We start from the raw sequence: 461373 nt of genomic DNA on the forward strand, positions 1-461373 counted from the left end.
TCGCACCATACCAGCGGGCTCGGCAGGCGGGGAAATTGCTTGCGGGCATGCTCTACGCAGCGCGCCACCTGACGCTCGACCAGCGCGACGAGAGCGGCGCTGTCGAGCCCTGCGAGGTAGGCGTCGTCGGCAGCGGCAAAAAGCGGCACCATCGGCGACAGGGAAGGGTCCAGAGAGAGATTCATGACTGCTAGAATGAAGCCTGATTGCGTCACCGCGCAAACGTTTCCACGGAGAAGCCATGATGACCGACCCCCACTCCCCCGACGCAGGCGCCCAGCTGGTGCCGCTGCTCGAGGACGAGGCCCTAGAAGAGCTTGACGCCTTCCTCGAGTCCGACCGGGTCGACCCAGAGGCGCTCGAGCTCTACGCAGCCCATGGATTCCTGGTGGCGCTGGCGATCACACCAGCGCCGATCGATCCCGGCACCTGGGTACCGGTGCTGTTCAACGGCGAGCCGGCGTTCGCCGACGACGCTGAACGCGACCATCAGCTGGGCCTGCTCGAACGGCTGCGCGCCAATGCCATCGACGCCTTCGAGCACGGTCATCTACCCGAACTGCCCTTCGATCTCGAAGTCGATGGAGAGCCTCTCGACACCCCGGTCGGCGCTTGGTGCGCGGGGTTCATGGAGACCGTGTTCCTCGATGAAAGCGCCTGGTTCGGGCCGCTAGAGGAGCGGGCCGCCCAGCTGCTGCTGCCGTTCATGGCACTCTCGGGCTTGTTCGAGGACGAAGACCCGGAACTCTCGGCACTGGCCAATTCGCCACGCGAGGCGACCCGGCTGGCGCGCCAGCTGCCCGAGCTGTGTCTCGATCTCTACCTGCTCTACCGCGCACCGCCCGAGCCCGTCGCCCGCGCCCCCAAGCAAGGCGGCAAGCAGTCCCGGGGGCGGCGCGGCGGCAACCGGTGAATGCAGGACCGCGGCATCGGCGTCGCTGGGTCGCGCGGCTATGCAGCCATCCGCTCTTCGAGGAGGGCGGCGAAGCCGAGGGCGCAGCACGCCGAGCTCGGGCCGAGGCACTGGTGGTCGGCGGCGAACGTGGCTGGCTGCAGCGCCTCTTCGCCCCGCGCGCGCCCAGGCTCGAATGGACCGGGCATGCGCTCGAACAGCTGCGGGAGCTCGATCGACGCGATGCCGATGCGCTGTTCATCCTGACCGGCGGGGCGCCCGCACGACGCTCGCTCGACGCCGCACTCGCGCGACTGGGGCGTCCCTTGCCCTGCTACGCCCTCGCCCCCCAGGAGCCCGGCACGGCGGGCGACTTCATCATCGCTCCCGGCGACGCACTCGATGCACGGCTGCTGCAGGCCCACCTGCTGATGCTGCTCGAGCAGCGCATCCCGATCGCGCTACGCCTCGGTCAGGCTGATGAAGCCGCCACCACATCGCTGCCCACGCTCCTGCTCGCCTTCCTCCAACGCCAGCGCCTCGCTGCGATCGGCGAGGCGGACAACCGAGCGCTGACGCTGCTGCCGGTGCGCGCCACCGAAGGCCAGCTCGAGCTTGCCGAACCGCTGGATCTCGATGCCTTCATCACCCTCCACAGCGACCTTGGCGGCACCACCGCCGAGTGGATCGAACGGCTCGCAACGCTGATCGAAAGCGAGCTTCGCGCGAGGACAGCACCCGCGCAGGCCTAGGCGGCATTGGCGTCGCCAAGCCAAGTTGAGATAAATTCTCAATTGCATGACTCAAACAACGATGCGCAAGCAGGGAACCCGTCGATGAAGAGAACCCTCGTCCCGCTGCTGGTCTCGGCCGCGGCACAGCTCAGCGCCTGGCCGGCCGCTTACGCCCAGCCGGTCGAGCGCCTGGCTGCGCTGGAAGTCACCGCGCCCCGCCTCACTCGCGAGCTCTTGACCACGCCCGCGGCGATCAGCGTGGTCGAGGGTTCGCAGGTGCGCGAGGCCGGGCCGAACATCCAGCTCGAGGAGTCGCTCACTCGAGTGCCTGGCATGCTGCTGCTCAACGGCGAGAACTTCGCCCAGGGCCAGCGCATCTCGATGCGCGGCTTCGGCGCCCGAGCCGCCTTCGGCATTCGAGGTATCGCGGTCAACGTCGATGGCATTCCCTTCACCATGCCCGACGGTCAGTCCCAGATCGACGCCATCGACCTCGATGACGTCGAGCGGATCGAGGTGATCCGCGGTCCTTCCTCGGTGCTCTACGGCAACGCCGCGGGCGGCGTGCTCGACATCACCACCGCCGACGGCCTCGACCCCGATGCAGGCGCGCGAGTGAGGCTCACCGCCGGCAGCCATGGGATGCAAAAGCTCTACGCCCGCCATTCGGGAGAGAACGGCGACTGGTCCCACAGCTTCGGTTTCTCTTCGCTGACCCAGGACGGCTATCGCGACCACGCCTCGGTGGAGAAGCGTCTGTTCAATGGCAAGGTGCGCTACCGCTTCGATGATGCCCGCTCGCTGACCACCCTGGTCAACCTGCTCGACATGCCGCGCGCAGACGACCCCGGCGGACTGACCCTGGACGAGGTCCGCACCCGGCGTCGCCAAGCCGCGCCCAACGCCTACGCCTATGACTCGCGCCTCGAGGTCTCCCAGCAGCTCCTGGGTCTCGGCTACCAGGATCTCGACCTCGGCGGCGGCGAGCTCAACGTCAGCGGCTGGGTCGGTCGCCGCGACTTCGAGCAGCAGCTCCCCTCACCCGCCACCTCGGGCAACGTGCCGCAGTTCGTGCGCCACTTCTATGGTGCCAAGGCAAGCTACTCGAACCGATCGAGTCTCGCCGGGCTGCCGCTGCACTACGTATTCGGCAGCGATCTTTCGCGCCAGGAGGACAACCGCCATCGCTACTACTCGCCGCCGCACTCCGACAGCCGATCGCTCAGGGACGACCAGCAGCAGGACGCCACCGCGCTGGGACTGTTCGCCCAGGGCGACCTGAGCCTGTCGCGGACCTGGACGCTCTCCAACGGACTGCGCTACGACGACGTGCGGCTCTCGATCGACGATCGCAGCGACGGCGGCCAGGGCAGCGGCCGGCGCAGCTTCGACCAATGGAGCTACTCGAGCGGCCTGACCTGGCAATACCTGCCGACCCATGCCGCCTATGCGACCATCGGCACCGCCTTCCAGACCCCGACCTTCACCGAGTTCGCCCGGCCCGACGGCGACGCCGGCTTCAATTCGGGGATCGAGCCACAGCAGGCGATCAATCGCGAACTCGGCCTGCGTGGCTACTTCAACAGCGGCGTGCATTACGACCTCGCGCTCTACTCGATCCGCTCGAAGGACGAACTGGTGGCCTATACCGAGCAGGGCCGGACCTTCTACGCCAACAGCGGCCGCACCAAGCGCGAAGGTGTGGAATTCGGCCTTTCCGCACCGCTGCCCGCCGGCTTCAGCGTCGACAGCGCGTTCTCCTACGGACGCGCCCGCTTCGAAAGCGACTCGGGCCAAGGGGTCCGCAACGGCAACCAGCTGCCGGGTATCCCCGAACGGATCTGGTCCAGCCGGCTGAACTGGCGCTCCGAGGCGCTACGGCTGACGTTCGAGAGCCAGCATCTGAGCGGCATGTATGCCGACAATGCAAACCAGATGAGCATCGATGACAGCTGGGTATTCAACCTGCGCGGCGCCCGCGATCTCCACCTCGGCGGCGGACAGGCAGTGACCCTGTTCGCAGGACTGCGCAACCTGTTCGACGAGCACTACTACGCCAACGTGCGGATCAACGACGCCAACGGCCGCTACTACGAACCCGCCGCCGGACGCACGCTCTACGCCGGCGTCGAACTAGGCTTCTGAGCCCTTCACAGGATCCTAGACCGGCTCGCCATGAACGGACCAATAAACCCGTTCGTCCCGAGCGGTGCCATACGCGCCAAGGCCAGGTACCGGCTCGGCAATGGGGGCGCCAGTCGAGGGATCGTGCGGCGGCGATGAGGCCGTGGTTCGAGACGCATCCGAGCATCCTGAGCGAGTACCGCGAGTCGAAGGGTCCTCGCTCCTCACCACGAACGGTGGCTGGGCTGCTCCTCGCCGGCTATCCGAGCATTCTGAGTAAGCGAAGCGTATCGAAGGACACGAACGGACCAATAAATCCGTTCGTCCCGAGCGGCGCCTGTACACGCCACGGGCAGGTACCGGCTCGGCAATGGGGGCGCCAGTCGAGGGATCGTGCGGCGGCGATGAGGCCGTGGTTCGAGACGCATCCGAGCATCCTGAGCGAGTACCGCGAGTCGAAGGGTCCTCGCTCCTTTCCATGAACCCCCTCCGAGTTCTCCTCGACAGGGGGATGATCAGGGGGGAGATTGGGCGGTCGTCATATCGTTCTTCCTCAACTTTCAGGCAGAAGCATTTTGAGCTTCAGTCTGGATAGGCGTCACGGAGAACCCGAGCTGCTTGGCGAGTCGACGCATGGAACGTTGCTTGGTTTCCAGCGCCTGTGCCTCGTAGTACTGGAGTCCGTGTTCGACATAGTCCAATCCTTTGACCATGACGCGCCAGAACAGCGCCGCGAGTTTGCGCGCCAGGGCGATATTGGCGATCAATCCACCTCGGCGACCCGCCATCCGACGGTAAAAACCGCCCAGCGCAATGTGTTTGCTGCGAGCGAGGCTGCGGGCCATGACGCAAAACAGGCGCCCAGCACGATTACGCCTGCGCTTGGCCGAGCGTTGGCGCTTACCGCTCTGATGACTCCCGGGGGCCAGCCCGGCCCAAGCGGTGAAGTGTTTCTCGGTCGGCCACTGGGTCAGGTCGGTTCCCACTTCACCTATGAGTTGCAGGACGCTGTAGTCCGTATGGGCGGGAAGCACGGTGAGATCATTGCCTCCACACAGAGCCACCAGCATCGGATGCAGGTCATCGATCTGGGGTGCATTGGCACCGCCTCGCTTGTGCGCCTTGGACGGCGGCGACGTCGGAGGATCGACGTCGATCGAACGGAGCACCGCTTCGATCTGTTGGTCGCAAGCCCTGATCAAACGCTGGTAGTGCTCCCAGCTTTCCAGCGCCTGGCGCAACGCGAACAGATGCTCCTCGGCCCAGGTCCCTTGCAGAGAGGCTTTGATCCGTTCGGCCTTCTGCTGGCGGATCTGCACGTCGCACAAAGCCAGCAGTCGCTCAGGATCGCGTTCACCCTCGAGCATCGACCGGATCACCGCCATGCCGCTGCGGCCCACCAGGTTGCTGATGACATCGTGCAATTTGATGTTCATCCGCTCCAAGGCCTTCTGCAGATGCTGCACATGCCCTGCGGCCAGCGTGATGTGGTCCTGGCGCAGTCGCAGGTAATCCTGCAAGCGCCGGATCTCGGCTGGGGGCACGAAGCCTGCCCGCAAGAGTCCGTGCGCGTGCAACGTCGCTCCCCACTGGCAATCCTTCATATCCGTCTTGCGACCCGGCAGATTGCGGGTGTGCTTACCGTTGACCATCAGCACCTGTAGTTTCGCGGCTTCCAGCACGCTGTACAGGGGCAGCCAGTAGATCCCCGTGGCCTCCATGGCCACCGACTTCACCTTCTGCGACAACAGCCAGTCGCGTAGCTCATGCAGCTGTGCCGTGAACGTGCCGAATACCTTCGGCTCCCCCCCGGCAATCGACACATGCATCTGCTCGCTGCCGACATCCACGAAGGCTGCCAATGGATCCAATACCGGTAAGTGGGCCATCTTATAGCTCCTGGGAACGGGTCGATGGAGAAGGGGTTACCGCAAGCCCGGTCGTGTTCTGGGAAGACAAATCTTTCCAACGGGAAGCCAGGCTCACCATAATGCGCAGCAGCCCACGACCAGAGCCATTCTCACCACCGGGCACCCGGCACCAAAAGACATGCGGCCACGCTGCTTGCGGCAACACAGCCATGCTACTCGGGTTCAAGGTCCATGCGCAGTGCCATCGCGATGGCACAGGAGGCTCACCACGAACGGTGGCTGGGCTGCTCCTCGCCGGCTATCCGAGCATTCTGAGTAAGCGAAGCGTATCGAAGGACACGAACGGACCAATAAATCCGTTCGTCCCGAGCGGCGCCTGTACACGCCACGGGCAGGTACCGGCTCGGCAATGGGGGCGCCAGTCGAGGGATCGTGCGGCGGCGATGAGGCCGTGGTTCGAGACGCATCCGAGCATCCTGAGCGAGTACCGCGAGTCGAAGGGTCCTCGCTCCTTTCCATGAACCCCCTCCGAGTTCTCCTCGACAGGGGGATGATCAGGGGGGAGATTGGGCGGTCGTCATATCGTTCTTCCTCAACTTTCAGGCAGAAGCATTTTGAGCTTCAGTCTGGATAGGCGTCACGGAGAACCCGAGCTGCTTGGCGAGTCGACGCATGGAACGTTGTTTGGTTTCCAGCGCCTGTGCCTCGTAGTACTGGAGTCCGTGTTCGACATAGTCCAATCCTTTGACCATGACGCGCCAGAACAGCGCCGCGAGTTTGCGCGCCAGGGCGATATTGGCGATCAATCCACCTCGGCGACCCGCCATCCGACGGTAAAAACCGCCCAGCGCAATGTGTTTGCTGCGGGCGAGGCTGCGGGCCATGACGCAAAACAGGCGCCCAGCACGATTACGCCTGCGCTTGGCCGAGCGTTGGCGCTTACCGCTCTGATGACTCCCGGGGGCCAGCCCGGCCCAAGCGGTGAAGTGTTTCTCGGTCGGCCACTGGGTCAGGTCGGTTCCCACTTCACCTATGAGTTGCAGGACGCTGTAGTCCGTATGGGCGGGAAGCACGGTGAGATCATTGCCTCCACACAGAGCCACCAGCATCGGATGCAGGTCATCGATCTGGGGTGCATTGGCACCGCCTCGCTTGTGCGCCTTGGACGGCGGCGACGTCGGAGGATCGACGTCGATCGAACGGAGCACCGCTTCGATCTGTTGGTCGCAAGCCCTGATCAAACGCTGGTAGTGCTCCCAGCTTTCCAGCGCCTGGCGCAACGCGAACAGATGCTCCTCGGCCCAGGTCCCTTGCAGAGAGGCTTTGATCCGTTCGGCCTTCTGCTGGCGGATCTGCACGTCGCACAAAGCCAGCAGTCGCTCAGGATCGCGTTCACCCTCGAGCATCGACCGGATCACCGCCATGCCGCTGCGGCCCACCAGGTTGCTGATGACATCGTGCAATTTGATGTTCATCCGCTCCAAGGCCTTCTGCAGATGCTGCACATGCCCTGCGGCCAGCGTGATGTGGTCCTGGCGCAGTCGCAGGTAATCCTGCAAGCGCCGGATCTCGGCTGGGGGCACGAAGCCTGCCCGCAAGAGTCCGTGCGCGTGCAACGTCGCTCCCCACTGGCAATCCTTCATATCCGTCTTGCGACCCGGCAGATTGCGGGTGTGCTTACCGTTGACCATCAGCACCTGTAGCTTCGCGGCTTCCAGCACGCTGTACAGAGGCAGCCAGTAGATCCCCGTGGCCTCCATGGCCACCGACTTCACCTTCTGCGACAACAGCCAGTCACGTAGCTCATGCAGCTGTGCCGTGAACGTGCCGAAGACCTTCGGCTCCCCCCCGGCAATCGACACATACATCTGCTCGCTGCCGACATCCACGAAGGCTGCCAATGGATCCAATACCGGTAAGTGGGCCATCTCATAGCTCCTGGGAACGGGTCGATGGAGAAAGGGTTACCGCAAGCCCGGTCGTGTTCTGGGAAGACAAATCTTTCCAACGGGAAGCCAGGCTCACCATAATGCGCAGCAGCCCACGACCAGAGCCATTCTCACCACCGGGCACCCGGCACCAAAAGACATGCGGCCACGCTGCTTGCGGCAACACAGCCATGCTACTCGGGTTCAAGGTCCATGCGCAGTGCCATCGCGATGGCACAGGAGGCTCACCACGAACGGTGGCTGGGCTGCTCCTCGCCGGCTAACCACGAACGAGCCGGATGTCCTCTCCTAGACACTGGTCAGCCTCGCGCTCTCGGCGCTGCTTTGGCTGTTCAACCGCTGATCGGGCGGGAGACCGCTGTTCAGCGCAGCGCGCGATGGACGTAGAGGTCGTAGCGACTGTTCTTTTCTTCGACCACGTGCTGCGGAGCGGGGCCTGCGAGCGAGGCGGCGCCTTTCGGGCGCTTGACCACCACCCGGTGGGTGGCGACATCCAGCGCGGCCTCGAGCAGTCTCGGTGCATCGTCGTCGGTGTCGGCGAGCTCGCGAAAGAGCCGCATCTCCTTTTTCACCAGCGCGCGTTTGTCGCGATGCGGGAACATCGGGTCGAGATGCACCACCTGGGGAACCACACCGCTCGCTGCGACCATTTCGGCCAGCCGTCCGGCGGCGTCGCCATGGCATAGCCGCATCCGTGCGGCGATCGGGGCTACCTCGGCGGATAGCGCGGCACGATTCAAGCCATCCTCGAGCAGCGCGGCGATCGCGCCGACCCGTTCGATCATCAGCACCTGCGCGCCGAGGCTCGCGAGCACGAAGGCATCGCGGCCGAGGCCGGCGGTGGCATCGATGATCGAGGGGACGACACCGGGCTTGAAGCCACAGGCGCGAGCGACCAATTGGCCTCGACCACCGCCGAAGCGACGGCGATGGTCGGCACGCCCGGCGACGAAGTCCACCCGCACCGGGGCGCCGTATTCGGCCTCGCCGCCGGCGAGCTCGAGGCCGTCCGGCGTGAGGCGAAGCGCGAATCGGGCATCACTTCCGCACGCCAGCCCGTAGCGCGCCGCCAACGCCTCGATCCTCGCCGGGTCCCCTTGCAGCGCAACCAGATTCAATCGAGCGGACCGCGCTGGGAGCGACTGGCGACTTCGTTGCGCAGATAGACCGGCTGGACCTCGGCAGGCGGACGCGCCAGCCCCAGGAAGTAGCCGCGCGCGGCGATCAGCGCGATCGCGCGGGCATCGGGCTCGAGAGTGGCCTCGAACCGGGTGATGCGGGCGCGTACCCCGGCGTCGAATGACTCGAGGTGGCCGAATCCCGCGCCGGCGCCGAAGAAGTCACCGGGCACGGCCGCGGGCAGTCGCAGCGCGCTGGGTTCGATGACCTGCTCACCATCGAGACCTACCGCCTGGATCCAACCGGCTTCACGCTCGATGCGAAAAGCCCCGGTGTAGAGTTCGCCCATTCGCGCGTCCAATGCCGCCAGCACCAGTTCGGTGCCGTGGCGCAGGTATGCATCGAGCGCCAGCGCTTCGAGCGTCGAGACCCCGAGTAGCGCTCGCCCGGCGCCGAAGGCCAGGCCCTGGGCCACGCCCGCGGCGATGCGGATGCCGGTGAACGAACCGGGGCCATGGCCGTAGGCGAGGGCATCGATGCTCGAAAGCGCCACTCCCGCCTCACCCAGAACCGCATCCACCATCGGCAACAGCTTCTGGGTGTGCTGGCGCGGGGCGATCTCGTAGCGCTGGAACAGTTCGCCCCTGCCGCTGGCATCGCCCCGCCACAGCGCCACCGAACAGGCGCTGGAGGAGGCATCCAGCGCCAGCAGCAGGTGCTCGCTCATCGCTTGCCTCAGCCTTCGAGCACGGCGAGCAGCCGAGCGCGGATCTGCTCCAGATCGCCGACACCTTCGACGCGATGGCACTTCGGCGCGCTGTCCGGCTCGCTGGCCGCCCAGTCGCGGTAGTAGCCGACCAGCGGCTCGGTCTGTTGGTGATATGTATCGAGACGATGGCGCACGGTTTCCGGCTTGTCGTCATCGCGCTGGATCAGCGCGTCGCCGGTGACATCGTCCTTGCCCTCGACCTTGGGCGGATTGTGCTCGAGGTGATAGATACGCCCGGAATCGGGATGCACGCGCCGGCCGGAAAGGCGGCTGATGATCTCTTCATCGGGCACCGCGATCTCGACCACGTGGTCGATGGACACGGCGGCCGCCTTGAGCGCGTCGGCCTGCGCGATAGTGCGGGGGAAGCCGTCGAGCAGGAAGCCGTTGGCACAGTCGGGCTCGCGAATGCGCTCTTCGACCAGGGCGACGATCAGATCGTCGGAGACCAGCTTGCCTTCCTTCATTACCTGCTCGACCTGGCGGCCCAGTTCGCTGCCTTGTTTGATCGCAGCGCGCAGCATGTCGCCAGTGGATATCTGCGGGATCGAGAAGCGCTCGCAGATGAACTTCGCCTGGGTACCCTTGCCGGCGCCCGGGGCGCCCAACAGTATCAAACGCATTAGCCTGCGCTCCTTCGTTGCTCTACTTGGTATCAGCGCCCGTTCCCGACCAGGGGGCGAAGCCTTCAGTGCTCTCCCCGATGCCCAGCGGCGGTCGATGCTACGGGCTCAAAGCGGCGCCACGCGCAACGAAAAGCGGCCCACGTGGGCCGCTTTTCGCTAGGTTGTCGGTGCTGCACTGACCCGACTATACCGCTTGCCTCGATTCGACGCGACCCCGGCTGAGTGCCAGAATGCCGCATCTACGCTCGCTTCAGAGCACCAATCGACGAATGTCTGAGAGCAGCTCGGCAAGGAACGCGGTGAAACGCGCAGCGTCCGCGCCGTTGAGCGCCCGGTGGTCGTAGGAAAGGCACAGCGGCAGCATCAGCCGAGGCTGGAAGGCCTTGCCGTCCCACACGGGCTTCATCTGCGCTTTCGACACCCCAAGGATCGCGACTTCGGGCGCATTGACGATCGGCGTGAAGGCGGTACCACCGATCGAGCCCAGACTCGAGATGGTGAAGCAGCCGCCAGTCATCTCCTCGCGCTTGAGCTTCTTGTCCAGGGTACGCTTGGCCAGATCGGCGAATTCCACCGCGATCTCGAGCACGCTCTTCTTGTCCGCATCGCGCAGCACCGGCACCATCAGCCCGTCGGGCGTATCGACCGCGACACCGATATGGACGTACTTCTTCCATACCAGCTTGTCGCCATCGGGATGCAGCGAGACGTTGAACTGCGGGAAGCGTTTCAACGCATAGGCACTGGCCTTGATCATGAATGGCAGCGGGGTCAGCTTGGCTCCCTGCTTCGCCGCCTCCTCCTTCATGCTCTTGCGGAACGCCTCGAGCTCGGTGATATCGGCCTCGTCGAACTGGGTCACGTGGGGCACGTTCAGCCAGCTGCGATGCAGATTGGTCGCACCTGCCTTGAGCAGACGACCCATCGGCTTCTCCTCGACCTCACCGAACTGGCTGAAGTCGACCGCCGGAATCGGCGGAATGCCAGCCCCCGCGGCGGGTGCGGCGGCGGCGGCCGGTTTAGCGGCACCAGCCTGGCTCATCAACTGCTTGACGTAGGCGTGGACGTCCTCCTTGAGGATTCGCTCACGCGGACCGCTGCCCTTGACCTGCTCGAGCGCCACGCCAAGCTCGCGGGCGAGTTGCCGGACCGCGGGTCCCGCATGGACGACCGGCTTTGCCTCGCGCTGCTCGGCGCTGAGCGACTCGGTGCTCGGCTCGCGGGCGACGGCTGGCGCGGCTTCGGGCTGTGTGGCCTTGCCTGGCTCTGCCTTGCTGGGCTGTGCCTTGGGCGCCGGCTTGGCCGCGCCGGCCACCTCGATGTAGCCGATCAGGTCGCCCTGCTTGAGCGCATCGCCCTCCTTGACCGCGACCTCGACGACCTTGCCCTTGAACGGACTCGGTACGTCCATCGAGGCCTTGTCCGACTCGAGCGTCAGCAGCGTGCCCTCGGCCTCGATCTCGTCACCGACCTTGATCGCCACCTCGATCACCGGCACTGCGTCGTCGCTGCCGATGTCGGGCACCCGCAGCTCCTTGCGCTCCGGCTCACCGCTGGCCGCCGCGGCCGATTCAGGCTCTGCTTCGGTCTCGGCGCTTTCGCTCGACGCCTGCGCCTTGGCGGGCGCCTCTTCGGCCGGCTCGGCGGCACCTTCGCCTGCGATCTCCATCCGTCCGATCACATCGCCGGTGGAGACACTGTCGCCTTCCTTCACGCTGAGCTCGATGATCTTGCCCTTGTGCGGGCTCGGCACATCCATCGAGGCCTTGTCGGACTCGAGGGTGATCAGCGCATCCTCCGCTTCGACCTGGTCACCGGCCTTAACCGCCACTTCGATGATCTCGACCGCGCCCTCACCGATGTCGGGCACCTTGATCTCGACTTCGCGAGAACCGCTCCCCTGTGAGGCGGAGGCCGACGGCTGCTCGCGCGCCGGCTCCTCGGCCTTCGGCTCGGCGGCGGCTTCGGCCTTCGCGGGCGCCTCGATCTCGTCGCCGCCCTCGAGCTCGAGCTCGACGATTTCGTCACCGAAGGAAACCTTGTCGCCCTCTTTGACCAGCACGCGCTTGACCTTGCCTGCCTTGGGCGACGGGATGTCCATGGAGGCCTTGTCGGACTCCAGCACGATCAGAGTGTCTTCGGCAGCGATCTGGTCGCCTTCCTTGACGGAGATCTCGATGATCTCGACGCCCTCGCTGTCCCCGATGTCGGGGAGCTTGATGATTTCGCTACTCAAGTTCGCGCTCCTCTCACCACGCCAGTATCTGGAAACCCCGCGCGGACGCACCGCGCCGGGGTCTGTTCGGTCGCGACTCAGACAGTCAGCGGATTGGCCTTATCGGCGTCGATGCCGTACTTCTCCATCGCCTGCTTGACCACTTTGCGCTCGACCTTGCCCTGGTCGGCCAGCGCCTTGAGCGCGACGATGGTGACGAAGTAGCGGTCGACTTCGAAGAAGTGGCGCAGCTTCTCACGGGTGTCGGAACGGCCGAAGCCATCGGTACCGAGCACGTGGTAATCACCCGGAACCCAAGCACGCACCTGGTCGGCGTAGAGCTTGATGTAGTCGGTGCTGGCGATCACTGGCCCTTCGCGTCCTTCCAGACACTGGGTGATCCAAGGTTTGGCTGGCTCGGCGTCGACGTTGAGGAATGCCTGGCGATCGACCTCCAGCGCTTCGCGACGCAGCTCGTTGAAGCTCGGCACGCTCCAGACGTCGGAGGCGACGTTGAAGTCATCGCGCAACAGCTCCGCAGCCGCCTCGACCTCGCGCAGGATGGTGCCCGAACCCAGCAATTGGACCCGTGCCGCCGGCTTGGCGCCCTTGACCTCGGACAGCCGGTACATGCCACGCACGATGCCTTCCTCGCAGCCTTCCGGCATTTCCGGGTGAACGTAGTTCTCGTTCATCAGGGTGAGGTAATAGAAGCAGCTTTCCTTGTCCTGGTACATCCGCTTCAGGCCCTCGCGCACGATCACCGCCACCTCATGGGCGTAGGTCGGATCGTAGGTCCGGCAATTGGGGATGGTCGAGGCGATCACGTGGCTATGGCCATCCTGGTGCTGCAGCCCCTCGCCGTTGAGCGTGGTACGCCCGGCGGTGCCGCCGAGCAGGAAGCCCCGCGCCTGCATGTCACCGGCCGCCCAGGCCAAATCGCCGATGCGCTGGAAGCCGAACATCGAGTAGTAGATGTAGAACGGCAGCAGCGGCAGGTCATAGTTGGCATAGGAGGTGGCCGCGGCGATCCACGAGGACATCGCACCGGCCTCGTTGATCCCTTCCTGCAGGATCTGGCCCTTGCGGTCCTCGCGGTAGTACATGATCTGGCCGGCGTCGCTGGGCTCGTACTTCTGCCCTTCGTTGGCGTAGATCCCGACCTGACGGAACAGCCCCTCCATCCCGAAGGTACGCGCCTCGTCGGGAATGATCGGCACCACCCGCGAACCCAGCGCCTTGTCCTTGAGCAGACCGTTGAGGATCCGCACGAAGGCCATGGTGGTGGACACTTCACGGTCGCCCGTTCCCTTGATCTGGCTGGAGAAGATCTTGTCGTCGAGCGTGGGGATCTCAAGCGCCTGGAAGTCGCCGTTGCGCGCAGGCAAATAGCCGTTGAGCTTGGCCCGGCGCTCGTGGAGATAGCGCATCTCCGGCGTATCTTCCTCAGGACGATAGTACGGCATGCCCTGCTCGAGCGCTTCGTCGCTGACCGGAATGTCGAAGCGATCGCGGAACACCTTCAGGGCGTCCGCGTCCATCGACTTGATCTGGTGCGCCTCCATGTCCGCCTCGCCATGGCCACCGCCCATGCCGTAGCCCTTGACGGTGTGGGCGAGGATCACGGTCGGACGACCATCGGCGTTGTGGAACGCCTCGTGGTAGGCCGCATAGACCTTCTGCGGATCGTGGCCGCCGCGGTTGAGCTGGTAGACGTCCTCGTCGGACATCGACTCGACCATCTTCAGCGTCTGCTCGTACTTGCCGAAGAAATTGTCGCGGGTGTACTTACCGCCCTGGGCCTTGTAGCTCTGGTACTCGCCATCGACGGTCTCGTCCATGACCTTCTGCAGGTAGCCCTGCTTGTCCATGGCGAACAGCCGATCCCAGAGACCGCCCCAGACCACCTTGATCACGTTCCAGTCGGCACCGCGGAACATGCCCTCGAGCTCGTCGATGATCCGGCCGTTGCCACGCACCGGCCCGTCGAGGCGCTGGAGGTTGCAGTTGATCACGAAGATCAGGTTGTCGAGCTTCTCGCGGCGCGCGACGTGGATGGCACCGAGGGTTTCGACCTCGTCGCACTCCCCGTCGCCGAGGAAGGCCCATACCTTGCGATCGCCCATCGGCTCGAGCCCGCGCGCGTCGAGGTACTTCATCATCCGCGCCTGGTAGATCGCCATCAACGGACCGAGCCCCATCGACACGGTCGGGAACTGCCAGTAGTCCGGCATCAGGTAGGGGTGCGGGTAGGAGGAGATACCCTTGCCGTCGACTTCCTGGCGGAAGTTGTCGAGCTGCTCCTCGGTGAGCCGGCCTTCGAGGAAGGAGCGCGCATAGATGCCCGGGGCGATGTGGCCCTGGAAGTAGATCAAGTCGCCCTTGGTCTCGCCATTGCCACCGCGGAAGAAGTGGTTGAAACCGACCTCGTAGAGCGTACAGCTGGACATGTAGCTGGCCAGGTGGCCGCCGAGGCCCTTGTGCTTCTTGTTGCTGCGGATGACTTGGGCGACGCTGTTCCAGCGCACCGCCGAACGGATCCGCCGCTCGATGAACATATCGCCGGGCATCTTCGCCTCGCGATGCACCGGGATGGTGTTGCGATGAGGCGTGTTGACCGAGAAGGCCGGCTGCATGCCGTCGCGACGCATACGGTCCGCCAGTCGGCTCAGCAGGTACCGGGCGCGCTCGTCGCCTTCACGATCCATGACCGATACCAGGGAATCCAACCACTCCTGGGTTTCGATCGGATCGATATCTTCTCTTGCCTCGAGATTCATGGACGTCTCCGAATGGGAAATGAGGGTCTGTCACCGCAGAGCTTCGAGCGGGCGGCGCGCACCTTGGCACGTCGTACGGGAGCGAGCGACAGGGTCACCGGGCGAATGGGCGGGAACCAGCGTGGCCGGCAGGCCGCGTATCAGAGATAAAGCGCCACGGTAACGAAACGTTCGGAAAGATACCGCAATCCAAAAGGGCTGCCAATTCGGCCATTTGCGCCCAAGCCGGCGGTTTCACCGGGCCGAATAATGGATATGCATTCCGCAGTGGACGATACGCTCACGCCGGCCTGGTTGGAAAAAAAGCCTGGCTATCGAGATAAGGATATGCCGCGAATTCGGCAATCTTCGGCGAAAAGGCGAGATGCGCCCGATCCGGGTCGAAATGGCGCTTACCCGCCAAACGGGCAACGCCGGCCGCTCCGCTCGATCCCGGCGTAAAGATCCGGGCTGACGCGGCGTACCACACTCACCCGCACCGCTTTCAACTATGGAAACCACTTCCAATCATCCGGCGAAACAGCGCCCAATCGAAACTCGGCCCGGGATCATACTTTCGTCTAGGTGCAATCTGCTGATGGCTGAAGATTCGCCCCTCATTGAGCCCCGGATAGGCGGCGGACAGCGCGGCGAACACGGTCGCGAGCGCACGGTACTGCGCCAGCGTAAACGAGCGCTCGTCACCCTCGAGCTCGATGCCGATCGAAAAGTCGTTGAACCGCGAACGCCCCTCCCACTGCGACTGACCGGCGTGCCAGGCGCGACGATCGAAGGCAACGAACTGTACGCACTCGCCATCGCGACGAATCAGCAGGTGAGCCGAGACCCTGAGCCCCTCGATCCCTGCGAAGTAGGGATGGGCGGCGTGGTCGAGCGTGTTGGTGAACAGCCGCTCGATCTCGTCGCCGCCGAACACCCCCGGAGGAAGCGAGATCGAGTGCAGCACCAGCGCCGATACCTCGCCCTCGGGCCGCTGGTCCTGGTTCGGCGAGCGGCAGCGCCGCACGCCGCGCAGCCAGTGCTCCTCGACCGGCCCGATCACCGCCGGCATTCCGCGTACGGCTTAGCCGGGCTCGGACCGATGAGCGGACAAGCGGTGGCGAAAGCGAAGAGAAGCTGTGTCGACACGGGATGATCCAGTTGCAAAGCTTAGGAAACGTACGCTGAGAAGCGCTGCGACCATCGTCTAGCGTCCAGCCCATCGCGCACGATGTGGACACCACTCTACGCCAATCGGCCCGGTGGACAATCCTTGCGCGGGCACTCGTCCCTGCCTGGCGGGCGCACAGCCTGCATCCGGGCGGGATTCAACAACCTCCGAAGCGGCGCGAGGGTGCAACGAGCAGTGGTCGATTTCATCTCCTGACCGAACGGCGGCGAGTCGCGTATGATCGATGAACGGGTCCCAGGCGTATCGATGCGCCATCGCCCGTCCGTTTTCATTTCGTCTTGTACGCAAAGGAGTCGAGCATGCTGAGGATCTGGGGACGGGCCAACTCGAGCAACGTCAAGAAGGTACTGTGGTGCGCTGAGGAGTTGGGCCTGCGCTTCGAGCGCATCGATGCCGGCGGCGCTTTCGGCTTGGTCGACGGCGAAGAGTTCAGGAAGATGAACCCCAACGGCCTGGTACCCTGCATCGAGGACGATGGCTTCGTGCTGTGGGAATCCAACGCGATCATCCGCTATCTGCTTGCCCGCCACGGCGACGACTCGACGCTGCTGCCGGCGACTCTCGAGGGGCGCGCCAGTGCCGAGCGCTGGATGGACTGGTGCAGCTTCTCCCTGTCCGCTCCCTTCGCAGTGCTGGTCAAGCACCTGGTGCGCAGCCCCCCGGAGCGGCGGGATGCCCAGGCGGTCGTCCCGGCGGCGGCGAGCTTTGAGGCGTCGATGCGAATCGCCGATGCCGAGCTCGCGCAGTCTGCCTGGTTCAGCGGCGAGAGTTTCGGTATCGGCGACATCCCGCTCGGTGTACTGGTCTACAGCTGGTACGCCCTTCCCGGCCTCGAGCGCCCCTCGCTGCCCGCGCTCGAAGACTGGCAGCGCCGTCTCGCCGAACGCCCGGCGTTTCTCCACTGGGTCGCCGTCCCGCTGAGCTGAGCCCGAGCGCAGGCCCGCCCCGGACGGGGCGGCAACCGCCTGGCACCATGTTAGACTCTGGCCAAGCCCCACCAGCAGCCAAGCGACGCCATGACCAAGACACGCATCGGCCTGATCTTCGGCGGAAAATCCGCTGAGCACGAAGTCTCCCTACAGTCGGCGAAGAACATCGTCGACGCCCTCGACAAGACCCGCTTCGAGGTCACGATGATCGGCATCGACAAGCAGGGGCAGTGGCATCTGAACGATGCCTCCAACTTCTTGCTCGATGCCGACGACCCCTCGCGGATCGCGCTGCGCGAGTCGAATCGCGACCTCGCCGTGATGCCCGGCCGCAGCCATGGCCAATGGCTCGAAGCGGACGCAGGTGCGCTCGCCCAGCTCGACGTGATATTCCCGATCGTCCACGGCACCCTCGGAGAAGACGGCTCACTGCAAGGGCTGCTGCGCATCCTCGACCTGCCCCAGGTCGGCTCCGGGGTGCTCGGCTCGGCGATCTGCATGGACAAGGATGTGGCCAAGCGACTGCTGCGCGACGCAGGGCTGCAGGTGGCCCCTTTCGTCAGCGTCACCCGCACCCGCCGCGCCAGCCTCGATTTCGATGCCGTGGTCGACCAGCTCGGTCTGCCACTGTTCGTCAAGCCGGCGAGCCAAGGCTCCTCGGTGGGGGTCAGCAAGGTGGTCGACCGGGCGGGATTCGAACGCGCCCTCGATGAGGCGTTCTCATTCGATCACAAGGTACTGATCGAACAGGCGATCGAAGGCCGCGAGATCGAATGCGCGGTGCTCGGCAACGACGCCCCCAGAGCCAGCCTCTGCGGCGAGATCCTGCTCAGCGACGAGTTCTACTCCTACGACACCAAGTACATCAGCGAGAGCGGCGCGCGACTTTCGATTCCAGCCGAGCTCACCGACGCCCAATCCGAAGCGATCCAGGCCGTGGCGCTCGAGACCTTCGCGCTGCTCGAATGCCAGGGCATGGCGCGGGTCGATGTCTTCCTCACTGAGGACGACCGAGTAGTGGTCAACGAGGTCAACACCCTCCCAGGCTTCACCCGGATCAGCATGTATCCGAAACTCTGGGAAGCAAGCGGGCTCTCCTACAGCGAACTTCTGACCACGCTGATCGCACTCGCCCGCGAGCGCCATACCCAGGACCTCGCCCTCAAGAGCTCCCGCAGCGAGCGCTGAACGTTACACCGTCGCGCCCGCCAGGGCGCGGCGTCATCCGCGCGGTGGTCTCGCAACACTGCTCGGTACGGATGCCGCAGATCACCACCCGCCGGATGCCATGCTCGCGCAGCCAGGCCTCGAGTCCAGTGTCGGTGAAAGCGTTGTGAACCCGTTTAGTGAAGGTGACCGCTGCACGATCAGTGAACTCGAGCAATGGCGTGACCAGGCCGAGGGCTGGATCGAAAGGCGTACCGCCGCCCGGCTCGGCATGGAGGATGCGCACCAGGGGCATCGCCGCCGCGTGGGCTGCGTCGATCAGCCGGCGCAGAGGCGGGACGAAGGCCTGATAACGCTCTGCCTGCCAGTAGTCACGGGCGGTAAAGGAGTTCTGCGCGTCAATAAGCAGCAGGGCGGTGGCACTCATGGCAGAACCTCGGGGAGCGGCGGGAAGGCTTGGGCTTAATCGCCTGCGGCCCTCCCGCTCAAGGCACTGCGTCGCCGCTAGCGGACTTATCCGATCATGCTTTGCGGCGCTCGCGCGGTGGACAGGTGGGCACCCGTGTCTTCAGCGCTTCGACGAAGCGGCGGCGGTCGGCACGCGCCAGCATGCCGATCGGCACGACCCTGGCTCTGTGCCTGCCGTGGTTGAGCCGCAGCCTGACGTTGGTGACATGGCCACCGCGTTCGAGGCATTCGATCTCGTCGAAGCGCAGGCTGATCATGCGCGGTGAAAACAGCGACCCACCCATGTAGCGCAGCCGCTCGCGCTCGAGGCGCAGCGCCGGGGTGCAGCGCTTGCGCCGATGGAGATGATGAGCCAGCAGCGCAGCCCAGGCCGCCATCACCAGGACCAGCGGCAGCGCCTCGAGCAGGCGCTGCTCGCGAGCGGAGACGACCAGGATCGTCACCGCGCCAGCGAGCAGCACGCTCAGCCCGATACCCAGGATCACCAGGTTGCGCCGGGGCTCGCTGAAGAACTCGTCACCCGCTGCGGCGGGCTGCCCAAGGGAAGTCACGTGCTGATCACTCCTGCTCATCTGCTGGCGACCATCCGTTGCGAACGGTCGGTGCTTGGCGTTTGGTCGAAGCCGGCGTGGCCGAGGGTATAGCGATAGCGCAGGCGCTCAAGCACCACCCCACCGCGCTCGACCCGCTCGCTGGAAAGCCTGCGCCAGCCGAGGTGCTCGAGCCTGGGCGCGAGCACCAGGCTGGCATCGATATCGAGATGGGCGAGCTTCTCGGCGCGGGCCTGGTCGAGCGCCGCGGCGAGCAGGCAGGCGCCAATCCCGCGCCCCTGCAGCGAAGGCCAGACATAGAGCATGCTGATGCGGCCATGCGGCAGGTCGAGCTCACAGAAACCGACGCAGCGGCGGTCGAGGTCGGCGACCAAGGTGCGATAGCGCAGCTGGCGCATCACCCAGGCGCCGGGGTCGCGCGGCAGCGCGCAGGCCCAGGCCTCGCGCTGGTCGAGATCATAGTGGCCCGCGGCCCCGCGCATGATCGCGTGGTGAAAGACCTCGGCCTGATCCACGGCATCCTGGTCCCGGGCCAGGCGCAGGCGGACGCGTTCGAGCAGCGCATCGGAGGGACGATGGCGTTGAGGTTCGATCATCGGTCGTTCCGGTCGAAAAGACGTGGGTGCCAGCCGGCGCTGGCATACGCAATGGACCACGAATGCCGCGACGGGTTCGCCCGGCATGGGTGGAAGCACAGAGAGCCTACCCAACTCGTCGAGCCGACGCCACAACGCCGATCTCGCCGACCGCCGCCACTGCTTGCTAGACTGCGCGGCGATCCCCTCGACGTATTCTCGGACCCCGGCCATGCCCTGCGCCTCTCACTACGCCCTCGCGCCGATCGGCCTGATCGAAGGCTGCTACCCGGACAAGTTCGGCGTCCCTCGCCAGCCCGGGCTCGCCCGCGCCGCGACCGCGCGCCTGCGCCTGCTCGGCGAGTTCGCCCAGCCGGATGCGGTGCGCGGCATCGATGCATTCAGCCACCTATGGCTGACCTTCGTCTTTCACCTCAGTCCGCCCCGCTGGACGCCGCTGGTGCGGCCACCGCGGCTCGGCGGCAACCGCAAGACCGGGGTATTCGCCTCGCGCGCAACGCACCGGCCCAACCGGCTCGGCCTCTCGCTGGTCGAACTGGTGGGCGTCGAGCTCGATGATGGCGTCTGCCTGGTGCTGCGCGGCCATGACCTGGTCGATGGCACCCCGGTGGTCGACATCAAGCCCTATCTGCCCTGGGCCGACGGTGCCGAACACGCGCGCGCCGGCTTCGCCCCCGCCCCGCCCGAGCTGCTGCCGGTACGCTTCAGCGCCGAGGTGGAAGCCCAGCTCGCCAGTCGCGCCGATGGCGCGTCGCTGCGCGCGCTGATCGAGGACGTACTCGCCCAGGACCCTCGCCCTGCCTATCATCCCATCGATCCAGCGCGACGCTACGGCGTGCGGCTCGCCGACCTCGATGTCGGCTTTCGCCTCTGCGCGACGGAAAACGGCCCGCAGGTCGAAGTGATCGACCTGCGGGCCTGGAAACGCCCCTGACCGTCCCCGGGGCTAGAACATGTGGATCCCATAGCCCCACAGCAGCACGCCCGCGGCGAGCAGCGCCTCGAGCACCAGCACCCCGATCGCGAACGCGGAGCCGGAAACCACCATCCCCTCTCGGCGATCGATATCGAGAAAGTCGGGGATCCCCGCCTGGAGCAAGTAACCGGTGTAGCAAAGCGCCACCAGCCCCACCACCGCCCAGAGCAGCGGCGCGGGATAGAGCGCGACCAGCCCGCTCAAAAACAGCGGTGTGGCGATGTAGCCGGCGAACACCACGCAGCGCCGGTGGCTCGGCCGATCAGGGTAGCGCCTGGCAAGCCAATGGATCACCGATCCCATCGCATAGACCGCGGCCAGCATCAGGATGTAGAACACCACCCCGAGCACCACCGCGGTACCGGTTTCGATCCGCATGCTCGAGCCACCGATCTGCCACCCGACCTGAGTGGTACCGATGACCGCACAGATCACCGGGATGGCGGCCAGCAGCAGTACGTGATGCAGGTAGTGATGAGAGACGCTTTCGTGTTCACCGCGGATCTGGCGCCATTCGCGGTGCGGGTGGGCCAGCAGGCCCCATACGTGATTGACCATGCGATGACTCCTCACCCGCCGCGGGCCGCAGCCGGCAGGCTGGTGCGAAGGAGCGCGCCCGTGCGGCGCGGCGGCCCTAGACTTTTACTCTAGTCGCTCAGCGCGATCACGATGTGCGACCTTGGTCTCAGGCCAGCCACAACGACATCGGCCCCGGCGAGCGCCGGGGCCGATGTCTCGGGCCAGGATGGGAAGCATGCGGCTCAGCCGAAGTCGACACCGATCCGGCGACCGACCTCTTCATAAGCCTCGATCACACCGCCGAGCCCTTGGCGGAAGCGATCCTTGTCGAGCTTCTCGCGCGTATTCGCATCCCACAGCCGGCAGCCGTCCGGAGAGAACTCGTCGCCGAGCAGCAGTTCGCCTTTGTGAACGCCGAACTCGAGCTTGTAGTCGACCAGCAGGATGCCGGCATCGAGGAACAGCTGCCGCAGCACGTCGTTGACCTGGAAGGTCAGACGTTTGGCGGTGGCGAGCTGCTCGATGGTGGCATAGCCGAGCGAATCGGCGAGCGACTCGTTGATCATCGGATCGTGGAGGGCGTCGTTCTTGAGGAACAGCTCGAAGGTCGGCGGGTTCAGATCGCGTCCCTCTTCGATACCGAGCCGGCGGCACAGACCGCCAGCGGCGACGTTACGCACCACGCACTCGACCGGAATCATGTCCAGGCGCTTGACCAGGCTCTCGTCGTCCGAGAGCAGCCGCTCGAAATGCACCGGCACACCGGCTTCGCGCAGCTTGCCCATGATGAAGGCGTTGAACTTGTTGTTGACCATCCCCTTGCGTGCCAGCTGCTCGACCCGCTGGCCGTCGAAGGCGCTGGTGTCATCGCGAAAATGCATGATCAGCAGGTCAGGGTCGTCGGTGGCGAAGATCGACTTCGCCTTGCCGGCATAGAGTTCGTTGCGTTTTTCCATGGCGGAAATCTCCGAGGGAGGCGTTGGGCTATGCGTTGATCAGAGCACGCGCTCGACCGTGCGGTCGAGCCGCTGCCAGCCGATGCCACGGTCCTGGGCCGCGACCATCAGCCGCGAGGCATCATTGTCGAGCAGGGGTTCGAGGGCCTCGAAGGCCAGCTCGGGCCGGTTGTTCTTGTCCGACAGGTGTGAAGCGACGACGCGCTGCAGCCGGTCGGTGCCCCAGTGGCGCAGCAGCGCCACCGCCTGGGCATTGGCCAGATGGCCCCAATGCCCGCCGACCCGCCTTTTGAGGCTCGGCGGATAGGGGCCTTCGGCCAGCATCCTGAGATCGTGGTTGCACTCGAGCAGCAATCCGTCGCAGTCGCGAAAGCGCCGGCGCACATGGTCGGTGACATGGCCAAGATCGGTGAGTACGCCGAGCCGGCGGCCGGCGGTCTCGAACAAATACTGCACGGGCTCGCGCGCGTCGTGGGGAACGGTCACGGGATCGATCTCCAAGTCCTTGATCGCGAAGCGCTGCTCCGGATTGATCAAGTGGACCCGCTCGAGCCCCTCGAGCTTGCCGGCGAGCCAAGTGCCGGCGGTGAGATAGACCGGCAGCTTCAAGCGCTTGGCCAGCGAGCGTACGCCGCGCAGATGATCGCCGTGCTCGTGGGTGACCAGCAGCGCATCGATCCTGGTCGGATCGATGCCGAGCAGCGCCATCCGCGCGAGCGCGTCGCGCAGGCCGAAACCGCAGTCGACCAGCACCAGCGCCTCGTCGCTCTCGACCAGCGTGGCGTTGCCCTTGCTGCCGCTACCCAGCGAGGCGAAGCGCATCAGCGCAGGGTGCCAGCCACCGCCTCGAGAATCTCGCGGCTGACCGCCTCCGGCACCGGATTGCCCTGGTCATCGCTGACCGTGACGCCGACCCGCTGCGGGTCGAGACTGGCGACGTGCAGCCGATAGTCGGCGGTGGCGCCTCTCGAGAACCAGGAGAACCAGCCGCTGCTCTGCGCCGCGCGAGCATGGAAACGAATCCGCATCTCGCCACTTTGCTGGTCATGGTCGAGCAGGCGACGGTCGTCGCTGTCGAACGATTCGCCCAGCTGGTAGCTGAGCTCCGACCAAGCGCGCGGATAATCGAGCGCGATGAGCAGCCGCCAGTTGTTCTCGAAGGCATCGAGGCGCACGCGGTCGGCCTGGCTCAGCCCCTGCCCCGCCATCGAGTTCACCGACGACGCGCCGGTGGAGAAATGGCGTTCGAGCGCGGTGACGCAGGCATCGTCGGTGGCGTTGCCAGCAAGGCAGTAGACTTCGGTGGTGTTCGCTCGCAGCCCCTGGCGCAGCGCCAGGGTGACGTCGCTGGTGACGATCCGGCCCTGGGCGGGCTCGAGGCTCTGCACTTCACGGCCTTGGCTCGAGGCGAACTCGGTCAGCCGCGGCCAGACGCTCGAGGGCGTGCCCTGCACCACCAGCCAGCGCTGGCCATTGGCCTCGCGCACTTCGACCGGCGCGCCACGGCTGGCGGTACCCATCGGCTCGGGACGCGGCACCTGGAAGTTGTTGCTCGGACGAACGAAGCCGCTGGATGCGTCGGGCACCGGCATCGCATCCTGGAAGGCGCTCGCGTTGCGAGTCGCCGGCAGCTCGAGCGGCGGCGCCATCTCGGCATCGATGTATTCATAGTTGCGGTCGTGGAAGTAACCACCGCCACAGCCGCCGAGTAACAAGGTGAGAGGCAAGGCGACGAAGAGGGTCCGCTGTCTGATCATCACTTGACCACCCCAGCGAGCTGGAGGGTCTCACCGACGGTGGCATGGTACTTGTCCGAAAGCCAGGTCAGCGGCAGCCGGATACCGGCCTCCGCCAGGCCCATCTGATTGAGCGCCCATTTGACCGGGATCGGATTGGCCTCGATGCCGAGCACCGAGTGCAAGGGCATCAGCCGGGTGTTGATCTGGTGGGCGCGTTCGGCATCGCCGTCCATCGCCGCCACGCAGAGATCGTGCATCGCTTTCGGCACGACGTTGGCGGAGACCGAGATCACTCCCTGGCCGCCGGCGAGGACGAACTCGCAAGCGGTCGGGTCGTCACCGGAGTAGAGGGCGAACTCGCTGCCCTGGAAGTGCTCGATCAGCTCCTCGGCGCGCTCGAGATCACCGGTCGCTTCCTTGAGCCCGATGATGCCCTCGAGCTCGGCGAGGCGGAACACGGTCTCGTTGTAGAGATCGACCCCAGTGCGCTTCGGCACGTTGTAGAGGATCACCGGCAGGCCAGCCTCGGCCACCGCCTTGAAGTGCTGGTAGAGTCCTTCCTGGGTCGGCCGGTTGTAGTAGGGCGTCACCGAGAGGCAGTAGTCGGCGCCCGCGTCCTTGGCGTAGCGAGCCAGGTTGACCGCCTCCCAGGTGGCATTGGCACCGGTACCGGCGATCACCGGGATGCGTCCTTTGACCTCGTCGACGATGGTGCGGATGACATCGAAGTGCTCCTCGACGGTCATCGTGGTCGGCTCGCCGGTGGTGCCGGCGGCGACGATCCCGTCGGTGCCGTGCTCGAGATGGAAGCCGACCAGACGGCGCAGCGCGTCCCAATCGATTTCGCCGCTCACCTTCATCGGCGTCGCCAGGGCGACGATGCTGCCTGTGATCATCTCGCGAACCTCTCCGTATCGTCTTAGCTGAATGTCGTCTGCCGAACGCTGGCTGCGCGGGGCTTGCGCCGCGCTGTATGCGGTGCCGATGGACGGGGCTAAATGTTACTGTCGCCCGGAAGTAGTGTACAGCGACGTTTGTCCGCCGCCATGGCGGGCCCGAACCAACCCCAAGGAGCGATACGATGAGCCTGACCCTCAACCAACGGCTCGAGGACTTCAGCGCCCCCACCACCGGCGGCGGCACCCTGCGACTCTCAGAGCTCGCCGGACGCCAGCTGGTGCTCTACTTCTATCCCAAGGATGCCACCCCGGGCTGCACCACGGAGGGTCTCGACTTCAGCGCCCGCGCGGAGCGCTTCGCCGCCGCCAACACGCTGGTGTTCGGTGTCTCCCGCGACAGCCTCAAGCGCCATGAGAACTTCAAGGCCAAGCAGTGCTTCGCCTTCGATCTGGTCAGCGATCCCGATGAAACCCTCTGCCGCGCCTTCGATGTGATCAAGCCGAAGAAACTCTACGGCAAGGAGTACGAAGGCATCGAGCGCAGCACCTTCCTGATCGACGCCGAGGGCCGCTTGGTCAAGGAGTGGCGCAAGGTCTCGGTGAAGGGGCATGCAGACGAGGTGCTCGCCGCCGCCGAAGCGCTGGCCAGAGGCGAGACGCCCTGAAACGCGGCGACCTCACCCCTTGATCAGCACAAAGCGGAAATCCTCACCGGCCGGCTCACGCAGCTCGAGGCGATGACGGCTCAAGGCGACGAAACTGGCGATGTCCTCCCAGGCACCAGGATCGCTGGCCAGCAGTTCCAGCCGCTGGCCAGCCTCGAGCCCGACGAGCCCTTGCTTGGCCTTGAGCAGCGGCAGTGGACAACCGAGCCCGCGGGCATCGATGAAAAGATCGGCAGTGGGCCGTTCGCTATCGCTCATCCGCATCTCGCCTATGTGGGGCGGCTCGAAAACACCAGTCTTGTCTTCGCCGCGCATCGCAGGCACCTTGCCAGACCGACGCTGTCGATACCAGTATGCCCCTTCGCCGCCAAGGAGCCTCTTCCACATGCAGCCGCGCCGTTTCCCGCGACACCGCTCGCTGGTGCTCCTCCTGATCGGGACATTGAGCCTCGCCTGCTCAGCGCTACCAGCGCTCGCCCAGGTGTCTGGCAGCGATCGCGCGGTCGACGAGGCGCTGCTCGGCCCGACGGGGGGACGGTTCGACCTCGGCACGCCGGTGTTCACCCCGCCTCCGACCAACAGGCCGTCGAGCACCGGCACAGGCGGCCAGGGCGAGTACCGGCTACCCTCTCTCGGCGCCCAGAGCATCAGCGTCAATGGGATGGACGAAACCCGCCTCGGGCGCGCCTGGATGCGCCAGTTCCTCGCCCAGGTGAGCCCCTGGGACGACCCGATCACCCAACAGTATCTCGAGTCCGTGGTGCAGAGGCTGCTGCCATTCAGCGGTGTGGGACCGATAGACCCTGCGGTGCTGCTGCTCTCGAGCCGCCAGCTCAACGCCTTCGCCGTGCCGGGCGGGGTGATCGGCGTCAATACCGGGCTGTTCCTCTCCGCACCGGATCGTGACGCCTTCGCCTCGGTGATCGCCCACGAGCTTGGCCACCTCTCCCAGCGCCACTTCGCCCGCAACGTGCAGCAGGCCAGCCGCTCCCAGATGCCAACGCTCGCGGCGATGCTCGCCGGGATGGTGATCGCCGCCAGCGGCGCAGGCGACGTCGGTATCGCCACCATCGCCGGCAGCCAGGCGGCGGCGATGCAAAACCAGCTCGCCTATTCGCGCCAGTACGAGCAGGAAGCCGATCGCGCCGGGCTCGACATCCTCGCCAGAGCGGGCATGGACCCTCAGGCGATGCCGCGCATGTTCCGTGCGCTGCAGCGCACCGCGAGCCTGCAGGGCAGTTCGCCGCCGGAGTTTCTGCTCACCCACCCGCTCACCGAGGGACGGATCAGCGCAAGCCAGGCCCGCGCCAATCAGCTCCACGTCGCCTACCAGCCACCGGGACCGGAGTACGGCATGATCCGTGCCCGGGTGGTCCTGGCGATGTACATGGATGATCCGAGCCAGGCCCGCGAGCGCCTGCGCAGCGATCTTACCGACCCCGACGCGCTGGCTTACCTCCAGGCACTGACCCTGACACTCCAGCACCGTACCGACGAGGCGCTGGCCGCCTTCGATGCGCTCGCCGCACGCCAGCCGGACCTGCTGATGATTCCCGCCAGCGCCGCCGATGCAGCGCTCGATGCCGGGCGATTCGACGAAGCCCGCGCCCGGGCCCGACAGCTGCTGCGCATCGCTCCAGACTACTATCCTGCACAGGTGCTCGAGGCACGCGCCGAGCTCTCGAGCAACCCCTCCTCGGCCTTCGATACCCTGCGCCGCGTCGCCGAGCGCCGCCCCGACGATCCGCAGGTATGGGGGCTGCTCGCCGAGGCGGCCGGACGCGCCGGACACGAGGGGTGGGGACACCTGGCGCTGGCCGAGCAGGCGCAGCTGACCGGCCGGGTCAGTACTGGCCTGCGCCAGCTCGATATCGGCGCCCACGTCGCTGAGCAGAGCGGCGACTATGTGATGCTCGACCGGCTGCGCGCGCGCCGCGATGCGCTCACGCAGTATCGCCGCGACATCGAACAGTTCTGAGCCACGCCCGCTGGCGCGGCGTGCCACCCGAATGAGGAGATACCATGACCACCCCGATTCCCGTCGCGCTGATCGGCTTCGGCTTCGTCGGCCGCACCTTCCACGCGCCCTACCTGCTCGCCACCGAAGGCCTCGAGCTGCGCGTGATCTGCTCGAGCCAGGCCGAGGCCATCCAGCAAACGCTTGGCGGTCAGGCCCGCACCCTCGAGGTGGTCACCGACCCGCAAATCGCCGCCGCCCATCCCGAGGTCGAGCTGGTGGTGATCGCCTCGCCCAACGCTACCCACTACCCGCTGGCCAAGGCCGCGCTGGAAGCCGGCAAGCATGTAGTGGTCGACAAGCCCTTCACCCTCGATCTTGCCCAGGCGCGGGAGCTGGCCGAACTGGCACGAGCGCATGGGGCAGTCTTGTCTGTGTTCCAGAACCGGCGCTGGGACAGCGACTTTCTCGCCGTGCGCGAAGCGATCGAAGCGGGAACGATCGGCGCGGTGGTCGAACTCGAGTCGCGCATCGACCGGTTCCGGCCCGAAGTGCGCGACCGCTGGCGGGAGCAGGCACTGCCAGGCTCCGGGCTGTGGTTCGATCTCGGCCCGCACCTCGCCGACCAGGCACTCGAGCTGTTCGGCATTCCCGATGAGATCGAGGCTTCGATCGCAAGCCTGCGCCCGGCGGCGAAGACCGACGACTGGGCCCAGGTGGTCCTCCACTACGGGCCCACAGCCGAGCGCGGCGCACTCAAGGTCACGCTGCATGCCAGCATGCTGGTCGCGGTGGAAAGCCCACGCTTCGTCGTCCACGGCCTCGAGGGCGGCCTGATCAAGCGCGGTGCCGACGTCCAGGAAGACCAGCTGCGCGAGGGCATCTCACCGCTCGAGCCAAGCTTCGGAATCGATCCCGATCCGCTCAGGCGCTACGACGCCGACGGCCTGGTCGAGGAGCGCCCTGCGCCGACCGGCAGACAGCGCCACTACTACGAGCTGGTGCGTGACGCGATCGCCGCGGGCGGCGACAATCCCGTTCCACCACGCCAGGCGGTGGTGCTGATGGCCCTGCTCGAGACCGCCACCCGCGCAGCCGAGCAAGGCCGCCGCTTGCCGCTCGAGCTGAGTGATGAAGAGCGCGCCGCCTGGGCGTGAACCCGGAAATGGAGAGCCGGCGGCGATCAGCCGGCGATGAAGGAAGATGCAACCCCCATGGAATTCGTCCAAAGCGGCAAGTATTCAGAGGTCCACTACGACCGCTCGCGCAAGGTATTCATCAAGACCTTCCAGCCCAAGTTGGCAGACCGCCTGCGCTATGCGCTGCGCATCCGCCCCTATCCCGGGCGCAACTTCGTCATCGTCGCCGAACGGCTCAAGGCGCTCGGCATCCGCGTGCCCGAAGTGCTCGCCTTCGAGCGCTACCGGCTCGAGATGCGCGATGTCGAAGCGCCGGAGCTGCGCGGCCTGATCCTCGATGACGTAGCGCTGCAGGAGCGCTACGTCGAACTGATCATCAAGCTCTATCGCGACCGCATCCACTGCCGCGGGCTGCACACCAAGAACTTCCTGGTCAAAGACGGCGAGCTGGTGGCGATCGACCTCGATGCCTACAAGGCGCCGCGACTCATCCACTACAGCGGGCGTGAGTTCCTCACCTGCCTCAAGCGCTCGCTCGGCGGCCCCGAAGCCTTCCTCTACCAGCGGATCGTGGAACGACTCGGCGTGACCGACGCGCCCTGAAGGAGAAACGGGTACTGCGGTGTCATTGCAGCGACTTGGTCATGAACACGCTGAAGGGATCCTCGGCGTAATCGGCGAACGGCGCGCAGTACTCGAAGCCGAAGCGCTCGTAGAGCAGCCGGGCCGGCTCGAAATCCGCAGTCGAGCCGGTCTCGAGGCTCACCCGGCGAAAGCCGCGCGCTTGGGCCTGGTCGAGCAGGTGCTGGAGCAAGCGCCGAGCGACGCCGCGTCTTAAGTGGCGCGGCGAGGTCTTCATCGACTTGAGCTCGGCGTGCTCGCTATCGAGCCTCTTGAGCGCGCCACAGCCGACCAGCTCTGTGCCCTCCCACGCACTCCAGAAAGTGATCCCGGGCCGCTTGAGGGCTTCAAGATCGAGCGCATGGATGCTTTCAGGCGGTGAATACAGCGCCATGCTGCGCAGATGGTCATCGAGCAGTTCGGCCACTTCCGGCCCGCTCAGGTCGTCTATCGTTATCCGCATCTATGCCTCGCCCACTTGCCTGTCGATTGTCATCGCACCCGCCTGCGGCGCATGGATCGCCAGCAGATAGCGCGAGGCCTCGAGCGCCTCGAACCGGTCCTCGCCGTAAAGCCGGCAGCGCAGCACGTCACCCGGCGCCAAGCGGTGGCGCCGTCCTTCGATCTCGAGCTCGAGCGCGCCCTCGATCAGCCAGAGGTGATGTTCGAGCCCGGCGAGCGGCGAGACGTCGTAGGCGATCACCGCCCCCGCCGGCAGCTCGCACTCGATCAGCTCAACGGCGTAGCCGGTCGTTGGCGGCGACAGGCTGCGCCGACGCAGCCCCGAATGCTGGTCGACCCACAGCGGCTGCTCGGCGCGGGTCACCAGTGCATGATTGCCCGACTCCAGCTCGCCGAGCAGCCTGGACGCAGTCATCCCAAGGGCGCGACAAAGCCGGTTGAGCTGCACCGTACTGGGACTGCTCTCTGCGCGCTCGAAGCGCGAAAGCGTCGCCCGACTGACGCCGCTGCGCTCGGCCAGCGTCTCCAGCGACCAACCGCGTGCCTGGCGCAGCATCGCCAGGCGCTCGGCGAGGCGAAGCTCGAGCCGGGTCTCTTCCGAGGTCAAATCCATTCGCAGGCTCCTATCTTTGGCGCAGGCTCTTATCTTTCGCGGAAGGGATCGAAGCCAAATCTCAATATAGATCTATTTATCTCACAAAAGAGAATAGGCGACCAGCCTTCAGGCCGTTCGATGCACCCGGCACGAGGAACCCGGCTGGCCGGTAGCCACCGTCTATTCCGAGTTCATCGCCCGCGACGGGTCGAACGTGTCAGCCTTGGGCTGTCGGACGAATGACGACGCTGCCAACATCCACTTCGGGCGGTTGCTCGAGTGCATAAAGGATGCCCCGTGCGATCGCGTCTGGAGAAATCGCAATTCCCCCCAACTGCTGTTCAATCATTTTCTTCGCTGGCGGGTCGGTGATCGTGTCGCCGAAGTGGGTGGCTATGATCCCTGGCGACACTTCGGTCACGCGCAGGTTGGGGCCCGCTTCCTGTCTCAACACTTCGGTTGCAGTGCGCACCGCGTTCTTGGTCGCGGCGTAGACACCCATCGTCGGAAGCATCTGAAGGCCCGCCGTCGAAACGACGTTGACCACATGCCCGCTCTGTTGGCGCCCGAATACCGGAAGGGCAGCGGCTATACCGTAGAGTGTGCCGCGAAAATTCACATCGATCATGGCATCCCAATCATCGACCCGCAGCGCATCGAACCGGGAGATTGGCCCGACGCCTGCATTGTTGACGATAACGTCGAGCCGACCGCCCCTCGCGACTGCGAAGGCGACGAGCTCTTCCAGATCGCTTCGATGACGAACGTCAGTCCTTTTGAACACGGCTTTGCCGCCAGTGGCGGTGATCTCGTCCACTAAGGCCTGAAGCGCCTGCTCGTTGCGAGCGCCCAACGCAACGAACGCGCCCTGCTCCGCAAGCAGCTTGGCTGTTGCCCGACCGATCCCGCTGCTCGCTCCCGTGATAGCGACGACTTTGCCTTCAATGCTCATTGCCGATCTCCTTTGCGAACATGAAGAAGATATGCGAGCACTTCGAGATTACCTATACTCAAAACCCCATATAATTGTCGTAGTCGTCTAAAACTATGCGTGACCCATTGTCGGATATCTTTGACGTTCTCGGTGCCAGGGTGACTAGGCGCACCCGCATGGAAGCGGCAGGCCAATGGGCCCTCGCGTTCCCTGCCGTCGATCGGCTCAAGTTCGTCGCTCTGCTTCGCGGCAGCCAGTGGATGCTGCTCCCGGAGCGCCCTCCTCAGCTCTTGAGCGAAGGGGACGTATGTTTGATCGGACATACTGCATATGCGGTGGCCAGCGACCCAGACATGACGCCGATCGATGGACTGGCTTTTTACGCAAGCCCTGGCTGCGACGTGGCGCGCATCGGGGGAGACGATACGATTGGGATTGGCGGGACGGTCACTTTCGCTGGCGCAAACGCGGACTTCCTGCTCGACATGCTGCCAGAGTTCATGATCGTGCCGCGATCCTCGCCCGGATCCGGCGCGATCGCGACGATCCTCGCACTCATGGGTAGTGAGATCGAGCGGGATCGGATGGGTGGCGAGATCGTAAGTGCCCGGCTCGCCGACGTGCTGTTGCTGGAGGCGATCCGGGCCTACGCCGGCCTCGTCGGGCAGACTGAAATGGGGGGGCTCGGCGCGCTCTCGGACGCGCGGCTTGGCCGAGCGCTTCACGCAATCCACGAAGATATCGCGCATCCTTGGACCGTGGCCCAGCTCGCTAGCGTGGCCGGTATGTCCCGCGCTGCCTTTTCCGCCGAATTCACCCGCCGGACAGGAAAGCCGCCGCTCACCTACCTGCGAGCGTGGCGTCTTACCGTCGCTCGTGCAGCACTGATGCGGGGTAATACCACCGTCGCTCGCACGGCGAGCGAGGTCGGCTATACGTCACAAAGCGCGTTTGGACACGCTTTTCGACGTGCCTTTGGGCATCCTCCGAAATCCGGCGCTCGATCATGAGCAACGGAATCTGTGGCAATTTCGCAAGGCGCTTGTTTAGATCCACCCAAGGCCGAGACCGTCTCTATACGCAAAGACCCGGCCGCAAGCGGCCGGGTCCCGGTAATGATGGTGGGTCGTGTAGGATTCGAACCTACGACCAATTGGTTAAAAGCCAACTGCTCTACCAACTGAGCTAACGACCCAGCGGGCGAATGTTCGAGGTCTCGATGGTGGGTCGTGTAGGATTCGAACCTACGACCAATTGGTTAAAAGCCAACTGCTCTACCAACTGAGCTAACGACCCAACGAGACGATTTCGCCTGGGCGCGACGGACGGGTTCACCAGCGGTGATGGTGGGTCGTGTAGGATTCGAACCTACGACCAATTGGTTAAAAGCCAACTGCTCTACCAACTGAGCTAACGACCCGCGTTCGGCGCGTGTCGGGCAACTTACCAATCAGGCGCGAAGGCGCATGCAATGGTGGGTCGTGTAGGATTCGAACCTACGACCAATTGGTTAAAAGCCAACTGCTCTACCAACTGAGCTAACGACCCATGCTCGACGGGCGGGAATCTTACTCGCCGCCCCTTCTCGATGCAAGTCTTTGGTATGACTTAGTGTTTATTCACCAGGCACGCCCCGCAGCGACGCGTTCAGCGACGCCGACTGGAGGGTACGGCCCCCTTGCGCCCGCGCGGCGCATCGTCGTCACGGCGCGTCTGGCGGGCGCCATCGTCACGCCGCCCGCGACGCTCGGTGGTAGCATCCTCGCGGCCATAGCGACGCGCCTCGCGGCGATCGACGGTCGCACCGCGCGCTTCCTTCTCCTTCTCCTTGGGCTCGCGCAGGGCGCGAACCGGGCGGCGCTTGTTCTTGTCGCGGTTCCAGCGATTCTTCTCGTCCGGGGTGAGATCCGGCGCACGGCGCAGCGGCAGTCCGGCCAGGGTGGCAAGTTCGTCGATCTCCTCCTGGGTCAGCTCGCTCCACTCTCCCGCCTTGGCGCGCTTGTCGAGGAATACGTTGCCATAGCGCACCCGCTTGAGCCGGCTGACGGTCAGCCCCTGGGACTCCCACAGCCTGCGTACCTCCCGGTTGCGTCCTTCGAGGATCACCACGTGGAACCAAGTATTGATCCCCTCGCCGCCGAACTCCTGGACGTCGGTGAAGCGCGCCGGGCCGTCGTCGAGCATCACCCCCTCGACCATCGCCCTGATCTGCTCGATCTTCGGCTCGCCCATCACCCGCACCGCGTATTCACGCTCGACCTGGGTCGAGGGGTGCATCAGGCGATTGGCCAGCTCGCCATCGGTGGTGAAGAGCAAAAGCCCGCTGGTGTTGATGTCGAGGCGCCCGATCGCGATCCAGCGCTCGCCCTTGAGCCGTGGCAGGCGATCGAACACCGTGCGCCTCCCCTCCGGGTCCTTGCGGGTACAGAGCTCGCCTTCGGGCTTGTTGTACATGATCACCCGGCGCGGGGTCTCTTCATTGCTGCGCAGGACCACCGGACGGCCATCGAAGGTGACCCGATCGCTTGGTTCGATCCGGTCACCCAGGCTGGCCACCGCGCCGTTGACGCTGACTCGGCCAGCGGCGATCACCGTTTCCATCTCGCGACGCGAACCCAACCCTGCGCGGGCGAGAACCTTTTGCAGCTTCTCGCTGCCGGTTTGCTGATTACTCATCGTTGAACGACCTCTCGTCGTCACTTGCTTCACTAGTGTCGCGCTCGCTGGACGAGGCGCTTTCCTGCCCCCGCCGCTGCTCGCGCTGGCGCACACGCTCGTCGAGCCGCTCATTGAGCCGGCCGAAATCGAGCGTGGACACCTGGGGTAGCGGATCTTCGAGCGCGCGGCGCACGCTCTCTCCATCCTCGTCTTCATCTTCCTGATCTTCCTGGCCGCCGAGATCGGCGGCCAGGAGCAGCGATGCCGTCGCCTCGCGGGCGGCTCGGGCAGCGCCGTCTTCCTCTTCGAACAGGTCCGGCTCGTCGCCGAAGCGCTCGGCCAGCTCGCTCATCGGCGGCAGCTCGTCGAGGGTCTTGAGCCCGAAATCATCGAGAAACGTACGCGTACTGGCATACACCGCCGGGCGGCCCGGTACGTCGCGATGGCCGATCACCCTGATCCAACCACGCTCGAGCAGCGTGCGCATGATCGAGGCGCTGATCGTCACCCCGCGCACCTCCTCGATATCGCCGCGCGTCACCGGCTGGCGGTAGACGATCAGCGCCAGGGTCTCGAGCAGCGCCCGCGAGTAGCGCTGCGGCCGCTCTTCCCACAGTCGCGAGACCCAAGGCGAGAGCTCGGCCTCGATACAAAGGCGAAAGCCCGAGGCGCTCTCGAGCAGGGTCAGCGCCGAACCGGCCAAGCGCCGCTCGAGCACGCCGAGCGCTGCGCGAAGCTCGCCCCGGCTCGGCCGCTCGCGTTCATCGAACAAAAGCTCCAGCCGGTCGAGCGCGAGCGGCGTCGAGCTTGCCAGCAGCACGCCTTCGAGAATCCTGTCGAGGGGCAAGGTTTCGCCACTCAAGTCGCATCTCCCGCGGGTGGTGGGGTGTCGATGAAGGCGCTCTCGCCTTCATCGTCCTCGAACGCCGACTCCTCAGGCTCCTCGCCGCTGGCCTCGCGGGCACGCAGGTGAATCGGCGACAGCGGCGTATTCTGGACGATCTCGATCAGATGCTCCTTGGCGAGCTCGAGAATCGCCATGAACGTGACTACCACGCCCGGCTTGCCCTCATCGAGCGTGAACAGCGCCTCGAAGGGAGTGAACCGTTCGGCGTCCAGTCGCGCCATGATCGCGCTCATCCGCTCCCGCGTCGACAGCGCCTCGCGGCTGATCTGGTGGCTCTGGACCAGCTCGGCGCGCGCCATCAGCCCGCCGAGGGCACGCAGCAGCTCATCGAGCGAGACCGCCGGTGGAATCACGCGGCGCTCCAAGGGCGGCGGCTCGGGGCTGGTACTGAACCAGTCGCGGCCGAGCCGGGGCAGCGAGTCGAGGTTCTCAGCAGCGATCTTGAGCTGCTCGTAGGCACGCAGCCGCTCGAGCAGCAGCGCAGTCGGATCCTCCTCCGCCTCGTCGCCCTCCGCCCCCTTGGGCGGCCGAGGCAGCAGGCTGCGCGACTTGATCTCGGCGAGCATCGCGGCCATCAGCAAGTACTCGGCGGCAAGATCGATGCCGCTGGCCTCGATCATCTCGACGTACTCGATGTACTGATGGGTGACCGCAGCGACGTTGACCGCGAGGATATCGAGGTTGTGGCGACGAATCAGGTAGAGCAGCAGATCGAGGGGACCCTCGAACGTCTCGAGAAATACCCTCAGCGCCTCCGGCGGAATGTAGAGATCCTGCGGCAGCTCCTTGAGCTCCTCGCCGCCGACCCGAGCGATCACCCCATCGATGACGACGGAGGCGGGCTCAACGGCGGGAGGGGAAGCGTCGAGGCTCATGCAGGGCTCAGGCGGAGTGGGCGGCGAAGTCGCTCGGCCGGCGCGCGGCGTCGAGGGAGGCAGTCTATCAACTACCCCGCCATCGTCCCAGGGCCACGTGCGAGCGCGGCCTCGAAACGAGAGCCGCAAGCCGGCTCAGGAGGGACGCCGATAGCGAAAGCCCTCGACGATCCGCACGCTCTCCTCCTGCGCGAGCTGATGGACCCGCTGGTGGTAGGGCGAGAGCTGGCAGACCGGATCGGTCTCGGAGGCGTCGCCGGTCAGGGCCAGCGCCTGGCAGCGGCAGCCGCCCCAGTCTATTTCACGGCGATCGCAGCTGCGACAGCGCTCGTTCATCCATGAAGTGCCGCGGTAGGCGGCGAACGCAGGCGAATCGCGCCAGATATCGCCAAGCGAATGCTCGGCAACGTTCCAGAACTCGAGCCCGGGGATGGTTTCCGCCGCGTGGCACGGCAGCACCTTGCCGCCCGGGGTGACGTTGATCGACTGGCGCCCCCAGCCGTTCATGCACGCCTTGGGATAGCGGGCGTGGTAGTCGGGAATCACCGAGTCAATGGTCAACCTGCCCTTGAGCCTTGCCCGCGCCGCTTCGACCCGCCCGATCGCCCGCTCGGTCTGCGCCCGGGTCGGCATCAGCGCGGCGCGGTTGGCCAGTGCCCAACCGTAGTACTGGGCATGGGCGATCTCGATACGCCGGGCACCGAACTCCAGCGCCAGGGCGATGAAGTCGTCGATCTGCTCGATGTTGGCGCGATGGATCACCGCATTGATGGTCAGCGGCAGGCCGAGATCGACGACCTCGCGAGCGAAGGCGCGCTTGCGCGAGTGGGCGTCCTTCATGTGCGAGACCAGCGCAGTGGTCTCGGCATCCGCGCCCTGGAACGACAGCTGGACATGATCGAGCCCGGCGGCCTCGAGCCGCTCGAGCCGGGCGCGGTCGATATTGACCCCCGCGGTGATCAGGTTGGCGTAGAGCCCCGCATCGCGACAGCCCTCGACGATCTGCTCGAGATCGCGCCGCGCCGCCGGCTCGCCGCCGGAAAGATGCACCTGGAGCACGCCGAGCGCCGCGGCCTGGCGAAACACCCGGCACCAGGCTTCGACATCCAGCTCGGCGCTCTTGCGCTCGAGCTCGAGCGGATTGGAGCAATAGGGGCACTGCAGCGGGCAGCGGTGGGTCAACTCGCAGAGCATCCCCATCGGTACGGGAGAACCCGCCTCGGCGAAAGCCAGCCGCGGATCGGTCTGGATGCCCATCAGTGACCCTCCATCAGCGAAACGCGAGCACCTGGCGCTCGGCGAGTCCATCGAGGAAGGCGACCACATCGGCCGCGATCCGCTCGGGTTCGGCTTCAAAGGCGGCGGCGAGCGAAGCGACGATGGCTTCCAGGCTGCGCCCGCCGTCGACCCGGGAGAGAATCTCGCGGCCGATCTCGTCGAGCTTGAACACCCGCTCGGGAGCGAGCAGCACCCAGCCGCCGCGCGCCGGGTCCTCGCGCATCCGCACCCCGCGGATTAGCTGCGGGATCCTGGTCAGATCGCTCATCCGTCCACCTCGGGATCGAAGGCACCGGGCGGAATCCGCCGCGGCGCGACATAGGCGTAGTCGAGCGCGTCGAGCATGCTCCAAAGCACATCGCACTTGAACCTGAGCGCGGCCAGCACGCCCTGCTGCTGGTCGACCCTGAGCGCGTGGCGCTTGACGTAATCGAGAGCGAAGTCGGCATCACGCGGCGCCTGGGTCATCCTCGGCTTGAAATAGGCCAGGGTCTGCTCGGAGACGAAGGCGTAGTGAGCGAGCATGCCCGAGACCCGCGTATTGATCACCAGCGGTGAGAACAGCTCGGTCAGCGATGAAGCGATCGCCTCCACCAGCGGGCGCTCACGGACGAAATGCACGTAGGCCTCCACCGCGAAACGGGTGGCCGGCAGGATCTTCCCGGTCGAGACCACCATCTCGCGATCGAGCCCGAGACCATCGGTAAGCGCCAGCCAGCGTTGGATACCGCCCTCGCCAGGACCATGGCCATCGTGGTCGATGATCCGCTGGCGCCATTCACGGCGAAGCTCGGGATCATGCAGGCGCGCCATCAGGCTTGCATCCTTTATCGGGATCATCGACTGGTAGTAGTAGCGATTCAGCGCCCATGCCTGGACCTGCGCCTTGCTCAATTCACCGTTTTGCAGCGCGAGCTGGAACGGGTGGCGGTGGTGATAGCGCGCCTCACCGATCGCGCGCAGCTCGACCTCGAGCTGATCGGCGCTGAGCGGGGAGCGGATGTCTGTTGGCTCGAATTGTTGGCTCATGCTCTTGGCTCATGTTCTTGCCTTCGCCCCACCCCGGGGCGAAAAGCGGCGCGAGATGCGAAAAACCTTGCGACAACGAGGGCTACGATGGCGGGCAGGCCTTCAGAGAACGATCTGCATGCCATCGAAGGCGATTTCCCAGCCGGCACGCTCGGCCTCGCGACGCTCGGCGCTGTGCTCGATCAATACCGGATTGCTGTTGTTGATGTGCACGAACACCTTGCGGCGGATGCCGAGCGGTGCGAGCGCGGCGATCGAGCCATCCGGGCCCGACATCGACAGGTGGCCCATTCGCGCGCCGGTCTTGTGGCCGAGCCCTTCGCGGATCAGCTCGTCGTCGCGCCACAGGGTGCCGTCGAACAGCACCACGTCGGCGCCCTCCAGACGCTCGGCCAGCGCCGGGGACAAGCGCGCGCAGCCGGGCACGTAATAGAGCCTGCGGCCTGCGTGACGGAACTCGACGCCTACCGTGGTCTCACCCTCGGCGCCGATTCCCTCGCCCTCATCGGGCTGATAGAGCGCCGCTTTGCCAGGCACCGCGAAGACCCTAGCCTCGAGACCGCCCGGCAGCGCCAGCGAAGCGTCGAGCCCGAGCGCGGTGCGAGTCACCACGTCGGGACGCAGTACGTCGAACACGCGGTTATCGGCCAGCGTGCGCTGCAGTTCACCGCTGGCATAGAGCGTGAAGGGCGTGCCTTCGCGCAGGCTCAAAAGCCCGGCGATATGGTCGATATCGCCACCGGTCAGCACCACCGCTTCGATCGGCGAATGGCGCGGGCCGCGCGGATGCAGCTCGGGGTTGCGCTGGATCTGGGCGAGCACCTCTGGAGCGCAGTCGATCAGTGTCCAGCGCTCGCCGTCGAGCGAGACGGCGATCGATGCCTGGGTGCGCGGCACCACCTCGGCGTCACCGCTCCATGCCCGCGCGCAGACCGAGCAGCGGCAGTTCCACTGCGGCGCGCCACCGCCAGCGGCGGCGCCCAGCACCAACAAACGCAAAGCGGACGGGGAAGACCCGTCCGCGGTGCCCAACGACTGCCCTTGGCTCAAAATTCGGCCGGCAGGTAATCGTTGATTTCAAGGGCGATGCAGATCTCTTCGATCTTGGGGGCGTGCCATTTCATCTCGGCTCTCCTTGAGGGGGAAGGTTAAGGACAGGTACCCGACTACCTAAAGTGGCAAACCGCACTATGCTGGAGCTTAACCAAGCTCAGGATCCCAAGCGCGATGCCCGAAGGGGCAGACTAGGCGATAAGCGTAGGAAAGTTACCAGCCTACGCTATCGACAACAAGTCGCATCTCCAAGGTTTCGCTTTTCGACGCTCTCCAAGTCGCTCGCTACATCACCCGCTCGGCGCCAGCGCTCTCAGCAAGGCGTCGGCGCCCGCCCTGCATCGCGTAGTCGAAGAGCTTTTCGCGCAGCTGCCAGTAGCGCCCCGTGCGGCGAGCGATGACGAAATCCGGTGCACGCAGCCGATGCCGGCCGGCAATCACCTCGTCGATCCCTTGCGGCTGCCAGCCGCTGCCGGGCGCGGCGAGATGGCGCTCGATGAACACGCGCTGGAAGGCGTAGCGCTGGACTTGGGTATCGAGGGCGAACCATTCGACCACGCTCTCGCCCTCCTCGTCGAAGTAGCCGATTTTGAGCCGCGTTGCGCCGCGGCCGTTGACGCTCTCCTCGATGCGCATCATCGCCACTCTCAACACCTTGGCATCGCGCAGCCCAAGCGCCGCCTTGAGCTTATCGTCGGCGTCGATCAGCACACCGTCACAGTGGCCACAGCGTCTGGCGGCGATATCGTTCTCACCGTCGCAGTGGGGGCAGCTCTTGTAGCGAAAGCGAAAGTCGCACTGCGAGCGTTTGCCCTGGGCGTCCTCGACCAAGCCCTGGCAGCGTCGACCGAAGTGCTCCACCACCAGTTCGCCATCGCGCCGGCCCCAGAACAGATTGGCCCAACCGCACGCGGGACACTCCACCTGAACCGGCTCGGTATCGGCGGCGGGGCGCGGATCGTTGACCTCCGGCGCGTAGAGATCCCAAGGATTACCGGCATAGTCGAGGATCAGGCAGTCGCGCTTGCCGGGAGCGAGACGCAGGCCGCGGCCGACGATCTGCTGATAGAGTCCGACCGATTCGGTCGGGCGCAGAATCGCGATCAGGTCGACATGGGGCGCATCGAACCCGGTGGTCAGCACCGAGACGTTGACCAGGTACTTGAGCGAGCGGGCCTTGAACGCTTTGATCGACGCCGCGCGCATCGAGGTTTCGGTATCGCCGGTGACCAGCGCCGCCTCGCCCTCGGGCAGCAGGGCGAGAATCTCCTTGGCGTGATCGACGCTGGCGGCGAACAGCATCACCCCCTGGCGATCCGCCGCGCGAGCCACCACCTCGCCGACGATTCCCGGCGTCGCGCGATGGCCGCGTACCACCCGATCGAGCTCCGGCTCGCGGAAACGGCCATGCTCTCCTGGCACCAGCCGGGAGAAGTCATAGCCTTCGATCGCCGCATCGATCCGCTTCGGCTCGCAGAGATACCCTTGGCGAACCATCCAGCGCAGCGGCAGTTCGAACACGCAGTCGCGGAAGAACGCGCGCTCGTCACCGCGCACCATGCCGTGGTAGTGACGGTGGTAGATGAACCCCTGGCCGAGCCGGAATGGCGTAGCGGTGAGGCCGAGCACCTTGAGCCTGGGATTGGCCCCGCGCAGCGCTTCGATCACCCGCTGGTAGCTCGCCGGCTTCTTGGTGCGCGCGCGTTCGAGATCGCGCATCTCGACCCGATGACACTCATCGATCACCAGCAGGGTGAAATCGCCCGAAGCGAACGCATCGATCCCATTGACCACCGACTGGACCGAGGCGAACACCACCTGGCGCGCATTCTCCTTGCGCTTGAGTCCGGCGCTGTAGATGTCGGCCTCGAGCCCATAGGCGAGATACTTGGCGTGGTTCTGCTCGACCAGCTCGCGCACATGGGCCAGCACCAGCACCCGGCCACGTGCGAGTCGGGCGAGCTCGGCGATCACCAGTGATTTACCGCTGCCGGTGGGCAGCACCACCACGGCGGGATCATCGACGGCGCGAAAGTGCGCCACCGCGCGAGCCACGGCTTCGCGCTGGTAGGGGCGCAGCACCGGGGGTGACGAAAGAAGGCTCATCGATGCTCCGGTCGGTCGGCTTCCCGCGGTGGCAGGCGGGACTATAATGGGAGGCCATATTAACGGGGAGAGACGATGCAACCCAATCCAGCGCTCGAACACTATCTGGAAGCCATGGAAGGTGCCGGCATCGACGCCGTAGCGGTCGACACCAACGCATTGCGGATCAGCCGGGATGGGCTCGACTATGTCCTGGTGGTGGCCGAGGACGAGTCGACCTTCTTCCAGCTGATGCTTCCCCACGCTTGGCCGCTGGATACCCATACGGTGCGAAGCGGGGTGCTCGAGGCCGCCAATCGGGTGATGAATCGACTAAAGGCGGTGAAGCTGCTGTTGCAAAACGATGCGATCCACGTCAGCGTCGAGCAGTTCGTCGACACCCCGGAGCTAGGCGCTTCGATGGTGCCGGGCATGATCGAACTGATCAACAGCGCCACCGCCGAGTTGCACAGCGAGCTCGGCCCCGGCGCCGCACCGCGGCTGCATTGATCGATCGCTGCGCGGTACCCGACGGGCTGCTAGAGTGAAATTCTCGTTCAAGATCATCCTCAGGAGTTCAACGCATGAGCGCGTCCCGATTCGTCGTCATCGCTGAGTTCGATCTCAAACCGCAGGACCGCGAACGCTTCCTCGAACTCGCCCGGGAAGATGCTCGCGCCTCGGTCGCCAATGAGCCCGGCTGTCACCAGTTCGACCTGCTGATCAGCGAGGAGGACCCCAACCTGGTGGTGCTCCACGAGGTCTACGATGATCGCGCGGCGTTCGAGTCCCACCTCCAGATGCCCCACTACTTCCCCTTCCGCGACGGCACCGAGGCGCTGATCACCGCCAAGCGAGTGCGCTTTTTCGACCTCGACAGCTGAGCAACGGCGGCCCGCTACCCAGCTCCAACGGGCAGCGACCGGCAAGCTATAAGCAAGCGCCAAAATGATCTCGATCGAGGCGTCCCGTCAGCCGGGCGCGATGGGTATTCTTGTCCCCCTCCGAATCGACTCCAGGTGCGCTTGATGAAACCTTTCATCCTCTTCGCGGCACTGCTCGGCCTGAGCGGTATCGCACTTCCCTCCCTCGCCGATGGCGTGCCGCCGCACTCGCTCACCGAGCGCGATACGCCGATTCGGGTCGCGGTGATCCGCAACCTCGGTGCCGACGACAACACCACCCAGTTCCTCGCCGGCGCACGCGCCGAGGGAGCGAGCCTTGGCTTCAAGGTCGATACCTTCCTCTCCAACGGCGACGACGCCCGCTTTCAGGATTTCGTCGACCAAGCGATCGGCCAGGGATACGACGCCATCATTCTCTCCCAGGGCCGCGCACCCTACTCGACGGGCCTGGTCAAGCGCATCCATGACCGTGGCATCGCGGTGTCGGTGTTCGACACCGCGGTCGAGGAGGCAATTCCCGGCGTCACCCTCACCTACCAGGACGACGCCTCGCTGACCGAGGCCTCCTTCGGCCAACTGGTCGAGGACTTCGATGGTGAGGCGCGGATCATCAAATTGTGGGTCGCCGGCTTCCCGCCTATGGAGCGCCGCCAGCGCGCCTATCAGGCGCTGCGCGAAGCGCATCCGGGGATCGAGGAGCTGGAGTCGATCGGCGCGGTCTCTTCCGACGTCCAGGGCGACACCGCCAACCGGGTCGGCGCACTGCTGACCAAGTACCCTCCGGGCACCATCGATGCGATCTGGGGCACCTGGGACGCCTTCTCCCAGGGCGCCTACAAGGCGCTGCGGGAGAATGGCCGCGACGACGTCGCGATCTACGGCATCGATATCTCCGACCAGGACCTCGCGCTGATGAGCGAGCCGGGCAGTCCTTGGCGGGTCAGCGCCGCCGTCGACCCGGCGCTGATCGGGCGGATCAACCTACGCCTGGTGGCGCTCAAGCTCGCCGGCGAGGAGACCCCTGACGAGTACCAGTTCAAGGCCGCGGCGATCGACCAGCGCCAGCTCGCCGAACTCGAAGGCCCGGTCAACGTCGCCGGGCTCGGCGAACTGATCCCCGGCTGGGGCGAGAGCGATGACTTCCGTCCCGACTGGTATCGCGCCCTGCAGCGCGCGAATACCCCATGAGCGCCACTCTCCCGCGCCTCGAGATGCGCGGCGTGAGCCTCGACTACGGCGCCAATCGAGTGCTGAACGAGGTCGATTTCGAACTCGCGGGAGGCAGTGTCCACGCCCTCGTCGGCGCCAACGGCGCCGGCAAGTCGTCGCTGATCAGCGTGCTCGCCGGGGTGCGGCGCAGCTACGCCGGCCGGATCACGATCGACGACCATGAGGTGGCGCTGCGCTCCCCGCGACAGACAAGGCGCCACGGTATTTTCGTCGTCCAGCAGGAAGTCGACGTAGCGCTGGTACCGAGCCTCAGCGTGGCCGAGAACATCGCGCTCGACGCCATCGCCACCTCCACCGCTCAACTGCTCGATCGCCGCATGCTTCGCCGCCAGGCACGCGAACTGCTCGCGCGCCTGGACCTCAGGCTGGACGTCGATCGTCCGGTGGCACGATTGAGCCTGGCACAGAAGCAGCAGCTGCTGATTGCCCGAGCGCTCGCCAGCGGCTGTCGCTTCCTGGTCCTCGATGAGCCCACCGCGCCGCTGGACGCCGACGAGACCGAGAGGCTGCTGGCGCTGGTCGCCCAGCTCAAGGCCGAAGGACTCGCCATCGCGCTGGTCTCGCATCGACTCGAAGAGCTCGATCGCAGCTGCGATCGGATCAGCGTGCTGCGCAACGGCCGGCGGGTCCACACAGGTGAGATGGTCGCCATCAGCGTGGAGGGAATCGCCGAGCAGATGCTCGGCCGGCGTCTCGGCAGCCTGTTCCCTCACCGCAAGGCGTGTGTCGGAGCACCGCTGCTCGAAGTCGAGGGACTCAAGGACGCGCGGCTCAAGGGCATCGACCTACGGCTGCACGCCGGTGAGATCCTCGGCGTCGCAGGTCTCGCAGGTGCGGGCAAGAGCGAACTGTGCAAGGCACTGTTCGGTGTCACGCGGACACGGCTGCGTCGCGGCAGCCTGCGCGGGCGCCCATGGCGGCCGCGTTCGCCCCATCGTTCGAGCGGCGAAGGCATCGCGCTGGTGCCCGAGGAGCGCCGAAGCGAAGGAGTACTGATCGACGCCGACGTGACAACCAACCTCACCCTCGCCGCACGCGGCAGCTTTTCCCGTTGGGGACTGTTCGATCATCGCGCGGCGCGAAGCTGGGCACGGCACACCATCACCCGGCTCGGCATACGCGCCGACCACGAGCGCCAGCCGCTGGCCCAGCTCTCCGGTGGCAACCAGCAGAAGGTGGCGATCGGCAAGTGGCTGCTCGAAGACGCCGAGATATACCTGCTGGACGAGCCAACCAAGGGCATCGACATCCACGCCAAGCAGGAGCTCTACGCCACCCTGGTCGAGCTGGCCGAGGCCGGCAAGGGCATTCTCTACGCCTCGGGCGAGTTCAGCGAACTACTCGGGCTGTGCGATCGCATCTGCGTGCTGCGCGACGGCCGGCTGGTCGCCGAACAGAACGCACGTTCACTCAATGAAGAGCGGTTGACGCTGCTCGCCAGCGGGACTTCACTCGATGTCTGATCTCTCCACTTCCGGTAGCCCCCGTGCCAAGCCGGCAAGCTCCACCCGCCTGCTCGACGCGCTGTCGCGCTGGGGGCTGGTGCTCACGGTGATCGCATTGATCGCGATCTTCGGCCTCGCCAGCGAGAACTTCCTCAATCCCTACAACCTGATCAACATCCTGCGTTCGATCGCGATCATCACCATCATCGCCATCGGGGTGTCGATCTCACTGTCGGTGGGCGGCCTCGATCTCTCGGTCGGCTCGACCGCCTCCCTCGCCAATGCCCTGGTGATCTCGCTGTTCGCCTGGTACGGCTTCGGCACTGCGGCGGCCATCGCGACCACCTTGGCGCTGTGCCTGCTGGTGGGCGCATTCAATGCGCTGCTGGTGATCGTGCTGCGCATCCCCGACATGCTCGCGACCCTGGCCAGCCTGTTCGTGATCCAAGGCATCGCGATGACCTATAGCTACGGGGGTTCGATCACCCAGGGTATGACGCTGCCCGACGGCACCCTCACCGAAGGCCGGATCCCCGCGGCCTTCTCGCTGCTCGGCCAGGTGCCCACCATCGTGCTGGTGATGCTCGGCGTCACCCTGGCGATACAGCTCGGCTTCTCATTCACCACCCACGGCCGGCGGATGTACGCGATCGGCGGCAACCGTGAGGCCGCGAGGCTGGCGGGTATCGCGACCGCTCGCTATCGCGCGCTCGCCTACCTGCTCTCGGCGCTGCTCGCCGGCCTCGGCGGCATCCTGCTGGCCTCCAGGATCGGCTCCTCGCAAGTCAACGCCGGTGCCGGCTACCTGATGGACGCGGTCGCCGCCGCCTACATCGGCTTCGCCCTCGCCGGCGGCGGCAGGCCCAATGCCTTGGGTGCGCTGCTCGGCGCGATGATCCTCGGCATCCTGCAAAACGGCCTGGTGATGCTCTCGGTACCCTACTACGCGATGGACATCATCAAGGGCGCGGTCCTCGCGCTCGCGCTGGCTACCACCTATGCGAAACGAAACTGAGCACCGAGCGCACTCAGCCCCGGCGCACGAAGCGGAGCACACGGCTGCGGTGGGAGCGCAATGACAGCCGGCCGTCGGGATCGAGCGACAGGCCGAACCGCTGTGCCCAGGGCCCGTCCCTGCGCTCGGCCAGCCAACGATTGCCACCCAGCGCGGTCAGTCGCGCGTCCCGCCGGACAGGCCCGATGCCGGCGAGCAGCGTGCCAGCGTCGATCGAGAACCCGGCATTCCACTGCGGCAACGTCCACTCTCCCTCCAGCACCTCACAGCCACCCGTCGCGATCCGCGCTGGCCGCCAGCGCCGCTCGCGGCCACACAGCCGTCCAGCGACCTCCTCGCCGCGCTGTCGCAGCGCCATCGGCAGGTGAGCGGAGAGCGAGACCGCCGCGCCGTCGCGCCCTTGGTGCAAGGCAACGCCCGTGCCCAGGTGGCTCGCCACGCTGCGCCGGATCTCCAGCCACTCGGGACCACCCGCGGCATCGACGTAGAGACCATCGGTGAACGGCGCTGATCGAATGGGGAGCGCCTCGCCGAGCAATGTGGCGAGAGTTTCCAGCGCCAGCTCGAAGGCCGGTGCGTCCTCACGGTTGGCCACGACCGCGGCACCGACGCCGCGCTCGGGTGCGAGCAGGAAGTGCGCCTTGTAGCCAGGGTGCGAGCCACCGTGGCCGAACAGGGTATGCCGGCCCAAGCGCAGCCGCGCGATGCCGAGCCCATAATCACTCGGCGTGCCGTCGGCCAATTTTCTCGGTGCCCCGAGCTCGGCGAGCATTCCCGCCCAGGGCCCGCGTTCAGCGAGCAGTTCGCCGAGCCAGCGGCACAATGCGGCGAGGCTGCCGACCGCACTGCCGGAGGCCGAGAGGTGCAGGCCGGCGAAGGAGTGCCGCCAGCCGTCATCGCTACGCCAGTAGCCCGGTGCCAGTCCGGGCAGCGGCTCGTCCCAGTGCTCGGGGGCATCGAACCGTACCCCCAGGGGTAAGGCGATGTGGCGTTGGAGCAGCTCGGCGAACGGCAGTTCCTGGCCCGCGAGCGCGGCCTCGACCAACCGGTAGCCGGTATTCGAATAGGAGACTTCGCTGCCAGCGGTGAAGTTGAGCCGTTCGAGCCCGGAGATGAAATCGAGCAGCGCCGGCGCCTCGGTGACCGATTCGATCCGCAGGTCGAGCAGCGACAGCGTCTCGCGCAGGTCCGGCAGGCCGCTGCTCATATCCAGCGCTCGTCCCACCGCTACCTGCGCGACCGCTCCACGCAGCGACGGCAGGTGCTTGCCGAGCGAATCAGTGAGCGCGACCCGCCCATTACCGTGACGCAGCAGCAGCACGGCGAAAAGATGCTTGGTCAGCGAAGCGAAGCGTACCCGACTGTCGAGCGAGAAGCGCTCATCACGGCCGAGGTCACTCAACCCGCCGGCGGCGCTGGCTCGTACGCCGGATGCGTCGAACAGCGCGATCGCGCCACCCGGCTGGGCCCCCGTCTCCCAGACCGCGCAGCGCGCTTCTACCAGCCGCTGGGCAGCATTCCAGTCGAGCATCGAACTCTCCGATAGCCAAAAGAGGTTCGGCCAGGATCGCCCGCGGACCGCGGGCTGGCAAGGCGGACAAATACCATGGAGCCGGGAACGCTTTAGCGCTCCCGCCCCGGGATGGCATTGCTACAGTGAGAGCGGATCAGTCGACGAAGCGCCGCGCGTTGCGGAAGATCCGCATCCAGGCACCGTCCCGGCGCCACTCGCGCGGACGCCAGGAGTTGGTGACCGCACGAGCGACGCGCTCGGGGTGAGGCATCATGATCAGCACTCGGCCATCAGGCGTGGTCAGTCCGGTGATCCCGGAGGGAGAACCGTTGGGGTTGGCCGGATACCGAGTGGTGGCACTGCCATGGTTGTCGACGTAGCGCAGCGCGACCTGCCCTTGGCTCTGGATCGAGCGCAGGTGGCCATCGTCACGGAACTGGGCCAGACCTTCACCGTGGGCGACCGCGATCGGCATGCGCGAGCCTTCCATGCCGGCGAGCAACACCGCCGGCGACTTCTCTATCTGGACCATCGACACGCGCGCCTCGAACTGCTCTGAACGGTTGCGCACGAAGCGCGGCCACTGCTCGGCGCCAGGAATCAGCTCAGAGAGCTGGGAAAGCATCTGGCAACCGTTGCAGACCCCGAGCGAGAAGCTATCGACACGCTCGAAGAAGCTGGCGAACTGATCGCGCACCTGGCCGTGATAGAGGATCGACTTGGCCCAGCCGCCACCGGCGCCGAGCACGTCGCCGTAGGAGAAACCGCCGCAGGCGACCAGCCCCTTGAAGCCCTCGAGGCTCACACGTCCTTCGAGCAGATCCGACATGTGCACGTCGACGGCTTCGAAACCGGCATGATCGAAGCAGGCCGCCATTTCGAGCTGGCCGTTGACGCCCTGCTCGCGCAGGATCGCGACCCTTGGCCGGGTAGCAAGGCCGAGGTAGGGCGCGGCGATGTCCTCGTCGACGTCGAAGCCCAGGCTCGCATTGAGCCCGGGGTCGCGCTCGTCGAGCAGCGCATCGAACTCTTGCTGCGCGCATTCGGGATTGTCACGCAGCGCCTGGATGCGATAGCTGGTCTCGGCCCAGATCCGCTGCCCCACGGTACGCGGCAGCTCGAGCAGCGCTTCGCCGAACAGGGTGAAGCTCAGCCGATCGTCGTCGCGCGGCAGCGCGATCGGATGACAAGCATCTCCCAGGCCCGCCTCGACCAGGCGAGCCTGCACCGCTTCGAGATCGTCGGCGCGCACCTGGATCACCGCACCCGGCTCCTCGTTGAACAGCGCCGCTGCGACCCCGTGAGGCTCTTCGACGATCGAATCGAGCGCGACCTCGAGGCCGAGGCGGCCAGCGAAGGCCATCTCGGCAAGCGTCACCGCCAGTCCACCGTCGCTGCGGTCGTGGTAGGCAAGCAGCCTGCCCTCGGCGTTGAGCGCCTGGATGGTGGAGAAGAACGCGGCGAGATCGTCGCTCGAGTCGAGATCGGGACACTCGCTGCCCACCTGACCGTATACCTGCGCCAGCGCCGAGCCGCCGAGGCGCTGGCGACCGCGGCCAAGATCGATCAGCAGCAGCACGCTGGGTTCGTCACGCGCAAGCTCCGGAGTGAGCGTGGCCATCGCATCGAGTACCGGGGCGAAGCCGGAAACGATCAGCGACAGGGGCGCGGTGACCGATTTCTCGCGGTTTTCTTTTTCGTCGCGCCACACCGTGCGCATCGACATCGAGTCCTTGCCCACCGGGATCGCGATGCCGAGCGCTGGGCAGAGCTCCATACCGACCGCGTGGACGGCATCGAACAGCGCCTGGTTCTCGCCAGGATGATCGGCAGCGCTCATCCAGTTGGCCGACAGTTTGATGTCCTGGATCTTGCCGATCCGCGCGGCGGCGAGGTTGGTGATCGTCTCGGCGACCGCCATGCGCGCCGAGGCGGCAGCGTCGATCATCGCGCTCGGCGTACGCTCGCCCATCGCCATCGCCTCGCCCGCATGGGTGTCGAAGGCACTGGTGGTGACCGCGCAGTCCGCCACTGGCACCTGCCAGGGGCCGACCATCTGGTCGCGGGCGACCTGGCCTGTGATCGAGCGGTCGCCGATGGTGATCAAAAAGCTCTTGGAAGCCACCGCGGGCAGCCTGAGCACGCGCTCGAACGCCTCGCGCAGATCGAGATTCTCCAGATCCACCCCCGGCAGTTCGATCGACCGGCGCTCGAAGCTGCGCGACATCTTCGGCGGCTTGCCGAACAGTACGCTCATCGGCAGATCGATCGGCGCGCGCTCGCCCGCCTCGGCCCGCTCGATACGACCGTCACGCACGGTCAGGGTGTGCGCCTCGAGCGCCTCGCCGACCACCGCATAGGGCGCACGCTCGCGGGCGCAGATCGCATCGAAGCGCTCGAGATCGTCCGCCGCCACCGCCAGTACGTAGCGCTCCTGGGACTCGTTGCACCAAAGCTCGAGCGGGCTCATCCCCGGCTCGGCGCTGGGTACCGCGGCCAGGTCGAACAGTCCACCGCGCCCACCGTCCTTGACCAGCTCGGGCAGGGCGTTGGAGAGTCCGCCCGCGCCGACGTCGTGGATGAAGCGAATCGGATTGTCCTCACCCAGCGCCCAGCAGCGGTCGATCGCCTCCTGGGCCCGACGCTCCATCTCGGCGTTGTCGCGCTGCACCGAGGCGAAGTCGAGCGCCGCCTCGGAACCGCCGGAGGCGACCGAAGAGGCGGCGCCGCCGCCCAGCCCGATCAGCATCGCCGGTCCACCGAGGACGATCAGCTTGGCGCCCACCGGGATCTCGCGTTTGTCGACATGCCCGGGGCGGACGTTACCGTAACCGCCGGCGATCATGATCGGCTTGTGGTAGCCGCGCCGCTCGATACCGTTGGCGCCTACCGCATCGATCTCGAGGGTACGGAAGTAGCCGGCCAGATTGGGACGGCCGAACTCATTGTTGAACGCAGCCCCGCCGATCGGCCCCTCGATCATGATCTCGAGCGCGCTCTTGATCCGCTCCGGACGCCCGTAGTCGTGCGCTTCCCAGGGCTGGACGAAGTCGGGAATACGCAGGTTGGACACGCTGAAGCCGGTCAGGCCCGCCTTCGGTTTACCGCCGATCCCGGTGGCGCCCTCGTCACGGATCTCGCCACCGGCACCGGTCGCCGCCCCCGGATAGGGAGCGATCGCGGTCGGGTGGTTGTGGGTCTCCACTTTCATCAGGATGTGCACGGGCTCAGGGTGCGCACCGTAGACCCGGCTCTCGGGATCGGGGAAGAAGCGTCCGGCCTCGGGCCCTTCGATGATCGCGGCGTTGTCGCTGTAGGCCGACAGCACCCCTTCGGGGGAGCGCTCATGGGTGTTGCGGATCATCTTGAACAGCGAGCGTGGCTGGGGCGCGCCGTCGATCGTCCAGTCGGCATTGAAGATCTTGTGCCGGCAGTGTTCGGAGTTGGCCTGGGCGAACATCATCAGCTCGACATCGGTCGGATTGCGCCCGAGCCCCTGGAAGGCCTCGACCAGATAGTCGATCTCGTCATCGGCCAACGCTAGCCCAAGGCGCTTGTTGGCCTGTTCGAGCGCCGCGCGCCCCTGCTCGATCACCTCGACCTCGGCGAGCGGCCGCGGCACGTGCTGTTCGAACAGCTTGGCCGCGTCGCTCGAGTCGAACAGTACCGTCTGGGTCATGCGGTCGTGCAGAACCGCGGCGATCGCCTGCGACTGCTCGGCACTCGGCAGGCCTCGGGTGGAAACCCGGTAGGCAATGCCCCGCTCGACCCGCGCTACGCCGTCGAGACCGCAGTTGCGCACGATCTCACTGGCCTTCGACGACCAAGGCGACAGCGTGCCGAGGCGCGGCACCACCAGATAGAGCGCGCCTTCTCCAGGGGCGGCACGCTCATCGCTGGCCCCCAGCAGCTCGGCAAGCCGCGCACGGCTCAGTGCATCCAGCTCGCCGCGCAGATCGACGAAGTAGATGTAATGGGCGAACAGCGCCTCGATGTCCGGCGCCGCTTGGCGCAGGCGATCGAGCAGTTTGGCGTGACGGAACGCAGAAAGTGCACTCGCACCTCGCAGTTCGAGCATGGCGACGCAGCCTCTAGAGATGGCGAAACGAACGAGGACGGTGGTCGCGAAGGCGCCCGTGGAAATGGCGGCCGTCGCTGGGACCGGTGTCCTGCGGGGAGCGCCAATGATACTGGAAAGCCCCCTCGAGGCGAAGGCGCGGCGTGCTCGGCGGACACACTCGAATGCCGCGCTCGTATACAATGCGCGGGGCGCAACATGCCATGGAGCCACGCATGCCGGTCATATCCCCCGCTTGGCGGTCAACCGCCTTTCGCCTCGATCGCACCTCTCGTACCTGGCTGTTCCTCCCCGGGGCTCTGACCGAAGCCCTGCGCGCACTCGGTACGTTCAGCCTCGAGCCGCTGAGCGAACGGCGGGAGCGGTTGGGAATGGACGAAGCCTGGGCGCTCGGCGTGCGCCCGGGCGGCCCTGCATGGATACGCGAGGTGCTGATGCGTCTCGATGGCGTACCCTGCGTCGCCGCGCGCAGCGTCACCCCCCTGCCCGCCTCGCGCGGCGTCTGGCGCAGCCTGCGCGGGCGTGGATCGCGCCCGCTCGGTGAAAGCCTCTATGGCGACCCTGCGATTCGCCGGGATGCGTTCACTTGGTGCCGGCCCACGCCGAGCGACTTCCTCGGCGTTCTGATCGCGAGATGCGAAGGCGACGACCCGGCTTGCGACCGCACGATCGTTCCCCTGCGAGCCCCGCTGGCGCGGCGTTCGCGCTTTCTCCGCAAGGGCGAGCCGCTGCTGGTGGCCGAGTGCTTTCTCAGCGGGTTCTGGTCGGGCTTCGCCGTGGGCGCGGCAGTACCAAGGCTCACTCCCCGCTGGTCGCTGGCCGAGCGGCGCTTCGCCGGGCAGCGAAGAACCGTTTGAGCAGCCGCCGGGAGGCTGCCGCCAGCAGCCCGGCCTCGACGCTCGGCTGGTGGGCATGCCAGGGCTGCTGGATCAGGTTGGCACGGGATTCGACCATGCCGGTCTTCGGTTCGGCGGCGCCGTACACCACTCGCGCGAGACGCGCGTTGACCGCGGCACCCAGGCACATCATGCAAGGCTCGAGGGTGACGTAGAGCGTGCAGCCGATCAGCCGGTAATTGCCGAGCCGCTCGGCTGCTGCTCGCATTGCGGCGATCTCGGCATGGGCGCAAGGGTCGCAGCGGGAGATCGGCGCATTGTGCCCAACGCCTATGATCTCCCCTTTCGCGTCGACCACCACCGCGCCCACCGGCACCTCGCCCTCGGCGAGCGCTCGATGCGCTTGATCGAGGGCGCGATACATATAGTACTCATCACTTCTTGGCTGCATGCCGATGTATTTCCGTAACCGCGTTGGCGTCACTGAATCGGGATATTCGTTTCAGCCGATCAACGCGTGACATGAATGCTCGAATTCTCAGGTAGAATCGGCTCATTGCGCAGCGTACTGCGGCTGAGCCGTCGACCAGTGGCTCGAGTTTTCCGAACAACTTCTATCGTGTATCACGATCCCAGTCCCGGACGTTGCCAGGAACGGAGCCATGTTGCCCCTAACAGTAAAGGCCAGCGGTGTACTCCGACCACGCTTAGCGCAGCCCATGCACCACCACAGCTGGCCTGCCCGCTACTCACCGCAGCAGTTGTCTCGCCGACTGAGCAAGGCGATCGATAGTGACACCATCGTTCCCTACTTCCAGCCGCTGGTCGACCTGCGCAGTGAGCGAATATCGAGTTTCGAGGTGCTGGCACGCTGGCATGACCAGCAGCTGGGCACGATCCCTCCGGAAGTGTTCATTCCCCTCGCCGAGCGCGAGGGCCTGCTCGACACCCTCTGCCTCGGCCTGGTCGCGCGTGCCTGCGAACAGGCAGCGAGCTGGCCTGGGGATTTCAAGCTCTCGGTCAACGTCACGCCGCCCCAACTGCAGCGCGCCAAGCTGACCGGGCAGTTGATCGATCGGGTCATCGACAGTGGCTTCCCGATCTCGCGGCTGCAAGTCGAGATCACCGAGACCGCGCTGTTCAGCGACATGTCCATTGCGCTCGAAGAGATCGAGCGGCTGAAATGTCTGGGCGTCGGCCTGGTACTCGACGATTTCGGTGCAGGCGTCGCGGGCCTCCACCGACTGCAAAGCTTCCCGTTCGACACGCTCAAGATCGATGCGAACTTCGTGCGCTCGCTCGACAGTCGCCGCGCCAGCCGCAAGATCGTCTCCGCGATCATCGGCCTCGGGCACAGCCTGGGCATGCGCATCGTCGCCGAAGGCGTCGAGGAGCACACCCAGGCCGCTTGCCTGATCGCACTCGGCTGCGATCTTGGCCAGGGCTGGCTGTTCGGCCGTCCACAGCCGGCGACGGAGACCCTTCGCCTGCTTATGGAAAGGGGCATCTCGCCGGCTCCACAAAAGCCGGCGCGCCAGCATCATCGACTGATGGAGCTGCGCACGCTGTATGCCCGACTACCGATGGCTTTGGGCTTCTACGACGCGACCCTTGGCCATGTCGACTCCAACGCACTGTTCCAGCGGGAGATGCCGCATGCGAGCAGGCTGGACGAACGCCGGCTCGACCAACTGCTGCCCCCACCGATGGACCAGGCCTGCCATCAATGGCACCAGCAGCTGCGCCAGGGCGACGACACGGCTTTCGGCTGCTCGCTCGATGCCTCGGGCACCTCGCGGCTCGACGCACACCCAGTCCGGGACGAAGATGGCGTCCTGATCGGGATATCGGTGATCATCGCCCGGCACTGATCACGCGCCGCCGGGTCGCGGGCCGGGTCTTTGCGCATCGTCGATGCCTGCGCCGCGGCGAAGGTGGCCCCTAAAGCCACCAGTCATCGAACGGGGTGACCGGCACCGCACGTTTGTGACGGGTGGCGAGGAACATCGCTTCGACCCGCTCGGCGCAGACGGCGCTCACCTCGCGTCCCTCCAGGTAGTCGTCGATCTCAGCGTAGCGCAGCCCCAGCGCCTCCTCATCGGGCAGCGCCGGGCGATCGTCCTCGAGATCGGCGGTCGGCACCTTGCTCCAGGTACTCTCGGGCGCGCCGAGCTCGCGCAACAGCGCCGCGCCCTGGCGCTTGGTCAGGCCGGTGAGTGGGGTAAGGTCGACGCCGCCGTCGCCGTACTTGGTGAAGAAGCCGGTGACCGCCTCGGCGGCATGGTCGGTGCCGACCACCAGACAGCCGAGCTGTCCCGCCAGCGCGTACTGCGCGACCATCCGCTCGCGCGCCTTGACGTTGCCACGGACGAAGTCCCGCAGCCGGGCCTCACCGCCAAGCACTGCCGCCATTGCCTCCGCGACACTCGCCGACTGGGCATCGGCCGCCGGCTTCACGTTGATCGTGACCACCTCATCGGGGCGGATGAAGCCAAGCGATACCTGGGCATCGGCTTCATCCGCCTGCACGCCATAGGGCAGCCGCACGGCATAGAACGTCACCGCCTCGCCAGCCTCGCGCAGGCCCTCGACGGCGAGCTGGCAAAGCCGCCCGGTGAGGGTCGAGTCCTGGCCGCCGCTGATCCCCAGCACCAGCCCCTTGGCGCGCGTGGCGCGCAGGTAGCGCTGGATGAACTCGACCCGCGCCGCGATCTCGGCGACGGGATCGATTTCCGGCTTGACGGCGAGTTCGGCGATGATGGTCTGACGCAGTGTGCTCATGGTCGTATCGGGCCCGGCAACGATGGAGGGGTGCGCGTGCGAGCCAGGCGACTCGACGCAAGGAGCGCCTAGATTAGCCGCTGTCCTCGCTACTGCCTACCGCGAGGCCGCTCGCCAGACAATGGCGAGCATAGCGCCAGCGACTGGCTCATACTTGGAAGAACGAGCCCGCGGGCTGGTCCGGCATCGACGAAATTAGACTTTGGTCGGCCGAGACCTATTCGGCCTGAGCCGCTCGATATGCAAAAATGACCGCCGCGCCGAACACCGAAGGCGGCCCCAGTCCGTCGCGTCATGGCGGCTTTCGTACGCATCCTCGCAGCCGGAGCGTACGATTTTCATCTCACAGCATGAGCGTTTCCGGGGACATTGAGCGGATGAACCAACCTGCGACAGAAACGGCAGATGTAGTCTTGATCGGCGCCGGCGTGATGAGCGCCACGCTGGCGGTACTTCTCAAGGAGCTCGACCCAGAGGCCAAGGTGGAAATCGTCGAGCAGCTCGACGGCGCCGCTTCGGAGAGCTCCTTCGCCTGGAACAACGCAGGCACCGGTCACGCCGCGCTGTGCGAACTCAACTACACACCACGCAACAAAGATGGCTCGATCAGCATCGAGAAAGCGGTGCGGATCAACACCGCGTTCGAGGAATCGAAGCAGTTCTGGAGCTATCTGATCGAGCAGGGCGCGATCGAATCGGCCCGTCGCTTCCTCAATCCGGTGCCGCACATGAGCTTCGTGCGCGGTGCCAAGGACGTCGAGTTCCTGCGCAAGCGCTTCGAGGCGATGAGCGCCCACCCCTGCTTCGCCGACATGCGCTACAGCGAAAGTCCCGAGCAGATCGCCGAGTGGGCGCCACTGCTGATGCGCGGGCGCAAGGGCGATGACCCGATCGCCGCGACCCGCGTCGACCAGGGTACGGATGTCGACTTCGGTGCGCTCACCCGCCAGCTCCTGCGCCATCTCGACAGCCTTGGCGGTGCACGGGTCAGCTACAAGCAAAGAGTCGCGAGCCTCGAGCGTGAGGCGAACGGCGACTGGCTGCTCGAGCTCGACGTCGACCACGGCAAGCGCAGCCGCCAGCTGCGCGCGCGCTTCGTCTTCGTCGGTGCCGGCGGCGGCGCGCTGCCGCTGCTGCAGAAAAGCGGTATCCCCGAAGCCCAGGGCTATGCAGGCTTCCCGGTCAGCGGCCAGTGGCTACGCTGCGACGACCCCAAGCTGGTGGCCCAGCACAAGGCCAAGGTCTACAGCCAGGCATCGGTCGGCGCACCGCCGATGTCGGTACCGCACCTCGACACCCGGGTAGTGGACGGCCGCTCTTCGCTGCTGTTCGGTCCGTTCGCAGGCTTCACCACCAAGTTCCTCAAGACCGGCTCTCCGCTCGACCTGCCGCTCAGCGTTCGCGCCGACAACCTGCGCCCGATGCTCTCGGTGGCGCGTGACAACTTCTCGCTGGTCAAGTACCTGGTCGGGCAGGTGCTGCAGACGCCGAAGCAGCGCATCGAGGCGCTGCGGGAGTTCTTCCCCGAGGCAAGCGAAGAGGACTGGCGTCTCGAGATCGCCGGTCAACGGGTGCAGATCATCAAGCGCGACGCCAAGCGCGGCGGCAAGCTCGAGTTCGGCACCGAGCTGGTCACCGCGGCCGACGGCTCGCTCGCCGCCCTTCTCGGCGCCTCACCCGGTGCGTCCACCGCGGTGTCTACGATGCTGCAACTGATCGAGCGCTGCTTCCCTGAGCGCTACCAGAGCGAAGACTGGCAGTCCCGCCTTGGCGCGATCTTCACCGCCCGCGCCGGACAGCTGGCCCAGGACGGTAAACGGCTGGCCGAAGTCCGTGAACGTACCCATCGGGTACTCGAGCTCACCCCGCAGCCGGCGCAGGCCTGAAACCCGAGAGTACCCGACCCGAGAGCCTCGCTTCGCGCGAGGCTCTTTTCCTCGCTCCATCTCTTTCTTGCTCCATTCCTCCCCTCTCGCTCACGGCTCAAAGCACCGGCGAGAACAGGTGGGCGACCCGCTCAACGGCCTGGCGCCAGCGCGGCACCGCGTCGAGCTGGGCGCGATCGAGCCGCCGGGCCTGCTCGAAATCACGCTCGAGCATTGCAGCCACCTCCGAGGCGAATCCCTGGTCGAACACCGCCACCATCTGCTCGAAATTGAGCCGCAGCGAGCGGTTGTCGAGATTGGCACTACCGATCACCGCGAAGTCGTCGTCGACCAGCCACACCTTCTGATGGATGAACCCCGGCAGGTAACGGTATATCTCGATACCATCGTGCACCGCTTGGCGAGCGCAGAACTGGCTGGCGAGATAGACGATCAGATGATCGGGCCGCGACGGCACCAGGATGCGCACCTCTACGCCGCGCTGCACCGCAAGCGTCAGCGCCGCGCTCACCGCCTCGTCGGGCACCAGATAGGGCGTGGTCAGCCATAGCCGACGACGCGCCCGATTGATCGCCTCGACCAGCGACAGCATGCAGGTCTCGTAGATATCGGCCGGACCGAAGGGCAGCGCCTGGCAGCGCATCTGGCCTGCGTCCCTGCGCGGCGGCACGCAGAGGGTGGGCAGCTCGCCCGCGCTCCAGTACCAGTCCTCGGCGAAGGTGTACTGCAGGCAACCGACCACCGGCCCCTCCAGTGCGATATGGGTATCGCGCCAAGGCGCGAGCGGAGGCTTGGCGCCAAGATAGAGCAGGCTTACGTTGTGGCCGCCGATGAACGCCTGCTCGCCGTCGACCACCACCAGCTTGCGATGATTGCGGAAATTGATCTGGAAGCGATTGAAGCCGAAGCCGCTCTGGGTGACGAATTTGTAGGCCTTGACGCCGCCGGCGCGCAGCCGCTCGAGGTGGGCGGACGGCAGTCCGTGGCTGCCGATCTCGTCGCACAGCAAATAGACCTCGACGCCCTTGGCCGCCCGCGCGAGCAGCGCATCGAACAGCCGACGGCCCAGCGCATCGTCGGCGATGGTGAAAAACTGCACCAGCACCTGGCGCTCGGCGCGCTCGATCGCGGCGAAGATCGCAGCGAAGGTCGCCTCCCCGTCGACCAGCAGGCGCACCTGGTTGCCGTGCAGCAATGGCATCCGGGTCAGCCTCGCTGAGGCTGGAAGCCCATCGACTGCATCATGCTCGGCGTCCAGATCCCACGGCAGATGCGGTACCCGCTCGCGCATCCGGCGGTTTTCCTGGCGCCGCGCCCCAACGTAGCGCTCGAAACGCGCGCTGCCGAGGACCAGATAAGGCAGCAGCGCGAAATAGGGAAACGACAGCAGCAGCACCGCCCAAGCGATCGCACCCTGAGTGGTGCGCGCTCGACGCACCGCATCGAGCGCCGCAATGATGCCAGCGATATGGACCAGGATCAGGAACAGGCCGAACAGTGAGGTAGTGCTCACGCGGCGGGTTCCGGGACGAGTAGTCGCGCGGAGGAGAAAAGCATTGCGGGATCAGAAGACATCGGCTGGCTCCAGGGGACGGAAATCGTCTCACAGACTAGTCGATTCTCTTACTCGCAAGGAGGTTCCCATGTTCAGCCACATCCAGCTCGGTGCCCGCGCCCCTGGGGCAACGACGCGCAGGTCGGCTCCACTGCATCACGACCTTGGCGGCCGTAAGCTTTGCTTCGTCCCCGCCGCAGCGCTGCCTTGAGCAAGGGTCATACCGGCGGCGGATTGAGCCGGGCAAAGCCCTCCTGGCGATAGTACGGAAAGTAGGGATAAGGCGCCTCGACGGCGCTGACGCTGTCCAGGCGCTTCATCTGCTCGGCGCTCAGGCACCAGCCGAGCGCACCGAGATTGTCACGCAGCTGCGCTTCGTTGCGCGCGCCGATGATCACCGAAGAGACGCTCGGGCGCTGCAACAACCACCTGAGCGCCACCTGGGCGACGCTCCTGCCGCTCTCCTCGGCGCGCTCGGCCAACACATCGACGATGTCGAACAAGCGCTCCCCGTCGACCGGCGGGCCGAAGCTTGCGGTATCGTGCAGTCGACTGAGCTCGGGCAGCGGCGCGCCGCGACGCAGCTTGCCGGTGAGCCGGCCCCAGCCGAGCGGACTCCAGACCAGGGCGCCTACGCCTTGATCCAGCCCAAGCGGCATCAGCTCCCACTCGTAGTCGCGTCCAATCAGCGAGTAGTAGACCTGGTGCGCCACGTAGCGGGGGTAACCATCGCGCTTAGCGATCGACAGCGCCTTCATCAGCTGCCAACCCGAGAAGTTGGACACCCCGACATAGCGCACCTTGCCCGAGCGGACCAGCCCATCGAGGGTCGCGAGCACCTCCTCCATCGGCGTTGCCGCGTCGAAGGCATGGAGCTGGAGCAGGTCGATCGCATCGGTCGCAAGCCGCTTCAGCGCCGCCTCGACCGCACTCATCAGTCGACGGCGCGAGGTGCCTGCATCCTCAGGCCCATCGCCCATCGGTAACCCGATCTTGGTCGAGATCAACGCCTGCGCCCTGCGCCCCGCCAATGCCTGACCCAGCACCCGCTCCGAGGCGCCGAGGGAGTAGACGTCGGCGGTGTCGAAGAGATTCACCCCGGCCTCGAGACAGATGTCGATCAACCGTCGAGCGGCCTTCACGTCGGTATTGCCCCAAGCACCGAACAGCGGCCCAGCGCCGCCGAAAGTGCCGGTACCGAAGCTCAACGCCGGCACTTCCAGCGCGGAGGCACCAAGTGTTCGATACTCCATGGATCGGCTCTCCTTCGTTGGTTCGATTGGCACGTTCACGGCTTCACTCGGCAGCTCGGCGAGGCGCTACCCACCTCGAACCGACCGCGGTCGCCGCGATGCGCCGGCAACATGCTCGGCAGCGACAACGCCGGCACCGCAGCGGCGCACCAAGGCAGCAGTTCGAGTCCGTGGCGCGCGCGGCATCGCGGCTTCTCCATGAGTGGAAAGGAGCCGCCATGATGTCGGAACGCAATTTAAGCGAGTAGAGTTCCCGTCTACCTTTGAGAAGTGAATTAAATTCACTAATTCAGGAACAGTGAATGGACAGCAATCGTTCCGGAGAGATGGAAGTGTTCGTCCAGGTGGTGCAATCGGGCAGCTTCGCCGCCGCTGCGCGGCGCCTGGAGATGACGCCTTCGGCGGTGGCGAAGCTGATCCAGCGTCTCGAGGCGCGGCTCGGCGCCAGGCTGATCAACCGCACCACCCGCAGCTTCCAACCGACCGCCGAGGGGAGGCTGTTCTTCGACCGCGCCCAGGAGATCCTCGCCGACTTGGAGGACGCCGAGAGCGCGGTCGGGCTCGAGGCGAGCGAGCCCCAGGGGGTGTTGAAACTCAACGTCTCGGTGCCCTTCGGCCGCAGGCTTTTGCTGCCGCTGCTGCCCGAGTTCCTCGCCCTCCACCCCCGGATGCGGGTCGATCTCACCCTCACCGACGAGCTGATCGACCCGTTCGAGCAGCACACCGACCTGGTGATCCGCCACGGTGCGCTGGCGGACTCACGGCTGATCGCGCGCTATCTCGGCCGCAGCCCGCAGCTGATCGTCGCCTCTCCCGACTATCTCGCCAGGCGCGGCGTGCCGCGCACGCCTTCCGAGCTCATCACCCACGACTGCATCGACTTCAACTTTCGCCGCCAGCTGAGCGAATGGCGCTTCACCATCGACGGCGAGCAGCGCGCCGTGCCGGTCGCCGGCAGCCTCAGCGCAGGCGACGGAGAAACCCTGCGCGAACTGACGCTCGCCGGAGTGGGTATCAGCCGGCTGACCCGCTTCCACGTCCTCGACGATATCCGGCGCGGCGCGCTGGTGTCGCTGCTCGAACCCTTCGCCAGCGAGGACTCCGATGCGATCCACGCGCTCTATCATGATCGCCGTCACCTCGCCTCGAGAACCCGTGCGATGCTCGACTTCCTCACCGCGCGGCTTCGCCTCGACTGAGCCAGGGCAAATGGTTGGATACCGACCGAGCGGAGCTACCAGGCACAGTCGCAGGCACTGGTTCAGAGGCTATCGATCAACGCCTCCATCCTTCGGCGCATTCCGGCATCGGGCATCCGTCCGACGGCGGCGCCGAGGTTGTCATCGACGTAGCGCGGGTTAGCCATTCCCGGGATCGCGCAGGTCACCGCTGGATGCGAGACCACGTACTTGAGGAAGAACTGCGCCCAGCTCCGGCAGTCGATTTCCGCCGCCCAATCGGGCAGCGCCTGGCCCTGCACCTTGTCGAACAGGCGATCGCGACCGAACGGCAGGTTGACCATCACCGCTACGCCGTTGGCCTCGGCGGCGGGCAGCACGGTCTCGGCCGCGGCGCGATTGTCGATCGCATAGTCGACCTGGACGAAATCCAGCCCGCCGCGCTCGATCCACTCCACCATCTCATCGTGCTGTCGCTCCACCCAGGTGGTCGCGCCGACATAGCGCACCCGTCCCTGGTCGCGGTAGTCCCTGAGAGTCTCCAGCTGGGTTTCGGTGTCCTGGAAATTGTGCACCGCGACCAGGTCGATCATCTCGGTGCCCAAAAGCTCGAACGAACGCTCGATCTGCGCCACGCCCGCCTCACGCCCGCTGCTGCTGACCTTGGTAGCGAGAAACAGCTGGTCACGGATGTCGAGCGATGCGATCAGTTCACCGACCACTCGCTCGGCATCGCCATAGGAGGGTGCGGTGTCGATCACCCTGCCGCCCTGCGCGACGAAACGCTGGAAGGCCTCGCGTAGCGGCACCAGCGCCTCTGCGCTCGCCCCCTGGTAACGCCGCGCGGTGCCGATACCGATCACCGGCAGCGTTTCGTCGGCTGCGGGAATTGGCTTGGTCAGCGGCGCACCTTCGGTGGCCAAAGCCGAGCGCCAGGGGATGTTGCCGGCGAGCATCAGGGCGCTGCTGGCGAGGAGCAAATCACGTCGAGAAAGATTCATCACAACGGCTCCATCTATGCGTTGACTGAACATCGAGGAATTTCCAGTCTAAGCAAAGCACGAGCGGGAACTCATCGCTCATCAGGCCCATCTCAGCGGTAGCGGCGGCGGGGTAGTCCGGCTCACTGCGCCTCGGGCAGCGTGCAGACGTCGACCCATCGGGCCTCGGTCAGCATCGCCAGGCGTTCGGGAGAGATGCGCACCGCGCTGTGGGGGGCGCCTGCCGCCGGCAGGACCTCATCGAAGGCACGCAGCGACTCATCGCAATAGACCGGCACTGGGGTGGCGAGCCCGAAAGGACAAACGCCGCCCACCGGGTGGCCAGTCAAGGCGAGAACCTCGTCGAAACCGAGCAGCTTCGCCTTGCCACCGAAGGTGGCCTTGATCTTGCGGTTGTCGAGCCTTGCGTCTCCACGGGCCACCACCAAAAGCGGCTGGCCGTCGACGCGCATCGACAGGGTCTTGGCGATTCTCGCCGGCGCCACGCCATGGGCGCGGGCAGCGAGTTCGACGGTAGCGGTACTCTCGGCGAGTTCGATCACTTCGATCTCGGGCGCGTGGGTGGTGAAGAAGGCGCGAACCGACTCGAGGCTCATGCTGGGCTCCTCTGCCGCTGGGTGGGAAGGACTGGGGCCGATAGAGCATACCTCCGGCCGCGGCGCCGCTGCCACGTGGTCGAGAGCGGCCAGGGCGTGTCCACTACGCGCTAGAAGCTCAGCGTTCCATCCGCCTTGATCTCGTCGAGGACGAAGAAAGTGCGAACCTGGAGCACATGGGGCAATGCCAGGATACGTTCGCTGTGGAAGCGGTTGAATGCGGGCAGGTCGCGTACCCGGACCTTGAGGAAGTAATCCATGTCGCCTGCGACCAGGTAGCACTCGAGCACCTGCGGCAGGGCCCTGGCGGCGGACGCGAACTGCTCGAAGCTCTGCTGGCTCGAGCGATCGAGTACCACACCGACCATCACCATGGTCTGGCGATCCACCGCTCGCGGATCGATCCGTGCCTGGACCGAGGTGATCACTTTGTCCTCGAACAGCCGCTGGGTGTGCTTCCAGCATGCCGAAGCGCTCAGCCCGACACGCTCCGCCAGCGCACGGTTGCTCAGTCGGCCATCCTGCTGCAGCGCCTGGAGAATCCGGCGGTCGAGCGCGGTGAGGGGCGAGAATCGCTGCTCATCAGCCATAAACAATCTTTCCCCATTTACCAATTTTAGAGAACCATCTTTACTGAATTCGCAAATCGTATCCAGATAATGGCTGCTACGGGCAATAAAAAGAAAGCACCTTCCCCACCGCTGGGTTCTAACATGGAGCGGTCGGCGACAACAATTCCAACCTAGGAGAATCCGCCATGCTCGAGCTGGAAAAACGCTTCCCCCGTGTCACCCTTGGCTACTTTCCCTCCCCCCTGCAGCCTTTGAAGCGGCTGTCGAAGGAGCTCGGTATCGAGCTATGGGCCAAGCGCGACGATGTCTCCTCCGGCCTCGCCTACGGCGGCAACAAGGTACGCAAGCTCGAGTGGCTGGCGGCCGATGCGCTGGAACAGGGATGCGACACCCTGGTGTCGATCGGTAACGTGCAGTCCAACCACACCCGCCAGGTCGCCGCGGTGGCCGCGGTGCTCGGGCTCAAGTGCCGGCTGGTCCAGGAAGAGTGGACCCATTGGGACGACCCGAACTACCACCGGGTCGGCAACATCCTGCTCTCTCGCCTGATGGGCGCGCAGACGCTGCTCGAGGGCGAAGGCTATTCGACCGAGGTCAAGGAGACCTGGGAAAGGGCGCTGGAGCAGGTGCGGCGTGAAGGCGGCAAGCCTTACGCGATTCCCGCCGGTGCCTCGGACCATCCGCTCGGCGGGCTCGGCTACGCCAACTTCGCCGACGAGCTCGCGCAGCAGGAGCGCGAACGGGACCTGTTCTTCGACACCGTGGTCACCGCCACCTGTACCGGTTCTACCCAGGGCGGCATGGTGGTTGGCTTCAAGGCCCAGGATCGCCCGCGCCGGCTGATCGGTATCGATACCGCGGCGAACGCCGAGATGACCCGTGCAGCGGTAACCAAGATCGCCCGCGCCACCGCGGAGATGATCGAGCTTGCGAAGCCGATCCTCGACGAGGACGTGGTGATCGACCCCCGCTTCGCCGGACCCGACTACGGTCTGCCGGACGAAGAGACGATAGCGGCGATCAGGCTCGCGGCGCAGAGCGAAGCCATGCTCACCGACCCGGTCTATGAGGGAAAATCGCTCGCCGGTCTGATAGCCATGGCCCGCAGCGGCGAAATCGCCCCCGGCAGCCGCGTGCTCTACGTCCACCTCGGCGGCGCGCCTGCCCTGGATGCCTACAGCAAAGCATTCGAATGATCATCGACGCCGCCGCGCAACGAGGGCCAGGACATGGACTCGCTTCCCTTACGCTGGGCGGTACCGCCGTCCGGCCACAGCGATGCGGCGATCGTCGTGGCAACGCCATCCGCCCGGCTGCTGGCAGCGCTCGTCGATGCACTCGTCGATGATCCCTGCACTGCGCTACTGGTGGTCGACGATCCCGAACGGCTGTACGAGCTGCGCGCCAGCGCGGTGCTGACGCAGGCGCTGGAACCACTCGGCCGACAAGCGGTGCTGTTGATGCCGGCATGCGACGACCACGCCGCCCTTTTCTGGTTGGGCGGCGTGGTCGGTCATCGCGTGATCGAGCTCGATGGAGAGACGCGCGCCGAAGCGCTGATCGAGGCCAGGTGGCGATGGCACGGTGAAGCGCCACCGCCGACCTGCTAGGGCGTGTCTTGCGGGTCAGCCACGACGCGGGTCGCGACCGATCGGATGGGGCTCTTGGCGAAGACGCGCCAGCTCGATCTGCTTTTGCCGCTCGATCGCGCCCTGGCGGGTCTTCTCCGGCAGATTGTCCCAGCAGTGCGGGCAGCTGACCCCCGGAGCATAGTGCGGCGACTCCCGGTCGGCGACCGAGACCGGGCGGCGACAGGCGTGGCACTGGTCGAACTCGCCCTCGCTGAGGTCGTGCTTGACCGTCACCCGGTTGTCGAAGACGAAGCACTCGCCGCGCCACTTGCTTTCGGCCTCGGGCACCGCTTCGAGGTATTTGAGGATGCCACCCTTGAGGTGATAGACCTCCTCGAAGCCCTCCTCGAGCATGAAGCTCGAGGCCTTCTCGCAGCGAATCCCGCCGGTGCAGAACATCGCCACCTTCTTGTGCCGGCTCGGATCGAAATGGCTGCGGACGAACTCGGGGAACTCGCGAAAGCTCTTGGTCCTGGGATCGATCGCGCCTTCGAAGGTGCCGATGCCGACCTCGTAGTCGTTGCGGGTGTCGATCAGCAGCACTTCGGGATCGTCGAGCAGCGCGTTCCACTGCTCCGGCTCGACGTAGGTACCGACCCGTTTGCTAGGATCGATCCCCGGCACACCGAGGGTGACGATCTCCTTCTTGAGCTTCACCTTGGTGCGATAGAAGGGATGCTCGGCGCACAGCGACTCCTTGTGCTCGAGCCCTTCGAAGCGCGCGTCGCGCTTGAGCCACGCCAGCAGCGCGTCGATCGCCTCGCGGCTGCCGGAGACGGTGCCGTTGATCCCCTCCTCGGCGAGCAGCAACGTGCCCTTGATGTCGCAGGCACACATGAATTCGCGCAGCGGCTCACGCAGTGCGACGTAGTCCTCAAGGGTAACGAACTGATACAGCGCGGCGACGACGATACTGTCGACCGCACCGCTTGAAACTTGCGACATCGGTATTCTCCACAGTGGTCGCCCACGTAAAGGGCGGACCGCGAATGAAACGAATCAAGCCACCGTGACGGCCAGGACGGTGCAGATTCTAGCAGAGCGAGGACGCCCCGCGCAGCGTCCCAGGCGGTGCATCCACCGGTATCCGGGGCGCGATGATCCGGGACGTATGCAGAGCGACGGAAGATGCGGCGGTGCCTCCCGTTCGTGTACCCTATGCGCGCACAGCGCTCCAAAATCGGAGCGATGCGATTCGACCGCATGACCCTCTCGAATCCGATAGCGAGGTCATAGGCGATGCGCACGAAGATCGGGGCACGCCAGCGCTCGCCATCGTGCGGGAGCGAGCACCAGCCGGCTTTCCAGCGGCCCTTCTCTGATTGCCATCATGCCTTCCGAGCTCGACTTGAACCCGCGTCGCGGGGGGCGGGCGTGGTCGGGTCGCCCTATATCTGATCTGGAAAAGCGACGATGGAACGCGAGCATCTGAAGCCTCTCTTCCATGCGGGTCATGGAGTGACCTGTGGGAAATTCATCCTCATCGGCGAGCATTCGGTGGTATACGGCGAGCCGGCGATCGCAATGCCGCTGCACAGCGTGAGGATGAGCGCTCGAGTGGCCCACGGAGCCCCTGAGCACTGGTTCGAAAGCGAGCTCTACCAAGGCCCCCTCGCCCGTCTGCCGGCCTCCCTGACCGGCATCAAAGCCGCGATCGAAGCCTGCCTCGAGGAGCTAGGCGAACGCCCCGATGGACTGAATTTCATCATCGAAAGCGAGGTTCCCACCGAACGCGGCATGGGCTCGAGCGCCGCGGTCGCAGGCGCAGTGGTGCGCGCGCTGTTCGATCTCTATCGGCGCCCGCTGGACCGCGACACCCTATTCGCACTGGTCCAGGTATCCGAACGAATCGCCCACGGCAACCCGAGCGGGCTCGACGCGGTGGCGACCTCCGCCGCCGCGCCAATCCATTTTCAGCGTGGCGAGTTCCGCGACCTGCCGATCGCCTTGACCGGGGTCTTCGTGATCGCCGATACCGGCATCAAGGGCGGCACTCGGCAGACGGTCGCCGATCTCGGCGCGCGCTTCGCGGCTGAGCGCAGCGAGGTCGAGCCGCGTATCCTGCGCCTCGGCAAGCTGACCGAGGAGGCGCGCGGCTGCCTCGCCCACGATCGCCCCGCGCGCCTCGGCGAGCTGATGAACGAAGCCCATGCACAGCTCGCCGCGCTCGACATCAGCAGCCCCGAGCTCGATCGTTTGGTCGAAGCCGCACTGGCGCATGGCGCGCTAGGGGCCAAACTGACCGGAGGCGGACGCGGCGGCTGCATGGTCGCGCTCTGCACCGATGCCGAGGCGGCCAGCGCGGTCGCCCAGGCGCTGCTCGCGAGCGGCGCCCGGCAGACCTGGATTCATCGTTTCGAGGAATATCCCGCATGAGTCATCAGGCGACGGCGATCGCCCACAGCAACATCGCTTTGATCAAGTACTGGGGCAAGCGTGACGAAGCGCGGATGCTGCCGATGAACGGCAGCCTGTCGCTGACGCTGGACGCCTTCTACACCCGCACCCGGGTGCGTTTCTTTCCCGAGCTGGGCGAGGACCATGTGCGCCTCGATGGCCGCGCGCTCGAAGGCGAAGCCGCCCGCAAGGTGAGCCGCTTTCTCGATCGCGTGCGTGCGCTCAAGGGTCACGAGTGGCGCGCCGAGGTCGACTCCTACAACCAGGTGCCGACCGGTGCCGGGCTCGCCTCCTCGGCCTCGGCGTTCGCCGCGCTGGCGGGTGCCGCCAGCCGGGCGATCGGCCTCGAACTCTCGCCGCGGGAGCTTTCGATCCTGGCGCGCAAGGGCTCGGGCTCGGCCTGCCGTTCGATCTTCGCCGGCTTCGCCCTATGGCAGGCGGGCACCGACGACCAGAGCTCCTACGCTCGCCCGGTGCCGGCGTCGAACCTCGACGACCTGGTGATGCTGGTGGTGGTGGTCAATGCAGGCCACAAGGGGCTCTCGAGCCGCGAAGGCATGCGCCGCACCGTCGCCACCTCGCCGTTCTACCCAGCCTGGGTGGAGCACGCGGAGCGCGACCTGGAGCGGATGCGCATCGCCGTGCTGGAAGGCGACTTCACCCGCATCGGCACCTTGGCCGAATCCAGCGCGATGCGGATGCACGCCACCATGCTCTCGGCGGCGCCGCCATTTTGCTATTGGGAAGCTGGCAGCCTGCTGGCGATGAACCTGGTACGACAGCTGCGCGACGAGGGCCATGAGTGCTACTTCACCATGGACGCCGGCCCCAATGTGAAGATCATCGCCCGCGAGGCCACCCTGCCCCGGCTGCGCGCGGCGCTGGGCGAGCATTTCGGCGAAGAGGCGCTGATCACCGCCCGGCCCGGCCCGGGGCTGCGTATCGAGGACGCGGAGGCGCCTGAGTGTCGATGATCGAAGAAAAAGCGCCAGGCAAGCTCTACATCGCCGGCGAGTATGCGGTGATCGAGCCCGGCAACAGCGCCATCCTAGTCGCCGTCGACCGCTTCCTGCGCGTGCGCCTCGAGCCCACCGAGGGACTCGGCTCGCTGGCCTCGAGCCAGTACGGCCGCCTGCCGGTACGCTGGCGCCGCAGCGGCGATGCGCTGGTGCTGGATCGCGAGGAGAACCCGTTCGACTACGTGCTCTCGGCGATCTCGGTAACCGAGAAGTACGCTCGCGAACACGGCCGGTCGCTGGGTATCTATCACCTCACCATCGACAGCCAGCTCGACGACTTCTCCGGGCGCAAGTACGGTCTCGGCTCGAGCGGCGCAGTGACGGTGGCGACGATCAAGGTACTGGCGCGTTTCTATGATCTGACCCTCTCACCGCTTACGCTGTTCAAGCTCGCAGCGCTGGCGCAGATCGACATCCAGCCCAACGGCTCGTGCGGCGATCTTGCCGCCAGCGCCTACGGCGGCTGGATCGCCTATACCGCCTTCGACCGCGACTGGGCGCGGCGCGAGCGTGCCGGCCGCTCGGTCAGCGCCATGGTCGAGCTCGACTGGCCGCACCTCGAAGTGCGCCCGCTGCGCGCGCCCTTCGACCTGCGCCTGATCATCGGTTGGACCGGCGCGCCGGCCTCCACTCCCGCTCTGGTGGCGATGGTGCAGGCGCGAAAGCAGCGCCGCGAGACTCACTACGAAGAGTTCCTCGCCGGCGCCAAGGCCTGCCTGGCGTCGATGATCGACGCCTTCGACACCGGCAGCACCGCACGCATCCAGCAACAGGTACGGATCTATCGCAAACTGCTCCACGCGCTCGGCCAAGGGGCCGAGACCGGCATAGAGACCCCCGCGCTCGATCTGCTCTGCGCGGAGGCGGAGCGCTTCGGCGGCGCGGCCAAGACCTCCGGCGCCGGCGGTGGCGACTGCGGCATCGCGCTATTCGACGATTCGATCGACCTCACGCCACTGTTCGAGGCTTGGACGCGGGGCGGTATCCTGCCGCTGACGCTCCAGGTCTTCGATGAAACGAGGCATCCGAGATGAGCCACCAGCAACGCAAGGACGACCACGTCGCGCACGCGCACGCGCTCTATCGCGAGCGGCGGATCAACGACTTCGACCATCTCGACTTCGTCCATCACTCGTTCCCGGAGCTGGACTGCGTGGCGATCTCGCTCGCCACTCGCACACGCGCCTTCGCCTGGCCCTTTCCGTTCTACATCAACGGAATGACCGGCGGCAGCGCGAAGACGCTCGAGATCAACCGCCAGCTCGGCGAAGTCGCGCAGGCCACCGGCCTTGCGATCGCCTCAGGCTCGCAGAGCGCGGCACTCAAGGACCCGAACGTGCGCGCATCGTTCAGCGTGCTCAGGGAGCGCCACCCCAACGGCTTCGTGCTCGGCAACGTCGGCGCGGGCGTCTCTCCCACCCAGGCCGAGCAAGCGGTGGAGATGCTCCACGCCGACGCGCTGCAGGTGCACATCAATGCGCCGCAGGAACTGGTGATGCCGGAGGGAGACCGCGAGTTCGGCGCCTGGCTCGACAACATCGAGGCGATCCGCGCCCGGGTCGGCGTGCCGGTGGTGGTCAAGGAGGTCGGCTTCGGAATGAGCGAGGAGACCGCCTTCCGGCTGCGCGAACGCGGCGTCGAGCTGGTCGATGTCAGCGGCCGTGGAGGCACGAATTTCATCGCGATCGAGAACCTGCGCCGCAGCGCCCAGGAGTATGACTACCTCGAAGGCTGGGGGCAGTCCGCGGTGGTCTCGCTGCTCGAGGTCTCACCGCACATGGGGGCGCTCGACGTGCTCGCCTCGGGCGGCGTGCGCCATCCGCTCGACGTGCTCAAGGCGCTGGCGCTCGGCGCTCGGGCGGTCGGGGTCTCCGGCCGGGTGCTGCACATCCTGCTGAGCGAAGGGCCCGAGGTCCTGATCGAGACCCTGGAGGCGTGGAAGGCCCAACTGCGAACGCTGATGGCGATGGTCGGCGCAACCACGGTCGAAGAGCTGCGCCATACCGACCTGCTGATTCGCGGACCGGTCCGCGAGCACTGCGAACTGCGCGGCATCGATCCGATGACGTATGCACGCCGCGCCCGGTCCGCGCGCCACGGCGGCTAACGCCCAGCACCGGCGCCAAGCGCGAAGACGATGAGCAGGCTAGAGTGATCGATGGCGCCCGGATCGGCGCCATCCTTCATTCGCTCAGGAGCTTCGCGATGCCTCACGTCACCCCGATCATCGTTCGCGGCTACCACCTCGACGTCTATCGACACGTCAACAATGCCCGCTATCTCGAGTTCATCGAAGAAGCGCGCTGGGCGCTGTTCGACGAGGTCGATGCGCTCGCCTGGATGGAGCGCCACGGGGTTGGCTTCGTGATCGTCCACATCGACATCGACTTCAACTCCTCAGCCCGCCTCGGCGATCGCTTAGAAGTGCGCACCGAACTCAGCGATGCGATCACCGAAGGGGCGCGCAGCGCGCGCATGACCCAATCGATCCACTGCGGCGAGCGCCAGGTCGCCGAAGCGCGAGTGGTCTACGTCTGCATCGATCTCACCAGCGAGCGGGCGCTGCCGATCGAAGGCGAGCTGTTGCAGACGCTCGAAAGCTGGCGCCAGCGCTACGTCTCGGCCTGATTCGGTCCAATCGTTGAGGTTAGAACACACACTTCGCACCGTGCTGGATGGTCTGCGAAGTAGACCGCTACAGCGCGCTTGCCTGGCACACCAAATAAAAAAGCCGGGACGCGATGTCGTCCCGGCTTTGGCCGCTATCTGGCATCGATAGGCTGATGCCGGATGCAGGGTTGCCTATTGTTGACGTGGCAGAGCGTAGGCGATCACATAGTCGCCCCGGTTATCGTTGGTACCCGTACGCGTGGCGCCACCCGCGACGACCACCACATACTGGCGCCCATCCTCGCCGATGTAGCTCATCGGTGCTCCTTGGCCGCCTACCGGCAGACGGCTACGCCAAAGCTCCTCGCCGCTGTCGTTGTCAAAGGCCCGGACGTAGTAGTCCAGCGAGCCATGGAAGAAGGTCAGCCCGCCCTTGGAGACGAGCGGCCCTCCCATGGTGGGCATGCCCAGGGGGATATGCACTCCCGGGGTGATGCCGAGGACTGGCGCGTCCTGAATGCTACCCACCGGTACCTGCCACTTGGTTTCGCCACTGGCCAGGTCGATCGCGGTCATGGTGCCGAACGGTGGCTTGAAGCAGGGGACACCCAGCGGGGAGACGAACATCGAGCGTTCGACACCCCAGGGCGTGCCGAGCTGCTTGGAGTATTCACCCTCGGTGCTGGGCTGCAGACCGATCCGCTCTGCTTCCTCTCGCTTGATGAAGCGCCCCCATTGGGCCATTCGGATGTCGTTGACGAGCAGTGTGCCCGTTGCTGCATCCACTGCGCCGCCGCCCCAGTTGAAGCCACCATAGTAGCCCGGGAAGATCAGCGTGCGTTGCTTGTCCGACAGCGGAGTGAACTCGCCCTCCCAGCGCATCTGCTTGAACTGGATACGGCAATAGAGCTGGTCGAAGATCGTCGCGCCCCACATGTCCGACTCACGCAGGGGATCGGCGCCAACCGACAACGCAGAGTATGGCTGGGTCGGTGCGGGATTCATCCCTTCGACCGCATCCGTTGCTACCGGGCGCTGTTCGACCGGTACCACCGGAGTGCCGTCGCGGCGATCGAGGACGAAGATCTGACCGCGCTTGGTCAGTGCGATCAGGATGGGGGTGGTGGTCCCATCCGCTTTGGGCAGATCGTAGAGAATCGGCTGGGCCGACACGTCGTAGTCGAACGGATCGCGGTTAGCGGTGCGGAAGTGCCAGCGCTCCTGACCGGTCTTCAGGTCCACTGCAACGATGGAGTCGTTGTACTCGTCGGAATAGGAATGGCGGTTGCCGGTCCAGAAGTCGGGCGTCTGGTTGCCGGTGGGGAAGTAGGCCAGGCCCAGTTCCGGGTCGTAGGAGGCAGTGCCCCAGAAGTTCGGCGTCTCTGGTGCGTAGGTCTCTCCGGGCGGCAGCGGAGTGCTGTCGGAGGCGCCACGAGAGGCGTCCCAGGCCCACAGGAGTTCACCAGTCGCAACGTTATAGCCGCGTACCACGCCAGAGGGTTCGCCGACCGTCAGATTGTCGTTGAGGCGTCCGCCGACCATGACGACGCCGTCGGCCACCAAGGGAGCGGAGGTGACATTGTAAGAGCCCTCGTCGCCACCTTCGACGTCCGGAGTCAGCCCTTCGGTCAGGTCGACGAATCCTTGATCACCGAAATCCTCGCACAGCTTGCCGGTTTCGGCATCGAGCGTGAACAGGCGGCCGTCGATGGTGGTGCTGACCACGCGCTTGCGGCACATCGCCGGCGCGGCGGCGACCATGCCGGCATCACCGACGGGCTCGTCGGTAGCGGCGTCCAGGCTCAGCGCGTCCAGGTCGGTATAGCCGACGCCGCGGCAGCGTTTCCAACCCTCGGTGCTCTCGGTGATCTTCGCTTGGGGATCGAAGCGCCACTTCTCCTCGCCGCTCACCGCGTCCAGAGCGATCACTTTGCTCAGCGGAGTGCACAGGTAGAGTGTGTCGTCGATTTTGAGCGGAGTTACTTGGTATTCAGCGCCATCCACAGCCAAATCACCGGTGCGATAGGTCCAGGCGACTTCCAACTGGTCGACGTTGTCTTTGTTGATCTGGTCGAACTGAACGTACCGCTCCCCCAAGCCGTTGCGGCCATAGGCGGGCCAATCGTTCCCGTCGGCGTCTCCCGCAGAGGGGTTGATCTGTGCCGCTGGTGCTGTGTTCTTGGCGACTACGGTCGGGTGTGGGCGGAACATGCCCGCTACCAGACCTGCCAAAGCGATGAAACATACCGCAGCGAGGGCAAGCGAGACTTTGACGCCCAGCACTGGCTGACCTGATTTGCCGCGCAGCTGCGGTGCGAACAGAGAGAATACCAGGGCGACGACGATGAACACGATCAGGCGTGGCACTAGCTGCCAGAAGTCAGTGCCGACTTCTGACAAGGCCCAGATCACGCTGTAGCCCAGGAGGATCAAAGCGACCCATAGTGCATAACCAGCACGACGTGCCAGACCGACCCCAGCGATGGTCAGCAACAGTCCTGCAAAGAGATAAAACCATGCGCCACCAAGTGACGCTAACCAGACTCCTCCAGCGAAGAGCCCCAAGCCTAGCAGGGCGGCAATGCTCCCCAAGGCTAAGGTGACGATTTTCAATTCTTTCCCTCCGATCCCGTTATTAGATACAGCCATGCGTCAATCTGACGCAGCGGGACGGAATGATATACCTCCACCGGAGTAGATGTTAATAATTCTTTTTTAGATGCGTGGCGCTCGGTTTTATGCTTGCAGAACCGCTGGCGGCGCCACATGCACATGGCTTGGGTGCTGTACCGAGAACATGGGGCAGCGGTGATTGGACGCGAGTCGCTGGTTGGAATCGATGATATAGCCGGCGTGGTAGCAGCATGAACCGCCCAGGGATTCTCGGAGGCTATTTGATTCAAGTGGCCATGCTGCCAGCGCTTCAGCAGATCTCCGTTTGACGGTTGCAATTGGTTTCAGCCTCAGCCGGTCGAATATAGCCGACCGGGTGAATCCGCCAAATTGACCACAGAAGCCCTCGAGCTCATCGTCACCAGCGGCGGCATCGCGACCTCAGCGCCTGAACGTTTGAGGCTAGGCCTCGACCTGATCGATCCAGTCGTTGAGGTTGTAGTAGTTGGTGACCCGCGCCACCTTGCCGTCGAGGATCTCGAAGAAAGCGCCGGCGGGCAGCAGGTAACGCTGGCCGTAGGCTTCGGGCAGGCCTTCATCGCTTGCCAGGTACTCACCATGGACGACGAACTCGGCAGCGGCGCGACGGCCATCGCTCGAGGTCATCACCACCACTTCGTCGATCCGCTCGCGATAGCAGCGGTTCATCTTGGCCATGAAGTCGGCGAACGCCTGCTTGCCGATCTGGCGTTCGCCCTGGTTGACGTCGTGGGCGATCTCATCGTGGAGCAGCTCGAGGAAAGCCTCCATGTCGCCTGCGTTGAACGCGGCGTAGTAGGCTTCGATCAGCGCTTCGGCTGTCATAGGCGGGTTTTCCTTCTCTCGGCGTGGTCGTTGATCCATTGGACGAGCGGCGGCGACTGCGCGATTGGAACATCGCGGGACGCAGTGCCGCTCCATCCGCTCGCAGCGGACATGATAAGGTCTCAGGCGTTCCTTCGACATCCTTGAACGCGACGCCCGCATGTCGCTCGACGAGACTCGACGCATGGAAATTCGATTGCTCACCGGCGCGCGGATGCGCGATCACGTGGATGCCCTCGCCCGCCTGAGGATCACGGTATTCCGTGAGTTTCCCTATCTCTACGATGGCGACATCGACTACGAGACCCGCTATCTCGATACCTATGCCCGCAGCGAGCAGAGCCTGTGCGTGCTGGCGATCGACGCCGGCCGCCCGGTCGGCGCCGCCACCGGCATACCGCTCGACGCCGAGACCGAGGAGTGCCGGCAGCCGTTCGAGGCCGCCGGTATCGACCCCGCGGGGGTCTTCTACTTCGGCGAATCCGTGCTGCTGCCGGCCTATCGCGGCCGAGGCCTCGGCGTGCGCTTCATCGATGAACGCGAAGCCTACGCCAGGCGCCTTGAGCGCTTTCGCCTCTGCGCCTTCTGCGCGGTAGAGCGCCCGCTCGACCACCCTCGCCGTCCGCCCGACTACCAGCCACTGAACGCCTTCTGGCGCAAGCGCGGCTTCGCGCCAGCCCCTGGGCTGGCTACCAGTTTCCGCTGGCGCGACATCGACGAGGCGACCGAGAGCGCCAAGCCGATGAATTTCTGGGTCAAGGAGATCGCCGGGTGATCCGCGTTGCCGCCTGTCAGTACAAGATCGAACTGTTCGAGCAGTGGGACGACTACGCCGAGCATCTCACCGCGCTATGCGAGGATGCCGCGGCCGAGGGCGCCCAGCTGCTGCTGCTGCCCGAGTATGCCGGGCTGGTGCTCAGCGGCCAGCTCGGGCGCGATCGCGAAGACCTCGCCGCCACGCTCTCCGGCATCCAGCCGCTGGTGCCACGCTGGCATGCGCTGTGCGCCGAGCTTGCCCGCAGCCTCGGGGTCTACCTGCAGCCCGGCAGCCTGCCGGTGCGCGACGCCGATGGCGCCTACCGCAATCGCGCTTGGCTGTTCGGCCCGCAAGGCGAGCTCGGCCATCAGGACAAGCTGATGATGACGCGCTTCGAGCGCGAAGAGTGGTCGGTGGTCAAGGGCAGCGGGCTCGAGGTCTTCGATACCCCGCTCGGACGGCTGGGGATCCAGATCTGCTACGACAACGAGTTCCCCATCGCTTCGCGACGCCTCGCCGAGGCCGGCGTCGAGCTGGTGCTCGCACCGAGCTGCACCGATACCGAGGCGGGCTTTTACCGGGTGAGGACCGGCGCCCGGGCCCGGGCGCTGGAAAACCAGTTCGCGGTGCTGATGGCGCCCACCGTGGGCGAGGCGCCCTGGTCGCCGGCGCTCGACGTCAATCTCGGTCGAGCCGGGCTCTACGTGCCGTCCGATCGAGGCATGCCGGCCAGCGGCATCGTCGCTGAGAGCGCGACGCTTTCACCGCCGCGCAGCCAGTGGCTGATCGAGGATATCGATCTCGACGCGGTGCGTCGGGTTCGCGAGCAGGGCCAGGTGTTCACCCGGCGCGACTGGGTGGAGCAGTTCGAACCCGGGCAGCTCACCCTGCGCAGCGCTAAAGCAGCACCGCACTGACCGAACCAAGGCTGGCCGCAAGCCGCGACGCCCCGCCGCGAAGCCTCGGCGGGGAGACCGGCTCAGCGACCGATCAGCTCGAGCATGTACTGCGGCAGCGCGAAGGCGGCCTGGTGGATCGCAGGATTGTAGTAGCGGGTCTTGAGGCCGCTGGCGGCGAACCGGCGCTCGAGCTCATCGAGCGGCACCCGGCGCGACTCGGGGTCGAGCGCTCCCCAGCCGAACGCCATGCTGCCGCCGACGTAGGTGGGCACCGCGGCGTGATAGAAGTGCCAGCCGGGGAAATGCGGCGCCAGGCGCTCGGCGGTATTGGTGAGCTCCTCGGGCTGCATGAACGGCACGCCGTTCTGGGTCGCCAGGATCCCGCCGTCGTTGAGCCTCGCCCGGCACAGGGCGTAGAACTTCTCGGTGAACAGGGTCTCCGCCGGCCCAACGGGATCGGTGGAGTCGGTGATGATCACATCGAAGGTCTCGGTGGTCTCGGCGAGGAACTTGAGCCCATCGTCGATCACCAGCCGCACGCGGGGGTCGTCGAGGCTGCCGGCGGAATGATTGGGCAGGTACTCGAGGCACATATCGATCACCGCCTGGTCGATCTCCACCGCGACGATCTCCTCGATCGCCTGGTGCCGGGTCAGCTCGCGGATGATCCCACCATCGCCTACCCCGACCACCAGCGCTTTCTTCACTGCGCCGTGGGCGAGCACCGGCACGTGGGTGAGCATCTCGTGGTAGATGAACTCATCTTTCTCAGTGGTCTGGATCGCCCCATCGAGCGCCAGCACGCGACCGAACAGCGGATTATGGAAGATCACCAGGTCCTGGTGGTCGGAGCGACCGTCGAACAGCAGCTCTTCGACCTCGAGGCACTGGCCGTAATGGCGGTGGAGGGTTTCCTGGTACTGCTGCAAAGACGGTTTCAAGGCGCGTTCTCCTGACGAGCGTCCCGCGCGGGCGCGGGACGTTGAGTATCCAATTCAGGAGGGGGAAGCTAAACGATCGACGCGCCGGGTGCCACCCCGAATCGCCGGGTGCGCGCTCAGAACCCCTCGAGCACCACCTTGCCGCGCGCCTTGCCGCTTTCGATGAAGCGATGCGCTCGCACCAGATTGTCGACGCTGATCCTGCCGTAGTGCTCGGCGCAAGTAGTGCGCACACGCCCAGCATCGACCAGCCGGGCGAGCTTCTCGAGCAGCCGGCGCTGCTGGCCGATGTCGGCGGTCTGGTAGAGCGAGCGGGTGAACATCGTCTCCCAGTGCACCGAAACGCTCTTGTACTTGAGCGGAAGGATATCCAGCTCGGCCGGATCATCGATCAGCGCGAACTTGCCTTGGGGCGCGACCAGCTTGGTAATCGCCTCGAGGTGCTGGTCGGTATGGTTGAGCCCGATCACGTAGTCGATACGGTCGATGCCCTGCTCGGCGAGCGCTTGGTCGAGCGGGCGGGAGTGATCGACAACGCGATGAGCCCCGAGCTCGGTCAGCCAGTCGCGCGTCTCGGCCCGCGAGGCGGTGCCGATCACTTCGAGCGAGCTCAGCTGGCGCGCCAGCTGGATGAGGATCGAGCCCACCCCGCCGGCGGCACCGATCACCAGCAGCCGGGGATCATCGAGCGGGTCGGCCCTTTGGATCTCCAGGCGATCGAACAGCAGCTCCCATGCGGTGATCGAGGTCAATGGCAGCGCAGCCGCCTGGGCGAAGTCGAGCGATGCGGGCATGTGCCCGGCGATCCGCGCATCGACCACATGCAGCTCGCTGTTGGCTCCCGGGCGATCGATAGCGCCGGCATACCAGACTCGCTCTCCGGGAGCGAAACCTTCGACCTTGGCACCGACTGCCTTGACCACCCCGGCGACATCCCAGCCGAGCACCTTCGGCGCCTCTTCACTGGCGCTGCCGGGACGCGCGCGCACCTTGGTATCGACCGGATTGACCGACACCGCCTTCACCTCGACCAGCAGATCGTGCTCGCCGGGGAGCGGATCGGGGAGTTCGAGCGCTTCGAGGACATCCGCGGCACCTGGGGCGCAGTAACCGATTGCTTGCATACTGGAAGACTCCTATCGGATGGAACCGTCGGACCGTAAAGATGGACGACGGTCGGGATCAGCGTCAGTCTAATTATCCTTGTGCGTTGAAAAAGACGCCTACCAACGAATGACTTTCTTCATCAGGGCGAAAATGATCCGTCTGGAAGACCTGCGTGTGTTCATCCACACCGTCGATCAAGGCAGCCTCTCCGCCGCCGCCCGCCTGCTCCAGCTCACCCCGGCGGTGGCGAGCAGCGCAGTGGCGAGGCTCGAGCGCGAGCTCGGCGTGCGCCTGCTGATCCGCTCGACTCGCCATCTGCGCCTCTCCGAGGAGGGCGAGCGCTACCTGCCCCACGCCCGTGCGATGCTCGAAACCGAGCGCCAGGGACGCCACGCCCTCGGTGCGGGAGACGGCTTCTCCGGCCAGCTGCGCCTGACCCTTCCCTCCGGACTCGGGCGCCGGCTGCTCAGGCCCTGGATCGACGAATTCCAGCAGGCGCATCCGAAACTCTCGCTCCAGCTCCACATCAGCGACCGCTCGATGAACCTGTTCGACCAACCGCTGGATGCAGCGATCCGCTATGGTGTGCCGCCCGATTCAGGCCTGGTGGTACTGCCGCTGGCGGCGGGCAACCGCCGGGTGATCTGCGCCTCGCCGGACTACATCGCCCGGCATGGCACACCGCGCGAGCCCGCGTCGCTGCGCGAGCACAACTGCTTGTGCTTCGTCTGGCACGAACAGATCCACGATGATTGGCACTTCGACTACCAGGGGCGCGGGCGGCGCATTGCTGTGAGCGGTGATCGCACCAGCAACGATGGCGAAGTCGTCCACCGCTGGGCGCTCGACGGCATCGGCATCGCCTATAAGTCCCACCTCGATGTCATCGACGATCTTCGCGCCAATCGCTTGGTCCAGCTGTTTCCCGCCGAATGGTGCGAACCCGCACCGCTGCATCTGGTCTGCGCCGGCCGCGATGCGCTCTCGCCCGCGCTGCGCGCACTGGCCAAGCACCTGCGCGCGCAGTGCGATCGTCACCTGAACGAAAACGCCGCCCGATGAGGGCGGCGTGGATGTAGAACTGACCGAGATTCAGCTAGCGCTGGCGGTATCGAGCGTCGCCATGTCCTCAGGAGCGAGGTGCAGACGGGCGGAGGAAACCAGGCTATCGAGCTGCCCGCGGCTGGTCGCGCTGACGATCGGCGCGGTCACACCGGGCTTCGCGATCAGCCAGGCCAGCGCGACCTCGGCCGGGGTCGCCTCGACCTTGCGGGCGACCTGGTCGAGGGCGGAGAGGATCCTAAGCCCGCGGTCGTCGAAGTATTTGCCGAGGAACTCTTCGCGACGAGTGCCCTGGATATCCTCCTTCGAGCGGTACTTGCCGGAAAGGAAGCCGGAGGCGAGGCTGAAGTAGGTGATCACCCCGATGTCACGCTCGATGCAAAGCTCGCTCAGCGAACCCTCGAAGGAGCTGCGATCATAGAGATTGTACTCGGGCTGGAGCACCTCGTAGCGTGGCAGGCCCTCGCGGCTGGCGACCTCGAGCGACTCCTTGAGCTGTGCGGCGTCGAGGTTCGACGCGCCGATCGAACGGACCTTGCCGGCCGCGAGCAGCTTCTGGTAAGCACCCAGGGTCTCATCGAAGGAAGTGTCGGGGTCCGGCACATGGGACAGGTAGAGATCGATGTAGTCGGTCTGCAACCGGCGCAGCGAGTCCTCCACCGCCTGGGTGATCCAGCGCTCGGAAAGCCCTTTTTTGTCCGGCCCGAGCTCCGAGCCGACCTTGGTGATCAGTATCACCTTCTCGCGCACGGAGGGGCTGCGCTTGAACCATTTGCCCAGCACGGCCTCGGACTCGCCGCCCTGGTTGCCGGGTACCCAGGTGGAGTAGGAGTCGGCGGTATCGATAGTGTCGAGGCCCGCATCGATCCAGGCGTCGAGCAGTCCGAAGGAGGTCGGTTCATCGGCGGTCCAGCCGAACACGTTGCCGCCGAACACCAGCGGGGCTATCTCGAGGCCCGTCTTGCCGAGGGGACGCTTGTCCATCTTTCTTGACTCCTTAATTAAAGGTAGAAGCCACGCGGAGCGAGGCATTCAGACCCCATTAAGAATAGAAGAAAGTGCGGGAAGGTGTCCTGCCTCATGCGAGCGCATCGTTTGGCCGCTTCTCTTCCTTGGGCGCTCGCAGCGCGGCCAGGGCGGCGAGCGCCGCCAGCGCCAGCAGCATCCAGAACGGCAGCGTCGGCTCGAGCCGATAGAGCGCGGTACTGGCGAGCGGAGCGACGATGGTGCCGAGTCCTTGCATCAGCTGACACAGCCCCGCCACCGCTCCCTGGCGTCCCTCCGGCGCGGCCAGCGAAGCGCCAGCCATGAATCCCGGCAGGATCAGCCCGATCCCGGCGCCGAACAGCGCGTAGGCAACGCAGTAGCTCAGCGCCTGGGCGCTCGCCAGCATCACCACCGCGCCAAGCGCGAGCAGCGGTGCGCCGGTCAGTACCAAGCGACGCGGCGGCCAGCGCATTACCCGGGCCTGCAGCGTCTGCGCCGTCATCAGCATCACGCCGACCAGCGTCAGTCCGATCGCCAGCAGCGAAGCCGTCTCGCGCGCATCCAGCCCTAGACGATCCTGGAAGTAGAAACCAGCGGTGAGATTGATCGTCACCACGCTGATCATCGTCACCAGCCCGATCAAAAGCCAGTTGCGCAGCCCCGGATGCAGCGGGCTGAGCCGCGCAGTCCCTGGATTTCTCGGCCTGGGCGCCGCGGCGGGCAACATCACCGCCACGACCACCAGCATCACCAGCGGCAGCGCGGCGGCGAGCATCAGCGGCCAGAGCAGCCCATGGAGTACCAGCGCGGCGCTGAGCGCCGGGCCAACCACCATGCCAAGGCCACCGGCGGCGCCGATCATCGCCATGCCGGCGCCGCGCTCCGCCGGAGTCGAGGTGGTATCGGCCATGTAGGCCTGGGTAGAGGACGGCGGCGCGGAGAGGAAGCCCCCGACCAGGGTACGGGCGGCGATCAGGGAGAAAAACAGCGCCGTGCCCTGGAGCAAGCCGCTGAGGCCGCTCCAGGCCAGCAGGGTGAACGAGGTCCAACCGAGGAACAGCCCACCGAAACCGATCATCAATACCGGCTTGCGTCCGAGCCGGTCGCTCAATGCGCCCCACTTGAGCCCCATCAGCGCCATCGCCAGCGAGCCGAGCGAAATCATCCAGCCGCCTTGGGTTTCGCTCAGGCCCAACTCTCGGATCAACGGCGCCAGGATCGGTAGAATGATGGCCACGCTCATGCCACCGTTGAAGGCACAGAGACAAAGGGTGAAGCGGGTCCGGTCCATTTGGGCTCCTCGTGAATGCGGCGCCCAGGGTACAAGATGACGACGGAAATGATAATTGCTTCGCTTGATTCAAAAATGCTGCACCAACTTTGCCCACTGGACCCGCAGTCACTACAGTCGTAGTGTTCCAGCGCCGTCGGCGCTTCGTTATCAGCCCCTGGAGGCCCAACTCCTCATGATTCTCCCAGCGACACCCGATGATTGCGCCGTACTCATCGTCGGTGCGGGCCCCAGTGGCCTCGCCCTGGCGCTCACTCTCACCCATCACGGCATTCGCTGCCGGGTGGTCGACGAGCGCACAGGCCCCGACGAGGCTCCGCGCGCGATGGTGGTCCAGGCCCGAACCCTGGAGCTCTATCGCCAGTTGGGCTTCGCCGAGCGGCTGATCGAGCATGGGGTCAAGGTCGACGTGCTCGAGCTGAGCGAGGATGGCGAGGCGCCCTTCCAGGTACTGCTCGGCGATATCGCATCAGGTACCAGCCCTTATCCCTTCCTGCTCTGCATTCCCCAGCGCGATCATGAGCGCCTGCTCGCCACCCGGCTTGCCGAGTTCGGGGTCGAGGTCGAATGGAACAGCGAGCTGAGCGATCTCTACCTGCTGGATGATGCGGTGGAGGCAACGCTGGTCGGCCCAGCCGAGGAGCAGCGCCTCAAAGTCCGCTATCTCTGCGGCTGCGATGGCGCCTACAGCCGGACCCGGACCCTCGCCGGAATCGACGGTCGCGCCGACGATTCGCGCTTGTTCTACGTCGCCGAGGTGCGGCTGGCGGACGACTCCCTCGGCCACACCCTGCGCTTCGAGCTCGGCCAGCAGAGGATAGACATGCTGCTGCCTCACCCGGTCGCAGGCCTGCGTCAGCTCGTCGGCACGCTCGATGAAAGCTCGGAAGATCCCCCCGAGCCCGAGACGCTGCGCCCGCGGCTCGAACGCATCGCAGGGGGAAGCATCGAGCGGATCGAACGGATCGATCACTACCGCACACGCTCATCGATCGCCGAACGCTTCAGTCACGGACATCTGCTGCTGGTCGGCGATGCCGCTCACCAGCACAGCCCGCTGGCGGGCCAGGGCATGAACACCGGGATCGGGGATGCGATCAACCTGGGCTGGAAACTCGCCGCGGTGCTTGAAGGCCACGCCGACGAAAGCCTGCTCGAAAGCTACACAGAAGAGCGGCGCGGCGTCGCCAAGGCGCTCGAGGCCACTAGCGACCGCCTGTTCGAGGGTGCGCTCGATCACGGACTCAAGGGTCGGCTGCTGCGCTCCTTCCTGGTGCCTCACCTGGTGCCGTTTCTTTCCGGCTTCCCCAAGCTGCGTCGCACCCTGTTCCAGACCCTCTCGCAGACCAGGATCGAGTATCGCCGCTCCCCGCTCAGCGCAGGGCTCGCGGGCGAAGTGCACGGCGGCGACCGGCTGCCCTGGGTGAGCATCGACGACAGCGACGAAGACAACTTCGCAACCCTCGACGGCCTGCGCTGGCAGCTCCACGTCTACGGCACCCCGAAGATGTCGCTGGTGGTCGCCGCCGCCGCGCTCGGTCTCGAGCTCGAACTGTTCGACTGGAGCGATAGCGCCCGCCTCGCAGGACTCAAGCGCGACGCCTGCTATCTGATTCGCCCCGATGGCCATGTCGCCCTCGCCTCCCCCAGCCAGGACGTGCTCGCCCTAAAACGCTATGTCGACTGGTATGGGCTCAGCTTCGGCTGATCCAGGCCCGCGGCCGCTCAGGGGCGCAGGGTGAAACTCAGCGGCTCGCCATCCTCGGCGTGCTGGCCGATAAACACCTCGAACTCGCCGGGCTCGATCGTCTCGAGCGGGCCTTCCCCAGAGTAAAAGGCGAGCATGGTCGGGTCGATGCTGAAATCGACCCTGGCGCGCTCACCCGGGTCGAGGGTAACCCGCTTGAAACCCTTGAGCTCGCGCACTGGACGAGTGACCGAGGCGACCGGGTCGTGGAGATAGAGCTGGATCACCGTCGAGCCACGACGCTTTCCTTGGTTGATCACCTCGACGCTGGCCTCCAGCTGGCCGTCGCGCGACAGCACGCGGCTGGATAGTCGCGGGTTCGAAAGCGAGAAATCGGTGTAGCCGAGACCGAATCCAAATGGAAAGAGCGGACCGCCCGCGACATCGAAATAGCGCGAAGTGAATTTGCCCGGGTGAAGTGGATCGACCGGCCGCCCGGTGGGCACCAGGGCGTAATAGAGCGGCAGTTGGCCAACCCGACGGGGAAAGCTGACCGGCAGCCGGCCGACCGGCTCGAAGTCACCGAACAGCACGTCGGCGATCGCATGACCGCCCTCGGTTCCGGCGAACCAGGTCTCGAGCAGCGCATCCGCCTGCCCGGCCTGGCGCTCCAGGGTCAGCGGGCGGCCGTTCATCAGTATCAGCACCAGCGGTTTGCCGGTGCTCTCGAGCGCATCGACCAGCGCGGCCTGCGCCGCCGGCAGGTCCAGCTCGCTGCGACTCGACGACTCATCGCTCATCCCGCGGGACTCACCGACCACCGCGACCACCACGTCGGCATCGCCAGCCGCCGCTACCGCCTCGTCGCGCAGCACCTGGGCCGGACGCGGATCGATCTTCACTTCAGGGGTATAGGTGGTGAGATAGTCGACCACCAGCGGGTCGTCGCTGAAGTTCGCCCCCAGTGCATAGCTCAGGCCCTCTTCACCACCGCGGGCATCGACCAGTCCTTGCCACAGCGACACCGCCTGTGAGGGCGAAGCGGCACCCGACCAGCTGCCTAGGATATCCGCCTGGCTCTTCGCCAGCGGCCCCACTACCGCGATTCGCGCCTTACGATCGAGCGGCAGCGTCTCCCGCTGGTTCTTGAGCAGCACCAAGGAGCGTCTCGCCACCTCGCGAGCCTCGAGGCGATGCAGCCGCGACGGATCGTCGAATGCCAGCGCATCCTCGGTCGAGGGCCCGGAGCGTCGATAGGGATCATCGAACAGACCCAGTGCGTACTTGGCCGCCAGCACCCGACGCGCGGCCCGATCGATCAGTGCAGGGTCGAGTTCGCCGCGCTCGGCCAGCCCGGCGAGATGGAGGCCGTAGACGTCGCTGTTCATGTCGACATCCACCCCGGCCTGGATCGCAAGCCGCGCTGCCTGCTCGGCATCGGCCGCGACCCCATGGCTGATCAGCTCACCGATCGCGCCATGATCGCTGATCACTAGCCCACCAAAGCCCCACTCACCGCGCAGCAGATCGTCGAGCAGCCAGCGATTGGCCGTCGCCGGTACTCCATCGATGCTGTTCAGCGCCACCATCACTCCCCCAGCGCCCGCATCGATCGCCGCCCGATAGGGAGGTAGATGCACCTCGCGCATCTGCCGCCGCCCCATTTCCGCCGGGGCATAGTCGCGTCCGCCCTCGCCCGCGCCGTAGAGCGCGAAGTGCTTGACCACCGCCATCATCGAGTCGGGCGAGGAGAGATCATCGCCCTGGAAGGCATCGACCAGCGTTTCGCTGATCCGAGTGATCAGCCAGGTGTCTTCGCCGAATCCCTCGGACATCCGCCCCCATCGCGGATCACGGCCGATGTCGACCATCGGGGCGAAGGTGATGTCCAGCCCGTCGGCGGCGGCCTCCCGCGCCGCCACTCGGCCGCTCAGCGCGATCGCCGGGAGATCCCAGGTCGACGCCAAGCCAAGTCCGATCGGAAACAAAGTACGCTGGCCATGCACCACGTCGAAGGCGAACGCGAGCGGAATGCCCAAGCGACTGTGCTCGACCGCTTGACGCTGAAGCTCTCGGATATCCTCACGCACCACCGTGTTGAGCACCATTCCGGCTCGCCCCGCGGCGATCGACGAGTTCACCTGATCGCGAGGATGGCTGGGGCCGATGCTGACCAACACCAGTTGACCGATCTTCTCCTCGAGCGTCATCCGCGCCAGCAGATCGTCGAGGAACCGGGCTTCACGCGGGCTTTCCCCAGCGCTCACCTGGAGCTGCGTCGACGTCAGCGCAAGACACCCCACCACCGTCCACACCTGCCATGCCTTGCGCATCGCCGTCCCCTTTAGCCGCTTCTCTTCGTATAACACGGCGGCGATACAGGGATGGCTTTATATCGTTGCGTTGGCGGCGCAAATCGTTCGCGCCCTCGATGCGCCCGGCTCGCACGGGACGAACGGGCGGGGAATTAGAACCAAGGCCCACCTCCCCACATTCGCTCTTGGTGAGCGCCCGAGGAACGAGGGCAGTCGAACCATGCCTCACCACCGTTTTAGTCGAGCAGTCGAGCGCTGGTGATTTCGATCGGCGTCGCTGGCACGTCGGTATGAGGACCTCGGCGGGTGGTCGGTACCTGGGCGATCGCATCGACCACCTCCATGCCGCTCACTACCCGACCGAATACGGTATAGCCGGGACGCCCGGCGGCACCGTCGAGATTGGCGTTGTCGACCAGGTTGATGAAGAACTGGCTGGTCGCCGAGTCGGGATTGGCGGTTCGCGCCATCGCGATGGTACCGCGCCGGTTGGCGAGACCATTGCCTGATTCGTTGCGCACCGGCGCCTGGGTGGGCTTCTGCGCGAAATCCCCGTCGAAACCGCCGCCCTGGATCATGAACCCCGGAATCACACGATGGAACAGGGTGCCCGTGTAGAAGCCCTGGTCGACGTAGGAAAGGAAGTTCTCGACCGTGGCCGGAGCATGCTCGGCATCGAGCTCGACTTCGATCACCCCTCGGCTGGTCTCGAGCGCCACGCGCTGCTCGGCCGCGAGAGCGGGGACGGCCACCAAGGTGGTCAGTGAAAGGGAGAGTATGGTCAGGCAGCGCTTTAGCATCGAGAGACTCCGGTCGGTTACGCAAGCGCAGAAGATAGCCGTCCGGGTGGCGGGACACCAGCCTCGATGGCCACCCTGCGCCGGGCCAGGTACCGACCGAATATGCTGCCCCGGGCGGTCTCGAACTGAGCCAACTCGGCGCTCTCGCCGCTCTTCGACGCTCGATAAGTCACTGCAGTTCTGCAATCCCGCTTGCCAAGTTGGTGGATGACGGAGATTCCCGGCGCCTCTTAAGCTGCGAGTCGTGTCCCGCAGGCCACGGGGCGCCGAGACCAATAACGACAAGAGAGCCTCCGTCATGAACCTTCCGCTCGCCCCGCGCTGGTCGGACATCGATCGACATCCGACCCTGCGCAACCTGCGCCGACGCAAGCACCGACTGATCGTGGTGCTCGGCGCCATCGCTGCGCTCTACTACTTCGCTCTGCCATTCGGCGCTTCGCAGCTGCGCGACCAGTTCGCGCTGCCGATCCACCAGCATCTCAACCTGGGACTTTTGTTCGTGCTCTCGCAGTATCCAGTCGGCGGCCTGCTCGCCTACTGCTATCTACGAGGCATGCGCAGAATCGATGCTGAGACCCAACGCTTCTCCGCCCAGGCTTTCATGGAGGAGCAGCGATGAATCGACCTGTTCGAATCGGCGTGCTCGCCGGCCTGGCGCTCGGCGCCTGCTCGTCGGCCTGGGCAGCACCAACGCTGGTGGAGGACGCCCAACGCGGGATGACCCTCACCGTATTCGCCGCGTTCATCCTCGCCACCTTGCTGATCACCTACTGGGCGGCGCGGCGCAATGCCTCTGCCCGTGAGTTCTACACCGCCGGAGGAGGCATCAGCGGACTCCAGAACGGGCTGGCGATCGCCGGCGACTATCTCTCCGCGGCCGCCTTCCTCGGTGTCTCGGGGCTGATCGCGCTCTACGGGTTCGACGGCATTCTCTACCTGGTCGGCTTCTTCGTCGGCTTCATTCCGGTACTGCTGCTGATCGCCGAACCGTGCCGCAATCTCGGCCGCTACACCCTCGGTGACGTGCTCGCCTACCGCAACGACTTTCGCAGCGCAAAAAGCGCAGGAGCCCTATCGAGCGTCTGCGTGGCGATCTGCTACCTGATTCCGCAGATCGTCGGCGGCGGCGTGATCGTGCAGGCGCTGATCGGGATCCGCTACGAAGTCGCGGTGGTCATCGTCGGTGTACTGATGATGATCTACGTATTCTTCGGCGGCATGCGCGCGACTACCTGGGTGCAGCTGATCAAAGCGGTGCTGCTGCTGCTCAGCTGTTTATTGCTAGTGATCCTCGCCTGGGCACCGTATGGCTTCAGCCTGCCGGGCCTGCTCGGCGCCCTGGTCGAGCATCCAGAGGTGCGCGCCTATGCGGCCGGGCTGACCACTCCACCCGGAGATGCCGCCGCCGCCGCTACCCGCCTGCTCGAGCCGGGACTCTACTTGAAAAATCCGCTCGAGCAGCTATCGCTGGGCCTTGCGCTGGTGCTCGGCACCGCAGCGATGCCCCATGTGCTGATGCGCTTTTTTACCGTGCGCGATGCCGGCACCGCGCGCCAGTCGGTGCTCTACGCGATGCTATTCATCGGCATCTGCCACTTGATGATCGTATTGATCGGCTTCGCCGCCGCACTTTACATCGGCGCGCCCACGATCAGATCGTTCGATCCAGGCGGTAACCTGGCCGCCCCCCTGCTCGCCCAGTACCTCGGCGGTGGCGCGGACAGCCTGCTCGGCAACCTGCTGCTCGCCTTCATCGCCGCGGTATCGTTCACCACCATCGTCGCGGTGGTCGCAGGCCTCACCCTGGCCTCCGCCTCGGCGCTGGCGCACGACGTCTACGTCGGTGCGATCAAGGGAGGGAGCGCCAGCGAGCGCGAGCAGGTGATCGCCGCGCGCCTCGCCACCCTGCTGGTCGGCGCAGTGGCGCTGGTGGTCGGGATCCTCGCCAAGGGCCAGAACGTCGCCCACCTGGTCGGGCTGGCCTACGCGGTGGCCGCTTCGGCCAACCTGCCGGCGCTGCTGCTGACCCTCTACTGGCGCCGCTGCAGTTCGATTGGCGTGCTGGCCGGCGTGCTCGGCGGCACCGCGATCGCGATCGCCCTGGTACTGGTGTCGCCGAACATGAGCTATCCCACCGGCGGCACCAGCCTGGTCGGACTCGAAGCGCCGCTCATCTCATTGCGTAACCCCGGGGTGATCTCGATCCCGCTCGGCTTCGCTCTGGTGGTGGTGTTTTCGCTGCTCTGCCCCGACCGGCTGAGCCAGACGCGCTGGGCGGAGCTCGCGGTTCGCCGCGACACCGGCCAAGGCGTCGCTCAGGCCGTCGGCCACTGACTTCCTCACTGCCGCGAGGCCGTCACTCGCGGCATTCCCATCGCTGGAGAGTTCCGATGTCCTCGCTACCGATCTTCACCGCGGCGGCCTGCCACGCCGCCCCTGTCTTCCTCGACAAAGCAGCGACCACCGACAAGGCCATCGCACTGATCGAGGAGGCAGCCGCCCACGGCGCCACCCTGGTGGTGTTCCCCGAATCGTTCATCCCGGCTTTTCCGATCTGGGCGGCGCTGTGGCCACCGATCGACAACCACGACCTATTCGAGCATATGGTCGAGCAGAGCCTCTACGTCGATGGTCCCGAGGTCGCAGCACTCCAACAAACCGCCGCTCGGCTAGGGGTCAACGTATCGATCGGAATCAGCGAACGCAGCCATGCCAGCGTCGGCTGCATCTGGAACGCCAACCTGGTGATCGACGACCAGGGGCGGCTGGTCAATCATCATCGCAAACTGGTGCCGACCTTCTACGAGAAGCTGATCTGGGCACCCGGCGACGGCGAAGGACTCAAGGTGAATCCTCTCTCGATCGGCCGGCTCGGCGCACTGATCTGCGGTGAGAACACCAACCCGCTGGCCCGCTATGCGCTGATGGCCCAGGGCGAACAAGTGCATATTTCCGCCTGGCCCGCGCTGTGGCCGACTCGACGACCCAGCGCAGGCGGCAATTTCGACAATCTCGCTGCCAACCGTATCCGCGCCAGCGCACATTCGTTCGAGGCCAAGGCGTTCGGCATCGTCTGCGCCGGCTACATGGATGCACCGATGCGCGACTTCCTGGTCGAGCGCGACCCGGCGATCGCTGCGGTGGTCGACGACACCTCGCGCGCGGAGAGCTTCTTCGTCGACCCCACCGGGCGCCAGCTGGGGCCGGCCTTGAGCCGCGAGGAAGGCATTCTTTACGCCGAGCTCGATCTCAACCGTTGCATCGAACCGAAGCAGTTCCACGACGTCACCGGCTACTACCAGCGCTACGACGTGTTCTCCCTGAGCGTCGAACGTCGTCGCCAGCGACCGGTCGCCTGGGTGGACGGCGAAGAGCCGCTGGCTCAGCCGCGGGATATTCTCAACTCGTGAACGCATCGTCGGCGCGAATCGCATCCTCCAGCGCCCGGACCACCCGCTTGATCCTCGGCGCGTAGCGCAGGTCGCGGTGGACCGAAAGCCATAGATCCCGGCCGAGCTCGAACTCCCCCTCGAGCACACGCTTGAGCCCGAAGCGCTCGGCCGCGGAGAAGCTCGGTAGCATGACCAGTCCAGCCCCGGCCGCCGCGGTGAACATCTGCGCCAGCATGCTGGTGGAGTAGAAGCAAAGCGGCGGCTCGGGCAGCAGCGATTCGAGCCAGCGCACTTCGTCGATCTGCACCAGGTCATCGATGTAGCCGACGAACTGGTGCTCGGCGAGATCGGCCAAGCTCTGCGGTTCGCCACGGCGTGCAAGGTAGGATTGGCTGGCGTAGAGATGAAGGCCGAAGCGGGCGACTCGCTCGACCTCCAGCCCACGCCCGCTCGGAGCGAAGAAGCTCAGGAAGATGTCCGCCTCGCGGCGGGTGACATGGACCTGCTGGGTCGAGGTGACCAGTTCGATCTCGATGGTCGGCAACTGCTCGCGAAACTCGGCGAAGACCCGACTCAGGTAGAGCGAGCCGATCCCCTCCATCGATGCGATTCGCACCCGGCCATGCGCACCACCGCTCTCGCCGAGGCGCTCGACGATCATCGTGAATTCGCTATCCATCCCGCTGACATGCTCAACCAGCCGGTGACCCAAGGCGTTAAGCACCAATCCACCGCGGCTGCGCTCGAACAGGCTCTCCCCCAGCATCGTCTCCAGATGAGCGATGCGTCGGCTGACGGTCGATGCATCGACGCCAAGACGCTTGGCCGCCCCGCCGAGCCCGCCGCTGCGGGCTACCTCGAGCAGCACGCGCAGCTCGTTCCAGTCGATCCTGTCTGGCGTCATTGGCATTTCCTGTCTCGGAGGGGGATGAAACGATGAGCGGACAGCTCAAATTGAACATGGCGCCCAGGGCGCGGCAAGCCGGTTCAGCTGTGCCGGTACCGTGCGCGCCGAGCGTTGCGTCGAAGCAACGATCGTTCGCCACCAGCCAGACGTGAGCCGCATCGGTCCTAGCGAATGGGCGGCTCATCAACACCGCTTTAACTAAAAATCAGCCTTAAAGCCGACCGCCGGCCCGATGCCATTGATGCAATCAATTTGTGCTAGCCTTTCGATCATGAACAAGACGTTAGGCATACGCACAGGCGGACGCAGCGCGAGGGTCCAGGCGGCAGTGCATCGGGCAGTGCGCGAGCTGCTCGACGAGCAGCCGCGCGAGGCGCTGACCGTTCCGCAAATCTCCCAGCGCGCAGGTGTCACTCCCTCGACGCTCTATCGCCGCTGGGGAGATCTCGCCACCCTGCTCGGCGATGTCGCCCTCGAGCAGATGCACCCCGACGCCCTTCCCGAGGATACCGGCAGCCTACGGGGAGACCTGCTCGCCTGGGCGCAGGATTATCTCGACGAGGTGGGCTCGCCACTCGGCCGCGATCTGCTGCGAGACGTGGTCTCGAGCCAGGCCAACGATTGCCCCCAGCGCTGCGCTGCGCTGCTCACCCAGCGCCTCGATCGGCTTTTGGCGCGCGCCAAGCGGCGCGGTGAGACGCCGCCGGCGATCGAGGCGCTGGTCGACGCGGTGGTTGCTCCGCTGGTCTATCGCATCCTGTTCGACCCTAACCCGCCCACGCCCGAACAGATCGAATACTGGTTGGATGCCTGCCTGGCACAAGCGCCACGCAGACGACGGCGAAAGAGCATGACGCCAGCCTCCTGACCCCCCATCAACCGCGCTCGTAACGCTCTCGGTGCTGCTCTTTCATCGACAGGTACTCGCGGTCCTCACGCACCCGCCGCCAAGCGGCGTGGAAGATTCGCGCCGACGCCGCCTTGATGGGGTCCTCCTCGCCGATCGGCAGCAGCGCGCCCTGCGCGTCGTACTTGCGCCCCGACGGGCGCTTGGCATAGCGGCGTGAGCGGGTATAGCCCATCTGCAGGTACTTCCGCGCCATGTCCATGCCAACGAAGTCGCCCGCGGCCTTGTAGGCGAAGAACATCTCCTCGAGCTTGGCGGCAGACGCCCGCGCAAGCTCCGGCGTCTTGAACCTCCAGTGCGGTAGCAGCTCGCTCTTGTAGGGTTCGACGTTCATCACCCCCTGCTCTCCACGCCCGATGCGGTAGCGCTCGGGATGGCGACGGTGGTCGAGAGGGCAGGCATCGTCCATCGAAACGGCTCCTGGTCACCCTGCTGGGTTGGCGGTCGAATTCAGGCCCTGCGGTGTCGAGGCTTCGGCGCAAGGCCAGCCCTTGCGACCCGTTCGGCCGCGGTGCGCGCAGCCGGGCGCTGTTCATTGTAGCTGGTCATCTCGGAGCAGTCGGCGGGGCCCTCGGGCGTCGGGCGAATATCGCGCGGCTTTTGTATTTTTTTATCAAAAACGTACAATAGCTGAAGGCGCCGTTTGCCCGGCACCTCGCGTCATTTCTCCGCCATAAGACCAATACGAGCGACTCTTTCGTGAATCCCGAATCCCTGTTGGCCCCGCGCATGGCCACCCTGCGCCAATCCCCCACCGCCATGGTCTCCGCGCTGATGCGCAAGCGCCGCGCCGAAGGCGTCGACGTCATCGACCTCGGCGAGGGAGAGCTCGACTTCCCCTCTCCCGAGGTGGCCAAGCGCGCCGGTATCGATGCAATCGCGCGCGACGATACCAAGTACACCGCGGTCACCGGCACCGAGGCGCTGAAACGTGCGGTATGCGCCAAGTTCTCCCACGACAACGGCATCGATACCTCTCCCGAGCGGGTGGTGGTGTCCGTCGGCGGCAAGCAGATCGTGTTCAACGCGATGCTGGCGACCCTGTCACCGGGCGACGAGGTGCTGATACCCGCGCCCTACTGGGTCTCCTATCCAGACATCGTCGCCTTGACCGGCGCCACCGCGCGGATCCTGCCCACCAGCGCCGAAGAGGGCTTCAAGCTCACCGCAGGCGCCTTGCGCGCGGCCCTGACCCCGCGTACTCGCTGGCTGATCCTCAATTCTCCGAACAACCCAAGCGGCGCGGTCTACACCCGCGCCGAGCTCGAGGCGCTGCTCGAGGTATTCGCCGAGGCTCCGCAGGCGCTGCTGCTCGCCGATGACATCTACGAGCACTTGGTCTTCGAAGGCGAGTTCTTCACCCCGGCGGGGCTGCGCGCTGATCTCGCCGAGCGCATCCTCACGCTCAACGGGGTCTCCAAGGCCTACTCGATGACCGGCTGGCGGATCGGCTACGCGACCGGCCCCGAATGGCTGATCGAGGCGATCGGCCGGCTGCAGTCGCAGAGCACCACCAATCCCGCCAGCATGTGCCAGGCAGCCGCTCAGGCCGCGCTCGAAGCGCCTCTCGACTTCCTTCCCGAGCGGCTCGAGCGGCTGCGCCGCCGCCGCGACCTGATGGTCGAAGGCATCCGCGCGATCGATGGGCTCGACTGCGCCACACCCCAGGGGGCGTTCTATCTCTACGTCGACTGCGCCGGGCTGATCGGCAAGCGTACCCCGCAGGGCCTGCGGCTGGAGAACGACCAAATGGTCGCCGACCACTTCGCCGCCTCGGCCGGGGTCGGCGTCGTGCCTGGCACGGCCTTTGGGCTATCTCCTTACCTGCGCCTGGCCTACGGCCAGCCGAGCGCGCGGCTGCGCGAGGCGCTGGCCCGGCTGGCGGAGTGCTGCGCGCGGCTGGATTGAAATCAATGCGATAGCAACGAACATCGCCTCGCGGCGGCGCCGCGAGGCGATGGCAGTGGACGCTGGCCGGGCTCAATCCACCAGCAGGGATTCGATCAGCGGCTGACGGCGGAAGTCGGCGAAAACAGCGCTCAGTTCGGCCAGCTGGGAGGCGTCGAGATCGCGCAGCGGAGCACGCACGCCGCCGGCACGCCAGCCACGCAGGCGCATCATCGCCTTGGTGGTCTGCGGCTGGCCGAAACGGCGACATAGTTCGCGCAGCGGGAACCACGCCCGGTGCAGTGCGCGAGCCTGGTCGAGCCGCCCCGCGCGGGTGGCGTCGAAAATCGCCTTGATCAGCTCGGGAAGCGCACAGCTATTGGTACTGCTCAGTCCATCCACGCCGGCACTGAGCGTCGAGACCATCGACAGATCGGAGGCGGCAATGATCTTGAGCCTGGGCTGCAGACGATGGAGCAGACGATCGATGCTGGTCGGCGAGAGCTCCCCCTGTTTGAGCGCGACCACGCCGTCGATCGCGGCCAATCGCTCGATCTCGGCCGGGCTCAGGGTGGCGCCGACGCCGGGGGCGTTGTAGATCATCACCCCAGTAGCGCTGCGAGCGGCAAGTTCGGCGAAGTAGGCCTCAGTGTGCTCGAAGGTGATCTCGCAGGCATAGGGTGGCGTGAGCATCGGCAGGCCGCCGAGCCGGCCTGCGAGTTCGGTCAGTTCACAAGCCTCGCGCGCGTCGCCCGATGCGGCGCACAGCAGTACCGGCAGCCGGCCGTCGACGATCGCCATCGCTGCGGTGAAGAGCTCTGCGCGCTCCTCGGTGGTCTGCGCGGCGAACTCCCCATAGGTGCCGCCGATCAGGATGCCGTCATAGCCGTGGCCGATCGCGCGTTCGAGGTTGAGCTCGAGTGCTGCGCGGTCCAGTTCACCGCGGTCGTCGAAGGGGGTGACGCAGATGTTGAACAGGCCCTCGATGCGTGGGGCCAGCGGATGGTTCGAAGTCATCAATAATGTTCCATAGCGGGGTTGGAGAAATCGATCGGAGAACGCTTGCAAGCTGGCTCAGCGACGCGCCAGCGCCGCCTCGAGCAGGGCGATGAAGCCAGGATGTGGATGCCGTGCGCTGCTCGAAAGCTCGGGATGGCCCTGGATGCCGACGAAGAACGCCTCGCCTCGCGCCTCGATCGCGTCAGTAATCCCGGGATCGTCCGTGGACCAGGCGCTGATCGAGATGCCCGCCGTCTCGAGCGAATGACGCCAGCGCGGTGCAAGGCGATAGCGGTGATTCATTCGCTCGCCAATCGTGTGAGCCGCATGGAAATTGGCGACCCGGCTGCCGGGGCGCAGCCGGGAAGTAGCGGCACCCAGGCGGTGGCGCTGCGCGCCGCGCTGGTCACGCAGCGCGATGAAGCTATGCACCGGTGCCTCGGGGTCGAGCTCCTCGAGCACCGCCTCGAGATGCCCCAGGCGGTCGCGGATCACTGCGGTGGCCATGCTCTGCATCCCGAAACAGAGCCCAAGGGTCGGCACTTGCAGCGCAAGCGCAAGCCCGGCGAGCAGGATCTGCCCCTCGATCTGACGACCGTCGCATCCTCCCGGCAGCACCAGTGCATCGACCTCGCCGAGCAGCGACCGCGCATCCGCACGTTCGAGGCCCAGCGGAGAGACGATACGCACCTCGACGGTAACGCCCAGATGATCGGCGGCATCTCCCAGCGCCGCCTGGTTGGCCGGATAGACCTCGCGCAGATGGTCGCGCTCACCGATCAAGGCGACCCTGATCGGCATTCGATCCATCCCCTGCCCGGCCTCCTCGGCCGGACATGGCCTGTCGTAGCGGTCGCGGCTGCCGCCAAGCAGCAGCCGCCCGGCTTCGTCGACCAGTCGCCATCGATCACCGAGCGGCTCGACCCGCGCTATGCGCTTGGTTTCGCCCGAGCTCGCGATGAGTGCCGCTTGGCTGTATTCGCCGAGCAGCAGCGCGGACGAGTCGGAATGGAAGACCTGCTCTGCGGCCTCGATCGTTCGCACCGACGCGCGCTCGAGCCACAGCCAACCGTTGTCGACCAATCGTCCGTCGGCGGTGACGAACTGCCGTGCCCCCGGTTCGACCGCCGCGTTCGCTCCCAAGCCAGCCAGCCTGGCCACCTGCCGCCCGCATTCCTCACGCGCAAGCCATAGCGCGGCCGCCCGCGCAGCCAGCTCGAAGCGGCCAGGGGGATGGAGGATCGCGGCGAGATCGTGCATCAGTCGACCACCTGCAGATCACGCGGCAGCTTGCCGAGCACCCGGTGGCCATGTTCGGTGACCACGGCGGTCTCGCTGACGCCGACGGTGAAACGGCCGTAGTCGCGCAACGCCGGCGGAATGTGGAACACCATGCCCGGCTCCAGCGGCCGGTCGATGCCATCGAACAGACTCGCCACCTGCCATTCGCCCCAGTCAGGAGCGAAGGCGAGACCGACGCTGTAGCCGGTGCGCTTGCGGTAGTTGTCGGTGAAGCCGTCGCGATCGATGACCCGCTGCGCGGCGCGGTGCACATCGGCGCAGGTGTTGCCCGGCTTGAGCGCCTCGAGCGCGGCGGCGAGCGCTTCCTGGCAGCTCGTCATCATGCGCTGGGCGAGCGCCGGCGGCTCGCCGAGCCAGGCCGAACGCATCATCACTGCGTGGTAGCGGTCGTGGCAGGCGGCGAGCTCGAGAAACACCGGGTCATGCCTGGCCAGGCGGCGGCGGCGCCAAGTGCCGTGGGGCACACCGCTGCGCTCGCCGCTGGAGACCAGGGGTTCCATGCCGAGATACTCCGAGCCCGCGGCAATCGCTGCCTGCATCATCGCCGCCACCAGCGCGTTCTCGTCAGCGCCCTCACGGATCGCGGCAAGCCCCGCGCGCATACCGGCGTCGACGTAGCCGGCGGCACGCTCGATCCGAGCGATCTCTTCAGCGCTTTTCACCGCGCGCAGCGCCTCGACGATACCGGCGCCGTCGCTCAGATCGCCGAGCCGCGCGACCAGTGCCTCGAAGGTGACGATCGGCATGAACCAGCTGCGTTTGTCGATCGCCACCCTGCCGCCCTTCGCCGCTGCCTCGGCGCTGAGCAGCTCGAGCGGGTCGATGCCATCGTCGTACTCGATGAGCCGTTCGAGATAGGTGTTGGCGCGACAGTTCATCGCCTCGAGGCGGCGAACGATGAAGCTCGGCTCTCCCTCCAGCGGCAGTACCAAGGCCTGGAAGGTGTAGTAGCCCGGAGTTTGCTGGCCGGTGAGGTAGCAGAGGTTCTCCGGCCCGGTGACGATCAACACGTCGATACCGCGTGCTTGCATGCCTTCTCGGGCCGCGCGCTGGCGCTGCGCGTACACCTCGGCGGCAAAGGTGGCCTCGCGGGCCTGGATGGGGCGTTCGTTCATCGCTTGATCTCCTCGAAACTGGGGTTGCATCGCCATGCCTGGTCGAGCGCCTCACGCTCGACGCCAAGGCCGTGGCCGATGGGAAGGCGCAAGCGCCCCTGGTGGTAGTCGAGCAGTGCAAAGGGCTCGTCGACCAGGCCGAAAGCGCCATAGAGCTCACCGCGTCGCTTGCCGAGCGCGAGCGCGCAGTGGGCGCAGGCGGCAGTGGCGAGCGCACCTTCGTTCATCTGCCCGATCATCAGCGCTCGACCCTGGTCACGCAGCTTAAGCGCCGCCTCGACCAGCGCCTGCGGCCCGCCCAGCTTGACCAGCTTGAGATGGCCGCCGACGTTGGCCGGCAGGGTGTCGAGCCGGGCAAGCGAGCGCGAATCGACCAGCGCCTCGTCGAGCAGCAGGGTCAGCTCGGTGCCCGCGGCAAGCGTCGCCATCTGCTCCCAGGCGCAAGCGGGAAGCGGCTGTTCGACATAGGCCACGCCGAGCTCGGCAAGCGCAGGCAGGCAAGCCTGCGCTTCGCTCAGCGACCACTGCCCATTGACGTCGACCGCCAGGCGAACACGATCGCCGAGCAGCACTTTCAGCTGCTCGAGCCTGCGCAGGTCAGTGGAAAAATTCTCGATCCCGACGCGCAGCTTGAGTTCGTGAAAGCCCGCGTCGGCATAGGCCGCGGCGCGTGCGAGCAAGGACGCCTCGCTTTGCCAGAACAGCGTCTGGTTGCTGTCGAGGCACATCCGCTCGGACAGCACCGGCGCCTCGAGGCCAGCGCGCTCGGCGATCAGCTCGGCGAGCGCGACGCCTGCGCGCCGGGCCATGAGATCGAGCAGTGCCTGCTCGGCCAGGGTGCGCAACAGCGCGGGCCAGCCCGTGCCCGCAAGCGATGCCAGCGCCTGCTCGGCGCTTGGCTGCGCCTGCCACCAGTCGAAGGAGTCGCGCAGCAGCCCAGCGAGCCGCGCCACCGCAACGCCGCTGAGATATTCGATGTTGACCCTGATCCCACCCAGGCCCCATCCGCCCTGGTCGTCCTCGATCAGCAGATAACGCTCATCGAGTGCCGCCACTGCGCCGGAGGCCGCGGTGTGGAGCTCGAGCCCCGGCACATAGTGCAGGCGCGCCGCAAACAGACGTGCGCGCATCAGCCTCGTGGCTCCACGGGCAGCAGCCGGCGGGCGATGTCAGCGTAGATCGCGACCGCGGACTCGAGCTCATCGATCGGCACGAACTCGTTCGGCTGGTGGGCCACGCCCAGATCGCCAGGACCTATTACCACCCCGGGGATGCCCAGCTCACGGAAGTGGACCAGGTCGCAACCGCCCGGGAAGCCCCCCGGCGCCTCGACCGCCACGCCATGGGCGCGCGCGGCCTCGAGCGCGGCGCATACCACCGCGCTCGACGGCTGGGTCTCGCTGGCTCCTCCGGTGGTCGCCTGGAAGCGTTCGATCGCAGCCTCGATCCCATGCTCGGCATCGAGCCTTGCCAGCAGGGCCTCTATTTCAGCGATCGCATCCTGCTCCTTCTCGCCGGGAATCATCCGCCGGTCGAGCATCAGTTCGCAGCGTTCGGGCACCACGTTATCGGCATGCCCCCCATGGATGCGGGTAACGCTCAGCGCCGCACGGCCAACGCTCGGGTGGTTGCGCTCGCGCACCTGCTGATGGAGTTCGTCCACCGCGGCGCACAGCCTGGCGGCGGCGTAGATCGCGTTGACACCGAGCTCCGGGGTGCCTGAATGGGCACTTCGGCCGCGTACCGCGACCACCGGCCTGAGGCTGCCCTTGTGGGCATTGACCGGTCGATTGCCGGTCGGCTCGCCGACGATCACGTGATCGATCGGCGCGTACTCGGCGTAACGCTGCTTGAACCTCCGGGCGCCAAGGCTTCCGACCTCTTCATCGGCGACGAACACCGCAAGCAGGGTGCCGCGCCAGCCGTCGCGGTCCTTGCTCAGCCGCGCGAGCGCCTCGACCATCGCCGCGATCTGGCCCTTGGCGTCACAGGCACCGCGGCCGTAGAGCCGCCCCTCGCGCTCATCCAGGCGCAGCGGGTCGCTCGCCCAGCCTTGCCCCACCGGGACCACGTCGAAATGGGTATTGAAGGCGAGCCGTGGCCCCTCGCCGTTGACCAGGCGTGCGACCAGGTTGACCCGGCCGGGCGCGAACTCGTCGAGCTCGGTATCGAAACCGAGCGCCGCCAGCCGGGCCTCGACCAGCGCCGCGGCATCGCCCTCCGCACCCGGCGGGTTCTGGGTATCGCACTCGACCAGCCCGGCCAGTAGTCCGCCCAGGGAGGTGCGTTCGATGAAGGACATGGATCATTCCTCGTTCAATGGCTCATCTGTTGAAGGAAACGCTGGGTACGCTCGCTGGCCTGGCCGCTGAAGAAATGCTCCTTGGCGCTCTCCTCGACGATCCGGCCGCCTTCCATCAGCACCACCCGGTCAGCGGCGCGGCGAGCGAAGCCGAGCTCGTGGGTGACCACCACGCAGGTGATCCCGGAGCCGGCGAGTTCGACCATCACATCGAGCACCTCCTTGACCATCTCCGGATCGAGCGCCGAGGTCGGTTCGTCGAACAGAATCGCCTTCGGATTCATCATCAGCGCCCGCGCGATCGCCACACGCTGCTGCTGGCCGCCCGACAGCTGTTCCGGATAGGCATCGGCCTTCTCCCGGATCCGCACCTTGGTGAGCAGCTCCATCGCCTGTTCGAGCGCTTGCTCGCGGGCGACGCCGAGTACCTTGACCGGGGCGATCATCAGGTTCTCGAGCACGCTGAGATGGGGAAAAAGCTCGTAGTGCTGGAACACCATCGATATCTCGCGACGAAGCAAGTGACCGCGCGGGCCTTCCTTGGTGATCTCGCGACCGTCGAACCAGATCGCCCCCGAGTCGACCTCCTCGAGCAGGTTGAGACAGCGCAGCAGCGTCGACTTGCCCGACCCAGAAGGACCGAGGATCACCGTGGTCTTGCCGCGCAGCAGCTTCAGGTCGATGTCGTCGAGCACCCACTGCTGCTGGTCGAAGGATTTGTTCAGCCTGCGGACTTCGAACATCGCATCGGCCGCGGGAGTGGGAGTGGACGTGGTCATTGCGAACTCCTCGGCTGCGCGGAGGTGAGGCTGATCAAGCGCTGGCTCCAGGAGCGCCGGCCGGAAGAGCGGCGCGGCGCGACCCAGCGCTCGATGTATCCCTGGATGACCATGAACAAAGTGGTGAAGATCAGGTAGTAGATCGCCGCGGCGGAGAGCGCTTCGATGTAGCGGAAGTTGGCGCTGGCGGTCTGGTCCGCGATCAACAAAAGGTCCTGCACCGCGATCACCGAGACCAGGGCGCTCGACTTGAGCATGCCCATGAACTGGTTGCCGGTCGGAGGCACCACCGTGCGCAGCGCCTGCGGCAGCACCACCAGCCGCATCACCTGGGCGGAGGTCATCCCCAGCGCACGCCCGGCGAGACGCTGGCGCGGGCTCACCGCCTGGATGCCCGAACGGAAGATCTCGGCCATGTAGGCGCCTTCGTTGAGCGCCAGCGCCAGCACGCCGCTGGCGAACCCCGAGAGCACCACGCCGAACAGCGGGAGTACGTTGAACACGAAGACGATCTGTAAAAGCACCGGGGTACCGCGAAAAAGCCATAGGTAGAGCAACACCGGCAGGCGCACGAACACTGAGCGGCGCTCCTGCAACAGCGCCAGCGGCAGGCCGATCAGCATGCCGATCAGCATCGACACCACGGTCAGCGCCAGGGTGGTGAGCGCGCCTTTGAAAAAGCTTGGCGACAGCAGGTATTCGAGCACCAGATGGAGTGACTCGGTCATTCTCGTTCTCCGGGTGGTTCAAGGCGCGATCCGATCAGGTCAAGAGGTAATCGGGTATCGCCTCATTGCTCGAGCAGGGCGGCGCTGTCGGGCAGTTGGTAGGCGTGGATCAGCCGCAGGTAGTCTCCCGAGGCGACGATCTGGCCGAGCGCCTCCTCGAGTGCGGCGGCCAGCTCGGTGTCGCCCTTGCGCACCGCGAGACCCAGCCGGGTATCGGCCTCGAAGGTGGGGCCTGAGGTCTCGTAGGTGTCGGGCACCTCGCGCATCAATACCGCAGCCCCCGGGGTCGAGGTGTAGAGCACGTCGGCGCGACCGACCCGCAGCGCCATCGCCGAAGCCTGGGCGGTCGGGAAGGTGACGATGGTCGGCGGCGAGCGGTCCTCGCCCTGGCAGCGGGTGACGTCATCCCTGGCGCGGCTCTCCTCGATCCCGCCCAGGGTCACCGCGATGCGCTGGCCGCAGACGTCCTCGCGCCCGGAGATCCCCTTGGGATTACCCTTGGCGACCACCACCTCGCTACCGATGCGCAGGTAGGGGACGAAGTCGACCTGCGCCGAGCGCTCATCGTTGATGTACATCGCCGAGTTGATCAGATCGATGCGCTTGCCCTGCAGCGCAGGGATCAAACCGCGAAACTCGACGTTGAACGGTGCGGCCTCGAGGCCGAGACGCTCACTGATCAGCTCGCCAAGCTCGATGTCGAAGCCGGTCAGCTTGCCATCCTGCTGGTACTCGAACGGCGCGAAGGTGGCCGCGGTGCCGTAGGTCAGCTTGCCGGCGGCGACCAAACCCTCCGGCGGCTGGGCGGCGGTAGCGGTGTGGGAAAAGGAGGCGCCGAGCAGGGCTGCGGCCAGCAGCGTGCGATACACGGTCTTGGCGTGGGTCATGGCGATATCGACTCTGGATGGATGTTGTTTTTTTTCACCTGGTCGCAGCGAGGCGAGCAGAATTGTTTTTAACGTTAAATTTAGTACAATCCACTGTCAAGCGATGATCGTCACCCAAACGAGCCGCTTCAAGCGGGCCGGCCGAGCGGCGACAATCCACCAATACGATCCACCAAGACGATCCACGAAAAACAACAGCGAGAACGGCATGAGCGGTATTTCAGGCAAACGGCGCCAAGTCGTCCTGGCCGAGCGAATCCTCGGTCACATTCATCAGCAGGGCTTGGATCGGGGCGCGCATCTGCGCGAAGTGGCGCTCGCCGAGCACTTCGGCGTGTCGCGCACACCGGTACGCAACGCGCTCAAGCTGCTCGCCGAGCAGGGTGTGGTGCGGTCGATCCCGCACCAGGGCTATGTGATCGACTGCGCGGCCGATCACCTGCATGCGCTATCGCTGAGCATGCCCAAGTCCCAGGACGAGGAGCTCTACCTGATGATCGTCGAGGACCATGTGCGCGGCGAGCTGCCGGACTCGATCACCCAGGTCGAACTGCTCAAGCGCTACGATACCAATGTCGCGATGCTGGCAAAGGTCCTCGAGCAGATGGCCGAAGAGGGGCTGATCGAGCGCAATACCGGCCAGGGCTGGACCTTCCTCTGCGCATTCGACAGTGAGTCCTCGCAGCGCGCCAGCTACGAATTTCGCCGGGCGCTCGAGCCCGCCGGGCTACAGCTGCCCGGGTTCGAGCTCGACCGCGCGGTGCTCGAAGGCCAGATCGACGAACATCGCCGGGTGATCGCCCTCGATGAACATACCCCGGCCACCAGCACCGCGCTGTTCAGGCTCGATGCCAACTTCCACGAGAGCCTCGCCCGCCTGTCGGGAAATCCTCTGATCCTGCAGGCGATCGTGCGCCAGAATCGCCAGCGACGCATGCTCGAGTATCTCGGCTATGGCAATCGACGCAGGATCACCGACTGGTGCTTCGAACACATCGCGATACTCGAAGCGCTGTTGTCCGACCAGCGCGCGCAGGCCGCCGAGCTGATGACGCGGCATCTCGACCAGGCGCTGGAAGCCTCCAATGCACTTCGTGTGAAGCGCTGAGACCGCGACGAATCACCGCTCGAGACGAGCACACACCGCCATCAATGGGGAAACGAGATGGAACTGGGACTGACAGGCAAACGCGCGCTGGTGCTTGGCGCCTCGCGCGGACTGGGCCGCGGCATCGCCCTGGCGCTCGCGGCAGAAGGCGCAAGCGTGATGATCGTCGGCCGCAACGCCGAACGCCTTGAGCAAGTGATCAACGAAGGACAGGGTCTTCCCGGCGAACTGATCGCCGAGACTTGCGATCTCGCCGCGGCCGGCGCGGCACGCACGCTGGCCGATGCCGCGCGAAGGCGACTCGGCGGCGTCGACGTCCTGGTGCTCAACGGTGGAGGGCCGCCCCCCGGCCCGATCAGCGCGGTCGATGAGAGCGCATGGCGAACCCATTTCGATGCCATGGTCACCCCCCTGATCGGGCTGACCCATGAGTTGCTGCCCGAGATGCGCGACCGCGGCTTCGGGCGGGTACTGCTGCTCGCCTCCTCCGGCGTGCGTCAGCCGATCCCCCAGCTCGGGATCTCGAACACCCTGCGCGCAGGGCTCGCCGCCTGGGCCAAGACACTGTCGCTCGAGGTCGCCGCCGACGGCGTCACCGTCAATTTGCTACTGCCCGGCCGGATCGCCACCGAAAGGGTCGCGGCACTTGACGCGGCCGCCGCGAAACGCGAAGGCGTCGACGTCGAGACCATCGCCGCCCGCTCCCGGCAGACGATTCCGGTCGGGCGCTATGGCAATGTCGAGGAGTTCGCCGCGATGGCGGCCTTCCTCGCAAGCCCCCTGGCAAGCTACGTGACCGGCGCCCAGATCCCGATCGACGGCGGCTTGATCAAAGGCCTCTGAGCGCAGCGGGATCGCCGACCAGCCAGCCCCGCGCCGACTCGACGCGGGGCTGGCTGGTTATCCTAGAGTCCCTCTTCGAGCAGCTGCGGCGCGAAGTAGGTCATGATCAGGTCGGCGCCGGCGCGGCGGATCGAGCCGAGGGTCTCGCGGATTACCGCGCTCTCGTCGATCACCCCGGCGGCGGCGGCGAAGCGGATCATCGCGTACTCGCCGCTGACCTGGTAGGCGGCAAGCGGCAGCAGGCTTTCGCGGCGAATGTCGCTGAGCAGGTCGAGATAGGCGAGCGCGGGCTTGACCATCAGCATGTCGGCGCCCTCGGCCTCGTCGAGCAGTGACTCGCGAAGCGCCTCGCGGCGATTCATCGGGTCCATCTGATACTGCTTGCGATCATCCTTGAGCTCGGTACCGGCGGCCTCGCGGAAGGGGCCATAGAGCGACGAGGCGAGCTTGGTCGAGTAGGCCATGATCGGGACCTGGCCGAATCCGGCGCCGTCGAGCGCGCGGCGGATCGCGGCGACCTGGCCATCCATCGCCGCGGAGGGTGCGATCACATCGGCGCCGGCGCCCGCGGCGATCACCGCCTGCCTGCCCAGATTCTCGATCGTCGCGTCGTTGCATACCTCCCCGTGCTCGATCACCCCGCAGTGGCCGTGGGAGGTGTATTCGCAAAAGCAGATGTCGGGGATCACCAGCATCGAAGGCACCGCATCCTTGATCGTGCCGACCATCCGCGCCACCAGGCCATCGGCCTTCATTGCGTCACTGCCGATCGCATCCTTATGGTGCGAGATACCGAACGGCATGATGCCGGTCAGGCCCAGCCGGGCCAGCCGCTCGACCTCTCGGGCGAGCAGCTTCTCAGGCACCCGGAACTGCCCCGGCATACCCTCGATCGGCTTGGGCTCGTCGATGCCTTCCTCGACGAAGATCGGGTAGATCAGCTGCTCGGGAGCGAGCCTGGTTTCGCGCAGCATCGCGCGCATCTGCGGAGTACGACGCAGCCTGCGCAGCCGGGCTTGGGGAAAGAGTGCGGACATGGGCGTTTCCTCGATGACGACGGATGGATGGCGACGGGCATGGCGCACCAGGGCCTTCTCCCAGCGCTGGAGCAGGCCACATCGGCGAAGGCGCCGCGCGATTTCCATGCCGAGCATTATCTCAGGCTTATCGCTACAGGCGTAAGCCGTTATCGTAGCGATCGCTCATTTCAATCGGTGGCCTGTCATGTTCGACTTCAAGGAGCTGGAAGCCTTCGTCGCGATCGTCCGCACGGGCTCGTTTCGTTTGGCCGCACGGCGCCTGCATATTACCCAGCCGGCGATTTCCGAACGGATCCATCGGCTGGAGCAGACCCTCGATGCTCCCCTGCTCGATCGTCGCCAACGACCGATCAAGGCCACCCGCAAGGGCCACGCCCTGCTCGGCCACGCCGAACGCCTGATCCAGGCCCGCCATGAGGCGATAGCGGCGCTGCTGCCATCCGAGGCGATCGGCGGCCAGCTCCGCCTCGGCATCGTCGAGAGCCTCGCCCAGCGCTGGCTGACACGGCTGCTGGAAGACGCACGGGAGCGCTTCCCCAGCCTGGTCATCGAGGTCGAAATCGACGTCACGCCGCATCTCGCCGAACGGATGATCAGCCAGGAGCTGGACCTCGCCTTTTTGATCGGACCACTGAGTGCGCAACGCGTGGTCAATCACGCGCTGTGCAAGTATCCCACCACGCTCGTGGTCCATCCCTCCCTGCTCGAACGCTATCGAGGCGACGCTCATCGCCTGCTCGAGGAGAGCGATTTCATCGCCCCCCTGCGCAACAGCCGTGCCTATATCGATGTACGGGCGTTTCTCGACGCTCGAGGTCTGGAGAAGACCCGTATCCACTGCTCGAGCTCGATGAACTCGATCGCCCAGATGGCCCAGGCCGGGCTCGGCGTCGGCGCAGTGCCGCTCTCGATCGCCGAGCCGTTGATCGTACGTGGGGAGCTGATCCCTCTGCCGTTCACCTTGCCACCGCACGAATTCACCGCGTCCTGGCTCGCCAGTAGCAGCGACCCGCGTCTCGAGGCGCTGACCCAGCGGGCAATAGCGATAGCGAACGCCGCTGAAGCAAGTGACTGAGCGCCAGATGAAAGGTTTTTCCGATCGAAATACATATTATTATTGGATTTGACTGATCGAGAATGACTTCCATATGGTGGAATCAATCCAACTTCCAATAAGTACAATGCCGCCATGCCTTCAAATGATTCTTCCGCCACCGGGCTGTCATTCGAGCAAATCCGCCAATACCGCCCGCTCGAGGCGCGGCACGCCATTCGCCAGGGCGACTGGCCACGCAGCACCGCCGGTCTCAGCGACGGCTATGCCCAGGCCAACCTGGCGATCATCCCGGCGCGCTACGCCGATGACTTCCTTCGCTTCTGCATGGCCAACCGCGCGGCCTGCCCGCTGCTCGATGTGACCCAGCCTGGCGATCCGCACCCGGTCTCGCTGGGCGAGGACATCGACCTGCGCAGCGACGTCCCGCGCTACCGGATCTACGAGCATGGCCGCTTGGTCGCCGAGCCCGGCGAGATCGGCGAGTTCTGGCAAGACGATCTGGTCAGCTTCTCGATCGGCTGCTCTTTTTCGTTCGAGGGTGCGCTGATGCGCGATGGCATCGAGCTGCGCCACATCACCCACCAGCGTGTGGTGCCGATGTACCGCACCAACATCGCGCTGGTCGGCGCGGGGCCATTCACCGGTACCATGGTGGTGTCTATGCGCGCGATGCCGCCCCGGGATGCGATCCGTGCGGTACAGATCACCACCGACATGCCGAGCGTGCATGGCGCACCGGTCCACCTCGCCGAACCCGGGCAGATCGGCATCACCGACCTGATGCAGCCGGATTTCGGCGATCCTGCGGTGATCGAGGACGGCGACATCCCGGTGTTCTGGGCCTGCGGCGTCACCCCGCAGGTGGCGTTGATGAATGCCAAGCTGCCCTTCGCGATCACCCATGCGCCAGGCCACATGCTGATCACCGACATACCCAACAGCCGGCTCAAGTACCGTTGAGGCCGAAGCTTTGCGTCGAACGACGCCACCGGTAAGAAAACCCGGGCCGATGAACATAACAACAACTCAAGGAATCCTCGCATGAAGCCATCCACCCTCGCGACCGCCTGCGCGCTGGCGTTCTCCGCAGGCCTCGCTTTCTCCACCAGCGCCCAGGCCCAACCGATCTCCGTGGTCGGCAGCTGGAGCTCGGTATCGCTGCACAAGGACTACGAGCTGCCGTTCTGGACCGAGACGCTGCCTGAAGCCAGCGATGACAGGTTGGAGGTGCAATTGAGCAGCTTCGACCAGATGGGGATCAACAGCGCCGACGTATTCCGCTACCTGAGCGATGGCCTTTTCGATATCGGCGTGACGCTCTCCGACTATGTGGTCAGCGACGCGCCCGAACTCGAGGGCCTGGACCTGCCGATGCTCGCGGTCGATCCAATCCAGGCCGAGAAGGTATCCGAAGCATTCTGGCCGATCGTCGAACGCACCATGCAAAGCCGCTACGGTGCCAAGCTGCTTGCGATCGCTCCCAACACGCCCCAGGTGGTGTTCTGCAACACCCCGATCTCAGGACTTAGCGACCTGCGAAACCGTTCGGTGCGTGCCAGCGGGCGCTCGACCGCCGAGTTCCTCGACGCGCTCGGCGCGCGCAGCGAGGTGATGGATTTCAGCGAAGTGCCGGGCGCGATGGAGCGCGGGGTGATCGACTGCGCGGTGACCGGCTCCCTGTCTGGCTACAACGCCGGCTGGTACGACGTGGCCACCCATTTGCTACCGCTGCCGATCGGCGGCTGGGACCACGCGATCACCGCCGCCAATGGCGATTTCTGGAGCGGGCTCTCCACCGAGGATCAGACCTTGATCGCCACCCAGGCGCGCGACGTCTTCGCCCATGGTGTCTGGAGCAATATCGCCGACAGCGCGGAACAGGGCATCGCCTGCCTGACGGGTGAAGGCGAATGCCGCGCAGGCAGCCCAGCCTCGATGACCCTGGTCGCGACCGACGAGGCGGATCTCGAGACCGCGAAGGAAATCCTCTCCACCAAGCTGCTGCCAGCCTGGGCCAGCCGCGTCGACGCCGATACCCGAGCGCTCTACAACCAGCACGTCGCCCCGCTCACCGGCCTTTCCATCGACTGAACGAGCCATGCAGCCGCACCTTCGGTGCGGCCTCCCTTCGTCTTTCGAGGAGCTCACTATGAACATCCTGACCTCATTGGCCAGCCGTCTGCTCGATGCCACACGCTTCGTTTCCCGCTTCGCCAACCGACTCATCGGCGGGATGCTGCTGCTGGTAGTAGCGCTGATCGTGGTCGAAGTCGTGCTGCGCAAGCTCGGCCTGGCATCGCTGCGCGGCGTGACCGAGTACTCGGGCTACGTACTGGCCATCCTGTCATCCTGGACGCTCGCCCACACCCTGATCGAGCGTGCCCACATCCGTATCGACCTGGGTTATTCGAAAATGCCGCCGGTCGCGCGCACGCTGCTCGATCTCGTCTCGATCTTCTCGGTCGTACTGGTCGGCTGGGTGATCGCGCTGCATGCCTGGCCGGTGCTGGCGCGCTCGTGGAGCAACGGCTCGCTGGCCAACACCCCGCTTTCCACCCCGCTGTGGATTCCCCAGCTGATCTGGGCGCTGGGCTATATCTGGTTCGCCATCGCGGCGAGCGTGCTCGGCGTACGCGCGGTGCTGGCCGCACTGCTGCAGGGCCGCGCCGAGGTACAGGCGCTGATCGGCATGACCAGCGAGTCGCCGATCCTGGATGCAGCCAAGGAGGAGCGCCGCTGATGCTGCCTTTCCTTTCGATCGGCGTGATGGTGCTGATGCTGACCGGCATCCCGATCTCCATCGTGCTGTTTTTGCTCGCCTTCGGCATCGATCAATGGTTCGCGATCTTTCCGCTCACCCGCGCACTCGGCCAGAACCTCTGGTCCGCCGCCAACTCCTTCCTGCTGATCGCGATTCCGCTGTTCATTCTGATGGGTGAGGTCATCGTCCGCGCCGGCATCGCCGAACGCGCCTATCGTTCGCTCGACCACTGGCTTTCCTGGCTGCCCGGCGGGCTGCTGCATGCCAACGTGATGACGTCGATGCTGTTCTCCGCCACCTCGGGTTCCTCGGTGGCGACCGCCGCCACGGTATCGACGGTCGCGCTGCCCCAGGGCGAGAAGCTCGGCTACAACCCCAAGCTGTTCTGCGGCAGCATCGCCGCGGGCGGCACCCTGGGCATCCTCATCCCGCCCTCGATCAACCTGATCGTCTATGGCTTCCTCACCGAGACCTCGATCCCGAGGCTGTTCATGGCCGGGCTGATCCCCGGGCTCTTGCTCACCGCGCTGTTCATGCTGGTCACCCTGGTGGCCTGCCGACTGAAGCCTTCGCTGGGCGGCCCGATCCGCCGCTCCACCTGGTCGCAGCGAATCCGAAGCTCGGTGTTCTTGTTTCCGCTCCTGGTGCTGTTCGCCGCGATCGTCGGCTCGATCTATTCGGGGCTCGCCACGCCGACCGAGGCGGCGGCGATCGGCGTACTGGTCGCCATAGTGCTGGCTGCCTGCAATCGCAGGCTCGATTGGCGCATGCTGCAGCAAAGCCTCGATAGCACGTTGAGAACCACCTCGATGCTGCTGTTCATCATTCTCGCCGCCTCGTTTCTCAACTTCGCCCTGTCGTCGGCGGGGCTACCGCGCCAGCTCACCGCGTTCATCAATGCACATGAGCTGAGCCCCTTCATGCTGCTGATGGTGGTGATCCTGGTCTACATCGTGCTCGGCTTCTTCATCGAGACACTGTCACTGATGGTGATCACCATTCCGATCCTCGCGCCGCTGATCTTCGCCGCCGGGTTCGATCCGGTATGGTTCGGCATCATCGTGATCCTGTTCGTCGAGATGGCGCTGATCACTCCCCCGGTCGGATTGAACCTCTACATCGTGCAGTCGGCCCGTCCCGGCAAGCCGTTCAGCGACGTAGTGATCGGCGCCCTGCCCTACATCGTCGCGATGTTCATCCTCGCCGCCGCCTTGATCGCCTTCCCCCAGATCGCGCTTTGGCTGCCGTCGACGCTATAGGCGACGCCTGGAGTTCAGCTGGACGCAAGAATGTTTCCACCTCGAGCTTGTCCATTGATATGGCGCCCCGCTGCGCGGGGCGAAGTCGAACGACAAGGAGCCATGCGATGAATGCCAAGCAGATTCTCGATCAACTGATGCGCCAGGCCTCCGGGGCCCGCCGGCAAGGTAGCGATAGCCAAGGCGGCGGCTTCGACCTCGGCCGGGTGGTCGAGGGCCTAGGGCTGGGCGGTGCCAAGGGCTCGACGGGGGGAAGCGCGCTGGGCGGGCTCGATGTGAAGAGCCTGCTCGGCGGTGGAGGACTGGGCTTGCTGCTCGGCTCCAAGCGCGGACGCAGCATGGGAGGCAAGGCGCTGAAGCTCGGCGCCATCGCCGCGGTCGGCGGGCTGGCCTGGAAGGCATGGCAAAACGCCCAGGCCAATCGCGCCGATACCTCGCAGCCCTCAAGCGGAGAAGGCCAGCCGATCGAGGCGCTTGAAGGCGAAGCCCAGGAACGGCGTAGCCAGGAGATCCTCCAGGCGATCATCATGGCTGCGCGCGCGGATGGACATATCGACGACCAGGAGCGAGCGCTGATCACCCAGCACTTCGAGGCCGCCGGCGCCGACCAGCAGCTCAACGGCTGGCTGATCGAGCAGCTCCAGGCGCCGCTCGACGCAGAGGCGCTCGCGCGGCAGGCGGATTCTCCTCAGGCCGCGCGTGAGATCTACCTCGCAAGCGTCGCGGTGGTCGACGAGGAGAACCCGCAGGAGCGCGCCTGGCTCGACCGCCTGGCCTCAGCGCTGGCGCTGGACCCTGCAGTGGCCAGCGAGATCGAACGCCAGGCACGCACGGCGGCCTGAGCCTTCTCCGGCTATGAGTCTTGACGACCAGGGGCGCCTCGCGGCGCCCCTGGTCGTTTCCATCCACTCACCCGCCAATTCAGCGCAGCTGGCTGTCCTTGCTGCCACGCCGGTTGTAGCCCGAGTCATACTGCTGGCGACGGTCCCACTTGGCCTGGCATTCGATGCACAGCCGCACCCCGGGCACCGCCTCTCGCCGCGCCTGTGGTATCGGCTCGTCACACTCCTCGCAGTGAGTGAGACTCGGGCCGCTGTGCGCCAAGCGCTGACGAGCGGCACTCACGCCGTCCTCGACGGTACTGTCGATCTGATCCTGCACCGCGCCATCGCGCGCCCAACCGTTGGCCATCTCATCCTCCTCCCAGCGCACCACGACAGGTGGGGGCTGGAGTAGATTCCAAGCTATGCAAAACCACGTCTCTTCGAGTGAAGATGGGGGCGCCGAGGCTGACTGGCAAGCCAAGGACCTTCGCCGTTCGCGCTAAGCTAAGACCCAGCGCCGCCCTCGGCGATCGCGCGGGCGATGGTCGGCGCCAGCGGCAACCGTGGCACCAGGGTCAGCTGATAGGCGTGGTAGAGATCAGGCTTGCCGCTCCATACCTCGCTTGCCGGACGGTTGTGGCGATCGAGTTCATGCCACCAGCTACCCTGGCGGCGATCGATGAAGTAACGATCGATGTAGTCCCACAGCCGCCGATACCAATCCTCGAAGGCGCGATCACCGGTGCGCTTGAGCAACGCACTGGCGGCGGCGCAGGCCTCGGCCACGGTCCAGTGGAGGCGCTGGTGGACCACAGGTGCGGTGTCCCAATCGTGGGTATAGATCAGCCCCGGCTCGCCATCCACCTGCCAGCCGTGCTCGAGCCCCGCATGGAACAGGCCGATGGCGTCTTCGAGCAGCCAGCCGGGCGCCTGCTCGCCGTGGCGCAGCAGTGCGGCCTCGAGGTGCAGCAGCAGCCGTGACCACTCACAGGCGTGCCCAGGGGTGACGCCATAAGGGCGGAAGTCGTCGGTCGGCTTGTCGCGATTGTAATCGCGCCACTCCTGCCAGCCGGAATCGAAGTGCTCGACCAAAAGATACCCGTTTGCACGCGCGTGCTGGTGGATCAGGCGGGTGACGATCGACAGCGCCCGATGGCGCCACTTGTCCTCATCGAGCACATCGGCGAGCTGGAGGAACAGCTCGGTGGCGTGCATGTTGCTGTTGCCGCCGCGATAGGCCTCCTGCTCGCTCCAGTCACGCGAATGGTTCTCTCGCAGGCGGCCCTCTTCATCCGACCAGAAGCGGGTCTCGATCACTTCGAGCGCCTGATCGAGCAGCGCCTTGGCACCTTCGATCCCCGCCTGGACGGCGCTCGAAGCGGCGAGCGCGACGAAGACGTGCACGTAGGCCTGCTTGGCGTCGTCGCTGTCTGGCCCCGGCAGCTCTACGTACCAGCCACCGTACCGATGGTCACGCAGTTCCCCGCTCAGCGCCGCTATCCCATGCGCGGCAAGCAGTGCCGCTCCGGGTTCGCCGCGCATCGTCGCGAGCGCGAAACAGTGGGTGATCCGGGCGGTGATCACGGTATCGGGACGCGCGTCCTCGGCCAGTTCGCCGTTTACGTCGAGCGGCGCGAAACCACCCTGTTCGTGGCGCGCATTGCGATAGAACGCAAGCAGCCTCTGGCCTTCGTTCTCGAGCCAGTGATGGTGCGACGGTGCGTCGAGCCAACTGCCGCGTAGCGGAGTGATGAAATTCGATGCTGTGCTCATACCGCCCAGGCCTCCTGCCGTTGAGACGCCCCTCCAGGGGCGGGGATGAGGTTCATGCCGCGAAGCGATCGCTGGCGGCACGCTCAACCTGCCTAGACAGGATCAGGGTTGAGCCTCCTCGCGCAGCGCCTTGGCCAGACGGCCGAAGAGCGCAGCGTACAGCCGAAAAGACGACAGGCCCTCGCAGGCCTGTCGTCTTGTGCAGCGCTACATCCTATGTTCGAGCTCCATGCCCGCTCCGTCCCTGGCATAAGCGTCCATGCATACTTGATTAAGACAGCGATCCCGCTGATCGGTTCCCTCGATATTCGAATCGACGAACCCTGGCCGGCGATCGGCGATCTCGCCTACCAAGGCGGCTCGCTCTATCGCGCCGCTGGCAACGACGAACTGCTGGTAACCGCGCGGTCTTTGCTAACGACTGCGATGCTGCTCGCGGGACTGACGATCCGGCAGGCGAAAGGCTGGGCAGCATCGGCTTCGAAGGCGTGCTGATGCTGTCGATCCATCCGCTGGGTGTGCTGATACTCTACTGCTGATCCGCCCGAGGCCGGCCGATGACGCTCGGGCGTGCGCCCGTCCTCAGGCGGGACGCTGGATGCCGTGCTTGCGCAGCTTGCGATAGAGGGTGTTGCGGCTCACCCCGATGCGCTCGGCGACTCGCGAGACCTGCCAGTGGCTTTGTTCGAGCAGCTCGAGCAGCGTGCGGCGCTCGGCATTCTCCAGCACCCCCTCCTCCTGCACCGGGGCGGGGGCAGCGCGTCGTCCCCTCTCGCGCAGCTCCAGCGGCAGCTCGTCGAACGAGATCACCCCATCGTCATCGAGCGCGGCCAGGGTCCGCAGCTGGTTGCGTAGCTGACGCACATTGCCAGGCCAGGGGTGGCAAAGCAGTGCGCGCCGGGCCTCGGTATCCAGCTCGAGCGGCCGTCCGGCGGCGAACTCGGCGAGCAAACCATCAATGAGCGCCTCGCGATCGGCGCGCTCGCGCAGCGGCGGCAGCCGAATGCTCAATCCACTGAGTCGATAGAACAGGTCCTCACGGAAAGCGCCGGTCGCGACCCGTTCCCCCAGATCATGCAGGCTGGCGGCGACGATGCGTACGTCGAGGGCACAGGGTTCGCCACCCAGCGGAGTGACCTGGCGCTCCTCCAGCACCCGCAGCAGCCGGGTCTGCAGCCCTAAAGGCATGTCGCCGATCTCGTCGAGGAACAAGGTGCCGCCGTTGGCTTCGAGCAGCTTGCCGCGCATCCCTTCGCGCCGCGCCCCGGTGAAGCTGCCGCCGCGATAGCCGAACAGCTCGCTCTCGATCAGCGCCTCGGGGATGGCAGCGCAGTTCAGCGCGATGAACGGCGCATCCGCCCGCGACGCGCTCTGGTGCAGCGTACGCGCGAACGCCTCTTTGCCGGTGCCGGTCTCGCCCTGGAGCAACAGCGGGATGTCGTGCTCGTAGACCCGCCTGGCCCGAGAGAGCTCGGCGAGCAGCGAGGGATCTCGCCAATAGAGTCCCGGCACCGCGGGGGCTTCGAGCGATTCAGGGGCAACCGGTAGCCTCGCGGTCCTGGGCGGACGCCGCTCGATCCTTGCGCGCGCGCCGCGGGCACGAATCAGCTTGAATGCGCGACCATCGAGGTCATGGATCAGCAGCTCCTGGCCGCTCTCGAGCTCGTCCTGCGCGCCAGCGCCGAAGCTGAAGATCGCCGTCACCGATGCACCGAGCAGCCGCTCGCGGCTGCGATGGAGCAGCTCGCAGGCCGTGCGATTGATCGCCAGCACTCGTCCGGCGCCGTCGAGGGCGATCAGGCCCTCGCAGTACATGCCGAGCAGCCCCGGCACCGTGCGAAAACGCAGCACCGTGTGCGCCTCGTACTGGCGCAGGAAGTAGCCATGCTCGAGCGCGCGCGCGGCGAAGGCGACCTGGGCGGTGACGTGGAACTGACCATGACGATGGACGTCACCACGCACCGAGGAGACGTCGAGCACTGCGAGCAGCGCATGATCGGGCGCGAATATCGGTGCCGCCGAGCAGCTCAGTACGGTATGCCTGACGCGGAAGTGTTCGTCGCGGTGAATGGTCAGCGCCTGGCGTTCGACCACACAGGTGCCGATGCCGTTGGTACCCTCCCATCCCTCGCTCCAATCGGCCCCTTCGCACAGCCCCGCGGCGATGAAATCGTCGCGGTCACCATCGTGCACCGCGCTTTCGAGAATCACGCCATCGGCATCGGTGATCAGGATCGCCTGGCCACGCTCGCCAAGGGTGCGTTCGAGCCCGGCTACCGCATGACGGGAGAGCTCGAGCAGCGGTTCGAGGTGCTGGCGACGGCTGCGCAGCTGATGGTATTCGAGCACTTGGGGCGGCAAGGGGCGAGAAGGATCGAGACGGTGCTCGGCGAGACAGCGATGCCATGAATGGGCAATCGCGGGATCGGTGCTGGAAGCAAGCAAAGCGTGGGGGTCCTGTCCCACCTCCCACACCTGACGCGCGTGGTGGGGCGTCGAGTCGTGCATCGTCCACTACCTCGGCTGAATCGGTGAAGCGCTTAAATCGAGCCCGGTCGTTGCCAAAGCGGCAGGCATCGCCAGCGGCGTCGTTCATTTTCCCAGTAAATCGATCAAGTTTTCAAACAGCATGATCGGGCAAGGCGATGAGAACAATGTGACATTGGTCGGCACCGCCCCAGGGGCGTGACAAAGTGTCACACCCACGTCACGTCACAGGTACACCCAAGGGCAGGCCCCACACCGCAAAAACAGCAACAACGATCTGAAAATAAAAGAAAAAAAATTCTTGGTCCAGGCTTTGCTCCTATCTTGGCGGAAATACCTTCATTCGCATTAAGGAGCGCACCATGCAATACGTTCACCCCGGCTCACCCGGTGCCATCGTCGAATTCGCCTCCCGCTACGGCAACTTCATCGGCGGCGAATTCGTCGCCCCAATCGAAGGGAAGTACTTCAGCAATTCTTCTCCGGTCACCGGCAACGACATCGCTGAGTTCCCGCGTTCCAGCGCCGCCGATATCGATCGCGCCCTCGATGCCGCTCACGCCGCGGCGCCGGCCTGGGGCAAGCTGTCGCCGCAGCAGCGCTCGCTGATACTGCTCGCGATCGCCGATCGGATGGAGCAGAATCTCGAAAAGCTCGCCGTTGCCGAAACCTGGGACAACGGCAAACCGATCCGCGAGACGCTCAACGCCGATGTACCGCTGGCCGCCGATCACTTCCGCTACTTCGCAGGTGTCATTCGCGCCCAGGAGGGAAGCCTTGCGGAGATCGACGAGTACACCACCGCCTATCACTTCCACGAACCGCTCGGCGTGGTCGGCCAGATCATCCCTTGGAACTTCCCGCTGCTGATGGCGGCCTGGAAGCTCGCGCCGGCACTGGCCGCCGGCAACTGCGTAGTGCTCAAGCCCGCCGAGCAGACGCCGCTGTCGATCACCCTGTTCGCGGAGCTCGTCAATGACCTGCTCCCGGCCGGGACGCTCAACATCGTCCATGGCTTTGGCAGGGAGGCTGGCGAGGCGCTGGCGACCAGCAAGCGCATCGCCAAGATCGCCTTCACCGGCTCCACCCCAGTGGGTTCCCACATCCTCCACTGCGCGGCGGAGAACATCATCCCGAGCACCGTCGAACTCGGCGGCAAGTCGCCGAACATCTTCTTCGAAGACATCATGCAGGCCGAGGACAGCTTCATCGAGAAGGCCGCCGAAGGGCTGGTGCTCGGCTTTTTCAACCAGGGCGAAGTCTGCACCTGCCCCTCTCGCGCATTAATCCAATCCTCGATCTACGACTCCTTCATGCAGCGGGTGCTCGACAAGGTCGCCACGATCAAGCGCGGTGACCCCCTCGACACCGAGACGATGGTCGGCGCACAGGCCTCGGAACAGCAGTTCGACAAGATCATGTCGTATCTCGAGATCGCACGCGGCGAAGGGGCTGAGCTGCTTTCGGGCGGCCGCGCCGAACGGCTCGAGGGCAGTCTCTCCAAGGGCTATTACATCCAGCCGACGCTGCTCAAGGGCAGCAACAAGATGCGGGTGTTCCAGGAGGAGATCTTCGGCCCAGTGGTGGCGATCGCCACTTTCGAAGACGAGGCGGAAGCGCTCGCCATCGCCAACGATACCGAGTTCGGTCTCGGCGCCGGGGTCTGGACTCGCGACATCAACCGCGCCTATCGCATGGGCCGCGCCATCCAGGCCGGACGCGTGTGGACCAACTGCTATCATCTATATCCGGCCCACGCGGCTTTCGGCGGCTACAAGAAATCGGGGATCGGTCGCGAGACCCACAAGATGATCCTTGATCATTACCAGCAGACCAAGAATTTACTCGTGAGTTACGACCCCAAGCCGATAGGTCTATTTTGATCCGCCCTCGAGCAAGCGAAGCGCCCCGAAGCAGAGAAACCTAGGAGAGAGTGCAATGGACAAGACAATGAAAGCCGCGGTAGTACGCGAGTTCGGCCAACCGCTGGTGATCGAGGAGGTCGAGGTTCCCCGCCCCGGCCCCGGTGAGCTGCTGGTCAAGATCGAGGCCTGCGGCGTCTGCCACACCGATCTTCATGCCGCCGAAGGTGATTGGCCGGTGAAACCCAACCCGCCGTTCATCCCCGGTCACGAAGGCGTCGGCAACGTCGTCGCGGTAGGCGCTGGCGTCAGCCACATCAAGGAAGGCGATCGGGTCGGCATCCCGTGGCTCTATTCCGCCTGCGGCCACTGCGAACACTGTCTCGGCGGCTGGGAAACACTCTGCGAGAAGCAGCAGAACGGCGGCTACTCGGTCAACGGCGGCTTCGCCCAGTATGCGCTGGCCGACGCCAATTACGTCGGCCACCTGCCGGCCGGCTCCGATTTCATCGAGATCGCGCCAATTCTCTGCGCCGGGGTGACGGTCTACAAAGGCCTGAAGATGACCGAAACCAAACCCGGTCAGTGGGTGGCGATCTCGGGGATCGGCGGTCTCGGCCACGTCGCGGTGCAGTATGCCAAGGCGATGGGACTCAACGTGATCGCGGTGGACGTCGATGACGCGAAGCTCGACCTGGCCAAGTCGCTTGGCGCCGATCTTACGGTCAACGCCCGGGTCACCGATCCGGCCAAATTCGCCAAGAGCGAGATAGGCGGCGCTCACGGCGCGCTGGTCACCGCAGTCTCGCCGATCGCCTTCCAGCAGGCGATGGGGATCACCCGGCGTGGCGGCACCATCACCCTCAACGGGCTGCCCCCGGGCGAGTTCTCGCTATCGATCTTCGACATGGTGCTCAATGGCACCACCGTGCGCGGTTCGATCGTCGGCACCCGTCTCGATCTCCAGGAGGCGCTCGACTTCGCCGGCGACGGCAAGGTCAAGGCCACCGTGGCGCCGGGCAAGCTCGAAGACATCAACGATATCTTCGCGAGCATGCACGAGGGCAAGATCAACGGGCGTATCGTGCTCGACCTGAACGCCTGACACTCTGCGCATCGAACGATCCCACGCCGATCGGCGAAGATCGCTCACCGAGGCGGCCTGATGGCCGCCTCGCTCGTTGCAGGTACGCGCCTGCGACTTACGAGACCGATAGCTGTTCGTCGGCCCACTGGTCGAGCAGCTCGAGCATCCGCTCGATCTCCTCGTCGCTTTCGGCTTCACTCAGAATCGCATCGAGACGTAACACCCACTGCTGCTCTTCGGACTGCTGCATATAGGCTCCTCGCCATCCTTCGCTGGCTGGTCAACCACTAAACCGTCGGCATCCTACCTCGAGTGCACTGTGGGAATTTTCCGATTTTATATCCATTCATAATATGCGGATTTACCACCCTCGCTCGTATCGCCAATAAGATGGTCAAAACAATCATCGAGCTATAAAGATCGCTCGACTCATACCAACAAAATAGACGAGCGAGAGCGCCATCACCGTCGCGATAATGGCAATATCCGATGACTCGTAGAAATGGCGGGGATCATCGAAAGCCACGATGAGCCGGGAAAGCGACACCTCTCTCTTTGGCGGTCTCGACCAGATCCAGCGCAGCTTTGATCGGATTCGCCGGGCGGGCCGCGAACGGCCCGACCGGAGATATCGGCCAGCCGAGCCGGTTTAGCCCGGCTGGGTATGACGGGTAGAACAGGGCGTACTTACCTGACGCTTGAAAGCTATGAATTCTGCTGAGTCTCGAGCTCCTGCTTGAGCGTCTGGGCGTCCTGGCGATCCTCGAAACGCTCGATCTCGATATCCTCGTTGTCGCTGACTTCGACCAGCACCCAGCCCCCTTTTATCGCTCGAATCTCGTATTCACTCTGCATCGCTCCCTCCTTGATCCGGCTTTTGCGGCCGGAAATGGATCTGGTCATTTCCTTCACTGGCTCTGCTCATAGGCACGCAGATAGTTCACATCGTCTTGGAGCTCACGCGACAGCTCATCGAAGCGTGCCATCAACTCAGGCGCGACGCTCGACGTGTCGACCGGCCGGGGCGAGTGTCGTTCGATCTGTTGCTGTTCGCTCGAGAGATGACGCACGGAGCGCCGAAAACGCTCGCAGACCGCTGCATCACCGCCGGAGGAGATCGCCGCGCGGCAGTTGCGTCCCAGGTCGGCCGCTACCGAAAGCGGTGCGATCAGCGCCTGCACATAGGCGGTGGGAGTCAGTCCCTGCGCAGCCAGCGGCACACTGACCACGAGCAGCAGCGCACCCATCGACCATCTATTCATCGCTCGCCCCCCGTACTACGCGTGTTCGCGAAGTATAGTTCCCCCTACTGCAAGCCGTGCCCAAGACTTTGGCGTGGTAGCGATAGAGCAAGCCCTCACCCTAGGCGAAGGAGGGGTGGCGAACACGCGAAGCGAAAGATATCGATGGGTCTGGCGAGATAGCTAAAAAAGAATCCGTCCCCACTGGCGCAGGGTCAAAATTTGGCAATACTGGAAGAGTAAGCTGAAGTGGATGCACAAAGAGGAGGAAATGCCATGCGCGCACCGAAGAAATGGCTGTCCGAAGAAGAGCTCCGTCAGCTTCGCCGACTGGCCACCGACAATCCGCTGCTGCGGGCGCTCGCCAAGCGCAAGAAGCAGCAAGCCGGCTGAAGGCAATATCCCACGCGCCGCCCGAAGGCGGCGCGTCATCTGCCGCTCGATGGCAGCGAATCAATCGCCTACTTCGACTTCGACCGCTTTGAGTACCGCCTCCCCCGACTCCTCTCCATGGTCACGGCACATCTGGGTGTGACTCGAGTACCCTTTCTCGCGTGCGGCTTGATTGAGGGCATCGCGTTCGTTTTCGGCTTCGACCAACAGATCGACCGAGCGATCCTCACTGAAAACACGGTACGTGGTCATGCACGCTCCCATTCATCCGTGACGCGGCGACGTCGCCGTGGCCCAAGCATAGCGCCAAGACGCCACCGATGGCACGTCAACAAAGCTCGACCAGCGTCGCGTTGGCGGTGGCGCGGCTCAGTTCGAGCCTGGCCAGCGTGATCGGCAGCCGGAAACGACGCGGTCCAGCACTGCCGGGATTGAGATAGAGCACCCCTTGGCGGGTTTCGATCGATGGTTTGTGCGAATGCCCGCTGACGACCACGGCAATGCCTTCCCGCACCGGGTCGATATCCAGCTCGGCAAGGATATGGCGCATATGCAGCCGCTGGCCGGCGAATTCGAGCGTCAGGCTGACCGGCAACGAATCGCACCAGGCGTCTCGATCGACATTGCCGCGAACGACGTGCAGTGGCGCGATACACTCGAGTCGCGCGAGCAGCTCAGGCGGACCGATATCGCCCGCATGCACGATCGCATCGACCCCGGCCAGCGCCTCGAGCGCCTCCGCGCGCAGCAGGCCATGGGTGTCGGCGATCACCCCGAGAGTGACCGACTCAGCATTGGCGGGACTCATCCGAGCAGGGCGTCGAGCGTCTCGGCGGGGCGGCAGATCCGGGCGCCTCGGTCGCAGACTACGATCGGCCGTTCGATCAGGATCGGGTGTGCCACCATCGCCTCGATAAGCGCCGCATCGTCGAGCGCCGGATCGTCCAACCCAAGCTCGCGATAGAGCGCCTCCTTGGTACGCAGCAGGCCGCGTGCGGGAAGCTCCAGACGCTCGAGCAACGCCTCGATCGCCACGTGATCGAGCGGGGTTTTCAAATATTCGACGATTGCAGGCTCGATGCCCGCGGCGCGAAGCTTGTCGAGCACCTTGCGCGAGGTGCCACAGCGGCCGTTGTGATAGAGGGTGACCTGCATTGCCGGGCTCCAGGTTGGTCGGGAACGAGGCGGACCAGCGTATCACGCTGGCGCGACCCATCGGGGCACCGCTTCTCCCCTACGATGAAAGGCAAAGTCGGTCCTTGGGCTGCGCAATCGCCGCCGTGCACGTCCTTCACACGGCGGCGAGGCGTGGCGACGCTGGCTCAGAAACTCGCCCGCACCGCCATGATCAGACTGCGAGGAGCGCCGGGATGGTTCTCGGTACGGCTGACAGGGGTCGCGATGTACTCCTCGTCGGTAAGATTCTTCGCGGTCAGCGAGAGTTCGACATGCTCGCTAAGCGGATAGCCGAGCGTGGCATCGAAGCGCTGATAGCCGTCCACCTGGTAGCTGTTGTCGAGATCCCCCTTGCGGCTTCCCACCGTGGTGACGCCGCCGCCCAGGCTCAGTCCCGCCAGGCGCCCGCTCTGGAACTCGTAGGTGCTCCACAGGCTGCTGCTCCAAAGCGGCACGCCGGTCAGGCGATTGCCGATCTCGAGGGTCTCGTCCTCGGTGATCCGCGCATCGAGATAGGCAGCCGACGCGACGACCTCCCAACCGGGAGTGAGCTGGCCAATGATGTCCAGCTCGACTCCCCGGACCCGCTGCTCGCCCGTTTGCAGCGAGTAATCCGCATCGGGATTGCGCGGATCGCTGGTGGCGACGTTCTGCTTGGTGATCTGGAACATCGAGGTGGTCAGCGAGAGCCGGTCGGCGATGAGATCGGCCTTGAGACCAAGCTCGAGCTGCTCGCCCTCCTCCGGGATCAGCGCGGCGCCATCCTGGGCCATGCCGCTCTGCGGGCTGAAACTCTGCGAAAAGCTCGCATACAGCGACAGCGGCGTGATGGGCTGGTAGACGATGCCCAGCCTTCCGGTCATCGAGCCATCGTCGATGTCAGGATCGCTCGTGCCGGCGCGCTGCTCCATGGTCTGCCTGACCTGGTCATAGCGCAGCCCAGCGAGCAGTTTCCATTGCGAGGAGAGATCGATCTGGTCCTGGGCGAAGAGGGAATAGAGCTCGATATCCTCGGTGTAGTCGGAGTTCAGGCTCGCCGCGGGCCGCACCGCGCCATAGACCGGGGTGTATATGTCGATCGGATCGATGTTGGCCCGATAGGAAAGAAAGTCCATGCGCGACTTCGCATACTCGACCCCGCCGAGCAGGCGATGGGTCATGCCCGCGACGTCGAAGGTCGCGATCCCTTCGAACTGCGCCACCAGGTTGGTCGAGTCCTCGATGCGGTCGGTGTAGCGCCGGTTGAGCGTCCTGCCGTCGTCTTCGAGACCGCGAAAATCGATCCCCGTGTCGCGCACCTTCGCGTCGTCGTAGCGAACAGTGCCGCGCAGAGTGAGCCAGTCGTTGGCGAGGTGCTCGGCGCCGAAAGAGAAACGCGTCTTGCGTGCCTCGACTCGTGACCATGACTCGGCAAGGAACCGGTCCCTGGGCAGGCTCACCGCATTGTCGGCGGTGACGATCAGGCCACGGTCGAAGGGTGTTTCCTGCTCGGTATGGTCGATGCCGAAGGTGAAAGTCGTGGCTTGGCTTGCGCTCCAGCGCAACGCGAGGCTGGCCAACTGGCGCTCGCTTCGCGCCGCGGCCGGCCCGCGAAAGCCATCCTCGCGCTGTGTCGCACCGGTGAGTCTGCCGGTCAGCTCGCCGCCGGCATCGATCGGGCCGCTGATCGAACCTTCCGCACGGCGAAAGGCCTCGCTGCCCGCTTGAACAGTGGCGTCTCCTTCGAAGGTATCGGAGGGACGGCGAGTGACGATGTTGATCAGTCCCCCCGGCTGGGCACGACCATAAAGCGCGGATGCCGGTCCTTTCAGCACTTCGACGCGCTCGACATTGGCCATGTCGAGGAAGGTCTCAGGCCGGTCGCCAACGGGATTGAGCATGACCCCGTCGATAGCGTAGCCGGGGGTGTCGAACCCTCTGATCCGGAACGACTCGGCACGGTTACCCGACGTGGACGACTGCTGGACGCTCGAGACCGACTCCACCGCCTCGGAGAGCTGGATGACCTGCCGGTCCTCGAGCAGCTTCCTGGGAATCACCTGGATCGACTGCGGTATGTCGCGCAGCGCAGTGTTGGTCTTGGTCGCGGTGGCGCTGGAGACTGCGCGGTAGCCGTCGACCGGCGCCCACTCGCTCGGCATCCTCGACCCGACCACGGTCAGCGTCGACAGTGCGGCGTTTTCTTGTGTCACCGGCCTGCTCGAAAGCGTCACCGTGTCGCCATCGAAACGATGCCAGGCCAGGCCGGTTCCCGAGAGCAGGCGATCGAGCGCCTCGCTGGGTGCCATCACGCCGTCCACCGCCGCGGCCGAAACGCCGGCGACGAGCCCAGCGTCGGCGCTGACTTGCAAACCGGCCTGGCGACCGAATGCGGCAAGCGCATCGCTCAAAGGCTGAGCGGGAATCGAAAAGCGCCTCTGCCCCTCTGCGGCCTGGCGCGCGGAGGCATCCCCACGAGACGCAGGCGCCCCCGGCGACTGAGCCAAAGCGTCCGCGGCGACTATCACCGCTGCCAGCGAACCGGCCGTCAAGGCGCTGGTCGTCATCCAACGTGTAAAACCGCGCGGCGTCTTGAACCGCGCGCAGAGCGAATGCTCCGATGGCTTCATGGCCGTTCCTCGAAAAAATCAGTCCATCTCAAATGACATAAAATCTCATGCCCTGATGGGTGACGAGGAGGTCGGGATTTTTTTTCACTCCACGGCGATTATTCTTCATCGCCCGGCGCTCGGAGCGACACGACTCTGAGAAACGGGGTCACCTGGCGCACTTCGGCGTCGAACGGCAGCAGCAGCGCGCGCAGCGCTCTATCGGGCGAATGGAGATCATAAAGCCCGGTGGCACGCGCATTCTTCAGTCGTGCATCGGTGATGATGGTCCACCCCTGCTGGTAGCGCGCGAGTTCGCCGATGGCATCCTCGACGCGCATGTCCTGGACGAACAGGTAGCCGCTGCGCCAGATGGCGATCTGATCGACCGGGACCTGGGCATCGACCATCGCGCCCGAACGCCGATCGATGCTCACCCGCTCACCGGCACGCATACTGCGCTCGGGCGCATTGGCCGACGGCGGGAAATCGACCCGCACCGTACCGCTTTTCACCGCAAGCGACAGTGCCTGCGCAGACAGCCGGACATCGAAGCTGGTGCCCACGACCGTCGCCTTGAGGCCCTGCGCCTCGACGATGAAGGGACGCGCGGGATCCGGCGCCACCTCGAAGAAGGCCTCGCCGGCAAGCAGCCGGACCCCACGTTGCGAGGGCCCCATGGTCGTTCGTATCGCGCTTTTCGCCCCGATATGGACGACGCTGCCGTCCTCCAGCTCCACGCGGCGCTGCTCACCGGTCCCGGTGAGATAATCCGCCTCGAGGCGCAAAGACAGCTCAGGCGCGAGCAGCACGAACGTCACCAGCAAGAGCGCCATCGACGCCATGCCCGCCAACAGCCGGCGCCGAGCGGGAAGATGCCGCCGCGACCGAACGCGCAGCGGGCGAGCCTTGGGTTCTGCGGCAGTGCTACCGCGCAGCGAAGGCGAGGCATGATCGGTAGGGGCCGAACGTGGGGATTCGAGTTCGCCGAGCAGTGCCCAAGTATCGAGCGCCCTGCGCCAGGCCGCCGCATGGTCGGGACCGGTGGCCAGCCAGGCCTCGAATCCGGCCAGCAGCGCTGGATCGTCGGGCGATTCATTCAAGCGCAGCAGCCAGTCCATGGCTTCAGCCAAGCGCTGCTCACAGTGGCCTTGATCACTCATGTCCATGCCTCGCGACTTCGACGGCCTTCCGCTTCCGCCGCGCTTGCCGGACACGGTTCATGGGAGGGTATCGGATGGGGTGTCCTCCGCAGGCACGAGTTCGCGGGCGAGCAGCACCAGCGCGTCCCGAACCAAGCGATGCGCCTTGGAGAGGGAGATATCCAGTCGCTGTGCGATCTCCTGCAGGGTGTGCCCCTGAAAGCGATGCATGGTCAGCGCCATTCGAGCCTGCTCTGGAAGCGTCTCGAGCACGCGGGCGAGGCGTTGCAGATCCTGGCGGTGATGCAGCTCCTGCTCTGGCGTGCGTGGCGAGTCCGGCGTCATCCACCAGGGGGGCTCGAGTTGATGACGTTGCTCCGTCGCCCGCCGCCTGACGCTATCCAGGGCGAGGTTGCGCACGATACGATGCAGATAGGCGACGGGTTGGTGCATGGCACTGCCCTGCGCCTGCATGAAGCGGATGAAAGCCTCCTGCACCACATCCTCGGCCTGGGCACGATCACCGACGATCGGCGTGGCGTAATTGACCAGCGCGGACCTGTAGGCCAGAAAGAGCGTCAACTTCGCCATGTGGTTTTCGACGGGCCATCCGAGTGAACGATAGATCGACTGAAGATTCCTTACGACGACCAAGGCAGGGAGAAGTCGCCGGGAATACTCGCAAACCCGCCATCATCACTAATGATTATCATTGTTGTCAATCGAGGGAGGGAGAACGCTCGCCCAGCTGCGCCACGGAACAACGCATGCGAACCTATCGCCGCCCAAGCATTGCGGTGAGTCTTCCTCAGCCGGACAGGCGAGCCACGCACTTGCCAAGGTTGTGACCGGCGAAGAGCGCGAGCAGCGCGCGCGGCAGCGCTTCGAGGGTCGGGCTGCTGGTACTGGCTGATCAACCCGCACAGCACGACCCGGCCATTCCTGCGCATGCAGCGGTTGGCGGCTTCGAAAGCGCCGCCGCCGAGATTTTCGAAGTTGAGCGTCAGCCCGCCCTCACCCACCGCCGCCGACAGCGCTTGGGCATATTCCGGTGCGCGATGATCGAGAGGATGGGAGAAGCCGATCTCCTCGAGCCAGGTGCGTTTGTCGCCGCGCCCCGCGGTCACCAGCACTTCGGCACCCTCGAGCCGCGCAAGCTGGGCGGCGATGGACCCCACTGCGCCGGCGGCGGCACCGACCAGCACCCGGTCCCGCCGCTCGACCCGGCCAATCTCACGCATGCCGAGCCACGCGGTGAAGCCGGTCATGCCAAGCGGATGCAGCCAGGCGAGCGGCGCGGCCGGGTGGCAATGCGACCAGGCCGTCGCCGTCACAGCGAATCTCGCGCTGTACCGGCAGATGACCCACTGCCCACTGCCCCGGCATCCACGCCGGGTCGTCGCTGGCCAGCACCTCGGCCAGGGTCCAGGCCGAGAGCCTGGAGCCGGCGTCCCAACGCGAAATGTAGCCATAGCCCTGGGGCTGCATCCGGGTGCGCATGTAAGGATCGACGCTCAGATAGCGCGGGGCCAGGAGCAAGGCACCCGCGCCCAGGTCGACCCAGGCGCGGGAGAAATGCTCGACGCCGAGTGCCGCCACCGGACGGCTGGCGAGCATCAGGGCTTCGGTGCCGCGCTCGTTCATTTGCCGTACCGGATCAGTTCTGCACCGCGACCACCGAGCCGCCGTCGATGCGCAGGTTGGCGCCGTTGATGAAAGAGGCCCGCTCGGAAACCAGTAGCGCGATCGCCGCGGCCACCTCTTCGGCCCGGCCGCGGCGCTTTTGCACGATGCCCGGGCGCTCCTCCTCGAGGAAACTCGCCACCGCTTCATCGAAAGAAACACCGAGCTGCTTGGCACGGCTTTCCATCATCCCGTCGGTCATCGGTGACTCGATGAACGCCGGTGCCACGGTATTGCACAGCACGCCGTACGCCGCCTCACGGTAGGAAAGCCCTTTGATGAAGGTACCGAGCCCGGCCTTGGCGGCGTTGTAGACCGCCTCTTCCCAGTAGGGCTGCACTGCGTTCTCGGAAGTGATGCAGACCAATCGCCCCCAGCCCCGCTCGCGCATCGAAGGCACGGTGGCACGGGCGACACGCACCGCCGACATGAAGTCGATCTCCCAAGCCTCCTCGTAGTCCTGATCGCTGAGCTCGAGCGGGTCGCCCTTGGCACCGGTCACCCCGGCCGCATGCACGACGATATCGATTGCGCCGAAGCGTTCACGCGCCTTCTGGACCAACGCATCGACCGATCCTTGATCAGTCATGTCAACGGCAACGCAAAGCGGCTTACCGGTGAGCGTCTCGGCGCATCGCTCCAGCGCCGTCTGGTCGAGATCCGACAGCACCAGCGACACGCCCTCCTGATCGAGCAGCGTGGCGGTGGCGAAACCGATGCCACCCGCCGCACCAGTGAGCAATGCCACTCGGCCCTTGATACCCAAATCCATTGAGGTGCCTCCTCATCGCAGTGTCGGGCGCGATGCTGCGCCCGACATCAAGCGTCGTACAAGCCGAGAGGCTTCGCCACTAAGCACGCGGCTCTTCTCGCCCATCATCGCCGGTGAGGTCGCGGTCATTGTCAGGGTCCAACGACGGCTCGGAAACATTGGGCTCGTCGCTGAGCAGGCGTGTTTCCAACTCCTGAATTTGATCCTCACTGACCCCAGCATTGCGACGCAGCGACAGCAACAGGCGGTAGCACAGCCCCTCGAACTGCTTGAGCTGCCCCGACTCGAATTGCCCAGAATCGCGCATCAGCCGATAGATCAGCCGACTGTGACGAAGGAACTCCTGATCATCGGCCACCCCCCAGGCGCTGGCTTGGTAGCTCTGCGCCAGCGACTGCTGCCAGCGACGCATCGCTACGCGCATCCGCGGCTGGTCGTCGACCATCGAGAGGCGGCGAGCCTGCTTGATGACGACGTGGCCAAGGTTGAGCCCGAGCAGCCCCTGCTCGATCAGGTTGCGCCGGCTGCGCTGTCGGTCGGAGAGGTTATTCTCGTAGCGGGCAAGCCGCTGGATGCGCCCGAACATTCGTCCGTTGAACCACTCCTCCACGTCATCCGGCCTCGTCGCGCTCAACTCGGAGATATCCGTCGCGGTGGCGCTGATCAAGCGCCTGCGCATGATCAGTGCGTTCGGCTCGACCACCAGCCGGAATAGCGTATGGAGCACGATTACCCCGATCAGCACCGTCAACCCTCGCTCGACCGAGCCGACCACATCGAAGGTCATGGTGTTGCCCGGCAGCGTCATGATGATATAGGTGAGGCAGAACCCCAGGCTGTAGGCCAGGGTCATCCTGTTGGTAAACCCCATCAGCGCGACGAACAATGGCGCACCGAACACCATGATCAGCATTTCGAAATCGCGCGGCGCATTCGCCAGCAGCACCCCACCGAACAGTATCCCAACCGGGAGGGCGGCGACCGTACCGACGATCAGGAAACGTATGATCATCGTCGGCGCGGGAAACGAGGCGAACATGACGCTGAAGATCACCGGCATCACCATCATCAGAAACGCGGTGTCCCAGCCGGAGGAGATCCACAGGATCGATGCCAGGGCGAACATCAGCGAGGAGCGAAGGCCAATGATCACGCTCAACAGCACATCGTGATGGCGTGAGATGCGCACCGCTTTGAGCCGCAGGCTCTCGGCGTTCTCGACCGCGCTGCGCGCATCCAGCATCACCAGCATCAGTTGGACCACCTCCTGGATCACCTGCACCGCCCGGTGCTGGAGCGCGGTATTGAGCCGGGAGACATCGAAAGCGTTGACCCGCTTGCGCAGTGCGACCAGGAGTTCACGCCGCGCGAGGTGGTCCTGCTCGGCCTTGGCCTGGCGGACCGAATTGCGCAGGTCATCCATCAGCGGGCTGACGACGTCGTCGATCCAGTCCGGGTGCTCGCGAATGAAGTGGCCCAGCACCTGCATTTCGGCGATCAGGCTGAGCGTGCGCTGGGAGAGCAGGTGCGCTGCGCGCGCGCGACCCGGGCCGGTGGGGCCTTCGTAGATCACCGGGCTGGTATCGGCTTCCAGCAGCATCACCGACTCGATCGCATCGAGTAGAGAGGCGTGGCGCTCGGTACGCTTGTCCTCTGGATCGAGATGCAGCTCGACGCTGGCGAGTGCCTTGTCGATCACGTCGTTGGCATGCAGCACCATGGCCTGGCGCACCCGCACTGGCCAGAGCAGCATGCTGACCAGGGTGGCGCAGATGGAGCCGATGCCGATCTCGCTGACCCGCTGCACTGCGACTTCGAAGATGCTGTTGCTGGTCGGCGTCGAGGCCACCGAGATCACCACCACCAGAATCATGGTGGCGGCGATCATCGCGCAGAAATAGGTGACATTGAAATTGTGCGTCATCGCCGAGAGCGTGGCGCAGACGAACACCAGCATCGAAAGCGTGGCCAACGCCAGCGCCGGGGCCTGAACGAACAGCGCGAGCACCAGCAGGCCGATACCGCCACCGACGATGGTGCCGAGCAGCTGAAACATGCCCTTCTCGATCACCTGCCCGCTCTCGGGACGAATCTGCAGGAACACCGCCGAGATCATCGCCCAGTAGGGGCGATCGAAATCCATCAGCATCGAAACGTAGAGCGCCAGCGCCATCGCGATGATGCCCTTGAGCGCGAAGGTCAGCGCGAAGGGCGTCGGGGTGAGAAAGACGGCGAGCTTGGGATTGAGCTTGAAGGTCTCGGCCATGGGCTAGTCTCAGCCGGCGCTCGGCGCCGTCTCGTCCGGGGCCTGGGGCGAGGGCGTCTGTGCCTCTTCTTCCACCGGCGGGCGTATCCGTACCGTCGCGGTCATCCCCGCGGTGAGCAGCGTGCCCTCGGGCACTTCGTCGAGCACTACGTCGACGGGGATGCGCTGGGCCAGACGCACCCAGGTAAAGGTGGGCGCCACGTCGGGAAGCAGTTCGTTGCCCTGCGTGGTGTTGCTGTTCGAAATCCCCCTGCCGATGCTCACCACCCGTCCGCTCAGGCGCTGGGTGCCGCTCATCAGCCAGATGTCGGCGGCGTCGCCAATCCGGATCGAGGGCATCTTGGTCTCTTCGAAGTAGCCGGTGACGTAATAGGAGCCGTCGCGGATCATCGACATCTGCGCGCTGCCCTGATTGATGTAGTCACCTTGGCGCAGCGCCAGATTGACCACATGACCAGAGACGGGCGCACGGTAGAGCGTGCGATCGAGGTTGAGCTGGGCGCTGGCCACGGCGGCCTGCTCGGCGTGGTAGCTGGCCTCGTTGGCGGCGGCGGTGAGCCGGGAGGTCTCGAGATCCTCGCGCGAGATCGACTGGCTCGAAAGCCGCTGGCGGCGCTGGTAATCGTGCAGGCTCTGCTCCCACGTCACCCGCGCGCTCTCCGCGCGCGCCTTGGCCTCGTCGAGGGCGGCGCGATAGCGTGCGTCGTCGACCGCGAACATCACCTCCCCTTGATCGACATGCTCATTGTCGCGAACGTTCAAGCGCGCGATCCAGCCGGAAACGTCAGGTGCGATGGTGATCACCTCGGCGCGCACCCGACCGTCACGCGTCCAGGGGGTGTACATGTAGTAGTTCCAGGTCCACACCCCGGCGGCCACCGCGAGGGCGAGCATGACCAGTGAGAAGAGCAGTCTCGTCAACGTACGCATCGAGCGATCACCATTGAATCACCATTGATAAGTACCGGCGACGTAGGTCACCCCGGCAAGCAGACATACGAACAGCGCCACGTCGAACCAGGCTTCCTGCCAGATCAAACGCCCGAACGGGGACTTGTGCACCAGCGCGCGGATCACCGCGGCGAGCACCAGGCTGATGAAGGTGTAAAAGAGCATGGGGCTGAAGAACACACCACCCCAGGAAAGCTCGCGAAGGTACATGAAGGGCTATCTCCCTCTATCCATCGACGCAGGTCGCAAAGTCCAACGTTCCAGTCTCGGTCCGGACCCGAGGGAGAGGCGCCACGAAACCGTATCGTCCCGCTCGGTATTACTGGGCGAATGCGGCTGATCATGCGGCATTTGGCCGAACGCAAATAGTTAGCCTGCGACACATCAGCCCGATCGTCGCTTCAATGCCCGTGTCGCGCACTCAGTTCGGCGAGCTTGCGGGACATCCGCTCAGCACTCAGGCGCGCCTCGCGCTCGCGCTTGCGCGCCTGCAGCGTTTCGAGCTGCTCGCGGGCATGGCGGGCATCGTCTTCATTGATCGCACCGGCCGGCTGGCCATCCAGGTCGACACGCTCGACGCCAGTGCGTACCGACTTGAGATAGCGGGGAAGATTGACGTAATTGGCCAGCGTGCGACGAATCAGCTTGGCTGGCCAGGGCTCGCGAGCGACCAGATCCTGATGGATGCCGACCTTGAGCGGACGGGTATGGGCCTTGAAGAAAGTCGCCGGGTAGCGCTGATACCACTGATCCAGCAGCGCCTGGGGAGAGGGATGCGGCTCACCTTCGACGGGCGCGGGAGAATGGGGCGCAGGCGCGACAGGAACTTCGGTGGAGAGGGTCGGCGACGCCTCGGAGGGCGCTTCGGAAGATGCTTCGAGAGGTACTTCTAAAGGTACTTCTAAAGGCACTTCGAGAGGTACGTCGGAAGAGGCTTCGACGTCTGGCGGCCGGGCTCGTTCGACCGCGCCATGCTGTGGTTCCAGCATGCCGAGACGCTGTCGTAGCGCCTGATTCTCAGCTTCCAACACACGGACACGCTGCGTCGCCGCTTCGAGCTCGAGAATGGCTGCATGGGCCCTTCGATCGAGTGCGTCGATCAGCGTATCGAGATGATCTGTCACCTTGCCTGCCCCCGTTACTACCACGAAAACGCTTATCCTTTCTGCGCCATGATAGATTAAATCCCTTCGTCGACAAGGGGACACGTCATTCATTCACCTTTGGCGCGCAGCGCCGGAGAGTGACGAAGCGATATGCGGGCTGACCTCCATCGGGGCTGCCCTCGACCCGTTCCCGCTCCTCCCACTCGTTCGCATCGAGGATCGGGAAGAAGGTGTCGCCCTCGATCTCGACATCCACCTCGGTGAGATAGAGCCGGCTCGCCCGCCCCAGCGCCTGGGCATAGATCTGCCCTCCACCGATCACCATCAGCTCCTCGACGCCGTCGAGCAGCGCCTGGTGCTCGGCGGCCTCGAGCGCATCAGTCAGACTCGAGCAGACCCGCACGCCGGGATGGGAGAAGCCGGGATCGCGAGTGACCACCAGATTGAGCCGGTTGGGCAGCGGGCGACCTATGGAGTCGAAGGTCGCCCGTCCCATGATCAGTGGTTTGCCGCTGGTCATCCGCTTGAAGAAGCGCAGGTCCTCGGGCAGGTACCAGGGCAGCTTGCCATCGACACCGATCACCCGGTTGCGCGATAGCGCGGCGATCATCGCGATCCGCGTCGCGCTCATACCGCGACCTCGGCCTTGATGTGCGGATGGGGATCGTAGCCTTCGATCGCGATGTCCTCGAAGCGGAAAGCGAACAGGTCGTCGATCTCGGGATTCAATACCAGCCGGGGCAGCGGGCGAGGCGACCGTGCGAGCTGCTCGCGAGCCTGGTCGAGATGATTGAGATAAAGATGCGCATCGCCCAGGGTGTGGATGAACTCCCCCGGCGCCAGCTCGCAGACCTGCGCGACCATCTGGGTCAACAGCGCATAGCTTGCGATGTTGAACGGCACGCCGAGGAAGATGTCGGCGCTGCGCTGATAGAGCTGACAGGAGAGCCGGCCGTCGGCGACGTAGAACTGGAACAGCGCGTGACACGGCGGCAGCGCCATCTCGTCCACCAGCGCCGGGTTCCAGGCCGAGACCATCAGCCGTCGGGAGTCTGGATTACGCTTGATCGAGTCGACCAGCTGAGCGATCTGGTCGACGTGGCCGCCATCCGGACGCGGCCAGCTTCTCCACTGATAGCCGTAGACCGGACCGAGCTCGCCGTTCTCGTCGGCCCACTCGTCCCAGATTCTCACCCCGTGCTCCTTGAGGTAGGCGATGTTGGTTTCACCACGCAGGAACCACAGCAGTTCATGGATGATCGAGCGCAAGTGGAGCTTCTTGGTGGTGACCAGCGGAAAACCCGCGGCGAGATCGAAGCGCATCTGGTGGCCGAACACGCTGAGGGTGCCGGTACCGGTGCGATCGCTCTTGCGCGTCCCCTCGTCGAGGACGCGCCGCATCAGGTCGAGATAGGGCTGCATCTGGGGCCTCTCGCTCGTCCGCGCTCAAGGCGCGGACGCGGAATCCGAAGTGGGAGCCGTCCGTGCGCTACGGTCGACCGGTTGGTTACGTGACCAGACCACCAGCAGGATACCGATCAGCACCATCGGCACGCAAAGCAGCTGGCCCATGGTCAGCCAGCCGAAGGCGATGAAACCCAGCTGCGGGTCGGGCATGCGGAAGAACTCGGTGATGAAACGCAAGCCGCCATAAAGCGCCATGAAAAGGCCCGAGATCAGGCCGCGGCGGCGAGGCTTGCTCGATACCCACCAGAGCACCACGAACAGCACTACCCCTTCGGTGGCGAACTGGTAGAGCGCCGAGGGATGGCGCATCTCTGGCCCATAGAGGGGGTAGTCGATCGCCCAGGGCAGGTCGCTCACCCGGCCGGGCAGCTCCTGGTTGATGAAGTTGCCGATCCTGCCGGCGCCGAGCCCCACCGGTACGATCGGTGCGATGAAGTCGGTGAGCTGGAAGAAGGCGAGCTTGTGCCGACGCGCGAACAGCAGCGCTGCAACCAACACCCCGAGCAGCCCACCGTGGAAGCTCATGCCGCCCTCCCACACCCGCAGGATCCACAGCGGGTCGGCGAGGAACTGATCGAAGCCGTAGAACAGCGTGTAGCCAAACCGACCGCCGAGCACTACGCCGAGCGCGCCGTAGAAGATCATATCGCCGACCTGCTGACGGTCGAGGCCGATCCGCTCGGCGCGAAGCCGCGCCAGCCACCAGGCGGAGACGAAGCCAACCACGTACATCAGGCCATACCAGTGGATCTGGATCGGGCCCAGCGAAAACAGGACCGGGTCGAAATCGGGATAGCGCATGCGGTCATCTCTCCTATCACGGCGCGCCAATGCGCAGGCTTGCTGGGGCCGGCCGGCACCAAATCGCGCAGGTGGCGAGCCAGCGAAGAGTGCCCGCCCAGCGCGGGCGCCATTCTACCTGGGCAGCCTGATCAAGTCATGGCGCGCCCTCGATCGAGCGCGCATGCGCCGGGCCTCGACGTACAGGCGCAAGAAAGCCTCTCACCACAGGGTGAGAGGCTTTCCAGGTGCTCTCCTCAGCCCCGGCTGTGCTCTTCGAGCCCCACCGAGTGATGCAGGCGCGGTGCCAGTTCACGCAGCGCACGCCGGTAGACTTCGCGCTTGAACGACACCACCTGACCGAGCGGATACCAGTAGCTGACCCAGCGCCAGCCGTCGAACTCAGGGCTGGGCGTCGAATCGAAACAGATCCGCGCTTCGTTGCAGCGCATCTGCAGCAGGAACCATTTTTGCTTCTGGCCAATGCACAGCGGCTGCGAATGCGTGCGGATCATTCGTTTCGGCAGACGATAGCGCAGCCAGCCACGAGTGCAGGCAATGACGTCGACATCTCGTGCACAAAGGCCGATCTCCTCCTCCAGCTCACGATAGAGCGCCTGCTGGGGGGTTTCATCGGAATTGATCCCGCCCTGCGGGAACTGCCAAGCGTCCTGCCCCACCCGCCTGGCCCAGAGCAGCTGCCCTCCAGGGTTGGCGATGATGATGCCAACGTTGGGGCGGAAGCCATCAGGGTCGATCACGGGTCATACCCCTTATCTCTTTCACCGGTGCCAGCGCCGGGGCTGATCGTTTGGATCCCGCTCCCCGGCATGCACTGTGATTCTCGACGGTACCGCGCAAGCGGCGGCACCTATTGCAGACATTCTTCCACAAAGCGAGAAAGGGCATCAATACGCCTTGCTCCGGGCGAGCGACCGCGGAACGCTTGGGGTAGCATGCGCTAGGAATTCCTCTCAAAACCCGCTCATGGCGAACATCCGGGAAACGAACGGTTTTCGAAAGGATTTCCAAGCCAAGCATCGCGCTACACATTGCGTTTGAATATTTAGGAGATGACCAACTTGCGACTCGCAATCTTCGACCTGGACAACACCCTGATCAGCGGCGACAGCGACCATGCCTGGGGAGAATATCTGATTCGCGTCGGCGCAGTGGACGAAGAACGCTACCGGCGCGCCAACGATGAATACCTGCGCAGCTACGAAGCAGGCACCCTCGACATCGACGACTACCTCTCGTTCTCGCTCCAGCCGCTCGCCCAGCACCCACGCAAGCTGCTCGAGGCCTGGCGGCGCGACTTCATGGCGGAGGTGATCGAGCCGATGGTGCTGCCCAAGGCCGAGGCGCTGCTCGACCACCATCGGGAGGCTGGCGATTTCCTGATGATCATCACCGCCACCAACCGATTCGTTACCGCGCCGATCGCCGAGCGCTTCAAGGTCGACGAACTGATCGCGATCGAGGTCGAGGAGCGCGATGGCGCTTACACCGGCCGAGTCGCCGGCGTACCGAGCTTCCAGCGAGGAAAGGTGACTCGACTAGAGGCTTGGCTCGCCGAGCATCCCGAGATCGAGCGCGAAGGCTGCTGGTTCTACAGCGACTCCCGCAACGACCTACCGCTGCTCGAACAGGTCGATCGCCCGGTGGCGGTCGACCCCGACCCGATGCTGAAAATCGAGGCCGAGCGACGCGGCTGGACGGTGATGAGCCTGCGCTGATCAGGTTCGATGGCGCGCCCCTCTTCTTCGTCAGTGCTGGAAGCTTTCGCCGAGCCGCTGACTGAGGCCGGCGACGAACTCGGAGGTCGGCGCGTGCACGGCGTGGAGCCGTGCGATCAGCAGGTTCTCCAGCGTGAAGCGCTCGCTCATCCCTCGCTTGATCCTCTCGAGCCAGGCCGGCAGCATCGCTAGATTCTCGCGACAGCGATGAGCGTCGGAGAAATCGCTCTCGAAGGCGAGTGCCATCTGGGTGGAGGGGTCGAGGTTTTCGAGCAGTTGGGTCGCGGCGGCGAGCGCATCGCCGTCGGCATGCTCCCGCGCCTCCTGCTGGAGGATGGGGTAGAGCGTGAAGTGGCCAAGGCTCAGGTAGTCGAGCAGCTGTTCACTGAAGCGGTCGAGCAGGCCGCGATCGAAAGTGGTGAGGTCGCGATCACAGGCATCATCGAGGGCACTGAATGAGAGCAGCAGCTGATGGCGCTGCTCGAGCCAGCGATCGATCACCAGGTTGACGCCACCCCAGCGCTCGACGTTGGAAACATGTTGTTGGATAAGCACGTGTCTCTCCTCGACTCGCTTGATCAATCCCATGACTCGCTTGCTGGAAAGGGCGGCATGCCGCCTGCCCTGATCCAAATCCGAACAATCATGATCAACCAGCCCCACAGGCGGTGCAAGCGAGCAGCCGCGCGTTTTGGTCGCACCCCGCGAATACGACGAAGCCTCCGGCACGGATGCACGAGGGCTTCTTAAGCGTGGCCCGGGTTCAACGCGGCCCGGGGACCCGGCACGACTCAGAGCAGGCGTTTGCTCGGCCCGCGCCGGCCGCGGCGCAGCGAAGAGAGGATCAACGCGATGCTGATCAATGCCAGCACGGCGAAGCCCATCATCGTCCAGCCGGGCAAGGTGATGCCGAGCCAGATGCCATGGATCTCGGCGCACTCTCCCGAGCCAGAGAGCACCTGGGAGATCACGCCCCAGAACGGCAGCACCTCGAGCATGTAGTCCAGCCCCGGCCCGCAGGAAGGCACCGCATCGGGCGGCAGGCTCTGCAGCCACAGGTGGCGCCCGGCCAGTGCGATGCCCGCGCCACTGGTGATCAGCGCCCCCACTCCGTAGACCGCGCCGGCCTTGCCCTTGGGGTTATGGAAGATCCCCGGCAGCAGCACGAGGAAGGTCGCGATCACCGCGATCCTCTGGAAGATGCACAGCGGGCAGGGCTCGAGTCCCCATAGATGCTCGAGCAGCAGCGCCACCGCCATCATCAGGATGCATATCAGTACCCCGAGCAGGCACCAGCCGCGACAAATGATCCGGCTCAGCTTGTCGATCATGATTCAAAGATCTTCCATGTCATGAGAAGTGTTCGGATAAAGGGTCCAGCGGCGCCCACCGCCGGACGCTCAGCCTCAGGCGCGCTTGGCGACGGCCTCGGCCCGGGCGAAGTAGCCGGCCAGGTACTCACCGAAGGAGAGCTCGTCGTCGGCTTCGATATCGCGCTGCTGGATCAGCGAGGTCTCGACGAGTTGGTCGAGCAGCGCCTCGCGGGCACGATCCATCGGCGTGCCGAGGAACTCGGCCGCCTGCTCCCTGGCCCGCTCGAGGGTCCAATCGATGAAATCCTCACCCTCGCGCGACAGCGCGGCGAATATCTCTCCCGCCGGCGTCAGCGCGGGATCGCCGATCCGCGGTGCGAGCGCTTCGACCGCGTCCCCGTGCGGCGTATTGCGTTCGGCAAGATCGAGCAGCCCCGCGGCGGCGCGCAGCTCATCGAAGAGCCGCCCGCCCGCCTCGGCGAGCGAAAGCGCCCCGTCCTCGAACTCGAGCATCAGGCCTGGATCCCGTCCTTGCGTGACCACCCGGGCGCGGTTGGCATCGAGTCGCGCGCACTCGACCGCACCGATCGGCGCGTCGTCGGCGAGCAGGCAGCGAATCAGGAAGGCGTCGAGGAAGCGGATCTGGGTTTCGTCGATGCCAAGCGGCAGCAGCGGATTGATATCGAGACAGCGTACCTCGATGTACTCGACACCATCGGCCTCTAGCGCCTGGGTCGGCGTCTGGTTATGGCGCGCCACCCGCTTGGGCCGGATGTCGCTGTAGTACTCGTTCTCGATCTGCAGGATGTTGGCGTTGAGCTGCTGCCACTGCCCGTCGACCTCGACCCCGGTGCGCTGGTAGTCCGGCCAGGGCGTGCTCACCGCATGACGCAGGGTATCGACGTACTCGTCGAGCGAGTCGAAGCAGACCTTCAATTGGTCCTGGACCTTGTTGTGGTAGCCGAGATCGCTCATCCGCAGGGTCGAGGCATGCTCCGACACCAGCGTTCGTCGCCCCAGCGCCTCGAAGCCCTCGACCTTGCGCCCATCGAGGAAGCTGCGATCGAAAGCGGGCGAGGCGCCGAACAGGTACATCAAAAGCCAGCTGGTGCGGCGGAAGTTACGGATCAGCCGGAAGTAGCCTTGGGAGCGATACTCACAAAGCGCAATTCCCGACTTTCCTTCGAGCGCGGCCAGCTCGCGCCACATCGCGTCAGGCAGCGAGAAGTTGTAGTGAATGCCGGCGATCGACTGCATGATCCGCCCGTAGCGCACGTCGAGGCCACGCCGGTAGACCTGCTTCATCCGCCCGGTATTGGAGTTACCGAAGTCAGCGATCGGGACGCTCGCGTTGCCGTCGAGCCAGGCAGGCATGCTGGCAGGCCAGATCAGCTCGTCACCCAGCTGGCGATAGCTGAAGCGGTGCAGGTCGGCGAGGAAGTCGAGCGCGTCACTCGGCCGAGAGTAGACCGGAGTGACGAACTCGAGCAGCGCCTCGGAGTAATCCGTCGTGATGTAGGGGTGGGTGAGCTTGGAGCCCAGCTGACGCGGATGGGGCAGCTGGCTGATCCTGCCGAGCGGGTCGACGCGCAGGCCCTCTTTCTCGATACCGCGGCGGATACGACCGGTCCTGCCCTGGCGCACCGGCGCCTCGAGACCCGCGACGATTCGGGCGAATTGTTCCGACAAGGATGTGCACCTTCTCTAAGTCAGCGCGGATCGAACCCGACGCCACGCTGTCGCGCGGCGCAACGACCCGCGCCCTCGGGATCCAGGATCCTGTCCGATCCGATGAACGAACGGAACGGGACCAAATTGGCACTCATTATGAATACGCGCCGTGGGCTTTCAAGCTTCGTTGCAGATTCGTCGCCACTCTTCGACGCTATCGCTCAACGATCCCGCTTGGTCGCTCCCGCTTTGAGCAGCGCAGCACCGAGCGCGCCCATCGGCGCGCTGCCCTCTCGCGGCTCGTCGCGTCCCGGCCGACGGCGGTCGTCGCCGCGGCGCTCACCCCGGGCCTGCGCAGGCTGGCGCTCGGCACGCTCGGAGAGTCGCATGGTCAGCGCAATGCGCTTGCGCGGCACATCGACCTCGAGCACCTTGACCTTGACGATGTCGCCGGCCTTGACCACTTCGCGTGGGTCCTTGACGAAGCGCTCGGACAGCGCGGAGATATGCACCAGCCCATCCTGGTGCACACCGATGTCGACGAACGCACCGAAGTTGGTGACGTTGGTGATCACTCCTTCGAGCACCATGTCGGGCGACAGATCGGAGAGCTTCTCGACCCCTTCCTTGAACTCGGCGACGGCGAACTGCGGACGAGGATCGCGCCCCGGCTTGTCGAGCTCCTTCAGGATATCGGTGATGGTCGGCACCCCGAAGCGCTGGTCGACGAACTCTGCGGGATCGAGCTTCTTGAGGAAGGCGCTGTCACCGATCAGGCTACCCTTGTCGCGCCCGGCACGAGCGGCGATGCGCTCGACCACCGGGTAGGCTTCGGGGTGGACGCTGGATGCATCGAGCGGGTCGTCACCGTTCATGATCCTGAGAAATCCCGCGCACTGCTCGAAGGTCTTCGGTCCAAGCCGGCTGACCTCGAGCAGCGCACGTCGGCTTCTGAACGCGCCGCGCTCGTCGCGGGCGGCGACGATATTGGCAGCGAGCGTCGAGTTCAGCCCCGAGACTCTCGCCAGCAGCGCGGGAGACGCAGTGTTGAGATCCACGCCGACCGCGTTGACGCAGTCCTCGACCACCGCGTCGAGCGCGCGGGCGAGCTGGAGCTGGGAGACATCGTGCTGGTACTGGCCGACACCGATCGACTTAGGCTCGATCTTGACCAGCTCGGCCAGCGGGTCCTGCAGCCGGCGGGCGATCGATACCGCGCCGCGCAGGGTCACGTCGAGCCCGGGGAACTCACGCGCCGCGTACTCGGAGGCCGAATAGACCGAAGCGCCGGCCTCGCTGACCACCACCTTGCCGACCGGGCGCCCCTCCACCGGTGGCAGCTCACGGATCAACGCCTGGGCGAGGCGATCGGTCTCACGGCTGGCAGTACCGTTGCCGATCGCAATCAACTCGACGCCATGCTGCGTGCAAAGCCGGGCAAGCGTGGCGAGAGATTCGTCCCAGCGATTGTGCGGCGCGTGGGGATAGATGGTCGCGGTATCGACCAGCTTGCCGGTGGCATCGATCACCGCCGCCTTGACCCCGGTGCGCAGCCCCGGATCGAGCCCCAGCGTCGCCCGCGCGCCCGCTGGTGCGGCGAGCAGCAGGTCCTTGAGGTTGGCGGCGAACACCCCGATCGCGCCCAGTTCGGCCTGCTCGCGCAAGCGCGAGAACAGCTCGGTTTCAAGGCTGGTGTAAAGCTTCACACGCCAGGTCCAGCGCACCACCTCGGCCAGCCATCGGTCTGCCTTGCGCCCCTGGTCACGAATACCCACCGTGCGGGCGATCTCGATCTCGGCAGGGTGCACCTTGGCCTGCGCCTCGTCGGGCAGCGTCAAGCTCAGGCTCAACACGCCCTCGTTGCGACCGCGGAACATCGCCAGCGCCCGATGCGAAGGCACCAAAGCCAGGCGCTCGGTATGCTCGAAGTAGTCGGAGAACTTGGCGCCCTCCTGCTCACGTCCCTTGACCACGCGCGCATTGAGCTCGCCCTCGTCCCACAGCCGGTCGCGCAGTCGGGCGAGCAGTTCGGCATTCTCGGAGAAACGCTCCATCAGGATCTGCTTCGCACCATCGAGCGCCGCCTTGACGTCGGCCAGGGCGATCGATTCGCCATCATCGTTGGTGAGCGCCTTGGAGGCCGTGACGTAAGGCTCGGCGGCCTCCTCGGGATCGAGGCCCGGATCGTTGAGCAAGGCATCCGCCAAGGGCTCGAGCCCCGCCTCGCGGGCAATCTGCGCCTTGGTACGACGCTTCTTGCGAAACGGCAGGTAGAGATCCTCGAGCCGCTGCTTGGTCTCGGCACCGCGCAGCTGGCGCTCGAGCGCGGGGTCGAGCTTGCCCTGCTGCGCGATCTCCTCGATCACCGCGCGCCGCCGCTCCTCCAGTTCGCGCAGATAACGCAGCCGCTCCTCCAGGGTACGCAGCTGGCTATCATCGAGACCGCCCGTGACCTCCTTGCGATAGCGCGAGATGAACGGCACCGTCGCCCCTTCGTCGAGCAGCGCGATGGCGGCGACCACCTGCTGGGGGCGAACATCGAGCTCAGCGGCAATGCGCGCGGAGATGACGGCGGAAAGATCGAGCGTTTGGCGGTCAATCATGGCACCTAAGTCTTCCTGGTTGCGACGAGCGCCGATTAGACCACTTTTGGCCGCCGCGGGCCAAAACGCGCAAGCCCCGATTGCGCCGGTGGCACAATCGGGGCTTGCGCGGTAATGCTCGAGTCGGGCTTCAGAGCTGGGGACCGGCGGCCTCGATCCGCGGGTCGACGCTCTTGAAGCGGGCGAAATTGTCACGAAAGCGAGTAGCGAGCTGCTTTGCCTGGGCCTCGAAGGCAGGCGTATCGTCCCAGGCCTCGCGCGGATCGAGCAGTCGGGGATCGACCCCCTCCACCGCCACCGGAACATCCAGATTGATCCCTGGCAGATGCCGGGTCTCGGCCTGGTCGAGTTCACCGCTCTGGATCGCGCGAATCACCGCTCGGGTCACGGGAATGCTGAAGCGCTTCCCCCCTTGTCCATAGGCCCCTCCGGTCCAACCGGTATTGACCAGATAGACCTGGGTGCCGAACGCTTCGAGACGCTTGATCAACAGATCGGCATAGACCCGCGGCGGACGGGCGAAGAACGGCGCGCCGAAGCAGGTCGAAAAGGTTGCCTCGAGCCCGGAGGTGGAGCCGATCTCGGTGGAACCGACCTTGGCCGTGTAGCCGGAAAGGAAATGGTAGGCGGCGGCCTCGTTGGAGAGTCGCGCCACCGGCGGCAGCACCCCGGTCATATCGCAGGTCAAGAACACGATCGAGCTCGGCTCGGGGCCACGGTTCTCGGGTACGCGCCGCTCGACGTGCTCCAACGGGTAGGCGGCGCGACCGTTCTGCGACAGCCGGGTATCGGCGTAGTCGGGCACCCGGTGCTCGTCGAGTACCACGTTCTCGAGCACCGTACCGAAGCGGATCGCGTTCCAGATGATCGGCTCGTTCTGCTCCGACAGGTCGATCGTCTTGGCGTAGCAGCCGCCTTCGAAATTGAATACCCCACCCGGGGCCCAACCGTGCTCGTCGTCACCGATCAGGTAGCGCTCGGGATCGGCGGACAGCGTGGTCTTGCCGGTGCCGGAGAGACCGAAGAACAGCGTGGTGCGACCGTCCTGGCCGACGTTGGCGCTGCAGTGCATCGGCAGCACGTCCTGCTCGGGCAGGAGGTAGTTGAGCACCGAGAACATCGCCTTCTTGATCTCGCCGGCATAGCGCATCCCGGCGAGCAGCACCCTGCGGCCGGCGAAATCGATGATCGTGGTGGCCTCGGAGCGGGTGCCGTCTCGCTCCGGCTCACAGACGAACCAGGGCGCGCTGTGGATCGTCCACTCCGGCTTGCCCATAGGGTTGTAGGCCTCGGGGCGCACGAACATGGTATTCGCGAAGAGCGCGTGCCAGGCGTTCTCGGCCACCACCCGAACCGGCTGGTAGTGGTTTTCGTCGGCACCGACATGCAGCGTGCAAACGAAGTTCTCACGCTCACCGAGATAGCTCTCCACCCGCCCCCACAGCGCTTCGAAGCGGGTCGAATCGAAGGGTTGATTGACCTCGCCCCAGTCGATCAGCGCGCGCGAACCAGGCTCGTCGACGATGAAGCGATCCTTGGGCGAGCGTCCGGTGCGAGCGCCGGTCTCGGCGGTCAACGCGCCATTGGCGGCGAGGCGGGTTTCACCGCGTGCGAGCGACAGCTCGATCAGCTCAGTGGCACAGGGATTGAGCCGCACCCGATGGCGTGGGTCGTACTGCACCGAGAAGGTGGATTTCGACTGTTCGATGGTCATGGCATTAGGTGGCGAAAAGCCGCTCTCTCTCGTTGGCCAGCCTCTTAGGGCCAGGCTTCAGTTATCGGCACGCACGTACGGGAACGGCGTCTCCCCGTCGCACTGACCTGGGCGGTGCTCCACACGGCTGTTCAAGCACCTAGGCCAGCCAGTATGTCAAAAAGCAATCGAGGGTAAAATCCCTTTCAGCACCGATATTTACGATGAATGAAAGTCTACTTTCGTCTAGCCCGAAGAGCGTATCGAGACAGCACCCTTACGTCTCTTTCGGAGTTTTATTACCACTTTTCGATGCGACGAAGGTCGATAGAGTAAGTCTCGATCACCCTTTCGCTGCAACATCAGCCTCCATTCCTCCCCCGGCGGGCCGACATTCCCCGCAGCGCTTGCCGGTACGGAGCGGACGAAACTGGGATGTCTTAGTAAGTACTTCTAGGTTCAAGGCAGGCATTCTGGTACCACCGGCCCTTCTTCACATGCCGAGGGGTTACTTGCCGTGCGGCGGCAGAACTCAACGTCCTTCTTGGCCTGGCAATAATTGCTATCCAGGCGCCGCTCGACGCTTCGCGAGGTGGGAGCCGCATCGGGTTGGCAAGTAGCCAGATGAGGTTGTGCTGCGCACATACGATGGCTCGGCTGGGGGGCCTTGAAGCCTGCTGCCTGCATGCAATTCTCTGCTGCTGCCAATTGATCGGGTGTGCGCGGATCCAGTGGTGGTCGTGCCGGTGAGCTGGGGCTGGCCATGCCGCACTCCAGCAGGGCTTTCTTCACCTCGAGTTGGGAGGCGCCTGGCTTTGCCCAGAGCAGATAAGAGTCCGGTACGGGTTGGAAGGGTGGAGTACTGCCGCAGGCTGTCAGGCTGATGGCGCAGAATAGGCCTGCAAATAGAAGTCGCATAACGAGCCTCTCGCTGAGGATGGTCATATTGGTTTTTGTAGATGGGTACTTTTCATTCATCCATGGCGAAACGTAGTTTGTTAGCCGGTAGCGATAGTTCTGGGATGCTGCTCGCCGTATACGGCGAGCAGTCTGAAGCCCGCGCTAAATGCGCGGGCTCGATGACTCGTTCGGCGAACGATCAGTGCAAGGTCGGGGAAGGTGCATCGGGGCGCTGGATCAGCTCCTCGACATCCGCGGCGCTGAACACGTAGTGCGTGTTGCAGAAGTGGCAGTGGGTATCGATGCGCCCCTGTTCGGCGACCGCCGAGCGCAGCTCCTCGGCGCCGAGCCGATGCAGCGCCTGGGCGAAGCGTTCACGCGAGCAGGTGCAGCCGAAGGCGAGCGGTGACGGCTCGAACAGCCGGGCGCGCTCCTCATGAAACAGCCGATAAAGCACCTGCTCGGGCGCAAGCTCCAGCAGCTCCTCGCTGGTGATGGTCTCGGCCAGCGCGTTGATCCGATCCCATGCGTCCATATCCGGCTGGCGGCCGTCCTCGGGCAGTTTTTGAACCAGCAGCCCTGCGGCGCGGCGCTCGCCCGCAGCGAGCCAGAGCCGGGTCGGCAGCTGCTCGGAACGCGCGAAATACTCCTCCAGGCAGCCGCTCAAGGTCGCTTGATCGAGTGCGACGATCCCTTGGTAACGCTGCCCGCCACGTGGATCGAGGGTGATCACCACCTGCCCCGTACCGACCAGCGAGGACAGGCTCGCATCGTCGAGCGCTACCAGCGCCTGCTCATCGAAGCGTGCGATCGCGCGCAGCCGCTGCGCGATCTCGGTGCCGCCGGGATTCGATTCGGCCATCAGCAGCGAAAGCGGCCCATCGCCGCGCACTTCGAGACTGAGCACGCCATCGAGCTTGATCGTCGCAGTGAGCAGCGCGCAGGCCGCGAGCAGCTCGCCGAGCAGGCGCTCGACCGGCGCGGGATAATCGTGGCGGGAGAGCGTGCTCTGATAGCTGTCTTCGAGCTGCACCAGCTCACCGCGTACCTGGGTATCGTCGAACAGGAAACGCTGCAGCCGATCGGATTCGGATTGAGTCATCGGTAAAAAATCCATCGAGGGCGCCGCGCGAGCGAGCGCGGGCGCGATAGCCTTGGAAAGTCCACGCCCGGCGTGGACGCGCGCAGAGAACACCGGCAGGCACGGGGTTTCAGTCGTCGAACCCTTGGCGCTGGAAGCGATGGATCTCGCGGCGAGACTTCTTGTCCGGCCGATGCGGCGGCGCCTGCATGCTCTGGTGCGCAAGCTTGCGATTTTGCGCCTCGCGTTCGCGACGCTCGCGGCTGGCCGGCGTCTCGGTGTAGAGCGTGCGCGCGTGGTCCGCACCACGGCGCTGGTCGCTCAGCGCCAGCACCTCGATCTCGAGGGTGTCCCACCCCTGGGTCACCTTGAGCCGCGCACCCGCAGCCACCTGCTTGCTGGTCTTGGCACGCTCGCCATCGTAGTGGACCTTGCCGCCCTCTATCGCCTTCTTCGCCAGTGCCCGGGTCTTGAACAAGCGCGCAGCCCACAGCCATTTGTCGAGTCGAACCTGATCCATCATTGCTCCTCTCGTCGCCGAACCGGCCGGCGTCTGGGTTGAGGATCAAGATGGGGGCGAAGTCACAATTCACCAAGAGCAACGCCGCAAGCAGTGGACAATCGCTCGCCCAAGGCTAAGGATGGAACCTAGCATGGCGCGCGCGATCCGAGGAAACGTGCGCCCATCGCGCGACCTGCCGAGGATATGGCCATGCCCACCGACAAACCGACCATCATCGCCCGGCGCGAGCTCGCCCGCTCACGCCTGTTCTGCATCGAGGAGCTCGATCTGCGCTTCTCCAACGGCGAGCGGCGCACCTTCGAGCGTCTGCGCAGTTCGGGGGGCTTCAGCGCGGTAATGATCGTGGCGATGCCCGACCCCGAGCACGTCCTGCTGGTACGAGAGTACGCCGCTGGGTTCGAGCGCCACCTGCTCGGATTGCCCAAGGGTTCCATCGACCCGGGCGAGGACATGATCTCCGCGGCCAATCGCGAGCTCAAGGAGGAGTGCGGCTTCGGCGCGCGTTCGATCGAACCGCTCACCGAACTGAGCATCGCGCCCAACTACATGGCCCATCGAATCACCGTGGTCCTCGCCACCGGCCTTTATCCCGAACGCCTCCCGGGCGACGAGCCCGAACCGCTCGAGGTGGTTCGCTTTCGCCTCGACCAGCTCGATCAACTGCTCAACCGCGACGACTTCCACGAAGCACGCAGCATCGCGGCGCTCTACATGGCGCGTGACTACCTCGACAACCTCTCAGGCTACGACATCACCGGATCGCACGCGGACGACACCCCGCTGCCGTGGTGATGTCAGCTACCGCCGCAAGCGCAGGCGCGGCCGTTCATCGCACAGGCTGATCTCCAGCTCGACGTCGAACACTTCGGCGATCCCGCCATTGGCGAATACTTCCCGCGGGCTGCCGCTGGCCACGCGCGCGCCATCGCGCAACAGCCAGAGCCGGTCGCAGTAGGTGGCGGCAAGGTTGAGATCGTGCAGCACGCAGACCACTCCCATCCCGCGTTCACGGGCCAGCCGCTGCAGAAGGCGCATCAAACGCTGCTGATGACCGATATCGAGGGCACTGTTCGGCTCGTCCAGCAGCAGCAGACGCGTAAGCGCCTTATCACCCTCCAGCGCATCCAGCTGGCACAGCGCTCGGGCGATCATCACTCGCTGGCGTTCGCCACCGGACAGGCCACCGATGCCTCGTGCCTCGAAAGCTTCGAGCTCGAGCGCATGGATCGCACGGGCAATGCCATCGCTGGTGCCGCCGCCCAGCCCCAGGAACTCGGATACCCGCCAGTCGAACGCCGGCGCCTCCGCCTGGGCAACCAGCGCACGCCGGCGCGCCAGGACCGCAGGGTCGTGGTCGGCGAGCGCCACCCCGTCGAAAAGGACTCGCCCCCGGGACGGAGCGCGATAGCCAGAGAGCAGCGAGATCAGCGTGCTCTTGCCCGCGCCATTAGGGCCGATCACACCAAGCAACTCGCCCGGCGCCAGGCGATCGGTGATCGCCGCAAGGCGCGGCGTGGTGTCGAGGCAGGCTTCTTCGAGGGTCAACATCGATGTTCGCTACTCCATCGCAGTACGGCGCCGACGCAGCAGCAGCCACAAAAAGTAAGGACCACCAAGCAGACTGGTCAAAAGCCCCACCGGCACCTCCGCGGGCGACATCATCGTCCGCGCCAGGGTGTCGGCGACCACCAACAGCAGCGCGCCGCCCACCATCGACGCCGGCAGCAGCAAGCGGTGGCCCGGCCCTAGCCATAGCCTGAGCACATGGGGCACGAGCAGGCCGATGAAGCCGATGATTCCCGCCAGGGCGACGCTCGCCCCCACCCCCAGGGAGACCGCGAGGATCACTCGGCGACGCAGCGACTGCGCATCGAGGCCGGCGGCGTGCGCGGTCAGCTCGCCGAGCTGCAGCAGGTCAAGACCACGCGCGCAGCGGGCGAGCCCTAGCAGCGCCAGCGGCAGCAGCACCATCGCGGCAAGGGTCGCAGGCCATAGCGCATGGGCAAGGCTCCCCATCCCCCAAAGACTCAGCTGGCGCAGCTGCTCGTCGCTGGCGATGAAGGCAAGAAGCCCTCCCCCGGCACCGGCGATCACATTGATCGCCAGTCCCGCGAGCAGTAGGGTCACCACCGCCTCACGGCCTTGATAGCGCCGACCGATCTGGAACACCAGCGCGCTGACCACTAACGCGCCGATGAAGCCGGCGAGGAACTGCGCATAGAGGCCGAGCGGCCCAGCCAATCCCCCACCGAGGACGATCAGCGCCGCGACCGCGAGCCCGGCACCGTTGGCCAGCCCCAGCAGGGTCGGATCGGCGAGCGGATTGCGAAACAGCCCCTGCATCGCAGCGCCACCGGCGGCCAGCATCGCCCCGATCAGCACGCCGAGCAGCAGCCGCGGCAGGCGCAGTTGCCACCACACCTGCCAGCCGAGCGCATCCGGCCAGTCGCCGAACAGCAGCCGGGGCGACAGGCCGATCACCCCGCTGCTGGCACCGATCATCAATGCCAGCGCGAGCAGACCGAGCAGCAGCATTACTTTCGCCTCGGGCTTGGCCTGCCCACCGCTCATCCGCCGGCCTCCTCGTCGGCCAGCGCTGCGTGGAGCGCCAGGATCGCCGCGGGCGTGCGCGGCCCGAAGCCGAGCAAGGCCTGCTCGTCGATCTCGATATAGCGCCGCTCGCGTCCCGCGGGGGTCATTCCGATACCCGGCATGCGCCACAGCGCCTCCTCGCCGCCCAGCGCTTCGAGACCGATGCGCGAGATCAGCACCACCTCGGGCGCGAGCGCCACCAGCGCTTCACCACCCACTCGCTTGTAGCCGGAAAACTCGGGCCGCCAGTCGAGCCCGGCGAGGCGCATCGCGGCATCCGCCGAGTTGCCTCGGCCCGCCACCATCGGCGCACCGCCGTGGCCGAGAATGAACAGCGCACGCGCGTCGAGCGGCGCTAGGCCCTCGACCCGCGCACGCTGCTCGTCGATACGTGCGATCAGCTCCTCACCCTGGGCTTTTGCATCGAGCGCGGTGGCGACCTGCCGGACCTTGCGCTCCAGCGCGTCGAAATCCTGCCCAGCGTCGATGCGCACCACCTCGACTCCGCTCGCCTCGAGCTGGGCGAGCGTCTCGCGCGGCTGCGCCGCGTCGCTGACCAGCAGCCGCCGGGCACCGAGCGAAAGCACGCTCTCCGCCGAGAGCCTGCGCAGATAACCGACCGACGGCAGCAGCGCGATCTCAGCGGGATAGACGCCGGTGTCGTCGCGGCCCACCAGCACCTCCGCGCGCCCCAGTTCGGCCACGATCTCGGCGACATCGCCACCGATGACCACGGTGTCTGCGGCCGCCCAAGCGAAGCGGACACCGCCCAGCAAACCGAACAGCAGCAGCACGGCGACGACCCTGCATTGCAGCCTTTTCATTTTAAATCCCCTCTGCTCATCGCGGACTCCGTGCAAGAAAAACACCAACTTCAAGAAAATTTCGCGCACACGACAGCCTTCGCCCGGGCATCGAGCCTGATCGATGGTGGTATGCCGGACAGGCGCCCTCCTAATGCTGGGTTTTGGACCCTATGCGGACGTAGCGCAGGAATGCGAACGACATTAGAATACCAATGACAATAAATATCATTAAAAAACGATCCTCGAACCTTTCGCCATATAACATTCAAGGGCACCCAACCAGCCATCATGAAGACCTCGTCACACTCGGCCACGCGTTGCCAACGCCGGCCGGCCAGCCTGCTCGTCTCTCCGCTGGCGATCGCCATATCGCTGGCCGCATCGGCGGCCCAGGCACAGACCGCCATCGCACCGCAAAACGAGCACCCGGTCTCGCTGCCGACTCTGGAGGTCAACGCCAAGCGCGCGCCCTCCGCGGTCGAGCGAACCACCCTGGAACAGAGTACCGTCGCCACGGTCGACGCAGAGAAGCTGGCCAGCACGTTGTCCTACTCGATCGCGGATGCCACCCGCTACGAACCCGGGGTGCTGGTGACCAACAAAGGACGCTTCGGCCTCGCCGGCTTCAACGTGCGTGGACTGGACGAGAACAGGGTATCGATCGGACTCGATGGACTCGAGATGGCGGAGAGCTACGGTCCTACTTCGACCTATCTGAAAAGCAGCCGGGTCAGCGTCGACGTCGAGTCCCTCGCTGGGATCAACGTGATCAAGGGCGGCGACGCCGTGGCGGGATCGGGGCTCAGCGGCGTGGTCGACATGCGGCTCAAGGCGCCGGAGGATTTCCTCGCCCCGAGCGGGAACGACAGCTACGCCAGCTTCAAAGCGGGATATCGCAGCGATCGAAAGGCGTTCTTCGAGAGCACCACCCTAGCGGCGCGTCGAGGCGAGTTCGAATCGCTGCTGGTACTGACCAACCGCCACGGCCAAGCCACCAGGAACCATGAAAGCAATGGCAGCGACGACCGCACCAGCGGTGCTTCGCGCACCACCCCGGACCCTGGCGACATCGACAACTACGACCTGCTGCTCAAGCTACAGCGGGTGATGGACAACGGCCGCATCGGCATGGTCGCGCAGAAGTATCGCGCCTCCTCGCAGCTGCACGCGTTCTCCTCGGAGACCTCGAGCTATCGCGACTACTTCACCGATGACTCGCTGACCCGCACTCGCCTCGGCATCTACCAGGACGCGCTGCTCGACACCACGATGTTCGACGACGTCCGCTGGCGCCTCGACTGGCAGCGCACCTCGACGATCGACGACAGTTCGTTCACCTACGCCTCCGGCCCCAGTGTCTACGAGCGCAAGGTCGACCGCGAATACACCCAGAACAGCTGGCAGCTCAAGGCCGACTTCGCCAAGGCGCTGGAGCTCGGCGTGCCGCAGCAGCTCGCCTATGGGGTGGTAATCAAGCGCGACGCCTACAACAACCGCAACAGCGACTTCAACCTCGATGCAGGGACCGTGGAGGCCACCCGTTTCTCGCCTCCCGGCACGGCGACCCGCATAGGGCTCTACCTGCAGGATCGGCTATCGTTCGCCGATGATCGAGGCTCGCTCACCCCGGCGCTGCGCTTCGACCGCTACTCCTACGACCTGGACAACGACGGCCTGACCTCGCAGTCCTACGATGACGCCGAGGATCGCGCGCTCACCGGCCAGATCGGCGGCACCTGGCGATTCACCCCCAACCTCCAGCTGTTCGGCAAGACCGGCTTCGGCTTCCGCGCGCCCTCCTACGACGAGCTCTACTACGATTATGCCGTCGCCGGACGCCCCTATCGGATCGTCGCCAACCCCGACCTGCAGCCCGAGTACAGCCGCTTCGTCGAGCTCGGCCTGCGCTTCGACGGTCGCCTGGGCAGCGCGGAAGTGACCAGTTTCTACACCCACTATCGCAACTTCATCGAAAGCAACGCCTCGGTCAGCATCGATCCTACCAACTATCCATTGGGTGAATACACCACCCAGAACCTCGATCGTGCTTTGATCCGCGGCTTCGAGGCCAAGGGCGTGCTCGACCTGGCGCAGGCCTTAGGCTGGGCCCAGGGCCTGTCGCTGCGCGGCGCATTGGCCTACATCGAGGGCAAGAACCTCGAGGATGGCGGCGCGATCCAATCGGTACCGCCGGTCCAGGGCGTGGTCAGCCTCGGCTACGACGCCCCGAGCCAGCGCTGGGGCAGCGAACTGGCGGCGACCTTCGTCAATCACGTCAGCCAGGCCGACGCCGGCGAAAGCCCCTACGCCCCAGGCGCCTACCAGCTCTACGACCTGACCGGCTACCTGCGCGTCGGCGAGCACCTGACCCTGCGCGGCGGCGTGTTCAACCTCGCCGACAAGCAGTATTGGGTGTGGGACGACGTTCGCGGTCTTGCCACCAGCGCCGGTATCGACCGCTATACCCAGCCGGGACGCAACTTCGGCGCCAGCGTCGAATACGTGTTCTAGGGCCTGAAACGCACACGCCCCCGCGATTGCGGGGGCGTGTGTCAGAAGGGCAAGCGATAACGCGGGATCAGCGACCCTCGAGCTTGGCCAGGTCCCGCACCGCGCCGCGGTCGGCAGAGGTGGCGAGCATCGCATAGGCCTTGAGCGCGGCGCTGACCCGACGGACACGCTCGATCGAGGGCTTCCACGCTTTGTCACCGCGCGCCTCCATCGCCTCCCGGCGACGAGCCAGCTCGGCGGGTTCGAGCAGCACGTCGATACGCCGGCTGGGGATGTCGATACGGATCAGATCACCCTGCTCGACCAGCCCGATCGCACCGCCCGCCGCGGCCTCGGGGGAGACGTGGCCAATCGAGAGCCCCGAGGTACCACCGGAGAAACGCCCGTCGGTGAGCAGAGCGCAGGCCTTGCCGAGCCCTTTGGACTTGAGATACGAGGTCGGGTAGAGCATCTCCTGCATACCCGGCCCTCCCTTCGGTCCCTCATAGCGGATCACCACCACTTCACCCGCCTTCACCTTGCCACTGAGCACGTGCTCGACCGCCTGGTCCTGGGACTCGACCACATGGGCCGGGCCCTCGAACACCAGGATCGAGTCGTCGACCCCTGCGGTCTTCACCACGCAGCCGCTCTCGGCGATGTTGCCGAACAGCACCGCGAGGCCGCCTTCGGGAGAGAAGGCGTGCTCGAGATCGCGGATGCAGCCCTGGGCACGGTCACCGTCGAGGCTCGGCCAGCGCGCACTCTGCGAGAACGCTTGCTGGGTACGCACGCCCCCGGGGCCGGCCTTGAAGAACTCGACCACCTCGGGCGAGGGGCTGCGCATGATGTCCCACTCGTCGAGCGCAGCGGCAAGGCTCGGGGCATGCACGGTCGGCAGGCTGGTATTGAGCACCCCGGCGCGATCGAGCTCACCGAGGATCCCCATGATCCCACCGGCGCGGTGGCAATCCTCGATGTGGTACTTCTGGGTGTTCGGTGCCAGCTTACAGAGCTGTGGCACTTCTCGGGAGAGCTTGTCGATGTCGGCCATGGTGAAGTCGACCTCGCCTTCCTGGGCCGCGGCGAGCAGGTGCAGGATGGTGTTGGTCGAACCGCCCATCGCGATGTCGAGGGTCATGGCGTTCTTGAACGCATCGCGCGAGCCGATCGAGCGCGGCAGCACCGAGGCGTCGTCCTGCTCGTAGTAGCGCCGCGCCAGCTCGACGATGGTGTGGCCGGCGCGCTCGAACAAGCGCTTGCGATCGGTATGGGTGGCGAGCACCGTGCCGTTGCCCGGCAGCGCCAGGCCGAGCGCCTCGGTGAGGCAGTTCATCGAGTTGGCGGTGAACATCCCCGAGCAGCTGCCGCAGGTCGGGCAGGCGCTGCGCTCGACCTCGGCCAGGGTCTCGTCGTCGACGCTGTCGTCGGCGGCCATCACCATCGCATCGACCAGGTCGAGGCCGTGGTTGAGCAGCTTGGTCTTGCCCGCCTCCATCGGCCCGCCGGAAACGAAGACCACCGGGATGTTGAGCCGCATCGCCGCCATCAGCATGCCGGGGGTGATCTTGTCGCAGTTGGAGATGCACACCAAGGCATCGGCACAGTGCGCATTGACCATGTACTCGACCGAATCGGCGATGATGTCGCGCGAGGGCAGCGAGTAGAGCATCCCGTCGTGGCCCATGGCGATGCCATCGTCGACCGCGATGGTATTGAACTCCTTGGCCACCCCGCCGGCACGCTCGATCTCGCGAGCGACCAGCTGTCCCATGTCTTTCAAGTGGACATGGCCGGGAACGAACTGGGTGAAGGAGTTGGCCACCGCGACGATCGGCTTTTCGAAATCGCCGTCCTGCATGCCGGTGGCGCGCCACAGGGCGCGCGCGCCGGCCATGTTGCGGCCCGCGGTGGTGGTACGGGAACGGTATGTGGGCATGGAGCCTCCTCGTCACGTAGCTATGGATCGAGCGGATGGGTCGCGACCCGCATCTGGTCGTCGCAGCACACCATTCGATCGAGCGCCGGCGGAACGGCCGTGTTCGCCTTCGTTCCGGTGAGAAAAGAAGCTCAGCCTCGCCAACGCCAAGCCTTCCTCGCGGCGCGAGGAGGGAGCAAAGACGCCGCCGCGACGCCGCTCTCGTGAAGCGGCGTCGCGGCGTGGGCGGGACTGGGAGCGCCCCGTGACGGTCGGCACGGGACGTCGAGCGATACGCCAAGCGGAAATTGACCCTCATCTTGCCACAGTGGGGGCATCTCGCGCCATGCGCGCAAACCGCTCGCTAGCGGTGAGTGGCGAGGAAGCGCTGCACCCGCTCGCTCTCGGGAGCAGTGAAGAAACGCTCGGGAGGCGCGCGCTCGATCAGCTTGCCCTTGTCGAGGAACACCACCTGGTCGGAGACCGCGCGGGCGAACTCCATCTCATGGGTGACCACCACCATGGTGTAGCCGTCCAAGGAGAGCGCGCGCATCACCGCCAGCACCTCGCCGACCAGTTCCGGGTCGAGCGCCGAGGTCGGCTCGTCGAACAGCAGCACCTCCGGCGCCATCGCCAAGGCGCGCGCGATCGCCACCCGCTGCTTCTGCCCGCCGGAAAGGGTGTAGGGGAAGGCATCGCGCTTATGCCCCATGCCGACCTTGTCGAGCAGCGCCAGCGCTTCCTCCACCGCACGGCTGCGCGGAATCCGCTTGACGTGCACCGGTGCCTCGATGACGTTCTGCAGCACGGTCAGGTGTGGCCATAGATTGAAACTCTGGAACACCATCCCGGTGCGCGCGCGCAGGCTGGCCAATGCGCGAACCGACATCTGCTTGCCATGGGCATCGACACCGATGTGCTCGCCGTTGATTTTGACCGTGCCGCGATCCGGCTGCTCGAGCCAATTGATGCAACGCAGCATGGTCGACTTGCCCGAGCCGGACGCCCCAAGCACGCTGACTACCTCGCCACGCGAGACGTCGAGATGGATATCGCGCAGCACTTCCACCCCGTTGAAACTCTTCGACACGCCCTCGAGGCTGACGACGGGAACCTCAGACATGATCGAATCCTCGCTTGCGGCCGAACCTGCCGGCCCATTTGACCAACAGTTCGATGACGATACTGACCATCCAGTAAAGCCCGATCACGGCGACGAACGCCTCCATCGGAATGAAATAGGTCGCCTGGATCGAATTGGCTGCCGCCGTCAGCTCGTTGACCGTGATGATGGTCAGGAATGCGGTGTCCTTGAGGCAATAGATCAGCTGGTTGCCAATCAGCGGCCGGACCCGGATCAAAAGCTGCGGCAGCAGGATACGACGGAACAGGGTGAAGCCATGGAAGCCACAGGCCCGCGCCGCCTCCACGCCACCCGCCGGCATCACCAACCGCGCACCGCGCAGCATCTCGGCAAAATAGGCGCCGTGGTAGATCACCAGTGCGATCAGGCCCGCGGTCCAGGCGTCGAGCCGCACCCCGAGGCTTGGCAAGCCGTAGTAAAGCAGGTAGGCGAAGATCAGAAACGGCAGCGTACGCATCAAGTCGATCGCCACCCGCAGCGCCCGGCGCAGCCATGGGCCGGCCTGCTCGAGCAGGTAGACCACCAGGCAGCCGAGCAGGAAGGCGAGCACGCTGCCAATCAGGAATATCTCGATCGTGGTAAACAAACCTGAGATCAGACTGTCTCGGGCTTCCCAGACGATTTGCCAATTTTCCATCGGATTTTCCTCAGACCGCTAGCCGGTGAGCACGCCGCTCGGCAAGCGCCTGCAGCTGGATCAGGGCGTAGATCACCACCATGTAGAGCACGGCGGCAGCGAGGATAGGCGGCAGCGGCTCGTAGGTGACCGCAGAGATCCGATTGGTCACGCGGGTCAGGTCGACGATACCGATCACCGCGATCGCCGGGCTCCCCTTAATCAGAAACGACATCTCGTTGACCAGCCCAGGGAGGCTCACGGTGATCATCTGCGGCAGCATGATCCGGCGAAAACAAAGCCACGGCGTCATCCCGCAGGCCATCGCCGCCTCGCGCTGCTCCTTGGAGAACGACAAAAAGGCGCTGCGCCAGATTTCAGCGTTGAATGCAGCGGTGTTGAGCGTCAGGGCGAGGATCGCGGCCAGGTTGCGATTCATCACGATGCCGAAGGTCGGCGCGACGAGGAAGATGAACAGCACCAGCGTGACCAGAGGTGTCGCCCGCGCGATGCTGACGTAGAGCACCAGCAGTTGATCGACGAATGGAATCCTCAGCATCCGTACCAGGGCGATACCAAGGCCCAGGACTACCCCAATGGCAATCGAGACGGCCGAGATCCATACCGTGGTCCACGCCCCTTCGAGCAACAGCAGCCAGGTTTGCGAATTCAAAGACGACTCCTCGAACCGCGCAAGGCGCGGCGAAGCGGCTGGATTTCAATCCGCGGCGGCCATCGCCGCCGCGACGACGGGACTACTCTTCGAGGCCGGCCAACTCGCGGAACTGATCCGCCGTGGTGATCGGCTCGGTGGGCAGGTCGTCGAACGATTCGCCAAACCACTTCTCTTGCAGCTCGGCCAGGCGGCCGCTCTCGCGCAGGTGATCGAGGAACTCGGTGAGGAAGGCAAGCAGTTCAGGGCTCGTCTTCGGCACCGGCCAGCCAACGAAGCCGCCGCCCGAAACCGCCTGGCCGCGCTCGAAGACGTCCGGCCGGGTACTCACCAGATTGTTGACCGGCACGATCGAATCGATCACGTAGTCGAGCCGCCCATTGGCGAGATCGGCATAGGCCTCGGGGTAGGACTGGTACTGCACCACTTCTCCGAGCTCGCCACCTGAAGCCTCGAGCATCGTTTCGAGCTCGGGAAGTCGGGCGAGCAGCGCACTGCCTGCCTGGACGCCGACGGTCCTGCCGCTGAGCTCGGCAACCGAGTTGATCCTGTCATCGCCCTTGCGCTTGACGTAGAAGTGCTGGGCCGAGGCGATCGGCGGGGCGAAATTGAGCGCACGGAGCCGATCGACGGTCAACGACGCACCGGTGATCGCCGCGTCGTACTGGCGATTGGCCACCGAGGCGAGCAGCCCGGTCCAGGGCAGGATATCCTGGCGAACATCGAACGACGCATACTGCCTCAGCTCGTCGATCACATCCTTGTTGAAGCCATCGGGCTGGCCATTGTTCATGAAGTTGAACGGTGCGTAGTCATCCTCGGTGGCCACGCTCATGTAGCCTCGCGACTCGATCTCATCGAGATCGGCGGCCTGGGCCAGCGGGGCCGCGAGCATTCCGAGAGTGGTCAGCATCAGCGCGGTGGCGGTGAACAAGCGGGAGAAAGGGGCAGGGGCATGCATACGTCAGCTCTCCAAGGCGTTTCGTTATCGTTGTAGTCGATCAGTCGTTAGGGCGAATCGCCTTGGCCCTACCCTAGTGAATCGCCTCGACGGAGCCATAGAGCCAGTTGGCGGGATTGCTTGTGTCAGATGGGCGTCTGACAAGGCACGGATCTTGCAAGCCAATGACGTGGGAACCGATGGAGCATGAGATGATAGAGCGCTACTTCCAGCTGGAATCAGACCAGCGCGGCAGCCTACAGGAGAAGATACGCAAGGCGCTGCTCGATGCCATCTGCACCGGCACGCTGCCGGTCAACGAAGCGCTGCCCTCGTGTCGCCGGCTGTCCCACCAGCTCGGGGTCTCACGCAACACCGTGGCGCTGGTCTATGAAAGCCTGGTCGAAGACGGCTATCTGATCAGCCGGCCGCGCAGCGGCTACTATCTCCACGAGTCCTACCATGCGCCTCCGTTCGCCGGCGAATCATCGACGCGGCTCGACGAGCCAGAGCATGCACCGAATTGGCACCGTCGTTTTTCTCATCGACCCAGCCATTTCGAAGGCGTGCTGCGTCCAAGCAACTGGATGGACTATCGCTACCCGTTCATCTACGGCCAGCGCGATGCCCAGCGCTTCCCGCTCGGTCAGTGGCGCGAAGCCAGCAGGCAGCTGCTCGAGGAGCGCCGCGACCGCCAGTGGCTCAACGATCGCTACGACCAGGATGACCCGGCGCTGATCGAGCAGCTGCGCACCCGGGTGCTGCCAAAGCGCGGCATCCTCGCCGATGCGGATGAAATCCTGATCACCCTCGGCTCGCAGAATGCGCTGTTCCTGGTCACCCAGCTGCTGTTCACCGGCGCGACCCGCGTCGCGATGGAGAATCCCGGCTACCGCGAAGCAGCCAGCGTCTTCGCCCGTCAGGGCGCGCAGCTGGTAGGCTGCCCGGTCGATGCCGAAGGGCTCACCCTCGAAGCTGCGACCCACGACTGCGACTATCTCTACGTCACCCCCAGCCACCAAGTGCCGAGCGGCGTACCGATGAGCCGCGCTCGGCGCAGGGCACTGCTGGACCAAGCGGTGCAGCGCGACCAGATCGTGATCGAAGACGACTACGACGCCGAGACCAACGTCGAGCGCGATGCATTGCCGGCGCTGAAGAGCGATCAACGCGGCCATCGGGTGATCTACCTGAGCAGCTTTTCTAAGTCGCTCTCCGCCGGCCTGCGCCTGGGCTACCTGGTCGCCGACGCGGAGCTGATCTTCGAACTGCGCGCGCTGCGCCGGCTGATGTACCGCCACCCGCCATCGAGCCTGCAGCGCCAGCTCGCCCAGTTCCTCGCCCAGGGCCACTACGATCGCGCCCTGCGCCTGCAGCAGCAGAGCTCGCGCCAGCGCTGGGAGCTGCTCGATGGGGCGCTGCGCCGCCACCTGCCGGACTGCCGGCGGATCAGCGGCGACCACGCCAGCGCCTTCTGGATCGCCACGCCCGAAGCCTGCGATACCCAGCGTCTGGCGTGGCGCGCATCGCAGAGCGGCATACTGATCGAACCGGGCTTCCAGCACTTCTTCGACCAGGTCCCGCCGCGCAACTTCATGCGCCTGGGCTTCGACGCGATCGACGTCGAACGAATCGAGCCCGGGATCGAGCTGCTGTCGCGGATTTTCAGCGGAGAGTGAACCACCCGCCCGCACCCGAGATCACGCCAGCTCGGAGAGCGCCTCGTCGATGATGGCAAGCCCTTGTTCGACCTCGGCCGGGGTGACGATGCAGGGCGGCACCACATGGATGCGGTTCTCGACCACGAATGGCAGCAGGCCACGGGTCACCATCGCGCGCTTGAGCCTGCCCATCTGCTCCGCTCCGAGCGGAGTACGCCGCTGGCGGTCGGAGACCAGCTCGATGGCATGGAATACACCGAGCCCGCGAACTTCGCCGATCACTTCGTGACGTTCGGCCAATGCCGCGATCCCCGGGCCCAGCAGCCGGCTTCCGATCGAGGCCGCGTTCTCGACCACGCCCTCCTCGTCCATCGCATCCAGGGTGGCGACGATCGCGGCCATTGCCAGCGGATGGCCAGAGTAGGTCAGCCCGCCGTAGAAGAAGTGCTCGTCGAAGTAGTCGCTGAGCGGCTGCGCCACCATCACGCCGCCGGCGGGCACATAGCCTGAGTTGACCCCCTTGGCGAAGGTGATCAGATCAGGGACCACGTCGAAATGCTCAAGGGCCAGCCATTTGCCCGTACGCCCGAACCCGGCCATCACTTCATCCAGGATCAGCACGATGCCGAATTCATCGGCAAGCTTGCGCACGCCCTGCAGGTACCCGCGCGGCGGGACCAGGACGCCCGCGGTGCCGGGGATGCTCTCGAGCAGGATCGCGGCGATCGAGCCCGGCCCCTCGCATTCGATCACCCGGCGCAGATGCTGCAGCGCACGGGCACACTCCTCCTCCTCGTCGCGTGACCAGAACTCGGTGCGATAGAGGAAGGGATTGAAGAAGTGCACGTGGCCGCGGGCGAACTCGTTGGGCACACGGCGGAAGTCGCCGGTGGCGGCGATCGCCGAACCGGTGCTGCCATGGTAGGAGCGGTAGGCGGACAGCACTTTGTCGCGCTGGGTGAAGGCGCGCGCCATGCGGATCGCATTCTCGTTGGCATCCGCGCCGGCGTTGGTGAAGAACACCTTGGCGAAGCCCTTCGGTGCGCGTGCCAGGATACGTGCGGCCGCCTCGCCGCGCGCCAGATTGGCATGCGCTGGCGCGATGGTGGTGAGCGTTTCGGCCTGGGCCTTGATCGCCGCGATCACCTTGGGATGCTGATGGCCGATGTTGGTATTGACCAGCTGACTCGAGAAATCGAGGTACTCGCGACCGTCGAAGTCCCAGAGCTTGCAGCCGGCACCGCTCTTGATCACCAGCGGATCCAGGCTGCCCTGGGTCGACCACGAGTGGAACACACCCTGGCGGTCGAGGCGCTTGACGTCGTCGTTGGTGACTGCCGCTACGGGGTCGATCGAGATATCCATGTGCGCTCCATCGTTGATCGTGACGAATGCAACGCGCCTCGGACCGCGCGCGCTTCTGCGGATACTCTAAGGAACTCTGGACGACGGCGCACAGGGACAGAGCGAGTCCAGTGAAGGGACAGCCCGGGCGGATGTCACGCGACCCGCCACCATCTGTACCTTTCATCGTTCGCCGCGGGAATCTAAAGTCCAGAGAGCGCTTGTAAGGCTGCACCCATTCGGCCGCCGAGAACCAGGCTTGGCCACCCGCTTCCACCCCCAGGATTTTTGATCAGGAGTTCGACCCATGAGTCAGATCGCTTTCATCACCGGCGCCACCTCGGGCTTTGGCCGTGCGGCCGCCCGCCGCTTCGCAGAGGGCGGCTGGTCGCTGGTCCTCAGCGGCCGGCGCAAAGAGCGCCTGGACGAACTCAAGGCCGAGCTCGAGTCCAAGGTGCCGGTCTACGTCGCCGAACTCGACGTACGCGACGCGAAGGCGGTACAGGACATGGTGGCCGCCCTGCCGGAGCAGTTCCGCGCGGTCAAGGCCCTGGTCAACAACGCAGGCCTCGCCCTCTCCCCCGGCCCGGCGCAGGGGGTGGCGCTAGAAGACTGGCAGACGATGATCGACACCAACGTCACCGGGCTGGTCAACGTCACTCACACGCTGCTGCCGACTTTGCTCGAGACCGGCGCTGGCGCAAGCATCATCAACATTGGCTCGGTGGCGGGCCAATGGCCCTACCCGGGCGGTCACGTCTATGGCGCGACCAAGGCATTCGTCAAACAGTTCGGCTACAACCTGCGCTGCGACCTGATCAGCACCGGCGTGCGGGTCACCGACATCGCACCCGGCATGGCGGAGACGGAATTCACCCTGGTGCGCACGAAAGGCGATCAGAGCGCCTCCGACAAGCTCTACCGCGGCACCACCCCGCTCACCGCGGAAGACATCGCCGAGCAGATCTTCTACGTCGCGACCCTGCCGGACCACATCAACATCAATCGGCTCGAAGTGATGCCGTCGCGCCAAGCCTGGTCTTCGTTCGCGGTCGATCGCGACTGACTTCGCTGATGACGTAAGTCGCTGACCATTGGTCTAGTCTGGGGAATGTCCGCTTCCATACAGGAGACTGCCATGCCCCTTCGCATCGAAGACTACGCGATGATCGGCGACTGCCGCAGCGGTGCGCTGGTTGGCACCGACGGCTCGATCGACTGGCTGTGCCTGCCGCGCTTCGACTCCGACGCTTTCTTCTGCGCGCTGCTCGGCGGCCCCGAGCACGGCCGTTGGGCGCTGACGCCGGATACCGAGTACCGCAGCCAGCGCCACTACCGTGACTCAGGCCTGGTGCTCGAGACCCACTTCAGCACCGCTGACGCCGAGCTTCGCATCATCGACTTCATGCCGATGCGTGATGACCAGGTCAGCTGCGTGGTTCGCCTGGTCGAGGGGATATCGGGACGGATGCGGCTTCGCCACGAACTCTGCGCACGTTTCGACTATGGCCTCACCATACCTTGGATACGCGCTCGCGATGACGAGCGCACGGCGCTGATCGCCGGTCCCCACCAGCTGGTACTGCGCGCGCCATCGCATACCCTCGCCGAACATCTCGACGGCGCCCAGCGCTTCGACGTCTGCGCCGGCGAGCGGCTGGTCTTCGTGCTCCAGCACTGTCCCGCCCACGCGTCGGCCCCGGACGACTTCGATGCCTATGCCGCTCTCGATCACACCGAAGCCTTCTGGCACGACTGGTCCTCCCACTGCCGGCCGGCGGGAGAGTGGAGCGACCACGTGCTGCGCTCGGCGATCACGCTCAAGGGCCTGAGCTTCACCCCCACCGGCGGCATCGCCGCCGCCCTGACCACCTCGCTGCCGGAAACCCTGGGCGGTCATCGCAACTGGGACTACCGCTACTGCTGGATCCGCGATGCCTCCTTCACCCTGTCGGCCCTGCGCCAGGCCGGCTATGTAGAGGAGGCGGTGGCGTGGCGTAGTTGGGTGCGCCGCGCAGTGGCCGGTGCGCCCCACCAGCTCCAGGTGATGTACGGACTCGCCGGCGAGCGCCGGCTCGACGAGTGGATCGCCGATTGGCTGCCTGGCTACGAGGGCGCGCGCCCGGTAAGGATCGGCAACGCCGCCGCCCAGCAGTTCCAGCTCGACATCTGGGGCGAACTCGTCGGCGCGTTCGACACCGATGACCCCAAGGGCCTCGAGATGATCCCGCAGACCCAGCACGAGATCGTCGCCTTCATGGACCACCTCGAGACGCTATGGCGCGCGCCGGATGACGGCATCTGGGAGATTCGTGCAGAGCGCCGTCACTTCGTCCACTCCAAGGTGATGGCGTGGCTGGCCTTCGACCGCATCAGCCGGGCACCGCTGCCGCGCTCGCTGCTCGGCCACCAGCGCCGCTGGCAGCGCATCGCCGACCAGATCCATGCCGATGTCTGCGCCAATGGCCTCGATGCCGAGGGCCGTCACTTCGTCCAGAGCTACGGCCACGAAGAGATGGACGCCGCACTGCTGCTGCTACCGCTTTCGGGCTTCCTGCCAGCGGACGATCCACGCATGGTCGCCACCGTCCACAAGGTCGCCGAGCGGCTGATGGAAGACGGCCTGCTTCAGCGTTACGACACCGGAGAGGGCGTCGATGGGCTTTCGGGCGAAGAAGGCACCTTTCTCGCCTGCTCGTTCTGGCTGGTCGAGTGCTATGCGCTGATCGGTGAGCTCGAGCCGGCACGCGACCTGATGCGCCGCCTGGTCGGGCTGCTCAACGACGTTGGCCTGCTCGCCGAGGAGTACGACACCCGCCACCGGCGCCAGGTCGGCAACTTCCCCCAGGCCTACTCCCACGTCGCACTGATCAACGCGGCTTTCCGCCTGCACAGCGCAGAGACCCCGGGCTGAAACGCAAGCGGCCCGCTGGTGACAGCGGGCCGCTTGCTAGACGCCCTGGAATCAGACGAAGACTACCTTGGCCACGTCTCGATAGCGCTCAGCGAAGTGCACCGTCATCCCCTTCTTGAGGTAGTCGGGCAGCTCGTCGTAGTCGCGCTGGTTGGCCTTCGGCAGCACCAGTTCGAAGATCTCGCTGCGCCGGGCGGCGATCACCTTCTCGCGGATCCCCCCCACCGGCAGCACCTGCCCGGTAAGCGTCAGCTCGCCGGTCATCGCCAGGCCCGACTTGATCTCCCGGTGCTTGGCCAGCGAGAGCAGCGCGGTAGCCATGGTCACCCCCGCCGAGGGGCCATCCTTCGGTGTCGCGCCTTCGGGGACGTGAAGATGGATGAACGACTGGTCGAAGGCATCGTGGCTGACGCCGAAGTCCTTGAGGTTGGCAATCACGTAGCTATAAGCGATGTTGGCCGACTCCTGCATCACCTCACCAAGCTTGCCGGTCAGCTTGAGCCCGCGGGTCAAGGCATGGACCTGGGTTGCCTCGATGGGCAGCGTGGCACCGCCCATCGAGGTCCAGGCCAGGCCCGTGACCACGCCGGTCCCCTTGAGCACCCGCTCGCGACGAAACAGCGGCGCGCCGAGGAACTGCTCCAGGTTGTTGACCGAGACCTTGACGTTCTCTTCGCCCTCGAGCAGCTTGACCGCCGACTTGCGCACGATGCGGTGCAGCTGCTTTTCGAGCTGGCGCACCCCTGACTCTCGGGCATAGCCCTCGATCACCTGACGCAGTGCCGCGTCGGTGAGCGTGATCCGCTTCTTCGGAATGCGGTCGCGATTGAGCAGCTTGGGCCAGAGGTGGTGCTTGGCGATCGCCATCTTCTCCTCGGCGATGTAACCGGAGAGCCGGATCGATTCCATCCGGTCATACAGCGGACCTGGGATGGTGTCGAGCTGGTTGGCAGTGCACACGAACAGCACCTTGGAAAGGTCCAGGCGCACATCGAGATAGTGGTCGAGGAAATCGACGTTCTGCTCGGGGTCGAGCACCTCGAGCAGCGCCGAGGCGGGATCGCCCTGGAACGACTGGCCCAGCTTGTCGATCTCGTCGAGCATGATCACCGGATTCTCGACCTCGACCTCCTTGAGCGCCTGGACCAGCTTGCCCGGCATGGCGCCGACGTAGGTGCGCCGATGACCCTTGATTTCCGCCTCGTCGCGCATCCCGCCGACCGAGAACCGATAGAACCGGCGCCCCAGAGCCTCGGCGATCGAGCGGCCGATCGACGTCTTGCCGACCCCTGGCGGGCCGACCAGCAGCAGGATCGAGCCACCGACGCTGCCCTTGAAAGAGCCCTCGGCGAGGAACTCGATGATCCGCTCCTTGACGTCATCGAGCCCATCGTGATCGCGATCGAGCACCCCACGCGCGTGGGTGAGATCGAGCTGGTCGGTGGAGGTGATGCCCCACGGCAGCGCAGTCAGCCAGTCGAGATAGTTACGGGTGGTACCGTACTCGGGCGAGCCGGTTTCGAGCACCGACAGCTTGTCGAGCTCTTCGTCGATCCGAGTCTGCACGCGCGCGGGCGGCAGCTTGCCTTCGAGCCTCTCGCGGAAGGTCTCGACGTCATTCTGGCGATCATCCTTGGAGATCCCCAGTTCCTTCTGGATCACCTTGAGCTGCTCGCGGAGGAAGAACTCCCGTTGGCGCTCGTGCATCTGCGCATTGACCTGCTCGGAGATCTCGCTCTGCAGCTGGGCAACTTCGATCTCCTTGCGCAGCAGCGGCAGCACCGCCTGCATCCGCTGGAGCACCGGCAATGTCTCGAGCACCTTCTGAAGCTCCGGCCCCTTCGCCGAAGTGATCGCCGCGGCGAAGTCGGTCAGCGGGCCGGGGTCGTTGGGATTGAAGCGGTTGAGATAGTTCTTGAGCTCCTCGCCATAGAGCGGATTGATCGGCAACAGCTCCTTGATCCCGTTGATCACCGACATCGCGTAGGCGCGGGTCTCGTCCGCGTCGCGATCGACAGGCTCCTTCGGATAGCTGACCTCGACCAGAAACGGTGGCTTGCGCGACAGCCAGCGAACGATGCGGAAGCGGCGCACACCCTGAGCGATGAACTGCAGCTGTTCGTCCTGGGACTCCGCGCGATGCACCTTCACCGCGGTGCCGATCAGCGGGAAGTCGCTGTCCTCGGGCACGTCGCGGGCGATGTCACCGACGAAGGCGAGCCCGACGCAGTGATGGCTGGTGTTGGATACCCGCTGCATGGTTTCTTCCCAGCGCTGGCGATTGATCAACAGCGGCTGCACCTGAGCGGGAAAGAACGGTCGATTGTTGATCGGCAGCAGATAGATGCGCTCAGGCAGCACGTCACCCGCGGGTACGATCGCCTGCCCTGCCTGCGCATAGGCGCTACCCTGCCCTGGCTGGGCGACGCTCGCCTCGTCATCGAGGAAAAGTTCGAGGACGCCTTCAGGGGTTTCGGTCTGAGGGGAGACTTCGATTTCATCACTCAAACGCAGTTCGTTGCGTTCGCTCATGGCGTCTTCCTTGTCCAGACGGCCTTGCCGTCACATCGCCGGCCGCACTGACGGGGTCGGCGAACAGGATTGATGGGGATGCCTGTGCAATGTGGGCGAAGCTCGCCCATATCAAGGTTGGGGCTGTCAGCACGAGCCGACGCTCATCGGGAATGATGCGTCGGCTCGTGCTGACGGGAACTCAGAAGAGCTTGAACCAGGGCTGTTCGTTGATCGACAAGGTGCCGTTGTCGAGCGTGATGTTGAGCGAACTCTGGTCGGGGGCGACACCGGCGATCAGCGATACCAGTGGGGGGGCGTTATCGAGATCGAAATCACCGTAGAGCCTCGACAGCAGCGGCCGCCAGCCGTCTTCGGCGCGCAGCGCATCGGGCTCGAGCCCTGCGATGTCGCGACCATCGAAATTCAGCGCGCCCTCGACATGGATCGGCTTCTCGAGCATCGAGGTTTCAAGCTCGAGCTCATCCACGGTCAGCTGCGGAGAACCGGCCAGCACGGTCAGCAGGTCGCTCCAATGCGGCTCGACCAGCGCGGTCCAGTCGGTGAACGGTTCAGCCGCCGAGCGGCGCGAAGAGAGCCCCTGTTCGAGCCCCTTCAGAAGCCGCTGCGAGGCGGCGCCATCGAGATTATCGAGCGTCGCCGAAAGCCGCGCACTGCCCAGGCGCTGCTGGTAGACACTGGCGTCCCCCACCGAGAGCGCCAGGGTGTAGCGCAGGTTATCGGCAGCGAAGGAGGTCTGGCCGTGATAGTTGATGCGCTCCAGGGTCACCGGCAGCGAGCGGGCACCCTGGATCTGTGCGCGATCGAGGGTCAGCTCATCGCCCTGGTGGAAGTTGTCCTCCTCACCCGCATAGCGACTCACGAACCGCAGCGGACCGAATTGCAGCTGGGCGTCCGAGGTAATGAAGCTAGCCGACTGCCACTCACCGCTGAGATCGAAGTCGCCCTCGACCCCATCCAGCCGGAGCACACCGGCATGCAGCGTCATCGCCGGCAGGCGGTCGTCGCCTGCACGATCGATCTGCGGCAGGCGCAGCTCCGACTTGAGACGCTCGCTCAGGTGGCTGACACTGGCGGTGAACTCGGCCGATCGACCGGGCGAGAGCAGGTCGGCGAACAGCGCCTCTCGCGCATCGCCTGCGACGTGCTCGAGGTCGAGCTGTCCATCGAGACGGGTGGAGAAGATACCGTGACGGGCGGTGAACGGAACCACCAGCTCGCTGCGCTCGCCACCGATGTCGAAACGATCGAGATGCGCGACCAGCCGCATGCTGGTGGAGAAGAATCCTGACGAGACCTGCTGCTTGGAAACCGCGACTCCGCTCTCCACGCTGATCTTCACCAGCGTTTCGTCGAGACGTTCCATGAAGAGGTGGCGGCTATAGGCGATACCGGCCAGATAGCCGATCACCACGACCACCAGCAGCACCGCGCCGGCACCGATCAACCCCTTTTTCATCGCCCCTCTTCTCATCTGTCGCACCCTCTCCATGTCACTCGCCCGGGCGCCGAAGACGCACCGCCGCCGATCTCCGTCGGCACATCCCGCCGACGGAACACTCCACAGACATGATGGCACGCCGACGGCGGCTGCGCATGAGTGATGATCGATCGAAACTGAAGGAAATCCGCGATTTGCGAAGCGCCAGGCGAGCTCAGTAGAGCCACAGCCAAAGATGGATGATGCTCCAGGCATAGATGCCGGCGACGATGTCGTCGAGCATGATGCCGAAGCCACCAGCGACGCGTCGGTCGATGGTGCGGATCGGCCACGGCTTGATCACATCGAATACGCGAAAGGCAATGAAGCCCCATAGCGCCGCCTCCCAGGAGAAGGGCACCGCGGCCATGGTGATCCAGTAACCGACGAATTCATCCCAAACGATGCCGGAATGATCATGCACGCCGAGGTCGCGGGAGGTACGGCCACAAAGCCAGATACCGACCGCCGTGGCGACCAGCACCACCAGCAGATAAAGCGAGAGCGGCAGCCAAGAGAGCAGCCAGAAGAAGGGAATTGCCGCCAGCGTGCCGAAGGTGCCCGGCGCAAAGGGAGCGGCGCCGCTGCCGAGCCCGAAGGCCAGGAAATGGATCGGGTTGCGCCAGATGCTGGCGGGCGCTCGATTCATGCCTGGTCCCCGTCACCATCGAAGTGGCGCCAGCCCCTCGCGGCCAGGGGCGCGCCTTGCCAGTTGCGAATCCCCAAAGCCTCGGTGGTTCTGCCGATCACCCTGAGTTCGCAGCCACAGCCGGCGAGGCGAGCGCGGGCGGTGGCGAGATAGTGTTCGGGCAGGGTGAACAAGAGCTCATAGTCGTCACCGCCATCGAGGGCAGCGGCGATCGCGCGTTCGTGCCCGAGCGCCGAGATCAGCCCCGGTGCCAGCGGCAGCCGAGTCAGGTCGATCTTCGCCCCCACCCCGGAAGCCCGGCAAAGGTGATCGAGATCGGCCAAGAGGCCGTCGGAGACATCGAGCGCGGCGCTCGCAAGCTCAGCGAGCGCGATTCCGGCTTCGATCCGGGGCTGCGGGCGCAGATAGGCCTGCAGCAGCGGGTCAAAGTCGAGCGCGCGACTGCCGCCGCGCCACGCCTCGAGCCCTCCCCGGGCGCCGCCGAGCGGGCCGCTCACCGCGATCAGCTGCTCCGCCTCGGCGCCATCGCGGCGCAGCACCGCGGAGGGACGCACTTCGCCATGCACGGTGACGGAAATCGAAAGATGCCCGCGGGTCAGGTCACCCCCCACCAGCCGAGTCCCACTGCGCGCAGCCAAAGCGTGGAAGCCGCGGCAGAATTCGCCGACCCAAGCCTCGTCTACCTCCGGCAGGCTCAGCGCGAGCAGACACCAGCGCGGCTGAGCGCCCATCGCGGCCAGATCGGAAAGGCTCACCGCCAATGCGCGATGACCGATCGCCTCGGCCGGCGCATCCGCGGGGAAGTGGACGTCGGCGATCGAGGTATCGACGCTCACCGCCAGCAGGTGATGAGGGCTTGGCACCAGGAGCGCGCAGTCGTCGCCCGCGCCTAGCTCGACACCAGCGAGGGCGTCGCGCGACTCCGGATAGCCGTCGGAGCGCAGGGCGCTACCCCGCTGGAGAGCGGCCAGGTGGCGCTTGATCAGATCGAACTCGCCGAGCATGGGCGTACCCGCTCAACGGCCGCGAGCTTTGACCTCGACGCTACGCAGCCGCGCCGCGAGCTTGTCGAGGATGCCGTTGACGTATTTGTGTCCGTCGGTCGCGCCAAAGGACTTGGCCAGTTCGACGCCCTCGTTGATCACCACGCGGTAGGGTACCTCGGGGCGCTCGGCGAGCTCGTATGCGCCCAGGCGAAGGATGGCGAGCTCGATCGGGTCGAGTTCGTCGATGCTGCGGTCGAGCAGCGGCGAGAGCGAGGCATCGAGCTGGCTACGAGCCGCAGCGACCCCGTGAAGCAGAGTGTGGAACAGCGCCAGATCGGCGATCGCCATGACCTTGACCCAGTTCTCGTGGTCGGGCATGTCGTCATCGGCGAGCTGACTACGAAACTCGGCTTCGATGGTCGAGATCGCTTTTTCGTTTTGCTGCAGCTGCGACTGGTAAAGCGCCTGGATGGTCAGCTCGCGCGCCGCGCGGCGTGCGAGCTGGGACTTGGATGGAGACTTGGACGACAGCTTGGGCGAAGGGCTGGACTGATTCACGAGGCCACCTCCTGCGCTTCGTCCAGCTGACGCAGCAGCGAAACCATCTCCATCGCCGCCATAGCTGCCTCGGCACCCTTGTTGCCCGCTTTGGTACCGGCGCGCTCGATCGCTTGATCAATCGAATTGACGGTCAGTACCCCGTTGGCGACCGGCGTGTCGAAATCCAGCTGCAGCCGGCTCATCGCCGAGTTGCACTGCCCGGCGATGTGCTCGAAATGCGGTGTGCCGCCGCGAATCACCGCGCCGAGGGCGATCACCGCATCGGGCGCGCGACGCGCCAGCACCCGCTTGACCGCGAGCGGCAGTTCCCAGGCTCCGGGAACGTGGACGATATCGATCTGGCGCTCATCGACGCCGTGGCGTACCAGACTATCGACCGCGCCTTCGACCAGCGAATCGACGACGTGATGGTTGAACCGGCCGACCACAATGACGTAATGGCCGTCGACATCGACGAATCGGCCTTCCACTTGAGCGATAGGATGCATGGTGTTCTCTGCCCGCGAGATGGGCGTTTCCGACAAGTAAATGGGAGCCGCGAAAGCAGCTCGAATCGAAATCCTAGGGTTGCCGCGGGCGCAGCGACTGCGCCGCGCCCGCGGCAACGCGGGAGGCTTATTCTACCGGCTGATGCGACTCAAAGGTATCGCCGCCGAGCTGCTCTATCACTTCGAGGCCGAAGCCCGACAGCGCCGAGAAGCGCCAGGGCGAGCTGAGCAGCCGCATCTTGCCGACGCCGAGCGCGCGCAGGATCTGCGCCCCGGTGCCGATCGACAGATAATTGCCGCTGCCGTCCGACGCTCGGTCGCGGGGCACCCGGCGGCGCCCGGTGAAGATCTCGAGCTGGTCTTTGAAGTCCAGGCGCGAGCATTCGTCGTCGAGCAGCACCATCACCCCACGCTCGGCACGAGCCAGCGCCTCGAGGGCCTCGAGCCCGGCCCAGCCGCGCGCGCCCTCGGTTTGCAACGCGAGCACGTCGCGCAGGGTGTCCGGCACATGGACACGAACGGTGGTGATCTCGTCGTGCGAGGGCTTGCCCTTGACCAGGGCGAGATGGTGGCGATCGATGATCCCATCGTGGAAGAGATGCAGGGTGAAATCACCGAAGGCGGTGGTCACCGGCTCTTCACCGACCTTTTCGACGGTGCGCTCGTGGAGAATACGGTACTGGATCAGCTCGGCGATGGTTCCGATCTTGATCCCGTGCTCCTCGGCGAAGCGCTCGAGATCGTCGCGCCGTGCCATGGTGCCATCTTCGTTCATCACCTCGCAGATCACCCCCGCGGGCTCGAAACCGGCAAGCGCGGCGAGGTCGCAGGCCGCCTCGGTATGCCCGGCACGCCGCAGCACACCGCCATCCTCACTGATCAGCGGGAACACGTGCCCAGGCTGGACGATGTCGGCTGGCACCGCGCCGCGCGCGGCGGCGACGCGTACCGTGCGGGCACGGTCGGCGGCGGAGATACCCGTAGAGATACCGCTTGCGGCTTCGATCGAGACGGTGAACTTGGTACCGAAGCCAGAGCCGTTGTCACGCACCATCAGATCGAGGCCCAGCTGCTTGGCCCGCCCCTTCGACAACGGCATGCAGATCAGGCCACGCGCGTGCCGGGCCATGAAATTGATGTGCTCGGCCTCGACGCATTCGGCGGCCATGATCACATCACCTTCGTTCTCGCGATCCTCGTCGTCCATCAGGATCACCATCTTGCCGCGCGCGATGTCCTCGACCAGCGCGGAGATCGGAGATAGAGCCATGCCCTTGAGCCATCCTTAATTGCTGATCCATGGTGCCCATCGCGAAGCGCGATCGACGAGCATCCTTGGACAGGAGATCAATCGTCGCCACTCACCGGGCGGGCGATGATACGCCAATCCTTGCCTATCGCGCGAATATCGTCGATGACCAGGCGCTGCTGCTCGTCCATCGCGGTCAGCTCTAGATCGAGCAGCGGCCGGGCGAAGCTGCCCATCAGCGTCGGGGCGACGAAGAGCACCAGTTCATCGACCAGCTGGGCCTTGAACATCGCCCCGGCAAGACTGGCGCCAGTCTCGACCAGCACCTCGTTGCACTGTTCGATGCGGGCCAAATGCTCGATCATCGCGACCAGATCGACCCTCGCGACACCGCTGCGCGCGGCGCTCTCTTCCTCTTGCTCGCTGAGCGGCTGCACCAGCACCTCGGCGCCCACCGCCTCGAGATTGGTGCGCTTGGGGTCATCCGAGCTGCGGGTGAAGATCAGGGTACGCCCCGCCTCCCTCAACATGCTCGCGGCCAGCGGCATGCGCAGGCGCGAATCGACCACCACGCGCAGCGGCTGGGCGACGATCTGCTCGGGGGCAAGCCCGGACTCTTCTTCACGCACGGTCAGCCGGCTGTCGTCCTGGACCAGGCTCTCGACCCCGCTGATCACCGCGCCGGAGCGTGCGCGCAGGCGCTGTACCTCGCGCCGCGCCTGATCGCCGGTGATCCATTGGGACTCGCCGCTGGCCATCGCCGAGCGACCGTCCAGGCTCATCGCCATTTTCAGCCGTACGTATGGCCGGCCCCTGCTCATCCGCGAGATGAAGCCGGGGTTGAGCCGCCGCGCTTGCGCCTCGCCGACCCCGATCGTCACCTCGATACCAGCCTCACGGCAGCGCGTGATCCCCCTTCCCGAGACCGCGGGATTGGGATCTTCCATCCCCACCACCAAGCGCGCCACGCCGGCCGCGATCAAAGCTTCGGCGCAGGGGCCGGTGCGCCCCTGGTGAGCGCAAGGCTCGAGGGTGACGTAGGCGGTGGCACCGCGGGCTCGCGAGCCTGCGTCCTCGAGCGCGAGGATCTCCGCGTGGGCTTCTCCCGCGCGGCGATGCCAGCCTTCGCCGACGATCTCCCCATCACGCACCAGCACGCAGCCGACCCGGGGGTTGGGCGCGGTGGTGTAGAGGCCTAGCTCGGCGAGCTGCAACGCCCGCGCCATGAAATGCTCGTCGGGATGACGCAAGCCGGCGCTGCGCATGGCGGCGGCGACGCCATCGATCTGCTGCTCTGCTTTATTCATCGCGGTTCGGACTCATCGCTGCGTGGAGTAGAGGAAGGTTCCCTGGTCAACCGATCGATCTCGGCGCGAAATTCGTCGACGTCCTCGAAACGGCGATAGACAGAAGCGAAGCGAATGTAGGCGACCTGGTCAAGCAGCTTCAACTCGCGCATCACCTCTTCACCGATCACCCGCGCCACCACTTCGCGTTCGCCGCGCGCGCGCAGGCGCTGGCGAATGTGCTCGAGCGACGCTTCGATGCGCTCGACGCTGACCGGGCGCTTCTCGAGCGCGCGCATCATGCCTGCGCGAAGCTTGGTCTGGTCGAAGCTCTCACGCGTGCCGTCACCCTTGACCACGCGGGGCATGATCAGCTCAGCGGTCTCATAGGTGGTGAAGCGCTCGCCACAGCCCAGACACTGGCGCCGCCGGCGGACCTGGTCGCCATCGGCGACCAGCCGCGAATCGCTTACCTTGGTCTCGTGCGCGCCGCAAAAGGGACAGTGCATACTACGCTAATCCATCATCTGCCAGTGGAAGTCGCCACCGCACGGGAGCCCGAGGGTATCGGGCGCCGCGGCTCGGCTGGCGACATTACCAACAGTAACACGTCATTCGCCGCCACCCCATCACCCTGGACCCACACCCACGCACTAGGGAATGAGGCGACGCTTGAGAAACTATTGATTAAGCTTGTCTTCAAATGAAAAACCGCCCTTACCCCTGTCCACACCTTCCTGAACGAGGACCCTTCGATGGATATCATCTCCTGGATCATTACCGGCGCCGTCATCGGCGCGCTCGCCAACCTGGCCATATCGTCCCGGTTCAGCATCGGCTATCTCGGCGCGATGGGCGTCGGTGCCCTCGGCGCGGTGATGGCCAGCTTCATCGCCTCGATCTTCGGCATCCTGCCGGAGCTCGAATTCAGCGTCACTGGCCTGGTGACCTCGGTGATCGGCAGTCTCGTCGCGCAGGTCGCGGTCGTCGCCTATCGCAAGGTCGCCCGGGTGTGACCCATTGCCTGTTGCGCGCGGCATGGGCCTTGCCAATGAGCTGAAAAAACCCGGCCCGCCGAATGGCGGCGGGCCGGGTTTCAGGTTTGGCTCTGTAACACCAGTCGGTCAATCGGTGGTGCTCTGAGCGCTGCGGCTCTTGAGCAGGCTGGCGATGGTGGTGATCACCAGGATGCTGATGATTACCGTGAGCGAAAGCCAGGTCGGGATGTCCGGGGCCCAGCCGACGTGCTCGCCGCCGTTGATGAATGGCAGGGTGTTCAAGTGCAGGGCGTGGAACATCAGCTTGACCCCGATGAAGGCGAGGATCAGTGCCAGCCCGAAGCCAAGGTAGACCAACCGGTCGAGCAGGCCGCCAAGCAGGAAGTAGAGCTGCAGCAGGCCGAGCAGTGCGAACGCGTTGGTGGTGAAGACGATGTAGGGTTCCTGGGTGAGCCCGTAGATCGCGGGAATCGAGTCGAGCGCGAATAGCAGGTCAGTGACCCCAAGGGCGATGATGACCAACATCATCGGGGTGAATACCCGCTTGCCGTTGAGTTTCGAGATCAGCTTGTTGCTGTCGAAGTCGTTACGCATCGGCAGGTGCCGCTGGGCATACTTGACCAGCGCATTGGGTTCGTACTCGCCCCCACCCTCGCTGTGGGAGAAGCTCTCGACGGCCAGCTTGAACGCGGTGTAGAGCAAAAACAGCCCGAAGATGTAGAACACCCAGCTGAACTGGTTGATCGCCGCGGCGCCGACCGCGATGAAGATGCCGCGCATGATCAACGCCATGACGATACCGATCAGCAGCGCCTTCTGCTGGAATTCACGCGGCACGCCGAACTTGGCCATGATGATCGCGAAGACGAACAAGTTGTCGACCGAGAGACTCTTCTCAGTGATGAAGCCTGCCAGGTACTCGACACCGTGCTGATGGCCCCAGACGTACCAGAGCCCCGCGCCGAACAGCAGCGCCAGGGTGACGTAGAAAGTCGACCACAGCGCGGACTCCTTGAAGCTCGGCGCATGGGGCTTACGAACGTGGGTAAGAAAATCGAAGACGAAGATGGCGGCGATCGCGGCGATGGTCGCGATCCACACCCAAAGGGGTACATGCATATGATTGCCTCCGGCAAACGGGATTAGCGCCTCCATCCCGAAAGGGATCGAGCGCGGGTTTACCGGAGGTCTCTTCCACGCGAACGCCCGAAGGCTTGCTCGCGCCGCCGCTCCCGGGGCCACTTTGGCCCGTGCTGACGAGAACGGCGCTGGTCGATGCTCGACCGGGGAATACTCCCCTCCTGACTGCGCGGCAAGTTTGGGCCATGGATAGGGGGAAAAGCAATCGATTTAAGCCATGGCGCCTGCCACTTTTCTCCACTTAGGTCTTATGCTTAGAGACACCGTACCCCGCGCACTGCATCCAGCCGGCTCCTCGGCCGGTGGTCTGGAACAAGTGCCGTAGTGGAACTCGAGCATGACCGCCGGGTACGGCTTGCGCGACCACAATGCCAATGATCGAGGACTCTTGGATGGCCCCAGCAGATGTCGAGGTATCCGCCCATTCCCTTGCCCCTCGGGTTGAGGCTCTTTCCGAACAGGAATTCATCGACCGCGCGCGGGCGGAGCTATACCTGATCTACGGTGGGGAGCGAACCGAAGCCATACTCCGGCGCCTGCTCCAGCAGCTCGGCCACTATCGCCAGGAGATCGCCACCCCGTCACGGGCGCTCTGGAGCGAGGCGACTCAGATCCTGATCTGCTACGGCGACAGCCTGATCGATGGCGAGGGCCACCGGACGCCGCTGCAGGCGCTCGACAACTTCCTCGACGGACAGATGCGCGACACCTTCAGCGCAGTGCACATCCTGCCCTTCTTCCCGTGGAGCTCGGACGACGGCTTTTCGGTGGTCCACTTCAGGGAGGTCAACTCGGACCTGGGCGACTGGGGCGACATCCATCGCATCACCAAGCATCACAACCTGATGGCCGACCTGGTGATCAACCACGTCTCGCGCGAGTCGCTGTGGTTCACCGACTTCCTCGCCGGCACCCAGCCCGGTCGCGACTACTTCATCGAACTGGACCCAGGCACCGACGTTTCGATGGTGACCCGGCCGCGCAACACGCCGCTGCTGGTGCCCGTCTACACCAGGCGTGGCAAGCGCTATGTCTGGGCGACCTTCTCCGACGACCAGATCGATCTGAACTACGCCAACCCGGACGTACTGCTCGAGATGCTCGGCGTGCTGCTGCACTACCTTGCCCAGGGCGTTAGGCTGGTGCGACTCGACGCCGTCGCCTTCCTGTGGAAGGAGCTCGGCACCCGCTGCATCCACCTGCCGCAGACCCACGCGGTGGTGCGCCTGATCCGCGCGATCATCGACCATGTCGCTCCCGGGGCGCTATTGATCACCGAAACCAACGTGCCCCACCTGGAAAACCTGAGCTACTTCGGCGACCGCAGTGGCGGAGACGGCGCCGAGGCGCACATGGTCTATCAGTTCACCCTGCCGCCGTTGCTGGTCCATACCCTGACTTCGGGAGACGCCGCGGCGCTCACCGAATGGGCGGCCACCCTGCCGGAACTGCCCAACGACTGCACCTACTTCAACTTCACTGCGAGCCATGACGGCATCGGCGTGCGCGCCCTCGAAGGACTGCTACCCGATCACGAGATCAAGCAGCTGCTCGACCTGATGCAGCGCTTCGGTGGCTATATCAGCATGAAGACCGACAGCGACGGGCGCGATTCACCCTACGAGATCAACATCACCTACTTCGATGCGATGAAAGGCACGCGCAAGGGCGAGGACCCCTGGCAGATCCTGCGTTTCCTCTGCAGCCAGACGATCATGATGGGACTACAGGGCATTCCTGGCGTCTACTTCCACAGCCTCACCGGCACCACCAACGACCACGAGAACGTCTCGCGCACCGGCAAACTGCGCGCGATCAACCGCAAGCATTGGCGTCGCGAGGAGCTCGACCACCTGATCGGCGCGATGACCCCGACCCGCTTCGTGTTCAAGGCGATGACCCAATTGCTCAACAAGCGCCGCCGCGAGCCCTGCTTCCATCCCAACGTAGCGCAGCGGGTGATCGATCTCGGCCCCGGGATCTTCGCCTTCCTGCGCGGACCGATGGCCGACGGCAGAAGATTGCTGGCGATCCATAGCGTCACCGACCAGCCCATCGAGCTACACCTGCCGCAGGCCTACCTTACCGATCGCTGGGAAGATCTACTCGGCCACTTCGACCCGCTGGCCGAAAAGCCCCTACTCAAGCCCTACTACAGCGCCTGGCTGGTCAGCCAGCCACGCTGAGCCCTTGACGAAAGCGCCCGCCAAGAACCGGCGGGCGCTTTTCGTCGACCAATCGGGCCTCAAACCTTGCCTTCGTTGTCCAGCTCCACCGCCTCGTACATCCGTTCGAGCAGGTCGGGAAAGGCTGACTGGATGCGATTCCAGCTCGGAATGAACGGCTTGTCCCGCGGCGTCTCGAGATAAGCGGCGCCCGCATCCATCACCATCTGGGCGAACAGCTCCACCGTGCGCTCTTCGCTGTGCCGGTCGAGTTCGAGCCCGTTCATCGTCGCATCGTGGTAGTAGTTCTCGATCATATCGAGCGCGGTGCGATAGTAGGTCGCCTTGAGGGTACGAAACGACTCGCTGGAGATCTGCACGCCGAGGGTGGCGAGCTTGCGATAGAGCGCCTTGGCGATATCGAGGCTCATGCGAGAGAGCCCCAGGGTATGGTCATCCTCGGAGAGCGGCTGATGCTTGTGGTCGTAGTTGTCGGCGATGTCGACCTGGCAAAGCCGCTTGATGCTGTAGTTGCGATGCACCTCTGAGAGCACCCCGATCTCGAGCCCCCAGTCGCTCGGAATGCGGATGTTGCTGAGCACGTCGCTGCGCATGGCGAATTCGCCCGAGAGCGGATAGCGGTAGCTGGCCAGATAGGTGAGATATTCCGAGGGCCCGTAGATCATCTGCAGCGAGCGCAGCAGCGGGGTGACCAAAAGCCGCCCTACCCGGCCATTGAGCCGACCGTCGGCGACCCGGGCGTAGAAACCCTTGCAGAACTCATAGTTGAACTGGGGGTGTGCGACCGGATAGAGCAGCCGCGCCAGCATGTCCCGGCTGTAGGTGACGATGTCGCAGTCGTGCAGCGCCACCGCCTCGGTGCGATGCGATGCAAGCGAATACCCCGAGCAGAACCAGACGTTGCGCCCCTTGCCGGGCTCCTCGGGAGACAGTCCCTCCGCCGCCAGCTCATCGTCGAGCGCCTTGAGCCTGGGCCCATCGTTCCAGAGGATGCGATGGCGCTGCGGCAGGCGGGAAAAGAAGTCGCGTGCATAGAGGAACTGGTCGCGATCGGCGCGATCGAGACCGATGATGATCTCGGTCAGGTAGGGCACCTTGGCCAGTTCGTCGACGATGTGGGTCAGTGCGGGGCCTTCGAGCTCAGAGAACAGCGAAGGAAGGATCAATCCCATCGGCCGCCGCCTGGAAAAGCGCTTCAACTCCTCTTCCAGCGCCTCGACCGGCCGCCCGCCGAGGTTGTGCAAGGTAGTGATCACGCCATCCTGGTGAAAATCGCTCATACGCCGCTCCTGTGCTCGTCGCCCTAGCGTAGGGCGCCGCCTTACGAAGATAGTTCGTTGTCATTGTGTTGCGATGATTGTCTTGCGATGACCGAGCACCACGCGCAGCTTCGATCCACGAGCAGCCAGGGACAAGAAGTGAGATCGGCCATCGCTGGCGAGGTTCCCGAGCGCAGGCTGGAATTGCCGGGATCACACCGTCCAGTCCTGCCCGAGCCAGTCCTCCCCGAGCCAATGGTCCATCCCCTCCCGCCAGCCCTTCGGCCCGCCCTCGTGGGTCAGGTAGACGCGTTCAGGCCGATCGAAACGGGCCTTAAGCGGCGCGCCTTCGGTGCGAATCAGCACCCCGCGGTCGGCCGCGGCCAGCATCGGCAGGTCATTGGCGCCATCCCCCAGCGCCAGGCTCGCAGTCCGGCCGCCGAAGCGCTGGCGATAGCGCTCGACCAGCCAAGCCAGCGCACGCCCCTTATCGACCCCCGCCGCCATCACGTGATGAAAGCGCCCACCGCGCGTGAGCACCAGCCCATGCTCGGCCAGCGCCGCCGCGAAGGCATCGAGCCGGCCCTCATCATCCAGCCAGCGCAGCGGCTCGGAGGCATCCCGACGCGACGCCCGCTCGGCATCCTCGAGCGCAAGCCCGGTCCATTGTGCGACCTTGGCCGCGTCGACATCGCCGAAACCCTCGAAGCGAAAACCATGCCGTTCGCGCAGCTGCACGAGTGTGGCACGGATCATCGACGCCCCTCCCCCCAGCTCGACCACCCCGGACTCTCCCTCGTTTCGCCATTCCGGGGGCAGGTGGATCGCCGCACCGTTCTCGACCACGAACGGCTGCCCTTCGAGTCCAAGCTCGACCACCAATCGACCGACCTCAGCCGCGGTCTTGCTGGTGTCGATCACTACCGGCACTCCCGCCAGCCGCAGCCGCGTGAGCCAATCGCCGGCGGGTGACCAATCGTAGCTGTGGTGATCGAGCAGCGAACCATCGAGGTCGGTGAAGACGAGCAGCTGGGATGATGAAGGCATCGCGGATCCTCGTTGGCAGAGCATCGCTCAGACGTCGGGGCCAAGGCGAACAGCGTCAGGGCCGCCGACGCTGCGCACCGGCGGCAGTGGGCCGATCTCGTCCATCGCTTGGACCAGGGCTCGTTCACTGAGCTTTTCCACTTCGCCCTCGGTGACTATCGTCGCGCTCATGGTCGACAGCGGAATCCAATGTCCATTGGCTCTACGATAGATACCGATCACCGGCCGATCAAAGGCCGAGGCGATGTGCACCACCGACGTATCCGGCGTGACCACCAGCGCTGCCCGCGCGATCAGCGCGGCGCTGTGGTGGATCGTGCGCGGCAGCGCCGGCAGGGTGACGAACTTAAGGCGCTGCGCCAGCGCGGCGGCCTTGGCTTCGCCGGAGGGGCTGCAAATGACCAGGATGGGCAGGCCATAGCGCTGCTCCAGGCACTGCGCGACCATCTCCCCTCTTTCCAGCGAGAGCCATTTGTCCGGCGTGCTGCCATCGAGATTGAGCACGATGAATTCACCGCGGCCATCGAGCCAAGCGTCGACCTCCTCCTCTACCCCAGGCGGCAGCGGCAGCTCGAACTTTCCCTCAACCTCGGCGATACCGGCATCCTGCATCAGCGCCGCCCAGCACCACGGCACCGGCAGGTCGCGCTCGAAATACATCTGAACCGCTCGCGCGCTGAAGGGTGCATAGCACTTCATCCTCGAGCCGCTGAGCTGCAGGTTCATTCTTGCGCGCAGTGCGCCGACGAAGCGGATCGACCCCGAGTTGTCCCGCGAGGTCGCCTCGATGCAAAGATCCACACGCCCGAGCTCGGCACGCAGTTCGCGGCCGAGGCGGACGATGGCGCGATAGGCGCGCTCGTGGGGAACCGTCACCACCTCGACGCCGTGCAGCGGCTCGAACACCATCGCATTGGCGGGAGACGCAACGATGATCAACCGTGCGACCGAGCGCTCGAGCAGCGCACGAATCGCAGGGAAGACCGCCATGCCGTCACCGATCCCCTTGGGAATGTAGACCACAGCGCTTTCGATCCCATCGAGCGTGAAGGGATCCGGGCGAAAATCGTTTCTCGCCTCCAACAGCATCTTGCCGATGCGACGATCCAACCCCTTGAGGCTCATGTTCGCGACTGCTCCTCAGCGCTGGCATCGATATCGTCCAGCGCGGCGATGAGTTCAGCAGCGCTGAGCGCGTTGACGTCACCCGGCTTGACCACTACCGACTGGCGTGTCGACTGCGGCAGCCACAGTCCCAGCTGCTTGGAATAGAACGCGACCACGGGGCGATCGTAGGCGCTGGCGACATGCACCACCGAGGTATCGGGACTGACCAGCAGCTCGGCGCCCTTGACGATCGCACCGCTGTGATGGATAGAGCGCGGCAGTTCAGGCAGCGTGGCGGTGGGGAATCGCGCGGCCAATGCCGCGGCCTTGGCCTCCCCGGCGGGAGAAGCGATCAGCACCACCGGCAAGCTATAGCGCTCGATCAGGATCTGGCAGATCTCGCCTCCCTTTTCGAGGGTCAGCTTGCGCTCATCGTCGCCACCGTCGAGGTTGAGCGCGATGTAGCGCCCGAGCGGCTCCAGCGCCTGGCTTACCTGGCGCTCGATTTCCAATGGGATCGGCAGCTCGAAACGTCCGGCCATCTCGCCCACGCCCGCGTCGCTCATCAGCGCCGCCCAGCAGCGCGGCACCGACTCTTCGCTTGCGTACATGGCAAGCGCGCGATCGCTGACCTTGGGCAGATAGCACTTCATCTTGGATCCGCTGAACTGCAGATTCATCCGCGCCTTCAGGGTGCCAACGAAATAGACCGCGCTGGAAGCATCGCGCAGGGTCGCCTCGACACACAGGTCGATGCGCCCGTGATCGGCGTTGATCGAGCGCGCCATCTGCTTGACCTCGCGATAGGCGCGGTCGTGGGGAATACTCCTGACCTCGACCCCTTCATCGCGCAAAGGGGAGAACACCGCCTCGGCGTGCCGCGATGCCACCACGATGATCTTCTCCACCCCGCGCTGCTGCAGCGCCCGGATGGCGGGAAAAGTCGCCATGCTGTCACCGAGCGCCTTGGGCACATAGACGACGGCGCTTTTCACCGCGTCCATCGGCATGGGGGCCGGCGTGTAGTCGTGCCGCCAAGAGATGAAGCGACGTCCCAGCTCACGTTCGATTCTGCGTCTGCTCATGCGATGCTTCGCCATCGTCCAGCCAGTCAAAGGGCGCAGAATAGCATACCCGCGAAGGTGCCAGAGCGCGCCGTCGCCCCGGTTGACAGCGCCACGCGCAGCGACGAGCATGAGCCTCCTTCACACCGTCTGGTCAGGTAATCTTCGAAACATGGGACTGCGTCGCTTCAATCTGGCCGGCCGTCGGCGCTGGTACCTGGCCCGCAACGTCGGCGGTATGCAGATTGCCCAGGAGCTGTCCCAGACCCCATGGATGCAGCACCTGGAGCGCGTCAGCAGCAGCCATTTCTACCTGGAGCCGGTCTCCAACAGCCTGTTCAAGATCTCCCGTGACAAGTACTCGCCGCGCGCCCATTTCTGGCGCTGGCTGTCCAGGGACATCATCTCCCAGCGTCTGGCCGGCGGCCTCGATGCGCTGAAGGAGTATCTCAGCAACCGCACCCTCGCCCGCCTGGGGCAACGCACCATCGATGTACGCCTGTACGGCGTCGCGCTGAACCCCTTCAACCCGCTGGGCTCGCTGTATGCGATGGAGTTTCTGGCTGACTGCAGCACGGGCAGGGAATACTTCGAACGGCTCGACGAGACGGCCCGCATCGCCTTCATGGCCAGGTTCTGCGATCTGGTGATCGAACTCGCCGAAGCGGGGTTCTATCATCGTGACCTGCACCTGACCAACATCATGGTCGACGAGGCCGAAAACATCATCTGGATAGATACGCACATCAAACGGCTGCCCAAAGCGGCCGCCGAGCGGACGAAGATCCTCGATAAGACGCTGATCCCTTACAACTTCTACAACGAGAAATACATGGAAATGGCGCGGCGGCAGCTGATACCGCACTTCAGTTGACTCAGCCGACCGGATCAGGCGGATTGAAAGACGCATGGATCGGCCATGCAAAACCCGTATATGGAGTCCTCTCCGCTCGTCCCGCGCGGCGTTCCTGCACACCAAGGCGACGGTTGACGCAACGGTCGGGAACGCCAGCAGAGGGACCCAGCGCAGGCGCCAAGCCCGAGGTTCGAGACACTCCCAAGCACCCTGAGAAAGAAACGCTTATTGTGATGAGCGAGGGGAAAGCGCTTTGGAGAACATCCCCCGGGAGATGATCGACACGGCCTTGTTGAAATTTCCCGTTCTCATTGCAAGCCATAGCAGCGCCCGTACTTCCTGGCCTGATACTTCCCGCCCGAACCGTCGTCTCTGCCTGAAGTACTTGTAGGTGCGCTTAAATCGAACCTGGCGCTGCAAGCGACTGGACACCTGCGCCAGCAGCACGTCCTGCTCCGAGCACCAGCGTGCGTAAATACGCTCGTCGTCGGCGGCCTCCCGGGGCTTGGTCGAAAGGCGTGCCAGAGCATGTTCACGGTGCTTGAACAGCGGCGCCGCAAGCGTGCTCAGCCGACCTCCCGCCGCGAGCGCGCGCATCACCAGGATCGTGTCCTCACGATACGATAGGTCCTCGGGGAATCCTCTGGTGCGGGCGAACAGCTGCCTGTCGATGACCTGAGTGCTGGCCTGGGTGAAGCTCTTGGTGGAGAGGAACGCCTCGATCGAGGCGATGGACGGCTGCCGCTCGACTCGTATGGCTTTCAGATGCTCATCCGTCAGCGTATAGGAGCAGAGGGAAATCGAGCTCTGTGTGCTGCGCAGGTCTTCGACCTGCAACCGCAGCTTGTCCCGCTCGAACACATCATCATCATCGAGAAAGGCCAGCCACTCTCCCTTTGCCGCCAGGGCACCCCGATTCCGGGCAGCGGCGACGCCGCCGTTGGCCTCGTTGACCAAGTAGACTACGCCGTCGTACTCAGGCCCGGCGAGCAGCGCCTGTATCTCCTGCTGGGCCTCGCTGCCGCGCCCATTGTCGTCGACGACGACGATCTCGAGCTTGGGGTAGGTCTGCGCAAGCACGCTGCGCAGCGCGTCTTCGATGTAGCGTGCGCGCCCATGGGTAGGAATGATCACACTGACCAAGGGCCATTCATTCATCGGACTTTTTTGCATCGCTAAACGTTGCCCCCTGAGCCTGGCGAACGAGACTCACGTTGGCGACGCTCGGTACCGAAAGCGACACACAGCGGAATCGCGAGTGCGAGACAGAGTACGATCTTATTCGAGTTGAACAACGGCTCGTTCACGCCAAAGATGAGCATCGCGACCACCAATGGACCGAACATCGGATCGACCACCTTCGCTTTCCACGCCGTGCCGATCAGCGTGGCATAGAGCCAAAGGATTGCTATCAGACCGAAGACTCCCTGGAGCGACACCGCTTCGATCAGCTCGTTGTGCAAATGGTGGGCAGCGGCCGTCGTGATCTGAATGATCAATCCGTCCTGGCCTGGCAGTCGTGCGGAAATGTAATCGTGAACGACCTGGTAACGAGCCTCCGAGGTATACCCCCATGGGTGATGAAGAAATGAGTACCAGCCCGCTTCCCACATCACGAACCGACCGCCCATCGAGCCGGAGGGATTGTCCTGCCAGTAATTCATCAGGTCATGGTAGAGATCCGCGAAGCGATCATAGAAGCCGATCAGCACACCAAGGAAGATCGATAAAGACATCAGTGAAAGACCAATGAGCTCCCCTTTCCTGCACTGCCTTCCGCCCCTGGAATAGCTCCATACGGCAACCAGCAGGAACATCAGGAAGATGATGAGCGCTCCCCTCGTGCTGGTCAGTACCACCAGGGTAGCGCCGATGGCGAGCGCAAAAACGGCGCAGCCCAACCGCCTGCTTTTCGTCAGCCAGCTCGAGAACGCCATTACAGCGACCATGGTCATGATCGTGAATACGAAACCGGCAGGGACCGGATGGCGAATCTTGAGCGCTACCCGGTAACCGGTCTCATAATACTCCTTGAATGCCGCCACTAATGTCAGCGCGAGCACCAGAAGCATGAATGAAACGATATACTTCTTTGCCGCCGGAATGACGCCGCCATAGTGATTGGCAAAATAAAAACATAATACGGATGAAGCCGACCAATATAAGATCGTCTCCTTGGCGTATTCGCTCATCCACGCGAACCGGCCCTGTCCACCCAGGGTAAGAAACCAATAGGCCTGAGCGATGATCATGACCAGCATCGCGACGATCAAAGGCATGGCCCTCAGCGACACCAGCCCGTCCCAACGCCCGGTTTTCCCTCTGCTGCGGATGACGCAAACGACCAAGGCAATGACAGCAGAGGCACTCAGGAGGTGAAATGAAAAGTCACGATCAAAAGGCATCGCATAGAATGCCAACAGCACGAGTGCGACAAGGAAAGTATCCGGCGCGGACGTTCGCTGGACTGCGTTCGTCCTAGTCGTTGGTGAGGACATCTAGACTCAACCCTTTATCATTCAAAAAAAGAATCCTCCCCGCGTGTCGGGGGAAGATTCCTGGCCGGCTGACGGGACGCATCGGATGAAAAGCTTCGACGCCGTCCCTCCGCTGGGCTCCCCATCGAACGAGCTATTCCATTTTCCCGTCGAGGGCGACGGCGGGCTCAAGCAGCGATGCCCTGCGTGACTGCCGACCAAGGTCTCGCAGGATGGAAACATCCACGGACCCTGAATATCAGCGACCTGCAGCCAGGCCTCGAACGGGAAATCCACAGAGTCTCGATCAAAACGAAGGGGGAGTACCCTCACCAGTCACCGAGCCGTGGTCGAAAGCCGTGAGTATCTGGTGCGGGACACTTCCCTCTCAGTAAGCGTTCTTATCGGCAAAACCCCTGAAAATCGTGAGGAAAATTATCTTCAGGTCGAGCCAGACCGACCAGTTCTCAATATACCAGAGGTCGAATTCGATTCTCTTTTCCAAACTGGTATCGCCACGCCAGCCGTTGATCTGCGCCCAACCGGTAATGCCTGCCTTGACCAGATGCTTTTGCATGTAGCCTGGGATTTCATGCTGGAATTGACGCACGAACACGGTGCGTTCGGGTCTCGGCCCCACGATCGACATATCGCCTCTGAGCACGTTGATGAACTGCGGCAGCTCATCGAGACTGGTCTTGCGGATGAAGGCCCCGAACCGGGTCGTCGCCTTGCTCCTGGCACCGCCCCACTGAACGCCGTTGCTCTCTGACTCGACCGCCATCGAGCGGAACTTGAGCATCTGGAACGGTCGGCCGTTCCAGCTCACCCGCTCCTGGCGATAGAAGATCGGGCCCGGCGAGCTGAGCTTCACGCCGATGGCGAGCACCGCGAGCAGAGGAGAAACGGTCAGCAGGATGCTGCAGGATAGCGCCACGTCGAGACTGCGCTTCTTGAACCGGCTCCAACCGGTCATCGGCGAACAGCTCACGTTGATCAGGTACATTCCGGCGATGGTCGAGGCACTGTGGTTGATCAGCCGCAGGTCCGACATGTTGGGCATCAGCCGGATGTTGGCCGCCACGGTATCGAGCGAGTTGATGATACGATGCGCGTCCCTGCCGCGGGAAAGAGGCAGACACACCCATACTTCGTCCTCGACCACGGTCAGGCGCTTGCCGAATTCGTAGTTGTCCACCACGCCGCTGTACTTCTTGAGCCGACTCTTGAGCCCGTAGTCGATCACCAGTACCCGCGCGATGTCGAAGCTACGCGTCTTGTCTCGACGCAGCGCATAGAAGGCCGTTCGGCAGGACGCCGCATCCCCGATCAGCAGCACCCTGCGACGATTGCGCCCACGGCTGCGGAAGCGATAGATGATGGGATAGGCGATGATCCTGACCACGAAGGAGAGCACCACGCCGATGCCCAGCCAGCTCGCCATCCACAGCCTGGAGAAATCGAACAGCTGGAAGGCGAACATCACCACTACGATGGCCACGCACCAAAGGGAATAGGCGCCCACCAGCCGCGCCGCAAGATAGGCACGCCGGCGACCACGCCAGGACTGATAGAGGCCACACAAGGGAAACAGCCAGAGCTGAAGCAGGCCGCCCACCAGGATCGCCCAGTGGTAGCGCTCGAATTCGATCGACCAGCTACCGAAGCGCAGCGCGTAGGCCATCCAGCCCGCCGCCAGAACCGCGGCAAAATCAGCCCCGCGGGCCATCAGGGAGGTCAGCCAGTCATGGCTGCGAGGGGTAAAGCGTTCATCGAAAACCGACATTATGACACCAGAGTCCTTTCCACCACCGCATGTCCCGATCGTACAACGATGCGTCGACGTTCATGGGGGCGGAGAGGATATCACCCTTCTACCCTGGAAATGCGCCCGGCTCCGACGCCTCGCGGGGACGCATGCATCGTTGCTAGAAGCCTCGCTGCCGACGAAACTCAGACCAGCGCTCATCGACGAAGTTCTTGAACCGTTCGTCGAACCGCTGCCTGGAGAACCGCTCGGCGTGGCTTCGAATGAGGGCGGGTGAACGTTTCACCCCTTCGCGCTCGAATCGCTCGACCGCGGCGACGATGCCGGCACAGCTCTGCTCGTAAAAGTGAATCCCGGTCTCGCCATCCACCACCGTCTCCAGCGCGCCGCCGCGACCGTAGGCAATGACCGGCGTGCCGCACGCCTGGGCCTCGATCGGCATGATGCCGAAATCTTCCTCCGCGGCGAAAACGAACGCTTTGGCCTGCTCCATGTAGTGCTTGAGCTCAGCGAAGGGCTGATAGCCAAGATAAGTGATGTTGGGGGTCAGCATCTGTTTGATCTGCCCCATCTGCTCGCCATGGCCGATCACCACCAGACGCTTGTCCGGCATTTTGGTGAACGCCTCGACGATCAGCGCGACGCGCTTGTAGGGCACGAGTCTGGAGGCCGCCAGATAGAAGTCGTCTTTCTCCTCGACCAGGGAAAAGTCGTCCACCGCCACGTTCGGGTAGATGACCTCGGCATCCCGGCGATAGACCTTGTTGATCCTTCTCGCGATATAGCGGGAGTTGGCGACGAAGAAGTCGACGCCATTGGCGGTGCGGACGTCCCACAGACGCAGCCGGTGGAGCAGATAGCGCGCAACGATGCCCTTGATCCCCTTCCCCATCCCGGATTCGGCCAGATACTGGTGCTGGAAGTCCCAAGCGTAGCGGATCGGCGTATGGCAGTAGCAGACGTGCAGCTGGTCTGGCCCGGTCAGCACGCCCTTGGCAACCGCGTGGGAGCTGGAAATGATCACGTCATAGGCGGCAAGATCGAACTGCTCGACCGCATAGGGCATCAGCGGCAGATACTTCTGATAATGGGTTTTCGCTTTAGGCAGCCTCGAGATGAAAGACTGCCTCACCTCGTGCTCGACGAAGCGGGTTTGCGAAAAAGCATCAGGATCATAGACGCAGGTATACACGTCAGCCTCGGGGAAAAGACCCAGGATGGCCTCTTCGACCTTCTCGGAACCGGCATAGGAGATCAGCCAGTCCGTCACCAGTGCAATTTTCACTTAGAGACAGCCCCTTCCCTTCGAGTTCATATCTTCATCCATGACGATTGACCATTCCGCACGTTCGCCGTTGACCATTTTCATCACTGCAAGGCCAGCCGAACGCGCTCAGCCACACGCTCCCAGCTGAACGACCGCGCCCTCTCGATGCCCTTGTCTCGCAAACGGGCACGCAGGTCCGCATCGTCATGCAGACGCTCGATCCCCTGGCGTATTTCGTCCACCCGCAGAGGGTCGACCAGCCAAGCGGCGTCACCCGCGATCTCAGGCAGCGAGGTGACGGTCGAGGTCAGCACCGGTGTACCGCATGCCATCGCTTCGACCACCGGTAAGCCAAAGCCCTCGTACAGGGAGGGAAAGAGCAACGCAATGGCATGACGATAGCAGGCCGCGAGTTGGGCATCATCCAGGCGCCCAGTAAAGCGGATGCGTGCAGCCGCGCCGAGACGGGCAATCTGCTCATCGAGCTCGGCGGTGCTCTGCCCGGTCATCATCAACTCTACGTCTTCGGGCAAGCGGGCTTTGGCAAAGGCTTCGATCAGGCGTCGCTCGTTCTTATGCGACTTACGGTTACTGACGCAAAAGAAGTAGCGAGACGTAGAGGGTGACTCTCCGGCCGCCGCTTCAACGCCGAAGACGCTCGACACGCCGTTGCCGACGTTGATCACGCGCTCGGGCGAGGCACCGCTCCAATCGATGATCCGCTGCCGGGAGAAAGCGGAGACCGTGAGCACACGGCGAGCTTGTCGACAGGCGGGTTTGAGCACCTGAGCGTAGTAAAGGCGCTTCAGCGCGCTGCTGCTCTCATCGACGTCGATGTGATTGAGATCATGCACGGTAATCACGCTACGTGACCGAGCGAACAGCGGAGCGTTGTAGCCAGGAGTGAACAGACGCTTGTGCGGATGCCTGAGCAACCAAAGACCGGTCTTCAGTGGATCCAGCGCACCGCTCGGCTTGCCGCCCAGTTGGATTCCATGCAGGCCGTCCACTCGTTGAAAGAGCTCGCCAGCGAAGCGCCCGATGCCGTGCTCACCAATCCAACGCTCATCGAAAACATATTCAGCGCGGCTCATCAGCGGCACCTGATGAACGACGAAGCCTGCTTATCTCGCCAAAGAAACAGCCGATCATCGTCCAGAAGAAGAAATAGCCTACACGACCTGCGAGCGATGAATTCACCCAGCCTCCGACCAGCGAATAAACGATGTATCCCATCAATGTGAGCCCGAGCGCCAGCATGATCCGACTCTCTCTCCAGCCATGCTCTCGCAGGGCCGAGCGCATCATCATGATCACGGCGACCGCCAAAGCGACGAGCCAGGCAACGAAAGCGATGGCACCCCAAAGCCCAAGCTCGATGCCGAATTGAAACCAGAGTCCATCGGTGATGATCCTGCTGTCGGCGCTGATTCCTTGACTTCCCCATCCGAGAGGAGCCTCGCCACTTCGAATGAACTCCATCGCTTGAAGAGCTTCGGCCCTGTGGTCTTCATTCGACCCTTGAGATAGCCCCGCAGAACTATCGAAACGCTCGACGATCAGCCAGTTCGAGCTAGTTGTTTGCGTCGGAAACAATGGATCCACCGAGTGATGGGCGATCGAATTGTAGGCAGTGAGCGCCACACAGGAAAATGCGGTGATCGCGATGACGATCGCCAATCGCGTCAAGTAGCGCCTACGATCACTTGCCAAGACGAACCAGAGAATCGTCAGCAATGCACACCAACCCGCGGTCGCGGCCAATGCATAACGGGACATGGCCAGGTACTGCACCGACGCGAGCATGACGACGGCCAATCCCGACAGCCAGCTCCCTTCGCTGAGATAATATTGATAGCTGAAGACAAGAAAGAGGAATATTACTGCTGCAAAAATGATCGAATTCCCCACCAATGCAGTTGGCCTCACCCAACCGAGAGGTGGAAAGCCCAGCACTTCCTCCCCCATCAACACTAGCCAGCCTTCGTCGACGGCATATCCGAGCAGATACTGCATGATGCCGATGCTCGAGAGGAAAATCCCCGCCACCAGAAAAAACTGGCTGGAAAGACGGCTAGATGTCACATGGAACGCATACGCACCTAGCGCACAGAACGGAATGAAGAAATATGACAGGCTAGCCTTGATCGCAAGAACCGGGTCAGGCGCATAGAGCAGCTGATAGATCAATGCCAGGATTACACCGAACGCAAGCAGGGCGAGCAAGGTGAGGGCGGGAATGGAATTCAATCGCTGCCTGCCGCCGATGATCCCCAGAGCCGCACAGACGGTGGCGGCCATGAAGATCGCATAAGTGCCGGCATTCACACCTTCTGCATGCACTAGATAGGCATAAAGGTTGGATAATTCACCACTCAGCAAGACCAGCAGGCATGCCGAGAGAAAGACACCACCCATCCAGCGCGATTCAGTCCTCAAAATAATGCCTCTATATTTTTCATGAACCGCATGATCATTTCCCGAAAAAATAGAGCGTACTTGCCATCGATCCAGGAGAGCGGCGAGCACTTCGAGCGATCGACGCAGCTGCGCTCCCCTGCCTACCGCCACATCCTTACTGAGAGCGACCGTAGAGGTCCTCGAAACGAACGATATCGTCCTCGCCGAGATAGGCACCGGACTGAACCTCGATCAATTCGAGCGGGATTTTTCCGGGATTGGACATGTAGTGCGTGGCGCCCAAAGGAATGTAGACCGACTCATTTTCCGCTACCAGTTTTTCTTCCCCGTCGATGCCCACCAGGGCAGTACCCGAGACCACGACCCAATGCTCGGAACGATGATGGTGCATCTGTACCGAGAGCTTCTGGCCAGGATTGACGGTGATTCGCTTGACCTGATAGCGCGCCTCCATGTCGATGGAGTCGTACTTGCCCCAGGGACGATAGACTTCCCGATGGTTATCGTGCTCGCAGCGGCCTTGCTGCTTGAGCTGCTCGACGACGAGCTTGACGCGCTGATCCTGATCCTTGCGCGTAATCAGGACCGCATCCTTGGTTTCGACGACGACGAGATCCTCGACTCCTACCGTCGCGACCAGTCGATGGCTCGAATGGACCAGGGTGTTACGGGTGGTGTCGGCTATCACGTCGCCGGTGAGTACGTTGCCATCCTGGTCCTTGTCGCTGATTTCCCACAGCGAAGACCAAGAGCCGATGTCACTCCACCCCGCCTGCAACGGCACTACCGCGACGCGCGGGTCCTTCTCCATCACCGCATAGTCGATCGAATCGCTCGGACAGCGCGAAAACGCCTCGGCATCGACGCGAATGAAGTCCAGGTCCGCAGCGGCACCTTCGATCGCGGCCTCGCAAGCGGCCAGCATATCGGGCGCGTACTGGCCGAGCGCTCCCAGGTAGCGATCGGCGCGCATCAGGAACATGCCGCTGTTCCAGAGATACTCACCGCTTTCCAGATAGCGCGCAGCCGTCTGCGCATCCGGTTTTTCGACGAATCGCTGCACCGCGAAACCGGCATCCAGCGCTTTGCCACGCTGGATGTAGCCGTAGCCGGTTTCAGCCCGGGAAGGCACGATACCGAAGGTCACCAGATGCCCCTGTGCCGCAAGCGGCACCGCGCGGCGAACCGCGGCCTGGAAAGCATCGACGTCCTGGATCACGTGATCGGCAGCCAGAACCAGCAGCAGCGCGCTCTCCTCGGCGCCTGCACGCTCGGCCTGCAGCGCGCCGAGAGCGATCGCGGGTGCGGTGTTGCGGCCTTCGGGCTCGAGCAGCAGGCAGGTGTCACCGACCTCGGAGGCACGAAGCTGCTCGGCGACCAGAAATCGATGTTCCTCGTTACAGATGACGATCGGTGCGGTACAGGGCAGCCCCTCGAGACGCGCCAGGGTCTGCTGGAGCAAAGTCCCTTCACCGAGGAGATCAAGAAACTGCTTGGGCCGCAGACGCCTGGAAAGCGGCCATAGGCGAGTTCCGCTGCCGCCCGCCATGACGACCGGAGTGATCACCGCTTCGCTGTTCAAATCGATCCCCTCTTCACCATATGTCACGCCTGTCCGTGTGCCTGAGCGTGATACGCGCAGACGGAAATACGAACTGAATTGAACGTGCTCCGTTCCAAAACAATGTAGCAATCATTCCTCTACTCGGCCGCCACGCCGGAAGAAGAAAAACAGGAACCATACTCGCCTGCGCGAACATGATTCCTGTCTTTGCTACTCAGCTGTCCAACATAGCGAGACGATGCTCAAGGCTTAGCCATACACCGGCAGGCGCTTGCACACCGCCTCGACCTCACCACGAACGCGGGCCTCCACCTCGCCACTATCGCCCTTGGCCAGCGCATCGAGGATGTCGCAGATCCAGCCGGCCAGCGCCTTGCACTCGGCCTCTTCGAAGCCGCGGGTGGTAACGGCTGGGGTGCCGATACGCAGGCCGGAGGTGACGAAGGGGCTCTGCGGATCGTTGGGCACCGAATTCTTGTTGACGGTGATATGCGCCCGGCCAAGCGCGGCATCGGCATCCTTGCCGGTGATGCCCTGCTTGACCAAGGAAAGCAGGAAGAGGTGGTCTTCGGTGCCGCCCGAGACGACATCGAAGCCTCGCTCGAGGAATACGCCGGCCATGGCCTTGGCGTTCTTGACCACCTGGCGCTGGTAGACCTTGAACTCGGGCTCGAGCGCTTCTTTGAAGCACACCGCCTTGGCGGCGATCACATGCATCAGCGGGCCGCCCTGCTGGCCGGGGAAGACGGCGGAGTTGAGCTTCTTGTAGAGATCCAGATCGCCGCTGGCCGAAAGAATCAGGCCACCACGCGGGCCGCGCAGGGTCTTATGGGTGGTGGTGGTCACGACATGAGCATGCGGCAGCGGGCTGGGATATTCACCGGCGGCGACCAGGCCCGCAACGTGGGCCATGTCGACGAAGAACCAGGCACCGACGCCGTCAGCGATCTCGCGAAAGCGAGCCCAGTCGATCACTTGGGAATAGGCGGAGAAACCAGCGATGATCATCTTCGGCTGGTGCTCCTTGGCGCGCCGGTCGATCGCGTCATAGTCGATCAACCCTTGCTCGTCGAGGCCATACTGGATCGCATTGTAGTGCTTGCCGGAGAAGCTCGGCTTGGCGCCGTGGGTCAAGTGGCCACCGGCATCGAGGCTCATGCCGATCACGGTGTCGCCGGGGGAGACCAGCGCCTGGAACACCGCGGAATTGGCCTGGGAGCCGGAGTGCGGCTGGACATTGGCGTAGTCGGCGCCGAACAGCTGGCAGGCGCGCTCGATGGCGAGCTGCTCTACCTTGTCGACGAACTCGCAGCCACCGTAATAGCGCTTGCCCGGATAGCCTTCGGCGTACTTGTTGGTCAGCTGGCTGCCCTGGGCCTCCATGACGCGAGGACTGGTGTAGTTCTCGGAGGCGATCAGCTCGATGTGATCCTCCTGACGCTGTACTTCTTCGTCGATCGCGCTCAGCAGCACGTCATCGTAGCCGGCGATGGTCATGTCACGGGTGAACATGAAGCATTCCTCATTGCAAGGTGGCGGTTGGAAATCTGGCTGACCAATGCGTCACCGCGGGCCCGGGGCGATGAGTATCGACGATTTCCCGGCTGGGAGGGATCGAGGCCTTCTGCGGCGCGATGGGGTCGAGATGGGCGCCATGATAGCGCAGGCCCCTGCGCTTTACACGAGCGGTGGCGCGATCGGCGCAGGCGATGTCGCGCTGAAATTCCCGGCCTAGCGCGCCTTGGCATCCACCAGCCGGCCTGACACCCAAGTCAGTACCAGCAGGTCCACGAGCACCCGCAAGCACCAGACGAAGGCTACCGCGGAGATGCTCTGGTACCAGACCAGCGCCACCGACAGGGCCACCAGATAGAGCGGGACTTCCGCCAGATGGATCAACGCGGTGACCTTGGAGGCCCCCGAGGCCTGGATGACGCAGAAGGGCACCTGGGCAAGCGAGTTGAACAGCACCCCCAGCGAAATCCAGAACAGTACCCAATACCCTTGCTCCCGGAACTCGGGCCCAAGCCACCACTCAAGCCCCCAACCACCGGCGCTGATCAGGCAAAGGGTGACCACGCCCACCAACCCGGCGATCAGCATGCCGAAGCGCTTGATCAACGAGCGCACCTCTTCGACGTTTCGCTCGGAAAGCGCCTTCGACACCGCCGGGAAGAGCACGCTGGCGATCGCGATCGGAACCACCAGCACTTTGGTGACGATCTCGTAGGGCGCGGAGTAGTAGCCGACCAGCGTAACGGAGAGGAAGCTGCCGATCAGGAAACGGTCGAAATAGACCATGATCGGGCTGACCACGTTCGAGACCGTCATCCATCCGCCGAAGGCGAACAGCTCCTTCAGCAGCGCGGGCTGGATCGCACCCACCGAAAAGCGCAGATGGCGCTGGTTGGCTAAGAGGTAGGCGACGAACATGGCGATCCGGGCCAGCAGCAGCGATAGCACCGCGAGCGAGAAACTGTCACTGAACCAATAGAACGCATAAGGGCCGACCAAGAAACAGGCATTGATCGGAATCTTGACCAGGTTGATCAGGCGAAACTCAGCGTAGCTTTCAAGACACGAGCGCATCACCGTCGCCCAGATGGTGAAAGGAATCGCTATCGCCGTCCACCTGAAGGCATCGCGAACCGCAGGAATCAGCGCCGCATCGACATTGAACACCCTGGTCGCGAGCACCTCGGAGCACGACCAGAACAGTACCCCGCCGAGCAGACCCATGATGCAAACCACCGGCAGCGCGGTGGAATAAACCAACCGGTTGCGCTCGACTTCTCCCGCGCCGATATTGCGCGAGAGCAGGAAGGTCAACGCGCGGCTGATGCCCAGGTCGAAAAGGGTGAAGTAGCCGATCAGCATCCAGATGATCGACAGCACCCCGAACAGCTCGACACCCATCTGCCTGATGATCAGCGGAATGAACACCAAGCCCACTGCCAGGGGCACGATGAAACCGGCCAGGCTCCAGGCAATGTTGCCGGAGTGCCCGGATCGCAGCCTCCCCAGCACTTTAGCGATCACCGCACGGCTCCTTACCGCGACACCCGTTGCCGGCCGCGAGCGATCCTCTCATCGCCGTACCGCCAGCGCGGCAAGCATGGATTCGAGATCCTCTCTCCAGTCGCTCGGCGCTATCGCTGCCTCGCGTTCGAGCTTCGAGCAATCCAGTACCGACCAGGCAGGTCGCTGCGCCGGGGTCGGATACTCCTCGGTCGACAACCGGCGCAGACGCGGCACGCGCGCAAGCACTGCCAGCGCCTGCGCACGCTGGAAGATCGTCTCGGCGAAATCATACCAAGTGCAGGCTGGCGCGCCGGCGAAGTGATAAACCCCAGCACCCGGTGGCGATGGAGAGGCTAGCGCTTCGCCGAGCCGCCACAGCGCCTCGGCGATGCTCACCGCCGAAGTCGGGCAGCCCCATTGGTCCGCGACGATGCCGAGTTCATCGCGCTCAACGCCGAGCCTCAGCATCGTCTTGACGAAATTCTGGCCGTGGATGCCGAACACCCAGCTGGTCCGCAGCACCAGGCTATCGGGCGAGGCGGCCAGGAGCGCCCTCTCACCGGCCAGCTTGCTGGCGCCATAGACGCTGTTCGGCGCGGTAGGATCGTCCTCCCGATAGGGGCGATCGCAGTCTCCGCCGAAGACGTAGTCGGTGGAGACGTGCAGCACCGGAATCCCAGCGGCGGCGGCGGCCCGGCCAAGCCGGGCGGGTCCATCACGGTTGACCGCGAAGGCGAGCTCCGGCTGACTCTCGGCGCGATCGACGGCCGTATAGGCCGCGGCGTTGATGACCTGGTCGGGCCGCCAGCGCGCGAAGGCCGCATCGATCGCGCCAGGGTCGGTGAGGTCGAGCTCGCTCGAGCCGACACCGATGGCCTCGACATCGAGCGGCGCGCGTTCGAGCAGCGCTCTACCGACCTGCCCCGTCGCACCGCCGACCAGCACTCTTCGGCTCAAGACACTCGCTCCAGCAGCTCGCGTAAAGTCGGATTGGCCGCATCCTTGTCCGAGAGCAGCGGCGACTCGATGGGCCAGTCGATGCCGATCTGCGCATCGTTCCAGATCACCCCGCCCTCGTCGCCCGGCAGATAGTAGTCGGTGCACTTGTACTGGAAGTCGGCCACCTCGCTGAGCACGCAGAAACCGTGCGCATAGCCTGGAGGAATCCAGAGCTGGCGCTGGTTCTGGTCGTTGAGCTCGATACCGAAGTGCTGGCCGCAAGTCCGAGAGGCGGGATCGATGTCGACCGCTACGTCGTAGACGGCTCCGCGACTGACTCGCACCAGCTTGCCCTGCGGCCTGGTGCGCTGGAAATGCAGCCCCCTCAGCACTCCCCGCGAGGAGCGCGAGTGGTTGTCCTGGACGAACGCCGGCTCGATGCCAGCCTCGCGATAACGCTCGGCCTGGAAGGTCTCGAGGAAAAAGCCCCGTCCATCTGCGAATACCTTGGGTTCGAGCACCAGGACGCCGGGCAGATGTGTCTCAATGACTTTCATGGAACTACTCCGATCGGCAAATCTGCAACAGGTACTGCCCATAGCCGGTTTTTTCCAGCCGCTGCGCCTCGGCCAGCAATCGGTCACGGGTAAGCCACCCTTGGCGATAGGCGATCTCTTCGAGGCAGGCGATCTTGAGACCCTGCCTGGTTTCGAGAATATGCACGAACTGGCTCGCCTCCATCAGCGAGTCGTGGGTTCCGGTGTCGAGCCAAGTGAAGCCCCTGCCGAGCAGCTGCACGCGCAACTCACCGAGCTCGAGGTAGGCATTGTTGATCGCCGTGATCTCAAGCTCGCCTCGCTCCGATGGCTGTACTCGCTTGGCGATTTCCACCACTTTGTTGTCGTAGAAGTAGAGCCCCGTCACCGCATAGGGCGAACGCGGTCGTTCAGGCTTCTCCTCGATCGAGAGTGCGCGCCCCTCGTGATCGAACTCGACCACGCCGAAACGCTCCGGATCGGCGACGCGATAGCCGAAGATCGTCCCGCCCGAAGAACGAGCCGCCGCTTCGCGCAGCATCGCGCTGAAGCTCTGCCCGTAGAAGATGTTGTCGCCGAGAATCAGGCAGACATCGTCGTCGCCGATGAAGGATTCACCGATGATGAACGCCTGGGCCAATCCGTCGGGAGAGGGCTGCTCACGATAGCAAAGCGACACCCCGAAGCAGCTGCCATCGCCGAGCAGCTTGCGGAAATTGGGAAGATCCTCGGGCGTGGAAATGATCAATATCTCGCGGATGCCCGCCAGCATGAGCACCGACAGCGGATAGTAGATCATCGGCTTGTCGTAGATCGGTAACAGCTGCTTGGAGACGCCGCGGGTGATCGGGTGCAGTCGCGTACCTGAACCGCCGGCAAGAATGATTCCCTTCATTGCTCCTCCTTATGGGCGACTAGAGCGGATCGCGCCCATTCCGCCACGCGTTCTCAAGCGCCAGAACCCAGACGGCCCAGGCGATAATCGCCGTCGAGCACGCGCTGCCACCACTGCCGGTTCTCCAAGTACCACACCACCGTCTTGCGCATCCCGCTATCGAAGCTCTCGCTGGGAGTCCAGCCCAATTCGCGCTGCAGCTTGGAGGCATCTATCGCGTAGCGCTGGTCATGCCCCGGACGGTCGGGAACGAAAGTGATCAACTCCCGGTAGGTGCCAACCCCCGCCGGCTTTTGCGGTGCGAGCTCCTCGAGCAGGTCGCAGATCCGCTCGACCACTTCAAGGTTACGTTTCTCGTTGTGGCCACCGATATTATAGGTCTCACCCACCCGCCCTCGCGTCACGACCTCGATCAGTGCGCGGGCATGATCCTCGACGTACAACCAGTCGCGGATCTGGCCGCCATCACCATAAACCGGCAGCGGCTCGCCTTTCAGCGCGTTGAGGACCATATGGGGAATCAGCTTTTCAGGGAAATGGTAGGGCCCGTAATTGTTCGAACAGTTGGTGATGACGATGGGCAGACCATAGGTACGGTGCCACGCTCTGACCAGATGGTCGGACCCCGCTTTGGAAGCGGAATAGGGAGAGCTCGGCGCATAGGCCGTGGTCTCGACGAAGAACGCCTCGCTGCCATGCAGGTCTCCATAGACCTCGTCGGTGGAGACGTGATGAAAACGAAAAGCCGCTTTCTCGTCCTGCGCGAGCGTCATCCAGTAGCAGCGCGCCGCTTCGAGCAGGGTGTAGGTACCGAGCACGTTGGTGCGGATGAACTCTGCGGGGCTGTCGATCGAACGATCGACATGCGATTCGGCGGCGAGATGCATCACTGCGTCGGGACGGAACTCGGCAAAGATGGCATCCAGCGCCTCGCGATCGCAGATATCGACATGATGAAAGTCGTAACGCTCGGAATCGAGCACGCTCTGCAGCGACTCCAGGTTTCCCGCATAGGTCAGCGAATCGACATTGGCGACCCTGTGCGGTGTGGACTGGATCAAGCGGCGAACCACCGCTGAACCGATGAATCCAGCACCACCAGTGACGAGAATGCGTTTGCTCATGCTAGTCGTTCCATTCAAGGGGCGGTCGTCTGGGGCTGGTGATCTCACCGGCCCTTGACGATGATGCGAGCCACTACTCGCGCCTTGGCGTACTCCCCACGGCGCAGGCGATTGAGCCAGACAAGAAAGAGGCTCGCCCAGACGATCGGCAAGCGTAGCGGGTGGAACCTGCGAGTCAACTTGAGCCGGTTCCTGACGATGTAGTAATCGGAAAGAGCGCTGGTACCGGAGGCGGTACTCGCCCCTTCCTTGTGATACACCACGCTGTCGAGACTGACCCCGAGCCGGAAGCGCCCCTTGGCGCGCAGGCAGAGGTCGAGCTCTTCGTAATACAGGAAGTAGTCTTCGCGAAGCATTCCCACCTGTTCGAGCAAAGAGCGTGAAAGCAGCATCGATGCGCCGATCACGTAATCGATCTGGTCTTCGACCAGGGCGCGATCATAGTGCCCTTCACTGGGAGACCAGGCCTCGTAGTGCCGGGTGGTGCAGAGCCAGGGATTATAGCAGCCCCCCAATCCCTGCAGCTTGCCGCGATCATGCGCGTAAACCAGCTTGGCACCGCAGATGCCGATCGAGGGATCCTCGCGACACCGTTCGACCATCTTCGACAAGCAGTCGGGGGCCACTTCGGTATCGTTGTTCAACAACCAGACGTACTCCATGTCTGGTTGATTCAGCGCCATGCGGATACCGACGTTGTTGCCTCCAGCGAAGCCAAGGTTCGCCCCGGTCTGAATCAGATACAGGCAGGATTCCCGCTCGTCGACCACGTGGCGGCTCGCCTCCTGCGCGCTCAGCTCGAGCAGGGACAGCTGCATTCTGTCATCAGGCGCCTGAGCCTCGAACCAGCGCTTGATCACCTCGTATGAATCATCCTGCGAGCGGTTGTCGCAGACCAACAGCCTGAATCGCTGCCCGCTCATGGCGAACAGACTGCGCAGGCAGGCGATCGTGTCTTGGGCTCCCTGCCAATTCAAAATAACGATATAAACCATGTTTTTCCAAGACACTCCATGACCCAGGACCAGTCCCGCGCGCGGCGATCATCGAACGAGCCGCTGCCTGCGAACCGCCCCGCATCATGTCATGCTGGCTTTCGGCTTACCACGTCGACGACGCACCGGCCCATGGGGAACATCCCCCCGTCACCGCGGTCAGAAAGCCTGTGTCCCGCCTGCTCATGCATGCCCCGACCATGCCCCGACAAGGAAGCCCGGACGACGATGACCAGGAGAGAAACCACGCACCACCCTAGACGCCGCTGGCGCGATCATCTCAGCGGCACGCTCGCCGCGCTGTCGATCCTGGCGCTGACCATGGCGGTGGTGGTCGGCCCCGGCACCAGCGTCGGACATCGGCTCTCCGAGCGGATCGAAGCCTGGGTTGCCCACATCGCGCCGGTCGACGACGAAACCTTGGACCTCGCTTCGGTCGATCTTCCCCGACCCGTGGGCGCGGATCAGCCAGGTTCAGCCGTAATGGCGACGCAGGCGCTGGGCGAAGAAGTAAAGCTCGATCACTGAGAAGAGGATGAGCAGGTAACCGATCGATTCGGAGCACTCCTCGACCATGTCCTTGACGATGCGCATATAGTCGTCGCCCATCGCCGCCTGCCACATCTTCCCGCGCCCCAGCAGACGGGAGAAGACGAAGGTGGACAGGAACCCCGCCAGGAAGAGTCCGAACGGCATCGAGGTGAAATAGAGCCGCATCTCGACGAACAGCCGATAACGATGGTGGAGCAGATAGTAGAGCGTCGGCAGCGCTACCAGCGCCACCGGCCATTTCCAGAAACCGTGGCTGATCAGATCATCCATCAGCGCATCGTTTTCTCTCAGCAGCGCCGAGAGCGCGAACATCGCCATGACCATCAGGCCGACGCGGAACAATCCGAAGTATCGCCGCACCGCCAGAAGCCCGATGACGGTGAGCGCCAGAATGCCACTCTGGGTGATCTCGGTGAACGACCACTCGGAGAATTTGAGCGATGCATCCATCCCGCGCTGGGCATCCCACAGCATGCCTTGGGCGTAGCCAACGATGACGAGAATGTAGAGCACCACCCGCAGCAATACGCCAGTAGATTCACGGGGAGAAAGCAACGGCGCCTGAGCGCCGTCGGGAAGAGGATTATGGAACTTGGTCACGGGCCACTCTAATTAGCGAGCTATTAAATTTTCGGATGGCGCGCATTTTGCCACAAATCAGCAGCGCCGGTGGTCACTTTTCGCCACCGTGGCCAGTGAGGGATATCCCACATTCAGCTTTGAATGCCCACTTTCAGATCCCCAATCGTATCGATCACCCTTCCCCCAGCAGCTTGAGACTCTCCAATGGCGCGGTGCGGCGCAGGGAGCGCGAGAGCAGCAGTCCGATCCCCCCGATCAGCAAGGCACCGAGCGGTGGCATCGATAGCCACAGCAGCGGATGCGGTCGCGCCGGGAGATCCAGCCAGCCAAGATAGAGCGCCGCGGCGGCCAGCTCGGCGAGCGCGGCACCAAGCAGCCCGCTGCCGACACCGAGCAGCACGAACTCGGTGGCCTGGACACGCAGCAGGTAGCGGTCTCCCGCGCCGAACACCCGCAGCAGTGCCCCTTCATGGGCCCGCGCGGGATGCGAGACGATCATCGCCGCGTAGAGCACGGCGACCCCCGCGAACAGCACCAGCGCCAGGATCGCCTCCACCGCTCGTGAAACCTGGGCGAGAATCTCGCGCAGCTGAGTGAGCAAGGCATCTATATCGAGCAGGGTGACCGAGGGAAAGTCCCGCACCAGCTGGTTGAGCAGCCCCTGGTGCTCGGCGGATAGATAGAAGGAGGTGATGTAGCTGGCACCGAAGCGCTCGAGCTCCCCCGGAGGGAAGATCACGAAGAAATTGGGCCGGAACGCCTCCCACTCGACTTCGCGAATACTGGTCACCCGAGCGTCGAGGATTTCACCGCCGATATCGAAGCCGAGCACGTCGCCCAGGTCGATGCCGAGGCGTTCGGACAGATCGCTCGCGATCGATATCGGTGCAGGCTCCCCTCCTTCGCCCACGGTGAACCACTCACCTGCGATGATCTGGTTGTCGGGTGGCATTTCCTCGCGCCAGGTGAGGTTGATCTCGCGGCTCAGGTTGCCATCCTCGCGAGCCTCCTCCGGCACCGCCTGGCGCGCGGTGACACCGTTGATCATGGTCAGGCGCCCGCGCACGATCGGGAAGAAGTCCGAGCGCGACTCGCCAGTGCCATCGAGCGCGCCGGCGAAGGCATCCAGCTGGCTCGGCTGGATATTGATCGCAAACTGGTTCGGCGCATCGACCGGCAGCCTCGCCTGCCAATCGCTGATCACATCGCCGCGCACCAGGCTGATGATTGCCATCGCCGCGAAGGTCACCGAGAACGCCACCAGCTGGCCCACGCTCGCCCGACGCCTGAGCGCCAGCTGCCGGGCACCGATACGCAGGGTCGATGGCAGCCAGCGGGCGAGGTAGAACAAAAGATCCAGCGCCACCCAGGTCGCCCCCCAAAGCGCGGCGAGCAGCACCAGCCCGCCCAGCAGTACGCCGAGCGAGAGCAGCAGCTCGCCGCTATAGAGCCACAGCAACGCACCGAAGCAGAGGGTGGCGACGCCCAGCGCCAGCCACCCCGACACCGGCAGCGGCTCGAGCTCGCGGCGCAGCACCTTGAGCGCGCTGACCTGACGCAGCCGGGCGAGAGTCGGCCCGGCGAAGCCGATCAGCACGGCGAGTGCGGTGAGCAGCCCCATCGCCAGCGGGGTGAAACCCGGCGCGGGCAGCTCGAGTGGGAGGAATGCAGCCAGCAGCCGCACCAGCAGCGCCTGGCCCAGTGCGCCAAGCAGCGCTCCCACAAGCGTGGCGGCAAGCGCCAGCCAGCCGAGCTGGAGCACGAACAGCGCCACCAGGTCACGCTGGACCATGCCGAAACAGCGCGCCAGCGCGGCGGCATCGAGATGACGCTCAACGTAGCGGCGGATCGCCATCGCTACCGCGACACCCGCGAGCAGCACCGCGGCGAGCCCCGCCAGGCTCAGGTACTGCTGGGCACGCTCGAGGGCACGTCCGAGGCTCGGGCTGTCCTCGCGCACATCGAGCACCCGAATCCCCTGGTCGCGCCAGCGCTGCAGCTGCGGATCGAGGCTTGCAAGCTGTGCGGCGTCACCCGCCGCCATCAGCCGGTAGGTCAGTCTCGCCCCGGGCTGCAGCAGACCACTGTCGTCGAGATCAGCCCGCTGGATCATCACCCGCGGGCTCAGGTCCTCGAAGCCGAGCTGCTGGTCGGGCTCGCTCACCAGCCACGCGTCCACCCGGTAGTGCCGGCTGCCGAGCTGCAGCTGGTCGTCGAGCCGCAGGGCCAGCAGCTGGGCGAGTCGCGGCTCGACCCAGACCGAGCCGCGCGGCGGGCCGCCCTGGGTGTCGAACGCACCATCTCCGCGATCGATGATCACGGTGCCGTACAGCGGGTAGTTAGCATCCACAGCCTTGAAGCTGACCATCTGGAAGCCGTCGTCGCGACTCGCCATCGATACACTGCGTATCTGTTCGCTCAGCCGCATACCCGACGCCTCGAGCCGCTCCACGGTGTCGGCATCGAAATCGCTGCCCTTGACCAGCACCAGGTCACCGCCGAGCAGCCGCCCGGCCTGGCGCTCGAGCCCCGACTCGACCCTTTCGAGGAAAAAGCCGATCATCGTGGTCGCCGCCACCGCAACGCACAGCGCGATGAACAACGCCCTGACGTCCGACGCCCGAGCATCGCGACGCAGCGCGCGCAACGAGTAGCCGAGCAGATGGATCACTGCTGCCACTCCGGCTCGACGTCGTCGCAGGTCTCGCGTATTCGCCCCTGCTCGAGATGCAGCCGGCGCTGGCAACGGTTGGCAAGCGCCAGGTCGTGGGTCACCAGTACCAGGGTGGTACCGCGTTCACGATTGAGCGAGAACAGAAGATCGATGATGCGCTGGCCGGTCGCTCGATCGAGATTGCCAGTCGGCTCGTCGGCGAACACCAGCTTCGGCTCGGTGACGAACGCCCTCGCCACCGCCACGCGCTGCTGCTCGCCGCCGGAAAGCTGCCTGGGCAGATGCCCTGCGCGCTCATTGAGCCCGACCCGCTCGAGCCAGCGGCGAGCAAGCGCGGTATCGGCTCGCCCGCCGGCCATTTCGAGCGGCAGCATCACGTTCTCGAGCGCGGTCAGCGTCGGCAGCAGTTGGAAGTTCTGGAACACGAAGCCGACGCGCCCCGCGCGCAGCCGCGCCCGGCCATCCTCGTCGAGATGCGCAAGCTCCTGGCCGAAGAGTGCGATACTGCCGCTGGTCGGCGCGTCGAGCCCCGCCATCAGCCCGAGCAGGGTCGATTTTCCCGCGCCGGAGCTGCCCAGCACTGCAACGCTCTCGCCGGCGCCGATCGATAGACTCAAGCCATCGAGGACCGATAGCTGGCGCTCGCCGATACCGACCGTCTTGTTCAAGTCATCGACGCGAATCACTGGCTGGTCGTGTTTCTGCTCACCCATAGTTCGTCCGATCTCGCGTCTCGTCTTATCATAAGGGGGTATCGACACCTTCAAGTTGAGCGCCGCAGCGGCCCATCCCCATCGCAAGGAGCGCAAGATGTCCCCACCTTCACGCCCCCAGCTCTTCGTCTCGCGCCTCGACGCTCGAGGGCGGGCGTGTATCGATCATACGCGTGACTCGACCAAAGCATGGGCCGGAGGGGATCTTTTTCAACGTCGGGCAAGCAAATGGTTGGCGCTGCCGCTGTTCTTGCTGCTCTCGCTACTGCTGATGAGTACGCCGCTCGTCCACGCCGAGGACGAGGCTGATCGACCGACGGTCATGGTCTTCGGCGACAGCCTCAGCGCGGCGCTCGGCATCGAGCGCGAGCAAGGCTGGGTGAATTTGCTCTCCGAGCGCCTTGGCGATGAGTATCGGGTGGTCAACCCAAGCATCAGCGGCGAGACCACGGCGGGCGGCCTCGAACGCCTGCCCGCGGTGCTCGAGCGCTATCGCCCCGACTACGTACTGCTCGAACTGGGCGGCAACGATGGGCTCCAGGGCCTGCCACCGCGGCAAATGCGCGCCAATCTCGCCCGGATGATCGAACTCATCCGCGCCGAGGGCGCCCAGGTGGTGCTGCTCGGCATCATGATCCCGCCCAACTATGGCCAACCCTATGCCGATGCCATCGCCGGGGTCTACCCGGCGCTGGCGCAAGAGTACGCCATCCCCTACCTGCCGTTTTTGCTCGAAGGCGTAGCGCTCGACAACGCGCTGATGCAAAGCGACGGCATCCACCCGAACGCCAGCGCCCAGCCCCGGCTGCTCGACAACCTGTGGCAAGTGCTGGCACCGCTGCTCGGTGAGCCGAGCTGATTTTCGCAACGACTTGCCGTCCCCCGCTCGGCGAGCGGCACCACGAAACCCAAGCCAGGCCCAAGGAGAGCTTTCATGGCGCAGACCGGCAGCGCACTAGTGGCGGCCTATCGACTCGATGGCAAAGGCGGCGGAAACCCTCTGAGTACGGAAACGCTGAACGCAGCCTGGGACAGCGATCCCAACGACATCTGGATGCATCTCGACTTCACCTTCGCAGACGCCGATTACTATCTCTCCACCCTCGCCGAGCTCGACGAGGCGCTGATCGAGGCATTGCTCGAAGAGTACACCCGTCCTCGCGTGGCGCGCTTTTCCGGCGGCCTGATGACCACCTTGCGGGGCGTCAACCTCAACCCGGGAGAGGCGCCGGACGACCTGATCTCGCTGCGGGTATGGCTGAGCCACAATCGGCTGATCACGCTGCGTCGCCGTCCGCTGCAGGCGATCCAGCAGGTTCGCGACGATCTCGCCTCGGGCAGCGGTGCGTCGAACGTCACCGCATTGATGGTCGAGATGGCGGATCACATGATCGACCAGATGGGTGAGCTGCTGCTCGAGATCGACGAGGCGCTCAGCCAGGGCGAGGAGAAGATGCTGACCGGCACCGAGCTCAACGGCGACGACCTCGCCCGGCTGCGCCGGCCGATGATCACCCTGCGTCGCTTCATGGAGCCACAGTACGACTGTCTCAATCGCCTCTGCGATGCCTCGCTCGGTCTCGACGAGACCAACCGGCTGGCGCTGCGCGAGGTCGCCAACCACCTGTACCGCTACATCGAAGACGTGCGCGCGATGCAGGAGCGCGCGCTGATCATCCAGGAGCAGATCTGGAGCATCCACAATGAGCGGCTCAACAGCCGGATGTATTTGCTGTCGATCATCACCGTGCTGTTCCTGCCGCTGACCTTCCTCACAGGCCTCCTGGGCATAAACGTCGGCGGCATCCCTGGGGCGAACAACCCCTACGGCTTCGCCCTGGTCCTGGTGCTATGCCTGCTGGTCAGCGTGCTGGTGCTGGCAGCGGTCTGGGGCTGGCAGCGCTATCGCCAGCGCGGATAGAGAAGCGGTATCAGCTATGGCGATCGATATGCCCTAGGTCACGCTCGGGATCGAGCCGGTCCCGAACCAGCCGCTTGAGCGCCTTGATCTCGGGAAAGCCTTCGTCGCGCACCCGCTCCCACAGGCTTTCGCCATCGACGAGGATCTCGAAGCGCCCGCCATGGCTCGGCACCAGCGCGACCTCCTCGAGCGATTCGCCGAAGGTCTGCAGCAGCTCCTGCGCATACCAGCCGGCACGCAGCAGCCAGTGGCACTGGGTGCAGTAATGGATGGCTATCTTCATTGCATTTCCTCATCGGTGGACGGATGCCGACGGCTCGGCGAATGGCCCCGGAGCGGCAACCTTTCCGGCACCGGGCACACAGGGTCGACGACCTGGCGATGAGCATTCTCCACCGCAATCGCCACAGGCTCCAGAGCGGCGAAAACCAGCCGTCCCGCGCTCCCACTTCCGACCATCGCCAAGACGATGGACAAAGCGCTTGTCATCGGCAGCCAAGCACGTTATACAGCGTTCATGCTTTTCAAAGAGGCAAAAACACGCTTCGTTGGAGGTGTCAAGATGAGCTCGGAACTCTACTCGGATCAGCAGGATGACGGTGACGATCTGGAAGCCGTCAATGACGAGATCTTCGCCCCCAAGAGCCGCGCCAAGAGTGATCCCCGCACACGGCGACGGGTCGAGGCACTGCTCGAGGAGCGGCGCTTGCAGCGCCTGATCGAGGACAGCTGGGATGGGGAGTTCGACGAAGAGGAGTAACTCTTCCGCCAGCGCTTCGGTCCCCCTTCGACGACGCCTTCGGGCGTCGTCGACGTTTCGCCCTCCTCCTATTCCCCGATTCTCCTTCTCCGGCTGGTCTTGCCCGGCTCGGCTCTTTATCATCGGCCCCATTCGCCGGGGGAATCCATCGCCTATGCGCCGAGCGCGCGGGCAGCCTATGCGATCGAGACGCATCGCTCCCCCCTGAGTGCAACAAACCACGAGGAAGATCGTCACACATGGCGCAATACGTCTATTCGATGAACCGGGTCGGCAAGGTCGTCCCACCCAAGCGCGAAATCCTCAAGGACATCTCGCTCTCATTCTTCCCTGGCGCCAAGATCGGCGTACTCGGCCTCAATGGTTCGGGCAAGTCCTCGCTGCTGCGGATCATGGCCGGCGTCGACCAGGAGTACAACGGCGAAGCCGTGCCGATGCCGGGCATCAACGTCGGCTATCTGCCCCAGGAGCCCCAGCTCGACGACGCCAAGACGGTGCGAGAAACGGTCGAAGAGGCGCTCGGTGAGGTCAAGAGCGCCCAAGCCGAGCTCGAGGCGGTCTACGTCGCCTACGCCGAACCGGACGCCGACTTCGACGCCCTGGCCGCCAAGCAGGCGAGGCTCGAGAACATCATCGAAGCAGCCGACGCCCACAACCTGGAGCGCAAGCTCGAAGTCGCCGCCGAGGCGCTGCGCCTGCCGCCCTGGGACGCCAGGATCGAGCATCTCTCCGGCGGCGAGCGCCGTCGCGTGGCGCTCTGCCGGCTGCTGCTCTCGAACCCCGACATGCTGCTGCTCGATGAGCCGACCAACCACCTCGACGCCGAATCGGTCGGCTGGCTCGAGCGCTTCCTGGTCGAGTATCCCGGCACCGTGGTCGCGGTGACCCACGATCGCTACTTCCTCGACAACGCCGCCGGCTGGATCCTCGAGCTCGACCGCGGCCGTGGCATTCCTTTCGAGGGCAACTACTCCGACTGGCTAGAGGCCAAGGAAAAGCGTCTCGAGCAGGAGGCCAAGCAGGAGGCCTCGCGCCAGAAGGCGATCAAGCAGGAGCTCGAGTGGGTGCGTCAGGGCCAAAAAGGCCGCCAGGCGAAGAGCAAGGCGAGGCTGTCCAGGTTCGAGGAGATGCAGTCCAGCGACTTCCAGAAGCGCAACGAGACCAATGAGATCTACATTCCGCCCGGCCCGCGCCTGGGCGACAAGGTGATCGAGTTCCACGGCGTGACCAAGCGCTTCGAGGACAAAGTGCTGTTCGAGGACCTTTCCTTCACCATCCCGACCGGTGCGATCGTCGGTATCATCGGCGGCAACGGCGCCGGCAAGTCGACGCTGTTCAAACTGGTGACCGGCAAGGAGCAGCCGGACGCCGGCGAGGTCGTGCTCGGCGACACCGTCAAGATCGCCTACGTCGAGCAGCTGCGTGACCACCTCGATGACAGCCAGACGGTATGGCAAGCGGTCTCCGATGGCCAGGACGTGCTCAACATCAACGGCTACGAGACCTCTTCGCGCGCCTACGTCGGCCGCTTCAACTTCAAGGGCACCGACCAGCAGAAATTCCTCTGCGACCTCTCGGGCGGCGAGCGCGGGCGGCTGCAACTGGCGCAAACGCTGAAGCAGGGCGCCAACGTGCTGCTGCTCGACGAGCCCTCCAACGACCTCGACATCGAGACCCTGCGTGCGCTCGAGGAGGCCCTGCTCGCCTTCCCTGGCTGCGCCATGGTGATCAGCCACGACCGCTGGTTCCTCGACCGCGTCGCCACCCACATCCTCGCCTACGAAGGCGACTCCCAGGTGACCTTCTTCGAGGGCTCCTATACCGAGTACGAAGCGGACTATCGCAAGCGGGTCGGCAGCGACGTACCGAAGAAGGTCAAGTACAAGCGCATCGACGCCTGAATACGCCTTCGTAGCCTGACGCGCCCGCTCATCGGCGGGCGCGGACGATAACCGTGGAGGTTCGGGCCGGAGCCCGGCTTAGTAGAGCGAGGGCTCGCCCTCGGGGCGCGTCTTGAAGCGGCGGTGCAGCCATAGGTACTGCTCGGGGTGCCGGCGGATCGCCTGTTCGATGAAGGCGTTGACCCGCGTGGCATCGGCTACGTCGTCACCGCTCGGATAGCCTTCCAGCGCAGGCAGGTACTCGAGGGTGTAGGTGTAGTCGTCGTCGTTACGATGGAACATCAGCGGCATCACCGGGGCCCCGGTCATTTTAGCGATCTTGGCGGTGAGCTTGATGGTCGCGGCATCGACGCCGAAGAACGGAGCGAACACACTGGCATCGCGGCCAAAATCCTGGTCGGGGGAATACCACACCGCATTGCCCGCCTTGATCCGCTTGACCACACCGCGCAGGTCGTGGCGATCGATCGCCTGCCCGAATATCCGATTGCGTGCGCGGGTCATGAACTTCTCGAACACCGGATTGTTGTGCTGGCGATAGACCACGTCGGCGTCGAAGAACAGCGAGTGCAGCGCACCACCGAGATCCAGGGTCGAGAAGTGGATGCCGATGATCAGCACCCCCTTGCCCTCGGCCTTGGCCCGCTCCATGTGCTCGGTACCCTTGAACACCACGCGATGGCGCATGTGCTCGGGATCGCGGCACCACCCCGTGGCGGTCTCGAGCACTCCGATGCCATTGGCGTGGAAGGTGCGCTTCACCAGCGCCTCTCGCTGGGCGTCATCGAGCTCGGGGAAGCACAGCCGCAGGTTGGTCTCGGTGATGTGGCGACGCCGCTTGAGCGTACGGTAGACGAGCTCTCCCAGCCCCTTGCCGACCCACAGTTTCAGCCGCCACGGCAGGAAAGCGCCGATGCGCATCGCAGCGATCATCGCCCAGGTGGGCCAGAAGCGGGGATGAAGGTGGCTTTGGGGATAGGGTTTCTTCTGCTTTGCCATGTGAAATCGCGTGCCATAGGTCGAAGGAACACCGCTCAGCCACGAACAACCGAGCGCGCCGCATTGTACCCATAAAGCGCGACGGATGCCGACGGCTCCAGGGCGAGAGCGCCTTAACCTACGCTCACGATCCGCGGCACCCGCGGCAGTATCCCGGTGAGCAGGGTGTAGCTGATCGTATCGCAGTGCCTGGCCACCTCGTCGACGCTGAGCTGCGAGCCATCCTCGGCCCGCCCCCAGAGCGTCACCTTGGCACCGATATCGGCAGTGGGGAGATCGGTGAGATCGACGGTGAGCATGTCCATCGACACCTTACCGGCAATCGCGGTGCGCCGACCATCGACCAGCACCGGCGTGCCGTCCACGGCGTGGCGGTCATAGCCATCGCCGTAGCCGCAGGCAACCACACCGATGCGCGTCTGCCGCGAGGCGATGAAGCGCCCGCCATAGCCGACCGGCTCGCCGGGCTCGACGCTGCGCACCGCGATCACTTCGCTCTCGAGCGTCATCACCGGGCGCAGCCGAGCGCTGAACGGGTTGGCGCGCTCGAGCGGATCGGCACCGTAGAGCATCAGCCCGGGCCGATGCCATTGCCCCCGCGCCCGAGCCAGGGCGAGCGTGGCCGGGGAGTTGGCCAGGCAGCACGGCACCTCGTAGCCTTCGGCCTCGAGCCGGTACCGCAGCGCCTCGATCTCGGCGAGCTGATGATTGGCGTAGGCCATGTCAACCCCGTCCGCGGTGGCGAAATGGGTGACCAGGTGGACGCCGCATACCTTGGGGCTGAGCGCGAGGCGCCGCCAATGGCGCACGAAATCCTCCGTGCCGAACCCTAGCCGGTGCATCCCTGAGTCGAACTTCAGCCAGGCATTGATCGGCCCGGGCAACCGGCTGCGCTCCACCGCTTCGATCTGCCAATCGCTGTGCAGCGTGGTCCAGAAGCCCTCCCGGGCGATGATCTCGAGCTCAGATTCCTCGAAGAATCCTTCGAGCAGCACGATCGGCTTATCGATGCCTCCTTCGCGCAGTTCGAGCGCCTCCTCGATGCAGGCCACTGCGAAAGCCGGGGCCAGGGGCTCGAGCGCGCGAGCGCAGGCGAGCGCGCCGTGACCATAGGCGTTGGCCTTGAGCACGGCCAGCGCGCGGCTTTCAGGAGCGCATTCGCAGGCGAGTCGGTAGTTGTGTCGGAGGGCATCGAGATCGAGCTTCGCGCGCAGCGGGCGGGCCATGGGGGTTCCTGAATGACTGAGGGGTGGCGAGAGTCGCATGCCGCCCGAGCAGGCGGGGACGAATCATCGCAGCTTTAGAACATTATTATTTTTCAACGCTCGCGCGATTGCACGGTGATTCCAAACGAAAGACCCGATCCATTGTGGATGGATCGGGTCTTTTGCCGTTACTACGCAGTAAAAACCTCTGCGCGGTAAGCGCTACTGCTGCATACCCATCTGGCTCAGGTCGATCTGCGCATCACCGATCGGCTGCTCGCCCTGGGCATCGATGCGTACGGGGCTGTCATCCACCACCAGCCAGCGATTGAGCACATCGAGGGTATCGACGTCGAGCACCCCGGCCTGCTGACGCAGGCTGAGCATGTTAAGCACGTAGTCATAGCGCGCGCTGGCGTAGTCGGAAAGCGCGGTATAATAGTTCTGCTGAGCGGTGAGCACGTCGAGGATGGTACGCGTTCCCGCGTCGTAGCCGTCCTGGGTCGCCTGCAGCGCGGCGCGGTTGGAAACGATCGCACGCTGGCGCGCCTCGACCGTGAGCACGTCGTTGTTGGCCTGGGCGAAGAAGGAGCTGACCTGCTGCACCGCGGTGCGCAGCTGCTCCTCGGCGGTGAACTGCGCCTGCTCGAGGGAGTAGGTGTTCTGGCGCACCTGGGCGCTGGTCGAACCCCCGGTGTAGATCGGTAAGGTGGCCTGCAGACCGATGCTGTTCGACTCGTCATAGCCGATGTAGTTGCTGCGGTTGCTGTCGCCGTACTGGTAGTTGGCGACCGCCGAGAGCGTCGGCAAGTGCCCGGCACGGGCGACTCGCACGTTCTCGCGGGCCAGATCGATGCCGGCACGGGCGGCGCGCAGCGCAAGGTTCTGGGTGCTGGCCATCTCGACCCAGGCCTGACGGCTGGTCGGCTCCGGCGGCTGGATCGGCAGCTCCTCGGACAGACGGTCGATGCTCGGATACTGCTTGCCGGTGAGCTGCTCGAGGGCTTCGAAGTTGACCCGCAGGATACTCTCCTGGGAGATCCGCTGTGCACGGGCGGAGTCGTAGGAGGCTTCGGCCTCGCGCACGTCGGTGGAGGCGATCACCCCGACGTCGAACTGCTCGCGGGTCTGGTCGAGCTGACGCTGGTAGGCCGTTTCGGCGGCGCGGTAGGTATCGAGCAGCTCCTTGGCGCGCAGAACCTCGAAATAGGCGCTGGCGACGTTGTAGAGCATCACCTGGCGGTTGTTGGAGAAGTTGAGCGCCTGCTGGGCGCTCTGCCGCTTGGCCGCCTGGAGGGTGTACCAGTTGGTCGCATCGAACAGCGACTGGGTCGCCTGCAGCTCGATCGCCGAGGAGTTGTAGGTGTTGTCACCACCGGAAGACAATCCATTGGCAGCGCGCGAGCTCTCACTGTTGGACACATGGTAGCGAGTGATGTTGCCGTTGGCGGTCACCTGCGGCAGCAAGCTGCCACGAGCGATCGCCTCGCCTTCCTGGGTCGCATTGACCCCGGCCCGGTCGGCCGCGAGGCTGGCATTGTTGAGCAGCGCATCCTGGGCGATCGTGAGCAGATCCGCCGCATGCGCTACCTGTGAAGCCATGGAGATCCCCAGAACCAACGGCAGCACTCTTAACGTCGACATCGATGCCATCCTATTTGTTGAGCTCTTCGCGTCTCTGTATTCGCCCGCGAATCGAAGGCTCGCCCTCGATGAGAACGCGGATAAAGTTAAATTGGCGAGAAGGTTATCACATCGTCTCGCACTTACATACATCCACGCATGTTAGTAAGCGAGTCATCAAGAAAACCCATCCCTGACAAGCGCATCCCGCCCGGCCAAATGGCCGGGCGGGATGGGAATGCTTGGAAAGGCCGCTCGATCACTCGAAGATGCTATCGAGGGTCAGCCCCTGCTTCTCGAGCATGCGACGCAGCTTCTTGAGCGCCTCGACCTGGATCTGGCGAACCCGCTCGCGGGTCAACCCGATCTCCTCGCCCACTTCCTCGAGGGTCGCCGCTTCGTGGCCACGCAGCCCGAAACGCCGCACCACCACCTGCATCTGCTTATCGGAGAGTTCGGCGAGCCACTCGTCGACGTGCGCCTTGACGTCGAAGTCGACCAGATTGGACTCTGGCCCGGCTTCGTTCTCATCGGCGATGGTATCGATCAAAGGCTTGTCGCTTTCGGCACCGATCGGATAATCGACCGAAGAGACCCGCTCGTTGAGGCCGAGCATCTTCTTCACCGATTCGACCGGGCGGTCGAGATGGGCGGCTATGTCCTCGGCGGTGGCTTCGTGGTCGAGCTTCTGGGTCAGCTCCCGCGCGGCGCGCAGATAGACATTGAGCTCCTTGACCACGTGGATCGGCAGCCTGATGGTGCGGGTCTGGTTCATCAGCGCCCGCTCTATGGTCTGGCGAATCCACCACGTCGCGTAGGTGGAGAAGCGAAATCCACGCTCCGGATCGAACTTCTCCACCGCACGAATCAAGCCGAGGTTGCCCTCTTCGATCAAGTCGAGCAAGGTCAGCCCGCGATTGAGATAGCGCCGGGAAATCTTCACCACCAAGCGCAGGTTCGACTCGATCATGCGTTGGCGGCCGGCAGGATCACCCTTGCGCGCGAGACGACCGTAGTAAACCTCTTCCTCAGGTGTCAGCAGGGGAGAAAAGCCGATCTCGTTGAGATATATCTGGGTGGCGTCGAGGCTGCCGCTCTGGGCAGGGCGGTCGTCGCGATTGAGGGCGCGCTCGAAGGCGCCATCGTCCTCTTCGTCCTTTTCCTCGTCGTCCTGATCGAGTCCGAGGGCGCCGCGTTCATCGTCGACCTTGCTCTCTTCGAACTTGTCGTCGGTGAAGAACTCCGCGTTGGCGTTCTGCAGCTCACGTTCCTTCGTTCTAGCTACTGCGCACATGTCGATTCCCCTTCGTCCTTGGGGTGGTCGGTGCGAACGGGTTGCCCGGACGACGACCGAACACCTATGTGACAGCACCATGTCCTCGACTACCGACGCTTCCGCTCCTGGGTTCCTTCGGGGCGGAAGACGCGCTGGACATGGCGCCTACCCGTAGACCTCAGCGATCCGGCAAGAAAGTGATCGGATCCCTCGGCTGGCCATCCTGGCGTATCTCGAAATGCAGCTTGACCTGATCGGCCTCGGTGTCGCCCATCGTCGCGATCTGCTGTCCCGTCACCACGACCTCGTCCTCTTCCACGCTGAGTTCGGCGTTGTGTGCGTAAGCACTGAGGAATTGATCATTGTGCTTGATGATGACCAGATTGCCATAACCGCGGACGCCGCTGCCTGCGTAGACGACTATACCGGGACCTGCAGCGTAAACAGGTTGCCCCTTTTGACCCGCGATATCAATGCCCGCGGTGATATCAGTCCTGTCGGTGAAACGACCGACCAATCGTCCCTCGGTGGGCCACCGCCAGTCGATCTGGGTCGCCGGGGAATAGCGCCGATTCGGGTCGGCCTGGGGCGCTTGAGCGGTGGATGGCGCAGTGCTCGACGCCACCGGAGCCGGCGCGGGGGTCTCCGCTCCTGCCGCCGCACCGCTGGTTACAGCCGTAGCACCGCTGGATTGGACCACCTGCTGAGCGCCGCTCTGGGCGCCATCGCTGACCTGGGCGCCACCCTGGGGGGACCCTGCCGGCGAGGAGGAGAGCAGCCAGCTGTCGTCGTCACCCGCCGTGCCGGCCGCGGCACCGCCGAGGGGAATCGCCTGGGTACCGGTGGCGGAAGGTGCACTCGCCGCGGGGGCACCTGCACCTTCGCGCAGCCTGAGCCTCTGGCCGACGCTGATGATGTAGGGCGGCTGGATGTTGTTGAGCTGGGCAATCTGCTGGTAGTCGACGTTCTCGCGCCAGGCGATGCTGTAGAGCGTATCGCCGCTTCTCACCTGATAGGTGCCGTCGTCTTCCGGTGCATTGAGCGAGGCGTTCTCGACCAGCGGTACGCCGGTATTGCTCTGGCAGCCAGCCAGCAGTGCCACCGCGACGACCACGCCGAGCCCGGTGAGGCAGCGACGCTTGCCGCGGGCGAATTGAACCGTGAAAGACCTATCCATGCTTTCGTCCATCCTCGACATTCATCAATCTCCCCTTCGAACCACGTTTGTCGACCACCAGCACCAGCGCGAAGCCTGCCGCCATCAGAGCCAGTGCCGTGGGCAGCTGGGCGGAAACGCCGAACAGCTGCGCATAATCCCACGGCGTCAGGTAGTCATAGGCGAGCGGCACGCTCTCTCCTCGCGCATCGAGGGTGTAGCTGGTCATCTGCCGCCAGGGCCAGAGGATCGGCAGCGAGCCGATCAACAGGCCCACCGACCCGGCCAGGGTGGGACCATAATGGTGTCGGAACAGCCAGGACAAAAGCCGCGACGAAGTGAAAAGTCCCACCAGGCAGCCGAGCGCGAAGATCGACAGCACATCGAGGTCGAAGCTTTTCACTGCCCCCATCACCGTACCGTAGAGCCCCATCAGCAGCAGTAGGAAGGTCCCCGAAAGGCCCGGCAGCAGCATCGCGCTGATCGCCACCGCGCCGCCGATGAACAGCATCCCCGCGCCGCCGCCGCTCGGCAGCAGCCCCGGTAGCGACTGAGCGATGAACAGGCCGATCACCAGCGGCAGGCCGTGGATCATCCGCCACTCCCCCATCCTCCTCGCCACGATCACCGCCGAGGCCACCACCAGCCCGAAGAAGAAGGCATCGAGCAGCAGCGGATGCTCGACCATCAGCCAGGTGACCAGATGCGCCACGCTGACCAGGCTGACGCCGATGCCCAGCAGCAGCGGGAGCAGGAATCTGAAGTTCAGGAATCTCACCAACCCGCTCAGTCCCTCGCGCCGCCACACCGGAAAGGCGCCGGGGCCGAAGCGCCGGATGGTGTCGATCAGCTCTTCGTAGATACCGGTGACGATGGCGATGGTGCCTCCAGAGACACCCGGCACCGCGTCCGCGGCGCCCATCCCCATGCCTTTCAAGAAAAGTGGATACAGCCGTTTCACTCAATCACTCCCTCGATCAGGGGTACGAAACGCACCGGCTCCAGCCGCCGCAGCTGAACGCCGCGCGCGGTCTTGCGCGCGCGTACCAGCCACTGACGGCCGGCGTCCAAGCCATCGGCGCCTTGGAGCGGCGCGATCACCGCGCCGCCGGGGCGGAGCTGCTCGATCCACGCGGGGTGGATCTCAGTGGCACAGGCGGTGACCAGGATGGCATCGAAGGGCGCGGCAGCGGGCCAGCCCAGTCGGCCATCATCGTGGCGCAACCGCACGTTGTCCACGCCTAGCCCCTGAAGACGCGCCGCTGCTCTCGCGCTCAGCGCCTCGATCCGCTCGATGCTGTGGACGCAATCGAACAGCTGCGCCAACACCAGGGTCTGGTAGCCCGAACCGGTGCCGATCTCGAGCACCCGCCGGGGCGCTTCGCGCAGCGTGAGCTCGCTCATCCTCGCCACCATCCACGGCTGCGACAGGGTCTGCCCATGACCGATCGGTAACGAGTCGGCGCGATAGGCACGATCGGCGAACGCGGGCTCGACGAACAGATGCCGGGGCGCCCTGGAGAGAACCTCGAGCACCCGCGGATCGATGATGCCGGCCTCGGCGAGCGCGGCGACCATTCGATCACGGACCCGCTGCGAGGTGATCCCGATGCCCGCGATATCCTCATCGCTGAAGCGCGGTCTCATCCATTTCGACTCAGCGTGCAGCGGTGAAGGCCTCAAGCCATGCCTCCAGCGCTCCGAGCGTATCGTGGCGGGTGAGATCGACCAGCAAAGGGGTGATCGATACGTATCCCTGCTCGATCGCAGCGAAGTCGGTATCCGGCCCATCGTCTACGTTCTTGCCGGCGGCGGCGATCCAGTAGCGCTTCTCGCCACGCGGATCGATCACCTCGATCGGCATCACAGGCCCCGCCTCGCGATGCCCGAGGCGGGTGATGCGGATTCCCCGCAGCTCCTCCCAGGGAAGATCCGGCACATTGACGTTGAGCAGGCTGCGTGGCGGCAACGAGAGGGTCGCCGCCGCCCCGACCAGGCTTGCGGCGACCCTGCCGGCGGTGGCGAAATGGCGCCGGCCGGCGAGCGAGATGGCGATCGCCGGCATACCCAGCGATCGCCCCTCCATCGCCGCCGCCACGGTGCCCGAGTAGAGCACGTCATCGCCCAGGTTGGCGCCGTGGTTGATGCCGGAGACGACGATCTCGGGCCGTTCGTCCCAGAGCCCGCTGACCCCCAGGTAGACGCAGTCCGCCGGGGTACCGTCGACGCTGTAGAAGCCGCTGTCCAGGGCGCAGATCGCCAGCGGTTTGCTCAGCGTCAGCGAATTGCTCGCGCCGCTCTTGTCGCGATCAGGAGCGATCACTCTGAGCCGAGCGCTGGGGGTCAGCGCGTCGTGGAGCGCGCGCAGACCCGGCGCGTGGACGCCATCGTCGTTGGAGAGCAGTACTCTTCTCATCGGTGCTCCTATGGCGTGTTGAAAATTGGACGCCGGTTCAAAGCATCGGCGCGGTGATCAGCTCACGCAGCACCGCGGTGGCGTAGGCCCCCCGCACCAGCGAGAAATCGAGCCGCGCCCCGCCATCGATCGGTGTCCAACCCGGTTCGATCAAGCGCACGCGCAGCGCCCGCCGGGCCAGCTCGACGCCAGCCCGCTCGAGCCCCTCGATCAGAATCGCTTCATCGGCGACCTGGGCGCGCTCGAACGCCGCTGCTTCGCCCTCACTGCCAAGCCGTCCCCGGCCCCACAGCGGCGCGGTCGGATGGACATCGAACGCGCCGAGCCGCGCGGCAAGCGCGGCATCGTCTTCGGCGGTGGCGAGAAAGAGGCTACCGCTGCCGTCGAGGTTGAGCACCTCGCCCGGCAGCGCAACGTTCCAGAGCCCGGCGGCGACTCTTGCCGCCAGGGTGCGGTTGAACAGATAGCTGCGCGCGGTGGAGAGCAGCAGGCCGCCACGGTCGTCGCGCTTGCGCCAGCCTCGCGCGAGCAGCGCCCTGGCGCGGGGCAGGTTGGCGCCACCGTGACCGAAGCGCTGGGCGCCGAAATAGTTCGGCGCCCCGGTCTCGACCAGCGCTTGCCAGCGCGCCTCGACCGCTTCGCGATCGCTTTCAGCGAAACCGATCTCGAGCACGAAACGGTTGAGCCGATGGCTGCCGCGCTTGAGCTTGCGCGGGTGGCGATGAACCTCTAGGACCTTCACTCCCTCGCTCGCCAGCGCCTCCAGCTGCCCTGGGTCGGGCGTCTCGCGCAGCGGCGCCGAGAGCCACTGGCGGGTTACCGCGTGGCGATCCTTCAGCCCGCTGTAGCCGATCGCCGCTTCGGACACGCCCATGATGCGAGAGAGCAGCGATACCGCCCGTCTGGTATCGACCCCGCGTTTTTCGATCCAAAACCAGAGATGCTCGCCATCCCCCTGCGGCGAAAACCCGAATGACTCGATGACCACGAACGCCTCGGGCGTCGCCCGGAAACTGCCCGGCGCGGGCGCTTCGCCCAGCGCGCGGGGCCAGTCCGGCAGGGCGTCGGGGCTCACTGCCCGCCCCCGCTGCGGGGCGCCGCGGAAACGTCCGGCACCCAAATGAACTGCTCGTCGTTGCGTACCATGCCGAGATCGTTGCGCGCCCGCTCCTCGATCGCATCGAGCCCGGTCTTGAGGTCGACCACCTCAGCGGCCAGCTGGTCGTTGCGTTCGCGCAGCTTCTCGTTGTTCTGCTCGAGATCGGCGACCCGCGAAGAGATGGTACGCAGCTCGAGCAGCCCTCCCTCGCCCATCCACAGATGGTATTGAAGCAGCGCGATCAGCAACAGCAGTGCAAGGGAAAGCCATTTCAGCATCGAAAAACCGTCCATCCATTGTCAGCCTCACCGGCGAGCGGGCCGGGGGCGATTATGCCATTATCGCTCGCCGCGCGAGCGCCAAGACCCGCTTCAGCGGGAAAAGAAGCCGCTGGGCGGGCGGGCGATGGTTTCGCGATGCAGTGGGTATTCACCACGCCGCCGGTCAGTGTAGAAATATCGCAGGGTGGTCTCGACGGTAGGAAAGGAGAGCTCATCCCAGGGCACCTCGTGCTCCTCGAACAGCGCCACGTCCAGGCTCTCCGGTCCCGGCGCGTAGCCGCTCTTGAGTTCACCACGAAAGATCATGTAGACCTGATCGATGTGCGGCAGGTCGAACAGCGCGTAGAGCGAAAGCCCCCCGATCTCGGCGCAGGCCTCTTCCCGCGTCTCGCGGATGGCCGCCTCGAAAGTGGTCTCGGCGTTTTCCATGAATCCCGCCGGCAGGGTCCAGTAGCCACGGCGCGGGGTGATCGCCCGGCGGCAGAGCAGCACTCTGGAACCCGCATTGATCAGGGTGCCGGCGACGATTCTCGGGTTCTGGTAGTGAACCGTGGCACAGTTCGGGCAAACGTAGCGCTCCCGATCGTCCCCCTCGGGCACCATCCTCTCGACACGCGCACCGCAGTGACTGCAGAAATTCATTGGCCGAGGCTCTCCCTGCGGGACCCGGCGTCCACCTTGCCCACGGCCAGGACGGATCACCAGATGAAAGATGACGCTATGGTAGAGAATCGCACGCAGCTTGAAAAACTGCGCGGCCGACTCGCCCACTATCGCCCTCGTCGGCTGCCTGGTGACTGGCGCCGCGCCGCGGTGCTGATCGCCATCGTCGCCCGGGAGACACCCGCGCTGCTGCTCACTCTGCGCACCCAGGGCTTGAGCAGCCACGCAGGCCAGGTCGCTTTTCCCGGCGGCAAGCGCGACCCCGGCGAGAGCCTCGAGGCGTGCGCGCTGCGCGAAGCCTGGGAGGAGGTCGGGCTTGAACCCACACGGGTGGAACTGATCGGCCAGCTCAGCGAGGTGATCTCGCTTCACGGCATCGCGGTCACCCCCTTCGTCGGACTGGTACGCGAACCGCCGAGTTTCATCGCCAATCCCTATGAGGTGGCGTCAGTCTTCGAAGTGCCGCTATCGGCGCTGGCGGAAGACCCCCGCCAGCACACCGATGCCATCGAGCTGGAAGATGGCCTGACCCTGTTCGTTCCCAGCTATGCTTTCGATGGCTATACCCTTTGGGGGCTTTCGGCGATGATGGTGGTCGAGCTGCTCGACGCCGGCCTGGGTGTCGACATCGGTCTCGATCGCGCGCCTCCCGGGGCGCCGCTGCGCCGCTCGATGAGGCGGCGGCAATCCCCCTATCCGACGGACTACTGGCAATGAGCGCGCCCCACTCCCCCACGGCACCGGACTGGCTCGACGACGCCTGTCTCGATGCGCTGATCGACCAGCTCGCAGGCCAAGGCTATGCGCTGCTCGAGCACCAAGTGCCCGCCTCGCTCTGCCTGGCACTGGCCGAGGAGCTCGCCACCCTGCGCAGGCAACAAGCACTCCACGCCGCCGGCATCGGGCGTGGCAGCGAGCACGTGCTACGCCGGGACATCCGCAGTGATTCGATCCACTGGCTCGACCGCTCGACCCAGGCGCAGCGCGATTATTTCGCGCTGATGGAACACCTGCGCGAGGCGATCAACCGAGCGCTGTTCCTCGGCCTGTTCGAACTCGAGGCGCACTTCGCCCACTACCCGCCGGGCAGCTTCTACAAACCCCATCTCGACAGCTTCCGCGGACGCAGCAATCGAGTGATCTCGAGCGTGCTCTATCTCAACCCCGAATGGCCGCGGGATGCCGGTGGCGAGATGGTGATCTATCCATCCCAGCCGGAGTTCACCGATGCACCCGGCGAGCCTCTGGTACTGGTACGCCCGATGCTCGGCACGCTGGTCTGCTTTCTCTCCGAGACCATGCCGCACGAGGTGCTGCCGACCCGCCTGCCGCGCGCCAGCATCGCGGGATGGTTCCGCCGCAACGCATCGCTCAACGGCATGGTCGATCCCGCGCTCTAGCACTCCCTGCAGGACCCGACATTGCGGGTGATGGGTGGTTTTAGAACTCGTGCGCATCCCGATCCCGAGCCTGTCGAGGGATCGCGCGGTGGCGATGAGGCCGTGGTTCGAGACGCTCGTTCCTCGCGGGCTCACTTTGAGCGGATGTCGAAGAGCTCTCGCTCCCGACCATGAACGGGCTTTTCAGGAGCGGTTCGTCTCCGGCTGTTCATGAACACCGGTCATCGGTTCAGGCCCCTGCGGATCGAGCAGGCGCAGATTGGAGGCCGGTACCCCTTGCTCTGCCAGGTCACCTTCGATCTCGAGCGCCTGGCGCTCGGCGTGCTCGCGCTCGGCATTCTCCTCATGGGCCTCGGTCTCGGTCTCGGCCTGCTCCGCGCCCGCCATCAGCTCATCGGTGACCAGCAGTTCGGCACCAACCACCGATTGGGCCGGCTGCGGTGCGAACGGCGCCAGCGGCTGTGGCGCCGGTCGGCGCGAACGGCGCCAGGAGAAGAACAGCGCAAGCGAAAGCGCTACCGCGCCGAAGCCGAAGAACAATCCATCGTTGCCGACGTGCGCCATCAGCAGCGTGAGCAGAGGTGCCGAAATCGTGCAGCCGAGCGCGTTGATCAGCAGCATCCCCTGGCTCATACCGACCAGCGCGCTGGGTGGCGCACGGTCGGCGGAGTGGCCGACCGCTACCGGATAGAGCGAAAAGGCGCCGCCGCCATAGAGAAACAGCGCGACCGAGAGCGGCCAGTAGCCATAGGCGGCGAACGGCACCAGGAGTGCGAGCCCGACGAGGGCCGCGGTGATGATGATCAAGACCCGCTGGCGGTCGTGACGATCCGACCAGCGCCCGATCGGATACTGCAAGGCCATGCCTCCGACGATCACCGTCGCCATCAGCGTACCGATCTCGCTGAGCTGGTAGCCTCGACTCTGGAGGTAGAGCGGCAGCAGGCTGTAGAGCGCCGCGACCACCAGCCCCGAGCCGAAGCTCCCCACCACCCCGGTCGGCGTGATCTTGGCCAATCGCCAGGGCGATAGCGGCTCGGCATGCTCGATCAGCGGAGAGACCCGCGGGATGATCGCCATCGGCAGCAGCGACAGGGTGGCGAGGATGCCGATCAGCACGTAGGGCAGCGCGGCACCCGGCGCCTCGGGAGATTCGTCGAACAACCCGATCAGCAGCTGCCCGAGCGCCAGCGCGGCATACAGGGAGATCATGTAGAAAGCGAGGATTCGACCACGCATCGCGCGATCGCCGCCGGTCAAGAGCCAGCTCTCGATCACCAGGTACACCCCCACCGTGGCCCAGCCGCCGAAGAGCCGCAGCACGAACCACCAGCCGGCATCGAGCCACAGCGCCTGGGCCAGGGAGCTGGCGGCGACGATCGCGGCGAAACAAGCATAGGCACGAATGTGCCCGATCCGCAGCAGCAGCCGGTCGTTGAGCACGGCACCGAGACCCAGACCAATGTAGTAGGCAGCGGACACCAACCCGATCGCCTCGACCGACGCGCCGGAGGCGGACAGCCTGATCGTGACCAGGGTGGAGAGAAAGCCGTTGCCAAGGGCGAGGATGAAGAGCCCGAGCAAAGGGGGAAAGGTCAGAGCGAACAGCTGGCGAGCCATGAACGACCTCGTGCGATGGCATGGACGCCCAGCGCTGGAGATCGCCGATGGCATCGGCCGACCGTCCGCGACGGGACTTCAAAGCGGTGAGTAGCAGTGCGCGGGGAAGGGAAAATTCGCGCGGACTATACGCCGAGACGATGCTCTTGCCAATCTCCCCCGCGGCCTTCATTGACGATGAAGATAATTAGGAATCGTGCATTAGGGCGGCTCTGTAAAGCACAATGAGCGAGTATACTGCCCGCCCATGTTTCGTTAAGCTTCGACCAATCAATGCCTTTGAAAGAAAAACTCAATGCGGGAGCGATTCGCGCGCTGTGGAAACGCTTTTCCCGCTGGACGCCCGCCCGTCTATGGCGTTTGGCGAAAATCGTCGCGCCGCTGTATGCCCTGTTCGCCACCCGTGAACGACGAGTGACCCGCCAGAACCTGCGCCAGGCCTACCCCCACCTCGACGAGTCGGTACGACGGGAGATGGCCGCAACCAGCATTCTCCACAGCGTGGCACTGGCCTTCGAAGTCGGATTCGTCTGGCGCGGCGATCCGCAGAGCGTCGCCGATGCGGTCAAGCGGGTCGAGGGTTTCGAGCTGTTCGAGGAAGCACAGCGCGCGGGACGCGGAGTGATCGTACTCGCGCCCCACATCGGCAACTGGGAAATGGTCAACTTCTGGCTGTCGAGCAGGATGACCTTCACCGCGATGTACGACCCACCCCGCATTGCCGCCCTCGACGGCGTGATCCGCCATGGCCGCGAGCGGATGGGCGCGACATTGGTGCCGACCAACGCGCGCGGCGTCGCCAGTCTGCTCAAGGCGCTGAACCGTGCCGAGGCGATCGGTATCCTGCCCGACCAGGTACCCGATTGGGGCAGTGGAAAGTTCGCCGACTTCTTCGGCCACCCCGCCTATACCGCGACTTTGCTACCCAAGCTGGTTGCGCGCACCAATGCGCGCGTGGTGGTCGGCACGGCGCTGCGGCGCTGCAACCAGGGCGGCTTCACCCTGCACTTCATCGAGGCCGATCCTCGGGTCTACGATGCCGACGAAGCCGTCGCAGCCCTCGGAGTCAACAAAAGCGTAGAGCGCGCCATCGCATTGGCCCCTACCCAGTACCAGTGGGAATACAAGCGCTACAAGCGCACCCCAGGGCAGCTCGAAGAGGAACCGGGCTGGAAACAGCGCCGTTTCTATCGAATGAAAAAACGCTGAGCCCAAGCGGTGCCCTGTCGTCCCACTCGCTCAGCGGCGCCACTCCAGGTTTCGGCCCAGGCAGGTGCGCTCGAACAGCCTGAGCAACGCCGCCGCCGCCGGCGTGATTGGCGCATCGCGCAGCCTTACCGCATAGAAACGGGCGATCGGTAGCGCTTCGTCGAGCGCTACCTCGACTACACCAGCGAGCCCGTGGGCCAGCGCCATGCCTTCTGCGAATACCCCCACGATATCGCTCTGGGCGATCACGTTGAGACCGGTATTGAACGAGTCGGAGGTGATTCGGTTGGTTTCACGCAGGATCCCGCGCGAGGTCAAAAGCTCTTCCAACTCCCGGTAGTAACCGCTGCGACTGTGCGGCACCACCCAGTCGCAGCGGGCGAAGTCGTCGAGCCGGTCGGACCCCGCCAGCGGATGCCCCTTGCGCACGACCAGCCGGAATCGGCGATCGAACAGCCACTGGGCGGTAAGATCCTGATCGAGCGACGCCTTGAATACCGTATTGATCGCGAAATCGATCTCGCCGCCGCGCAAAAGCGGCCCCATCACCGACAGCTGCCCTTCGTTGATCGAAAGCGCGATGCTGGGATAGTCGGCGCGAAAGCGCGCGATCACTTCAGGCAGTAGCAGCCGAGCCACGGTGGCCGACAGCCCGATCCCCACCCTGCCTCGCCGAGAGCCCGAACACTGGCGCACGCTCTCCTGCGCACGTTCCAGCTGGGAGAGGATCAACCGCGCGTGCTCGGCCAGTGCCTGGCCGGCCGGCGTCAGGCTCGCGCCGCTGTGATGGCGCACCACCAGCGCCTCGCCAAGGCTCTCTTCCAACTCGCGCACCGCGCGAGTCAGACTCGGCTGCGAGATGCCGAGTTCACGTGCCGCGCCGCGAATGCTGCCTAGGCTCGCGACGGCGGCGAAGGCGCGCAGCTGGTTCAACTTCAGATTCAACTCAAGTCCTCGACTCTACCACCCCACGGCCTTCCCCGACGGGTGCATAAGCTGCGGCTATCACCAAGAAGGTAGTGCGATCTTTGCCTGCCGCCCTGGATGCCGTTAGATGGTGAGCGGTACAAGAAAAAAACTGGAGTCTAACCATGTCCTCTCCCGCGACCAAGGCGGCGCCATCCGCGCGTCTGCTCAACCGCATGCTCAACGGCATCGAACGGCTCGGCAACCGCCTGCCCGATCCGTTCATGATCTTCGTCTATCTCGGCCTGGTGGTGATTCTCACCTCGGTACTGATGTCGGCGTTCGATGCCAGTGTGGTCCATCCCAGCAGCGGCGACACCCTGGAAATCAGGAGCCTGCTCTCGGGCGAAGGCCTGCGCTTCATCTTCGGCTCGATGCTGACCAACTTCACAGGCTTCGCTCCGCTCGGCCTGGTGCTGGCGATGATGCTCGGCATCGGGCTCGCCGAAAAGCTCGGCATGCTCGAAGTGCTGATGCGCCGTACGGTACTCAACGCCCCGCGCGCCATCGTGACCTACGTGATCGCCTTGACCGCGATGCTCGGCAATCTCGCCTCCGATGCCGCCATGGTACTGCTGCCACCGCTTGCGGCGATGGTCTTCCATGCCATTGGCCGCCACCCGATCGCCGGACTGACCCTGGGCTTCGGCACCGCCGGCGCCGGTTTCACCGCCAACTTCCTGATCGTCGGCACCGATGCGCTGCTGTCCGGCATCTCCACCGCCGCCGCCCAGATCATCGAGCCGGGCTTCATCGTCACCCCGGTCGACAACTGGTACTTCAACAGCCTCTCGGTGGTGGTGCTGACCATCGTTGCGGCGCAGATCAACGACCGCTTGATCGAACCCCGCCTCGGTGAGTACCGCGGCGAAGCCACCCAGGTCGACTACCAGGAGCCGCCCCACGCCGGCCGCGCGCTGCGCAACGCAGGGATCACCGCGGTTTGCTACATCGCAGCGCTGGTGACTCTGGTCGCATGGCCCGGATCGCCGATGCGCAACGAGGAAGGGGGCCTTTTACCGTCGCCGTTCCTCTCCTCGATCATTCCCTTCATCCTGCTGTTTTTCATCGCCACAAGCGTCGCCTACGGAAAAACCACCGGGCAGATCAAAAGTGCCCACGACGTAGTGGTGAAGATGACCGAGGCGATTCGGGATCTGGCCGGCTATATCGTGCTGATCTTCGCCGCCGCCCAGTTCATCGCCTACTTCTCCTGGAGCCATATCGGCACCTGGGTCGCGATCCACGGTGCCGAGGTGCTGACCGAGATCGGCTTCACCGGTCTGCCGGTGATCCTGAGCTTCATCCTGCTCACCTCGATGCTCAACCTGCTGATCACCAGCGGCTCGGCGATGTGGGCGCTGATGGCGCCGGTCTCGATCCCGATGCTGATGCAGCTCGGCTACCACCCGGGCTTCATCCAGATGGCCTACCGCGTCGGCGACTCGTCGACCAACATCATCTCGCCGCTCAACCCCTACGTGATGGTGGTGCTTGGCTTCATGCGCCGCTATGACCCCGACGCGGGGCTCGGCACGCTGATTTCGCTGATGCTGCCCTATGCGATCTCGTTTTTGATCGTCTGGATGCTGATGCTGAGCGCCTTCGTACTGCTCGACCTGCCGTTCGGCCCCGGCATCTTCCCCATGCTCTAGTGCTTCGTCCACGAATGCTTCCATCCACTACGATCACGAGGAACATCCCTATGTTGACGAGCCTGGAGCAGGAACTCGCAGCACTTGCGCCACAGCTGCGCGACTGGCGGCGCGACTTCCACCGCCACGCCGAGCCTGGCTGGCTGGAGCTTCGCACCGCATCGATCGTCGCCGAGGAGCTCGACCGCCTTGGCTTCGAGCTCGCCGTCGGCCGCGATGTGGTGGCATCGCAAGCCCGCATGGGCCTGCCGGATGAGCAGACCCTGGCCCTTGCGGAGCACCGTGCGCTCGAGCAGGGCGCGGTGGCGCGCTGGCTGCCCGCTCTCAGCGGCGGCTTCACCGGGGTGGTGGCGACGCTGGACAGCGGCCGCCCGGGGCCTACGCTTGCGATTCGCGTCGATCTCGACGCACTCGACCTGGAGGAGTCCGGCGCAGCCGATCATCGCCCGCGCGCCGAAGGCTTCGCCTCGCTCAACCGCGGCGCGATGCATGCCTGTGGCCACGATGGCCACACCGCCATCGGCCTCGGCCTGGCGCGGCTGCTCAAGCGCTTCGAAGCCGAACTCCACGGCCGGATCAAGCTGATCTTCCAGCCCGCCGAAGAAGGCGTGCGCGGTGCCCGTTCGATGGTCGAAGCAGGCGTCGTCGACGATGTCGACCTGTTGATCGCAAGCCACATCGGTCTCGACCGCCCGCTCGGCGAGGTGGTCTGCGCCGCCGATGGTTTTCTCGCCACCACCAAGCTCGACGTCGAGTTCAAGGGCGTGCCCGCCCACGCCGGCGGGCGCCCCGAGGCCGGACGCAATGCCCTGCTCGCCGCCGCCCAGGCGGCACTGGGCCTGCACGCCATCGCCCCGCACAGCCTGGGCGCCTCACGGGTCAACGTAGGCGTACTGGAGGCCGGCAGCGGCCGCAACGTCATCGCCGCCGTGGCGCGAATGAAGATCGAAACCCGCGGCGAGTCGAGCGAGATCAACGCCTATGTCGAAGCCCGCGCTCGTGAGGTGATCGATGGCGCCGCCATCATTCACGGCGTCGAGGCCAGCGTCAGCGTCGCCGGCGGCGCCGATACCTGCAAGGCGAGCCCGGCGCTGGTCGAGCGAATCCGCACCCTGCTCGAAGGAGCGCCCGGCATCGACCGTCTGGTCACCACCGACCCCTCGCCGAGCGGCTCGGAGGATGCCACCTGCCTGATGGCGCGGGTCCAGGCGCGCGGCGGCCAGGCGACCTACATGATCTTCGGCACCGAGCTCGCCGCCGGGCACCATCACCAGCGTTTCGACTTCGACGAGCAAGTGCTGCCGCTGGCGGTACGCACGCTGTTGCTGCTCAGCCAGCAGCTCACCGCGCATCCCTTCGCTACCGCCCCAACCGACAGGAACCCGGCATGAACCAGCCATTCGACATCGATCCTACCGCCCGCCATCTAGAAAACCTGGTCGAAGCCAAGCGCGAGCGCTTCATCGACGCCGCCGACCGGGTCTGGGAAAGCGCCGAGACGCGCTTCGAGGAGCATCGCTCGCAGCAGACCCTGTGCGAGCTGCTCGAAGCCGAGGGGTTCCAACTCGAGCGAGGCGTCGGCGGCATCGACACCGCCTTCATCGCGAGCTTCGGCCAGGGAGAGCCGGTCATCGCCCTGCTCGGCGAATACGATGCGCTCGCCGGACTCAGCCAGGCCGGCGCGGAGAGTGCGCCAAGGGCGCTCACACCGAACGGCAACGGCCACGGCTGCGGCCATAACCTGCTCGGCGTCGCCGCGCTCGCCGGCGCCGTCGCCGCCCGGGACTGGCTGCTCGAGCAGGGCCTGATCGGCGCGGGGCGCTCGGGCACCCTGCGCTTTTACGGCTGCCCCGGCGAGGAAGGCGGTTCGGGCAAGACCTTCATGGTCCGCGAGGGGCTGTTCGACGATGTCGATCTCGCCCTCACCTGGCACCCCAATACCATGACCTGCGTGTTCTCGCAGCCGACCCTGGCCAACATCCAGGCCTACTTCCGCTTCAAGGGCCGCTCGGCCCATGCCGCCGCCTCGCCCCACCTGGGCCGCAGCGCATTGGATGCCGTCGAGCTGATGAACGTCGGCGCCAACTACCTGCGCGAACACATCTTGCCCGAGGCACGGCTGCACTACTCGCTGACCCAGACCGGAGGCGCCTCGCCCAACGTGGTCCAGGCCGATGCCGAAGTGCTCTATCTGGTTCGCGCCCCGGAGATGGAAGAAACCCAGGAGATCTTCGAGCGGCTCGAGCAGATCGCCCAGGGGGCCGCGCTGATGACCGGTACCCAGGTCGAGATGCGTTTCGACAAGGCATGCTCGAACTACCTGCCCAACCGCACCCTCGAAGACCGGCTGTACGCTCAGCTCCAACGCTTCGGCGCACCGGACTTCGACGATCGGGATCGTGAATTCGCCGCGCGCATCCATGCCACCCTGGGGGCGGATCAGCGCGCGGCCAACCTCGCCGAGATCCGCCGCCTCGCCGGCCCGGAGGGGCGTGCCTACCTCAAGCGCCTCGAGGGCCGACCGCTGGCCGAGGAGGTGCTGCCCTATGCCGTCGGCACCGGGCTGATGTTCGGCTCGACCGATGTCGGCGACGTCAGCTGGAAGGTGCCCACCGCGCAGTGCTTCGTCACCTGCCTGGCCCTCGGCACCCCGCTGCACACCTGGCAGGTGGTCTCCCAGGGACGCTCCTCGCTCGGCCACAAGGGCATGCTCCAGGCCGCCAAGGTGCTCGCCGCCACCGCGGTGGAGGCATTCACCGATGAAGCGCTGCGCCGACGCGCCCGCGCCGAACTCGACGAGGCACTCGAAGAGCGCCCCTATCGCTGTCCGATTCCGGCCGGGATCAGCCCTTCGCCGCTGAGCTGAGCGATACCGGGCTCGTCATCCGCCGGGATGGCGGCCGGGAACGGCGCGCTACAGACAGGGAAAGAGCGTAGCTGACTTCGAAGCCGGCCTGGGTTCAGTCGCGAAAATTGTTGTACTGCAGCGCCAGGTCCGGTCCCTGCTCGCCTTTGAGCAGTGCGATCACGGTCTGCAGATCGTCACGCTTCTTACCGGTGACGCGCACCTTGTCGCCCTGGATCTGGGCCTGCACCTTGAGCTTGGCATCCTTGATCAGCTTGACGATCGCCTTGGCGTCGGCCTGCTCGAGCCCTTGCTTGAGCTTGACCTCCTGGCGTGCCTTGACCCCGGAAAGCTGGGGCTCCTGCTCATCCATGCAGCGCGCATCGATACCGCGCTTGATCAGCTTGGCGCGCAGCACATCGAGCATCTGCTTGAGCTGGAAGTCGGCGTCCGCCTCGAGGCGCACGGTATCGCCTTCGATCTCGAAGCTGGCATCGACACCCTTGAAGTCGAAACGAGTCTCGACTTCGCGATTGGCCTGATCGACCGCATTGGTCGCCTCGTGCTTGTCGAACTCCGAGACGATGTCGAATGACGGCATGGAAACTCCCTCGTTGATGGTCTGGCTCGCCCCTTCCACTGCCTCGCTGCGAAAGGAGCCGGTACGGCTCGGATTCTAACTCATCGCGCCGGTTCCTCGCTGCCGCGCGCCCGGCTCGCTCCGGCTTTCGCAAAAGCCTAGAATGAGCCCACTTTCCGTACCTGGAGCCGCCATGACCACCACCGAACCGATCGCCACCACCCTTGATGACGACAATCCAGCGATGGCGCGCATCATCTACATCCTCTACCTGGTCAGCCTCGCCACCGGGATCACCGCGCTGGTCGGTCTGGTGATGGCCTACGTCTATGGCGGGCGCGCTTCGCCATGGATCACCGCCCACTATCGATTCCAGATTCGCACCTTCTGGATCGGCCTCGGCTACTTCATCATCGCGACGCTGCTTTCGCTAATCGGCGTAGGCCTGCTGCTGTTCCCCTTGGTCTACCTGTGGATCATCATCCGCTGCGCGCGCGGCTGGCGTGACCTGGAAAACCGCAGCGCGCCCGGCCAGCCGGACATCTGGCTCTACTGAGTGGCACGATGACATCTGCATTCGCGACGAAGCCGCCCCGCCGGGACCACGCACGCTTGGTCTACGTGCTCTACCTGCTCCAGCCGGTGACCGGGTTCACCGCGCTGGTGGGCATCGTCATCGCCCACCTCGCCCGCGCCTCGCACCCGCTCGAACGCGCCCATCGGCGCCGTCAGCTCGAGCTGTTCTGGGTCGGTTTCCCGCTTGGCCTGCTCTCCCTGGCACTGCTCGTCTGCGGTGCCTGGCGCACGCTCATCGTGCTGTTCGACGTGCGCATCGAGAGCAGCGACCTGCTGTTCTCGCTCTCGATGGTGGCGCTCGGCGCCACCTCTTCTGTCGCCCTGCTCTGCTGGTGGCTGGTCCAGTGCCTGCGCGGCTGGCGAGCGCTCGAGTCAGGTCTCCCCCCCGGCGGCTCGACCCTGGCCGCTCACTTCAAGTAACCCAACGGCAGTGCGGTAGTGTATTTGAGCTGCTCCATCGCGAAGCTCGAGCTCACGTCGGTCAGCCCCTCGATCTGGATCAGGCGCTTGTACACCGCGTCATAGGCGGCGATATCAGGCACCACGACGCGCAGCCAGTAGTCTATGTCTCCCGACATTCGATAGGCCTCGACCACCTCGTCGATCGCCTCGATCGCCCGCTGGAACTCGACCAGCCATTGGGCGCTGTGACTCCTGGTCCGGATCGACACCATTACGCTGACGGCTGCGTTGATCTTCTCACCATCGAGCAGCACCACCCGCCGGCGCACCACTCCCTCCGCCTCCAGCTTCTGTATCCGCCGCCAGCACGCGGTGGTGCCGAGCCCCACCCTTTCGGCAATCGCGCTGACGGGCAGGGTGGCATCCTGTTGAAGTGAATCAAGAATCCTTATATCCAATCGATCCACGAAAAAAATCTCCACATAACGATCAATGAAGAAAAATATTTCACATACGAAGCAGTTCCTCGACCAGATTGTCAAAAAAATTCTCAACCGATGGCGATAAGCTGGAACGCATTCCCAGCCGCCTAGATGGATGCGTTCGATGAACTCCCCGCGCCGCCACCCCAACACCACCCTGCTCCACTGCGGGCGCGATTCGCAGCGCTTCGATGGATTGGTCAACGTGCCCGTCTGCCGTGGCTCGACCCTGCTCGCCGAAAGCTTCGATGTCTGGGAGCGCGCCCGCCAGGGCGGCAACCCCTACGCCCACTATGGCCGCTTCGGCACTGCCACCACCCATGCGTTCGAGCGCGCGATCAATGAACTGGAAGGCGGCCATGGGTCACGGGTGTTTCCCTCCGGGCTCTCGGCCTGCACCCACGCCCTGCTCGCCTTCCTTTCCAGTGGCGACCATGCGCTTTTCAGCGACAGCGTCTATGGCCCGACACGGGTGTTCGCCGAGCGGGTACTCAAACGCCTTGGCGTCGCCGTCGACTATTTCGATCCATGCGACCCCGAAGACCTGGCCCGGCAGCTGCGCGACAGCACTCGCCTGGTATTCGTCGAGGCCCCCGGCTCGCTGACGTTTGAGATGATCGATCTGCCCCGCGTCTGCGCCATCGCTCACAGCGCCTCGGCCATCGTGGTGATGGACAACACCTGGGCGACACCGCTGGGCTGCAGACCCTTCGAACTCGGCGTCGATGTGTCGCTGCATGCGGCGACCAAGTACATCGTCGGCCACTCGGATGCGCTGCTCGGCGTCGCCACCGCCACGACTGATGCCTGGGAGCGACTGCGCGACGGCGCCCAGGACTTCGGCGAGACCGCAGGCCCCGACGATCTCTACCTCGCGCTGCGCGGCCTGCGGACCCTGGGCGTGCGGCTCGAACGCCACGCCGCCAACGCCCGCTGCTTGGTCGACCAGTTGGCTGACCATCCGATGATCGCCTCGGTCCATTACCCCGCATCGCCGCGAGACCCAGGCTATGCGCTTTGGCAGCGCGACTTCGACGGTGCCAGCGGGCTATTCGGTGTGCGGCTGAAGACCACCGAGCGCGACGCCATCGAGCGCTTCTTCGATCGCCTCGAGCTGTTCGGCATCGGGCTCTCTTGGGGAGGGTTCGAAAGCCTCGCGCTACCGGTGGGCACGCCATTGCGCAGCCGCGCTCAGGCCAATGGGGAAGGTTATCTGGTTCGCTTCCATGCCGGTCTCGAGCAGGCCTGCGATTTACTGGCCGACCTCGATCAGGCGCTCGCCGCGCTCGACCCAAGGGTCAGCGTGGCAGTACCGTCAGCGGTGAATGCCAGCGCCGGCTGACCATGAACGAATCAGGATCCGCGGCGGTCCAGATGGGCCTGGCGGGCGGCGACTTCGTACAGGCTCGACCAATCCTTGTCGCCATCGCCGTTGGCCAGCCCGTCGAGCATCCGCGCGTTGACCGCCGCGGCCAGCGGTAGCGGCACCCGGGCCTGGTCGGCAGCGCTCAGCGCCAGACCGATGTCCTTGTGGCCGAGACGCAGCGAAAAGCCCGCTGGTTCGAACGCGCGCGCCTTGATCAGGGCGCCGTAGCCTTGGTAGGCGGGCGCGGCGAACAGCGTCTGGGTGACCACCTCGATGAACTCCGCGGCTTCGATGCCGTGGGCCTCGGCCAGGCTGGTCGCTTCGGCGAGTGATTCGATCGCGACGCCGAGCATGAAGTTGGCCCCGATCTTGACCACGTTGGCCTGCTCAGGGACATCGCCGATCGGCCAGATCCTGACGCTCGCCGCCTTGAGCAGCGGCCAGACCGCCTCGACCTGGACGGGCGGCCCCGCCACCAGCAGGTTCAGCTCCCCGCGCTCGGCCACCTCCGGGCGACCCAGCACGGGCGCGGCGACGTAGCCTTGGCCGAGCTTGGCATGCAGCTTGGCCAGGGTCGCTGCGAACGGCACCGAGACCGTCGCCATATTGACGTGGATGGCATCGCGGCGCATCGCCTCCAATGCGCCGCCTTCGAGCATCACCTCGCGCAGCGCGCGATCGTCGGCGAGCATACTGACCACCACATCAGCGCGCTTGACCGCCTCGGCCGGGCTCTTGGCGAGCTTGCCGCCGGCATCGACGAGGGCCTCGAGCGACGCCGGGGAGCGATTCCAGAGCGTAAGCTCGAAGCCCGCCTCGAGCAGTACCTTGGCAATCGCCCTCCCCATCCTGCCCAGTCCCAAGAATGCGATTTTCATTGTTCACTCCTTTTCAGCTTTGCTAAGGGGGTATCGACGCTCGGCCCCATCGAACAGCGAAACCAACCATTCGAGCCCGGCGGCGACCCTTGGGTCGCGCTCGAGCCTCGGCGCATGCAGCAGCCACAGCGGCAGCGGCGCAGCCATCGCACCGCTGCACTCGACCAATTTGCCCTCGACGAGCGCCGGTTCGGCGCAGTCGCGCGGCAGCTGAACGACGCCGGTGCCAGCGATCGCCGCTTCAAGTGCGATATCGAAGCCCTCGACCCGCACTCCCGGAGAGGATGCCAAGCGCCGTATCTCACCGGCGATGATGAACGAAAGCGGCAACGGTGCCGCATCCCGGCTGTCGATCACAGCCACCGTCGGCAGCTCGGCGAGCCCTTCGATCCCACCGCCTGGCCCGGCGGCGATCACCCCGGGCGCGGCGCAGGTGACCATCTCAAGCTCGCCGAGCGCACGCTGCTCGAGCGTGCTGTCGCGAGCCACTCCGGCCCACAGTGCGCAGTCGATATCCGGCTCGAGCAGATCTTCCCAGCGCTCGCGGATCAGCAGTCTCAGTTCGATACCGGGCTGGGCGGCGATGAATCCGGGCAGCGCGGGCGCAAGCCGATGACGGGCCAGATGGCCCGGCGCCGCTATGCTCAGGCTGCCGCGAGCAAGACCCGGCTCGAACTCCGCTTCGATCTGACCGTGAAGCGCAAGCAGCTCTCGGCAGCGCAGGTGGTAGCGACGCCCCTCCTCGGTGGGCTCGACCCATCGGGTAGTGCGCTCGAGCAGCTTGAGGCCGAGGCGTTCCTCCAGATGGCGCACGGTGCGCGTCACCGTCGAGCGCGGAATTCCAAGCTCGCGCGCAGCGGCGGAGAAACTGCGCCGCTCCACCACGCGCCCGAACACCTCCATCGACTTCAGACGGTCCATCCGTGCGCCTCGCTGCGGCCATGTTGGGAAACGGGCATCCCGCCCGTCCGGGTCGGCTTGGCGAGGATTCACGCCCAGTCGCCGCCTCGCCAGCTGAGCGTAGTGCGCCCCCGCTCTTCTGACCATATTGACGCTTGACCGCCCAGCCGGCCAGCGACGACACTGTCGAGACTTCGCCGCATCGAGGCGAAGCGTAACGCTTGACGGGGTGCCGGTGGATGCCGGCTGAGATCGCGCCAGGGCCACAGGCCCCAGCGCGGGTCCCGCCGAACCTGATCCGGGTGAAGCCTGAACGTGTGATCACGTCATGGCCTGTACCGGCGTAGGGATCAAGCGGCGCCCCCGCCCCATCGCTCTTCGCGCCCCCACTCCCTTCGCTCCCGGATCCTCGACCGCCACGGGAGTGATCGTGCCAAACCCTTTCGACCGCCTCATCGAGGCCTGCCATCACGACTGGCGCGCCTACATCGAGCATGAGTTCGTCCGCCGACTCGGCGATGGCAGCCTGCCCGAAGCCAGCTTTCGCCACTATCTCGAACAGGACTATCTGTTCCTCGGCCACTTCGCCCGCGCTTGGGCGCTGGCGCTGTACAAAAGCCGCGATTTCGACGAGCTGCGCGGCGCCTTCGATCGACTGAAGACGATCGTCGACCTGGAACTCGGCCTGCACCTCGACTACTGCGCTCAATGGGGCATCGACGTCGCCACCCTCGATGCGCTCCCCGAAACCCGCGCCACCCTCGCCTATACCCGCTACGTGCTCGACGCCGGCGCTCGGGGCGATCTCCTCGAACTGCGCGTGGCGCTAGCGCCCTGCCTGGTCGGCTATGCGCGGATCGGCAAGTGGCTGGCGTCACGCGCCGAGACCCGCCTGGAGGGCAACCCGTACGCGGCCTGGATCGAGATGTACACCGACGACGCCTACCTCAGCGCGGCGAGCGAGGAGGAAGCCTGGCTCGACCAGGCGCTGGCCGAACAACCAGCCAAGCGAATCGCCGAGCTCGAGGTCGTGTTCCGGGACGCGACCCGGCTCGAGATCGACTTCTGGCAAATGGGACTCGAGCGCCACGCTTGAGTCCACGACCACGCAGACCCCAGGGAGATGACCAATGAGCACCGAAAGCGCCCACCCCAAGGGTAAGTCACGTACCCAGCACTTCCTCGCCGAAAAGGCCGAGGTCGACCAGGCGGCGATCGCCCCCCTGCCCGCCTCGCGCAAGGTCTACATCGAGGGTTCGCGTCCCGACATCCGAGTACCGATGCGCGAGATCAGCCAATCGCCCACCACCACCAGCGCAGGGCTGGAGGAGAATCCACCGCTGCTGGTCTACGATACCTCCGGCCCCTACACCGATCCCGAGGCATCGATCGACATCCGCCGCGGACTGCCTGAACTGCGCCGGCGCTGGATCGACCAGCGCGATGATTGCGAATGGCTCGACGACCTGAGCTCGGAGTACGGCCGGCGCCGCGCCAACGACCCGCAGTTGGCACCGCTGCGCTTCGAGCTCAAGCGCACTCCGCGGCGTGCCAAGCCCGGGCGCAACGTCACCCAGCTGCACTACGCCCGCCAGGGCATCATCACGCCGGAGATGGAGTTCATCGCGCTGCGCGAGAATCAGCGCCGCCTGGCGATCCGCAGCAAGGTCTCCGAGGAGGAGCTGGCCCATCAGCACCCCGGTGAATCCTTCGGCGCAAGCATCCTCGAGGACATCACCCCTGAGTTCGTCCGTGCCGAAGTCGCCCGCGGTCGGGCGATCATCCCGGCCAACGTCAATCACCCAGAACTCGAGCCGATGATCATCGGCCGCAACTTCCTGGTGAAGATCAACGGCAATCTCGGCAACTCGGCGCTCTCCTCCTCGATCGAGGAGGAGGTCGACAAGATGACCTGGGGAATCCGCTGGGGCGCCGACACGATCATGGATCTTTCCACCGGCAAGAATATCCATGAGACACGCGAGTGGATCATTCGCAACTCGCCGGTGCCGATCGGCACGGTGCCGATCTACCAGGCGCTGGAAAAGGTCGCAGGGGTAGCGGAGAACCTCACTTGGGAGCTGTTCCGCGACACGCTGATCGAGCAGGCCGAACAGGGTGTCGACTACTTCACGCTCCATGCCGGCGTGCTGCTGCGCTATGTGCCGCTCACCGCGAAGCGCACCACTGGCATCGTATCGCGCGGCGGCTCGATCATGGCGAAGTGGTGCCTCGCCCATCATCGCGAAAACTTCCTCTATACCCACTTCGACGAGATCTGCGAGATCATGAAGGCCTACGATGTCTCGTTCTCGCTCGGTGACGGCCTGCGCCCGGGGTCGATCCGCGATGCCAACGACGAGGCCCAGTTCGCTGAACTCGAGACCCTTGGCGAGCTGACCCGGATCGCCTGGAAGCACGACGTACAGGTGATGATCGAAGGCCCCGGCCACGTGCCGATGCAGTTGATCAAGGAGAACATGGACAAGCAGCTCGAGTGCTGCGACGAGGCCCCCTTCTATACCCTGGGGCCGCTGGTCACCGACATCGCTCCCGGCTACGACCACATCACTTCAGGCATCGGCGCGGCGCAGATCGGCTGGTACGGCTGCGCGATGCTCTGCTACGTGACACCGAAGGAGCACCTCGGCCTGCCCGACAAGGACGACGTCAAGACCGGGATCATCACCTACAAGATCGCCGCTCACGCCGCCGATCTTGCCAAGGGGCATCCCGGCGCGCAGCGCCGCGACAACGCCCTGTCCAAGGCCCGCTTCGAGTTCCGCTGGGAGGATCAGTTCAACCTGGGGCTCGATCCCGACACCGCACGCGCCTTCCATGACGAGACCCTGCCCAAGGACTCGGCCAAGGTGGCGCACTTCTGCTCGATGTGCGGGCCGAAGTTCTGTTCGATGAAGATCACCCAGGAGGTCCGCGATCGATTCGGCGACGGATCCGGTATCGAGGCGCTACCCGAGGAAGCGGTGGAGGGCATGCGTGGCCAGGCAGAGCGCTTTCGCGAAGAAGGAGGCGAGCTCTACCGCGAGGTGTGATTCCACCCGTGCCGTCGCAGTGCGCTCCCGGGGGCGAAGGGGGCGCCTGCAGTGACTATCGAAAGGGACTATCGAAAGGGGATATCAAAAGAAACTATCACAGAGACTATCGACAAGGCAGAGCGGCGGGAGGCTGAGTGATCAGCGCTGCTGCTCGGCGTCGAGCCGCCGATTGCGCCGCCAGCCCTGGAACAGGCTGAACGCCATGCAGCCGGCGAAGACCAGCAGCAGACGGACGAAAGAGAAGGAGTAGCTGAGCCACCAGGCGACCAGTCCTTCGAGCATGAAACACCACAGCGCCATGAACACCGCGGCGGCGATGAACTCTTTGATGCCATAGCGGCGTACCGGCAGCTCGGGTTTTTCACTCATCGGGCTCAGAGCCTCTCTCGACCAGGCGGGGCGCCCATTCTAGGTGCTGAGCACGAAGGCGTCGAGCGGGGCGGAAAGCGCCGCACGACTAGCGTCGATCATGGGGCGGATCATCCCTGCTGCCGCGAACGAAAGCGAAGATCGCCCAGATCGTTCCCAGCCAGGCGAGCGCAGCTACCGACAGACAAACCATCGTCATGATTGCGTTCTCGCATAGCGCTCGGCGGCCATTCGCCGGGCGCTATGCGGCCCGCGCCTAGGCGCCTGCGTTGAGTGGACCAGCCGACAGGGCTCGGAATCCCGGCGTCGTGCGAGCAAGGGCTCAGTGGGGGAGCTGGTGGATCATCCACCTTGCGCCCTCAGCCGTCGTCGGCATCTCCACGGCTACGCATCGAGCAATGGGTGAAGATACAGACGAACACGACCATGAGAGTCCAGCCGACCAGTAAGACTGTCGTACAGGCCATCACGCCATACTCCCCAGCACTCGAACGGATGCAGCCGGAAATGAGCAACGCTGTGTCGCGTCAACGAGCGTCGGTTCAGGAGCAGGGAATCGCGCATGGCCACCGACCCAGCTCCTATCGGCCGACCAGCCGAGTGACTTTAGGGCTGTTTTCACCGATCGTTCTCCCCGTCGACGATCCGCGAGGGGTGGCCGCTGGCTCGCGTGCCGGGCACCCGTGAACGGATGGGACAGGATGCGCTAGCCCCCATCGGCAACCTCCTCTTTCTTGTACGGTTGTATTCAGGCCGATGGCCTGGTTCAAAAGCGCGCGAACCCTTTGACTCGAAAGCGCCTCGAGCCATGCACTAACCAGCGGATGCGAACAGCGCGCTGACCTTGTCGATATCGCCCTGCTCGAGCACGCCCGCCTGCCAGCGCAGCGACAGCCAGGCGAGCAGCTGGTCGTAGCGCGCGCGCTGGAAGTCGCGCATCGACTCGAAACGCTGGCGTTCGGCGTCCAGCGCATCGAGGTTGGTACGCTCGCCGCCAAGGATGCTGCGCCGGGTGGCCTCGAGCCGCTGGCTCGCGGCGCTCACCGCTTGGGCATAGGCATCGCTTCTTCGTTGGCTGCTGAGCAGGGTGCGGTACTGCCGCTCGAGATCGTTGAGCAATTCGCGCGTCGTACCATCGAGCCGATGGATGGCTTCCTCCAGCTCCGCCTGGGCCTGGTCACTGGCAGCGGAGACCCGACCGCCGGCATAGATCGGCAGGTTGACCTCGACCCCGAGGCTGTCGGTGTCGTAGCGCTGGCCGACCTGGTTCTCGGCGCTCGAATCGTTGAGCTGGCGCCGCGCATAGACTCGCATGCTCGGCAAGTGGCCGGCGCGCGCGGCCTTGACCTGCTGCCTGGACGCCTCGAGCAGGCGGCGGCCGGCGGCGAGCTCTGGGTTGCGCTTGAGCGCGAGCTGCTGCCACTGATCGAGCGGGCGCTCGGCATCGAGCGCAAGCGATGCGGATTGATTCAACCTGGCAAGCGGTGCGTCGAGCAGCACCGCACCGGTCAGCACGCGCAGTGCGTTGCGGGCATCGAGCAGTGCGTCGTGGGCCTGGATCTCCTCGGCCTCGACCACTCGCAGCCGGGCCTCGATCTCGAGTTGGTCGGTGCGGGTGCCCTCCCCACCGGCGACGAAGGCCGCCGCCCGGAGCGTATCCTCCTCCAGCGAGCGGCGCTGGGTCTCGGCGAGCGCCAATTGGTCCTCGGCGTAGAGCACCGCGGTATAGGCTTCGAGCACCCTCACCGCCAGGGCCTGCCGCGCCCGTTCCAGGGTCAGCCCGGCGGCTTGCGCCCTGGCCTGGCCTTCACGGTACTGGGCATAGGCCGCCGCATCGAACAGCGGCTGGGTCAGAGTGAAAGCGGAGGAATAGCTCGAGTAGTCGAGATCGCTGGTGATCTCTCCCGCCGCGGTGTCCTGGCGAACCTCCGACCAGTTCCTTGCCCGCGAGTAGCGATAGCTCAGGTTGGGCAAGAGCCCGGCGCGTCCAAGCGCGCGCTCCTCGACATCGGCACGGCTTCGCTCGCGGGCGGCAAGCCAGGTGGGGTCCATCACCAGCGCCATCCGGTAGGCCATGGCGAAATCGACACTCTCAGGCTCCACCGCCATGGCGTTGGGCACCCGCTGGAGCAGGGCGAAGGCGATCAGCGCGAGCAGCAGCGGCAGTGGGCCGAACCATCCCGAACGACAGCCGTTCATGCATCGCCCCAAGCGGTGCGGGCGCGATCGAGCAGCGGCTTGAACAGGTAGTTGAGCAACGAGCGCTCGCCGGTGCGGACGAACACTTCGACCGGCATACCCGCGCGCAGCATCCGCCCATCTAGCCGCGCCAGCTGTTCGGGTCCTACCTCGACCCGGACGCGATAGAACGGCATGCCACTGCGCTCATCCTCGAGGCGATCAGCAGAGACCAGCGTCACCTCGCCCTCGAGACGCGGAGTGCTGCTGCGATCGAAGGCGGTGAAGGCAAGCTCCACCGGCAGGCCCGCCACCACCTTGTCGATGCTCTCGACCGCGAGCTGGCCTTCGACGGTGAGCGGCCGCTCCAGCGGTACGATCTCCATCAGCCGGGCGCCGGGCTGCACCACGCCGCCAACGGTATGCAGCGAAAGCCCCACCACGGTGCCGTCGACCGGCGCGCGGACCACCTGGTGCGCCAGCTCGAATTCGGCCGCAGCGCGGCGCTGGACCAGCTGGTCGAGCTGGCCACGGACATCGGCAAGATCACCACGCACTTCCTGCTGGAAGACGTCACGACGACTGCGCGCGCGCAGCTCGAGCTCATTGATCTGTTCACGGGTCTGGCCCAGGGCACCAAGGTCGCTTGCGATCTCACCATCGAGCTGACTGCGCTGGCGATCGAGCTCGAGCAGCCGGTTGCGCGGCACGTAGCCCTCATCGGCCAGACCGCTGAGATTGCGCCACTGCTGCTCGAGCACCGCGCGCTGGGAGCGCCGGGCGGTCAGCGACGACTCGATCCCGGCCAGCGCCGCGCGCTGGCCGGCGAGCGAGGCCTGGATCCCGGCCAGTTCGCCCTCGAGCGCGGCACGGCGGCTGTCGAACAAAGCGCGCTGGAGCTCGAAGGCGCTGTCACCCTCGATGGAGAGACCCAGTGGCGCGACCACGCCATCCAGCCCATCACGCTCGGCGATGAGCCGCGCCTCACGCGCTCTCAGCACCTCGAGCTGGCCATCGATGTCGCCGAGTGCGCTGACCGCCCGGGTGGGGTCGAAGTGCACCAGCGGCTGGCCCGCGCTCACCCGGTCGCCTTCACCGACCGAAAGCGTCTCGACCACGCCGCCGCCGAGGCTTTCGACCGCCTGCCGCTCGCCGGCCACCATCACGGTGCCAGGCATGTTGATGCCGTTATCGAGCGGTGCCAGCGCCGCCCAGGCGAGGAAGCCGCCGAATCCCGCCAGCAGCAGCCACCAGCCCAGCCGCGCAGGATGCCGCTGCTCCAGCCGTGCCGGCTCGCCCGCCAGCGCCTGCCAATCCGGTAGCGCTTTTGCCTCGCTGCCGCGTTCGATATCGCTCGGGTGCTCGACTTTCATTCCTGGGCTCCCGGCGTACGTCCACCGAGGGTGACACTCGCCATCTGATAGCTCCCTGCCGCCGACCCCATCGGCGTGACCTTCGGCTGGCTCCCCGCGCCGTTGCCGCGCAGCCGCGCCAGCACCTCCTGGGTCGCTCCGCTCAGCTGCAGCTGGCCAGCCTTGAGCACCAGAAGCCGCGTGGTCGCGGCCAGCACCTTGGGCCGGTGGGTGATCACCACCACGCTGACGCCCTGCTCGCGCAGCCGCGCGAGCGCTTCGAGCAAAGCGGTTTCTCCAGCCTCATCGAGGCTGGCATTGGGCTCGTCGAGCACCACCAGCCGCGGCGGCCCGTAGAGCGCTCGCGCCAGTGCGATACGCTGGCGCTGGCCGCCGGAGAGGCCGAGGCCACCGACACCGAGCGGGGTGTCGTAGCCTTGGGGCAAGGAGAGGACCAGCTCGTGGGCACCCGCCAGCCGAGCCGCCGCCACCACCCGCGCAGCGTCCGCATCGGGCTCATCGCTCGGTTCGGCGAAGCGCGAGATATTCTCCGCCACCGTGCCAGCGAACAGCTCGACATCCTGCGGCAGGTAGCCGATGTACCCGCCCAGTCGCTCACGCTCCCACTGCTGGATATCGCCGCCGTCGAGGCGCACCTTGCCGATCCGGGCCCGCCAGACCCCGACCATCAGCCGGGCGAGGGTCGACTTGCCGGAACCGGAGGGCCCGATCACTCCGAGCACCTCTCCCGCTGGCAGCTCGAAGCTCAGATTGACCACCGACGGGAGCTGAGCCACCGGCGGCACCGCGGTGACCCCTTCGAAGCGCAATACGCCGCTGGGGGGCGGCAGCGGCAGACCCTGAGCGCGCAGCGGATGTTCATCGAGCAGCGTCTTGAGCCGCTGGTAGGCGAGCCGTGTGCCGCTCCACTGCCGCCAGGCGGTGATCACCATATCGATCGGACTCAGCACCCGGCCCATCAGGATCGAGCCGGCGATCATCATTCCCGGGCTGATTCGCCCCTCGATCGCAAGCCAGGCGCCAAGCCCCAGCACCAGCGACTGCAGCGCGATACGCAGGCTCTTGGAGATCGCGCTGATCAAGGCGGTGCGTTCGCTGGCCAGCGCCTGGCGCCAGACATAGCCGCGATGCATCACCCGCCAGCGCCGCAGCAGCCGCCCGAGCATGCCCATCGACTCGATCGCATCCACGTTGCGCAGCTGCCCCTCGACGCTGGCGTTGGCCCGCACCGAAAGCGTTCCCGCCTCTGCCAGCGGCCGGCGCGACAGCCACTCGTTGAGCCAGGCCAACGCGATCAACAGCGCCGCACCGACGGTGGCAAGCACGCCGAGCCAGGGGTGGAACAGGTACATCACCAGCAGGTAGAGCGGAAACCAGGGCGCATCGAAAAAGGCGAACACCGCATTGCCGGTGAGGAACTGGCGCAGTGCGTTGAGATCGTTGATCGCCTGGCCGGCGCTGGCCTGGCCACCGGCCAGGCCGCGCTCGAACGCGGCCTGATGGACCCGCGCGCCGAGCAGTGCATCGAAGCGCGAGCCGATCTGGATCACCGTCAGGCTCCTGACGTACTCCATCGCCCCCATCAGCGCGAGCAGGCCGATCGCGATCAACGTCAGCATCAACAGGGTGAATTCGTTGCCGGAGGCGAGCACCCGATCGTAGACCTGGAGCATGTAGAGCGCCGGCACCAGCATCAGCAGATTGATCACTGCGCTGAACGCGCCGATGCTGCGCAATCCACCGCGGTGGCAGGTCAGCGCAGCGCGAATCTCATCCTTGGGCGGGGCGGCGCCGGAGACATGGCTTGGAGGGTTCATCGATGTGCTCGCTGGTCGACTTGCAGACGAAATCTGGCGCGAAACGCGCGATTGGCGCGGACGATCATCCGCGCCGATACGACAAAATACAATGAGACTTCTTCTCATTGTAAGGTCGCACGGCGAACCTCCCGTGCGACCCTTGCCCTACTAGGCGAACCCGGTAGGGATCACCACCATCCGCCTAGGATCAGGCGGCCAGCGCCAGATCGGCATCGGTGGCGGACGCAGTGCCGACCAGCGAGGCGATCGATGCATCGACGTCGAGCCCGTTGTCGATCAGCGCCTGGACCAGCCCACCGTTGGTGCCGGTACCGATGCTATCGTCAGCGCCGACCACCGAACCGTTCATCAAGCCCCAGATGACATCGTGGACATCGTTGGTGCGCCCTTCGGAGACGTCGCCGGTGATCGCCTCATCGAAGGTGAAGGTGATGAAGGCATCCGCTACCGAGCCATCCGAATTGAGACCACCACCGAGGGTGATCGAATCGATCGAGCCCCACAGGGTGTGCGAGGTCGGTCCATCGCCGACGTTACCGTTGAGCGGCGGGAAGTAGTAGTTCAGGTCACCGGTGGCCTGGAAGGCGAAGCCCAGGCTGGCATCGACGTAAGAGTAGCTGGTGCCGCTGAACGAACCGCCGCCATAGAAGCCGCCGGTATTGTTGGGGTGGGAACCTTCGAGGCCGTTGTTCTGGAAGGCGATCAGCACATCGTACAAGCTATCGTTCAGACCAGTACCATCTGGGAACCAATTTTCATCGTAGGAAGAGATGGATGCTGCCATTTCGCATTACTCCAATAGTTTCAATAGTCGATGCCGAAGAATGTCTTCGACACCCTCGACGGCGGCCGGTCGGACGCCGTACATGCGAATCGCCTCGCATGTCCTTATCGCCTCGTAGACCCTAGAACAGGATCTCGAAGCCCATCTGCACCGTGCGCCCCGGCGCCCAGGTGCGCGCCAACGCGTCGGAGTAGCCGTCCAGGTACATCCGGTCGGTGACGTTGTCGATCGAGGCCATCAGCTTGACGTTGGGGTTGAGCAGATAGCTGCCGTACCAGTCCCAGGTGGTAGTGGTGTACCAGGTCTGGCCGCCGCCGGTGGAGCGGTTGTACCAGCCGCTGCCGCTGTAGTTGAAACGCACCCCGGTATCGAGCCGCCGATCGAACAGCCGCACGCCGAGGTTGGCGGTGCCCTTGTCGACCGGCATTGCGACTACGCTGTTGTAGGCCAGGTTGCCGCAGCGCACCTCGTTATCGAGGCTCTCCTCGTAGGAGTCATAGCCATCCGCGACCGCCTGCTGGTGTTCCTCGGTCATCGAACCGTCTTCGTTGGGCTGGTCATATTGGGAAATACCGCTACCCAGCCACCACCGCCTCTGGCAGAAGGTATTGGGGCCGCCGACATAGTGGGTGTAGGTGGCGCCGCCATAGATCCAGCCGGCGTCGTAGCGACTCTCCAGCTCGATACCGCGAAAGCGGGTCTGGGCCAGGTTGTTGTTGAACACCAGCCTACCCAGGCCGCCGGCGATTTCTCCTGGTACCTGGTTCTGGATCGAGGTGAACAGGTAGTTGTCCGCCTTGGTATCGAAATAGCTCAGCTTGGCGAACAGCATATCGCCCTGGGTGAACAGGTCGCGGAAGGTGGTGTTCGCCCCGACCTCCCAGCTGGTGGTGGTCTCCGGCTCGGCGTAGGGGTTGGGGTACATACTGGCGAAGGGGTCCCCGGGGTGGCTGCCGGCCATCAGCGACTCATTGATCGCCGGCGGACGCCACGACTTGCCCCAATTGGCGTAGAGCTCGAGCCAGCTGGCCGGGCGGATCGCCGCCCCCAGCGAGGGCAGGAACTTATCCTCGGAGCGATCGACGTGGTAGTCGTTGAGCACCTGCTCGTCTTCCCAGCCCGGTGCGTAGTAGCCGCGAGTCCAGTACAAGTCCCCTGCATAGGCGATGGCCCCCTGCTCGCCGCCTGAGCGTGCCGCCTCGCAGGCGGCCACGCTATATGCACTGGATCGATTGCAGTTGTAGTTAATGAAACGGTCGAGCCGGCTGACATAGTTGCTCTCGGTTCCCCATACCTGGGTATCCCCCTTGAGCCAGTAGCGGTCGTAGCGCAGCCCGGCGGAGAGGGTGTAGAAGTCGTCCTCGAGGGTCAGGTTGGTGAACAGGCTGCCCATGGTGCGCCTGCCCATAGGGTTCAGCGTATCCCCCGCCGCGGCGCTGACCTGGCGCCCTTCGCGGTCGGTAGTGATCCACGACTCAGCGCGATCCTGGAAGTACTCGAGCCCGTAGTTGGCGCGCAGCTGGGTGGTCTGATTGAGCTGCCAGCGCGAGGTATTGTCGATCTGCAGTCCATAGGTCTCCATCTCGATGCGCTGGTTGCGGCCAGTACCGTAGCTGCAGGAGCTCGCCCATGAGTCCGGAATCGGATCCAGGTCGCAGTAGCCGTAGTCCCAGGCGTAATCGACCAGTACGGAGCCGCTCGCCGGATAGGTAGGGTTGCTGTAGTTGCGGTTTTTGGTATCGACGTAGTAGAGCTTGACGTTGAGATCGATCAGGTCGTTGTCGCTCGGGTTCCACTTGTAGTCGAGGCCGAAGTTTTCAGACTCGACCCTGGAGCTGCCGAGGCTGCGCCAGGGGGTGCCACTTGCCTGCAGCGAGGTGTCGGCATCGGTGGTATTGGCGTAGCTGATCTCGGTGCCGATGTAGCTGAACTGGATCGACTGCTCGGGCGAAATCTTGTACTTCGCCTTGAACAGCTGCGAATCCTGCTGCTGGTCGGCGAACTTCACGCTGTCGTAGTAGCCGTCGTAGCCGGTATCGGTCCAGGCGCGGTTGAGCCCATTGCCGCCATGCCGGCCGATATCGTAGTCGCCGATCGAACGGCGCGAGCGGGCGGCGAGCAGTTCGAGCCGGTCGTCGATACGCCCGGCGACGGCGAGGCTGCCGATGAAGTCGACGCCGTTGCCCTCGCCGCCGAGCCCGGTGTTACCGCGCAGCCGGCCGCCAAAATCGCGACCGGGCTTGATCAGGTCGTCGAAGTCCAGGGTGGAGAAGTTGACCTGTCCCGCGATCGCGCCGGCGCCGTGCACGTCGGCCCGCGGGCCGCGCTCGACTGTCGCGCCGGAGAGCAGTTCGGAGTCGACGTACATCTCGCCGTTGCGCTGCTGGTGGCCGTTGCTGACGAAGTTCTGGCGCATGCCGTCGATCATCATGTTGACCCGGCCGAAGTCCTGCATCCCGCGGATGTTGATCGAAAGCCCCGGATTCAGGCGATTGACCGCGCTGGTCACCCCCGGGGTCTCCTCGAGCAGTTCGGCAGCGTGGCGCACCGGCAGCCGGTCCATCTGCTCGCGGGTGATCACGCTGACCGAACGCGGGGTCTGGTAGACCCAATCATCGCGCCTCGCGGTGACAGTGAGCTGTTCAAGTCGCGCGGCGCCTGCGCTCGGCAGCGGCTCCAGCAGCACCTCACCTCCCGGCTGTACCAGCGCACGCAGGCCGCTGCCTTCGAGCAACCGGTCGAGGGCAAGGGCCGCGCTCATCTGCCCTTGCAACGCCGGCGCCTGACCAGCGATCGCCTGGTCGCTGGGGCGGATCAGCGAGAGCCCGGTGGTGGCGGTGAAAGCGCCAAGCGCGGCGAGGCGCGGCTGCGCGGGAATATCGAAATCGTACTCGGCGCTGAAAGCGCTTTCCTGGGCGGAGGGCGCCGTTTGAGCGAGCACAGGCGCAACGCCCAGCCCCACTCCCAGCGCCATCGCCAAGGTCACGGCCAGGCGCAGCTTGTTCGGCGCCCATGGCTGCCGCTGAGCCGTCATCTCTCTAACGCTCATCGCTAAAACGTTCCCCTGCAATAATGATAATGATTGTCATATCACTATCGATAACGTTTGAGCCCGGGCGCTTCCTCAGGGAAAAACTCAAAAAATTAAGTTTGAACGAAGCTTCCCACACCCTGGTGCGCAGCGCGGAGCGCACGCGTCGGCGATACCCATCGATAAGTCCTGCGGCAGCGGCATGGCCGTGGTTCGACACGGGCCTCCATGGTGTCTTGCAAGATTGCCCAAGTCGACGAAGGCCCGGCTCACCACGAACGGACAGATACACCCGTTCGTCCCGAGCGGCGCCGATACGCGCCAAGGCCGGGTACCGACTCGGCAATGGGGGCGCCAGTCGAGGGATCGTGCGGCGGCGGTATGGCCATGGTTCGACTCGGCTCGTTCATCACCGGCTGACCACGAGCGGATATGGGGGATGCCGGGCCTTCGCGCCAATTTCCAACCCGTTCGTCCCGAGCGGCGCCGATACGCGCTAAGGCCGGGTACCGACTCGGCAATGGGGGCGCCAGTCGAGGGATCGTGCGACGATGGCTCGTTCCTCCGAGCATCTCTAGCAAGAAGCGCACCGAGGGGCACGAACGGTACGGGATCCCGCCCATCGTCTCACCGTACGCGAATACGCCTGGTTCAGGGACGCTGCCGGGCGGTGAAGACGATCGCTTGCTCGACACGCTGGGGCTCGCTTCGGTGATTGGTCCGCCAACGCTTGACGTCGTTGGTCACGCGGGTGAGAAATTCATGGCTCACATGTTCGCTGGCGCTGGTGCCGAGCACTTCCACACTGCCATCGGCTTGCAGTTCGAGGATCAGGACCACTGCCAGGTCGGGGTAGAACAGCATGCCGCCGTCGCGGGGCGACACCTGCACCACCTCGGCGTAGGGATATTCGGGCAACGGACAGGTGAGTACATCGAAGGTGGCCCCTGCCTGGGGCTCGTAATGACGGCAGGCCTCGTCCTGCTGCCAGGTGACCGCGTTCGGCGACGCACAGCCAGCCAGCAGTACCAGCGCGGCACAGCAAAGCGCCCGTTGATTGGCTTTCCCGCTCATTTCCCTCTCCTCGCAAATGCCCGCTCCGTCGGGCGGTTCACCCACTCGATCGATGGAAGAGCCCCACAACGTTCAGGTCGTGGGGCTTTTGCGCATGCGCCGGCTCAGGCATCGTCGCGCAGCGTTTCTCCCAGCTTCAGCACCGTTTCGAAGGCCTCGCGGGCGCCGAGGATCACAGCCTGCTCGTGCTCGGGCTCGATCGGTGCGGCGTCGATCTGCGCGGCGAACTGCCGCCAGTGCAATCCGCGGCCTTCGGGATGGGGGGCCAGATGACGAGCGCCGAACTCGCCGTCGAGACCGAGGCTGGCTGCGTATTTGTAGAGAAAGGCAGCGCCGAGATTGGAACCTTCGTTGACGTACAGCCATCCGAGCGCGCGAGCACGCTCGGAGGCATCCATAGGCGGTGCCAGCTTGGCGGCGGCGGGGGTCGGCACGACGACGCCGAGATCGCGACAGTCCTGGTCGACCGCGCTGAAGCGCTCGCGCTCGGCGAGTCCGGGCAGCCAGCGATTGAGCTCGGCATCGCGATAGAGCGCTTCGGTCAGCCAGTGGAAGGCATGCTGGAGCCGCAGAAAGCGCCCGTAGCGCTCGCGATCATCGAACAACTTGGCCGCCATCATCCTGGCGTCGATCTGTTCGTGCAGCTCGCGGGTGGCGAGCTTCAATACCATCGCCCTGCTCTGCTCCACGCGATCGGGCGCCATATCGACGCCTTGATTTACATCGCTCATTCCTGGTTCCTCTGCTTGTTGTACGATCATGTCAATTCCCTTCCCCCCGGCGCTCGCTCAATACCACGCTGCCATCCGGCAGAGTGAATACATTCACCCCAAGCGCACTGGGCAATGCCTGCAGTACGGCGGAGGGCTCGGTGCGTGCGAAGGTGGCGGAAAAACGCCGCTGTTCGAGCCGATCCCGATCGAATACCAGCACTCGCCCCGGTCTGGTTCGTTCGAGTTCGCGTACGACCGTGTCGATATCGGCACGATCGAAGATCATCAGGCCACGTCGCCAGGCCAGCCCCACAGCGGGCTCGAAGCCGGTGACGCTACCCAGCCGCTCCGCATCGACCTCGACCCGCTGCCCGGCTTCGAGCACGACGCGCTCACCGCCCGGTGCGCTCACCCCCACCCTGCCCTGCTCGACCGAAACGTCCACGCTTTGCGCATTGCGCTCGACGGCGAAGCGGGTGCCCAGCACAGCGACTTCGACACCGTTGGCCTCGACCAGGAAAGGGCGACCATCGCGGACGACGTCGAGCCATACGCGTCCGCGCCGAAGCTCGATGCGCCGGTCGCTGGCGGAGAAATCGACATCGAACGCGCTGTCGCCGTCGAGAAACAGGCGCGAGCCATCGACGAGCGTCACCTCGCGTCCCGGTCCCGCAGCCACTGCGTGATCGGCGAACGCGCGGGTCGTCCAGCCCGGGTCGCGCCAGACCAGCAACAGCACCGCCAGTACCAGCGGCAAGCATGCGGCGATCGCAAGCGCTGGCCGCCAGCGGCGAAGCGCCAAGGCGCGACTGCGGTCTCTGCCAGCCGAAGCGATGGAGACGGTTTCGGCAGCACCGCCGCTGCGCTCCTGGACCGCCAGCAGCAGCGCCGCTCGATCACCGAGCGCCGAGATCTCCTCGGCCTGCCGCCAGGCCCGCCGATGCTCCGGTGCCGCGGCCAGCCATGCCTGGAGCGCTGCGAGCCGGGCGGGATCGACGTCGGGATCCCTGGTCGCCACCAGCCATTCGAGTGCCCGGTCGAGCAGTGCCGCCTGTTCGACGTCGCGATCGTTGTCGTTATCGCTATCGTTCATTCACCCGCCTATGCGCAAATCACGGTTGCTCGACCCACCCCTACCTTTGTTATACGCGCGAGCCTGCGCTACTCCTCATTCATTACCGCTCATCCACTACCCACGCATGGCGCGTCACTGACTCTCCCGCCAGCGTCGGCACACCTTGAGCGCCCGCATCATTTCCTTCTCCACCAGGCTCACCGAGAGGCCCAACCGCTCGGCGATCTGGGCGTAGCTCAATTGATCGACCCGATTGAGCAGGAATATCTGGCGGGTACGCGCAGGCTCGCGGCCCAGCACCGACATCAGCGACTCCAACTGCTCGCGCGCAGCCACCAATCGTTCACTGGAGGGGCTCTCTTCCTCGTCCTCTTCGCTCGCCAGGACCTGGACGTAACGCTCCCGCACCCGCAGCCCGCGCAGGCGGTCGAGGGCCAGGTTACGCGCGGTACGATAGAGCAACCCGGTGCAGTCACCCTCGGGCACGCACCCCTGCCGCTGGCGCTCCCAAAGACGCAGGAAGGCATCGTGAGCGACCTCTTCGGCGATCGCAGTGCTGCCGACGATGCGCCTGAGCACACCGAGCAAGCGCTTGCGCTCGCGGGCGAAAACCTCCAGCAGGGCTGAGTGATCCGCTCTCGGGTTCATGTGCTCATCGTTGGCATGTGGGAATGAGGTTCGTCACCTGGTTGCATCCCGCCTGTGGCGGACTGGCGATGATCCATTCAAGCCGTGCAAATGGCAACTACTATCATTAAAGACGGTCGACTCGCACATCCCCGGCGTCATCCAGGCTCGCCAGAGCTTGGTCGATAGCGTCCATGGATCGCGCCGGCGGCGGTCAGCGCGAGACCAAGCGCGAGCCGCGTGGCATGATGAAGGCGTGCAACGACGCATCACCTTTCGCCGCCCCAGGCCTTCGGGACGACGCTCACTCAAATCCTTCGTGCCACCGCAGAACAAGAGACCTAGAGATGTCCAGCGCCTACGAAAGCTACGGCCTGTCCAGCCGCGTCGCCGAAATACCCGAGAACCAGATCGCCAGGATCGCGGACCTTGCCCGCAACGACCCCGAAGTGATCAAGCTGTGGATCGGCGAGGGCGACCTGCCAACGCCAGGCTTCATCAACCAGGCCGCCGAGCGCGCGCTACAGGATGGCGAAACACGCTATACCTACTCGCAAGGGCTACCGCAGCTGCGGGAAGCGCTTGCCCGCTACCACCAGCGCCATTGGAACGTAGCGGTCGACCCGTCGCGCTTTTGCATCACCGTCGGCGGGATGAACGCGTTGATGCTCAGCCTGCAGATGATCCTCGAGCCCGGCGACGAGGTGATCACCCCGACGCCCGCGTGGCCCAACTCGCTGGAAGCGATCCGCATCCTCGGCGGGGTCAATGTCACGGTGGGCTATGAGTTCGACGCCGGTGGCGGCATGAGCCTGCCGCTCGATAGGCTCTTCGGTGCGGTTACCCCGCGCACCCGGGCGATCTTCATCAACTCCCCTTCCAACCCGACCGGCTGGAAGATGTCGCGCGAGGAGATGTTCCAACTGCGCGACTTCTGCCGCGAGCGCAGGCTGTGGATCATCGCCGACGAGGTCTACGCCCACTTCGTCTACGATGACGCGGGGGTTGCGCCATCGTTTCTCGAAATTTGCACCGCCGACGACCGGCTGATCGTCACCAATACGTTTTCGAAGAACTGGTGCATGACCGGATGGCGCGCCGGCTGGGCGATCGTGCCCGAGGGCCTGGGAGGGCTCTTGTCGAACCTGGGGCAGTACAACACCACCAGCATCCCGACCTTCATCCAGCATGCCTGCGTCACCGCACTCGATCAGGGCGACGACTTCATTCGCTATCAGGTCGAGCGCTGTCGCGCCTCCCGCCAGGTGCTGGTCGAGGGTCTCTCCCGCTTGCCCCATGTCTCGGTGTTCGCGCCCCAGGGCACTTTCTATCTGTTCTTCCGTCTCGACGGCGTGAGCGGGGAAAGCTTCGAGATCGCGCGGCATATCCTCGAGCAAGCCAAGGTAGGCATTGCCCCCGGCAGCGCCTTCGGTAACGGCGGCGAAGGCTACATGCGGATCTGCTTCGCGATCGACCCGGCGCTGGCCCAACAGGCGCTGGAAAGATTGACCCCTTGTCTCATCGCACTGGGCACGCTGTCGAAAAGCGCTTGAACCGCTGACGCAAGCCCTTCGACGCAAGTCCATAACGAAAAAAGCGACGGGCGCATTCGCGCCCGTCGCCTCTCGATGCCTGTTCAGGTGCTATCTATGGTGAGGATCGAGCGCTTCTTTGAGCTTGCCCTTGCCTTTCTTCGCCTCACCCTTCACCTGCTGGGTCTTGCCTTTGGCTTCCAGCTCGCGGTTACCGCTCGCTTTGCCGGCGGCTTCCTTGACCTTGCCAGCCGCTTTATCCGCAGTACCCTTGAGCTTATCGGTCTTGGAACTGGTCATCGCGTATACCTCCAATCCATGGTTGGCGAGCGGCCGGTAATCGCAGGCGCTCTATTGGCCGCTGATCCCGGCACTCTTCGAGCGTAGTCGTGAATCGAACGCTCGGCTGCATGAATTGGTCATGGGTCGGCTCAGCCGAAGCGCGACACCAGGTAGCGATTGATATCGGCGGACTCGTAGAGCCACTCCTGATTGCCTTGCTCATCGGTGATCAAAAGGCATGGCACCTGCGTTTTGCCTCCCCCCTCGGCCAGCGCCTGGCGATGGTGCGGATCCAGCAGGGTGTCGCGCATCTCGATGTCGAGACCGAGTTCGGCGATCTTGTGACGGACCCGGACACAGAAAGGGCAAGTCTCGAAGTGATAGAGCACGAGCCGCTGGGTGGCGAGATCCACTTCGGCTTGGCGTTCGGGGGTGCGTTGCATGGGGCTGGGCCTTCTCAAGCGATCATAGAGGCGCACGCAGGGAGCGAGCATCGCGCGGGCCGTGCGTTTCAGCAGCGACATCGCTGTCTCCTTGGCGTACTCGTCAGTGCCAGCATACGCGCTCCTCCTGGGGGAATGAACGTCGATTCGCGCTAACCGTCGGCTCGCCCGGCCCGCTGTTCGACCTCGGCCGCTCGTGCCAGGCTGCGCCGGAACAGCACCAGCACCAGCGCTACGGCGAGATAGGCGGCAAGCGCTGCGAGCCCATAGATGATCGCATAGCCGAACCCTCCCGCCACCGCCCCGGCCAGCGGCCCGGTCAGGCCAATAGAGAGATCGAGGCATAGCGAGTAGGCGCCGAGCGCCGCGGAGCGGTTGCTCTCCGGCACGTTCTTGACCGCGACCACGCCGAGCGCGGGATAGATCAGCGAGACACCGAAGCCCGCGAGCAACGCACCGCCCAGCGCCCAGCCGGCGGAAGGCGCGAGCCAGAGAAGCACCATGCCCAGACCCTCGGTGGCGCAGCAGGCCACCGCCACCCGATAGCCGCCGAAGCGCTCGATCACCCCCGCCAGCAGCAGCCGGGCGGCGACGAAGGCCAGGCTAAAGGCAGTCAGCCCCCAGGCAGCGTGTTCCCATCCCTGGCTTGCGTAGTAGAGCGTGATGAAGGTGGCGATCACACCGAAGCCGATGTTGCTCAACCCCAGCGCCAGGCCGTAGGGCGCGATGCGGGCGAACACGCTGAGGAAGGAGAGCCGCTTGCCCGGCACCAGCGGCGCGGCCTTGAGCCGGCAGACGAACAGTGCGCCGAGCCCAGTCGCGAGCGTGGTCGCCACACCCAGGCTCCAGTAGCCGAACAGTCCGACCAGCGACATGCCGAGCGGCGCACCGACCGCCATCGATCCATAGGCGGCGATGCCGTTCCATGAGATCACTTTGCCCATTCGCCGTGATCCAGCGATACCGATGGTCCAGCTCAGCGTACCGGTACCGATCAGCCCCTGCGAGAAGCCCAGTACCACACGACCGATCAGCAGCAGCACGATGCTGGCGGCATGGCCCACCAGCAGCATCGAAAGCCACACCAGCATACCGCTCAGCGCACAGCCGACGAGTCCGGCCACAACGCTCTGCTTGGCACCGACCCGATCAGCGATACGCCCGGCCAAAGGGCGGGCACAGAGCGTGGCGAGGAACTGCAGGCTGATCACGATGCCGACCATCACTGCGCCCTGGCCAAGCACCTGGCTGACATAGAGCGGCAGCACCACGAGCGACATGCCGACGCACAAGTAGCAGAGGAAGGTCGCACTGATGATCGAGAGCACCAGCGGCTTGTAGTGGCGAGGTGGAGATTGGGCAGTCATCGACGCGTCGGGCCTTTTATTGTTGGTCATCACCGGGCTTGTCATCCGTGCTCGAATGCCGACTTGGCTCCGGCGAGCCCGCGGTAGCTGATTTTCGCTCCTCGACGGTCACTTCCTCCACGTCGATGATCTTCGAGCGGTTGAGCACGATCTTCCAGCGTTGGATCACTGCCTCCTGGTCGCCCTGTACGCTACGCGCGATCAGGTTGAACTGGTAGCGCTTCTCCACCGCCTGGCGGCTGACCTCGCCATCTTTCAGTACGTAGACGTGGTGGTTGCCCGGCTCCATCAGCTTGGTCAGCACGCCGAGATCCAGCATCAGGGTTTCACGGGTCTGCTCGTAGCCGCTGAGGAAGCGGGTCGGCAGCATCCGCGAGCGGCTGCGATAGTGCAGCACCACCTCCTCGCGCTGGCTGACGCTCGAGCGCCGGGCGTTTCGGATCTCCTCGCTCAGTCGTGCCGGTCGCTTGTAGTCGAACCACTCACGCTGGCTACCGACGACCTGGCCGCTCTCTGGGTCGCGATAGCGACGCCGCCACTTCGGCCGCCCCTTGCGCACCCAGCGCCACAGGGTGTTGCGCAGATCCTCCTTGAACACTTCGCGCATCGCGTAGAGCACCGCCAGGGCGATGAAGAACCAGAAGGTGACGTCGCCGAAGATATGGCGCATCTCGAGGATCAAGATCGAGATCACCATCATCACGAGCCCGGTGACCAGCGCCTTGACCGCGCGCTGCTCGCCGCCGCCGAGCTCCTTGGGCCGGTCCTTGAGCGTCACCGGGAACTCGATCAGCCGGCGCAGCAGGCGCATCTTGTTCGACATCCTCGTCGGGCTCGCCATCGCCCGTTCGGAGTTGTAGCGCTTTTCGAGCCGATAGCCGGCTTCGCGCTCGCAGAGCGCGAGCAGCCGGCGCTCGATTTCCGGATAGTCACCGTCACGGGGAAGCTCGCTGAGCAGCGCCAGCATCTGCTGCTCGGTGAACCAGGAGAGATAGTTGTCGATATTGACGAAGTACTTGGTCAGCCGCCCTTCGTCCGGGGCGTTGCGGCGCAGTCGGCGCAGGATGCTCTCGACCAGCTCCAAGTGGGCGTCGATCCGGGTGAGCCCCGGACCCGATCGCTGGTCATCGTCGCTCCCGCCGCCGTCGAGCAGGTCGCGGGTCGACTGCTCCAACGCCGTAGCGTACTGGTAGGCATAGAGGCTGAGGCTCAGCCGGTAGCGCTCGGCGGGCATGCGACCGCGACCGGCGAGCCGGCTGTGCACCAGCGGAAGCTGGTAGGCGGTGCTGTAGTAGGTGCGCTTGGTGTGGATCGCGTTGTGATAGAAGGTATCTTCGGAAACCAGGTGGGTGGTGAGTCCCAGTTCACCGGGGACGAACAGGTAGAGATCCAGCGAGTGACCCGACGCCTCGCGCAGTACCCGCGTGATGCGTAGATTGAAGCCTTCCTTGCGCTGAACCCTGATCACCCACTCGCTCCTTCGACTAGCGTGCGGACCGCACGTGCGGCCCTTGCTGGCCCCCACTCTACCCCACTGTGCGCGCGCGCTGAATCGCGACCCTCAGCGCGCGACGACCACCCGGGGGTCTGCGAGCACCACCGCGCGTCCAGCGAAGAAGTCGTTGAGGTGGGTGAAGGCGTCGCCGAAGTAGAGCTCGTAACTCTGGCGTTCGACGTAGCCAAGGTGCGGCGTGCAGAGTACCCGCGGGTGGCACAGCCAAGGATGGTCGGGATCGAGAATCGGCTCCCGTTCGAACACATCGAGCGCCGCGCTGCCGGGGCGACCGGCGTCGAGCGCGGCGAGCAGCGCCCCGGGCTCGATCAGCTCGGCGCGGCTGATGTTGAGCAGCAGCGCGCTCGGCTTCATTCGTTTGAGGTCCTCGAAAGTGACCAGATGGCGGGTCGCCTCTACCAGGCGCAGGTTGAGGCTGACCACGTCCGATTCGGCGAACAGCGCCTCGCGCGAGGGCGCTACCTCGAGACCATCGGCCTCGGCGCGCGCGCGCGATGCCTCGCTGCCCCATATCCAGACAACCATTTCGAAGGCGCGGGCGTAACGCGCAAGCCGGGCACCGATCTTGCCGTAGCCCCATATCCCGAGCCGGCTACCGGCCAGCCGCTCGCCCATGTCGACCTGCCACTGCCCCAGGCGCATCGCCACGACCGCATCGACCAACCGACGCCGCGCATTGATCAGCAGCGCCCAAGCGAGCTCCGCCGGCGCGATCGGCGAACCCCGCCCCTCGACCACCGCCACCCCGTGACGCGTACAGGCCTCGAGGTCGAGGTGCGCTGCGACCTTGCCGGTCTGGCTGATCAACTTGAGCCGAGGCAGTCGAGCCAGCAGTGCGTCATCGATCCGGGTGCGCTCGCGGATCAGCACCAGGGCATCGGCCTCGGCGAAGCGTTCGGCGAGTACGTCCCGATCATCGACCGCGTCATGGTAGAGCGTAACCTGGTGCCCCTCGAGGAGCGAAAAGACGTCGAGCGTCTCGACCAGTCTGGCGTAATCGTCAGGAATCACGATGTTCATGGAATATCGTCCTCGGGCGACAGGTGCCGCGGTAGGGAATTGATGCCGATGCGATTCTCCGTACCAGCGTTCCATGCCGGCACCGCCGCGTCCATTGCACGACTGTGTTAAACTGCATCGCTTCGGCCAGCCGGGGGGACCAATGTCCTCGCCCTGGGGTCGACCGCGGCACGGCATTCCCTCTTACTCACTCGCCCTCGAGGCGACGTCACTTCGAAATGCTGGGGAATCGTCCCGCCAACGCCGCAGGCAAAATCTTTCCAATACCTTCGCGCGGGACGCGCGGGGGCGATTCGAGGTTCATTCTCTTTGATGTCTTTCTCTTCTCTCGGCCTTACCCCTGAGCTGCAGCGTGCCGTCGATGACGCGGGCTACACCGAACCGTCGCCGATCCAGGCCAAGGCGATTCCCGCCTGCCTCGAGGGACGCGACGTACTCGCCGCCGCCCAGACCGGCACGGGCAAGACCGCCGGCTTCACTCTGCCGATCCTCCAGCGTCTGTCCGCGCGGGCCTACACCCGCAATCGTCCGGTACGGGCGCTGATCCTCGCACCGACCCGCGAACTCGCGGCACAGGTCCATGAATCGGTCGAGCGGTACGGCCAGTATCTCAATCCCCGGCTGAAGAGCGAGGTGGTCTTTGGTGGGGTCAAGATCAATCCGCAGATCGAGCGCCTGCGCGATGGCGTCGACGTACTCGTCGCCTGTCCCGGCAGGCTGCTCGATCTAGTCGGCCAGCGCGCGGTGCGCCTCGACCAGGTCGAGACCCTGGTGCTCGACGAAGCGGACCGGATGCTCGACATGGGCTTCCTGCGCGACATCAAGCGCGTGCTCGCGCTGCTGCCCGCCAAGCGTCAGAATCTGCTGTTCTCGGCGACCTTCTCCAAGGAGATACGTACGCTGACCCAGAGCATCCTCAACGATCCGGTGACCATCGAGGTGGCACCGCGCAACGCCGCCGCCGAGAGTGTCGCCCAAGCGGTCTACAAGGTGCCGAAACCGGCCAAGTCGGCGCTGTTGATCCACCTGATCAAGCAGCACGAGTGGAAGCAGGTACTGGTCTTCACCGCGACCAAGCACATGGCCAACCGCGTCACCCAGCGGCTCGAGAAGGCCGGCATCAGCGCCGCGGCGATCCACGGTAACAAGAGCCAGAATGCGCGTACCAATGCGCTTGCCGGATTCAAGTCCGGCACCGTAGAGGTACTGGTCGCCACCGACGTGGCAGCCCGTGGGATCGATATTTCCCAGCTGCCCAACGTGATCAACTTCGAACTGCCCAACGTGCCGGCGGACTACGTCCACCGCATCGGCCGCACCGGCCGGGCCGGCGCATCGGGCCAGGCGGTGTCGCTGGTCAGCCCCGACGAGCAGGACCAGCTGCGCCAGATCGAGCGGCTGATCAGCAAACCGATCGAAGTGATCGCGCCGGAAGGCTTCGATCCGAGCAGCGTGGTGGTCGAACGCGAGCCCGAGCGTCCGCCACGCCAGCCGCGCGGCCAGGGCCGCCGTGGCGCGCCGCAGTCAGCGCGCAGCGGCACGGACCAGCGCAATGGAGGCAACGGCAACAGCGGCAACAGCGGCAATGGTGAACGCCGCCGCCGTCGTCCCTCCTCCCAGGCTCAAAACGGCAATCGCTGAACCCAACGGTCGATGAGCCCTTCCCCAAGGCCCTGCACATGCAGGGCCTTTGCATGGGCTCGCCTGCAGAGCATCGATGCATTGTTTACACTTGCCATCGAAAGCCGTCGACAGCCGCCGATCTTCGACCTGGAGCACACCCAGACATGGAAAAGTCCCGACGCCCTCTCGCCGATACCGGCCAGACCGCCCGATCGCCGCTGGAAATTCCCCGAGCCGGCTGGAAGCAGGTGCTGCTGCGCCTCTACTACACCTCGGAGGAAAACCACACGAGCCTGGTCGCCTCGGGGATCGCGTTCTACAGCCTGCTCGGACTGTTCCCCGCGATCGCTGCGCTGATCTCGATCTGGGGGCTGGTTTCGGATCCCGCCCAGGTCGAGCAGCAGTTCGCGCTGCTCAATGAGTTCATTCCCGCGGACGCCGCCAACATGATCACCGCCCAGGCCCGCTCGGTCAGCGCCAGCGCAGGCGCGGGGATGAGCCTGACGGCGATCTTCGGCCTGCTGCTGACGCTCTACAGCGCCTCGAAAGGAGTGAAGACCTTCATGGAGGGGCTCAACATCATCTATGGGGAGAAAGAGGACCGCAGCATCATCAAACGCACGCTGCTCAACCTGGGCCTCACTTTGGGGATGATCCTGATGGTGATCGTCACCCTGTTCTGCGTCGCGGTCCTGCCGATCCTGTTCAGCTTCCTACCCTTCGCGGGGTTCTTCGCCTACGCGCTCTACTACGTACGCTGGCTGCTGCTGCTCGGTATGATCACCCTGGCGATCGCCGTGCTCTACCGCTTCGCGCCGAATCGCAAAGCGGCGCGCTGGGAGTGGCTATCCATCGGCACCATCGTCGCCACCGTGCTGTGGATCGCCGCCTCGATCGGCTTTTCCATCTACGTCAGCAACTTCGGCAGCTACAACGAGACCTACGGCTCGATCGGCGCGGTGATCGTGGTATTGATGTGGTTCTGGCTCTCGGCCTACATCGTGCTGCTCGGTGCCGGGCTCAACTGCGAGCTGGAGCGCCAGACCAGCCGGGACAGCACGGTAGGCCCCGCCAAACCGCTCGGCCGACGCGGCGCCTACGCCGCCGACTCCGTGGCGGGCGATGAATCCCAACCGTCCTAGGCAAAGTACGTTCTGCCGCCGCTCGGCGAGGCCTGAAACGAAAGAAGCCCGCCGCCCTCTCGGGGCGGCGGGCTTCTACTTTCCATCGATCGGAATCAGAGTTCGACGCAGTCGAACCTGACATCGGGGTCGACGTCGGCATCGTAATCGACGTCGCTACGCTCGAAGCCGAACAGCTTGAGAAACTCGTGCTTGTAACCTGCATAATCGGTGATCTGGAACAGGTTCTCGCTGGTCACCTGCGGCCACAGCGCCTTGCAGGCGTCCTGGACGTCGTCGCGCAGCTCCCAGTCGTCGAGGCGCAGACGCTGCTCATCGTCGGTCTCGGGTCTGGCTCCGTCCTCGCGGTAGAGCCGCTCGCGGAACAGGCGATTGAGCTGGTCGATGGTGCCCTCGTGCAGCCCTTTCTCCTTCATGATCTTGTAGACCATCGAGATGTAGAGCGGCATCACAGGGATCGCTGCGCTCGCCTGGGTGACCACCGACTTGAGCACCGCGACGTTGGCGCCGCCATTGATCTTCGCCAGGCGGGAATCGAGGCGCCGGGCAGTGGCGTCCAGGTCGGCCTTGGCCTTGCCAAGCGCCCCGTGCCAGTAGATCGGCCAGGTGATCTCGGTGCCGATGTAGCTGAACGCAACGGTGCGAGCGCCGGGCGCGAGCACGTCGGCCCGCTCGAGCGCGTCGATCCAAAGCTCCCAGTCCTGGCCGCCCATCACCGTGATGGTGTCCTCGATCTCCTGCTCGGTGGCGGGCTCGACCGAGGCCTCGATGATGACGTCCTTGTTGGTGTCGATCGCGGTCGCGGTGTAGGTCTCACCGATCGGCTTCAATGCGGAGCGCTTGAGCTCTCCGCTGTCCGGGAGTTTGCGCACCGGCGAGGCGAGCGAGTAGATCACCAGGTCGACCTGGCCGCCCATCTCGTTTTTGATCAGTTCGATGGACTTGTCGCGCGCCTCGTTCGAGAACGCATCGCCATTGATCGACTTGCTGTAGAGCCCCTTTTGCTTGGCGAACTTGTCGAATGCCGCGGCGTTGTACCAACCCGCGGTCCCAGGCTTCTTCTCGCTGCCTGGTTTTTCGAAGAACACACCAAGGGTGTCCGCGCCGTAACCGAACGCCGCGGTGACCCGCGCGGCCAAGCCATAACCGCTGGAGGCACCGATCACCAGCACTTTCTTCGGCCCATCGCTTTGCACGCCACGCTTGGTGGTCGCCTCGATCTGCTCGAGCACGTTGCGCTCACAACCGACCGGATGCGTGGTGGTGCAGATAAAGCCGCGAACCTTGGGGTGGATGATCAACTCAAGTACCTCATCGATGAATGGTATCCGCGGCATTCTAGCGGCTGGCGGATACGATGAAAAATCGATCTGACCAAAAGCGGCTGGCGCTTTGGTCGGACCGGCAACCGGCGAAAAATCGAGTGTCGACGATCAGCGCGGCGGCGCGTCGTCATCGCCCTCCTCGGCACCCTCAAGCTCGTTGCCGAGCACGTCCTCGCTTTGTCCCGCCTTGGCACGAGTGAGTGCGCGAGGCGTCTGCCCGGGCGCCGGCGCGGTGCCTTCGGCGAGGCGCTCGGCCTCGGCCTCGGTGACCCGCAGCGGAGGCGCATTGCCATTCTTGTCCTGGCCGAAGTGGACCACGGTCTGGGGATAGGGAATCTCGATGTTGGCGGCATTGAAATGCTTCTTGACCAGCCGGTTGAAACCGCGCTGAACCGCCCACTGCATGCCAGGGGAAGTCTTGATCAGGATCCTGATTCTCACCCCTCGCTCATCGATCGCCACTACCCCGGGAATGGTCATCTCCTCGAGGATCGAAGGTGCCAGCACCGGATCCTGCTGGAGCTCCTCGAAGGCGTGCTCGAGATGGCGGATCGCATCGTCGACGCTCTCCCGGTGGGAGATGGTGTACTCACCCATATGATAGGAGAAGTCGCGCATATGGTTGGTCACGGTATCCACCGAGGAGAACGGAATCAGGTGATAGCCGCCATCCAGAGTGCGAATCCCCACCGAACGGATGGTCAGTCGCTCCACCGTGCCGAATACGCCACCGGCCTCGACCACATCGTTTTGGTTCATGCCGTTTTCGAGCTGGATGAACACACCGGTGATGATGTCCTGGACCAGCTTCTGCGCACCGAAGCCGATGGCGAGACCGACCACCCCCGCACCCGCGATCAGCGGCGCGATGTTGATCCCGATCTGCGACAGCACGATCAGCAGCGTCATGGTCACGATGACGATCAGCATCGCGTTGCGAAACAGCGCCAACAGGGTCTGTTCGCGCGCACTCGGCGCCTTGCCACCGACGCCGCTCAGGCGATGCTCGATGACGCTTGCGAGCACCGTCCACACCAGGGCGGCGAAGAACAGGATCAGGGCGACGTGCAAGACCACTGCGATCGCATCGCCCCCCGCTGGCGAGGCGAGCCATGCGGAAAGATCGAAAACATGCCAAGCGTCCAGCACCGCCAGCACCACGAACAGCGTGAGCAGCATGCGGATCGCCCTGAGCGCGGCCGGCACGTAGGAGTTGAGCCGCATCTCGAGCTTGGGCAGGCGGGCGCGCAGTTCGTCGGAGAGCAGGATCCGCTTGGACAATGCAGAGGTCAGCAGCGCCGAGACCAGCAGTCCCAACCCGACCGCGAGCAGCGTCTGCAGCGTGGCGCGCGCCATGAATGGCAGCGCCTCGGCCGGCGACAGCTGGCTGATCACCAGCAGCACGACGAAATAGAGGATCGCGAACAGGTGCCAAGTGCGCGCCAGCATCCGCTCCAGGGTAGCGACCGGAGCAAGCTTTACGGTAGCGGCGTGCTGCTTGAGCCGATCGCCGATCACCGCGCGATTCTTGAGGATCACGGCCACCGCATAGATGAACACGCCGACCATAATCAGCAGGTTGAGCGTCTGTCCCACCGCCGGGGAGAAGATCGCTCTCGCCAGCGGTACCACCACCAGCAGCCCATAGCCGGAGACCCCGATCAGCCGGGCCATCCAGCGGTTCCAGTAGCGTGCCACCTGGTCGTCCATCGGGAACAGGCGCAGGTTCGGATAACGGGTGGCGAAAATCATCCGTACCAGCGCCTTGCTGATCTCGACCACCACGAAGGCATTGATGAACAGCGACTCCATCCGCCCGATGTCGCCGTTCAGCCCGACCCCGAACAGTCCGACCGAATAGCCCACCGCACCGGCGAGCATTACCACCAGGATATCTATCCCTAACGAACCGAACACCGCGGCCAGCCGGCCGAGCAGGGTCGATGCACTCATCACCCGGCGCTTTCGTCCCGTCTCAGCCTCGCGGCTCTCATCGATCACGGTGACGTGGGGACGGTCGGCGATCCATCGATCGATTCGCCGGTAGAGCAGTGCGGCCAGCCCGCGCAGCACGAAGAAAGCAGCGAAGATCGCAACGACCACCACCACCAGCCCGGTCAGCAGTTCGATCCACCGTTCGACGCTGACGCCGGAGATTCCCTGGCCGCTGCCCAACTCGCGCAAAGTGCGTATCGCCTCGCCGAAGTCGGCCGCAAGGCCCTGGGCGAAGCGCTGAGTGGCATCCGCGATCTGACCACCGACCGACTGCGACTCGTCGAGCCCATCGAGCGGCGTCTGGTCGTCGGCGGCCTCCTCCTGCGCCCCTTGCTGCCCCCCTTCCGGCGCGGCCAGCGAGCGCAGCTGTTGAATCAACTGGTCACGGGTCTGCGGGTTTTCGAGCAGATCGGCGAGCGCCGAGTAGGACGCCTGGGACTGCTCGGATCCCTGCTGCTGTTGCTGGGCTTGGACCGACCCCGAGGCCAGGAAGAACAGCATCCAAATCAATACATAGGCCACACCGATCAGCCTGTTGGCTGACCGTCCCGCCTCGCTTGCGTGACTCGTTCTTGCTCCGCTCACCGCGTGCTCCTTGCTGGTTTCATCGACCGTCCTGTCTACCCGCGCCGTCAACCCGCCCCATCGACCCCTCCCATCGACCAAAGGGACGCCAGACGGGCTCCCCGGCTCAGGCACCGGGGGCCGCTGGGCGCCCAAAGTAGAGAAAAACCGGCTATGGTTCAAAAAAACCGTGCTTAAAGCGATGCAGGAGGGACTTCGAGGGCACGCTCGATATCACGGCTGAGCAGGTTCGGTTTGCTGCTGGGCGCGTAGCGTTTGATCACCCGGCCATCCCGCCCGACCAGGAACTTGGTGAAGTTCCATTTGAGCGCGCGGGTGCCCAGCAACCCCGGTGCGGCGTTTCGCAACTCGACGAACAGGGGATGGGCGTGCCGGCCGTTGACGTTGACCTTTTCCAGCAGCGGAAAGCTCAGATTGAAGCGAGCGCAAGCCTCGGCGAAGGCTTCCCCTTCCTCTGGCGCCTGGTGGCCGAACTGGTCGCACGGGAAGCCAAGCACGACGAAGCCCTGGTCACGATAGCCAGAGTAGAGCCGCTCGAGGCTGCGCAGCTGGGGGGTGAAACCGCAGCGACTGGCGACATTGACCACCAGCAGCACTTGACCACGTAGCGCATGCAGATTGAAAGGTTCGCCGCCGAGGGTACGGCAAGGATGGTCGTAGATGGCCATTGCATCGCTCCCGATCGATCACATCGTGCACCGCCACTCCGCGCACGGGCCTGAACCTCACCATAGTACAGGATGAATACGCTCAAGAAGCGTCCCCGCAGTCGAAGCCAGACAAATGATTATTGAAACCTTCGATGAGAATAACGTAACGTTATCGTCGCATAGACGATCACCTGTCTTAGGAGACCGCTCGTGAATAACAAGAGCACCGCTCTACAGCGCACGCACGTCCAACGCCGCCTCGCCATCGCCGCCCTCGGCATGGTGGCCGGCATCACCGCGAGTCTTCCCGCCTGGGCGGTGAGCCTTGAAGAGGTACGAGACCGCGGCACCCTGCGCGTGGCGATCGCCAATGAGATTCCCTACGGCTTCACCAACATGAGTGGAGACGCAGAAGGGGCTGGCCCGAAGACCGTCGAGCACATCGCCGAAGCGCTCGGCATCGATGACATCGAATGGGTCACCACCAGCTTCAGCTCGCTGATTCCCGGCCTTCAGGCCGGCCGTTTCGACGTCGTCGCCGCGGAAATGGCGGTAATGCCTGACCGCTGTGCCCAGGCGATCTACTCCGAACCCAACACCTCCTACGGTGAGGGCCTGCTGGTCCAGGCCGGCAATCCCAAGGGCATCCATGGCTATCAGGATTTCGCTGAGCGCGACGACATCAGGGTCGCGATCATGGCCGGGGCCAACCAGCTCGAAATGCTGCAGCAGCTCGGTGTGCCGGAGTCGCAAATGGTGACGATCAACAACAACGCCGATGCGATCTCGACGATCAGCACCGGCCGCGCTGACGCCTACGCCGCCACCGGCACCACCATCGGCGAGCTGGCGGGACGCAGCAATGCGGTGGAGTCCGCACCGGACTTCGTCGATCCGGTGATCGACGGGGAGGAAGTGCGCAGCTGGGGGGCATTCACCTTCGCCAATGACTCCGAGAGCCTGCGCGACGCCTTCAACCAGCAGCTTGCCGAGTACAAGCAGAGCGACGAATGGCGCGAGATGATCGCCGGCTATGGCTTCACGCCGGAAGACATCGACGCATCGTTCGAGCGCACCACCGAAGAGCTCTGCTCGAACTGATTGAGCAGCCCATGCGCGTCACGCCTTTAGCGTGACGCGCAGCTCCCGTACGACCTCGCCTCCCGCCGGAGATTCTCCACATGGAATGGATTAGCTATCTCGGGCCGCTGTGGCAAGGCGCCTGGGTGACCATCCAGCTGACTCTCTACTCGACCGTACTAGGCGCACTGCTATCGTTCGCGGCGGGGATCGGCAAGCGCTCCTCGATCTGGCCACTGCGCATACTGAGCGCGGTCTACGTCGAGGTATTCCGCGGAACCTCGCTGCTGGTCCAGCTGTTCTGGCTCTACTTCGCCCTACCGCTGGCCGGCAATGCGATCGGCATTGACCTGCGCCTCGACCCGGTCGTCGCCGGGGTCCTGGCGCTCGGTCTCAACATCGGTGCCTACGGTGCCGAGGTGGTGCGCGGCGGGCTCAAGTCGGTCTCGCAGCAGCAGCTGGAGGCCGCGCAAGCGCTCAACTTCACTCCCCGCCAGACGCTCTGGCGCATCTCGCTGCCCCAGGCGATTCCCGAAATGCTGCCGGCGTTCGGCAACCTCGCGGTGCAGAATCTCAAGGATACCGCGCTGGTCTCGCTGATCAGCCTCGGCGATCTCGCCTTCCGCGCCGAGCAGGTGCGCAACTTCACCCAGGACAGCGCCACCGTGTACACCCTGGTACTGCTGATGTACTTCGGTATGGCACTGGTGCTCGCCGGAATGATCAAGCTGCTCGAGATGAGCGTCGGCCGCTGGCGGACGGTGAGCCGATGAACCACGACGCTTTCCACCATGCCCCGCGCCTCCAGGAGGGTAGCTGAATGCTGTTCGGAATCGCATGGGATGCCAGCAGCTCCTGGTCGCTGGCGGTCTCGATCCTGCCGATCCTGCTCAAGGGTCTTTGGGTGACGCTGCAAGCCACGGTGGTGGGCTTTCTGCTCGCGATGGCGTTCGGCCTGGTGCTCGCGGGACTGAAGAGCGTGCCGCTCAAGATCGTGCGCTGGCCCGCCAAGCTGATCAGCGAGTTCCTGCGGGATACGCCGCTGCTGGTGCAACTGTTCTTCCTCTACTACGTGCTGCCCGACTACGGGCTGCTGCTGCCCGCCTTCATGACCGGCGCACTGGCGCTGGGGCTTCAGTACAGCGCCTATATGTCGGAGGTCTATCGCGGCGGGCTGGAAGCGGTCGGCGGCGGGCAGCGTGAAGCCGCTCGAGCGCTCAACCTGACGCCTGTGCGCACTTTCACCCATATCGTGCTGCCCCAAGCGGTGCCGCGGATCATTCCCGCTTCCGGCAACTACCTGGTCTCGATCATGAAAGACGTACCGGTACTCTCGGTGGTCACCGTGCTCGAGCTGTTCGGCGTCGCGCGGATCATCGGCGATCGCACCTTCAACTACCTGGTACCGCTCTCCATGGTGGGCGCGCTCTACCTGATCCTGACCATACTCGCCGCTTGGGCGGTGCGTATCCTCGACCAGCGGCTACCGAAGCACGGCATCGCGCTGCGCTGATTCGATCACTCGGACGAGATATACGAGGATGAGCTCCCAGACTCCTGCATCACCCGACCAAACTTCCGCTCGCCCGCTGGTACGCTTCTCCAAGGTGACCAAGCGCTATGGCGAGCACACCGTGCTCGATGATCTCGATCTAGACGTCGCCGCTGGAGAAAAGGTCACCATCATCGGTCCCTCCGGCTCCGGCAAGTCGACCGTGCTGAGGATCTTGATGACGCTCGAGACATTGAGCGATGGACTGATCGAAATCGACGGCGAACCGCTCTGGCACGAGCGCCGCACTGATCAGCTGAGGCCCGCAAGCGAAGCGCACCTGCGCAAGATGCGCGGCCAGCTCGGCATGGTGTTCCAGCAGTTCAATCTGTTCCCGCACATGAGCGTGCAGCGCAATCTCACCGAAGCCCCCCGGCAGGTGCTCGGACTCTCCCGCAAGGAAGCGCAGAGCCGTGCCACCGAACTGCTCGAGCGAGTGGGGCTTGCCGATCACGCTAACAAGTATCCCGGCCAGCTCTCCGGCGGCCAGCAGCAGCGCGTCGGCATCGCGCGGGCCTTGATGATGCGCCCGCGGATCATGCTGTTCGACGAACCGACCTCGGCGCTGGACCCCGAGCTTGTCGGCGAAGTGCTCCATGTGATCCGCACGCTCGCCGACGAGCACGATCTCACCGTGCTGATGGTCACCCACGAGATGAGCTTCGCCCGGCGCTTCTCCGACCGGGTGTGCTTCTTCGACAAGGGGCGGATTCATGAGCAAGGCACGCCGGAGCAGATATTCACCGACCCGCGCGAAGCGCGCACGCGAGAGTTTCTGCGCGCAGTGCTCGAACCCGACGGATGAGATGAGCGCGGTGCACGCTTCGCGGTAAGCTCCCGCTCTCACGCGCTTGCTGGAATCCTGCGATGAACCTGCGCCAGATCGAGATCTTCCACGCCATCCTGCAAAGCGGCAGCATCAGCGCCGCGGCGCGGGCGCTCAACGTCTCCCAGCCCAACGTCACCCGAGTGCTCGCCCATGCCGAACAGCAGCTCGGTTTCCTGCTGTTCGAACGCCATGCCCAGGGGCTGTCACCCACGCCCGAGGCGCTTCGCCTGATGCCGGAGATCGAGCAGCTGATGCGCCAGCGCGCCGGCATCGACACGCTGATCGGCAGGCTCAAGTGCGGTGAGGCGCAGCACCTACGTATCGGTGCCGCCCATGCGCTCGGCCAGGCCGTGCTGCCGCAGACGCTGATCGAGGCGCACAGGAGGCTGCCCCAGCTCTCGATCGAACTGGTCACCAGCCACTGGGACACCCTCTGCGAAGACCTGCTGCGCCAGCGCATGGACCTTGCGCTGGCATTCGGTCAACGTCCACCGGAAGGCATCGACTGCGAAGTGCTGGGCAAGCGCGCGCTGATGGCGCTGTTCCCGCCCGGTATCATCCCGCCCGAGCGAATCGGCCTCGACCAGCTGGGCGAAGCGCCGCTATTGATGCAACGCCAGGATCCGCTGGGCGAGCGGCTGCACGCGGCAATCGATGCAGCCGGGCTAGAGCTGCGCTCCCCCTGGCTGATCAAGACCTATGCGGTGATCGCCGAGATGGTCGCCGCGGGCGCGGGTATCGGGGTGGTCGACGCCTTCACCGCCGAGCACTATCGAGACCGCCTGGGCGCTGCGGTGCTGAGTCCGGAGATCGAAGCCGAGGTCGTGCTGGTCACGCCGAGCCGGCGCAGCCTGTCGCTGCCAGCTCTGCGCTTCTGCGAGCTGCTGCGCGCCCAGCTGGGTGGCTGAGCCGCCCGGCGCTGCGCGTTCACCGATGAGGCCCACGGCCTGCCGACTCCACCCATAACCCAAGGCTATGGAGGTGGCGCGAATCAGCATTCGACCTCGCTGCGGGGAGCCGGAATACTGACGCCATTGCAGCCGTCCGGCTGTCCGCACACGCTCTTCTGGAGTATCGAGATGCAGATTCCCAAGCCCTACCTGCTGTTCCTCGGCGATGTCCGCGATGCACTGGCGGTCAAGATGGCCCGCGGTATCCTCACCTGGCGCCCCGAGGCCTGTGTCGGCCAGCTGCGCCTCGACGACCAGACCCCTTCGCTCGGTATCGACGACCTGCCCCTCGAGGCCGGCCGCGAGCGCGGCGCGCAAACCCTGGTGGTCGGCACCGCCAATGCCGGCGGCAAGCTGCCCGAGCACTGGGTCGATACCCTCGAGCAGGCGATCGAGCTCGGCTACAACGTCGCCAGCGGCATGCACCAGCGCCTCGCCGCCATTCCCCGGCTGGCGGACGCCGCCAAGCGCCAGGGCGTCAAGCTCTTCGACATCCGCCACGACGCGCCCGCGCTCGAGGTCGGCAACGGCAAGCGCCGAAGCGGCCGCCGGGTACTCAGCGTCGGGCTCGACTGCGCGGTGGGCAAGATGTTCAGCGCACTGGCACTCGAGGCCGAGCTCAAGTCGCGCGGCGAGAAAGCGGATTTTCGCGCCACCGGCCAGAGCGGCATCCTGATCCAGGGCGAGGGCATCGCGGTCGACGCGGTGGTCGCCGACTTCATCTCAGGCGCCGCCGAGTACATCTCTCCAGCCAACGATGCCGATCACTGGGACCTGGTCGAGGGGCAGGGCTCGCTGTTCCACCCGAGCTACGCCGGTGTCAGCCTCGGCCTGCTCCATGGCGCCCAGCCCGACTTCCTGGTCATGTGCCATGAGCTCGGTCGGCCGCATGTGCGCCATTTGCCGCACATCCAGCTGCCGAGCTACGCCGCCTGCGTCGAGCGCAACCTCGCCAACGCCCGCACCACCAATCCCGACGTCGTCCTCGCCGGTTTCTCGATCAACACATCGAACGTCGACGAAGCGCAGGCGCGCGCCCACCTAGCCGAGATCGAGGCCGAGTTCGGCGTGCCCGCCACCGACCCCGTGCGCTTCGGCGTGGGCCCGCTGATCGACCACCTGATCGAGCGGACCCGCTAAAGGAGACGTCGTGAGCATCCAGGCAGACTACGCCACTCATCGCTTGCCCCTGGCCCGCCCCTTCGCCATCTCTCGCGGCACCCGCACCGAGATCGAAGTGGTCAGGGTCACGATCAGCGACGGTGCCCACCAAGGGATCGGAGAAGCGACGCCGACGCCCCGCTACGAGCAGACCACCGAGGTGGTGGTCGCCGACCTCGAGCGGGTACTGCCAACGCTACGCCAAGGACTCGAGCGCGGGAGCTTCGATCGCGATGAGCTCGCCCGGCTGCTGCCGGCGGGCGTGGCCCGCAATGCGATCGACTGCGCACTGTGGTCGCTCGAAGCGCAAAAGCGAGGCGTCGGCCTCGAGACGCTAATCGCCGAAGCACTGGGCGAAGCGCCGCTGCCGCAGCGCCCGATAGACACCGTGCAGACGATCGGGATCGCCACTGCGCAAGCGATGGCCGAGGCTGCGCGAGCGGAGTGGGAGAAAGGCGCCCGGCTTTTGAAGGTCAAGCTCGACGGCGAGCAGATTGAAGCGCGGATGCGCGCCATCCGCCAAGCGGTACCGCAGGCGCGGCTGGTGGTCGATGCCAATGAGGCGTTCCCCCGGCAAGGGCTCGAGCAGTGCCTCCGTCTTCTCGCCGAGCTCGGTGTCGAGATGGTCGAACAGCCCCTGCCCGCCGGAGAGGACGCCGCGCTCGACGAGTTCCGCCATCCGCTGCCGGTCTGTGCCGACGAGAGCTGCCACACTCGCGAGGACCTGCCAGCGCTGGCCCGACGCTACGAGATGGTCAACATCAAGCTGGACAAATGCGGTGGGCTGAGCGAGGGCATCGCAATGCTGGCGCAGGCCCGCGCGCTGGACCTGAAAGTGATGGTCGGCTGCATGCTCGGCAGCTCCACCGCGATGCGCGCAGCGCTCCCCCTGGCCGCCCGCGCGACGCTTGTGGACCTCGACGGCCCGACCTGGCTCGCCAACGACCCCGACCCAAGGCCGCTGCGCTTCGCTGCCGGGACGCTAGACGACGGCTGAGCGAGCCTTCCGGGCGACTTCCCCTCGAAGGCCGCCGGTGAGACCATCCTGCTGACCGGCGAGCCTCACTGCTCGCCGGCAGCCTCGCTCGCCCCTCGCCGCCAGGAACTCCTCCGATGAACTTCGCCGCTTTTCATAGCCAAGCCCCCGTCTCCGGATACTCGATCGCGCTGCACGGCGGGGCCGGCACGCTCGATGAGTCGACGCTCAGCGACGAGCAGCAGCGTACGATCCATGCCGCGCTGCGCTCAGCGCTGGCCGTCGGCGAACGGCTGCTCGAGGAGGGCGGGGACGCGCTGGATGCGGTGGAAGCGACGGTCGTCGCGCTCGAGGAGTGCCCGTTTTTCAATGCCGGGGTCGGCGCCTGCCTGAGCTGGGAGGGAGACCACGAGCTGGATGCGGCGATCATGAATGGCCGTGATCTCGGCAGCGGCGCGGTGGCCGGCGTGCGGGAGGTGCGCAGTCCGATCCGCGCGGCGCGCGCGGTGATGGAGCGAAGCGAGCACGTGCTGCTCGGCGGCGCGGGCGCCGACGGCTTCGCTCGATCCTGTGGGCTCGAGATGGTCGACAACGGCTTCTTCACCACCGCGCTCAGGCGCGAGCACTGGGAGGCACTGCACACCGAGCGCGCGGAGCTCGACGCCAAGCTGAGCGATCCGTTTCGCTTCGGTACCGTCGGCGCGGTGGCTCGCGATCGCAATGGCCACCTCGCCGCAGCCACCTCGACCGGCGGGGTGACCAACAAGCGCTGGGGACGCATCGGCGACAGTCCGATCATCGGCGCGGGCACCTATGCCGACGACCGCAGCTGTGCGATCTCCTGTACCGGCAAGGGCGAGCTTTTCATTCGCGAGAGCGTCGGTCACGAGATCTCCGCGCGCATGCGCCTTGCCGGGCAAACCCTCGCGAGCGCAAGCCGCGCACTGCTCGAAGGTCCGCTGAAGATACCGGGCGGCGCGGGAGGTCTGATAGCGGTGGATCGCGATGGCAGGCTCTCGCTCGATTTCAACAGCAGGGGAATGTATCGCGCCTGGAGGATCGAGGGCGAACGCGCCTGCAGCGCGATCGAACTCGGCGTGGTCGAGTACATGGACTAAGCATGCCGAGGGCGGCTCCGATGGCCCGGCGTGCAGGGCGCGACGCGCGACGCGAGCGGCTCTTGAAACGCGCGCTATGCCGCCAGCCAGCCCTCGCCAAGCAGCCGCTCCAGCGCGACGCGACTGTCCGGGGTCACAGGAGTAAGAGCCAGCGCGTCCTTGGGCGTCATCCACTCCACCGCGGCGACTTCACTTTCCTGCAGCACCATCGGGCCACGGTATTCGACCAGGAAGACCCCACCGAACGCTTTCAGTCGCTGGTCGATATAGCGGAAATCGAAGCAATGACGCAGCTTGACCCCGGTGATGCCGAGCTCCTCGGCAAGCTCCCGGCCGGCACCGACGTGCATCGCCTCCCCGGCTTCGACCACGCCGCCGGCGGCAAGGTCGAAGGCACCGGGAAAGATGTCCTTGGTCAGCGTACGGCGCTGAACACAGATGTGGCCCTCCCCGTCGGTGACGAACACGTAGGTCGCCCGGTGCCACAGGCGCAGGCGCCTGACGAATGCCCTGGTGGCCGAGCCACAAGGGCGATTGCGATCATCGACCAGTTGAACCCATTCGAGCATTGGGGACATGCTCCATTCTCCTCATGGAAACGAGCGCCCGCTCGGCCGGCACAGCGACGGCGCCAGGACGGGTCGGAACTCCAAGCCCGAAAGTGTACACGCGCGGCTGCGGGTTGCGAGCCCCTGCGGCGCTCGCTTGAAAGTGAACAAATCACCGCGCTGGTCTATCTTGCTAGATGAGTGAGCTAGAGACCCGCGCTCATCCATTCTCGGCGGCCAGGCACGCGTGCAGTGGACGCCGCGTTATTCGCCGGGCCGTGTGAAGTCCCAGTTCAGGAGAACGTTATGCTAGGACTCTTTTCATCCAGATCTCGCCGTGATGCCCAGGAATATGCCAAGGAGCTGCGTCGCGGTCTTCGGGAATCCGCCCGCCACGGACGTGGCCGACTGCACGAACTGGGGGTCAGCGCCTCGGATGGTGCCCATCGAGTCGGCCACCGGATCGAGGACGGCGGTCGCCGCGCCTGGGAGCTGACCGAAGAAAGCGCGCGCGAAATCGACGATCGCGTCCACGACAACCCCTGGCCCTACATCGCCGCAGGCACCGCCCTGGGGCTCGCGATCGGCTACATGCTCGGCCGGCGCTGAATGCTCCTCGCCATGCCCTGTCCTGGGCATGGCGAGTGTTCTTCGCTCATGCTCCACCCTCCGACCTTTCGCTCCAGAGCTCACGCCCCCCTGCCTGGCAGGGTCGTGATCAAAGCAGCGACAGCTGAGCCCCCGGCACCGAGAAACCTGTGCAATCGAGCCCTTCCACACGTTGGCGCTCGAGCCCATAGCGCCGCCGCGCAAGGCGGAAACGCTGCGCGATCAACTCAGCGAAAACTCCCTCCCCCTTCATTCGGGTCGAAAAGTCGGCGTCATACAGCTGTCCGCCCCGGCTCTGGCGCATCAGCCCCAGCACATGGTCGGCGCGCATCGGATAGTGCTCTCTTAGCCACTCCTCGAACAGCACCGCTACCTCGCGCGGCAGGCGAAGCAGTACGTAGCCGGCACTGTCGGCCCCAGCCTCCGCGGCGGCCTCCAACAGGCGCTCGAGCTCGTGATCGTTGAGCATTGGAATGATCGGCGCGCACAGCACCCCGACCGGCACTCCCGCCTCCTTAAGCCTGCGAATCACCCTGAGCCGCGCGGCCGGCGCGGCGGCGCGTGGCTCCATCCGGCGCTTGAGTTCGTCGTCGAGCGTAGTGAGGCTGACCATCACCCGTACCAGGCGATGCTCGGCGAGCTCCGCGAGCAGATCGAGATCGCGCAGCACCATCGCTCCCTTGGTCACCAAGGTGAGCGGGTGGCGATAGCGCAGCAGCACCTCGAGCGCTGCGCGGGTCAACTTCATCTCGCGCTCGATCGGCTGGTAGGGGTCAGTGTTGCTGCCCAGTGCGATCGGCTGGCAGCGGTAGCCCGGTGCCGACAGCTGCCGCTCGAGCACTTCGGCCAGGTTGGTCTTGGCGATCAGCCGTGTCTCGAAGTCGAGCCCAGGGGAGAGATCCCAATAGGCGTGGCTCGGTCGCGCAAAGCAGTAGATGCAGCCGTGCTCGCAGCCTCGATAGGGGTTGAGCGAACGGTCGAAGGGGATATCGGGCGAATCATTGCGGCTGATCACCGACTTGGCTCGCTCGAGGCGCACCTCGGTGAGTCTCGGCAACGGCGTTTCCTGATACCAGCCGTCGTCGACCAACTCGATACGAGCGGACTGGAAACGATTGGCCGGATTATGGCCGGTACCCCGCCCTCTCGGCGTAGCGTTCTCAGCGACCATGGCAGCGCTCCATATGTACGTTCATACAGTACAGTATGGGGCGCTTGCACACCTCACGTCGAGCGATCCAGGCGCAGACGCCCTAGACGAGTAAACGTGCCCACTTTCGGTTAAATTGTATCAACCTACTTACACTCCGTTTACAACAATACGGCACTGGACACATCCTAGATCGCCCTAAGGTGTACGTCTCTCTCAAGCAACTCACCTCAAAGTGAAACGAAGCGATGAAAAGATGCCCTTTCTGCGGCAGCTATGGAGTGGAAGCGCTGCCCCGCAGCGTCTTTGGCCGCCTGATGCGCTTACGCCACTATCATCATTGTCATGACTGCCATAAAGTCTTCAAATATAAAAACAACATGCAAAAAGAAGCGGTAAAAAAATCAGAACCCCGATCTAGAACTTAATAAAAGCATTACCAAAGTACAAAAATAATCGAGCGGCCAAGTCGTCATGCTCATCCCATCTGTCTCTCCTCCTGGGGATCAGCCGCCATGAGCAATCCAGCCACGCAGCGGAAAATCATCGATGCCGCCAGCCGTTACAGCGACATCGACGAACGATATTACGAATGGGAAGACGGTCTATCCTCGGCGGGCCTATCCCTGATACTCCCCAAGAGCAGCCTTTCAACTTTCGATTGGTGTGTCACCGGTTATCATTTCGACCAATTGATCGGTGGCATTCTCACTGCCAGTGAACACGACATTCAAAGGCGACAGGGCAACTTGTTCGCCGTGCCCGACCACGTTTTGCTATTCATCGTCCTGGTCGGGGGTCTCGACTGCCAGTGTCGCGGGCGTCGCTTTGAAGTGGGACAAGGCGATATGCTGATCCAGGACATGTCGCAGCCGGTTTCGATCAGCGTCCGCGCTGGAAGCGCCGGCCCCTGCACCTACCAATACTTCATACTGCCCAAGAGTTCGATGGCCTTTTCGGTCGATATCGCACCGCTCCATGGCCACTGCCTGCATGCCGCAAGCCCCCTCAACCGCATGCTGCGTGGGCATCTCGCGACGATGCTCGCGCTGTTCGATCAAATGACCGAGATGGAAGTGAAGGGCGTCGGCAAGGGTGCCTCCAACCTGATCATCGAAACGCTGGCGCTGCTCAGTGGCAAGGCGCTCGACTCCCCCTTCGAACACAGCACCAAACTCGAAAGGGTGTGCCTGTTCATCGAGTCCAGCCTCGGCACCCAGCTGACGGTGGAAATCCTCTGCAAGCGCTTCGCGCTGTCGCGCGCGAGCCTCTATCGCCTGTTCGAACCGCTCGGCGGAGTCGCCTGCTTCATCCGCAACCGCCGGCTGGCGATGGCGCAGCGCATGATGCGTGATCTGAGCATGCGCCATTTGAGCCTTTCTGCGATCTCACGACGCTGTGGCCTGGAACCAAGCGTACTGCGCCACCACTGCATTCAGCACTATGGCGAACCCCCGAGGGAGATTCGCCGCGAGCTGCGCACCCAGTTCGCCCATAGAACGCATACCCAGCACGAGCCCACCCACGTCGGCTGGGTCAGCACGCTGTAGCGCGCCCATTCGCTACGCCACCGTGCGCGACGACCCTGCTCGGATCAATCGAACAGTACGATCTGGCGAATCGCCTCACCCGCGGCCAAGCGCTCGAAGCCGAGATTGATCTCGTCGAGTTTCAGCGTATGGGTAACCAGCTTGTCGACCGGAAGTACACCCGCCTGGTACATGCCGATGTACTGGGGAATGTCGAGCGACGGCACATGCCCGCCGAGATAGGAGCCGAGCAGGCGGCGCTCCTCGGCGACCAGCTGGACCGGACTCAAGGCGAAGCGGGTGCTCGGATGCGGCAGCCCGGCGGTGACGGTGACCCCACCCTTGCCGGTGGCGGCGAAGGCGAACTCCAGCGCCTTTGCAGCGCCGGCGAAATCGGCGGCGACGTCGACACCGCCTGCGCTCAAATCGCGCACCCGCGCCAGGGCCTGAGGATCGCTACTGTCGATCACTGCAGTGGCGCCGAAGGCCTTCGCCTGCTCCAGCTTGGCCGGATTGACGTCAGCGGCGATCACCTGCCGCGCACCGCTCGCCAGGGCGCCGAGCACCGCGGACAGGCCGACGCCGCCAAGCCCGACGACCAGTACCGACTGCCCCGCACGCAGCTTCGCCGTGTGCAGCAAGGCCCCGACACCGGTGAGTACCGCACAGCCGAACACGGCCGCGATCCGGAACTCAAGGCTCGGATCGATGCGCACCGCCGACTTCTCCGAAGCGACCAGGTACTCGGAGAAGCCGGAGACGCCCAGGTGATGGTTGAGATAGTGCCCTGCTCGATGCAGCCGTCGTCCGCCGCCAAGCAGCACGCCCTCGCCATTGGCCTGGGCGCCCGGCGAGCAGAGCGCCGCGCGCCCGGCCAGACAGTAAGGGCAGGCACCGCAGCTGGGCACGAAGGAGAGCGCCACGTGATCGCCCACCTCGAAGCCGCTCACCCCCTCGCCGAGCTCGACCACCTCTCCGGCCGCTTCGTGACCCAGCGCCATTGGCAAAGGCCTGGGGCGGTTGCCATCGATCACCGAGAGATCCGAGTGGCAAAGACCAGCGGCGCGAACCTTGACCAGGATTTCACCACGCCGGGGCGGGTCGAGCTCGAGTTCCTCGATCACGAGCGGCTGACTGATGGTATAGGGTCGTGGGGCCCCTTCGTGGCGCAGTACCGCCGCACGGGTCTTCATCGATGATCTCCTTTATCAGTCGCGACTCGCTGCCCCAATGGGTCAGTCATAGTATCTGGGCGAGCGCTTGAACCTGGGCCAAGCGCCGGGATCGTGCCCGGTCACTACCAGCGCGGAGTGTTTCTCGGCCAGCGCCTTGAGCTTTCGCACCGAACGCACCGCATCGGTCGCCGAGGCGACGAAACCCGGCAGCGCCTTCTCGTCCCAATGATCAGTGGTATAGGCGGCATCCACGGCCAGCAGCACGGCACCCTGCCTGGGAAGCTGGATGAGGAAACTGGCGTGGCCGGGGGAGTGGCCCGGTGTGAAAATGAACCTCACCACGCCATCGCCGAACACATCGTAGCCGTCGTCCCCATCCTCGAGCAGGAACCAGTCGATACCGGGGCGATCGATGTCGGCGTTGATGTAGGCGTTGGCCGCGAACCAGTCGGGACTGTGGGCGTATTCGTACTCGCGCCGGGTGACGATGTGCTTGGCATTGGGGAAGCGCCCGGTCGCCCCGGTATGGTCCAGATGCAGATGGCTCTGCAGTACGTAGCGCACCGACTCCGCCGCGATCCCCATCCCCTCGAGCGCGGCCACGCAGCCCTCGTCCGCGCTCATCACCGGCCAGTAGACCTCGGTGATCGGCCCCCAGTGCGCCACCGGATCGAGCGCGCACTCCACCGCACAGCCGCCGTCGATCACGACGTTGCCCTTGGGGTGAGTGATCAAGTACCACGGCACTGGAATCTCATAGGGCGCCTGTGAGTGATTCATCTTGATGTTGCACTCACGGCACTCGAGCATGCCAGTCTGCATCATGTAGAGCCTGGTCTCGGCCATCCTCGCATCCTCCGTCACACCCTGGGATGACGACCACCCGCCGGCCCGCCACAGGGCATCGTCCCGTCGAGTCTAGGATCAAGGCCTCGAGCTGGCTGCCCGCTTTTGGTATGAGCCGCGAGGAAAGAAGAGCGCCGGTTCGCCTGCCGCGCTGCGGCGTGGCTATCGATGAGGGGAGCTATCGATGAAAGGAGCTATCGATGAAGGAGGATGAATAAAGGATCGACGATGCCCGGTCGCGGATTTCCGCCAACCAGATCGCAGGCCACTATCGAAGGGGGAAAAGCCGAACGGGAGAACAAACAGGAGGGGTGAAGCTGGGGCTAGGAAGTGGTACCAGCGGTCGGACTCGAACCGACACGGGTTTGACCCCGGCGGATTTTGAATCCGCTGCGTCTACCGATTTCGCCACGCTGGCACTTCGAAGCGACGCCATTATACGGCCAAGTGCTGGAGCGTCAATGACTTCCTCGAGCGAATTGTCTATTATGTCGCCCCTTCTCCAGGGCTGCGCGCGGCGGCCCTCGAACCGATCGGCCAATTTTTCCAGATGCAGCGTTCCGACTTCCAATTCGATCTTCCCACCGAACTGATCGCCCGCTATCCCTCCGAGTCGCGAAGCGACTGCCGGCTGCTGTGCGTGGACGGCGATCTCGCATCGCTCGAGCATCGCCGCTTCAAAGACCTGCTGGAGCGCGTCCAGCCGGGCGATCTGATGGTGTTCAACGATACTCGAGTGGTACCCGCGCGGCTGCACGGCCAGAAGCGCAGCGGTGGGCGGGTCGAGATCCTGCTCGAGCGGCCGCTCGACGCCCACCGGGCACTGGTGCATCTGCGCTCGAGCAAGTCGCCGAAGCCGGGAAGCGAGCTGGACTTCGAAGGCGGGGTCACAGCGGTGGTCGAGGGGCGACGCGATGCGCTGTTCGAGCTGCGCTTCCATGGCGAAACGCCGCTGCTCGAGCTGCTCGAGCGACATGGCCATATGCCGCTGCCCCCCTATATCGAACGTGCCGACGACGAACGCGATCGCGAGCGATACCAGACCGTCTACGCGCGTCGCAAGGGCGCAGTGGCGGCACCTACGGCGGGGCTGCATTTCGACCAGGCGATGATGGCGGCGCTCGAGGCCCGCGGGGTCGAGACCGCCTTCGTCACCCTCCATGTCGGCGCGGGGACTTTCCAGCCGGTGAGGGTCAATGACATCACCGAACACCACATGCACAGCGAATGGCTCGAGGTCGACGAAACCACCTGCGCCAAGGTGCGCGCGGCCAAGGCGGCCGGCCGCCGGGTGATCGCGGTGGGCACCACCAGCGTTCGCTGCCTCGAGACCGCGGCGGCGAGCGGCGAGATCGCCCCCTATCGCGGCGACACCGACATTTTCATCCGCCCGGGCTATGCGTGGCGCTGCGTCGATGCCCTGGTGACCAATTTCCACCTGCCCGAGTCGACGCTTTTGATGCTGGTCTGCGCCTTCGCCGGTTTCGACACCACCATGCGCGCCTATCGCGAGGCGGTGGCGCAAGGCTATGCCTTCTTCAGCTACGGCGACGCGATGTTCCTCACCCGTCGCACCCTTCCAGACCCCTGGCCGGCCCCTGCGCCGTCCAGCGGTCAATCCGAGTAAGCGATGAGAGACCCATGCTTCATGCGCTTCGAGCGCATCCATTCGGACGGCCGCGCACGACGCGGTCGGCTGCACTTCCCACGCGGCACGGTCGAGACTCCGGCGTTCATGCCGGTGGGCACCTACGGCACGGTGAAGGGAATGACTCCCCGGGACGTCGAGGCGATCGGAGCCGAGATCATTCTCGGCAACACCTTCCACCTCTGGCTGCGCCCGGGAGTGGAAGTGATCGAAGCCCACGGCGACCTGCACGACTTCGCCCAGTGGCAGCGCCCGATCCTCACCGATTCCGGCGGTTTCCAGGTCTTCTCCCTCGGCGCGATGCGCAAGATCACCGAACAGGGCGTGCATTTCCGCTCGCCGGTCGATGGTGCCAAGGTGTTCATGGGACCGGAGGAGTCGATGGCGGTGCAGCGCGCGCTCGGCTCCGACATCGTGATGATCTTCGACGAGTGCACGCCCTACCCGGCCACTTATGATGAAGCCGAGCGCTCGATGGAGCTGTCGCTGCGCTGGGCCAAGCGCTCGCGCGAGGCGCATGGCGATTCGCCCTCGGCGCTGTTCGGGATCATCCAGGGCGGCATGTATCGCGAACTACGTGAGCGCTCCCTGGCGGGCCTTGGCGAAATCGGCTTCGACGGCCTGGCGATCGGCGGCCTCTCGGTGGGCGAACCGAAAGATGAGATGCTCAAGGTGCTCGACTACCTGCCGACACTGATGCCCGAAGACAAGCCGCGCTACCTGATGGGCGTCGGCAAGCCGGAGGACCTGGTCGAGGGGGTGCGCCGCGGGGTCGACATGTTCGACTGCGTGATGCCGACGCGCAATGCGCGCAACGGCCACCTGTTCACCGCCGAGGGGGTGGTCAAGATCAGAAACGCCGCCCATCGCCACTCGACCGAGCCGCTCGAGGCCGGCTGCGACTGCTACACCTGCGGTAACTTCACTCGCGGCTATCTCCATCATCTCGATCGCTGTGGAGAAATGCTCGGTGCGCAGCTCAACACGATCCACAACCTGCGACATTACCAGCGCCTGATGGCCGGTTTGCGGAGCGCTATCGAAGCGGGTAAATTGGCCGCCTTCGTCGATGACTTTTACGCGCGACGGGGCCTTTCGACTCCCGCCCTCGAGTGACTTCGGCCTCGCCGGGCGGTGAGCGAAAGCGGCTTCGGCGCGCGGGTTCGCCGCGGGCGACGAACGCCTCCGATCAGGACGCGTGCGTCGTCCGCGAAGCCATGATCGAGGCAAGCCCGGCGATGTCCGCCGCGCCGCGCAGGCCGTGCGAACCACCTACAACCACTCCACCTCAACGCAATCATCAGAGGATATGTCATGCTCGACTTCTTCATCTCATCGGCGCACGCCCAGGAAGCCGGGGCCGGCGGCGGGGCGATCGCCCAGATCGTCATGCTGGTCGGTTTCGTGCTGATTTTCTACTTCCTGCTCTGGCGTCCGCAGTCGAAACGCGCCAAGGCGCATCGGCAGCTGATGTCCCAGCTGTCCAAGGGTGACGAAGTAGTGGTCGGTGGTGGCCTGGTCGGTCGTCTGACCAAGGTCGGTGACGAGTTCGTCACCGTCGAGATCTCCGAAGGCACCGAAGTCAACGTGCAGAAGAGCGCGGTCGCCACGGTTCTGCCGAAGGGCACCCTGAAGTCCCTCTGATCGTTCGGGCGCCGCGTTCCTCGATGGGACGCGGCGACGATCGCCACGCCGCACACGAGACGACGGCGATCCTCGCGCCCTGATCGGCATCCCCTCTCCGTCTCCATCAGCAACCAGGACCAAGCCTCGATGCTGAATCGCTATCCTCTGTGGAAGTACCTGCTGATACTTCTATTGCTCCTCATCGGCGCGGTCTATGCGCTGCCCAACCTCTATCCAGAGGAGCCGGCGGTGCAAATCAGCCGCGACCGAGGTGCCGCGATCTCCCAGTCCGACATCGATAGATCGGTCGAGGCGCTCGAGCAGGCCAACATCAGCGTGCTGCGCGGCGAAATCGAACCGGACGGCACCGGGCTGATCCGCCTCGATGACATCAACCAGCAGCTGCGCGCCCGCGACCTGATTGCCCAGACCCTGGGCTCCGGCTACGTCACCGCACTCAACCTCGCCGATGCCACGCCATCCTGGCTGCGCGCGATCGGCGCCTCGCCGATGAAGCTCGGCCTCGACCTTCGTGGCGGCGTGCACTTCCTGCTCGAAGTCGATATGCAAGGCGCGCTCGAACAGCGCCTCAACAGCAACGCCAGCGCCATCCGCCAGACCCTGCGCGACGAGCAGATCCGCTATCGCGACAATCGCGTCGAAGGCAACCAGATTCGCTTGACCTTCGCCAGCCCCGAAGAGCTGAGCCGGGCAAGCCAGCTGATCCAGCCGCAGTATCGGGACTTCAGCTACTCGACCCAGAACCAGGGCCGCGCCTCGACTCTGGTGATGACCATGACCTCGCAGGCGATCAACGAGCTGCAGGACTACGCGGTCAACCAGAACCTCACCACCCTGCGCAACCGGGTCAATGAACTCGGGGTATCGGAGCCGATCGTCCAGCGCCAAGGGCCCAGCCGCATCGTGGTCGAGCTGCCTGGCGTGCAGGACACCGCCGCCGCCAAGCGCATCGTCGGCGCCACCGCCAACCTCGAGTTCCGCCTCGAGGCGCTGCCGGACACGCCGGAGGGCGACCAGGAATCGATCGCGTTCCGCAACGATCCCAACCGCCAGGCGGCGGTGATGCGCGACGTCATCATCACTGGCGACCGGGTCTCCAACGCCAGCCGCTCGTTCGACGAGAACGGCCGTCCGCAGGTCAACATCAACCTCGATGGTCCTGGTGGCTCGCTGATGAACCGCGCCACCCGCGCCAACATCGGCCGCGCCATGGCAGTGGTGTTCATCGAGCATCTCGCCGACCCGATCGCGCCAGGGCAGGAGGAGGACGCTCCTCGCCAGACCCGTACCGAACGCGGCATCATCAGCCTGGCGACGATCCAGAGCGCGCTCGGCAACCAGTTCCGCATCACCGGGCTGGATTCACCGGGCGAAGCCCAGGAGCTCTCGCTGCTGCTGCGCTCGGGCTCGCTCGCCGCGCCGATCTACTTCGCCGAGGAGCGCACCATCGGGCCGAGCCTCGGGCAGCAGAACATCGATCGCGGGATCACCTCGATCATGTTCGCCCTGGTGCTGCTGCTGGCCTTCATGATCATTCGCTACAAGGCCTTCGGCGTGGTCGCCACCCTCGCCCTGGTGGTCAACCTGATCCTGCTGATGGCGATCATGTCGATCCTCGGCGCCACCCTGACCCTGCCTGGCATCGCCGGGATCGTGCTGACCCTGGCCATGGCGGTGGACGGTAACGTACTGATCTACGAGCGAATCAGGGAGGAGCTGAGAACCGGGATGGCGATCCAGCAAGCGATCCATGCCGGCTACGACCGCGCCTTCACCTCGATCATCGACTCGCAGCTCACCACCCTGCTGGTCGGGGTGATCCTGTTCTCGATCGGCACCGGACCGGTACAGGGCTTCGCAGTGACGCTGTCGATCGGGATCATCACCTCGGTCTTCACCGCGGTGATGGTCAGCCGCGCGTTGACCAACCTGGCCTTCGGCGGTCGCCCGTTGAAGAAACTCTGGATCTGAGGACGACGCGATGAAACTCATAGACTTCATGGGCAAGCGCCACATCGCCTACATCGTCTCGATCCTGCTCTCGGTGATCGCGATCGGCTCGCTTGCCGTCAAGCAGCTCAATCTTGGTCTCGACTTCACCGGTGGCACCCAGGTCGAGGTTCACTACGCCCAGGCGCCCGAGCTCGACGATGTGCGCGAGGCCTTGGGCCAGGCAGGTTACGCCCACGCCTCGGTGCAGACCTTCGGCGCCGAGACCGACATCCTGGTGCGCCTCCAGCAGGACTACAGCGAGAACGTAGGCGCGCAGATCGTATCGGCCTTATCGACTCACGGCGAGGACGTCCAGCTGGTGCGCGCCGAGTTCGTCGGCGCCCAGGTCGGCGAGCAGCTGCGCGACCAGGGTGGCCTCGGGCTGCTGCTGGCGCTCGGTGGGATCATGATCTACCTGGCGTTGCGCTTTCAGTACAAGTTCGCGATCGGCGCGGTGGTGTCGCTCGCCCACGACGTGCTTATCGTGCTGGGGATCTTCTCGCTGTTCGGCCTCGAGTTCGACCTCACCGTGATGGCCGCGGTGCTGGCGGTGCTCGGCTACTCGCTGAACGACACCATCGTGATCTACGACCGCATCCGCGAGAATATCCAAAAGTCGCGCAGCAACGACATCGCGCGCCTATGCAACGATGCGGTCAACCAGACCCTGGCGAGGACGGTGGCAACTTCAGGCACCACCCTGCTGGTACTGTTCGCTCTCTATCTGATGGGCGGCGACATGATCCACAACTTCTCGCTGGCGCTGATCATCGGCATCTTCCTCGGCACCTTCTCTTCGATCTATGTCTCAGCGGCGCTGCTGGTACTGATGAACCTCAAGCGCGAGGACCTGATCCCGACCAAGCGTGCCGAGGTGGAGGAGGAGCTGCCCTGAGAGGGCGCCCTGCTCTTCGCCATCGACCCCCGCGCCATTTGGCCGGGGGTTTTGTTTGACCACGCCTCTCCTTCCGCGCCGGGCTCGCTTTGGATGAGGGGCGAGCCAGGACGGTAAGCGAAAACCAAAAAGGCCCCTCGCGAGGCCTTTCAGGATGTTGCGTGATCAGAGCTCGCGAAGACGCGGGGCGAGCAGCTGGATCAACGGTTTGAACAGACGCTGGCCGGAGGCCATCAGCACCTTCTCGGCGGCGACCTGGGGCGAGCCGTCGGGCTGACCGATCAGTGCACCGCTCTCCTTGAGCAGCAGGCTGGCGAGACTGAGATCATGGTCGTCGAGGCCGAGCGCGAAGGCGGCATCGACCCGCCCGGTGGCGAGTTCGGCGAGATCGAGCAGCGAACAGCCGCTAGCGCGCATCACATCGATCTGGGTGCCGAGCGCTTCGACGAGCTTCAGGTAGGTTGGCTGGTAGCGGCTGCGCATCCAGCTCTCCGGCAGCCCGAGCGCGACTCGCGCACCGGTCACCGAGGAGACCGTCGGCACGCGCATGCGGCGCTGGTTGAACTGTACCCCGCGACCGCGGCTGACCAGGTACTCCTCCTCGGCGAAGGGTACGATCAGCACCGCGTGCTCGGGGCGTCCCTGGTAGAGGCAGACCATCGACATCGCCCAAGCCGGGGAGCCGGCGGCGAGGTTGGCGTAGCCGTGCTGGAGCTCGATCTTCCAATGATAGTCGCGCCCATCCCCTTCACCGTCGCGATGCGGGGTGAAGCGACCCGAGATACCGTGCTGCGGATAGCCGCGGGCGAACTGCTTGACGATCTGCTGCTCGGCGAAGCGGGCAGTCTCCTCGAGCATGTTGTCGAGCAGACGGTCCTCACGCGCGACATCGATCTTGTCGCGAATGCGGAAGAAGTGTTCCTGGGCGCCGCGCAGGGCGCGCAGGGCAAATTCGACCATCGGTTGCATAGCGTTGTCGTCCATCGATAGAAAGCGAGCCTCCGTACGCCTCGGCGTCGGTCGGAACTCACCAGGGAACTGTTAAAGAGCGACCGCCGGCAACCTCGAGACAACCGTGGACACGGGCATCCCGCAGGATATGCAGCGGAACAAGCGAAAGAATTAAACTGGCAGTTGGATTCGTTCGCGAGCGCGAACAGGCCGCGTAGTCTAACAGAACTGCCTCGCTGCGGTCATCCACCACATGAGCGGGCGCAACCAAAGCCGGATGTCCAGGCCATGTTAGACTCCCGCCTTCGCCGACATGGCTCGCTGGCTACAGCGCTCTGACCAAGGCGCTCTGGCTATGGATAGAGCGGCCCCCACCCTCAACGACTGCAACACCGAGGAATAGATCGTGCCCCACCCTTGCGCCCCGCATCCCACTCCTCCGGCCTGGCTCGAGCGCGTGCGTATCGTGCTGGTCGGCACCAGCCATCCCGGCAACATCGGCGGGGTCGCCAGGGCGATGAAGACCATGGGACTTCGCGAACTGGCATTGGTCGCTCCGCGTTGCGATCCCCATACCTCGGAGGCCGTCGCCCGCGCCTCTGGCGCGGATGAGCTGATCCACACGGCCACCCGCCACCAGCGGCTGGAAGAAGCGCTGTCCGACGCGGCCTGGGTGGTCGGCTGCAGCGCCCGCACCCGCACCATGCCCTGGCCCATGATCACTCCGCGACGCTTCTCCTCCAGGCTGGCCGACGAAGTCGCCGCCGCGGGCGAAGAGGCACGAATCGCCATTCTCTTCGGCCGCGAGGACACCGGCCTCACCAACGACGAGCTCGCTCACTGCAACGCCCACGTGCACATCCCCACCAATCCGGAGTTCGGCTCGCTCAACATCGCGGCCGCCGTCCAGCTGATGGCCTACGAGGCGCGCCAAGCCTGGCTCGAGGCGATTGACGACGACGAGTCGACGCCGCTGGGCGAGCACCTCGACGCAGACCAGGCGCTGCGCACGGCGATGGAAAGCGTCGAATGGGACAATCCTCTGGCCAGCCATGCCGATGTCGAACGGCTGATCGAGCATCTAGAGCGCACGCTGATACTCACCGGCTTCCACGACCCGGCCCAGCCCCGCCAGCTGATCCCACGTCTGCGCAGACTGCTGCTGCGTGCGCGGCTCGATCAGATGGAGACCAACATCCTTCGCGGCATCCTCACAAGCGTAGAGCGCCTGGCCAAACCTTGAGCCCGAGCATGGGTGGTGCGCCATTGTGCCGCAGCCGGGTCGGCCGGCCAAAAGTTGACCAAAAAACTCAAGTTTGTCCATAATGAATACGTTTCCTGCACCCACGGCGCCCGCCGACCAGCCATGTGAGCTGGTCGGCGGGCGCCGTGGGGCGCCAGACCGACTCACTCCTGGAGCCTGAAATCGCGGTGATTACGCTTTCCCTCGAGCTCCCACTGCGCCGGAACCACAAAAATGCGCCTGACCACCAAGGGACGATACGCAGTCACCGCGATGCTCGACCTCGCGATCAACGCCCATAGTGGCCCCGTCAGCCTCGCTGAAATATCCAAACGCCAGGAAATCTCGCTCTCCTACCTCGAGCAGCTTTTCGCGCGCCTGCGCCGCTCCGGCCTGGTCAACAGCGTCCGCGGACCCGGCGGCGGCTACCGGCTCAGCGACCAGCCCGCAGCGATCTCGATCGCCCGGGTGATCGACGCGGTCAGCGAATCGATCGACGCGACCCGCTGCCAGGGGCGCGGCGATTGCCAGCAGGGCACCACCTGTCTCACTCATCATCTGTGGTGCGACCTGTCCGATGCAATCCACGGTTTCCTCGATGGCATCACCCTCTCCGATCTGCTTGCGCGCCGCGACGTCCAGCAGGTCGCCGAGCGCCAGCGCTTGAACATCGACGATGAAGCGCTGATCTACATGACCAAGTAAACTGACTGGATTTCAGCCGATGCCGACGGGGGCACCTCCCTCCCGCCGACCAGGAACACGAGCACGCCCATGTCATCTGCGCCGATCTATCTCGACTATGCCGCCACCACCCCGGTCGATCCACGGGTGGCGCAGGCGATGGCCCGCCATCTGGGCCTCGACGGCACCTTCGCCAACCCCGCCTCGCGCAGCCATATGCTCGGCTGGCTGGCCGAGCAGGCGGTCGAAGGTGCCCGTCGCCAGGTCGCCGACCTGCTCAATGCCGACCCGCGCGAAATCGTCTGGACCTCTGGAGCGACGGAAGCCGACAACCTCGCACTGATCGGCTACATGCGCGCCAACCGCGCGCGCGGTCGTCACCTGGTCACCTCGACCATCGAGCACAAGGCGGTGATCGATACAGCGCATGCGCTGGAGAACGAGGGATTCGAGGTCAGCTGGCTCAAGCCGGCGGCGGACGGGCGCATCTGCCCCGAGGCGCTCGAAGCGGCAATGCGACCGGATACCATCCTGGTCTCGCTGATGGCGGTGAACAACGAGCTCGGTACGGTGAACGATCTCGAGGCACTGGGAAATATCGCCCACCGCCACGGCGCCGTCTTCCACGTCGACGCAGCCCAGGCCGCCGGCAAGCTGGCCCTCGACCTCGAACGGCTGCCGATCGACCTGCTCTCGCTCTCGGCGCACAAGATCTATGGCCCCAAAGGGATAGGCGCGCTGTACGTTCGCCGCGACACGCGGATCGAGGCACTGATCCACGGCGGCGGTCACGAGCGCGGCATGCGCTCGGGAACGCTCGCCACCCACCAGATCGTCGGCATGGGGGAGGCGTTCGCCCTCGCCGAGCTCGAACGCGAGGACGACATGCAGCGCATCGCCGAGCTGCGCACCCGCCTGCTCGAAGGGCTGGGCGAGCTCGAGGGCGCCCGACTCAGCGTGGCTGAAGGCCATGGCATGGCCAATATCCTCAGCATCGGGTTCGATGGCGTCGATGGCCAAGCGCTGGTGATGGCGCTGCGTCGGCTGGCGCTGTCCACCGGGTCGGCCTGCAACTCGGCGAGCGTCGCCCCCTCCTACGTGCTCACCGAGCTCGGCGTGCCCACCGCCCGCGCCCTGGCGACACTCAGGATCAGCCTCGGTCGGTTCAGCACTGCGACCGAGATCGACACTGCGATCGCGGACATCCGCGAGGCGCTGGATAAACTGCGCAAGGGCAGCCGCGTCCAGTCGGCCTGAGCGGAATTTTCGCGGCGATTCGCTCAAGGCATCGGTCGCCGCGTCGATAGTCAATCCAAGCAACCTAGGAGAGCGACATGGCTCACATTTCGATCAGCGAGGCCGCCGCACGTCAGATCCAGCGCGTCCTCGCCGAGCGCGGCCAGGGACTGGGACTGCGCGTCGGGGTCAAACCGAGCGGCTGTTCGGGCTACAGCTACGTACTCGACTTCGCCGACGAGCTCGCGCCCGATGACCGCTCCTTCGAGGATCACGGCGCACGAGTGGTCATCGACGCGAAGGCGCTGGAAATGCTCGATGGCACCGAGGTCGACTACGTCAGCGAGGGGCTCAACCAGCTGTTCAAGTTCAAAAACCCCAACGTCAAGGACGAGTGCGGCTGTGGCGAGAGCTTCAGCGTCTGACCCGTCGCGTCTGGATGCAAGGGCGGGTGCGAACGGCTATAATGCTGCGCCTTCGTATACCCGTCGCAAGCCTTACCCGATCACGAGCCCACTCGTTTCATTCCAACGGGCGGTTAGCGGCCATCCGAACGACCTCTTTACCGCCCTGAAACGGCGGTGATCATCCAAGACCTGACAAGGAGCCCTCATGGCGACCGAACGCACTCTCTCGATCATCAAGCCCGACGCCGTTGCCAAGAACGTGATCGGCGAGATCTACGCTCGTTTTGAACGCGCCGATCTCAAGATCGTCGCCGCCAAGATGGTCCACCTCTCCCGCGAGAAAGCCGAAGGCTTCTACGCCGAACACAAAGAGCGTCCCTTCTTCAAGGATCTGGTCGAGTTCATGACCTCGGGCCCGGTGATGATCCAGGTGCTCGAAGGCGAGAACGCGGTACTCAAGAACCGTGACCTGATGGGCGCCACCGATCCGAAGAAAGCCGAGCCGGGCACCATTCGCGCCGACTTCGCAAGCTCCATCGACGCCAACGCCGTCCACGGCTCCGACGCCGTCGAATCCGCCGCGCGCGAAGTGAGCTACTTCTTCTCCTCGGATGAGATCTGCCCGCGCTGATCGACATCGCTGCGTCCGCCGACATCCGGCGGACGCTCACTCCTCCCCTGCGACCCATCCCGCCACCATGACCCAACCGACCGCCACCACCGATACTCCTCTGCTCAATCTGCTGGGCCTCTCCCACGAGGAGATGGTGCAGTTCTTCGACGAGCTCGGAGAGAAGGCCTTTCGCGCCGCCCAGGTGATGAAATGGATCCATCAGGAAGGAGTCATCGACTTCGCCGCGATGACCAACATCTCCAAGGCGCTGCGCGACAAGCTGGCGCGCGTCGCCGAGGTACGCGTACCGTCGATCGCCTATCAGGGTGAATCGAAGGATGGGACCCGCAAGTGGGTGGTCGAGACCGAGGGCGGCAGCCTGATCGAGACCGTGCTGATCCCGGCCGAGAATGGCAATCGCCGCACCCTCTGCGTCTCCTCGCAGGTAGGCTGCTCGCTGGACTGCAGCTTCTGCTCGACCGGAAAACAGGGTTTCGCACGCAACCTCACCAGCGCCGAGATCATCGGCCAGGTGTGGATCGCGACCCATACCGGCGGCGCCTACGCCGACGGCCGCAAGCCGGTCACCAATGTGGTGATGATGGGCATGGGCGAGCCGCTGATGAACTTCGACCCCGTCGTCGCCGCGATGAAACTGATGCTCGACGACAACGCCTATGGCCTGTCCAAGCGCCGGGTCACGCTCTCGACCTCAGGCGTGGTACCGATGATCGACCGCCTCGGCGACGTGCTCGACGTGAGCCTGGCGATCTCGCTGCATGCGCCGACCGACGAACTGCGCAATACCCTGGTGCCGCTCAACCGCAAGTACAACATCGAGAAACTCCTCGATGCTTGCCATCGCTATCTCAAAAAGTGCGGCGACACCAGGATGATCACCATCGAATACACCCTGATGAGCGGGATCAACGATCAGCGCGAGCACGCCGAACAGCTCGCCGAACTGCTTCGGAACATTCCCTGCAAGATCAACCTGATCCCCTTCAATCCCTTCCCTGGGTCGGGCTATACCAAGCCATCGCGCAACCAGGTGATGCGCTTCCAGCAGTGGCTGTTCGAGAAGGGCTACAGCGCACCGGTACGCATGACCCGAGGCGACGACATCGACGCCGCCTGCGGCCAGCTGGTCGGCCGAGTGAAGGATCGAACTCGCCGTCAGGCGCGCTACATCCAGACCCTTTCGATCGACGCAGACTGAAGTGGCCGACTGCGTGGCTTGACTTCACCGGGATGCGACGATTCCATGATGCTCGCCCCACGTCCATTAGCTCGCCGACGGTAACCACCGGATGATTCCACCCCGTCTCCCAGCTGGCCGCCTGGCCGCCCTCGCCCTAGCCGCCCTGCTCGGCGGCTGCGCCGTCGCGTCGACGGGGGATGGGCGAAACCCGGGGGCCGCTTCGGCCTACGCCGAACTGGGCATGGGCTATCTCGGCCAAGGCGAAAGCGATCGCGCGCGGCAGGCCTTCGAGCGCGCGCTGGACCAGGACCCGCACGACCCTACCGCACTGCACGGCATCGCCCTGCTCGAGCATCGCGCGGGCAACGATGAGATCGCCGAACGCTACTACCAGCGCACCCTGCTCGAACTGCCCAGGCGCGACCAGCGCAGCGCAGACGAGATTCCCAGCGAGACCCCGGTGCGCAACAACTACGCAGCGCTACTCTATGAAGAACAGCGCTATACCGAAGCCTGCGAGCAGCTCGAGCGCGCCGCCGGGGATACCGCCTATGCCGGGCGGGCGCGGGTGCTGGTCAACCTTTCCCAATGCCAGCTCCACCTCGGCGAAACGGCAGCGGCGCGCGCCAGCCTGAATCTCGCCGAACGCATCGCGCCCGACCAGCCCACGGTACTGCTGGCGTTGGCCTATCTCGACTATGCCGAGCGCGACATGGGTGCATCGCGCGCGCGGCTGACGCAATATGAACGCCTCGCGGGACTTACTCGCGAAGGGCGAGCGCTCCACGAGGCCCTGGAAAATACCGCGGATGCCTCGCCGAACACGCTCGAACCGGCGTCGTCGGCCATCGATCAACCGTAACCGCGCCCAACAAGGACATCTCGCATGAGCGAACAGCCATCTTCCGCGGCACCCAGGACTCCGACGCAGCCGGCCGGCGAGATGCTGCGCCAAGCCAGGGAGCGCAAGGGGCTGGGGATAGAACAGGCCGCCGCTCAGCTCAACCTGCGTCCCTCGCTGATCGCTGATCTCGAAAGCGAACGCTACGACCAGCTGCAGGTTCCCGCCTATCGCCGCGGCTATCTGCGCGCCTATGCGCGCCTGGTCGGCATAGACGCGGCCGAAGTCCTCAGGGCGCACGATGCGATTCACGGCAAGAGCGATACCCATGAAGCGCTACGGGCCACCCCGATCCAGGCGGTTCGCCGCCCGAGCCGACTGGGCAAGCTGGTGTTCCGCCTGGTCACCGTCATCATCCTGCTGGTGCTGCTGGGGCTGACCGCGCTCTGGTGGCAAAGCCGCGACGGACTGCCCAATTTCGCCGAGAACACCCCCAGTAGCGACGTTTCAAGCGATGCGCTCGACGATGAGCCACCCACGCCGCCTTCAGCGCCAGTCGCACCGGCCGCCTCGCTGAGCGGCGAGGTCATCGATCTCGACGCCGCACTGGCGGTGGCAGGCGTCGAGTCCGGCGAGGCAATCGGCGGCAACGGCCTGCAGATCGACGTCGGCGAAGGCGTCAATGGCGCCCAGCTCACCGCGAGCGAGGCCGCGGCCCTGAGCAACCAGAGCCGCAGCGCACCGACTCAGGACGAGCAGGCATCGGCGACCACGACCGGAGAAGACGTGCTGTCGTTGAGCTTCCGCGAGGCGTCGTGGGTCGAGGTTCGCGATGCCAACAACATGGTGGTGCTGACAGGGCTTCAGCCCGCCGGCAGCGAGCGCTCGGTGGAAGGCGCACCACCACTGCGCCTGGTGATCGGCAATGCCAGCGGCGTCTCGCTCAGCTTCCGTGGCCAGCCCGTGGACCTGCCCGCGCGCACCGGCGGCAGCAACGTCGCCAGATTCACCCTCGGCGAATAAACCAATATCCAAGCCACGACGACCATACCGAGACGCGTGGCAGCAGGATGAGCAGAAGCAAGGCCGCAGACGAGGCCGTTTCGGGAGTCGACATTGAGTAAGTTACAGGCCATTCGCGGTATGAACGACCTGCTGCCGGACCAGTCTCCGGTCTGGCAGTACGTAGAGAACACCTTCAAGCGGCTGCTATCGCGCTACGGGTACCTGGAGGTTCGCGCTCCGGTGCTCGAGCAGACCGCACTGTTTCGCCGTTCGATCGGCGAGGCGACCGACGTGGTCGAGAAGGAGATGTACACCTTCGACGACCGCAACGGCGAGAGCGTCACGCTGCGCCCCGAGTTCACCGCCGGCGTGGTGCGCGCGGTGATCGAGCATGGGCTCGCCCATAACCAGACCCAGCGGCTCTGGACCACCGGCCCAGTGTTTCGCTACGAACGTCCGCAGAAGGGGCGCTATCGCCAGTTCCATCAGCTCAGCGTCGAGATCTTCAATCTCGAAGGGCCCGATATCGATGCCGAACTGATCCTGCTCTCGGCGCGACTACTGCGCGAGCTGGGGCTCTCCGACCAGGTCACCCTCGAGCTCAACTCGCTCGGTACCAAGGAAGCCCGCGCCGCCTATCGCGCCACCCTGGTCGAGTATCTAAAAGCGCACCGCGAGGTGCTCGACGAGGACTCGCTGCGCAGGCTGACCACCAATCCCCTGCGCGTGCTCGACTCGAAGAATCCCGAGATGGCCGCGATGCTGGCCGGCGCGCCGCGCATGCTCGACCACCTCGACGCCGAGTCCGAGGCCCACTTCGAGCGGCTCAAGGCGAGCCTCGACGAGACCGGCGTGCGCTACGTGATCAATCCCCGCCTGGTGCGCGGCCTGGACTACTATTCGCGCACCGTATTCGAGTGGACCACTACCGCGCTGGGCAGCCAGGGCACGGTGTGCGGCGGCGGCCGCTACGACGGTATGGTCGAGGAGCTGGGCGGCAAGCCGACCCCGGCGATCGGCTTCGGCCTTGGCATCGAGCGGCTGGTGCTGCTGCTCGAGACCCTCGAACTGGTGCCCGCCTCGGTGCACGAACACCTCGATGTCTATCTGACCGCGCTGGGCGAACGTGCGCAGCAGCGGGCGCTGCCACTCGCCGAACGGCTGCGCGATGCGTTACCCTCCCTGCGCCTGCAGTTGCACTGCGGCGGAGGCAGCTTCAAAAGCCAGATCAAGAAGGCCGACCGCAGCGGGGCGCGTATCGCTCTGCTGCTCGGCGAAGAGGAGTGCGAGCGCGGCACGGTGGGAATCAAGTTCCTGCGTGAAGAGCGCGAGCAGGAGAACATCCCCCAGGCCGCGCTGGTCGAGCGGCTGGCGCTGGAACTTAGCGCCTGAACGACGCCGCACTGGCGCGGCACGGATGAATCGGCTCGGACCGCGATCGCGGCCGGTACGCAGACAGGAGAACAATGCGTGGCGCAAGACTTAAGAGATGACGACGAACAGCTCGACGCGCTGAAGAGCTGGTGGAAACGTCACGGTACCTCGCTGGTGGCCGGCGTCCTGCTGGCCGCCGCCGGGATATTCGGTTGGAACGCTTGGCAGAGCTATCAGGCCAACCAGACAGCGGACGCCTCGCAAGCCTTCGATCAGCTGATCGCGCTGACCAGCGACTTCAACGTGCTCGACGATGGACAGCGCGCGCAGGTCGATCAGCTCGCCGAACAGCTCAGCGACGATCACGGCGGCACGCTCTACGCCGAACTCGCCCGCCTGATCCAGGCCCGGGTGGCGGTCGATGCCAACGACCCGGACACCGCGATGGCGAGCCTGAGGCAGGTGATCGACGGTGCCAGCCACGACTACGTCAAGGCTGTGGCGCGCCTCGATCTGGCACGGATCCAGGTCGACCGCCAGCAGTACGAAGAAGCGCTCGCAGGCCTTGAAGGTGAACTTCCCGAAGGGCTCCTCGCCCAGCAGGCCAACGTGCGCGGCGACGCGTTCCAGGGCCTGGGGCGCTTGGACGAGGCGCGCGACGCATATCGTACGGCGCTCGATCTGGCCAAGCAGCACGACCTGCCGATCTACGGCGTTCAGCTCAAGCTCGACGATCTCGCGCCCCAGGAGGCTTCATGAATTCGCGGACCCCAATGCGCAGCCTGATGTGCGCCCTCGGTATCACCCTGTTGCTCGCAGGATGCGGCGGCGGCGTCAAACCCGATCCGCCGCCCAAGGAGCTGGGCAACATCCAACCGCAGGTCCGCCTCGACCAGCAGTGGTCGCGCGGTATCGGCGACCTTGGCCGCGCCCGCTATCCGCTCGAGCCCGCGCTCGACGCGGGAGTGCTCTACACCGTCAACGCCGAAGGCCGGCTACGGGCGATCAACGCCGAGAGCGGTGAGATCAGCTGGGAGAGCGAACTCCACGTGCCGGTCTCGACCGGGGTCTCGGTCAGCGCCGGGCGGCTGTTCATCGGCACGCGCAAGGGCGAAGTGCTGGCGGTGAGCCTGGGCGACGGCAACATCGTCTGGCGCACTCAGGTCGCAAGCGAAGTGCTGACCACTCCCCAGGCGAACAACAGCCTGATCGTAGTGCAGAGCGTCGATGGCACCCTCACCGCGCTCGACAAGCTCACCGGCGACCAACGCTGGCTCTACGCTGCCTCGCAGCCCACCCTCACCCTGCGCGGCACCGGCACTCCGCGCACCATCGATCCGGTCACCTTCGCCGGCTTCGCCAACGGACGGGTCGGGCTGTTCGACAACCGCAGCGGCGAGATGATGTGGGACATGCGCATCTCGGTTCCCCAGGGGGCCAACGAGGTCCAGCAGCTCACCGATGTGATCGGCCAGCCGGTGCTGACGCCTGACGGCCGGCTGTTCGTGACCAGCTACAATGGCCAGGTGGTAGCGGTCAACGTACAGAACGGCCAGATGCTGTGGAGCCGGGAGCAGTCGAGCTATCGCTCCCCGCTGCTGGTGGGCAACACGCTGTTCACCGTCGACGAGCGCAGTCACGTCCACGCGCTCGATGCCAACAGCGGAGAGCCGCTGTGGGAGCAGGATGGCCTCGAAGGCCGCCAGCTGACCGCGCCGGTGTTCGTCGATGGCCAGATCGCGCTGGGTGACTACGAAGGCTACATCCACCTGCTCAACGCCGGCAGCGGCGAGATGGACGGCCGCGCGCGGATCGGTGGCGACGGCATCAGCGTGCCGCTGCTGAGCGATGGCAACCGCATCTATGCGCTGTCCAACTCGGGCAGGCTGGTCGCGTTCCAGCTCATCGCCCAGTAAGCCCCGGGCGGCGCGGCGAACGCCGCTCCGCCCGCTCCCGCCGGGCGGCGCCTTCGGCCTCTATTCCCAGCCCCCTATATAGCCGCCGCGCTTTTCGCTACCATTCACTCCCAATCGCCCCGCCCGCCGACCGATCGCAGCTCGCATCGGACTCGTCTTTCGGCCGGGAAGCCACATTCTAGAGCGCAGTTGATCTGGCCGCGCCAATCTCGAGCATCGAAATGAACCCCGTGATCGCACTGGTCGGCCGTCCCAACGTCGGCAAGTCCACCCTCTTCAATCGCCTGACCCGCTCGCGCGATGCCATCGTCGCCGACTTTCCCGGCCTGACCCGCGACCGCCAGTACGGCAATGGCCGCCTCGGCGACAAACCCTTCACGGTGATCGACACCGGCGGCATCAGCGGCGACGAGCAAGGCATCGATGCGGCGATGGCGGAGCAGTCGCTGCTTGCGATAGACGAGGCCGATATCGTGCTGTTTTTGGTCGATGCCCGCGCGGGACTGACGCCGACCGACGAGGCGATCGCCCAGCACCTGCGGGTCAACCAGAAGAAGACCTGGCTGGTGGTCAACAAGACCGACGGCCTGCCCGAGGAAACCGCCACAGTCGAGTTCCACGCCCTAGGCCTCGGCGAACCGTACCCGATCGCCGCCTCCCATGGACGCAACGTCACCCAGCTGATCGAGCTCGTGCTCGAGCCATTTCCGGAGCCCAGCGAGACCGAGGCGCACCCGGAGCTCGATGGCAAAGGCATCCGGATAGGCGTGGTCGGCCGTCCCAACGTCGGCAAGTCGACCCTGGTCAATCGGCTGCTGGGCGAAGAGCGCGTGGTAGTGTTCGATGAGGCCGGCACCACGCGCGATGCGATCGAGATTCCCTTCGAGCGGCGCGGCAAACCCTATGTGCTGGTCGATACCGCGGGTATCCGGCGGCGCAAGAACGTAAGCCTGATCGCCGAGAAGTTCTCCATCGTCAAGACCCTCGACGCGATCAAGTCATGCAACGTCGCCGTACTGGTGCTGGACGCACGCACAGGCCTGGTCGAGCAGGATCTCCACCTGCTCGACTACGTGCTCAATACCGGCCGCGCGCTGGTGCTGGCGGTGAACAAGTGGGACGGCCTCGAGAGCGAGGCGAAGGAGAAGATGCGCACCGAGATCAAGCGACGCCTGGGCTTCGCCGACTATGCGGATCTGCACTTCATCTCGGCACTGCACGGCACCGCGGTAGGCGATCTCTATCCCTCTATCGAGCGGGCGTTCAAGAGTGCCACCGCGCACTGGACGACCAACCGCCTCACCACCCTGCTCCAGGACGCGGTCAAAGAGCACCAGCCGCCGATGGTCAACGGGCGCCGAATCAAGCTCAAGATGGCTCACCAGGGCGGCAGCAACCCGCCGATCATCGTGGTTCACGGTAACCAGATCAATCAGCTGCCCGAAGCCTACAAGCGCTACCTGATCAATACCTTCCGCAAAGTGCTCAAGGTGCGCGGCACCCCGATCCGCTTCGAGTTCCGCTCGGGGGCCAACCCCTTCGACGCCAACCCCGACGCCACCGACCGGGAAAAAGCCAAGGCACGCCAGCTCGCACGCACCCGCGAAGCACGGCGCAGCAAACGCTGAGCCCTGCCCACGGGTGCGTGCGGGGACCAATTCGCCCTTCCCGCGCCGCGCTTCACTCGCCGGCGCCGACCCACTGGCAAGCGAACTGCCAGGCGGCCCGGCCGCTGCGCACCCCTCGCAGGGTGGCGTAGCGCAGCGCCTCTTCCCGAGCCTGCGCATGCCAGTCTCCCTCGAGATACTTGACCCAATACTCGCAGGCGACGAGGAACGTCTCCTGATTGAAGGCATGGAAGGCGAGCCACAGGCCGAATCGATCCGAGAGCGAGATTTTCTCCTCGACGGCATCACCATGGTGAAGTTCGCCGTCGACGATCCGGGTGTCGGTGTTGTCCACCGCGGCTTCCGGCAGCAGATGGCGGCGATTGGAGGTCGCGTAGATCAACACGTTCTCCGGCGGACCGGTGAGCGTGCCGTCGAGCACGCTCTTGAGCGCCTTGTAGGCGTGATCGCTGGCTTCGAAGGAAAGATCGTCGCAGTAGACGATGAACCGATAGCGCTGGTCGCGAAGCCTCGCCACCAGCCCGGGCAGCCCCACCAGGTCATGGCGGTCGACCTGGATCAAACGCAGCCCTTCACCGCTCAGATCATTGAGCAGCGCACGGATGATCGAGGATTTGCCGGTACCGCGCGCGCCCCACAGCAGCGCATGGTTGGCCGGGCGACCGGCGATGAAGGCGCGGGTGTTGTCGAGCAGCGCACGCTTTTGCCGCTCGATGCCGACCAGATCGTCGAGGCTCACGTCATCGCGGGGCGATACCGCCACCAAGCGCCCGCCCGCCAGCGGATGGCGCTCCCAAAGCGCCGCGATGTCGCGTCGCCAGTCGATCTCGGCGTGCTCAGGGGGCAGCAACGGCTCGATACGTGCCAGCAGCGCGATCAAGCGCGAGCTCAGTTCCTCGTTCATCGCCTCTCCAATGGTTGGTCTCGAATCGTTGGTCACGGTCAGCGGCGCTTGGTGCTGACTCGAAGTTTTAAGTCAAACATAATGCAATCCCACCGGGGAGTGGGTCACAGTGCAGCATCCCACGACTCGACGCCCCCTGTTCGATGGAAGACTTCATGCCTCGATATCGTCCGACGCGCAAATGCGCACGCCTTGCCCCCCTCACCATCACCATCGCGCTACTCGCCGGCTGCGTGACCAGCCCCGAGGGCCGCTCGCAGCTGGCGCTGTTCTCCAACCAGGAGCTCGATGCCCAGGGCGCCGCCGCCTTCGCCGAGCTCAGCGCACAGACCCCGACGCTACAGGGCGCACAGGCCAACTACGTGAGCTGCGTCGCCGATGCGATCACCGCCCAAGTGCCGGCCTCGAGCGGCTACACCCAGTGGCAGGTACGGCTATTCGATAGCGACGAAGTCAATGCCTTCGCACTGCCCGGCGGCTACATCGGAGTCTATCGCGGCCTGCTCGGCGTTGCCGCCGACCAGAACCAGCTCGCGGCGGTCATCGGCCACGAGGTCGCGCACGTGCTCGCTCATCACGCCAACGAGCGGGTCTCCAACACCGCGCTGACCCAGTACGGCCTGGGAGTGGCCCAGAGCCTGGGTGGCGAACAGCTCGGCAGCCTGCTCGGGCTCGGCGCCCAGTACGGCGTGCTGCTGCCCTACTCCCGTCGCCAGGAGAGCGAGGCCGACGTGCTCGGCCTCGATCTGATGGCGCGCGCGGGCTTCGAACCGCAAGCGGCGATCACGCTGTGGAACAACATGGAGCGCGCCACCCAGGGAGCGACTCAACCCGAATGGGCCTCCACCCACCCCGACAGCCAGCGCCGCATCGCCGAACTCCAGAACCGCCTCGCCATCGCGGAGCCGCTCTATCGCGCGGCCCAGAGTGAGGGTCGACGGCCCAGCTGCGGTTGAACCAGGCGCGTCGGCGGATCAGCCCGCGCTCGCGTCCCCCCGCATGCCGGCGAGCACTGCGCCGGTGTCCGGCTGGAGGTTGTGCCAGATGAAAAACGATTCCGCCGCCTGCTCGACCAGCATGCCGAGCCCATCGTGGCTGTGCGCCCCCCGCTGCTCGGCCCAGCGCATGAACACCGTGGGCTGCGCGGCGTAGACCATGTCGTAGGCAAGCGCATCGCCTGCGAACAGGCCCTCGGGCAGCGGCGGCAGCTCGGCGCCGAGACTGGCGCTGGTGCCGTTGATCACCAAATCGAAGCGGCCCTCGAGCTGGTCGAAGGCGCCTCCTGCGATCGGGCCGAATCCAGCGAATCGCTCAGCCAGCTGGCGCGCGCGCTCGGCGGTGCGGTTGGCGACGAACAGCGCCTGGGGACGGCGCTCGAGCAGTGGCTCGAGCACCCCGCGCACCGCGCCGCCCGCGCCGAGCACCGCAATCCGCGCGCCTTCAAGACGCGCGCCGAGCCGCTCGAGATCACGCACCAGCCCGACGCCGTCGGTGGTATCGCCATGCAGCCGCCCCTCGTCATCGACACTCAGCGTATTGACCGCACCGGCACGGCGCGCGCGCGGCGCAACCACCTCGGCCAGCGCCAGCGCCTCCTGCTTGAACGGGACGGTAACGTTGGCGCCGCGCCCGCCGGCGGCGATGAAGTCCGCCACGCTCCCGGCGAATCCGTCGAGCGGTGCCAGGCGTCTTTCGTATCGCAGCGGCATGTCGAACTGCGCGGCGAAGGCGTGGTGGATCTCAGGCGAGCGAGAATGGGCGACAGGGTGACCGAAAACGCAATAAATGGCTGACACGACAGCTCCAATGCTTGTAAAAACGAAACCTGGGCGGTACAGGCACCAAACAACACGCCGCCCTCGCAGACCTGCGAGTCAAGCTTGGGTCGAGACAGCAACGCAGCACTTCATTCGACCCGGCTTGCTCATTCGCCCCCGACCCCAAGGACGCCGACCCCGTTCATGATCGCCGACTATCTCCGTACTCTCATCGACTATCACGAGTGGGCCACTCAACGGCTGCTCGGCGCCTGCATGGAGGTAAGCGAAGGAGATTACCGCCGCGACCTGGGGCTTCACTGCCACGGTATCCACGGTACGCTCAACCACCTGCTGCAGACAGAGGAGCTGTGGCTTTCGCGCTATCTCGGCAAGCCCGCTCCCGACAGTGCCACTGAGACAGATGTCTACCGCGAGTCGATCAGCGGTCGCGACACTCTCGCCGCGGCGCTGCGCGAGCAGTGTCGCCAATGGCGCCAAGCGGTGAGCACGCTCGACGACACCAGTGCCACCGAGCGGCTGAGCCTCGAGGGGGGCATCGGCATCCTCGAGCTGAGCCGGGTCGAGCTTTTGTTCCAGGTGATAAGCTACGCGATCCAACTGCGCGGCCAGCTGATCTATGCGCTGACCTCGCTAGGCAACCCCGACCCCGGCATCGACTTTCTCACCTACAGCAGCTCACCGTAGGCGCCATCGACCTCATTGCCCGCTTCTCCCAGCCAGTCGCGCGGTCTCAGGAAATCGTTAAGCCTCGCCTCGGCACTGCCGGGCTCGGCGGCATAACCGTAGCTCCATTGCGCGACCGGCGGCATCGACATCAGGATCGATTCGGTGCGCCCTCCGCTTTGCAGCCCGAACAGCGTGCCGCGATCGTAGACCAGGTTGAATTCGACGTATCGACCACGGCGATGGGCCTGGAAGTCACGCTCGCGCTCGCCGAACGGCGTCGTGCGACGACGCTGGACGATCGGCAGGTAGGCGGGCAGGAAGGCGTCGCCGACCGAGCGCATGAAAGCGAAGCTCTTGTCGAAGCCGGGCTCGTTCAAGTCGTCGAAGAAAAGCCCACCGACCCCGCGGGTTTCATTACGATGCCTGAGCATGAAGTAATCATCACACCAGGCCTTGAAGCGCGGGTAGCAGTCATCACCGAAGGGCGCACAGGCATCGCGGGCGACGCGATGCCAGTGCAGCACGTCTTCGCGCTCAGGATAGTAGGGCGTGAGGTCGATGCCGCCACCGAACCACCATACCGGGGCCTCTCCCTCCTTCTCGGCCAGAAAGAAGCGCACGTTGCCATGGCTGGTGGGCACGAAGGGGTTGCGTGGGTGCAGCACCCAGGAGACCCCCATCGCCGAGAAGCCTCGCCCCGCGAGTGAAGGGCGCGAGGCGCTCGCCGAGGGCGGCAGCTCGCCACCGTGGACATGGGAGAAGTTCACTCCCCCTTTTTCGAACACGGCTCCGTCAGTGATCACGCGAGTGCGCCCACCGCCGCCCTGGGGGCGGGTCCAGCACTCCTCGATGAAGCCGGCTTCTCCGTCTTCATTGGCGAGCTCCAAGCAAAGTCGCTCCTGCAGGCCGGTCAGATAGTGCTCGACGCTGGATAGCATGGCGGCCGGAGAGGGTGTGGTCATGAACGACTCCTGAAATCAGCGTTGAAAGCGCGGCAAAGGTCGGCCAGGGTCAGGTTCGAAGGCGCTTTCCAGTGGCGAGATCGCGAATCTCGCTGGGTCGGTCACGACCGCCGAGGGCCCCCGACACCACCGCATCGAGCGCATCGCCGAAGTCCCGGCGCACCTCCTCCTCGCTGAGCGCCGACGGCGAACCGGCTAAATTCGCCGAGGTCGACACCAGCGGACCGCCGAACGCATCGCACAGCGCCGAGGCCAGCGGGTGGGCGGTGACCCTGAGCGCCACCTTGTCGTGTGCCCCTCGTATCAATGGGTGAGCACGGCCATTGTCGGGAACCAGCCAGGTGAGCGGCCCGGGCCACTGCTCGGCCAGCCGTCGGCGAGACTCGGCGTCGAGCCCAGAAAGCCAGGGCTCGAACTGCTCGATGGATGCAGCGATCAGGATCAACCCCTTGGCCGCATCGCGCCGCTTCAACCCGAGCAGCCGTTCGAGCGCGAGCGGATCATCGGGATCGCAGCCGAGCCCCCAGACCGCTTCGGTCGGATAGGCGACGATCCCACCCCGGCGCAGCACCACGGCGGCGTCGGCGATCACCTCGGTAGTCATGGTGCAATCTTTCCCTGGTAAACGGTGGCGCCGATTCTAGCCTCTTTGATTGCCCGACTCATCCCTCATGCCGCCGAACCCAGCCTCCCGGCCGGCGCAGCACCCGCCCCTCGATCTCCAGCGCCTGGAGCATCGCCGCACAGCGCGAGACATCGAGGGCGGCGCGCTCGACCAGCGCATCCAGCGGCACCGGTGACTCTCCGAGCAGCGCAAGCAGCGGGCCCCCTTCCCCCATCGCGTCCGGCTCGGCCGCGGCGACCGGCGCGAGCGAAAGCCGGCCGGAGAACTCATCGAACAGTTCATCGGCCCGCGTCACCAGCCGGGCCCCTTCCTGGATCAGCCATAGGCAGCCCTGCACCCGGGGATCGTCCAGCGCGCCGGGCAGCGCGAACACCTCGCGATTCTGCTCCAGCGCCAGCCGGGCACTGATCAAAGAGCCGCTTCGCATCGCCGCCTCGATCACCAGCACCCCCTGGCTCAACCCGGTGACCAGCCGGTTGCGCCGTGGAAAATGCCCGGCATGCGCCGGGGTGGCGGGAGGCAGCTCGGAGAGCAACAGCCCCCCTTCGGCGAGCAGCCGCTCGCGCAGCCGAGCGTGCTGGCGCGGATAGAGCACATCGACACCGCAGCCGAGCACTGCGATGCTGCGCCCCTTTGCCTCGAGCGCTCCCAGGTGGGCGGCGCCGTCGATGCCCTTGGCCATCCCGCTTACGACCGCGAATCCGCCGGCGGCGAGCCGTGCAGAAAAATCCATCGCATGACGCAGCCCATCCCGGCTGGGTCGACGACTGCCGACCACCGCGATGCAAGGCAGCTCCAATGCGTCAAGATCCCCCCACCCCCAAAGCAGCGCGGGCGGGTCATCTATCTCGTCGAGCAGAGGGGGCCAGCGAGGATGGCCCGGATGAAGCAGGTGGCGCGCTTCACCGTGCTCGAGCCAGGCGAGCATCGGATCCAGCAGTTCGCGACCGACGTCGGCACGCAGCAGATAGCGCAGATAGCTGCGCTGCTCGACACTCAAGGCGGCCAGCCAACCGTCCGGCCAGGCCGCCTTCGACTGCCGCAGCCGCCGAAGGCGACGAAACCCCAACCCCGGCACCAGCGACAGCGCCAACCACTCCCGCGCTCCAGGCCATGCTTCGCTCATCGATGCTCCCCTCCCTCAGCGGTTTATCTGCCGCCCGTGGCGCACTACAATAGGGGCATTCCCGCCGTTCGCCGCCTATGAGACATAGCGGCAGGCCATCGCTGCGGTTTAGCTCCAGCTGGACGCTCGCCGAGCGAAGCGGCCGTGGATATCACCCGTGCTTCTAGATCGATCTCCGCGGTCCACCACGACTGGGTTCGCGCCAGCGGTGACTTGGTGCTATCTGCGGCGGAGGCGTCCTTACTTTTTTGGTATCCCTACCCATGGCCATACTCCAGATCCTCGAATACCCCGACGAACGCCTGCGCACCGTCGCCAAACCGGTCGAGAAGTTCGACGATGAGTTGAACAAGCTGATCGACGACATGTTCGACACCATGTACGACGCACCCGGCATCGGCCTTGCCGCCACCCAGGTGGATCACCACATCCGTCTGTTCGTGATGGACGTGAGCGACACCCAGAACCAGCCGATGGTGCTGATCAACCCCGAGTACGAGCCGCTCGACGACGAGCGCGCACCGATGCAGGAAGGCTGCCTGTCGGTACCCGAGTACTACGCCGAGGTGCCCCGGGCACTGCGCATTCGCGCGCGCGCGCTGGACCGCAACGGCGAGCCTTTCGAGCTCGAAGCCGATGGCCTGCTCGCCCACTGCATCCAGCATGAGAGCGATCACCTCGACGGCAAGCTGTTCGTCGACTACCTCTCGCCGCTCAAGCGCGAGCGGATCAAGAAGAAGATGCAGAAGCGCCACAAGGCCAGCGCTTGAGCCAGCCTCGAGCGCTGCGTCGCACACCATCGCCATCGAGTCCTTCCATGCCCGTATCCCTGCGTGTCGGCTTCGCCGGCACCCCTGACTTCGCCGCCGCCATCCTCGAGGCGCTGCTCGATAGCCGCCACCAGGTGGTGTGCGTCTATACCCAACCCGACCGCCCCGCCGGACGGGGACGCAAACCGCAGCCAAGCCCGGTGAAGCTGCTCGCCGAGCGCCATGGCTTGCCGGTTCACCAGCCCGAGCGGCTCAAGAGTGAGGAGAGCCGGGCCGCGCTGGTCGAGGCACGTCTCGACGTCCTGGTGGTCGCCGCCTACGGCTTGATCCTGCCGCGCGAAGTGCTCGAGATCGCGCGCCTCGGCGCGCTCAATGTCCATGCCTCGCTACTGCCGCGCTGGCGCGGCGCGGCGCCGATCCAACGCGCGATCGAGGCTGGCGATACTGAAAGCGGGGTGACGATCATGGCGATGGACGAAGGCCTCGATACCGGCGACATGCTGCTCGAACGCCGGGTAGCGATCGATGCGCAAACTACCGGTGGCGCGCTCCATGACGCTCTCGCCGTGCTTGGCGCGGAAGCCATCGTCAGCGCCCTGGATACGCTCGCCGATGATCCCGCGCGCCTCCCTCCCCGCCCTCAGCCGGCGCAAGGGGTGACCTATGCCGCCAAGCTCTCCAAAGCGCAGGCCCGGCTCGATTTCGACCAGCCCGCCGAGCGGCTCGCCGCCAAAGTGCGCGCCTTCAATCCCTGGCCGGTGGCCTGGGCGGAACTCGATGGAGAACCGCTGCGGATATGGGCCGCCGAGGCCGAGCCGCAGGACGCCTCGCAGGCCGCCCCCGGCACGCTGCTCGAAAGCGACGGCGAATCGCTGCGTATCGCCTGTGCGAGCGGACAGCTGCGGGTGCTCCGCGCTCAGCTGCCCGGCGGCAAGCCGCTGGCGCTGCGCGAACTGCTCAATAGCCGCGCCGGGCGCTTCCTGCCCGGCAAGCGCTTCGCCCCCCTGGAGCCAAGCGCATGAGCGCTTCACCGCGTGAACCCACCGACCCGCGCGCCGCTGCCGCCCGCGCGCTGGTGCCGATCATCGAGCGCCGAGCCTCGCTCTCGAGCCTCGACGACGGCACCCTGAGCGGCCGCGACAAAGGCTTCTTCCGCGCGCTCTGCTTCGGTGTATGCCGTACCCTGCCGCGTCTCGAGGCGCTTGCCGGCATGCTGCTCTCCCAAGGCTTCAAGCCCCGCGATCGAGACATCCAGGCGCTGCTGCTGATCGGCCTGCACCAGCTGCTCTACATGCGGGTGCCGAATCATGCCGCGGTCGGCGAGACCGCCGGCGCCGCGCGGCTGCTCGGCAAGCCTTGGGCGACCAGGGTGCTGAACGCCTGCCTCAGGCGCTGCCAGCGCGAGCGTGAAGCCCTCGAGGCGCGCCTTGACGCCGAGCGCCAGAGCCAGCTGCTCCACCCGGCCTGGCTGCTCGATGCAATCGAGCATGCCTGGCCCAACCAGGCCGCCTCGATCATCGCCGCCAATAACACCGCGGCACCGATGACGCTCAGGGTCAACCGCGCTCGCATCCAGCGCGACGAATATCTCACCCGACTCGAAGCCGAGGGTCTCGAGGCCCGCCCTTGCATCGATGCAGACGATGGCGTGACGCTCGCCGCCGCGGTCGATGCGTTGACGCTTCCGGGGTTCAAGGAGGGGCTGGTCAGCGTGCAGGACGAATCGGCCCAGCTCGCCGCTGCGCTCTTGATCGACCCACTGCTGGCCTCACCCGCCCAGGCACCGCTTCGGGTGCTCGACGCCTGCAGTGCACCCGGCGGCAAGAGCATGCAGCTGATCGAGCGTGCGGTCGCCGCCGGGCGCGAGCTGTCGCTCAAATCGTTGGACAGCGACGCCCAGCGGCTGAAACGGGTCGAGCAGGGCATTGCCCGCATCTCGCCGCCGGAGTCGGTCGCCGTGGACATCATCGAAGCCGATGCCACCCAGCTCGATTGGTGGGACGGCCAGCGCTTCGACGCCATCCTGCTCGACGCGCCTTGCTCCGGTACCGGGGTGATTCGCCGCCATCCCGACATCAAGCAGCTGCGTCTCGCCACCGACATCGCCCAGCTCGCCGAGCTGCAGCGCCGGCTACTCGACAACCTGTGGCCGACCCTGCGCGTCGGTGGACGGTTGCTCTATGCCACCTGTTCAATCATGCCGGCGGAGAACCAGGCGCAGATCGAAACCTTCCTCGCCCACGCAGGCGATGCCCGGCTGGTCCCGATCGATGCCTCCTGGGGCATCGAGACCAACGGTGGCGCACGCCAGCGCCTGCCCGAAGTCGACGGCGCCGACGGGTTCTTCTATGCCTTGGTGGAGAAAACTTCGGACTGAAGGCGATTGGCTCCCCTCGACGCAAGCGCCCCGCTATAGCGGGGCGCTTGCGCTTCAGCAGGCTCAGCGACCAGGCCGATAGGGCTCGAACCAGCCAAGCCCCGCCTCGGTATCACTACGCGGATGGTACTCGCAGCCGATCCAGCCCTCGTATCCAGCCTCATCGAGTTGGGCGAACAGCCAGCCATAGTTGAGCTCGCCCTCGTCGGGCTCATGGCGGTCGGGTACACCCGCGATCTGCAGGTGGCCGACGGTGTCACGATAGCGCTCGAAGCAGCGCCACAGGTCACCATCCATGATCTGGGCGTGGTAGAAGTCCATCTGCACCTTGAGATTGGGAACACACAGCTCGGCCACCAAACTGTGCGCCTCAGCCTGATGGCTGAGCAGGTAGCCGGGCATGTCACGCTGGTTGATCGGCTCGATCAGAAGCGTCATCCCCTCGCCCGCCAGCTTTTCGGCGGCGTAACGCAGGTTACCGCGGTAGATGTCGAGCGCTCGCTCACGCTCCATCCCGGCAGGCAGTATGCCGGCCATCGCATGCAGCCGTCGGCAGCCCAGCGTACGGGCATAGCCGAGCGCGGTCTCGACGCTGGCACGGAACTCGGCCTCGCGCCCAGGCAGGCTGGTGATACCCCGTTCTCCAGCCGACCAATCCCCGGGGGGCAGGTTGAACAGCGCCTGCTCGAGCCGGTGCTCTCGCAGAGCAGCGGCGATCTCTTCGGCGGAGAAGTCATAGGGAAAGAGGAACTCGACCGCCTCGAATCCGGCACGCGCGGCGCGCTCGAACCGGGACATGAACGGTACCTCGTTGAACAACATGCTCAGATTGGCGGCAAAACGCGGCATTCCGCTCTCCTCATGAATTCAATCAATAGGCGCATCGATTCGGACTCGATCGGTGCGGGCTCCTTCATTCACCAGCGCGCACCGAAGGACTGGCGCAGCGCTTCGATCTGCTCCTCGTCCAGCGTGGTCACGTCGCGGCCGTGCAGCAGCAGGCAGAGCCGCGCGGTCTCCTCGAGCTCTTCCATCGCACTGCGCGCCGACGCGAGCGTCGCTGCGGAAACCACCGGGCCGTGATTGGCCAGCAGCACCGCGGTATGGCTCGCCGCCATCTCGGCGACCGCCTCGCCCATCGCCGGATCCCCAGGGCGGAAATAGGGCAACAGCGGCAGCCGGCCGACGCGCATGACGAAATAGGGCGTGATCGGCGGTATGCACGAGCGGGTATCGAGCCCGGAGAGGCACGAAAGCGCAGTGGCATAGGTCGCGTGCAGGTGGATCACCGCGCCGGCCTCGGGGCGCTGTTCGTAGAAGGCGCGATGGAGAAACGACTCCTTGGTCGGCGGGTCGCCGGCGAGCAGCCGACCCTCCCAGTCGAGCTTGCTGATTCGCTCCGGCTCGAGCTCGCCGAGCGCTACATTGGTCGGCGTCATCAGCCAGCCGTCGTCGAGCTTGGCACTCAAATTGCCGGAGGTGCCCGGCGCCATGCCGAGGCTGCGAAACTCGCGTCCGATCCTGCACAGCTCATCTCGCAGCTGGGATTCGTCGCGCCCGCTCATGGCAGCACCTCCCATGCACGGGTCATGAAATCGACCTGGCCGAAGTTCCCTGACTTCAATGCCAGCGCCAGCGCGGGCTCGCGGCCGACGCTGTGGGTCCAGGGCACCCCTGTATCGATGCTCGGGCCGATCTTGAGCCCTTCGACGCCGAGCGCTTCGACCACCGCGCCCGAGCTCTCACCTCCAGCGACCAGGATTCGTCGGACCCCGGCCTCATCCACCAGCCGCCGTGCAAGACATGCCAGCGCGCGCTCGACCAGCGCACCAGACGCCTCGACACCGAAGCGGGCCTGAACCTCGCGCAGCCGCTCGGCGGGGCTGCTGGCGTGGACCACCACCGGCCCTTGGTCGAGTCTCGCCAGGCAGTAGTCGAACAGCGATTGAAGATGCGTGTCGAAATCCTCTGCCAGCGACTCGACCTCCACTGCGATGCTCGGATAGCGCCCACGGGCATGCTCGAGCTGCCCGAGGGTCGCTCTGGAACAGCTACCGCTCAGGATCAGCGCGCGCCCTTCGATCGGCGGCAGCCGGTCCGCGTCCGCGCGGGCGGTGAAGCCATCCAAGGTGGCAGGGATCGAAAGCCCCAGCCCCGAGCCGCCGGTGAGCAGCACCGAATCGCTGGCGGCGGCGGCGAGCAGGTGAAGATCCGCCTCGTCGAGGGTGTCGCAGATCGCGATGCCGACGCCCTCCCCGCGCAGCGCCTCGATCCGCGCACGCACCGCCTCGACACCCTTGGCGAGATCGTGATGGCTGACCAGCCCGACCCGATGCCGGGTCTGCGGCGCGAGTACGCGCAGCAGGCAAGGGTCGGTCATCGGCGTTAGCGGATGGTCCTGCATGCCGCTTTCGTTCAGCAGCACTTCGTTGGCGAACAGGTAACCGTTGTAGACCGTGCGCCGGTTGGCCGGTAGCGCCGGCACCGCAAGAGTGAAATCGACCCCAAGCGCCGCCATCAGCGCGTCGGTGACCGGCCCGATGTTGCCTTCGGCGGTGGAATCGAACGTCGAGCAGTACTTGAAGTAGAAACGCTCACAGCCCTGCTCACGCAGCCAAGCGAGCGCCGCAAGCGAGAGCTCGACCGCGCGCTCTGGTGCCACGGTACGCGATTTGAGCGCGACCACCACCGCGTCGCAGTCGTCATCCAGCGCCGCACCGGGGACACCGATGGTCTGCACCACTCGCATGCCCGCCGCCACCAATTGGCTAGCGAGATCGGTAGCGCCAGTGAAATCGTCAGCGATACAGCCGAGCAGAAGTTTGTCAGCCATGCTCAAGCCTCCTTTGCTTTGGGTAGCTGTACGCCTGGGAAGATTTTCACCACTGCGGCGTCATCCTCACCACCAAGCCCCATCGCGGAGGCCTGGGTGAACATCGAAAGCGCCTGGGCGGTGAGCGGCAGCGGGAACTTGCGCCCCAGGGCGCTTTCGTGGACCAGGCCCAGATCCTTGACGAAGATGTCGACCGCCGAACGTGGCGAGTAGTCCGCATGGAGGATATGCGGCACGCGGTTTTCGAACATCCAGGAGTTGCCAGCGCTGGCGGTGATCACCTCGAACAGCGCATCCGGATCGCAGCCACCGCTGATGCCGTAGGCCATCGCCTCGGCGGCGGCGGCGATGTGCACGCCGGCGAGCAGCTGGTTGACCAGCTTGACCTGGGAACCCGCACCGATCGCCTCGCCGAGACGAAAAAGCCGCGCCGACACCGCATCCAATGCGCCCGCCGCTTTGTCGAACGCCTCGGCCCCGCCGGAGGCCATCACCGTCAGTTCACCCGCAGCGGCCTTGACCGCACCGCCGGAGATCGGCGCATCGATCAGGCTGAGGCCAAGCGCCTCGAGCGGCGCCGCAAGCGCGCGTACCGCATCGGGGGCGCAGGTGGCGCACTGGATCACCACGCCTCCCGGCGCCATCCGCGTACAGGCCCCCTGCTCGCCGAGCAGCACTTCCTGGGCCTGGCGAGCATTGACCACCACGCAGAACAGCACATCGACCCGTTCGCCGAGCGCCGCGGGGCTTTGCGCCACATGCCCGCCGTCGGCTGCGAAGCTCGAGCGCGCTGACTCGCTGAGATCGCAGCCCCAGGTGTCGAAACCAGCGCGCAGCAGCGAGCGCGCAATCCCCATGCCCATCGATCCCAGGCCGATCACACCGACCGAGGGGAGCGCTACGTTCTGGGTTTGCTGCATTGTTGCCCCCTATCCAGGATGGTATTTCCTCAACCTCGCACGCCCCGCAGGTCTCCCTGACTAGGGCGAGTCAACACGCCCTGAGGCGCAGTTCGGCATGCTCTAGGTGGCTTCTGATCGCCGCCGACGCCCCCTGCGCATCCTGTGCCTCGATTCGCTCGACGATCAGCGCATGCTCACGCTCGACCTGCCGCATGTAGACACCGCGCTTGGCTTCGTTGGAGCGGGTGATCCTTATCGTGCGCCGCAGCAGTACGTGGCACAGATTGACCACCTTGAGCAGGTAAGGACTGTTGGACGCCTCCGCGACCAAGCGGTGGAAAGCGACATCCTCCTCGACACCATCGCCCCCAGCCGCCACCGCCTCATCGAGTTCCTCCAGCGCCATCTTCAACCGCCGCAGCTGTGCTGGCGTACGACGCAGCGCCGCCAGCTCCGCCGCCTCGCTTTCGAGTGCCCGTCTCAACTCGAGCACGCCCGTTACCGCGCTCAACTGGTCACCCGGTAGCGGCAGGCTGATCATCGCCGAGGCCACTTCGGCGACGTAGCTGCCGCTTCCTCGCCGCGAGACCACCAAACCCGCATCACGAAGCACGGAAATCGCCTCCCGCACCACGGACCGGCTGATCTCGAAACGCTCGCAGAGCGCGGCCTCGGTAGGCAGCCGCTCACCTGGGGCGAGCGCGCCACTGATAATTTCCTCACGCAACCAATCCGCCACTTGGTGAGACAAATGCGGCGAACGTGCAGGTAAATCACTCATCGCGATAACGATCTCCGACTAATGGCGATCTTCCCAACCGCGATATTTGTCAGACAACATTACAAATATCGCCAATGGAGTTCAATTCATCCTTTGGGTGAAAGAGCCACACCATCACCACCAAACGACAAAGGATATACCCGATATGGACATGCATATGCTGGCTGCCCTAGTGCTGGGCGTCGTGTCGGTCATCACCTTGATTCTGCGCTCAAGACTCGACCCCTTCGCCGCGCTGCTGATCGGGGCGCTGGTCACGGGGCTGATTGCGGGAGTCTCGCCAGATGCCCTGGTAACCTCGATCACCCAAGGCTTCGGCGCAACGCTGGCCAGCATCGGTATCGTCATCGGCCTGGGGGTGATGCTGGGCAAGGTGATGGAGGTCACCGGGGCGGCCACGGTACTGGCGCGGATGTTCATCCGCCTGTTCGGCAAGAACCGCGAAGAGATCGCGATGGCCACCACTGGCGCCGTAGTCTCGGTGCCGGTCTTCTGCGACACCGCGTTCGTCATGCTTCACCCGCTGGTGAAACCGCTCGCCCGACATGCCAAACGCTCGGTCGTGGCGCTTTCGATCGCGCTGGCGGGGGGCCTTGCGATCAGTCACCACATGGTACCGCCAACGCCCGGGCCATTGGCCGCAGCGGCACTGCTGGGCCTGGATCTGGGGGCGCTGTTCGCCGCGGGGGCGCTGTTCATCATCGCGCTGCTGCCGGTGGTGATCATCTACGCCCGCATCGTCGGGCCCAGGCTGGAAAGCCAACGCTTGGGCTACACCGCCGACTCCGAGGAGGAGGAGCAGGCCGACGAGACCAACCAGGACGAACAGCACAACAATGCACACATCGGGCCATGGAAAGCACTGGCGCCCATCCTGGTGCCGGTGGTACTGATCCTCACCAACACGTTCAGCCAAGCGCTCGTCCCGGGATCGCACTTCGCCGCGCTCGCCACCTTCTTCGGCGCACCGGCCATCGCCTTGCTGATCGGTCTGCTCATCGCACTCTATACGCTGCCTTCAAAGCGCACCTCCCGCGAAACCATCGTCGGTTGGATGGGAACCGCCGCGGCCTCCGGCGGGATGATCATCTTCATCACCGGCGCAGGGGGCGCCTATGGCCAGGTACTGCGCGATTCAGGGGTCGGCAGTTCGCTCGGCGCCGCGGTATCGGAATGGGCCTTGCCGCTGTTCATGGTGCCCTTCGTCATCGCGACGGTAGTACGCGTAGCTCAAGGCTCCGGTACCGTCGCCATCATCACCGCCGCCACGCTCTCCGTACCGCTGGTGGAAAGCGGCGGGCTGGATCCGCTGCTGGCCGCGCTCGCGGTCTGCGCAGGATCGATGGCGATGCCCTACTACAACGACTCCTACTTCTGGGTCGTGACCCGCTTCACCGGCCTGAGCGGTAGCGCAGCCCTGAAGATGCACACCGGTATGCTGACGACACTGTGGTTGGCCAGCATCCCCCTATTGATCATCGCATCATTGGTGCTCTGACCAGCGCATCGATGCCCATTGCACCCATCGACACCATCCAATCGAGGAGTTTCGAACATGCATCTCATCGTCACCGGCGGGGCAGGCTTTCTCGGCAGCCGTTTGATTTCCGCGCTGCTCTCACCGAAAAACGAACGTCTCGGGCTCGACGTCACCCACATCACTTCACTCGACCGAGTGGCCTGTCCACTCGATCATCCTAACGTCGAATCGGTGATTGGCGATATCGAAGACCCCGGCCTGGTCCGCTCGCTCATCAGGGAGGATACGTTCGGTATCGCTCACCTCGCGGCCATCGTCAGCTCCCAGGCGGAGAGCGATTTCGAACTGGGCATGCACGTCAACCTGGATGCCACGCGGGCGATACTGGATGCCTGTCGGCTGCATTCCAAGCGCCTGCGGCTGCTGTTCACCAGCTCCCTGGCGGTGTTCGGCGCAGGCGTGGGCCGACGCGTGGAGGATCACAGCTGCGTCAAGCCACGCTCGTCGTACGGGACCCAGAAAGCGATCGGCGAACTCCTGGTCAGCGATTACAGCAGGCACGGTTTCGTCGACGGTCGCGTCTGTCGTCTACCCACCATCGTCGTTCGTCCCGGGCGCCCGAACGCGGCGGCCTCCTCCTTCGCCAGCGGGATCATCCGCGAGCCGCTCAGCGGCGTTCCAAGCGTCTGCCCGGTATCACCCTCACTGAGCATGTGGCTCTCCTCTCCGGAGACCGTGATCGATAACCTGATCCACGCGCTCGCCATCGAGGAGCGGCTGATCGACGAGGATCGAGTGATCAATCTGCCCGGTATCAGCGTCAGTGTCGAAGACATGCTGGGTGCGCTGGAGCGGCAAGCGGGCAAGGAGACGAGGTCGCTGGTCAGTTTCGAACACGACGCCAGGATCGATGCGATCGTCTCCAGCTGGCCCGAATCGTTCGATACGCAACGAGCCGATGCCTTGGGCTTCCACACCGATGCCGGATTCGACGCAATCATCGACAAGTTCATCGCCAGCCGCTCATCGACATGAGCTAGCCGCGAAGCATCGCCGCGCCGGCCCGCTCGAGCGGGTCGGCGCGGCTGGGCGCTCAAGCCCTTGGCAGTTCGATCTGCAGCTTGATGTCGGCGGGCCGCCCTTCGGCCGCGCGCTCGAACGCTTCGATCGCGCGATCGAAGGGATAGGTCTCGCGGATCAGCGCCTTGAGATCGACTTTGCCGGAGGCGATCAGTGCGATCGCGCGATCATAGACATTGGCGTAGCGGAACACCGTCTCGATGCGGATCTCCTTGGCCTGCGCCGCGACCACGTCGAAACGCACAGGCTCCACCGGCATGCCGACCAGCACCAGCGCACCGCCCGGGCGTACGCAGGCGATCGCATCGTCGTATACCCTCGGGCTGCCGCTGGCTTCGAATACCGCATCGGCCCCCCAGTCATCACCGCACAACAGGGAGAGCCGGTCACGCAGCGACTCGCAAGAGACGTTGACCGGAATCAGGCCGGGATAGCCCGCGGCAAGCTCGAGCTTCTCGTCGACGACGTCCGAAATCACCACCTGTCCGGCGCCCGAGGCGAGCGCCGCTAGCGCGACCATCAGTCCAATGGTACCGGCGCCGGTAACCACGCAGAGATCACCCGGTTTGATCCCAGCCTTGACCGAAGCCTGGACGCCGACCGCGAACGGCTCGACCATCGCCCCCTCGGCATGGCTGACCGCGTCGGGCAGGCGATAGGTGAATGCCGCTGGGTGGACCACCTCGGGGGTGAGGCAGCCGTGAATCGGCGGCGTGGCCCAGAACGTCACCCTCGGGTCGACGTTGTAGATACCGAGCCGGGAGGCGCGCGACTGTGGATCGGGAATCCCCGGCTCCATGCACACGCGATCGCCCACCTCGAGATGGCGCACGTTGGCGCCGACCTCGATCACTTCCCCCGATGCCTCGTGGCCCAGCACCATTGGCTGCTCGACCACGAACGGCCCGATCCTGCCATGGGTGTAGTAGTGGATATCGCTGCCACAGATTCCCACGGTGCGGATCGCGATGCGCACGTCATCCGCGCCCAGCCGGTCATCCAGCGCGATCTCACGCAGCGAGAGCTGTCCTTTCTCCTCGAGTACCAGCGCTTTGGCGTTCATTCTTGGTTACCTCCCCTATGGCCTGGCCGCGCACTGAAATCGACGCCGAGCGTGAGGGCGTCATCGTCAGTTGGAAGCTAATCCCTGGCCGGCGCGCTCGCTAGCGAGGCTCGTGCACGAAAGAGATCCTCTCTTTCACCGGATCGAAGAAAAGAACGGCGAACCCGCATAGCGCAAGGCCCCAATGAATGGGGCCTTCGGGCGAACAGGCATACGAATGCGACTAAATGGCTAGGCTAAACGGCTGAGCAAGAAGGCACCGGTGAGACACGAAAGAGCGGCGCCTCACCCCTTGGCCAGCCACAGCGCCAGGGCGGGAAACAGGTAGACCAAAATCAACGCAACCACCATCAGGGCGAAGAACGGCACCACCCCGCGCACGATCTCACCCATCCGCGCGCCCGCCACCGCCTGGAGCACGAACAGGTTCATCCCCACCGGCGGCGTGATCAGAGCGAACTCGATCATGATCACGAAGAGGATGCCGAACCACACGAGGTCGATTCCCATGCCGAGCAGCGAGGGCAGCAGGATCGGCACCATCAGCAGCAGCAGCGAGACCGACTCGAGGAACAGTCCTACGACCAGCACCACCAGCGCCACCACCAGCAGGAAACCGAGCGGAGTGGTGAAGGTCGCGGTGATCTGGGCGGTGATCTGCTGCGGGATGTCGTAAAGCGCCACCGCATGGCCGAACAGCTTGGCGCCGATGATGATCAAAAACAGCGTCACGGTAGTGCGGAAGCTGTCGAGCACCGCCTGGCGCAGGTCGGCCCAGTTGAGCCTGCCCAGCAGCCCGACCAGCAGAACCGCTGCCACCGCGCCAATGCCCGCCGCCTCGGTGGGCGTGAATGCGCCGGTGTAGATGCCGCCGACGATCAGTACCGCGAGCCCCAGCGCAGGCAGCGCACCACGGCTCGCCCGCCAGCGCTGTTTCAAGCTCTGCGGGGTGAGGCGAGGCGCGCCGTGGCGGGTAAAGGCGTGAACCAGGCAGGCGAGCATGAAAAGCCCGGTCAGCACCAGGCCCGGGACGATACCGGCGAGGAACAGCTCGACGATCGACTCCTCGGTGATCGCGCCGTAGATGATCAACGGGATCGAAGGTGGGATCAGCACCCCCAGGGTACCGCCGGCGGCAAGCAGTCCATAGACGAAGCGTTTCGGATAGCCGCGCGAGGTCATTTCGCCGATCGCCACGTTGCCTATCGTTGCCGCGGTCGCCACCGACGAGCCGCAGATCGCCGAAAACAGCGCGCAGGAGAGGATCGTCGCCACGCCGAGCCCTCCCGGCCAGTGGCCGACCCAGCTCTGCACCGCAGCGAACAGATCACGCCCCATGCCGCCACGCAGCAGCACGTTCGACATCAACAGGAACAGCGGCACCGAGAGCAGCACGAAGCTGTCGATCCCCTCGATCAGCCCTAGCGGTATGCTGATCATCGGAATCTCGATCCACCAAAGCATCACCGCCGCCAGCAGGGCGAAGGCGAATGCCACCGGCACCCCGGCGGCGAGCAGTGCGAGCAGCGCGGCCACCACCCACCAGGCGCTCATTGCAGCACCTCCCGCACCGGCCGGCGCTGGCCGCATACCAGACGGACGAGCTCGAGCAGCGCCTGGGCGCAGAGCAGGCCGAAGCCGATCGGCACCGCCGCTTCGCTGGTCCAGGCTGGCAGCATCAGAAGGCTCGCCGAGGCGCGCCCCACGCTCAGGCTCTCGATCAGCGAGATCGCACCGAACCAGGTGGCCAGCAGGCTGAAGGCGAGCACCGCGACGAGTGCCAGCAGGTCGCTCACCAGGCGAACGCGCTCGCCCCCCATTCACGGATCACGGTGATGCGAATCAAGCCGTCATGGCGCAACACGTAGGCGGCACCGAGATAGGTGGCCCACAGCTGGGCGAGCAGGGTCAGCTCCTCGACCCAGATCGAGGGTGAATTGAGCAGGTAGCGCCACACCACCTCGTAACAGATCGCCACTGCCACCGCAGCGAACAGCCAAGCGCCGAGCAGTGCGGCGAACTCGGCGAGCCGGTCGATCGGGTTGGCAGGGGCAGCGGTGGAGATGGGACTGCGCTCGGGCATCATGGCAGGCGCTCCTCGCTGGGACGGTTGATCTGTTCGACGGCCTCGAGCAGCTCGGCGCCGAGCGCACCGCTCTGGGCCAGGAAGGCCGCGCGAACCGGGGTCGAGGCCTCGCGCCAGCGCTCGCGCTCGGCGTCACTGAGCTCGACCACCTCGGCGCGCTCGGCGACGAATGCCTCGGCTTCACGCTCAAGACGCGGGATCTGGTCGCGCAGCTCCAGCTCGGCCTCGCGCGCGGCGGTGGCGAGCACCTCGCGCTGGCGATCGTCGAGCGAGCGCCAGCGCTGGTCGTTGATCAGCACCACGAACTCGACGTCGGCATGGCGGGTCAGGGTGATATGGGGCATCAGCTCGTAGAGCCGCCTCGACTTGATCGCGAGGATGCCGGAGAGCCCGGCATCCACCGTGCCGCGCTGGTAGGCGAGGAACTGCTCGGCACCGGAAAGCAAGGTTGGTGCGGCGCCGATCGCCTCGATGAAATCCCCCACCGTCTTGCCGAAGACCCGCACCTTGCGCCCGGCGAGATCCTCCGGCACACGCACCGGATGGTGGCTCATCACCACGGTACTGCCGTAGGGTTGCCACCACATCACCCGGGTACCGGTCTCGAGCAGCGCTTGATCGAGGCGCTGGCGCACTGGGCTGTCGATATCGATCGCACGCAGTACGGCCTGCTGGTCCTCGAACAAAAACGGCAGGTAGAACAGGTCGACCGCTGGCTGGATACCGGCGAACTGGGTCAGCGAGGCGATGCCCATGTCGATCGCCCCGACCCCGACCGCCTTGGGGATCATCTTGTCGCTGTAGAGCTGCGACGAGGGATAGATCACGATCCTGAGTTCGCCATCGCTGAGCGCTTCGACCCGCTCGGCGAACAGCGCCAGGTTCTGGCCGAGGGCATGGGCCTCGGGCAGCTGGGAAGCCAGCCGCAGGGTGGTCGCTGCGCGAGCCTCAAAGGAGAGGAGCGCCGCACATAGCACAATCAACCCGAACAGCGCGCGGCGAGAAAACATGATTGACGGCATGATGGACGGCACGGCGAGCGCAAAGCGCTGATGGAGATCGAAAAGTCGCGTTCGCAGCGGGCTTTCATCCGCTTCGTCCGAGACTCAGGGGAGATGGATCGTACCAGGGGGAAGGAGGCTGACAAGCGGCGCCGAGGGCGCTACAAACTTATTAAGTTTGAGCTATGAAACCCCGGCAGACGATTGCCGGACTTGCCCTGAGCGCCTGATTTTTCGGCAGATCATGCCCAGGGCTCGATGATGCTGCTACCCAGCATAGAAACGCCCTAACGCTTCCCGTAGAGCCCTGGCAGATCGAGGATCTGCTCCAGTTCCTCGAGCGCGCAGAAGGTCTCGTCAGCCAGCCGCGGGTCGGTGAGGTCCTCGGGCGAGAGACGATCACGATAGTGCCGCTCGACCCAGGCGGTGAGATCGGCATAGAGCGAATCGCACAGCAAAAGCCGCCCCCCCAGCGCTTCGCGCTCGACCCCGCTCAGCGCCACCCGCAAGCGCAGGCAGGCGGGGCCGCCGCCGTTGCTCATGCTCTGGGTGACGTCCTGGACCAGCAGCTCGCTGATCGGATTGGGTCCATCGAGCAGCAGGGTCTGCAGCGCGAACCACACCGCCTCGTTATTCTGGCACTCAACGGGCACCACCAGGCTCATGCTGCCGTCGCCATTGGAGAGCAGCTGGCTGTTGAACAGATAGCTGGATACCGCATCCTCGAGCGACACCGCCTCGATCGGCACACGCACCGGCAGCAGCAACGTGCCGTCGAGCGCCAGCATGCGTTCGCGCAGCGCCTCCAGGGTGCGTTCCTCGTCGGCGAAAGCGAGTTCGTGATAGAGCAGCACCGGGCCATTGCCGACCGCGATCACATCGTTGTGGAAGACACCCGCGTCGATCGCCCGTGGATGCTGGCGAGCGAACACCGCACGGCGATCACCCAGGCCATGCTGACGCGCCACCGCCTGCGAGGCGGCAAGGCTCTGACGCGCCTGGAAGCGCTGCGGCGCGATCGGCTGCGCATCGTCCCCGTCATCACGCCCATAGACGAACAGGTGGACGCCAGGCACCCCATGAGCGGCGCAGAGCCGGGTATGGTTGGCCGCGCCCTCATCGCTGAGCGCTGGTGTCGCCGGCAGCGCCGGGTGGTGGACGAAGTGGCGAGGCGAGGAGAATATCCGCGCCAGCATAGCGCTGGTGAACGATACCTCCAGGCTGCGATGAAGGCTGGACTGGAGATTGGCCGCGGTGAAGTGGACCTTACCATCCTGGCTATCGGCGCTGGGCGTCACGGTCGCCGCATTGGCCACCCACATGCTCGAGGCCGAGAATGCCGCGCGCAGCAGCGCAGGCGCTTCGCGCGCAGCCTCGTCGAGCATCCCCGGGCCATGGAAGCCAAGATCACTGAGCGTCGACAGCAGCGGTCGCGGCGCGGGGGGAATCACCCCCTGCAGGTAGCCCGCGTCCTTCAACGCCTTCATCTTGGCCAGGCCCTGCAACGCTGCCTGACGCGGGCTCGAGGTCAGTCCCGCGTTGTCTTGCGAGGCCAGGTTACCGTGCGCCAAGCCACTGTAGTTGTGGGTCGGGCCAACCAATCCATCGAAATTGACTTCGCGAACGTCGCTCATTTCTATTCTCCAGGAGCCACCACCGGGTGGGGCATCAGAGCTGCAGGCCCGGGGGCAGCGTGGCGGGCAGGCCCAACACCGGGCTCTCCATCGAGGCTACCGGGTAGGCGCAGTAGTCCGCAGCGTAAAAAGCACTGGGGCGGTGATTGCCGCTTTCCTTGACGCCGCCGAAGGGCGCGTCGCTGGCCGCACCGCAGGTCGGCCGGTTCCAGTTCACCACACCTGCGCGCACGCGTAGCGAGAAATCCTCCCACGCCGCCGCGTCGCCGCCGAGCAGGCTCGCCGCAAGCCCGTAGCGGGTGCGGTTGGCAAGCTCGATCGCCTGGTCCCAGTCGCGATAGCGATAGAGCGTCAAGAGCGGACCGAAATACTCCTCGTCCGGCAGTTCCACTCCCGTGGCATCGACCAGCCCTGGCGACAGGAGGCTTGTGCCCTCGGCGAGCGAATGCATCCGCAGCAGCACCTGGGCGCCACACTCCTCAAGCTCGCGCTGGGCGTCGAGCATTCGCTCGGCGGCCAGTGGACTCACCAAGCCGCCATAGAACGGCGCGGGCTCGTCGAACTGACCGCCGACCCGAAGTCTTGCCATGGTCTGGATCAAGCGCTCGGTCAGTGCCACGCCCCAGTCGCCGTCCGGCACCAGCAGCCTGCGCGCGCAGCTGCAGCGCTGACCAGCGGAGAGAAACGCGGAATTGACGATATTGACCACCGCCGCGTCGATATCGCAATCGTCGCAGACCACCAGCGGGTTGTTGCCACCGAGCTCCAATGCCAACAGCTTGTCGACCTGGCCTGCGAACTGAGCATGGATCTGCTTGCCGCTCGAGGCACTACCGGTGAACAGCACGCCGTCGAGGCCACGCTGGCGGGTCAGCGCCTGGCCGACTTCGCGCCCGCCCTGGAGCAGATTGATCACTCCCGCGGGCAAGCCGGCCTCGAGCCAGCAGCCGAGCACCAGGTCTGCGCTCTTCGGGGTCAGCTCGCTGGGCTTGAACACCACGCAGTTGCCCGCCAGCAGCGCCGGTACGATATGGCCATTGGGCAAATGGCCAGGAAAATTGTAGGGTCCGAATACCGCCATCACCCCGTGGGGACGGTGGCTGACCCGCGCACGCATATCCCCTTTGTCGGCTACCCGGGTACCGGCGCGCTCGAGCTGCGCCTCGATCGATACGTTGACCTTGTTGATCATCGCATCGACCTCGGTGAGCGTCTCCCAATAGGGCTTGCCGGTCTCCTCGGCGAAACATCGCGCCAGGGTCGGGCGATGCGCGCGCAGGCGCTCCCGAAAGCGCTCGACCAGCGCCGTGCGCCGCTCAAGCGGCGCACGCGCCCAGTCGGGGAACGCCGCGCGGGCTGCCGCTACCGCTTGGCGTACCTGGGCCTCCGATGCGCTGGCGCCCTCCCACAGCGGCGTTCCTGCCACCGGGTCGCGCTTGTCGAAGCGCGCGCCCTCCCCATCGACCCAGCGGCCATCGATCAACTGACGCCGTGACGGCGCAAGGCTAGGTGTGTCGGACATTGGATCGCCCTCCTCAGCATTCCAGCACGCGCAGATAATCGCCGTTCGATACGTTCAAGCGCTGCGCCTCGGCGAGGCTCAGCACCAAGCGCTCTTCGCGGGGCGCACGCGACACCCAGGCGGCTCGAAAGTCCTTCGCCGCTCCATCCCGCGCGACCAGCCAGCGAGGACGGAAACCGCTGGCGCGGGCCTCGCGGTCGCTGGCGTCAGGGTCTACCCGCGCGACCAGCCGACGGCTGTCGCGTACGCCACGTACATCATCGATGTAGGCTTCCATGGTCGGCCCTCCATCGAAGATGTCGATGTAGCCTTCCCAGCGCAACCCCTCATGGGCAAGCATCGCAATCGCCGGACGCGTCTGGTCGTGGACTTGACCGATCGAAAGCCGCGCTTCCTGGGTCAGGAAAGCAGTATAGATCGGGTACTTCGGCATCAGTTCACCGATGAAGCCCTTTTCACCCAGGCCGATGAGCCTGTCGGCGTCGCCGAAGTCCATTGGCAGGAAGCGGCTGCCGAGACTCTTCCAGAACGGACTCGCGCCCTGGTCGTCGACCCGGCCACGCATCTCCGCCAGCACCCGCTGGGGAAAGCGCTCGCGCTGGGCGGCGATGAACAGCCAGCGGACCCGCGAGATCATCGTGCCGAGGCGCGAGCGCAAACCGCTGCCGCCGCGCCAAGCCGGACGAAGATAGAGCGAGCACACCTCGGCGTCGCCGGTGTGGTCGGAGGAGAGAAACAGGGTCTCGAGCAGCCGGTGAAGGCCGAGTTCAGGAGAGGAGTGAGCGAGCCGTCCAAGGCGATAGTGATAAAACGGCGAGCTCAGCCCCACCCGGGCCTCGATCGCGCAGCAACCGGCGATTCGCTCGGCGGAGGAGGCCTGGTCATCTTCGAGGACGAAGAAGTAAAGCTGTGCCCCCTCGCCGCGCGGGTCGAGAAACGAAGCCATGCTGTGCTCGATCTTCTCGCGCAGGAACTCGCGATTGTCCGGCAGCGAGGTGAAACCGACTCCGGTCTCGCGGGCCATCTGCTGTAGCGCATCGAGGTCGTCGAGCTGGATCGGGCGTACGATCATGTCGCCTCCACCGTCGACCGGGGGGGCACCAGCAACAGCCGCTCGCCGCTTTCCATTTCCAGAGCGCGCCGCGCCGAAGCGCCCAGGCGCGCACCGCCGTCGGGATCGAGCACCGCTGGCGCGGCCACCACGCGGAAATCGTCGAGCCCGCTGCGCGCCACCAGCGCGCATGGCGCATCCGGCCCGGGCTCGCGGGGTGCCAGGGTGCAGCCGCGGCTTTCGGCCACGGTGCGAAGCCGCTGGGCGCGGGCGGTGAGCACCGGGCCGGCATCGAAGATATCGATATGGCGACCCGGCTTGAAGCCTTCGTCGAGCATCGCCTGGCGCGCGTGACGATGGGCGATGTGGGTCTCACCGATCACCTCGCGAGCCTCGGGCGTCAGCAGCTCCTCGTAGAGCGGCAGCTGCGGCATCATCTCGGCGACGAAGCTCTTCGCCCGGCGCCCGGCATGGAAGTTGATCTCGGCGAAATCGCGATCGAAGAAATGGCGACCGACGCTCTCCCAGAACGGCGAACGGCCGCGGGCGTCGAGGACGCCGGCGAAGGCCACCGCGCACCAGTGGGCGAAACGCTGCGGATGCTGCTTGATGAAGGCGAGCCGCGCTCGGCGCAGCAGCGCCACCGCCTCGAGGTCGTCGCGATACTCCGGCGCGACGGCCAAGGCGCAAAGCTGGGTAGCGGTGGATATTTCGTGCGAGAACGAGAGCACATCGACCTCCTGGCGCAGGCCGAGCCCTGGGGAGGCATGGATCATCGTCTCACGACGATAGGTGTAATAGGCCTGGCCGATGCCGGCCTGCGCCCGAAGCGTGGCGGTACCGACCAAGCGGCCGGCGACGGTGTCCTCCAGCGAGAACATGTAGACCTCATCGCCGGGCGTTGCGATCTCGCGCTCGAGCGAGGCACGGGTCGACTCGATCCGCGCCTCGAGACCCTCACGCCATTCGGGCAGATTGGTCAGCCGAGGAACGGCCTGGGCCGCCAGCGCGATCAGCGCATCGATGTCCCTACGCTCGACTAGACGAACGACCAGCATGCGCGAACTCCTAGCCATGCGGGAATGGAAGAGCCGGCGGCATCTGCCACCGACTCGACGGGAGACACCGCGCGGGACGACGCTCGACGCGGCGGGAAACGCGCAGGTCAGCCAGCGATACGAGCCAGTGCGCGATCGAGACGCACCATGCCCTCTTCGATCTCGGCCGGAGTGATCACCAGCGACGGGGTGAAGCGCAGCACGCCGGGACCCGCGACCAGCAGCATCAGCCCCTCTTCGATCGACGCCTCGAGTATGTCGCGACCGCGCTCGGCGTAAGGCTCGGCCAGCTCGGCGCCGATCAGTAGCCCCTTGCCGCGAACCTGACTGAAGACCCCATAGCGCTCGCCGAGCGCTTCGAGGTGGCGGCGGAACAGAGCGTGGCGCGAGGCGACGCCATCGAGCACTTCACTGGAGCCGATGGTCTCCATCGCGGCGAGACCGACGGCGCTGGCCAAGGCGTTCCCGCCATAGGTCGAGCCATGCGTGCCGACCACGAAGACCTTGCCGATCTCATCGGTGGTGAGCATCGCGGCGAGCGGGAATCCGCCGCCGATCGCCTTGGCGGTGGTCAGCACGTCGGGCACCACACCGTATTCCATATAGGCATAGAGCGAACCGGTGCGCCCGGCCCCGCACTGCACCTCGTCGAACACCAGCAGCGCCTGGTGCTGGTCGCAGAGCTCACGCAGGCCGCGCAGGAACTCGGGGTCGGCCGGCCTGACGCCGCTTTCGCCCTGGATCGGCTCGACCACCACCGCGCAGGTCTGGTCGTCGATCAGCGCGCGTACGCTGTCGAGGTCGTTGAACTCGGCGTGCTCGATACCCCCGGGCACCGGGCCGAAGCCCTGGGAGTACTTGGGCTGGCCGCCGACGCTTACGGTGAAGAAGGTGCGGCCGTGGAACGCCTGGCGAAACGAGATGATCTTCTGCTTGTGCTCGCCATGCATGTCGTGGGCGTAGCGCCGCACCAGCTTGAACGCCGCCTCGTTGGCCTCGCCCCCGGAGGAGCAGAGGAACACCTTGTCGGCGAAGGTGTGCTCCACCAGCCAGCGCGCGAGCCTCAGCGCGGGCTCGTTGGTATAGACGTTGGACAGGTGCCAGACCTTGTCGGCCTGAGCCTTCAACGCCTCGACCAGCCGGGGATGGCAGTGGCCCAGCGCGTTGACCGCGATGCCGCCAGCGAAATCGATGAACTCTCGGCCCTCTCGATCCCACAGTCGGCTACCTTCGCCTCGCACCGGAATCACATTCTGCGGTGCGTAGGTGGGCAACATGTAGGTATCGAAATCTGCGCGGCTCGGAGTCCAGCTCATGGCGATCATCCTGTGGAATTGTGATTCGAAGCCTGGCCTCGACGGTCCGCGGGCCAGGCCGAATAGTATGCGACGCGTCGAAGGCGTTGGCGAGGACAGCAAACGCACCGGCATACCCATCTTGCATGAGGCTTGCCGAATGGGCATCGCCGCCGCGCTCTTTCGCCCTATCGCCTATGCTCGGAGGGTGACGTAGTCCCATACGACGGCGGGAAAGCCGTCTCTCCCGTGACAGGCGGGTGATTCAATCGACCAGGAGTCAGACCATGCGTGCATACCATCATCGACTTCCCTTGGCGCTGGCCGTCTCGTGCGCGCTGCTCGCCGCCGCAGCGACCGCCCAGGCGCAGACCCAGAGCGGGCCCCAGGGGCTCTACTCGGCCAGTGAACTCAACGATGCCAACGTCTATCTGCGCGACAACCCCAACCAAGCGATCGGCGAAGTCGAGGACATCCTGCTCGGCGAGGACATGAGCGTCCAGGCATTGGTGATCGACGTCGACGGTCTGCAGGGCAGCGGCGACCAGGATAGAGTGATCGAACGTGGGCAGTTCACCGTCCAGACCTTCAACGACGACGATATCGAGCGACTCGAGTATCGAGTCACCCTCGATCTCGATGCCGACGCGGTGCGCGCACTGCCGGTCTACGACAACAACTGGTGGAACCAGAGCCGGGCGGGACTCAACCGGCTATGGGAGCAGACTCAGCAAGGTGCGCAGAGCGCTTGGGAAAGCACCAAGGAGACCACCTCCAACCTGCTCGACCGGGCCCGCGAAGCGATCAACGACTGACCCTCGCCGCGAGTTGAAAAAAGCGAAAGCGCCGCGAGCTCAGCCTCGCGGCGCGCTGGTTTCTACTGCTGCGATTTGACCAGTTCGAACAGCACCAGGCTGCGCGGCTGGCAAACGTAGCCATCCTCGAAGCCCTGCGGGGCGCTCTCGGGCGCCTCGGGTTGGAAGGTATCCACCAGCCGAACCCAGCCGGTGCCGTCCGCCACGTCAGGCAGGGTGAACTCGACTTCCTCGAAGTGCGCATTGACCAGCAGCAGCAGAGTGCTGTGCCAGCCAGGGCGACGAATCCCGGTCGGCTGGGCGCGACCGTCGAGCAGCATGCCAAGGCTCTTGGCATGGGCATGCCCCCAGTCATCGAAGGTCATCTCCTCACCATCGGTGCGGATCCAGGTGACATCCTTGACCCCGATGTCCGGATTGTATTCTCCGGTGCTGAAGCGCGTACGGCGCAGGGTCGGATAGCGCTTGCGCAGCGCGATCACCCGCTGGGTGAAGCGAACCAGCGCCTGTCCCTTGTCATGGATGTTCCAGTCGACCCAGCCGATTTCGCTGTCCTGGCAGTAGGCGTTGTTGTTACCACCCTGGGTGCGCGCGAACTCATCACCGGCGAGCAGCATCGGCGTCCCTTGGGAGAACATCAGCGTCGCGATCATGTTGCGCATCTGGCGCTGGCGCAGCTGGTTGATCTCTTCGTCGTCGGTTTCGCCTTCCACACCGTGGTTCCAGGAGAGATTGTCGCTGTGGCCGTCGCGGTTCTCCTCGCCGTTGGCCTCGTTGTGCTTGTCGTTGTAGGAGACCAGGTCGTTAAGGGTGAAGCCGTCGTGAGCGGTGATGAAATTGACCGAGGCGTGGGGCTTGCGCCCGCGCTGGTTGAAGAAGTCCGCCGAGCCGGAGGCTCGGGTGGCGAACTCGGATATCTTGTCTTCGTCGCCCTTCCAGAAGGCGCGCATCGTATCGCGGTAGCGATCGTTCCATTCCGCCCAGCCGGGTGGAAAACGCCCGACCTGATAGCCGCCCGGACCACAGTCCCAGGGCTCGGCGATCAGCTTGCACTGGCCCAGCACCGGATCCTGCCGGCAGGTATCGAGAAAACCACCCCCTTCGTCGAACCCGTAGTCCTCGCGGCCGAGGATGGTGGCCAGATCGAAGCGGAAACCGTCGACCCGCATCTCGGTGGCCCAGTAGCGCAGTGAGTCGGTGACCATCTGCAGCACCCGCTGGTGGCTGAGATTCAGCGTATTGCCGGTGCCGGTATCGTTGATGTAATAGCGCTTGTCGTCGGGGAGCAGGCGGTAATAGGTGGCATTGTCGATCCCCTTGAATGAGAGCGTCGGCCCCATCTCGTTGCCCTCGGCGGTGTGGTTGTAGACCACGTCGAGGATCACTTCGATGCCCGCGGCGTGCAGGCAGGCGACCATCTGCTTGAACTCGTTGACCGACTCGGTCGCCATGTACTTCGGATGGGGCGCGAAGAAGGCCAGCGTGTTGTAGCCCCAGTAGTTGTGCAGCCCTTTCTCCTGCAGATGGCGATCGTCGACGAAAGCGTGGATCGGCATCAGCTCCACCGAGGTGACGCCCAGCTTCTGGATGTACTCGACCACCTGCGGCACGGTCAGCGCCGAGAAGGTGCCACGCAGCGCCTCCGGCACCGCCGGATGGCGCATGGTGTAACCGCGCACGTGGGTCTCGTAGAAGATCGTCTGATCCCAGGGTATGTGGATCTCGCGGGAGCGGCCCCAGGTGAAAGCGGGGTCGATCACCCGGCACTTGGGCATGAAAGGCGCGCTGTCGCGTTCGTCGAAGGAGAGATCGCCCTCCTCGTCCCCGATGACGTAGCCGTACAGCGCATCGTCCCATTCGAGCTCGCCGACGATCTGCATCGCGTAGGGATCGAGCAGCAGCTTGTTGGGATTGAAACGGTGCCCATTCTCAGGATCGAACGGGCCGTGTACCCGATAGCCATAGAGCTGGCCGTGACGCGCGTCCGGCAGATAGCCGTGCCACACCTCGTCGGTGTACTCGGGCAGCTCGACACGGTCGGTTTCGTTGCCGCTGTCATCGTAGAGACAGAGCTCCACCTTGGTGGCATGCGCGGAAAACAGGGCGAAATTCACCCCCAGCCCGTCCCAGGTGGCACCGAGCGGATAGGGGAGCCCTTCCCGTACGCGAGTGCGATGGGTCGCATCGAACCCTTCGATCACCTCCCGTTCGTTGGGCGCCATGCCCACCGCGCCGCTCGCCCCCTTCGCGGACCGCGCTCCAGGTGAGTCTTCCGCCCGCTCGATATCAGCGTCTTCCTTCGGTGCTCGATCATCCATCGTGGCTTCCTCACCTGACCATGCCGAACTCACCGTCCGTGGCAACCGCCACGGACGGTCTTTTCCATCGATATCGCGCGACCCCGCTCACTCCTTCGGCGGCGTCTGCGCCTTACCGCGTCCCGGTTTCTTCGCCGGCTTCTCCACCGTTTTGTCCGCTGCCTTGGCCGACGGCTTGGTGGCGGCCTTGGTCGACGCCCGCTTGGGTTTGGCCGCTGCGGGCGCGGGCTCGATAGCGGCCTTCCCTACGCTACCCAGGCTCTCTTCGCCCGCCGCGGCATCGCTGCGCGCGGGCTGGGCCGACTCACCGCGCTCGGCGGCCACCAGCTTGCACGCCATCTGCCAATGCAGGTCATGCTGGCCGCTCGGACGCCCCTCCGCTTCCCAGATCCGATAGGCCAGCTGCCTGATCCTGAGTTCCTCGTCCATCACCATTTCCCCCTCGGGCCCTCGCCCTGTCACTGTCTCCCGTTGTCGACACACCCGATTACCGAGCCTGCCATCACCCCGCCTCTACAGCATCGCCCACCAGCAATGCCACCGGGGAGGTCGCCAGTAGGCTGGAAACGGCGAGCCGCCCCTCCTCCTGGTGTCTCGCCGAGGCCTCGAAGGTGGTGCCACTGAGCGCGTCGCACCAGCCCTCGAAGCCCTGGGGCAAGAGAATCCAGCTATCCTCCCAGCACCGCGCAGGTACCAGAGGACGATCGATTCGACGTTCACCGATCAACGCCTGAACGTGCAGCGGCACGACCACCACTACAGCGCGCGCGGCGTCGATCCTGGCGAAGGCGAGCAGCCGTTCGGACTGCGCGCCCCCCACGACCAGAGGCACGTACTCGCCCTCGATGAAAAGCCGCGGCGATTCGCGGCGCAGCCCAAGGGCTGCGTTGATCAACTGCTGCTTGAGCTCGCCACCGAACCAATGGTCCAAGTAGTGATCGAGCGGCTGGACACGCTTCAATGCCTGGCGTCGGCGCTCGAAGTCGATCGGGCGCCGGTTGTCCGGATCGACCAGGCTGAAGTCCCAAAACTCGGTGCCTTGATAGAGATCGGGCACTCCAGGTGCTACGTACTTGACCAGCGTCTGGGCCAGCGAATTGAGCGCACCGACAGGTGCGAGTTCGGCGACCAGCGCTTCTATCTCGGCTCGCACGCTGGCGCCACGCGCCTCGAGCAGCAGCGCGTTGATGAACTGACGACATCCCGCCTCGTAGGCTTCGTCAGGGAACAGCCAATGGCTCGCAAGCTTGGCCTCGCGCAGCGCCTTGCAATGCCAGGAGCAGATCCTCTCGGTGAACTCGCGCATCCCGGATTCGTCCTCGTTGCCGAGTGCGGGAGGCCAGGCGCCTACGATGATCTGGTACAGCACCAACTCGTCGCCACGGTTCGGCACGTTCGGATCATCGCGGATCGAACCGCTCTGCTCGACCCAGCGGGAGACGCACTCGGCGTACTCCTCGGCCCGCTCGGAGAGCACGGCGAGCCGGGCGCGGAGATCCTCGCCACGCTTGTGGTCGTGCGTCGCGGTGGTCAGCATCGAGCGCGGAAAACGCTGCGCTCGACGCAGCTGGGCGGCATGGAAGGCATCGACGTCGAGCGAGAAGACGTCAGGCTCGAAGCCGACGTCGTTACGCGCCAGCGCGGCGGCGAAGCGGTATCCGGCGGTGTCTTCCAGCGCCTTGGCCGCCACCGGCGAGGTCAACTGCTGGAAGCGGGCGATGGCGGCGAGGCGCAGACCGCGCTTGGGCTCGGCGAACCCGCCCGGCGCCTCGCCACCGAGCCAGCGCTCGAACGTCTCGAGCAGCGCCCGCTCGGGTGGGTCTAGCCGCTCGGCGGCGAAGGCACGGGCATGCTCGAAGTGCACTTGGTCCTCGAGCGGGCGGCCGTCGATATCCGCATAGGTGCGATAGACCGCGAAACCGACGATCAGCTCGCGCAGCGTGCGGCGGATCCTGCCCAGCGGCGTCTCGCGCTGCCCGGGCTCGCTGCGGGCCAGCTCGAGCAGCGAGCGCGCTGCGCGCTCGAATTCGCTGGCCAGGTGCGAGTCGAGGATCAAGCGGCGCGCATCGACGAGCTCCTGCTCGAAGCCCGGGCGATGGGAGAAAGCGCGCCACAGAGTGGTCATCACCCCCTCGCCCTCGGGCAGGTGCTGCAACGCGGATATCTCGTTCATGAACTCGTAGCCGGTGGTCCCATCGACGTCCCAGTCGAGGTGCAGCCGTTCACCGTGGCCGAGGATCTTCTCGACGTAGATCGGCAGGCGCTCGCCGGGACGCAGGCGCTCGAGCCGCTGGCGCAGCCGCAGGCAGTAGCCTTTGGGATCGCGCAGCCCATCGATGTGGTCGACCCTCAGCCCATCGATCAAGCCACGCTCGATCAGCTCGAAGATCTTGGCGTGTACCGCCTCGAACACCTCCTCGCGCTCGACCCGCAGGCCACCGAGGGAGGTGACGTCGAAGAAGCGGCGCCAGTTGATCTCGTCCACCGCGCTGCGCCAATGGGTCAGCCGGTAGTGCTGACGGTCGAGCAGTGCCTCCAGCCGCTCGCGTCCGCTCTCGTCGGTGCCGTCGAACGCGGCCAGCGCCCGCAGTGGGTCACCGTCGCCATGGGCAAGGATGGCATCGAAGTGCAGCGGGTCGACCGGAAAACGGTGCTCGAAGTAGTCGAAGTGGAACTCGCCAGCGTCGAAGGCCAGGACCAGCTCGCCCGCGGCCAGCGCCTCGAGCCTGGATGCACCAAGAAACGGCGCGAGCAGCTTGCCGTGCAGCAGCGGGTCGTCGACCTCCCAGTCGACGTCGAAGTAGCCGGCGTAGCGGCTCTGGCGGCCATGGCGCAGCAGGTCCTGCCACCATGGGTTGTCGCGACCGCCGACCGCCAGATGGTTGGGGACGATGTCGGCGATGATGCCGAGGCCGCGCTTGCGTGCTGCCTCGGCAAGCCGCACCAATGCCGCTTCGCCGCCGAGCTCGGGATCGACCCGGCGGGGATCGACGCCATCGTAGCCGTGCATCGATCCAGGGGTGGCGGCGAGCAGCGGGGAAAGATAGAGATGGCTGACGCCCAGCGTCTCGAAGTAGTCGACCAGCTCACGGGCATGATCGAGGGTGAAGCCACGATGGAGCTGCAATCGTTGCGTGGCACGCAGATCGCTCATCGCGCCTCCTCGGCCCGGGCGGGCATCATCGCATCCAGGCGGCGGGCCAGCAGTGCCGCGCGGGCGCGCAGCCGGGGATCATGGCGCAGCGCATCGACCTCGATCGGCAGCCGCCGTCGCCAGTTGGGATGCTGGTCGATGGTGCCCGGCAGATTGGCCTGTTCCTCGAGGCCGAGCAGGTCCTCGATCTGGACCAGTACCAGCGGCGAAGGCGTGCGCGCAAGGTGTACCAGCAGCGCATCGATCAGCCGCGCCACGCCTTCGGCCGAGCGATCCTCGAGTTCGAGCTCGAGACCGAGCATGCGCACCAGCGCGGCACGGTCGCGTGCGCGTGCCTGGCGCTCGCCCACGACGTCGTCGATCAGCCCGAGCCGCTCGCGCCAGTCGATGTCGCGGCCAAGCCACCAGCCGGCCACGGTCGGCAGGTCATGGGTACTGCTCAGCGCGGCCGCGCGGGCGGAATATCGCTCGGCCGGAGCGAAGCCGGCGACCCAGGCGCCATCGTCGAGCTGAATCCACGCGTCGCGTTCGAACCACACCACCTGCATGCCAAGCACGCCGAACCGGTCGAGCCACTCGCGAAAACCGGGCGGCACGGTACCCAGGTCCTCGCCGATCACCCGCACTCCGGCGCGGTGCGATTCGAGCGCGATCAGGCGCATCAGGGTCTCGAATGGATAGCGCAGATAGGCGCCGTCCATCGGCGAGCCCCCTTCCGGCAAGAGCCACAGGCGCGCCAGCCCCATCACATGGTCGATGCGAATCGCACCGACACCGCGCATCGCGGCGCGCAGCATGTCGATGAAGGCGCCATAGCCGTGCGCTTCGAGCCCGAACGGAGAAAAGGCAGCGACGCCCCAGCCCTGCCCCCTGGGCGAGAACGCATCGGGCGGCGCACCGATGGTGGCGCCGTCGAGCAGCTGGTCGCGTCGGCTCCAGGCCTGGCTGCCGCCGGGGTCGGCGCCGACCGCGAGGTCATTGATCAGACCGATCGCCATGCCCGCCTCACGCGCGCGGCGCTGCGCCCGGTCGAGCTCCAGCGCCATGCGCCACTGAGCGTAGGCGTGGAAGGTGATCTCGCTCGCATGCGCTGCCGCCCATGCAGCCACCTCGGGAGCGCGAGGATCGCGTAGCCCCGGCGGCCAGCGGCGCCAGTCTCCGGGCAAGCCTTCCAGGCTGCAGAGCGCTTCGAAACGGCAGTGGTCCTCCAGCGCCTCGCCGCCTTCCTGGCGGTAGGCCGCGAAGGCGGCCCGCGCCTGAGGCTCGTCGTCACGCTCGAACGCCTCCCAGGCGGCACGCAGCTTCGGCCATTTGCGCGCGGCCTGCGCTGGCCAATCGATCAACTCGCTCGAATCCGGCGCGGCGTCTTCTGCATCCACCGCGATGTAGAGCGGATTGCGCCACTGCCGGCTGGAGGGCGAATAGGGACTGATCCGCGCGGGCTCCGCGGCGAACAATGCGTGAACCGGGCTGATCGCTACTGCGTCCGCGCCCAGTTCCGCCATCGCTTCGACCAGGCCAACCAGCGCGAGACCGTCACCCGTCCCCCCATCTCCCGATCGCCGCAGGGAGTAGAGCTGCGCGGCCACGCCCCAGCGAGGGGCGCGATCGTCGGCACCGAAACAACGCTTCGGCGCCACGGCAAGGCGACGAGACACCCAGCCGCCGTCGGCGGCTCCGATCTCGAGCCGGTAGTAACCGGGCTGCTCGGGCAGCGTCACCGCAAGCGAGGCCTCGAGATGCTGCGCCAGGCAGATATGCTCGTCTTCTTCGGAAACCAACCGCAAATTCCCTCCCGCGAGCCTGGGTGCAAGCGATACGGGCAGCGCAAAGGGCGAACCGAGCTCGGCCACCAGCAGCGGTGGCAACTGCTCAGGGTCGGTCGGCGCACGACGTGCCTCGAGCTCGGCGATCGCCGCCTCGATCAGCGCTCGATCATCGACCGGCTGGCCGAGTGCTTCGATCAGCCGCCGCAGCGCCTGCGGCGCCAGCCGGTGGGTCTCGCCGGTGACGGCCAGCCACTCGGGCTCGATACCGAGCGCTGCACCGAACCGCTGGAGCTGATCGTCGTAGCCATCGCTCATTGCCGCACCTCGCCAACCGCCTCGACCACCTCAACCAGCGGCTCTTCCTCTTCGGCGACCGCCTCATCGGAAGGCGTACCGTACTCGAGCCAGGCCAGCGCCGCGTGGGGCCCCAGGGTGCTGCTCGAAAGACCGGTCCAGCCACCATCGGCGCTCTCATAGAGCAGCGCGGCATGACGGGTATCGACCATCGGGAGATCGATCACCCGCTCGCCGAGATTGCAGGCGATCGCCAGCACCTGGCCATCGTTGAGGGTCCAGCGGCCGATCACCGCCGCCTCTGCCAGCACCTCGGCCCCCAGGGAGAAACAGCCTTCGAAACGTGGCACCAGCCGCTCGGCGCGCAGCCGCAGCAGGGTGCGATAGCGCTCGAGCCAGCGCTGGCCGCGCACGCTTTCGCGTCCTCCCCAGTCGGGAATCGATGCCTGGAAGGTGGCCTCGGCATTGGGATCGGGAATCCTTGCCCTGGCGGACGCTTCGGTGAAGCCCGAGAATTCAGCGAACTCACCGCGCCTTCCCTCGCGCACCGCGTCGGCGAGCTGGTCATGGTGATCGGTGAAGAACAAGAAAGGCTGCTCGGACCCCCATTCGTCTCCCATGAAGATCAGCGGCATCAGCGGCGAGAGCAGCAGCATCACCGTGGCGGCATGCAGCTGCTCTTCCGGACACAGCAGGGGGAGCCGTTCACCGAGGGGGCGATTGCCGATCTGATCGTGATTCTGGAGAAATATCTGGAACGCGCACGGTGGAAGCCCAGCGCTCGATTCGCCACGCGGCTCGCCATGGCGAGTGGGTTCACCCTGATAGACGAAGCCCTCGGCAAGCGCGCGGGCGAAACGCTCGGTGGGCCGCTCGGCGAAGTCGGCGTAATAGCCTTCGTGCTCGCCGGTGAGCAATACGTGAATGGCGTTGTGCCAGTCATCCGCCCATTGAGCGGTGAAGTGATCGGGCTCGGCGCGATCGAGCAGGCTGGCCTGGTTGAACTCGTTCTCGAGCACCAGGTGGAGGTGCCGCCCGGCCGCGGCCTGGCGCGTCCGGCGGCTGAGCTCGAGCAGGAAACCGCGATCGTTGATCGCATGGACGGCGTCGAAGCGCAGGCCGTCGAAGCGATACTCCTCGATCCACTGCACTGCGTTGTCGATGAAGAAGTCGCGCACCTCCCGGCGACGGAAGTCGATCATCGCCCCCCAAGGGGTAGTGGCATCGTCACGGAAGAATGCGCTGGCATAGCGTGGCAGATGATTGCCGTCCGGCCCGAAGTGGTTGTAGACCACATCGAGCAGCACCGAGATGCCGAGTCCGTGGGCGACATCGATCAGCGACTTGAGCTCGGCCGGCGTACCGTAGGAGGACTCCACCGCATAGGGCAGTACCCCGTCATAGCCCCAGTTTCGCTGCCCGGGGCACTCGCTGATCGGCATCAGCTCGATCGCGGTGATTCCAAGCTCGGCCAGCGCCTCGAGGCGGTCGCGTACGCCGTTGAAGCCACCGAGCACACCGACGTGGAGCTCGTAGACCACCAGCTCGCGCCAGGCACGACCGCGCCAGTCGCCATGGCGCCAGGGGTAGTCGGTATCGACGATCAATCCCGGGCTGTCCGGCCCGTCGAGGCTCGCGCGGGCGGCGGGATCGGGCACGTCGAAATCATCGTTGATACGAAAGCGATAGGGCGTGCCGTGCGCCGCGGCACAGCGCACCTCGAAGTGGCCTTCGCCTCGATCCTCGAGGGCGACCAAGCGCGGCGACGGGGAGTCCGCGTCGAGCACCAAAGATACGCGCTCGGCATCGGGCGCCCACAGCGCGAAACGCCGCAGTCCATCGTCCTCGTCCGTGACTCCGAACGCGCGGGAGCGATGGTGTCCTCCATGCTCTGTAGACATCGCACATCTCCTCGGATACGTGGACCTTTCACTTCCGGTACCGCCCGCTCCGAGCCCTCAGACCACCCAATCGCCCTGGCGCAGGTAGAGCGTGGCGAGCGGCGGCAAGGTCAGTTCGAGCGAGGCGGAGAATCCATGACTGGGCGTGTCATCGGCATAGACGCCACTGTCGTTGCCGGCATTCGAACCGCCATAGAAGCGGCTATCGCTGTTGAAGCGCTCGACCCAGCGTCCGCTGGAGGGCACCCCGAGGCGATAGCCCCGGCGCACTATCGGTGTGAAGTTGCTCACCACCAGCACCGGTGCGCTGCCGGCATCGGCAAAGCGCAGGAATGCGAACACGCTGTTCTCGCTGTCGTCACCCACCACCCAGGCGAAGCCTCGCGGATCGCTATCGCGAAGGTGCAGCGCAGGCTCTTCCAGGTAGAGCCGATTGAGATCCGCGAGCGCACGCTGGATACCATCATGGGCGGGGTCGTCGAGCAGGTACCAGTCGAGTTCACGGTCGTGATCCCACTCGCGCCATTGCCCCAGCTCGCCGCCCATGAACATGAGCTTCTTGCCGGGGTGCGCCCACATGAAAGCGTAGTACGCGCGCAGCGTGGCACGACGCTGCCAGTCGTCCAGGCCCGCCATCTTGGCGAGCAGGGATCCCTTGCCGTGCACCACTTCGTCGTGGGAGAGCGGCAGCACGTAATGTTCGGAAAAAGCGTAGACCGACGAAAAGGTCAGCTCGTTGTGGTGATAACGCCGATGGACCGGGTCATGGGACATGTAGGTGAGGCTATCGTGCATCCAGCCCATGTTCCATTTGAAGGTGAACCCCAGCCCGCCAGTGGCCACCGGTGCGCTGACGCCGGGCCAGGCGGTGGACTCCTCGGCGATCATCATCACCCCGGGGTACTCCTCGCCGATCACTTGATTGAGATGGCGCAGGAAGTTCACCGCCTCGAGATTCTCGCGCCCGCCATAGACGTTGGGCAGCCATTCGCCCTCGAGTCGGCTGTAGTCGCGATACAGCATCGAGGCGACCGCATCGACCCGCAGCCCGTCGATATGGAAATGCTCGATCCACTCGAGCGCGCTGCTGATCAGAAAACCCGCGACTTCGTTGCGCCCGAAGTTATAGATCAGGGTGTTCCAATCGCGATGGAAACCCTCGCGCGGGTCGGCATGCTCGTAGAGCGCCGTGCCGTCGAAACGCGCAAGGCCATGGGCGTCGGAGGGGAAGTGAGCAGGCACCCAGTCGACGATCACTCCCATCCCCGCGCGGTGGCAAGCGTCGACGAAGGCGGCGAAGGCCGCCGGAGGCCCGAAGCGCGCGGTGGGCGCGAACAGCCCGAGCGGTTGATAGCCCCAGGAGCCGGCGAAGGGATGCTCGCCGACGGGCAGCAGCTCGATATGGGTGAAGCCAAGATCGGCAACGTAGGGGATCAGCTCGCGGGCAAGTCGATCCCAGCCATAGCTCTGGCCGTCGGCATCGCGACGCCAGGAGCCGACGTGCAGCTCATAGATCGATATCGGTGAAGCGTGAGGGCGAAAGCTGCGCCGTCGCTGCATCCAGTCCTGATCGTGCCAGACCAGGGGGCGTGGATCGGCGACCACGGAAGCGGTGGCCGGCGGGCATTCGGTTTGGCGGGCAACGGGGTCAGCCTTGTCGAACAGGGCTTCGCCATCCGCGCCGATGATCGCGTACTTGTAGCGCTCACCCGCCCCGAGGCGCGGCACGAACAGCTCCCAGACACCGGAGTTGCCGCGCGAGCGCATGGTATGACGTCGCCTATCCCATGAGTTGAAGTCGCCAATCACCGCTACGCGCTTGGCATTCGGCGCCCATACGGCAAAGCGTGTCCCCTGCACGCCATCGAAATGGATCGGCTTGGCACCGAGCGCGTCGGCAAGCCGATGGTGACGCCCTTCATTGATCAGATGCAGGTCCAGTTCGCCTAGCAGCGGGCCGAAATCATAGGGGTCCTCACTTTCGTGAACGATGTCTCCCGGCCATGCCACCCTGAGGCGATAGTGCCGATCAGGCTGCTGGTCGAGTACCTGGGACTCGATTCGACCGCAGAACAGGCCGTCACCCAGCGGATCGGTCAGCTCACCGACGCACTCTCCTGCTTGATCGACCACCTCGACCCGCTGCGCTCCGGGAAGCAGCGCCCTCACCCAGGCACCATCACGCATGGGAAAGCGCCCCAGCAACTCGAAGGCCCCCCCGTGGCGCCCTTCGACCAGCGCTTGTCGCTGACCAGCATCCAGTCCCATTCTTGCATCGATGGCCATGACTTCATCCATGATCGCCGCTGTCTCCTTGGCCCAGCCCAGATATTCCATCCCCACCGAGCGCTAGGCGTGCGTCAATTGGAGTTCACGAGCGTCTTCGATTCGTCTTTCCGAACGACCGGAGGAAACGCCCGATCGATCAAACCTCGATAAAGATGGGCGTAGGGCACGCTCGATACGCTCCAGTGATAGTGGATCCCCATCGCCGCACGGCGCATGGCGTAGAACAGGTCGGTGGTGCGATAGACCGAGAAGGCGCGGTTGATCGCGGCCTTGAAACTCTCGACGGTCATACGATCGAACAAAAACCCGGTCACTCCGTCCTCGATGGTATCGACCAGCCCGCCAGTGCGATGGGCGATCGGCAGCGAGCCGAAGCGCTGGGCGTACATCTGCGACAGGCCACAGGGTTCGAAGCGCGAGGGCATCAGCAGGAAATCGCTCCCGGCGAAGATGCACCGCGCCTCGCGTTCGCTGAAGCCGACGCGCACGCCGATCGCCCCTGGGAAGCGCGCGGCGAGATTGCGCAGCGCGCTTTCGATCGAAGGCTCCCCTCGGCCGATCACCACCAGCTGCCCTCCTTTGCGCACGATCGACTCGGCGGCGGCGATGGTCAGGTCCACCCCTTTCTGGTGGACCAGCCGGGAAACCACCGCGAACAGCGGCCCATGGCAGATCGCCAGACCGAACATCTGGCGCAGGTGCTCGCAGTTGATCCGCTTACCGATCCAGTCGCTGGTGCCGAAGCCGCGCAGCAAGTGGGCGTCGCTTTGCGGGTCCCAGGTATCGTCGATACCGTTGGCGATGCCGCACAGCCGCCCCTGCTCGGCGCGTTCGCGCAGCAAGCGCTCGAGACCACAACCAAACTCCTCGGTGGTGATCTCGCGCGCATAGGTGGCGCTCACCGTGGTCAGCTGCTCGGCGTGGACCAGACCAGCCTTCATGAAAGAGAGATTGCCGTAGAACTCGAGTTGATCGGTGCCCAACGCTTCGGGCGGAATACCCAGGCTTTGGTGGTAGTCCAGCGGGAAGAGCCCTTGATAGGCGAGGTTATGGATGGTGAACACACAGGGCGCCGGCTGCTTCCACCAATGGAGATAGCCGGCGGCAAGCGCGGTGGGCCAATCGTTGAGGTGGAGCAGATCGGCCTGCCAGGCGGGATCACCCACACCCGCGGCAAGCTGGGCGGCGGCAAGCGAAAGCCGACCGAAACGGATGTGGTTGTCGTCCCAGTCGCGCCCGTCCGGCGCGAGATAGGGCGACCCCTCGCGCTCGAACAGCTCAGGACAGACCAGCACGTAGACGATGAGCCCATCGGGCAGGTCGATCCGCGCCAGCTCGCACTCGGGAATTCCCGCCAGGGCAGGCAGGCGGCCGACCTCGATCAGTGGGTACCCGGCGCCGACCACCTGGGGATAGCCCGGGATCATCACGCGCACGTCGAAATCGGTCGACATCGCCCGCGGCAGCGCCGCGGAGACGTCGCCAAGGCCACCGACCTTGATGAAATCAGCGGACTCCGGTGTGACGAAAAGCACCCTGCGCCGTTGCGACGACTCTTCCTCATCGTAGCTGGAGGGGTGCGAACCATCGCGCACTGCACCCACCAGGGCCCGAAAGTCATTGGTGATCGCGCTGCTGCCCATGATTTCCCCCCGTGTCCGCACCGGTGACCGATCAAGGCGAACCGGAGGACGAACGCGAAGCAAAACTCAGCGTCCCACCGGGCACCTCACTCAATGAACAGCAAAACCCGTACCGTGAATTGATCTTCGACGACCATCCAATACCTTGGTATTAGATGGTGATCGGACAGCCGATGAACGTTGCCCGCAGAGATGCTGATTCCGGTGACCACGCATGAAGGAAGTTCGCCCACCCCCGACCACCGCTTTTCGCTCGATGATCGACTCGCCCCTTCTTCATATAGTCGCTAAAGACGACGGCAGTCAAAGGATGAACATCAACTGTAACGCTTCGCTACCTAGCGTTCCTTGAACTGAATCAATTAATTCACTCAAGGCGACCTGGCAAGCGGTAGGAAGCAAGGTGCGGCATGCCTGTCACAGGCATGCCGACGGGGGTTCCAGGCATGGAAGATCGTTCTTTAGTCTTGAATGCCTCTTCGCGAAGCAGCCAAGCTCAGACGGCGCCGTATTGGCACCATCTTGGCCCAGAGACGGCCACCGCCTGAACGAGGCGAGCTTCAGGACGCTGCGCGCCCCTCGACCCGAGCTGCCTTGCGCGAGGCATGAATGAACGCCACGACGAAGAAGATCGAGAGCAGAAGCACGATCGTCGGTGCCGGTGCGCTGTCGATGAAGAACGAAAGATAGACCCCGGCGAAGGAACCGACCACCGCGATCGCGACGGAGAGGATCAGCATGGTGCTGAACCGCCGAGTGAGCAGGAAGGCGATGGCCCCGGGCGCGATCAGCATGGCGATGGCGATGATGATGCCGACCGCCTGCAGCGCACCGACGATGGTCAGCGAGATCAGGCAAAGCAGACCATAGTGGAGCAGGTGGACCCGAAGGCCGACCGCCCGCGCTTGGGTGGGATCGAAGGCGTGGAGCAGGAAATCCTTCCACTTGATGCCGATGACGCAGGCGGTGATCGCCGCAATGAGCGCGGACTGGGCGATATCGCCCCAGGAGACGCCGAGCATGTCGCCGAACAGGATATGGTCGAGATGCACGTCGGACTGGATCTTGACGTAGAGAACCAAGCCCAGACCGAACATGCCGGAGAACACCACGCCCATCACGGTGTCCTGCTTGATGCGGCTGTTGTCCTTCAGGAAGCCGGTCGCGACGGCGCAGAACATGCCGGCGATGAAGGCCCCGATCGCATAAGGGAAGCCGACGATGTAGGCGATGACGACCCCGGGAAAGACCGCGTGCGAGATCGCATCGCCCATCAGCGACCAGCCCTTGAGGACGAGGAAGCAGGAAAGCAGCGCCATGGGGATCGCGACCAGCACGGAGATGATCAGCGCATTGACCATGAAGCTGAACTGAAACGGCATGAGCAAGGTGTCGATAAGGCTCATCGACCTGCCTCCAGTGCCTGCGACGCACGCCTGCGGGCCGCCAGCATTCCATGCTTGGGAGCGAACAGGAAAGCGATCAGGAAGATCGTGGTCTGGAGCACGACGATGATCCCGCCGGTAGCCCCGTCGAGGAAATAGCTCGCATAGGCGCCGGTGAAGCTGGTAAGCGTGCCGATCGCGACAGCGATGACCAGCAGTCGCGGGAACCGGTCCGTCAGCAGGTAGGCGGTCGCGCCAGGCGTTACGACCATGCAGATGACGAGAAACGCACCCACCGTCTGGAGCGCGGCAACGGTAGAGGCCGACAGCAGGGTGAAGAACATGATCTTGAGCGCGGTGGGGTTGAGCCCGACCGAGCGCGCATGGCTCTCATCGAAGAACACCACCATCAGGTCCTTCCATTTGGCGAGCAGGATGGCGAGCGAGACGAAGCCGATGACCGCAAGCTGCAGGGTATCCCCCGGCGTGATCGCAAGGATGTTGCCGAGCACGATGGTCTGGATGTTCACCGATGTCGGCGAGAGTGAAACCATGAACAGGCCGAGCCCGAAGAAGGCCGAGAAGATCAGGCCGATGATGGCATCTTCCTTCAGCTTGGTGCGTTGGTTGAGGAAGAGCATGGTCGCAGCCGCCAGCCCACCGGAGAAGAACGCGCCGATCGAGAACGGCAGCCCGAGCATGTAGGCACCGGCGACGCCCGGCACGATCGAGTGCGAAAGCGCGTCGCCGATCAGCGACCACCCCTTGAGCATCAGGTAGCAGGACAGGAACGCACAGACGCCGCCGACCAGGGCCGAGACCCACATCGCATTGAGCATGTAGTTGTAAGTGAACGGCTCGAGCAGGCCAGTCATCATTGCGACCTCCCCTCGTCCCGCGCTGGCGAACGCGCCGTCGCTTTGCCGCCCTGGAACACCAGCGGGCGTTCATCGTCGGTGAAGACGCCGATCGGATGCGCGCCGTCGCCGGGCGCCTGTTGCAGGACGAAATGACGCAGCACACCGCCGAAGGTCTCTTCGAGATTCTCCTGGGTGAAGGTCTCGACCGTCGGGCCATAGGCAAGGATGGTGCCCTTGATCAGGATGGTGCGGTCGCAGAACTCCGGCACGCTACCGAGATTGTGCGTGGAGACGAGCATGACGCGGCCCTCATCGCGCAGCTCCCCCAACAGCTTGACGATCTGGTCCTCGGTCTTGACGTCGACGCCGGTGAAGGGTTCATCCAGCAGGATGACCCGGCCGTCCTGGGCGAGCGCCCGCGCGAGGAAGACCCGCTTTCTCTGGCCGCCTGAAAGTTCTCCGATCTGGCGCTTGCGAAAATCGCTCATGTCGACGCGGGCGAGCGCATTGGAAACGGCCTCGCGGTCAGCCGCCTTGGGCATGCGTAACATGCCCATGTGCCCGTAACGCCCCATCATGACGACGTCTTCGACCAGTACCGGAAAGTTCCAGTCGACCTCTTCCGCCTGCGGCACGTAGGCCACCAGGTTCTGGCGCAGGGCCTGCTCGACCGGCATGCCCAGCACTCGGATCTCTCCCCTGGCGAGACGCAAAAACCCCATGATCGACTTGAACAGGGTCGACTTGCCGGAGCCGTTGACCCCGACGAGCGCCGCGATGGTACCGGTCGGGATCTGGAAGCTCGCGTCGCGAAGCGCGGTGTGGCCATTGCGGTAGGTGACCGTGGCGCCGCTGACTTCAATGCCTGATCCCGCCTCGGTAGAGGCGGGAAGAACAGATGAGGCGGGGGATGCTGTCACTGGCTGAGTCCCGTGGCGATCGTTTCCGAAGTGACGCGGAGCAGGTCGATGTAAGTAGGTACCTCGCCATCCGGCCCGGTCAGCGAATCGACATAGAGCACGCCGCCATACCTGGCACCGGTCTCACGAGCGACCTGCTGCGCCGGCGCGGGCGAGATGGTGCTCTCCGAGAAGACCACCCCGATGTCATGCTCGCGGACCGCGTCGATCACCTTGCGCACCTGCTGCGGGGTGCCCTGCTGGTCGGCGTTGATCGGCCAGAGATAGAGCTCCTTCAGCCCGAAGTCGCGTGCCAGATAGGAAAAGGCGCCCTCGCTCGTCACCAGCCAGCGTTTTTCTTCCGGGATGCTGGCAAGCTGCGCTTTGATCGGCTCTATCGCCGCATTGATCCGCGCTTTGTACGCTTGCGCATTGGCTGCGTAGATCTCGGCATTCTCGGGATCATGCTCCATGAAAGCATCGCGGATGTTGTCGACGTAGATCGATGCCGCCGCAGGGGACATCCACGCATGGGGATTCGGTTTACCCGTATAGGGCCCCTCGGCGATGCCCATCGGCTCGATTCCTTCGGAGACCACCACACTCGGCACGTCCCTCAAGTTCTGGAAGAAGCGCTCGAACCATAGCTCCAGGTTGAGGCCGTTCCAGAGGATCAACTGTGCTCCCTGCGCCCGCATGATGTCACCTGGCGTAGGCTGGTAATTGTGGATCTCAGCATCCGGCCTGGTGATCGATTCCACGATAGCCGCATCGCCGGCGACATTTTGCGCAATGTCGGCAATGACCGTGAAGGTGGTCACCGCCTTGAACTTCTCCTCGGCGGCGGCTGGCGCGACGCTCGCAATGGCGGCCACCGCCAGTGCTGCGACCATCACTGCACGCCTCAAACGGTCGATCATCTTTCTGACTCCTCCTAAGACCTGGCTACGAAATTCCGAAACTCTCATGACTTCGGTGATCGAACCGGGAGGCCGCCGCGAGCCCGCCCGCTTTCACCACGAGGCATATAATGAAACGATGATGAAAATAGAATCAATATCACAAAAAAATAAACCTAGGTTAACTTAAGCCTGAAAAAAGCCCGCTCGCGTCATGCGGCCGGGCTCGGTAAACCTCGGGGGTAAAAAGCGGCTCAGTAGGGGAAGTGCGGTACCAGCGGGGCATCGATCACATGGATGACGCCGTTATCGGCGCGGAGGTCGGCTTCGATCACCTCCCGCCCGTTGACGCTGAAACGCTCGCCATCGTCGACCAGGCGCAGCTGCTGAGTCAGCGCCGGCACCACAGGGGTATGCACGACTTCATCACGGACGATCAAAGCGGGGACCGCGTGATAGGCGACCCAACGCTCGAGCGTTGCGCGCGAGGCGGAATCCAACCGCTGCGCCTGGGCGGGCTCCAGCTCGGCGAACCCTTCGTCGACAGGGATGAAGACGGTGAACGGCCCCCTGCCCTCGAGCCTATCGGACAGCCCGGAAGCCTCGGCCATCTCGATGAAGCGGGTAAAACGGCCATCCTCGCGAGCGACCTCGAGCACGTCCGCGGCGGCGGCCGGCTGAGCCCCTAGCATGGCGAACGGCAACAAGGGCAGCACGAGGCGTAGCGGCTTGGGCAGCGTAAGGCGCATCGGTGTCTCCATTGGTCATGATCACGGCGACGGATTCTAACCGCCCGCGGTTTCATATCGCGCAGGCCGCTAAGCCTGGTCTCGGCGAAACGGAAGCAGTTCCCCGGCGGCATCGCGGCGGGCGATCGTCAGCGCGCGCTCATCCGTCAGGAAGGTCTCAACCGCATAGCGCAGCGAAGGTGCGGCGAGCCAATGCAGCGAGTACGTGAGCAGCGGCTCGAACCCGCGCGGAATCTTGTGCTCGCCCTGAGTACCCGGGTCGAAGTGCTCAAGACCCTGGGTCAGACAATAGTCGATGCCCTGGTAGTAGCAAGCCTCGAAATGCAGGCAGTCCGCGTGCACTTCGCTCCCCCAGTAGCGACCATAGAGCGTATCGCCCCCCTGGAAGAACAACGAGCAGGCGACGGGGACACCATGATGACGGACCTGGACCAGCATCAACGCCTCGGGCATCCGCTGGACCAGGAGGACGAAGAACGCCAGCGGCAGGTAGCCGCGCTGCCCATGCTCGAGATAGGTGATCTGGTAGCAGCGATAGAAATGCTCAAGTGCCGCTTCATCGATCTCGGCGCCGCACAGCCGGTGCAGCGTCAGTCCTTGCTCGCCGACCTTGCGTCGCTCGCGCCGGACTTCCTTGCGTCGTTTGGCGGTAAAGGTGGCGAGAAAGCCCTCGAAGTCACGGTAGCCGCGATCATGCCAGTGGTACTGGACCCCGTAGCGCAGCGCCAGGGCGGGCCACGCCGCCCGCCAGCGCTGACTTTCAGCCTCGCTGGGGAACAGCAGGTGCCAGCCGGAAACACGCGGGCTTTCGAGCCAGGGAAGCAACGCTTCGACCAATGCCAAGCGAGACTCGCCCACTGCGTGCAAAAGCCTGGGCCCGGTCGCCGGCGTGAACGGAACCGCGCTGACCAGCTTGGGATAGTACTCTCCGCCGGCGCGCTCCCAGGCATCCGCCCACTGCCAGTCGAAGACGTACTCACCGAACGAGTGGTGCTTCTCGAAACATGGCAGTGCCGCGACCAACCGCTCACCGCGCCAAATACCGAGATGACGAGGCAACCAACCGCTCTCGCCCCCCACCGCCCCGCTCTCCTCCAGCGCATGCAGGAAGGCATGGCGAACGAAGGGATAGCCATCGTTCACCAGCGCGTCCCACTGTTCGGCGGGCAGCGAGCCGAGCGAAAGCGAACGCACCTCGAGTTCGCACGAGCTTCCCAGTGCCCCCTGGACACCTCTATCCATCGGCTCCTCCTGGAGAGGAAAATGTTACGGCCACGGCGTGGAGCCGCTTGATGTGGTGCGCTATTCTAGGCCGAATCATCACCGCCCGATCCCGGCGCCCCAGACCCGCCTGCCAGTTGCTCAGGTCGCGCCAGCCAGCCCAAGCCCCAGAGGTCTCAAGCCGCCCCCATGCTAGTTTCGATTCTCGACAACGACTTCTACAAGTTCACCATGCAGAACGCGGTGATCAAGCTCTTTCCCCGGGCCTGGGCGCGCTATGGATTCATCAATCGCGGCAAGCATGCCTTTCCTGAAGGCTTCTCGACGCGCCTGCGCGCCGCTGTGGACAGGATGGCCGAACTCGAGCTGAGCCAGGACGAACGCGACTTCCTCGAACGGACCTGTCCCTATCTAGACCCGACCTATCACGACTTCCTCCAGGGTTTTCGCTTCGACCCCAACGAGGTGGTCATCCGCCAGCGTGGAGAGGATCTCGAAGTCACGGTCGAGGGGCTCTGGTACCGTACGATCCTATGGGAAATGCCGCTGATGGCGCTGATCAGCGAGCTATGGTTCGAGATGCGGGCCGAGCCGAGAGAGAGCGATGAGCAGGCGCTGGAGAAGACCAGGGCGAAAATCGAGCACTACCGCCGGCTCGGACTCAAGGTCGCCGAATTCGGCACTCGCCGGCGCTACAGCTATGCGCTGCATGACAAGGTGGTGGCAACGCTCAAGCGCTATGGCGAGAGCTCATTCACCGGCACCAGCAACGTTCATCTGGCGCACCGTCACGGCGTCAAGCCGCTCGGCACCCATGCCCATGAGTGGTTCATGTTCCATGCCGCCAACTATGGCTTCAAGGTCGCGAACTCGGTAGCGCTGAACAACTGGGTCAAGGTCTATCGTGGCGATCTTGGCATCGCGCTGACCGATACCTTCACCACCGAGGTATTCTTCGCCAGCTTCGACAAAATGCTCGCCAAACTCTTCGATGGGCTCCGCCACGACAGCGGCGATGCGATCGCTTTCGCCGAAACCACCATCGACCACTACAAGAAGCTCGGCATCGATCCGCGCAGCAAGACGATCATCTTCTCCGACGCGCTCGATCCGGAGAAGGTCGATCGAATCGTGCGTTTTTGCAGCGGCAGGATCGGCATGTCCTTCGGCATCGGTACCAATTTCACCAATGATGTCGGGGTCAAGCCGATGAACATCGTGGTCAAGATGACGGAAACCCGCCCGGAGGGAGACGATCAGTGGCTCGCGGTGGTGAAACTCTCGGATATCCGTGAGAAGAACACGGGCGATCCGCAGATGATCGAGCTGGCCCGCCAGATTCTTTCCCTTCCCGGCTGAACGCCGGCGCCATCGGGACGAGACTCAGGCGCGCCGGCGCAGCGGCGCCCGCTCGTCGACGGCTTCATCGCGCGGCTTTTCGAGCTTGCTCTCCGATTCGGCGGTTGATTGGGCCTGGCGACGCGGCTCATCCACGACCTCGACGCCCTGGCTGGCCGCGCGCTCGCGCGCCACGCGCATCAGTGCCTCGAGCTGCTCGGCGCTGATCTCGACGCGCTCGACTCGGCGTTCGCCACTCCAAAGCACATCGATGATCGGCCGCTCTCGGTGCTGATCGAGACCGACTACGCGACCGATCCGATCCTGGCGAGAATCACGCAGGGTCGAACCGAGCAGATAATGAATGTCGCTGACGAAGGGCAATCTTCTTCTATTGGACATGTAATTCACCGGACATGCTGGATTTCGTGGTGACGGCGCTCGCTCGCGAACGTACGAAAGACGCTATGCCTGCCGACGGGTTCGCCCATGATCAAAGGCAGAAAAATCATCGTTACGCTCGAGCGCACCGACGAGACCGCACGGAAGCCGACGCTACAGTACAGGCGCACCTGCGCTATCAAGGTCATTTATAGGGCCGGAGTCTAACATACGCCATAGATCAAAAATAAAAGGCCCTGTCAATATTTTTGTAGTCAAGGATTCACCTTCAATCACTCAGCTTTACATCGTATGAACATTGCTTGAACGCTTCGAACCCAACTTTTTGCAGTTGAAAGGCCGAGGTTGAAAAGTAGTTTGGGAACTAGTCGAGATATCGAACTCGCAGTGGAGAAATCTCTCGGCCAAAAGCAGTCGTTAAAGGAAAGTATGCGCAAAACCTCGCCGATCATCGCGGCGTTTGCATAACCACGCAATCGCCAGGATCGACGATCACCAACCCGACCCCAACGGACGCCCTTATGACCACCCGCTTCTCTCCCGACTTCACCCACAGCGCGCTGATCGTGGTCGATGTGCAGCCCGATTTCATGCCTGGCAGCGCGCTGGCCTGCGAAGATGGCGACCAGATCGTCTCCGCCATCGACGCGCTGCTCGCCGCCCGACGCTTCGGCCACGTGGTCGCGACGCAGGACTGGCACACGCCCGGACATGTCTCGTTCGCGAGCCAGCATCCCGGCAAGGCGCCATTCGAGCGCATCCCGCTGCATGGCGAAGAGCAAACCCTATGGCCGGATCACTGCGTGCAGGGCAGCCCGGGCGCGCAGCTGCACCCCATGATCGACTGGGCACCGGTCGACTTGATCATCCGCAAAGGCACCGATCCCCAGGTCGACTCCTACAGCGCCTTTCGCCATAACCCCGGCCCCGCCGGCAGCCGTCCAACCACCGGCCTTGCCGGCTGGCTGCGCGAGCGCGGCGTGACGGATGTCTATCTCTGCGGCCTCGCCCGCGACGTCTGCGTGCTATGGAGCGCCGAGGACGCAGTGGATGCGGGGTTCAAGACCCATCTGCTGTGGTCGCTCAGCCGCCCGGTCAGCTCGGCGAGCGACATCGAGACCAAGCGGTTGCTCGCGGCCAGCGGGGTCGCGGTCGGCGAAATCGACAGCGCGAATTGAGTGACTATGCTGTGGGAACGACGATGGAGCGTCGTCGGCCATCAATCCCACCAGGAGGTGTAGAATCATGAGCGACAACGTCTACAAGTCGATCGAACTGACCGGTTCAGCTACCACCAGCGTCGAGGATGCGGTGAACAACGCCTTGATCAAGGCGAGCGAGACGGTACGCGACATGCAGTGGTTCGAGATCACCAGCACCCGCGGCCATATCGAAGGCGGTCGTGTCGCGCACTGGCAGGTCAGCCTCAAGGTCGGTTTCAAGCTGGAATGAAACGCTCGATGAGCAACGCTGGATGAACTCTGACGGATGAAGATACTGATCCTCGGCGCGGGGCAGGTGGGCGGCACGTTGGCTGAGCACCTCGCCCGCGAAGAGAACGACATCACCGTGATCGATGTCGACCTGACAAGCCTGCGCGAGCTGCACAACCGCTGCGAAATCAGCATTCTCCATGGCCATGCCTCGCACCCCGCGGTACTTGCCGAAGCGGGCTGCGAGAGCGCCGACATGCTGATCGCCGTGACCAACGATGACGAGATCAACATGGTCGCCTGCCAGGTGGCCTATTCGCTGTTCAAGACGCCCACCAAGATCGCGCGGGTGCGCTCGAGTGCCTACTTGATGCGTCGCGAGCTGTTCAATCCCGGTGCGATCCCGATCGACGTGCTGATCAGTCCTGAGCAGGTGGTGACCACCCAGATCCGCCGGCTGATCGAGTATCCCGGCGCGCTCCAGGTGCTCGACTTCTGCGATGGGATGATCCAGCTGGTGGCGATGAAAGCCTACCAGGATGGCCCGCTGGTCGGGCAGAAGCTGCGGGCGCTGCACGAGGCCCCTGACGCGATCAACAGCTGGGTCAGCGCGATCTACCGGCACAATCGCCCATTCATTCCCGATGGGCACACGGTGGTCGAAGCCGACGACGAGATCTTCTTCTTCGCCGCGCGCCGTGACATCCGCACGGTGATGGCGAGAATGCGGCGCAGCGATCGCAGCGTCCGCCACGTCATCATCGCCGGCGGCGGCCACATTGGCGAACGGCTGGCGCAGTCGCTCGAGCCCTCCCATCGGGTCAAGATCATCGAACGCGACCTGGAACGCTGCCAGACCCTCGCCGAGCGCCTCGACGACACCGTGGTGCTGCACGGCTCTGCGACCTCGCAGCGCCTGCTCACCGATGAGAACATCGACGAGTGCGACATCTATTGCGCGCTGACCAATGATGACGAAGTCAACGTCATGTCCTCGATGCTGGCCAAGCGCCTCGGCGCACGCAAGGTGCTCGCCCTGATCAACAACACCGCCTACGTCGATCTGGTCCAGGGTGGTGAGATCGATATCGCCATCTCGCCGGAACAAGCGACCATCAGCGGCCTGCTCTCCCATGTGCGCCAGGGCGATCTGGTCAGCGTCCATTCGCTGCGCCGGGGCGCGGCGGAAGCGATCGAGCTGGTGGTCCATGGCAAGGAGCGACACTCACGGGTGGTTGGCCATACCATCCGGGAACTCGCACTTCCAGAGGGCATCGCCATCGGTGTGGTGGTACGCGGCGAAGAGGTGCTGTTCGGCAAGGGGTCGCTGCGCATCCAGGACGGCGATCATCTCGTCTTGCTGGTGATCGACAGGCAAAAGCTGCGCGAAGTGGAGCGCCTGTTCCAGGTCGATGGACGGATTCGCTGACAGCGGACCCCCTCCGCATGACTGGCTTGGCACCCACCATCAATATGTTATAGTATATCTAAACAGCGCCGTATCCCGATAACCGACCCATTTCGATAGGGAGCACTACCATGCGTGCCAACATTCATCCCAGCTATCGCAAAGTGGTGTTCCACGACACCAACGCCGATGCCTATTTCCTGATCGGCTCGACCATCGACGCCCATGACACCATCGAGTGGCAGGACGGCAACACCTACCCGCTGGTCAAGCTCGATGTCTCCTCGGCCTCGCACCCCTTCTATACCGGCCAGCAGCGTGCGATCAGCAGCGAGGGACGCGCCGCCCAGTTCAAACGGCGCTTCGGCTCTCTCGGCTCACGCAGCTGAACGACCGCCGGTAGCCCGCACTGAGCGTGAGCGGGCAAAGCAAAGGTAGAGAGGTGAAATAAAAAAGGGGCGCTGCTCACAGCACCCCCTGCTCTTTTTGTGTACCAGATCAAAGCAGCGTTTCGAGCCGAGCGGCTTCCATCGACTCGATCTTGCCCTCGAGCGCTTCGATCAGCCGCTTGAAGTGACTCTGCTCCTCGCGGCGCGAGATCGCTTCCTGGTCACGCCACTGCTCGAGAATGTAGAAAGCGCTGGGGCGCTTGAAGTCACGGTTGAGCGCATAGAACTCGCAGCCGTCATCGATCCGCGATGGGGGCACCACCTCCCTCAGCGCCTCTTCGACCTCCTGCTCATACCCCGGCTTGGCGACGATCGTGGTGATCACTCCAATGCCCATGCTGGCTCCTCGCTTGAAAGCTGGCGTAACGCCGTCTTGCCCCACTCTAACCCGCCGCAGGAGCGGTTGAAACGCCCAGGCCGTCTCGGGGCGCTTCCAGCCGCTCGAGCTGGCGGCGCATCGCCGCCGATGGCCGCTCCAGACGCCGATAGGCCCTGCTCGCCGCATAACTCTCGTTGAAGACATCGAAGTAATCATCGAGCACCCCGGCCGCCTCAAGCTCCCCGGCCACGCGCAGCAGTTCGGCTGCGACCTCCGCGGTGCAAAGGTGCTGGGCGGAGGCCGGGGTGCGCAGCCGATAGCGAGTCAGCCGGTCGGTGCGCAATGCGACGATCGGAAGCCGGGCCAGATAGGGGCTCTGGCGGAACATCCTGCGGGCCTGACGCCAGGTGCCATCGAGGATCACGAACACCGGTATGCGCTCGTCATCCGGAGCGCGATACGCGACGACTCGATCGGCGTAGTCGGGCTGATCGTCGGGGAAGACCAGAAACGGCATGAAGCGCGGATCCGCGAGCCGTTCGAGCAGCAGCGGGTCCGGCTCGGTGCGGGACCAGCCGAAAACTTCGGTCGAGGCCAAGCAATCGGCGATCAGCCGCCCGGTGTTGGTCGGTTTGTGCCGCTCGAGAGCATGGGTGATCAGCCAGAAACGCGCCCTCGCCTCGACCTTCACCTTGTAGGGGCACAGGCAGTTGAGCTGCGGCAGACGACAGCCTTCGCAACGCACGACCGCACTGCCGCGCGCCTTGAACGGCCGGCGAGGATGGTCGCTCGTCTCACCGCGAGGAAGGTCTCGATTCATGAAGGTTCCGTGGAGGTCGTGCTGATGCCGGTGGTCGGGCGGCGCTTCCAGTAGCCAGCAAGCAGCGATCCGGAAATATTGTGCCAGACCGAAAACAGCGCACCAGGCAGCGCCGCCGCCGGCGTGAAGAACTGGGTCGCAAGCGAAACCGCCAGCGCCGAATTCTGCATCCCGACCTCGAAAGCCAAGGTGCGGCTCTTGCGCTCATCGAGCCCGAGCAGCCGGCCGCCCCAGTATCCTCCCGCAAGGCCTACGCCGTTGTGCAGAAGCACCGCCACCGCGACGATGGGCCCGAGCGTCGCCAGCTGGCCGACGTTGGCGGCCACCACCACCCCGATGATCACCAGGATCGCGGCCACCGCGACGCTTGCGAGCATCGGCTCGATCCGCTCGATATGCGCGCCGATGAATCGGTGCACCGCCACCCCGAGCAGGATCGGCAGCAGCACCAGTCGAGCGATGCTCCAGAGCATCGCCCATACCGGCACGCTGACGCTTTGCCCGACCAGCAGCCAGACCAGCAGCGGCGTGAGCACCACCGAGACCAGGGTCGAGACGATGGTCAGGCTGACCGCCAGCGCCACGTTGCCACCGGAGATCCAGGTCATCACGTTGGAGGCGGTGCCGCTGGATACCGCGCCGACCAGGATCATCCCGACCATCAGCTCCGGCGGCAGGCCGAGCAGCCAACCGATCGCGAACGCGGCCAGCGGCATCACCGTGTAGTGGAGCAACAGACCGAGCAGCACCGCTCGGGGATCACGGAACACACCGGCGAAGTCCTCGCGCGAGAGCGTCACTCCCATGACGAACATGATCAGCATCAAAAGCGGCTGAACCAGCCCGGCAAGCGAGAGCAGCGGAGCCGGCAGGCATACCGCGAACACGGCGACCAGGATCGCCCACACTGGGAACAGCCGGTTGAATGATTCGAACATGACGAAAGAAAACCTCGAGAATGCCAAGCGGCGGCACCGTAGAAGGCGCCGCCGCGAGAAGAAAAGCCCGCCGACTCAGCCGGCGAACGTATCGGGGAGCGTGAATCGCCGGGTCCGGCGCCAGTGATCGACCAGCAGCGGGACACCTTCGGCGGCGCGGCGCGACAGCGCCTTCACGCCCTGGGGGGCAAACTCGTGCGCTCTGGGATCGACCAGCAGGCGCGGTACGTGAAATGCCACCTCATCGATCAACCCCGCCACCGGCATGACGTTCAGCGAGGTGCCAACGACCAGCAGCAGGTCAGCATCGGCGGTGAGCTCACGGGCGGCATCGAGAAGCAGCACCGGCTCGCCGAACCAGACCACGTGCGGACGCAGCTGGCTGCCCTTGTCGCACAGGTCGCCGAGGCTGATCTCCTCGCCCTCGGCGAGCGGATAGATCAAGCGGGGATCGACGCTCGAGCGAGCATTCATCACGTTGCCGTGAAGATGCATCACATCCTTGGAGCCCGCGCGTTCGTGAAGGTCATCGATGTTCTGGGTCAGAATGGTGACGCGGAAACCAGCGCCTTCCAGCTCAGCCAGGGCACGATGAGCCGCATTGGGGCGAGCGCTACGGATCTGTCGGCGCCGCTCGGCGTAGAACTCGAGCACACGCTCGGGATCACGCCGCCAACCCTCTGGTGTCGCGACCGCCTCGACGGGATGATTGGCCCATAGGCCCTCCGCCGCGCGGAAAGTCTCGATACCACTCTCGGCACTGATGCCAGCGCCGCTCAGCACCACGAGATGCGGCATAGATCCCCCTAGCGTCGAACGACGCACTCGCCCAGCGCCGCCCATGCATCCAGCGCCTTCACTATTGATCCCGCCTGGCCGGACCTTTTCCGCCAGGACAGCGGGTGGCGATTCTATCAGATATAGATCAGGGGGCCATCCCAAGCGGCCCCAAGGCGTGTTGACACCCCTCGGTATCTGTACATCGCCGACGTTTGGCGCCAGAATATCGCGCCATCCTTTGGTCGTGAATCTCGTGACACCTCTTCGCGTGCTCCACTTGGACGACGATATCGTCGTCGTCGCCAAGCCTGCGGGCGTACTGGTCCACCGCAGCGCGCTGGACCGCCATGCGCCCCGCATCCTGCTCCAAGAGCTGCGCGATACCATTCAGCGGCGGGTCTACCCGGTCCATCGGCTCGATCGGCCCACCTCGGGCGCCATGGTCTTCGCTCTCAGCCCAGAAGCCGCGGCGAAGCTCTCCGAACAGTTCACCGAACACCGAGTGGATAAACGCTACCTCGCCGTGGTACGCGGCTATGCGCCGGTCGCCGCCAGGCTCGACTGGCCACTGCGCGAGGAGGATGGGCTTCGGCCCAAGGCGGAAAATCCCGCCATGCCCGCGTGCACCGAGATAGCCAGGCTCGCCGAGATCGAGCTGCCGGTCGCCATCGACCGCTACCCGAGCAGCCGCTACTCACTGATCGAAGCCAACCCGTCGAGCGGGCGACGCCACCAGATCCGCCGTCACCTGAGCCAAGCGGGCCACCCGCTGATCGGCGATGCCAAGCATGGCAAGGGCGTGCACAACCGCTATTTCAAGACGCACTACTTCGCCGAATTCCCGGGCAGCGCCCGGCTGCTGCTGGCGGCGACCCGACTTGGCTTCGCCCATCCGTTCAGCGGTGCGCGAATCGAGGTCGAAGCGGCACTCGAGAGCGACTTCGCCGCCCTGCTGGAGCGCTTCGGCTGGCAGGCGCATCTCTCCCGGGACCGTATCACCGTATACGAGCAGACCAATCCATAGGACCGATGATGAGTGATTCTTCCTTCGCCCCATCGCTTGAGCGCGACGCCGCCGAGCTGCGTTTCGGCGGCATCCGCCGGCTGATCGGCGCTCGCGCGCAGACGCGGCTGGCCCGTGCTCACGTCGCCGTGATCGGCGTCGGTGGCGTCGGCAGCTGGGCCGTCGAAGCGCTGGCGCGCAGCGGTATCGGCCGGCTGACCCTGATCGACCTGGACGACGTCTGCGTGTCCAACGTCAATCGCCAGCTGCCTGCCCTCGATGGCCAGATCGGTCGCCCCAAGGTCGAGGTACTCGCCGAGCGAATGCGGCTGATCAACCCGGATCTCGAGCTCGACCCGGTCAGCGCCTTCGTCACCCCACACAATCTCGAGCAGCGCCTCGATATCGGCATCGATCACGTGATCGATGCCATCGACTCTCTTGCCGCCAAGACCGCGTTGGTCGACTGGTGCAAGCGCCGAGGGCTCGGTCTCACCGTAACCGGTGGAGCCGGAGGGCTGCTCGACCCGACCCGGATCGAACGGCGCGACCTGTCGCGCACCGAGCAGGACCCGCTGCTCGCCAAGCTGCGCAGCAATCTGCGGCGCCATCACGGCTATCCGCGCGACCCCAAGCGCCGCTTCGGCATCACCTGCATCTGCTCCGACGAGCAGCGCCGCTATCCAGCACCGGACGGAGAGGTCTGCGCGCGCAAGCCGGGCGCTGGCGAATCCACCCGGCTCGACTGCGCCTCAGGCTATGGAGCAGCGAGCTTCGTCACCGGCGCCTTCGGCTTCGCCGCCGCCGCCCATGCGGTCGAGCGACTCTCGAGCAGGCTCGAAGACTGAACATCCATCATCACAGCAGGAACCCGCATGCCTCCCAACGATCCGATCCCCAGACCGGGCATCTATCGCCACTACAAGGGCGCGCTCTATCAAGTGATCGGCGTCGCGCGCCACAGCGAGACCGAGGAGCAGCTGGTGATCTACCGGGCACTCTACGGTGACTACGATCTCTGGAGCCGACCGCTCGGCATGTTCAATCAAACCATCGAACGCGATGGTGAGCCCAGGCCCCGCTTCGCTCTGGTCAAGGCTTTCGAGCAAGGCTAGACGCTAGACGCTAGACGCTGCAAAGGCTGTAGCCGCTACCAGGCATCGAATAGCCAGAGCGCAAAACGAAGCGGCCGCCCCAATGGGGCGGCCGCTGGCGCGACGGCGACGATGTCAGTGAGCGTCTTCGTTGATGTGCTGTTCGTTGACCGGTTTGAGCTGGTTCTGCAGATAGTTGGGCAGGCCGATCTTCTCGATCAGCGAGAGCTCGGTCTCGATATGATCGATATGCTCCTCCTCGTCGGCGAGGATCTCCTTGAGCAGATCGCGACTGACGTAGTCGCCCACCGATTCGCAATACTGGATCGCGGAGATCAGCGCCTTGTGCGCATCGTACTCGAGCTGAAGGTCGGCCTTGAGCATCTCGACGGTATCTTCGCCGATGTGCAGCTTGCCGAGATCCTGCAGGTTGGGCAGTCCGTCGAGGAACAGGATCCGCTGAGTGAGCCGGTCGGCGTGGCGCATCTCCTCGATCGACTCCCCGTACTCCCACTTCGCCAGCCCATCGATACCCCAGTTCTCGTACATCCGGGCATGGAGAAAGTACTGGTTGATCGCCACCAGTTCATTACCCAGGATGACGTTGAGGTGCTCGATTACCTTCGGGTCGCCTTTCATCTGCAGTTCCTCTGCCAAGTCTTAGTCGTCACGGTAGGGCGGTGCCAAACGCCCGTAGACCGGCAGTATCTGACAGCTTACCCCTGTTTTCCATACATTTTCGTTCATTTTTCCCGACGTTCGAGGACGACAATCAATCCTATTACCACTCAATAGAGCGTCCGATTGCGACCCGGTACCGATGCGCGAATAGTGACGAAAAACAGTACCGAGAAAGAGAAAAGCCCCAGCGGCGCAAGAAGCGCCGCTGGGGCTCTGAAACGATGGCCTTGAAACGAGGGCTTTGAAACGACGGCTGAATCAGAATCGAGTAACGGTCACACCGCGTAGGCGAGGTCGAAGCGCGGCTCCAGCTCGGCCAGCGCGTCCCGGACGATCTCCTTGCCGACCCTGGCACACTTGCAGCACTGGCTGGCGCACCCGGTGGCTTCACGTACTTCCTTCCAGCTCGAAGCACCCTCCTCGACCGCTTGCCTGAGCTGACGGTCGGTCACTCCCTTGCAAAGACAGACGTACATGAATTCCCCCGGCGGCGATTGGATAGGGCCGATCGCGAATGGAGCGGGCTCGGACCCAATTGCGTAATCTACCTAATTAACAGAAGAACTCAATGACAACTGAGACAAATTCACATTGGATGCAGAAAAGCATCCGCACTTCCATGCGCATCGATCAGCGGCGCTCACTCGGCGGCGAGCGCAAAAAGGACAATGCGAAGAAGAGTGCAAAGGAGGATTCAACGACGAGGGCGGAGCGGCCCGGTGGGCCGCTCCTTGATCAACCGGTGCGTCTGAGCAGGAAGGCGCCGAAGGCGAAGCAGGCGAAGATCGGTATCACCACCGCCCAGATCGGCGAGAAGCCGAAGAGGATCGACGAAGGTGCGAGCAGGTCCTGCAGGTACTTGAAGCTCAATCCTACGATCACGCCGTAGAAGATCCGCGTCCCCGCGGCGACCGAACGCAATGGGCCGAACACGAAAGAGGCGGCGACCAGCACAAGCCCCGCCAGCGCCAGCGGCTGCAGCACCTTCTGCCAGAAGTAGAGCCAACTGGTGTTGCTGTTGACGCCCTGGGCGTCCTGGTAGTGGGCGAAACGCCAGAGGCTACCGATCGACTGGGTGTCGGGGGCCATGATCACCAGGGTCAGGAACTGCGGATCGAAGCTGGTTTGCCAGTCGAGGACGTCGTAGCGCTCGGATACCGTGCCGCTGTCCTCGAAGCTGGTCTCGCGCACGCCCTCGAGCCGCCAGCGTCGCTCGTCGGCGTTCCATACGCCACGATCGGCGTAGCTGGCCGAGACCAGCCGGCCCTCGTCGTAGTGATAGCGAGTCACGCCGATCAGCACGTTGTCGGATCGGATCGCGCCGAAGTGATAAACGTCCTGGCCCTCGATCTGCCAACCACCGCTGACCGCGTTGATCGCGCCCTGTCCCTGGATACGCTCGGTGCGATAGGCTTTGGCAGCCTGCTCGGTCTGGGGCACCAGCCATTCGCCCACGGCCATGGTCACGATCACCACCAGCGCCAGCGGTTTCATCACCCCCCAGATCAGTCGACCGATCGAACGCCCCGCGGCGCGCATCGCGGTCAACTCGTTGCTCGAGGCCATCGCCCCGAGCCCCAGCAGCGCACCCAGCAGCACCGCCACCGGCGCATAGGCGTAGAAGCGCCACGGCATGCGTATCGCCAGATAGGCCAGGATCGACAGAGGTCCATAGTCGCCGCGGGTATCGCCGAGTTCGTTGATGAACGAAATGGTGAAATCCAGCGACAGCAAAGTGAACTGGGTGATCAGCATCGCCGCCAGCACATTGCGGGCGACGTAGCGGTCGAATCGATCGAACATCAGCGCCCCCTCCTCTGGCCAAAAGTGCGCCTCAGCAGCCAGAGGCCGAAGAGCAGGAAGGCGAGGTGGATCGGCCAGACACCGATGTAGGTCGCGAGCACCCCGTCCCTCATCGCCTCCTGGGCGGAGAGCAAGAGGCTCAGGTAGACCACGTGGAGCATGATCGCCGGCAGCAGCTTGGCGAAGCGCCCCTGGCGGGGGTCGACCCGCGACAGCGACATCGCCAGCAGGGTCAGCACCGGGATCATCAGCGCCAGGCTCAAGCGCCATTGCAGCTCGGCGCGAGCATCGCTGTCATCGCGCGTCAACAGCTGGGCGGTCGACTGCAGTTCGACATCGTCGAGGTCGCGTTCGCTGGCGACGCTTTCGATCCGGAACGCATAGGTGGCGAAGTCGAGCCGCTCGGCGGCGTTGCCGCCGGGCTCGACCGTATAGCGATGGCCGTTGGACAGCACCAGGTAGCGCTGGCCGGTCTGCTCGTCGTTGACCTGATAGCCGCTTTCGGCACGGGTCACCACGTGAGAGGAGTCATCGGTGGCGTCCTGCCCCTCGCTGATGAAGACGTTCTCCAACCGGCTGCGGTTCTCGCTCAGATGCTCGGCGTAGACCGTGCGGCCACTGCCGAAGTCCTGGAAACGTCCCGGGCTCAGCGCGCTGAAATCGGCCTGGGCACTCTGCTGCTGCAGCGTCAGCTCGTTGGTGGCGAGCCCCAGCGGGGTCAACCACAGGCTGCAAAGCCCGACCAGTATGCCGGTGAATACCCCCGGCCACAGCGAGATGCCGAGCAGCTTGAGCGGGCTGAAGCCACAGGCCTGCAGCACCGTCATTTCACTGTTCAGGTAGAGCTGCCCGTAGGCCAGCATGATGCCGAGGAAGAATGCCAGCGGCAGGATCAACTGCAGGAAGCCGGGCATATGGAACAGCATCAGGCTGCCGACCAGCCCCACCGGCAGGCTGCCCGCTGCCGCATCGGCGAAATAGCGAATGAAGCGGCTGCCCATGATGACCAGTAACAGCACCGCCGTGACGGCGGCCATGGTGATCAGGATCTCGCGAATCAAATAGCGGAATACGACCAAAACCAGGCTCCCGTATGTGCATGATGCGTCCCCGTTCCGAAAGGGATCCCGGGGCACTCGGCGATTGCGCGCGACGCGCCATCGCGTACACTGGCAAGCCGATGACATCGACCGGCGGCGCCTTTGCCGACGGTCCTACGACCGAGGCCGCCCATCCCAAGCTGGGGTCGTCCCCAAGCGCATAGCAGCGGCATTATCCAGAATCCCTCATCGCTTGTCTCGCGCCGCCCGCGAGACTACGAGCCGAAGCGCATCGCCATGGAGCCGTCATGCAATTCAATGCAAGCCTCACGCCCGCCGCCACCCTTTCGACCCAGTGCCTGCTGTTGCCAGTGTTCAAGCCCGGCACCGGCACCCCTCGCCAGACCGCTACCTTCCAGAAGATAGACGACGCGCTGGGCGGCCTGCTCGGGCGTTTGCTCGATCGCGGCGATTTCAGCGCCGACCCCGGCGCGACGCTGCTGCTTCCGGAGCTGGCCGGCATCGAAGCCGAACGACTGCTCCTGGTAGGCCTCGGCGACGCGGAAAAGTTCGCCGAGCCGGCGCTGCGCAGTGCCTTCGCAAGCGCACTCGAGGCGGCATGCAAGCTCAAGATCGAGCGTCTCGCTGCCGCCTTCGCCGATCCGCTGCTCGATGATCGCGAGCCCGAGTGGCAGGCACGGATCACCGCCGAAAGCGCGCTCAAGGCCAGCTACCGCTTCACCGCCGGCAAGAGCGAACCGCCCAAGCCGGTCACCCTGGCCGAACTGACCCTGGTGATCGACGCCACCCTCGATCAGACACGTGCCGAGCAGAGCCTCGCGCTCGGCGCCGCGGTCGGCGAAGGGATCAACTACGCCCGTGAGCTCGGCAACCTGCCGGGCAATGTCTGCACCCCGCGCTATCTCGCCGAGCGCGCCGTCGAGCTCGGCGCCAACGGCGCGCTGGATGTCACCATCCACGACGAACAAGCGATAGAAGAGATGGGCGCGGGTGCTCTGCTGGCGGTCGGCAAGGGCAGCGCCGAGCCGCCGCGGCTGATCGTGATGGAGTATCGCGGCGGTGCCGCGGACCAGCCGCCCCACGTACTGGTGGGCAAGGGCATCACCTTCGATACCGGCGGCATCTCGATCAAGCCGGCCGCCGACATGGACGAAATGAAATTCGACATGTGCGGCGCGGCGAGCGTGTTCGGCACGATGAAAACGCTGCTCGCGGTGAAGCCCAAGCTCAACGTGGTGGCAATCGTCGCTTCGGCGGAAAACATGCCGGACGGCCGCTCGGTCAAGCCGGGCGACATCGTCAAGACCCTCAAGGGATTGACCGTCGAAGTCCTCAACACCGACGCCGAGGGCCGCCTGGTGCTGTGCGATGCGCTGACCTACGCCGAGCGCTACCAGCCGGCCAGCGTGGTCGACATCGCCACCCTCACCGGTGCCTGCATCATCGCCCTGGGGGATCATGCCAGCGGGCTGTTCTCGAACGACGACGAGCTCGCCGAGGCCCTGCTCGAAGCCGCCGATGAATCCTGGGATCGCGCTTGGCAGCTGCCGATCTGGGACGACTACCAGAAGCAGCTCGAATCCAACTTCGCCGACCTTGGCAACATAGGCGGACGCAAGGCCGGCTCGATCACCGCTGCCTGCTACCTGTCGCGCTTCGCCGAAGCCTACCCCTGGGCCCACCTCGACGTCGCCGGCACTGCCTGGAACGGCAAGAAAGGCGCCAGCGGACGCCCGGTCGGACTGCTCACCCAGTATCTGTTCGACCGCGAGGCCGAAGCGCTGGAAGCCGACGAGCTCGGTCCGCTCGAGGAGGTATGAGATGAGCACCGCTATGATCGACGACCGCCCGGTGATGCTGATCACCGGTGGTTCGCGCGGTATCGGCGCGGCCACCGCGCGGCTCGCCGCGAGCCGTGGCTACGCCGTGGCGATCAACTACCGCGCCGAACGCGAAGCCGCCGAGCGCCTGGTTGCCGAGATCGAATCAAAAGGCGCAGTGGCTTGGGCGATCCAGGCCGATATCGGCGTCGAAGCCGAGATCGAGGCGATGTTCGCCGCGCTGGATGCGCGTTTCGGACGCCTCGATGTGCTGGTCAACAATGCAGGTATCGTCGACCAGGTCTGCCGGGTCGAGGCGATGAGCTTCGAGCGCGTCGAGCGGATGATGCGGATCAACGTCGCGGGTCCGTTCATTTGCGCCCGCGAGGCGATCAAGCGGATGGCGCTCCAGCACGGTGGCAAGGGCGGGGCTATCGTCAACGTCTCCTCGGCCGCGGCCCATCGCGGCGGCGCCAACGAATACGTCGACTATGCCGCCTCCAAGGGCGCGATAGACACCTTCAGCGAAGGACTCGCCAAGGAGCTCGCAAGCGATGGCATCCGCGTCAACGTGGTGCGCCCAGGCGTGATCCGCACCGAGATCCACGCCAGCGGCGGGCGCCCCGACAAACCCGAGCAGTCGGCCAAGGGCATCCCGCTCGGCCGCGCCGGCGAAGTCGAGGAGATCGCAGGCGGCATCCTTTGGCTTGCGTCCTCCGAAGCCTCGTTCACCACCGGCGCGGTGCTCGACATCGACGGCGGGGTCTGATCCTTCAAAACCCTCGCGCGCGGGCCAGCCCGCGCGTTTTCGAGCAAGTCGCGCCATGACCCGGATCGATTTCTACGTATTGCCCCAGACCACCCTCGAGGCGCGCCTCGACTTCGCCTGCCGCCTGGCCGAAACCATCCAGCGCAAAGGCTACCGCCTGCACGTCCACGTCGAAGACGAAGCGGCGGCGCGGCGGATCGACGACGCACTGTGGACCTTTCGCCCCGACAGCTACCTGCCCCACGCACTGATCCACGAGCGCGACGACGTACCGGTGACGATCGGCTGGGAAGGCCCTCCCGCGCCCGGCGTCGAGGCGCTGCTCAACCTGCATCCGGATATCCCCGAATGGTTCTCGCGCTTCGAGCGCATCGCCGAGATCATCAACCAGCACCAGGAAGTGCTTACCGCCAAGCGCGCCTGCTGGCAGACCTACAAGTCGCGCGGCTACCCGGTCAAGGCGCACCCGCTGAAGGGCTGACCGCTCACCGCGCTCAGAAGTGGATCTCGGTGCCGCCTGGCAGGCAGCTGCTGGCGAGCTGGAAGTCGTCGCGACGGCGCAGCGCCGTCGGCGCCACGCCGGTCAATGCCTTGACCTGGCGCGAGAAGTGGTAGGGATTCTGAAAGCCGCATTCAGCGGCGATCACCGCTACGCTTTCGTCGCCTCCGCGCAGCCGGGCGATGCCCCTGAGCACCCGCAATCGCCATAGATAGCGGATCGGCGTAATCCCGAAGGCGCGCCTGAAGGTAGTGATCAGATGCTGCTCGGACACCCCGACGTGCTCGGCCAGCTCGTGAAGCCCCGCCATCTCGATGCAATGCGCTTGCAAATAGCGCAGCGCCAGCCGCGCCACGGCGGGCACCGAGTCGCCGACCGGCGCGTCGCTGGCCTCGAACAGCTGGGCGGCGAGCGCAGCAGCGCCGAGGGCGTTGCGCAGCTGGTTGCAACGCGGCTGCGCCAAGTCTTGCAGCTCGAGCCCCATCTCCAGCAGCGCCAGCAGCCGTGGAGAAGCGCGCAGCGGGGTGGAAAATGGCGCACAAAGCGCCTCCAGGGTACGCCCATCGAGGCTCGGCTGGGTCTCGACCCAGGCCGCGCGCGTATGGAGCCCGAGGGCGTAGTCATAGGCAATCGAGTGCCGGTTGTGCAGCAGCACGCTCTCACCAGCCTCGAGGGTGACCACCCGGCGCCCGACGTATCTTTTCAACGACAGCGACAGCAGCCGGCCACGACAGTTTAACCGTAGATATTTTCATCCAGGCGAGCGCAACGCATCCGGCTCGACCTGCCCGCTCGATCCGCTTACAACCAAGCAAAAAAGGAGCGACGACATGCAAAGCCTTCCGCTGATCGCGGTGACTGAATTGGCCCACGCCGACCCCGCCCGGCGCCATGCGGCGGCGGCCAAGCTGGGCCGGGCAAGCCGCGAAGTCGGCTTCTTCCTGGTCGCCGAGCACAGCGTGCCCAGAGCAACGATCGATGCCGCTTTCGCCGACGCCCGGGCTTTCTTCGCTCAGCCACTGGCAGACAAGCAGCGGCTATCGATCAAGCGCTCGCCACATAACCGTGGCTATGTGGCGATGGCCGACGAGCGGCTCGATCCAAGAGCGGGTTTCGACCGGAAGGAGGCCTTCAATCTCGGCCTCGAACTCGACGCGAACGATCCTGACATCGTCGCCGGCATACCCTTTCGCGGGCTGAACTTCTGGCCCACGACGCTGCCCGGATGGCGCGAACGGATGCTCGGCTACTTCGACCACTGCCTCGAGCTGGGCCGCCTCATCCACCGGGGATTCGCCATCGACCTAGGCCTCGATGAGCAATTTTTCGCGCCCCACCTGACCGCGCCGATCGCCACCCTGCGCCTGCTGCACTATCCGGCCGCCATTCAAGCCGGGCGCCACGATGCGGGAGCCGGAGAACACACCGACTACGGCGATCTCACCCTGCTCGCCACCGACGGCGTACCCGGTCTCGAAGTGCGTAGTCGAGACGGTGAGTGGCTGGAGGTGCCTTCGATTCCCGGCACCTACGTATGCAACATCGGCGACTGCCTGATGCGTTGGAGCAACGATGTCTACCTCTCGACGCCCCACCGGGTGCGCGCACCGACTCAGGAACGCTACTCGATCGCCTTCTTCATGGAGCCGAACCCGGAGACGCTGATCGACCCACGCCAGATCGCCCCGGACCAGGCACCGCGCTATGCACCGATCCACTGCGCCGACTATCTCAAGCAGCGCCTCGATGCCACCTACCAGCACCGCGCGGGCTCCTGAGCCAGGCGTTCAGTCGCGAGCCTGGTCATACGCCATGTCGAAGAAGCGCTCTTCGATCCGCGCTGCCCGGATGAAGGGCGTGCTGAGGCATTCGAACTCGCGCCCGGCGCCAACTCGCTCGAGCTCGCCACGCAAAAAATCGACCCAGCGAACGAACTCGGCATCGGCATGGATCCTAATCCAGTCATGGTGCTCGGGGCGCGGCGGCAGCGGCGCGGTGGCACGACTCGCCCAGTCGAGGTAGAGCCATTCGGCGACCACCAGCACCACCAGGATCACCGCGTAGTCCTGGGATGCGCAGGCCTCGTCCATCAAGTCGATGAACTCACGGGTCGGCCCGGCCAGCTCGGGCGATCTCCACTCCCGCTCCTCGACTCCGAGCGCGGCGAAGGCGTCGAGGAAGTAGCGGTGCTCGTCACCGGCGACCACCGCCAGCTGGCGAGCATGCACAAGCCGCGCGTCTGCGTCGTCGGCGGCGCAGACCGCGGCGCCCATCAGCCTGACGAAGCTGTCGCAGAAGCAGTAGTCCTGAACCAGATAGCGGGCGAATACGGCATCGTCGATGCGCCCCTCGATCAGCTCGTCGACGAAACGGTGGTGAATGGCGGCGTCCCAATGCGGCTGGGCGGCGTCACGAAGTCGATGGCAAAGGTGCATGCGCTCTCCTGGCGGAAATCGGACGGGAATCGATGAAGGGTCCAAGGCGCCCTACTCTCGTCGACTTCCCGGCGCCCGGCAAGCAAACCTCGGCCTCGATCGTGCGAGCCAACCGAGCGTCCCGGGCGCTGGCGCACGAGCGGCGACTGCGGCAGACTAGCTCGCGCCGCGAATTCTCGTCGCGGTCACCAGTGCCTCCGCTCGTGGAGTTTCGACAAGGCGATCGATGAATAGCCCCGTTCTCTCTCGTATCCAGCTTGCAAGTCTGTTGATCGCTGCCGTTGCCCTGCTGCTGATCCTTCCACTCAAGCTCCTCGCCAGCCTGCTGGCCGGCCTGCTGGTGTTCGAACTGGTCAATGGCCTGACCCATCCGATAGAACACCTGATCTCCGGGCGCATCGCCCGCTGGATCGCCGTCGGCCTGCTCGCCGTGGTGATCGTCGGCGGCCTCAGCCTGGCCTTCACCGGCGCGTTCTCGTTCATCCTCCATGAGGTCAACAATCCCGGCCAGACGCTCGGCAAGATGATGGAAGTGATCGAGCGGGCCCGCCAGCAGCTTCCAAGCGTTCTGGTGCGCTACCTGCCGAGCTCGGCGGAGGACTTCCACGGTCTGCTGCAACGCTGGCTGAGCGGCCATCTCAACCAGCTGCAGAGCTGGGGGCGCGATGCCGTGCACCTGTTCGTCACCGTGCTGATCGGGATGGTGCTCGGCGCTGTGATCGCGCTGCTGCCGACGCCGGCGCCGAACGAGATGAAGCCCCTCGCCGCCGCCCTGCACACCAGGGTGATGCGCCTCACCGCGGCCTTCCACCAGATCGTCTTCGCCCAGATCAAGATCTCGCTGATCAACACCCTGCTCACCTCGATCTTCCTGCTCGTGGTGCTGCCCCTCGCTGGTGTCCATCTGCCGCTGGCCAAGACCCTGGTGGTGGTGACCTTCGTCTGCGGCCTGCTGCCCGTGGTCGGCAATCTGATCTCCAACACGGTGATCTTCATCGTCGGGCTGTCGCTGTCGATCTGGATCGCCCTCGGCGTGCTCGGCTACCTGGTGGTGATCCACAAGCTCGAGTACTTCCTCAATGCCCGTATCGTCGGCGGCCAGATCCGCGCTCGCGCCTGGGAGCTGCTGCTCGCCATGCTGGTCTTCGAGGCCATCTTCGGCTTCGCCGGCATGATCGCCGCCCCGGTCTACTACGCCTACATGAAAAACGAGCTGAAGGCCCTCGGCCTGGTCTAGGGCGCGTCGCTCCTCGCCCCCGGGGGCTTCGCCGCAGGCCCGCCCCCATCCGAGGCTTCGACGCAGGCCCGGCCAAGCGCGTATAATCGCCCCTATTTTCGCTCCCCGAGCGTCCTCCAAGATCATCATGAGCCGCCGCATGGAACCGATGGACAAGACCTACCGCCCCGATCTGCTCGAGACCCGCTGGTACCAGCGCTGGGAAAAAGACGGACGCTTCGCGCCCTCGGGCCACGGCCAGCCCTACTCGATCATGATCCCGCCGCCGAACGTCACCGGCAGCCTGCACATGGGCCACGCCTTCCAAGACACCCTGATGGACACCCTGGTGCGCTTCAAGCGGATGCAGGGGCACAACACGCTGTGGCAGGTCGGCACCGATCATGCGGGGATCGCCACCCAGATGCTGGTCGAGCGCAAACTCGCCCATGAGCAGGGCAAGTCGCGCCACGACCTCGGCCGTGAGGCGTTCATCGACAAGGTATGGGAGTGGAAGGCCGAGTCCGGCGGGCACATCACCCGCCAGCTGCGGCGGATGGGGGCGAGCGTCGACTGGTCGCGCGAACGCTTCACCATGGACGAAGGCTTCTACAAGGCCGTCCAGGAAGTGTTCGTGCGCCTGCATGACGAAGGGCTGATCTATCGCGGCAAGCGGCTGGTCAATTGGGACCCGGCGCTGCTCACCGCGATTTCCGATCTCGAGGTCGAGTCCTTCGATGAACACGGCTCGCTTTGGCACATCCGCTATCCGCTCGCCGATGGCGCGACCACCGCGGACGGCAAGGACCACATCATCGTCGCCACTACCCGCCCCGAGACCCTGCTCGGCGATACCTGCGTAGCGGTGCACCCCGAGGACGAACGCTACGTCCAGCTGGTCGGCAAGTTCGTCGAGCTGCCGCTGGTCGGCCGCCGGATCCCGATCGTCAAGGACGACTACGTCGAGCGCGACTTCGGTACCGGCTGCGTGAAGATCACCCCGGCGCACGACTTCAACGACTACGAAGTCGGCAAGCGTCATCAGAGCGCGCTGATCAACGTGCTGACGCCGGATGCCAGGATCCGCGCCGAAGCGGAGATCTATGACTTCTCCGGCAAGCCGTCGCAGGCTTTCGGTTCGGCGCTGCCCTCCGCCTACGCCGGGCTCTCGCGCGAAGAGGCACGGGCGCGCATCGTCGCGGACCTCGACGCCCAGGGGCTGCTCGAGAAGGTCGAGCCCCATGCGCTCAAGGTGCCGCGCGGCGACCGTTCGGGCACGGTGATCGAGCCGCTTTTGACCGATCAATGGTTCGTCGCCGTCGAAAGCCTGGCCAAGCCGGCGATCGAGGCGGTGGAGAACGGCTCGATCCGCTTCGTACCGAAGAACTACGAGAACATGTACTTCGCCTGGATGCGCGACCTGCAGGACTGGTGCATCTCGCGCCAGCTGTGGTGGGGCCACCGCATCCCGGCCTGGTTCGACGAGGCGGGCAACGTCTATGTGGCGCGCAGCGAAGCGCAGGCGCGCGAGAAGTACGGACTCGACGCCGATGTCGCGCTGCGCCAGGACGATGACGTACTCGACACCTGGTTCAGCTCTGCGCTTTGGACCTTCGCCACCCTCGGCTGGCCGGAAAAGACCCCGGAGCTTGCGACCTTCCATCCGACCAGCGCGCTGGTCACCGGTTTCGACATCATCTTCTTCTGGGTCGCCCGGATGATCATGATGACGCTCAAGTTCACCGGCCAAGTGCCGTTCGAGACCGTCTATGTCCATGGCCTGGTGCGCGATGGCCAGGGCCAGAAGATGTCGAAGTCGAAGGGCAACGTGCTCGACCCGATCGACCTGATCGACGGTATCGAGCTCGACTCGCTGGTCGACAAGCGCACCGGCAACATGATGCAGCCGCAGAAGGCGAACAAGATCGCCAAGGCAACCCGTAGCGAATTCCCCGATGGCATCGAGCCCCACGGCACCGATGCGCTGCGCTACACCTATCTGTCGCTGGCATCGACCGGGCGCGACATCAAGTTCGACATGGGCCGCCTCGACGGCTATCGCAACTTCTGCAACAAACTGTGGAACGCTGCGCGCTACGTACTCTCCAACGCCGAAGGCGAGGACTGCGGCCAGCAGGGTGAACCGGTCGAGCTCAGTCTCGCCGATCGCTACATCATCTCGCGGTTGCAGCAGGTCGAGACCCAGCTCACCCGAGCGCTCGACGAGTATCGCTTCGACCATGCCTCCCAAGCGCTCTACGAGTTCGTCTGGAACGAATATTGCGACTGGTACCTCGAACTCTCGAAGCCGGTGCTGTGGGACGACGAGGCGAGCCTCGAACTCAAGCGCGGCACCCGGCGCACCCTGGTACGGGTGCTCGAGACCATCCTGCGCCTGGCTCACCCGATGATGCCGTTCATCACCGAGGAGATCTGGCAGCGGGTCGCACCGCTCGCCGGCCGCGCGCTCGAAGCCGATGCCTCGATCATGACCCAGGCCTGGCCGGTGGCCGACGATGACAAGACCGACCAGCGCGCGGTCGACGACATCGAATGGCTCAAGCAAGTGATCAATGCGGTGCGCAACATCCGCGCCGAAATGAACATAGCGCCGGGCAAGGGGCTGCCGCTTTATCTCTGCGGCGGCGATGCCGAGGATCGCCGCCGCCTGGCGGAGAACGAGCGCTTCCTCGCAAAGCTCGCCAAGCTCGAAAGCGTGGTGTTCACCGAGCCCGCCGACGTGCCGGTGTCCGCGCTGGCGAGCGTCGGGGCACTCGAGGTACGGGTACCGATGGCCGGGCTGATCGACAAGGATGCCGAACTCAGCCGTCTCGACAAGCAGCTCGAGCAGCAGCGCAAGCTGGTCGACGGCATCCAGCGCAAGCTCGGCAACCAAGGCTTCGTCGCCAAGGCGCCGGCCGCGGTGGTCGAGAAGGAACGTGCGCGCCTTGACGAGGCGCAGCAGGCGATCGCCCTGCTCGGCGACCAACGCGCCAAGATCGAGTCTCTCTAGCCACCAGCCGCCATGCAGATCGACGCCCCATCGCGTGAGAGCGCGATGGGGCGCGTCGATTGCGGCTGACGAGCATAATCGAACAGTGTTTTCATTAAGGAAATATTCTACTAGACTAGACCTTCGGCTTACTCGACGCTTCGCGCGTCCAGCTGGCCGCCATGGCGACGCCGCGCTGCCATGGCGGCTTTTTTCGACCTCGAGACCCACCCGGATCCGCCATGTCGCTCAGACCCATCCTGCTGCTCAACCTCATCGGCCTGCTGCTGCTGCTAAGCTGGTGGCAGACCCTGGCCCCTTTCTGGCCGGCGCTCAACGCCTGGGTGTTCCACGCTTTCAACCAGACGCTGACCGCGGACAACCTCGGCTGGGTCAATCTGGTCGCAGCGCTCAACACGCGGACATTCGACGCCATCTCCTTTCTGGTGATGGTCGCGGTACTGCTGCTCGCGGTCAGCCGCGACCAGCGCGAGGGACGGCTCTGGCATTGGTTCGGAGTCGGCTTCGTGATGCTGTTCTCGGCCGGCGTGATCGCCCTGATCAATAACGAGCTACCCTACGGGCACCCGAGCCCGACGCTCTACTTCCAGTCGCTCGGTGAACCGGTCAACCTCACCACCCAACTGGTGAACTTCTCCACCAAGGACACCGCGGGCAACAGCTTCCCTGGCGACCACGGCATGATGCTGATGGTCTTCGCCGCCTTCATGATGCGCTTCGCCGACCGCCCCTGCGCCATCCTCGCCGCAGCGATGATCCCGCTGTTCAGCCTGCCGCGGATCATCGCGGGCGGACATTGGCTCGAGGACGTATTCATGGGGTCGCTTTCGATCTCTCTGCTACTGCTGCCGTGGCTACTGCTCACGCCCCTGGCCCCCGGGGCGGTAGCCGCCATAGAGCGCCTCGCCAGCCGGCTCGACCTACCGTTCTCGCGCTGAATGCTAAACGCCGGCGCCCCACGAGGGGCGCCGGCGTTTTTCCAGCATCGGCGGCCCGGGCAATCAGCCGTAGCGGCCGGTGATGTAATCCTCGGTGCGCTTGTTGCCCGGATGGGTGAAGATCTTCGAGGTGCGGTCGTACTCGATCAGCTCGCCCAGGTACATGAAGGCGGTCATGTCGGAGACTCGCGCGGCCTGCTGCATGTTGTGGGTGACGATGACGATGGTGTAGTCCTGCTTGAGCTCGTTGACCAGGTCCTCGATGTAGCCGGTCGAGATCGGGTCGAGCGCCGAGGTCGGTTCGTCGAGCAGGATCACCTCGGGTTTGATCGCAATGCTGCGGGCGATGCACAGGCGCTGCTGCTGGCCACCGGAGAGGGCCTGGCCGCTCTGGCGCAGCTTGTCCTTGACCTCGTCCCAAAGCGCCGCCTTGCGCAGCGCCCATTCGACCCGTTCGGCCATCTCACGGGCGGAAAGCCGCTCGTAGAGCTTGACCCCGAAGGCGATATTGTCGAACACCGACATCGGGAACGGGGTCGGACGCTGGAACACCATTCCGATCCGCGCCCGCAGCAGGTTGACGTCGACCTTGCCATCGTTGATGTCCTGGCCGTCGAGCAGCAGCTTGCCTTCGGTGCGCATCCCCGGATAAAGATCGTGGATACGGTTGAAGCAGCGCAGCAGGGTCGACTTGCCGCAGCCGGAAGGACCGATGAAAGCGGTCACCCGGTTGGCGGGCACCGTCATGCTGATGTCCTTCAGCGCGTGGAACTGGCCATAGTAGAAATTGAGCCCTTCGACCTCGAGCTTGGCCTGGGTCGCGACATCGACCGTCGTCTCACCACTCGGCGAGCGTAGCCGAGGCTTGGCGAGGGTCGGTCTCTCGCCAGCCGTCGCCTGCGCACCGGCCGGCAGGTTGGACTCGTCATTGAGGTTGGATGAGGACATGACTACCTCTTGTTCGACTCTCGCGACACGATGCGCGCGATGATGTTGAGAATCAGGATGGCGGCAGTGAGGATCAACGCACCGGCCCAGGCGAGCTCGACCTGTCGGGGGATGAACGAGTTGATCGTCATGTTCTGGTAGAGCGTCATCGGCAGGTTGGGCATTTCACTGCCGAGATTGAAGAAGTTCCACTGGTTCGAATTCAGCGAGGTGAAGATCAGCGGCGCGGTCTCGCCGCTGATCCGCGCGCAGCCCAGCAGTACGCCAGTGATGATCCCCGCGCGGGCGCCGCTGTAGCAGACCCGCACCACTACCCACCAGCGGTGGGCACCGAGGGCCGACGCGGCTTCCCGCAGGGTATTGGGCACCAGCTTCAGCATGTCCTCGGTGGAGCGGATCACCACGGGGATGATGATCACGGCGAGCGCGGCGATCCCGGCCCAGCCGGAAAAGCGCCCCATCGGCAGCACCACCACAGCGTAGATGAACAGCCCGATGATGATCGAGGGTGCCGACAGCAGCACGTCGTTGATGAAGCGGATGACCGTAGCGAGCCTGGATCGCCCGCCGTACTCGGCAAGCCAGGTACCCGCCGCGATCCCGACGATGGTGCCGACCACGGTACCGCCGACGGTCATGATCAGGCTGCCGATGATCGCATTGCCGAGCCCGCCGCCGGACATCCGGGTACGCTCGGTGAACACCTCGAGCGACAGCGCGGTGGTGCCCTGCCACACCAGGGTGAACAGGATCAGCAGCAGCCAGACGATACCGAACACCGCGGCGCTGACGCAGAGCGTCATGATCGAACGGTTGATCAGCCGGCGGCGGCGGTAGACGGAATTCTCGTTTCTCATCTTATCGTCCGATACGGGGTCAGGGTGAGGATCAGGATCAAGGTGCGCGGCGCTCGATGCGCATCAGCATGTAGCGCGCGATCGCAAGCACCACGAAGGTGATCAAAAACAGCACCAGTCCGAGCGCGAGCAGCGCCGAGCGCTGGATGCCATCGGCCTCGGGGAACTGGCTGGCGATCAGCGCGGCGATCGAGGTTCCCTGCCCGGTCAGCGTCGGATTGAGGAACAGGTTGTTGCCGATCACGAAGGCCACCGCCATGGTCTCGCCGAGCGCCCGGCCAAGACCGAGGATGACCCCGCCGACCAGCCCGCCGCGCACCGAGGGGAAGATCACGCTGCGCACCACCTCCCAAGTGGTGCAGCCGAGCCCATAGGCCGACTCGCGGGTCACCGAAGGCACGGTGGACATCACATCGCGGGTGATCGCGGTGATGAAGGGAATGATCATCACCGCGAGGATGATCCCGGCGGTGGCAAGGCCGGTGCCGGCGGGGAACAGCTCAGGCGCGAGCCACTGCAGGAATGGCCCGAGCACCATGATCCCCCACATCCCGTAGATGATCGAGGGAATGCCGGCGAGCAGCTCGATGGTGACGCCGAGCGGCCGGCGCAGCGCTGCCGGGCACTTCTCGGTGAGGAAGATCGCGATCCCGAACGAGACCGGTACCGCGATCGCCACCGCGATCAGCGAAGTCACCAAGGTGCCGTAGATCGCAGGCCAGGCGCCGAATACCTCCTGGTTGGCCGACCAGCGGGTCTGGGTGAAGAAGTCCACACCGTAGGTGGCGAGCGCAGGCCAGGCCGAAATCAACAAAGACAGCATGATCGCGCCCAACAGCGCCAGCACCAGTACCGCGAAACTACAGGTGCCACGCTCGAACCAGCGGTCGATCATGCCATTGCGGGCCAAAAGCCGCAGCTCGCGGCGATTGGCGCCGAGATGATGCGGCTGGTCGGAGCGGCTCTGCTCGCTACTCATGGCTGACTACCCATTGGATGCTTGTCTCCCCTGCGCCAACTAAGTGGCACTACGATAGCGCCGGGACGCGCAGCCTGCGCGTCCCGGCGGCACAGCCTGTTTACTCGGCCCCGGCCCAGACCGGCTGGCCGTCGGCCTGGATCTGTGACCATACGTTGGCCTTGACCAATTCGACCACGTTGTCGGGCATGCTGACGTAGTCCAGCGCATTGGCCGCCGCTTCACCATTGGCGTAGGCCCAATCGAAGAACTCGAGCGCACTGCGAGAAGCGGCCGCGTTGCTCGCCTGCTTGTGCATCAGGATGTACGAAACCCCGGTGATCGGCCAGCTCTGCTCGCCAGGCTGGTTGGTCAGCACCAGTGCGAAACCAGGCGAATTCGACCAGTCGGCGTTGGCGGCGGCGGCGGCGAAGCTCTCCGCGCTCGGTGCTACGTACTGGCCATCGCTGTTCTCGAGCTGCACGGCGTTGAGATCGTTTTGCTTGGCATAAGCGTATTCGACGTAGCCGATCGCCCCCCTGACGTTACCCACCTGGGCGGCGACCCCACCGTTGGCCTGGGCGCCGACCCCACTGGGCCATGCCACCGAGTTGCCCTCGCCGACGGTATTGGCGAACTCTTCACTGACCTGGCTCAAGTAGTGGGTGAAGAGGAAGTTGGTGCCCGAGCCATCGGAGCGATAGACCGGGGTGATCCGGGTGTCAGGCAGCTCAAGCTCCGGGTTGAGCGCAGCGATGCGCTCGTCGTTCCAGCGCTGGATCTCACCGAGATAGATCGCCGCGAGCGTCTCACCATCGAGCTTGAGCTCACCGGCGGGGATATCCGCATTGATCACCGGCACCACGCCCCCCATGATCATCGGAAACTGCACCAGCCCATCGCGCTCCTGCTGCTCGGCGGAGAGCGGTGCGTCGGAGGCGCCGAAGGTCACGGTACCCGCGGTGATCTGGCGAATCCCGCCACCGGAGCCGATCGCCTGGTAGTTGAGGCCGACACCGCTTTCATCCTGGTAGTCATCCGCCCACTGCGAGTAGACCGGGTAAGGGAAGGTCGCGCCAGCACCGGTGATCGTCGAGGACTGCGCCTGGGCCTGCACGGAAACGCCAAGGGCCAGCGTGGCGGCGAACAGCAAAGAGGTGCGCTTGAGCATTCGTGATCTCCAAGGGAGAGCTGACACTAGAAAGAACTGGCAAGTGTGGACGGAGCGGATGCCTCCGACGTGGTGCTACCCTATCAACGCCATATGTCAGTTTTGTGTCACCGACGTGGCGTTGGCATGACGAGGACGCCGAGATATTCCACACGAGAATAACAAAACCAAAACTCTGTATTTAGTGGTTATTAAAGAAGCCCCTAACCTGCTCCCACTGCGCGGCCTTCGAAGCGCCGCATCGCTTTGTCCTCAGGGAGCCCCAAATGTCGTTTCGTCCATCGCTGATCATTCCTCTCGCCCTGGCCGCCGCACTCATCCTGCCCGAAGGCGCGCGGGCCGAGAACATCACCCTGCTCAACGTCTCTTATGATCCCACCCGGGAACTCTACCAGGACTACAACGCCGCCTTCCGCGAGTGGTACCGAGGCCAAAGCGGCGACGACGTCACCGTGCAAACGAGCCACGGCGGCTCCGGCAGCCAGGCGCGCAGTGTGATCGAAGGCGCCCCCGCTGACGTAGTCACCCTCGCGCTGGCCTACGACATCGATGCGATCGCACAGCGCGACGGCGGTGTGGCCGAGGACTGGCAGCAGGCGCTGCCCGACAATTCTACTCCCTACACCTCGACCATCGTGTTCCTGGTACGCAAGGGAAACCCGAAGGGCATCCATGACTGGGACGACCTGATTCGAGACGACGTCTCGGTGATCACCCCCAATCCCAAGACCTCGGGCGGTGCCCGCTGGAACTACCTCGCCGCCTGGGCCTGGGCGCTCAAGCAGCAGCTCGGCGACCTGTCCAAGCTCGACGACCCGGCCTTCGAACAAGAAGTCGCCGCCGCTCAGGACTATGCCCGCGACTACGTCTCCAAGCTCTACGCCAACGTGGCGATACTCGACAGCGGCGCGCGCGGTTCGACCAACACTTTCATCCAGCGCGGTCAGGGTGACGTACTGCTGGCGTGGGAGAACGAAGCCTTTCTCGCCACCGAGGAACTCGGTGAAGGGGAGTACGAACTCGTTGCTCCAAGCCTGAGCATCCTCACCGAGCCGCCGGTGGCGTTGGTCGAACGCAACGTCTCGCGCAAGGGCGAAGCCGCCGAACGCGCCGCCCGCGCCTATCTCGAGCACCTTTACTCCACCGAGGGACAGCGCATCGCTGCCGCCCACTACTACCGTCCGCGCAACCCGGAAGGCGTACCGGCCGAGGACTTGGCCCGCTTTCCCGAGCTCGACCTGGTGACCATCGACGACGTCTTCGGCGGATGGAACCAAGCCCAGAGCCAGCACTTCGGCGACAACGGGGTGTTCGACCAGATCTTCCGTCGTTGAACCTCGACACCGTTTTTTAGGAGCAGCACATGCACGTCGTCGTGATCCACGGCAGCCCATCAGCCCCGTCGCGCTCCTCTGCGCTCGCCGAGCATCTGGCCGAGCGCCTCGAGGCGCTCGGGATCGACTGCGATCATGTCCGCCTGGAACAGTTCAGCGCCGCTGCGCTGCTCGGGGTCGACACTTCCGACCCCGCGATTCGCGACTATCTGGCCAAGGTCGACCGCGCCCGGGGGGTGATCATCGCCACGCCGGTCTACACCGGCTCGATCACCGCGCTGACCAAATCGCTGCTCGAGGTGATTCCCGAACGCCACCTGCGCGGACGCCCCGCACTGGTGCTCGCAAGCGGCGGCTCCGCGGCCAGCGTACAGGCCGCGGAGCATGCGCTCGCGCCAATCCTGCGCAATCTCAAGGCGACCCTGCTCGGCGCCAGCGTCTACACCGCGAGTGCCGAGCTACCTTCGCGCAAGGACGACCGCGGCAGGACTATCGGCTATCGCTTCGAACCGCCGCTCGCAGCCCGCCTCGAGGAAGCGCTGGAACACTTCCTGGTCCAGCTCGCGGGTCCCCACAGCAGCGTCCTCCACGCCGCCTGGACTTCGCGGCTGGCGTTATGAAGCAGGATTCGTTCGTAGAGGAGAAAGATCGATGGCTTCGCCACGTTCCCAAACAAACCGCTCGCTGAGCGCCGCTTTCGACCTGCTCATTCCCTGGCTGCTGCCGCTGCTACTGCTCGCTGCCTGGGAGCTCGCCGCCGATCGCGGCTGGCTTTCGGCGCGAGTGCTGCCGGCGCCCTCGGCGGTGATCGAGGCCGGCTGGCGGCTCACCCTCGACGGCTCGCTGCCCCATCACCTGTGGGCCAGCGCCCAAAGAGCGCTGATCGGCTTCGCGATCGGCGGCGGGCTGGGGCTCGCGCTGGGCTTTCTCACCGGGCTCTCGCGTACCGCCTCGCAGCTGCTCGACACCAGCCTGCAGATGATCAGGAACGTCCCTCACCTGGCGCTGATCCCGCTGGTGATCCTGTGGTTCGGGATCGGCGAGACGGCGAAGATATTCCTCGTCGCCCTCGGCACCCTGTTCCCGGTCTACCTCAACACCTACCACGGGATCAGGAACGTCGACCCACAGCTGATCGAGATGGCCAGAAGCTATGGCCTGCGCGGACCGAGCCTGTTCTGGCAGGTGATACTGCCCGGCGCCTTGCCGTCGATTCTGGTCGGGGCCCGCTTCGCCCTGGGACTGATGTGGCTGACCCTGATCGTCGCCGAGACGATCAGCGCCACCGATGGGCTCGGCTATCTCGCCATGGACGCTCGTGAGTTCCTCCAGACCGACGTGGTACTGCTGTCGATCCTGCTCTATGCACTGCTCGGCAAGCTCGCCGACTTGCTCGCCAAGAGCCTGGAGCATTGGTGGCTACGCTGGCACCCGGCTTTTCAGCCCAAGCGCACCCGCTGACGTCCGTCCACCGATTCGACTGATGCCCGCACGGGCGAGGAGATAACGATGAGCCCTTCCGTTTCCTATCTGCGCCGGCCCGAACCGGCGACCGCCGAGGCGCTCGCACCGGTCGCGCTGAGGCTGCAAGGCGTCGAGCGCAGCTTCGGCGACACCCCGGTGCTTTCGAATCTCGATCTGGAGATCAAGGAAGGTGAGGTGGTGGCGATCATCGGGCGCAGCGGCTGCGGCAAGTCGACCCTGCTGCGGCTGCTCGCCGGACTCGACCAGGCCGATGGCGGCACGCTCTCCTGGCGCGGTGCCCCGCTCTCCCAGCGGATCCGGGAGATCCGGCTGATGTTCCAGGAGCCCAGGCTGCTGCCGTGGAAGCGGGTACTCGACAACGCAGCACTCGGCGTCGATCGCCAGCTCGCCAGGGCAGCGCTGGCCGAGGTCGGCCTCGGCGAGCGTGAAAAGGACTGGCCCTCCCAGCTATCCGGCGGCCAGCGCTCGCGCGTCTCGCTGGCCCGCGCACTGGCCCACAGCCCGCAGCTGCTCTTGCTCGACGAACCGCTGGGCGCCCTGGATGCCCTGACCCGTTCGAGCATGCACCGGCTGATCGAGCGGCTGTGGCGCCAGCATGGCTTCACCCTGGTGCTGGTCACCCACGACGTCTCGGAAGCGGTGACCCTGGCCGACCGGGTGATCCTGCTCGACCACGGCCGGATCGATCTTGACCTCAAAATCGAGCTGCCTCGGCCGCGCTCGCCCACCGACCCGCGTCTGGTCGCTTACGAGGCGGCGCTGCTCGAGCGGCTGACCGGTGAAGAGCGCGACAGCGCCGACGCCGGCACCGACGCCTCGATCACCAGCATCGAGCCCGCCTCGATCGCGATCTGAACCCGATTTTCCCACCATTCAAGGAGTCGTCATATGTCATCCGAACCCGCACTCAACCCGCGCAATCAGTTCCGCGGCCGGATCAAGCACATCCATGAAGGCGACGTGCTCAGCGAGATCGATGTCGAAACCCCTCACGGTATCGTCACCTCGGTGATCACCACCCGTTCGGTACGCGAGCTCGAGCTCGCCGTCGGCAGCCCGGTGCTGGCCTTCGTCAAGGCCACCGAGGTGGCCTTGGCAAGGCTCTGACCTCATCCTTCAGGCGCTTTCAGCCGGCCTGAGGCGAACCCGAGCAGCGAGGTTCAGCTCACGCCGAGATCGTGCAGCGCGACCCGCACCAGCTGGAGCAAAATGGCCGAATAGTAGTTTTCGTCCTGCCCTGCGACCTGCGGCACCCCATCGGGGTCACCAATCAGCAACGCCTTGATCGCCCTCCCTCCCTCGGAAAGGGGGTAGGGAGCGCGCTCTCCGCTGGTCACATCGACCCAAGCGGGCGGCAACGCCTGACGACTCCAGAACACCGCGATGTTCTCCAGGGTGCCGATGCCGCGCTGGTTGCCCCAGCTGAAATAGAGCGGCACGCGGATGTTCTCGAAGCCAAAGCGAGGCGGCCAGCCTTCGGCCGGGCTCAACCCACCGCGAGGATCGAGACGCAGCCAGTCGGCGGGAAGCTTCTGGGCGCCGAACTGCGCGCGCGCGAGCAGTTTCCCACCGCTCTCCACCAGCGCAAGCCAGGGGCCTTGGGGTTCGAGCTCGGCGAAACGCTTGAAGGCGGGAATCACCCAATAGGAGAGATTGATCACCAGGCCATCGGGGTGCTCGAATCCATCCATCGCCGGCAGCAGGACCTTGCTGCCGGCAAAGTCGCGGACCAGGTTCGTGCCGATCGCGGTGCGGACTTCGGCGCTGCGCACCGCATAGGCCTTTCCCCCCCAGCGCTGGGCCGCGCGGTCGAGCGCCCAGGCGATCATCAAATCGCCGTCGCTCGCATTGTTAGGATCGCTCACCGATGGTGTCGTCGTCGGGTCGAAGCGCCATGAGTAAAGCGCTACGTCGCGCCGTGCCAGATGATCCTCGGTCCAGCGCCAGAGCTGGTCGAAGGTTTGGCGATCACCGTGGTGCACGGCGAGCAGCATGCTCCACCCCTGCCCCTCGGTATGGCTGATCGACCGGTTGGCGGTATCGATCACCCGGCCATCGACCACGAAGCGTGCGAGAAAATCGCGCCAGCCAGGGTCGTCCATATCGGCCTGGGCGCTGCCGGCCACGAACAGCAGGCCCAGCAGCAGCGAGAACGGCCTTAGCAACCGTTGCAGGCAACTAGCCATAACTGAACGCTCGCCCACCGGCCTCTACTTCAGCCAGTGCGGTCACCCTAGCGCTGCCGCCTTGTCCGTTGATCCAAGTTTCGAAAAGCCCCGACAACAGCGCCGTCGACAGTCTCTCCCAGCTGGGTGCCGGTGATCGCGGCGACGGCAGTTCATAATGCTGGATCAGGATCGCGTCACTCTTCGCGCTCAGCCGGCAGAACCCCCAGTCGAGCTCGGCCAGCAGGCGATTGAGCGCCGCCTCGAGCTCGCCCAGGGTGCCCTGGCTCGGCAACGGCTGGCGATCCGCCAGGCAGCTGCCGACATGGCGGAAGAACGCCTCGGCGTCCTCCTCGCCGACCGAGGCGCAGAGCTCGTCACCGAGCAGCGCGACGAGCTCGAGCCAGCCGCCCTGCCGACGCCGATCGGCATGGTAGCGGCTGATCGTCTCGGCCAACGCTGCTTCACTTTGCGCCATCCCCGCCTCCCAGCCGGTAGTTGAGATAAAGCATGCCCCTGCTTTCGCTGTAATCGCCAAAGGTGTCGTAACCCAGCTTGCCGCCCAGCGTCAGCTGTTCGGAGAGCCGATAGTCGACCCCCATACCGAGGTTGACGCCGAAGCCCGAGGTCGACTCGCCATCGTAGCGCGATGAAGACACCAGCCCCGCGGTCTCCATCGCTTCGAGCGCGCGCTGGCTGCGCGCGTCGGTGGGGAAGTAATCCGCTCCCTCCTGGTCGAAGCTCTGCAACCCAGGCGCCGCTTCGAGGATATAGCTGAACTTGCCGCGCGTCTCGGTGAAGCTCACCGGAAAGGCCAGGTTGATGTAGTCCTGGGGGCTGAAGTAACCGCCATGGCCGTAGGTGAAATGGTTGCTGTTGCGGTCGAAATCCTGATAGCCCAGGTTGACCCCGACCTGCAGCTTGCGATGCTCCTCGTTGATCGGCCGCACGTAGGCGCCGAGAGACAGGTTGCGCGAGCTGTTGCTCTGGACGTTCTCGCCGCTGTAGTGGTAACCGCCGCCGCCGGCATAGAACCCCAGCTCGCCGTCATCGTAGCTGACCATCGCCTGGCCGCCGGTTCTGGTCACCCCACCCCAGGTCTCGCCGGTTACCGGGTCCTTGACGCCGGCGTAGGAGAGCACGCTGTCGGATACCGCGCGACGCTCGGCGGTGAGGGTCAGCCGGGTGTCGGTGGCGATCTGCGGCTGCCAGCGGATCCCACCGACCAGATTGCTCTGCTCGAAGCCGAGCGGCGTGCTGCCGGCATCGAAGCGCCAGTCACCGATCTTGTAGGCAAGTTCGAGACCGACGCCGCTGTCGTGCAGCGAAGCGGGGCTGCGCGCACCGCGCGCGGCAGCGGCGAAGCGGCTGGAAAGGCTGCTCTGCAACGCTTCGATGCTGCTCGCCAGGGCTTCACGGTTGGCGGCGAACTCCTCCGGCGTCCAGCTCGAGATATCGAATGCCGACGGATCCAGATCGACCCCGGCGAAGTCGGACAAAAGCGTCAGCTGCTCATCGCTCAACGAAGCGAAGCGTATCCCCGCCTCCCACAGCACGTTGCGGCCCATGGCGTCTTCGTAGTTGCTCAGTGCCGCTTCATAGCTGTTGCGCAGGCTGGCGATCTGGGTGGTCGAGGGATACTCCTCGGCCTCGGCGGCTTCGAGCAGCGCAAGGGCGTTGGTCACTGCGGTGGCCGACGACTGGATCTCGCCGAGCAGCTCATCGACGCCGCCAAGCGCAGTGTTGAGATTGTCGATACCGTCAACCAGGGCATTGCTGCCGAACCGGCTGGCCGAAGAGGAAGAAGCGGAGCCCGCACTGATGTAGACCGGCGACAGGGCGAGTTCCAGCCGCCCTCGAGCGAGGGGCACGCCGAAGCGGGTGGTCTGGCCGATCCCGGTGAGCTCGCTGAGCCCCTGCTCGCCGCTGCGCAGGCGAAAATCCGTCGACGCTTCGATCTCGATCCCGCGCGCTCTTCGCCATTCAGCGAGCAGGCGATCGACCTCGCTCAACTGCCGCGCCTCAGCCGAGACGAAGGCCGTCGGGGCGGAGTTGCGCGCCGACTCGGAGCGGAACGGATTGGCATTGAGCCCGAGCACCCCACCGAGCGGGTCGGCAGCCACCAGCGGCCGGCGCGTGGCGAGGTTGCGTTCGCGGACCTGTTCGAGCAGTCGGATCGCCTCGTCGTCGCGCCCCTGGGCCTGGGCGGTGCGGGCGGCGAGAATCACGAGCTCCGGCGACTCCAGCGGAGCGCGTTCGAGCAACAGTGCCTCGGCCCGCTCCGGTTCGCCGAGCGCGAGCGCTGCGTTGACCGCGCCGGCGAGCGCGCGCTGGTCGCTGGGCGTGCGACCGAGCACGTAGCGATAGACCAGCTCGGCATCGCGCGCCTTGTCGCCACCAAGATAGAGATCGCCCAGCGCCAGCTGGAGATCACGGTCCTGCGGGGCGACGCTCAGGCGCGCGGCGAGCTGATCGTATGCTCCGGCGAGATCGCCGTCGGCGCGCAGCCGCTCGGCCACGGCGAGTGCCAGCGCATTGCGCTGCGTCTCGATCGAGTCTCGGTCGGCGGCGCTCAGCCCCGGCAGTTGGGCGAAGCTGCGCAGCAGCTCCTCGGCCTCCAGCCCCTGCCCCGAGCGCCCGAGCACCACGATGTGGTTGTAGTAGCGGTCCACCGGCACCTGGAGCCCGCGGCCGAGGTTGCCACGCACCAGATCGAGCGCCAGCCCATCATCGCCGAGATCGCTGAATGCCAGCGCCACACTGCCCAGTTCGGCCGGGTCGGCGGGCGGCTCGCGATAGAGCGCCATCAGTGCCTGTCGAGCCCGCCCCGGATCGCTCTGGTCGCGGATCGCCGCGAGCTTGCCCTCGATCGCGATCCGCTCGGCGAGCTGCAGCGCAGCCGGGTCTCGACGTTCGACCGGGATGCGACCAATCAGCCGCTCGGCATCGTCCCAACGCGACTGCTCGCTGGCGAAAAGCGCCGCGGCATAGAGCCGCTCATCGCTGGTCTGGCTGCCGATCAGCGGCATCATGGTGAAGCTTGCCTGGTAGGGATGGCCCTGGCGATCGTAGATCCGGGCCAGGTCGAGCCGGGTCCAGGGGTCGTCGGGGAGCAGCGCCAGCGCCTGCTCGAGCGCCGTCTGGGCGCCACCGAGATCATTACGCTCGGCCGCTTGTCGCGCCAGCTCGCGCAGCTCGTCGACCTGGGCTCGGTTCGGATCGCCGAGCCGCTGGCGCTGCTGCTCGGGCAGCTGCGCAGCAAGCTGCTGCGCCTCCTGCCAGCGCGACTGGCCGCGCAGAGCGTTGACCAACCCCACCCGGGCGTCGGCATCGTTGGGCGATTGGGCGAGCATTGCGCGGTAGCGCTGCTCGGCGAGCGAGAACTCCTGCTGATCGAGCAGCAGCTGAGCCTCGAACGAGCGTGCGGCGCGGCCCCCATCGCCACCTTCGCGGGTGAGCGGCGCCACTCGGGCCAGTGCCGCGGTAGCGTCTCCGCCTTCGGCCAGGCGACGCGCCTCGGCGAGATCGGCATAAAGGCTCGCCGAGCGGAAAGCCGCCCGCCAGCGTTCGGCGCTTGACGGATCGAGCTGCATCGCCCTACCGAGGGAGTCGCGGGCGCGGGCGAACTGGCCCGCGCGCAGCTGGCTGATACCAAGCCCGCCGAGCGCGTCGACGTCGTTCGGCCGCGCCTCGATCACCCGCTGGAAAGCCGCTGCGGCCGCGTTGCTACTGCCCGCCTCCAGGGCGGCGAAGCCGCGCTGGCGCTCCTGCGCCAGCGGGTCGGCGAGCGTCTCCTCGGCCACCGAGCGCAGGAAATGATCACGCACATCGGTATCCATCAGGTTGTGGGTCAGATACGCATCGAACAGCGGCTTGTCGTCGATATCGGCATCCAGCCACAGCAAGGCTTGGCGAATCGCCCGTGCGCGCTCGCGGTCGTTGCCGCTCAGCCGCATCAGGTTCGCGATCCCTTCCCGTCGGGTCTCCTCGCGGTAGGTCAGCACCTGCCCGAGCGCGAACTCGGCGTTCTCATCCGCCGGATGGCGCCGACGGTAGTCTTCCAGCCCCGTACGCGCCTCCTCCCAGCCCTGCGCCGAGCCAGCCAGGGTCTGGTAGTACTCGAGCGCGAACCTCTCCGGCGGTGCACCGCCACCGAATAGCGACCGATAGCGCTCCAGCGCCACCTCGGTATTACCTTCACGGGCCGCTGCGCGCGCCTGCTCGAGCCGATCGGCGGATACATCGGCGCCACGGCGTTCCTGGTCGAGCTGAGCGAGCAGCCTGCCGTCATCGACCTCCTCGAGCCGGGCGCGCCAGCGCTGGTAGCCCTCGGTATCGCCGGATTCAAGTGCCAGCTGAGCTAGCAAAAACAGCGCCTCGGCGTTGTCGGGGTCGACCCTGAGCACCCGATTGAGCGCATCCAGGGCCAGATCCTCGCGATTGCGCTGGCGCCAGTAGTCCGATTGCCGGAACAGCGCATCGAGCGTGGCCGATCCACTCGTGGCAGGCACGACGGCGGCCGCGTCCTGCGCCGATGCGCTCTCGACCATCGAGAAGAAGGTGGGCAACAGCAGTAGCCAGCGAAGTTTCATTTCCCCTTTTCGCCCCCCAGACGACGGGCAGCGCGCGCTTTCAGGCCCGAATGGATCAGTGGTGTACAAGCGAGCAGCGCGATACCGATCGCGACGATCAGCAGCAGCGGACGTTCGCCGAAGTACCAGCGCACCAGCATGTACCAGGGCAAACTCCCCTGGGTGTAACGGTCGGCGACATGGAAAGCCTCGACGTTGAGGTTGGCATCGATCAATGCCAGATCGTCGGTGATCGCACTGGCGACGCTCTGCTGGCGTAGACCATCGACCAGCGCATTGAGCGAGACACCGGGCTGGACGCCGAACAGCACTACCGAACGCCCCGGCGTGAAGGGAGAGGAAAAGGCCGCGAGCAGTCGCTGATGCTCGGCGCCGTCGAGCGCGCGCTTGGCAGCGCTCGGGCGCCGATCGAAATCTCCATCGAACAGCCAGGCGATATGCTTCCACCAGGCGACCGGTTGCATCGAGAAGCGATCGTCGCGCAGCTCGAGCGGTCCGGCGGAGAGCAGTGCCGGCAACCACTGCGCCTGGCTGTCGGCCAGCACCATCAAATCGCGGTCGGCGAAGCGCGAAAGCCCCGGCTCGCCGCGTCCGATCTCGACTTTGCTGGCCAGGTTGCCGGTGGCATCGCCAATCCGGCCCATCAGGGTGAGCAGAGCGGCGAGCTGGTCGTCGTCGGGAGACGGATCGAGGATCACCGCACTGTGCTCGAGCCCAGGCTGGCGAGTGAATGGCAGACCAGCGCCGACGAAGAACGCCAGGTTAGGGAGTTCGGTGAACGTATAGGTCTGGCTCATGTCGATGTTCGACGAAGGCAGCACCCGGCTGATCACCTGGGTCGGCACCCCGCTTTCGCAGGGATCGAGAGAGCTACGAGGATGCAGGTTGAAATAGAGCGTCAAACGGTTGATGCCGTAGATCAGCGCGGGGGGCAGCTCGATCACACCTCGCTCCTGACGCAGAGACTCTCCGAGCAGTTCGCGCACCTTCGACATCAGCCCACGCTGGCGCATCGGCAGCGAGCCCAGGTATTGACCATTGAGGGTGACATCGAGGGTGGAGCGCTGCTCATCGATCCAATCACCCTCGGGAAAGCGATAGTCGAGATTGAGCGGAATTCGGTCCCCCGGCCACAGGAAGATATCGGGGGTAGCGCGGAAGCTTAAGTTGATCACCCGCGGAAAGACGCCCTCCACCCGCAGCGCCTCTCCCCCTTCGAGCCGACTCAGCGACACCGGCGCCTGGGTATCGACCCAGTGAGGAGTACCATCGCCCTGCACGACCGGGGCATCCGCGGAAATCAGCTGCCGCTCGCCACGCAAGGGGCGCTGCTCGTCGAACAGCCGCATCAAGGCGATGCGCTGCTCCTCTGCGGTGCGCCCGAGCACCAGCAGCAGCTTGTAGGTGGGGTTGCGAGGGTTGTCGATCATCCGCAGCTCAGGCCCCTGTACAGAGGCCAGCTGCATTCCCGCCACTCGGCCGTCGGGCTCAGGCAGGACGATCGCATCCCCGTCGGGGAAACTGTCTCGGAACACCGCGAAGCGCACACCGCGAAACCCGCTCAGACCGCCGTAGTAGGAGCCGAGCAGCGCGGCATTACGCAGCGTGTCATCGCTGGGCGCGGTGCCGAACATCACCGGCAGCAGCACCCTGGTGCGGATCGCCGGATCGAAGAACGGCAGCGGCAGCACCGACAGGTCGGAGGCCAGCGGCAGCCGGCGCGTGCGCGTCTCGATCACGCTGCTCGCCCCTACCTGGACCCAGAGGCTGTCGTCCAACGTTCCTTGGCAACTCTCGCCATGCTCCGACAGCACGCGGAAGGTCAGCACGTTGTCCGAGGCCAGAAGCGTCGGATCCATCGGCAGCTCAGCGGTGAAGAAAAGCTCGTCGGTACGGGCGAATGGCAGCCGGCCGATGGATACCCCGTTGAGCATCACCTCGAGCCCACCTTCGGTGGAGTAGAGCGTACGCGAGTGGCGCACCGAGAGGCGCAGCTGGGCCGTGGTCACCAAGCGGTCGGCCCGAATCGGGAAATCGAGCCCGGCGATCGCCTGATTGCCATACAGCGTCAAGCCGCCGTCGGAGAGTTCGTCGAAGCGCAACGCCTCGACCTGCTGCGCGTCGGCGGTGGTCGGCTGCTGCTCGGGCGAAACCACCTGCAGATTGCCCTCGGCGTCGAAGCCGGGCGAGGGCAGCGGCTGGGCGAATACCGTGCGGGTAACCACGAAGCTCAGCGCCAGCAGGAAGACCACCAGCAGTAGACGCCCTCCCCAGCGCGAGAAACGCTCCCCATTGGCCAGGTTCTCTTTGTTCTGCCAGGAGCGCGAGAACAGCCCATAGATCGCGCGGATGACGTCCCAAAGCGAGCGCATCGGCCGGTCAGGGGCTACCTGGTGCTCGGACAGCCAGGCATCGGCGCGCCCCATCACCGTTCTGACCAGCAGTCGACGCTGGTCGACCCCCATCGAGAGGAAGGAAAAGCGCAGCACGCGCTGGTTGGCGCCGCGCTGCTCGACATCGAGACGCAGCCGGAAACCGTCGCCGATCAGCTCGATCTGAACGGGCTGGCCCACGCGGCGCTGCTCCAGCGGAATATCGACCATCGCCCCGCCCATCGAAAGGTTGCGGGTCATCGCTTCGCTGCGCTCGCCATCGGGATAGATCAACGCCACCGGGATCTTCACCGGCACCCGCACGCTACTGCGACGCTGGCGCGTCTCCCGCGCCACCGCCACCGCGGCGAACAGCGCGATCAGGCTGAAACCGGCCCAGAAGATATTGAGCAGCATGACCCCGCGCTCGATCTCGAAGTAGTCGTTCCACACCAGCCGTATCACCCCCGAGAACAGCCCGACGAACAGCAGCACGATGCTGATCAGGTGCGGCAGGACCGCTTTGGCGTCGAACAGCCCCTCGGGCAGGATGCCGCCCTTGTCGGTGACGTTGAAGCTGCCGCGCTTGGGGCTGATCAAGGTGAGCAGGGTCGGGCGGATCAGGCTGAAGGCGAGTACCGTTTCGTAGATTTCCGCCCAGAAGCTGTAGCGCACCCGACCGTTGATCCGAGAGTTGAGATAGACCGAGTGGAACAGGTGCGGAAAGGCATATACCAGGATCATCGCCGCCGAAGAGGCGATCACGTTGGCACCGAGCAACAGATAGGCAAGTGGCGCGAGCAGGAAGATGACCCTCGGCAACCCGAACTGGAAGTGCAGCATCGCGCTGAGATAGCAAAGCCGTTGCATCGGCTGCAGTCCTCGGCCGAGCAGCGGGTTGTCGAGACGCAGTATCTGCGACATGCCCCGCGCCCAGCGCATGCGCTGGCCAATGTGCAGCGACAGCCGCTCGGTGGCGAGCCCCGCCGCCAGCGGCAACGCCAGGTAGCGCGTGTTCCAGCCATTGCGCTGCAAGCGCAGCGCGGTATGGGCATCCTCGGTGACAGTCTCGACCGCGAAGCCCTTGATCTCCTCGAGCGCGGAACGCCGGATCACCGCGCAGGAGCCGCAGAAGAACGTCGCATTCCAGAAATCGTTGCCCTTTTGCACCGGGCCATAGAACATTTCGCCCTCGCGGGGGATCTCCTCACCGACGCTGAGATTGCGTTCGAACGGATCCGGCGAATAAAAAAAGTGCGGGGTCTGCACCAGGGCAAGCTTGGAGTCTTCGAGAAAACCACCCACCGTGGCCTGCAGGAAGCCCCTGGTGGGTACGTGGTCGGCGTCGAACACCGTGATCAGCTCACCGGAAGTGTAGCCGAGGGCATGGTTGAGATTGCCGGCCTTGGCGTGGGCATTGTCCGTGCGAGTGACGTAGCCCACTCCCGCCTCCTCGGCGAAGCGCCGGAACTCCTCCCGGCGCCCATCATCGAGCAGATAGATCCGCATCTTCTCGGGCGGATAGTCGATGCCTTGGGCCGCGAGCAGGGTATCGCGCACCATGTCCAGGCTCTCGTTGTAGCTCGGGACGTAGATGTCCACCGTCGGCCACTCATCGAGATTCGAAGGCAACGGCGTGCTGCGCCGTTCGAGCGGCCAGATGGTCTGCAGGTAGCTTAAGATCAAGATCCCCAGGCGTAGATCTCGGCGGCGAAGAGCAGATAGCCGCACACCGCGCTGAGCAGATCGTCGAACTCGAGGGTTTCAGTGGCCCGCCAGTAGAGATAGCGGCTCGATACCAGCGCAGAAAGCAGCAGCAGGAAGATCGACAGTCCCTTCGATCGCTCCAGCCAGCGAGAGAATATCAGCATGACCAGAATGCTGAGCATTCCGAAGGCGGCTTGATAGTGGAGGCTCATCGGCGCAGTGATGCCAATGGCGAGCACCGGTAGAGTGGCGAGCGCGACCAGCGTCGCCATCGCCTTGAACGGCAAGGAATGGGTCAAGATCGGAACTTCCCGAGTGCGAGGGACCGGAGGCTGGCGCGAGCAGGCAGCGTCGCGTCAGCGAGAGCGGTTCAGGGCTATACGTTCGAGGAGCGTCTCCAGCGGCGTATCTTCCGCTGTCGGCTCAACGTCCTCGGCATCTGCGAGCAGTTCTCGATTGAAGACGAAAGACCCGCGAACCGGTACGGCGTCGGGCTGTGACGGCGTATTGGCTATAGGCACGGCGCGGGTTGAAAGCGCATCGATCCTTGCAGAAGACTCGACGCTCGGCGACGGTGCTCGATCAGGGACGACAGCGGGTGGCATCACATCCGTCCAGGCCCGGCGATAGTAATGACGTTCGTCCAATCCGGTACGCCGCCAGAATTCGGCCAAATCACTATCCTTCATCGTCCCCCCTTCCCCGGTGACTTATGAAGTTACTCGACTGGAACGCCCATACAGACCATCCCCACGCTCCTGAATGCATGAAAAACGCGTCGTCCGTTTCCACTTTTCATGCTCGTCGTCCGCTCGTTACATAATCAGGAATCGGCTTGTTACAAAATCGAACGTTCGACAGTGGTTTTTTACCCCAACACCGGACTTTTTGAACCAATTTGAAAGTCATTGGGACAAATCATCAACTTTATGGCCCAGGATCTCACCTGCGAGCGCGAAGCGCCCCGAGCGGGGAGGAGGTATCGATGAAGACGAGGCGACGAGGGCAAGTCAGCCTTCGCGTGCGGCCTCGCTCAGCCGCGCACCGCTCACCGCATCGGCGCCGAGCCTCCATGCGATCTCCAGCGCACGCGGGGTGTCGAAGGACTGCAGCCAGACTTTGAGCCCAGCCGCGTGGGCGCTCTGTATCCACTGGTCGAGCCGGGCCTGCAGCAGCCGGTTGCGCAGCGCGGCCTGGAGGAAGTCGGGGTCGGCGGCGATCCAGGACACCCCCATCTGCTCGAGCAGCGGCCAATGCTGGTGATCGATGGGAAGTCCCTCGACCAGCAGACGATAGCCGCGCTGCTCGAAACTCTGCACCGCTCTGCGCACGTGAAGGTCTTCGAGCAGCGCCTCGGCCTGCATCCGCAGGACGATCTGGGCGGGCTTGACGCCGAGCTGGGCGAGCAGGCTTTCGAACACCTGGCCGTGGGACGCCTCGACCGCACGGACGTGACGCCAGTGCACATCGAGGATCAGCGGAACTACGTTGCCGTCGGCATCGGGTCGGTGACGGGCGAGATGGTCAAGCGTATGAAGCACGCGCAGGAAGCGGTCGAGGAAGACCACCTCCTCCGCTTCCCAGGCGGTGTAATAGAGCGCCTTGGCATTGAGCTCGCGCCCCTGCTCGTCCTCGATCGACAGCCGCGACTCGAACGCCACCGGCGCGCTCAGCTCGCTATCGTAGAGCGCCACCTGGTCCGGTCGCAGGGTGATGCCGTCGAGTTCCGCGGTAACCGCACAGTGCTGCGGATCGTAGTCGAAACGCGCGCGGCCGCGCAGACGCGCGGCGCGGTTGAAATCATCGAGATGCGCGTTGAAATAGTTGACTACGGCTGTGAGCGGCATGGGATCTCCTGGAGCATGGATGCGAGTTCATCCTCGGGGCTTCGACACACCCTGAGGACCGCCCGGGGCTCGGGCGGCCAATGACGATGATGACCGAGGTGGCTAATAACCTGAAATACTCAGCCTACCTCTTTTTATTCCAATTCAATCATTCGGCCCTGCTCGACACGCGCCCCCCAGTGCCCGGGCACTCACTGCTCGCGCAGCCGCTCGAGCAGCGTAAGCGTAGGGAAGCCGTCGCCCGGCAGGCCCTGGCTGCGCTGGAAAGCACGCATCGCGCCGCGCGTGGCAGGCCCGATCACCCCGTCCGGGGTGCCGGCGTCGAAACCGCGCTGACCGAGCAGGGTCTGCAGTTCACGCACCTGGGTGCGGCTGAGCATGACCAGGTCACGCGGCCAGTCGCCCTGGACTCCCGCACCGCCGGAGAGACGCTGCGCCAGCAGCGCTACGCCCAGCGCGTAGCTGGTCGAATTGTTGTAACGCATGATGGCGCGAAAGTTGGGGCCGACCAGGAAGGCAGGGCCGCGCGCACCGGCGGGTAGCAGCAAAGAGGCCTGGTCGAACGCCGGCAGCGACTCACCCTCCAGCGCGGCGACGCCGAGTGCTTGCCAGGCCGCGGTCGCGCGGCGCTCGGCCATATCGGCCACCGCGTAGTCGAACCCGGCCGGCAGCCGCACCTCGGCGCCCCACGGCTGCCCCGCACGCCAGCCGTTGCGTGCCAGATAGTTGGCGGTGGAGGCGACCACGTCGGGAATGCTGCCCCAGATGTCGCGATGCCCGTCACCGTCGCCGTCGACCGCGTACTCGAGAAAGCTCGAGGGCATAAACTGGGTATGTCCCATCGCACCGGCCCAGGAACCCACCATATGGGCACGATCGATATCACCGGACTGGATGATTTTGAGAGCGCTGATCAGCTCGCCCCTCGCCCAGCTCGAGCGCCGTCCTTCATAGCCGAGCGTCGCGAGCGAATCGATCGTGGAGAAGCTGCCGAAATTGGCGCCATAGTTGCTCTCCATGCCCCAGATCGCGACGATCACCTCGGCCGGCACGCCGTACCGAGCCTCGGCCGCCTCGAGCGTAGCGCGGTGCTCGGTAAGCATCTGCCGCCCGCGCTGCACCCTGGTGTCGGATACCGCGCTGTCGAGATAGTCCCACACCGCCCGGGTGAACTCCGGCTGCGAGCGGTCGAGCTCGAGCACCCTGGGTTGGAAGCGCACCTCGGCGAAGGTGGCGTCGAAGATGCCGGGGGCGATCCCTTGCTCGAGCGCTTGAGCGCGAAACTCACCGATCCAGCGCCTGAAACCCGCCGCTTCATCGACCTCGGTCATCGCCTCGCGCGCCTCGGGCGAGACTCCCGCAGGCACCGCGGCCACGCTCGGCGCGGCCGCCTGCACGGCGCTCACGTCCGGACGCTGAGTCGCCTCGGTCCGGGCCGCGGCATCGCCCGCCGCACTCGCCGTGGTGCTGCAGCCACCGAGCGCACCGACGGCGCAGAAAAGCCCGGCGCAGAGTAGCCCGAGCCTTGAGTCGACACCACGGCGCCGCGGCTTGGAAACGGTTTGGGAGGTGACCATTGCATCCATTAACCTGCATCCCTGTCGGTTGAATCACGACGCGGCGCGCCGGGCGCCCATCTTCGCCGATCGAGCTCCAGCGAGGAAGCCGTCGATCGCCCTCGGCGCAACAGCTGCGGCACAGCTGCTAGAATGCGCGCCCAAGCCAGAGCGTCACCGCGCCTGGCGAGCAGTCTGCCAGCAGCCCGATCGATGCTTCATTTCTCATAGGCCCATCGGACCGAACGCCATGCCTTCCTCCGTCCTGCGTGCCGATCGCGTCCACGAGATCGAACGCCTCGCCCAGCGGGCGCTTGAGCGCTACCCGCCCGCACTTCGCGGCTCGGCGGCGCTGATCTGCCTCTCCGAGAACGCGACCCTGCGGATCGACACCCGAAGCGGCAGCCGCTACGTGCTGCGCCTGCATCGCCAGGGCTATCACTCACCCGCTGCGATCGAAAGCGAGCTTGCCTGGCTGCGCGCGCTCGATGAGGCGGGCCTCGAAGTGCCGCGGCCGCTCGACGGCGTGGACGGCTCGGCGCTGCAGCTGCTCGAACTCGCCAACGGCTCGATTCAGCCGGTGGTGATGTTCGAGTGGATAGAGGGAGACGAACCCCATCCGGACGAGGACCTGGAGTCCTCGTTCATCCGCCTCGGCGAACTCAACGCCCGGCTCCATGCCCATTCACGTGGCTGGACGCCCCCCGCGGGCTTCCTTCGTCCGCGCTGGGATCACGCCGGCACCGTCGGCGCGGATGCCCTGTGGGGCGACTGGCGCTGCGCGCCGTGGCTCTCCGCCGCGGGACGCGAGGTGATCGAGCAGTGCATCGTCACGATCAGCGCACGGCTCACCGACTATGGCGAAGGGCCGCAGCGCTTTGGCCTGATCCACGCTGACCCCCGGCTCGCCAACCTGCTGATCGACGGCGCGAGCACGCGAATCATCGATTTCGACGACTGCGGCCACGGTTGGTTCCTGCATGATTTGGCCAGCGCGCTGAGTTTCCATGAGCACCACCCGAAGGCGCGCCGCTGGATCGACGCCTGGCTGGAGGGATATGCCAGGATCGGTCGGCTCGAGGATGACGACCTCGCCGCGCTGCCGAGCCTGATCGTGCAACGCCGGCTGCAGCTGCTCGCCTGGACCGGCACGCGACGCGGCACCGACCCGGTCACCGCGCTCGGCCCCGGCTGGGTCGCCGAGACCGAAGCGCTGTGCCGACGCTACCTCGGGCGGGGAGATCCGCTCAAAGCTCCTTGATCTGCTGGATCGGCTGGCCGTCCTGCAGGCAGGCCTGGGTGACACTGCTGCCGGGGGGGACGCTGCGGGTCAGCCAGACGTTGCCACCGATCACCGTGCCACGGCCGATGGTGATTCGCCCGAGGATGGTGGCACCGGCGTAGATCACCACATCGTCTTCGACGATCGGATGGCGCTCGAGCCCTTTCTCAAGGTGTCCCGCCTCGTTGGCCGGGAAGCGCTTGGCGCCGAGGGTCACCGCCTGATAGATACGCACCCGGTCGCCGATGATCGCGGTCTCGCCGATCACCACGCCGGTGCCGTGGTCGATGAAGAAACTGCGCCCGATCGTGGCACCGGGGTGGATGTCGATCCCGGTCGCCGAATGCGCATGCTCGGAGATGATCCGCGCGATCATCGGCAGCCCCGAGGTGTAGAAGTAGTGCGCCAGACGGTGATGGATGACCGCCTCGACGCCGGGATAGCAGAGCAGCACTTCGTCGACGCTGAGTGCCGCGGGATCGCCCTGGTAGGCGGCGAGGATATCTTCGTCGAGTCGAGCACGAATATCCGGCAGCGCACGGGCGAAGCCCTGGAGGATGTCCTCGGCCCGGCCACGGCGCTCCTGCGGGCACTCGCTCACGCCGCGACGCCGGGCGCTATAGTCGAGCTCGAGGCGAGCCTGGTCGAACAACGCGTTCAGCGCCACGTCCAGGGTATAGCCAACGAAGAAATCCTCGCTCTCCTCGCGCAGGTCGGCGGGACCGAGGCGCATCGGGAAGAGCGCCTGGGTCAGCGAACCCACTGCGTCGCGGATCACCTTCGGCGAAGGCAGCTCGCGACCATCGTGGTCGTTCGAGCGACGCTGGTCGGCCCGCCACTTCTCTCGTCGCTGCCGGAGCTCGGCGACGGTCTCGCCGAGCTCCCAATTGACCCTCGGATCATCTTCCGAGGAAGGGTAAAGGGGTGATGACATGTGCAGGCATCTCTTCGATAGGTTGCCTCCAAGGATAGAGAATCACGGGGCTGACCAAAAGCGTTGCTCAACCGTCGTCGCCATTGCGCCAGAAAGCCTCCTCGACCACCACCGGGGCAGGGATGAGCCGCAGATCGGAAAACGCATTAGCGACCCGCTGCTGGTTATCGATCACCGCATCGCTGATCGGTACCAGGGAGTAGTCGACTTTGCGCTGCCAGGCGTCGATCACCGCCTCCGGCAGGCCAAGCTCCTTGGCCAGGATCGACACTACCTCGTCTCGATGGCTCGATGCCCATACGGCTGTCTGGTCGAGCTCATCGAGCACCTCGCGCAGAAGATCTGGATGCTCTTCGGTAAAAGCGGTGGACGCCTCGTAGAAGCTGTAGGTGGGCTCGAGCTGCGAATAATCGGCGAGCACGCGTACGTCGAGATCGTGCTCGGCGGACGACAGGTAAGGGTCCCACACCGCCCATGCATCGACATTGCCGTTGGTGAATGCGGCCCGCGCATCGGCCGGGGTCAGATAAGCCGGCTGGATTGCCTTGAAGTCGAGCCCTGCGTGGGCAAGCGCCGCGACCAGCAGGTAATTGGCGCTGGAGCCTCGCTGCACCGCGACCCGCTTGCCTTCCAGGTCGGCTACCGAACGGATCGGTGAATCTTCGGGCACCAGGATCGCTTCACCGTCGCGCGCGGCGGGAATCGCGCCAACGTAGCGCATCTCGATGCCCGCCGCCTGGGCGAATACCGGCGGCGGCGCACCGGTGTAGCCGAAGTCGATGCTGCCAGCGTTGAGCGCCTCGAGCAGCTGTGGCCCGGCCGGAAACTCATGCCAACGCACCTGCACACCCTGGTCGGCCAACCGTTTCTCGAGCGTCCCCTGGGCCTTGACCACCGACAGCACGCCGCTGCCTTTCTGGAATCCAATGCTTAATGTCTGCGCCGCCCAGCCGGGAAGCGCATATGAAAGCGCAAAGATGAGTAGCGACAGCGCCAGTGCAATACGCCACGGGCCGGTGCGATGAGTAGAGGAATGCGAGGTCATGCGAGAGGCGACTCCTAGATCGGGCTGGTGAAGACGATACCGGCTGCTCCATCTTCAAATCCCGTGCCAGCGATCAAGCTACTAATTTAAAAGGATTACCTCTTCCAGCGCTGCTAATCTCCAGGTGCTTTTCCCACAGTGCGTCTTCCCCGCTGTGGGAAAACCAGCAGCGAGCCTGGTGCCGCCTTGGACGGTCTTCGAGCGTGGAGCTTCGGGGCGAACTGCAAGTCCGGATGGCGACGCTTCGCGGATCGCGACGATGAAGGCTTCAGTACAGGCCCGCGTGTATGGCGAAAGAAACGCGCCAGGAAAGAGACGACATATCGATTCGCGTCTCTAAGCTTGCGCTGGTTTCGCGCACCCGTGATTCATCCGCCCCTCCCCTCTGCCCACGGCAAAGCTTTACTCAGTCTTTATTAAACTTATGTAAACGCCGAAAACATCTATGAGACCGGTACCATCGCCTGTTTTTCGCTTTATCTCGACCAAAGTCGGCTATGGACTTAGCAGCACGCTCCCTAGAGTTCGCCCACTGAATCGGATAATCGCCCCTTCGCAGCACTGACCAGATCGGTCCGCGGCGATGTCTTCTTCCTTATTACCGCTTCCACTAATTACAACCCTTACGTGGCTAACTCCCGGAGTACGCTCATGAGCTCATCGACCCTAGCCGCCGCACCGCCTCGTCGGCGACCGCTCTGGCACCACCTCTATTTCTGGGTACTAGTCGGCATCGGCATCGGCATTCTCATCGGCTTCTTCCTGCCCGAAGTCGGTTCTCAGATGAAGTGGCTGGCGGATCTGTTCATCAAGCTGGTCAAGATGGTGATCGCCCCGACCATCTTCGCAACCGTCGCGGTGGGCATCGCCGGGCTCGGCAACCTCGCCAAGGCCGGCGGCCTGGCCATGCGGACGGTGATCTACTTCAACGTCACCACGGTGTTCGCGCTCGGTATCGGCCTGATCACCATCAACCTGCTGGCACCAGGTGCCTCGCTCGGCCTCGACATCGCGACCTTCGACGACTCGGCCGCGCAAAGCACCATCGCCGCCGCGGGCGGAGCCGCGGGCGGCGGGCTGACGGGCTTTTTGCTCGGACTGGTACCGACCTCGTTCTTCAGCGCCTTCGTCGAAGGCCAGCTGATCCAGGTCCTGGTGCTCGCCATCCTGGTCGCCTGCGCGATCACCATGCTCGGCGAGCGCGGCAAGCCGGTAGTCGCAGCACTCGACGTGGTCGCCAAGGTGATGTTCGGGGTGATCAAGATCGTGATGTGGTTCGCTCCGCTCGGCGCGATGGGCGGGATGGCATTCACCATCGGCGAATACGGTGGGCAGATCCTCGGCTCGCTGGCGCACTTCATGCTCAGCTTCTACATCACTTGCCTGGTGTTCTTGTTCCTGATCCTGGGGCCGATCTGCTGGTGGAGCGGTTTCAGCCTGTTCAAGTACATCCGCTTCATCAAAGACGAGCTGCTGATCGTACTCGGCACCTCCTCCTCCGAGACCGTGCTGCCGCGCATGCTCGCCAAGCTCGAGGCCGCGGGCGCGCCGAAGTCGGTGGTCGGCCTGACCATTCCGACCGGCTACTCGTTCAACCTCGACGGTACCGCGATCTACATGACCATGGGTGCGATCTTCATCGCCCAGGCATTCGGTATCGATGTGCCCATCTGGACCCAGATCGGGATACTGGTGTTCATGCTGATCTCCTCCAACGGTGCCGCAGGCGTCTCCGGTGCTGGTTTGGTGACCTTGGCCGCGTCGCTGGCGGCGTTCGACGACGTCATCCCGCTGGCGGGGATCGCGCTGATCGTCGGTATCGACCGCTTCATGTCCGAAGGGCGCGCGCTGACCAACCTGACCGGCAACGGTATCGGCACCCTGGTGATCGCACGCTGGACCGGCCAGCTCGATCTCGATCGCCTGCGCTACGTGCTCGACAATCCGGAAACCGTCGATGCCGACGCCCTGATGCGCGCCGACATCGAAGGCCAAGCCAGCGAAGTCGATGGCCAATCGTCCATTGCGCCGCAGCGCGCGCCGGCCGAAGGACGCACGGACGCCTCACAGCAGGACTGGGGCGGACAACCCAAGCACTGAGCAAGATCCGATCGCGACGGGGCCCCTTGAGGGCCCCGTCGCATTTCAGCCGTCCGAACCACGCTCCCGCGCATTGGTCGCGATTGGCGTCATGGCGATTCGCCAGTGTCAATCGAGGCGATCGAGCGCGGCGTACTGCTCGGGGTAGTGACGCTCGGCGACGTCGCGGTGCGAGCGCAGGCGCCCCTTGATCGCATTAGGGCCGATCTCGCGGAACAGCGGATTCTTCGGGTCGCTCTCAGGCCCCAGCGCCAGCTTGGCCAGATGCTCGGGCAGCGGCAGCAGCGGTACGCTGCCTTCGAGCGAAGGCGAGAGGAAGTAGCCGATCGAATAGCGCACCACGCCCTCCGGCGGCGTGACCACCCGATGCATGGTGGCACGCAGATAGCCGTTGGTGGCGAGTTCGAGGATCTCGCCGATGTTGATCACGAAGGCGCCTTCGATCGGCGGCACATCGATCCATCCTTCGGGGCGCTCGACTTGGAGCCCACCGTGGTGATCCTGATGCAGCAGGGTGAGAATGCCGGCGTCCTTGTGCGCCCCCACGCCCTGGCGCAGCGCCGGGTCGCTCGAACCGGGATAGCGAATCAGCTTGAGCAGCTGGGCGGGAGTCTTGTCGATCAGCCCATCGAGCGCATCAGCGGGCTGCTCCAACGCCTGGGCGAAGGCGCGCAGCAGGCGGATCGCTACCTGACGCAGGGTCGCCGACCAGTCGAGCGCCACCTCACGCAGCTCCGGCAGCCCGGCGGGCCACTGGTTAGGCCCTTGCAGTCGCTTCCAGACCGGGGCATCGGGCCCCAGTTCGAGCGCCGGCAGCTCGACGCCGATATCGATCTGCTCACGACGGTCGGGGCGGTTGCGGGTCAGTTCATGGCCGGTGGCGGTATAGCCGCGAAAATGCGGCGAATTGGCCATTCCGATCGCATGCTTCTCCTCATCGGGCAGGGCAAAGAAGCGCCTCGACACTTCCTCTATCCGAACGAATTTCTCCGCCGCTACGCCATGTCCGATGAGATAGAAAAAGCCGATCTCGCGGGCGGCGTGGCCCAGCTCGGCGAGGAAGGCAGCGCGACGCTCGGGAACCTCCAGCTCGCGCAGGTCGAGTACCGGCAGCGCAGCCGCGGCACTCGAGACGCAACCGGGGAATGAATCACTCACTGCTCAACTCCTTTGCATGTCATCGCATTCTGCTTGGATCGCTCACTTCCCGAAGTTTAGCCCCCGACCCGCGCATCGTTCGAACATCCGCATGCTCACGCCGCCGCGGCGAGCGCGCCATCATCACAGCGTCTCTGGAGCGGCCGCCGCAGCCGAACAAGACGGTGACGCGCCAGCGCTACTGCGCCGATAGGCGGCGGCGGGATGCCGCTGCGGCAGTCGGTCACCGGCGCCGAACAGACGCTGGCGCAGGCTTTGCGGTCGCCCCTGGGCGTCGAGCGGATAGTCGCGCTTGACCAAGCCGCGCTCGCGCAGTTCGGGGACCACCAGGTCGACGAAAGCGTCGAAGCACTCCGGCACCACGGTGCGGGCCAGATTGAAGCCGTCGATGTCCACCTCCTCCACCCACCGGGCCAGCTCATCGGCAACCGTCGCCCCGCTGCCGACCAACGGCGTGTAGCGTCCACCGAGGGCATGCTGCTCGAGTAGCGCTCTAGGCGTCACCGCGCGCTCGGCGGCGGTAAGATTATCGACCGCCGACTGGATCGCATTGCGGTTGCCACGCCGGATCGGCTCGTCGAGACCGAAACGGGAGAAGTCGATCCCGGTACTCGCGGCAAAGTGTGCCAAGCCCGCTTCGGGATTGGCATAGCGCTGGTATTCGGCGAGCCGCTCCCTGGCTTCGGCGTCGCTGTCGGCGACGATCGCCGTGGCACCGAGGAATATCTTCAGGTCATCGGCACGGCGGCCGGCCTCGACCGCCTGGCGCCGGAGACTGCGCACCAGCTCTCGCGCCTTGGCGCGGTCCTGCAATGAGATGAATACGCACTCGGCATGCCGCGCGGCGAACGCCTGGCCTCGGCCCGAGCTGCCCGCCTGATAGAGCACCGGGGTGCGCTGACGCGAAGGTTCGCTCAGATGGTAGCCGCGCAGCCGGTAGAACTCGCCGTGGTGGTCGATCTCATGGACCTTGGCACCGTCGGCGAAGCGCCGGCCCGCCTTGTCGCGCAGCACCGCCGAATCTTCCCAGCTTCCTTCCCACAGCGCATAGACCACCGCCATGAACTCCTCGGCACGCTCATAGCGGCGATCGTGCTCCAGCTGACCATCGAGCCCCATCGCCCGGGCGGCGCTGTCGAGATATCCGGTGACGATGTTCCAGCCGATCCTCCCCCGGGTGAGGTGATCGAGGGTCGAAAATCGCCGGGCGAAGCTGTAGGGGGTTTCGTAGCTCAGATTGACCGTGACCCCGAAGCCCAGATGCTCGGTGACCTGGGCCATTGCCGGTACCAGCAGCAGCGGATCGTTGACCGGCAGTTGGATCGACTCGGCCAGGGTCAGCTCGATGCCTTCCTGGTAGACGTCGTAGACGCCGAGGATGTCGGCGAGAAACAGTCCATCGAAGCCACCGCGCTCCAGCGTTCTGGCGAGCCCTGTCCAGTAGTCGAGCGAATGGTAGTCAATCGAGCGATCGCGCGGATGGGCCCAGAGGCCATGGTTGATGTGCCCTACGCAGTTCATGTTGAAAGCGTTGAGCAATAGCGGCTTGCAAGTCGGCATCGGATCTCCCCTGGGGTGCATTGCACGAATGCCGGGCAAATCCCATGCCATTGGATCAAGCTGATGATTGTTCGATGGTTTTATCGATCCATCGCTGGTTCGCTAGCAGATTCCCGGCTGGATTGGCAGCGCACTGGCGGAAATCCGACAGCCAGCGAACCGTACCAGGAGCGGCTTTCGAGCACTGCCACGGCGAGCGCCGTGGCAGTGGAACCTCACCAGGCTCAGGCCGGCAGCGCGGCGTGCGTTTCGATGGTCTTGATGCAGGCGTTGGCGACTTCGACGCCCTTGAGCTTGAAATGCTCGCGGAAGAAGGTCTGATGCTCGGCGTGCTCATGGAAGCGCAGCGGGGTCAGTACCATCGACAACACCGGCACGCCAGTCTCAAGGCCCACCTGCATCAGCGCCTTGATCACCGCATCGGCGACGAAGTCATGGCGGTAGATGCCGCCATCGACGACGAACCCCGCGGCGATCACCGCTGCGTATTCACCGCTGGCGGCGAGCTTCTTGGCCAGCAGCGGGATTTCGAACGCACCCGCGACCTCGAAACGATCGATGTTGGCGGTGTCGAATCCCTGGCGCGCATATTCCTCGAAGAAGGCAAGGCGCGCGTTGTCGACGATATCGGCATGCCAGCTCGCCTGGATGAAGGCGATGCGACCGGTCGAAAAACGTGTAGCGGTGGATGATGCGAGTTCTGCGTTGACAGGCTGATTCATGGCTTCCTCATCACGATGAAAGGATCTAACGACCAGAATCAGGGCAAAAACGGATGACGAGGATACGCCCATTGGGAGCGCATGAAGGGATTCGACATCGGTTCTCTTTCATCCGGACTATCACCGTCGGCTTCGGAATCTCACCGAATCTGCTGACCCCATCAATATCATCTGACGGGCGCTCGCGGGCTTGGACGAAGGATCGTCATCACCGCCGGTGGGGAGTTTCACCCCGCCCTGAGAACTTCGCCACCCGGGGGTGGCGAAACTCACTATGCCCCCCAGACTGGGGCAAATCAATCGGTGGCTAATAACTTCTGCGTATCTCTCATGCCGCCATCCCCCTTTGCGCCGCCGGCCTCAACGGCTGCGCAGATAGGCCACGCTGCGATCGCCGATGAACTGGATGATGCAGACCACCACGATCAGGATCGCGATTACCGCGATCATCACCGTGGTGTCATAGCGCTGGTAGCCATAGCGGATCGCCAGGTCTCCGAGCCCGCCCGCACCGATCGCACCGGCCATCGCCGAAGCGCCGATCATCGCCACCAGGGTGATGGTGAAGCCACCGATGATGCCGGGCAACGCCTCGGGGAACATCACTCGCGAGATGATCGCGAACGGCTTCAGCCCCATCGCCTGGGCGGCCTCGAGCACGCCGGGATCGACCTCGCGCAGGCTCACCTCCACTACCCTGGCGAAGAACGGCGTGGCGCTGATGCTGATCGGCACGATCGCCGCCCAAACGCCGATGCTGGTGCCGACGATCAGCCGGGTCAGGGGAATCAGCGCGACCAGCAGGATGATGAACGGCGTTGCGCGGAAGCCGTTGATCACCCAGGCCAATGGCCGGTGGATCCACGGCGCGGCGAAGATCCCTCCGCGCGCGGTGGTGACCAGCAGCACCGCGAGCGGAATACCCGCGCACCACGCGATCAGCGCCGACACCGAGACCATCGTCAGGGTATCGAGAAAAGCGCCCCACAGCGCCTGGATCATTACGTCAGACATAGCCCACCACCTCGATTCGCGCATCGATCAGCGCGGCCTGCTCCAGCGCCGTGCGTGCGTCCCCACCCTTGATACCGACCAGCAGGCTTCCTTGGGCATGCCCTTGGAGACGATCGATGCCGCCGTGCAGCAGCATCGCCCGATCGCCGAGCGCAGCGAGGATCCGTCCCAACCCTACGCCGTCCTGGCGCCCTTTGACGCCACCGTAGTCGAGCTTGAACACCAGCGTGTCATGCCCCTCTTGCGGTGCCTCGCGCAGCCGTGCGGCCAAGTCCTCAGGCAAGCGTACGGCCAGCGGCGCGAGCATCGCCTTGGTGGCATCATGTCGCGGCGCACCGAACACCTGCCAGACCGGCCCGCTTTCGACCAGTTCGCCGTGCTCGAGCACCGCGACCCGGTCGCAGACCTCCCGGATCACCGCCATCTCATGGGTGATCAACACGATGGTGAGACCGAGCCGACGATTGATCTCTCGCAGCAGCGCCAGGATCGTCTGGGTGGTCTCGGGGTCGAGCGCCGAGGTCGCTTCGTCACAGAGCAGCACCTCGGGGTCGAGCATCAGCGCACGGGCAATACCGACCCGCTGCTTCTGCCCGCCCGAGAGCCGTGAAGGAAATACTTCCGCCTTGCCCTCGAGCCCAACCAGCGCCAGCAGCCGCTCGACTCGGCGGCGGATCTCCGCGCGCGGCAGCCCCGCCGCGCGGGCGGGCAGCGCCAGGTTCTCGAACACGCTCTTCGAGCGCAGCAGGTTGAAGTGCTGGAAGATCATCCCGGTGCGGCGGCGCAGTCGCACCAGTTCGTTGCCACTCAGCCGCTGCACATCCTGCCCATCGATCTCCACCGAGCCACCGCTCGCGCGTTCCAGCCGATTGATGGTGCGGATCAGGCTCGACTTGCCAGCGCCGCTGCGGCCGATGATGCCGAATATCTCTGCGCGCCTGATCTTGAGATCGATCCCCTTGAGCGCCTCCACCGGTCCTCTGGCAGTGTGGTAATGCTTGGACAGACTGCGGAAAACGATGTGCGCATCACCAGCGCGCGGCGCCTGTCTCCCGGCGGCATCGTCGACATGCGGCTCGATACCGGCAAACGCGGCGGAGCCGTCATCGCTCAGCAGCCGGTCGTAGGAGGCGCCGCTGGTGCGCAGCTCATAGCTCGAACTCATCGCATCTCTCCCTATTGCGTGGAGGCTACGTCGCTCGCATCGAGCGACGCTGGCGTAACGGTCGGCTGGCCCTGGTCGTCAAGCCAGGCAAGCTCATAGAGCGAAGGATCGCCGTAGGCCTCGGCCAGCAGCTCGCGCACCTCGGGAGCGGTCTGGTAGACGTGGATGAAGGTCTTGATGTCTTCACGATCGACGTCCTGCGGGCGAACCGCGAAGATCAGCGCGAAAGTGTGGTGCTGATCGTGAGTCAGCACCAAGGCGTCGGTGGGGTCCTTGGTACCGGCGGCGAGCAGGTGCTGGGGGTAGCCCTGCGCGATCGCCACGTCATCGATCGCGCGCGCCAGCTGTGGCCCGGGTAGCTCGATGAAGCGAAGATTCCTCGGGTTGGAGACAATGTCGTGCACGCTGGCATTGACTCCCACCCCGGGCTCGAGCTCGATCAGGCCGACCTGTTGGAACAGCGCCAGCCCGCGGCCCTGGTTGACCGGATCATCGGCGACCGCGACGGTGGCGCCCTCCTCCACCTGCTGCGGATCGGTGAGCCTGGTCGAGTAGAGCCCGATGTTGTTCTCCACACCGAAGGCAAGCGGCACCAGCTCGAAGCCTCCCTGACGCTCGGCGTTGGCGAGAAACGGTCGATGCTGGAAGTAATTGACGTCGATATCGCCGTTGACCAGTGCGGTATTCGGCGTGGTCCAATCACTGAACTCGAGCACCCTGACCGGCACGCCCTGCTGGCCCGCGAGCTCCGCGGCCTTGTAGACCGCCTCGGCCTGCGGTCCGCCGTTGATCCCCACCGTCACATCGGCTCGAGCCGCCGCCATGCTCATCCCCAGCAGCATCACGCAGCCACATGCGACGAGCACTCGCCGGGACAAGTCAGCAAACGGGCGGGGATCGTCCGAACGGGCAAACGTGAGCCGCGAGGCGGCGTTTGGTCGGTACATGGCAAGGCTCCATAGGGCAAATGGACAGCAGGCGAAAGAAAAGCGCGCGGCAATGACCGCGTACAGCTCTATCAGCAAGCCCTATGCCACATATCAAGCCATTGTTTTAAAAAGATTTATTCAAACCCTCCCTCAGCGCCAGCCGGTGCTTTACGCGCGAAGCCAACAGCGGCTGCTCATTTTCCAACAGCCGGAGAGCGGGGACATCGGCGCTCGTGCCATCGCGCTAACGCCAACGGCCGCCCCGTGGGGCGGCCGTTGGCGTCGAGGGATGCAGCGCTCAGTCCAGCCGTTCGTAGATCCGCCGGTGCTGCTCGATTCCGGCGAAGCGGAAACCGCTGGTGAGATTGCGCGAGGTGGTCAACTCACCCGAGGCGTCCCCACGCGGCGCGCTGTAGAAGCGCTCGTAGGCCTCGACGTCGAGTATCTCGCGCCCTTCGATCTGGTCGCGATGGTGGTCACTGTGCAGGTGGTCGCGATAGCCCGGCAGTACCTGGCCGGAGAAGTACTCGGCGATACAGCCGGAGCCGTAGCTGTAGAAGCCGACCCGGCGACCGGAAAGGTCCTCCGCGCTGCGCTCGAGCAGGGCGCTCAACCCGATGAACAGCGTAGCGGTGTAGCTGTTGCCGAGCTGGCGTCCGTAGTCGAGACTGATCCCAACCTGGCGCGCCAGGGTCTCGGCTTCGAGCCGCTTGTGCCCGGCGAGCGAGGCGAGGCTCTGGTGCGCCTTCTCGACCAGCTTCGGCACCGGGGTGTGATAGCAGAAGTGGTCGATGTCATCGAAGGAGAAACCGGAGCGTTCGGTGAACTGCCCCCATACCTCCTCGAGCATTTGCAGGTAAAGCCGCGAGGAGTACTTGCCTTCGACGAAGGCGAAGTCGGAGTAGTTGGGACGCCAGAAATCCATCACGTTGTCGGTGGCGACACCGTACTCGGCATCGAAGGCAAGCAGCCGGGGCTGGGCGGAGAGCACCATCGCCACCGCGCCGCAGCCCTGGGAGGGCTCGCCGGGGGTGGCGAGGCCGTAGCGGGCGATGTCGGAGGCGACCACCAGCACTTTCTTGTCCGGATACCGATGCAGGAACGGCAACGCCAGCTGCAGCGCGAAGGCACCGGAATAGCACGCCTGCTTGAGCTCGACCACACGGCAGCGGCGCGGCAGATCGAGCAGGCCATGGACGTAGATCCCCGCGGCCTTCGACTGGTCGATTCCCGATTCGGTGGCGAACAGCAGCATCTCGACCTGGTCGCGGTCGATGCCCTCCAGCGCCTTCTGCGCCGCCGTAGCGGCCAGGGTGACGATATCCTCGTCAGGGGGCGCCACCGACATCCGCTGGATGCCAAGGCCGACCGCATACTTGCGCGGATCGATGCCACGCGCCTCGGCCAGTGCCGAAAGTTCGAGCGCGTAACGGGAGGTGGAGAACGCCAATCCTTCGATGCCTATCTTCATTACCGATCTACCTCGTCCTTGGTCGAATCACGGCGTTCGAGATTCACATGGCTCTGCATCAGTTCACCCGGCACCGACTGAGCGGCGAGCAGCGAAAGCTCGCCACACAGCACCGCGGCCGCGGCGGCCACGGCGAGGCGCCGCGCATTGGCGCCAGGAGGCGCTTCACGGTCCAGACAGCCGAGCAGGCCCAAGTTGCGCTGGACGAAATCCAGCGACTTGCCATTGCCGACCGAGCCGACGATCAAGTTGGGCAGCGTCACCGAAAAGTAGAGATCCGCTCCGCGCAGCTCGGCATGCACCACCCCTTGGGAACCTTCGATGATGTTGGCCGCATCCTGGCCGGTAGCGAGGTAGAAGCCGAGCAGCATATTGGCGAAATGGGCATTGGCGGTACGCACTCCGCCCGAGAGGATGCTGCCGATCAGGTTCTTCTTGATGTTGAGCTGGACGATCCGCTCGGGTTCGGCCTTGAGCACTCGGCGCACCGTCGAGGCCGGCAGCAAGACGTCAGCGACCACGTACTTGCCACGGCCGAGAATGCCATTGACCGCGGAGTTCTTCTTGTCGGAGCAGTAGTTACCCGAGACCGACACGTACTCGAGACGCGGATACTCGCTGATCAGCCAGTCCATCAGCCGCTCAGCCGCAAGCGTTGCCATGTTATGGCCCGAGGCGTCCCCGGTGTGGAATGCGAAGCGCAAGTAGATCAGCGTACCGACCACCTGGGTGTGCAGGTCGAGCAGCCTGGCGAAACGGCTGGTTTCGCCCACCACCGCCTCGAGCGCGGCGCGGTTCCCGCTCAGCGCGTTGATCACCCGCTGCGCCTCGAAGATGTCCGGCGCCTCGAGCAGCACCGAACGGGTCATTCGATCGTCGAGCACCACGGCGTTGATCCCGCCCGCCCGGTTGCACGCGATCGCGCCTCGATGGGTAGAGGGCCAAAGCGGCGTCTCGTACGTCGCAAGCGGCAGGGGTAGTTCACCGTCCACCTCCGAACCCTTGATCCTCACCGGCCCCACCACCTTCATGGGGATCGCGGCGCTCTCCTCACTCGCCTGCCAACGCATAGAATCCAGTTTTCCAACAGTCGATAAGTATGTATGCAGGCACCGCGACACCACCGTCTCGATGGGCCGAGTGTCTTCAGGTGCACCCCACGCCCTTGCCGCCATCGTCCGCAAGTTTTCGCGGTCCTGAAGCATATTCTAGGCATCAAGGCGCCAAGCGACCATAGCGACAGCAAAGCAAGCGTCGCAAGGGCTCACCCCGATACCAGCGAAACGCCATCGCGGCGCGCTCGTTGGCATCGCATGGTAACGGCAGCCAAGCGTCAAGTCTCGCCCACGCGGGTGAAGAGGCGTTTCGGTTGGTTGTCGAAACGAGAGCAATGGAAAGCGAAGGGGAAGAATCGGCAAAAGGCGCGGCAAATGTGCCGCGCCATACGTAAGTCTCAGCTCGTCTGGCCAGAACCGCGGCCGACCTTCCAGACCAACGGTGGCTCGGTCCGGTTGACTGCCCAGTCGCCGATGATGCGCGCTTTGTAGATCAGCGGATTGTGCGATGCGGCGGTGCGTGCGTTGCGCCAGTGGCGATCGAGCAGCTGATCGACGCGCACCGCGGAGGCGCCCAGCGCATTGAAAAGTTCGGTCGCCGAGCGAAGCACCAGCTCGGCGACCACCAACTGCGCCTTGGCGGAAGCGAGTTCGGCCTCGATGTTGGCCGCATGCCTGGCCTCGACATCACCGGCAAGATGCGCATCGAACACCCGCTGCGCGGCCTCGGCGGCACTGATCGCGACGGCCTCGGCGGCGTAGACCTGCGCCGATATCTGGCCCACCACCTGGAGCACCTGTGGGTCCTCGGCGGCCCTCGGACCATTGCCATGGCTGTAGATCCGTTTGCGATCGCGTACCTGGACACTGAGATCGCGCTCGATGGCGCGGCCGATCCCCACCAGCACCGAGACCAGATTCAGTTGGTAGAACGCGGTCTGGTAGACGAAACGGCTGGCGAAATCGATTACGTCATTCCGATCCACCCGCGCGCCATCGAACAGGGTAGTACCGCTGCCGGTGGTGCGCTGGCCGAAGCCGTCCCAGTCGTCCGAGCGCTGGACCCCAGGCTGGTGGGTGCTGACCGCGGCGATCACCTTGCCACCGGTATCCGTTCTCTCGGCATAGACATCGATCCAGTCGGCGAAGATGCTGCCGGTGCTGTAGTACTTGGCCCCGTCCAACCGCCAGTGCTCGCCCTCTGGCGTCACCTTGGTCTGCACCTCGCCCAGGGCCGGTGCGCCGACCTCGGTCCAGCCGTTACCGACCAGCTGGCCATCGGCGAAGCGTGCCAGCCAGCGTTCACGATCGGGCCCGGGCGGTGCGTTGAGCCGATCCTCGACGAAGGCGAAATGGCCACGCAATGCCTGGGTCAGATTGGAATCCGCCGCGGCCAGCTCGATCCATAGCCGGACGAGCTGGACCAGTGACGCGCCGCCGCCGCCCTGCTCGAGCGGCACACGCACGGCGCCGAAACCAGCCTGCTTGAGCCAGCCGAGCTGCTCGACCGGCAGGCTGCGCTCGCGTTCGCGAGCCTCGGCACCCTGGCCTATCCGCGCGAATATCGGCCGAAAGCGCGCAGCCAGACTGTCGTAGTCGACGGCGTTGGTGAAGGTGGAATGGATGGTCATCGCAAGACGTCCTCTTATGGTCTGAAAGCGCGTCGCGGGCTCAGGTAGAGAGAGCGAACTTCGACAGTCTGGTGGCATCGGTGGCATTGGCCCGATCACGGAAGGCGCCGCGATAGCGCGCGGCGGGATGACTCGGGTCGACCCGAGCGGAGTCGCTGTCGAGCAGGTTCTCGCGCAGAGTCTCGCCGCCGTAGTCGGCACGCACTCGGCCGCGACGCTCGAGCTCGGGCACGACGAACTCGATGAAATCCTCGAAGGTGCCGGGAGTGATTGCGTAGGCGAGATTGAAACCATCGATACCCCCTACCTCCATCCAACGCTCCAGCGCACCGGCGACGGTCTCGGGGCCGCCGACCAGCACCGGACCGAGGCCACCGATGCTGCGCCGCTCGATGATGTCGCGCGGGGTCCAGCGTCGATCAGGATCAGCGGTGGCAAGCAGCTCGAGCACCGAGCGAATGCTGTCGTTGTCGATCGCCTCGAGCGGCTGGTCGGGATCGAAGGCGGAGAAGTCGACCCCAGTCCAGCCGCCGTAGAAGGTCAGCATCCCCTCGCCGCTGGCGAGGCGCTGGTACTCGTCGAACTTGCGCGCAGCGGCGGCGTCGCTCTCGGCGGTGATCACCGTCAGCAGCGTGAATATCCTCAGCGAATGCGGGTCGCGGCCGAACGCTCGAGCGCGGCTACGGATATCGTCACTGACCTCGCGCGCCTGCTCCGGCGTCGCCGGGCTGATGAACACCCCCTCGGCGTGCTTGGCGGCGAAGTCGCGCCCGCGCGGCGAGGCCCCGGCCTGGAAGATCACCGGCGTGCGCTGGGGCGAGGGCTCGCAGAGATGAATCCCCGGCACCTCGTAGTACTTACCCCGGTGACCGATCGGATGGACCTTGCGCGGATCGCTGAACACCCCGCGCTCGCGGTCGCGCACCACCGCGTCATCCTCCCACGAGCCCTCCCATAGCTTGTAGGTGACGTCGAGGAACTCATCGGCGATGTCGTAGCGTTCGTCGTGGGAGATCTGCTGCTTGTGCCCGAGGTTGACCGCGGCGCTGTTGAGATAGGAGGTGACCACGTTCCACGCCACCCGCCCCTTGGTCAGGTGATCGAGGGTCGAGAACTTGCGCGCCAGCGCATAGGGCTGCTCATAGGTCAGGGCCGAGGTCACGCCGAAGCCGAGATGCCGGGTCACCGCCGCCATCGCCGGCACCTGGAAGAATGGATCGTTGACCGGCACTTGGTCGGCATCGATCAGCGCACTCTCGACCGAGCCGCGGTAGACGTCGTAGACCCCGACCACATCGGCGATGAACAGCGTATCGAAGCGCCCGCGCTCGAGCAGCCGGGCCAGCTCGGTCCAATAATCGAGATCCTTGTAGCGCCACGCTTGGTTGTCGGGGTGGCGCCAGGTACCCGCAGCCTGATGGCTTACGCAGGTCATGTCGAAGGCGTTGAGGATAATGCGTTTGGGCATGGATCTAACTCCCTTTGATCGTGGGCGCTGCCGTGGGATCAGTCGAGGCGGTGGTGCTCCCAGGCCAGGTCGTAAAGCTCAGCGTCACCGTAGGAACGCTCGAGCGCAGCACGCACCTCTGGGGCGGTCTGGTAGATGCGAATGAACTCATGGATGCGCGGGTCGTCTCGATTGTCCGGCCGGGTGACGAACATCAGCGCGTATTTACCTCCGGTATCGCCGTTGCAGCGCAGGGTGTCGCTCGGGTCGATGGTGCCCGCTGCGCGGACGTGGATCGGGTAGCTCTGGGCGACGTCGACGTCGGGAATCACACGGGCGAGCTGCGGCCCCTGCATCTCGACGAAGCGCAAGCGCCTGGGGTTGTCGACCACGTCGAGCACGGTGCCCTGGTCGCCAACGCCATCGCGCAGCCGGATCAGCCCGGCGTCCTGGTAGAGCAAGAGCCCGCGCCCCTGGTTGACCGGATCATCGGCGACCGCAACGGTTGCGCCGTCGGGCAGTTCATCGACGCTCGCGTGCTTGCTCGAATAGAGGCAGGTCTTGTCCTCGATGCCGAAGTCCACCGCGACCAGATCGAGGCCGAGGCTTCGCTTGGCCTCGTCGAGAAACGGCCGATGCTGGAAGTAGTTGAAGTCGAAGTCGCCATTGGCGAGCGCGGTATTAGGCGTCACCCAATCGGTGAGCTCGACCACCTCGATCTCGAGCCCCTGCCGTCGGGCCACCTCGGCGGCGGCATGCACCGAGTCGGCCTTGGGGTCGCTGTTCACCGCCAGGGTCAGCGGTGCTGCCGCAGCGCTGGCCGATGCCAGCGCGAACACCAGCGAGGCGATCAGACCGCAGCGTGCAGCGACATTCATCGCGCCACCTCCAGCCGTTCGCGCTTGGTCTCGAAGCGATAGCCCGCGCCGGGATGGGGAGCAGCGAGGCGATCGCCCGCGCCGAAGAGCTTCTGGCGCAGGCTGCCGGAGCGATACTCGGACTTGTAGCGCCCACGCCGGGTCAGCTCGGGAACCAGCAAGTCGACCACTGCCTCGAAAGTCTCGGGAGTGACCGCGTAGGCGAGATTGAAGCCGTCGACGCCGGTCTCCTCCACCCACGCTTCCAGTTCGTCGGCGACCGACTCGGGGGAACCAACGCTAAGCGGCCCATAGCCGCCGATCCCGACCCAGCGGGCAACCTCCTCGGGGGTCCAGACCCGCCCGGGATCAGCGCTGGAAAACGCCTCGACCGCCGACTGGATCGCGTTGGTGTGTACATGGGCAAGCGGCTGGCGCGGATCGAACCCGGCCATATCGAGCCCGGTCCAGCCGGAGATCAGGGTCAGAGCGCCATCGAGATCGACATAGTCGAGATATTCCCGATGACGGGCACGCGCTAAGGCATCGCTGTCATCGACGATCACCGTATGCAGGTTGAAGATCTTGAGCGCGTCCGGCGCACGTCCAGCGATCTCGGCCTGGTGGCGCAGTCCTTCGACTACCTTGCGCAGCACCGTCTTCGATGGCGCAGCAGCGAACACGCACTCGGCATGCCGAGCGGCGAAGGCAGTACCGCGGGAGGAGGCCCCGGCCTGGAACAGCACCGGAGTGCGCTGCGGCGATGGCTCGCACAGGTGGATGCCAGGCACCTCGAAGTAGCGTCCGCGATGGTCGATCGGGTGGACCCGCGCCGGATCGGCGTAGCGGTTGGCCGCGGCCTCGCGCAGTACCGCCGCCGCCTCCCAGCTGCCCTCCCATAGCTTGTAGCAGACCTCGAGATACTCCTCGGCCAAGTCGTAGCGCTGATCATGGTCGAGCTGCTGGCGCTGGCCAAGATTGCGCGCGCCGCTCTCCAGGTAGGAGGTGACGATATTCCAGCCGACCCGACCATCGGTCAGGTGATCGAGTGTCGACAGGCGTCGAGCAAACGGATAGGGGTGCTCGAAGGAGAGCGAGGCGGTCAGCCCAAACCCTAGATGCTCGGTCACCGTCGCCATCGCCGCGACCAGCGGCAGCGGATCGTTCACCGGCACCTGCACCGCGCCACGCAGCGCCTCGCTGGCATCGCCGCGATAGACGTCGTAGACGCCGAGCACATCGGCGATGAACAGCGCATCGAAGCGCCCGCGCTCGAGGGTGCGAGCGAGCTCGAGCCAGTAGTCCAGCCGTCGATAGTCGCGCGCACGATCGCGCGGGTGACGCCACAGCCCCGGCGACTGATGGACGATGCAGTTCATGTCGAAAGCGTTGAGCAGGATCTCTTTCATCATCGATTCCAGGCGTCAGTTCCAGGCATGGCGCTTTGGCGAGGCGCCGTTGAGCAGATGGTTGCCGAGCAGATGGAGCTTCCAGCGCACCGGGTCGTGCAGGGTATGCACGCGAGCATTGCGCCAGTGCCGGTCATAGCCGAACTCTGAAAGCGTCGAGCTGGTGCCGCTCAGTTCGAACAGTCGCTCGGCCGCCTCGAGGGCGAACTCGGTGGTCGCCACCTTGGCCTTGGCTACCGCTACCGAGGCGAGGTCGACCGTCTCATCGTCGAGCTGGCGGTCGGCCTCGTCGACCGCCAGCGCTGCGCGCTCGAACAGCGCGTCCGCAGCCTCGCGCTGAGTGGCGAGCCGGCCGAGGCGAGCCAGCGAGAGTGGATCTTCGCAGGCCCTCTCGACCCCGCTGTCGATCCAGGGACGGGCGCGATGGCGCAGGTAATCGAGGGTGTCGTCGAGGGCACCGACGCCGATGCCAAGATCGATCGCCGCCTGAAGCAGCTGAGAGACCGGACCGTTCGAAGAGGCGCCGCCTGGCCGCTCACCCACCACCACCCGGCTACGCGGCAGCACCGCGCTATCGAGGATCACGCTACCGCTGGCGGTAGTGCGCTGGCCGAAGCTGCTCCAGTCGTCTACCACCTCGAGTCCCGAGGTATGGCGATCGAAGAACGCCACCTCCACTTGCCCCTCAGCGTTGGTCGCGGTGACGGGCACCAGATCGGCGTAGAGCGCCCCTGTGGAATAGAACTTGCGCCCGTCGACCCGGGCACGGGCCTCATCGACCGCGGTGATCCGGGTCTCGAACACGCCTACGTGGGCCCGAGTCTTTGCATCCCGAGCATTACGCTTCTCGCTCAGTGCGTTGCCGATGCGAGCGCCAGAGAGCACTGCGCCGAACAGCTCACGCTGCTGCTCCGCACTGGCGTTGAGGGCGATGAAATTGACGTAGCCGAAATGGTTCTGCGCCAGCTGGGCGATCGAAGGATCTGCCGCACTGATGATCGCGAATACCCGGGCCACGGTGAGATAAGAGGCTTGGAGGCCACCGTGCTCGCGCGGCACGCTGATCGCCCACAGGCCGCTATTGGAGTAGGCATCGAGTTCCGCCACCGGTGCCAGCCGCTCCCGGTCGCGCTGCGCGGCGCCGGGCGCGAACTGCGCCGCGAGACGATGAGCGATCTCCAAGGCCTCGGCCTCGGTAGCCACGCGGCCGGCGACGGGCCGTGAGCCCGTTGCCGTTCGATCCAGCAAGGATGGCGTGCTCATTGGGTGTGCATTCCTCGAAAGCGTTGGGAATGCTTGACAGCAACTTTCGAGCCACTCCGTAATATATTGATTTTAAAATAAAAAATAAAATATCCAGAAACTACCGGTATGGATTCCAACCAGCACGGCCAGCCATGCGCTGGAAATCCGACAGTGATGGCCTGCGTTCCCCTGCCCGCCGTCGCTGTGGAAAATCAAACAGCACGCCGCCCGTGTTGATGGGTATCTATCACCAAGCGCCGGGCCAATGAGCCTCAAATCATTGATATATAAGCAAAGCGAACATGGCATGCGCTATGCATCGAGGTGGAGAAAGAGAGTCGTCTTCGCAGCTAGGAGCCGTCGGTTCGCAACGCCTGGGTCCAGCGAACCGCTCTCGCCGCTATTTCAGCCATGCATATCCGCGACAAAACCAGGAGCTACCCGAGCATGTCCGACCAGCCCGAATCCAACCTCACGACGGGTGTGCCCGCCGCCACCCATGCCAAGGTGCTGTGGTTTCTGCCCACCCACGGTGATGGGCGCTTCCTGGGTACCAGCAAAGGCGGGCGGGGCGTGGATCTCGCCTACCTGCGCCAGATCGCCCAGGCCGCCGACAGCCTCGGCTACTACGGCGTGCTGCTGCCCACCGGGCGCAGCTGCGAGGACTCCTGGGTGGTCGCCTCGGCCCTGGCACCGCTGACCGAGCGGCTGCGCTTTCTGGTCGCGGTACGCCCTGGGCTGCAGTCGCCCGCGGTCGCGGCAAGAATGACCGCAACCCTCGACCGGCTCTCCGGCGGGCGGCTTCTGATCAATGTGGTGACCGGAGGCGACCCGGTGGAGAACAAGGGCGATGGCGTATTCCTCTCCCACGCCGAGCGCTACGAGGTGACCCGTGAATTCCTCGATGTCTACCAGCGCCTGTTGGCCGGCGAAACGGTCGATCACGCAGGAAAGCATCTGCGCATCGAAGGAGGGCAACTGCTGTTCTCGCCGGTACAGCAAGGCGGGCCGCCGCTCTACTTCGGCGGCTCCTCCGAGGCGGCGATCGATGTCGCAGCGAACACCATCGACAAGTACCTGACCTGGGGCGAGCCACCGGCGCTGGTCGCCGAGAAGATCCGTACGGTGAAGGCTGCCGCCGATGCGGCGGGACGCCAAGTGAGCTTCGGCATCCGCCTGCACGTGATCGTGCGCGATACCGACGAACAAGCCTGGGCCGCGGCCGACGCTCTGATCTCGCATCTCGACGATGAGACCATCGCCCAGGCGCAGCAGGCGTTCGCGCGGATGGACTCGGTGGGCCAGGCAAGAATGTCAAAGCTTCACGGCGGCCGGCGCGACAAGCTCGAAATCAGTCCCAACCTGTGGGCCGGGGTCGGCCTGGTGCGCGGCGGCGCGGGCACCGCCCTGGTGGGCAGCCCCGAGACGGTGGCCGCGCGGATACGCGAGTACCAGGCGCTCGGCATCGATACCTTCATCCTCTCCGGCTATCCGCACCTGGAGGAGGCGTATCGCTTCGGCGAGGGCGTGCTGCCGCTGCTCGAACTCGACCACGGCGCTGACTCGAATGCGACTGCGCGTCGCGAGCAGGTCAGGGCCAACATGGGGCCGTTCGGCGAGACCATCGCCAATGTCTCGCGCCCTAGCGAGCGCGAGCACGCTTGATCTACCCCAGGGGTGCCCTTTGGGCGCCCCTGCCTATCGCTCTCCCCGCGCGGGCAGGTAGCCGAACCGGGTCAGCTGGGTGCGCAAGGTGTTACGGCTGATGCCGAGCAGCTTCGCGGCGTGAACCTGGTTGCCACGGGTGCGCTGCATCGCCAGCATCACCAGGGTGTGATTGACCCGTTCGAACACGCCCTCTTCCGCCACTTCTGCCTCGACCGCTTCATCGAGCAGCTGCTCCAAGGCCGCCTCGAGCCGATCGCTCTCGCCTCCCCGACCGTCGCTGAGCGACACGCCGGCGAGCATCAACTCCTCGGCCTCGATGGTGTCGCCCTGGGCGAGCAGCACCGCATGATGAATCGTATTCTCCAGTTCGCGAATGTTGCCCGGCCAGCCATAGCGGTGCAGCCGCGCGCGCGCGGCGACCGAGAGCTTGGGCACCGGGCGCCCGCCGCGCTGGGCATAGAGAGCGAGGAAATGATCGACCAGCGGGTCGATATCGCCGGGACGGCTAGCCAGCGGCATCACTTCAAGCCGGGCAACGTTCAGGCGGAAGAACAAGTCCTCGCGAAAACGTCCGGCGGCCACCGCACGCTCGAGATCGACGTTGGTGGCGGCGACGATGCGCACATCGAGCTGTCGAGGAGTACGCGCGCCGAGCCGGACCACTGAGCGCTCCTGCAGCACGCGCAGCAGCTTGACCTGCATCGAGAGGCTGAGATCGCCGATCTCGTCGAGGAACAAGGTGCCGCCCTGGGCAGACTCGAAGTAGCCAGCTCGAGCATCGACCGCCCCAGTGAAAGCGCCCTTTTCATGACCGAACAGCTCGGCGTCGGCGAGTGCCTCGGGCAGCGCCGCACAGTTGATCGCGACGAATGGGCCAGAGGCGCGAGGCGAGCAGGCGTGGACGTGCCGGGCGACGAGCTCCTTGCCGGTGCCGGTCTGACCAACGATCAGCACGCTCGCCTCGCTCGCGGCAAAGAGCCTTATCCGCTGCTCCAGCGCGCGGGAGCGAGGATCTTCGAATACCAGCGCAGTGGCACGAATGCTCGGCGGCATACGCCCGCCGCCGCGACGCTCAAGCTCGATCACCTCTCGGCGCGAACGGGGAGCAGCCGCCGCGGGCACTGGCGTGTCGAGCGCCAGCGCCGCGCCGTCGAAGCCGAAATAGCGACCGTCGTGGGGAAAGTTCATCTGCTCCTCCCTGTTGGATTGGCAACAGGCCCCATTAGACGCGCCTTCCTTCCGCTTTTTAAGCAATAAAAAATAGCCCGGTTATTCAATTCAAGAATAACCGGGCTATGGGCGGGTGCGTTGCGCTACTCGATAGGCTGGACCTCGTAGCTCACCTTCGGTGTGCACAGGCTCGACTGCGCCTGGATCAAGGGCAGATCCCGGCTCCCCTGCGGGGTCCGCTCGATCAGCTCGCTCAGGGTGGCGACCGCGTGGCCCAGGGCACCGGCGATCTTGCCATGCTGCAGGTAGTCGCCGAGGAACACCGCGGAAAACACGTCGCCCATGCCATTGGGCAGCGGAGAGAGCGGTACCCGCGGCGCCTCGACGAACCAGGCCGCATCGCGCTCGACCGCCAGGGTGCGCAGCCGGGTGCTGTCGACATCGGCGGTGGCGAGACTGGTGATCACCACGCACTTGAGCCGGTCACCATGCGCCTCGAGCAGCTTTCGCGCCGCTCTGAGCGCATCCTCGGTATCGACCAGCGGCCGATCGATCAGGTACTCGAACTCGAACTGGTTGGGGGTGATGATGTCGGCACTCGGGACCGCGCGCCGCTTCATGAACTCCGGAATCCCCGGGCGCACGAAGATCCCCCGGCCGACGTCGCCCATCACCGGGTCACAAAGATAGAGCGCATCCGGGGTCTGGCGACGAATTTCATCGACCACGCCAAGAATCACCTCGCCAGTGCCCGCATCGCCCTGATACCCCGACAGCACTGCGCCTACGCGCTCCAGCACGTCGCGCGCGCGCAAGCCCTCGAGCACTTCCTCGATGTGGGCGGCGGAAAACACCTGGCCGCGAAACTCGCCGTAGCCGGTATGGTTGGAGAACTGCACGGTGTGGACCGCGACGACTTCGATCCCCATGCGCTGCAGTGGGAACACCGCCGCCGAGTTACCGACGTGACCGAAGGCCACATGGGACTGGATCGAAAGGACCAGGGGCGCATCCCGGGATGAGGAAGAGGAAGCCACGACGAGAGTCTCCGCTGAGCGATGAGCGAGAACGGCGCCTCCCGGCGCCGTTCTCGGACGTGTAAAAACGTCCTAGAGCATGCAAGACAACCTTCTCGTGCCGCAAGTACCAGAAGGCTCAGCGCCTCTGCTGGAATGGATAGAAACGACGCTCGCGCAGCGCCTGCTCGATGTCCTCGAGCGAACGCCCCGAGGTTTCCGGCACCAGGAAGTAGATGAACACCATCGCCGCGAGCGAGGTCAGCGCGTACAGCCACAGCGAGTAGGTCAGGCCAATCGCCCCGATCATGCTCAAGGTGGTGAGGGTGACCATGAGATCGAAGCCCCAGTGGCTGAAGGCACCGATACTGGCGCCCTTGCCGCGCACGAACAGCGGGTAGACCTCGGAAATGATCAGCCAGATACAGACCCCGAAGCTGCCGCAGTTGAGCGCCATGTAGATCACCAGGCAGGTGACCACCAGCCACTGCTGAGAGGGGTCCACCGGAGCATCGCCCTGGAACAGCCAACCCATGATCAAAAGCGCAATGATCGAACCCGGGATCATCGAGAGCAGATAGCGCCGACGCCCGACCTTGTCGATCACCAGCGAGCCTATCAGGGTGGTGATGGTGATCAGGATGCCGCCGCCGCCCGCGGCCAGCACCGCTGCGTTGTCGCCGAAGCCGGCATTGGTCAGGATCGTCGGCGCGTAGTAGATGATCGCGTTGTTGCCGGTGATCTGGGAGAACATCGCGATCCCCGCGCCGACGATGATCGCCGGACGCAGCCAGGGCTGGCCTAAGTCCTTCCAGGTGCCCTGCGGCTGGTTGGAGACGGTCTTGATCTCGTCGAGCTCCGCCTGGGCCTTGTCGGGGCTGGAGCGTACGCGCTGAAGCACCGACATCGCTTCATCCTCGCGCCCCTTGCTGAGCAGCCAGCGCGGGCTCTCCGGCAGCACCAGCATGCCCAGCATCAGGATAACCGCCGGTACCACCCCGAGAGCGAACATCCAGCGCCACTCATTGCCGAGCACGAAACCGGTGAAATAGGCGCAGGTGATGCCGAACACCACCATGAACTGGAACATCACCACCAGCTTGCCGCGATGGGCAGGCGGTGTGACCTCGGCGATGTAGACGGGAATGATCTGGGTCGCACTGCCGGCGGCGAGGCCCAGCACGAAGCGAGACAGCACCAGTATCATCACGGTCGGCGACATCGCCGAGAGCACCGAGCCGACGGCGAACACCAAGCCGACCAGCATTGCCGTGCGACGGCGGCCAAGCCGGTCGGAGATCGGCCCGGTACCGACACAGCCAACCAGGGCCCCGGCGATGATCGAGGCGGTCACGAACTGGCGGGTGGTGTCGTCGAGCACGAACTGCTGGGAGAGCCCGAGCAGCGCAACGCCGATGATCCCGGTGTCATAGCCGAACAGTAGCCCGCCGAGCGCAGCGATGACGGAGATCATCACGACCAACGGCACGCCGCTCAGCCCCCTCGTTTGACCTGAAACCTGGGTAGTGGAGCTCATAAGCTTGTTCCTGGTGGCACCATCTGCGGAAATTCATCCTGCAAGGCAGTTGAATCGATTAATCATGAACAGCCACGATCGCTGCGAAATTCAGGATGGACCAAGCCTCGACCGCCCCCTATTCGACCTTAGTGCAATTCTCATTGTGGAAAAACTCGGGTAGCGCGTGAAACTCCGCGAAGATCAGCTCGTTACCTGCGCATTCGGCTGAAACGCTCGAGCCTCAGCGGCATGGCCACGATGCGCTTCGATATGTTTTCCCGGAAGCCATGCCAACATCGGACGTGCCTGATTGCAATCAAGCGCTGTCAGCCGAGCGCCAGCCGCAGAAAAACCAGCCGCAGAAAAAGAAACGCCGGGCCAAGGCCCGGCGTCGTACATCCTCGAGGAGAAAGGATCAGAGCATCTTGCTGATCAGCCCTTCGAGCTTCTCCTGGTCTTCGGCGAACTTGCGAATGCCTTCGGCCAGCTTGTCATTGGCCATCGCATCCAGCCCGTGCTGCCAGCGGAACTGCGCTTCGCTGATCGGCTCCACCTTGCCTTTTTCGCCGCTGCCGGTGTCGGTGATCTTCTGGGTCACCTCGCCTTCGGTGGAAGCAAGCTCTTCGAGCAGCTGGGGAGAGATGGTCAGGCGATTGAGCCCGGCCAGCGCCAGGATCTGCCCGGTGTTACGGAAGCTTGCGCCCATCACCACGGTGTCGTAGGCATACTCTGCCGCGTACTTGGCGACCCCGCGAACGAACAGCACGCCCGGATCGTTTTCGGCGGTGTAGTCCTGACCGGTCTCCTTCTTGAACCAATCGGTGACCCGGCCAACGAACGGCGAAATCAAAAACACCCCCGCCTCGAAGCAGGCCCGCGCCTGAGCGTCGCTGAACAAAAGCGTCAGGTTGCACTGGATGCCTTCCTTCTCGAGCACCTCGGCGGCGCGGATGCCTTCCCAGGTCGAGGCCAGCTTGATCAGCACCTTGTCCTTGGGAACGCCGATCCGGTCGTACATCTCGATCAGCTTGTGCGCCTTGGCGATGCTCGCCTCCTGGTCATAGGAGAGCTTGGCCGCCACCTCGGTGGAGACCCGGCCGGGCACGATCTTGGAGATTTCCGCACCCATCGCTACCGAAAGCTTGTCGACCGCGTGATCGATGCGCTCATCGCCGCTGGCCTCACTCGCCGCCTCGGCCAGGGTCTTCTTGATCAGTTCCTGGTAGCCGGGCAGATCGAACGCCTTGAGGATCAACGACGGGTTGGTGGTGGCGTCGACCGGCTGATACTTCTTGATCGCCTCGAGATCGCCGGTATCAGCGACCACTTTGGAGAGTTGCTTGAGCGATTCCAACTGCGTCGTCATATCTGCCTCCTGGTTGGTGTCCGGAAGTGGAACGGGCCGCCCTGGCGCCGTCTCACCCGCGCGAATGGAGCGCGAAACAGGTAGTCAAATAACGACATCCTGGTCGCCGCGTCGATCCGTGCGCCTCTTCCGAGACCGTCGATAACGATTATCGATCCTATCTCATCACCGGGGCATGCGCTCGCATCGATACACCCCGATGACACTATATGATCCGTATGATTACTACATTAGGACGTTGTACACCCGGTTCAAGTCAACCGCTTGGCGTAGCTCGCGCGCTCCATTTCGATCACCTCGCAGGTCACCGAACAGCGCGATCCCGCCTTGGCCGCCAATGCCTCGACCATGCGCTCGGCGAGCGCGCGGCGCTGCTCCAGCGAACGCCCATCGAGGATCCTGAGCTGGAGGTGGATGAAATCGTGCTCTTCGAGCCCGAGACGCTGCTCGGCGTAGCCGATCGCCCGGGTCTTGATCGCCTCGGGAGCGAACAAACCGGCACCGAGCATCGCTCGATGCGCGAGCTCGACCAGTACCGCGGGATCGAAGCGTGGCGGCTGGGTCTGGGAGTACTCGATCACGCAATGCGGCATGGGAATTCTCATGGCAAAGGATGCGGCTCGACGAAGACGTCGAGCCATCAGTCTAGCAGGCGATAGGCTCAGCGGTGGATGGCGTCATTCAGCTCGAGTGGCCGGGTAGCGCTGTCCGAGGATCTCGAGATAGCGCGCGTAGGCTTCGGCATAGCCCGCCACCCGCCCGGCATCGGGTCGGGTCAGCGTCTCCTCGCGCAGTCCCACCGCCCGCTCGCAGAGACTTTCGAGGATGAGCGACTCGCCCGCCTGCCGGCGCTCGTACCAGATCGCCTGGAGCGCAGCGCCGAGTGCCGCGGCCTCGCCGATCTCCGGACAGGCCAGCTCGACGTCCATCACATCGCTGACCATCTGCCGCCAGACCGCGCTCTTCGCTCCACCGCCGACGAGCCGCACCCTGCTCGGGTGTCCGGTCAGGCGACTGAGTTCGTCGAACCCGTAGCGCAGTCCGAAGGTCGCCCCCTCCATCACCGCGCGGCAAAGATTCGCCGGGGTGAAGTTATGGCTGCCGAGCCCCTCGAAGGTCGCCATCGCCTCGGGCAGCGGCGGCACTCGCTCGCCGTTGAAGAACGGCAGCACGGTGATCCCGCCCGCCCCGACCGGCGCATCGATGGCGGCGGCGTTGAAACGCTCGATGTCGTAGCCGAGCAGTTCGCGGACCAGCGTCGTCGCCGAGGTCACGTTCATGGTGCAGATCAGCGGCAGCCAGCCCCCGTGACTCGAGCAGAAGTTGGCCACCAGTCCGTTGCTGGAGATCGCTGGATGCTCGCTCGCAGCGTAGAGAGTGCCGGAAGTGCCGAGACTGATCGTCATGGTGCCTGGCACGATGTTGCCGGTACCGATCGCCCCCATCATGTTGTCGCCGCCGCCGGAGGAGACCACCACTTGAGGGCCAAGCCCGAGCCGGCGGGCGATCTCGGGGCGCAGCCGCCCAGCCGGGGCGTCGGGTTCGATCAGCCGCGGCAGCACCCGGTCGGGGTCGAGCTCGGGAGCGATCAGGGCGAAGGTGTCGAGCGACCAGCAGCGCTCGCGGGTGTCGAAGTAGCCGGTGCCCGAGGCATCGCCATACTCGGCCACCCGCTCGCCAGTGAGATAGTAGTTGAGGTAGTCGTGGGGCAGCAGCAGCGTCTCGATGCGCGCATAGGCGTCGTAGTGATGCTTGCGCAGCCAGGCGACCTTGGAGGCGGTATAGCCCGTCTGCAGCACCAGCCCGAGCCGTTCGAGGCAGCCGCGCTCGCCGCCCAGCGCCTCGATCAGCGCGTCGTTCTCACGCACCGACTCGGTATCGCACCAGAGCTTGCCCGGATGTACCGGCCGTCCCTCGGCATCCAGCGCGACCATGCCGTGCTGCTGGCCGGAGACACCGATCGCGCGTACCGCGCTACCGTCGACGCCGGCGCGCTCGAGCGCCTCTGCGAGCGCCGCTTCGAAGGCCGAGACCCATTCGTCCGGATCCTGCTCGCGGCGACCGTGATCGCCCTGGATCATCGAGTGAGGACGAGCGGCCTCGCCAAGGATCTCGAGCCGTTCGCCATCGAGCACCACGACCTTGGTACTCTGGGTGCCGCAGTCTACGCCTATGTACATGAGCGACCTCGCATGCAACCGGCCCGTTGGCCGGCTTGATGGAGGAATTGTTTCATGCGCTGGCGAACGACGGCGAACATGAAGCAGTGAACTTTAGTCTAACTATCCATCCTGCTTCGTCGTCGCCGCGCTTCAAGCCGGCCGCTCGACTCGTTTTTCAAGCGACTCGAGGGTCGCGCGCGCGCCATGCTGATGCAGCGAGTCGAGCGCCCAGCGATAGGCCTCGACGAAACGCGGATCCGAGCTGAGATCGCCGAACAGCCGCCGGTTGCGGATGAATGCCTCAGGCTCTTCGCGGTTGCGCGCGGCAAGCGCCATCAGGCTCTCCTTCAGTCGATCGACCACTTCGATCGGCTCGCCGTTCTCATCGACACCCTCGGCATAGCGCGCCCAGCTCGCCACCACCGCCGCCGAGCGGCGGATATCGCCGCCGGACGCCAGGCGCTCCCGGATCACCGGCACCAGCCACTTCGGGATCCGGTCGGAACTCTCGGCGCACAACCTCGCCAGGGTGTCGCGGATCGCCGGATTGGCGAAGCGCTCGATCAGGGTGTGGCGATACTGGTCGAGATCGACCCCCGGCACCGGTGCCAGCGTCGGCGTCGCCTCCTCGACCATGTAGCCGAGCAGGAAGTCGACGAACAGCGGGTCCTGGCACACCTCGTGGGCGTAGCGGTAACCGCACAGGTAGCCGAAGTAGCACAGCGCCTGGTGGCTTGCATTGAGCAGCCTGAGCTTCATCAGCTCATAGGGCACGACGTCGTCGACCAGCTGCACACCGACCCGCTCCAGCGCTGGCCGGCCGAGCTTGAAGTGATCCTCGAGCACCCACTGGGTGAATGGCTCGCAGACCACCGGCCAGGCATCGTCGATGCCGAAGGTCTCGCGCACCAGGCGGCGATCCTCGTCGGTGGTCACTGGGGTGATCCGGTCGACCATGGCGTTGGGGAAGCACACCTCGGCTTCCATCCACTCGGCCAGCGCCGGCGACTTGCGCCGCGCGAAGGCGAGGAACATCTTGCGCGCGACGTCGCCGTTACCCTGGATGTTGTCGCAGGACATCACGGTGAAAGGCGCGCGACCCGCAATCCTGCGCGCGTCGAGAGCAGCGCAGATCAGCCCGAAGGTGGTGCGCTGCGGTGCGTCGCTGAGGTCATGGATGACGCCGGGATCGTCGAAATCGAATTCGCCGGTGCTGGGATCGAAGTTGTAGCCACCCTCGGTGATCGTCAGCGAGACGATCCGCGTGCGCTCCTCCACCATCCGCTCGATCACCGCACGCGGATCCTCGGGTGCATAGAGGTAGTCGACCAGCGAGCCGATCACACGCGCCTCGATCGCACCATCCGGGTGCTTGAGCACCAGGGTGTAGAGGCCATCCTGGGACTCGAGCGCCTGTTTCATCCGTCGGTCGCTTTCCATCACGCCGACCCCGCAGATGCCCCAGTCGAGCGCCTCTTCGTCTTCGGACATCAAGGTATCGAGATACATCGCCTGATGGGCGCGGTGGAAGCCGCCCACACCGAAGTGGACGATCCCGGTCCCGACTCGATCGCGTGGATAGCCGGGAACCGTGACATTGGCGAGACCTGCAAGCTCGTCCAGAGCGCTGGCGTCGAGTTTCAGCATCATCTGCTCCCCAGGCGCGCGGTGGCGCGCCGAACGAGCCGACGCCTAGCGCCGGCATGGATGTGGTGGTGTTCAGCCCAGTGCGACGGAGGACTCGGTACGCGGTGCCGCCTGGATACCCAGCGAGTGCTCCCGCTCGAGATCGAAAAGATGCAGGTATTCGACGTCGCACTCGAGCGTCAGTTCGTCGTCGACCTCGACCTGGGACCGACCCTCGAGCTGCGCGGTGATCCTGGTTTCGCCCACCCGCAGATGGACCAAGGTCACCGCACCGAGCGGCTCGATCACCTCGACCCGGCCTGAAAGCCGCCCGGCGCTCCCGCCCGACTCAGCGCGCGTTGGCCTGAGATGCTCAGGGCGCACACCGACCCATACCGCCTCTCCCTCATCGACCTGGTCGAGCAAGGCCTGCGCGGGAGCGAAACCGCATCCCTCGCCATCGATGCGCGCACCGCGCCGCGTAGCCTTGAGGAAGTTCATCGACGGGGTGCCGATGAACCCGGCGACGAACATGTTGACCGGGGAGTCGTAGAGTTCGTTCGGCTTGCCGATCTGCTGGATCTTGCCGTCGCGCATCACCACGATCCGCTCGCCCATGGTCATGGCTTCGACCTGGTCGTGGGTGACGTAGAAGGTGGTGACCTTGAGCCTGCGATGGAGCTTGACGATTTCCGAGCGCATCTCGACCCTGAGCCGGGCGTCGAGATTGGACAGCGGCTCGTCCATCAAAAACACCCTGGGCTCGCGCACGATCGCCCGGCCCAGCGCGACACGCTGGCGCTGCCCGCCGGAGAGCGCGCGGGGCTTGCGATCGAGCAGATGCTCGATGTCGAGGATCTTGGCCGCCTCCAGCACCCGCTGGCGAATCTTCGCCTTGTCGAGCTTCTTGAGCTTGAGACTGAACGCCATGTTGTCGTAGACGCTCATGTGCGGGTAGAGCGCGTAGGACTGGAACACCATGGCGATGTCGCGATGCTTGGCCGGTACGGAGCTCACGTCCTCGTCATCGAACAGGATCTCGCCGCCGGTATTGAGTTCGAGCCCGGCGATCATTCGCATGGTGGTGGTCTTACCGCAGCCGGAGGGCCCGACCAGCACGATGAACTCGCCGTCCAGCGTGCGCAGGTCGAAGCCTTCGACGGCATTGGCGCCCTTGTCGCCGTAGCGTTTGCTGACACTCTTCAATTCGACGATGGCCATGGGCTCGGGCTCCGGTTCGCTGAGTGAATGGGAGAAGACTGCGCGAGGAGGGTCATTTCACCGCCCCGAAGGTCAGGCCGCGGACCATCTGCCGCTGGGCGCACCAGCCCAGCACCACGATCGGTGCGACCGCGAGCACCGAGCCGGCGGAGAGCTTGGCCCAGTAGAGCCCTTCGGCGCTCCTGAACGAGGCGATGAAAGCGGCCAGCGTCGAGGCCTGGTGGTTGGTGACCATGATGCTCCAGAACGATTCGTTCCACGCCAGGATGGTCACCAGCAGCGCGGTCGAGGCCAGCCCCGGCAGGGCCAGCGGCAGAATCACCCGGACCATGGTCTGGAGGACCCCGGCGCCGTCGATGTCGGCCGCCTCGATGATGTCCTTGGGAATGTCACGGAAGTAGGAGTAGACCATCCACACCATGATCGGCAGGTTCATCGCGGTGTAGAGCATCAAAAGCCCGAAGCGGGTATCGAGCAGGCCCAGCGAGCGGTAGACCAGGAAGATCGGGATCAACACGCCGACGGCGGGAATGAACTTGGTCGAGACCATCCACACCAGGGTGAAGTCGGTACGCTTGTTGGGATAGAAGGCCATCGCGTAGGCCGCGGGAATGGTCAGCACCAGCCCGATCAGGGTCGACCCCACCGCCGTCACCAGCGAGTTCCAGGCATAGTGGTTGTAGGTGCTGCCCTGTGCCATCGCCTCGCGAAAGCTATCCAGCGTCGGGGTGAAGAACAGCTGGGGAACCAGGCTCACCGCCGTCTGTTCGGTCTTGAACGCGGTCAGCAGCATCCAGAACAGTGGGAAGAACATCAGCAGCGCCACCGCATAGGCCAGCAGGGTCAGCAGCACGCCCCCGAGGCCCTGACGCGATTGATTGATATCGACTGGGGTGCTCATCGGTTCGCTCCCGCATTGAGGTTGCCCGAAACGAAGCGGATCAGGAAGATCGCGAAGATGTTGGCCAGCACCACCGCCGCGATCGCGCCCGCCGAGGAGGTACCTATGTCGTACTGGAAGAAGGCGTTGAGATAGATGTAGTACGGCAGATTGGTGGTCGCGGTGCCCGGGCCGCCGCTGGTGGTGGTGTAGATCTCAGCGAACGAGGTAAGGAAGAAGATGCTCTCGAGCATCAGTACCACGTAGATCACCTGGCCGAGGTGCGGCAGCACGATGTGACGGAACTCCTGCCAGCGGTTGGCACCGTCGAGGCGCACCGCCTCGAGCTGGTCCTCCGGCAGCGACTGCAGCCCGGTAAGCAGCACCAGGAGCGCGAACGGCGTCCACATCCAGGTGATCATGATCACCACCGAGCTCATCGGATACTGGGCGAGCCAGTCGATCGGCTCGAGCCCAAGGCTCCTGAACACCCAGGCGAAGAGGCCATAGACCGGGTGCATCAGCATGTTCTTCCAGATCAGCCCGGCGACCACCGGCATGACGAAGAAAGGCGCCACCGCCAGGGTCCTCGCCACTCCGCGCAGCGGGAAGGTGCGGTTGAACAGCAGTGCCAGGGCAAGACCGAAGCCGACGGTCAAAATCAGGCTGAAGAACACCAGCACCAGGGTATTGCCGAGCGCTGCCCAGAAGATCGGGTCGTCGAACAGCAGCTGGTAATTGAGAATCCCGGCGAAGCCGCGATCCAGCGGCATCATCAGGTTGTAGTTCTCGAACGAGTAGTAGAACGTCATCGCCAGTGGCACCAGCATCCACACCAGCAGGAAGATCACGGCCGGCGCCAGCAGCCAGCGCACCGTGGTCCTGTGGGTATGATGGGAACCCCTGATCTTGCCGCGCCGGGGACGCGCTGCGACACCAGCCGGCGCCACCGTCCCTGCGTGGGCGGTTTGAGTCTTCATCGCGTAGCTCCTTTGCACATGATTGCTTCGCACATCGAACCCGCGACCGCGGGCCGAGAGTACCCGGCCAGCGGTCTTGCCCTCACTCGATATAGCCGCCTTGGGTCATCTGCCGCAGGGTGAAGGTCTGCGCCTGCTGCAGCCCCTGGTCGACGGTGGTCTGCTTGGCGAGGATGCCCGCCATGATCTGGCCGACCCTGGTGCCGATCGATTGGAACTGCGGGATCGCGACGAACTGGATGCCGGTGTAGGGCACGGGGTCCTGGGTCGGCTGGGTCGGGTCCGCCGATTGGATCGCCTCGAGCACGAATGGCGAGAAGCTGGCGGCGTCGCGATAGTTCTGGTTTTCGTAGGTCGACTGGCGGGTGCCCGGCGGTACGCTGACCCAGCCATTGCGCTCACCAACCAGCTCGATGTACTGCTTCGATGTCGCCCACTCGACGAACGCTTGCGCCGCTTCCTGGTTCCTTGAGGAGTGGGGAACCGCCAGTGCCCAGGTATAGAGCCAGCTGGCACCGCGCTCGGTCACCTCCATCGGCGCCTGGGCGAAGCCCACCTGGTCGGCGACTTGCGAGGTATCGGGATTGGAAAGGAAGCTCGCCGCCACCGTAGCGTCCACCCACATCGCACAGTGGCCGCCGGCGAACAGCGTCGTGGTCTCGGTGAAGCCGTTGGAGGTCACCCCTGGCGGGCCGTAGTTCTCGAGCAGGTCGACATAGGTCTGGGCGGCCGCCTTCCAGGCCGGACTATCGAGCTGCGGCTGCCAGCTCTCGTCGAACCAGCGTCCGCCATAGGCGTTCACCATGGTCGAGAACACCGCTATGTTCTCGCCCCAGCCCGGGAGCCCGCGCAGGCAGATACCATAGAGGCTGTTGCTCCGGTCGGTGAGCTGCTCGGCGAACTCAGCCATCTGGCTCCAGGTCGGCCGCTCGGGCATTTCCAGCCCGGCCTGCTCGAACAGGTCCTTGCGATAGTAGGTCATCGACGACTCGCCATAGAACGGCAGCGCGTAGAGCTTGTCTTCGAAGCTCAGCCCTTGGCGCAGGTTCTCCAGCAGGTCCTCTTCGTCGTACTCCTCGGAAAGCGACTCGAACGGCACCAGCCAGCCGTTCTGGGCCCAGATCGGGGTCTCGTAGTTGCTCACCGTGACCACATCGTACTGACCCGCGCTGCTTGCGATGTCGGTGGTGATCCGCTGGCGTATCTCGTTTTCCGGCAGCACCACCCAATTGACCCTGATGTCGGGATGCGCCTGCTCGAACTCTCCGGTGAGCCGCTGCATCGCGACCATGTCGGGGTTGTTGACGCTCGCCACGGTGATCTGCGTCTGCGCCTGCGCTACGCCGCCGGCCGCCATTATTCCTACGCCAACTAGAAGCCATGACCGCTGCATCGATCGCTCCTCCGCGCCAGGCGGCGCTTACGGGGGTGAATGTGCTGCGATGGTGTGGTATCGGCATCTAAAACGCCTTTAGCTTTTGGTCTGACTGGAATTACATGCTAGGCACCAAGCACCGAACAAAAAATCAAAAATACATAAAATAATATATAAAACATATAGTTATAAAAAATATCCCAGCGACTCCGAATTACCTTCATAGACCAAAGACGGACAACAAACCACCATCAACGAAGAACAAAACACATCGCAAACCCGATCTCGACAGTCGAATCTCGCCTCCACACGCGAAGCATCATTGGGTCGGGCTTAAGCTCTCCCCCCGCTATGCGGATCGGCGAACCCTTATCCCTTCGCCGTGGTCGAAGGATCATCTAGAGTGAAGATCAACCAGCGCGATGCGATCCGCCGGCACCCGCAGGCGAGACACACGACAACGAGGAAGCTCATGTTCGATCCGAACGCCTATCGTAATCTTCGCGACAACCCGGCCTGGCGCCGGGCACGCGAATGGCGCGCCGGCAGCGGCGTAGGGCGGCGACCAGAAGGAGCGGCCGATTGGCTGAGAGCGACATTCACTTGGCTTGCGGTCAGCGTACTGCTGATGGTCGGCGTGGTGATGGCGCTGCTGCTGTTCACCCTTGGCCTGCTGATGCTGCCATTCCTACGCTATCGGCTGCGCAAGCAAGCCGAGCGGCAGGGCCAGGTATGGTCCGGCGAGCAGAGTGCTCGACAGCCGCGCGACGGCCCGCGAGTGATCGAGGGCGAATACCAGGTCAAGCGACCGCCCCCGCGCTGAGTCGGGTTCGGCATGATTCTCTGGTTGGCTGCGAATCCCCAGGCTTCGAACCGGGGGCAGCCAAGGACTCGGCGGCCCTGAGGCCGACACCGCGCTGCATGACGAAGGCGCGGGCGGGTGTTCATCTTCGATGAAAGTTGTCATCATGCCCGTCGGCCGCTGGAGACGCGGCCCTGGGAAATAGCCCAGCGGAATCGAAGTAGCGAGAAAAAAGAGGTCAGCTCATCATGTTGGAAGGCATCATCATCTGCCTGGCGCTGCTGGTGGTTCAGCTGGTAGTGCTTTATTTCGTCGACAAGCGCCTCGACTACGCACAGATGAACGACAGCTATGCCGCCGCCGCCGGCACCCAGGTGGCGCACGCGGAGATTGGCAGTGCGGTGAAGAAACGCAAACGCACCGCCGCCAAACCGGTACCCGAGGACGAACTGCCCTGAGGCAAGCCCTCGGGTCGCATACGCCCATCACCGTTCGCCGGTTCTTTTCGTCGCCTTTTCTCTCTCGCGGAGCCAGGGCGAGCTTGCCTTGGCCGCTATCACCCCCATATCGAAAACATCGTCGGCGTCGATACGCCGCTTCCCTTGCAGACGAGGTTTTCGATGACCGCATTGAAAGACGTGCGCCTCTCGGTGCTCGACCTGGCCCCTATCCGGGACCAGGGCGACGCCGCTGAGAGCTTTCACAACACCGTGGCGCTGGCGCGTCGCACCGAAGCCCTCGGCTATCATCGCTTCTGGCTCGCCGAGCACCACAACATCGATGGCATCGCCAGCGCAGCCACCGCGGTACTGATCGGCCATGTCGCCGGCCATACTTCGACCCTCCGCGTCGGCAGCGGCGGGATCATGCTGCCCAACCATGCACCGCTGGTGATCGCCGAGCAGTTCGGCACCCTCGCCACGCTCTACCCCGGGCGCATCGATCTGGGCCTCGGCCGCGCCCCGGGCAGTGATGGTGCGACCATGCGCGCGCTGCGCCGCGATCCTCACTCCGCCGATGAATTCCCTCAGCGGGTCGACGAGCTGATCCGCTATCTCGACGACCCCCAACCGGGCCAGCGGATCAAGGCGATACCCGGCCAGGGAACCCGTGTGCCCGTGTGGCTGCTCGGCTCGAGCGGCTTCAGTGCCCAGCTCGCCGCTCGTCTCGGCCTACCCTTCGCCTTCGCCAGCCACTTCGCACCGGGCTACCTGTTCGAGGCGATCCGCCTTTACCGCGATAATTTCCGCCCCTCCGAAGTGCTCGACGCACCCTACCTGATGCTCGGCGTGCCGGTGATTGCCGCCGAGACCGACGCACTCGCCGAATACCACGCCACCGTCGGCCAGCAGAAATTCCTCAACCTGATCCGCGGCCATTCCACCCGTGCCCGCCCGCCGGTAGAGAAGCTCGACTGGCTGCCTCACGAAGAGGCCCACGTACGCCAGAACCTCGCCGCCTCCGTCGTCGGCGGCCCCGAGCGGGTGCGCGAGGGACTCAAGCAACTGCTACGCGCCACCGATGCGGACGAGCTGATGATCAACGCCGATTTCTACTCCCTCGAGGATCGGCTGCGCTCCTACGAGATCGTGGCGGAGATCGCCGCCGACGGCTGAGCCGCGCCGAAAGGGAGCCTCGGCTTCCCTTCGGGCTTGCTGCGCTGGACCAACGACGAATCCCGCTGCTTCAACCCGGCAGCCGACCGGCGAAGGCATCGATGCGCTCGGCAAGCAGCCGGGGACACTCCATCGGCAGCAGATGCCCGAAGCCCTCGATCACCTCGAGCTCGCCAACCGCGAGCTGCGGCATCACCAGCTCCCGCTGCATCCCGGGCGGACAGGAGGGGTCCTGCGCGGAGACGATCACCGCTGCGGGCAGGCTGAGCTCGCCGACGCGTTCGGACCAGTCCTCGAGATAGCCGTGCGTCGCCCAGGCCCGCCAAGCGCTGCGCGCTCCACGCATCGCATCCTCGATGGCATGCTCGCGGGTCGAGGTAGAGATCGATGCGACGCGGGCGCCGTCGATGAACCGCTCGGCACCGGCGCGATCGCCCTGGTACTCGAGCTGGAAGCGATTCTCCTGCGCGCTCACCGGCTGCGCCGTCGCGGGCGAAGGTGCGACCAGGTAGAGTCCTTCAAGCCAGTCGGGCGCCCAGTGCGCGACCACCATCGAGACCTTGCCAGTGAACGAGTGGCCGACCAGTACCGCCCGCTCGAGCCCCAGCGCCTCGATCGTCTCGCGGACCCCAGCGGCCATCGTCGCGACGTCCTGGCCACCGAGGTCCGCCGCATCGCCAAAACCCGGCATGTCGAGCGCCACGCAGTGCCAGCGCGCAGCGAGCAGAGGGATCACCTCCTCCCACTCGCGCCGCGAGCTACCGAAGAAGTGCATCAACACCAGGGACGGTGCGTCCGGGCGGCGCTGGCCGTGCTGCTCATGGGGTAGCATGCCTGCCTCCTTGCAAAACGTGGCGATCGACTCACCGGTTCAGTGTAGAAGGCCTTTGCCGCTCATCGACCGCTCTGCGCCAGCCAGCCATCGAGCAAAGCGCCCGCCCGCTCGATCTGCTCCACCGTCGCCGCCGCGTAGCCAAGCACCAGCCCGGACCGCCGCTGACCGCTCAGATGAAGCGGCGAAAGCCCCCGCAGCACGACGTCCTCCCTCGCTCCCCGCCGCTGCAGCTCCTCTTCGTCGATGCCCTTGGGGTGAGTGGCGAGCAGATGCATCCCCGCCTCGCCGGAAGAGAGCTCGAGACCCCGCTCGATCGCCGGCGCCAGCGCCGAACGCAGCGCCGCCTGCCGCTCACGGTAGGCATCGCGACAGCGCCGTATGTGGCGCGTGAAGGCGCCAGTATCGATGAATTCGGCCAATGCCGCCTGCAGCGGATAGTGACTCTCTCTGGCGAGCCGGAAAGAGACGGTACGAAACGTCTCGATCAGCGCCGGCGGCAGCACCAGATAGCCAAGGCCCAGGCCGGGATACATCACTTTGCTGAAGGTGCCGACATAGAGCACCCGTCGCCCATCGCCGAGCCCCTGGAGCGAGGCCAAGGGCTTGGAGCCATAGCGGAATTCGCTGTCGTAGTCATCCTCGATCACCCAAGCGCGGCTGCGCTCGGCCTCGGCGAGCAGCCCCAGGCGCCGTTCGAGACTCAAGGTCACCCCGCAGGGGTACTGGTACGACGGGGTGACGTAGACAAGCGTCGGGCGCCCGGCTCCTCGTGTCGGGTCGAGCCCATCGGCGTCGACCGGGGTAGGAGACAGCCGCAGTCCGGCCGCGAGCAGCGCCGCACGGGCGCCGAGATACCCAGGCTCCTCGAACCACACCAGGTCACCGGGCTCGGCGAGCAGCTGGGCGATCAGCATGAAGGCTTGCTGCGCCCCCTGGGTGATGACGATCTGCTCCGGGGTGCACCGTACCGATCGCGACAGGCGCAGATAGTCGCACAGCACCTCGCGCAGCCGAGGCAGGCCGCCTTGGGTCTGGTAGCCGAGCCACTCTCGCGGCGGGCGCTTGAGTTGACGCGCCTGGATCGCCCGCCAGCTGCTCCAGGGAAAAAGATCGAGAGCAGGCAGGCCGGGAACGAAGGTGGTGCCGCCGTCACGCACGCCGGAGGAGAGCGCCAGCAGCGCCGCGCCGCGTGAGGAGAGCCCCGCGTCACCCCGATCCTCCGGCGCAGGCGCGGCGACAAGGGCGCGCGGCAAAGGATGCTCGAGCCTGGAAACATAGCTCCCGGCGCCACGCCGGCTGCGAATGAACCCCTCGTGAAGAAGCTGGTCGAGCGCGCTGATCACGGTATTTCGCCCCACTCCCAACGCCGCGGCCAAGCGTCGGGATGAAGGAAGCCGAGTGCCGGGCGCGAAGCGCCCAAGCTCGATCTCTTCACGCAGCCGCAGATAGAGCCGACGGTGCAGCGCCTGTGGACTTTCATCCGCCAGCGCCATCGCCAAGGCGTCGCAGATCCATTCCTCGGCGGCGGCGGATGACGACTTAATTGGTTCCATTGAATCAACCATTATTGGCCCTAACACAGGAACCATATTAGTCGATACAGTGATGCCAAGCACCGCCTCTCCTTGCCGACGGAATCATCATGTATCGACCACGCCTCTTCGATGAACGCACTGAGCCGACCCAGCTCGCGATGATGAGCGAATCGCCCTTCGCAACCCTGATCGTCATGCTCGATGGTCGCTGCCATATCGACCACCTGCCGTTACTGGTCGATGCCCTCCCCCAGGGAGGCGTACATGTGGTCGGTCACATCGCCCGCGCCAATCCGCTATGGAAAGCCTGTGGGGACGCACCGGAGGGCACCAGCTGGCCGGCGACGGCGGTGTTCCATGGGCCGCACCACTACATCTCTCCGCGCTGGTACCCGAGCAAAGCGGCCCGAGGCGAAGCGGTGCCGACCTGGAACTACAGCGCGGTCCACCTGCATGGCAGGGTGCGTTTCTTCACTTCGCCCTCCCGCCTGCGGGAGCTACTGGAGGCGCTTTCATCAAGGTTCGAAGCGCCGCTCGCAGGCACCCCGTGGCGTATCGAAGACGCACCCGCTCGCTTCATCGATGCAATGCTCGAGGCGATCGCGGGGTTCGAGTTCGAGCCCGAGCAGATCGAAGCCAAGCGCAAAGCGAGCCAGAACCGGCCTGCCGCGGACCGTCAGGGAGTGCGCGACGGGCTCGCAGGACTCGGGCTGGCACCGAGCGTGATCGAACGCCTGGTCGCCGATCCGAACACCATCAACGACAGTCCATGAGGTCCACATGATCACCCCGCCAGACATTGTTCCAGCCGGCATCGAACACCTCGACGCCTTGGCGCCCCTGCTCGACGGCTACCGCGTGTTCTATGGCCAGCCCAGCGCTCCCGAGGCATGCCGCGAATTCCTGGATGACCGGCTCAGGCGCAAGGACTCGACGATCCTGCTCGCCCGGCGCGCCCAGCAGGCGCTGGGGTTCGCCCAGCTCTACCCGCTGTTCTCCACCGTACAGCTCGGTCCGGCATGGTTGCTCAACGACCTTTACGTGGCTCCTGATGACCGCCGCAGCGGCGTCGGCAGCGCATTGCTCGAAGCCGTCCGGGAATTCGGCGTCGCCCAGGGCGCCGTGCGGATGACGCTTGCCACCTCGGTCGACAATCACCCCGCCAAGAAGCTCTACGAGCGCCACGGCTGGCGCCTGAACAGCACGTTCGACCATTACCGTCTCGATTTCGTTTGAGCCCGTCCACCAATCCCACCCACGCGCCCCACCAAGGAGCCTGCCATGTCCGAATCGCCTCAAGCCGCTGCGCTCGGCGCCGCGGTTGCACACTGGCGCGGCGCCGTTACGCCGCCACGCGAACCGCTGCTCGGGCGCTATTGCCGGCTGGAGCCGCTCGACACCGAGCGCCATGCCCATTCGCTTTGGCGCGCCTTCGCCGGCGCCGAGGAGAACTGGCGCTATCTGCCGCAGCCGCCGTTCAGTGAATTCGCCACCTATCGGGATTGGCTCGAGCGAGCAGCACTCGAACGTGACCCTCTGTTCTTCGCCATCGTCGTCGACGAAGAGGCGATCGGAGTGGCCAGCTACTTGCGCATCGTGCCGGAGCAGGGCGTGATCGAAATCGGCAATCTGAACTTCTCACCCCGGCTGTCGCGTACCCCGGCCGCCACGCAAGCCCTGTTCCTGCTGCTGAAAAATGCCTTCGACCTGGGCTATCGGCGAGTCGAATGGAAGTGCGATTCGCTCAACGCGCCATCGCGGCGTGCGGCGATGAGGCTGGGGTTCGTCTTCGAAGGGATATTCAGACAGGATCGGGTGGTCAAGGGGCACAACCGCGATACCGCCTGGTTCTCGATCATCGATACCGAATGGCCAACCTTGGCCGCCGGCATATCGCAGTGGCTGGCAGCGGAGAATTTCGATGCCTCGGGGCAGCAGCGCAGCTCGCTCTCTACGATGATCGCTCGTGCGAGGGAAACTGGGAGGAGCTCACTGATACTCAAGACCCCACCGCCTTCGTCCACCGAGAGCTACGCCTTCATGCGCGACAAGCTGCGCTATCACTGCGATAGCGCCGATCTCGCGCTCGATCTCGCCGCGGGCATCGAGGATATCGTAGTGATCGATACCCGTGCCCATGCCCGCTACATCGAAGGCCACATCCCCGGCGCAGTGAGCCTGCCCCACGCCACCATGGATTCATCTACCGCGGCGGCGCTGGACCGGGCCAAGACCTACGTCACCTACTGCGATGGCATCGGCTGCAACGGCTCGACCCAGGGCGCGATGAAACTCGCCGCACTGGGCTTTCAGGTCAAGGAGCTGCTTGGCGGACTGGACTTCTGGCAGCGCGACGGCCACCCGATCGAGCGCGGGAAGTCGGCTGGCCGAATGCCCACACGGCCAGCCCCCGCCTGCGGCTGCTGAGATGCCGGCAAAGCGCGCAGGCCTCTCGGGCGCTTGCGCAGTCTTTGCCGGCGAAACGCCGCCGACGATACCCGGCTCGCTAGCGATACTCGACGACCAGCAGCGCCCCGCTGGCATCGCTGCGCCCGACACCGGGCACTTCCTGCCAGCGGTAGGCGACCACCGGGGTCTGCGCACTGGAGCCCGACAGCATGGCGATGCTCTGGTTACCGACGATGGTGGGGCGCGCGACTTCAAGCGATGCGCGCTGCGGACAAGAAGAGAGAGAAACTTGACGGCTCCCGAGCTCGATACTGCAGGTCGACTCGACGACCGAGCCACCGAAGCGGACCGTACCCCCCGCCGCCTGGACTGTGGCACTCCCGATGCCCGCCAGCAGCGCGACCAAGCCTACGCTCAAGTACATACGCATGTTCATGGCTATCCCCTCCGAACGCAGTCACCGATGGAAGTCGCCCGCAACCCGCTGTATGGCCTCTATTCTTTTTGTCTTTCCGATCCCGTGGTCGAATGCAGTCCTCTGTTGTGTCTACCGTTGTGTCTACCGGTTAGGCCCTTGGCGCCGACGCCGCCCAAGCCCCTTTTTCCCACTATCGACAATTTTTGCCGGCGCTGTAGGAAAATTCCCAACATGAGGCTTCAGCCAATCGGTACGGCCCAGCGTGGCGATTCGTCGCCGCTGATCCGCCGCCGGGCACGCCGGGAATGCGCGCACCGCGCTCGAAGGCGCGGTGCGAAATGAAAGGATGCGTCGTCGCGGTCGCTGGGTTCCCCACCGGCGTTTCGCAGCGAGGGGCCACCCAGCGCACTTCAGGTGGGAGGAGTGATCTTGCCGCTCGTGCCGCCGCTCATTGGTAGGTGACGTTGTAGGTGGCGATCGCGTGCACCTTGCCCGCGCGTGCGTTTGGCTGGGCCTGGTAATAGCGCGCCAACAGCTGCATCACCACCGAGCTGTCGCCCTCGTTGGCATTGAGCCTGGCGAGCCTCAAGGTTTCGCCCAGCGCGATCGGCGTATTGGCGCTGCCGCGGTCGTCGAGCATCTGGATGCCGATGCCCGAGGCTGCGTTGCCGCCCGACTCTTCGTTTCTCAGCACGCCCTGGGAGGCATTGGTGCCTGGAGCGGCGTTACCGGCGAAACTCACATAGACGTCGGCGAAGGTACCCGAGATACCGGAGCCGCCGTTGCAGCGCATATCGAGCGAGAACGGCACCTCTCCCTGGGTACTACCGACACCGCTGAAGCCGGAGATCGGCACTGCCGCGAGATTGATCGTCTGATTGCGCTGGCCAAGGATCGAACAGGTAGGCGAGATGATCGTGATCGCCTCGCCGGAAATCCTCGACTCGAGCATCGGATTGTTCCGATTGCTGCTCAACCGATAGGAGCTGTAGGTCCCCGACGTCAGCGCCCCACTGCTAGTGGACGACTCGGTCTTGATGATTTCGACCACGAACCTGGAACCCGCCAGGGTATAGCTGGTGCCGCCCAAGCCCCCGGAGATCGGCAGCGAGTGGGGATAGCGCACATCGCCGACGCTGCCACCAGCGCCCAGCCGGCTGAGCCGGATGCCGATTCCGCGGATGTTGGTCTGGTAGACCGAGTCGCCGAGGGCCGCGAAGCCAGGAATCACCACTACCCCTTCCGCCGTATCGGACTGCCGCCAGGCGCAGTTCACCACCGCTTGGCTGCTCGCCTGGATGGGGAATTCCCGGCGTACCAGCACATCGCCCACGGCGGACTCCTGCGGCACCACGACGCGACCGACGTTCATCTCCACCACGGCGGTTCTGACCGAGCCGTTCCTGGTGCAGGCCGCATGGGCCGTGCCCTGGGCCAATACGCCGAGGCAAAGCAGCGCGCCACCAAGGGCCAGCGACAGCGCACGCATGCGCCCCCCTCTCAGCAAGCGATTCATTCACACACTCCTTCGAGCATCACGTAGCCATCGCCCTTGCGTTGGTCCTCGGGCACCTCGTACTCGATTTCGCACCGCTCGCTCTCGCCTGCTCCCAGGCGCACGACCAGCCGCCCTTGCATAAGGTCGGTGCGCACGAAGATGGTGCTGCCCTGCCCCACCACACCGACGCTCTGGCCTTCTTCATCGGTCACTTCGGCACCGAAGGGCAGTGGCGCTGTCCCGGCGTGACCTGCGCGAATCAGGATCGAGCGGCCGGTGACGGTGGTGAAGCTCACCTTGGTGATCGCCCCACCGAAGGGTGCGACCTGGCGCACCGTGTTGCGCAGTTCGACATTGGCCGAGGTGCCCAATGGATCGATTTCGATCGTGTTCAATCGATAGGGACGCACGTAGGGCACCAGGGCATAGCCATTGGCGTCGATACGGGCCCCGGGTGCGCTCGGCAACAGGGCGCCTTCGGCGTCGGGCGCCTCGACCAGCACCATCGTGTCCGTGCCTTGCGGTGCGAACGTCGCTCCGCCCTGATGCAGTACCACGGCGCCCATCGCGCCCACCGAGGCCTGACGGTAGCTGCGGCTCTGGCTGAAGTTGCCGTTCAAGGTCGAATAGGGAGCGCGATAGGTGGCTCCGAACGAGCCTGCGTTATCTCCGCCCCGCTGCTGGCTCACTGAGGCGGTGTAGCTGATGTTGCGGTCCACGCCAGCGGCACCGTTGATACCAATGCGAGACTCCTGGTATCTGGCATCCTCGAAGCCCACGCCACCGGTGAGGTTGGCGCTGCCCCCACCGCCGGTTCCCAATGGGTAGGAAAAGCTCAGGTAGTAACGGGTGCCGCTGTCGTCGTAGCGCTCGTTGACCCGGCCCACGGAGAGCGAGTAGGAAAGCGCCCCAAGCATGTTGTTGTAGTTGATCTGGTACTCCCGCTGGGTGCCTGCCTCTCCCCAGTAGTCCGAGATTCGCGCATTGAAGTAGATCCCTCCCCATCCGCTCGGCAGGTTCTGGCTCACGGTCGCGGTCACGCCGTTGCGCTCGCGTCGCATCGTCTGCGGGTCACGTCCACGGCGGACGTACTCATGCGCGTAGAGAGCGTCGTTGACGCTGAAGTAGTCGCTGGTGGAATAGCGGTAGGCGGCCAGCACCAGGTTGGTGCTGGTGCGCGCGAACATCCTGTTGAAGCTCAAGCGGTAGCTCTGACCGCTATAGCTCGACCGCCCAGCGAGATCGGTCTGCGCATGGGTCATATCGAACGACATCGCGCCCCAGGGCGTACTCCAACCGGTCCCCAGCAGCACCGAGTTGTATCCATCGAAACCGGTATTGCCCAGGTAGCCGGTGAACAGGTTGGTCAACCCACGCTGATACGTCGCCTGGTAGAGCGCGGGGTTGTCACTCAGGTAGTCGTAGTCCACCCGCCCGACCGAGAGCGCGTAGCGGCTATGGCCGACCCGCAAGAGCTGGGTGATCGAGGCATAGGGAATGGCGAAGGTACGCTCGCGACCATCCGCCTCGGAGATCGTCACCTGCAGCTCGTTACCGAAACCGGAGGGATAGAGATCATCGATCAAAAAAGGGCCCGGGGTGACGTTCACCCGATAGAGGACATTACCGTCCTGGCGGATCGTGACCAGCGCGTTGGTTTCCGCCACGCCCCTGATTTCAGGCGCATAGTTGCGCATGCCATCGGGCAGCATGTTGTCGTCGGTGCGCAGGTCGACCCCTCGCAGCCGGGTGCTGTCGAAGAACTCTCCATTGGTACTGACGTCGCCCAGGGTGATCTGCGACTTGATCGACGCGATGCCGCGCTGCAGATAGGTCCGATTGCCATCCCAGCGCATGCCGCTTGAATAGCCGCTGCCATCCTGCCAGTTGAGCGATCCCAGGTGCTTGAACAGCCATCCGGCATGGCTGAAACCAATATCCAAGCCCAGATAGGCCGAGGAGAAATCGCCGCCCTGGTAGGCGCTATAATGCGTATTGTAGGCGTTGAAGTTGTAGCCGATGTTGGCTGCGGTAATGCCCTCGCTCCAGAACGAGGGGGAGACATAGTTCCTGGCCTGGCGCCGGAGATAGGTCTGGGGAACGATGAGATCCAGCCGCAGCGAGGAAGGGTCGAAACTCACCCGTGCGTTCGGATCGTCAATCCAGCTCGACAGCGGTTCGCAGGCGTTGGGATCGTCACGCAGCACCGCTGGCAGCCGGTTGGTGTCGATCCCGAACTGATCGAACATCAGCCGGGTAAAACACAGCGTCGCCTGGGACTCGCCCTCGAGGTTGCGAAAGGTCAGCGTGAAGCGCCCTTTCCACTCGCTATTGGTGTAGATATCGCTTTCGTACTGACCCGCCAGGATCGGATTGGTGGTGGAAAAGCGAGAGAGATCGGCCTTGCCGGCGTCACCAAATAGAAAACCGTTATTGAACACGGCCGCGGTCCCAGCCGAATTTTCCGCTGGAGCATCGCGATCGATCGCGCCAGGCTCGCCTGCGCCATTGGCCATCGCCTGGGCCGTAAAGACCCCCGCCATCGCGAGCCATAGCAGAATGCCAGGAGCGCAGGCATTACATAAAAGCCTGCTCATGATCGAGCGAGACCCAGCTGGGCGACAATGCTCTTGAGCTTGTAAATGATCGTGCCCGCCATGCCTGGATCCCATTCATGCCCGCATGAAAATCGACACTTTTTTATTCAACGACCGCCATCGAGCTATTACTCGAGCCATAATCATTGATATTCATGAAGCGAATCTTCTGACCCGCCGAGAGAGGCGTATCGAGAGAAACGTCTTGTTGTGAGAAAGGCGCAATCATATTGGCATCATGACTAAGAGATTCATCTCCAACCTCGGAAAAAATCTCGGTGACGGTGATATAAAAAGGCGTTGGATTGTCGATACGCACCCCTCCCGGGACCGCCTTCCAGGTCATCTGCCCAATCGCCTGGGTACGATTGGGCAGGCCTGCCGGACGATAGAACAGCTTCAAGCGCGAACGAATCGCCAGCTGCACGTAGTTGTCCTCAGCGCTGTCAGTAGGCGCGGGTGGGATGTCCAATACGTTCAGCCAATAGAGGGATTCCCGGTCCTGGGGCAGCTGGGCGCCCTGGAAGTGGACTCTCACCGTCTGCCCCCCATTCGCTTCCAGTCGCGCCACCGGCGGGGTGATCACGAAGGGAACGGAAATCTGCTCGGGGGTCAGTGCCGCATTGCCATCATCGATCCATACCTGCGCCAGGGCGGGACGATCGGCCTTGTTGCTCAGTTGCACGGTGATTTCCCGGGCATCACCGGAATAGATGAAGCGGGTGCCATTGATAACGATATTGTCCGCCAGCGATTGCTGGCAGAATAAAAAAAACGCAAATGAATAAAGCCATTTCACGGCCGTACCTCAAGAACAAATAACGACGAATGACCAGCGCATGAAAAATGGGCGCATCCTTGCGCCCATGGACGATGGCTTAGTTGTATTCGACTTGATAGGTCGCGTAGCTCTGGACGCCGCCAGCGGTGACCGCATCGGGCGTCTGGGTGACATAGCCAACGTAATAGGTGAACAGCGCCGAGGAGCCGTCGGTGGTATCAGCGGAGCTTTGTGCCTGCTCGCCGCCGGGAATGATACGGGTGGTGCTGTCCAGCGACGTAGCGGTGGAAAGCGCCAGCTGGATGTTCGCCCCGTCAGCGCCCAGCGAGTTGGCCAGATAGCCCGCGGCATCGCCCGAAGCCCCCTGCAGCAGATTGCCGCCGACCCAGCTGACGCTGAGGCTGCCATCATCGATGCTGTCTCCCGCCGCCGCGCAGTCGGAAACCCGAACGGTGAAGGGAGTCGCCTTGTAGAAAGCGCCCGCGGTGGAGACTTCGGCGATCGAGACCGGGGCCAGGTAGACGCTTGCGTCGCTGCCCTGGCCGTTGACCGAGATGGTGCAGGATACGTCGGTGACCTCTCCATAGAAGTCGACGCGACCGCCGCCAACATCGTTGGTGGCTGCCAGCGCGAGACCGGTCGAGGACAGCAGAGCTGCGGTCATCAACCCCATGGCGAATGTCTTGTTCATGGTGTTCTACCTTCCGGATCACTTCATTGGTGGTGAATACCTCCCCGCTCAGGGAGAGACATTTGCAGTACGTTCAAGCGAGGAGGCTTCACAGGTGTCTGGGGCATCATGGAGAGAGCGTCGCTGACCAGCGTTGAAGACGCCTCGGCCTGTCCTCTGACTCGAGCCAGGGCCAAAATAATGACGCAACGTCCCAAATACCAGACGAGGAGTTCAAAACCAGAATTTTCTTACATTCGGTTACGAGGAAGGCAAAGCGCCGCGAATGGGCGAATTCGGGGGGGTAAAAGCTGGAAAAAACACTTCCCGGCGCGGCCCGGGCGGGCAGCGCCAGTCACCATTGATGTCGATGCGCGGATCAGCCGGCGGCTCGCCAGCGGAGCAGTTCTTCTGCATCCATCGGATGGGCGATCAGATACCCTTGCATGATCAAATCGTCGCCCAGCTTGCTCAGCCAGTAACGGTCCTGCTCACGCTCGAGCCCCTCGGCGACCACTCTGAGTCGCGCCACCCGCGCCATCCTCAGCACCAGTTGGAGCAGCGCGCGGCGCGGCTCGCTATCGGCGATGCCATCGATGAAGCTGCCGATCAGCTTGAGCTCGACGGGCCCGAAGCGCAGCAGCTCTTCGACCGCGAAGCCATTGGCGCCGAAACCATCGATCGACAGAGAACAGCCCAGAGCGCGCAGCGGTGCGAGACGATTCAGCGTCGAAGCTCCGCCGGCGAGCAGCTCCTCTCCCTTGACCTCCCATACCAGCGCCTGCGCGGGCCAACGATGACGGGCGAGCGCGGCCTCGAGCCCAGCGAGGAAGCTGCGGCTGTCGGCAAGCTCGAGCGGCAAGTGGCAGGAGACTCTGAGCTTCGGCCACCGTGCACTGCGGCATTTAGCCATCGTTTCCAGCGTCTGATCGAGCAGGCCCAGGGTCAGCGGTTCGAGCAGCCCCTGGCGTGCGCAGGCGCCGAGGAAACTCACCGGGCGCAATACCTCGTTGCCCGAGCGCCGCCAGCGTGCCAGCGCCTCGACCCCGCAGACCCGGCCGCCGGCGTCCACCTGGGGCTGGAAGAACGGCACGAAATGGCCCTGCTCGATACCCAGGCGTATCTCCTCGATGAGAGGGTCGCCGTCGTAGGCGCTCGATGCAGCGCTCGCCAGCCGTTCCTCGATCAGCCGTTCGAGATGCAGGGTGAGCTCGACTACCCGGCGATAGCACGAAACCACGTCGACTCCCAGCGATGTCGCGTCGTCATCCTCCTCCAGCGCAAGCTCCAGTGCCGCGGCCTGATCCGCAAGGGGAGCGAAGCGAAGGCTTTCAGCCCCACCCTTGAGCCGATGAGCCAGTCGCTTGATCGTCGCCCGCTCGCCGCCATCGAAGGCATCGACCAGAGCGCTCAGATCCTCGCGGTTGGTATCGCGCATCGCATTGAGGAACTCACGCACGAACCCCTCGTTGCCACCGCCGAGCACCCGGAGCAGCTCCCCGTCCAGGCGCCCGGGCAGCGCAATGCCCTGTTCGGTGCCGAGATGGAGGGAGAGACAATCGGCGAGCGCATCGACGGACTGATGCTTGCCGATCACCGCGTCCACCTCCGATTCGAACCGTCTATCGAGCAGCGCTTCTCCGGCGCTGCGCACCACGATCAGCATTCGCGGCTTCGGTGCCCGCATCCGCTCGTAGCGCCGCAGCAGGCGAATCAGTTGGAAGCCATTGAACCGGGGCATGTTCAAGTCGGTGATCAACACATCGAACGCGTGCTCGCGCAGCAGGCTGCGCGCGGCATCGCCATCGGCAGCCTCGTACGCTTGCGCGCCCCAGCTTTCCAGACAGTGGCGCAGCAGCATGCGAGTGGCATCGTGGTCGTCGACCACCAGCACCCGTCGACCACTGAGATTGGGTCTGGCAGCGGTCGAGAGCTGCGGCTCCAGGCTCTCGACGACCGCATGCTCCAGCGCGATGCGCAGCAGGAAAGTACTGCCACTGCCGTGACGACTGGTCAGCGAAAGCTGTCCTCCCATCAGTTCGGCCAGGCTGCGACTGATGAACAGCCCCAACCCGGTACCGATCGTCTGGCCATCCACCAGCCGCGAGAAAGGTTGGAACAAACGCTCCTGGTCGGCTTCCCGGATACCGATGCCGGAGTCCTCGACGCAAAGCGAAATCAGCTGACGACGGCCGTCGCTGCTCAACGCCGCGTGCAGGCGCAGGGCTATCTCGCCACGCTCGGTGAACTTGAACGCATTGCTGAGCAGGTTGGCGACCACTTGTCGCAGCCTGCGTCGGTCGCCGCGCACCTCGAGACGCTCGGCATCCCCCATCTCGACGATGAAGCGCAGTCCCTTGGCTTCGATCTGGCCGGCGAACAGCTCGCTCAGCTCGTCCATCAGCTGGATCAGGTCGAAGTTCTCATAATGCAGCTGCAGCCGGCCGGCCACCGCGCTGGAGGCATCGAGCATGTCGTCGACCAGCCCGCACAGCTCCCGGGAAGTTGTCAGGGCGATCCCCCCCAGCTGGCTGGCGCGTCCATCCTCGAGCAGCGTTTGCTGCAGTTCCAGACTAGTGGTCACCGCGCTGAGCTGGGTACGCAGCTCATGGCCGAGATTCGCAAGCAGAGGGTCGCCCAAGCGCGCCGTTCGCCCCGGTGTCCACCTGCGTTCGGCGCTGAAGTCGAACGGGCGCCAGATCAGCTGGTAGAGCGGGCCGGCGTCATCCTCGCCGGCACGCAGCACCCAGCAAGGGCCGGGCATGAACCCACCGGAGAGCATCTCTTCGAGCATTCGCGGCTGCTGCGATTCGTCCTCGAACAGCTGCTCGATCATACTGATCACCCGCTGGGCATTTTCCGTGCCACCGAACAGCCGCGCCGCCCGTTCCGAGTCGGCGACCGGCAGGTACCGCGGGCGCTCACCCAATACATCGGTGGCATGGGCATTGGCCCAGGCCACAGCGTAATCGCGCCGAAAGACCAGTAGGGCGATCGGCAGGACTTCCCACCCTTCGAACAGAGCATCGCGCAAGGTTTGTCGCATCCCTTCATCTCCCCGCTGGCGCGAGCGCGTCCCGACCCAGCGCTACTTCTGAAGCAGTTTTTCGAGCTCGAGCAGGCTGGAGACGCCCAGCTTGGCAAGTAGCCGCTGCTTGTAGGTGCTGACGGTCTTCTCACTGAGGCACAGCTGCTCAGCGACGTCCTTGTTGCGTCGTCCTTGACGAAGCAGGGTATAGACCATCATTTCACGGTCGGTAAGGCGGGCCAGCGGCTCATCCGCGAGCTCCTCCTCGTTGGTCTCGAGATCGGCGGCGGATGCCTCGTCCATCGGCATTTCGGCGCTTCGCGGGCCTTCGCCCTCGAACGGTTGGACGACGATCGTATTCAACACCCGCAGCACCGCCCGCTCCAGGCCAAGCAGCGACTCGCGCTTGGAGAGAAAGCCCTGGGCGCCCATCTGGGCCACGCGCGGACCATAAACGTCCGCGCTCATCCCCGAGATCACCAGGATCGGCGTTCGATCGTCGCGATAGCGCAAGCGACGGATGAACTCCATCCCTCCGAGCCCCGGAATGTCGAGATCGAGCAGCACGAGATGGTAATGGTGCTCACGGCAAAGCCGCAGTCCTTCTCCGCCGTCCCCTGCTTCCTCGACCTCGAAGCCGAGCCCGGCGAGCACGCCGCGATAGCCCATCCGAATCGCGGGATGGTCATCGATCACCAGCACACGCTGGGGAAGTTTGCCTACGGCGTCGCGGGAGGCTGGTAGCGATTTCATGGTTGTTTTGGCTCCATCCAAGCACGCCAACACTCGATCACCGCCTGTCTATGGGCGCTGAACTCACTCACCGACACCATCGAATCGCGCTTTGCCAGCGCGTTGAGATGGCCGATATCCCGGTAGGCAAGATAGGCGTTTCTCAGCGCCCCGGCGTGTTCTATCGGCAGTTGACGAGATATCTCCAAGGTTTCGAGAATTCGCACGTTGTCACTGTAATCGAGCAGCGCCGGCACCTCGGCGCCCAGCGCCAGCACCGCGAACTGGTCGAGAAACTCGATGTCGACCAGGCCACCGGGATCGTGCTTGAGGTCGAAGCGCTCAGGGTCACGTCCGCCGCTGCCGAGGTGTTCGCGCATCTTGGCGCGCATCTTCACCACGTCCTCACGCAGCCGCTCCCGGTCGCGCGGCTTGCCGAGCACTTCGCGACGCAGTGATTCGAACCGCCGCTTCAGCAGTGTACTGCCAGCCACCGCCCTGGCTCGCACCAGCGCCTGGTGTTCCCAGGTCCAGGCATGGCGATGCTGGTACTCGGCGAAGGCCTCGAGTGAGGTGACCAGCAGTCCGGCGTTACCCGAGGGACGAAGCCGCATGTCGACATCGAACAGCATGCCGTTAGCGGTCACCGCGGTGAGCAGATGGATGATCCGCTGGCCGAGCCGGGTGAAGAACACCCCGTTGTCGATCGCCCGGGGGCCGCTGGTCGCGCCCTGGGGAGCGGCGTCGTGGATGAAGACCAGGTCAAGATCCGAGCCATAGCCGAGCTCGATCCCCCCCAGCTTGCCGTAGCCGACGATGATGAAACCGGCACGGCCCTCCTCGCGCGAGGACTCGCCCCCCTGAGGTTCTCCGTAGCGGGCCACCAGCCCCCGCCAGGCCATCGCCAACACGCGCTCGAGCACGACCTCGGCGATAAAGGTGAGATAGTCGCTGACGTTCATCAGCGTGCGCGCACCGGCAAGGTCGGACGCGGCGACCGAGAGCACCTGGGCATGCTTGAACACCCGAAGGGCTTCGAGCTGAGCCTCATCGTCGTCCTCGGGTATTCGCGCCAGGGTCTGGTCGAGCTCGGCGCGCAGGCGTTCGCGATCAGCGGGAGAATAGAGCATCGCCGGGGTGAGCAGCTCGTCGAGCAATACCGGGTGACGGGTGAGCTGCTCGGCGATCCAGGGGCTCGCCGCGCACAGCCGGACCAGATGGACCCGGGCTGCCCCGCTTTCGCGCAAAAGCGATAGATAGGCAGTGCGCCGCAGCACCGACTCGATCAGCCCAAGCACTCGTTCGAGCGCGATGTCCGGCGGCTGATCGAGATAGTGCCGGCGAAGACCCGGTGAGCGTTCCACCGGCTGTTCACCGCCATCGGGATGCTCGCCGGCGACCGCCTCCAGCAGCAGCGGCATCAAGGCGTCGAGACGTTCGAGGCCGATGCGCTGCATCCCCTTCACCGCCTTCGAGCGCCGCAGCGCATCGATCCGGGCGAGCACCCGGGAAGGGTCGGCGAAACCGCGGGAGACAAGCAGTGCCTCGCCCTCTTCGCGATCCAGCGACGCCTCCCACAGCGCCCGCCACTCGGCGATCGCCTGCTCGTCGCCGCTCGGCGCACTCTCCTGCGGCACGCTGATCACCGCCTCGAAATGGCCATGGACGCGACGACGCACCGCGACCAGCTCCGATTCGAGCTCGCCCCAGCCAGCGCGGCCCAGCGCAAACGCCACTCGCTCACGGTCGAGCGAGTTCGTCGGCAAGTCCTGGGTCTGACGATCCTCCAACGCCTGGAGCACGTGCTCCAGGTCGCGCAGCAGCAGATAATCCGCCTCCAGCTCCTCGACCACCCGGGCGGGAAGCAGCTCGAGTCGCGCCAGGCAGCCCAGGGCGCGGGCCAGCGACGGTGTCTGCAACTCGGTGTCGCGCCCGCCGCGGATCAGCTGGAAGACCTGGACCACGAACTCGACCTCGCGGATCCCTCCCGCGCCGAGCTTGATGTTGTCGGCGAGCCCGCGGCGGCGAACTTCTCGGTTGATCATCGCCTTCATCTCGCGCAGCGACTCGATCGCACCGAAATCGACGTAGCGCCGGTAGACGAAGGGCTTGAGCCTTTCGAGCAGCTCGCGACCGGCGTCTTTGTCCCCCGCCACCGGCCTCGCCTTGAGCAGCGCAAAGCGCTCCCACTCCCGCCCTTGGTCCTGGTAGTAGCGATCCAGCGCAGCGAAACTGCCGACCAGCGGCCCGCCGTCCCCGAGCGGGCGCAGCCGCATGTCGACTCGGAACACGAAACCTTCCGCGCTTGGCGCATCAAGCGCACGAATCAGCTTCTGGCCAAGCTTGGTGAAGTACTCGAGATGGGAAAGCGAGCGCCGCCCTCCGCTGGTTTCGCCTTCGCACGGATAGGCGAAGATCAGGTCGATATCGGAGGAGAGATTGAGTTCGCCTGCGCCGAACTTGCCCATCCCCAGCACCACCAGTCGCGAAGGGGTAGCGTCGGCAAGCGGTGCCGGGCGCCCCCAGCGTGGAGCGAAGTGAGCCTCGAGCCAGCCGAGCGCCGCCTCGAGCATCGCTTCAGCGAGCTCGCTCACCGCACGCGCGGTGTCCCAGGCGCTCTCCACCGCACTGGTGTCGCGGCAGAGATCCCGCCAGACGATGCCGACCATCCACTCGCGGCGCAGGCTGCGCAGCGCAGCGCCCAGCGCCTCCTCGTCGCCACAGCCTGCGCAGGCCTCGGCCAGCGTGGCGGCAAGCCGAGCCGGAGGCGGCGCCAGGCGCAGCTCATCACGCGCGGCGAGGCGCGCAAGCAGGGTCGAATCGCGCTCGAGCGCTTCGAAAACGAAACGGGACACCGCGACGACTCGGCGAAGTGCCAGTCCATCTATCCCCGCCACCGGCGAGGTCAGCACATCGAGACGTCTCTGGGTCGACTCCTCGAGACCGCCTGTCAACGCCTCACGGCACAATTGCGACGCATCGGCCACGTTCAGCCTCCGTACTCCATCGGAATGCAAGAATACGCACTGCGGTACCTTCCACCGCTATCCCTGCCAAAAACACTGCCCTCCATCCGAAACGAAGCGCATCTCTCATCCTTTCGTTCCAGCTCCAGTCTAACCAACTCATCGACCGAGTCTCGATTTCATTGCTTTTCTCCACTGCTTTCGGCGCAAAAGCCGCACATTCGGCGCGCCAACTCATCCTTTAGGCGACTACCCAACGCGTCATCGAAGCGATAGTTTCAAACAACCGTTTGAAACTGGCGCCTGAACCGGCGCCGCTCGACAGAGGGGAGGTATCGATGCCTGCCACACTAGAGATTCGCAAAGCCGCGGTGCTCGGCGCCGGCGTGATGGGCACACAGATCGCCGCGCAGCTGACCAACGCGGGCATCGAAACGTTGGTCTTCGACCTGCCGGCCGAAGGAGAGGACAGGCGCGCGATCGCGCGAAGTGCGATCGCGCGCCTGGCCAAGCTCTCACCCAGGCCGCTCGCCGAGCCAACGCTGGCCGATGCGATCACTCCAGCCGACTACGATGACGACATCGAGGCCCTGGCGGAATGCGACCTGGTGATCGAGGCGATCGCCGAGCGGCTCGAGCTCAAGCGCGCGCTTTTCGAGCGTATCGCACCGTATCTCAACGAGCGGGCGATGCTCGCCTCCAACACCTCGGGGCTCTCGATCGCGGCGATGGCCGCCACCCTGCCTGCCGGGCTGCGCGAGCGCTTTTGCGGCATGCATTTCTTCAATCCACCGCGCTACATGACCCTGGTCGAGCTGATTCCCTGCCTGGAAAGCGACTCAGCGCTGCTCGACCGGCTCGAGAGCTTTCTGGTCAGCACCCTCGGCAAAGGCGTGGTACGTGCCAAGGACACGCCCAACTTCATCGGCAATCGCATCGGCGTGTTCTCGATGCTCTCGATCGCCCACCACAGCCAGCGCTTGGGGCTCGGCTTCGACGAGGTGGATGCGCTCACGGGCCCGCCGCTGGGACGCCCTAGATCTGCGACCTATCGCACCCTGGATGTGGTCGGCCTCGACACCATTGCCCATGTGATTGCGACGATGCGTGACGGTCTGCCCGATGACCCTTGGCATCACCACTTCTTCACCCCTGCCTGGGCCGAGCGGCTGATCGAGCGAGGCGCACTGGGGCAAAAAAGCGGCGCCGGCTGCTATCGCAAGCGCGCAGGCCAAATAGAGGTGCTCGACCCGGACACGTTCGAATACGGCCCGGCCAGGGCAACCGTCGCCCCCGAGGTCGCAGCGCTGCTCGCGCTCAAGGACCTGGGCGAGCGGCTCGAAGCCTTGCGTGTGAACCCTCATCCCCAGGCCCAGCTGGTATGGAGCAGCCTGCGAGACCTGTTCCACTACTGCGCGGCGCGGTTGGGGGAGATCGCCGATCACGCCTTCGATCTCGACCTCGCCCTGCGCTGGGGCTACGGCTGGAAGCAAGGGCCGTTCGAGAGCTGGCAGGCGGCCGGCTGGAAACGCGTCGCCGGCTGGATCGAGGAGGAGATCGCGCAGGGCAAGACGATGAGCGATGCCCCGCTGCCTGCCTGGGTCACCGAGGTAGACGGCGTCTACCGCGCGGGCAGCGGCTATGCCCCCGCCACCGGCCGGTTCGCGCTTCGCGGCCAGCTTCCGGTCTATGCCCGCCAGCGGGCGCCGGAGCGGCTGCTCGACGATCCGCTCGCGCCGGGCGAGACGGTGTTCGAGAACGCAGGCCTGCGTGCCTGGCATGACGGCGACGGCGTCCTGGTGGCGAGCTTCACCACCAAGGGGCACGTGATCTCTGCGGACGTACTCGCCGGCGTACGCGAATCGGTGGCGATCGCCGAGCGCGATTTCGACGCGCTGGTGCTCTGGCACCCTGAAGCGCCCTTCTCCTACGGCGCCGATCTCAAAGGTGCGATGGCGATGCTCGCCGGTGGCGAGCGGGACGCCTTTTCGCTGCTGGTCGCCGAATTCCAACGCACCAGCCAGACCCTCAAGTACTCGATGGTGCCGGTGATCGCGGCCATCCAGGGCATGACGCTGGGCGGCGGCTGCGAGCTGCAGATGCACTCCGCGCGCACGGTGGCCGCGCTCGAAAGCTACGTCGGCCTGGTCGAGGCCGGAGTGGGCCTGCTGCCCGCCGGTGGAGGGCTCAAGGAGTTCGCGCTGCGCGCATCCAACGCCCAGGGCGAGGGGGGCGATCTGTTCACTGCGCTGGCACCACGTTTCGAGCGGGTGGCGCGCGCCCTGCCAGCGGGCTCCGCGCGCGAAGCCCAAGGCGCGGGGCTGCTGCGCGACGCGGACATCGTGGTGATGAACCCGTTCGAGCTGCTCCACGTCGCCCGCCACCAAGCCCGAGCGCTGTTCGAGGCGGGCTACCGCCCACCCTTGCCGGCGCGAACTATCCGCGTCGCCGGGCGCCCCGCCATCGCAAACTTCGATGCCCAGATCATCAACCTGCTCGAGGGTCGCTCGATCTCCGAGCACGACGCCGAGATCGCTCACCGGATCGCGGTCGTGCTCTGCGGCGGCGAGGTCGATGCCAATGAGCGGGTCGACGAAGCATGGCTGCTCGGCCTCGAGCGCGAGCACTTCGTCCAGCTTGCGATGAGCGAGAAGACCCAGGCCCGCATCCAGCACACCTTGAAGACCGGCAAACCGCTGCGCAACTGAGCGAAAGCGCCTGTGACCAGGCAACGAGAGAAGAGAACCGCCATGACCACATCGATCCAAGACGTCTACGTCGTCGCCGCCTGCCGCAGCCCAATCACCAAAGCGCCGCGCGGTGCCTTTCGCCATGTGCGCCCCGATGACCTGCTCGCCCACTGCCTGCGCGGGGCACTGGCCCAGGCGCCCAAGCTCGATCCGGCGAGGATCGATGACACCGTGATCGGCTGCGCGATGCCGGAGGGCTCGCAGGGGATGAACGTGGCACGCATCAGCGCGCTGCTGGCGGGGCTGCCGCAAAGCGTCGCCGGCCAGACCGTCAATCGCTTCTGCGCCTCGGGCCTGCAGGCGATCGCCACCGCCGCCGCGCGCATCCGCCTCGGAGAGGCGCAGCTGATGCTCGCCGGCGGGGTCGAGAGCATGTCCCAGGTGCCGATGATGGGCTACCGCCCGGCGTTCAATCCGCGGCTGTTCGAAGACGGCATGCAGGGTGACGAGGTCGGGATCGCCTTCGGCATGGGGCTCACCGCCGAGCGAGTGGCGCGCCGCTGGCAGGTGCCGCGCGAAGCGCAAGACGCCTTCGCGCTGGCCTCCCACCATAAGGCGTTGGCCGCGCAGGCCAGTGGCGAGCTGATGCGCTCGGCACTGCCGTTCGAGGTCACCGAGCGCCATCCCGATCCAGCCACCGGCGCGGTAGCGCTGCGTCAGCGCCTGATCGACGCCGATGAAGGCCCCCGCGCGGACACCAGTCTCGAGGCACTGGCGAAGCTGCGCCCCGCATTCTCCCGCGACGGCACGGTGACCGCGGGCAACTCTTCACAGACTTCCGACGGCGCCGCCGCACTGTTGCTCGCTTCAACCCAGGCGGTGCGTGAGTTCGATCTCATCCCGCTCGCCCGGTTCAGAGGCTTCGCCGTCGCAGGCGTGGCGCCCGAAGTGATGGGGATCGGCCCCGTGGCAGCGGTACCCAAGGCGCTGGACCAGGCCGGGATAGCGCTGGACCGGCTCGATTGGATCGAACTCAACGAGGCCTTCGCCGCCCAGGCGCTGGCGGTGATCCAGGAGCTCGCCCTCGACCCCGGCAAGGTCAACCCGCTGGGCGGTGCGATCGCGCTCGGCCATCCGCTCGGCGCCACCGGGGCGATCCGCACCGCGATGCTGCTCCACGGTCTGCGTGAGCGCGGCCAGAAGTACGGCATGGTGACGATGTGCATCGGCACCGGCATGGGCGCGGCCGGGATCTTCGAGGCCCTCTGAGCGCGCTCTTCATCCATCGTCTCTTTGATCATCCGGGAGCGTCACATGATCACTCTCATCGCCTTGGTCGCTTTCGTTGCCCTCGGCTGGGCACTGGTGTTCTTCGCCATCCCGCTGATCCAGTCGATCGGCGCCTGGGCCGCGCTCTGGGTCTTGCTGCTCGCATTCGGCGCCCTTGCGCCCTGGCTTGCAGTGCTCGGCCTGCTGGTACTGCTGGCGCTGGCCGCGTGCGCCATCCCGGCAGTGCGGATGCGATGGCTGAGCGCACCGGTGATGCGCTACATGAACGAGACGCTACCGCCGATGTCGGCCACCGAGCGCGAAGCGATCGAGGCTGGCGAGCCCTGGTGGGAGGCCGAGCTGTTCTCCGGTCGTCCCGACTGGCGCAGGCTGCTCGAGTTCGACTACACCGAGCTCAGCGAGCGGGAACGACGCTTCCTCGATGAAGAGGTAGAGACGGTCTGCGAGATGACCAACGACTGGCAGGCCGATTTCGAGCTCAAGGACCTGCCCGAGGAGGTGTGGCGCTACCTGCGCGACAACCGCTTCTTCGCCATGCTGATCGACGAAGCGCACGGCGGCCTCGGCTTCTCGGCCTACGCTCAGTCGGCGGTGGTGACCAAGCTCGCCACCCGATCGGTGTCGCTGGCGGTGACGGTGATGGTGCCCAACTCGCTCGGTCCGGGTGAACTGCTGCTCAAGTACGGCACCGAGGCACAGAAGGCGCAGTGGCTGCCAGGGCTGGTCTCGGGCCGCGAGATCCCCTGCTTCGGCCTCACCGGGCCCGAGGTCGGCTCGGATGCCACCGCACTGCCCGACACTGGGGTGGTCTGCCATGGCGACCATGAGGGAGAGCGGGTGCTCGGCCTGCGGCTCAACTTCTCCAAGCGCTGGATCACCCTGGCACCGGTGGCCACGGTGATCGGCCTCGCCTTCAGGATGAGCGACCCCGACGGGCTGATCGATCCAGACAAGCGCGACTACGGGATCAGCTGCGCGCTGATCCCCGCCAACACTCGCGGCGTCTCGATCGGCCGGCGCCACTATCCGAGCGGAGCCTTCATGAATGGGCCGATTCTCGGTCGCGATGTATTCGTCCCGCTCGACCATCTGATCGGCGGCGTGGCGATGGCTGGACAGGGCTGGCGGATGCTGGTCGAGTGCCTGTCCGCCGGACGCGGCATCTCGCTGCCGGCGCTGGCTACCGCCGCGGGCCAGGGCACCTATCGCTCGGTCGGCGCCTACGCCCGCATCCGTCGCCAGTTCCGCCTGCCGATCGGCCGCTTCGAGGGCGTCCAGGAGGCGCTGGCACGCATCGCCGGCAAGACCTACCTGCTCGAGGCGTCGCGCGCACTGACCGCTTCGGCGGTCGACCACCTCACCCCTTCGGTGGTGACCACCATCGCCAAGTACCACATGACCGAGCTGATGCGCCAGGTGATCAACGACGGCATGGACGTGATGAGCGGCCGCGCGGTGCAGCTCGGTCCGCGCAACCCGATCGGGCTGAGCTACAAGGTGGTACCGGTGGCGATCACCGTAGAGGGCGCCAACATCCTCACCCGCAGCCTGATGATCTTCGGCCAGGGGGCGATGCGCTGCCATCCGTTCCTGCTCAAGGAGATGCGCGCGGCAGCCGACCAGGACCTCGCCGGCTTCGACCGGCTGCTGAGCGCCCATATCGGCACCGCGCTCAACCGCGCCGCGCGCAGCTTCACTTTCGCGCTGTTCGGTGCAAATCTCGCCCGTTCACCGCTAAAGGGCCCCACAGCGCGTCATTTCCAGGCGATCGAACGGCTGTCGGCCTCGCTGTTCGTCGTCGCCGATCTCGCGATGGCAAGCCTCGGCGGCGAGCTCAAGCGGCGCGAGAAGCTCTCGGCGCGTCTTGGCGACGTACTCAGCCAGCTCTATCTCGCCACCGCTGCGCTCAAGCACTATCACGCCCGCCAGCGCGCAAGCGAGGTGGATGAAGACGAGCGACTGCATCTCGACTGGGCGGTTCAGCACTGCCTCCACGCGGCGGGAGAGGCGCTGGAAGGCTTCATCCGCAACCACCCCTCGCGCGCGCTCGCCGCGCTCCTGCGTCTGCTGGTCTTCCCGCGTGGCAACCCCTACCAGCCGCCCTCCGACCGGCTCGGCGGCAGGCTCGCCGCTCTGTCGATCGAGCGCAGCGAGTTCCGCGAGCGCCTCACCTGGCTGACCTTCCGCTCCAAGCGCGGGGACGATCCGGCCACCCAGCTCGAGCGCGCCTTCGCGCTGTGCCTGGAGATCGAACCGGCCTACGAGCGGTTGCTCAAGGCGGTAGCCAAGGGCGAAGTGGCGGGCGCTACGCTGATCGAGCAGCTGCGTGATGGGACCAGCAAACGGGTGATCAGCGAAGAAGAGGCGCGCAGGATCGAGGCGTTCGACGCCGAGCGCTTCGAAGCGCTGCTGACCGACGACTTCGACCCCGCCTACATCGCCGGCGACTACCAGAGCGAGAATCTCGGCCAGCAGCTCGCCAACACGCTGTCACGCCAGCGAGTCGATTGAGCGCCGACGGATCGGTTCATAGCGCGAGCCAGCCGCCACCGACGATCACCGCCCGTCCGCCGACCTCGATCCGTTCGATGCCCTCGGTGCCGCGCTCGACCCGGGCCTCGATCAGGCTGGGGCGTCCCATCTCGACGCCCTGCTCGATGCGGTAGCGGTAAGCGCCAGGCGCCGCCTCGCGGTGCGCGAGCCAGCCGGCGAGCGGCGCGGCGGCACTGCCGGTGGCGGGGTCCTCGGGGATGCCCGCGCGCGGGGCGAACATCCTCGCCCGAGCCCCGCCCTGCTGGCGGCAGAAGAGGTAAAGCGCCCCTTCCAGCCATGGCTCGAACAGACGATCGTGCGCTGCGACGTCCAATCGCGCCCGCGCCAGTGCCTCCGAAGCGCCCAGCTCGATCAGCCAGTAATCGAGCCCGCAGGAAGCGACCACCGGTGCCGCGATCACCTCGACCTCCGCCAGCCCGAGCAGCGCCGCGGCGGTCACGGCATCGAACGAGGCGGGATCGATACGCAGCGGCTGCGCGGTGGTCAACCAGGTACTTTGCGCCTCGAACCCGATCACCACATCGCCTATCCCTTCACGCAGCACCAGCCGATGGCCGGCGCCGAGGCGCTCGCTGGCGCGCAGCCAATGGGCGGTGCCGATGGTGGGGTGGCCGGCGAAGGGGATCTCCGAGCGCGGCGTGAATATCCGGATCGAAAATACCCCCGGCTCCGGCGCACCGGTGATGAACACCGTCTCGGACAGGTTCAGCTCATTGGCGATCCGCTGCATCACTGCGCCATCGAGCTCACCGGCATCACTGAACACCGCCAGCGGATTGCCGGCGAACGGCGTCTCGGTGAACACATCGAGCAGCGCGTAGTGGTACTTCATCGCATCCCTCCCTCGCTGGCTGAGTAGAGATCGGTTTTGACGATTGCCATCAGGTTGGCGGGGGCTTCCGGCACGCTGAATCCATGGCCGGCATACAGCCCATGGGCATCACGGGTCACCAGCATGAAGCGGCGCAGGGCCTGGAGCTGCGGATGGTGCCAAAAGCCCCGTTCATGTCCCTCGACTGGCGTTCCCAACTGTCGCGTCGAACTGGCGCGTTGGCGTGTAGGAACGCCGCTCGGGACGAACGCAGAGGAGTGAACCGTTCAACATCGATCAAAAACCGAGCAGTCGACCCGATACTCCGCGCGATGCCATTGGACATGCACCGGGCCGGAATTCGACAGGCTCACCGCCGACGCTCCAGCTCGTTCAAACTGCCGCGCTTGACCGGCGGGCACTCCCACCACTCAGGAATTTGCTGCATGCCGCCTGCACGCCAGAATGGCCGTCTCGCTTCGCGCAGCGCTTCACCATGGGTAATGCCGATATCACGCAGCTGCTCTCGGCTGAGCGCGGCGAGCTGAGCGCGGGTGGTCGAGCGCCGTAACCAGCGCCGCAGCAGCGCAATCAGTCGGACGCGCGGGGTCGAGGGTAGTTTCGTGGAGTGCAGGGGCGCATTCATGGCAGCCTCCGTGGACAGTGAGTCCGTGGACGGGAAGAGATGCGTCCAGCGTAGAGAGAAGGCTTCAATCAACACAGCGCCAAAAAAGTGCTTTTTTCACCATACAGATGCCCTCGCACGGCTTCTGTATGGTGAGTGAAAGCGGCATCTGTACCGTTACAAGCAGGGTTCGATGGATACAGAATGGTATCGACGTCGCCTGCACCATCGTCGCCCCCACACTCCGTCGAGATGCGCCAATGAATCGCTACGAACGCCTTGCCTGTGAACTGCGCAGCCGTATCGAAGAAGGCTACTACCAGGCCGGGGAACGGCTGCCCTCGGTCCGCGACCTGGTAGAGGCCCACCGGGTCAGCATCTCCACCGTCCAGCACGCCTACCAGCTGCTCGAATCCGGCGGGCTGATCGAGGCACGGCCGCGCTCCGGGCACTTCGTTCGCCCGCGCCGCGAACGCCCACCGCCGCCTTCGATCGGCCGCGCGATGCAGCGCCCGGTCGAAGTCTCGCAGTGGGATCAGGTGCGCGAAGGCACCTGCCTGCTGCCCAACTCGAAGACCTTCTACCTCGGTCGAGGCATGCCCGACATCGACGCCCCGACCCTGCGCCCGCTGCTGAGGGCATTGAGCCGCCACGCCCGGCGCCAGAGCCTGGTCACGCTCAACTACGACTCCCTGCAGGGACAACGCTCGCTACGCGAGCAGATCGCACGGCTGGCGCTCGGCGCGGAGAGCCACCTGCACCCGGACGACCTGGTGATCACCACCGGCTGCCACGAAGCGATCTCGATCGCGATGCGCGCAGTAGGTGAACCCGGCGCGATCATCGCGGTCGACTCGCCGAGCTTCTATGGCTCGCTGCAGGCGATCCGCTCCTACGGCATGAAGGTAATGGAGATACCGACCGACCCTTCGCGCGGCATCAGCCTCGACGCCTTGGAACTGGCGCTCGAGCAGTGGCCGATCCGGGCGATACAGGTCACCCCGAGCTGCAACAACCCACTCGGCTACGGCATGCCGCTGGAGCATAGGCGCGCGCTGTACGCCCTCGCCCAGCGCTTCGATGTGATGATCATCGAGGACGACGTCTACGGTGATCTCGAATATGCCTTTCCTCGCCAGCCGACGATCAAGTCGCTGGATACCGATGGCCGGGTGCTGCTGTGCGGTTCGTTTTCCAAGGCCCTGGCGCCGGGCCTGCGGATCGGCTGGATCGCCCCCGGACGACACTTCGAACGCGCAATGCACATGAAGTACGTTGGCACCGGCTCGACCGCGACCCACGCCCAGCTAGCGCTGGCCGATTTCATCGAGGAAGGCCACTACGACCCTCATCTGCGGCGGATGCGCGCGCAGTACCTGCGCAACCGCGACGCGATGCTCGATGCGGTCGCTGCCCATTTCCCCGCCTCCACCTACGCCACCCGTCCGCAGGGGGGCTTTTTGCTCTGGCTCGAGTGCGCCCCCGAGCTCGACAGCATCGCGCTGAACCAGCGCCTCACCGAGCAGAAAGTGCGCATCGCGCCGGGCCCGATGTTCTCCGCGGTGGGCAAGCACCGCAACTGCCTCCGGATCAACTACGCCACCTTCGACCCCCAGGTGGAAGCAGCCGTCGCCCGGGTAGGCGCGGAGGTCGCGCGGATGCTCGAGGAGGCGGGCCAAGCCCCCTTGGCCCAGCTCGCCGAAGACGCAGGAGCCGCCGAAGCCGCACGATGAGCGCAAGCCGCACGCGGCCCGGCGTCCGGTGGTCCAAAGGCGTCAGTGACTGATCATCCAAGGTCGGGCGGAGGGAAACAGCTTTTCGCCCCGCGCGGTATAGAACACCTTGGGCTTGTGCCTTGCGTGGTGACAGCACCCCTGTTCCCGCTCCGAGTGCTGGTTGCCGGAGCGCGGCTCATGCGCGGCCCGCTCGTTGCGCGCGACTGCCCGGCGCTTTTCCGGCGCCATCGCCAGCACGCTGGGGGCGACCAGGATCACTCGAGGCGACACCAGCCCACAGCCGGGGCAGGGATGACTCTCGCCCGAGGCGCTCACCGGCACCAGCGCGTGGAACAGGCCGTGGTCCACGCACTTGTAGTCATATAGCGGCATGGCGTTCTCCTCATTCGTCCTTGGCCAACGGCAGGTCCACGCCTGCCTGGACCATCGGCTCGGGACCATCGGCATTGGGTTTGACGTCGAATTCGAAGATGTCGGTGGGCAGCCACAGGGTGGCGCAGGCGTTGGGGATGTCCACGACCCCGCTGATGTGCCCCTGCACCGGCGCGCAGCCAAGCAGCGAATAGGCCTGCGCTCCGCTGTAGCCGAACTTCTTGAGGTACTCGATGGCGTTGAGCACCGCCTGGCGATAGGCCACGTGCACGTCCAGGTAGTGCTGCTTGCCCCCCTCGTCCACCGAGATGCCCTCGAAGATCAGATAGTCGTCGTACTTGGGCGTGATCGGGCTCGGCTTGAAGATCGGATTCTTGATCGCGTACTTGGCCATGCCATCCTTGATCAGGTTGACGCGCAGGTGGATCCAGCCGGCCATCTCGATGGCACCGCAGAAGGTGATCTCGCCATCGCCCTGGCTGAAGTGCAGATCGCCCACCGAGAGCCCCGCGCCCTTCACGTAGACCGGGAAGTAGATCTTGGCCCCCCGCGACAGATCCTTGATATCGCAGTTGCCGCCGTGCTCGCGTGGCGGCACGGTGCGCGCGCCCTCGGCAGCGGCGCGCGCCTTGGCTTCACCGCTGAGCTTGCCCATGTGCGCGGTATCGGCGTAGGGCAAGGTGGCAAGCGCGGGCACCCGCTCGGGCTCGCTGTCGTAGAGCGCCTTCTCGCGCACGTTCCACTCCTCGAGCATCGCCTGGGAGGGCAGGCAACCGATCAGCCCCGGATGGATCATCCCGGCGAACTCGACCCCGGGAATATGCCGGGACTTGGTGAACATGCCGTTGAACTCCCAGATCGACTTCTGCGCCTCGGGGAAGTGCTCGGTGAGAAAGCCGCCACCGTTTCGTTTGGAGAAGAAGCCGTTGAAGCCCCACTGGCTCTCCTCGAAGGTACCGATGTCGAGGATGTCCACCACCAGCAGGTCGCCGGGCTCTGCGCCCTCCACTCCCACCGGGCCGGAGAGGAAGTGCACCTGGGTGAGATCCACGTCGCGCACATCGGCGGCGCTGTCGTCGTCGTGGATCTGGCCGCCGGTCCAGTCGTGGCACTCGACGATGAAATCGTCGCCGGGCTTGACCATCGCCGCCATCGGAATGTCCGGGTGCCAGCGGTTGTGGACCTGCTCGTTTTCGTAGGGCGAGCTGCTCAGATCGATCTTGATGATGGTATCGGCCATGGTCTGGGTTCCTTGGGCTGCGTTGATCCGATGGAAAGCGGCGTGGTCGAGCCACCGGCACGACGGCAGCGCCTTCCCGCCCATCCCACTATCGACAAACGCAGACGACGCCACTATTGGTGAAAGCACCACCGAGACTACGTCATTCGACGTATTGCCCGGCATCGGTGGAACGCCCTCCAAGGTATGCATCACGGCTCGATTCATCCGGCATCCCCGTACATGCGATACACTGGCCAAAAGTGCATTCCGTCGGGAGCCATTCACATGCTGCTGGATGAACTGCATCGACAACGAGATACCATCGAAGCGCTCGCACGCCGCTATGGTGCACGTCGGATTCGGGTGTTCGGCTCGGTGGCCCGGGGGGAAGAAGGTCCCGATAGCGATGTGGACTTTCTGGTCGAGTTCGAGCCTGGTTACGACCTGTTCACTCAGCGGCTACCCTTGGCCGAACGCCTGGAAGAGATCACCGGGCATCGGGTCGATTTGATTCCCGAGCATGAGTTGAATCGGCACCTGCGCAGCCGGGTCCTGTCGGAGGCCAGAGAGATATGAGCCAAGGCAGGACCAAGGACTGGTCGCTTTATGCCCGACATATTCTGGACACCATTGGCAAACTGGAGCGAATACGCGCACGTGGCGATATTCGGCGGGACGAAGTGCTATTCGACGCCGCCTTGCGCAATCTCCAGACATCGTCCGAGGCGACACAGCGGCTTCCCGACGATATCAAAACGCAATACCCCGACATTCCCTGGCGGCAAATCAGCGGCTTTCGCAACATTCTGGTTCACAATTATCTAGGGGACATCGACCCCCAGACCGTTCAGTCGGTCATCGAGGATCATTTTTCCGCCGCTGGAAGTGGCCATCTCCAACATGCTCGGAGACAGCGGTGAGCCGGACGTGCGCTGACCATGCCAGGATCAATCGTCTGGCGGACCCTGAGGCTGCACGGGCTAGAACAGGAAGCGCGAGAGCCGTTCAGCGAGCAGCGTTCGCCGGCGGGTTGCCGGCGCTGCTCCGCCAGCCGGTCATTGATGAATGGCATGGCCCGCTCCTTGTCTGGTTTCAGCCGCCGGCGGTCCGCTCCTTGCCCTCGACCGGCAGCTCGCCCACCGGACACTGCGCCACGCCGATGGTGCTGCGGGTGATCGCTTCGACGTTCTCCTGGGCCGTCTGCGCATCCATTACCCAGGTGCGGTAGAACTCGAAGGGGCAGTCAGCGATGCCCTTGTCGCCGTCGCCGGAGGCGTGCACCCCGGTGTAGCCGCGATGCAGCAGCTTGAACAGGTGGTTCTGGGACTGGTCATTGGCGCGGGCGTCACGGATCTGGCTGATGGAGAGCTGAGCGTACTGGATGCCCATCTCCTCCTCGCCGCATTCGCCCAGGGTACGGCCATCGAAGCCGATGATCGCCGAGTGGCCGAAGTAGGAGTAGACGCCGTCGAAGCCGGCGGCATTGGCCACCGCCACGTAGCAGTTGTTGGCCCAGGCCATGGTCTTGGCCATCAGCACCTGCTGCTCCTTGGACGGATACATGTAGCCCTGGCAGCGCACGATCAGTTCGGCCCCTTTCATCGCACAGTCGCGCCAAATCTCCGGGTAGTTGCCATCGTCGCAAATGATCAGGCTGATCTTCATGCCCTTCGGCCCGTCGCTGACGTACGTGGTATCGCCGGGATACCAGCCCTCGATGGGGCACCAGGGAATGCACTTGCGATACTTCTGCCGTACCTGCCCGTGGTTGTCGATCAGCACCAGCGTGTTGTAGGGCGCCTTGCGCGGGTGCTCCTCGTGACGCTCGCCGGTGAGCGAGAACACGCCCCAGGTATTCGCCTCCCGGCAGGCGGCGGCGAAGATGGCGGTCTCATCGCCCGGCACGGTGGCGGCGGTGGCCATCATCTCGTCTTGGTCGTACATGATGCCCATGGTGCTGTATTCCGGGAACACCACCAGATCCATACCCGGCAGGCCAATCTTCATGCCTTTGATCATCTCGGCGATGTCGCGGGCATTGGCCATCACTTCGTCGCGGGTATGCAGGCGCGGCATCTTGTAGTTGACCACCGCAACGCCCACGGTGTCGTCGCTGCTGGAAATATCTCCATGACGCATCAGCTGTTCCTCTTTGTTTTTGGTCTGCTTTGGGTTGTAAAAACCGCCTCGAACGCAATGGTCAAACCGACAAGTAGCTGGCGATCTTCTCCTGGTTGGCGCTCTTGCCCTCCTCCTCGTGGATGATCTTGCCCTTCTCGATCACCGCCAGGCGGTCGGCGATCGCCATGGTGAAACTGAGCACCTGCTCCGATACCACGATGGAGATCTTCTTCAGCCGGCGTATCTCGTTGAGGGTGTGGGCGATGTCTTTGATGATGGAGGGCTGGATGCCCTCGGTCGGCTCGTCCAGCAGCAGCACTTTGGGCTCAGAGACCAGCGCCCTGGCAATGGCCAGCTGCTGCTGCTGTCCTCCGGAGAGATTGCCCCCCTTGCGGCCTCGCATGTCGCGCAGCACCGGAAAGAGCTCGAAGATCTCATCCGGCACCTTCCTGGACTTGATCGTCTCCAGTCCCGACTCGATGTTCTCCATCACGGTCAAACTGGGGAAGATCATTCGCCCCTGCGGGACATAGGCCAGGCCCGCCGCCACCCGCTCATGGCTGGGCAGCTTGCTCAGCTCACGGCCGTCGAGCACGATGCTGCCCGAACTGGCCGGGAGGATGCCGATCAGCGACTTGAACAGCGTGGTCTTGCCCATGCCGTTGCGGCCCATGATCGCCAGGGTTTCATCCTCGGCGGTGGAGAAGTCGATGCCATGAATGACCTCGCTCTGGCCGTAGCTCACTCGTAGATCCTTCACTTCCAGCATCGCGGTACCCTCTCAATGACCCAGATAGACGTCGATGACGCGCCGGTCCTGCTGCAGCGCCTCCATCGACCCCTCGGCGAGGATTTTCCCCTGGTGCAGCACGGTCACCTTGCCGCCCAGAGATTTCACGAACGCCATGTCATGCTCGATCACCACCACCGAGCGGCCCTTGGCGATGGTCTTGAGCAGCTCCGCCGTCTCCAAGCGCTCGCTCAGACTCATCCCGGCCACCGGCTCGTCGAGCAGCAAGAGCTCTGGGTCCTGGATCAGCAGCATGCCGATCTCGAGCCACTGCTTCTGGCCATGGCTCAGCAGTCCAGCCTCCTGCTCCAGCTTGTCGTCGAGCTGGATCTCCCGCGCCACCTGGCGAATTCGCTCAACGACCTCCTCGTCGCACTTGAAGGCCAAGGCACCGAATACGCCACGCCCCCGTGGGTAGGAGGCTTCGAGGTTGTCGAACACCGTCAGCCCTTCGTAGATGGAGGGGTTCTGGAACTTGCGACCCACGCCCTCCCAGACGATGCGGTGCTCGCTCATGCGAGTGAGTTCCTTGCCCTTGAACTTGATCGACCCCTCGGTAGCCCGGGTCTTGCCGCAGATCAGGTCCAAAAGCGTGGTCTTGCCCGCGCCGTTGGGGCCGATCACCACTCGCAGCTCATTTTTGTCCATATAGAAGGACAGGCCCGCGATCGCCTTGAAGCCGTCGAAGGAGACGGTGAGATCCTCGATGGCAAGCAGAAAATCGGTGTTCGAGCTCATCGCCGTCCCTCCGTGGCGCTGTCCTGCGGCAGAGAGGACGAGGGCGGCGCGGCAGTGGGCGGCGGTGGCGCGCGGCGCGAACCCTTGAGCCGTGAGAGTGCCCGCTTGCCGTGGCGCTGGTAGACGCTGGCAAGCCCATAGGGCAGCACCAGCACCACCAGGATGAACACCGTGCCGATCATCACTTGCCACAGCTGGGGATAGGCTTCGGCGAACAGGGTCTTGGCGTAGCTGACCAGCAGCGCGCCGTAGACCCCGCCGAGCAGCGACAGGCGACCACCCACGGCGGCGAAGATGACGAACTCGATAGAGGGCACGATGCCGACGAAGGAGGGCGACATGAAGCCGACCTGGAGGGTGAACATCGCCCCCCCGATCCCCGACATGAACGCCGCCAGGCAGAAAATGAAGATCTTGAAATCGGCCACGTCGTAGCCGGAGAAACGCACCCGGTCCTCGCGGTCGCGCAGCGCGGTGAGAATGCGCCCGTACTTGCCGTTGAGCACCCAGCGCCCAAGCAGCACGCAGCCGATCAGAAGCACTGCGTTGAGGTAATAGAACAGGTACTGGGCGGATTCGTCGCGAATGTCCCACCCCTTGAGCGTACGCAGGTCGGTGATGCCGTTGATGCCGCCGGTATAGCCCTGCTGGCCGACGATCAGGATGGTCAGCACCACCGCCAGCGCCTGGGTGATGATGGCGAAGTAGACGCCGCTGACCCGGCGCTTGAACATCGCATAGCCGATCACGAAGGCGAATGCGGCCGGCAGTACCAGCACCGCGACCAGGGTGAAGGCCAGGCTTTGGAACGGCACCCAGAACCACGGCAGCTCGGTGATCCGGTTCCAGTCCATGAAGTCGGGAATCCCCGGCGTGGTCTGGATGCGGGTGCTCTCGGGATCGGAGGCCTCGAGCTTGAGGAACATCGCCATGGCGTAGCCACCGACGCCGAAGAAGATCCCCTGGCCGAGGCTCAGGATGCCGCCGTAGCCCCAGCACAGCACCAGCCCGACGGCGACGAAGGCATAGGTCAGGTAGCGCCCGGCCAGGTTCAGCCGGTAGAGATCCAGCAGTGCCGGCATCGCGACCAGCAGCACCGCCGCCAGGATCAGGATGCCGACAGGGCCGCCGTGGCGGCCGCGGAGAAAACCTGGAAGCTTGATCATCGTATGCGTGCTCCTTTAGCGCCGGACCTTGCTGGCCACCAGCCCTTCCGGGCGAAGCAGCAGGATGAAGATCACCGTCAGCAGGGTGAGCACCTTGGCCATCGATCCACCCATGAAGAACTCCATCACCGATTGGGCCTGGGCGATGGAGAAGGCCGAGGCGATGGTGCCGATCAGGCTGCCCGCGCCGCCGAAGACCACCACCAGGAAGGTGTCGACGATGTAGAGCGATCCACTCGTCGGCCCGGTGGAGGAGATGGTGGTGAATGCCGCCCCAGCGATACCGGCGATGCCGCAGCCGATCGCGAAGGTCATGCGGTCGACCCGCTTGGTATTGATCCCCACCGCGCCGCTCATCTCGCGGTTGGCGGTGGTGCATCGCACCCTCAGCCCCCAGCGCGAGCGATAGAGGAACCACCACACCGCGACGGTGACCAGCACGGTGAGCAGCATGATCGCCAGGCCGTTCAGCGGGATGTCGATGATCATCGTCGGGCGATAGGAGCCGCGCAGCCAGTCGGGTACCGGCACGCTCACTTCACGGGCACCGAACGCCGAGCGAAAGCCCTGCTGCATGATCAGCGCCAGCCCCCAGGTGGCCAGCAAGGTATCCAGCGGCCGGTGATAGAGATGACGGATCAACAGCCACTCGATCAGATAACCGGCCACGAAGGCGGCGAGGAACGCCACTGGAATGGCCAGCAGCACGGAGATATCCGTGCCCGCCGGCAAATGGCGCAGGGCGCCGGAGAGCAGGTAGGAGGCATAGGCACCGATCACCATGAACTCGCCATGGGCCATGTTGATGACCCGCATCTGGCCATAGATGATCGCCAGCCCCAGTGCCATCAGCAGCAGTACGCTGAAGAAGCTCAATCCAGCGAAGCCTTGCATGACGAAGATGGCGGTTAGATCTTGCGCGCTGAATCCACCCATGGTGGCTTCCCCCTGTAGCAGGCAGCGTTACGCGGAAACGTCTCGGTGGGCCGCGACGACGCGGGGGTCGCCGCGGGCAGGGGCGCGACTTACTGATAGCCTTCCGGGAAAGGATTGGGCTCGATCGGTTCGGACTCCCAGACCACCGTCGCCTGGCCATCATTGTTCCAGCGCCCGATCCGGGTCTGGCTCCACAGGTGACGATTCGGGTGCACCTTGACGTAGCCTTCGGGCGCAGTGGTCAACTCGATGTCGGCCATGGCGGCGGAGACCGCCTCGACATCGAAGCTGCCGGCCTTCTCCACCCCGGCCTTCCAAAGCCAAGGGCCGAGATAGGCGGCCTGGGTCACGTCGCCGATCACGCTATCCTCGCCCCAGCGCTGCTTGAAGGCTTCGACGAAGGCGGCGTTGTTGTCGTTGTCGAGGCTCTGGAAGTACTTCATCGAGGAGTAGAAGCCTTCGACGTTCTCACCGCCGATACCCAGCACCTCGTCCTCGGTGACCGAGATGGTCAAAAGCGTCTGGTTCTCGGCGTTGATCCCGGCGGCATTGAGCTGGCGGAACCACGCCACGTTGCTGCCGCCGACCACGGCGGCGAAGATCACGTCGGGATTGCGCAGCCGGATGCGGTTGATGTTGGAGCCGAAGGAGGTATGGCCGAGGGGTGCGTAGTCCTCGCCCAGCACCTCGCCGCCGAGCACGTCCTCGATGTGGATGCGCGCGATCTTCATCGAGGTGCGCGGCCAGATGTAGTCCGAGCCGATCAGGTAGAAGGTGCGAGCGCCCTGCTCGTTCCACGCCCAGTCGATGCCGGCGAGGATCTGCTGGGTGGCTTCCTGGCCGGTGTAGATGACGTTGGGCGATTGTTCGAGCCCTTCATAGAAGGTCGGGTAGTAGAGCAATCCGTTCTCACGCTCCACCACCGGTAGCATCGCCTTGCGCGAGGCGGAGGTCCAAGCGCCGAAGATCGCCGCCACCTTGTCCTGGGTCAGAAGCTTGCGGGTACGGTCGGCGAAGGTTGGCCAGTCGCTGGCGCCATCCTCGATGATCGGCTCGATCTGGCGACCCAGCACCCCGCCCTGGGCGTTGATCTGCTCGATCGCCAGCCGCTCCGCCTCCACCGAGCCGGTCTCGCTGATCGCCATGGTGCCGGTCAGGGAGTGCAGGATACCGACCCGCACCGTATCGTCGGTGACCGCAAGGCCGGTGGTATTGATCTCTTCCGTAGGTGGGTTGGCGAGAGCGAAGGTGGACAGCGCCAGCGCCACCGGCAGTGCCATCAGTCCCATCGTCAGGCTGCGCCACGGCGTCGGCGAACATGGGTATTGGATTGTTTTCATGGTTGTCCCCTGGTCAGCGTCTTCGATGGGAATCACTCTGAGTCCCTCGGCTAGCCAGTATGGGAACCGCGCCCTGATCGGC

General features: G+C 65.0%; 418 protein-coding genes, 5 tRNA genes and 2 riboswitches (1 of these 425 cut by a window edge). Of the genes, 145 read left to right on the forward strand and 278 right to left on the reverse strand.

Annotated elements, in window-relative coordinates:
* Positions 1 to 185, reverse strand: partial view of a SprT family zinc-dependent metalloprotease gene (locus A5892_RS16040; RefSeq protein ID WP_223302707.1) — the beginning only. The gene continues 439 nt to the left of window position 1, outside the view; 185 of the gene's 624 nt are visible here — the first part of the coding sequence; it begins with the start codon at positions 183 to 185; its stop codon lies off the left edge, out of view.
* A gap of 59 nt (positions 186 to 244) precedes the next feature.
* On the opposite strand from A5892_RS16040, the gene A5892_RS16045 reads away from it, so the two are divergent.
* The 3 genes from A5892_RS16045 to A5892_RS16055 all read left to right on the forward strand — a co-directional run bounded on the left by A5892_RS16045 (position 245) and on the right by A5892_RS16055 (position 3771).
* Positions 245 to 913, forward strand: a complete 669-nt coding sequence (locus tag A5892_RS16045) for a YecA/YgfB family protein (protein WP_064124560.1) — start codon at positions 245 to 247, stop codon at positions 911 to 913.
* A complete protein-coding gene (locus A5892_RS16050) occupies positions 910 to 1644 on the forward strand; it encodes a hypothetical protein (protein ID WP_064123641.1) in 735 nt (244 codons plus the stop codon). Before A5892_RS16045 ends, A5892_RS16050 begins: the two co-directional genes overlap by 4 nt.
* A gap of 84 nt (positions 1645 to 1728) precedes the next feature.
* Entirely contained in the window at positions 1729 to 3771 is a 2043-nt protein-coding gene (locus tag A5892_RS16055) for a TonB-dependent receptor family protein (protein ID WP_064123642.1), read from the forward strand.
* A 539-nt stretch (positions 3772 to 4310) separates the two neighbouring features.
* Here A5892_RS16055 and A5892_RS16060 read toward each other — a convergent pair.
* From A5892_RS16060 to ampD, 8 genes are all read right to left on the reverse strand, one after another.
* Positions 4311 to 5639: an IS110 family transposase gene (locus tag A5892_RS16060; protein WP_064122123.1), complete on the reverse strand. Its 1329-nt coding sequence runs from the start codon at positions 5637 to 5639 to the stop codon at positions 4311 to 4313.
* Positions 5640 to 6220: 581 nt separating this feature from the next.
* Positions 6221 to 7549 (reverse strand): IS110 family transposase, encoded by a 1329-nt coding sequence (locus A5892_RS16065; RefSeq protein ID WP_064121411.1) that lies wholly within the window; start codon positions 7547 to 7549, stop codon positions 6221 to 6223.
* 383 nt (positions 7550 to 7932) lie between these two features.
* Positions 7933 to 8682: a class I SAM-dependent methyltransferase gene (locus A5892_RS16070; protein WP_082890631.1), complete on the reverse strand. Its 750-nt coding sequence runs from the start codon at positions 8680 to 8682 to the stop codon at positions 7933 to 7935.
* 2 nt (positions 8683 to 8684) lie between these two features.
* Complete coding sequence (gene tsaB / locus A5892_RS16075; RefSeq protein ID WP_064123643.1) at positions 8685 to 9416, reverse strand: tRNA (adenosine(37)-N6)-threonylcarbamoyltransferase complex dimerization subunit type 1 TsaB; 732 nt, start codon at positions 9414 to 9416, stop codon at positions 8685 to 8687.
* 8 nt (positions 9417 to 9424) lie between these two features.
* Positions 9425 to 10081 (reverse strand): adenylate kinase, encoded by a 657-nt coding sequence (gene adk, locus A5892_RS16080; protein ID WP_064123644.1) that lies wholly within the window; start codon positions 10079 to 10081, stop codon positions 9425 to 9427.
* 253 nt (positions 10082 to 10334) lie between these two features.
* On the reverse strand, positions 10335 to 12320 hold the full coding sequence (gene aceF, locus A5892_RS16085) for a pyruvate dehydrogenase complex dihydrolipoyllysine-residue acetyltransferase (protein ID WP_064123645.1): 1986 nt from the start codon (positions 12318 to 12320) through the stop codon (positions 10335 to 10337).
* Between the two features lie 77 nt (positions 12321 to 12397).
* Positions 12398 to 15079, reverse strand: coding sequence for a pyruvate dehydrogenase (acetyl-transferring), homodimeric type (aceE, locus tag A5892_RS16090; RefSeq protein ID WP_064123646.1), 2682 nt, complete (start codon positions 15077 to 15079; stop codon positions 12398 to 12400).
* A 484-nt stretch (positions 15080 to 15563) separates the two neighbouring features.
* Positions 15564 to 16121, reverse strand: coding sequence for a 1,6-anhydro-N-acetylmuramyl-L-alanine amidase AmpD (gene ampD / locus A5892_RS16095; protein WP_223302708.1), 558 nt, complete (start codon positions 16119 to 16121; stop codon positions 15564 to 15566).
* A gap of 428 nt (positions 16122 to 16549) precedes the next feature.
* Here ampD and A5892_RS16100 point away from each other — a divergent pair, with 428 nt between their 5' ends.
* Together A5892_RS16100 and ddlA are read left to right on the forward strand one after the other, a co-directional pair.
* Entirely contained in the window at positions 16550 to 17176 is a 627-nt protein-coding gene (locus tag A5892_RS16100; protein WP_064123648.1) for a glutathione S-transferase family protein, read from the forward strand.
* Positions 17177 to 17266: 90 nt separating this feature from the next.
* Positions 17267 to 18367, forward strand: a complete 1101-nt coding sequence (gene ddlA / locus A5892_RS16105) for a D-alanine--D-alanine ligase (RefSeq protein WP_064123649.1) — start codon at positions 17267 to 17269, stop codon at positions 18365 to 18367.
* Here ddlA and A5892_RS16110 read toward each other — a convergent pair.
* The 3 genes from A5892_RS16110 to A5892_RS16120 all read right to left on the reverse strand — a co-directional run bounded on the left by A5892_RS16110 (position 18342) and on the right by A5892_RS16120 (position 19961).
* A complete protein-coding gene (locus A5892_RS16110) occupies positions 18342 to 18773 on the reverse strand; it encodes a cysteine hydrolase family protein (RefSeq protein WP_064123650.1) in 432 nt (143 codons plus the stop codon). The genes ddlA and A5892_RS16110 overlap by 26 nt on opposite strands.
* Positions 18774 to 18867: 94 nt before the next feature.
* Positions 18868 to 19365 carry a hypothetical protein gene (locus A5892_RS16115; RefSeq protein ID WP_064123651.1) on the reverse strand — a complete coding sequence of 166 codons (498 nt, stop codon included), beginning with the start codon at positions 19363 to 19365 and terminating at the stop codon, positions 18868 to 18870.
* 17 nt (positions 19366 to 19382) lie between these two features.
* Positions 19383 to 19961, reverse strand: a complete 579-nt coding sequence (locus tag A5892_RS16120) for a GNAT family N-acetyltransferase (protein WP_064123652.1) — start codon at positions 19959 to 19961, stop codon at positions 19383 to 19385.
* 211 nt (positions 19962 to 20172) lie between these two features.
* On the opposite strand from A5892_RS16120, the gene tsaA reads away from it, so the two are divergent.
* Entirely contained in the window at positions 20173 to 20895 is a 723-nt protein-coding gene (gene tsaA, locus A5892_RS16125; protein WP_064123653.1) for a tRNA (N6-threonylcarbamoyladenosine(37)-N6)-methyltransferase TrmO, read from the forward strand.
* A gap of 12 nt (positions 20896 to 20907) precedes the next feature.
* Here tsaA and A5892_RS16130 read toward each other — a convergent pair whose 3' ends face one another.
* The 5 genes from A5892_RS16130 to dapA form a co-directional block, all read right to left on the reverse strand.
* Complete coding sequence (locus A5892_RS16130; RefSeq protein WP_064123654.1) at positions 20908 to 21495, reverse strand: Yip1 family protein; 588 nt, start codon at positions 21493 to 21495, stop codon at positions 20908 to 20910.
* A gap of 203 nt (positions 21496 to 21698) precedes the next feature.
* On the reverse strand, positions 21699 to 22412 hold the full coding sequence (purC, locus tag A5892_RS16135; protein WP_064123655.1) for a phosphoribosylaminoimidazolesuccinocarboxamide synthase: 714 nt from the start codon (positions 22410 to 22412) through the stop codon (positions 21699 to 21701).
* A 39-nt stretch (positions 22413 to 22451) separates the two neighbouring features.
* Positions 22452 to 23234, reverse strand: coding sequence for an MBL fold metallo-hydrolase (locus A5892_RS16140; RefSeq protein WP_064123656.1), 783 nt, complete (start codon positions 23232 to 23234; stop codon positions 22452 to 22454).
* Positions 23234 to 24169 (reverse strand): outer membrane protein assembly factor BamC, encoded by a 936-nt coding sequence (locus A5892_RS16145; protein WP_064123657.1) that lies wholly within the window; start codon positions 24167 to 24169, stop codon positions 23234 to 23236. Before A5892_RS16145 ends, A5892_RS16140 begins: the two co-directional genes overlap by 1 nt.
* Complete coding sequence (gene dapA, locus A5892_RS16150; protein ID WP_064123658.1) at positions 24169 to 25047, reverse strand: 4-hydroxy-tetrahydrodipicolinate synthase; 879 nt, start codon at positions 25045 to 25047, stop codon at positions 24169 to 24171. The genes A5892_RS16145 and dapA overlap by 1 nt, the downstream gene beginning before the upstream one ends.
* A 185-nt stretch (positions 25048 to 25232) precedes the next feature.
* Here dapA and A5892_RS16155 point away from each other — a divergent pair, with 185 nt between their 5' ends.
* Complete coding sequence (locus tag A5892_RS16155) at positions 25233 to 25715, forward strand: peroxiredoxin (protein ID WP_064123659.1); 483 nt, start codon at positions 25233 to 25235, stop codon at positions 25713 to 25715.
* A gap of 12 nt (positions 25716 to 25727) precedes the next feature.
* On the opposite strand, the gene A5892_RS16160 is transcribed toward A5892_RS16155, so the two are convergent.
* The gene (locus A5892_RS16160; protein WP_064124562.1) at positions 25728 to 25973 is read right to left on the reverse strand and encodes a sulfurtransferase TusA family protein; all 246 of its coding nucleotides are present in this window, start codon (positions 25971 to 25973) and stop codon (positions 25728 to 25730) included.
* Between the two features lie 127 nt (positions 25974 to 26100).
* On the opposite strand from A5892_RS16160, the gene A5892_RS16165 reads away from it, so the two are divergent.
* From A5892_RS16165 to A5892_RS16175, 3 genes are read left to right on the forward strand one after another with little or no spacing between them, the layout of a single operon-like run.
* Positions 26101 to 27693: a M48 family metalloprotease gene (locus A5892_RS16165; protein ID WP_064123660.1), complete on the forward strand. Its 1593-nt coding sequence runs from the start codon at positions 26101 to 26103 to the stop codon at positions 27691 to 27693.
* Positions 27694 to 27737: 44 nt separating this feature from the next.
* Positions 27738 to 28829, forward strand: coding sequence for an oxidoreductase (locus A5892_RS16170; RefSeq protein WP_064123661.1), 1092 nt, complete (start codon positions 27738 to 27740; stop codon positions 28827 to 28829).
* Between the two features lie 57 nt (positions 28830 to 28886).
* Entirely contained in the window at positions 28887 to 29414 is a 528-nt protein-coding gene (locus A5892_RS16175; RefSeq protein ID WP_064123662.1) for a hypothetical protein, read from the forward strand.
* A gap of 22 nt (positions 29415 to 29436) precedes the next feature.
* Here A5892_RS16175 and A5892_RS16180 read toward each other — a convergent pair whose 3' ends face one another.
* The 3 genes from A5892_RS16180 to A5892_RS16190 all read right to left on the reverse strand — a co-directional run bounded on the left by A5892_RS16180 (position 29437) and on the right by A5892_RS16190 (position 31441).
* Positions 29437 to 29895 carry a GNAT family N-acetyltransferase gene (locus A5892_RS16180; RefSeq protein ID WP_064123663.1) on the reverse strand — a complete coding sequence of 153 codons (459 nt, stop codon included), beginning with the start codon at positions 29893 to 29895 and terminating at the stop codon, positions 29437 to 29439.
* Positions 29896 to 30507: an XRE family transcriptional regulator gene (locus A5892_RS16185; protein ID WP_064123664.1), complete on the reverse strand. Its 612-nt coding sequence runs from the start codon at positions 30505 to 30507 to the stop codon at positions 29896 to 29898.
* A gap of 199 nt (positions 30508 to 30706) precedes the next feature.
* Complete coding sequence (locus A5892_RS16190) at positions 30707 to 31441, reverse strand: SDR family oxidoreductase (RefSeq protein ID WP_064123665.1); 735 nt, start codon at positions 31439 to 31441, stop codon at positions 30707 to 30709.
* Between the two features lie 95 nt (positions 31442 to 31536).
* Between A5892_RS16190 and A5892_RS16195 the strand changes: the two genes are divergently transcribed.
* Entirely contained in the window at positions 31537 to 32433 is an 897-nt protein-coding gene (locus A5892_RS16195) for an AraC family transcriptional regulator (protein ID WP_064123666.1), read from the forward strand.
* Positions 32434 to 32542: 109 nt separating this feature from the next.
* On the opposite strand, the gene A5892_RS16200 is transcribed toward A5892_RS16195, so the two are convergent.
* The 13 genes from A5892_RS16200 to A5892_RS16255 all read right to left on the reverse strand — a co-directional run bounded on the left by A5892_RS16200 (position 32543) and on the right by A5892_RS16255 (position 41329).
* Positions 32543 to 32618, reverse strand: a tRNA-Lys gene (locus tag A5892_RS16200).
* A gap of 25 nt (positions 32619 to 32643) precedes the next feature.
* Positions 32644 to 32719 (reverse strand) — tRNA-Lys (locus tag A5892_RS16205).
* Positions 32720 to 32767: 48 nt separating this feature from the next.
* Positions 32768 to 32843 (reverse strand) — tRNA-Lys (locus tag A5892_RS16210).
* A gap of 52 nt (positions 32844 to 32895) precedes the next feature.
* A tRNA-Lys gene (locus A5892_RS16215) sits at positions 32896 to 32971 on the reverse strand.
* Positions 32972 to 33070: 99 nt separating this feature from the next.
* Positions 33071 to 34099: a 23S rRNA pseudouridine(2605) synthase RluB gene (gene rluB, locus A5892_RS16220; RefSeq protein WP_082890516.1), complete on the reverse strand. Its 1029-nt coding sequence runs from the start codon at positions 34097 to 34099 to the stop codon at positions 33071 to 33073.
* Complete coding sequence (gene scpB / locus A5892_RS16225; RefSeq protein WP_064123667.1) at positions 34092 to 34943, reverse strand: SMC-Scp complex subunit ScpB; 852 nt, start codon at positions 34941 to 34943, stop codon at positions 34092 to 34094. The genes rluB and scpB overlap by 8 nt, the downstream gene beginning before the upstream one ends.
* A complete protein-coding gene (locus A5892_RS16230) occupies positions 34940 to 35863 on the reverse strand; it encodes a segregation and condensation protein A (RefSeq protein ID WP_064123668.1) in 924 nt (307 codons plus the stop codon). The genes scpB and A5892_RS16230 overlap by 4 nt, the downstream gene beginning before the upstream one ends.
* Before the next feature lie 135 nt (positions 35864 to 35998).
* Positions 35999 to 37120 (reverse strand): pyrroloquinoline quinone biosynthesis protein PqqE, encoded by a 1122-nt coding sequence (gene pqqE, locus A5892_RS16235; protein WP_064123669.1) that lies wholly within the window; start codon positions 37118 to 37120, stop codon positions 35999 to 36001.
* A 13-nt stretch (positions 37121 to 37133) separates the two neighbouring features.
* Positions 37134 to 37409 (reverse strand): pyrroloquinoline quinone biosynthesis peptide chaperone PqqD, encoded by a 276-nt coding sequence (gene pqqD / locus A5892_RS16240; protein ID WP_064123670.1) that lies wholly within the window; start codon positions 37407 to 37409, stop codon positions 37134 to 37136.
* The gene (gene pqqC, locus A5892_RS16245; protein WP_064123671.1) at positions 37406 to 38170 is read right to left on the reverse strand and encodes a pyrroloquinoline-quinone synthase PqqC; all 765 of its coding nucleotides are present in this window, start codon (positions 38168 to 38170) and stop codon (positions 37406 to 37408) included. Before pqqC ends, pqqD begins: the two co-directional genes overlap by 4 nt.
* 102 nt (positions 38171 to 38272) lie before the next feature.
* The gene (pqqB, locus tag A5892_RS16250) at positions 38273 to 39202 is read right to left on the reverse strand and encodes a pyrroloquinoline quinone biosynthesis protein PqqB (RefSeq protein WP_223302709.1); all 930 of its coding nucleotides are present in this window, start codon (positions 39200 to 39202) and stop codon (positions 38273 to 38275) included.
* Between the two features lie 14 nt (positions 39203 to 39216).
* Positions 39217 to 39294 carry a pyrroloquinoline quinone precursor peptide PqqA gene (gene pqqA, locus A5892_RS21040; RefSeq protein WP_081803665.1) on the reverse strand — a complete coding sequence of 26 codons (78 nt, stop codon included), beginning with the start codon at positions 39292 to 39294 and terminating at the stop codon, positions 39217 to 39219.
* A gap of 214 nt (positions 39295 to 39508) precedes the next feature.
* The gene (locus tag A5892_RS16255) at positions 39509 to 41329 is read right to left on the reverse strand and encodes a DEAD/DEAH box helicase (RefSeq protein ID WP_064123673.1); all 1821 of its coding nucleotides are present in this window, start codon (positions 41327 to 41329) and stop codon (positions 39509 to 39511) included.
* A gap of 75 nt (positions 41330 to 41404) precedes the next feature.
* Here A5892_RS16255 and A5892_RS16260 point away from each other — a divergent pair, with 75 nt between their 5' ends.
* The 5 genes from A5892_RS16260 (at position 41405) to A5892_RS16280 (ending at position 45903) form a co-directional block, all read left to right on the forward strand.
* Entirely contained in the window at positions 41405 to 41818 is a 414-nt protein-coding gene (locus tag A5892_RS16260; protein ID WP_064123674.1) for a hypothetical protein, read from the forward strand.
* 74 nt (positions 41819 to 41892) lie between these two features.
* Positions 41893 to 42192 (forward strand): putative quinol monooxygenase, encoded by a 300-nt coding sequence (locus A5892_RS16265; protein WP_064123675.1) that lies wholly within the window; start codon positions 41893 to 41895, stop codon positions 42190 to 42192.
* Between the two features lie 144 nt (positions 42193 to 42336).
* The gene (locus tag A5892_RS16270) at positions 42337 to 43401 is read left to right on the forward strand and encodes a sugar ABC transporter substrate-binding protein (protein ID WP_082890517.1); all 1065 of its coding nucleotides are present in this window, start codon (positions 42337 to 42339) and stop codon (positions 43399 to 43401) included.
* Positions 43398 to 44906: a sugar ABC transporter ATP-binding protein gene (locus A5892_RS16275; protein WP_064123676.1), complete on the forward strand. Its 1509-nt coding sequence runs from the start codon at positions 43398 to 43400 to the stop codon at positions 44904 to 44906. Before A5892_RS16270 ends, A5892_RS16275 begins: the two co-directional genes overlap by 4 nt.
* Positions 44899 to 45903, forward strand: coding sequence for an ABC transporter permease (locus A5892_RS16280; protein ID WP_064123677.1), 1005 nt, complete (start codon positions 44899 to 44901; stop codon positions 45901 to 45903). The genes A5892_RS16275 and A5892_RS16280 overlap by 8 nt, the downstream gene beginning before the upstream one ends.
* A gap of 13 nt (positions 45904 to 45916) precedes the next feature.
* Here A5892_RS16280 and A5892_RS16285 read toward each other — a convergent pair whose 3' ends face one another.
* Together A5892_RS16285 and purL are read right to left on the reverse strand one after the other, a co-directional pair.
* Positions 45917 to 47434 (reverse strand): serine hydrolase domain-containing protein, encoded by a 1518-nt coding sequence (locus A5892_RS16285; protein ID WP_064123678.1) that lies wholly within the window; start codon positions 47432 to 47434, stop codon positions 45917 to 45919.
* A gap of 136 nt (positions 47435 to 47570) precedes the next feature.
* Positions 47571 to 51494: a phosphoribosylformylglycinamidine synthase gene (purL, locus tag A5892_RS16290; RefSeq protein WP_064123679.1), complete on the reverse strand. Its 3924-nt coding sequence runs from the start codon at positions 51492 to 51494 to the stop codon at positions 47571 to 47573.
* Positions 51495 to 51709: 215 nt separating this feature from the next.
* On the opposite strand from purL, the gene A5892_RS16295 reads away from it, so the two are divergent.
* A complete protein-coding gene (locus tag A5892_RS16295; RefSeq protein ID WP_064123680.1) occupies positions 51710 to 52351 on the forward strand; it encodes a chorismate--pyruvate lyase family protein in 642 nt (213 codons plus the stop codon).
* Here A5892_RS16295 and tadA read toward each other — a convergent pair.
* Positions 52293 to 52781, reverse strand: a complete 489-nt coding sequence (gene tadA / locus A5892_RS16300; protein WP_082890518.1) for a tRNA adenosine(34) deaminase TadA — start codon at positions 52779 to 52781, stop codon at positions 52293 to 52295. The two genes, A5892_RS16295 and tadA, sit on opposite strands and share 59 nt — an antisense overlap.
* A 268-nt stretch (positions 52782 to 53049) precedes the next feature.
* Here tadA and A5892_RS16305 point away from each other — a divergent pair, with 268 nt between their 5' ends.
* Positions 53050 to 54201 (forward strand): EAL domain-containing protein, encoded by a 1152-nt coding sequence (locus tag A5892_RS16305; protein ID WP_064123682.1) that lies wholly within the window; start codon positions 53050 to 53052, stop codon positions 54199 to 54201.
* 70 nt (positions 54202 to 54271) lie between these two features.
* Here A5892_RS16305 and nadE read toward each other — a convergent pair whose 3' ends face one another.
* Entirely contained in the window at positions 54272 to 55111 is an 840-nt protein-coding gene (nadE, locus tag A5892_RS16310; RefSeq protein ID WP_064123683.1) for an ammonia-dependent NAD(+) synthetase, read from the reverse strand.
* Positions 55112 to 55461: 350 nt separating this feature from the next.
* Between nadE and mqo the strand changes: the two genes are divergently transcribed.
* A complete protein-coding gene (gene mqo / locus A5892_RS16315) occupies positions 55462 to 56997 on the forward strand; it encodes a malate dehydrogenase (quinone) (RefSeq protein ID WP_411431757.1) in 1536 nt (511 codons plus the stop codon).
* 97 nt (positions 56998 to 57094) lie between these two features.
* Here the strand turns inward: mqo and cls are convergent, their stop codons facing one another.
* Entirely contained in the window at positions 57095 to 58510 is a 1416-nt protein-coding gene (gene cls / locus A5892_RS16320) for a cardiolipin synthase (protein WP_064123685.1), read from the reverse strand.
* 260 nt (positions 58511 to 58770) lie between these two features.
* Positions 58771 to 59805 carry an aldo/keto reductase gene (locus A5892_RS16325; protein ID WP_064123686.1) on the reverse strand — a complete coding sequence of 345 codons (1035 nt, stop codon included), beginning with the start codon at positions 59803 to 59805 and terminating at the stop codon, positions 58771 to 58773.
* Between the two features lie 302 nt (positions 59806 to 60107).
* Between A5892_RS16325 and A5892_RS16330 the strand changes: the two genes are divergently transcribed.
* Positions 60108 to 61004: a LysR family transcriptional regulator gene (locus tag A5892_RS16330; RefSeq protein WP_064123687.1), complete on the forward strand. Its 897-nt coding sequence runs from the start codon at positions 60108 to 60110 to the stop codon at positions 61002 to 61004.
* Positions 61005 to 61066: 62 nt separating this feature from the next.
* Here the strand turns inward: A5892_RS16330 and A5892_RS16335 are convergent, their stop codons facing one another.
* The 3 genes from A5892_RS16335 to A5892_RS16345 form a co-directional block, all read right to left on the reverse strand.
* Positions 61067 to 61984, reverse strand: coding sequence for an aldo/keto reductase (locus A5892_RS16335; protein ID WP_064123688.1), 918 nt, complete (start codon positions 61982 to 61984; stop codon positions 61067 to 61069).
* Positions 61985 to 62106: 122 nt separating this feature from the next.
* A complete protein-coding gene (locus tag A5892_RS16340; RefSeq protein ID WP_064123689.1) occupies positions 62107 to 62580 on the reverse strand; it encodes a YbaK/EbsC family protein in 474 nt (157 codons plus the stop codon).
* Positions 62581 to 62690: 110 nt separating this feature from the next.
* Positions 62691 to 63170 (reverse strand): Lrp/AsnC family transcriptional regulator, encoded by a 480-nt coding sequence (locus A5892_RS16345; protein ID WP_064123690.1) that lies wholly within the window; start codon positions 63168 to 63170, stop codon positions 62691 to 62693.
* 167 nt (positions 63171 to 63337) lie between these two features.
* Here A5892_RS16345 and A5892_RS16350 point away from each other — a divergent pair, with 167 nt between their 5' ends.
* Together A5892_RS16350 and A5892_RS16355 are read left to right on the forward strand one after the other, a co-directional pair.
* Positions 63338 to 64348: a 1-aminocyclopropane-1-carboxylate deaminase gene (locus A5892_RS16350; RefSeq protein WP_064123691.1), complete on the forward strand. Its 1011-nt coding sequence runs from the start codon at positions 63338 to 63340 to the stop codon at positions 64346 to 64348.
* Positions 64349 to 64381: 33 nt separating this feature from the next.
* Positions 64382 to 64762, forward strand: a complete 381-nt coding sequence (locus tag A5892_RS16355) for a hypothetical protein (protein WP_064123692.1) — start codon at positions 64382 to 64384, stop codon at positions 64760 to 64762.
* 15 nt (positions 64763 to 64777) lie between these two features.
* Here A5892_RS16355 and trhO read toward each other — a convergent pair whose 3' ends face one another.
* A complete protein-coding gene (gene trhO, locus A5892_RS16360; protein WP_064123693.1) occupies positions 64778 to 65728 on the reverse strand; it encodes an oxygen-dependent tRNA uridine(34) hydroxylase TrhO in 951 nt (316 codons plus the stop codon).
* A 468-nt stretch (positions 65729 to 66196) separates the two neighbouring features.
* Here trhO and mvk point away from each other — a divergent pair, with 468 nt between their 5' ends.
* The 5 genes from mvk to A5892_RS16385 all read left to right on the forward strand — a co-directional run bounded on the left by mvk (position 66197) and on the right by A5892_RS16385 (position 70827).
* Positions 66197 to 67159, forward strand: coding sequence for a mevalonate kinase (gene mvk / locus A5892_RS16365; protein ID WP_064123694.1), 963 nt, complete (start codon positions 66197 to 66199; stop codon positions 67157 to 67159).
* Positions 67156 to 68154: a diphosphomevalonate decarboxylase gene (gene mvaD, locus A5892_RS16370; protein ID WP_064123695.1), complete on the forward strand. Its 999-nt coding sequence runs from the start codon at positions 67156 to 67158 to the stop codon at positions 68152 to 68154. The genes mvk and mvaD overlap by 4 nt, the downstream gene beginning before the upstream one ends.
* Positions 68151 to 69233 (forward strand): phosphomevalonate kinase, encoded by a 1083-nt coding sequence (locus tag A5892_RS16375; RefSeq protein ID WP_064123696.1) that lies wholly within the window; start codon positions 68151 to 68153, stop codon positions 69231 to 69233. The genes mvaD and A5892_RS16375 overlap by 4 nt, the downstream gene beginning before the upstream one ends.
* Positions 69230 to 70306, forward strand: a complete 1077-nt coding sequence (gene fni, locus A5892_RS16380) for a type 2 isopentenyl-diphosphate Delta-isomerase (RefSeq protein ID WP_064123697.1) — start codon at positions 69230 to 69232, stop codon at positions 70304 to 70306. The genes A5892_RS16375 and fni overlap by 4 nt, the downstream gene beginning before the upstream one ends.
* A gap of 98 nt (positions 70307 to 70404) precedes the next feature.
* Positions 70405 to 70827: an acyl-CoA thioesterase gene (locus A5892_RS16385; RefSeq protein ID WP_064124564.1), complete on the forward strand. Its 423-nt coding sequence runs from the start codon at positions 70405 to 70407 to the stop codon at positions 70825 to 70827.
* A 174-nt stretch (positions 70828 to 71001) separates the two neighbouring features.
* Here A5892_RS16385 and A5892_RS16390 read toward each other — a convergent pair whose 3' ends face one another.
* Positions 71002 to 73422, reverse strand: coding sequence for a membrane-bound PQQ-dependent dehydrogenase, glucose/quinate/shikimate family (locus A5892_RS16390; protein WP_223302710.1), 2421 nt, complete (start codon positions 73420 to 73422; stop codon positions 71002 to 71004).
* 462 nt (positions 73423 to 73884) lie between these two features.
* On the reverse strand, positions 73885 to 74286 hold the full coding sequence (locus A5892_RS16395) for a ketosteroid isomerase-related protein (RefSeq protein WP_064123699.1): 402 nt from the start codon (positions 74284 to 74286) through the stop codon (positions 73885 to 73887).
* A 184-nt stretch (positions 74287 to 74470) separates the two neighbouring features.
* On the opposite strand from A5892_RS16395, the gene A5892_RS16400 reads away from it, so the two are divergent.
* On the forward strand, positions 74471 to 75061 hold the full coding sequence (locus tag A5892_RS16400) for a GNAT family N-acetyltransferase (RefSeq protein ID WP_064123700.1): 591 nt from the start codon (positions 74471 to 74473) through the stop codon (positions 75059 to 75061).
* Positions 75058 to 75960: a carbon-nitrogen hydrolase family protein gene (locus A5892_RS16405; protein WP_064123701.1), complete on the forward strand. Its 903-nt coding sequence runs from the start codon at positions 75058 to 75060 to the stop codon at positions 75958 to 75960. The genes A5892_RS16400 and A5892_RS16405 overlap by 4 nt, the downstream gene beginning before the upstream one ends.
* Positions 75961 to 76022: 62 nt before the next feature.
* Here the strand turns inward: A5892_RS16405 and speE are convergent, their stop codons facing one another.
* The gene (gene speE, locus A5892_RS16410) at positions 76023 to 76883 is read right to left on the reverse strand and encodes a polyamine aminopropyltransferase (RefSeq protein ID WP_223302711.1); all 861 of its coding nucleotides are present in this window, start codon (positions 76881 to 76883) and stop codon (positions 76023 to 76025) included.
* Between the two features lie 116 nt (positions 76884 to 76999).
* Positions 77000 to 78007: a zinc-binding alcohol dehydrogenase family protein gene (locus tag A5892_RS16415; RefSeq protein ID WP_064123703.1), complete on the reverse strand. Its 1008-nt coding sequence runs from the start codon at positions 78005 to 78007 to the stop codon at positions 77000 to 77002.
* 109 nt (positions 78008 to 78116) lie between these two features.
* On the opposite strand from A5892_RS16415, the gene A5892_RS16420 reads away from it, so the two are divergent.
* Positions 78117 to 79052 carry a LysR family transcriptional regulator gene (locus A5892_RS16420; RefSeq protein WP_223302712.1) on the forward strand — a complete coding sequence of 312 codons (936 nt, stop codon included), beginning with the start codon at positions 78117 to 78119 and terminating at the stop codon, positions 79050 to 79052.
* 30 nt (positions 79053 to 79082) lie between these two features.
* Here A5892_RS16420 and A5892_RS16425 read toward each other — a convergent pair whose 3' ends face one another.
* Both A5892_RS16425 and A5892_RS16430 read right to left on the reverse strand, forming a co-directional pair.
* Positions 79083 to 80036, reverse strand: a complete 954-nt coding sequence (locus A5892_RS16425; protein ID WP_064123705.1) for an aldo/keto reductase — start codon at positions 80034 to 80036, stop codon at positions 79083 to 79085.
* Positions 80037 to 80130: 94 nt separating this feature from the next.
* A complete protein-coding gene (locus A5892_RS16430; protein WP_064123706.1) occupies positions 80131 to 81330 on the reverse strand; it encodes an MFS transporter in 1200 nt (399 codons plus the stop codon).
* A gap of 175 nt (positions 81331 to 81505) precedes the next feature.
* On the opposite strand from A5892_RS16430, the gene A5892_RS16435 reads away from it, so the two are divergent.
* The gene (locus A5892_RS16435) at positions 81506 to 83038 is read left to right on the forward strand and encodes an FAD-dependent monooxygenase (protein ID WP_064123707.1); all 1533 of its coding nucleotides are present in this window, start codon (positions 81506 to 81508) and stop codon (positions 83036 to 83038) included.
* Positions 83039 to 83055: 17 nt separating this feature from the next.
* On the opposite strand, the gene bglX is transcribed toward A5892_RS16435, so the two are convergent.
* Positions 83056 to 85350 (reverse strand): beta-glucosidase BglX, encoded by a 2295-nt coding sequence (gene bglX, locus A5892_RS16440; protein WP_064123708.1) that lies wholly within the window; start codon positions 85348 to 85350, stop codon positions 83056 to 83058.
* Positions 85351 to 85568: 218 nt separating this feature from the next.
* Positions 85569 to 86132, reverse strand: coding sequence for a peptidylprolyl isomerase (locus A5892_RS16445; RefSeq protein WP_064123709.1), 564 nt, complete (start codon positions 86130 to 86132; stop codon positions 85569 to 85571).
* 298 nt (positions 86133 to 86430) lie between these two features.
* On the opposite strand from A5892_RS16445, the gene A5892_RS16450 reads away from it, so the two are divergent.
* Genes A5892_RS16450 through A5892_RS16460 form a run of 3 tightly spaced genes read left to right on the forward strand, consistent with a single transcriptional unit; the run spans position 86431 to position 89545 of the window.
* The gene (locus tag A5892_RS16450) at positions 86431 to 86754 is read left to right on the forward strand and encodes a DUF485 domain-containing protein (RefSeq protein ID WP_064123710.1); all 324 of its coding nucleotides are present in this window, start codon (positions 86431 to 86433) and stop codon (positions 86752 to 86754) included.
* Positions 86751 to 88469 carry a solute symporter family protein gene (locus A5892_RS16455; protein ID WP_064123711.1) on the forward strand — a complete coding sequence of 573 codons (1719 nt, stop codon included), beginning with the start codon at positions 86751 to 86753 and terminating at the stop codon, positions 88467 to 88469. The genes A5892_RS16450 and A5892_RS16455 overlap by 4 nt, the downstream gene beginning before the upstream one ends.
* A gap of 56 nt (positions 88470 to 88525) precedes the next feature.
* Positions 88526 to 89545, forward strand: coding sequence for a carbon-nitrogen hydrolase family protein (locus A5892_RS16460; protein WP_064123712.1), 1020 nt, complete (start codon positions 88526 to 88528; stop codon positions 89543 to 89545).
* Here A5892_RS16460 and A5892_RS16465 read toward each other — a convergent pair.
* Positions 89535 to 90431 carry a LysR family transcriptional regulator gene (locus A5892_RS16465; RefSeq protein WP_064123713.1) on the reverse strand — a complete coding sequence of 299 codons (897 nt, stop codon included), beginning with the start codon at positions 90429 to 90431 and terminating at the stop codon, positions 89535 to 89537. The two genes, A5892_RS16460 and A5892_RS16465, sit on opposite strands and share 11 nt — an antisense overlap.
* Before the next feature lie 274 nt (positions 90432 to 90705).
* Here A5892_RS16465 and A5892_RS16470 point away from each other — a divergent pair, with 274 nt between their 5' ends.
* Positions 90706 to 91302 carry a TetR/AcrR family transcriptional regulator gene (locus A5892_RS16470; protein WP_064123714.1) on the forward strand — a complete coding sequence of 199 codons (597 nt, stop codon included), beginning with the start codon at positions 90706 to 90708 and terminating at the stop codon, positions 91300 to 91302.
* Between the two features lie 7 nt (positions 91303 to 91309).
* On the opposite strand, the gene A5892_RS16475 is transcribed toward A5892_RS16470, so the two are convergent.
* Positions 91310 to 91750, reverse strand: coding sequence for a DUF4385 domain-containing protein (locus tag A5892_RS16475; RefSeq protein WP_064123715.1), 441 nt, complete (start codon positions 91748 to 91750; stop codon positions 91310 to 91312).
* A gap of 290 nt (positions 91751 to 92040) precedes the next feature.
* Between A5892_RS16475 and A5892_RS16480 the strand changes: the two genes are divergently transcribed.
* Positions 92041 to 93249, forward strand: coding sequence for a pyridoxal phosphate-dependent aminotransferase (locus A5892_RS16480; RefSeq protein WP_223302713.1), 1209 nt, complete (start codon positions 92041 to 92043; stop codon positions 93247 to 93249).
* 72 nt (positions 93250 to 93321) lie between these two features.
* Here A5892_RS16480 and A5892_RS16485 read toward each other — a convergent pair whose 3' ends face one another.
* From A5892_RS16485 to A5892_RS16520, 8 genes are all read right to left on the reverse strand, one after another.
* Positions 93322 to 94245 carry a dihydrodipicolinate synthase family protein gene (locus tag A5892_RS16485; RefSeq protein WP_064123716.1) on the reverse strand — a complete coding sequence of 308 codons (924 nt, stop codon included), beginning with the start codon at positions 94243 to 94245 and terminating at the stop codon, positions 93322 to 93324.
* A gap of 57 nt (positions 94246 to 94302) precedes the next feature.
* On the reverse strand, positions 94303 to 95487 hold the full coding sequence (locus A5892_RS16490) for a glutamine amidotransferase-related protein (protein ID WP_064123717.1): 1185 nt from the start codon (positions 95485 to 95487) through the stop codon (positions 94303 to 94305).
* Positions 95487 to 96644: a M24 family metallopeptidase gene (locus A5892_RS16495; protein ID WP_064123718.1), complete on the reverse strand. Its 1158-nt coding sequence runs from the start codon at positions 96642 to 96644 to the stop codon at positions 95487 to 95489. The genes A5892_RS16490 and A5892_RS16495 overlap by 1 nt, the downstream gene beginning before the upstream one ends.
* Positions 96641 to 97774, reverse strand: a complete 1134-nt coding sequence (locus A5892_RS16500) for a mandelate racemase/muconate lactonizing enzyme family protein (RefSeq protein ID WP_064123719.1) — start codon at positions 97772 to 97774, stop codon at positions 96641 to 96643. Before A5892_RS16500 ends, A5892_RS16495 begins: the two co-directional genes overlap by 4 nt.
* The gene (locus A5892_RS16505) at positions 97774 to 98946 is read right to left on the reverse strand and encodes a M20 family metallopeptidase (protein ID WP_064123720.1); all 1173 of its coding nucleotides are present in this window, start codon (positions 98944 to 98946) and stop codon (positions 97774 to 97776) included. Before A5892_RS16505 ends, A5892_RS16500 begins: the two co-directional genes overlap by 1 nt.
* A gap of 14 nt (positions 98947 to 98960) precedes the next feature.
* Complete coding sequence (locus tag A5892_RS16510; protein ID WP_064123721.1) at positions 98961 to 99725, reverse strand: amino acid ABC transporter ATP-binding protein; 765 nt, start codon at positions 99723 to 99725, stop codon at positions 98961 to 98963.
* Entirely contained in the window at positions 99722 to 100453 is a 732-nt protein-coding gene (locus A5892_RS16515) for an amino acid ABC transporter permease (protein ID WP_064123722.1), read from the reverse strand. The genes A5892_RS16510 and A5892_RS16515 overlap by 4 nt, the downstream gene beginning before the upstream one ends.
* A 62-nt stretch (positions 100454 to 100515) precedes the next feature.
* Positions 100516 to 101340 carry an ABC transporter substrate-binding protein gene (locus A5892_RS16520; RefSeq protein WP_150123582.1) on the reverse strand — a complete coding sequence of 275 codons (825 nt, stop codon included), beginning with the start codon at positions 101338 to 101340 and terminating at the stop codon, positions 100516 to 100518.
* A gap of 208 nt (positions 101341 to 101548) precedes the next feature.
* On the opposite strand from A5892_RS16520, the gene A5892_RS16525 reads away from it, so the two are divergent.
* Positions 101549 to 102448, forward strand: coding sequence for a GntR family transcriptional regulator (locus A5892_RS16525; protein ID WP_064123723.1), 900 nt, complete (start codon positions 101549 to 101551; stop codon positions 102446 to 102448).
* Between the two features lie 57 nt (positions 102449 to 102505).
* Positions 102506 to 103291 (forward strand): SDR family oxidoreductase, encoded by a 786-nt coding sequence (locus tag A5892_RS16530; RefSeq protein ID WP_064123724.1) that lies wholly within the window; start codon positions 102506 to 102508, stop codon positions 103289 to 103291.
* 62 nt (positions 103292 to 103353) lie between these two features.
* Here the strand turns inward: A5892_RS16530 and hemB are convergent, their stop codons facing one another.
* Entirely contained in the window at positions 103354 to 104328 is a 975-nt protein-coding gene (gene hemB / locus A5892_RS16535) for a porphobilinogen synthase (RefSeq protein ID WP_064124567.1), read from the reverse strand.
* A 187-nt stretch (positions 104329 to 104515) separates the two neighbouring features.
* On the opposite strand from hemB, the gene A5892_RS16540 reads away from it, so the two are divergent.
* From A5892_RS16540 to A5892_RS16565, 6 genes are all read left to right on the forward strand, one after another.
* Positions 104516 to 105406 carry a LysR family transcriptional regulator gene (locus A5892_RS16540; protein WP_064123725.1) on the forward strand — a complete coding sequence of 297 codons (891 nt, stop codon included), beginning with the start codon at positions 104516 to 104518 and terminating at the stop codon, positions 105404 to 105406.
* Between the two features lie 114 nt (positions 105407 to 105520).
* Positions 105521 to 106348 (forward strand): putative hydro-lyase, encoded by an 828-nt coding sequence (locus A5892_RS16545; protein WP_064123726.1) that lies wholly within the window; start codon positions 105521 to 105523, stop codon positions 106346 to 106348.
* A gap of 81 nt (positions 106349 to 106429) precedes the next feature.
* Positions 106430 to 107479 carry a TRAP transporter substrate-binding protein gene (locus A5892_RS16550; RefSeq protein WP_064123727.1) on the forward strand — a complete coding sequence of 350 codons (1050 nt, stop codon included), beginning with the start codon at positions 106430 to 106432 and terminating at the stop codon, positions 107477 to 107479.
* 58 nt (positions 107480 to 107537) lie between these two features.
* Positions 107538 to 108128 carry a TRAP transporter small permease subunit gene (locus tag A5892_RS16555; protein WP_064123728.1) on the forward strand — a complete coding sequence of 197 codons (591 nt, stop codon included), beginning with the start codon at positions 107538 to 107540 and terminating at the stop codon, positions 108126 to 108128.
* Entirely contained in the window at positions 108128 to 109408 is a 1281-nt protein-coding gene (locus tag A5892_RS16560) for a TRAP transporter large permease (protein ID WP_064123729.1), read from the forward strand. Before A5892_RS16555 ends, A5892_RS16560 begins: the two co-directional genes overlap by 1 nt.
* A gap of 107 nt (positions 109409 to 109515) precedes the next feature.
* Positions 109516 to 110250 carry a tellurite resistance TerB family protein gene (locus tag A5892_RS16565; RefSeq protein WP_064123730.1) on the forward strand — a complete coding sequence of 245 codons (735 nt, stop codon included), beginning with the start codon at positions 109516 to 109518 and terminating at the stop codon, positions 110248 to 110250.
* Positions 110251 to 110329: 79 nt separating this feature from the next.
* Here the strand turns inward: A5892_RS16565 and A5892_RS16570 are convergent, their stop codons facing one another.
* Together A5892_RS16570 and A5892_RS16575 are read right to left on the reverse strand one after the other, a co-directional pair.
* Positions 110330 to 110599, reverse strand: coding sequence for a DksA/TraR family C4-type zinc finger protein (locus A5892_RS16570; protein WP_064123731.1), 270 nt, complete (start codon positions 110597 to 110599; stop codon positions 110330 to 110332).
* Between the two features lie 137 nt (positions 110600 to 110736).
* Positions 110737 to 112005, reverse strand: a complete 1269-nt coding sequence (locus A5892_RS16575; RefSeq protein WP_064123732.1) for a D-mannose isomerase — start codon at positions 112003 to 112005, stop codon at positions 110737 to 110739.
* Between the two features lie 108 nt (positions 112006 to 112113).
* Here A5892_RS16575 and A5892_RS16580 point away from each other — a divergent pair, with 108 nt between their 5' ends.
* Positions 112114 to 112500, forward strand: a complete 387-nt coding sequence (locus tag A5892_RS16580; RefSeq protein WP_150123583.1) for a hypothetical protein — start codon at positions 112114 to 112116, stop codon at positions 112498 to 112500.
* Positions 112501 to 112587: 87 nt separating this feature from the next.
* Here A5892_RS16580 and A5892_RS16585 read toward each other — a convergent pair whose 3' ends face one another.
* Positions 112588 to 114513: a sigma-54-dependent Fis family transcriptional regulator gene (locus A5892_RS16585; RefSeq protein WP_064123734.1), complete on the reverse strand. Its 1926-nt coding sequence runs from the start codon at positions 114511 to 114513 to the stop codon at positions 112588 to 112590.
* A gap of 341 nt (positions 114514 to 114854) precedes the next feature.
* On the opposite strand from A5892_RS16585, the gene exaC reads away from it, so the two are divergent.
* Positions 114855 to 116375 carry an acetaldehyde dehydrogenase ExaC gene (gene exaC / locus A5892_RS16590; RefSeq protein WP_064123735.1) on the forward strand — a complete coding sequence of 507 codons (1521 nt, stop codon included), beginning with the start codon at positions 114855 to 114857 and terminating at the stop codon, positions 116373 to 116375.
* Positions 116376 to 116430: 55 nt separating this feature from the next.
* Positions 116431 to 117459 (forward strand): alcohol dehydrogenase AdhP, encoded by a 1029-nt coding sequence (adhP, locus tag A5892_RS16595; RefSeq protein ID WP_064123736.1) that lies wholly within the window; start codon positions 116431 to 116433, stop codon positions 117457 to 117459.
* Positions 117460 to 117556: 97 nt separating this feature from the next.
* On the opposite strand, the gene A5892_RS20920 is transcribed toward adhP, so the two are convergent.
* The 20 genes from A5892_RS20920 to A5892_RS16685 form a co-directional block, all read right to left on the reverse strand.
* Entirely contained in the window at positions 117557 to 117691 is a 135-nt protein-coding gene (locus A5892_RS20920; protein ID WP_263281385.1) for a hypothetical protein, read from the reverse strand.
* 455 nt (positions 117692 to 118146) lie between these two features.
* Entirely contained in the window at positions 118147 to 118296 is a 150-nt protein-coding gene (locus A5892_RS20565) for a hypothetical protein (RefSeq protein ID WP_190295627.1), read from the reverse strand.
* Between the two features lie 53 nt (positions 118297 to 118349).
* A complete protein-coding gene (locus tag A5892_RS16600) occupies positions 118350 to 118703 on the reverse strand; it encodes a hypothetical protein (RefSeq protein WP_150123584.1) in 354 nt (117 codons plus the stop codon).
* A 432-nt stretch (positions 118704 to 119135) separates the two neighbouring features.
* Positions 119136 to 119327, reverse strand: coding sequence for a hypothetical protein (locus A5892_RS16605; protein WP_064123738.1), 192 nt, complete (start codon positions 119325 to 119327; stop codon positions 119136 to 119138).
* 76 nt (positions 119328 to 119403) lie between these two features.
* Positions 119404 to 119883, reverse strand: a complete 480-nt coding sequence (locus A5892_RS16610) for a metallophosphoesterase family protein (RefSeq protein ID WP_064123739.1) — start codon at positions 119881 to 119883, stop codon at positions 119404 to 119406.
* Positions 119880 to 120230, reverse strand: a complete 351-nt coding sequence (arsC, locus tag A5892_RS16615; RefSeq protein WP_064123740.1) for an arsenate reductase (glutaredoxin) — start codon at positions 120228 to 120230, stop codon at positions 119880 to 119882. Before arsC ends, A5892_RS16610 begins: the two co-directional genes overlap by 4 nt.
* A 167-nt stretch (positions 120231 to 120397) precedes the next feature.
* On the reverse strand, positions 120398 to 122860 hold the full coding sequence (locus A5892_RS16620) for a TonB-dependent siderophore receptor (RefSeq protein WP_064123741.1): 2463 nt from the start codon (positions 122858 to 122860) through the stop codon (positions 120398 to 120400).
* 98 nt (positions 122861 to 122958) lie between these two features.
* Positions 122959 to 124002, reverse strand: coding sequence for a FecR family protein (locus A5892_RS16625; protein WP_064124568.1), 1044 nt, complete (start codon positions 124000 to 124002; stop codon positions 122959 to 122961).
* Between the two features lie 57 nt (positions 124003 to 124059).
* A complete protein-coding gene (locus A5892_RS16630; RefSeq protein WP_064123742.1) occupies positions 124060 to 124572 on the reverse strand; it encodes a sigma-70 family RNA polymerase sigma factor in 513 nt (170 codons plus the stop codon).
* A gap of 50 nt (positions 124573 to 124622) precedes the next feature.
* The gene (locus tag A5892_RS16635) at positions 124623 to 125249 is read right to left on the reverse strand and encodes a zinc-binding dehydrogenase (RefSeq protein WP_064123743.1); all 627 of its coding nucleotides are present in this window, start codon (positions 125247 to 125249) and stop codon (positions 124623 to 124625) included.
* Complete coding sequence (locus A5892_RS16640; protein ID WP_064123744.1) at positions 125215 to 125625, reverse strand: hypothetical protein; 411 nt, start codon at positions 125623 to 125625, stop codon at positions 125215 to 125217. Before A5892_RS16640 ends, A5892_RS16635 begins: the two co-directional genes overlap by 35 nt.
* A gap of 13 nt (positions 125626 to 125638) precedes the next feature.
* Positions 125639 to 126436: an SDR family NAD(P)-dependent oxidoreductase gene (locus A5892_RS16645; protein ID WP_064123745.1), complete on the reverse strand. Its 798-nt coding sequence runs from the start codon at positions 126434 to 126436 to the stop codon at positions 125639 to 125641.
* 79 nt (positions 126437 to 126515) lie between these two features.
* Positions 126516 to 128702, reverse strand: a complete 2187-nt coding sequence (locus A5892_RS16650) for an FUSC family protein (protein ID WP_064123746.1) — start codon at positions 128700 to 128702, stop codon at positions 126516 to 126518.
* A gap of 9 nt (positions 128703 to 128711) precedes the next feature.
* Entirely contained in the window at positions 128712 to 129632 is a 921-nt protein-coding gene (locus A5892_RS16655; RefSeq protein WP_064123747.1) for an efflux RND transporter periplasmic adaptor subunit, read from the reverse strand.
* Positions 129633 to 129650: 18 nt separating this feature from the next.
* Positions 129651 to 129863, reverse strand: coding sequence for a DUF1656 domain-containing protein (locus A5892_RS16660; RefSeq protein WP_064123748.1), 213 nt, complete (start codon positions 129861 to 129863; stop codon positions 129651 to 129653).
* 191 nt (positions 129864 to 130054) lie between these two features.
* A complete protein-coding gene (locus A5892_RS20000; RefSeq protein WP_223302714.1) occupies positions 130055 to 130777 on the reverse strand; it encodes a ProQ/FINO family protein in 723 nt (240 codons plus the stop codon).
* 85 nt (positions 130778 to 130862) lie between these two features.
* Entirely contained in the window at positions 130863 to 131390 is a 528-nt protein-coding gene (locus tag A5892_RS16670) for a dihydrofolate reductase (protein WP_064123749.1), read from the reverse strand.
* Positions 131387 to 132181, reverse strand: a complete 795-nt coding sequence (locus tag A5892_RS16675; protein ID WP_064123750.1) for a thymidylate synthase — start codon at positions 132179 to 132181, stop codon at positions 131387 to 131389. Before A5892_RS16675 ends, A5892_RS16670 begins: the two co-directional genes overlap by 4 nt.
* A gap of 24 nt (positions 132182 to 132205) precedes the next feature.
* The gene (lgt, locus tag A5892_RS16680; protein WP_064123751.1) at positions 132206 to 133027 is read right to left on the reverse strand and encodes a prolipoprotein diacylglyceryl transferase; all 822 of its coding nucleotides are present in this window, start codon (positions 133025 to 133027) and stop codon (positions 132206 to 132208) included.
* Between the two features lie 236 nt (positions 133028 to 133263).
* On the reverse strand, positions 133264 to 133767 hold the full coding sequence (locus tag A5892_RS16685; RefSeq protein ID WP_027351601.1) for an RNA pyrophosphohydrolase: 504 nt from the start codon (positions 133765 to 133767) through the stop codon (positions 133264 to 133266).
* A 321-nt stretch (positions 133768 to 134088) separates the two neighbouring features.
* Between A5892_RS16685 and A5892_RS16690 the strand changes: the two genes are divergently transcribed.
* Positions 134089 to 134745, forward strand: coding sequence for an HAD family hydrolase (locus tag A5892_RS16690; RefSeq protein ID WP_064124569.1), 657 nt, complete (start codon positions 134089 to 134091; stop codon positions 134743 to 134745).
* 30 nt (positions 134746 to 134775) lie between these two features.
* Here A5892_RS16690 and A5892_RS16695 read toward each other — a convergent pair whose 3' ends face one another.
* From A5892_RS16695 to A5892_RS16725, 7 genes are all read right to left on the reverse strand, one after another.
* On the reverse strand, positions 134776 to 135300 hold the full coding sequence (locus A5892_RS16695; protein WP_223302715.1) for a sigma D regulator: 525 nt from the start codon (positions 135298 to 135300) through the stop codon (positions 134776 to 134778).
* 236 nt (positions 135301 to 135536) lie between these two features.
* Positions 135537 to 136076: a disulfide bond formation protein B gene (locus A5892_RS16700; RefSeq protein WP_064123753.1), complete on the reverse strand. Its 540-nt coding sequence runs from the start codon at positions 136074 to 136076 to the stop codon at positions 135537 to 135539.
* Positions 136077 to 136151: 75 nt separating this feature from the next.
* A complete protein-coding gene (gene gshA / locus A5892_RS16705; RefSeq protein WP_064123754.1) occupies positions 136152 to 137747 on the reverse strand; it encodes a glutamate--cysteine ligase in 1596 nt (531 codons plus the stop codon).
* Positions 137748 to 137950: 203 nt separating this feature from the next.
* Positions 137951 to 140332 carry a Tex family protein gene (locus A5892_RS16710; RefSeq protein ID WP_064123755.1) on the reverse strand — a complete coding sequence of 794 codons (2382 nt, stop codon included), beginning with the start codon at positions 140330 to 140332 and terminating at the stop codon, positions 137951 to 137953.
* Between the two features lie 130 nt (positions 140333 to 140462).
* A complete protein-coding gene (locus tag A5892_RS16715; RefSeq protein WP_082890522.1) occupies positions 140463 to 142046 on the reverse strand; it encodes a phosphoenolpyruvate carboxykinase in 1584 nt (527 codons plus the stop codon).
* A gap of 1078 nt (positions 142047 to 143124) precedes the next feature.
* Complete coding sequence (gene hslO, locus A5892_RS16720) at positions 143125 to 144027, reverse strand: Hsp33 family molecular chaperone HslO (RefSeq protein WP_064123756.1); 903 nt, start codon at positions 144025 to 144027, stop codon at positions 143125 to 143127.
* Between the two features lie 109 nt (positions 144028 to 144136).
* Positions 144137 to 144529 carry an RNA-binding S4 domain-containing protein gene (locus tag A5892_RS16725; protein WP_064123757.1) on the reverse strand — a complete coding sequence of 131 codons (393 nt, stop codon included), beginning with the start codon at positions 144527 to 144529 and terminating at the stop codon, positions 144137 to 144139.
* A gap of 183 nt (positions 144530 to 144712) precedes the next feature.
* On the opposite strand from A5892_RS16725, the gene nudE reads away from it, so the two are divergent.
* Positions 144713 to 145321 (forward strand): ADP compounds hydrolase NudE, encoded by a 609-nt coding sequence (gene nudE / locus A5892_RS16730; RefSeq protein ID WP_150123585.1) that lies wholly within the window; start codon positions 144713 to 144715, stop codon positions 145319 to 145321.
* A gap of 6 nt (positions 145322 to 145327) precedes the next feature.
* Here nudE and A5892_RS16735 read toward each other — a convergent pair whose 3' ends face one another.
* From A5892_RS16735 to A5892_RS16745, 3 genes are read right to left on the reverse strand one after another with little or no spacing between them, the layout of a single operon-like run.
* The gene (locus A5892_RS16735) at positions 145328 to 146077 is read right to left on the reverse strand and encodes an ATP-binding cassette domain-containing protein (protein WP_064123758.1); all 750 of its coding nucleotides are present in this window, start codon (positions 146075 to 146077) and stop codon (positions 145328 to 145330) included.
* Positions 146078 to 146086: 9 nt separating this feature from the next.
* Complete coding sequence (locus tag A5892_RS16740) at positions 146087 to 147100, reverse strand: FecCD family ABC transporter permease (RefSeq protein WP_064123759.1); 1014 nt, start codon at positions 147098 to 147100, stop codon at positions 146087 to 146089.
* Positions 147097 to 147945, reverse strand: a complete 849-nt coding sequence (locus A5892_RS16745) for a heme/hemin ABC transporter substrate-binding protein (RefSeq protein ID WP_064123760.1) — start codon at positions 147943 to 147945, stop codon at positions 147097 to 147099. Before A5892_RS16745 ends, A5892_RS16740 begins: the two co-directional genes overlap by 4 nt.
* 270 nt (positions 147946 to 148215) lie before the next feature.
* Here A5892_RS16745 and A5892_RS16750 point away from each other — a divergent pair, with 270 nt between their 5' ends.
* Positions 148216 to 150438, forward strand: a complete 2223-nt coding sequence (locus A5892_RS16750; RefSeq protein WP_064123761.1) for a TonB-dependent hemoglobin/transferrin/lactoferrin family receptor — start codon at positions 148216 to 148218, stop codon at positions 150436 to 150438.
* Positions 150439 to 150505: 67 nt separating this feature from the next.
* Here A5892_RS16750 and ilvD read toward each other — a convergent pair whose 3' ends face one another.
* The 5 genes from ilvD to A5892_RS16775 form a co-directional block, all read right to left on the reverse strand.
* Positions 150506 to 152356: a dihydroxy-acid dehydratase gene (gene ilvD, locus A5892_RS16755; RefSeq protein WP_064123762.1), complete on the reverse strand. Its 1851-nt coding sequence runs from the start codon at positions 152354 to 152356 to the stop codon at positions 150506 to 150508.
* A 343-nt stretch (positions 152357 to 152699) separates the two neighbouring features.
* Entirely contained in the window at positions 152700 to 153458 is a 759-nt protein-coding gene (locus A5892_RS16760) for an amino acid ABC transporter ATP-binding protein (protein ID WP_064123763.1), read from the reverse strand.
* Entirely contained in the window at positions 153451 to 154116 is a 666-nt protein-coding gene (locus A5892_RS16765; protein ID WP_064123764.1) for an amino acid ABC transporter permease, read from the reverse strand. Before A5892_RS16765 ends, A5892_RS16760 begins: the two co-directional genes overlap by 8 nt.
* Before the next feature lie 10 nt (positions 154117 to 154126).
* Entirely contained in the window at positions 154127 to 154768 is a 642-nt protein-coding gene (locus tag A5892_RS16770) for an amino acid ABC transporter permease (protein ID WP_064123765.1), read from the reverse strand.
* Between the two features lie 82 nt (positions 154769 to 154850).
* Positions 154851 to 155729, reverse strand: a complete 879-nt coding sequence (locus A5892_RS16775) for a transporter substrate-binding domain-containing protein (protein ID WP_223302716.1) — start codon at positions 155727 to 155729, stop codon at positions 154851 to 154853.
* A gap of 191 nt (positions 155730 to 155920) precedes the next feature.
* On the opposite strand from A5892_RS16775, the gene pdxR (A5892_RS16780) reads away from it, so the two are divergent.
* The gene (gene pdxR / locus A5892_RS16780) at positions 155921 to 157387 is read left to right on the forward strand and encodes a MocR-like pyridoxine biosynthesis transcription factor PdxR (protein ID WP_064123766.1); all 1467 of its coding nucleotides are present in this window, start codon (positions 155921 to 155923) and stop codon (positions 157385 to 157387) included.
* Between the two features lie 21 nt (positions 157388 to 157408).
* On the opposite strand, the gene A5892_RS16785 is transcribed toward pdxR (A5892_RS16780), so the two are convergent.
* Positions 157409 to 158734 (reverse strand): aspartate aminotransferase family protein, encoded by a 1326-nt coding sequence (locus A5892_RS16785; RefSeq protein ID WP_064123767.1) that lies wholly within the window; start codon positions 158732 to 158734, stop codon positions 157409 to 157411.
* A gap of 286 nt (positions 158735 to 159020) precedes the next feature.
* Between A5892_RS16785 and A5892_RS16790 the strand changes: the two genes are divergently transcribed.
* Entirely contained in the window at positions 159021 to 159779 is a 759-nt protein-coding gene (locus A5892_RS16790) for an SDR family NAD(P)-dependent oxidoreductase (protein WP_064123768.1), read from the forward strand.
* Between the two features lie 72 nt (positions 159780 to 159851).
* A complete protein-coding gene (locus tag A5892_RS16795) occupies positions 159852 to 161627 on the forward strand; it encodes a glycoside hydrolase family 15 protein (RefSeq protein WP_064123769.1) in 1776 nt (591 codons plus the stop codon).
* 51 nt (positions 161628 to 161678) lie between these two features.
* Here A5892_RS16795 and lon read toward each other — a convergent pair whose 3' ends face one another.
* The 9 genes from lon to nrdR form a co-directional block, all read right to left on the reverse strand.
* Positions 161679 to 164159, reverse strand: coding sequence for an endopeptidase La (gene lon, locus A5892_RS16800; protein ID WP_082890524.1), 2481 nt, complete (start codon positions 164157 to 164159; stop codon positions 161679 to 161681).
* A gap of 181 nt (positions 164160 to 164340) precedes the next feature.
* Entirely contained in the window at positions 164341 to 165618 is a 1278-nt protein-coding gene (locus A5892_RS16805) for a DUF945 family protein (RefSeq protein WP_064123770.1), read from the reverse strand.
* Between the two features lie 196 nt (positions 165619 to 165814).
* Positions 165815 to 166288, reverse strand: coding sequence for a phosphatidylglycerophosphatase A family protein (locus tag A5892_RS16810; RefSeq protein WP_064123771.1), 474 nt, complete (start codon positions 166286 to 166288; stop codon positions 165815 to 165817).
* Positions 166285 to 167292 (reverse strand): thiamine-phosphate kinase, encoded by a 1008-nt coding sequence (gene thiL / locus A5892_RS16815; RefSeq protein ID WP_064123772.1) that lies wholly within the window; start codon positions 167290 to 167292, stop codon positions 166285 to 166287. Before thiL ends, A5892_RS16810 begins: the two co-directional genes overlap by 4 nt.
* Positions 167293 to 167304: 12 nt before the next feature.
* Positions 167305 to 167805, reverse strand: coding sequence for a transcription antitermination factor NusB (nusB, locus tag A5892_RS16820; protein ID WP_064124573.1), 501 nt, complete (start codon positions 167803 to 167805; stop codon positions 167305 to 167307).
* A 23-nt stretch (positions 167806 to 167828) separates the two neighbouring features.
* Entirely contained in the window at positions 167829 to 168323 is a 495-nt protein-coding gene (gene ribH / locus A5892_RS16825) for a 6,7-dimethyl-8-ribityllumazine synthase (RefSeq protein ID WP_064123773.1), read from the reverse strand.
* 127 nt (positions 168324 to 168450) lie between these two features.
* Entirely contained in the window at positions 168451 to 169593 is a 1143-nt protein-coding gene (gene ribBA / locus A5892_RS16830) for a bifunctional 3,4-dihydroxy-2-butanone-4-phosphate synthase/GTP cyclohydrolase II (RefSeq protein WP_064123774.1), read from the reverse strand.
* Positions 169594 to 169670: 77 nt separating this feature from the next.
* Positions 169671 to 170837 (reverse strand): bifunctional diaminohydroxyphosphoribosylaminopyrimidine deaminase/5-amino-6-(5-phosphoribosylamino)uracil reductase RibD, encoded by a 1167-nt coding sequence (gene ribD, locus A5892_RS16835; protein ID WP_064124574.1) that lies wholly within the window; start codon positions 170835 to 170837, stop codon positions 169671 to 169673.
* Between the two features lie 38 nt (positions 170838 to 170875).
* The gene (nrdR, locus tag A5892_RS16840; protein ID WP_064123775.1) at positions 170876 to 171367 is read right to left on the reverse strand and encodes a transcriptional regulator NrdR; all 492 of its coding nucleotides are present in this window, start codon (positions 171365 to 171367) and stop codon (positions 170876 to 170878) included.
* A gap of 246 nt (positions 171368 to 171613) precedes the next feature.
* On the opposite strand from nrdR, the gene A5892_RS16845 reads away from it, so the two are divergent.
* Positions 171614 to 171874: a GlsB/YeaQ/YmgE family stress response membrane protein gene (locus tag A5892_RS16845; protein WP_064123776.1), complete on the forward strand. Its 261-nt coding sequence runs from the start codon at positions 171614 to 171616 to the stop codon at positions 171872 to 171874.
* Between the two features lie 108 nt (positions 171875 to 171982).
* Here A5892_RS16845 and A5892_RS16850 read toward each other — a convergent pair whose 3' ends face one another.
* The gene (locus A5892_RS16850; protein ID WP_064123777.1) at positions 171983 to 172975 is read right to left on the reverse strand and encodes a TerC/Alx family metal homeostasis membrane protein; all 993 of its coding nucleotides are present in this window, start codon (positions 172973 to 172975) and stop codon (positions 171983 to 171985) included.
* A 413-nt stretch (positions 172976 to 173388) separates the two neighbouring features.
* Here A5892_RS16850 and A5892_RS16855 point away from each other — a divergent pair, with 413 nt between their 5' ends.
* Positions 173389 to 175182 carry a sugar phosphorylase gene (locus tag A5892_RS16855; RefSeq protein ID WP_064123778.1) on the forward strand — a complete coding sequence of 598 codons (1794 nt, stop codon included), beginning with the start codon at positions 173389 to 173391 and terminating at the stop codon, positions 175180 to 175182.
* A 59-nt stretch (positions 175183 to 175241) separates the two neighbouring features.
* Here A5892_RS16855 and A5892_RS16860 read toward each other — a convergent pair whose 3' ends face one another.
* The 4 genes from A5892_RS16860 to A5892_RS16875 all read right to left on the reverse strand — a co-directional run bounded on the left by A5892_RS16860 (position 175242) and on the right by A5892_RS16875 (position 179680).
* Complete coding sequence (locus A5892_RS16860) at positions 175242 to 176462, reverse strand: hypothetical protein (RefSeq protein ID WP_064123779.1); 1221 nt, start codon at positions 176460 to 176462, stop codon at positions 175242 to 175244.
* Positions 176463 to 176654: 192 nt separating this feature from the next.
* Positions 176655 to 177488 (reverse strand): HAD-IIB family hydrolase, encoded by an 834-nt coding sequence (locus tag A5892_RS16865; RefSeq protein WP_064123780.1) that lies wholly within the window; start codon positions 177486 to 177488, stop codon positions 176655 to 176657.
* Positions 177489 to 177515: 27 nt separating this feature from the next.
* Positions 177516 to 178613 (reverse strand): glycosyltransferase family 9 protein, encoded by a 1098-nt coding sequence (locus tag A5892_RS16870; protein ID WP_064123781.1) that lies wholly within the window; start codon positions 178611 to 178613, stop codon positions 177516 to 177518.
* Entirely contained in the window at positions 178610 to 179680 is a 1071-nt protein-coding gene (locus tag A5892_RS16875; protein ID WP_190295629.1) for a glycosyltransferase family 9 protein, read from the reverse strand. Before A5892_RS16875 ends, A5892_RS16870 begins: the two co-directional genes overlap by 4 nt.
* 151 nt (positions 179681 to 179831) lie before the next feature.
* Between A5892_RS16875 and A5892_RS16880 the strand changes: the two genes are divergently transcribed.
* Positions 179832 to 180533: a hypothetical protein gene (locus A5892_RS16880; RefSeq protein ID WP_064123783.1), complete on the forward strand. Its 702-nt coding sequence runs from the start codon at positions 179832 to 179834 to the stop codon at positions 180531 to 180533.
* A 207-nt stretch (positions 180534 to 180740) separates the two neighbouring features.
* Here the strand turns inward: A5892_RS16880 and A5892_RS16885 are convergent, their stop codons facing one another.
* The 14 genes from A5892_RS16885 to A5892_RS16950 all read right to left on the reverse strand — a co-directional run bounded on the left by A5892_RS16885 (position 180741) and on the right by A5892_RS16950 (position 197450).
* Positions 180741 to 181673, reverse strand: a complete 933-nt coding sequence (locus tag A5892_RS16885) for a glycosyltransferase family 2 protein (RefSeq protein ID WP_064123784.1) — start codon at positions 181671 to 181673, stop codon at positions 180741 to 180743.
* 17 nt (positions 181674 to 181690) lie between these two features.
* On the reverse strand, positions 181691 to 183013 hold the full coding sequence (locus A5892_RS16890; RefSeq protein ID WP_064123785.1) for an O-antigen ligase family protein: 1323 nt from the start codon (positions 183011 to 183013) through the stop codon (positions 181691 to 181693).
* 367 nt (positions 183014 to 183380) lie between these two features.
* On the reverse strand, positions 183381 to 184778 hold the full coding sequence (locus tag A5892_RS16895) for an undecaprenyl-phosphate glucose phosphotransferase (protein WP_064123786.1): 1398 nt from the start codon (positions 184776 to 184778) through the stop codon (positions 183381 to 183383).
* 142 nt (positions 184779 to 184920) lie between these two features.
* Complete coding sequence (locus A5892_RS16900) at positions 184921 to 186045, reverse strand: glycosyltransferase family 4 protein (RefSeq protein WP_064123787.1); 1125 nt, start codon at positions 186043 to 186045, stop codon at positions 184921 to 184923.
* Positions 186046 to 186128: 83 nt separating this feature from the next.
* A complete protein-coding gene (locus A5892_RS16905) occupies positions 186129 to 187121 on the reverse strand; it encodes a glycosyltransferase family 4 protein (protein WP_064123788.1) in 993 nt (330 codons plus the stop codon).
* On the reverse strand, positions 187108 to 188556 hold the full coding sequence (locus A5892_RS16910) for a hypothetical protein (protein ID WP_150123586.1): 1449 nt from the start codon (positions 188554 to 188556) through the stop codon (positions 187108 to 187110). Before A5892_RS16910 ends, A5892_RS16905 begins: the two co-directional genes overlap by 14 nt.
* Positions 188557 to 188602: 46 nt before the next feature.
* On the reverse strand, positions 188603 to 190057 hold the full coding sequence (locus A5892_RS16915) for a mannose-1-phosphate guanylyltransferase/mannose-6-phosphate isomerase (protein ID WP_317627702.1): 1455 nt from the start codon (positions 190055 to 190057) through the stop codon (positions 188603 to 188605).
* A gap of 204 nt (positions 190058 to 190261) precedes the next feature.
* Positions 190262 to 191524 carry a serine hydroxymethyltransferase gene (gene glyA, locus A5892_RS16920; RefSeq protein ID WP_064123790.1) on the reverse strand — a complete coding sequence of 421 codons (1263 nt, stop codon included), beginning with the start codon at positions 191522 to 191524 and terminating at the stop codon, positions 190262 to 190264.
* A 219-nt stretch (positions 191525 to 191743) separates the two neighbouring features.
* On the reverse strand, positions 191744 to 193051 hold the full coding sequence (locus A5892_RS16925) for a flippase (RefSeq protein WP_064123791.1): 1308 nt from the start codon (positions 193049 to 193051) through the stop codon (positions 191744 to 191746).
* A 48-nt stretch (positions 193052 to 193099) separates the two neighbouring features.
* Positions 193100 to 193990 (reverse strand): dTDP-4-dehydrorhamnose reductase, encoded by an 891-nt coding sequence (gene rfbD / locus A5892_RS16930; protein WP_064123792.1) that lies wholly within the window; start codon positions 193988 to 193990, stop codon positions 193100 to 193102.
* Positions 193987 to 194529, reverse strand: a complete 543-nt coding sequence (gene rfbC, locus A5892_RS16935; protein ID WP_064123793.1) for a dTDP-4-dehydrorhamnose 3,5-epimerase — start codon at positions 194527 to 194529, stop codon at positions 193987 to 193989. Before rfbC ends, rfbD begins: the two co-directional genes overlap by 4 nt.
* A gap of 4 nt (positions 194530 to 194533) precedes the next feature.
* Positions 194534 to 195403, reverse strand: coding sequence for a glucose-1-phosphate thymidylyltransferase RfbA (gene rfbA, locus A5892_RS16940; protein ID WP_064123794.1), 870 nt, complete (start codon positions 195401 to 195403; stop codon positions 194534 to 194536).
* A gap of 53 nt (positions 195404 to 195456) precedes the next feature.
* Positions 195457 to 196527, reverse strand: coding sequence for a dTDP-glucose 4,6-dehydratase (gene rfbB / locus A5892_RS16945; RefSeq protein WP_064123795.1), 1071 nt, complete (start codon positions 196525 to 196527; stop codon positions 195457 to 195459).
* 44 nt (positions 196528 to 196571) lie between these two features.
* The gene (locus tag A5892_RS16950) at positions 196572 to 197450 is read right to left on the reverse strand and encodes a glycosyltransferase family 2 protein (RefSeq protein WP_411431759.1); all 879 of its coding nucleotides are present in this window, start codon (positions 197448 to 197450) and stop codon (positions 196572 to 196574) included.
* Between the two features lie 300 nt (positions 197451 to 197750).
* Here A5892_RS16950 and A5892_RS20355 point away from each other — a divergent pair, with 300 nt between their 5' ends.
* On the forward strand, positions 197751 to 198050 hold the full coding sequence (locus tag A5892_RS20355; protein WP_064123797.1) for a hypothetical protein: 300 nt from the start codon (positions 197751 to 197753) through the stop codon (positions 198048 to 198050).
* Here A5892_RS20355 and A5892_RS16960 read toward each other — a convergent pair.
* The 3 genes from A5892_RS16960 to A5892_RS16970 all read right to left on the reverse strand — a co-directional run bounded on the left by A5892_RS16960 (position 197997) and on the right by A5892_RS16970 (position 202043).
* Positions 197997 to 198674 carry a hypothetical protein gene (locus A5892_RS16960; protein WP_150123587.1) on the reverse strand — a complete coding sequence of 226 codons (678 nt, stop codon included), beginning with the start codon at positions 198672 to 198674 and terminating at the stop codon, positions 197997 to 197999. The genes A5892_RS20355 and A5892_RS16960 overlap by 54 nt on opposite strands.
* 154 nt (positions 198675 to 198828) lie before the next feature.
* Complete coding sequence (locus tag A5892_RS16965; protein WP_190295698.1) at positions 198829 to 201327, reverse strand: ABC transporter permease; 2499 nt, start codon at positions 201325 to 201327, stop codon at positions 198829 to 198831.
* Positions 201324 to 202043 (reverse strand): ABC transporter ATP-binding protein, encoded by a 720-nt coding sequence (locus A5892_RS16970; protein ID WP_064123799.1) that lies wholly within the window; start codon positions 202041 to 202043, stop codon positions 201324 to 201326. The genes A5892_RS16965 and A5892_RS16970 overlap by 4 nt, the downstream gene beginning before the upstream one ends.
* A 271-nt stretch (positions 202044 to 202314) precedes the next feature.
* On the opposite strand from A5892_RS16970, the gene A5892_RS16975 reads away from it, so the two are divergent.
* Complete coding sequence (locus tag A5892_RS16975; RefSeq protein WP_150123659.1) at positions 202315 to 202902, forward strand: arylesterase; 588 nt, start codon at positions 202315 to 202317, stop codon at positions 202900 to 202902.
* 75 nt (positions 202903 to 202977) lie between these two features.
* Positions 202978 to 203964: a CorA family divalent cation transporter gene (locus A5892_RS16980; protein WP_064123800.1), complete on the forward strand. Its 987-nt coding sequence runs from the start codon at positions 202978 to 202980 to the stop codon at positions 203962 to 203964.
* A gap of 10 nt (positions 203965 to 203974) precedes the next feature.
* On the opposite strand, the gene A5892_RS16985 is transcribed toward A5892_RS16980, so the two are convergent.
* The gene (locus tag A5892_RS16985; protein WP_064123801.1) at positions 203975 to 204247 is read right to left on the reverse strand and encodes a SelT/SelW/SelH family protein; all 273 of its coding nucleotides are present in this window, start codon (positions 204245 to 204247) and stop codon (positions 203975 to 203977) included.
* A 279-nt stretch (positions 204248 to 204526) separates the two neighbouring features.
* Here A5892_RS16985 and A5892_RS16990 point away from each other — a divergent pair, with 279 nt between their 5' ends.
* Positions 204527 to 204724 carry a PA3496 family putative envelope integrity protein gene (locus A5892_RS16990; RefSeq protein WP_064123802.1) on the forward strand — a complete coding sequence of 66 codons (198 nt, stop codon included), beginning with the start codon at positions 204527 to 204529 and terminating at the stop codon, positions 204722 to 204724.
* 239 nt (positions 204725 to 204963) lie between these two features.
* Positions 204964 to 206625, forward strand: coding sequence for an energy-dependent translational throttle protein EttA (ettA, locus tag A5892_RS16995; RefSeq protein WP_064123803.1), 1662 nt, complete (start codon positions 204964 to 204966; stop codon positions 206623 to 206625).
* Positions 206626 to 206703: 78 nt separating this feature from the next.
* Here ettA and lpxL read toward each other — a convergent pair whose 3' ends face one another.
* The 11 genes from lpxL to A5892_RS17050 form a co-directional block, all read right to left on the reverse strand.
* Positions 206704 to 207624 carry an LpxL/LpxP family Kdo(2)-lipid IV(A) lauroyl/palmitoleoyl acyltransferase gene (gene lpxL / locus A5892_RS17000; protein ID WP_064123804.1) on the reverse strand — a complete coding sequence of 307 codons (921 nt, stop codon included), beginning with the start codon at positions 207622 to 207624 and terminating at the stop codon, positions 206704 to 206706.
* Positions 207625 to 207737: 113 nt separating this feature from the next.
* Positions 207738 to 208850, reverse strand: a complete 1113-nt coding sequence (gene alr, locus A5892_RS17005) for an alanine racemase (protein WP_064123805.1) — start codon at positions 208848 to 208850, stop codon at positions 207738 to 207740.
* A 201-nt stretch (positions 208851 to 209051) separates the two neighbouring features.
* Positions 209052 to 210473 (reverse strand): TolC family outer membrane protein, encoded by a 1422-nt coding sequence (locus A5892_RS17010; protein WP_082890529.1) that lies wholly within the window; start codon positions 210471 to 210473, stop codon positions 209052 to 209054.
* 238 nt (positions 210474 to 210711) lie between these two features.
* The gene (gene rpoS / locus A5892_RS17015) at positions 210712 to 211746 is read right to left on the reverse strand and encodes an RNA polymerase sigma factor RpoS (protein ID WP_082890530.1); all 1035 of its coding nucleotides are present in this window, start codon (positions 211744 to 211746) and stop codon (positions 210712 to 210714) included.
* Between the two features lie 160 nt (positions 211747 to 211906).
* Positions 211907 to 212905 carry a peptidoglycan DD-metalloendopeptidase family protein gene (locus A5892_RS17020; RefSeq protein WP_064123807.1) on the reverse strand — a complete coding sequence of 333 codons (999 nt, stop codon included), beginning with the start codon at positions 212903 to 212905 and terminating at the stop codon, positions 211907 to 211909.
* Entirely contained in the window at positions 212898 to 213845 is a 948-nt protein-coding gene (locus A5892_RS17025) for a DUF368 domain-containing protein (RefSeq protein ID WP_064123808.1), read from the reverse strand. The genes A5892_RS17020 and A5892_RS17025 overlap by 8 nt, the downstream gene beginning before the upstream one ends.
* The gene (locus tag A5892_RS17030; RefSeq protein WP_064123809.1) at positions 213842 to 214531 is read right to left on the reverse strand and encodes a protein-L-isoaspartate(D-aspartate) O-methyltransferase; all 690 of its coding nucleotides are present in this window, start codon (positions 214529 to 214531) and stop codon (positions 213842 to 213844) included. The genes A5892_RS17025 and A5892_RS17030 overlap by 4 nt, the downstream gene beginning before the upstream one ends.
* Positions 214532 to 214541: 10 nt before the next feature.
* A complete protein-coding gene (gene surE / locus A5892_RS17035) occupies positions 214542 to 215300 on the reverse strand; it encodes a 5'/3'-nucleotidase SurE (protein WP_064123810.1) in 759 nt (252 codons plus the stop codon).
* Positions 215301 to 215337: 37 nt separating this feature from the next.
* On the reverse strand, positions 215338 to 216375 hold the full coding sequence (gene truD, locus A5892_RS17040) for a tRNA pseudouridine(13) synthase TruD (protein WP_150123588.1): 1038 nt from the start codon (positions 216373 to 216375) through the stop codon (positions 215338 to 215340).
* Entirely contained in the window at positions 216372 to 216677 is a 306-nt protein-coding gene (ftsB, locus tag A5892_RS17045) for a cell division protein FtsB (RefSeq protein WP_027351890.1), read from the reverse strand. Before ftsB ends, truD begins: the two co-directional genes overlap by 4 nt.
* A gap of 93 nt (positions 216678 to 216770) precedes the next feature.
* Entirely contained in the window at positions 216771 to 217322 is a 552-nt protein-coding gene (locus A5892_RS17050; protein WP_064123811.1) for an NUDIX hydrolase, read from the reverse strand.
* A gap of 63 nt (positions 217323 to 217385) precedes the next feature.
* On the opposite strand from A5892_RS17050, the gene A5892_RS17055 reads away from it, so the two are divergent.
* Together A5892_RS17055 and A5892_RS17060 are read left to right on the forward strand one after the other, a co-directional pair.
* Positions 217386 to 218060, forward strand: a complete 675-nt coding sequence (locus tag A5892_RS17055; protein WP_082890532.1) for a CoA pyrophosphatase — start codon at positions 217386 to 217388, stop codon at positions 218058 to 218060.
* Positions 218057 to 218743: a 2OG-Fe(II) oxygenase gene (locus A5892_RS17060; RefSeq protein WP_064123813.1), complete on the forward strand. Its 687-nt coding sequence runs from the start codon at positions 218057 to 218059 to the stop codon at positions 218741 to 218743. The genes A5892_RS17055 and A5892_RS17060 overlap by 4 nt, the downstream gene beginning before the upstream one ends.
* Before the next feature lie 183 nt (positions 218744 to 218926).
* Here the strand turns inward: A5892_RS17060 and A5892_RS17065 are convergent, their stop codons facing one another.
* A complete protein-coding gene (locus tag A5892_RS17065; protein ID WP_064123814.1) occupies positions 218927 to 220363 on the reverse strand; it encodes an MFS transporter in 1437 nt (478 codons plus the stop codon).
* 273 nt (positions 220364 to 220636) lie between these two features.
* Between A5892_RS17065 and A5892_RS17070 the strand changes: the two genes are divergently transcribed.
* Complete coding sequence (locus A5892_RS17070) at positions 220637 to 221572, forward strand: lysophospholipid acyltransferase family protein (protein WP_064123815.1); 936 nt, start codon at positions 220637 to 220639, stop codon at positions 221570 to 221572.
* A 30-nt stretch (positions 221573 to 221602) separates the two neighbouring features.
* Here A5892_RS17070 and A5892_RS17075 read toward each other — a convergent pair whose 3' ends face one another.
* On the reverse strand, positions 221603 to 222517 hold the full coding sequence (locus tag A5892_RS17075) for a LysR substrate-binding domain-containing protein (protein WP_064123816.1): 915 nt from the start codon (positions 222515 to 222517) through the stop codon (positions 221603 to 221605).
* Between the two features lie 146 nt (positions 222518 to 222663).
* Between A5892_RS17075 and A5892_RS17080 the strand changes: the two genes are divergently transcribed.
* From A5892_RS17080 to A5892_RS17090, 3 genes are read left to right on the forward strand one after another with little or no spacing between them, the layout of a single operon-like run.
* Positions 222664 to 224193 (forward strand): AbgT family transporter, encoded by a 1530-nt coding sequence (locus tag A5892_RS17080; protein ID WP_082890533.1) that lies wholly within the window; start codon positions 222664 to 222666, stop codon positions 224191 to 224193.
* Positions 224194 to 224243: 50 nt separating this feature from the next.
* A complete protein-coding gene (locus tag A5892_RS17085; RefSeq protein ID WP_064123817.1) occupies positions 224244 to 225584 on the forward strand; it encodes an amidohydrolase in 1341 nt (446 codons plus the stop codon).
* A complete protein-coding gene (locus A5892_RS17090) occupies positions 225581 to 227059 on the forward strand; it encodes a M20 family metallopeptidase (RefSeq protein ID WP_064123818.1) in 1479 nt (492 codons plus the stop codon). The genes A5892_RS17085 and A5892_RS17090 overlap by 4 nt, the downstream gene beginning before the upstream one ends.
* A 94-nt stretch (positions 227060 to 227153) precedes the next feature.
* Here A5892_RS17090 and A5892_RS17095 read toward each other — a convergent pair whose 3' ends face one another.
* Complete coding sequence (locus A5892_RS17095) at positions 227154 to 227639, reverse strand: YajQ family cyclic di-GMP-binding protein (RefSeq protein ID WP_027351898.1); 486 nt, start codon at positions 227637 to 227639, stop codon at positions 227154 to 227156.
* A gap of 172 nt (positions 227640 to 227811) precedes the next feature.
* Between A5892_RS17095 and A5892_RS17100 the strand changes: the two genes are divergently transcribed.
* A complete protein-coding gene (locus A5892_RS17100; protein ID WP_064123819.1) occupies positions 227812 to 228174 on the forward strand; it encodes a DUF4870 family protein in 363 nt (120 codons plus the stop codon).
* A gap of 8 nt (positions 228175 to 228182) precedes the next feature.
* A complete protein-coding gene (locus A5892_RS17105; protein ID WP_150123589.1) occupies positions 228183 to 228614 on the forward strand; it encodes a hypothetical protein in 432 nt (143 codons plus the stop codon).
* On the opposite strand, the gene A5892_RS17110 is transcribed toward A5892_RS17105, so the two are convergent.
* On the reverse strand, positions 228602 to 229063 hold the full coding sequence (locus A5892_RS17110) for an Lrp/AsnC family transcriptional regulator (RefSeq protein ID WP_064124581.1): 462 nt from the start codon (positions 229061 to 229063) through the stop codon (positions 228602 to 228604). The two genes, A5892_RS17105 and A5892_RS17110, sit on opposite strands and share 13 nt — an antisense overlap.
* Positions 229064 to 229202: 139 nt before the next feature.
* On the opposite strand from A5892_RS17110, the gene metC reads away from it, so the two are divergent.
* The gene (gene metC, locus A5892_RS17115; RefSeq protein WP_150123590.1) at positions 229203 to 230420 is read left to right on the forward strand and encodes a cystathionine beta-lyase; all 1218 of its coding nucleotides are present in this window, start codon (positions 229203 to 229205) and stop codon (positions 230418 to 230420) included.
* An 11-nt stretch (positions 230421 to 230431) separates the two neighbouring features.
* On the opposite strand, the gene A5892_RS17120 is transcribed toward metC, so the two are convergent.
* Positions 230432 to 231322, reverse strand: coding sequence for an NAD(P)-dependent oxidoreductase (locus A5892_RS17120; protein WP_027351902.1), 891 nt, complete (start codon positions 231320 to 231322; stop codon positions 230432 to 230434).
* 3 nt (positions 231323 to 231325) lie between these two features.
* Positions 231326 to 232243 (reverse strand): LysR family transcriptional regulator, encoded by a 918-nt coding sequence (locus tag A5892_RS17125; protein WP_064123822.1) that lies wholly within the window; start codon positions 232241 to 232243, stop codon positions 231326 to 231328.
* Positions 232244 to 232437: 194 nt separating this feature from the next.
* Positions 232438 to 232589, forward strand: a riboswitch (TPP riboswitch).
* 63 nt (positions 232590 to 232652) lie between these two features.
* Between A5892_RS17125 and tenA the strand changes: the two genes are divergently transcribed.
* Together tenA and thiC are read left to right on the forward strand one after the other, a co-directional pair.
* The gene (gene tenA, locus A5892_RS17130; protein ID WP_064124582.1) at positions 232653 to 233318 is read left to right on the forward strand and encodes a thiaminase II; all 666 of its coding nucleotides are present in this window, start codon (positions 232653 to 232655) and stop codon (positions 233316 to 233318) included.
* A 34-nt stretch (positions 233319 to 233352) separates the two neighbouring features.
* Entirely contained in the window at positions 233353 to 235275 is a 1923-nt protein-coding gene (thiC, locus tag A5892_RS17135) for a phosphomethylpyrimidine synthase ThiC (protein ID WP_064123823.1), read from the forward strand.
* Between the two features lie 141 nt (positions 235276 to 235416).
* Here thiC and A5892_RS17140 read toward each other — a convergent pair whose 3' ends face one another.
* From A5892_RS17140 to A5892_RS17185, 10 genes are all read right to left on the reverse strand, one after another.
* Positions 235417 to 235647 carry a hypothetical protein gene (locus A5892_RS17140; RefSeq protein ID WP_064123824.1) on the reverse strand — a complete coding sequence of 77 codons (231 nt, stop codon included), beginning with the start codon at positions 235645 to 235647 and terminating at the stop codon, positions 235417 to 235419.
* Positions 235648 to 236460: 813 nt separating this feature from the next.
* Positions 236461 to 237846 (reverse strand): TolC family outer membrane protein, encoded by a 1386-nt coding sequence (locus A5892_RS17145; RefSeq protein ID WP_064123825.1) that lies wholly within the window; start codon positions 237844 to 237846, stop codon positions 236461 to 236463.
* Complete coding sequence (locus A5892_RS17150) at positions 237843 to 239198, reverse strand: HlyD family type I secretion periplasmic adaptor subunit (RefSeq protein ID WP_082890535.1); 1356 nt, start codon at positions 239196 to 239198, stop codon at positions 237843 to 237845. The genes A5892_RS17145 and A5892_RS17150 overlap by 4 nt, the downstream gene beginning before the upstream one ends.
* Entirely contained in the window at positions 239195 to 241015 is a 1821-nt protein-coding gene (locus tag A5892_RS17155; RefSeq protein ID WP_064123826.1) for a type I secretion system permease/ATPase, read from the reverse strand. Before A5892_RS17155 ends, A5892_RS17150 begins: the two co-directional genes overlap by 4 nt.
* Before the next feature lie 190 nt (positions 241016 to 241205).
* A complete protein-coding gene (locus A5892_RS17160; protein WP_064123827.1) occupies positions 241206 to 241802 on the reverse strand; it encodes a heme acquisition protein HasA in 597 nt (198 codons plus the stop codon).
* 121 nt (positions 241803 to 241923) lie between these two features.
* The gene (locus A5892_RS17165; RefSeq protein ID WP_223302717.1) at positions 241924 to 244851 is read right to left on the reverse strand and encodes a TonB-dependent receptor; all 2928 of its coding nucleotides are present in this window, start codon (positions 244849 to 244851) and stop codon (positions 241924 to 241926) included.
* A gap of 633 nt (positions 244852 to 245484) precedes the next feature.
* Positions 245485 to 245907, reverse strand: a complete 423-nt coding sequence (locus tag A5892_RS17170; protein ID WP_064123829.1) for a hypothetical protein — start codon at positions 245905 to 245907, stop codon at positions 245485 to 245487.
* Positions 245908 to 246011: 104 nt separating this feature from the next.
* Positions 246012 to 246638, reverse strand: coding sequence for a biliverdin-producing heme oxygenase (locus A5892_RS17175; protein WP_223302718.1), 627 nt, complete (start codon positions 246636 to 246638; stop codon positions 246012 to 246014).
* A 31-nt stretch (positions 246639 to 246669) separates the two neighbouring features.
* On the reverse strand, positions 246670 to 247713 hold the full coding sequence (locus A5892_RS17180) for a FecR family protein (RefSeq protein WP_064123830.1): 1044 nt from the start codon (positions 247711 to 247713) through the stop codon (positions 246670 to 246672).
* 114 nt (positions 247714 to 247827) lie between these two features.
* Entirely contained in the window at positions 247828 to 248343 is a 516-nt protein-coding gene (locus A5892_RS17185) for an RNA polymerase sigma factor (RefSeq protein ID WP_064123831.1), read from the reverse strand.
* Between the two features lie 326 nt (positions 248344 to 248669).
* Between A5892_RS17185 and A5892_RS17190 the strand changes: the two genes are divergently transcribed.
* Complete coding sequence (locus A5892_RS17190) at positions 248670 to 249875, forward strand: pyridoxal phosphate-dependent aminotransferase (RefSeq protein ID WP_064123832.1); 1206 nt, start codon at positions 248670 to 248672, stop codon at positions 249873 to 249875.
* 90 nt (positions 249876 to 249965) lie between these two features.
* Here the strand turns inward: A5892_RS17190 and A5892_RS17195 are convergent, their stop codons facing one another.
* The 5 genes from A5892_RS17195 to A5892_RS17215 all read right to left on the reverse strand — a co-directional run bounded on the left by A5892_RS17195 (position 249966) and on the right by A5892_RS17215 (position 254479).
* The gene (locus tag A5892_RS17195) at positions 249966 to 250154 is read right to left on the reverse strand and encodes a CsbD family protein (protein ID WP_027350052.1); all 189 of its coding nucleotides are present in this window, start codon (positions 250152 to 250154) and stop codon (positions 249966 to 249968) included.
* Between the two features lie 131 nt (positions 250155 to 250285).
* Positions 250286 to 250660, reverse strand: a complete 375-nt coding sequence (locus A5892_RS17200) for a glutaredoxin family protein (protein ID WP_064123833.1) — start codon at positions 250658 to 250660, stop codon at positions 250286 to 250288.
* Positions 250661 to 250731: 71 nt separating this feature from the next.
* Positions 250732 to 251946, reverse strand: a complete 1215-nt coding sequence (locus A5892_RS17205) for an MFS transporter (RefSeq protein ID WP_223302719.1) — start codon at positions 251944 to 251946, stop codon at positions 250732 to 250734.
* 16 nt (positions 251947 to 251962) lie between these two features.
* Entirely contained in the window at positions 251963 to 253414 is a 1452-nt protein-coding gene (locus A5892_RS17210; protein ID WP_064123834.1) for a hypothetical protein, read from the reverse strand.
* A 93-nt stretch (positions 253415 to 253507) separates the two neighbouring features.
* The gene (locus A5892_RS17215) at positions 253508 to 254479 is read right to left on the reverse strand and encodes a D-2-hydroxyacid dehydrogenase family protein (RefSeq protein WP_064123835.1); all 972 of its coding nucleotides are present in this window, start codon (positions 254477 to 254479) and stop codon (positions 253508 to 253510) included.
* Positions 254480 to 254791: 312 nt separating this feature from the next.
* Here A5892_RS17215 and A5892_RS17220 point away from each other — a divergent pair, with 312 nt between their 5' ends.
* Entirely contained in the window at positions 254792 to 256120 is a 1329-nt protein-coding gene (locus tag A5892_RS17220) for a DEAD/DEAH box helicase (RefSeq protein WP_064123836.1), read from the forward strand.
* Positions 256121 to 256266: 146 nt separating this feature from the next.
* Positions 256267 to 257244: a YihY/virulence factor BrkB family protein gene (locus tag A5892_RS17225; RefSeq protein WP_064123837.1), complete on the forward strand. Its 978-nt coding sequence runs from the start codon at positions 256267 to 256269 to the stop codon at positions 257242 to 257244.
* A 95-nt stretch (positions 257245 to 257339) separates the two neighbouring features.
* Here A5892_RS17225 and fabV read toward each other — a convergent pair whose 3' ends face one another.
* From fabV to A5892_RS17240, 3 genes are all read right to left on the reverse strand, one after another.
* Positions 257340 to 258545, reverse strand: a complete 1206-nt coding sequence (gene fabV, locus A5892_RS17230; RefSeq protein ID WP_064124586.1) for an enoyl-ACP reductase FabV — start codon at positions 258543 to 258545, stop codon at positions 257340 to 257342.
* Between the two features lie 132 nt (positions 258546 to 258677).
* Entirely contained in the window at positions 258678 to 261149 is a 2472-nt protein-coding gene (locus tag A5892_RS17235; RefSeq protein WP_223302720.1) for a mechanosensitive ion channel domain-containing protein, read from the reverse strand.
* 173 nt (positions 261150 to 261322) lie between these two features.
* Positions 261323 to 261817, reverse strand: a complete 495-nt coding sequence (locus A5892_RS17240) for a glutathione peroxidase (protein WP_064123839.1) — start codon at positions 261815 to 261817, stop codon at positions 261323 to 261325.
* A 192-nt stretch (positions 261818 to 262009) separates the two neighbouring features.
* On the opposite strand from A5892_RS17240, the gene ehuB reads away from it, so the two are divergent.
* The 8 genes from ehuB to A5892_RS17280 all read left to right on the forward strand — a co-directional run bounded on the left by ehuB (position 262010) and on the right by A5892_RS17280 (position 269465).
* Positions 262010 to 262900, forward strand: coding sequence for an ectoine/hydroxyectoine ABC transporter substrate-binding protein EhuB (gene ehuB / locus A5892_RS17245; protein ID WP_223302721.1), 891 nt, complete (start codon positions 262010 to 262012; stop codon positions 262898 to 262900).
* Between the two features lie 80 nt (positions 262901 to 262980).
* Entirely contained in the window at positions 262981 to 263652 is a 672-nt protein-coding gene (gene ehuC, locus A5892_RS17250) for an ectoine/hydroxyectoine ABC transporter permease subunit EhuC (RefSeq protein ID WP_027349688.1), read from the forward strand.
* Between the two features lie 47 nt (positions 263653 to 263699).
* The gene (gene ehuD, locus A5892_RS17255; protein ID WP_064123840.1) at positions 263700 to 264392 is read left to right on the forward strand and encodes an ectoine/hydroxyectoine ABC transporter permease subunit EhuD; all 693 of its coding nucleotides are present in this window, start codon (positions 263700 to 263702) and stop codon (positions 264390 to 264392) included.
* A gap of 28 nt (positions 264393 to 264420) precedes the next feature.
* The gene (gene ehuA, locus A5892_RS17260; protein ID WP_064123841.1) at positions 264421 to 265236 is read left to right on the forward strand and encodes an ectoine/hydroxyectoine ABC transporter ATP-binding protein EhuA; all 816 of its coding nucleotides are present in this window, start codon (positions 264421 to 264423) and stop codon (positions 265234 to 265236) included.
* A gap of 62 nt (positions 265237 to 265298) precedes the next feature.
* Positions 265299 to 266168, forward strand: a complete 870-nt coding sequence (locus A5892_RS17265; RefSeq protein ID WP_064123842.1) for a LysR family transcriptional regulator — start codon at positions 265299 to 265301, stop codon at positions 266166 to 266168.
* A 171-nt stretch (positions 266169 to 266339) separates the two neighbouring features.
* Positions 266340 to 267350, forward strand: coding sequence for an N-acetyltransferase DgcN (gene dgcN / locus A5892_RS17270; RefSeq protein ID WP_064123843.1), 1011 nt, complete (start codon positions 266340 to 266342; stop codon positions 267348 to 267350).
* A gap of 10 nt (positions 267351 to 267360) precedes the next feature.
* Positions 267361 to 268368: an L-Ala-D/L-Glu epimerase gene (ycjG, locus tag A5892_RS17275; RefSeq protein ID WP_223302722.1), complete on the forward strand. Its 1008-nt coding sequence runs from the start codon at positions 267361 to 267363 to the stop codon at positions 268366 to 268368.
* A 116-nt stretch (positions 268369 to 268484) separates the two neighbouring features.
* The gene (locus tag A5892_RS17280) at positions 268485 to 269465 is read left to right on the forward strand and encodes an isoaspartyl peptidase/L-asparaginase family protein (protein WP_064123844.1); all 981 of its coding nucleotides are present in this window, start codon (positions 268485 to 268487) and stop codon (positions 269463 to 269465) included.
* A 74-nt stretch (positions 269466 to 269539) separates the two neighbouring features.
* Here A5892_RS17280 and A5892_RS17285 read toward each other — a convergent pair whose 3' ends face one another.
* Positions 269540 to 270043, reverse strand: a complete 504-nt coding sequence (locus tag A5892_RS17285) for an NUDIX hydrolase (RefSeq protein ID WP_064123845.1) — start codon at positions 270041 to 270043, stop codon at positions 269540 to 269542.
* A gap of 276 nt (positions 270044 to 270319) precedes the next feature.
* Here A5892_RS17285 and A5892_RS17290 point away from each other — a divergent pair, with 276 nt between their 5' ends.
* Entirely contained in the window at positions 270320 to 270622 is a 303-nt protein-coding gene (locus A5892_RS17290) for a DUF883 family protein (protein ID WP_064123846.1), read from the forward strand.
* A gap of 109 nt (positions 270623 to 270731) precedes the next feature.
* Here A5892_RS17290 and A5892_RS17295 read toward each other — a convergent pair whose 3' ends face one another.
* A complete protein-coding gene (locus A5892_RS17295) occupies positions 270732 to 271793 on the reverse strand; it encodes a PA0069 family radical SAM protein (RefSeq protein ID WP_064123847.1) in 1062 nt (353 codons plus the stop codon).
* 494 nt (positions 271794 to 272287) lie between these two features.
* On the opposite strand from A5892_RS17295, the gene A5892_RS17300 reads away from it, so the two are divergent.
* The gene (locus tag A5892_RS17300) at positions 272288 to 273322 is read left to right on the forward strand and encodes an AraC family transcriptional regulator (protein WP_064123848.1); all 1035 of its coding nucleotides are present in this window, start codon (positions 272288 to 272290) and stop codon (positions 273320 to 273322) included.
* Between the two features lie 44 nt (positions 273323 to 273366).
* Here A5892_RS17300 and A5892_RS17305 read toward each other — a convergent pair whose 3' ends face one another.
* From A5892_RS17305 to A5892_RS17315, 3 genes are all read right to left on the reverse strand, one after another.
* On the reverse strand, positions 273367 to 274494 hold the full coding sequence (locus tag A5892_RS17305; RefSeq protein ID WP_064123849.1) for a zinc-dependent alcohol dehydrogenase family protein: 1128 nt from the start codon (positions 274492 to 274494) through the stop codon (positions 273367 to 273369).
* A gap of 42 nt (positions 274495 to 274536) precedes the next feature.
* Positions 274537 to 275322, reverse strand: coding sequence for an AttM family quorum-quenching N-acyl homoserine lactonase (gene attM / locus A5892_RS17310; protein WP_064123850.1), 786 nt, complete (start codon positions 275320 to 275322; stop codon positions 274537 to 274539).
* A 331-nt stretch (positions 275323 to 275653) separates the two neighbouring features.
* Positions 275654 to 275740: transfer RNA gene (locus A5892_RS17315), tRNA-Leu, on the reverse strand.
* Between the two features lie 132 nt (positions 275741 to 275872).
* Between A5892_RS17315 and queA the strand changes: the two genes are divergently transcribed.
* The 5 genes from queA to secF all read left to right on the forward strand — a co-directional run bounded on the left by queA (position 275873) and on the right by secF (position 281504).
* On the forward strand, positions 275873 to 276949 hold the full coding sequence (gene queA / locus A5892_RS17320; protein WP_064124589.1) for a tRNA preQ1(34) S-adenosylmethionine ribosyltransferase-isomerase QueA: 1077 nt from the start codon (positions 275873 to 275875) through the stop codon (positions 276947 to 276949).
* Positions 276950 to 276970: 21 nt separating this feature from the next.
* Entirely contained in the window at positions 276971 to 278086 is a 1116-nt protein-coding gene (gene tgt, locus A5892_RS17325) for a tRNA guanosine(34) transglycosylase Tgt (RefSeq protein WP_064123851.1), read from the forward strand.
* Between the two features lie 198 nt (positions 278087 to 278284).
* Positions 278285 to 278614, forward strand: coding sequence for a preprotein translocase subunit YajC (gene yajC / locus A5892_RS17330; protein ID WP_027349705.1), 330 nt, complete (start codon positions 278285 to 278287; stop codon positions 278612 to 278614).
* Between the two features lie 129 nt (positions 278615 to 278743).
* Entirely contained in the window at positions 278744 to 280588 is a 1845-nt protein-coding gene (gene secD / locus A5892_RS17335; RefSeq protein ID WP_064123852.1) for a protein translocase subunit SecD, read from the forward strand.
* Between the two features lie 10 nt (positions 280589 to 280598).
* On the forward strand, positions 280599 to 281504 hold the full coding sequence (secF, locus tag A5892_RS17340) for a protein translocase subunit SecF (protein WP_027349707.1): 906 nt from the start codon (positions 280599 to 280601) through the stop codon (positions 281502 to 281504).
* Positions 281505 to 281669: 165 nt separating this feature from the next.
* Here secF and A5892_RS17345 read toward each other — a convergent pair whose 3' ends face one another.
* On the reverse strand, positions 281670 to 282473 hold the full coding sequence (locus A5892_RS17345) for an inositol monophosphatase family protein (protein ID WP_064124590.1): 804 nt from the start codon (positions 282471 to 282473) through the stop codon (positions 281670 to 281672).
* 385 nt (positions 282474 to 282858) lie between these two features.
* Here A5892_RS17345 and A5892_RS17350 point away from each other — a divergent pair, with 385 nt between their 5' ends.
* The 12 genes from A5892_RS17350 (at position 282859) to der (ending at position 294603) form a co-directional block, all read left to right on the forward strand.
* On the forward strand, positions 282859 to 283698 hold the full coding sequence (locus A5892_RS17350; protein WP_411431768.1) for an RNA methyltransferase: 840 nt from the start codon (positions 282859 to 282861) through the stop codon (positions 283696 to 283698).
* A 234-nt stretch (positions 283699 to 283932) separates the two neighbouring features.
* Entirely contained in the window at positions 283933 to 284403 is a 471-nt protein-coding gene (gene iscR, locus A5892_RS17355; RefSeq protein ID WP_064123854.1) for a Fe-S cluster assembly transcriptional regulator IscR, read from the forward strand.
* Positions 284404 to 284472: 69 nt separating this feature from the next.
* Complete coding sequence (locus A5892_RS17360) at positions 284473 to 285639, forward strand: aminotransferase class V-fold PLP-dependent enzyme (protein ID WP_064123855.1); 1167 nt, start codon at positions 284473 to 284475, stop codon at positions 285637 to 285639.
* Positions 285640 to 285716: 77 nt separating this feature from the next.
* On the forward strand, positions 285717 to 286043 hold the full coding sequence (iscA, locus tag A5892_RS17365; protein WP_027349711.1) for an iron-sulfur cluster assembly protein IscA: 327 nt from the start codon (positions 285717 to 285719) through the stop codon (positions 286041 to 286043).
* Between the two features lie 187 nt (positions 286044 to 286230).
* Positions 286231 to 286656 (forward strand): nucleoside-diphosphate kinase, encoded by a 426-nt coding sequence (ndk, locus tag A5892_RS17370; RefSeq protein ID WP_027349712.1) that lies wholly within the window; start codon positions 286231 to 286233, stop codon positions 286654 to 286656.
* A gap of 67 nt (positions 286657 to 286723) precedes the next feature.
* Positions 286724 to 287857: a 23S rRNA (adenine(2503)-C(2))-methyltransferase RlmN gene (rlmN, locus tag A5892_RS17375; protein WP_064123856.1), complete on the forward strand. Its 1134-nt coding sequence runs from the start codon at positions 286724 to 286726 to the stop codon at positions 287855 to 287857.
* A gap of 91 nt (positions 287858 to 287948) precedes the next feature.
* Entirely contained in the window at positions 287949 to 288701 is a 753-nt protein-coding gene (locus tag A5892_RS17380) for a tetratricopeptide repeat protein (protein ID WP_082890537.1), read from the forward strand.
* A gap of 24 nt (positions 288702 to 288725) precedes the next feature.
* Positions 288726 to 289703 carry a RodZ domain-containing protein gene (locus A5892_RS17385; RefSeq protein ID WP_064123858.1) on the forward strand — a complete coding sequence of 326 codons (978 nt, stop codon included), beginning with the start codon at positions 288726 to 288728 and terminating at the stop codon, positions 289701 to 289703.
* 93 nt (positions 289704 to 289796) lie between these two features.
* Positions 289797 to 291077, forward strand: coding sequence for a histidine--tRNA ligase (gene hisS, locus A5892_RS17390; RefSeq protein WP_263281386.1), 1281 nt, complete (start codon positions 289797 to 289799; stop codon positions 291075 to 291077).
* Positions 291078 to 291155: 78 nt separating this feature from the next.
* A complete protein-coding gene (locus A5892_RS17395; RefSeq protein ID WP_064123860.1) occupies positions 291156 to 291818 on the forward strand; it encodes a YfgM family protein in 663 nt (220 codons plus the stop codon).
* Positions 291815 to 292975, forward strand: coding sequence for an outer membrane protein assembly factor BamB (gene bamB, locus A5892_RS17400; RefSeq protein WP_064123861.1), 1161 nt, complete (start codon positions 291815 to 291817; stop codon positions 292973 to 292975). The genes A5892_RS17395 and bamB overlap by 4 nt, the downstream gene beginning before the upstream one ends.
* 221 nt (positions 292976 to 293196) lie before the next feature.
* On the forward strand, positions 293197 to 294603 hold the full coding sequence (der, locus tag A5892_RS17405) for a ribosome biogenesis GTPase Der (RefSeq protein WP_064123862.1): 1407 nt from the start codon (positions 293197 to 293199) through the stop codon (positions 294601 to 294603).
* Between the two features lie 52 nt (positions 294604 to 294655).
* On the opposite strand, the gene A5892_RS17410 is transcribed toward der, so the two are convergent.
* Positions 294656 to 295507: an ATP-binding protein gene (locus A5892_RS17410; protein WP_064123863.1), complete on the reverse strand. Its 852-nt coding sequence runs from the start codon at positions 295505 to 295507 to the stop codon at positions 294656 to 294658.
* Between the two features lie 155 nt (positions 295508 to 295662).
* On the opposite strand from A5892_RS17410, the gene A5892_RS17415 reads away from it, so the two are divergent.
* Positions 295663 to 296463 carry a M48 family metallopeptidase gene (locus A5892_RS17415; protein WP_064123864.1) on the forward strand — a complete coding sequence of 267 codons (801 nt, stop codon included), beginning with the start codon at positions 295663 to 295665 and terminating at the stop codon, positions 296461 to 296463.
* 18 nt (positions 296464 to 296481) lie between these two features.
* Here the strand turns inward: A5892_RS17415 and aroE are convergent, their stop codons facing one another.
* Positions 296482 to 297303, reverse strand: a complete 822-nt coding sequence (aroE, locus tag A5892_RS17420) for a shikimate dehydrogenase (RefSeq protein ID WP_064123865.1) — start codon at positions 297301 to 297303, stop codon at positions 296482 to 296484.
* Between the two features lie 165 nt (positions 297304 to 297468).
* Between aroE and A5892_RS17425 the strand changes: the two genes are divergently transcribed.
* On the forward strand, positions 297469 to 297972 hold the full coding sequence (locus A5892_RS17425; RefSeq protein ID WP_064123866.1) for a DinB family protein: 504 nt from the start codon (positions 297469 to 297471) through the stop codon (positions 297970 to 297972).
* Here the strand turns inward: A5892_RS17425 and hemF are convergent.
* Genes hemF through dprA form a run of 3 tightly spaced genes read right to left on the reverse strand, consistent with a single transcriptional unit; the run spans position 297954 to position 300667 of the window.
* Positions 297954 to 298916, reverse strand: coding sequence for an oxygen-dependent coproporphyrinogen oxidase (gene hemF / locus A5892_RS17430; RefSeq protein WP_064123867.1), 963 nt, complete (start codon positions 298914 to 298916; stop codon positions 297954 to 297956). The two genes, A5892_RS17425 and hemF, sit on opposite strands and share 19 nt — an antisense overlap.
* A 49-nt stretch (positions 298917 to 298965) precedes the next feature.
* Positions 298966 to 299520: an L-threonylcarbamoyladenylate synthase gene (locus A5892_RS17435; protein ID WP_064123868.1), complete on the reverse strand. Its 555-nt coding sequence runs from the start codon at positions 299518 to 299520 to the stop codon at positions 298966 to 298968.
* 58 nt (positions 299521 to 299578) lie between these two features.
* Positions 299579 to 300667: a DNA-processing protein DprA gene (dprA, locus tag A5892_RS17440; RefSeq protein WP_064123869.1), complete on the reverse strand. Its 1089-nt coding sequence runs from the start codon at positions 300665 to 300667 to the stop codon at positions 299579 to 299581.
* A gap of 263 nt (positions 300668 to 300930) precedes the next feature.
* Between dprA and def the strand changes: the two genes are divergently transcribed.
* From def to rsmB, 3 genes are read left to right on the forward strand one after another with little or no spacing between them, the layout of a single operon-like run.
* Entirely contained in the window at positions 300931 to 301437 is a 507-nt protein-coding gene (gene def, locus A5892_RS17445) for a peptide deformylase (protein ID WP_064123870.1), read from the forward strand.
* Positions 301438 to 301484: 47 nt separating this feature from the next.
* Positions 301485 to 302459, forward strand: a complete 975-nt coding sequence (gene fmt, locus A5892_RS17450; RefSeq protein WP_064123871.1) for a methionyl-tRNA formyltransferase — start codon at positions 301485 to 301487, stop codon at positions 302457 to 302459.
* Entirely contained in the window at positions 302456 to 303814 is a 1359-nt protein-coding gene (gene rsmB / locus A5892_RS17455) for a 16S rRNA (cytosine(967)-C(5))-methyltransferase RsmB (protein ID WP_064123872.1), read from the forward strand. Before fmt ends, rsmB begins: the two co-directional genes overlap by 4 nt.
* A gap of 63 nt (positions 303815 to 303877) precedes the next feature.
* On the opposite strand, the gene otnI is transcribed toward rsmB, so the two are convergent.
* From otnI to A5892_RS17480, 5 genes are all read right to left on the reverse strand, one after another.
* A complete protein-coding gene (otnI, locus tag A5892_RS17460) occupies positions 303878 to 304663 on the reverse strand; it encodes a 2-oxo-tetronate isomerase (RefSeq protein ID WP_064123873.1) in 786 nt (261 codons plus the stop codon).
* Positions 304664 to 304731: 68 nt separating this feature from the next.
* Positions 304732 to 305379, reverse strand: a complete 648-nt coding sequence (gene otnC / locus A5892_RS17465; RefSeq protein WP_064123874.1) for a 3-oxo-tetronate 4-phosphate decarboxylase — start codon at positions 305377 to 305379, stop codon at positions 304732 to 304734.
* On the reverse strand, positions 305376 to 306647 hold the full coding sequence (gene otnK / locus A5892_RS17470; RefSeq protein WP_064123875.1) for a 3-oxo-tetronate kinase: 1272 nt from the start codon (positions 306645 to 306647) through the stop codon (positions 305376 to 305378). Before otnK ends, otnC begins: the two co-directional genes overlap by 4 nt.
* A gap of 2 nt (positions 306648 to 306649) precedes the next feature.
* Positions 306650 to 307567: an L-threonate dehydrogenase gene (gene ltnD / locus A5892_RS17475; RefSeq protein ID WP_064123876.1), complete on the reverse strand. Its 918-nt coding sequence runs from the start codon at positions 307565 to 307567 to the stop codon at positions 306650 to 306652.
* Positions 307568 to 307637: 70 nt separating this feature from the next.
* Complete coding sequence (locus tag A5892_RS17480) at positions 307638 to 308330, reverse strand: FadR/GntR family transcriptional regulator (protein ID WP_064123877.1); 693 nt, start codon at positions 308328 to 308330, stop codon at positions 307638 to 307640.
* A gap of 145 nt (positions 308331 to 308475) precedes the next feature.
* Between A5892_RS17480 and A5892_RS17485 the strand changes: the two genes are divergently transcribed.
* Both A5892_RS17485 and denD read left to right on the forward strand, forming a co-directional pair.
* Positions 308476 to 309828, forward strand: coding sequence for a GntP family permease (locus A5892_RS17485; RefSeq protein WP_064123878.1), 1353 nt, complete (start codon positions 308476 to 308478; stop codon positions 309826 to 309828).
* Between the two features lie 57 nt (positions 309829 to 309885).
* Entirely contained in the window at positions 309886 to 310845 is a 960-nt protein-coding gene (gene denD / locus A5892_RS17490; protein ID WP_064123879.1) for a D-erythronate dehydrogenase, read from the forward strand.
* Positions 310846 to 310903: 58 nt separating this feature from the next.
* Here the strand turns inward: denD and A5892_RS17495 are convergent, their stop codons facing one another.
* The 10 genes from A5892_RS17495 to A5892_RS17540 all read right to left on the reverse strand — a co-directional run bounded on the left by A5892_RS17495 (position 310904) and on the right by A5892_RS17540 (position 321621).
* Positions 310904 to 311953, reverse strand: a complete 1050-nt coding sequence (locus A5892_RS17495; RefSeq protein WP_064123880.1) for an NAD(P)-dependent alcohol dehydrogenase — start codon at positions 311951 to 311953, stop codon at positions 310904 to 310906.
* A gap of 285 nt (positions 311954 to 312238) precedes the next feature.
* Positions 312239 to 313507, reverse strand: a complete 1269-nt coding sequence (locus tag A5892_RS17500) for a TRAP transporter large permease (protein ID WP_064123881.1) — start codon at positions 313505 to 313507, stop codon at positions 312239 to 312241.
* Positions 313504 to 313749: a TRAP transporter small permease subunit gene (locus A5892_RS20925; RefSeq protein WP_190295631.1), complete on the reverse strand. Its 246-nt coding sequence runs from the start codon at positions 313747 to 313749 to the stop codon at positions 313504 to 313506. The genes A5892_RS17500 and A5892_RS20925 overlap by 4 nt, the downstream gene beginning before the upstream one ends.
* Entirely contained in the window at positions 313746 to 314039 is a 294-nt protein-coding gene (locus tag A5892_RS20930) for a TRAP transporter small permease (protein WP_064123883.1), read from the reverse strand. The genes A5892_RS20925 and A5892_RS20930 overlap by 4 nt, the downstream gene beginning before the upstream one ends.
* Positions 314036 to 315061, reverse strand: coding sequence for a TRAP transporter substrate-binding protein DctP (gene dctP, locus A5892_RS17515; protein WP_064124591.1), 1026 nt, complete (start codon positions 315059 to 315061; stop codon positions 314036 to 314038). Before dctP ends, A5892_RS20930 begins: the two co-directional genes overlap by 4 nt.
* A 266-nt stretch (positions 315062 to 315327) precedes the next feature.
* Complete coding sequence (gene astB / locus A5892_RS17520) at positions 315328 to 316674, reverse strand: N-succinylarginine dihydrolase (protein ID WP_064123884.1); 1347 nt, start codon at positions 316672 to 316674, stop codon at positions 315328 to 315330.
* Between the two features lie 34 nt (positions 316675 to 316708).
* Positions 316709 to 318196, reverse strand: coding sequence for a succinylglutamate-semialdehyde dehydrogenase (astD, locus tag A5892_RS17525; protein WP_064123885.1), 1488 nt, complete (start codon positions 318194 to 318196; stop codon positions 316709 to 316711).
* 13 nt (positions 318197 to 318209) lie between these two features.
* On the reverse strand, positions 318210 to 319268 hold the full coding sequence (astA, locus tag A5892_RS17530) for an arginine N-succinyltransferase (protein WP_064123886.1): 1059 nt from the start codon (positions 319266 to 319268) through the stop codon (positions 318210 to 318212).
* Positions 319265 to 320305 carry an arginine N-succinyltransferase gene (locus A5892_RS17535; protein WP_064123887.1) on the reverse strand — a complete coding sequence of 347 codons (1041 nt, stop codon included), beginning with the start codon at positions 320303 to 320305 and terminating at the stop codon, positions 319265 to 319267. The genes astA and A5892_RS17535 overlap by 4 nt, the downstream gene beginning before the upstream one ends.
* Positions 320306 to 320412: 107 nt before the next feature.
* Entirely contained in the window at positions 320413 to 321621 is a 1209-nt protein-coding gene (locus A5892_RS17540) for an aspartate aminotransferase family protein (RefSeq protein ID WP_064123888.1), read from the reverse strand.
* A 266-nt stretch (positions 321622 to 321887) separates the two neighbouring features.
* On the opposite strand from A5892_RS17540, the gene A5892_RS17550 reads away from it, so the two are divergent.
* The gene (locus A5892_RS17550; protein ID WP_064123890.1) at positions 321888 to 322415 is read left to right on the forward strand and encodes a hypothetical protein; all 528 of its coding nucleotides are present in this window, start codon (positions 321888 to 321890) and stop codon (positions 322413 to 322415) included.
* 62 nt (positions 322416 to 322477) lie between these two features.
* Here A5892_RS17550 and glgX read toward each other — a convergent pair whose 3' ends face one another.
* The 13 genes from glgX to A5892_RS17615 all read right to left on the reverse strand — a co-directional run bounded on the left by glgX (position 322478) and on the right by A5892_RS17615 (position 341817).
* Positions 322478 to 324733 carry a glycogen debranching protein GlgX gene (gene glgX / locus A5892_RS17555; protein WP_082890540.1) on the reverse strand — a complete coding sequence of 752 codons (2256 nt, stop codon included), beginning with the start codon at positions 324731 to 324733 and terminating at the stop codon, positions 322478 to 322480.
* An 87-nt stretch (positions 324734 to 324820) separates the two neighbouring features.
* Positions 324821 to 325162, reverse strand: a complete 342-nt coding sequence (locus A5892_RS17560) for a DUF2934 domain-containing protein (RefSeq protein ID WP_064124593.1) — start codon at positions 325160 to 325162, stop codon at positions 324821 to 324823.
* 73 nt (positions 325163 to 325235) lie between these two features.
* Entirely contained in the window at positions 325236 to 327887 is a 2652-nt protein-coding gene (gene treY, locus A5892_RS17565; RefSeq protein WP_064123891.1) for a malto-oligosyltrehalose synthase, read from the reverse strand.
* Positions 327884 to 329971 (reverse strand): 4-alpha-glucanotransferase, encoded by a 2088-nt coding sequence (malQ, locus tag A5892_RS17570; RefSeq protein ID WP_064123892.1) that lies wholly within the window; start codon positions 329969 to 329971, stop codon positions 327884 to 327886. Before malQ ends, treY begins: the two co-directional genes overlap by 4 nt.
* Positions 329968 to 331851, reverse strand: coding sequence for a malto-oligosyltrehalose trehalohydrolase (gene treZ, locus A5892_RS17575; protein ID WP_064123893.1), 1884 nt, complete (start codon positions 331849 to 331851; stop codon positions 329968 to 329970). The genes malQ and treZ overlap by 4 nt, the downstream gene beginning before the upstream one ends.
* Before the next feature lie 57 nt (positions 331852 to 331908).
* Positions 331909 to 334149 carry a 1,4-alpha-glucan branching protein GlgB gene (gene glgB, locus A5892_RS17580; RefSeq protein ID WP_064123894.1) on the reverse strand — a complete coding sequence of 747 codons (2241 nt, stop codon included), beginning with the start codon at positions 334147 to 334149 and terminating at the stop codon, positions 331909 to 331911.
* Positions 334150 to 334211: 62 nt separating this feature from the next.
* On the reverse strand, positions 334212 to 335783 hold the full coding sequence (gene glgA, locus A5892_RS17585) for a glycogen synthase GlgA (protein ID WP_064123895.1): 1572 nt from the start codon (positions 335781 to 335783) through the stop codon (positions 334212 to 334214).
* Between the two features lie 560 nt (positions 335784 to 336343).
* The gene (locus A5892_RS17590; protein WP_064123896.1) at positions 336344 to 337189 is read right to left on the reverse strand and encodes a metal ABC transporter permease; all 846 of its coding nucleotides are present in this window, start codon (positions 337187 to 337189) and stop codon (positions 336344 to 336346) included.
* Positions 337186 to 338046 carry a metal ABC transporter permease gene (locus A5892_RS17595; protein ID WP_064123897.1) on the reverse strand — a complete coding sequence of 287 codons (861 nt, stop codon included), beginning with the start codon at positions 338044 to 338046 and terminating at the stop codon, positions 337186 to 337188. The genes A5892_RS17590 and A5892_RS17595 overlap by 4 nt, the downstream gene beginning before the upstream one ends.
* On the reverse strand, positions 338043 to 338948 hold the full coding sequence (locus A5892_RS17600; RefSeq protein WP_064123898.1) for a manganese/iron ABC transporter ATP-binding protein: 906 nt from the start codon (positions 338946 to 338948) through the stop codon (positions 338043 to 338045). The genes A5892_RS17595 and A5892_RS17600 overlap by 4 nt, the downstream gene beginning before the upstream one ends.
* Positions 338945 to 339847 carry a metal ABC transporter substrate-binding protein gene (locus A5892_RS17605; protein WP_064123899.1) on the reverse strand — a complete coding sequence of 301 codons (903 nt, stop codon included), beginning with the start codon at positions 339845 to 339847 and terminating at the stop codon, positions 338945 to 338947. Before A5892_RS17605 ends, A5892_RS17600 begins: the two co-directional genes overlap by 4 nt.
* 233 nt (positions 339848 to 340080) lie before the next feature.
* On the reverse strand, positions 340081 to 340575 hold the full coding sequence (locus A5892_RS17610) for a fasciclin domain-containing protein (RefSeq protein WP_064123900.1): 495 nt from the start codon (positions 340573 to 340575) through the stop codon (positions 340081 to 340083).
* 69 nt (positions 340576 to 340644) lie between these two features.
* On the reverse strand, positions 340645 to 341817 hold the full coding sequence (locus A5892_RS17615) for a GNAT family N-acetyltransferase (RefSeq protein ID WP_064123901.1): 1173 nt from the start codon (positions 341815 to 341817) through the stop codon (positions 340645 to 340647).
* Between the two features lie 168 nt (positions 341818 to 341985).
* Here A5892_RS17615 and pncB point away from each other — a divergent pair, with 168 nt between their 5' ends.
* On the forward strand, positions 341986 to 343155 hold the full coding sequence (gene pncB / locus A5892_RS17620; RefSeq protein ID WP_064123902.1) for a nicotinate phosphoribosyltransferase: 1170 nt from the start codon (positions 341986 to 341988) through the stop codon (positions 343153 to 343155).
* A 24-nt stretch (positions 343156 to 343179) separates the two neighbouring features.
* Here the strand turns inward: pncB and A5892_RS17625 are convergent, their stop codons facing one another.
* On the reverse strand, positions 343180 to 343536 hold the full coding sequence (locus A5892_RS17625; RefSeq protein ID WP_150123592.1) for a hypothetical protein: 357 nt from the start codon (positions 343534 to 343536) through the stop codon (positions 343180 to 343182).
* Positions 343537 to 344057: 521 nt separating this feature from the next.
* On the opposite strand from A5892_RS17625, the gene A5892_RS17630 reads away from it, so the two are divergent.
* The 4 genes from A5892_RS17630 (at position 344058) to A5892_RS17645 (ending at position 346766) form a co-directional block, all read left to right on the forward strand.
* A complete protein-coding gene (locus A5892_RS17630) occupies positions 344058 to 344714 on the forward strand; it encodes a nicotinamidase (protein WP_064123904.1) in 657 nt (218 codons plus the stop codon).
* Between the two features lie 67 nt (positions 344715 to 344781).
* Complete coding sequence (locus tag A5892_RS17635; RefSeq protein WP_027349758.1) at positions 344782 to 344988, forward strand: dodecin; 207 nt, start codon at positions 344782 to 344784, stop codon at positions 344986 to 344988.
* A 36-nt stretch (positions 344989 to 345024) separates the two neighbouring features.
* The gene (gene trkA / locus A5892_RS17640) at positions 345025 to 346398 is read left to right on the forward strand and encodes a Trk system potassium transporter TrkA (RefSeq protein WP_064123905.1); all 1374 of its coding nucleotides are present in this window, start codon (positions 345025 to 345027) and stop codon (positions 346396 to 346398) included.
* Between the two features lie 110 nt (positions 346399 to 346508).
* The gene (locus tag A5892_RS17645; protein WP_064123906.1) at positions 346509 to 346766 is read left to right on the forward strand and encodes a type B 50S ribosomal protein L31; all 258 of its coding nucleotides are present in this window, start codon (positions 346509 to 346511) and stop codon (positions 346764 to 346766) included.
* 109 nt (positions 346767 to 346875) lie between these two features.
* Here the strand turns inward: A5892_RS17645 and A5892_RS20570 are convergent, their stop codons facing one another.
* The 4 genes from A5892_RS20570 to A5892_RS17665 all read right to left on the reverse strand — a co-directional run bounded on the left by A5892_RS20570 (position 346876) and on the right by A5892_RS17665 (position 349701).
* Positions 346876 to 347163 carry a putative quinol monooxygenase gene (locus tag A5892_RS20570; RefSeq protein WP_027348551.1) on the reverse strand — a complete coding sequence of 96 codons (288 nt, stop codon included), beginning with the start codon at positions 347161 to 347163 and terminating at the stop codon, positions 346876 to 346878.
* 46 nt (positions 347164 to 347209) lie between these two features.
* A complete protein-coding gene (locus A5892_RS17655) occupies positions 347210 to 347965 on the reverse strand; it encodes a tRNA-uridine aminocarboxypropyltransferase (RefSeq protein ID WP_064123907.1) in 756 nt (251 codons plus the stop codon).
* A complete protein-coding gene (locus A5892_RS17660; RefSeq protein ID WP_064123908.1) occupies positions 347962 to 348903 on the reverse strand; it encodes a bile acid:sodium symporter family protein in 942 nt (313 codons plus the stop codon). The genes A5892_RS17655 and A5892_RS17660 overlap by 4 nt, the downstream gene beginning before the upstream one ends.
* A 75-nt stretch (positions 348904 to 348978) precedes the next feature.
* A complete protein-coding gene (locus A5892_RS17665) occupies positions 348979 to 349701 on the reverse strand; it encodes an SIR2 family NAD-dependent protein deacylase (protein WP_150123594.1) in 723 nt (240 codons plus the stop codon).
* Positions 349702 to 349936: 235 nt separating this feature from the next.
* Between A5892_RS17665 and A5892_RS17670 the strand changes: the two genes are divergently transcribed.
* The 3 genes from A5892_RS17670 to A5892_RS17680 are packed head-to-tail and all read left to right on the forward strand — an operon-like array spanning position 349937 to position 351801.
* Entirely contained in the window at positions 349937 to 350707 is a 771-nt protein-coding gene (locus tag A5892_RS17670) for a pseudouridine synthase (protein ID WP_064124594.1), read from the forward strand.
* Between the two features lie 8 nt (positions 350708 to 350715).
* Positions 350716 to 351534, forward strand: coding sequence for a tRNA cyclic N6-threonylcarbamoyladenosine(37) synthase TcdA (gene tcdA, locus A5892_RS17675; protein WP_064124595.1), 819 nt, complete (start codon positions 350716 to 350718; stop codon positions 351532 to 351534).
* Positions 351535 to 351561: 27 nt separating this feature from the next.
* A complete protein-coding gene (locus A5892_RS17680) occupies positions 351562 to 351801 on the forward strand; it encodes a DUF1653 domain-containing protein (protein WP_064123910.1) in 240 nt (79 codons plus the stop codon).
* A gap of 114 nt (positions 351802 to 351915) precedes the next feature.
* On the opposite strand, the gene bfr is transcribed toward A5892_RS17680, so the two are convergent.
* The 4 genes from bfr to lptF form a co-directional block, all read right to left on the reverse strand.
* Positions 351916 to 352419 (reverse strand): bacterioferritin, encoded by a 504-nt coding sequence (gene bfr, locus A5892_RS17685; RefSeq protein WP_064123911.1) that lies wholly within the window; start codon positions 352417 to 352419, stop codon positions 351916 to 351918.
* A 317-nt stretch (positions 352420 to 352736) separates the two neighbouring features.
* Positions 352737 to 352937 carry a bacterioferritin-associated ferredoxin gene (locus tag A5892_RS17690; protein ID WP_064123912.1) on the reverse strand — a complete coding sequence of 67 codons (201 nt, stop codon included), beginning with the start codon at positions 352935 to 352937 and terminating at the stop codon, positions 352737 to 352739.
* A gap of 259 nt (positions 352938 to 353196) precedes the next feature.
* Positions 353197 to 354264 (reverse strand): LPS export ABC transporter permease LptG, encoded by a 1068-nt coding sequence (gene lptG / locus A5892_RS17695; protein ID WP_317627703.1) that lies wholly within the window; start codon positions 354262 to 354264, stop codon positions 353197 to 353199.
* On the reverse strand, positions 354264 to 355343 hold the full coding sequence (lptF, locus tag A5892_RS17700; RefSeq protein WP_064123913.1) for an LPS export ABC transporter permease LptF: 1080 nt from the start codon (positions 355341 to 355343) through the stop codon (positions 354264 to 354266). Before lptF ends, lptG begins: the two co-directional genes overlap by 1 nt.
* A gap of 269 nt (positions 355344 to 355612) precedes the next feature.
* On the opposite strand from lptF, the gene A5892_RS17705 reads away from it, so the two are divergent.
* Genes A5892_RS17705 through A5892_RS17715 form a run of 3 tightly spaced genes read left to right on the forward strand, consistent with a single transcriptional unit; the run spans position 355613 to position 358395 of the window.
* Positions 355613 to 357145: a leucyl aminopeptidase gene (locus A5892_RS17705; RefSeq protein WP_064123914.1), complete on the forward strand. Its 1533-nt coding sequence runs from the start codon at positions 355613 to 355615 to the stop codon at positions 357143 to 357145.
* Between the two features lies 1 nt (position 357146).
* Positions 357147 to 357914, forward strand: coding sequence for an SDR family oxidoreductase (locus A5892_RS17710; protein WP_223302723.1), 768 nt, complete (start codon positions 357147 to 357149; stop codon positions 357912 to 357914).
* Between the two features lie 55 nt (positions 357915 to 357969).
* Positions 357970 to 358395 carry a DNA polymerase III subunit chi gene (locus tag A5892_RS17715; protein ID WP_064123915.1) on the forward strand — a complete coding sequence of 142 codons (426 nt, stop codon included), beginning with the start codon at positions 357970 to 357972 and terminating at the stop codon, positions 358393 to 358395.
* Positions 358396 to 358408: 13 nt separating this feature from the next.
* Here the strand turns inward: A5892_RS17715 and A5892_RS17720 are convergent, their stop codons facing one another.
* Positions 358409 to 359119, reverse strand: coding sequence for a helix-turn-helix domain-containing protein (locus A5892_RS17720; RefSeq protein ID WP_150123595.1), 711 nt, complete (start codon positions 359117 to 359119; stop codon positions 358409 to 358411).
* Between the two features lie 124 nt (positions 359120 to 359243).
* Between A5892_RS17720 and A5892_RS17725 the strand changes: the two genes are divergently transcribed.
* Complete coding sequence (locus A5892_RS17725) at positions 359244 to 360191, forward strand: isopenicillin N synthase family dioxygenase (protein WP_064123917.1); 948 nt, start codon at positions 359244 to 359246, stop codon at positions 360189 to 360191.
* A gap of 9 nt (positions 360192 to 360200) precedes the next feature.
* Here A5892_RS17725 and A5892_RS17730 read toward each other — a convergent pair whose 3' ends face one another.
* On the reverse strand, positions 360201 to 360848 hold the full coding sequence (locus A5892_RS17730; protein WP_064123918.1) for a TenA family protein: 648 nt from the start codon (positions 360846 to 360848) through the stop codon (positions 360201 to 360203).
* 226 nt (positions 360849 to 361074) lie between these two features.
* Between A5892_RS17730 and A5892_RS17735 the strand changes: the two genes are divergently transcribed.
* From A5892_RS17735 to A5892_RS17745, 3 genes are all read left to right on the forward strand, one after another.
* Positions 361075 to 362085, forward strand: a complete 1011-nt coding sequence (locus tag A5892_RS17735; RefSeq protein ID WP_064123919.1) for an AI-2E family transporter — start codon at positions 361075 to 361077, stop codon at positions 362083 to 362085.
* Positions 362086 to 362233: 148 nt separating this feature from the next.
* The gene (locus tag A5892_RS17740; RefSeq protein ID WP_064124598.1) at positions 362234 to 365077 is read left to right on the forward strand and encodes a valine--tRNA ligase; all 2844 of its coding nucleotides are present in this window, start codon (positions 362234 to 362236) and stop codon (positions 365075 to 365077) included.
* A gap of 221 nt (positions 365078 to 365298) precedes the next feature.
* Complete coding sequence (locus tag A5892_RS17745) at positions 365299 to 366015, forward strand: phosphatase PAP2 family protein (RefSeq protein WP_064123920.1); 717 nt, start codon at positions 365299 to 365301, stop codon at positions 366013 to 366015.
* Between the two features lie 63 nt (positions 366016 to 366078).
* Here A5892_RS17745 and pstB read toward each other — a convergent pair whose 3' ends face one another.
* The 4 genes from pstB to pstS form a co-directional block, all read right to left on the reverse strand.
* Positions 366079 to 366963 carry a phosphate ABC transporter ATP-binding protein PstB gene (gene pstB / locus A5892_RS17750; protein WP_082890543.1) on the reverse strand — a complete coding sequence of 295 codons (885 nt, stop codon included), beginning with the start codon at positions 366961 to 366963 and terminating at the stop codon, positions 366079 to 366081.
* A 2-nt stretch (positions 366964 to 366965) separates the two neighbouring features.
* A complete protein-coding gene (pstA, locus tag A5892_RS17755; protein ID WP_027348570.1) occupies positions 366966 to 367820 on the reverse strand; it encodes a phosphate ABC transporter permease PstA in 855 nt (284 codons plus the stop codon).
* Positions 367821 to 367857: 37 nt separating this feature from the next.
* Positions 367858 to 368799 (reverse strand): phosphate ABC transporter permease subunit PstC, encoded by a 942-nt coding sequence (pstC, locus tag A5892_RS17760; RefSeq protein ID WP_082890544.1) that lies wholly within the window; start codon positions 368797 to 368799, stop codon positions 367858 to 367860.
* Positions 368800 to 368899: 100 nt separating this feature from the next.
* The gene (pstS, locus tag A5892_RS17765) at positions 368900 to 369949 is read right to left on the reverse strand and encodes a phosphate ABC transporter substrate-binding protein PstS (protein ID WP_064123921.1); all 1050 of its coding nucleotides are present in this window, start codon (positions 369947 to 369949) and stop codon (positions 368900 to 368902) included.
* A 266-nt stretch (positions 369950 to 370215) separates the two neighbouring features.
* Here pstS and A5892_RS17770 point away from each other — a divergent pair, with 266 nt between their 5' ends.
* The 5 genes from A5892_RS17770 to A5892_RS17790 are packed head-to-tail and all read left to right on the forward strand — an operon-like array spanning position 370216 to position 373875.
* A complete protein-coding gene (locus A5892_RS17770) occupies positions 370216 to 371283 on the forward strand; it encodes a sulfate ABC transporter substrate-binding protein (protein ID WP_064123922.1) in 1068 nt (355 codons plus the stop codon).
* A 29-nt stretch (positions 371284 to 371312) separates the two neighbouring features.
* Positions 371313 to 371903, forward strand: coding sequence for an NAD(P)H-dependent oxidoreductase (locus A5892_RS17775; protein WP_064123923.1), 591 nt, complete (start codon positions 371313 to 371315; stop codon positions 371901 to 371903).
* Positions 371904 to 371934: 31 nt separating this feature from the next.
* Positions 371935 to 372744, forward strand: coding sequence for an aliphatic sulfonate ABC transporter permease SsuC (ssuC, locus tag A5892_RS17780; RefSeq protein ID WP_064123924.1), 810 nt, complete (start codon positions 371935 to 371937; stop codon positions 372742 to 372744).
* A gap of 48 nt (positions 372745 to 372792) precedes the next feature.
* Positions 372793 to 373623, forward strand: a complete 831-nt coding sequence (locus A5892_RS17785; protein WP_064123925.1) for an ABC transporter ATP-binding protein — start codon at positions 372793 to 372795, stop codon at positions 373621 to 373623.
* 33 nt (positions 373624 to 373656) lie between these two features.
* Positions 373657 to 373875, forward strand: coding sequence for a TOBE domain-containing protein (locus A5892_RS17790; protein WP_027348575.1), 219 nt, complete (start codon positions 373657 to 373659; stop codon positions 373873 to 373875).
* Between the two features lie 53 nt (positions 373876 to 373928).
* Here the strand turns inward: A5892_RS17790 and A5892_RS17795 are convergent, their stop codons facing one another.
* From A5892_RS17795 to A5892_RS17825, 8 genes are all read right to left on the reverse strand, one after another.
* Complete coding sequence (locus A5892_RS17795; RefSeq protein ID WP_064123926.1) at positions 373929 to 374954, reverse strand: glycosyl hydrolase family 8; 1026 nt, start codon at positions 374952 to 374954, stop codon at positions 373929 to 373931.
* The gene (bcsD, locus tag A5892_RS17800; RefSeq protein ID WP_082890545.1) at positions 374947 to 375411 is read right to left on the reverse strand and encodes a cellulose biosynthesis protein BcsD; all 465 of its coding nucleotides are present in this window, start codon (positions 375409 to 375411) and stop codon (positions 374947 to 374949) included. The genes A5892_RS17795 and bcsD overlap by 8 nt, the downstream gene beginning before the upstream one ends.
* Complete coding sequence (locus tag A5892_RS17805) at positions 375398 to 379525, reverse strand: cellulose biosynthesis protein BcsC (RefSeq protein WP_064123927.1); 4128 nt, start codon at positions 379523 to 379525, stop codon at positions 375398 to 375400. The genes bcsD and A5892_RS17805 overlap by 14 nt, the downstream gene beginning before the upstream one ends.
* A complete protein-coding gene (gene bcsA / locus A5892_RS20835; protein ID WP_263281387.1) occupies positions 379522 to 383583 on the reverse strand; it encodes a UDP-forming cellulose synthase catalytic subunit in 4062 nt (1353 codons plus the stop codon). The genes A5892_RS17805 and bcsA overlap by 4 nt, the downstream gene beginning before the upstream one ends.
* Entirely contained in the window at positions 383580 to 383903 is a 324-nt protein-coding gene (locus tag A5892_RS20840; RefSeq protein ID WP_223302725.1) for a hypothetical protein, read from the reverse strand. Before A5892_RS20840 ends, bcsA begins: the two co-directional genes overlap by 4 nt.
* A gap of 57 nt (positions 383904 to 383960) precedes the next feature.
* Positions 383961 to 384293, reverse strand: coding sequence for a hypothetical protein (locus tag A5892_RS20360; protein ID WP_150123597.1), 333 nt, complete (start codon positions 384291 to 384293; stop codon positions 383961 to 383963).
* Positions 384294 to 384614: 321 nt separating this feature from the next.
* Positions 384615 to 385451, reverse strand: coding sequence for an EAL domain-containing protein (locus tag A5892_RS17820; RefSeq protein ID WP_064123929.1), 837 nt, complete (start codon positions 385449 to 385451; stop codon positions 384615 to 384617).
* A gap of 191 nt (positions 385452 to 385642) precedes the next feature.
* Positions 385643 to 387028, reverse strand: a complete 1386-nt coding sequence (locus tag A5892_RS17825; RefSeq protein ID WP_082890638.1) for a lytic murein transglycosylase — start codon at positions 387026 to 387028, stop codon at positions 385643 to 385645.
* 229 nt (positions 387029 to 387257) lie between these two features.
* On the opposite strand from A5892_RS17825, the gene A5892_RS17830 reads away from it, so the two are divergent.
* Positions 387258 to 388268, forward strand: a complete 1011-nt coding sequence (locus A5892_RS17830) for a phosphotransferase enzyme family protein (RefSeq protein ID WP_064123930.1) — start codon at positions 387258 to 387260, stop codon at positions 388266 to 388268.
* Here the strand turns inward: A5892_RS17830 and epsC are convergent.
* Together epsC and A5892_RS17840 are read right to left on the reverse strand one after the other, a co-directional pair.
* On the reverse strand, positions 388255 to 389223 hold the full coding sequence (gene epsC / locus A5892_RS17835; protein WP_027348582.1) for a serine O-acetyltransferase EpsC: 969 nt from the start codon (positions 389221 to 389223) through the stop codon (positions 388255 to 388257). The genes A5892_RS17830 and epsC overlap by 14 nt on opposite strands.
* 67 nt (positions 389224 to 389290) lie before the next feature.
* Positions 389291 to 390268 carry a sulfonate ABC transporter substrate-binding protein gene (locus A5892_RS17840; RefSeq protein ID WP_064123931.1) on the reverse strand — a complete coding sequence of 326 codons (978 nt, stop codon included), beginning with the start codon at positions 390266 to 390268 and terminating at the stop codon, positions 389291 to 389293.
* Between the two features lie 651 nt (positions 390269 to 390919).
* On the opposite strand from A5892_RS17840, the gene dctA reads away from it, so the two are divergent.
* The gene (gene dctA / locus A5892_RS17845; protein ID WP_064123932.1) at positions 390920 to 392368 is read left to right on the forward strand and encodes a C4-dicarboxylate transporter DctA; all 1449 of its coding nucleotides are present in this window, start codon (positions 390920 to 390922) and stop codon (positions 392366 to 392368) included.
* 108 nt (positions 392369 to 392476) lie between these two features.
* On the opposite strand, the gene A5892_RS17850 is transcribed toward dctA, so the two are convergent.
* The 13 genes from A5892_RS17850 to A5892_RS17910 all read right to left on the reverse strand — a co-directional run bounded on the left by A5892_RS17850 (position 392477) and on the right by A5892_RS17910 (position 408049).
* A complete protein-coding gene (locus A5892_RS17850; RefSeq protein WP_064123933.1) occupies positions 392477 to 393526 on the reverse strand; it encodes an isopenicillin N synthase family dioxygenase in 1050 nt (349 codons plus the stop codon).
* A gap of 123 nt (positions 393527 to 393649) precedes the next feature.
* The gene (locus tag A5892_RS17855; RefSeq protein ID WP_064123934.1) at positions 393650 to 395086 is read right to left on the reverse strand and encodes an LLM class flavin-dependent oxidoreductase; all 1437 of its coding nucleotides are present in this window, start codon (positions 395084 to 395086) and stop codon (positions 393650 to 393652) included.
* 224 nt (positions 395087 to 395310) lie between these two features.
* Positions 395311 to 395880, reverse strand: coding sequence for a 6,7-dimethyl-8-ribityllumazine synthase (locus A5892_RS17860; protein ID WP_317627704.1), 570 nt, complete (start codon positions 395878 to 395880; stop codon positions 395311 to 395313).
* 24 nt (positions 395881 to 395904) lie between these two features.
* A riboswitch (FMN riboswitch) is annotated at positions 395905 to 396057 on the reverse strand.
* A 111-nt stretch (positions 396058 to 396168) separates the two neighbouring features.
* Positions 396169 to 396822: a methionine ABC transporter permease gene (locus A5892_RS17865; RefSeq protein WP_064123936.1), complete on the reverse strand. Its 654-nt coding sequence runs from the start codon at positions 396820 to 396822 to the stop codon at positions 396169 to 396171.
* Entirely contained in the window at positions 396815 to 397987 is a 1173-nt protein-coding gene (locus A5892_RS17870; RefSeq protein ID WP_082890546.1) for a methionine ABC transporter ATP-binding protein, read from the reverse strand. Before A5892_RS17870 ends, A5892_RS17865 begins: the two co-directional genes overlap by 8 nt.
* Positions 397988 to 397998: 11 nt before the next feature.
* Positions 397999 to 398934 (reverse strand): MetQ/NlpA family ABC transporter substrate-binding protein, encoded by a 936-nt coding sequence (locus tag A5892_RS17875; RefSeq protein ID WP_064123937.1) that lies wholly within the window; start codon positions 398932 to 398934, stop codon positions 397999 to 398001.
* Between the two features lie 280 nt (positions 398935 to 399214).
* Positions 399215 to 400387, reverse strand: coding sequence for a hydroxymethylglutaryl-CoA synthase (locus A5892_RS17880; RefSeq protein ID WP_064123938.1), 1173 nt, complete (start codon positions 400385 to 400387; stop codon positions 399215 to 399217).
* Positions 400387 to 401457 carry a hydroxymethylglutaryl-CoA reductase gene (locus A5892_RS17885; protein WP_064123939.1) on the reverse strand — a complete coding sequence of 357 codons (1071 nt, stop codon included), beginning with the start codon at positions 401455 to 401457 and terminating at the stop codon, positions 400387 to 400389. The genes A5892_RS17880 and A5892_RS17885 overlap by 1 nt, the downstream gene beginning before the upstream one ends.
* Before the next feature lie 383 nt (positions 401458 to 401840).
* Positions 401841 to 403073 carry an acyl-CoA dehydrogenase family protein gene (locus A5892_RS17890; protein WP_064123940.1) on the reverse strand — a complete coding sequence of 411 codons (1233 nt, stop codon included), beginning with the start codon at positions 403071 to 403073 and terminating at the stop codon, positions 401841 to 401843.
* 40 nt (positions 403074 to 403113) lie between these two features.
* A complete protein-coding gene (locus A5892_RS17895) occupies positions 403114 to 404541 on the reverse strand; it encodes an LLM class flavin-dependent oxidoreductase (RefSeq protein ID WP_064123941.1) in 1428 nt (475 codons plus the stop codon).
* A gap of 38 nt (positions 404542 to 404579) precedes the next feature.
* Entirely contained in the window at positions 404580 to 405398 is an 819-nt protein-coding gene (locus tag A5892_RS17900) for a MetQ/NlpA family ABC transporter substrate-binding protein (RefSeq protein ID WP_064123942.1), read from the reverse strand.
* Positions 405395 to 406786, reverse strand: a complete 1392-nt coding sequence (locus A5892_RS17905) for an LLM class flavin-dependent oxidoreductase (RefSeq protein ID WP_223302726.1) — start codon at positions 406784 to 406786, stop codon at positions 405395 to 405397. The genes A5892_RS17900 and A5892_RS17905 overlap by 4 nt, the downstream gene beginning before the upstream one ends.
* 15 nt (positions 406787 to 406801) lie before the next feature.
* Entirely contained in the window at positions 406802 to 408049 is a 1248-nt protein-coding gene (locus A5892_RS17910; RefSeq protein ID WP_064123944.1) for an SfnB family sulfur acquisition oxidoreductase, read from the reverse strand.
* A 429-nt stretch (positions 408050 to 408478) separates the two neighbouring features.
* Between A5892_RS17910 and ssuD the strand changes: the two genes are divergently transcribed.
* The gene (ssuD, locus tag A5892_RS17915) at positions 408479 to 409696 is read left to right on the forward strand and encodes an FMNH2-dependent alkanesulfonate monooxygenase (protein ID WP_082890547.1); all 1218 of its coding nucleotides are present in this window, start codon (positions 408479 to 408481) and stop codon (positions 409694 to 409696) included.
* A 33-nt stretch (positions 409697 to 409729) separates the two neighbouring features.
* Here ssuD and A5892_RS17920 read toward each other — a convergent pair whose 3' ends face one another.
* The 11 genes from A5892_RS17920 to A5892_RS17970 form a co-directional block, all read right to left on the reverse strand.
* Positions 409730 to 410887: a sigma-54 interaction domain-containing protein gene (locus tag A5892_RS17920; protein ID WP_064123945.1), complete on the reverse strand. Its 1158-nt coding sequence runs from the start codon at positions 410885 to 410887 to the stop codon at positions 409730 to 409732.
* A gap of 125 nt (positions 410888 to 411012) precedes the next feature.
* Positions 411013 to 411906 (reverse strand): pyridoxal kinase PdxY, encoded by an 894-nt coding sequence (gene pdxY / locus A5892_RS17925; protein ID WP_064123946.1) that lies wholly within the window; start codon positions 411904 to 411906, stop codon positions 411013 to 411015.
* A gap of 118 nt (positions 411907 to 412024) precedes the next feature.
* Positions 412025 to 413422 carry a sugar porter family MFS transporter gene (locus tag A5892_RS17930; protein ID WP_064123947.1) on the reverse strand — a complete coding sequence of 466 codons (1398 nt, stop codon included), beginning with the start codon at positions 413420 to 413422 and terminating at the stop codon, positions 412025 to 412027.
* A gap of 397 nt (positions 413423 to 413819) precedes the next feature.
* Positions 413820 to 414770 carry a transaldolase gene (gene tal / locus A5892_RS17935; RefSeq protein ID WP_064123948.1) on the reverse strand — a complete coding sequence of 317 codons (951 nt, stop codon included), beginning with the start codon at positions 414768 to 414770 and terminating at the stop codon, positions 413820 to 413822.
* Positions 414771 to 415021: 251 nt separating this feature from the next.
* Positions 415022 to 415363: a 5-carboxymethyl-2-hydroxymuconate Delta-isomerase gene (locus A5892_RS17940; RefSeq protein ID WP_064123949.1), complete on the reverse strand. Its 342-nt coding sequence runs from the start codon at positions 415361 to 415363 to the stop codon at positions 415022 to 415024.
* A gap of 84 nt (positions 415364 to 415447) precedes the next feature.
* The gene (gene xylB, locus A5892_RS17945; RefSeq protein WP_064123950.1) at positions 415448 to 416950 is read right to left on the reverse strand and encodes a xylulokinase; all 1503 of its coding nucleotides are present in this window, start codon (positions 416948 to 416950) and stop codon (positions 415448 to 415450) included.
* A 132-nt stretch (positions 416951 to 417082) separates the two neighbouring features.
* Positions 417083 to 418579, reverse strand: coding sequence for a mannitol dehydrogenase family protein (locus A5892_RS17950; RefSeq protein ID WP_064123951.1), 1497 nt, complete (start codon positions 418577 to 418579; stop codon positions 417083 to 417085).
* Positions 418580 to 418651: 72 nt separating this feature from the next.
* Entirely contained in the window at positions 418652 to 419779 is a 1128-nt protein-coding gene (locus tag A5892_RS17955) for an ABC transporter ATP-binding protein (protein WP_064123952.1), read from the reverse strand.
* A gap of 52 nt (positions 419780 to 419831) precedes the next feature.
* Positions 419832 to 420680: a carbohydrate ABC transporter permease gene (locus A5892_RS17960; RefSeq protein ID WP_064123953.1), complete on the reverse strand. Its 849-nt coding sequence runs from the start codon at positions 420678 to 420680 to the stop codon at positions 419832 to 419834.
* Positions 420677 to 421489, reverse strand: coding sequence for a carbohydrate ABC transporter permease (locus tag A5892_RS17965; RefSeq protein ID WP_223302896.1), 813 nt, complete (start codon positions 421487 to 421489; stop codon positions 420677 to 420679). Before A5892_RS17965 ends, A5892_RS17960 begins: the two co-directional genes overlap by 4 nt.
* A 232-nt stretch (positions 421490 to 421721) precedes the next feature.
* On the reverse strand, positions 421722 to 423032 hold the full coding sequence (locus A5892_RS17970; RefSeq protein WP_064123954.1) for an ABC transporter substrate-binding protein: 1311 nt from the start codon (positions 423030 to 423032) through the stop codon (positions 421722 to 421724).
* Positions 423033 to 423486: 454 nt separating this feature from the next.
* On the opposite strand from A5892_RS17970, the gene A5892_RS17975 reads away from it, so the two are divergent.
* The 3 genes from A5892_RS17975 (at position 423487) to A5892_RS17985 (ending at position 425432) form a co-directional block, all read left to right on the forward strand.
* Positions 423487 to 423837, forward strand: coding sequence for a hypothetical protein (locus A5892_RS17975; RefSeq protein ID WP_064123955.1), 351 nt, complete (start codon positions 423487 to 423489; stop codon positions 423835 to 423837).
* Between the two features lie 227 nt (positions 423838 to 424064).
* The gene (locus A5892_RS17980; RefSeq protein WP_064123956.1) at positions 424065 to 424274 is read left to right on the forward strand and encodes a hypothetical protein; all 210 of its coding nucleotides are present in this window, start codon (positions 424065 to 424067) and stop codon (positions 424272 to 424274) included.
* Between the two features lie 162 nt (positions 424275 to 424436).
* A complete protein-coding gene (locus A5892_RS17985; protein ID WP_064123957.1) occupies positions 424437 to 425432 on the forward strand; it encodes an LLM class flavin-dependent oxidoreductase in 996 nt (331 codons plus the stop codon).
* 70 nt (positions 425433 to 425502) lie between these two features.
* Here the strand turns inward: A5892_RS17985 and A5892_RS17990 are convergent, their stop codons facing one another.
* Complete coding sequence (locus tag A5892_RS17990; RefSeq protein ID WP_064123958.1) at positions 425503 to 426264, reverse strand: alpha/beta fold hydrolase; 762 nt, start codon at positions 426262 to 426264, stop codon at positions 425503 to 425505.
* Positions 426265 to 426326: 62 nt separating this feature from the next.
* Positions 426327 to 427820, reverse strand: coding sequence for a MocR-like pyridoxine biosynthesis transcription factor PdxR (pdxR, locus tag A5892_RS17995; RefSeq protein ID WP_064123959.1), 1494 nt, complete (start codon positions 427818 to 427820; stop codon positions 426327 to 426329).
* Between the two features lie 89 nt (positions 427821 to 427909).
* On the opposite strand from pdxR (A5892_RS17995), the gene A5892_RS18000 reads away from it, so the two are divergent.
* Genes A5892_RS18000 through A5892_RS20365 form a run of 3 tightly spaced genes read left to right on the forward strand, consistent with a single transcriptional unit; the run spans position 427910 to position 430229 of the window.
* Positions 427910 to 428575: an FMN-binding negative transcriptional regulator gene (locus A5892_RS18000; RefSeq protein ID WP_064123960.1), complete on the forward strand. Its 666-nt coding sequence runs from the start codon at positions 427910 to 427912 to the stop codon at positions 428573 to 428575.
* Positions 428576 to 428582: 7 nt separating this feature from the next.
* A complete protein-coding gene (locus tag A5892_RS18005) occupies positions 428583 to 429038 on the forward strand; it encodes a GNAT family N-acetyltransferase (RefSeq protein ID WP_064123961.1) in 456 nt (151 codons plus the stop codon).
* A 45-nt stretch (positions 429039 to 429083) separates the two neighbouring features.
* Positions 429084 to 430229, forward strand: coding sequence for a GNAT family N-acetyltransferase (locus A5892_RS20365; protein WP_064123962.1), 1146 nt, complete (start codon positions 429084 to 429086; stop codon positions 430227 to 430229).
* A 79-nt stretch (positions 430230 to 430308) separates the two neighbouring features.
* Here A5892_RS20365 and A5892_RS18015 read toward each other — a convergent pair whose 3' ends face one another.
* The 8 genes from A5892_RS18015 to glnE all read right to left on the reverse strand — a co-directional run bounded on the left by A5892_RS18015 (position 430309) and on the right by glnE (position 442922).
* Positions 430309 to 430647: a type 1 fimbrial protein gene (locus A5892_RS18015; RefSeq protein WP_150123598.1), complete on the reverse strand. Its 339-nt coding sequence runs from the start codon at positions 430645 to 430647 to the stop codon at positions 430309 to 430311.
* Between the two features lie 430 nt (positions 430648 to 431077).
* On the reverse strand, positions 431078 to 432145 hold the full coding sequence (locus tag A5892_RS18020) for a fimbrial protein (RefSeq protein WP_064123964.1): 1068 nt from the start codon (positions 432143 to 432145) through the stop codon (positions 431078 to 431080).
* On the reverse strand, positions 432142 to 434568 hold the full coding sequence (locus A5892_RS18025) for a fimbria/pilus outer membrane usher protein (RefSeq protein WP_190295632.1): 2427 nt from the start codon (positions 434566 to 434568) through the stop codon (positions 432142 to 432144). The genes A5892_RS18020 and A5892_RS18025 overlap by 4 nt, the downstream gene beginning before the upstream one ends.
* A gap of 259 nt (positions 434569 to 434827) precedes the next feature.
* Entirely contained in the window at positions 434828 to 435523 is a 696-nt protein-coding gene (locus tag A5892_RS18030; protein ID WP_064123966.1) for a fimbrial biogenesis chaperone, read from the reverse strand.
* A gap of 79 nt (positions 435524 to 435602) precedes the next feature.
* Positions 435603 to 436196, reverse strand: coding sequence for a fimbrial protein (locus A5892_RS18035; RefSeq protein ID WP_064123967.1), 594 nt, complete (start codon positions 436194 to 436196; stop codon positions 435603 to 435605).
* Between the two features lie 358 nt (positions 436197 to 436554).
* Positions 436555 to 439221 (reverse strand): EAL domain-containing protein, encoded by a 2667-nt coding sequence (locus tag A5892_RS18040; protein WP_064123968.1) that lies wholly within the window; start codon positions 439219 to 439221, stop codon positions 436555 to 436557.
* Positions 439222 to 439263: 42 nt separating this feature from the next.
* Positions 439264 to 439956, reverse strand: a complete 693-nt coding sequence (locus A5892_RS18045; protein WP_064123969.1) for a response regulator transcription factor — start codon at positions 439954 to 439956, stop codon at positions 439264 to 439266.
* Positions 439953 to 442922, reverse strand: coding sequence for a bifunctional [glutamate--ammonia ligase]-adenylyl-L-tyrosine phosphorylase/[glutamate--ammonia-ligase] adenylyltransferase (gene glnE / locus A5892_RS18050; RefSeq protein WP_223302727.1), 2970 nt, complete (start codon positions 442920 to 442922; stop codon positions 439953 to 439955). The genes A5892_RS18045 and glnE overlap by 4 nt, the downstream gene beginning before the upstream one ends.
* A 317-nt stretch (positions 442923 to 443239) precedes the next feature.
* Between glnE and A5892_RS18055 the strand changes: the two genes are divergently transcribed.
* From A5892_RS18055 to A5892_RS18065, 3 genes are read left to right on the forward strand one after another with little or no spacing between them, the layout of a single operon-like run.
* A complete protein-coding gene (locus A5892_RS18055; RefSeq protein ID WP_064123970.1) occupies positions 443240 to 445609 on the forward strand; it encodes a 3-hydroxyacyl-CoA dehydrogenase/enoyl-CoA hydratase family protein in 2370 nt (789 codons plus the stop codon).
* Positions 445610 to 445651: 42 nt separating this feature from the next.
* Positions 445652 to 446860: an acetyl-CoA C-acyltransferase gene (locus A5892_RS18060; protein ID WP_064123971.1), complete on the forward strand. Its 1209-nt coding sequence runs from the start codon at positions 445652 to 445654 to the stop codon at positions 446858 to 446860.
* Positions 446861 to 446905: 45 nt separating this feature from the next.
* Positions 446906 to 449392, forward strand: a complete 2487-nt coding sequence (locus tag A5892_RS18065) for an acyl-CoA dehydrogenase (protein WP_064123972.1) — start codon at positions 446906 to 446908, stop codon at positions 449390 to 449392.
* Between the two features lie 16 nt (positions 449393 to 449408).
* On the opposite strand, the gene A5892_RS18070 is transcribed toward A5892_RS18065, so the two are convergent.
* From A5892_RS18070 to A5892_RS18080, 3 genes are all read right to left on the reverse strand, one after another.
* Positions 449409 to 450266, reverse strand: a complete 858-nt coding sequence (locus A5892_RS18070) for a PhzF family phenazine biosynthesis protein (protein WP_064123973.1) — start codon at positions 450264 to 450266, stop codon at positions 449409 to 449411.
* Positions 450263 to 450463, reverse strand: coding sequence for a hypothetical protein (locus A5892_RS20845; RefSeq protein WP_064123974.1), 201 nt, complete (start codon positions 450461 to 450463; stop codon positions 450263 to 450265). Before A5892_RS20845 ends, A5892_RS18070 begins: the two co-directional genes overlap by 4 nt.
* 152 nt (positions 450464 to 450615) lie before the next feature.
* Complete coding sequence (locus A5892_RS18080; protein WP_064123975.1) at positions 450616 to 450891, reverse strand: DUF1127 domain-containing protein; 276 nt, start codon at positions 450889 to 450891, stop codon at positions 450616 to 450618.
* Between the two features lie 239 nt (positions 450892 to 451130).
* On the opposite strand from A5892_RS18080, the gene A5892_RS18085 reads away from it, so the two are divergent.
* Positions 451131 to 452603, forward strand: coding sequence for an aminotransferase-like domain-containing protein (locus A5892_RS18085; RefSeq protein WP_064123976.1), 1473 nt, complete (start codon positions 451131 to 451133; stop codon positions 452601 to 452603).
* A 42-nt stretch (positions 452604 to 452645) separates the two neighbouring features.
* Here A5892_RS18085 and A5892_RS18090 read toward each other — a convergent pair whose 3' ends face one another.
* Positions 452646 to 452978, reverse strand: coding sequence for a zinc ribbon domain-containing protein (locus A5892_RS18090; protein WP_064123977.1), 333 nt, complete (start codon positions 452976 to 452978; stop codon positions 452646 to 452648).
* A 10-nt stretch (positions 452979 to 452988) separates the two neighbouring features.
* Positions 452989 to 454218, reverse strand: a complete 1230-nt coding sequence (gene fmdA, locus A5892_RS18095; protein ID WP_064124607.1) for a formamidase — start codon at positions 454216 to 454218, stop codon at positions 452989 to 452991.
* Between the two features lie 267 nt (positions 454219 to 454485).
* On the opposite strand from fmdA, the gene A5892_RS18100 reads away from it, so the two are divergent.
* The gene (locus tag A5892_RS18100; protein ID WP_064123978.1) at positions 454486 to 454776 is read left to right on the forward strand and encodes a nucleotidyltransferase family protein; all 291 of its coding nucleotides are present in this window, start codon (positions 454486 to 454488) and stop codon (positions 454774 to 454776) included.
* A complete protein-coding gene (locus A5892_RS18105; protein WP_064123979.1) occupies positions 454773 to 455120 on the forward strand; it encodes a HepT-like ribonuclease domain-containing protein in 348 nt (115 codons plus the stop codon). Before A5892_RS18100 ends, A5892_RS18105 begins: the two co-directional genes overlap by 4 nt.
* Before the next feature lie 172 nt (positions 455121 to 455292).
* Here A5892_RS18105 and A5892_RS18110 read toward each other — a convergent pair whose 3' ends face one another.
* From A5892_RS18110 to urtA, 6 genes are all read right to left on the reverse strand, one after another.
* Positions 455293 to 456339: an aliphatic amidase gene (locus A5892_RS18110; protein ID WP_064123980.1), complete on the reverse strand. Its 1047-nt coding sequence runs from the start codon at positions 456337 to 456339 to the stop codon at positions 455293 to 455295.
* Between the two features lie 61 nt (positions 456340 to 456400).
* Positions 456401 to 457090 (reverse strand): urea ABC transporter ATP-binding subunit UrtE, encoded by a 690-nt coding sequence (gene urtE / locus A5892_RS18115; RefSeq protein WP_064123981.1) that lies wholly within the window; start codon positions 457088 to 457090, stop codon positions 456401 to 456403.
* A 12-nt stretch (positions 457091 to 457102) separates the two neighbouring features.
* Entirely contained in the window at positions 457103 to 457849 is a 747-nt protein-coding gene (urtD, locus tag A5892_RS18120) for an urea ABC transporter ATP-binding protein UrtD (protein ID WP_064123982.1), read from the reverse strand.
* The gene (urtC, locus tag A5892_RS18125; protein WP_064123983.1) at positions 457846 to 459015 is read right to left on the reverse strand and encodes an urea ABC transporter permease subunit UrtC; all 1170 of its coding nucleotides are present in this window, start codon (positions 459013 to 459015) and stop codon (positions 457846 to 457848) included. The genes urtD and urtC overlap by 4 nt, the downstream gene beginning before the upstream one ends.
* A 15-nt stretch (positions 459016 to 459030) precedes the next feature.
* Positions 459031 to 459951, reverse strand: a complete 921-nt coding sequence (gene urtB, locus A5892_RS18130) for an urea ABC transporter permease subunit UrtB (RefSeq protein ID WP_064123984.1) — start codon at positions 459949 to 459951, stop codon at positions 459031 to 459033.
* 89 nt (positions 459952 to 460040) lie between these two features.
* Positions 460041 to 461291, reverse strand: a complete 1251-nt coding sequence (gene urtA / locus A5892_RS18135) for an urea ABC transporter substrate-binding protein (protein WP_082890551.1) — start codon at positions 461289 to 461291, stop codon at positions 460041 to 460043.
* Positions 461292 to 461373 lie beyond the last annotated feature (82 nt).

Source organism: Halotalea alkalilenta, from assembly GCF_001648175.1.
GTDB lineage: Bacteria > Pseudomonadota > Gammaproteobacteria > Pseudomonadales > Halomonadaceae > Halotalea > Halotalea alkalilenta_A.

Coding starts and splice junctions, on each gene's coding strand:
- A5892_RS16045 (WP_064124560.1), top strand. CDS start 245: ATGACCGACCCCCACTCCCCCGACGCAGGCGCCCAGCTGGTGCCGCTG.
- A5892_RS16055 (WP_064123642.1), top strand. CDS start 1,729: ATGAAGAGAACCCTCGTCCCGCTGCTGGTCTCGGCCGCGGCACAGCTC.
- A5892_RS16060 (WP_064122123.1), bottom strand. CDS start 5,639: ATGGCCCACTTACCGGTATTGGATCCATTGGCAGCCTTCGTGGATGTC.
- A5892_RS16065 (WP_064121411.1), bottom strand. CDS start 7,549: ATGGCCCACTTACCGGTATTGGATCCATTGGCAGCCTTCGTGGATGTC.
- tsaB (WP_064123643.1), bottom strand. CDS start 9,416: ATGAGCGAGCACCTGCTGCTGGCGCTGGATGCCTCCTCCAGCGCCTGT.
- adk (WP_064123644.1), bottom strand. CDS start 10,081: ATGCGTTTGATACTGTTGGGCGCCCCGGGCGCCGGCAAGGGTACCCAG.
- aceE (WP_064123646.1), bottom strand. CDS start 15,079: ATGAATCTCGAGGCAAGAGAAGATATCGATCCGATCGAAACCCAGGAG.
- A5892_RS16100 (WP_064123648.1), top strand. CDS start 16,550: ATGCTGAGGATCTGGGGACGGGCCAACTCGAGCAACGTCAAGAAGGTA.
- ddlA (WP_064123649.1), top strand. CDS start 17,267: ATGACCAAGACACGCATCGGCCTGATCTTCGGCGGAAAATCCGCTGAG.
- A5892_RS16110 (WP_064123650.1), bottom strand. CDS start 18,773: ATGAGTGCCACCGCCCTGCTGCTTATTGACGCGCAGAACTCCTTTACC.
- A5892_RS16120 (WP_064123652.1), bottom strand. CDS start 19,961: ATGATCGAACCTCAACGCCATCGTCCCTCCGATGCGCTGCTCGAACGC.
- tsaA (WP_064123653.1), top strand. CDS start 20,173: ATGCCCTGCGCCTCTCACTACGCCCTCGCGCCGATCGGCCTGATCGAA.
- A5892_RS16130 (WP_064123654.1), bottom strand. CDS start 21,495: ATGGTCAATCACGTATGGGGCCTGCTGGCCCACCCGCACCGCGAATGG.
- purC (WP_064123655.1), bottom strand. CDS start 22,412: ATGGAAAAACGCAACGAACTCTATGCCGGCAAGGCGAAGTCGATCTTC.
- A5892_RS16140 (WP_064123656.1), bottom strand. CDS start 23,234: ATGCGCTTCGCCTCGCTGGGTAGCGGCAGCAAGGGCAACGCCACGCTG.
- A5892_RS16145 (WP_064123657.1), bottom strand. CDS start 24,169: ATGATCAGACAGCGGACCCTCTTCGTCGCCTTGCCTCTCACCTTGTTA.
- dapA (WP_064123658.1), bottom strand. CDS start 25,047: ATGATCACAGGCAGCATCGTCGCCCTGGCGACGCCGATGAAGGTGAGC.
- A5892_RS16155 (WP_064123659.1), top strand. CDS start 25,233: ATGAGCCTGACCCTCAACCAACGGCTCGAGGACTTCAGCGCCCCCACC.
- A5892_RS16160 (WP_064124562.1), bottom strand. CDS start 25,973: ATGAGCGATAGCGAACGGCCCACTGCCGATCTTTTCATCGATGCCCGC.
- A5892_RS16165 (WP_064123660.1), top strand. CDS start 26,101: ATGCAGCCGCGCCGTTTCCCGCGACACCGCTCGCTGGTGCTCCTCCTG.
- A5892_RS16170 (WP_064123661.1), top strand. CDS start 27,738: ATGACCACCCCGATTCCCGTCGCGCTGATCGGCTTCGGCTTCGTCGGC.
- A5892_RS16175 (WP_064123662.1), top strand. CDS start 28,887: ATGGAATTCGTCCAAAGCGGCAAGTATTCAGAGGTCCACTACGACCGC.
- A5892_RS16180 (WP_064123663.1), bottom strand. CDS start 29,895: ATGCGGATAACGATAGACGACCTGAGCGGGCCGGAAGTGGCCGAACTG.
- A5892_RS16185 (WP_064123664.1), bottom strand. CDS start 30,507: ATGGATTTGACCTCGGAAGAGACCCGGCTCGAGCTTCGCCTCGCCGAG.
- A5892_RS16190 (WP_064123665.1), bottom strand. CDS start 31,441: ATGAGCATTGAAGGCAAAGTCGTCGCTATCACGGGAGCGAGCAGCGGG.
- A5892_RS16195 (WP_064123666.1), top strand. CDS start 31,537: ATGCGTGACCCATTGTCGGATATCTTTGACGTTCTCGGTGCCAGGGTG.
- rluB (WP_082890516.1), bottom strand. CDS start 34,099: ATGAGTAATCAGCAAACCGGCAGCGAGAAGCTGCAAAAGGTTCTCGCC.
- A5892_RS16230 (WP_064123668.1), bottom strand. CDS start 35,863: ATGAGCCTCGACGCTTCCCCTCCCGCCGTTGAGCCCGCCTCCGTCGTC.
- pqqE (WP_064123669.1), bottom strand. CDS start 37,120: ATGGGCATCCAGACCGATCCGCGGCTGGCTTTCGCCGAGGCGGGTTCT.
- pqqD (WP_064123670.1), bottom strand. CDS start 37,409: ATGAGCGATCTGACCAGGATCCCGCAGCTAATCCGCGGGGTGCGGATG.
- pqqC (WP_064123671.1), bottom strand. CDS start 38,170: ATGAGCCAACAATTCGAGCCAACAGACATCCGCTCCCCGCTCAGCGCC.
- pqqA (WP_081803665.1), bottom strand. CDS start 39,294: ATGAAATGGCACGCCCCCAAGATCGAAGAGATCTGCATCGCCCTTGAA.
- A5892_RS16255 (WP_064123673.1), bottom strand. CDS start 41,329: ATGAGCCTTCTTTCGTCACCCCCGGTGCTGCGCCCCTACCAGCGCGAA.
- A5892_RS16260 (WP_064123674.1), top strand. CDS start 41,405: ATGCAACCCAATCCAGCGCTCGAACACTATCTGGAAGCCATGGAAGGT.
- A5892_RS16265 (WP_064123675.1), top strand. CDS start 41,893: ATGAGCGCGTCCCGATTCGTCGTCATCGCTGAGTTCGATCTCAAACCG.
- A5892_RS16270 (WP_082890517.1), top strand. CDS start 42,337: ATGAAACCTTTCATCCTCTTCGCGGCACTGCTCGGCCTGAGCGGTATC.
- A5892_RS16275 (WP_064123676.1), top strand. CDS start 43,398: ATGAGCGCCACTCTCCCGCGCCTCGAGATGCGCGGCGTGAGCCTCGAC.
- A5892_RS16280 (WP_064123677.1), top strand. CDS start 44,899: ATGTCTGATCTCTCCACTTCCGGTAGCCCCCGTGCCAAGCCGGCAAGC.
- A5892_RS16285 (WP_064123678.1), bottom strand. CDS start 47,434: ATGCTCGACTGGAATGCTGCCCAGCGGCTGGTAGAAGCGCGCTGCGCG.
- purL (WP_064123679.1), bottom strand. CDS start 51,494: ATGCTCGAACTGCGAGGTGCGAGTGCACTTTCTGCGTTCCGTCACGCC.
- A5892_RS16295 (WP_064123680.1), top strand. CDS start 51,710: ATGCCGGTCATATCCCCCGCTTGGCGGTCAACCGCCTTTCGCCTCGAT.
- tadA (WP_082890518.1), bottom strand. CDS start 52,781: ATGCAGCCAAGAAGTGATGAGTACTATATGTATCGCGCCCTCGATCAA.
- A5892_RS16305 (WP_064123682.1), top strand. CDS start 53,050: ATGCACCACCACAGCTGGCCTGCCCGCTACTCACCGCAGCAGTTGTCT.
- nadE (WP_064123683.1), bottom strand. CDS start 55,111: ATGAGCACACTGCGTCAGACCATCATCGCCGAACTCGCCGTCAAGCCG.
- mqo (WP_411431757.1), top strand. CDS start 55,462: ATGAGCGTTTCCGGGGACATTGAGCGGATGAACCAACCTGCGACAGAA.
- A5892_RS16325 (WP_064123686.1), bottom strand. CDS start 59,805: ATGGAGTATCGAACACTTGGTGCCTCCGCGCTGGAAGTGCCGGCGTTG.
- A5892_RS16330 (WP_064123687.1), top strand. CDS start 60,108: ATGGACAGCAATCGTTCCGGAGAGATGGAAGTGTTCGTCCAGGTGGTG.
- A5892_RS16335 (WP_064123688.1), bottom strand. CDS start 61,984: ATGAATCTTTCTCGACGTGATTTGCTCCTCGCCAGCAGCGCCCTGATG.
- A5892_RS16340 (WP_064123689.1), bottom strand. CDS start 62,580: ATGAGCCTCGAGTCGGTTCGCGCCTTCTTCACCACCCACGCGCCCGAG.
- A5892_RS16345 (WP_064123690.1), bottom strand. CDS start 63,170: ATGGCTGATGAGCAGCGATTCTCGCCCCTCACCGCGCTCGACCGCCGG.
- A5892_RS16350 (WP_064123691.1), top strand. CDS start 63,338: ATGCTCGAGCTGGAAAAACGCTTCCCCCGTGTCACCCTTGGCTACTTT.
- A5892_RS16355 (WP_064123692.1), top strand. CDS start 64,382: ATGGACTCGCTTCCCTTACGCTGGGCGGTACCGCCGTCCGGCCACAGC.
- trhO (WP_064123693.1), bottom strand. CDS start 65,728: ATGTCGCAAGTTTCAAGCGGTGCGGTCGACAGTATCGTCGTCGCCGCG.
- mvk (WP_064123694.1), top strand. CDS start 66,197: ATGGAACGCGAGCATCTGAAGCCTCTCTTCCATGCGGGTCATGGAGTG.
- mvaD (WP_064123695.1), top strand. CDS start 67,156: ATGAGTCATCAGGCGACGGCGATCGCCCACAGCAACATCGCTTTGATC.
- A5892_RS16375 (WP_064123696.1), top strand. CDS start 68,151: ATGATCGAAGAAAAAGCGCCAGGCAAGCTCTACATCGCCGGCGAGTAT.
- fni (WP_064123697.1), top strand. CDS start 69,230: ATGAGCCACCAGCAACGCAAGGACGACCACGTCGCGCACGCGCACGCG.
- A5892_RS16385 (WP_064124564.1), top strand. CDS start 70,405: ATGCCTCACGTCACCCCGATCATCGTTCGCGGCTACCACCTCGACGTC.
- A5892_RS16395 (WP_064123699.1), bottom strand. CDS start 74,286: ATGACAGCCGAAGCGCTGATCGAAGCCTACTACGCCGCGTTCAACGCA.
- A5892_RS16400 (WP_064123700.1), top strand. CDS start 74,471: ATGGAAATTCGATTGCTCACCGGCGCGCGGATGCGCGATCACGTGGAT.
- A5892_RS16415 (WP_064123703.1), bottom strand. CDS start 78,007: ATGCAAGCAATCGGTTACTGCGCCCCAGGTGCCGCGGATGTCCTCGAA.
- A5892_RS16420 (WP_223302712.1), top strand. CDS start 78,117: ATGACTTTCTTCATCAGGGCGAAAATGATCCGTCTGGAAGACCTGCGT.
- A5892_RS16425 (WP_064123705.1), bottom strand. CDS start 80,036: ATGGACAAGCGTCCCCTCGGCAAGACGGGCCTCGAGATAGCCCCGCTG.
- A5892_RS16430 (WP_064123706.1), bottom strand. CDS start 81,330: ATGGACCGGACCCGCTTCACCCTTTGTCTCTGTGCCTTCAACGGTGGC.
- A5892_RS16435 (WP_064123707.1), top strand. CDS start 81,506: ATGATTCTCCCAGCGACACCCGATGATTGCGCCGTACTCATCGTCGGT.
- bglX (WP_064123708.1), bottom strand. CDS start 85,350: ATGCGCAAGGCATGGCAGGTGTGGACGGTGGTGGGGTGTCTTGCGCTG.
- A5892_RS16445 (WP_064123709.1), bottom strand. CDS start 86,132: ATGCTAAAGCGCTGCCTGACCATACTCTCCCTTTCACTGACCACCTTG.
- A5892_RS16450 (WP_064123710.1), top strand. CDS start 86,431: ATGAACCTTCCGCTCGCCCCGCGCTGGTCGGACATCGATCGACATCCG.
- A5892_RS16455 (WP_064123711.1), top strand. CDS start 86,751: ATGAATCGACCTGTTCGAATCGGCGTGCTCGCCGGCCTGGCGCTCGGC.
- A5892_RS16460 (WP_064123712.1), top strand. CDS start 88,526: ATGTCCTCGCTACCGATCTTCACCGCGGCGGCCTGCCACGCCGCCCCT.
- A5892_RS16465 (WP_064123713.1), bottom strand. CDS start 90,431: ATGACGCCAGACAGGATCGACTGGAACGAGCTGCGCGTGCTGCTCGAG.
- A5892_RS16470 (WP_064123714.1), top strand. CDS start 90,706: ATGAACAAGACGTTAGGCATACGCACAGGCGGACGCAGCGCGAGGGTC.
- A5892_RS16475 (WP_064123715.1), bottom strand. CDS start 91,750: ATGGACGATGCCTGCCCTCTCGACCACCGTCGCCATCCCGAGCGCTAC.
- A5892_RS16485 (WP_064123716.1), bottom strand. CDS start 94,245: ATGACTTCGAACCATCCGCTGGCCCCACGCATCGAGGGCCTGTTCAAC.
- A5892_RS16490 (WP_064123717.1), bottom strand. CDS start 95,487: ATGCACGATCTCGCCGCGATCCTCCATCCCCCTGGCCGCTTCGAGCTG.
- A5892_RS16495 (WP_064123718.1), bottom strand. CDS start 96,644: ATGAACGAACGCCCCATCCAGGCCCGCGAGGCCACCTTTGCCGCCGAG.
- A5892_RS16500 (WP_064123719.1), bottom strand. CDS start 97,774: ATGCGCGCACGTCTGTTTGCGGCGCGCCTGCACTATGTGCCGGGGCTC.
- A5892_RS16505 (WP_064123720.1), bottom strand. CDS start 98,946: ATGTCCTTCATCGAACGCACCTCCCTGGGCGGACTACTGGCCGGGCTG.
- A5892_RS16510 (WP_064123721.1), bottom strand. CDS start 99,725: ATGACCACGTCCACTCCCACTCCCGCGGCCGATGCGATGTTCGAAGTC.
- A5892_RS16515 (WP_064123722.1), bottom strand. CDS start 100,453: ATGACCGAGTCACTCCATCTGGTGCTCGAATACCTGCTGTCGCCAAGC.
- A5892_RS16520 (WP_150123582.1), bottom strand. CDS start 101,340: ATGACCCACGCCAAGACCGTGTATCGCACGCTGCTGGCCGCAGCCCTG.
- A5892_RS16525 (WP_064123723.1), top strand. CDS start 101,549: ATGAGCGGTATTTCAGGCAAACGGCGCCAAGTCGTCCTGGCCGAGCGA.
- A5892_RS16530 (WP_064123724.1), top strand. CDS start 102,506: ATGGAACTGGGACTGACAGGCAAACGCGCGCTGGTGCTTGGCGCCTCG.
- hemB (WP_064124567.1), bottom strand. CDS start 104,328: ATGTCCGCACTCTTTCCCCAAGCCCGGCTGCGCAGGCTGCGTCGTACT.
- A5892_RS16540 (WP_064123725.1), top strand. CDS start 104,516: ATGTTCGACTTCAAGGAGCTGGAAGCCTTCGTCGCGATCGTCCGCACG.
- A5892_RS16545 (WP_064123726.1), top strand. CDS start 105,521: ATGCCTTCAAATGATTCTTCCGCCACCGGGCTGTCATTCGAGCAAATC.
- A5892_RS16550 (WP_064123727.1), top strand. CDS start 106,430: ATGAAGCCATCCACCCTCGCGACCGCCTGCGCGCTGGCGTTCTCCGCA.
- A5892_RS16555 (WP_064123728.1), top strand. CDS start 107,538: ATGAACATCCTGACCTCATTGGCCAGCCGTCTGCTCGATGCCACACGC.
- A5892_RS16560 (WP_064123729.1), top strand. CDS start 108,128: ATGCTGCCTTTCCTTTCGATCGGCGTGATGGTGCTGATGCTGACCGGC.
- A5892_RS16565 (WP_064123730.1), top strand. CDS start 109,516: ATGAATGCCAAGCAGATTCTCGATCAACTGATGCGCCAGGCCTCCGGG.
- A5892_RS16570 (WP_064123731.1), bottom strand. CDS start 110,599: ATGGCCAACGGTTGGGCGCGCGATGGCGCGGTGCAGGATCAGATCGAC.
- A5892_RS16575 (WP_064123732.1), bottom strand. CDS start 112,005: ATGAGCACAGCATCGAATTTCATCACTCCGCTACGCGGCAGTTGGCTC.
- A5892_RS16585 (WP_064123734.1), bottom strand. CDS start 114,513: ATGCACGACTCGACGCCCCACCACGCGCGTCAGGTGTGGGAGGTGGGA.
- exaC (WP_064123735.1), top strand. CDS start 114,855: ATGCAATACGTTCACCCCGGCTCACCCGGTGCCATCGTCGAATTCGCC.
- adhP (WP_064123736.1), top strand. CDS start 116,431: ATGGACAAGACAATGAAAGCCGCGGTAGTACGCGAGTTCGGCCAACCG.
- A5892_RS20920 (WP_263281385.1), bottom strand. CDS start 117,691: ATGCAGCAGTCCGAAGAGCAGCAGTGGGTGTTACGTCTCGATGCGATT.
- A5892_RS20565 (WP_190295627.1), bottom strand. CDS start 118,296: ATGCAGAGTGAATACGAGATTCGAGCGATAAAAGGGGGCTGGGTGCTG.
- A5892_RS16600 (WP_150123584.1), bottom strand. CDS start 118,703: ATGAATAGATGGTCGATGGGTGCGCTGCTGCTCGTGGTCAGTGTGCCG.
- A5892_RS16605 (WP_064123738.1), bottom strand. CDS start 119,327: ATGACCACGTACCGTGTTTTCAGTGAGGATCGCTCGGTCGATCTGTTG.
- A5892_RS16610 (WP_064123739.1), bottom strand. CDS start 119,883: ATGAGTCCCGCCAATGCTGAGTCGGTCACTCTCGGGGTGATCGCCGAC.
- arsC (WP_064123740.1), bottom strand. CDS start 120,230: ATGCAGGTCACCCTCTATCACAACGGCCGCTGTGGCACCTCGCGCAAG.
- A5892_RS16620 (WP_064123741.1), bottom strand. CDS start 122,860: ATGAAGCCATCGGAGCATTCGCTCTGCGCGCGGTTCAAGACGCCGCGC.
- A5892_RS16625 (WP_064124568.1), bottom strand. CDS start 124,002: ATGAGTGATCAAGGCCACTGTGAGCAGCGCTTGGCTGAAGCCATGGAC.
- A5892_RS16630 (WP_064123742.1), bottom strand. CDS start 124,572: ATGGCGAAGTTGACGCTCTTTCTGGCCTACAGGTCCGCGCTGGTCAAT.
- A5892_RS16635 (WP_064123743.1), bottom strand. CDS start 125,249: ATGACCGGCTTCACCGCGTGGCTCGGCATGCGTGAGATTGGCCGGGTC.
- A5892_RS16640 (WP_064123744.1), bottom strand. CDS start 125,625: ATGAACGAGCGCGGCACCGAAGCCCTGATGCTCGCCAGCCGTCCGGTG.
- A5892_RS16645 (WP_064123745.1), bottom strand. CDS start 126,436: ATGGATTTGGGTATCAAGGGCCGAGTGGCATTGCTCACTGGTGCGGCG.
- A5892_RS16650 (WP_064123746.1), bottom strand. CDS start 128,702: ATGGCCGAGACCTTCAAGCTCAATCCCAAGCTCGCCGTCTTTCTCACC.
- A5892_RS16655 (WP_064123747.1), bottom strand. CDS start 129,632: ATGCGTACGTTGACGAGACTGCTCTTCTCACTGGTCATGCTCGCCCTC.
- A5892_RS16660 (WP_064123748.1), bottom strand. CDS start 129,863: ATGTACCTTCGCGAGCTTTCCTGGGGTGGTGTGTTCTTCAGCCCCATG.
- A5892_RS16670 (WP_064123749.1), bottom strand. CDS start 131,390: ATGAGCGCGACGCGGATCGCGATGATCGCCGCGCTATCGCGCAACCGG.
- A5892_RS16675 (WP_064123750.1), bottom strand. CDS start 132,181: ATGCAGCCCTATCTCGACCTGATGCGGCGCGTCCTCGACGAGGGGACG.
- lgt (WP_064123751.1), bottom strand. CDS start 133,027: ATGCGCTATCCCGATTTCGACCCGGTCCTGTTTTCGCTGGGCCCGATC.
- A5892_RS16700 (WP_064123753.1), bottom strand. CDS start 136,076: ATGATCGACAAGCTGAGCCGGATCATTTGTCGCGGCTGGTGCCTGCTC.
- A5892_RS16710 (WP_064123755.1), bottom strand. CDS start 140,332: ATGATTGACCGCCAAACGCTCGATCTTTCCGCCGTCATCTCCGCGCGC.
- A5892_RS16715 (WP_082890522.1), bottom strand. CDS start 142,046: ATGACCATCGAACAGTCGAAATCCACCTTCTCGGTGCAGTACGACCCA.
- hslO (WP_064123756.1), bottom strand. CDS start 144,027: ATGACTCAATCCGAATCCGATCGGCTGCAGCGTTTCCTGTTCGACGAT.
- A5892_RS16725 (WP_064123757.1), bottom strand. CDS start 144,529: ATGATGGATCAGGTTCGACTCGACAAATGGCTGTGGGCTGCGCGCTTG.
- nudE (WP_150123585.1), top strand. CDS start 144,713: ATGGCCATGCCCACCGACAAACCGACCATCATCGCCCGGCGCGAGCTC.
- A5892_RS16735 (WP_064123758.1), bottom strand. CDS start 146,077: ATGTTGACCCTCGAAGAAGCCTGCCTCGACACCACGCCGCGCCTTGCG.
- A5892_RS16740 (WP_064123759.1), bottom strand. CDS start 147,100: ATGAGCGGTGGGCAGGCCAAGCCCGAGGCGAAAGTAATGCTGCTGCTC.
- A5892_RS16745 (WP_064123760.1), bottom strand. CDS start 147,945: ATGAAAAGGCTGCAATGCAGGGTCGTCGCCGTGCTGCTGCTGTTCGGT.
- A5892_RS16750 (WP_064123761.1), top strand. CDS start 148,216: ATGAAGACCTCGTCACACTCGGCCACGCGTTGCCAACGCCGGCCGGCC.
- ilvD (WP_064123762.1), bottom strand. CDS start 152,356: ATGCCCACATACCGTTCCCGTACCACCACCGCGGGCCGCAACATGGCC.
- A5892_RS16760 (WP_064123763.1), bottom strand. CDS start 153,458: ATGTCTGAGGTTCCCGTCGTCAGCCTCGAGGGCGTGTCGAAGAGTTTC.
- A5892_RS16765 (WP_064123764.1), bottom strand. CDS start 154,116: ATGGAAAATTGGCAAATCGTCTGGGAAGCCCGAGACAGTCTGATCTCA.
- A5892_RS16775 (WP_223302716.1), bottom strand. CDS start 155,729: ATGCATGCCCCTGCCCCTTTCTCCCGCTTGTTCACCGCCACCGCGCTG.
- pdxR (WP_064123766.1), top strand. CDS start 155,921: ATGATAGAGCGCTACTTCCAGCTGGAATCAGACCAGCGCGGCAGCCTA.
- A5892_RS16785 (WP_064123767.1), bottom strand. CDS start 158,734: ATGGATATCTCGATCGACCCCGTAGCGGCAGTCACCAACGACGACGTC.
- A5892_RS16790 (WP_064123768.1), top strand. CDS start 159,021: ATGAGTCAGATCGCTTTCATCACCGGCGCCACCTCGGGCTTTGGCCGT.
- A5892_RS16795 (WP_064123769.1), top strand. CDS start 159,852: ATGCCCCTTCGCATCGAAGACTACGCGATGATCGGCGACTGCCGCAGC.
- lon (WP_082890524.1), bottom strand. CDS start 164,159: ATGAGCGAACGCAACGAACTGCGTTTGAGTGATGAAATCGAAGTCTCC.
- A5892_RS16805 (WP_064123770.1), bottom strand. CDS start 165,618: ATGAAAAAGGGGTTGATCGGTGCCGGCGCGGTGCTGCTGGTGGTCGTG.
- A5892_RS16810 (WP_064123771.1), bottom strand. CDS start 166,288: ATGAATCGAGCGCCCGCCAGCATCTGGCGCAACCCGATCCATTTCCTG.
- thiL (WP_064123772.1), bottom strand. CDS start 167,292: ATGCTCGGCGAGTTCGATCTGATCAAGCGCCACCTGGCCGCTCTCCAG.
- ribH (WP_064123773.1), bottom strand. CDS start 168,323: ATGCATCCTATCGCTCAAGTGGAAGGCCGATTCGTCGATGTCGACGGC.
- ribBA (WP_064123774.1), bottom strand. CDS start 169,593: ATGGCTCTATCTCCGATCTCCGCGCTGGTCGAGGACATCGCGCGCGGC.
- ribD (WP_064124574.1), bottom strand. CDS start 170,837: ATGCGCAGCGCCGGCTTGCGTCATCCCGACGAGCATTTCATGGCGCGG.
- nrdR (WP_064123775.1), bottom strand. CDS start 171,367: ATGCACTGTCCCTTTTGCGGCGCGCACGAGACCAAGGTAAGCGATTCG.
- A5892_RS16845 (WP_064123776.1), top strand. CDS start 171,614: ATGGATATCATCTCCTGGATCATTACCGGCGCCGTCATCGGCGCGCTC.
- A5892_RS16850 (WP_064123777.1), bottom strand. CDS start 172,975: ATGCATGTACCCCTTTGGGTGTGGATCGCGACCATCGCCGCGATCGCC.
- A5892_RS16855 (WP_064123778.1), top strand. CDS start 173,389: ATGGCCCCAGCAGATGTCGAGGTATCCGCCCATTCCCTTGCCCCTCGG.
- A5892_RS16860 (WP_064123779.1), bottom strand. CDS start 176,462: ATGAGCGATTTTCACCAGGATGGCGTGATCACTACCTTGCACAACCTC.
- A5892_RS16865 (WP_064123780.1), bottom strand. CDS start 177,488: ATGCCTTCATCATCCCAGCTGCTCGTCTTCACCGACCTCGATGGTTCG.
- A5892_RS16870 (WP_064123781.1), bottom strand. CDS start 178,613: ATGAGCCTCAAGGGGTTGGATCGTCGCATCGGCAAGATGCTGTTGGAG.
- A5892_RS16875 (WP_190295629.1), bottom strand. CDS start 179,680: ATGAGCAGACGCAGAATCGAACGTGAGCTGGGACGTCGCTTCATCTCT.
- A5892_RS16880 (WP_064123783.1), top strand. CDS start 179,832: ATGGGACTGCGTCGCTTCAATCTGGCCGGCCGTCGGCGCTGGTACCTG.
- A5892_RS16885 (WP_064123784.1), bottom strand. CDS start 181,673: ATGAATGAATGGCCCTTGGTCAGTGTGATCATTCCTACCCATGGGCGC.
- A5892_RS16890 (WP_064123785.1), bottom strand. CDS start 183,013: ATGTCCTCACCAACGACTAGGACGAACGCAGTCCAGCGAACGTCCGCG.
- A5892_RS16895 (WP_064123786.1), bottom strand. CDS start 184,778: ATGTCGGTTTTCGATGAACGCTTTACCCCTCGCAGCCATGACTGGCTG.
- A5892_RS16905 (WP_064123788.1), bottom strand. CDS start 187,121: ATGAGCCGCGCTGAATATGTTTTCGATGAGCGTTGGATTGGTGAGCAC.
- glyA (WP_064123790.1), bottom strand. CDS start 191,524: ATGTTCACCCGTGACATGACCATCGCCGGCTACGATGACGTGCTGCTG.
- rfbC (WP_064123793.1), bottom strand. CDS start 194,529: ATGAAAGTCATTGAGACACATCTGCCCGGCGTCCTGGTGCTCGAACCC.
- rfbA (WP_064123794.1), bottom strand. CDS start 195,403: ATGAAGGGAATCATTCTTGCCGGCGGTTCAGGTACGCGACTGCACCCG.
- rfbB (WP_064123795.1), bottom strand. CDS start 196,527: ATGAGCAAACGCATTCTCGTCACTGGTGGTGCTGGATTCATCGGTTCA.
- A5892_RS16950 (WP_411431759.1), bottom strand. CDS start 197,450: ATGAGCGGGCAGCGATTCAGGCTGTTGGTCTGCGACAACCGCTCGCAG.
- A5892_RS20355 (WP_064123797.1), top strand. CDS start 197,751: ATGACCAGGAGAGAAACCACGCACCACCCTAGACGCCGCTGGCGCGAT.
- A5892_RS16970 (WP_064123799.1), bottom strand. CDS start 202,043: ATGGGTGAGCAGAAACACGACCAGCCAGTGATTCGCGTCGATGACTTG.
- A5892_RS16975 (WP_150123659.1), top strand. CDS start 202,315: ATGAGTACGCCGCTCGTCCACGCCGAGGACGAGGCTGATCGACCGACG.
- A5892_RS16980 (WP_064123800.1), top strand. CDS start 202,978: ATGGCGCAGACCGGCAGCGCACTAGTGGCGGCCTATCGACTCGATGGC.
- A5892_RS16985 (WP_064123801.1), bottom strand. CDS start 204,247: ATGAAGATAGCCATCCATTACTGCACCCAGTGCCACTGGCTGCTGCGT.
- A5892_RS16990 (WP_064123802.1), top strand. CDS start 204,527: ATGAGCTCGGAACTCTACTCGGATCAGCAGGATGACGGTGACGATCTG.
- ettA (WP_064123803.1), top strand. CDS start 204,964: ATGGCGCAATACGTCTATTCGATGAACCGGGTCGGCAAGGTCGTCCCA.
- lpxL (WP_064123804.1), bottom strand. CDS start 207,624: ATGGCAAAGCAGAAGAAACCCTATCCCCAAAGCCACCTTCATCCCCGC.
- alr (WP_064123805.1), bottom strand. CDS start 208,850: ATGGCCCGCCCGCTGCGCGCGAAGCTCGATCTCGATGCCCTCCGACAC.
- A5892_RS17010 (WP_082890529.1), bottom strand. CDS start 210,473: ATGTCGACGTTAAGAGTGCTGCCGTTGGTTCTGGGGATCTCCATGGCT.
- rpoS (WP_082890530.1), bottom strand. CDS start 211,746: ATGTGCGCAGTAGCTAGAACGAAGGAACGTGAGCTGCAGAACGCCAAC.
- A5892_RS17020 (WP_064123807.1), bottom strand. CDS start 212,905: ATGGATAGGTCTTTCACGGTTCAATTCGCCCGCGGCAAGCGTCGCTGC.
- A5892_RS17030 (WP_064123809.1), bottom strand. CDS start 214,531: ATGAGACCGCGCTTCAGCGATGAGGATATCGCGGGCATCGGGATCACC.
- surE (WP_064123810.1), bottom strand. CDS start 215,300: ATGAGAAGAGTACTGCTCTCCAACGACGATGGCGTCCACGCGCCGGGT.
- ftsB (WP_027351890.1), bottom strand. CDS start 216,677: ATGCTGAAATGGCTTTCCCTTGCACTGCTGTTGCTGATCGCGCTGCTT.
- A5892_RS17050 (WP_064123811.1), bottom strand. CDS start 217,322: ATGAATTTCTGCAGTCACTGCGGTGCGCGTGTCGAGAGGATGGTGCCC.
- A5892_RS17055 (WP_082890532.1), top strand. CDS start 217,386: ATGAAAGATGACGCTATGGTAGAGAATCGCACGCAGCTTGAAAAACTG.
- A5892_RS17060 (WP_064123813.1), top strand. CDS start 218,057: ATGAGCGCGCCCCACTCCCCCACGGCACCGGACTGGCTCGACGACGCC.
- A5892_RS17065 (WP_064123814.1), bottom strand. CDS start 220,363: ATGGCTCGCCAGCTGTTCGCTCTGACCTTTCCCCCTTTGCTCGGGCTC.
- A5892_RS17070 (WP_064123815.1), top strand. CDS start 220,637: ATGCCTTTGAAAGAAAAACTCAATGCGGGAGCGATTCGCGCGCTGTGG.
- A5892_RS17080 (WP_082890533.1), top strand. CDS start 222,664: ATGTCCTCTCCCGCGACCAAGGCGGCGCCATCCGCGCGTCTGCTCAAC.
- A5892_RS17085 (WP_064123817.1), top strand. CDS start 224,244: ATGTTGACGAGCCTGGAGCAGGAACTCGCAGCACTTGCGCCACAGCTG.
- A5892_RS17090 (WP_064123818.1), top strand. CDS start 225,581: ATGAACCAGCCATTCGACATCGATCCTACCGCCCGCCATCTAGAAAAC.
- A5892_RS17095 (WP_027351898.1), bottom strand. CDS start 227,639: ATGCCGTCATTCGACATCGTCTCGGAGTTCGACAAGCACGAGGCGACC.
- A5892_RS17100 (WP_064123819.1), top strand. CDS start 227,812: ATGACCACCACCGAACCGATCGCCACCACCCTTGATGACGACAATCCA.
- A5892_RS17105 (WP_150123589.1), top strand. CDS start 228,183: ATGACATCTGCATTCGCGACGAAGCCGCCCCGCCGGGACCACGCACGC.
- metC (WP_150123590.1), top strand. CDS start 229,203: ATGAACTCCCCGCGCCGCCACCCCAACACCACCCTGCTCCACTGCGGG.
- A5892_RS17120 (WP_027351902.1), bottom strand. CDS start 231,322: ATGAAAATCGCATTCTTGGGACTGGGCAGGATGGGGAGGGCGATTGCC.
- A5892_RS17125 (WP_064123822.1), bottom strand. CDS start 232,243: ATGGACCGTCTGAAGTCGATGGAGGTGTTCGGGCGCGTGGTGGAGCGG.
- thiC (WP_064123823.1), top strand. CDS start 233,353: ATGAGCACCGAAAGCGCCCACCCCAAGGGTAAGTCACGTACCCAGCAC.
- A5892_RS17140 (WP_064123824.1), bottom strand. CDS start 235,647: ATGAGTGAAAAACCCGAGCTGCCGGTACGCCGCTATGGCATCAAAGAG.
- A5892_RS17145 (WP_064123825.1), bottom strand. CDS start 237,846: ATGAACGGCTGTCGTTCGGGATGGTTCGGCCCACTGCCGCTGCTGCTC.
- A5892_RS17150 (WP_082890535.1), bottom strand. CDS start 239,198: ATGAAAGTCGAGCACCCGAGCGATATCGAACGCGGCAGCGAGGCAAAA.
- A5892_RS17155 (WP_064123826.1), bottom strand. CDS start 241,015: ATGAACCCTCCAAGCCATGTCTCCGGCGCCGCCCCGCCCAAGGATGAG.
- A5892_RS17160 (WP_064123827.1), bottom strand. CDS start 241,802: ATGGCAGCATCCATCTCTTCCTACGATGAAAATTGGTTCCCAGATGGT.
- A5892_RS17165 (WP_223302717.1), bottom strand. CDS start 244,851: ATGAGCGTTAGAGAGATGACGGCTCAGCGGCAGCCATGGGCGCCGAAC.
- A5892_RS17170 (WP_064123829.1), bottom strand. CDS start 245,907: ATGAGCGGGAAAGCCAATCAACGGGCGCTTTGCTGTGCCGCGCTGGTA.
- A5892_RS17175 (WP_223302718.1), bottom strand. CDS start 246,638: ATGAGCGATGTAAATCAAGGCGTCGATATGGCGCCCGATCGCGTGGAG.
- A5892_RS17180 (WP_064123830.1), bottom strand. CDS start 247,713: ATGAACGATAGCGATAACGACAACGATCGCGACGTCGAACAGGCGGCA.
- A5892_RS17185 (WP_064123831.1), bottom strand. CDS start 248,343: ATGAACCCGAGAGCGGATCACTCAGCCCTGCTGGAGGTTTTCGCCCGC.
- A5892_RS17190 (WP_064123832.1), top strand. CDS start 248,670: ATGTCCAGCGCCTACGAAAGCTACGGCCTGTCCAGCCGCGTCGCCGAA.
- A5892_RS17195 (WP_027350052.1), bottom strand. CDS start 250,154: ATGACCAGTTCCAAGACCGATAAGCTCAAGGGTACTGCGGATAAAGCG.
- A5892_RS17200 (WP_064123833.1), bottom strand. CDS start 250,660: ATGTCGCTGCTGAAACGCACGGCCCGCGCGATGCTCGCTCCCTGCGTG.
- A5892_RS17205 (WP_223302719.1), bottom strand. CDS start 251,946: ATGACTGCCCAATCTCCACCTCGCCACTACAAGCCGCTGGTGCTCTCG.
- A5892_RS17215 (WP_064123835.1), bottom strand. CDS start 254,479: ATGAACATCGTGATTCCTGACGATTACGCCAGACTGGTCGAGACGCTC.
- A5892_RS17220 (WP_064123836.1), top strand. CDS start 254,792: ATGTCTTTCTCTTCTCTCGGCCTTACCCCTGAGCTGCAGCGTGCCGTC.
- A5892_RS17225 (WP_064123837.1), top strand. CDS start 256,267: ATGGAAAAGTCCCGACGCCCTCTCGCCGATACCGGCCAGACCGCCCGA.
- A5892_RS17240 (WP_064123839.1), bottom strand. CDS start 261,817: ATGGCCATCTACGACCATCCTTGCCGTACCCTCGGCGGCGAACCTTTC.
- ehuC (WP_027349688.1), top strand. CDS start 262,981: ATGGAATGGATTAGCTATCTCGGGCCGCTGTGGCAAGGCGCCTGGGTG.
- ehuD (WP_064123840.1), top strand. CDS start 263,700: ATGCTGTTCGGAATCGCATGGGATGCCAGCAGCTCCTGGTCGCTGGCG.
- ehuA (WP_064123841.1), top strand. CDS start 264,421: ATGAGCTCCCAGACTCCTGCATCACCCGACCAAACTTCCGCTCGCCCG.
- A5892_RS17265 (WP_064123842.1), top strand. CDS start 265,299: ATGAACCTGCGCCAGATCGAGATCTTCCACGCCATCCTGCAAAGCGGC.
- dgcN (WP_064123843.1), top strand. CDS start 266,340: ATGCAGATTCCCAAGCCCTACCTGCTGTTCCTCGGCGATGTCCGCGAT.
- A5892_RS17280 (WP_064123844.1), top strand. CDS start 268,485: ATGAACTTCGCCGCTTTTCATAGCCAAGCCCCCGTCTCCGGATACTCG.
- A5892_RS17285 (WP_064123845.1), bottom strand. CDS start 270,043: ATGTCCCCAATGCTCGAATGGGTTCAACTGGTCGATGATCGCAATCGC.
- A5892_RS17290 (WP_064123846.1), top strand. CDS start 270,320: ATGCTAGGACTCTTTTCATCCAGATCTCGCCGTGATGCCCAGGAATAT.
- A5892_RS17295 (WP_064123847.1), bottom strand. CDS start 271,793: ATGGTCGCTGAGAACGCTACGCCGAGAGGGCGGGGTACCGGCCATAAT.
- A5892_RS17300 (WP_064123848.1), top strand. CDS start 272,288: ATGAGCAATCCAGCCACGCAGCGGAAAATCATCGATGCCGCCAGCCGT.
- A5892_RS17305 (WP_064123849.1), bottom strand. CDS start 274,494: ATGAAGACCCGTGCGGCGGTACTGCGCCACGAAGGGGCCCCACGACCC.
- attM (WP_064123850.1), bottom strand. CDS start 275,322: ATGGCCGAGACCAGGCTCTACATGATGCAGACTGGCATGCTCGAGTGC.
- queA (WP_064124589.1), top strand. CDS start 275,873: ATGCAGCGTTCCGACTTCCAATTCGATCTTCCCACCGAACTGATCGCC.
- tgt (WP_064123851.1), top strand. CDS start 276,971: ATGCGCTTCGAGCGCATCCATTCGGACGGCCGCGCACGACGCGGTCGG.
- yajC (WP_027349705.1), top strand. CDS start 278,285: ATGCTCGACTTCTTCATCTCATCGGCGCACGCCCAGGAAGCCGGGGCC.
- secD (WP_064123852.1), top strand. CDS start 278,744: ATGCTGAATCGCTATCCTCTGTGGAAGTACCTGCTGATACTTCTATTG.
- secF (WP_027349707.1), top strand. CDS start 280,599: ATGAAACTCATAGACTTCATGGGCAAGCGCCACATCGCCTACATCGTC.
- A5892_RS17345 (WP_064124590.1), bottom strand. CDS start 282,473: ATGCAACCGATGGTCGAATTTGCCCTGCGCGCCCTGCGCGGCGCCCAG.
- iscR (WP_064123854.1), top strand. CDS start 283,933: ATGCGCCTGACCACCAAGGGACGATACGCAGTCACCGCGATGCTCGAC.
- A5892_RS17360 (WP_064123855.1), top strand. CDS start 284,473: ATGTCATCTGCGCCGATCTATCTCGACTATGCCGCCACCACCCCGGTC.
- iscA (WP_027349711.1), top strand. CDS start 285,717: ATGGCTCACATTTCGATCAGCGAGGCCGCCGCACGTCAGATCCAGCGC.
- ndk (WP_027349712.1), top strand. CDS start 286,231: ATGGCGACCGAACGCACTCTCTCGATCATCAAGCCCGACGCCGTTGCC.
- rlmN (WP_064123856.1), top strand. CDS start 286,724: ATGACCCAACCGACCGCCACCACCGATACTCCTCTGCTCAATCTGCTG.
- A5892_RS17380 (WP_082890537.1), top strand. CDS start 287,949: ATGATTCCACCCCGTCTCCCAGCTGGCCGCCTGGCCGCCCTCGCCCTA.
- A5892_RS17385 (WP_064123858.1), top strand. CDS start 288,726: ATGAGCGAACAGCCATCTTCCGCGGCACCCAGGACTCCGACGCAGCCG.
- bamB (WP_064123861.1), top strand. CDS start 291,815: ATGAATTCGCGGACCCCAATGCGCAGCCTGATGTGCGCCCTCGGTATC.
- der (WP_064123862.1), top strand. CDS start 293,197: ATGAACCCCGTGATCGCACTGGTCGGCCGTCCCAACGTCGGCAAGTCC.
- A5892_RS17410 (WP_064123863.1), bottom strand. CDS start 295,507: ATGAACGAGGAACTGAGCTCGCGCTTGATCGCGCTGCTGGCACGTATC.
- A5892_RS17415 (WP_064123864.1), top strand. CDS start 295,663: ATGCCTCGATATCGTCCGACGCGCAAATGCGCACGCCTTGCCCCCCTC.
- A5892_RS17425 (WP_064123866.1), top strand. CDS start 297,469: ATGATCGCCGACTATCTCCGTACTCTCATCGACTATCACGAGTGGGCC.
- hemF (WP_064123867.1), bottom strand. CDS start 298,916: ATGACCACACCCTCTCCGGCCGCCATGCTATCCAGCGTCGAGCACTAT.
- A5892_RS17435 (WP_064123868.1), bottom strand. CDS start 299,520: ATGACTACCGAGGTGATCGCCGACGCCGCCGTGGTGCTGCGCCGGGGT.
- dprA (WP_064123869.1), bottom strand. CDS start 300,667: ATGAGCGAAGCATGGCCTGGAGCGCGGGAGTGGTTGGCGCTGTCGCTG.
- def (WP_064123870.1), top strand. CDS start 300,931: ATGGCCATACTCCAGATCCTCGAATACCCCGACGAACGCCTGCGCACC.
- fmt (WP_064123871.1), top strand. CDS start 301,485: ATGCCCGTATCCCTGCGTGTCGGCTTCGCCGGCACCCCTGACTTCGCC.
- rsmB (WP_064123872.1), top strand. CDS start 302,456: ATGAGCGCTTCACCGCGTGAACCCACCGACCCGCGCGCCGCTGCCGCC.
- otnI (WP_064123873.1), bottom strand. CDS start 304,663: ATGCCGCGTTTTGCCGCCAATCTGAGCATGTTGTTCAACGAGGTACCG.
- otnC (WP_064123874.1), bottom strand. CDS start 305,379: ATGAGCGGGCGCGACGAATCCCAGCTGCGAGATGAGCTGTGCAGGATC.
- otnK (WP_064123875.1), bottom strand. CDS start 306,647: ATGGCTGACAAACTTCTGCTCGGCTGTATCGCTGACGATTTCACTGGC.
- ltnD (WP_064123876.1), bottom strand. CDS start 307,567: ATGCAGCAAACCCAGAACGTAGCGCTCCCCTCGGTCGGTGTGATCGGC.
- A5892_RS17480 (WP_064123877.1), bottom strand. CDS start 308,330: ATGAGTGATTTACCTGCACGTTCGCCGCATTTGTCTCACCAAGTGGCG.
- A5892_RS17485 (WP_064123878.1), top strand. CDS start 308,476: ATGGACATGCATATGCTGGCTGCCCTAGTGCTGGGCGTCGTGTCGGTC.
- denD (WP_064123879.1), top strand. CDS start 309,886: ATGCATCTCATCGTCACCGGCGGGGCAGGCTTTCTCGGCAGCCGTTTG.
- A5892_RS17495 (WP_064123880.1), bottom strand. CDS start 311,953: ATGAACGCCAAAGCGCTGGTACTCGAGGAGAAAGGACAGCTCTCGCTG.
- A5892_RS17500 (WP_064123881.1), bottom strand. CDS start 313,507: ATGAGCGCCTGGTGGGTGGTGGCCGCGCTGCTCGCACTGCTCGCCGCC.
- A5892_RS20930 (WP_064123883.1), bottom strand. CDS start 314,039: ATGATGCCCGAGCGCAGTCCCATCTCCACCGCTGCCCCTGCCAACCCG.
- dctP (WP_064124591.1), bottom strand. CDS start 315,061: ATGCCGTCAATCATGTTTTCTCGCCGCGCGCTGTTCGGGTTGATTGTG.
- astB (WP_064123884.1), bottom strand. CDS start 316,674: ATGAGCGACGTTCGCGAAGTCAATTTCGATGGATTGGTTGGCCCGACC.
- astD (WP_064123885.1), bottom strand. CDS start 318,196: ATGTCCGACACACCTAGCCTTGCGCCGTCACGGCGTCAGTTGATCGAT.
- astA (WP_064123886.1), bottom strand. CDS start 319,268: ATGATCGTACGCCCGATCCAGCTCGACGACCTCGATGCGCTACAGCAG.
- A5892_RS17535 (WP_064123887.1), bottom strand. CDS start 320,305: ATGCTGGTCGTTCGTCTAGTCGAGCGTAGGGACATCGATGCGCTGATC.
- A5892_RS17540 (WP_064123888.1), bottom strand. CDS start 321,621: ATGAGCTGGACTCCGAGCCGCGCAGATTTCGATACCTACATGTTGCCC.
- A5892_RS17550 (WP_064123890.1), top strand. CDS start 321,888: ATGCGTGCATACCATCATCGACTTCCCTTGGCGCTGGCCGTCTCGTGC.
- glgX (WP_082890540.1), bottom strand. CDS start 324,733: ATGGATGATCGAGCACCGAAGGAAGACGCTGATATCGAGCGGGCGGAA.
- A5892_RS17560 (WP_064124593.1), bottom strand. CDS start 325,162: ATGGACGAGGAACTCAGGATCAGGCAGCTGGCCTATCGGATCTGGGAA.
- treY (WP_064123891.1), bottom strand. CDS start 327,887: ATGAGCGATCTGCGTGCCACGCAACGATTGCAGCTCCATCGTGGCTTC.
- malQ (WP_064123892.1), bottom strand. CDS start 329,971: ATGAGCGATGGCTACGACGATCAGCTCCAGCGGTTCGGTGCAGCGCTC.
- treZ (WP_064123893.1), bottom strand. CDS start 331,851: ATGTCTACAGAGCATGGAGGACACCATCGCTCCCGCGCGTTCGGAGTC.
- glgB (WP_064123894.1), bottom strand. CDS start 334,149: ATGGATGAAGTCATGGCCATCGATGCAAGAATGGGACTGGATGCTGGT.
- glgA (WP_064123895.1), bottom strand. CDS start 335,783: ATGGGCAGCAGCGCGATCACCAATGACTTTCGGGCCCTGGTGGGTGCA.
- A5892_RS17590 (WP_064123896.1), bottom strand. CDS start 337,189: ATGAGCCTTATCGACACCTTGCTCATGCCGTTTCAGTTCAGCTTCATG.
- A5892_RS17595 (WP_064123897.1), bottom strand. CDS start 338,046: ATGATGACTGGCCTGCTCGAGCCGTTCACTTACAACTACATGCTCAAT.
- A5892_RS17605 (WP_064123899.1), bottom strand. CDS start 339,847: ATGATCGACCGTTTGAGGCGTGCAGTGATGGTCGCAGCACTGGCGGTG.
- A5892_RS17610 (WP_064123900.1), bottom strand. CDS start 340,575: ATGCGCCTTACGCTGCCCAAGCCGCTACGCCTCGTGCTGCCCTTGTTG.
- A5892_RS17615 (WP_064123901.1), bottom strand. CDS start 341,817: ATGGATAGAGGTGTCCAGGGGGCACTGGGAAGCTCGTGCGAACTCGAG.
- pncB (WP_064123902.1), top strand. CDS start 341,986: ATGCTAGTTTCGATTCTCGACAACGACTTCTACAAGTTCACCATGCAG.
- A5892_RS17625 (WP_150123592.1), bottom strand. CDS start 343,536: ATGTCCAATAGAAGAAGATTGCCCTTCGTCAGCGACATTCATTATCTG.
- A5892_RS17630 (WP_064123904.1), top strand. CDS start 344,058: ATGACCACCCGCTTCTCTCCCGACTTCACCCACAGCGCGCTGATCGTG.
- A5892_RS17635 (WP_027349758.1), top strand. CDS start 344,782: ATGAGCGACAACGTCTACAAGTCGATCGAACTGACCGGTTCAGCTACC.
- trkA (WP_064123905.1), top strand. CDS start 345,025: ATGAAGATACTGATCCTCGGCGCGGGGCAGGTGGGCGGCACGTTGGCT.
- A5892_RS17645 (WP_064123906.1), top strand. CDS start 346,509: ATGCGTGCCAACATTCATCCCAGCTATCGCAAAGTGGTGTTCCACGAC.
- A5892_RS20570 (WP_027348551.1), bottom strand. CDS start 347,163: ATGGGCATTGGAGTGATCACCACGATCGTCGCCAAGCCGGGGTATGAG.
- A5892_RS17655 (WP_064123907.1), bottom strand. CDS start 347,965: ATGAATCGAGACCTTCCTCGCGGTGAGACGAGCGACCATCCTCGCCGG.
- A5892_RS17660 (WP_064123908.1), bottom strand. CDS start 348,903: ATGTTCGAATCATTCAACCGGCTGTTCCCAGTGTGGGCGATCCTGGTC.
- A5892_RS17665 (WP_150123594.1), bottom strand. CDS start 349,701: ATGCCGCATCTCGTGGTGCTGAGCGGCGCTGGCATCAGTGCCGAGAGT.
- tcdA (WP_064124595.1), top strand. CDS start 350,716: ATGAGTGATTCTTCCTTCGCCCCATCGCTTGAGCGCGACGCCGCCGAG.
- A5892_RS17680 (WP_064123910.1), top strand. CDS start 351,562: ATGCCTCCCAACGATCCGATCCCCAGACCGGGCATCTATCGCCACTAC.
- bfr (WP_064123911.1), bottom strand. CDS start 352,419: ATGAAAGGCGACCCGAAGGTAATCGAGCACCTCAACGTCATCCTGGGT.
- A5892_RS17690 (WP_064123912.1), bottom strand. CDS start 352,937: ATGTACGTCTGTCTTTGCAAGGGAGTGACCGACCGTCAGCTCAGGCAA.
- lptG (WP_317627703.1), bottom strand. CDS start 354,264: ATGTTCGATCGATTCGACCGCTACGTCGCCCGCAATGTGCTGGCGGCG.
- A5892_RS17705 (WP_064123914.1), top strand. CDS start 355,613: ATGCAATTCAATGCAAGCCTCACGCCCGCCGCCACCCTTTCGACCCAG.
- A5892_RS17710 (WP_223302723.1), top strand. CDS start 357,147: ATGAGCACCGCTATGATCGACGACCGCCCGGTGATGCTGATCACCGGT.
- A5892_RS17715 (WP_064123915.1), top strand. CDS start 357,970: ATGACCCGGATCGATTTCTACGTATTGCCCCAGACCACCCTCGAGGCG.
- A5892_RS17725 (WP_064123917.1), top strand. CDS start 359,244: ATGCAAAGCCTTCCGCTGATCGCGGTGACTGAATTGGCCCACGCCGAC.
- A5892_RS17730 (WP_064123918.1), bottom strand. CDS start 360,848: ATGCACCTTTGCCATCGACTTCGTGACGCCGCCCAGCCGCATTGGGAC.
- A5892_RS17735 (WP_064123919.1), top strand. CDS start 361,075: ATGAATAGCCCCGTTCTCTCTCGTATCCAGCTTGCAAGTCTGTTGATC.
- A5892_RS17740 (WP_064124598.1), top strand. CDS start 362,234: ATGGACAAGACCTACCGCCCCGATCTGCTCGAGACCCGCTGGTACCAG.
- A5892_RS17745 (WP_064123920.1), top strand. CDS start 365,299: ATGTCGCTCAGACCCATCCTGCTGCTCAACCTCATCGGCCTGCTGCTG.
- pstB (WP_082890543.1), bottom strand. CDS start 366,963: ATGTCCTCATCCAACCTCAATGACGAGTCCAACCTGCCGGCCGGTGCG.
- pstA (WP_027348570.1), bottom strand. CDS start 367,820: ATGAGAAACGAGAATTCCGTCTACCGCCGCCGCCGGCTGATCAACCGT.
- pstC (WP_082890544.1), bottom strand. CDS start 368,799: ATGAGTAGCGAGCAGAGCCGCTCCGACCAGCCGCATCATCTCGGCGCC.
- pstS (WP_064123921.1), bottom strand. CDS start 369,949: ATGCTCAAGCGCACCTCTTTGCTGTTCGCCGCCACGCTGGCCCTTGGC.
- A5892_RS17770 (WP_064123922.1), top strand. CDS start 370,216: ATGTCGTTTCGTCCATCGCTGATCATTCCTCTCGCCCTGGCCGCCGCA.
- A5892_RS17775 (WP_064123923.1), top strand. CDS start 371,313: ATGCACGTCGTCGTGATCCACGGCAGCCCATCAGCCCCGTCGCGCTCC.
- ssuC (WP_064123924.1), top strand. CDS start 371,935: ATGGCTTCGCCACGTTCCCAAACAAACCGCTCGCTGAGCGCCGCTTTC.
- A5892_RS17785 (WP_064123925.1), top strand. CDS start 372,793: ATGAGCCCTTCCGTTTCCTATCTGCGCCGGCCCGAACCGGCGACCGCC.
- A5892_RS17790 (WP_027348575.1), top strand. CDS start 373,657: ATGTCATCCGAACCCGCACTCAACCCGCGCAATCAGTTCCGCGGCCGG.
- A5892_RS17795 (WP_064123926.1), bottom strand. CDS start 374,954: ATGGCTAGTTGCCTGCAACGGTTGCTAAGGCCGTTCTCGCTGCTGCTG.
- bcsD (WP_082890545.1), bottom strand. CDS start 375,411: ATGGCGCAAAGTGAAGCAGCGTTGGCCGAGACGATCAGCCGCTACCAT.
- A5892_RS17805 (WP_064123927.1), bottom strand. CDS start 379,525: ATGAAACTTCGCTGGCTACTGCTGTTGCCCACCTTCTTCTCGATGGTC.
- A5892_RS20360 (WP_150123597.1), bottom strand. CDS start 384,293: ATGAAGGATAGTGATTTGGCCGAATTCTGGCGGCGTACCGGATTGGAC.
- A5892_RS17820 (WP_064123929.1), bottom strand. CDS start 385,451: ATGCCGCTCACAGCCGTAGTCAACTATTTCAACGCGCATCTCGATGAT.
- A5892_RS17825 (WP_082890638.1), bottom strand. CDS start 387,028: ATGGTCACCTCCCAAACCGTTTCCAAGCCGCGGCGCCGTGGTGTCGAC.
- A5892_RS17830 (WP_064123930.1), top strand. CDS start 387,258: ATGCCTTCCTCCGTCCTGCGTGCCGATCGCGTCCACGAGATCGAACGC.
- epsC (WP_027348582.1), bottom strand. CDS start 389,223: ATGTCATCACCCCTTTACCCTTCCTCGGAAGATGATCCGAGGGTCAAT.
- A5892_RS17840 (WP_064123931.1), bottom strand. CDS start 390,268: ATGACCTCGCATTCCTCTACTCATCGCACCGGCCCGTGGCGTATTGCA.
- dctA (WP_064123932.1), top strand. CDS start 390,920: ATGAGCTCATCGACCCTAGCCGCCGCACCGCCTCGTCGGCGACCGCTC.
- A5892_RS17855 (WP_064123934.1), bottom strand. CDS start 395,086: ATGCCGACTTGCAAGCCGCTATTGCTCAACGCTTTCAACATGAACTGC.
- A5892_RS17860 (WP_317627704.1), bottom strand. CDS start 395,880: ATGGGCGTATCCTCGTCATCCGTTTTTGCCCTGATTCTGGTCGTTAGA.
- A5892_RS17865 (WP_064123936.1), bottom strand. CDS start 396,822: ATGTCTGACGTAATGATCCAGGCGCTGTGGGGCGCTTTTCTCGATACC.
- A5892_RS17870 (WP_082890546.1), bottom strand. CDS start 397,987: ATGAGTTCGAGCTATGAGCTGCGCACCAGCGGCGCCTCCTACGACCGG.
- A5892_RS17875 (WP_064123937.1), bottom strand. CDS start 398,934: ATGTACCGACCAAACGCCGCCTCGCGGCTCACGTTTGCCCGTTCGGAC.
- A5892_RS17880 (WP_064123938.1), bottom strand. CDS start 400,387: ATGAAGATAGGCATCGAAGGATTGGCGTTCTCCACCTCCCGTTACGCG.
- A5892_RS17885 (WP_064123939.1), bottom strand. CDS start 401,457: ATGCGTTGGCAGGCGAGTGAGGAGAGCGCCGCGATCCCCATGAAGGTG.
- A5892_RS17890 (WP_064123940.1), bottom strand. CDS start 403,073: ATGACCATCCATTCCACCTTCACCAACGCCGTCGACTACGACAGTCTG.
- A5892_RS17895 (WP_064123941.1), bottom strand. CDS start 404,541: ATGCCCAAACGCATTATCCTCAACGCCTTCGACATGACCTGCGTAAGC.
- A5892_RS17900 (WP_064123942.1), bottom strand. CDS start 405,398: ATGAATGTCGCTGCACGCTGCGGTCTGATCGCCTCGCTGGTGTTCGCG.
- A5892_RS17905 (WP_223302726.1), bottom strand. CDS start 406,786: ATGAAAGAGATCCTGCTCAACGCTTTCGACATGAACTGCATCGTCCAT.
- A5892_RS17910 (WP_064123944.1), bottom strand. CDS start 408,049: ATGAGCACGCCATCCTTGCTGGATCGAACGGCAACGGGCTCACGGCCC.
- ssuD (WP_082890547.1), top strand. CDS start 408,479: ATGTCCGACCAGCCCGAATCCAACCTCACGACGGGTGTGCCCGCCGCC.
- A5892_RS17920 (WP_064123945.1), bottom strand. CDS start 410,887: ATGAACTTTCCCCACGACGGTCGCTATTTCGGCTTCGACGGCGCGGCG.
- A5892_RS17930 (WP_064123947.1), bottom strand. CDS start 413,422: ATGAGCTCCACTACCCAGGTTTCAGGTCAAACGAGGGGGCTGAGCGGC.
- tal (WP_064123948.1), bottom strand. CDS start 414,770: ATGACGACGCAGTTGGAATCGCTCAAGCAACTCTCCAAAGTGGTCGCT.
- A5892_RS17940 (WP_064123949.1), bottom strand. CDS start 415,363: ATGCCGCATTGCGTGATCGAGTACTCCCAGACCCAGCCGCCACGCTTC.
- xylB (WP_064123950.1), bottom strand. CDS start 416,950: ATGTACATAGGCGTAGACTGCGGCACCCAGAGTACCAAGGTCGTGGTG.
- A5892_RS17950 (WP_064123951.1), bottom strand. CDS start 418,579: ATGCTGAAACTCGACGCCAGCGCTCTGGACGAGCTTGCAGGTCTCGCC.
- A5892_RS17955 (WP_064123952.1), bottom strand. CDS start 419,779: ATGGCCATCGTCGAATTGAAGAGTGTCAGCAAACGCTACGGCGACAAG.
- A5892_RS17960 (WP_064123953.1), bottom strand. CDS start 420,680: ATGAGCACCCCAGTCGATATCAATCAATCGCGTCAGGGCCTCGGGGGC.
- A5892_RS17965 (WP_223302896.1), bottom strand. CDS start 421,489: ATGCTGGTGCCACTGGCGATGACGTTCTACTACTCGTTCGAGAACTAC.
- A5892_RS17970 (WP_064123954.1), bottom strand. CDS start 423,032: ATGCAGCGGTCATGGCTTCTAGTTGGCGTAGGAATAATGGCGGCCGGC.
- A5892_RS17975 (WP_064123955.1), top strand. CDS start 423,487: ATGTTCGATCCGAACGCCTATCGTAATCTTCGCGACAACCCGGCCTGG.
- A5892_RS17980 (WP_064123956.1), top strand. CDS start 424,065: ATGTTGGAAGGCATCATCATCTGCCTGGCGCTGCTGGTGGTTCAGCTG.
- A5892_RS17985 (WP_064123957.1), top strand. CDS start 424,437: ATGACCGCATTGAAAGACGTGCGCCTCTCGGTGCTCGACCTGGCCCCT.
- A5892_RS17990 (WP_064123958.1), bottom strand. CDS start 426,264: ATGCTACCCCATGAGCAGCACGGCCAGCGCCGCCCGGACGCACCGTCC.
- pdxR (WP_064123959.1), bottom strand. CDS start 427,820: ATGGAACCAATTAAGTCGTCATCCGCCGCCGCCGAGGAATGGATCTGC.
- A5892_RS18000 (WP_064123960.1), top strand. CDS start 427,910: ATGTATCGACCACGCCTCTTCGATGAACGCACTGAGCCGACCCAGCTC.
- A5892_RS18005 (WP_064123961.1), top strand. CDS start 428,583: ATGATCACCCCGCCAGACATTGTTCCAGCCGGCATCGAACACCTCGAC.
- A5892_RS20365 (WP_064123962.1), top strand. CDS start 429,084: ATGTCCGAATCGCCTCAAGCCGCTGCGCTCGGCGCCGCGGTTGCACAC.
- A5892_RS18015 (WP_150123598.1), bottom strand. CDS start 430,647: ATGAACATGCGTATGTACTTGAGCGTAGGCTTGGTCGCGCTGCTGGCG.
- A5892_RS18020 (WP_064123964.1), bottom strand. CDS start 432,145: ATGAATCGCTTGCTGAGAGGGGGGCGCATGCGTGCGCTGTCGCTGGCC.
- A5892_RS18035 (WP_064123967.1), bottom strand. CDS start 436,196: ATGAACAAGACATTCGCCATGGGGTTGATGACCGCAGCTCTGCTGTCC.
- A5892_RS18040 (WP_064123968.1), bottom strand. CDS start 439,221: ATGCGACAAACCTTGCGCGATGCTCTGTTCGAAGGGTGGGAAGTCCTG.
- A5892_RS18045 (WP_064123969.1), bottom strand. CDS start 439,956: ATGAAATCGCTACCAGCCTCCCGCGACGCCGTAGGCAAACTTCCCCAG.
- A5892_RS18055 (WP_064123970.1), top strand. CDS start 443,240: ATGCCTGCCACACTAGAGATTCGCAAAGCCGCGGTGCTCGGCGCCGGC.
- A5892_RS18060 (WP_064123971.1), top strand. CDS start 445,652: ATGACCACATCGATCCAAGACGTCTACGTCGTCGCCGCCTGCCGCAGC.
- A5892_RS18065 (WP_064123972.1), top strand. CDS start 446,906: ATGATCACTCTCATCGCCTTGGTCGCTTTCGTTGCCCTCGGCTGGGCA.
- A5892_RS18070 (WP_064123973.1), bottom strand. CDS start 450,266: ATGAAGTACCACTACGCGCTGCTCGATGTGTTCACCGAGACGCCGTTC.
- A5892_RS18080 (WP_064123975.1), bottom strand. CDS start 450,891: ATGAATGCGCCCCTGCACTCCACGAAACTACCCTCGACCCCGCGCGTC.
- A5892_RS18085 (WP_064123976.1), top strand. CDS start 451,131: ATGAATCGCTACGAACGCCTTGCCTGTGAACTGCGCAGCCGTATCGAA.
- A5892_RS18090 (WP_064123977.1), bottom strand. CDS start 452,978: ATGCCGCTATATGACTACAAGTGCGTGGACCACGGCCTGTTCCACGCG.
- fmdA (WP_064124607.1), bottom strand. CDS start 454,218: ATGGCCGATACCATCATCAAGATCGATCTGAGCAGCTCGCCCTACGAA.
- A5892_RS18100 (WP_064123978.1), top strand. CDS start 454,486: ATGCTGCTGGATGAACTGCATCGACAACGAGATACCATCGAAGCGCTC.
- A5892_RS18105 (WP_064123979.1), top strand. CDS start 454,773: ATGAGCCAAGGCAGGACCAAGGACTGGTCGCTTTATGCCCGACATATT.
- A5892_RS18110 (WP_064123980.1), bottom strand. CDS start 456,339: ATGCGTCATGGAGATATTTCCAGCAGCGACGACACCGTGGGCGTTGCG.
- urtE (WP_064123981.1), bottom strand. CDS start 457,090: ATGCTGGAAGTGAAGGATCTACGAGTGAGCTACGGCCAGAGCGAGGTC.
- urtD (WP_064123982.1), bottom strand. CDS start 457,849: ATGAGCTCGAACACCGATTTTCTGCTTGCCATCGAGGATCTCACCGTC.
- urtC (WP_064123983.1), bottom strand. CDS start 459,015: ATGATCAAGCTTCCAGGTTTTCTCCGCGGCCGCCACGGCGGCCCTGTC.
- urtB (WP_064123984.1), bottom strand. CDS start 459,951: ATGGGTGGATTCAGCGCGCAAGATCTAACCGCCATCTTCGTCATGCAA.
- urtA (WP_082890551.1), bottom strand. CDS start 461,291: ATGAAAACAATCCAATACCCATGTTCGCCGACGCCGTGGCGCAGCCTG.